We start from the raw sequence: 414,879 nt of genomic DNA on the forward strand, positions 1-414,879 counted from the left end.
CAAGCGCACGATCAATGCCGACGGCACGTACCCGATCGAACTCGACCGCGCGAGCCTCGTCGGTTCGACGAAGACGCAGATGATCGTCGTCAATCCGCCCGGCGAACCGGCGACGCACTACTACACGATCGAAGCGCGCAAGCCCGGCGGCAAGTACGAGGCGAGCCTCGCCGGCACCGCCGTGATCATCCACGAGGTGCTGACGACGCGCTCGACGCCCGCGCAGATCGTCGATGCGACGAATCCGCCGGCCACCGTGTCGAACAACGAAGGGTCGATGTTCAAGGTCGGCGAAACGTATACACTGGCCGGCAAGTTCTCGGTCACCGTGAATTCGGCGACGGCCGAAGGCTTCAACGTGACGGTCGTGCGCGGCACGGGCCTGGCGCCCGATCCGATTTTCCAGAACGGATTCCAGTAAAGCGCGGGCACCCGCGCGCACCGGACATTGGTCGAACCGGCTCGCGGCGCCCTTGGATTCGAGGCTCCGCGACCCCACCCGCAAGGCTCCCGTCTCCGGAGCCGCCATGTCCCTTGCCCTGTTCGATCTCGACGGAACCCTGATCCACTCCGAAGCCGGCATCGTCGGCTCGATGCGCTACGCGCTGACGCAGATGGGGCACGAACCGCCGCCGCAGGCCGTCTTGCGCACCTGGATCGGACCGCCGCTGCGCCAGACGTTTCCGACCGTCGTCGGCAACGATCCGGCCGCGATCGAGGCCGCCGTCGCGCATTACAGCGACCGCTTCGACAGCCAGGGCTGGGCCGAATACGAGGTGTACGCGGGCATCGGCGACGTGATCGAAACGCTAGCCGCACGGGGCTTCACGCTCGTCGTGGCGACGACGAAGGTGCTGCCGCGCGCGCAGCGCATCGTCGATCACCTGCCGTTCGGCCGGCATTTCTCGCGCGTCTACGCGCCGACCGGCGAAGGCCGGCACTCCGAAAAGGCGCAGATGATCGCGCAGGCGCTGGCCGACTTCGGCGTCGCCGCCGGCGACGCGGTGATGGTCGGCGACCGCTATTTCGACATCGAAGGCGCCCGTGCGAATGCCGTACGCAGCATCGGCGTGACCTGGGGCTTCGGAGGCCGCGACGAACTCGTCGAAGCCGGCGCCGACGTCATCGCGGCGCAGCCGTCCGAACTCGCCGCGCTGATCCTCGCCGAACGCGCGGCGGCGTAACTTACAGCGTCACCGCGTCCTGCCGGTATTCGAAATAGAACCACCAGCCGGTTTCGCCGCGCCACGTATCGACGCCGCCGGCAACGTTGGCCTTGCAACTGCCGGCGCCGCCCGGCAGCAGCGACGCGAGCGTGGCCGGCGAGCCGTTGACATCGAATGTCACGAGCGCCGCGTCGCTCGCGCGAAGAAAGCCGCGCATCAGTCCGCCGCCCGTCGAACCCGCCGCCGCCGGCAGCGGCGCCCCGAACGACGTGTCGAACAGCGGGACCGCGAGCGCGCCGGTATCGAGCACGAGATCGGCCGCCGTCGTGCCGTAGCACGTGCCGCCGGGCAGCGGAATCGCCGGTACGCCGCCGCCCCAGCTGCTCGTCGTACCGGCGAGCGGTTCGAGGCAGCGATCCGAACCCGACAGCGAGAACGCGCGATAGGTGCGCGTCGACTGCGGCGCCGTCGCCTGCGGTGCGCAGGTCTGCGGCGACGCGACGCTGCAATCGGCCGGGGTCGTCGCGACGCGGCCCGGCGCGCCGTCGGTGCGCAACGGCTTGAACACGAGGATCGCGCTCGAATCGAGCGTGCCGTTCGCGTCGTCGTCGGCAGCGAGACTCGCGGCGATCTGCGCGTTCAGACCGATGCTCGCAACGTCGGTGACGTCCAGGCACAACGGGCCCGCCGGATAGAACACGTGCGGGTCGCGCAGCGCCAGCTGGCCGAGGCGAAACGCGGTCGGCGCCGCGGTCTCGAAGCCGTCGAAGTGGACGACGTCGACCGGCACTTCGGCCGCCTGCGCCGCGAACGCGGTCAGGGAAAGGAGGAACGCTGCACGTGCGGGCATGCCGGACTCCGACGATAAAACCGGCATGCTAAGCGAGCGACGGCGGTGCCTGCCATCACTCCGGGCGCGGCAGGCGCCGCGCCCGGAACCCGCGATCAGCCGGCTTCGTCGTCAGGCGTCGGACGATCGGTGCGCGTGAGGTTCACCGCGATATCGATCTTGCGGCGGCCGTCGGCGGTCGTCATGACGATCTGGCCGGCGACGCCGTCGGCCACGACGATCTGCGGCTTGCCGATCGTCGCGTCCGCGAGCCGCACGTCACCGGCCATGCGCAGCCGGCCTGGCGCTTCGTCGGTCGCGACGAACGTCAGACGCCACGCCTGCGCGCCTTCGCCGATGCGCACTTCGAGCGGATCGCCGAGCGGGCCGATCAGGCGGACGTCCTGCGGGCCGCCATCGTCGATGCGCACCGCGAGCTTCGCGTCGACATAGTGGCGCGTCTCGGGCTTGCCGGCCCATGCGCCGAAAGCGGCGCCGACGGCCACGAGCGCCGCGGAGGCGATGCCGAGCGCGCGGCGCGCGCGGCCGGGAACGGGATGTTTCAACATCTGGATTCTCTCCTCGATCGGATGGTGGATGCGCCAGGCACAGCCGAGCGGCGCGCGCCGATCCGTCGGCGCGTCGCCGGCCAGCTGCGTTTTCAACATCGCGCCGGCGTAGCACCGGCGCGCTTCCGGAAATCGGGCGATCACGGCCGCGTCGCACGCCAGCTCCTGGTCGAGCCGGAACCGCGCGTGCGCGACGTGGACGAGCGGGTGGAACCAGAACGCGCACCGCACTAGCGCGGCCAATGCGTTCGCCCGCACGTCGCCGCGCCGCGCGTGCGCGCCTTCGTGCGCGACGATCAGCCGGCGCTCGCGCGCCGTGTAGCGCAGGCGGAAATCGGCGGGCAGCACGATGCGCGGCACGATCATGCCGGTGACGAGCGGCCCCGCCGCCGCGCGCACGACGAGTCGGCGCGCCGCGAGCGCCGTGTCGAAGCGACGCTGGCGCCGCAACGTCAACGCGAGCGACACGGCGAAGCCGGCGAACCACGTCGCGACGACGAGCGACGCGACCGGGCCCGACGGCGCGATCGGCGCGACGACGGCGGCCACCGCGGCGCGCGGCGACGCACCGGCCGGCAGAACGACGAGCGCGGCGTCCCGAGGCACCGGCACGAACGCCGCGACGAGCGCCAGCGGTACGGCGAGCCATGCCGCGTATGCCGCGCCAGCGCCGAACGCAGACCGCAACAGCGATCGCGCCGGCAGCACGACCAGCAGCGCGACGGTCGCCGCGAGCGTCGCGGCGACGAGCGGCGGCAGGGCCTCAGCGCTCATCGGGCAGCTCCGCGATCAGGCGCTTCAATTCCGCAATGTCCTTTTTGCTCAATTTGCGATGCGCGGAAAAATGCGCCACGAGCGGCGCGACGCGACCGCCGAACAGCCGGTCGATCAGGTTGCGGCTCTCGCCGTGCACGTAGTCGTCGCGCGCGAGCAGCGGCCGGTACAGATAGCGGCGTCCCTGCTTTTCCGCCGCCACCGCGCCCTTGTTGAGCAGGCGGTTGAGCAGCGTCTTGACCGTCGCCTCCTGCCACTGGCGCGTATCGCCGAGCGCCGCGACGATGTCCTCGGCCGACAACGGGCTGCTGCCCCACAACACCTGCATCACCGCGCTTTCGGATTCGCTGATCGACATGACGATTACGCCTGTAAACGATAAATCATTTACGCATGTAATCGTTCGCGGCGCAAGCGCCAACTCGCAGTTGTTGCGTTAAGCTCGCCACTTCGCGCCGGGGAACGCGACCAGCCGCCGAAGGTTCTCCGCCGCATCGTCCGGCCTCCACCGATCGGAACCCTGCACTGATGCGCACCCTGCTCCGCTGTGCCCTGATCCCGCTGCTCGCGCTGTCGGGCGTCTGCTTTGCGCAGAACGCGCCGCCCGTCGAGCCGCGCGCGTCCGTCGACGCGGCGCCGCCGGCCGGCGTCGCCGGCGGCCTCGTGCCGCGCGAGGCGCTCGCGGCCTACGTCGACGGCGTCGTGCAGGCATACATGCGCGACGAGGGCATCGCCGGCGTCACGGTTTCGGTGGTCGACCGCGCCGGGCCGGTACTCGAACGCGGCTACGGCGTCGCGGCGGCCGGGCGCGCGGTCGATCCCGCGACGACGCTGTTCCGCATCGGCTCGACCACGAAGACGTTCACCTACGTCGCGACGATGCAGCTCGTCGAGTCGGGCGCGCTCGGACTCGACGACGATATCAACAAGTATCTTCCGGAACGTTTGCGCATCGCCGACGACGGCTACGGCCCGATTCGCATCTGGCACCTGATGACGCATACGGCCGGCTTCGAGGACAGCGCGCTGGGCCACCTGATCGGCGCCGACCCGGCGCGCGCGTCGAGCCTGGAAGACTATCTCGCGCACTACCGGCCGGCACGCGTACGCGCACCGGGGCTGCATGCCGACTATTCCAACTACTCGGTCGCGCTGCTCGGCGCGATCGTCGCGCGCGTCTCCGGCGAGAGCTACGAGGACTACGTCGAGCGCCATCTGTTCGCGCCGCTCGGCATGACGCACACGACCGTCCGCGAAACGTTGCCGGCCGCGGACCCGCGCCGCGTCGGGGACGCGCTCGCCAAGGACTTCTCGAACGGCTTCAAACGCGAACAGGGCGGCTTCACGGCGAAAGGCTTCGAATACATCGCGCAGGCCGCGCCGGCCGGTTCCGGATCGAGCACGGCCGCCGACATGGGCCGCTGGATGCGCATGCTGATCGGCGCGGGCGCCGGCATCGACGGCGCGCCGAACGTACTGAAGTCCGAGACGTTCGCGGCGATGCGTCAGGAACGTTTCGCCAATGCGCCGGGCGTCGCCGGTTTCGCCCACGGTTTCTTCGCCGGACGCTACGGCGAATACGCGAGCCTCGAGCACGGCGGCGCGACCCTGTACTTCCACACCGGCATGAGCGTTCTGCCCGACGCCGGCATCGGCGTGTTCGTTTCGACGAACACCGATACGGGCTACAAGCTCGCGCGAGACCTGCCGCGGCTCGTCTTCGAATACGCGCTGCCGCTGGCGCGCGCGACGACGCTGCCGGCGGCCGACGAAAAGGCGGCGGGCGACCTCGCGCGCTTCGTCGGCAGCTATCTGGGCGAACGCCGCAGCTTTACCACGGTGGAAACGTTCATCGGCGCGAACGGCGCGCTCGCGAGCGTCGGCGCGAACGGCGGCGATCTCGTCGTCAGCACCGCGCAGGGCGCCAGGCGCTATCGCCGCACCGGCCCGTTGAGCTTCCGCGCGGTCGAAGGCAACGACACGCTCTCGTTCGTCGAAACCGACGGCCGCGTGCGCGGCTTCGCCGCCGGCGGCGGCCATGTGATGTTCGCGCGCACCGGCATCGTCGACAATCCGGGCCTGTTGAACGCGGCGCTCGGCCTGGCGGGCCTTTCGAGCCTGCTCGTGCTCGTCGCCGGCTGGGCGCGCCGCGGTCTCGTGCCGCGCACGCGCGGCACCCATCCGTCCGGCGGTCGCGCACCGGCCGCGGTACTCGTCGGCGCCGCTGTCACATGGCTTGCGTTTCTCGCGACGATCGGCGCGGCGGCGGTGGAGATGGGCGGGCTCGGCAACGATCTCGTCTACCGCTACCCGACCGACAGCCTGCGCGCCGCGGTCGTCGTCGCGTACGTCGCCGCGTTCGCGAGCGCGATCGCGGCGCTGTTCGTGCCCGCCGCGTGGACCGCGCGCGGCTGGAGCTTCTGGCGCAAGCTGCGCTACACCGGCGTCGTCGCGATCATGCTGGCCGCGGTGCTGCTGCTGATCTACTGGCGATTGCTGTTCGCGCCGTATTTTCCCGGCGGCTGACTACTTCTCGACGAACGCGCGTTCGATGACGTAGTCGCCGGGCGTGCCGATGCGCGGCGACACGACGAAGCCGCGCGCGTCGAGCAGCGTCGACAGCGAATCGAGCATGGCCGGGCCGCCGCAGATCATCGCGCGATCGTGCGCCGGATCGAGCGGCGGCAAGCCGACGTCCGCACACAGCTGGCCGCTCGCGAGCAGCGCGTCGAGCCGGCCCTGGTGCACGAACGCTTCGCGCGTGACGGTCGGGTAGTAGACGAGCTTTTCGCGCACGGCGTCGCCGAGGTATTCGTGGTTCGGCAGCTCGTGCTCGAACCAGTCGCGGTACGCAAGATCGGCGACCTGGCGCACGCCGTGCGTCACGACGACCTTGTCGAAGCGCTCATAGGTTTCCGGATCGCGCACGATCGACAGGAACGGCGCGAGGCCCGTGCCGGTCGAGAGCAGATACAGGTGCCTGCCGGGCTTGAGATCGTGCAGCAGCAACGTGCCGGTCGGCTTGCGGCTGACGAGCAATTCGTCGCCTTCGCGCAGATGTTGCAGGCGCGAGGTCAGCGGGCCGTTCGGCACCTTGATGCTGAAGAACTCCAGATGCTCTTCGTAGTTCGCGCTCGCGACGCTGTACGCGCGCATGAGCGGCCGGCCGTCGACCGGCAGGCCGATCATCAGGAACTGCCCGTTCTCGAAGCGCAGGCCCGCGTCGCGGGTGCAGGTGAAGCTGAAAAGGTGTTCGTTCCAATGCCGAACGGCAAGGATGCGTTCTGTTTCGAATGCTGCCATTTTTACAACTCAAAATCTGAAGCGTTGCGCCATCGCTGTTTGCTTTGCTTTTGCTCGTCATTCCGGCGCAGGCCGGAATCCAGCTTGTAACGTCCGATCTTCGTAGAAGCCGACAAGCCGGATCCCGGCCTGCGCCGGGATGACGAGCGAGAGAGCGCCGCGCCACTACGCGGCCGCGGGCTTCTTCAAACCCGCGCCTTCACCGCATCGACGATCCGCTCGACCGTAAATCCGAAATGCGCATACAGCTTGTCGATCGGCGCCGACGCGCCGAACGTTGCGATGCCGACGACGTCGCCTTCGAGGCCCACGTACTTGCGCCAGAAATCCGGATGCGCCGCTTCGATCGCCACGCGCGCGCGGCACCACGACGGCAGCACGCCTTCGCGGTATTCGACCGGCTGCGCATCGAACGCCTCGGTGCACGGCATCGACACGACGCGCGCGCGCACGCCCTGCTGTTCCAGCGTCCGCATCGCCTGCATCGCGAGTTCGACTTCCGAGCCGGTCGCGATCAGGATCGCCTGGAACTTCGCATCGTTCGGATCGGACAGCACATAGCCGCCGCGCGCGATCTGCCCGACCTGCTCGGCCGTGCGCTGCTGATGCGCGAGATTCTGGCGCGAGAAGATCAGGCACGACGGGCCGGACTTGCGTTCGATCGCTTCCTTCCAGGCGACCGCCGACTCGACCGCGTCGCACGGACGCCACACGCGGTTGTTCGGGATGTAGCGCAGGCTCGCCAGATGCTCGATCGGCTGATGCGTCGGGCCGTCTTCGCCCAGGCCGATCGAATCGTGCGTGTACACGTGAATCGCGTGCGCCGGAATCAGCGCCGACATGCGCACGGCGTTGCGCGCGTAGTCGGAGAACACGAGGAACGTCGCGTCGTACGGCACGAAGCCGCCGTGCAGCGCCATGCCGTTGGCGATCGCGGTCATGCCGAATTCGCGCACGCCGAAGTAGACGTAGTTCGCCGCGGCGTCGCCCGAGTTGACGTCCTTGGAACCTTTCCACAAAGTAAGATTGGAATGCGCAAGGTCGGCCGAACCGCCGATCAGTTCCGGCAGCTTCGGGCCGTACGCCTCGAGCGCCATCTGCGACGCCTTGCGCGAGGCGACGACCGGTCCCTCGGCCTGCAGTTTCGCGATGTACGCGTCGGCGTGCGCGGCCCAGTCGGCCGGCAGTTCGCCGTTGACGCGGCGCTCGAACTCGGCGGCGATTTCCGGATGCACGTTGCGGTACTTCGCGAACAGCGCGTTCCAGCGCGTTTCGCGCTCGGCGCCGCGGCTTTCGGCGTTCCACGCGTCGTAGATCTCGTCGGGCACGACGAACGGCGCGTGCGGCCAGCCGAGCTTTTCGCGCGCGAGCGCGATTTCGTCCTTGCCGAGCGGCGCGCCGTGCGCGCCTTCGGTGTTCTGCTTGTTCGGCGCGCCGAAGCCGATGATCGTCTTGCAGCAGATCAGCGTCGGGCGGTCGGGATCGATCGCGGCCGACACGATCGCGGCCTTGATCGCTTCGGGATTGTGGCCGTCGACGTCGCGGATGACTTCCCAGCCGTACGCTTCGAAACGCTTGGCCGTGTCGTCGGTGAACCAGCCGCCGACTTTTCCGTCGATGGAGATGTTGTTGTCGTCGTACAGCGCGACCAGCTTGCCGAGCTTCAGGGTGCCGGCGAGCGAGCACGCCTCGTGCGAGATGCCTTCCATCAGGCAGCCGTCGCCGAGAAACACGTAGGTGTAGTGGTCGACGATCGGGAATTCGTCGCGGTTGAAACGCGCGGCGAGCACTTTTTCGGCGAGCGCGAAGCCGACCGCGTTGGCGAGACCCTGGCCGAGCGGACCGGTCGTGGTTTCGACGCCCGGCGTTTCGCTGGCTTCGGGATGCCCCGCGGTGCGCGAATGCAGCTGGCGGAAGCGCTTCAACTCGTCGATCGGCAGGTCGTAGCCGGTCAGGTGCAGCAGCGAGTACAACAGCATCGAACCGTGGCCGTTCGAGAGCACGAAGCGGTCGCGGTTGAACCACTTCGGGTTCTTCGGGTTGTGGCTAAGGAAGTCGTTCCACAGCACCTCGGCGATGTCGGCCATGCCCATCGGCATGCCCGGATGACCGGATTTGGCGGCTTCGACCGCGTCCATGGACAGCGCACGGACGGCGTTGGCGAGTTCGAGACGGCTCGGCATGAGGGTGGTACTCGGCGAGGATAGGCGACGGGGCGCGACAGCCCTCTATTGTCGCCGATCTGCCCCGCCGTCACCAACGCTGCGGCGTCATGCCGCCGTCCGGCCGCGCCGTCAGGCCGCCAATTCGTCCTCCGTGACTTGCGTCGGCGACTCGGCCGGTCGCGGCACGATGCGCAGGTTGACCACGCTCGGACGCGGCGGCGGCGGCGGGCGCTTGGGTGCGACGCGCGCGATCAGATCGGAAATCCCGCCGGCCGGCAGCGCGGCGAACACGCGTGCGAGCGGTCGGATGTCGTCGAGCAGGAAGAAACGCGTCGTTTCGCTGTCGTAGATGCAGCGCGCGCCGAACGCCGCGGAGAGGGCGGCGAGCGGACTCGTCGTCGGCGCCCACCACAGCGCGCGGCGCACACCGTGACGCAGGCCCAGATCGATCAGCGGCTTGAGCAGCTGCTTGAGCGGCGCGAAGCCGCGGCGATAGCGCGTATCCAGACCGATGTCGTTGAGCACGAGCAACGGCGACTCGTCGTCGCGGCGCGCGTGCGTCAGCCGCTGCCAGTCTTCGCCGCGCAGGTGCGCAAGGGCGGCGGTGCGCTGGTACAGATCGAGCGCTTCGCCGCAGGTCGCCACGCGTGCCCACGCGTAGCCGCCGATCGAACCGTCGCCGTTGGCGAGCAGCGCCGCGCAGGCGCGGCTGCCGAGTTCGCGCGCGAGGCGCTCGCGAAACCGCAGCTGATCTTCCGGCATCAGGCCGGGGGTACGTTCGGCGAGCGCGCGATGCAATTCGAACAGCGGGTCGGCGTAGCCGCGATGGTTGAGCGCGGCGAAGTTGGCGAACGCGGCGACGCCGCCCGTGCCCTCGTGCGCATCGAGCTTGCGCAGCCGCCAGGCCTGCCACGCCCAGAACCACCGCTTTCGCCACGTCGCGCCGTGCGTCCGTTGCGGGGAAAACGTCGCCATGCTGCACTCCCGATGCCTCGTGATGCGCGCACTATCCGTGCTCGCATCCACAGGCGCGAGTCAACAATCGTGGCATATGGCATAGTTTACAAAGCGCTACTTTTCACCCGAATTTGACACGGGTGCCGGTGCTCGGCTCGGCCACGACGCGCGGCGGCCGCGGCGGTCGCGGCGGCGCCACGCGACAGAGCAGGTCGGCGATACCGCTGGCCGGCAGCGCGGCGAAGATCTGCGCGAGCGGCCGCACGTCGGCGAGCGTGAAGAAGGCCGCCGTCGGCGTCTCCAGCGCGCGGTCGGCGCCGAACGCGAGCGACAGCGCATACAGCGGACTCGTCCGTGGCGCCCACCAGATCGCGCGCGTCGCACCGTGTTTCAGGCCCATCTCGATCAGCGGCTTGAGCAGTTTCTTGAGCGGCGCGAAACCGTGACGGTACGCGGGATCGAGCCCGATGCCGTTGAGCGCGAGGACCGGCGCTTCGCGCAGACCGGCCGCCGCGCGCAGTTCGAGATACCGCCACTGGTCGTGTCCGAGCCCGGCCAGCGTCGGAATCCGCCGATAGTGTTCGAACGCCTGCGCCGGCGAGCCGACGCGCGCCCAGCAATAGCCGCCGATCGTGCCGGCCGGCGCGGCGAACAACGTCGCGCACGCGGTACCGTGCAGCTCGCGGATCAGGCGCTCGCGGAAATAGGTCGCGCTTTCCGGCAACAGTCCCGGCGCGTGATGGGCGAGCGCATGGTGCAGGTCGAACAGCGCGTCGGTGTAGCCGTGGCTTTCGAGCGAGGCGAAGTCGTCGACGACGGCGACGCCTCCGGCCGTTTCGTGTGCGCGATGCTTGCGCAGGCGCCAGGCCTGCCAGCGCCAGAACCAGCGGGTGCGCCGGGGCGCCGCAACGGCGCCGTAGCCGGCGTCCGCGCCGCCGAAGAGGAACGTTTGCGATAGCGCCATGACCGAGCCTCCCTGAAAGGCCGGCTGTGGAGAACTGCGATAGGGACTATCCGCCCGTTGCGCGGGTCAAGCGAGTTAACAATCGTTGCAGAATGTTGCAGCCGCGGCTCAGCGGCTGGCGCGGCGGCTGCCGCTGATGAGGTCGCGCAACTGCGCGACACGCTTCAAGTCCGGCGCGACCGGCGCGAGCGCCTCCTTGAGCACCGGCGCGGCAAGATCGAGCCAGTGCGACGCTTCCGGTACGTTGCCGGCGCCGAACTCGGCCTCGGCACGGTCGAGCATGAACGCCGCGGTGAGCGGATGCCGCTCGCCCCATCCGGTCACCATGAATTCCTGCGCGGCGACGGTGTCGGCGAGGCCGCCGGCCGCGTCGCCGCCGTGCCGCTTGATCCGCGCGAGCAGCTGCAGACGTTGCGCCTTGAACAGCGGCGTCAGCGGCGCGCCGGTTTCGGTCGTCGCATCGATCTGGCGGCGCGCCTCGTCGTAGCGCTCGCTGCGACGCAGCCAGTCGGCGAGCTGCAGCATCGACTTGACCGTTTCGATGTTGCCGTCGCCGAGCTTCTCGCGTCGCGTCGCGAGCGCGGCGTCGAGCAGCGTCTTTGACTCGGCCAGCTCGCCGCGCGCGAGCAGCGCGCGCGCGAGATTGGCCTGGGCGCGCGCGATGATCACGGCGTTCGGCGTCTTCGACGCGGCGCGCATCGCGAGCGAGCGGCGAAACAGCGGCTCGGCCGCGGCGTAGTCGCCCATGTCCTCGAACGCCGACGCGAGATTGTTGAGCGGTCGCGCGGCGGCGGCGTCTTCCGGGCCGCCGAGCGCGAGGTCGATGCGCATCGCTTCGCGGTAGTGCGCGGCGGCGTCGCGGAAGCGGCCGGCGTCGTGCAGTACCGAGCCCAGTTCGTTGTGACCGAGCGACACGTTGCGGCTTTCGAAGCCGTCCTGCTCGCGGCGCGCCGCGAGGATGTGCTCGAGCACCGGAATCGCCTCGGTCGGGCGGCCGTTGCGCGACAGATTCTTGGCCGCGTTCTCGAGCGTGATCAGCACGTTCGGATGCTTGTCGCTGCCGTGCAGACGGCGCTTGATCGCGAGCGCGCGATCGAACGCCTCGACGGCACGATCGACCTCGCCGCGCTCGCGATAGAGAATGCCGAGGTTGTGCAGCGTCGCGGCGATCGATCCCTCGTTGCCGAGCCGCCGGCGCACATCGAGGGCGCGCTCGAAATCGCGTTCGGCCGCATCGAACTGCGACAGCCCCACTTCGACCAGCGCGAGCGTGTTCCATGAATCGGCGAGTTCGGCCTCGACCGGCGGCACCTGCGCTTCGCGGATCGCGAGCGCTTCGCGCGCGAGGACGAGCGCCTCGTCGTCGCGATCGTTGTTGGTCAGGACGACCGCCGCGCGGCTCAGCGCGTCGGCGCGCGCGTCGGGCCTGGCGAGGCCGGACGAACCCCACAGGTCGGCGGCCTGGCGATACAGCGCGATCGACCGCTCGGGCTGACCGAGCATCTCCCACGCGCGTCCGAGCACTTCGTACAGGCGCGCGCGCACGGCCGGCTGGTCGGCGAGCGTCGCGTCGATGCGCCGCGTGCCTTCGTCGAGCATTTCGCGCGCGCTGACGTCACGGCGCTGCGGATTCTTCTCGGGATTGGCGAACTCGAACACGGAGGAGAGAAACTCGCTCACCTGCTCGGCCGTCGCCGCCTGCACCTTCGCTTCGCGCTCGGCCGCGAGCGCGCGGTCGCGCTCGTTGACGATCCTCCAGCTGGACAAGGCCAGAATTGTACAAATTGCAAAACCCGCAGCGAACAGCGGCCAGCGCCGGCGCACGAGGCGACCGTAGCGGTACAGGAACGTCTGCGGCCTCGCCGACACCGTCTTGCGGTCGAGAAAGCGCTCGACGTCCTCGGCGAGCGCGTCGGCCGACGCGTAGCGCAGCGCCGGACGCTCGGCGGTGGCCCGCAGCACGATCGCGTCGAGATCGCCCGCCAGCGCGCGGCGCCACGGAATGCCGGCCGCGACGAGTTCGCTCGGCCGGCGCTCGGCGCGGCCGAGCTGCGTGACGGTCAGGTCTTCGGCGTCCAGGCGCGCCTTGCGGCCGGTAACGAGCTCGAACAGGATCAGGCCGAGCGAATAGACGTCGCTCGCGACCGTCACGGCGGCGCCGTCGATCTGCTCGGGACTGGCGTAACCCGGCGTGAAGAACGCATCGCCCGGCGCGCCTTCGCGCGACAGGTCGAGCGCGCGCGCGATGCCGAAGTCGAGCAGCACCGGCGCGCCGTCGGCGCGCACGAGCACGTTCGACGGCTTCAGGTCGCAGTGCACGATCAGGCGCTGGTGCGCGAACGCGACCGCGCGACAGACGTTGCGGAACAGGCGCAGCCGCGCCGGCAGGTCGAGTCCGCGCTCGCGGCACGAACGATCGATCTGCACGCCGTCGACGTATTCCATGACGAGGTAGGGCTGGCCGCCCGGCGTCGCGCCGCCGTCGATCAGGCGGGCGATGTGCGGATGCTGCAGTCCCGCGAGCATCTGCCGCTCGGCGGCGAGCCGCGCCAGCGCATCGGCGGTCGGAAAGCCGCGCAGGAGCTTGATCGCGGCCTGCTGCGTGAAGTGTCCGTCGGCGCGCTCGGCGAGATAGACCGCGCCCATGCCGCCGCTGGCCAGGCGCTCGACGAGCCGCCACGCACCGATGCGCTCGCCCACGCCGAGTTCGGTTTCGGGCATCGCGTGCAGCAGCGCCGCGACGGGCGCGACGACACGCTTGAGTTCGCGCGTTTCGGAGGAGATGAGCGCCTCGACCTCGGCCGCGAGCGCGGTATCGGCGCCGGATTTCGCCAGGTGCGCGCGACGCTCGTCGACCGGAAGATCGCAGACTTCCTCGAACAGCCTGCGCAGCATCGCGAATCGCGCCGGCGCGGACATCAGCTCAGGACGCGGTTGAGCCAGGCGCGCGCGAAGCGCAGGTCGCGATCGACGGTCGGCACCGACACGCCGACGACCGCGGCGATCTCTTCGCGCTCCATGCCGGCGAAATAGCTCATCTCGACGACGCGCGCGATGCGCGAATCCTCGGCGTGCAGCTGGTTGAGCGCCTGGTCGAGCGCGAGGAGATCGAGTTCGATGCGCTGGCCTTCGGACGCCTCGGCCGCGCTCAGCGTCACGAGGACGATGTCGCCGCCGCGCTTGGCCGCGAGCCGCGAACGCGCGTGATCGACCAGCACCGAGCGCATGTGCATCGCCGCGAACGCCAGAAAATGCGCGCGATTCTGCCAATCCGTGTCGCTGCCGAGCAGACGCAGCAGCGCCTCGTGCACGAGCGCGGTCGGTTCGAGCGTCTGCACGGGCCCTTCGCGGCGCAGACGCACGGCGGCCATTTCGCGCAGCGTGTCGTACAGGCGCGGCATCAGGCGTTCGAGCGCCGAACGGTCGCCCCCGCGCCAGGCATGCAGAAGTTCGGTCACATCACCGGCAGAGGTCATACTCGCCCTTGCGTTCTCAAGCCAAACGTCGACGCAGTTCAGTGTGCTTCCCGCGGCACACTCCGTGCACAAGCCGCGCCAGATGCCATCGCATCCAGTCGGACAGGTGCTACCGCAACGTTCGCTCGACCCGCCTCGACAAACCTTGCACGGGTCGAATTGTGCCGGATACGCCAGCGTCTTGTCGTGGGTTGTGAAGCCGCGCGGCGTTCGACGCCGCACGCGCGTTCATCCGGCGGCCGGCGCTTCCTCTGTCGTATCGGCACCCTCTCGTCTCGCCACGACGACCGCCGTCGCAAGATCGCCAGTCACGTTCAACGCGGTGCGGCACATGTCGAGGAAACGATCGACCCCGAGGATGATGCCGATCGCCTCGGGCGGCACGTGCAGATACGTCAGGATCATCGCGATGACCGGCAGCGAGCCTGCCGGTACGCCGGCGGTGCCGATCGAACCGAGAATGCACAGGCCGAGCACCATGATCTGCTGGACCCAGCCGAGCTCGACGCCGAAGCACTGCACGAGGAACAGTACGGTCAGGCCTTCGAACAGCGCGGTGCCGTGATGATTGGCGCTCGCGCCGATCGTCAGCACGAAGCGCGCGACCTTCGGCGGCAGGCGCAGGTTCTGTTCGGCGCATTTGAGCGTGGTCGGCAGCGTGCCGGTCGACGAGGCGGTGGAGAACGCGGTGAGAATCGCCTCCTGCGAGTCGCGGAAGAAGCGCCGCGGACTCATGCCGCCCATGAAGCGCACCCACAGCGGCAGCACGACGAAGCCGTGGATCGCGATCGCCAGCAGTACCGAGAACGCGTACCACGCGAGCGTCATGAGCGTGTCCCAGCCGAAGCGCGCGGTCAGCGCGAACATCAGACAGGCGACCGCGTACGGCGTCAGCTTGACGACCATGCCGATGAGCTTCATGACGAGCTCGTTCAGCCCCTGGATCGCTTCGCGGAAGCGCTGCGTCGCCGGCGTCGGCGTCAGGACGAGCGCGACGCCGAGCATGATCGCGAAGAACATCACCGCGAGGAAGTCGCCGTTGCTCGCGGCCTTGACGACGTTGCGCGGCACGATGCCGAGAATCATCTCGATGACCGAGAGCGTCGGCTTCGAATCGGTGATCGCATGCGCCTTCTGCGCGCTGCCGGCGAGCAGCGCGTCGCGCACGGCCGGGTCGAACGCGCGGCCCGGTTCGATCAGGTGCACCACGAGGAGACCGATCGCGATCGCGATGCTCGTGACGACGCCGGTGTAGATCAGCGTGCGCCATCCGATGCGTCCGAGCGAGGCGATGTCGCCGATCTCGGTGACGCCCAGGATCAGCGCCGTGAACATCAGCGGCAGCACGAGCATGAAAAGCAGATTCAGGAACAGCTGTCCGCCCGGCGCGGCGACATAGTCGACGAGACCCGAGACGATGGCCGACTGCGGTCCGGCGAGGTAGGCGATCGCGCCGCCGATGATGCCGACCGCGAAGCCGATCAGCACTTTCCAGTGCAGGGCGAGTCCGCGCTCGGGCGGTGTCACGGTAGCGGCGGCATGGCTCATGTCGGCTCGTCGGTTCGTAGGCGGAAACGCGAAACCTACCGGAGCCCGACCTTCGAGGCAACGCAAGAAGAGCCCGATGCGACAGGGGGGACGCATCGGGCTCGTGGTGGTCATCCTGACCAGAGCACCCTGCCCGTCCAGACAACTCCCTGAGAGCTTGCGACAGCGTCCGGCGGCCCGGATTCCCGAGGACCCGCCCGGACAACGTGCCTCGACGGCAAGCGTCGACGGCAACCGTTGCGGCCGCTGGTTCAAACAGGGGGTTTGACCAATCGGCGCGCCGCGCAGACTACGTGCCGGCGCGCCCGATTTCCGTCCACTGCGTCACGTCATCGCCGCGCGTAGCGGAAGAGTTCAGCGACGTGACGATTTCGGCCACAACGGCGGCAACGCCGCATCGTCGTTCGACGCGGCGACATGTGAGCGCCGCGTGAAACCCGGCGCGAACGCCGCGGCCGTCTGCGACGGCACCGCCCCGGCGCCGTCGGCCGCATAGCAGGCGCGCTGCAGCGCCTCGATAGCGTCGCGTTGCGCGGGCGAGTCGAGTTGCGCGGCCAGTTCGCCCAGGTGAGTCGCGCGGATGCCTTCGGCCTGCGCCCAGCGCAGCAGCGCGCGCGCGCACTTGCGTGCGTCGCCGCCGCTCGCGGCGCGCGCGAAGGCGCCGCGCGAGCCCAGCGTCGCCGTCGAGTCGTTCGTGCGCGTCGGCGTCGCAACGCGAGCGATGCCGGCACGCGTGCGCCACCACCAGAACGCGATCGCGACACTTGCCAGCCACAAGGCGAAGCTCGCGAGCGCGAGCGTGCGCCAGGGGCCGGCGTCGGACACGGGCGCCGCATCGGCCGGCGCGGGCGACGTCGTTGCGGGCGTGTCGGCCGCTGCCGGCGGGACGGCGGGTGCGGCGGCGCCGGCGACGCCCGCCGCGATGACGATGTCCTGCGCCGGCACGATCGCGCTCGCCGGCTGGTCCTTCGCGGTATCCCACCAGTCGAGCGTGATCGCGGGAATGTGCAAGGTGCCGGGCCGCGTCGGCACGATCGCGAACTTGCGGCTGCGCTCGCCGAAGATCCACGTGCCGTTGTCGCGCGTGCGCGTCGTCGGCTTGTCGGGATAGATCTCGGCACCGTCGATCGCCGGCAGCGCGAGTTCGGGAATCTGCTCGAAACCGAGGCCCTGGGCGCGCGCGGTCAGCGTCAGCGTCAGCGGTTCGCCGACGCGCCCGCCGGCCGACGCGTCGATGCCGGCCGCGGACAGTTCCAGCGTCTGCGCCGGCAGCCACGGCCCGTCGCCGGACTGCGGCGGGCGCGGCTTGACGTCGAGCGTCACGCCCTGCGATTGCGTCGACACCATGCGACCGCGGCCGAAGAACATCGCCGACGGATCGTTGCCGCTGATCGCGCGACCGCGAAACTTGAGCGGCGGCAGTTCGATCGTGCCGCTCTTCTCGGGCAGGCCGGCGTAGCGCTGTTCGAGCACGCGAAAGCGGCGCCCGCCGCGCTCGGCGTCGTAGGCACGGCCCTGGCCGAGCTTCTGGATCACGAGCCCCTGCGCCTGCAGCGGTTCGAGTTCGTAGTCGGAGAGGTTCACCGCGACGTACACCTTGACCGTCAGCGACACCTGCTGCTGCACGTAAGGCGTCAGCGGATCGGCCGACAATTCGACGATGATCTCTTCGTTGCCGCTCGTCGCGGCCGGCGCGGCGGTGACGTTAAGGCTCAGCGGCTGCGTCGTCGCGCCGGCGACCGCGAGCGCCGGCACCGTCAGGCGTCCGACGCGCCGCGGCTGCAGCGACACGCCCCACAACTGCTTCGCCGTCGCCTGCCCGTTGACGATGTTGACCGAGCTGGAACTCGACGGGTCCATCACTTCGAAGTCGTTCTTCAACGCATCGAAACTCGGCGCGCTCGCGCCGGTGCCCGTCGCCTCGATGTTGAGCGCCACGGTTTCGCCGAGCTGCACCGTGTCGCGATCAAGCCACGCGCGCACGTCGGCCGCGCGCGCGGCGGGCAGCCACGCGCCGATGCATGCGAGCGCGACGAGCGCCGTGCGGAGGATCCTCGCCATCACCGTTCTCCTTTGCCCGCGTCGCGCTGGCGGCGTTCGTATTCGAGCTGAAACTTGCGCCGCAGCAGGCCACCCGGGTCGTCCGGCACGCGTTCGAGCCACTGTTCGACCGCCTGTCGCTGTTCGCGCTGGGTATCCGATTCGACGCGCGCCTTCGCGGCCTGCCCCTGTTCGGGTTCCTTGCCGGCCTGTTCGACCGCCTTGTCCATCGCCTTGCGAAACGTTTCGCGCTGCTCCTGCTGTTTCTGCGCGTCCTTCTCGGCACCGGCCTCGCCGCTGCGCTCGCCGTCCTTGCCGTCGGCACTGCGCTCGGGATCGGTGCCGCCGCGACTGTTCTGCGCACCTTCTTTCGAATCGTCGGAACCCGACGGCTTGCCGTCAGCCGATTCCTTCTGCTCCTGCGGCGACGAGTTCTGCTCGCCCTGCCGCTTGTCGCCCTGTTGCTGCTGATCCTCTTCGCCGCCGCCGGACTGCCCCTGCCCGCCCTGCGCCGACTTGCCGTTCTTGTCGTCCGGCTTCTGTTGATTCTGTTGCTGCTTTTTCAACCAGGCCTCGACCGCCTGCTTGTTCGCCTGCGCATCGGCATGCCCGGGGTTCTGCGCTATCGCTTCGTCCCACGCCTTGATCGCTTCCTGCCACTGCTGCTGTTGCGCGAGCGCGTTGCCGCGGTTGTATGCCGACTCGGCGTCTTCGGATGCCGCGTATTCCCGCGTCGCCGCCGCGTAGTCGCCGGCACGAAACGCGGCGGCGCCGCGCAGGTCGGCGTCCTGCGCGAGCTCCTGCGCGCGTTTGGCGTCGCCGCCTTCGAGCGCGTTCCACGCCTGCCGGTCGCGGCTCGCCCACAGGTCGGCGAAGTCGAACGCGCGCGCGGGTGCCGTCGCGCCCGCGCCGACGGCGAACACCGCGAGCATCAGCCAGCCGCGCCGGAAACCGGCGAGCGCGAGCGGTATCAGCGCGAGCGCGAGCCACGGACCGCGATCGCGCCATTGCTGCGACGCGACCTCGTCGGCGAGCGCCGCGCCGCCGGGCGACGCCGGCGCGACGCCGCGGTCGGCGAGCGGCGCCACATCGCCGGCGGCGTCGACGTAACGGCCGCCACCGGCCTGCGCGACCGCCGCGAGCGCGGCGGCGTCGAGCTTCGGAATCACGATGTTGCCTTGTGTATCTTTCAAGAAATCGCCCTGCGGCAGGCTGACCGGCGCGCCCTGCGCCGTGCCGACCGCGAGCACCGACACGCGCACGCCCTGCGCGGCGGCGGCGTTCGCGGCGGCCGTCGCGTCGGCGCTGACGCTGTCGGCGACGAGGATCAGGTCGCCGCCGCGCTGGCCGCTCTGCGCGATGAGATCCACGCCGCGACGGATGGCGACCGCGGTCGCGTTGCCGCCGACCGGCATCACGGTCGGGTCGAGCCCGTCGAGCAGGTTTTCGACGGTTTTGGCGTCGTCGGTCAACGGCGCGACGACGAACGCGTCGCCGGCGTAGCCGACGAGCGCGACCTGTCCGTCGCGCAGCCGTGCGAGCAGGTCGCGCACCTTGAAGCGCGCACGCGTCAACCGGTCGGGCTTGAGGTCGGCCGCGAGCATCGTCGGCGAGAGTTCGAACGCGATCACCGTGGCCGCCTGGTTGCGCTGCACCGGTATCGGCAGGCGTTCCCAGGCCGGCCCCGCGAGCGCGGCGACCGCGACGATCCACGCGAGACACGCCAGCACCATCGGCGCGCGCCGCGCGGTTTCGGCGCCGGTCACCAGATGCGGCAGCAGGTGCGCGTCGACGACCTTCGCCCACGTGCGCCACTGCGCGTCGCCGCGTCGCAACGCGAACCACAGTGCCGGCAGCGCGATCAGCGCGAGCCACCACCAGGGCCGCAAAAAGTGGAATTCGCCGATCATGCGGTGCTCCCGGCGAGCCGTCCCGGCCATTGCGCGACGAGCGCCGCGGCCAGCGCGACGAGCAGCGCGAGCGACAGCGGCAGGTGGAACAGTTCCTTCACGGGGCGATATCGCTCGGCCTGGTCGGCGGCGGGTTCGAGACGGTCGATTTCGCGATAGATGCCGGCGAGTTCGGCCGTGTCGCGCGCGCGGAAGAACCTGCCGCCGGTCTTGTCGGCGATTTCGGTCATCAGCGCGACGTCGAGATCGGCCGACGGATTGACGGTGTGCGTGCCGAACATGTCGTTGACGCGCATGCGTTCGGCGCCGAAGCCGATCGTATACACGCGTACTTTTTCCGTCTGCGCCAATTCGGCGGCCTTGCGCGGATCGAGTTCGCCGGCGGTGTTGACGCCGTCCGTTAGCAGCACGACGACGCGCTGCGCTTCGGGCCGGTCGCGCAGGCGCTTGACCGCGAGGCCGAGCGCGTCGCCGATCGCCGTGTCGCTGCCGGCGAGGCCGATCGCCGACTCTTCGAGCTGCGTGCGCACGGTTTTCAGGTCGAACGTCAGCGGCGTCAGAAGGTATGCGCGCGTGCCGAACAGGATCAGGCCGACGCGGTCGCCCAGGCGCCGCGCGATGAAGTCGCCGAGCACGACCTGCATCGCCTCGAAGCGCGACGCGCCGCGCTGGCCCAGCGTCATGTCTTCGGTCTTCATGCTGCCGGACACGTCGACCGCGAGCAGCATCTCGCGGCCGCTGCGCGGCAGGTCGAGCGGCTCGCCGGTCCATTGCGGCCGTGCCACCGCCGCGACGACGAGCGCCCAGACGATCCACGGCCAGACGCGGCGGCTCGTGCGCGCGGTCGCCGCGTGGCTGTCGCCTTGCGCATCGAACACGCCGACATGCGGCAGGCGCAGCGCGGCGCCCGACTCCGTCGCCGGCGCGGCGAGCCGCGCGACGATCCACGGCAGCGGCAGCAGCGCGAACAGCCATGGCCAGGCCCATTCAAACATCGGCCAGCTCCGTCGCGAGCACACGTCGCGTATGCCGGTCGACGAGCGCGTACAAGCGCGCCGCGTCGATCCTCGCGGCCGGTCGGTACGGTGCGTCGACGAGCGCGTCGCGCACGTCGGCGAAGCCGTCGCCATGGCGGTCGAGAAACGCGATCCACGCCGATCCGCTCAACGCCGGGGCGTCGGCGCGCACGAGGCTCGACAGGCGCCGCAGATGCTCGGACAGCGCCGCGGCGAAACGCGTATCGTCGCCGTCGCGGCGCCAGTCGGCCTCAAGCCGCGCGAGCGCGGCGATCACGCGGCGATCTCGCCGCACGCGTCGCAGGCGCCCCGAGCCGCGGCGCGCGAGAAGCACCAGCACAAGAATCGACAAGGCAAAAAGTATCCACCAGCCCGGCGCGGGCGGCCACCACGACGGTTCGACCGGCAGGTGGATGTCGCGCAGCTGCGGCAGGTCGTCGGCCATCACGCCGCTCCCCGCCGCGCCGCGAGCGCGAGGCCCAGCAGCGCGAGGCTGCGCGCGAGTTCGTCGCGCGTGTCGACCGGCAGCACCGCGATGCCGAGCTTGCGCGCGGCGTCGACGAACGTCGCGCGGCGGCGGCGGAACGCCTCTACCCACGCGCCGTCGTGCGCGCCGTCGCCGAATTCGAAGCGGCGGCGCTCGCCGCCGATCGCGAACGTGTAGCGTCCGCGCGGCGGCGCGGCGAGTTCGAGCGCGTCGGTCAACATCAGCACCTTGATGTCGCAATGCGTCGCGAGCCGCGTCAGCGGCGCCTGCGCGGCCGCGTCGGCGCAGAAGCCGTCGGTCGCGACGATCACGAGACTGCCGGGCCGCGCGAGCCGGCGCGTGCGTTCGAGCGCTTCGGACAGCGGCGACGCCGTTTGCGTCGCGCGCGCGAGCGCGTCCCATTCGACGAAGCTGCGCAGGCAGCGCAGCGCGCCGCGCGGACCGCCGGCCGGGCGTACCTCGCCGGTCACGCCGCCGCCGAAGCCGACGGCACCGACGCGATCGCCGCCGCGCACGGCGCTCCACGCGATCAGCGCGGCGGCGCGCGCGGCCTGCACCGACTTGAAGCGCACGCGCGTGCCGAACTGCATGCTCGGGTTGTGATCGAGCACGAACAGCACGCTGCGTTCGCGCTCTTCCTGGAACACCTTCGTGTGCGGCCGTCCCGTGCGCGCGGTGACGCGCCAGTCCATGCTGCGGATGTCGTCGCCGGGCTGGTAGGCGCGCGACTCGACGTAGTCGACGCCGCGTCCGCGAAAGCGCGACGTCTTGATGCCGGACGAATCGGCGGCGACCTTGCGCGACGCGGCGAGCACGAGCGCGCGCGCGGCGAGGCGCTGCGCGATCAGCGCGTCGAGCCGGACGCTGACGGCCGACGTCGCGGCGGTGGTTGCTGGCGTCGCCATGCCGGGCGCGCTACGGCAGCGCGACGCGTTCGAGCAGTCGCGCGACGACCTGCTGCGGACGCACGCCTTCGGCTTCGGCCTCGTAGTTGAGCAGCACGCGATGGCGCAGCACGTCCGGTGCGACGGCGTGCACGTCGTCGGGCAGTACGTAGTCGCGGCCGGCGAGCCAGGCGTGTGCGCGCGCGCAGCGGTCGAGCGCGATCGTGCCGCGCGGGCTCGCGCCGTAGGCGATCCAGCGCGCGAGGTCGGCGTCGTGCGCGGCCGGCTCGCGCGTGGCGATCACGAGTTCGACGATGTAGCGCTCGAGCGCGGGCGCGAGGTGCAGGTCGAGCACGGCCTCGCGCGCGGCGAAGATCTGCGCTTGCGTCACGCGCTGCGGCGGCGCCGGCGCGTGATGCATTTCGGCCTTCGCGCGGGCGCGGGCGAGCTTGAGGATGGCCGCTTCGGCGTCGGCGTCGGGGTAGTCGATCGCGACGTGCATCAGAAAGCGGTCGAGCTGCGCTTCGGGCAGCGGATACGTGCCCTCCTGCTCGATCGGGTTCTGCGTCGCCATCACGAGAAACAGCGGCGGCAGCGGATAGGTCGTGCAGCCGACCGTGACCTGGCGCTCGCCCATCGCCTCGAGCAGCGCCGACTGCACCTTCGCCGGCGCGCGGTTCACTTCGTCGGCGAGCAGAAGATTGTGGAAAATCGGACCGCGCTGGAATTCGAAGCGCGCTTCCTGCGGACGGTAGATTTCCGTACCGGTGAGGTCGGCGGGCAGAAGGTCGGGCGTGAACTGTACGCGATGAAAGTCGGCCTGGATGCGCGCGGCCAGTTCCTTGATCGCGGTGGTCTTGGCCAGGCCCGGCGCACCTTCGACGAGCAGGTGCCCGTCGGCGAGGAGCGCGATCAGCAGGCGGTCGATCAGTCGCGACTGGCCGATGATGCACTGCGCAAGATCGGCGCGCAGCGCGGAAAACGTGTCGGCGAGCGCCGCGGGGCGCTCTCGTTCGGGTAGATCCATGAGTCGCGAAGTCCGGTTGGGCCGTGTGCGGCCGCTTCGACCACTATCGAGCGGAAAAGTTTATCGATCGTTAAACGCGCCGGAAGCGCCGGGGCGGACAGGTTCGCGCTACGGGCGTTACAACAGGGCGAGCGCTTCGGGCACCGGCAGCGGCTTGCCGATCAGCCAGCCCTGCGCGTAGCGGCAGCCGAGTTCGCGCAGCTGGCGCAGCTGCAGTTCGGTTTCCACGCCTTCGGCGACGATGTCGCAGTCGAGCGAGTGGGCCATGCCGACGATGGCGCGCACGATCGCGTAGCAGCGCGGATCGCTCATCTGCCGGATGAAGCCCTGGTCCATCTTGAGCGTATCGAACTCGAGCTTGTGCAAATGGCCGAGGTTGGAATAGCCGGTGCCGAAATCGTCGAGCGCGACCTTCATGCCGGCGCCGTGGCAGCGCGCGATGATGCCCGAGACGCGTTCGTAGTCGAGCACGAGGCTTTCGGTGATTTCGATCTTCAGCCGGCGCGGCGCGACGCCGCCGGCGACGAGCGCGGCGAGAAACCGGTCGAGCAGGCCCGGATCGTCGAGCTGACGCCCCGACACGTTCAGCGCGACGAACGGCGCCGCGTCGCCGTCGCCGCCGATGCGGCGCAGTGCGTTGCAGACTTCGGCCAGTACGTAGTCGCCGATCGGCAGGATCAGCGACGTTTCTTCGGCGAGTTTGATGAAATCGGCCGGCGAGACGGGACCGCGCTCCGGATGCGTCCAGCGCGTGAGCGCCTCGAAGCCGGCGACGCGGTTCGTCGAGATCTCGAGGATCGGCTGCAGGCGCACCTCGAGTTCGCGCCGTTCGAGCGCTTCGCGCAGCTCGCTTTCCAGGCGGATCTTGTCGAGCGCCACGGCCGCGTCCTGCGCGCGCGCGTCGCGCACCTGCGCCGACGGCGCCGGTTCGCGCTGGCCCGACAACTGCGCGAGCGCCGAACGGTAACGCGTGAGCTGGCTCAGCAGCAGCGCACGGACGACCGGGTCGGCATCGTCGAGGCGTTCGGCGAACTGCGTGCGGTCGATCGGCGTCAGCACGCAATCGGTCAGCGCGGTCGCGGTCGCGGTACGCGGAGAGTCGTCGATCACCGCCATTTCGCCGAGCAGGTCGCCGGCGACGAGCACGCCGAGCCGGCGGCTTTCCTCGCCGTGGCGGGTGGTGACCTCGATTTCGCCCTGTTCGAGCAGAAACGCCGATGTCGGCGCGTCGCCCTGCCGGAACAGCACGCTGCCGGCGCTCACCTCGACACGGAACGACGATAGGGACATGCGCGTCCTCCTTGCGGGCCGATCGTAGCAGCGTTGCCGCCGTGCCGTAGGCCCGAAAAGAACGAGGGCCGCATGTGCGGCCCTCGTTTTCAACGCGTTGCGGTGATGTTTACGGCGGGGTTTGCGCGGTCGCCGTGCAGGTCTGCGCCGACGACAGCGTCAGGGTGGCGGAACTGGACGTCCCGACCTGAGCGCAACTGCCGGAGAAGACCACGGTCGGTGCCGGGGTCGCCGCGAGGCAAGCCGGCGGACCGGTACGCGTGGCGGTCAGCGTGATCTCCGTACCCGACGGGAAGTTGCCCGTGCAGGCCTGCGGAGCCGTGGCACCGGCGGCGACGCCGCAGGTGAGGCCGGTCGGCGCGCTGGTGACGGTTACGCCGCACGTGTTGGCAGGCGCACCCACCGGCGTGGCCACGGCGTTGACGGTCAGCGCGATCGTCGCACCGGTCGGGCACGCGCCCGCCGGCGGCGGCGGGCTGACGCCCGCACCCAGCGTGCACAGGTTGATGCCCGTGAACGACACGGTGGCCGTTTCGCCGGTCGGCGTGCGGAACGTACACGTGGCGCTGCCGGCCGAACCGAAGCGGTTGAGATTCACGTTGCTGATGACGGCCGTCGTCTGGCCCTGCGCGTTCGTCACGCCCGGACCGGAGTCGAGCGATACGTCGCCCGAGCAGGTGCCGCCGATCGTCACGCTCGGAACCGGGTTGCCGGCGCCGTCGCGCAGCGTCAGCGTGACCGTGCCGCCGGTACCGACGAAGGCCGTCGGGTTGGCATTGAGGATGAGGTTGCCGCCGGCCGTGATCGTCACTTCCGCCGGATCTTCCGCATCCACGTTCGAGAAGACCACGCGCGGGCCGTCGCCGCCGGCGCCGCCGCCGGCGACGCCGATCGTGCGCACGACCGCGGTCAGGCAGCCGTCGGCACCCGTCGCGCTGGCGGTGATGCCGGCGCCGGCGACGCCGTCGACCGTACCGGAACCGCTACCCAGGTTGGCGAAGCCGAAGGGGATGAACTGGCCCTGCAGCGCGCTGTTGAGCGCATCGCGCAGACAGACGCGGACGTTGACGGTGGTGTTGCCCGGAATCGTCGCCGGCGCCGCCGTGATGCGCACCGGCAGCATGCCAGCGTAGCGCATCAGCTTGATGTCGCTAACTTTCTTGACAGCGCCGGTGCTGGCAACCGAGTCGCCCTGTGCAAACAGGTAGACCGCCTTGCCCAGACGCGTGACCGGATAGGTCAGCTGGACCGACGCGACACCCTTGGCGTCGGTGACGCCGTCGGCCGTGATGTTGCCGTCGACCGCGCGGCCGATGACGTACGGGATGACCGCTCCGGCGTCGACGCTGTTGCCGGTGTCGTCGTTGCGGTTGAACGGCGTGACGACGTTGAGGCTGCCCGCGTTGTTGATCGACGCGATCGTGCGCGAGCTTTCGAGGTCGCGGTTGCCCGGCACGAGGTCGCCGAACACGAGCAGCGTATCGCCGGGGCCCGCGCCGCCGCCGGCCGTCGTGAAGCGGCCGTTCGGCGCCGTGAACAGCGTACCGTTTTCCTGCGGGTTGCCGTCGGTACCGGTGATCGAGAACGTGCCCGGGCCTTCCGACGGGAAGCCCGTCAAGGGAGCGTCGAGCTGACCGAAGCGCACCGGCTGATTGATCACCGGATTGCCCTGGCGGTCGGTCGCGAGTGCGCTGACGGTCAGGCTGTACGTGCCGTTGTGGAACGGCGGCGCGGTGCCCGGATCGGTCGGGCCGGCGGTGCCGTCCACCGGATTGGCGTACAGCGCGTTGGTATCCGGACGCGTGATCGCGAGGCTGAAGAGCTTGCCGTCGGACACGACGACACTCGTGGTCGTGACCAGCGCGTCGCTGATGCCGTTGTCGACGTTGTTGTCGCCGCGGTCGACCGTGGCGCGGATCTGGATCGGTCCTTCGACCGTGCCGGAGCGGAACGAAACGGCCGCGACGCCCTGCACCGTGCGCACCTTGATCGACTGGCCGGTCTGCGAACCGCCTGCGCCGAGGCCCGACAGCGAGCCGTTGTTCGGGCTGCCGATGACTTCAAACTGCACGTTGTTGAACGAGTTGTTGCCGCTGACCGGGTCGGGAATCAGCTGGCCGCCGCCGTCGCGCACCACCGCAGTGATCAGCGACGACGTTTCGCCGCCCGAATTCTGCAGGTAGATGCCGGACGGCGATGCGCCCATCAGGATCGACGCCGGCAACGGAGCCGTCGCGTTCTGCACGGTGAACGTCAGCGTCTTGGAGATCGTCTGGTTCGAATCGGCATCGCGCGCGGTCACGGTGATCGTGCCGGTGCCGGATACCGTGCCCGAATGCACGAAGATCGTCGCGACGCCGCCGGTCACGTCGACCGGGCCGCTGCCGAGCTTGTCGCGGAACTCGTTGCCGCGCAGGTAGCTGCCGTCCGGATTGGTTTCGATCGCCGTCGCGGGATCGTCGAGCGTCGAGAACGAAATCACCGAAACCGGAGACGCCGACACGGCGACTTCCTGTCCGGAAACGAGATCGCCGTTGGGCCGGCGCCAGGTGATGCCGACTTCGGCCATGAACGGCGAACCGATGAACGGTCCGACAACACTGCTGTTGACCGGCAGGGTCGTGGTCGTCGCGGTCAGCGTCAGCGTTCCGCTCGTCGGCGGATTCAACGCGCCGTTGTCGCCGCTGCCGCCGCCACCGCCGCAGCTGGCCAGCAGCACGCCGGTCAGCAGCAGCCCGAGGCTTTTTGTGAAGACTTTCATGTCGTCTCTCCGAAGCTCGCAGTTCGTCAAAACTCAAGGTCCGCCGCGGCGACTGCGAGCGCCGCCGGGCGCGAGCTCAATCCAGGATTATTTCAAGCTTTCGTTAAGAATCCGCGGCGTCACGAAGATCAGCAGTTCCGCCTTGTTCACTTCCTTGTTCTTGTTGCGGAACAAGGCGCCGACCGCCGGAATGTCGCCGAGGAACGGCACTTTCTTCAGATCGTTGCGACGCTCGACTTCGTACACGCCGCCGAGCACCACGGTCTGGCCGTCGTCGACGAGCACCGAGGTGTTGATCTCGCGCTTGTCGATCTGCGGCACGAAACCGCCGCCGGGATTGGCGATGAGATCGGCGATGTTGTCCTTCTTGACCGCGAGCGCCAGGAACACGCGCTCGTCGTTCGTGATCGTCGGCGTCACCTTGAGTTCGAGCACGGCGTCCTTGAACTGCACGGTCGCCTGGCTGATGCCGCTGCCGCCGCCCGTGAACGTCACGTAGCCGATTTCCTGGCCCTGCTTGATGACCGCTTCCTGCTGGTTGGCGGTGATCACGCGCGGGCTGGAAATCACTTCGCCCTTGTTCTCGGTCTGCGCGGCCGAAAGCTCGAGATCGAGCAGGTAGTCGGCGCCGAGAATCGCGAGGCCGAAGCTGCCGGCCGGACTCGACACCGGCATGTTGACGCCCAGACGATTGTTCAGCGACGGCGCGGCGACGCCGCCGGGCAGGATGCCCGGAACCGCGGCCGGAAGGCCGCGACCGCCGTTGAAGCGGTTGTTCAGCACGGCGTTCGTCATCTGGTCGGTGCCCGCGGCAGTGCCGGAGGTCGTGACGACGTTGCCGTGACGGTCTTCGTAGCCGCCGCTGATGCCGAAGCGGACGCCGAGTTCGCGCGCGAACGTGTCGCTCGCGACCACGATGCGCGATTCGATCAGCACCTGCTGCACCGGACGATCGAGTGTCAGTACGAGGTCGCGGATTTCGCGGAGCTTGTCCGGCGTGTCGTTGACGAGCAGCGTGTTGGTGCGCTCGTCGAACGTGACGCTGCCGCGCGTGGACAGGAAGCCGCGCGAACCGCCCGAGCTGGACGAGGTGCTGCCACCGGAACCGCTGGCCGCCGAGTTTTCCTGCGGCTTGCTGATCAGCGCGGCGATGTCCTTGGCCTTGCCGTAGCTGACCGGAATGTACGCGGACTGCAGCTCGACGCGCTGTTCGAGCGCGATGCGCGCGTCTTCGATCGCCTGTTCGCGATCGGCGATTTCCTTCTGCGGCGCCACCCAGATCACGTTGTCGCGGCGGCGCTTGTCCAGGCCCTTGGCCTGCAGCACGAGATCGAGCGCCTGGTCCCAGGGCACGTTGATCAGGCGCAGCGTGACGTTGCCCTGCACCGTGTCGGCGACGACGATGTTGAGATCGGAAACGTCGGCGATCAGCTGCAGCACGGAACGCGTCGGGATGTCCTGGAAATTGAACGTCACGCGGGCGCCGGTGTATTCGGGCGGCGCGTTCTTGTCCTTCTTCTTGTCCGCGTCGGCCCGCTTGGGCGCGATCTCGAGCACGTACTCGTTACCGGACTGGTAGGCGAGCTGCTCGAACGGCCCCTTGGCGGAGATCTCCATGCGCGCGCCGTTGCCGCGCGAGCGCGTCTCGATGATCTGCACCGGCGTTGCGAAGTCGAGCACGTCCAGCCGCTGGGCGAGATTGGCCGGCAGCTTCGCGTTGTACAGATCGAGCGTCATCTTGTCGCCGTCGCGCTTCACGTCGGTCGTCGCTCCCTCGCCCGAGAACGTCACGAGGATGCGTCCCTCGCCGTTCTTGCCGCGCCGGAAGTCGATATTGGAGATTTCGACGCCGCCCGCCGCGACCGCCTTGGTCGGATCGGAGTGGCCGGCCGCGGTCGATGCGGCAGACCCGGTGATGCCGTTGCCGATCGTCACGAGCAGCGTGTTGCCGTCGATCTTCGTTTCGTAGCTCGACGGACGTACGAGATCGACGACGACGCGCGTGCGTCCCGCCGCCTCGACGGCCGACACGGCCGTGGTCGAGCCGATGTTGATGTCGACGTTGCGCTGGGTAAGCCCGCTGCGCGTGTCGGCGAGGTCCAGCGCGATACGCGGCGGCGTATCGGTCGTGAACACCTGCGGTTCGTTGACCGGGCCGGCCAGCTTCAAGGTCAGTTCGACCTTGCCTCCGGGCAGACTGTTGTAGGTGATCTTTTCCAGCACGTTCTCGGCGTGCGCGCTGCCGATGCCGGCGGCGCCGGCGATAAGCAGGAACGCGCAGCGCAGGGCCCTGCGGACGACGGGACCAGACACACGTCCCTGATGGTTGGCAGCTGTCGTAGTCATGAAAGTCACCCCCAATGGGCCTCTTATTTGTCACCTAGAGCGATTGACGCCTGACGCTCCATCCAACCGCCGGCACCATTCGGTACAAGTTCGACCACTTCGACGCGGTCTTCTGCGATGAGCGTGATCTTTCCGTAGTTCTGACCCAGGTAGTTGCCCTGGTGGACACGATGTACGACGCCGTCCGGGTCCTTGACGAGCCCTTCGAGCGCATCGCCGACGCCGATCGTGCCGACCATCGCGAGGCCGTCGAGCGGGAAGCTTTCGAGTGCTTCCTTGACGCGGCCGTCATCCGGACGCGGACCCGTACCGATCGAGTCGTCGCGTGCCTCTTCGGCGCTCGGACTGAACGGGTCGCGCATTTCCTGATCTTTGTACTCGAACGTTTCGAACGTCTTGACGGTCGGCAGCGGCTCGATCGGAGCGCCTTTTTTCGCCTTTTCGGCGGCCACCCAGTCTTCGAGGTCGCGGCGACCGGCCGTGCAGCCCGTCAGCACCAGCGCGGCCAGGACGACAGATCCTGCGATTCGCATACGCATCATCAGTGGCCTCCCGCCGGCGTAGCAGGTGGCGGCGGCACCGCTGCGGGAGCGCCGGCAGCGCCTGGCGCACCGGGAGCCGCGGCCGGCGTTTCGTCGTCTTCGACGTAGCGATACGTTTTCACGGTTCCTTCCAGCGTCAGCGTTCCGCCCGAAATGACGCTCTTGCCCGCCGGGGCCGCGTTCTTCGGACTCAGGGAAACGTCGTGCATCGTGAGAATCACCACGCGCGGCAACGACGCCACGCCGCTGATGAACGAACCGAACTGGTGATAGGTGCCCACCATGCGCAGCCTGATCGGCTTTTCGGCGTAGAACTCCTTCACCGTCTCGGCGCCCGGCTCGAACAGGTCGTTCTCGATGCCCGACGCCTGCGCCGTCTGCGACACGTCGACCAGAAGCTCCGGCATTTCCGTCTTGCTCGGCAGCTGCCGCAGCATCTGGCGCAGCATGTCTTTCATTTCCTCGAGCTGCACGGTCAGCGCTTCGAGGTTGACGGCCTTGGCCTGCTTGGTCGTGAAGTCGCGCTTGAGCTGTACTTCTTTCTGCACCTTCGATTCGAACTCTTCCTGCTGGCCCTTGATCTGGAAGTACCAGCCGGCGAGGCAGATGATCGCGAACAGCAGAAAGCAGAAGACGAGCTTTACGCCCTGCGGCCAGTTGCCGACGTTTTGCGGATCGAGATCGCGAAAGTCGGAAAATTTCATGGCTTCGCCCCCGCTGCCGGCTGGGGCGGCACGGCCGTACCCGGCGCGACGCCCGTCTGTTCTTCTTCTTCGCTGCCGGCCGGCTTGCGCAGCTTCACGTCCATCGTGAAGTCGTACGGCATGCGCTTGTCGTCGACGCGCTTGATTTCGGTTTTCTTGAGGTCGGGCCGGCCGAGCCACTGCGACGCCTCGACGTTACGCATGTACGTCGCGACGCTCGCGTTCGACTGCGCCACGCCGACCAGCGTCAGCACGTCGCCCGCCTGCTTGAGACTCGTCAGGCGAACGCCGTCGGGAATCGTGCGCACCAGTTCGTCGAACATGTGCACCATCTGCGAGCGGTTCGCCTGCAGCTGCTCGATGACCTGCTTGCGCGCGAGCAGCTTGCCGCGGGTCTTGTCGAGTTCCTTGATCTTGTCGAGCCGTTTTTCGACTTCTTTGATTTCCTGCTGGAGGTACGCGTTGCGATCGTCCTGGTTTTCCAGGCGCGCGTTCATCCACATCATCGCCGCGACGAACACCGCGGCGCCGGCGAGCGCCGACATGCCGAGCATGATGTAGAACTCGCGCTCGCGTACCTTGCGCCGTTCGGCGCGCCAGGGCAGTAGGTTTATTCTGGCCATCAGTCGAAGCTCCTGAGCGCGAGCCCACAAGCGATCATCAACGCCGGCGCGTCCTGGGCCAGGGTCTGCGCCTGTACGCGCGACGACAGCGACATGTTCGCCAGCGGGTTGGCTACCACGCTCGGCACGCCGAGCTGTTCTTCGACCATGTCGGCCACGCCGGAAATCGACGCGCAGCCGCCGGCCAGAACCACCTGGTCGACCTTGCTGTATTCGCTGCCGGCGAAGAAGAACTGCAACAGGCGGCTGATCTGCTGGACCATCGCCTCCTTGAAGGGCTCCAGCACCTCGATTTCGTACGACTCGGGCAGGCCGCCCTGGCGCTTGGCGAGGCCGGACTCCTCGTAGGACAGGCCGTAGCGGCGCATGACCTCGTCGGTCAGCTGCTTGCCGCCGAACACCTGCTCGCGCGAGTAGATCGTGCGCTGATTCTTCAGAACGATCAGCGTCGTCATCGTCGCGCCGACGTCGACCACGGCCACGACGGCGTCTTTCGGCACCGCGAGCTGGTCGGCGATCAGCTTGAACGCGTTTTCCATCGCGAACGCCTCGACGTCGACGACCTTCGCCGAAAGACCGGCGAGATCGAGCGCGGCGACGCGCAGATCGACGTTCTCGGTGCGCGAGGCCGCAAGCAGCACGTTGACCATGTCGGGATTGTCTTTGACCGGACCGAGCGTCTCGAAGTCGAGACTGACTTCCTCGATCGGGTACGGAATGTATTGGTTGGCCTCGACCTGGATCTGTCCTTCGAGGTCCTCGTCGGAGAGGTCGGCCGGCATCGGGATCACTTTCGTGATCACCGCCGAGCCCGCCACGGCGGCGGACGCGAATTTCGTCTTCGCGCCGGAACGGCCGAGCGCGCGACGAATCGCCTCGCCCACCGCCTCGACTTCGACGATGTTCTTTTCGACCACCGCGTTCGGCGGAAGGGGCTCGACCGCGTAATGCTCGACACGGTAGCGCCCGCCCGACTGACTCAGCTGCAGCAGTTTTACAGCCGTCGAACTGATGTCCACCCCAATCAGCGGCGGCGCTTTCGGACTGAACAGACCCACGTTTTTCCCCTTCCCACGCGCTCTTACGAGCGAAAGATGCGCGGCTACATTAAATACGAAAGTTAACGGATTGGCAACGTCCCGAAGAATATTCTCCAAGAGGCTGAAATTCCATGGGTTTTGTCACATAAATGTGACGCAGCGCAGGAGTTTTCGCTACCGGGCGAAGCCGGGCACGTTCTATACTCCGGCCCAAGTCGCGCCGACTTTGATTGCCATCACATTCCCGGTTCAACATGCGCGTTTTCCTCCGCTTGCTACGCTATGCGCTGTTCCTTGCGCTTGGCGCAGCCGTGCTCGGGTGCCTCGCTGTAGGCGTCGCTTACTGGCTGATTTCCCCCGCCTGCCGTCGGCAGAGACGTTGCGAGACGTCCGACTGCAGGTGCCGCTACGAGTCTACACCGCCGACGACAAGCTGATAGCGACGTTCGGCGAGACCCGCCGCATCCCCGTCGCCATCGCGAACGTGCCGGCACAGGTCAAGAACGCCTTCCTCGCCGCCGAGGACGCGCGCTTCTACGATCACCCCGGTTTCGACCTGCAGGGCATCTTCCGTGCGGTGTGGCACGTCGTGCGCACCGGCGGCGACAAGGGACCGGGCGGCTCGACGATCACGCAGCAGGTCGCGCGCAATTTCTTCCTGAGTCCCGAACAGACCTACACGCGCAAGGTCTCGGAGCTGTTCCTGGCGCTGCGTATCGAAAGCGCATTGTCCAAGGATGAAATTCTCGAGCTTTACCTCAACAAGATCTTCCTCGGTCACCGCGCCTACGGCGTCGCGGCCGCGGCGGAGTTCTACTACGGCAAGACGCTCGACCAGCTCGAGGTCGGCGAAGCGGCGATGCTCGCGTCGCTGCCGAAGTTTCCGTCGACCGGCAACCCGCTGTACAACCGCGAGCGAGCACTGCAGCGCCGCAACTACGTCCTGGCGCGCATGCAGGAGAACGGCTTCATCGACGAGGCGCAGATGCGCGCCGCGATGGCGCTGCCCGATCGCGCCTACGCGCACGAGCCGCCGATCGAAGTCGAGGCGCCGTATCTGGCCGAGATGGTGCGCGTCGAAGCGCTCGAACGACTCGGCAACGACGCGCTGACCGACGGCTACAGCATCCGGACGACGCTCGACAGCCGCATGCAGGAAGCGGCGAACAAGGCCGTGCGCGACGCGCTGACCGCCTACGACCGCCGTCACGGCTGGCGCGGCCCCGAAGCGCACGTCGAACTCGCGGCCGGCGCGACGCCGGAAACGCTCGGCCGCGAGCTGGCGAACTTCCGCACGATCGCCGGCCTTGCGCCGGGCATCGTCAGCGAAGCGACGAAGGAGCACGCGACGGTCTATCTCGGCGACGGCCAGAGCGTTGCGCTCGACAAGGCCGCGATCGAGTGGGCGCGCGCTTATCAGACCGAAAACAGCCGCGGCCCGGCGCCGAAAAGCGTCGACGCGGTGCTCAAGGTCGGCGACATCGTGCGCGTCGCGCGCACCGGCGACGGCGATGCCGAAAAGTGGACTCTGTCGCAATTGCCGGCCGCGCAGGCCGCGCTCGTTTCGCTCGATCCCGACGACGGCGCGATCCGCGCGCTGGTCGGCGGCTTCAGTTTCGCGCGCAGCAAGTTCAACCGCGCGACGCAGAGCGCGCGCCAGCCCGGCTCGAGCTTCAAGCCGTTCCTGTATGCGGCGGCGTTCGAACACGGCTTCACGCCGGCGTCGATCCTGAACGACGCGCCGATCGTGTTTCCCGATCCGTCGCGACCCGACGGCATCTGGGCGCCGTCGAACGACGACGACAAGTTCGAAGGCCCGATGCGCCTGCGCGAAGCGCTGGTCAAATCGGTCAACCTCATCTCGGTGCGCCTGCTCGACGCCGTCGGCGTGCGCTACGCGCGCGAGTTCATCACGCGCTTCGGCCTGCCGCTCGAAGCGCTGCCCGAAAACCTCTCGATGGCGCTCGGCACCGCGTCGGTCGCGCCGCTGATGATGGCGCGCGGCTACGCCGTGCTCGCCAACGGCGGCATGCTGGTCGATCCGTATTTCGTCGCGTCGATCAAGGACCGCGACGGCAAGGAAATCTACGCCGCGCAACCGGTTCGCGCGTGCCGCGACTGCCCCGAGCGCCTGCTCGACGACGCGCGTACGGCCCAGGCCGCCGCGGCGGCGAACGCGCCGACCGCAGCCGTGGCGACGCCGGTCGCCAATACGTCGCCGCCGCTCAACCGCTTCGTGCCGATCGGCGCCGCGCAGGCCAGCACGGCGCCTGTCGCCGTGCCGGTCGAACCGGGCAAACCGAAACTCGCGCCGCGCACGCTCGACGTGCGCACGGCGTATCTCGTCACGTCGCTGATGCGCGACGTCGTGCGCCGCGGCACCGGCGCGGCGGCGATGACGCTCAAGCGCAACGACCTCGCCGGCAAAACCGGCACGACGAACGAGCACCGCGACGCGTGGTTCAGCGGCTTCAACGACCAGATGGTGACGACCGTGTGGTTCGGCCTCGACGACTTCGGCTCGCTCGGCCGCGGCGAGTTCGGCGCCAAGGCCGCGCTGCCGATCTGGATCGACTACATGCGCGTCGCGCTCGACGGCAAGCCGGAACGTCCGTTCGCGACGCCGCCCGGCATCAGCACCGCGCGCATCGATCCGGTCAGCGGCTATCTGGCATCGAGCGACGATCCCGGCGCGATTCTCGAAATCTTCCGCAGCGAAGACATCGCGCGCCTGGCCGCGCCGCCGCCCGAAGCGCTCGACGAATCGCAGCAGGGCGAACCGTACGATATTTTCTGATGCGGCAGGACCGACGCGAAAAGCGCAGCCACAAAGGACATCCGCGCGGCGACGACCAGCGCCGCCTGATCGCGATCGAGGCCGCGCGCATCATCAGCGAACTGGGCGTGCGCGACTATCACCAGGCGAAACTGCGCGCCGCCGAACGGCTCGGCATCGACGACGAGCGCGATCTGCCGAAGAACGTCGAAATCGAAAGCGCGCTCAAGGAATACCAGCGCCTGTTCGGCGGCGAGGCGCACATCGAGCGCCTGGCGCAGCTGCGATCCGCCGCGATCGAAGCGATGCGCTATTTCGCGCGCTTCGAGCCGCGTCTCGTCGGCGCCGTGCTCGAAGGCACGGCGGACGAACATTCGGCCGTGTGCCTGCACCTGTTCGACGACAACCCGGACGGCCTCGCGCTGTTTCTCGACGAGCGCGGCATTCCGTACGAACAGATCGAACGCCGCCTGCGTTTCGGCCGCGACGACGAAGCCGATGTCGACGCGTACCGCTTCGACGCCGGCGACGTGACGATGGACCTCACGCTGCTGCCGCTCGACGCGCAGCGGCAGGCGCCGCTCGATCGCATCGACGGCAAGCCGATGCGGCGCGCGAACCTCGCGGCGGTGCAGCAGCTTCTCGACGAATCCGGTTCGCGCTGACGCCAGAACGCAAACGCCCCGGCAAGCCGGGGCGTTCGTGCGTCGGATTGAAACGAATCAGCGCTTTTCGACGTCGACGTAGTCGCGCGTCGGCGCGCCGGTGTAGATCTGGCGCGGACGGCCGATCTTGGCATCCGGCGTTTCGTGCTGCTCGAGCCAGTGCGCGACCCAGCCGGCGGTGCGCGCGATCGCGAACATCACGGTGAACATCTCGGTCGGGATGCCGAGCGCCTTGTAGATGATGCCCGAGTAGAAGTCGACGTTCGGGTACAGCTTGCGCTCGACGAAGTACGAATCCTTGAGCGCGGCGGCTTCCAGTTCCATCGCGACGTCGAGCATCGGATCGGACACGTTCAGATCGGCGAGCACCTTGTGGCACATCTCGCGGATGATCGTCGCGCGCGGATCGAAGTTCTTGTAGACGCGGTGGCCGAAGCCCATCAGGCGGAAGCCGGAGTTCTTGTCCTTGGCGCGCTCGACGGCCTTGCCGACGTTCTTCGCGTCGCCGATCTCGGCGAGCATCTTGAGCACCGCCTCGTTCGCGCCGCCGTGCGCGGGCCCCCACAGCGCGGCGATGCCGGCCGCGACGCACGCATACGGATTCGCGCCGGTCGAGCCGACCAGGCGAACGGTCGACGTCGACGCGTTCTGCTCGTGGTCGGCGTGCAGGATGAAGAGGAGGTCCAGCGCCTTGGCCGCGACCGGCGACAGCTGCAGCGGCTCCGACGGCACCTCGAACATCATGTGCAGGAAGCGCGTGCAGTATTCGAGGTTGTTGCGCGGATAGCGGATCGGCCAGCCGATCGAATAGCGGTACGCGGCCGCGGCGATCGTCGGCATCTTCGCGATCAGGCGGATCGCGGCGAGCTTGCGCTGCGCCGGGTCGTTGATGTCGAGCGAGTCGTGATAGAACGCGGCGAGCGAACCGACCGCGGCCATCGACATCGCCATCGGATGCGCGTCGTAGTGAAAACCCTGGAAGAAGTTCTTGAGCGACTCGCGCATCATGGTGTGATGCGTCACGTCGTGCTCGAACGTCTGGAACTGCGCGGCGCTGGGCAGTTCGCCGTTGATCAGGAGATACGCGACTTCGAGAAAGTTCGACTGCTTGGCGAGCTGTTCGATCGGATAGCCGCGATACAGCAGAACGCCCTGGTCGCCGTCGATGAACGTGACCGCGCTCTTGGTCGCGGCGGTCGACATGAAGCCCGGGTCGTAGGTGAAGTAACCGGTGTCTTTATTGAGCTTGCCGATGTCGAAAGCGGGATCGCCCATGGTTCCCGACACGACCGGCAGCGTGGCCGAACGGTTGGTCGAAGCATCGGTAATGACTACGGTCTTATCGGACACGACTGACTCCTGTGTTCTCCGGGCGCCCTGGCCCCGGTTGCATGGTGGCGAAAGCGACCGCCAAGACGCGGCAAAGCTTTCGATGCGACGCACAATTATCGCACACGCGTTTGAATCCAACAGCGCGCCGGCTGCGACTTTGGTCCAGTCCGCGCCCGCGGTTTCATGACAGGATTTTCAAGGACGCAGATTTCACGACGCGAACGCCGCAAACGCGAACGCCGGCCTTGCGGCCGGCGTTCGGTGTAATGCAGGGCGCGTCCTTGCGCCCGGAAGCCCTGTGAGCTTCTTTACTTCTTCGTCGCGTAGCGACGGTTGAACTTGTCGACGCGACCGCCGGCGTCGATGATCTTGTGCTTGCCCGTGTAGAACGGATGCGAAGCGCTCGAGATATCGATCTTGATCAGCGGATATTCCTGACCGTCTTCCCACTTGATCTTTTCTTTGCTGGTCATCGTGGAACGCGTCAGGAACGAGAAATCGGTGGTCACATCCTGAAACACCACCGGGTTGTACTTCGGATGAATGTCGGCCTTCATGGTGGGCTCCGGAAAGAAAGTCGGGCGGCAAAGAGCGGTATGGTATCGTCCTTGAGTCCCGCGGCGCAAGTTCATGCCACGTTCCGCGTCCAGGCCCGATCGTAGCCTCTCTCCCAAGTCATTGATTAGCATGCTCGACTGGATTCGACCGCTGCTCTTTGCCGTGCTCGCCCTCGCCGCCCAGCCGGGTCGCGCGCAGCCGCCGACCGACCTCGAACTGTGGCGCCGGGCGCACCCGGAAATCCGCATCGCGCCCGACCCCGACTTCGCGCCGATCGATTCGCTCGATGCGAAGAACCAGCAACAGGGGCTCGCCGCCGACTATCTCAAGCTGATCGGCCAGCGCACCGGACTGAAGTTTCGCGTCGTGCCGGTCGGCAGCTGGTCCGAAGCCATGGAAGCGCTGCGCGAACGCCGCGTCGACATGCTGTCGGCCGCGTTCGCGTCGAAGGCGCGCGAGGAGTTTGCGCTTTTCACCGCGCCGTACCTGCGTCTGCCTTGCGCGGTGTTCGTGCGCGCCGACTCCGGCCTCAAGCTCGACCAGATCGACGGCCGCAGCATCGGCGTCGCGCTCGAGCACGTCTGCCAGGAAGACCTCGCGCCGCTCGCGCGCAAGGCGCAGATCACGGCGCTGCGCAACTCGACCGAGGCCTTGAAGGCACTCGTCGACGGCAAGGTCGACGCGCTCGCCGGCGACCTCGTGACGCTGCAGGCCGCGGCGAACCGTCTGGGCGTGCGCGACCGGCTCAGCATCGCGGGGCAGATCGGCGCCGACGGTCCGCTGAGCTTCGCCGTGCGCAAGGACTGGCCGCAGTTGAAACAGATCCTCGACGAGGCGCTCGCCGGCATCGACGTCGACGACGAGGCACAGCTGCGCCAGCGCTGGCTCAAGGACCTGCTGCCGAACGACCCCGCGAAAGACGCGCAGACGTCCACATCCGACGACGCGCTGCCGCCGGGCCTGGCGCCGGCGCTGGAAGCGGCGCGCAAGGCGCTGGCCGAACAAAAGTCGCTGGCGGCCGACGACGTGCGCGCGGCAACCGAGGCGCTCGACGCGGCCGACGCCGACGAACGCAAATCCGAGGCGCTGCTGGTCGAGCGCCAAGCGCTGCGCGACGCCGCCGCCAAGGCCGCCACCGACAACGCCGCGCTCGACCAGGCGCTCGCGCGCGACGACACGGCGGCGCTCCTGACCTGGCGCGCAAGCCTGCCCGAGCGTGCGAGCGTCGAGCAGCTGGAAGGGCTGCTCGGTCGCGAACGCGCGGCGCTCGCCGACGCCCGCGCGGCCGTGAATACACTGCAGTCCGACGCCGCGCGGCAGCTCGAACGGCCGGCGCAGATTCGCAAGGAACTGAAGAACGCACAGGCGCAGATCGCGGCGCCCGCCGATGCGGACAAGGCCGCCGACAAGACGGCCGGCGTCGTCGCCGATGCGAAGCGGCTGCAGCACGAGGCGGCGCGGCGTCTGGCTCAGATCACCGTGGCCAAGCTCGAAGACGAGTTGCGCAGCTACGAGCCGCGCCTGCGCCTGGCTTCGGCGCAATTGCGCGAGAACCAGCGCGAGGCGGCGCAGCGGCAACAGAAGGTCGATGCGCTGCAGAACCTCATCCTCGACCGCAACACCGCCGTTGCGAGCGCGATCAACGAGCGCATGCGCAAGGAGGCCGACGCGTTCGCGCCGGCCGGCCCGGCGCTGGCCGCCCCCGCCCGGCAGAACGTCGCCTACGCCGACGAGCTGAGCCGGGCCACGCGGCGCCTCGCCGAAATCCGCGTGCTGCGCGAGGACTATGCGAAGAACCGCATCGCGACCGAACAGGCGCTCAAGAACACGAAAGAACGCGTCGACATCGGCGGCGTCACCGAGGCGGTCGGCCTCATCCTTCTGGCCGAACGCGAAAAGCTGCAGCCGGCCGCGGCGCTCAAGCGCAAGCTCGCCGCACTGCAGACCGAACTGGCGCAGGCGAAGATCCGCCTGATCGACCTGCGCGAACTCGGCACGTCGCTCGACGACCCGGCCGCGCGCGTCGACGAGCAGGTCAAGCTGCTGCCGCCCGGCACCGAGAACACCACGGCGCTGCGCCAGTCGCTGTTTCGCGTGTTCGGCGCGCGCGCCGAAGTCGTCGCGCAGCTCTCGCTCGCGCAGCGCTCGCTCGCCGACGCGCTCGCCGACACCGAGCAGGAACTCAAAAGCCTGACCGACGCGAGCGCCGCGCTGCGCGACCTGCTCGACGCGCATCTGCTGTGGACCCCGAGCCACGGGCCGGTCGACCGCAACTGGCCGCTCGCGATCGCGTCCGGCGCGCTCGACGCGTTCCGGCCCGATCGCTGGTGGGACGCGGCGAAGCTCGCGGTCAACCTCGCCGTCGGGCGGCCGGCATCGACGCTCGCCGGCCTCGCGCTCGTCGTCGCGCTGCTGCTGTACCGGCGACGCATACCCGCGAAGCTCGACGCGATCGCAACACCGATGCGGCGCATCCGCACCGACCGCTACCGGCTGTCGGGCGAGGCGTTCGCGCTGAGCCTCGTCGCCACGCTGCCGTTGCCGCTCGCGGTATGGCTGGGCTCGCGCCTGCTGCAGCGCGCCGGGGACGCCGGCTACGTGTTCAGCGACGCGCTCGGCCTCACGCTCGGCCAGATGGTGCCGACGGTCGCGATGCTGTCGTTCATGCGCTGGCTGACCGCTGACAAGGGCCTCGCAGCGACACACTTCCGCTGGAACCCGAGCCGGCGCCAGGCCCTCGACACGATTCGCCGCTGGCTCACGTTCGGGCTCGTGCCGGCGATGTTCCTGCTGCTGATGTACTTCAACTACGGCGAGCAGTTCGCCAACGCGGGCTTCGCTCGCGCCGTCCTCATCGTCGGCTGCCTGCTGCTCGCGCGGCTCGTCTGGCAGGTGATGGCGCCGGGCGTGCTGTGGTCGTCGCGCACGCTCGAACCGGTACGCACGCGACAGCTGCTGCGCATCGGCCTGACCGGCGCGGTGCTCGGCCTCGTCATGCTCGCGCTTGCGGGCTACCTGCTGACCGCGGTCACGCTCGCCGGCCGACTCGTCGAATCGGGCAGCGCGTTCCTCGCGCTCGCGACGTTGAACGGCATGGCGCTGCGCTGGCTGTCGCTCGGCGAGCGGCGCCTCGCGCTCAAGCGCATGGAAGAAAAGCGCGAGGCCGACGGTGCGCGCGACGACGCCGAACTCGAAACACGGCCGGAGTTCGTCGCCGAGGCCGAGCAGATCACGCTCGCAAGCATCAACCAGCAGACGCGGCGGCTCTTGCGCGCGCTGACGACGGTCGTGCTCGCGGCGACGCTGTTGTGGGTCTGGTCCGACGTGACGCCGGCGCTGTCGTACCTCGGCAACATCGACGCGTGGAAATCGAGCTACACCGCCGACGGCAAGGCCGTGGAGGTGACCGTCAACCTGCGCTCGCTGCTGTTCGCCGTCGTCGCGCTGATGCTGACCTGGGTCGCCACGCGCAACCTGCCGGGCCTGCTGGAAATCGGCGTGCTGCGGCGCCTCAACGTCGACGCGCCGACGCGCTACGCGATCACCGCGATTTCGCGCTACGCGATCGCGATCTTCGGCACCGTGTTCGGCCTGTCGCTGTTCGGCCTGCGCTGGGGCCAGCTGCAGTGGATGGCCGCGGCACTGACGGTCGGCCTCGGCTTCGGCCTGCAGGAAATTTTCGCGAACTTCGTGTCGGGTCTGATCGTGCTGTTCGAACGGCCGATCCGCGTCGGCGACGTCATCTCGATCGGCGGCATCGAGGGTACGGTCACGCGCATCCGCACGCGCGCGACCACCGTCGTCGACTGGGACAACCGCGAGGTGGTGATCCCGAACAAGACGTTCATCACGAGCCAGCTGACGAACTGGACGCTCACCGACGCCGTCACGCGCGTCGTGATCAAGCTCGGCGTCGCCTACGACAGCGATCCGGAAGCCGTGCGCGCGCTGCTGCTCGACGTCGCGCGGGCGCATCCGAAGGTGCTCAAGGAACCCGGCCCGAACTGCTGGTGCGTGGCGCTCGCCGATTCGACGCTGAACTTCGAGCTGCGCGTATTCGTCGGCGACACGCTCGAGCGCAACGGCGTGCGCAACGACCTGCACGGAACGATCCTGCGCGAGTTCCGCGCGCGCAAGATCGAGATCGCGTTTCCGCAGATGGACGTGTGGGTGCGCGCCGCGCCGGCATTGCCGGCGGCGGACGCGCCGAAGCCGGAAGCCGCGTCCTAAGCCGCGCCGAGCGCCTGCGCGATCATCGCGGCGAAGCGCGCGTGATCGACGTCGAGCACGATGCGCGCGTTCGGCGCCTTGCCGCCGCGGCGATCCCAGTCGACGATGGTCGCGCCGCGCGTCAGCGCGCCGTTCAGTTCGACGGAGACGTGGCGCTCCTCGGCGCGCACGACGATGCCGGGATCGAGCACCACCGCCATCGCGAGCGCGTCCGCGGCGATCAGGCCCGGGCGTTCGCGCTCCTTGTTGAAGGCGCGCGTCTTTTTCGAGATCGCGCCGTAGAACGTCGCCCGCTTGTCGCCCGACGCGAACCAGCGTTCGGCCTGGTCGAAATCGAGCGCGTGGCGCACCGTGGCTTCCCAGTCGACGAGTTCGAACATCGGCCAGCTCGAAAACACGACGTGCGCGGCTTCCGGATCGAAGCCGATGTTGAACTCGGCGCTGACCGACGTGTTGCCGCGACCGGTCACCGCGCCGCCCATCACGACGAGGCGCGCGATGCGCGACGGCAGGTCGGGATCGAGCCGCAGCGCGAGCGCGAGATTCGTCAGCGGCCCGAGCGCAACGAGCGTCAGCTCGCCCGGATGCGCGCGCGCCAGGCGCACGAGCGCGAGCGCCGCGTGCTCGTCGGCGGCGGCGCGGTGCGCCGGCGCGATCCCCGCGTCGCCGAAGCCATCCATGCCGTGCACGTGCGCGGCGTCTTCGGCCGGCAGCACGAGCGGCACGGGGCAACCCGGATAGACGGGCGTGTCGGCACCGACGAGTTCCGTCAGCTTCAGCGCGTTCGCGACGGTGTGCGCGAGGCCCACGTTGCCGGCCGTGATCGACAATGCCTCGATGCGCGAATGCCGGTAAGCCATCAGAATCGCGAGCGCGTCGTCGACGCCGGGGTCGGTGTCGATCAGGAGTCGTTGGGTCATGACGTTTCCATTGTTCGTTAATTAGTTGACTACTGCAATTCGCTACCGAACAGACGTTTTTTGATTTCTCGTGCTAGCGTCGGCGGCGTTCAGGGGAGGACGACACGACCGAGGTGTTCAGTCCATGCGCAGGCGAATCATTGTAGCGAGTGCGGCCGTTGCGCTGCTCGCGGCCGTCTGCGCTCCTGCAAACGGCCGTCAATTCGATGCTGCAAAGGACGCAGCCGTCAGTGACCGGCTGCGGGTCGCCGCCGCGCTCGACGAAATTCGGCTCGCCACCAGGCGAACATTCAAAGTCGGGATTCATGTCGACATCGGCGAAATGTCCTTCCCGACCTATCTGCCCGAACGCCCGACCGCACGCGACTTTCTTCTGGATGTAAACCTCCGTGCAGCGCTGATCGACCTCGCGCGCACCCCTCGCATTTTCGATCTGGATGCTTCACACACGCTGCAATCACCGCTCTCGACTATCGCTTCGCACACAGACGCGCTCCTAGCGACGTCGCAGGAAGTCGTCGTCGTCGTCCATATCGTGTTTCACGATGGTTCGAAAATCAGGATCAGATTGTCCGTCGGCCGCGAAGCGGCTTACGTTCCTGGCAGCGCGCGCGACGGCAGCGGACACGTATTGCCGGACCCGAATTTCGATACGTCTGCCTATTCCGGCCGCTGGTACTACCCGCCCGGTCAGGCCGCCGACATGACCGCCTTCCTCGAGTACATGCGCTCGCTCGGCGTCACGATCGCTACGGGCGGCAATGCGGGCAACGGCGTCATCGTCTGCACGTGGAATCCGACGACGAACACCACGACCTGCTATCTGCCGCGCTGACGGCCGGACTCACTCAACGACGCCTCGCCTGCGGCGGCGCTAGCAGTCATTGCGCGTCGAACCCGCTGCGGAAGACCGCGTTGCCGGTCAGTTCGACATGGTCGAAATTGCAGTAACTGTCGCCGTAAGCCGCCGCGTCGACACGGATGTGACCGAGAAACACCCACGCGGCGCCGGCCTGCCCCGGCGCCGTATCGCTGATCGTCACCGCTTCGAACGTGCCGTCGTTGAGGGTGTTGTATGCCTTGAGGTCGCGCAGCGGCACGGCCGTCGTGTTGCAATCCGGCTGGTTCAGCACCGCGATGCGCAGCTCGCAGCGGTTGCCGGCGGCCACTTGCGCGGCGACCTGCGCGCGCAGCGTGAACGCGCCCGGCGCGAGCTTCACGCATTGGCCCCAGGCATCGTAGCGGTCGCCGTGAAAAATATTGCCGGCCCGCGCGCTGCCGACGGCCGGCGAACCGCGCGTCGCGTCCCATTCGAGCTTGCCGCCGGCGCCGCGGTCGAGGTAATAGCGCCAGTCGGACATGCCCGTGTCGAAATCGGGATTGAGCAGATGATCGGCCGGCGGCGGCAGCGGACCGGCAAGGCCAAGCGCCAGAAACAGCGGGGTCACGACGGGCATGGCGGCTTTCTCCACGGCGACGACGCGCGAACTATAGCGCCGGCCGCGCGGCGCAACCATGACGCGGTCTACGCACCGGCGTAGCGGGCGCCGGCGCCGATCCAGCGCGCCACGATGCGCTCGGCGAGGTCGGGATGGCGCGCGAGTATCGTCTCGCCGATCTCCTGCACGGCGGGCAGGAGCGCAGCGTCGCGCTGCACGTCGGCGATGCGAAATTCCAGCCGGCCGGTTTGCCGCGTGCCGAGCATTTCGCCGGGGCCGCGCAGCTCCAGATCGCGCTCGGCGATGCGAAAACCGTCGTTCGTCTCGCGCATGACGTTGAGCCGTTCGCGCGCGAGCTGCGACAACGGCGGCTGATACAGCAGCACGCAGCTCGACGCGACGGCGCCGCGCCCGACCCGCCCGCGCAGCTGGTGCAGCTGCGCAAGGCCCAGGCGTTCGGCGTTTTCGATGATCATGAGGCTCGCGTTCGGCACGTCGACGCCGACCTCGATCACGGTCGTCGCCACGAGTACGGCGATCTCGCCGGCCTTGAACGCGTCCATCACCGCGGTCTTTTCCTTCGGCTTCATGCGGCCGTGCACGAGCGCGACCTTCAGCTCCGGCAGCGCGGCGGACAATTCCACATGCGCCACTTCGGCCGCCTGCGCCTGCAGCTGCTCGGATTCTTCGATCAGCGTGCAGACCCAGTACGCCTGGCGTCCTTCGGTGCACGCGGCGCGGATGCGTTCGATCACTTCGGCGCGGCGCGCATTGCCAAATACGGCCGTCGTCACCGGCGTGCGGCCCGGCGGCAGCTCGTCGATGGCCGAGACGTCGAGATCGGCATACGCGGTCATCGCGAGCGTGCGCGGAATCGGCGTCGCGGTCAGCACGAGCTGGTGCGGCACGCGCTCGCCCTCGCGCCCCTTGTCGCGCAGCGCCAGGCGCTGATGCACGCCGAAGCGGTGCTGCTCGTCGATGATCGCAAGACCGAGCGCGCGGAACACGACGCCTTCCTGCATCAGCGCGTGCGTGCCGACGACGACCGGCGCACCGTCGGCGACCGCCGCGAGCGCCTTCGCGCGCGCCTTGCCCTGCACCTTGCCCGCGAGCCACAGCACGTCGACGCCGAGCGGTTCGAACCACCCGAGCAGCGTGCGCCGGTGCTGTTCGGCCAGGAGTTCGGTCGGCGCCATCAGCGCCACCTGGCAGCCGGCTTCGACCGCGGCGAGCGCCGCGAGCGCCGCGACGACCGTCTTGCCGGAACCGACGTCGCCCTGCACCAGCCGCAGCATCGGCTCGGCGCTCGCGATGTCGTGCGCCACTTCGCGGCCGACCCGCTTTTGTGCATTCGTCAACTTGTACGGCAGCGCGTCGAGCAATGCGCGGCGCAGGCGCCCGTCGCCGGACAGCGCCGGCGCGGTATTGCTGCGCACCTGATTGCGCAGTCGCTTCAGGCTCAGGTGATGACTGAGCAGTTCTTCGAACGCGAGCCGCTGCTGCGCCGGATGCGAGCCTTCGCGCAGGCTGGCGACGTCGGCGTCCGGCGGCGGCCGGTGCACGTACAGCAGCGCCTCGCGCAGCGAAGCGAGATTCAGGCCTTTGCGCAGCGGCGCCGGCACGAGTTCGAGCGCGTCGTCGCCGGGCAGGCGTTCGAGCGCGCGGCGAATCACGCCGGCAATGCGCTTGGGACCGACGCCTTCGGTCGTCGGATACACCGGCGTCAGCGCGTCTTCGACGTCGCCGGGCTCGTCGCCGGCGAGGCGCTGGTATTGCGGATGGACGATTTCGAGACCTTGCGCGCCGTGCCGCACTTCGCCGTAGCAGCGCAGGCGCGTGCCGATCTTGAGCTGGTCGACCTGCGCGCGGCTGAAGTGGAAAAAGCGCAGCACGAGCGTGCGCTGCGATGCGTCGGCCAGCGCCACGCGCAATTGCGGCTTGAACCGAAAGCCGCGCTCGACCGCTTCGACCGTGCCCTCGACCTGCGCGGGCTCGCCGACGCGCAGGTCGGCGATCGACGTCACGCGCGTGCGATCCTCGTAGCGCAGCGGCAGATGAAACCACAGGTCCTGCAGCGTCGCGAGGCCCAGTTTGACGAGACTGTCGCGCAGGGCCGGACCCACGCCGGGCAACGACGACACCGGCGCCGACGCGGAATCGGCTGCATGCGCATTCATGGGCGGCGGTAACGCGCGGCGGTCGCCGCGCGCGCAACGCTTATTCTTTGACGGCGACCATGTCGATTTCGACCTGAGCGCCGCGCGGCAGCGCCGCGACGCCGATGGTCGAACGCGCCGGATACGGCTCCTTGAAATACTCGGCCATCACCGCGTTGACCGCCGCGAAGTTCGCAAGATCGGTCAGATAGATGCCGACGCGCGCGACGTCGGCGAACGAGGCGTCCGCGGCTTCGAGCACGGCCTTGAGGTTTTCGAACACGCGGCGCGTCTGCGTCGCGATGTCGCCGGTCACGAGTTCGCCGGTCGCCGGATCGAACGGCACCTGGCCCGACGTGTAGATCGTGTTGCCGACCTTGACGGCCTGCGAGTACGGGCCGATCGCCTTGGGCGCGCGGTCGGACGAGATGATCGTACGGCTCATGGGGGCTTCCTTGACTGGGGAATGCGCGATCTTGGCATCGTCGCGGCGTTCGTGCACGCCCGCGCAGCCGGCCAGCGCGGCGGCGATGAAGATCGCCGCGGCGTACGTCGAGGTTCGGTTCATAGCGGATGCCGGTAGACGCCGTGCACCACGCCGAGGCGGCGCACGCGGCGCATCACGTCGGCAAGGTGCTTGCGATTCTGCACTTCGATGGTGAACACGATGATCGCCGACATCACGCCGCGATCCTGATATTCCACATTTTCGATATTGGAATTGCTCTCGGCGATCGCCGCTGCGACCGACGCGAGCACGCCGGGCTTGTTCTGGATGTCGACGCGCAGTTCGACCTTGTAGTCGCCGCTGACGTCGCGGTCCCATTCCATCGCGATGCAGCGCTCGGGCGTCTTGCGAAACTCCGCGACGTTCGGGCATTCGAGCCGGTGCACGACGATGCCCTTGCCGGCCGACATGAAGCCCATGATCGCATCGCCCGGCAGCGGATGGCAGCAGTTCGCGAACGTCAGCACGCCGCGCTCGGCGCCGGTGATGCGGATGCTTTCGGCATGGCGCGTCGCGCGCAGGCGCGTCTTGCCGCCCTTGACCTTGACCAGCTGCGAGGCCACCTGGTCGGCCACGCGGTTGCCGAGCGCGATGTCGGCGAGGAGCTCCTCCAGGCGCTTGAACTTGTTCTCGGCGAGCCAGCGGTCGAGCTCCTCGACCGGAATGCTTTCGAGCGACGCGCCGGCCTGATCGAGCGCGCGATCGAGCATGCGGTGGCCGAGTTCGACCGCGTCCTCGTGCTGCAGCTTTTTAAGGTGATGCCGGATCGCGGTGCGCGCCTTCGCCGATACGACCCAGTCGAGCCATTGCGGATGCGGCTGCGCCGACGGCGCGGTGATCACCTCGACGCTCTGTCCGCTGACGAGCCGCGTGCGCAGCGGCGCGAGTTTCTTGTCGACGCGCGTGGCCACCGCGTGGCTGCCGACGTCGGTGTGCACCGCGTAGGCGAAGTCGAGCGCGGTGGCGTTGCGCGGCAGCGAAAGAATGCGCCCCTTCGGCGTGAACACGTAGACGTCGTCGGGAAACAGGTCGACCTTGACGTTCTCGATGAATTCGAGCGACGAGGACGTGCGCGACTGGCTGTCGACGAGCCCCTCGACCCACTCGCGCGCGCGCGACTGCGCGGCGTTGCCCTTGCCGGCCGACTTGTACGCCCAGTGCGCCGCGACGCCGCGCTCGGCGACGCTGTCCATGTCGTCGGTACGGATCTGGATTTCGATCGGCACGCCGAACGGCCCGAATACGACCGTGTGCAGCGACTGGTAGCCGTTCGCCTTCGGGATCGCGATGAAGTCGCGAAAGCGCGCGTCGAGCGGCTTGTACAGGCCGTGCACGGCGCCGAGCGCGTGATAGCAGCGCATCACGCTGTCGGTAACGACGCGAAAGCCGTACACGTCCATCACCTGCACGAACGATTTGTGCTCCGTGCGCATTTTTGTATAAATGCTGTACGGCGCCTTGATGCGGCTGACCACGCGCGCGACGATGCCTTCGGCTTCCAGGCGCGTGCGCAGCGCGGCTTCGATCTTGCCCATCGCTTCGCGGCGGTTGCCGAGCGTCGACTTGATGCGCGTTTCGATCACGCGGTGGCGATCGGGATACATCGCGCGAAAGCCGAGCTCCTGCAGCTCGCCCTTGAACTTGTTCATGCCCAGGCGCTGCGCGATCGGCGCGTAGATCTCGAGCGTTTCGCGCGCGATGCGGCGGCGCGCCGACGGCTCCATCGCGCCGAGCGTGCGCATGTTGTGCAGGCGATCGGCGAGCTTGATGAGGATCACGCGCAGGTCGCGCGCCATCGCCAGCAGCATCTTGCGGAAGCTTTCCGCCGCCGCTTCCTGCCGGCTCTTGAACTGCAGCTTGTCGAGCTTGGTGACGCCGTCGACGAGATCGGCCACGGCTTCGCCGAACTCGGTTTCGAGTTCGACGCGCGTCAGCGGAGTGTCTTCGAGCGTATCGTGCAGGATCGCCGCGATGATCGTCTCGTGATCCAGGCGCAGTTCCGCGAGGATGCCCGCCACCGCGACCGGATGGGTGATGTAGGGCTCGCCGCTCTTGCGCTTCTGCTCGCCGTGCGCGTGCGCACCGACCTCGTACGCACGACGAACCAGCGCACCCTGGCTAGGCGACAGGTACGACAGCTTATCTTCCAGCGCGCGGACGTAAGCAGGAGGATCGCTCACGCTCGGCGCCGGGGGCGAGCTCAAAGCCGTAGGCATCGAAGACCTTCATTGCCGGCGATGGCGTACCGCTTGCGAGCTTGCCCGCGCGCGCCTCGCCAGCAAGGCTCGCGCCGCCCGCGTTCGTGTCGTGCGATCGACGCCGGCAGCGACCGCCTCGCGGCGGCCGTGCGACGTACGGGGTTACAGGTCGTCGCCGCCGCCCTTGAGATCGTCGTCGACTTCGGCCGCGGCCCATTCGAGCGCTTCGCGCTCGGCGCGCTCGCGTTCGAGCTTCTCGACCTGTTCGATCAGCGCGTTGTCGACCTTGCGCTCGGCGATTTCGCGCAGCGCAAGGACGGTCGGCTTGTCGTTCTCGGCCGGCACGAGCGCGTCGGAACCCTTCGCGAGCTGACGTGCGCGCTTGGTCGCCATCAGCACCAGTTCGAAGCGGTTGTCGACCACCTGCAAGCAATCTTCTACGGTAATTCGTGCCATGTGAACCTCAAAACCATCGAAAATCATATCGTTAGATGGCCGCCATTGTAGCCGCGAGCTTTTGTGCGGCGCAAACATGCGCGCAATCGGGCCTCCGCGCCCGACCGGCCGCCCCCCTGCGAAGGTCGAAGCGGCTTAGAACTTTCTTAAAAGTGTGACACTAGGATTAACCCGTACGGCCGCCTCGGCGTGTATTCTCGCCCCCGCGCGCCGGCCCGCCCTTGAATCGATCCCAAAGGGCAGCCATGTCCGCGCGCGTAAAGCCGCAGCAGGAAGCGTTCGCATGCCATCTGATTCAAGCCGGAAGTATCGGACCGTCGCCGTTGCCGCCGCCGTGCTCGCGCTCGCCGGCTGCACGATCGCCAAGCCGCGCACCGACGACAAGTGGGAGAAGTTCAACCGCAAGGTCTACGCGTTCAACGACGCGGCCGACCGGGCGGTGATCCGTCCCGTCGCCGTCGGCTACCGCAAGGTGACGTCGCCGAACTTCCGCCGCGTCGTCTCGAATTTCTTCACCAACCTGCGCATGCCGGTCACGATGCTCAACGACCTGCTGCAGGGCGAGCCGAAGGATTTCTTCCGGAGCACCGGCCGCTTCGCGGTGAACACGACGATCGGTCTCGCCGGCTTCTTCGATCCGGCGAGCCAGATGGGCCTGCCGCTCAACGAGACCGACTTCGGCGTCACGCTCGCCAAATGGGGTGTGCCCGAAGGCCCGTACGTCGTCGTGCCGCTGCTCGGCTCCACGACCGTGCGCGACATCTTCCGGTTCCCGGTCGACCGCCGCGTCGATCCGCTGAGCTACTACGCGAGCCACCAGGATCTCAAGTACAACGCGCAGTACTTCCCGCAGGTCGCTTTCCTCGTCACGCTGCGCTCGCGCGGCATCGACGCCGAAGGCCTGCTCGAAGGCGTGTACGACCCGTACGTGTTCTATCGCGACGCATACCGTCAGCGCCGGATCTACCAGATCTACGACGGCAATCCGCCGATCGAAGTGATCGAGCAGCTGCAAGGCGTCAGCGAGGATTTCGATCCGGACGAACTGCTCAAGGAACAGGAGCAGTACAACGAGAAGAACGGCGGCGGCGGTTCGACCACGCCGTAAACGCACAGGCCCGGCGCGACGCCTCTATCGCCGCACCGGACCTGCGCGTCACCGCAACTACCGGTTCGGCTGCGCCGCCGCCGGCGGCGGCGAGAACGAACGCTCCAGTTCCGATTGCGCGCGTTCGTATTCTTCGATGCGGAAGCGGCGACGCAGTTCGTCCGTCAGGTTCATGTACTGCGTGGCCGTCTCGGTCGACACGGCGACGTCGGGGTCCGACGGCGCGACCATCATGTAGCTGAACTTCTGCGCGCAGACGTGGCACGGCGTGAATTCCGTGTACGGGCCCGGCTCCGCGGCCATGCCCGCATTGAGCAGCGACTGGCAGCCGGCGTAAGTCGGCGACGAGTACGCGCGACCGTGATCGCCCTTCATGAAGCCGGCGCAGTAGTGGCTGTAGATGTAGGGACCGCCGATGCTGTAGAGCGCGAAGCTCTGGCCGGCAGCGGCGGCAAGACCGACCGCGACCAGCGCCTTCAGGGTTTTGCTGACCATCGATGTTCTCCGTGGTGTGGGCGAGCGCGCCAAAGCGCACCGGCACGCTATGCCCCGCGTCGGCCGACCGGCCAGCGAAATGCGGTGTCGTCGTGGTGACGCGCGCGGGTAGCGGTCGGGTACGCATCGAACACAAGCGCATGTACCGCCTCGCGAATTCCGGCGACCGCCGCCGCGCCGCCGACCGGGCCGCGTATATCCGCCAAATCAGCCAGTTGCACGTTTTCGTTCCCGTCGCGGTCCCACGCGGCGGTAGCGCTGCGGCGACGGGCGGCTAGGATGGCCGCCCCGCCCCACGGAGTACCGACGATGCGCATTCCCCTGATCGCCTCGGCTGCCGCGCTAGCTGCCGGCAGCGTCTGCGCGCATAGCGACCTGCCGCGCGAAGACTGGTGCCACGCCGGCAGGATCGCCTACGTCGCCGACTTCAAGCTCGGCGCGAAACAGATCGCGGCGTCGTGCACCGGCAACGACACCGGCACGAAGCTTCGGCGCGGCGGCGCCGAGCGCGCCGGTGTCGCGCCGAACCATTGCGGACAGTTCGATCCGCCCTACAACACTGCGCGCGTCGCCGCCGGCGGCCATTGCGGCCTGTTCGGGCTGCCGTCCCCGGACGTCGACTTCGGCACGACCGCGGCGATCGTCACCGGGCCGGAAAGCTACCTCGCACCGGAACACCACGAGATCTACCGGATCGAGGCCGGCGTCTGGGGCATGTGCGCGATCTGCCTGCCGCCCGGAGAGTGAGCGCCGCTACAGCAGCGACCGCCGCCGCACGACGTCCTGTACCGCCTCGAGCTGGCGCTTGAGCCGCTCGCGCTCGTCCGGCGCGAGCGGGCATTCGGTCAGCACGAAGTACACCGTGCGCAGCACCTCGCGCCAGCGCGGCCGGCGCGGCAGCTTGGCGAGCGACAGGTACCGCTCGAGCGCGCGCACGCGCAGCCGCCCCTCGTCGATCGTGATGCGCCAGATGCGGCTCTTTTCGGCCAGGTCGATGCGCGTCTTGCCGGTCGAGCGCTCCCAGGCCGCGACCGTGCCGAGCATCAGCTCCACCAGCGCGCGGCGATACGCCTCGCGTTCCTCGCCGCTGTCGGCGTCGAGTGCGCCGATCGCGGCGTCGTCCGCCGCGGCGGGCACCGCGCCGGCCGGATCGAAGCTCAGCATCGCAAGGCCATGCCCGACGCCGAGCGGCGCGAGCGTCGCGGCCACGGTCGCGTTGTCCGCGTCGGCCAGATCGATGCGCACGGCGGCGTCATGCTCGTCCATATCGGCGAGCGCCGCGTCGAATCGCGCGACATCGGCCGGCGCGAGCCGTGTACGCAGGTCCACGCCTTCGGCGTCTTCGGGCGCGCCGAGCCATTGCGCGGCCGGCGCGTTGAGTGCGGTGATGCGTCCGGCCGCGTCGATCGCGACCACCGCGCGCGCGGCGCCGTCGAGCAGCGCCTGCAGGCGTTCGCGGTCCATGCCGAGCGCCTCGGCTTCGCGCCGATACTGCTCCTTCTCGGCTTCCAGCCGCGCCTCGCGCACGGCGCGCGCCAGCCGTTCGCGCTGGCGCCAGCGATAGACGAGCGCCAGCACGGCGACGAGTGCGAACAGCGCCGCGGCGACCGTGAAGCGCTGCATCGCCGCGCGGCGTTCGAGTTCGAGCGCGCGCAGGCGGTTCTCGGCGGCGAGCGCCTCGATGCGGCGTTCCTTTTCGGCGACGTCGAAGCGCACGCGCAGCTGTTCGAGCCGCCGGTCGTGCTCGGCGCCGCGGCGGCGCGTGTCGGCGTCGTTCCACGCGCGCCAGTCGGCGAGCGCGCCGCGATAGTCGCCGTCCGCCTCGCCGGCTTCGGCGAGTTCGCGCAGCAGGTCGATGCGGTCGGTGCTGTCCGGCGGCAGGCGATCGAGCGTCGCGCGCAGCAGCGTGCGCACGCCGTCGAGCTGCCCGCTCACGCGCAGCAGGCGCGCCTGCTGCGCGACGAACTCCGGCGACGAGGGCACGCGCAGACGTTGCGCCAGCGCAAGGCCGCGATCGATCCAGATCTTCGCGTCGGCGCGCGCATCCGCGTCGAGCGCCGCGCGCGCAAGCAGTGCGCACAGCCGCAGCTGGTCGCCGGCGGCACCTGCGCTTTCGTAGCCGGCGAGCGCTTCGGCGTACAGCCGCGCGGCTTCGTCCCGCTCGCCGTTTTCGGCGGCGAGCAGGCCCAGGCTCTCGCGGGTGTGCGCCGCGTCGATCGGCCGGCCGGCCCGCTCGTGCTCGGCCAGCGCCTCGCCGTAGCGGCGGCGCGCCGATTCGGCGTCGCCCAGCTCGCGGTACAGGTCGCCGAGATTGTTCAGCAGCGGTCCGAGCTGCGTATCGCCCGTCTGGCGCTTGCGCTCCAGGCTCGCCAGATACGCTTCGAGCGCGTGGCGATAGTCGCCGATGCGGCGCAGCGCCGTGCCGATGTCGTTCCAGCTCTGGCCTTCGCCGCGCGCATCGCCGCGCGCCGTCGCGATCGCGAGCGCTTCCCGGAACAGCGCGAGCGCGTCGGCGATCTCGCCGCGGCGATACTCGAGAATCCCGCGCCGTCGCGCGAGCTTGAATTCGCCTTCGGGGTTCGGCGTGACGCGAAACAGCGCCGCTACGCGATCGAGCGTGCGCGCCGCCGCGACGAAGTCGCCGGCCGCAAGTTCCGCGTCGCTGCGCCGCGCGAGCCATTCGACCGCGTCGGCGTCGCCGCGCGTCTGCGCTTGCGTCCACGCGCGCTCGCACGCATCGACGGCCAGCGTCGGCTGCTGCGCGATCCGGTCGCGGCAGGCGCTCTGCGCGTCGTCGCCGGCGGCGTGCGCCGCGAACGCAAGACAACACAAAAAAGCAAAAGCGATACGAATCGGCGTCGTCGGCAGGGCTCGCGTCGCCATGCGCGGCGCGTCAACCGAGCCCGAGCAACCCGTCGACTTCCGCGAGCTGCGCGAGCGCGCGCAGGCTTTCGGGCGCGTTGGCGATAGCGAAAGGCCGGCCCGCCGCCCGCGCGTCGCGCGCCAGGGCGAGCAGCACCGCGAGGCCCGCGCTGTCGGCGGCGTCGACGCCGGCAAGATCGAGCGTCTTCGCGTGGCCGGCGCCGCGGCACTCCCGCAGCGCCTGCGCCGCGGTTGCGAACGTCAGCGCGCCGGACAGCGCATGCGTGTCCGGCGCGGTCGCGGTCAGCGCGAACGGGTTCGCGGCGCTCACGACTTGGCGTTCTTCTCGAGGCTTTCGAGCGCCTTCTCGCCCTGCGTTTCCAGGCGTGTGATCAGCGCGTCGAGGCTCGATTTGGCGATCTCGGCGGTCACCTGGTTGCGATAGTTCGTGACGTACGAAATGCCTTCGATGATCACGTCGAACGCCTTCCACTCGCCGCTCGCGGTCTTGCGGAACACGTAGTCGACCGGTACGCGCTTGCCGTCGTCGAGCACCACCTCGGTACGCACGAGCGAGCGCTTGTCGTTGAGCTCGCCCTTGAACGGCTGAATGTTGATGCGACCGCGCGTGTAGCTGAGGAGGCCCTCGGCGTAGCGGTGCGAGATGGAGTTGTAGAACGCCTTGGCGAAGCGCGCGCGCTGCTCCGGCGTCGCCGCACGCGCGTTCGGGCCGAGCACCATGATCGACGCGTAGTCGATGTCGAAATGCGGCAGCACCGTGGCGTCGATCAGCTTGATCAGCTTGTCGCGGTCGTTGCGCAGTTCTTCCTTGCGCCCTTCGAGCGCGTTGCCGAGGTCGTCGGCGATCTTCTGCACGACGGCGTTCGGCTCGTCGGCGGCCAGCGCCGGAACGGCCGTGCCGGCCAGCGCGATACAGAAAGCGAAAACAAGAGAACGCAACATCGTCAACTCCTTGTCAGTTGCCGGGCGCCGACGTCTTTTCGGCTTCGGGCTTGGCGTTCGCGCTCGGCGGGTTGCCGCCGACCAGGTATTTGCCGATCAGCTCTTCAAGCTGGATCGCGCTCTGCGTCAGCACGAGCTCGTCGCCGTTCTTCAACATGTCGGGCGAGCCGCCCGGCTGCAGGCCAACGTACTGATCGCCCAATAAACCGCTGGTGAATATCGCCGCGGCGGAATCGTCGGGAATCTGTTTGAACCGCTCGTCGATCGCGAGCGTCACCTTCGCGTCGAGCCGGTCGGGTTCGAGTTCGATCGCGTGCACGCTGCCGATGCGCACGCCCGCGATCTTCACCGGCGCGCGCAGCTTCAACTGCCCGACGTTGGTGAATCGCGCCTGCAACGCGTACGTTGGCCCCTGCCGGTAGTTCGCGAGACTGGTGGTCTGCGTCGCGAGAAAACCGAGCGCGGCAAAGCCGAGCACGATGAAAAGGCCCGTGCCGATTTGATAACTGCGTCGCTGGCTCATAGCGGCCTCACATCAGGAAAGCGGTCATGACGAAATCGAGCGCGAGCGTCGCGATCGACGAAAACACCACCGTGCGCGTCGTCGCGTGCGCGACGCCCTCGCTCGTCGGCGCCGTGGTATAGCCCTGGTACGACGCCATCAGCGTGACGATGCCGCCGAACACCATGCTCTTGTAGACGCCGTTCATCACGTCGGTCCACACGTCGACGTTCGACGTCATGTTCGACCAGAACGTGCCGTTGTCGAGGCCGAGCCACGTCACGCCGACCGCGTGCGCGCCGAAGATCGCCAGCGCGTTGAAGATGCAGGCGAGGAGCGGCATCGCGATCACGCCGGCGATGAAGCGCGGCGCGACGACGTAGGACATCGGATCGACCGCCATCATCTCCATCGCGGACAGCTGGTCGGTCGCGCGCATCAGGCCGATCTCGGCCGTGATCGACGTGCCCGCGCGCCCGGCGAACAGGAGCGCCGTGACGACCGGCCCGAGTTCGCGGTACAGCGCGAGCGACACGACGGTGCCGAGCGAGGCCGTGCCGCCGAAGCGCGAGAGCACGTCGTACAGCTGCAGGCCGAGCACGAGGCCGATGAACAGGCCGCACGTCATCACGATGACGAGGCTCATCGCGCCGACGAAGAAGATCTGCCGCACCGTTTCGCGCAGATAGCGCAGGCTGCGCGGAATCGCCGCGATCACGGCGACGAGGAAGAGGCCGATCCGGCCGACTTCGGCCAGACCGTCGCCGACGACGTTCGTGCGGTTCGCGTCGCTCATGTCGGAAAGCCCAGGTCGGCGGCGTAGTCGCGCGCCGGATAATGGAACGGCACGGGGCCGTCGGCCTCGCCGCCGAAGAACTGCTTCGTCCAGGCGGTCTCGCCGCGCGTGAGCGCCTCGGGCGAGCCGTGCGCGGCGATCTTGCCGGCGGCGATGAGGTAGATGTTGTCGGCGACGCGGCGGATCGCCGACAGCTCGTGCGCGACGAGAATGCTCGTCAGGCCGAGCGTGGCGTTCAGCGTGCGAATGAGCTTGAGCACCTGATTCAGCGCGATCGGGTCGAGACCGACGAAGGGCTCGTCGTAGATCAGCAGCATCGGGTCGCGCACGATCGCGCGGGCGAGCGCGACGCGGCGCGCCATGCCGCCCGAGAGCTCCGCCGGCATCAGCCCGGCCGCGCCGCGCAGGCCCACCGCCTGCAGCTTCGTCAGCACGATGTTGCGCACGAGTTCTTCCGGCAGACGCGCATGCTGGCGCAGCGGAAACGCGACGTTCTCGAATACGCTGAAGTCGGTCAGCAGCGCCGAATTCTGGAACAGGTAGCCGATCTTTTCGCGCAGGTCGAACAACGCGTCGCGATCGAGCATGACGACGTTGCGGCCGTCGACGACGATCTCTCCGGCGTCGGGTTTGAGCTGTCCCGTGATGTGGCGCAGCAGCGTCGTCTTGCCGGTGCCGCTCGGCCCCATGATCGCGGTGATGCCGCCGCGCGGGATGTCCAGATCGACGCCGTCGAAGATCGTCTTGCCCCCGAGGCGCGTCATGAGGCCCCGTATGCGCACGAGCGGTTCGGTCACGTTCATCAGTCCGCCTTCAACAGATCCGACAGCAGCGCCGCGTGTCGTTTGACCTGGTTGCCCGATTTCAGGCGCTGCGCCGCGACGACCGCGCGCATTTCGGCGAGCGCATCCTCGAACGCGTCGTTGATCACGATGTAGTCGAACTCGTGCGCGTGCGCCATGTCCTCGCGCGAATCGGCGAGACGGCGGCGGATCACCGCCTCGCTGTCGGACGCGCGCGCGCGCAGGCGGCGTTCGAGTTCCTTGCGCGACGGCGGCAGGATGAACAGGCTGACCGCGCCGGGCACCTGCGCGCGCGCCTGGCGCGCGCCTTGCCAGTCGATCTCGAGCAGCACGTCGCGGCCCTGCGCGATCGTCTGCTCGACGACCGCGCGCGAGGTGCCCTTGTAGTCGCCGTGCACGACCGCGTGCTCGAAGAATTCGCCGCGCGCGATCATCAGTTCGAACACGCCGCGCGAGACGAAGTGGTAGTGCACGCCGTCCTGTTCGGTCGGCCGCGGCGGACGCGACGTGTACGACACCGACAGGCACAGATCGCGCTCGCGCTCGATCAGCGCCTTGACGAGGCTGGTCTTGCCCGCCCCGGAGGGCGCCGCGACGATGAACAAGGTTCCTGACATCCGCTGATCCTGCGCTACGCCGTTACATACATGCGCGTCATTAAAAATTGCTAAAAAAGAATAGCCGCCGCAAGGCGATCACTCGATGTTTTGTACCTGTTCGCGCATCTGCTCGATGAGCACTTTCAGTTCCACCGCCGCCTGCGTCGTACGCTGATCGACCGATTTCGAACCGAGCGTGTTCGCCTCGCGGTTGAACTCCTGCATCAGAAAGTCCAGACGGCGGCCGTTCGCATCGGCGAGCTTGAGAATGCGGCGCGCCTCGGCGACGTGCGCCGACAGACGGTCGAGTTCCTCGTCGACGTCGATGCGCGAAAGCTGCAGCACGAGTTCCTGCTCCAGCCGCTGCGGATCGGCGCTCTGACGGAAGTCGGCGAGCTTGGCGTCGAGCTTGGCGCGCAGCGCGGCGCGGATGTCCGGCAGCCATTCGCGCACCTTGACCACGAGCGCGGCGATGCCTTCGAGCCGGTCGGCGATGAAGCCGGCGAGGCGCTCGCCTTCTCTCGCGCGCGTCGCGACCATGTCGTCGAGCGCGCGCTCGAGCACCGCGAGCGCTTCGGCCTGCAGTTCGGCCTGGTCGACCTCGGGCTTGACCAGCACGCCGTCGATGCCGAGCAGGCCGACGAAATCGGTGGTCATGTGCGGAAACCGCGGCGACAGATGCGACGCGGCGTGTTCGAGCTGACCCAGCAGCACGTCGTTGAACTCGAGCTTGGCGGCGGCGGCACCCTGCGAGCGCAGGCGCAGGCCGACGTCGACCTTGCCGCGCGTGAGCTTGGCCGCGACGCGCTCGCGCAGCTGCGGCTCGATCGAACGCAGTTCTTCGGGCAGCCGCGGACTCAGTTCGAGGTAGCGGTGATTGACCGAACGCAGCTCGCAGGACAAAAGGCCGAGCGCGGTGGTGCTTTCGGCGCTGGCGTAGGCGGTCATGCTGCGGATCATGGGGCAGCCGTAAGGGAAAAGGGCCGCAATGGTAAACTCGCGCGCCCCATTCCCCAAGTTTTCTCCCCATGACAGCCAGTTTGCGCCCCTCCGGCCGTGCGCCCGACCAGTTGCGCCCGGTATCGATCGAACGTCGCTACACCCGCCACGCCGAAGGTTCGGTGCTGGTTTCCTTCGGCGACACGCGCGTGCTGTGCACCGCCTCGGTCGAGGAAAAAGTGCCGCCGTTCCTGCGCGGCAAGGGCGAAGGCTGGGTCACCGCCGAATACGGCATGCTGCCGCGCGCGACGAAGGAGCGCACGCAGCGCGAGGCCGCGCGCGGCGGCCAGGGCGGCCGCACGATGGAAATCCAGCGCCTGATCGGCCGCAGCCTGCGCGCGTGCGTCGACCGCGCCGCGCTCGGCGAGCGCACGATCACGCTCGACTGCGACGTGCTGCAGGCCGACGGCGGCACGCGCACGGCCGCGATCACCGGCGCGTACGTCGCGCTGATCGACGCGATCCGCGGCTTGAAGCAGGCGCGCCTGATCAAGAAGGATCCCGTCCACGGCGCGATCGCCGCGGTGTCGGTCGGCATCTATCGCGGCGTGCCGGTGCTCGATCTCGACTACGCCGAAGACGCCAACTGCGACACCGACATGAACGTCGTGATGAACGACGGCGGCGGCTTCATCGAGCTGCAGGGCACGGCCGAAGGCCATGCGTTCCGCCGCGACGAACTCGACGCGCTGCTCGCGCTCGCGGGCAAGGGCGTCGACGAACTCGTCGCCTTGCAGCGCGAAGCGCTCGACCGTCCGTGAGGAGCAGCCGATGCGGCGCGTCGTTCTCGCGAGCAGCAATCGCGGCAAGCTCGAGGAAATGGCCGGCATGTTCGCCGGCTTCGACATCGATCTCGTCACGCAGGGCGACCTTGGCGTCGGCGACGCCGACGAGACCGGTCTTACCTTTGTGGAAAACGCGCTGATCAAGGCCCGCCACGCCGCGCGGGCGACGGGTCTTGCGGCGGTCGCCGACGATTCGGGCATCTGCGTCGACGCGCTCGGCGGCGCGCCGGGCCTGTATTCGGCGCGCTACGCAGGCACGCATCGCAACGACGCGGCGAACAACGCCAAACTGCTCGAGGCGCTCGCCGACGTGCCGGACGAGCGTCGCGGCGCGCACTTCCACTGCACGATCGTGCTGCTGCGCCACGCCGACGACCCGGCGCCGCTGATCGCCGAGGGCCTGTGGCGCGGCACCATCCTGCGCGCGCCGCAGGGCAGCCACGGCTTCGGCTACCAGCCGCTGTTCTTCGATCCGGCGCTCGGCGTCGCGTCGGCCGAACTCGATACGCCGACGCGCAACCGCGTGAGCCATCGCGGCCTCGCGATGGCGAAGCTGCGGCAGATGCTCGCGGCCGGCACGCTCTGAGCGCGCGGCGCCGCTCTACAATCGCCGCATGCCGATGTCCGCGCCCCCGCTGTCGCTGTACGTCCACATTCCGTGGTGCGTGCGCAAATGTCCCTACTGCGACTTCAATTCGCATACCGCGCCGGGCGGCCTGCCGCAGGACGACTACGTGCGCGCGCTCGCGGCCGATCTCGATCGCGACCTCACCGACTACGGCGCCGCTATCGCCGGCCGGCAGATCGTCAGCGTGTTCTTCGGCGGCGGTACGCCGAGCCTGTTCGCCCCGGCCGCGATCGGCGCGATACTCGACGCGTGCGCGGCGCGCCTGTCGTTCGCCGCCGGCGCCGAGATCACGCTCGAGACGAATCCCGGCACGGTCGAACACGGCCGCTTCGAGGACTATCTCGCCGCCGGCGTCAACCGCCTGTCGTTCGGCATCCAGAGCTTCGACGACGACAAGCTCGTGCGCCTCGGGCGCATCCACGGCTCGACCGAGGCCGAGCGCGCCGTGCTTCTGGCGCGGCAGGCCGGCTACGACAACTTCAATCTCGACCTGATGTACGCGCTGCCGGAGCAGGATCTCGCCGGCGCGCTGCGCGACGTCGAACGGGCGATCGCGCTGGCGCCGTCGCACATCTCGCACTACCAGTTGACGCTCGAACCGAATACCGCGTTCGCGGCGCGTCCGCCGCGCCTGCCCGACGACGACACCGCGTGGGACATGCAGGAGCTGTGTCAGTCGCACCTCGCCGCGGCGGGCTATGCGCACTACGAAACCTCGGCCTACGCGCGCGACGGGCGCCGCAGCGCGCACAACGTCAACTACTGGCAGTTCGGCGACTATCTCGGCATCGGCGCCGGCGCGCACGCGAAGATCAGCGACGCGACCGCCGGCACGGTGCGGCGGCGCTGGAAGGTGCGTGCGCCGAAGGCGTATCTCGCGCATGCCGGTACGCCGCGCGGCGTGGGCGGCGACGACGCGGTCGCCGCGGCGCAGTTGCCGTTCGAGTTCATGCTCAACGCGCTGCGCCTCGAGGACGGCTTCGAACTCGCGTGGTTCGACCGGCACACGGGGCTCGCGCGAGACGCGATCGCCGGCGGTCTGTCGACCGCGCGCGAGCGCGGCTGGCTCCAATTCGATGAAGAATGCGTGAGAACCACGCCGCTCGGCCGGCGGTTCTTGAACGACGTGATCGAGCTGTTTCTGCCCTGACGGGCTTCGGGAGACAAGTGATGAATCCCATGACCGAATTCGTGGCCATCCACTGCCCTCACTGCGGCGAGTCGTTCGAAACCGTGGTCGACCTCTCGGCGGGAAGCCAGTCGTACGTCGAAGACTGCGCCGTGTGCTGCCGGCCGATCGACGTGCGCGTCCAGGTGTCGGACGACGGCGAACTTCTCGGGGTTTTCGCGTCGAGCGACCGAGACTGACGCACTGTAGAAAAGTGTGTACTGGCGTATCCGCGCACGGATTTCAGCCCCTCGCGCATAGTTCGAGGAATAGAATCGGGGCACAGGGGACAACGGACACGTGTCATGCAGCTCACCGACCCGGCTTCGTCCAGACGACCGGACACGGAGACCGCACTCGCGACCATCGGCTCGCGCCGGGATTTTCCGCCGCGCGTGCGCACGCTGCTCGAAGGCGTGCTGGCGCTCGCCGGCAGCCAGCTCGAGCGCTCCATTTCGCTGAGCCTGACCGAATGCGAGCAGCAGCTGTTCAAGCTCGCCGAGAAGGCGCGCAGCAGCAACGAGCAGCACGGCGTGTTCGAATCGCTGCGCGAGGTCAAGCGCGCCCGCGCCGATGTCGCACCGCGCTACCTGCTGCATTTCGAATCGACCCTGGCGCGGCTCGGCGAGGAGCGCAAGCCCGCGAACGGCGAAGCGCTGCCGCGCTTCGCGGAACTTGCGCTCGTCGATACGCGCGACCTCGAGGAAAACATCACGCTGCAGGAGATCGCGGCGAAGGCCGAGATCCGGCACAGCCAGGCGCTGTACGCGCTCGGCCACCGTTTCGGCGTACTCGCCGGATCGCCGGCGATCGACGCCGAGAACCTCGCCGTCGGCCCGCAGCGGCTGTGCGCGGGCCTGCGCTACGCGACCGCCTGCATCGGCGTCTCGCTGGAGCACCGGCTGGTGATGTATCGCCAGTTCGATCGCCTGCTGATGGCGGAACTGGGCGTTTTATACAGTTCCATCAATGACTACATGGTCGAAAAGCGCATCCTGCGCAATCTGCAGTTGACGCTGCCGCGCGCGCGCGTCGCGGCGCGCGGCGCAGGTCCGGTCGCACCGAAACGCGACCCCGGCGCCGCCGCGGACGCGACGATCGAAAAAGCGGCGCCGGAACCGTCGGCGGCGGCGCAGCCGCCCGCAGAAACGCCCCTCGCGCACGATGCCGCCGACGACGTCCGCGACTCGGAACTGTTCACGACCTTGCGCGAGCTGCTGTCAGGCCGTCGCCACATCCAGCAGACGGCGGCGCCGCCCTCGCCCGCCACCGCCGCCGCGGCGACCTTGTCGAGCTATGTCGCCACCGCCGAGGATCTGCAATCGGTGCTCGGCGCGCTGCAGTGCAAGCCGGCCGCGTCGATGGTGCTCGGCGGGCGCGTGGTCCAGCGCAGCATCGCGCACCTGAAGCAGGACCTGCTCAACCAGTTGCGCCAGTTCACGCCGGACGGACGCCCGCCGCAACTGGGCGAGGAAGACGCCGACACGCTCGAACTCGTCGGCATGCTGTTCGACTTCATCGCCAAGGACACGCGCCCCGACAGCGCATCGCAAAGCCTGCTGACGAAGCTGCAGGTACCCGTGCTGCGCGTCGCCCTGCGCGACAAGTCGTTCTTCACCCGGCGCAGTCATCCCGCACGCCAGCTGCTCAACGCGATCGCCGAGACCGGCCAGTACTGGATCGACGACGGCGACGGCGAGTCCGATCGCACGCTGGTCGAAAAGATGCAGCTCGTCGTCGACCGCGTCGGCGCCGAATTCGACGGCAAGGTCGAACTCTTCGACGAGATGCTGACCGACCTTTCGCGCCACATGGGCATGCTCGCGCGCAAGGCCGAAGTGGCGGAGCGCCGCCACGTCGACGCCGCGAAAGGCCGCGAGCGCCTGGATCTTGCGCGCGAGCGCGCGGTCGGCGCGATCGGCGAACGGCTGGCCGGCCGCAAGATCAACCGCTTCGTCCGTACGCTGCTGGAACAGGCGTGGACCGACGTGCTCGCGCTGACGATTCTGCGCCAGGGCGAAGAATCGGACGCGTACCGGCGCCGCATCGACGTCGCCGACCGCCTGATCGGCGACGGCGTCGCGACGCCCGACGTACGCGAGGAAATCGAACAGGGACTCGCGCAGGTCGGCTTCCACGGCGACGAAGCACAGGCGATGGTGCGCCAGTTGTTCTCGGCCGGCGAAGCCGCCGGCGCCGACGACAGCCCGGCCTCGCGCACGGAAATGGCGCTCAAGCTCAAGGCGAAGACGCGTCTGGGCGAAGACACGACGACAACGGCAACGACGCCGGCAACCGGCGAAACGGCGTCGCACCAGGGCACGCGCATGGCGCCGATCGCGCCGCCGCTCAACGCGGCCGAACGGCAGATGCTCGAGCGCGTCAGGACGCTCCCGTTCGGCACGTGGTTCGAATTCGTGCAGAACCAGCAGGGCGAAGCCGTGCGGCGCAAGCTGTCGTGGTTCTCGACGCTGACCGGCCGCTGCCTGTTCGTGAACCAGCGCGGCGCGCGCACCGACGAGCGTTCGATGGAACAGCTCGCGCGCGATCTCGTGCGCGGCCAGGCGCGCATCGCGACGATCGAGCGCGAATCGTTGATCGATCGCGCGTGGCATGCGATCGTCGGTACGCTCAAGCAGATCACCGGCCACGCGCCGCTCGCGCCGGCGTAGGAGACTCGGTCATGGTCGAACACCGCAGGGCGCCGCGCATCCGCGTCGGCGAGGCGATACAGGTGACGAACGCGATCACGGGCGAAATCGCCGGTCGAGTCGGCAATCTTTCGCTCGACGGCATGATGCTGGTGGCGAACCGTCCCGCGCGCGAAGACACGCTGTATCAACTGAGCTTCAACCTCGCCGACGACCGCGGCCGCATGCACACGCTCGAAATCGGCATGCACGAGCAGTGGACCGAATCGGCGAACGTGCCGGGCCAGCACTGGGTCGGCCTGCGCTTCATCGACATCGGCAGCGACGAGCAGGCCGTGCTGAACGCGTGGCTCGCGCGCAGCCGCCAGACGGCACCGGGCACTTGAAGCGCAAGGGTTTCGCCGTGCTCGCGGCGCTCGCCGCGGGCGGCCTCTTCGCGTACGCGCTGCTGCGCCCGGCCGCACCGCAGCGCGGCACGTTTCTCGCGTTCGGCGGCATCACCGAAGCGGAACTGCGCGCGCCGACCGACGCGGTCGCGAACGACGCGTTCGCGGCGATCGCGCAAATCCTCGCGCGCGACCAGCGCGAATGGCATCCGTGGGAGATGAGCGATCTGATGCGGCTCAACGCCGCCATCGAACAGGGCCAGCCGTACACCGTGCCGCCGGGCCTCGCGGGCCTGATCCGCCGCGCGCAGGACGGCTACGCGCGGAGCGGCGGCCTGTTCAATCCCGCGATCGGCGGCCTGGTCGGACTGTGGGGCTTTCATACGAGCGACTACCCGATCCGCACGCCGCGACCGCCGCCCGAAGCGATCGCCAGGCTCATGGCCGGCAGTCCGCGCATGGACGACCTGACCGTCGGCGAAAACGGCGAAGTCGCCTCGCGCAACCGCGCGGTCGATCTCGATCTCAACGGCCTCGCCGAAGGCTATGCGGCCGAACAGATCGCCGAAGAACTCGCACGGCGCGGCATCGCGCACGCGCTGATCAACGTCGGCGGCGACGTGCTCGCGCTCGGCGACGCCGGCGAGCGGCCGTGGCGCGTCGTCATTTCGTCGCCGCAGCACGCCGCGCTCGCGAGCGCGCAGCTGTCGGGCCGCGAAGCGCTGTTCTCGTCCGGCAACTACAACAAGTTTCGCGAAGAACCGGGCCAGCGCTGGGGCCATGTGCTCGATCCGCGAACCGGCGAACCGGCGCACGGCGTCGCGGCGGTCAGCGTGATCCACCCCGACGCGGTGATCGCAGATATCGCGTCGACGACGCTGATGATCGCGGGCACGGCGGCACTCGCCGAAACGGCGCGGAAGCTCGGCGTGGCCTGCGCCGTGCTCGTCGACGAGACGGGCGCGGTGTGGATCACGCCGGCGATGAAGGAACGCATCGATTTTTCAACGCCGCCGGCAGCGTTCAACGTCACCGAAAGCCTCGGCGCGAACTGCGGCGGCTGAAGCCCGAATCCGGCCGGGAGGCGGCGACGAAGGGTTCGGCGTACGCGCCGAATCGCAACGAACGCGGGAACGAACGGCGGTAGCATGATCGCATCGCCCGCAGCGAGGCCGCCTCATGCATACGCCGTCGCGCCGCCGTTTTCTCGCCACGCTCGGAGCCGCCGTGATCGCCGCTCATTCGCCGGGCCCGCTCGCCGCCGCCCCATCGGGCCGCCGCCGGATTCCGCGCGACGGCCGCACGGTTCCCGCCATCGGCCTCGGCACCTGGCAGGCATTCGACTACGCCGACGACGCGGCCGCCGACCGCGATGCGCTGGCCACGCTCAAACTCCTCGCCGACGCCGCCGGCGTCGTCGACAGCTCGCCGATGTACGGCCGCTCCGAAGCGGTGCTCGGACGACTGCTGCGCGACGCCGATCCGGAACGCGCCGTCTTCGTCGCGACGAAAGTCTGGACGCGCGGCAAATCCGAAGGCCGCGCGCAGATCGACGAATCGATGCGGCTGATCGGCCGCGATCCGATCGATCTGCTGCAGATACACAATCTCTCCGATTACGACACGCAGCTCGCCACCGTGCTCGAACTCAAGGCCGCCGGCCGCGTGCGCTATGCCGGCGCGACGCACTACACGGCCGGCGCGCATGCCGAACTCGTGCGAGCGATCGAAGGCGGCAAGCTCGATTTCGTACAAGTGAATTATTCGCTGCGCGAACGCGAAGCGGCGCGCACGGTGTTTCCGGCCGCGCGCGCGAACGGCGTCGCGGTGCTCGTGAACCGCCCGTTCGCCGAAGGCGACGTATTCCGTGCGACGAAGGGCAAGCCGCTGCCGGATTTCGCGCGCGAGATCGGCGCCGCGTCGTGGGCGCAGTACGCGCTGAAGTTCATCCTCGGCGAAGCGGCGGTGACGTGCGCGATTCCCGGCACGCGCAATCCGAAACACTGCGCGGACAACCTCGGCGCGGCGACCGGCCCCATGCCCGACGCGGCGCTGTGCCGGCGCATGGCCGAGCACTTCGATACGTTGTAACCGCTTTACGCAATGTCACAAACGGCCTCCCGGAAACTTAAGCATCCGTTTGGCCGGGCGACCCAAGAATCCGCGCCGTCAACTGGCGTGGAGGCGCTCGACGAAGTGTTCAAAATCTACTTGCGCGTGATCGGTCTGCTCGCTCCGGAGAAGGGTCTCGCCGCGACGCTCGCGATCGCGAACCTCGCCCTCGCCGGCGTGTTCTTTCTCGAACCGTGGCTGTTCGGCCGTGTCGTCGACGCGCTCGCCGGCACCGAACGGCACGACGCCTGGCGCCTGATCGGCCTGTGGGCCGCGGTCGGTTTCGGCGGCGTCATCGCGAGCGTCTGGGTGTCGCTGTACGCCGACCGCCTCGCGCACCGCCGTCGTCTCGCGGCGATCGCAAGCTACTTCGAACACGCGATCGCGCTGCCGCTGTCGTTTCACGGCGAACACCACACCGGCCGTCTGCTGCGCATCATGCACGGCGGCGCGAGCAACCTGTTCGGTCTGTGGCTCGGCTTCTTCCGCGAACATCTCGCGACGCTGCTCGCGATCCTCGTGATGGTGCCGCTCGCGCTCACGATCAACTGGAAGCTCGCGCTGCTGATGATCGGCCTGATGGTCAGCTTCGCGGTGTTCAACGCGATCGCGATGCGCCGCACGCACAAGGCGCAGGGCGAAGTCGAAGAACTGCACCACGCGATCTCCGAACGCGCCGGCGACGTGTTCGGCAACGTGTCGGTCGTGCAGAGCTTCACGCGCCTGTCGAGCGAAGTCGCGCACGTGCGCGGCATGATGAGCCGCGTGCTCGCCGCGCAGTATCCGGTGCTGCGCGGCTGGGCCGTGCTGTCGGTGCTCAACCGCGCCGCGAGCACGCTGACGATCATCGCGATCTTCGCGCTCGGCGCGTCGCTCAACGCCAAGGGCGAAGTGACGGTGGGCCAGATCGTGAGCTTCGTCGGTTTCGCGATGATGCTGATCGGCCGTCTCGAACAATTTGCCGGCTTCATCTCGGGCCTGTTCTTCCAGACGCATTCGCTCAACGACTTCTTCCGCGTGCTCGACACGCGCCTCGCGAACGTCGACAAGCCCGGCGCGCCGGACCTCGTCGCGCCGCGCGGCGAAGTCGCGTTCGAGAACGTGTCGTTCGGCTACGACCCTGCGCAACCGGCGCTCAGGAACCTGTCGTTCCGTGTGCGCGCCGGCGGTACGGTCGCGCTGGTCGGCCCGACCGGCGCCGGCAAGACAACCGCGCTGTCGCTGCTGTACCGCGCGTACGATCCGAGCGAGGGCAGGATCACGGTCGACGGCGTCGACATCCGCGACGTCGGCATCGATTCGCTGCGCCGGAACATCTCGGTGGTGTTCCAGGACCCGGGCCTGTTCTATCGCTCGATCGCCGACAACCTGCGCATCGGCAAACCCGACGCGACGGACGCCGACATCGAAGCCGCCGCGCGCGCGGCCGAGGCGCATCGCTTCGTATCGGCGAAGCCGGACGGCTACGCGACGCTCGTCGCCGAGCGCGGCCGCTCGCTCTCGGGCGGCGAACGCCAGCGCCTGGCCATCGCGCGCGCGATGCTCAAGGACGCGCCGATCCTGATCCTCGACGAAGCGACGAGCGCGCTCGACAACGCGACCGAAGCGCGCATCCAGCGCGCGCTCGGTGCGCTGACGAAGAACCGCACGACGTTCGTGATCGCGCATCGCCTGACGACGGTGCGCAACGCCGACCTGATCCTCGTGCTCAAGGACGGCGAACTCGTCGAACAGGGGCGCTACGCGGAGCTCGTCGCGCAGGGCGGCCTGTTCGCGGAGCTCGACGGCCAGGGGCGGTTCGTGGAAGACGCGGTGGACGACGGGTCGGAGGAGCCGGCGGTGCTGGAAGCGCGGGCGGCGTGACGGCGCGAAACGCGGAAGCCTCGACGGGCGAGGCTTCCGCGGTGAAGGCTTCAGGCGCGGGTGACGACGAGACGGCCGGAGGTGGCGCGGATGGTGACGACATCGCCGGGCAGGAAGCCGGCGTTGATGAGCCAGATGCCGCAGAGGCGGAGGTGGGGGACTTCGCGGGGGAGGTGCGCGGCGTCTTCGGCCGGGTAGTAGGCCGTACCGACGCGAATTTGCTTTGTGGAAGAGTTGGATGACGTATGCTTGCGCTTATCCATGAGCCACTCCTAAGAGGTGGTTTGTGGTTAGCGAACGGCGTGGGGCTAACCGCGCCGTTCGCGCTTTCGCCCTTGAGCGATTGATCGCTGCGGGCGACTTCCAGAGAGCACCGCGCGGAAGGCCGTCAAGGATTCGGTTCTATCGAACTTGCGCAGTCCTTGACGGCCTGAGCACGGTGCTAGGCTGAGACGACCGCAGCGAGCAGTTGTATTGCGCTCGACGCTGCGAGCTTCGGCTTCCTTCTTTTGCTCGTCATACCGGCGCAGGCCGGTATCCAGCTTTTCGGTGTCGGCGAAAACCGAGCCTGGAAGCTGGATACCGGCCTTCGCCGGTATGACGGCTTTGTAGATGGGCCGTGCAAATGGTTTGTCATTCCAGCGAAAGCTGGAATCCAGCCGTTGCTGTTGCTCTTGACGTCTAAAAGCCGGATTCCAGCTTTCGCTGGAATGACGAGTCGCCGAACGAAACGACAACGAAGACCCAAGCGCCCCCTCACCCAACCCTCTCCCCCAAAAGCGTTTGGGGGAGAGGGCCATGCACGGCGCACCTTGACGTCCACGTGTTTAATTTGCGCAAAAAGCTGGATACCGGCCTTCGCCGGTATGACGAGCTGAAAGCGGCGACGGCGACGGCGACGCCGTCGCCGTTGCTTCTGGCGGCAGGAAGCCGCCCGCTCTACCCGGGGCTCCGTCGGTCGCGGCCGTCGGGGTGCCCTTGGAGGGTGCAGGGAGGGGTTGGGCAAGCAACCTCTCCTTGCTCGCTCGCGGCAGCGAGCGAAACGCTTTGTTCAACGCGAAAGCGACAACGAGGGCTATCAACCCGCGCTTTTCTTCTTCCACAAATCCAAAACCTCCTTCTCGCGCTCCGCCGTCAACCCCGCCTTCAACTTGGCCTGCCGCTCGGCAGGCAAAGTCCCGAACCACGCGAGCGTATCGCCCGCCGTCGTCGCCAACGGCCGAAACGTGAGCCCCTGCTCAAGCGCCCGCTTGATGCTGCGACTGGCGAAGCCCGCCGAATCGCCCGCCGCCGGTATCCACACCGGCATGTCGCCCCACGGCGCCACTTTCTGCGCCTCGAGGAAATCGGCCGGCACCCAGGTGAACTGCGCGCCCGCGGTCGTCGTCGCGCGGATGCCGTACAGCATGCCGGCCGTCGAGAGCTTGTAGTCCGGACCGGTCGCGTTGAACGTGCCGAACACGCGGCGTTCGGCCATGCGTATCGACCATTCGGCGAGATCGCGCGCGTCGATGAACTGCACCGGATCGTCGCCGTTGCCCGGTGCGAGCACTTCGCCGCCGCGCGCGATGCGCACCGGCCAGTACGAGAAGCGGTCGGTTTCGTCGCCGGGACCGACGATGAGGCCCGGGCGGATGATCGTCGCCTTGTCCTTGAACCATTGGTGGACTTCCTGTTCCGAGCGCGCCTTGAGCGGCCCGTACAGCGCCATGTTCGCGCGCACCGCGTCCTGCGTTTCGGCCATCGCATCCTTGCCGTCGTACTTCGCGGTTGCGGCGTTTTCGTCCGCGCCGCCGTCGGCATTGCTCTCGTACACCGAAATCGTCGAGATGAAGACGTACTGGCCGACCTTGCTCTTGAGCACCTTGCCAGCATCGCGCACCCAGAACGGCAGCGTCGTGGGGTTGTCGATGCAGACGTCCCATTCGCGGTCCTTGAGCGCGGCCAGGTCGCCGGTGTTGCGGTCGCCGTGCAGTTCTTCGACCTCGCCCGGCCACTCCTTCTTCGCGCGCTTGCCGCGATTGAACAAAGTGACTTTGTGCCCTCGCGCGAGTGCGTAACGCACCTGGTGCGGCCCGGTGAAGCCGGTGCCGCCGAGTATCAGGATGCGCAGCGGCTTGCCCGGCGCCGCGTCGGCGGCGTGCGCCGCCGGGGCGACGCCGCGCAGCGCCCACGCGGCGGCGGCGGCGGTTCCGAGTTTGAGCAGGTTGCGGCGATCGATCATGAGCGTTTTCCTTCGGCGGCGAGGTGCGATGCGAATGCGGAAGCGACCGGGAGCGGCAGCGCCGACGGCGCGAGACGCGCATGGCGCCGGCCGAGCCAGACCGCGACGGCGAGCCATGCGGCCGACACCGGCACGGCCGCGAGCGCGATGCCCGACAGGCCCAGGCCGAGCGCCGCGAGTCCCGTATGCGTCCACGCGCCGAGCTGGTCGCCGAGGCGGAACACGAACGTGTCGATGAAATTTTTCGCCTTGTATTTTTGTTCGCGCGACAACGGTACGTACAGCACTTCGCGCGCGGGGCCGGTCAACGCGAAATTGCCGGTGCGGCGCAGCACCTGCATGACGATGACGACCGAGAGCAGCGGCGCCGCGGCGAGCGCCAGAAAGCCCAGGACCGACAACAGCGGAACGAGCGCGAGGATCGCGCCGACGCCGATGCGGCTCATCAGCCGCCCGGTCAGCACGAGCTGCAGCACGAGCGTCAGGCCGTTGACCCACACGTCGACCTGCGCGAAGTACGCGGTGCGTGCGGCGCGGTCGACGATCTCGCGTGCGACGATTTCCGCTTGCAGGAAGTACAGGAACGTCGAGCCGATCGTGAACAGCAGCATGAACACCGCGATGCCCGCGAGGTACGGCGACTGCGCGACGCCGGCAAACCCCGCCCACACGCTGCCGCCGATCACTTCGCGCTCGGCGCGGCTCTGCGCATCGCCGCTCGCCGCGACGCGCGCCGACAGCGCGTACATCGCGCGCAGCGCCGCTTCCAGCAGCACCGCCGAAACGATCAGGAGCGGCAAGGTGCCGACCGCGTGCACGAGCCAGCCCGTGAGCAGGCCGCCGGCGACGCCGCCGAGCGTGCCGCCGGCGCCGATCACGCCGTACAGGCGCTTCGCCTGGCGCGTGGCGAACACGTCGGACATCACGGCCCAGAACAGCGACACGACGAAGACCGCGAACACCGCGAGCCAGACGAAGAACACGCGGCCGACCCACACCTGCGCCGAGTCCGGCGCATACCTGAGCGCGAACCAGAAGCCGACCAGACACAGGATCATCGCGCGGTACGCCCACGCGACGAACGCGCGGCGCGGCAGTCGCGACACGAGCCGCGAAAACAGCGGGCTGACGAGGGCGGTGACGGTGAGTGTGCCGAGAAACAGCCACGGCAGGTTGTTGACGCCGCCGGCGACGCCCATCTCGTCGCGGATCGGGCGCAGCACGTAGTAGCTCGCGAGCACGCAGAAGAAGTATACGAATGCCAGAAGCAGCGGCGCGCGTTCGTCGCGACGCACGCTGAACAGCGCATGCAGCAGGCCGTCGTCGTGGCGCGGATCGGGATCGCGCGCCGGCAGCTCGGTGCTCATGCGCGCATCCTGCGGCGGCGCGCGGGCGCGAGCCAGTCGCGGCGTGCGAAGAGGCGGGCGGCATCGGCGCGAACGGAGCGCGCACGGCGTACGGGGTAGCGGCGATAGGCCTTGCTCATGGTCTCCTCCTCGATGCGTTCGCCCCCGGACGCCCGTCGATTACAGGCTTTAGCGCGCGTCGCGGCATCGGCTGGAAGTCAGGGGCGATGTTGTGGATTCGGCGCTTTTCCGTTGCGCGCACGCATGCGAAAGTCGCGGTTCCGGCGCACTTTGGAGTTCGCATGAACGGCAACAACCTTCCCGATCGCACCGCGATCGAAGCCGCCGCCGCGCGCGTCGGCGACCGCGTGCGCACGACGCCGGTGCTGCGTCTGGGCCTGCGCCCGTTCAACCTCGCCGGCGAGCTCGTGCTCAAGCTCGAATGCCTGCAGCACACCGGTTCGTTCAAGCCGCGCGGCGCGTTCAATCGCGTGCTGTCGGCCGGTCGCGTGCCCGATGCGGGCCTGATCGCCGCATCGGGCGGCAATCACGGCGCCGCCGTCGCGTACGTCGCGCTCGAACTGGGCCTGCCCGCCGAAATCTTCGTGCCGTCGATCGTCGTGCCGTCGAAACTCGATCGCATCCGCCAGTACGGCGCCGACGTGCGGATCGGCGGCGACCGCTACGCCGACGCGCTCGCCGCGAGCGAACGCCGCGCGCGCGACACCGGCGCGCTCGCCGTGCACGCGTACGACGACGCCGACGTGATCGCGGGCCAGGGCGGCGTCGCTCGTGAGTTCGAGGCGCAGGCCGGCACGCTCGATACCGTACTCGTCGCGGTCGGCGGCGGCGGTCTCGTCGCCGGCATCGCAGCGTGGTACGCCGGCCGCACGCGCGTCGTCGCGGTCGAACCGCGCACGAGCCGCGCGCTCGACGCCGCGCTCGCGGCCGGCGAACCGGTCGACGTCGACGTCGCCGGCATCGCGGCCGACTCGCTCGGCGCGCGCCGCGCCGGCGAACGCGCGTTCGCGATCGCGCGCGATACCGGCGTCACATCGGTACTTGTAGACGACGAGAACATCCGCGTCGCGCAGCGCATGCTGTGGAAGCACACGCGCGTCTTCGCCGAGCCGGGCGGCGCGACCGCGCTGGCGGCGATCCTTTCGCGCGCCTACACGCCGCAGCCCGGCGAGCGCGTCGGCGTCGTCGTCTGCGGCGCGAACGGCGATCCGACGGTTCTGGCATAAGCCGCGGTCGCCGCACGGGTCGCTCATACGGCAAAATGGCGGGGCATCGCTTCGGAGTTCCCCATGCCAACCGCACTGCTCGGCCAGCTCTATCCGGACCACCTCGCGACGCTCGCGCAGCGCGCGGCGAAGGCGCTCGAGCGCGGCGGCTACGACCACCTCGTCGTCGCCGCCGGCAACGCGCACTACCGTTTCCTCGACGACAACGCCTATCCGTTCCACGTCAATCCGCAGTTCAAGGCATGGCTGCCGGTGACGCGCGCGCCGGGTTCGTGGCTCGTCATCACGCCCGGTTCGCGTCCGAAGCTCGTATACCTGCAGCCGCACGACTACTGGCACGTCGTGCCCGAGGCGCCTGCCGGCTACTGGGTCGAATACTTCGACATCGTCGTGATCCGCGAAGAAAAGGACGCGCTCGCGCACCTGCCGCAAGGCCGCGCGGCGATCGTCGGCGAGGCGTCGGCCGCGATCGGCGACTACGCGCCGAACAATCCGCCGGTCGTGCTCGACTATCTGCACTACCACCGCGCGTGGAAGACGCCATACGAGCTCGCGATGATGCGCGTCGCGTCGAAGCTCGGCGCGCGCGCGCATCGCGCGGCCGAAGCGGCGTTCCGCGGCGGACAGTCCGAGTACGGCATCCACATGGCCTATCTCGACGCCGCGCGCGAAACCGACAACGAACTGCCGTACGGCAACATCGTCGCGCTGAACGAGCACGGCGCCGTGCTGCACTACACGAATCTCGACCGCAATCCGCCGGTCGAGTCGCATTCGTTTCTGATCGACGCCGGCGCGAGCTTCCACGGCTACGCGAGCGACATCACGCGCACGTACGCGGCGCCGCACGCCGGCGAGTTCGGCGAGCTGGTGGATGCGGTCGACGCGGCGCAGCGCGGTTTTTGCGACAAAGTACGCAAAGGCCAGAACTATCCCGAGCTGCACGTGCATGCGCACCACGTGCTCGCGGGCATCCTGCGCGAGCAGGGCTTCATCCGCATGTCGGCCGAAAGCGCGGTGGAATCGGGCGTGTCGAGCACGTTCTTCCCGCACGGCCTCGGCCACTACATCGGTCTGCAGGTGCACGACGTCGGCGGTTTCCAGCGCGACGAAACCGGCGGCGCGATTCCCAAGCCCGCGGGGCATCCGTACCTGCGCCTCACGCGCACGATCGACGCCGGCCACGTCATGACGATCGAACCGGGCATCTACTTCATCGACATGCTGCTGGCGCAACTCAAGGGCAAACCGGCCGCGAGCGACGTGAACTGGGACAAGGTCGACGCGTTCCGGCGCTACGGCGGCGTGCGCATCGAGGACGACGTCGTCTGCACCGACGGCGCGCCGGAAAATCTCACGCGCGACGCGTTCGCGGCGATCGCATGAGCTCGCGCGCGCCGCGCGACGCGACGCGCAAGCCGGCCGAACCCCGCAAGCCGACGCTGTTCGACCGCGGGCGCGAAGTCGGCCGCGTGCGCGAGACGATCGAACGCCTCGAGTCGCCGCGCCTGCAGATGATGTTCATCGTCGCGCTGACCGGCGCGGCCGGTTTCGCCGCTTCGTATACGATGCTCGTCGCCGGACTGCATGCGATGTGGCTGCGCTATCCGCTCGCGGTCGCCGTCGCATACCTCGTTTTTCTCGGCCTGCTGTGGCTGTGGCTGCGCGCGATCGACCGCGGTCACGAGCGCAACGACGCGCTCGACAGCGACGCGGCCGACCTCGCCGTCGACGCGAGCGACGCGCTCTTGCGGTCGACGCCGGGCGGCGACGGCGCGGGCAGCGGCCCCGATTTCGACCTCGATATCGGCGGTGCCGATCTCGACGAGGGCGCGCCGATCGCGCTGGTGATCGCGGTCGCCGTCGCAGCGGTCGTCGCCGTCGCGGCGGCGTTCTGGGCCGTGTTCGCGATCGTCGGCGGCGCGCCGGTGCTCCTGGCCGAACTCGCGGTCGACGCCGCGCTCGCACGCGGCCTGTACCTGCGCGTTCGCACGATCGACCGCAACCGCCATTGGTTGCGAACGGCCGTGGCGCGCACCGTGTGGCGTTTCGCCGCCGTCGCCGGCGTGTTCGGCGCGATCGGCGCGCTACTTGCTTGGCTCGTGCCGGGCGCGGACTCGATCGGCGATATCCACGGCTGAGCCCTTCGCACCCGCCAAACATTCGCATTCGTATAGTAAACCCGTCGCTTACCGAACACCCTGTCGAATCAACGCTCTTCACGCTCGCTGCGTTCAATGCCGCTCCCCGCACAGCTACCGAAGCCCCAATGGCCGGAACATGCGCGCCTGTTGCGCTTCGGACGGTTTTGTCTCGATCGCGACCACCGACGGCTGTTGCGCGACGGCGAACCGATCGAGCTGCCGGCCCGCGCATTCGAAGTGCTTCAGTTGCTCGTCGCTTCGCCGCACCAGTTGCTGACGCGCGAAGCGATCTTCGATGCGGTATGGAAAGACACGATCGTCGAAGACGCGAACCTGACGCAGGTGGTCTGGGTATTGCGCCGCGCGTTCGGCGACGATGCGAAAAGCTACATCCGCACCGTCGCCAGACGCGGCTACGTGTTCGAGCCGCCCGATCCGGTGGTTGCGGAAACCGCGGCGCCGTCTCTGCGGCTGGCCTCGGACGCCGCGCCCAATGAGCCGCCGGTCGTACCGGTGCGTGCCGCGAACGCCCGCCGCTACCTGCTTGGCGCGGCGCTGCTCGCGAGCGCGCTGGTGCTGGCAGCCGCCGTTTGGTACCGGCTCGCGTCGCCGGCGACGTCATCGAGCGTCGTGATCGTCGAAACCCGAGACGCCGACGACGACGAAGGGGCGCAGAACGCGAGCGCGCTGCTGCACGACTGGCTGCGCTGGAAGCTCGGCGTGCTGCACCAGATCGACGTCGCCGACGGCGGCACGGCTCCGGCGGCCGGCGAACGCACGCAACGCGTCATCCTGCTGTCGACGAGTCGAACCGCAACCGGCAGCGAATGGCAACTGGACGCGCGGGTGTTCGGCGCCGGGGACACGCGGCATTACACGCTGGTCGGCGCCGACCTGCGCAAGATCGACGCGCTCGACGCGTTCTCGCGCCGCGTCGCCGCGGTCGTCGCCCCGGAGGCCGAGGACGACCTCGCGCTCGGACTGACCGCCGAGGCGGCCGAGCACTACGCCGCAGCGAACCGCGCTTGGATGCGCGGCGATCGTGCAACGCAGATTGCGCAGCTGCGGTTGGCGCAGCAGAAGGCGCCGTCGGCGGGCTGGTTGCGCGTGCAGACGGCCGACGTACTGGCCGAACTCGGGCAGATCCGCGCCGCGAACGTCGAGGTCGAACGCAATGCCGACTGGACGGCGGCGCTGCCGCCGACCGCGCGGGCGCTGCTGGACGCGCGCCGTCTGGCATTCGCACAGCGCTCGCGCGAGGCCGCTGCCGCGTACGTCGATCTGGCCAGGCGTTACCCGCACATGGCCGGTCTGCGTCTGGATCAGGCCGAGGCGCTCGTCCTAGACCAGCGTTTGAGCGAGTCGGCCGAAGCGCTGGACACGATCGACGTCGGCGCCCTCTCGGTCGATCAACGCATCCGCTGGCTCAAACTGCGCACGACCTACCTGTACTACCAGGAGTCGCCGCGTGCCGCTCAGGCCGCGTATCGCAAGATCGCCGAACTCGCCGGCGATTCGCCGCGCCTGGCGCTGCCCAGGGCCGTCGCCGAGGGCAACGCGCTCGCCATCGAGATCGAAGAACAGGGAGCGGCGGCCGGGGCCGATCGAGTCGCGGCGCTCGAGGCCGCGGCCGATCGTGTCGCCGCGGCCGGCGATCCGATCGAAGCGGCGAAATTGCGCGTCCGCGCCGCCTTGGCGACGTCGGACGCGGGCAGCGAGCGCGTTGCGCAGCGCGTCGGCATCCTGCTCGCACTGACCCGGGCGAACGGCGACGTCGCGCGCGAGCTGTGGGCGCTGTGGGTCGACGCGATCGCGCAAGGCCGCAGCGGCCGGATCGCCGAACAGCGCGCGACGCTGCTGCAAGCCGAAGCCGTCGCGAAGGCGAACGACAATCTTGCCGGCACCCGCGACGCCGCGAAATTTCTCGGCCAGGAGGCGCTGCGCGCGGGCCGCTACGACGAAGCGGAACGCCGGTTCGTGAGCGTGCGCGGCGTCCTGCTCGCGCCGCAGATCGGCCTCGGACTCGCCGCGCTGTACACGGCGCAGGGTCGCTATGAGGAAGCGGAACGCGCGACCGAGGACGCCAACCGCGTGAGTCGCCAAGCCCAGGCCCAGTCCGCGCAAAGCGCTGCCGGGAAAGTCGGTATCGACTGCTGGCTCGGCACGGTGCGCCTCGCCCGTGCGCAGATCGACCAGGCGCAGGCGCTGTTCGCCAACTGCGCGACCCAAAGCAGCCCGGCCATCGCCTTGCAGGGTCGGCTGGGCCTCGCCCAGGTCGCCGCGATCAGCGGCAGTCGCGAACAGGCTCGCGAGCAGGCTCGCGCGCTCGTCGCCGACATCGCGGCCTTGACCGACACGTTGCAGCGCATGGACCTGTACGCGCGTGCGGCCCAGGTGCTCGTCGACGCGAACGACATGGCCGCAGCGGACAAGGCGCTCGACGGTGTCGTCGCGTTCGCGAACCGAAACGGCCTCGCACCGCTCGAAGCGCGCGCACGGTCGGCCGCGATGCAGATCGCGCTCGCCCGCGGCAACGACGAGGACGCGCTCGCCGACTACGCCGCCGCGGACGCGGTGCTGCCGGCGTCGGACTGGCGCACGCGCAGCCGTCTCGACACCTTGCGCGCGATCGCGTACCGCAATGCGGGCGAAGCGGCGGAGGCAAACCGGCTGCTCGATTCGATCGTCGACGGCGCGCGTTCGCGCGGCGACGTCGTCGCCGAACTGTCGGCACTGAGCATCGACGATCGCGACGAAGCGTACGCTCGCCGGACCGCGCAGACCGGCGCACGTGGAACGTCGTTGCGCGACCTCCTGCGTACCGGCGGAAAGCCCCGCTAGCGCCCTATGCCAAGCAGGCGCGCCGGCAGCGCGCGAATGCGGCTGAGCAGCGAATTGGGCATCCGCGTCTGCGCGCTCAGCGTTTCGGGCGTCGCCGTCACGCCGTAGCGGCGCACCGCCTGCGGGTTCTGCTTGAGCTTCCAGTAGCGGCCGAGCGCGGAATCGACGCTGAGCCGGCACGAGCCCATGCGCACCGGCTTGATCAGCATCCGGTACACCTGGCCTTCGTTGATCAGTTCGATCACCGTCTGCGCGTTCGCGCGCTCGGTGATGACCACGGTCGCGATATGCGGGTGGTACTGCTTGAGCGCCTTCAACATCAGCGTCAGGTCGGTGCCGTGATTCGTCGCGGTCTCCGAGATCACGACCCCGGTTTCGTGCTGCTCGAGCACCTGCAGCGCGCGTTCGGCCGTATTGGCGAAACGCACCTGGTAGTGCGGCTGCAGGATTTCGCGCAGCCGCTGCTGCACGGTGGTGTCGTCCTCGATCACGAGCACGCCGACCTGCGTGCGCGCGACGTTCTGTTCGATGCCCGTCAGCTCGTCGCTCGCGACGATCGGCGCTTCGCGCGAGATCGCGCCCGCTTCGATCACGAGGCCGCGCAGGTCCGAATTCACCCAGGGCTTGTTGACGAAGCGGTAAACCTCGCCCTCGTTGACCGAGCCGAGCACGGCCTTGAGATCGGAATAGCCGGTCAGGAGGATGCGCATCGCGCGCGGGTGGTTCGCCTTGATTTCGCGCAGCACGTCGACGCCGAGCATCTCGGGCATGCGCTGGTCGCACACCACCACGTCGACGTCGTGCATGGCGGCGAGGCCGGGCGCCTGGCGCGGATCGGTCGTCGCATGAACTTCGACGTCGCGGAAGAGCGCCTTGAGCGCGCGCAGGATGCGCGCCTCGTCGTCGACGAACAACACCCGCAGCGGTCCGCTCGGTTTGTTCTCGACGGGCATTTCGAAACCTTGTCCGAGCATGGCGGCGGGTATCAGTGCAAAGTGGGACGCGCGGAGGATTCGACGGGCAGCACGACGGTGAACTCCGAGCCTCGGTTCGGCGTCGTGCGCACCTTGATCGAGCCGCCGTGCGACTTGACGATCTTGTGCACGATCGACAGCCCGAGGCCCGTGCCCTCGCCCGGCGCCTTGGTCGTGAAGAACGGATCGAAAATCTTCGGCAGCACGTCGTCGGGAATGCCGCAACCGGTGTCGCTGAAGACGATTTCCACCTGGTTGTTGCCGGCGCGCGTCGCGACGGTCAGCGTGCCCTCATCTTCCATCGCCTGCGCGGCGTTGGTGATGAGGTTCAGGAATACCTGGTTGAGCTGCGACGGCATGCCGCGCACCTTGGGTACGGCCTCGAGCTTGCGCACCACCTTGATGCGGTCGCGCAGCTGGTGCGCGGCGATCATCAGCGCGCTTTCGACGCCCTCGTTGACGTCCATCGCGTCGATGCCGTCGCGGTCCACGCGCGCGAAGCCCTTGAGGTTCTGCACCAGCGCCGACAGCTGCACGATACCGTCTCGCGCGTCGCCGAGCAGTTCCTTGGCCTCGGTCAGGAGCGGGCTTTTCTCGACCGCGTTGCGCGCATCGAACAGCTTGCGGCGCGATTCCTCGACGTGCTTGACGAGCTTGTCGAGCGACGACTTGTCGGCGCCGAACATCAGGTCGACCGGCTGCTGGCAGTATTGGACCGCGGCATCGTAAGCCTTGACCAGCTTGCGGTAGTCGTCGAGCAGGTCGCCGACGACCTCGACGTTGCTCTTGACGAAACCGAGCGGCGTATTCAATTCGTGCGCGACGCCGGCCACCATCTGGCCCAGCGACGCGAGCTTGGTCGTGTGGATCACCTGCGCCTGGCTGGACTGCAGCTGTTTGAGCTCGGTCTCGGTCTGCGAATGCGCCGACGACAGGCGCGCGTTGTCCGCACGCAGCCGCCACAGGCTGATGCCGAGCACGACGATCGCCACGAGCAGCAGCAAGGTGACGATCCAACTGATGGCTGCCATGGGTTCTCCTCCCCCTTTATGCGCCGAGCCCGTTCCGACCGGATTCGGCCTTGCGACACCGGCTTCCGGCCCGGCATCCTGTCCCGCGCCGCAGTATAAGCATGCGTCGGCGGACGGAATGTCGACAAGGCTACCGTCTGTCGGCGCTTTCGTGACCGCAGTCACCGATTCGCAACGCCGCCGCACCTACCCCGGTGCACTCAGGAACAACTGCCACGCGAGATAGATGCCCCATGCCGCCAGCAGCGTGCCGCCCTCGGACGACGTCAGGCAGGCATCGCTGCGCAACATCGGGTACAGCGCGAGCGCGAACACCAGCATCGCCGGCGCGTTGATCGCGAGCGCCGCCGGTTCGAGCGGCGCGTACAGCGCGCAGGCGCCGAGCCCCAGCGTGACGTTGACGACGCCGGCGCCGAGCGCCGCGGCGAGCGCGAGATCGCCGTGGCCGCGCCACGCATGGAACGCCGCGGACGCGAGCACCGGCAGCGCGCCGACGACGGCTGCGAGGCTCAGGCCGGCCGTCGCGGGCGCAAGGCCCCAGGCCGTCGCGAGCGCGGCGACCGCGTTCGCGACGAGGTATGCGCCGGCCGCGAGCACCGCGACACCGACCACGACGCGCAGCGCCGTGCGGCGTGGCTCGCGCTGCGTTTCGACGCCGTCGGCAAACGCGCGCTGCACCGGCTCGGATTCGCGCGCGGCGCGCCACCACACGACGCCGAAAGCCAGCGCGAACGCGATCAGCAGCACATACGCATCGATGCGGCCGATCGAAAGATCGAGGCCGAGCACGAGCAGCAGCACGCAGGCGCCGATCAGGAGCGGCAGCATCCAGTGCGCCAGCGCGAAGGTCACGTCGAGCGGCTTGACGAGCGCGGCGACGCCGAGCACGAGGCCGACGAACGCGACGTTGCCGCCGACGACGTTGCCGAGCGCGACGTCCGGATGCCCGCCGATCGTCGCCGCGATACCGATCGCGAACGCCGCGACACCCGAACCGAAGCCGGCCACGACGACGCCGACGCGCGCCGGGCGCATACCGGCGTTCAGCGCGAGCCCCGCCGCGCCCTTGAGCAGCGAATCGCTTCCGAGGAGCAGCAGGAACGCGCCGAGCGCGTAGCCCCCGAGGCCAGTCAACATGAGGGATTTCCGACGAAACGTCGTCCGAGTGTAGCCATGCCCGCGGCGACGACAAGCCCGTTGCCCGGCCGGCGGGCTCGCAGCCGCGTTCGCGGTGCTAAGCTGCACCCGGTCGCAAGCCTCGGAGAACCGCATGATCGCCCGTATCTGGCGTGGTGTGACGCTGGCCGAGAAGGCCGACGACTACCTCGAACACCTGCGCGAGACCGGCCTGCGCGATTTCGAGCAGACGCCCGGCAATCGCGGCGTCTACGTGATCCGCCGCGTCCAGGGCGAACACTGCGAATTCCAGATCATTTCGCTGTGGGACTCGATGGAAGCGGTGCGCCGCTTCGCCGGCAAGGAAGCCGAGCGTTCGCGCTACTACGCCGAGGACGAACGGTACCTGCTCGAGATGGAGCCGCTCGTGCGGCATTTCGAGCTGGCCGCGACGGTGCCGGATCCGATGCCGGGGAAGTAGCCTTCGCTCGTCATCCCAGCGAACGCTGGGATCCAGCTTTTGATTCCAACGAGTGTCGGGCGCCAAAAGCTGGATTCCAGCTTTCGCTGGAATGACGAGCCAAGAGACGAGCAACGGCGAAGATTTACACCTTCTTCGCCTGCGCCTCGAACGCCACCGCCTGCGCCACGGCCGGACGTGCCGCCGTGCGCTCGACGAACGCGCTGATCGCCGGCCAGCGGCCGAGATCGATGTTGAAGTACTTGCTCCAGCCGAGCACCGTGAACAGGTACGCATCGGCGACGCTGAAGTTCTGCCCGGTCAGGTACGGCTGCTGCGCCAGCAGCGGTTCGATGCCGTCGAAACGCTGCGCCAGCTTCGCCTTCTGCGCGTCCTTGACCGAATCGGGGTTCGCCGCGTTGAACAGCGGGCTGAACTGCTTGTGGATTTCCGTAGAAATGAAATTCAGCATTTCCTGCAGGCGATAGCGCTCCCACGTGCCGGCAGCCGGCGCGAGGCCCGCCTCGGGCTTCGAATCGGCGAGGAACTGCACGATCGCCGGACCTTCCGTCAACACCTGCCCGTTGTCGAGCTCGATCGCCGGCACGTAGCCCTTCGGGTTGATCGCCTTGAAGTCGGCACCGTCGGCGGTCGTCTTCGCCGCGAGATCGACCTTGACCGGCGTGAAGTCGATGCCGAGTTCGCGCAGGACGATATGCGGCGACAGCGAGCAGGCGCCGGGTGCGAAATACAGTTTCATGCGTCTCTCCTCGATGGATCGATGATCCGATGAATGGATGACGCCATGATGCGCGCGCGCAGCGGCCCGCACGAGCCGCGCGGCGCGAAATTAGTGTTCGCGAAACGGCAACAATGCCGTCAGGCGCCGATCGCGCGATCGTCGACGAATCGGTCGTCGGCGAGCCCGTCGTCGATGGACCAGTCGGCCGCGGCCTGCGCGTGGATCAGCGCCGTGTCGAACGTCGGCACCACGCAGTCGGCCGCGCCGACGAGCAGGCCGATTTCCGTGCAGCCGAGAACGATGCCCTGCGCGCCGCGCGCGACGAGATCGGCCATCACGCGCCGGTACGTCTCGCGCGACGTCTCGCGCACGATGCCGACGCACAGTTCGTCGTAGATGATCCGGTGCACGGCGTCGCACGCTTGCGCGTCGGGCACGAGCACCTCGAGCCCGCGTTCGGCGAGGCGGCCCTTGTAGAAATCCTGCTCCATCGTAAAACGCGTACCGAGAAGCCCCACGCGCGCGATGCCGGCCGCGCGGATGCGCGCGGCCGTCGCGTCGGCGATGTGCAGGATCGGCAGGTCGACCGCGCGCGCGATCTGCGGCGCCACCTTGTGCATCGTGTTCGTGCAGATCACCAGCGCCTGCGCGCCGCCGCGCGCGAGCGCCGCGGCGGCTTCGGACAGCACGCGCGCCGCGGCGTCCCAGTCGCCGCGCATCTGCAGCGCCTCGATCTGCGCGAAGTCGACGCTGTACAGCAGCAGCCGCGCCGAATGCAGGCCGCCGAGCCGTTCGCGCACGCGCTCGTTGACCGCGCGGTAATACGGCAGCGTCGACTCCCAGCTCATGCCGCCGAGGAGGCCGAGCGTCTTCATCGCGTCATTTCTTTTTCGGCACGTAGATGTCCGTGACCGTGCCTTCGTAGACTTCCGCGGCCATGCCGACCGATTCGCTCAGCGTCGGGTGCGGGTGGATCGTCAGCGCGATGTCCGCCGCCTCGGCGCCCATCTCGATAGCAAGGCCGATCTCGGTGATGAGATCGCCCGCGTTCGGCGCGCTGATCCCGGCGCCGATCACGCGATGCGTCGCCTCGTCGAAGATCAGCTTCGTGAAACCTTCGGTGCGGCCGATGCCGATCGCGCGGCCCGACGCGGCATGCGGAAACTTGCCGACGCCGTAGGCGATGCCCTGCTTCTTCGCCTCGGCCTCGGTCACGCCGACCCAGGCGATTTCCGGATCGGTGTACGCGACGCTCGGAATCACGCGCGCGACGAATTCGCTCTTGTGGCCGGCCGCGACCTCCGCCGCGACGCGCGCCTCGTGCGTCGCCTTGTGCGCCAGCATCGGATTGCCGACGAGATCTCCGATCGCGAACACGTGCGGCACGTTCGTGCGCATCTGCTTGTCGACCGGAATGAAGCCGCGATCGGTCACCGCGACGCCGGCCTTGTGCGCGTCGACCTTGCCGCCGTTCGGCGAACGCCCGACGGCGACGAGCACGCGGTCGTACAGCGTCGGTTCCGGCGCCTTCTCGCCTTCGAACGTCGCCAGCAGCCCCTCGGGCTTCGCCTCGATCTTCGCGACCTTGGTTTTCAGATGAATGCCGCCGTAGCGCTTGGACAGGCGCTGCTGCAGCGGCCGCACGAGATCGGGATCGGCGCCCGGCATCAGCTGGTCGAGCAATTCCACAACGGTAACCTTGGAACCCAGCGCATCGTATACGCAGGCCATTTCCAGGCCGATGATGCCGCCGCCGACGACGAGCAGGCTCTTGGGAATCTCGGACAGCTCGAGCGCATCGGTCGAATCCATCATGCGCGGATCGTCCCACGGGAAACCCGGCAGCTTCACCGCCTGCGAGCCCGCGGCGATGATCGCGTTGTCGAAGCGCACGAGCTTGACGCCGTCCGGGCCGGTCACTTCGATCTCGTTCGGCGACACGAACTTGCCGGTGCCGGTGACGATCGTCACCTTGCGCTGCTTGGACATGCCGGCGAGGCCGTTCGTCAGCTGCGCGACGACCGCCAGCTTGTGTTCGCGCAGCTTGGGCAGGTCGATCTGCGGCGCGCCGAACGCGATGCCGTGCTTGGCGAACTCCTTCGCCTCGTCGATCACGCGCGCGGCGTGCAGCAGCGCCTTCGACGGAATGCAGCCGACGTTCAGGCACACGCCGCCGAGCACCGGATAGCGCTCGATCAGCACGACCTTCTGCCCGAGGTCGGCCGCGCGGAACGCGGCCGTGTAGCCGCCGGGGCCGGCGCCGAGCACGACCACCTGGCATTCGTAGTCGGCGGTCCGCCCGCTCGCGGCCGCGGCCTGCGGCGCAGGCACGGCGGGCTTCGCCGCTTCGGCGGCCTGCGGCGCTTGCGCCGCTTCGACGGCCCGGGGCGCTTCCGCCGGCTTCGGCGCGTCGGTCTTCGGCGCGGGAGCCGCGGCAGCGGCGTCGGTTTCGATCACCGCGACGACCGAGCCTTCGGAGATTTCGTCGCCGAGCTTGACCTTGATCTCCTTGACGATGCCGGCGGCCGGCGACGGCACTTCCATCGTCGCCTTGTCCGACTCAAGCGTGACGAGGCCCTGCTCTTTCTTGACGGTGTCGCCGACCTTGACCAGAACCTCGATCACCGGGACGTTCGTGTAGTTGCCGATGTCCGGCACTTTGACTTCAGTCGTTGCCACGCTTGAGCTCCTGGTCCTGGTGGTTGAGCGCGAGGCGGAAGCGCTGCTTGAGCGATTCGCGCCGCGCGTCGAATTCGTTGGCGATGTCCGCGGCCGGCTCGGCCGTCGCGGACGCGACCGGTTCGGCCGGCTTCGCCGGTACGGCAGCGGTCGCCGCCATCGGCACCGCAATCGGCGCGGGCTCGGCCGTCGCGGCCGGCGGCGGTTTGCCCGCGAGCGCCGCGCGCACGCGTTCGCGCAGCGCGACGAGCTCGGAGCGCTCGTCGGCGATTTCCCGCTGCTGCCCGGCACGCTGCACGGCCTTCTGCGCAACGAGCTTGCGGTATTCGCGGTTCGCATAGTCGAGCGAACGGCGAATGTCCGGCAGGTGGATCGCCTCGACTTCGTTGGGCAGCGAATCGAAGCTGATGTAGCCGTCTTCGATCCACAGGCCGCGGCGGCGCGCGACGATGCGCGTCTCGCGTTCTTCGAAGAACAGCCGCAGCCAGTCGTTGTCCGGCGGCTCGCGGTCGAGCTTCAAAAACATGATGCGCAGCGTTTCGTGCACGCGCGACCACGTCGTCTTGGACAGATCCAGATCGACGATGCGGATGTCTTGGAAATCGGCGTCCATGACGCGTCCGGGCCTTCCTTAGAGCAGCGTCCTGCGCATGTCGGCGAGCAGCTGGCCCAGATACGCGGTGAAGCGCGCGGCCGACGCGCCGTCGATCACGCGATGATCGTACGACAGCGACAGCGGCAGGATCAGGCGCGGCGCGAACGCTTTTCCGTCCCACACGGGCTTCATCGCCGACTTGGACACGCCGAGAATCGCGACTTCCGGCGCGTTGACGATCGGCGTGAACGCCGTGCCGCCGATGCCGCCGAGCGACGAGATCGAGAAGCAGCCGCCGGACATGTCCGCCGGGCCGAGCTTGCCGTCGCGCGCCTTCGCCGCGAGTTCGCCGGTCTCGCGCGCGATGTCGAGTACGCCCTTCTTGTCGGCGTCGCGCAGCACCGGCACGACGAGGCCGTTCGGCGTATCCGCGGCGAATCCGATGTGGAAGTACTTCTTGAGCACGAGATTGTCGCCGGACGCGTCGAGCGAGGCGTTGAAATCCGGGAATTTCTTCAACGCCGCGACGCACGCCTTGATCAGGAACGCGAGCATCGTCAGCTTGATGCCGGCCTTCTCGTTTTCCTTGTTCAGCGCGACGCGCAGCGCTTCGAGGTCGGTGATGTCGGCGTCGTCGTGCTGCGTGACGTGCGGAATCATGACCCAGTTGCGCGCGAGGTTCGCGCCGGAGATCTTCTTGATGCGCGACAGCGCCTTGGTTTCGACCTCGCCGAACTTCGCGAAGTCGACCTGCGGCCACGGCAGCAGGTTGAGGCCCGCACCGCCACCGCCCGCGGCAGCCGCTCGCGGCGCCGCCGCGGCGCCGCCGGCGAGCGCCTGCTTGACGTAGTTCTGCACGTCTTCCTTCGTGATGCGCGACTTGCGGCCGGAACCGGCCACGTGCGTCAGGTCGACGCCGAGCTCGCGCGCGAACAGGCGCACCGCGGGGCTCGCGTGCGGCACCTTGTCCGGCATCACGACGCTGGCGTCGAACGGTACCGGCGGTGTGCGCGGACCGGCGATTTCGGCGTCGATGCCCGGCTTCGTCGACTCGGCGACGACCGGCGCTTCCGTTTTCGCGGGCGCGGGCGCTTCGGCCTTCGCCGGCGCGGGCGCCTCGGCTTGCGGCGCGGGCTTGGGCGCTTCGGCCTTGGCGGGCGCGGCGGCGGGCCTGGCCGCGCCGTCGGCGGCATCCATCAGCACGACGACCGCGCCTTCGGACACCTCGTCGCCGACCTTCACCTTGATCTCGGTGACGACGCCCGCGAACGGCGCCGGCACTTCCATCGTCGCCTTGTCGGATTCGAGCGTGAGCAGGCCCTGGTCCTTCTTCACCGTCTCGCCGGGCTTCACGAGGATCTCGATCACCGGCACGTTCGAATAGTTGCCGATGTCGGGGACCTTAACTTCTTGAGCCATATCGCCCTCCCAGGCGGCCAATTTTCGAGCAAGGCCACTATTGTGGCTATCACGCCCCAGATAAACCAGCCGCAGGCGTTTGAACCTTCGTCTGCACCCGCTTCCGCCTTATTCCGCTTGGTTCGCGCAGTCCGGACCGTCACGCCGCTATGCTGGCGCCCGGTCTCAACGAAGCATCTCCCATGGATATTGCAGATCTGCGCCGCCAGCTCGATCAGGTCGATCGCGACCTCGTGCGCCTCGCGGCCGAGCGTCAGCGCATCGTCGCCGAGATCGGCCGCAGCAAGCGCGGCACCGGCCGGCCGCTGCGCGACTTCAAGCGCGAAAAGGAAGTTCTGGACAATGTACGCGGCCATGCGCGCGACGCCGGTATCGACCCCGAACTCGCCGCGGGTCTGATGGAACTTCTGATCGCCGCGTCGCTCACGCGCCAGGAACAGGACACCGTGCGCGCGCTGAGCCAGGGCGAAGGCAAGCGCGCGCTCGTCGTCGGCGGCAACGGCCGCATGGGCGGCTGGTTCGCGCGCTTTCTCGACGCGCAGGGCTACGCGGTCGAAATCGCCGACCCGGCCGGCGCGCCCGCCGGCTACGCGCATCGCGCGCGCTGGGACGACGGCGCGCTCGACCACGACCTCATCGTCGTCGCGACGCCGCTGCGCGCGGCCTCGCGCATTCTCGCGACGCTCGCCGACCGGCGCCCGCCCGGCGTCGTATTCGATCTCGGCTCGATCAAGACGCCGCTGCGCGATTCGCTCGCGGCGCTCAACGCGGCCGGCGTGCGCGTCGCGTCGGTGCATCCGATGTTCGGGCCGTCGGCGAACGTGCTCGCCGGGCGTCACGTCATACTCGTCGACGTCGGCAATCGCGACGCCGTGGAAACCGCGCGCGGCCTGTTCGCGTCGACCACCGCGACGACGATCGAAATGGATCTGGACGAACACGACCGTCTCGTCGCGTCGGTGCTCGGCCTGTCGCATGCGCTCAATATCGTGTTCGTCGCGGCGCTCGCGGCCAGCGGCGTCGATCCGGAACGCCTGAAAGCGGTGTCGTCCACGACGTTCGGCGCGCAGGTCGCCATCGCCGAAAGCGTCGCGCGCGAAAACCCGCATCTGTACTTCGAAATCCAGTCGCTCAACGCGCACAACGGTCCGGCGCTGGCCGCGCTCGACGAGGCGATGCACACGCTGCTCGCGGCGGTCCGCGCGGGCGACGAGGCGGGCTTCGTCGAACTCATGCGGCGCGGCCGCGAATACCTGCATGCGCCGCCGGAATGACGCGGCGGGCGGCGCCATCCCTACCGTGACTGACGGCCTATACGCCGGCTCCCGTTGACTTATAGGCTCGGCGCTTTCCCATCGCCGAGCCGAACGCCATGTCGAAGCTGCCGCGCCGTCTGCCGCTGATCGCCCTGATCGCCACCCTCTTCGCCGCGCCGGCGTTCGCCGAACGCACGGCCGTGACCGCCGCGCGCCTCGTCGACGTCGAGGCCGGCAAGCTGCGCACGAACGCGGTCGTCGTCGTCGACGGCGAGCGCATCGTCGAGGTGCGCGACGACGGCCAGGTGCCGGCCGACGCGAAACGCATCGACCTCGGCGACGTCACGTTCGTGCCGGGCCTGATCGACTGCCACGTGCACATCGCGGGGCAGTCGGGCGAGTTCTACACGAACATGTTCCGCCGCAGCGCGATCGACCGCGCGGTGTTCGCGCACGTCTACGCGAAGCGCACGCTCGATGCGGGCTTCACGACCGTGCGCAACCTCGGCTCCGACGAGTTCATCGACGTGGCGCTGCGCAACGCGATCGACCGCGGCGACATTCCCGGCCCGCGCATCGTCGCGAGCGGGGTGGCGATCGGCGCGACCGGCGGCCACGCCGACGACGGCACGGGCTTTTCGCCGTATCTGCGCATCGAAGGTTTCAGCGGCATCGCCGACGGCGTCGACGCGATTCGCGCGAAGGTGCGCAACGACGTCAAGTACGGCGCCGATGTGATCAAGTTCATGGCGAGCGCGGGCGTGCTTTCCGAAGAGGAATCGGTCGGCGAGCCGCAGTATTCGCAGGAAGAAATGAACGCGCTGGTCGACGAGGCGCACCGCTGGCATCGCAAGGTCGCCGCGCACGCGCACGGCACCGAGGCGATCAAGATGGCGACGAAGGCCGGCGTCGACTCGATCGAGCACGGCAGCTTTCTCGACGAGGAAGCCATCAAGCTGATGAAGCAGCACGGCACGTGGCTCGTCGCCGACGTCTACAACGACGACTACATCCTGTCCGAGTTCGCGCGCATGAACTATCCCGCGTCGATGATCGAAAAGGAGCGCAAGGTCGGCCGCACGCAGCGCGAAAGCTTCCGCGCGGCGGTCAAGGCCGGCGTCAAGATCGCCTACGGCACCGACGCCGGCGTGTATCCGCACGGCTGGAACGCCAAGCAGTTCGCCAAGATGGTGGAATGGGGCCAGACGCCAATGCAGGCGATCCAGGCCGCGACGGTCAATGCGGCGACGCTGCTCGGCCGCAGCGACAAGGTCGGCGCGATCAAGGCCGGCCTGTACGCCGACCTCGTCGCCGTGCCGGGCAATCCGCTCGAGGCGATCGGCACGATGGAGAAGGTCGGGTTCGTGATGAAGGGCGGGAAGGTCGAGAAGAACGAGAAAACGGCGCCGTAGCGCCGTTTTTTCTTCTTTGCGCGCCGTTCTTTTGCTCGTCATCCCGGCGCAAGCCGGGATCCGGCTGTTCCCTTGAAACATTCGAATCAAAGGCTGGATTCCAGCTTCCGTTGGAATGACGAGCAAAAAACGAGGCGTGCGAGAGCGGCCGTCTGAAACCGCTTCAGTTCCTCTCCAACTCGATCAACCGCAACCGCTTCCCGTCGAGCCGCAGGTCCATCGACAGTTCGATCGCGCCGAGTTCCGCGATCAGCGGACACAGCGCCTCGGCGCGCGCCGCAAGCTGCCGCGTCTGCGTGTCGATGCGGCTTTCGATGTCCTTCTCGAGCTGTTCGGCGCGTTTTTCGAGTTCCGCCGCGCCCTTCTCGTCGCCCGACAGCGCCATCGAAACGGCCTTGCCGACGACCTCCCCGATGATGACCGGGATCATCTCCTTCACCGACGACTCGACGACCTGCTCGAATTCGTCCTCGTGCCACGGCCGCTTGTCGAACGCGTCGTTGACGCGCGACATCAGGCCCATGCGGATCTCGCCCATGCGCGCGCGCGTCGCGGACGCGTTCGCTTCGCCGGAAAACGCCGCGGCGACTTCGCTGACCGCCGTGAAGGCGATTTCGATCGCGTCGCGCGCGATCGCCTTGGCCTGCGGCACGAGCGCGCGCACGGTCGCTTCGTACTTCGCGATGCGCTCGGCGTCGCCGTCGGACAGCGCGATCTCGCGGCCGTCGATGAACAGGCGCCCCCGGCGCATTTCGACCTTGGCGGGTTCGACGCCGGTCTTCTCGAACAACAGGCGATTGCCGTCGAGACTGACTTCGTACTTGCTTTCGATGCCGCAGAGTTCGACGTTGTTGTGCGCTTGCGCGCCGCCGGCGGCGACGGCGAACGCGGCGGCGATCATCAGGCGATTCATGAGCGGGCTCCTTCGGGTTCGCGGCGTAGGATGCGGCAGACGTGAACAGGGTTTAAAGACCGGTTCGACGGCACGATACCCGCCGGAGGGCCGCCGCACGCCTGCCGGTCGACCCCGTGACTTTCGCTACAACCCGGGGCCGGGCTCGCCGTATGCTTGGCGTTTCCCGCCGCGAGGAACCGCCGCATGTACACGCTCTACACGTCGCCCGGCACCGCCGGCATGATGGTCCACCAGCTTCTGATCGAACTGGGTGCGCCGTACGAGATGCACCTGCTCGACATCAAGGCCGGCGACCAGCGCAAGCCCGAGTACCTCGCGCTCAACCCGAACGGCGTCGTGCCCACGCTCGTGATCGACGGCAAGCCGCGCACCGAATCGTCGGCGCTGGTCATGCTGCTCGCCGAACGCCACCCCGAAGGCGGCTTCGCGCCGGCGCCCGGCGACGCCGCGCGCGACGACTATCTCGAGTGGATGCTGATCCTCGCGCATTCGCTGCAGCCGGCGTACCGCCTGTGGTTCTATCCGTCCGATCTCGGCGACGTCGACCACGACGCCATCAAGGCCGGCGCGCGCGCGAAGATCGAAAAGACGTGGGATCGCGTCGAGGCACGGCTCTCCGACGGCCGGCCGTACATGCTCGGCGACGCGGTCAGCGCGCTCGATTTCTATACATTGATGCTGATGCGCTGGTCGCGCAACATGCCCAAGCCCGCGACGACCTGGACGCATCTCGCCGCGTTCGCCGCGCGCATGAAGCAGCGTCCGTCGTGGCGGCGCCTGTACGAACTCGAGGGCCTGACCGAGTGGGCGTAATCCGCCGCGCGTGACCGTCGCGTTCGCGGCAGCGCACCGACCCTGTAGAAACTGACAGGGTCGGTGCAACGATCCGCCCGGTGCAGCGGATCGCACAAGGAACTTCACGATTTATTCCGTTTCGGCATGCACTATCGCCGTTAGCGAAAAGTTCCAGCGGAGGAGTATCGGATGAGCACGCTCGACGAATCCCGCCTGCTCGTGCGCCTGCTGCGCGAAAGCCGCGACTATTTCGTGTTCGCGCGCGACGAGGTTCGCGATCTGGAAACGGCACGCGTGTTCGCCCGCGCGGTGCGCGCGCGACGCGAACTGCTCGAAGATCTCGTCGCGACGCGCCTGTTGTTTCACACCTCGCCAGGCATCACCGATTCGCCGCTCGATTCGGTGCGCGGCTATACCGCGCTGCGCGACCAGTTCGATCCGAACCACCCGGACGCGCACGCCGAGGCGCTGCACGAACGCGAAGTGCGGCTGATCCACCTCATGGAAGACGTCTACGACGGCGACGCCTCGCCGAAGCTCAAAGACGCGCTGAAGGCGCACTACCAGCAGTTCGTCGCGGTCGAACGCGCGCTCGGCGCGATGATCCGCGTGCACGAAGCGGCGTAGCGGTCCGACTCGGGTTCTACTTGCCGAGATTCAGCGCGATCTTTTCCGGCATCGCCGACAGTTCGACGCGCGGGTTCTGCCGGCGCCAGTCCGACTTGTCGGGCAGATTGAGTTCGCCGCGCTCGTCCGCCGCGTACTTCACCGGGCCGTTCGCGAGCATGACGGTGGCCGTCGCGTCGGTGCCCTTCGGAAAACGGATCGCGAGACCCTTCGCGCTCGGCGCGAACAACCGCCACGTCAGTTTCTGGTTCGCCACCACGCGATCGTATTCGGCGGCCATGTCGGCCAGCAGCGCGTAGTCGAACGCCTGCGCCGGTTCCGCGCGCACGTCGAGCGAGACGTTGAGCTGCAGCGAATCGGCCGGCTGATTCGTCGCGACTTCGGGATTTTCCTCGACGAGCCTGCGTTCGACCGGCAGCGAAAAGCGGCCGTCGGCGCCGACCGGCACCGCGATGTCGCCGTCGCTCGCGCGGATCGTCAGCGCGATCGCGTCGGGCTTGACCGCCGGATTCGCGCTCTGGATGCGCAGGTCGGCGAACACGTACCGCAAGCCGTCGAGCTGCGTCAGCGGCGCGATGTATTTGTGCAAATCGAGATAACGGCTCGCCGCCGACGCATGGCCCGCGGCGAGCAGCAGGAACAGACACGGCAACAGACGGCGCATCGGTCGGGACTCGCGAAGGAAGTGCGCCGTACCTTACGGTCGCGACGCTGAAGCCCTGCTTACGCGTGCGCCTCGCCCGTCGCCTTGAACGTCACGACGAGCACGTCGCGGTATGCCGGCTGCGATGCGTCGACGGGTTCGACCGGCGTGACGCCGTGATGCACGCGCGCGTCGTCGACGAGCGCGGCGTCGAACGCGTGCGTCAGCGTGAACCTGCCGAGCGGCTCGCCGTCCGGCCGATGGATCGTCGTGGTGCCGCTCGCGATGTTGCGCCGCGCGACGAGCAGCACGAGCACGTAGTCGACGCCGTCGCGGTGCACGCCTTCTGGCGTCGGCAGGCCCGCTTCGCCTTGCCGCGCTTCGATGCGAAACTGATGCGCTTCGACATGCCAGCGCGCGACGTCGGGCGCGAGCGCGCCGAACAGCCCGCGGCAGTACGCGAGGATCGTCGCGAGGCTCGCGCCGTCGGCGACGATCGGCTCGAACCAGCGCGCGACGCCGCCGTTCAGACGGTTGTAGTCGAGGCTCTGGTAGTGCGGCTGATGCGTCTGCCGCTCGATCGCGCCGTCGGCGCCCGCGCGGTACACGGCGTGGCGGCGGCGGCGATAGCGGCCGTGGTCGGCCATGTGCGTGTCGAGCGCGAGATCGTTCCAGCTCGCGGCGAACGCGTCCCAGTCGGCGAGCGAGCCGGCCTGCGCGAACGCATCGCGCATCGCGTCGCCGGGCACGAATGCGAAACCGTCTTGCCGCAGCACGTCGACGAACGCTCCAACGGTGTCTTCGGTGACCTTCATCGCGCAAAAATAGCAGGCCGGAACCGTCCGGCGTCACGCCATGGCGCATTGTTATAACGCGGTTGAAACCCGCTTGCACATTGGCTCTGCGGGTGGTTTCGGCATTGGCTCCAGAACTATCCGACGGCTGTCGGCGCGACAGTTGCGACAACGAAGACCTTTGCGTCGCCCCCTCTCCCAACCCTCTCCCCCAAGCGAGCTTGGAGGAGAGGGCTAAAGCCGCGCAACGCGGGAATCCTCGGCTCCTTCTCCCCCAACCGCGTTGGGGGAGAAGGATGGGATGGGGGGCCGCGAAGGATCGCCTCGAGCTTCGATCCGAGTATCGACGAACAGAAGCTATCGCCCCGCGCTCGCCGCGAGCGTCGAGCGCGGGGCCTTGAGCACGCGCGCGAGATTCGCCCGTGCCGCGGCGTCGCAGCGCGTGTGGAAAAATTCCGAAAGATAAATGCGCGGCGCGCCGGCAAGGCCCTTGAGAAATCGGCGGCGATAGTGCCGGAACAGCCAAGCCGGCATCGTGCCGCGATACTCCTGCGCGATCTGCCGGTCGTACGCGTCGAAGCGCGCGGGCTCCGCGGCGAGTATCGCCATGTCGCAGTCGAGGAACAGCGCCGCGTCCGCGTCGACCTCGCCCGCCTTCATCCGGCCGTGCCGCGCGGTCAGTTCGATCAGTTCGGCGACGCGCGCCGCGTCGATGCCGGCGTCGGGCAGATGCCGCGCGATCTCGTCCCGCGCAAGCTGCGCGCTGCGCGCCTCGTTGTCGCGCTTGCCCGCTTCGTAGATCGCATCGTGGTACAGCACCGCGAGAAACACTTCGCGCGGGTGCGACCAGCCCGGTCCGGCCGCGACGTCGGCGTAGTGCGCGAGCACTTCGTGCACGTGTTCGATATTGTGGTAGGCCCGCGGCGGTTGCGCGTACGCGGCGGCGAGCGCGTCGACGAGGCCGGGCGGCAGGTGAAACGGCGCCGAGGTCGAAATGATCGTCATTGCGCAACACTAACCCAACTCCCGGCCCATGCGGGCGCCGCGCGCGACACACACACTCGACCGATGAACGAACGCTTCCATCCGCGCCTCGACGAATTCGGGCTCGTCGCGCGCAACCGCTGGCGCCTCGCGCTGTCACGCCCGGGCGAGACGCTGTTTCAGACCCTCGCCTGGGCGGCGGCGCTCGCACTCGCCGCCTGGGGCGCCAGCCGCATCGACGGCGACCGCATCGGCCTCGTACTGCATTTTCTCGTCGAGCAGCCGCTCGCGACCGGCGTGCTGTTCGCCGCGTTCGGGTTCGCGATGTCGCACGGCACGACCGCGAGCCTCGCGAGCGAACTGCGCCACGGCCGGTGGGGCGCGACGCCGGTGCCGGTCGCCGCGACGCGGCGCACCGTGTTCCTGTTCGCGCTCGGCCAGACGCTGCTCGGCAACGCGGGCCTCCTCGCGGTGCTGCTCGGCATCGTCGCGATCTCCGACCGGTGGGAGCATTGGTTCTATCCTGCCGTCGCGATCTTCTCGATCGCGCTGTGGATCGGCGCGGCGCTCGGCTATCTCGTCGCGCGCCGGCGCGAGGCGCAGCCGCGCACGCGCAACACGCGGCACGGCACGACCAAGCCGCTGTTCGCGCTGCCCGGCCTCGACGACGCGCGCCTGCATCACTTCCCCGAGTGGCAGCGGCGCGAAGCGCTGAACCGCTGGCGCCTCGGCGGACGCCTGTGGCAGCTCGTCGCGTTCGGCCTCCTGATTCCGATGAACAGCGCGTTCTGGTCGCTGCTGGGCCTGTTGCTGCTCGGCACGTCGCTGATCTGGTACGGCGTCGTGCTGCGCGCGAGCGAGGATGCGATCGTGCGCGCGACGCAGCTGTTCGCCGCGTCGCCGCTGCCGTTTCCGGCGTTCGCGGCCGCGAGCGCGCGCTATCCGTTCGTCGCGTGGGTCGCGGTCGCGCTGATCGGCAGCGCGGGCCTCGTGCTGCAGGGCGCGAGCGTCGTCGTCGCCGTCGTCTACGCGCTCGTGCTGGCGCTCGGCACCGCGCTCGCGCTGACGCTGACGTGGCGCTACCGGCATCGGCCGCTCACGGCGCGCATCCGCACGAGCGCCGAAGGCGCCGCGCTCGCCGCCGCCGCGTACCAGCTCTGGTTTCTCGTTCCCTTCGTCGCGGTCGCGCTGATCGCACGCCACTATGCCGTCGCCCGGAAAACCCGATGAGTCCCGCTCCCACCAGCCCCGTTCTGGAATTGTCCAAACTGACGCATGCCTACGGCGAACACCCGGTGCTCAACGGCGTCGAACTCGCGATCGGCGCCGGCGAATTCGTCGCGCTGATCGGGCCGAACGGATCGGGCAAGACGACGCTGCTCAAATGCCTCGCCGGCATCCTCGCGCCGCAGGGCGGCAGCGTGCGCATCGCCGGCACGGACATGGCCGCCGATCCGCTCGCGGCGAAGGCGGCCCTCGGCTTCGCGGTCGATCCCGTGCTGCTGCCGCCGCTCCTGACCGGCCGCCAGTGCCTGGAATTGTTCGCCGGCGTGCGCGGCCTGCCGGCGCTGCCCGAGTCGAGCCTCGCGCTCGCGCGTTCGCTCGCGTTCGACACCTGGCTCGACCGCGAAGTGCAAAGCTATTCGCTCGGCACGCGGCAGAAGCTCGGCATCCTCCTCGGCCTCGTCGGCGAGCCGCCGCTGCTCGTGCTCGACGAACCGATGAACGGCCTCGATCCGCAGAGCGCGTTCGCGCTCAAAATGCATCTCGTGGGCCTGACGCGCGAACGCGGCACGGCCGTGCTGCTCGCCACGCACGCGCTCGAAGTGGCCGAACGCTTCATCACGCGCGCCACGCTGCTGATCGAAGGACGGCTCGTGCGCGAATGGGATACGGCGACGCTCGACGCGATCCGGCACGATCCGGACTCGTCGCTCGAACAAGTCATGGTCGAAGCGCTCGCCGAGCACGGTGCGGCGCGCGAAACGTGAGGAACGCACGATGACCGCGGAACGCCGGGAACTGCTGGACTTCGCCCTCGAACTCGCCGCCGTCGGCGCCGCGCAGATCCTGCCGCGCTATCGCCGCGCGAGCGTCTCGCGCAAGGCCGACGGCAGCGAGGTGACCGACGCCGACCGCGGCGCGGAAGCCGCGATGCGCGCGCTCGTCGCCGACCGCTATCCGCAGCACGCGGTGCTCGGCGAGGAATTCGGCACGTCGGGCGACGCCGGCGCGTCGCACCGCTGGGTGATCGATCCGCTCGACGGCACCGCGTGGTTCTCGCTCGGCATGCCGCTGTTCGGCACGCTGATCGCGCTGCTCGAAGACGGCGAGCCGGTGATCGGCGTGGTGCACATGCCGGTGCTCGCCGAGACGACGTACGCGGCGCGCGGCCTCGGCTGCTGGTTCAAGACCGGCGACGACGCGCCGCTGCGCGTGCGCGTGACGCCGCGCGGTGCGCTGGCCGAGGCGGTCGTATCGGCGTCCGGCCTGCACGGCAGCGACGTCGCGCCCGCCGACAAGGCGCGCTACGCGCTGACGCCGGTCGTACGCGGCGCGGCCAAGTTCCGCCTGTGCGGCGACTGCCAGCAGCATGCGCTCGTCTGCCGCGGCAACCTGCATGCGGCGATCGACACGATCATGGCGCCGTGGGACATCGCCGCGCTCGTGCCGTGCGTCGAGGAAGCCGGCGGCGTCGCGACGTCGCTCGCGGGCGGGCGCGACGGCATTCTCGAGGGCGGCAGCCTGCTGACGTCGTCCGATCCCGCGCTGCATCGCGAGATCCTTGCGATCTTGAACGGCTAGACCGCATCGCCCTCGACCATGCGCCGCGCGATCTCGCGCTCGCCCATGATCGTGCGGTTCGCGCCGCAATGTTCCAGATGCTGCATTTCGGTGTCCGAATGCGCGCGCGCCACGACTTCGATGCCGGGATTGCGCTCGCGTGCCAGCTCGATGATGTTGCCGGCCTCGAGGCAGTTCGGAATCGCGACGAGAAGGCGCCGCGCGCGCGCGACGCCCGCGGCTTCGAGCAGTTCCGCGTTCACCGCGTTGCCGACGAACGTGTCGATGCCGAGCGCGCGCGCGCGTTCGGCGATGTCGGCCTCGGTCTCGACCACGACGAGATCGTCGCCGGCACGCTTCAGGTCCGCCCCCGCGAGCGAGCCGACGCGGCCGAAGCCGACGAGGATCGTGTGTCCCTGCGCCACGCTCGTATGCGTATCGGTCGGCGGTGCGGCGCGCTGCAGACGGTCGAGCCAGAGAAACGCGAGCGGGTTGACCACGATCGACAGCAGCGCGCCGGCGAGCACGAGGTCGCGCGCCATCGGCGGGACGATCGAAAGATCGAGGCCCAGGCCGATCAGGATGAACGAGAACTCGCCGATCTGCGCGAGGCTGACCGCGATCGTCGCGGCCATCATGCGCTCGCGGCCGAACGCGCGCACGATGAGGTACGCGACGATCGACTTGCCGATCGTGATGATGAGGAACGTCGCGAGCACCGCGAGCGGTTCGCGGACGAGAATGGCGGGATCGAACAGCATGCCGACGGACACGAAGAACAGCACGGCGAACGCGTCGCGCAGCGGCAGCGAATCGCTCGCGGCCTGATGGCTGAACTCCGATTCGTTGAGCATCATGCCCGCGAAGAACGCGCCGAGCGCGAACGACACGCCGAACAGCGCCGCCGCGCCGAACGCGACGCCGAGCGCGATCGCGAGCACCGCGAGCGTGAACAGCTCGCGCGACCCGGTGCCGGCGACGCGTTCGAGCAGGCGCGGAATCAGGCGCCGGCCGACAATGAGCATCACCGCGACGAACGCGACCACTTTCGCGAGCGTGATCGTAAGCGTCAGCCACAGATTGTCGCCGCCGCCGTGGCTCGCGTCCGGCTTGCCGCCGAGCACGCCGGCCAGCGCCGGCAGCAGCACGAGCGCGAGCACCATCGCCAGATCCTCGACCACGAGCCAGCCGACCGCGACGCGACCGCGTTCCGATTCCACCAGATGCCGCTCCTCGAGCGCGCGCAGCAGCACCACCGTGCTCGCGACCGACAACGCGAGACCGAACACGATGCCGGCGCCTAATCCCCAGCCGAGCCACCATGCCAGTGCGGCCCCCATCGCCGTCGCCGCGGCGATCTGCACGACGGCGCCGGGTATCGCGATGCGGCGCACGGCCAGGAGATCGCCGAGCGAAAAGTGCAGGCCGACGCCGAACATCAGGAGGATCACGCCGATTTCGGCGAGTTCGGCCGCGAGCGGCTGGTCGGCGACGAAGCCCGGCGTCCACGGCCCGATGACGACGCCGGCCAGCAGGTATCCGACCAGCGGCGGCAGCCGCAGACGGTTCGCAAGACCGCCGAAGACGAAGGCAACGACGAACGCGCCGACGAGTGTCGCAATCAACGGGGTGCTGTGCGGCATGGCAGGTCTCCGGCGGGTCGGCGTCTTTTAATGCACCCAAACTGCTTCTATTTCAAGGCATTGCGACGGAATTTATTTCTCCACAAAGCAGAACTCGTGCACGTCGTCACAACCCGTAACGTCGCGGTTGCCGGCCGTACGGGCGATTGCGGGAGCCGCGCAGTACACTTCACGCACTGAACGGGACCGGACAACCCGCGGGGAGAACGCAATGCTCTGGCAGAAAGGTCGTCGCAGCGACAACGTGGTTTCCGACAGCGGCGGCGGCGCGCGCCGGTTCGGCGGCGGCGGTCGCGGACTCGGCATCGGCGGCATCATCATCGTCGTGATCGTGGGCCTGCTGTTCGGCAAGAATCCGGCGGAAATCCTGCAGTTCCTGTCCGCCGTCAGCGGCGGCGGCGGCGAGGTGGCGACCGGCTCGGCCGATCGCCCCGCGGCCTCGGGCCCCGAAACCGAGTTCGTGCGCGCCGTGCTCGGCAGCACCGAAGATGTGTGGAACCGCACGTTCGCACAGTCCGGCGGCTATCAGGCGCCGAAGCTCGTGCTGTTCCAGGACGGCGTACAGTCGGCGTGCGGCGCGGCGTCGTCGGCGGTCGGTCCGTTCTACTGCCCGGGCGACCAGCGCGTCTATCTCGACCTCACCTTCTTCAACGAAATGGAACAGAAGTTCCGCGCGACCGGCGAATTCGCGCGCGCCTACGTCATCGCGCACGAGGTGGGCCACCATGTGCAGAACCTCATGGGCGTGATGCAGAAAACCGCGCAGCTGCGCGCGCGCGGCGTGCCGAACGAAGGCGCCGACGGTCTTTCGGTGCGGCAGGAGCTGCAGGCCGACTGCCTGGCCGGCGTCTGGGCGAACCAGGCGCAGAAGCAGCTGCAGTGGCTCGAACCCGGCGACATCGAATCGGCGCTCGGCGCCGCGACGGCGATCGGCGACGACCGCCTGCAGAAGCAGTCGCGCGGCTACGTCGTGCCCGACTCGTTCACGCACGGCAGCTCCGAGCAGCGCGTGCGCTGGTTCCGCACGGGCTTCCAGAGCGGCGATCTGCGCGTGTGCGATACGTTCAATACGCAGCAACTTTGATTTTGTCGCAACGCTGGCTCCCTCTCCCCCGACGCAGTCGGGGAGAGCGCCGGGGTGGCCGCTCCTGTGCATCCTGCACCCGCGGCATTCGTACGTCCTTGTACATCAACGGGGCGACGCCGAAGTCCGCATCGAGCTCGACGAAGTGCGATGCGTCGCCCTCACCCAACCCTCTCCCCCAAGCGGGCTTGGGGGAGAGGGCTTAGAGCGTTGACGACCGACAGCGCAATCAACGCCTGCGCGATCCAGTACGTCGCGAGCACGACGACCCGCGCCGCCTCGAACGGCGCGACGAAGCGATCGATCGCGAGCGTCGCGTCCGACGCCACGAAGAACGCGCCGCCGAGCGCCGCGCTCGCCGTCGCCGCGTCGGGCCGCACGCGCCACAGGATGAGTGCCTGCGCCGCCATCGCCGCGAGCACGACGACGTAGACGCCGACCGGCGCATGCAGGCCGCCCGGCAGATCGGGCCACAGCACGCCGAGCACCACGGCGCCGAGCGCGAAGTACGCCGCGAACGGCCAGCGCCGCGCGAAGAACGGCGCGCGCCGCGTGAGCGCGACGAGATACGCGGCGTGCGCGCACAGAAAACTCGCGAGCCCGAACACGAAGCGGTCGCCGGGCAGCATCAGGAACACGTCGCCGAGCGCCGACAGCAGCAAGCCGACGAGGATCGCGAGCCGGTACGTCGGTTCGCGCGGAGCCGCCGCCGCGACGAGCCACGCGAGCGCGAGCGTCGTCGCCGGCTTGAACGCGTAATGCAGCCACGGCGCGCCGAGTCCGTAGGCGCCGGCGATCGCGAGCAGTGCGCAGAGCGCGATCGGCGCGAGCCGGCGCCACGGTGTCGTCGTTGCGTTCAAGCGCGGCTCCTCGATCGAAGGCCCGCGCGTTATCGCATTGTGGACGTTGCGCGATCAAGCATCACCATGTCGCCGGCGTCCCGCCGTAGCGCGGCGGCGATGCCGCCAGCGCCTCGGACAGCCCCTTGCCGACATCCGCACGCGCGTTGGCGACGACGCGGCGCTGCGTTTCGCGGCGGTTGCGCCGCATCACGCTGCGCACGGCGATGAACAGAAACATCGCGCCGAGCACGAGCAGCGCGCGGCCGACGCCCGCGCCGAGCGTGGCCAGCGCCGGCACGTCGAACAGATCGCGTTCCGGTACGTTGAAGCAGACGAACGCGAGTCCGAACACGGCATACGTCGTCGCGGTCGTGCTGCTCGCGGCGAACGCGAGGTCGCTGCGGCGGCCGAACGCGTCCTCGACGACGATGCCGAGGTGCGGACGCAGCGCCGCGGCGCTCCACAAGGTCGCCACGATGCCGATCGCCAGATACGCGAGCAGCACGACGAGCGTTTCGAGTTCGCCGCCGGGCAGGTCGAGCCATTCGGGCGCGACCGCGACCGTAGCGACCGGTATGACGACGATCCACACCGCGACGCGAATCGCCGCGTCGGGTATTTCGGCGAAGAGGCGTTTCATGCGTGCCCCGCGCGATGGCTCATCACGCGGCCCCAGCGCGCAATGACGAACACGTTGAACAGGTGCATCGCGCCGAGCACGACCAGCACGAAGCCGATCTTGACGCTGAGGAATTCGATGCCTTCGACGAGATCGCGCGGCCGGTCGCCGCTCTTGAGCGCGAGCGTCACGTAGCCGATGTTTACGAGATAGAAGCCGACCACGAGCATGTGGTTGACCGAATCGGCGATGTCCTGCGCGCCGAAACCGTTGACCAGGAACACGCGGCCGTTGCGGCTCAACGTGCGCGCGACCCACACGGTCACGCCGATGCTGATGCCGAGATAGAGCAGATAGAACGCAGCGGTAAGCACGGAACTCTCCTCTTTGGCTTTATTGGCTGTTGTTTCCGATATTTCAGTACTTACAGAAATTAGCGGTCAAAAAAGGGCGGCGCTACGAGGCGCCGTCGGCCTTCGGCGTACGCTTGGCCTTGGCGACGAGGTTCTGGATGCGCGCGCCGAGTTTCAGGATCTTCATCAGCGTTTCGGGCTTGAGCGCAAGCATTTCGTCGGCCCAGGTCGACAGCACTTCCATCAATGCGAGCGTTTCCTTGATGCGCGCCTGCGCGCCGGCGTCCTCGCGCGAAAAATCCGGGCTCTGCGTGCATTCGCGCAGCACGTTCACGGTGGGATTGAACTCGCGAGACTTGCGCTCGCGCACCACGGTGCGGAACAGATTCCACACGTCGCTCGTCACGTCGAAGTGGTCGCGACGGTCGCCGAGCAGGTGCACCACGCGGATCAGGTTCCAGTTCTGCAGCTCGCGCAGGCTCATGCTGACGTTGGAACGCGCGACGCCGAGCGTTTCGGCGATTTCCTCGGCGTGCAGCGGCCGGCCGGCGATGAACAGCAGCGCGTGCACCTGGGCCACCGTGCGGTTGACGCCCCAGGTCGAGCCCATCTCGCCCCAGTGGAGCACGAATCGTTCGGCGACCGGTTTCAGTTCCATGCGCTCATGCTACGCCTGGCCAGTTATTTCAGTCAAGACTGAAATAACTGATCGACGTATCGGCGGCCCGCGTCATCGGGCCTTCACAAACCGGGCCTAGGCTGCGACGCCGTATCGTTCGATCGCCGCGCGCAACGCGACGGCGCGAGCGGGCGCACCCAGCCTTCACGGAACCGATGATGATCAAGACCCGTCTCGCCCGCCGGCTGCCGGCTTTCGCCGGCATCGCATGCGCGTTGCTGACCGCCGCGGCGGCCGTCGCCGCCCCCGCGCCCAAGCGCGGCGCCGAAGCGCCGGCACCGTTGAAATTCTCCGACATCTTCAAGATGCCGGTCGGCCCGAAGGGCCTTGAAGTCACCGACGCGACGCGCGCGCTCGACGGCAAGCGCGTGCGCCTCGTCGGCTACGTCGTCGAACAGGAGGGCGGCGCGCCGACGCTGCTGCTGTCGCCGCTGCCGCTCATGGTCGGCGAGGAGGACGAGGGCCTTGCCGACGACGTGCCGCCGACCGCGGTCGCCGTGCGCTCGGCGTCGAAGCGGTCGCTGCCCAAGGCGAAGGGACTCGTCGAAGTCGTCGGCGTACTCGAACTGGGCGCGCGCCAGGACGCCGTCAGCGGGCGCGTCAGTTCGATCCATATCGTCGCCGAACCGAAGGCGGTGAAGGCCGTGCGCACGCCGCGCGCGCCCGCGAAATCCGCCCAGGGCGCCGCCAAGGCCGGCCCGAGTCTCGCCGTCGAACCGCAGTCCACCCATTAAACAAGTACAGGAGTTGCCATGCGTTCCGTAACCGTTTCCCGCACGCTCGCCGCCTGCGTCGCGTCCGTGCTCGGCCTCGCCGCCGTTCCGGCCGGCGCCGCGACCGTGTCGCGCCTGACCCCGCCGAGCGAACTGTTCTCCAGCGGCTCCGCCGCGCCGGTCATCGCGCGCTTCCTGCCGGGCCAGCGCTTCGACCTGCAGGCGACGGTGCAGCCCGACGCCGGCAAGACGATCCAGAGCTTCGACTTCTTCGTCGACGGCCAGGCCGCGCTCGTGCCGTTCGTGATCGACGGCCAGGTCGTGTTCGATCCGCGCGCCACGCGCACCAGCACGATCAGCGAAACCGGCCCGGCCGACACGTGCATCGACGCTGCGACCGGCAAGACCAAGGGCGCCGCCGGCTGCATGCTGGCCGCCGGCCTGCCGTCCAACACCTTCGTGCTGACGCAGCGCGCGTACGCGAACTACAAGGCCGGCGTGCACACGTTCACGGTCGTCGCGCGCCAGAACGACGGCACCACGGTGCAGGCGAACGGCAACTTCGAAATCGTCGGCATCAACGCCACCGGCGGCTCGACGGCCAAGAACATCATCATCATGCTCGGCGACGGCATGGGCGCCTCGCACCGCACCGCCGCGCGCATCATGGCGAAGGGCTATACGCAGGGCCGCGCGAAGGGCCGCCTGAACATGGATACGTTCCCGGTCACCGGCATGGTCATGACGGCGTCGCTCAACTCGATCGTCACCGACTCGGCGCCGGGCATGGCGAACTACGTCAACGGCAACAAGGGCGCGAACAACCAGGAAGGCGTGTTCCCCGACGATACGCTGGACGCGTTCGACAACCCGCGCATCGAATATCTCTCCGAATACCTGCGCATGCTGCAGAACAAGTCGCTCGGCATCGTGACGACCGCCGACGTGTTCGACGCGACGCCGGCCGCCAACGCGGTGCACACCTCCGCGCGCGGCAACGGCACCGGCATCGTCGACCAGTTCTTCGACGATCGCGGCGCGACCGGCCTGACCGTGCTGATGGGCGGCGGTCGCAAGTGGTTCCTGCCCAACCCGGGCGGCAACACCAGCCCGCAGCCGGCGAACGGTTCGCAGCGTTCGGGCCGGAACGACTACGTGCTGCCGGACGACGTCGTCGCGAGCTGGGGCGTGTCCAAGGGCAAGCTCGATCCCGAGCGCGACCTGATCGGCGACTTCCAGAGCGCCGGCTTCGCCTACGCGCCGAACAACGCCGCGCTGCAGGCGCAGTTCGCCGGCGGCGGCGCGCCGGACAAGCTGCTCGGCCTGTTCGCGTACTCGAACATGAACGTCGCGTACGACAAGATCGCCGGCCGCCGCGGCGACCGCACCGTCGTCGACGCATACGGCTTCCCCGACCAGCCGATGCTCGACGAGATGACCGACAAGGCGCTGCAGGTGCTGTCGAAGAATCCGAACGGCTTCGTCGCGATGATCGAAGCCGCGTCGATCGACAAGCAGTCGCACCTCATGGACAGCGACCGCTGGATGCTCGAAGTGATGGAATTCGACCGCGCGATCGGCGTCGCCAAGCGCTTCGCCGAAACGCATCCGGACACGATCGTCATCATCACCGCCGACCACGAGTGCTCGGGCGCCGCGATCATCGGCGCGTCGAACCTCACGGCGGCGCAGCTGACGGCGACGCCGAACAGCGGCTCGGCCTCGGTCGGCACGTATGACAATGCACGTTTCCCCAAGTATACGATTGCCGCCGACGGCTACCCGGTGACGACGGTGATCGACCGCCGCATGCTGATCGGCTACGGCGCGAACGCCGACCGCTACGAAACCTGGCTGCCGACCGCGTTCCCGACCAAGGACACGCAGCAGCCGTTCTCGCCGGCGCAGTCGCCGGAAAACCCGAACGTGCGCAACCGGGACATCGGCTATCTGATCACCGGCCAGGTGCCGGGCGACCAGGCGGTGCACACGGCGACCGACATCCCGCTGTCGGCGTTCGGCCGCGGCGCGTCGACGTTCACCGGCGTGATCGACAACACCGACGTGTTCTTCAAGCTCGGCCAGATCGCGGTGGGCGGCGTGCAGTAAGCGCCGGCTCCATCGCGCAAGGACAAGAACGGCGGCGCTTCGGCGCCACCGTTTGCGTTTGCGGCGATCCCAAAAGCGACGACGCCCGGTATAGTCACGGCGTCCCGGTCCAGGCTCGTCCTGCATGCGTCAGCCGTTGGCCATCGTCCAGATAGCGAGCAGGGGGCGACCCGGCCTTTCCTGTGTCGTTGCGAAGACGACCGTCATTACTACGTGAAGGGCCGTAGCGCGGGACCGCGCAGCATGTTGTGCGAATGGCTCGCCGGGCACATGGCTCGCGCCTTGGACCTTCCGGTTCCCGACTTTGCGGTGGTCCGGGCGCCGCCCGAACTGATTTTCGCTCACGCCGAGGGCAATGAACTCGGCCCGCTGCCCGCTTTCGCGTCGCATGTCGCGAACTCGTGGCAAGAACTGTCCGCATCGCATCTTGATGAGGTGGACGACGCACTCAAGCGCGATGTCGCCGTTTTCGACTGGTGGGTGCGCAACCAGGATCGCACGCTGAAGACGCAGAGCGGCAATCCGAATCTGTTGTGGAACGGTTCGGAAAAGCAGCTCGTCGTCATCGACCACAATCTTGCGTTCGATCGCGACTTCGACGCGAAAACATTCCACGACACGCATGTCTTCGCCGACGCGCTGGCGCAAGTGCGGGGCGACGAATCCCTGCAAGACGGGTTGGCGCAGCGGCTACGCACGGCTCTGAAAATTGCGGAGCAAGTGTGCGACGAAGCACCGCCGGAATGGTGGTTCGCCGATGAGGAGCGCACAATTGCGGTTGATTTTGACCGGACCGCGGTAATGTCGATCCTGAGACGGTGCGATTCGGCGGAATTCTGGAGATTCGATACGTGAAGAACGTCGCCTGCCAGTATTCGTTCGTTCGATTCCTTCCCTATCCGGAGACCGGCGAGTTCGCGAACGTCGGCGTCCTGCTCGCCTGTCCGTCGACAGGCTTCTTCGGTTCGAAGCTGATTTCCCATCCTGCGACGAATCGCGTCCTCGCGTTCTTCGAATCTCTTGACGAGAAGATCCTGCGCAGCGCGCTGACCGATCTCGACAAGGAACTTGCGCGCATCGGCAAAATCGTCGCCGAGCTGTACCCGGCGCAAGGCAGCGCACTGATCACACGCTTCTTTGCCGAAGTCGTCCGCCCGCGCGAATCCTTGCTGCGCTTCAGTGCGGCCGGCGCGGTCATGAGCGCCGATCCGAAGGCGACACTCGACGAGTTGTACATCCGTCTGGTTGCCCATGCGCCGGCCGCATCGATGTCGCAGCACGCCGCGTCCCTCTGACCAGGCGCTACCCGCCCCGCGTGTCGTCGAAAATCGGCAACGTGCCGATCGACAACAGCTCCGCTTCCGTCTCGCCGGTATTCGTCACCGCGTGCACCTGATGCGCGTCGAAGTGCACGGAATCGTGCGGCCCGAGGTCATAGTCCTTGCCGCCGACGCTGTAGCGCACGAAGCCTGCGAGCACGAACACGAACTCGTCGCCGTCGTGCGAGATCTGCTCCGAGGCGTGTCCGACCGGCAACCGCATCTTCACCGCATTGATCACCTGCCCCGGAAACGTCGTCGACAGGCGCTCGTATGTCTGCCCCGCCGCGCGCGTCGCGTATACCTCGCGGCGGCCGTGGTGCGAATCCGGCTCCGCCTGCTGCGGCTGTTCGAGCAGCGCGCGCAGCGGCACGTTCAGCGCGCGGGCGATGCTCGTCAGCGACGAAATCGAGATGCCGGTGAGGTCGCGCTCGGCCTGCGACAGAAATCCGACCGACAACCCGGTTTCGCCCGCGACCTGCGCCAGCGTCTTGCCGGCTTCGCGCCGGTAGTGCCGCAGACGCCGCCCGATCGGCTGAAAGCTCATCGCATCGAGATTCCATGGGGGGTATGGCCCCGATTGTACGGGCCGCGGGCCGACGCCGGACTTTAGTCACACTAAAAAATCGTTGACAGGAATTTTAGTGGGACTTAAGTTTTGCCGATCACTCCCCCGCGTATACGGAGCCTGCGATGACGATCGGTGTCGGCGGTACCACCCAGGAAGCCGCGCTCGCGGCACTGTCGAACATGACCGCGCACGCGCGGCCGATCGAAGAAGCCGAACATCGCGCGCGCATCGGTGCGGTGCAGGCGCGCATGCGCGAGCAGGGTCTCGCGGCGATCTACGTCAACGCCGGCACGAACCTGCGCTACTTTACCGGCACGCAGTGGCGCCCGAGCGAGCGCATGGTCGGCGCGATCGTCCCGGCGCACGGCGAGCCGCACTACGTCGTGCCGGCGTTCGAGATCGGCAGCTTCCGCGACTTCATGGGCATCGCCGGCGACATCCACGCCTGGGACGAACACGAAAGCCCGTACCGGCTGTTCCTCGACCTGCTCGGCCGGCTCGGCGTCGCCGACGACGCGCGTGTGGGCCTGTGCGAAAGCGCGCCGTTCTTTCTCGTCGACGGCATTCGCCGGCTGGCGCCCGCGCGCGAGTTCGTCAACGCTGCCTGCGTGACGGCGCCGTGCCGCATGCGCAAATCGACGAACGAGATCGCGCTGATGCAGTGCGCGAACGACATGACGCTCGCCGTGCACAAGGCGGCCGCGAGCATCCTGCGCGACGGCATCACGACGACCGAAGTCGAAGCGTTCGTCGCCGCGGCGCATCGCAAGGTCGGCGCGAGCGGTTCGTACTTCTGCATCGTGCTGTTCGGGCCGGCCACCGCGTTTCCGCACGGCGTGAAAGATCCGCAGACGCTCAAGCAGGGCGACATGGTGCTGATCGACACCGGCTGCCTCGTGCACGGCTACATGTCCGACATCACGCGCACCTACGTCTACGGCACGGCGAACGACAGGCAGCGCGCGGTGTGGAACAGCGAACAGGCCGCGCAGGCCGCCGCGTTCGCCGCGGCGAAGCTCGGCGCGCCGTGCGGATCGGTCGACGTCGCCGCGCGTGCGAGTCTCGAAGCGAACGGCTTCGGTCCCGGCTACGCGCTGCCCGGCCTGCCGCATCGCACGGGTCACGGCATCGGGCTCGACATCCACGAATGGCCGTATCTCGTCGGCAGCGATCAGACGCCGCTCGACGTCGGCATGTGTTTTTCGAACGAACCGATGATCTGCGTACCCGGCGAATTCGGCATTCGCCACGAAGACCATTTCTACATGACGGCCGACGGCCCGCGCTGGTTCACGCAGCCGATGCACTCGTTCGACGACCCGTTCGGCAACGCGTAGCGTTACTTCGTCAGCGTTTCCCACGCGGCCATCGCGCAGTCGGCGATCTGCTGCAGCGCGCGGCGGCTCGCGCCGTCGCGTGCCTGCAGCGACATGCCCTGCTGCACCGTCGCGTAGAACTGCGCGATCGCGCGCACGTCGGCGTCGGTGCCGATCTCGCCGTCGCGTTTCGCCTGCGCGAGCCGGTTGCGCAGCATCTCGACCGACGCCTCGCGCCGCGCGCGCAGGTCTTCGCAGACGCCCGGCGTCGCGGTGCCGATACCCGCGAGCACGATCATGCAGCCGCGCGGCGAATCGGGATTGGACAGGCCGCGCGCGCTGCCGCGCAGCAGCGCCGCGACGCCCTCGCGCGCGGTCGGCGCGCGCTCGATCTCGCGCCAGACGTTGCCGCAGCCGCCGTACAGATCGGCCGCTTCGCGAAACAGCGCCTCCTTCGAACCGAACGCCGCGTACAGGCTCGGCGAATTGATGCCCATCGCGCCGGTGAGATCGGTCATCGACGCGCCGTCGTAGCCTTTTTCCCAGAACACGCCCATCGCCTGCCTGAGCGCGGCATCGCGGTCGAAACCGCGCGGTCTGCCTCGTTCGGCCATGGCCCGCCTCCTTCTCTTTTGATACGTAACGCAAGATGCGGATGTTTTTGTAGCACGCAATACAGAAAGATGCCAACGGCGCTACCGTTCGTCGGATTCTTTATCGATCGATACAAAAATAGATTGACGCCGGCGCGGCGGCGCGCGCAGCATATCTGTATCGTCTACTACAAAAAGGAACGCTCCATGTCTTCCCTCAAAGGCAAAGTCGCCCTCGTGACCGGCGCGAGCCGCGGTATCGGCGCCGGCATCGCACGTGCCCTCGCCGCGCAAGGCGCCGACGTCGCGATCACCTACAACGCGAGCCCCGACAAGGCGCAGGCGCTCGTCGCCGAACTCAAGGCCGCGGGTGTGCGCGCCGTCGCCATCAAGGCCGACGCGACCGATGCGAAGGCTTCGGCCGCCGCCGTCGACGAAGCGGTCGCCGCGCTCGGCAGGCTCGACGTGCTGGTCAACAACGCCGGCGTCGCGGTGATGAAGCCGTTCGGCGACTACACGTTCGAAGACTACGAATACACGATGTCGGTCAACGTGCGCTCGGTGTTCTTCACAACCCAGGCGGCGCTCAAGCACATCCCGGACGGCGGCCGCATCGTCACGATCGGCTCGTGCCTCGGTCAGCGCGTGTCGTTTCCGAACATCACGCTGTACTCGATGAGCAAGTCGGCGCTCGTGTCGTTCAACAAAGGTCTGGCCCGCGACGTCGGCGCGCGCGGCATCACGGCGAACGTCGTGCAGCCGGGCCCGATCGACACCGACATGAATCCGGCCAACGGCGACAGCGCCGACGCGATGCGTTCGTTCACGGCGCTCGGCCGCTACGGCAAGCCCGCCGACATCGGCAACCTCGTCGCGTTCCTCGCGTCGGACGCCGCGGGCTTCATCACCGGCACCGAGCTGACGGCCGACGGCGGCACCAACGCGTAAAGCCGACGAGCGGGCTTGTTCCGTGGCGTACGCGATGACAGCATCGGCGGACCTCGTGAAGGAGTTCTGCCGATGCGCGTCGCGTTCGCTGCCGCTTCCCTGCTGGTTTCTCTTTGTGCACAAGCGCAGGTCACCGCGCTGGTCGGCGGCACGCTGATCGACGGCACGCTCAAGGACCCGATCGCCGACAGCGTCGTGCTGATCGACGGCGAGCGCATCAAGGCCGTCGGCACGGTGGACACGCTGCCGGTACCGGCCGGCGCGACCGTGATCTCGACCGAAGGCATGACCGTGCTGCCCGGCCTGTGGGACATGCACGTGCACCTGATGATCAACGGCCACGCCGACTACGATCACTGGGACAAGACCTACCCCGCGCGCTTTCGCGACACGATCATGCCGGCGTCGGCGAAGCAGCTCCTGCTCGCGGGCGTCACCGGCGCACGCGATCTCGGCGCGCCGCTCGACGATTCCATCGCCGTGCGCGAAGCGATACGCAGCGGCAAGATCCCGGGACCGACGCTGTTCGTGTCCGGCCCGTTCATCCAGAAGAAGCCGTATCCCGGCACCGAACTGTTCCGCTGGGGCGTCGACTCGCCGGCCGACGCGCGCGCGAAGGTCAAACGGCTCGCGCAGGCGGGCGTCGACGTGGTCAAGCTGATCGACCAGGACCAGATGAGCGACGAAGAAGTCGCCGCGATCGTCGACGAGGCGCACAAGCACAAGCTGCAGGTGGTGGCGCACGCGCACCGGCCCGAGGAGATCCGGCGCGGCCTCAAGGTCGGGGTCGACTGCTTCGAGCACACGGGCCTCGCGGCTTCGCCGGAGTATCCGGCCGACATCGTCGCCGCGCTGCGCGAGCGCACCGCGAACATGGCGGCCGGCCCGCTGTTCTGGACGCCGACGATCGAGGGTTTGTATAACTTTCCCTATGTGGTGAAGAACCACGAATTCCTCGACGGCGACGCGTGGCACGAAGGGCTGCCGCCGGACATCGTGGCCGACATCAAGGGTTCGCTCGCGCATCCCGAACGCATCAGCTATTTCCAGCAGACGCCGCAGCGCTGGCCCACGCTGCAGCGCAAATTCCAGCAGCTGCGCGAATCGGGCGTGCTGCTGCTCGTCGGCACCGACTCGGGCATTCCGATGAAGTTCCACAGTTCGAGCACGTGGAACGAACTCGACGTGTGGGTGAACAAGCTCGGCGTAGCGCCGGTCGACGCGATTCGCGCCGCGACGTACTGGCCGGCGGTCGCGATGAAGGCCGACAAGGACTACGGCACGGTGACCGAAGGCAAGTACGCCGACGTCATCGCGGTGAAGGGCGATGCGATCCGGCAGATCGCGTTGCTGCAGCGGGTGGATCTCGTGGTGAAGCATGGGAAGCGGGTGAAGTGACGAACCGGCCCGCGCTTCAGCGCGGCTTTGCCGGCTCGTCATCCCGGCGCAGGCCGGGGGTGGTCTCAACCGGTCATTGCAACGCCTGTGCGAGTTTAAAAGCAGGCGTTCTGAATGCCAGCGTCTCTCGTGGACGTTGGTTCAGTCGTCGCGAAATCGCGTCGAGTTGAGTCTGTGTAAAGAGCGATAAATCGGCCTTGCGCGGCAAGTATTGGCGCAATAGCCCATTGGTGTTTTCGTTGGATCCGCGTTGCCACGGACTGCGGGGATCGCAAAAGTATACCGCCATGTCGGTGGCGAGAGTGAAGCGGGCATGGGCGGTCATTTCCGCACCACGGTCCCAAGTCAGCGAACCTCTGAGGGTTGCCGGCAAGCGCTTCATGCGACGAGCAAGGGCACGCACCACGGTCTGCGTGTCCTTGCCGGCCAGCTTGACCAGCATCACAAAACGAGAGTGGCGCTCCACCAGGGTACCGACATAGCTGTTGTTCGCCCCGCAGATCAAATCGCCTTCCCAGTGTCCTGGTACTGCCCGATCTTCGATCTGTGCGGGACGCTCGCTGATCGAAACCGCATCGGGAATCTGTCCTCGACCTTGCGGCACACGCTCGGCGTTGCGTGAGCGGCGCAGTTGTCGCTGTGATCGCAGATGCGTCATCAACTCCTTTTTCAGCGCGCCCCGCGCCTGAATGAACAAGGATCGGTAGATCGTCTCGTGCGACACACGCTGCTCCGGCTCATGCGGATGCTCAAGCTTAAGCCATTGGGCAATCTGGTTCGGCGACCAATCCTGTCGCAGCTTTGAGGCAACCTGATGCCGTAGTCGATGTGAGCGCGCCAGACGGCACACCTTCGGACGACGAGCCCGCTGCCACGCTCGCTCGTCGGCCAGCACCGCGCGATAACCCTGGCGTCCGCCGTGACGACCCACTTCGCGACTGATCGTGCTCGTTGGCCGGCCCAACTCGCACGCGATCTGTCGGAATGAGTCACCGGCAACAAGCCCTCGCGAAATGTGTTCGCGATCATGCAATGTCAGCGTACGGGCCGAGCGGCGCGACGCCATCGGCGCCACGCCACCGCGTGCTTTGACCAGATCCGTCACCGACGAGGCGTTGCGCGACAGTCCTCGGGCAATCTGCCGCAACGACTCACCGGCGCGAAATCGGCGCCAAACCTCCTGTCGCTCCGCTTGACTCAAGGTGCGTGACCGCGACCTCTCCATGCCTTCTCTCCGATCGAAACAACATGCCTATGTTGCATCGACCGGTTGAGACCACCGGGATCCAAGCGGAATACTGCGCGCGCAGCGCGACCATCTACGAACCGGCCCGCGCTTCAGCGCGGCTTTGCCGGCTCGTCATCCCGGCGCAGGCCGGGATCCAAGAGGAATACTGCGCGCGCATCGCGACCTTGTGCTCGTCATTCCGGCGAACGCCGGAATCCAGCTTTACGGTGTCGAAAAAGCAAAAGGCTGGATCCCAGCGTTCGCTGGGATGACGAGCAAGAAGCAACGGCAACTGCGCGACAGGGCTTGGCGTCGGTCTTCACTTCTCCGGCGCAATCGCCTCCCCGGCCTTCAACACCCGCCCCGCTCCGTAAGGCGGCCGCATCCCGCCCTTGATCCAATCGCCCAGCAGCCGGTAGTACCCGTCCGTCACCCGCGTCACGTCGCGCGTGCCGTCCGCCGCCTGCGTGAACTCGTACATCCCGTGATCGGTGCGCGGGAACACGACGATCTCGATCGGCTTGCCGGCCTTGCGCAGCTGTTGCAGCCGTTCCACCGTCGTCACCGGCGGCGCTTCGCGGTCGGCGCCCGCGACGACCCACAGCTGCGGCGCCTTCACCTTCGCCAGTTCGCCGCGCGCGTCGTAGCGCCAGTCGAGGTCGAGATCGTCGAATTTCGCGCGGCCGTCCTTGCGCAGCGCCGCCTCGTCCAGCGCGAGCACGTCGCCGGTGAACTCGCCCTTGATCTTGCCGAACCACGGCTCGGCGGCGAACTGCTTCTTCGCCTGTGCGAGACCGACATAACCGTCCGCGAAGTGCGCCGCCATGACCGCGCCGGTCGCGTCGGTCACGCGTCGCGCCTTCGCGAGCACGTCGTCGCCGTAGCCCAGTTCGCGCAGTTCGCTTTGCACCTGTTCGGCGTCTTCTTCGAGCGGATCGATCAAGAGGCCGAAGCCGACCGCGACGAACTGCGCCTTTGCGTCGTTCGCCGCGCGCGGCGCGACCCAGCCGCCCTGGCTGCCGCCGAACAGCCCGAAACGCGAATAGCGTCCGGCCGCGAGCCGCTTCGCTTCGATCGACGCCGCGACGACGTCGTCGGCGAGCTTCGGAAAGTTCTGGTTGTACGTGCCGCCCGACGCGCCGGTGCCGCGCTTGTCGAACACGAACACCGAGATGCCCTGTGCGGCGAAGAGGTACGCGTAGCTGCTGCGGCCGCCGACCGTCGGCGTGCGCTCCGAGCCATGCACGAACACGACGAGCGGCGGCTTGTCGACGCCCGCCGGTTCGATCAGTTGTCCGGCGAGCGTGAGATCGCCGCTTTTGAATGTCGTCGACGTCGTGCGCAACGGCACCGCGTTCCAGCGCTCGGCCGGCTTGCGGTCGCGCGTCACCGTCACCGCGTCGTCGGCGCAGGCGACGACGCCGGCCTTCGTGCCGCCGTAGCGCCCGTCGAGAAACGTGTAGCGCCATTCGCCGGTTTCCGCGGTGTTCGGGCGCTCGCTGATCGCGACGGATTCGCCGCTGCCGGAGCGATACACGCCGGGCTTGCACGCGTCGGCGGCCGCCGTTCCGCTCGCCGCGGCCAACGCGACGAACAACGCCGCTTTATTTACAAATTCCAATCTCGATACGAACATGTGCTTTCCATTCGCGACGACCCCGCCCGTGTGTCATTCTGATGGCTCGCGCACGCGCTTGGTTTAAGAGCGGCTTTCATTTCAACGATTGAGCCCTTTCGTTCGTCATTCCGGCGAACGCCGCAAACCAGCCTTTCGGGCATTGAAAGCAACGGCTGGATCCCAGCTTGCGCCGGGATGACGAGCAGACAAAACGCCCCCGTTTCGTGCACCGTTCACTCCACCACCGGCAACGCCACGAACGTCGCGTTCGCGCCGCTGCGGTACACGCGCTGCGTCGCCTTGCGGTAGTCGGCCGGTTTGGCGAAGAAGATGTTCGGCACGAACGTCTGCGGGTTGCGGTCGTACAGCGGAAACCAGCTCGACTGCACCTGCACCATGATGCGATGCCCGCGTTCGAACACGTGGTTCGTGTCGGGCAGGTCGAAGCGATAGCGCTGCGGCGCGTTCGACGGTATCGCGCTCGGGTGCTCCAGGCTCTCGCGATAGCGTCCGCGGAAGATGTCCATCGCGACGCCGAGCTGGTAGCCGCCGAGTTCCGGCTGCGCCGGCACTTCGTCGGGATACACGTCGATCAGCTTCACGACCCAGTCGCTGTCGGTGCCGCTCGTCGATGCGACGAGATTCGCCACCGGCGTGCCGGCGATCCTCACGGCCCGCGTCAACGGTTCGGTCGCGTAGACGAGCACGTCGGGCCGGTCCGCGACGAAGCGCTGGTCGGTGACGAGCCAGCGCCGCCACGCGTCGCCGTCGTCGAAGCGCACCGGCCGCGGCAGGTACGGCACGGGCTTGGCCGGGTCCGACTCGTATTCGTCGTAGCCGTCCGCGGTGTCGGCCGGCGCGTCGAAACCGGCCTTGTAATCGGCCTGCAGGTACAGCTTCTTCGCGCCGTCCGCGAGCGGCCAGCGCGGCAGGTTGCGCCACGCGTTCGTGCCGGTTTCGTACGCGAACACGGCCGGCGTGCCGGCGGCCGGCGCGGCATCTTTCAGGTGCGCATCGAGAAACGGCTTCATCACGTCGCGGCGAAACGTCAACGCCGTATCGCCGTCGAACTTCAGCGCGCCGAGCATGCTGCCGTCGTAGTTCACGCCGCTGTGGCGCCACGGGCCGAGCACGAGAAACGCCTTGTCCGGCGCCTGCTTTTCGAGCGCGGCGTAGACGTGCACGCCGCCGTACATGTCCTCCTGATCCCACAGGCTCGCGACGACCATCGTCGGCACCTTGAGCGGCCGCGCCGCGAGCGCGACGTCGAGCGCCTGGCCCTGCCAGTACGCGTCGTACGCGGGATGCTCGCTGAGTTTTTTCCAGTAAGGCAATTTGTCGAGACCGAACTTTGCCGCGTAGCTGCCGGCGGACCCGGCGCGCCGGAACGTCTCGTAGTCGTCGTAGGCACCGCGCGCGGTTTTCTTGCCCTCGCCTTTCGCCGTGGTCTGGCCCGCGAAATAGTCGAAATTGGTCTGGCGGAACGCGCCGTTGTGGAACCAGTCGTCGCCTTTCCAGCCGTCGACCATCGGGCTCATCGGCACCGCGGCCTTGAGCGCCGGATGCGGATCGGCCAGCGCCATCAGCACCGTGAAGCCTTCGTACGACGAGCCGATCATGCCGACGTTGCCGTTCGTCTCGGGCACGTTCTTGACGAGCCAGTCGATCGTGTCCCAGGCGTCGGTCGCGTGGTCGACGCGGCTGTCGTTGAGCGGCCCGCGCAGCGGACGCGTCATGACGTAGTCGCCCTGCGAGCCGTATTTGCCGCGCACGTCCTGGAACACGCGGATGTAGCCGTCGGCCGAGAACACCTCGTCGCCGAGCGGCAGGCTGGCGACGTAGTTCGGGCTGACGTTGCGCTCGGTGCGCTTGGCCGCGTTGTACGGCGTGCGCGTCAGCACGATCGGCGCGCGCTTCGCGCCCTTGGGCACCATGATCACGGTGAACAGCTTCACGCCGTCGCGCATTGGTACCATCACTTCGCGCCGGTCGTAGTCGTACGCGTCGCGCGACGCGGCGAACTTCGCGGGAATATCGGGCGCGAGCGGCGGTGTCTGTGCGACGGCCGCGCCGCAGGCGAGCACCGCGGCGAGCGCCGCGCAACGCTTCATCGACATGCGAGTCTCCCGTTGGACGACACGCAACGATAGCCTCGGTGCCGCTCGACGGGAATGGGCCGGAAGCAACCGGTGACGATCCGGCTGCGGGCCTAGACCCGACGAGAACGGCGCACGCTTCGTCGCGCGCAATGTTCCGAAATGCTCATCTTGCCGGCCGCGGCGCATGGCGTGCGAATTCGCGTGCTAGCCTGCGTGAAAGCAGGGGGTTCGTGCGCGTTCGCGTTGCAGCGGGCTGCGCTCCGAGGGCTCGCATGATGATTCCGGCAACACAGTCTTCGGCCCCGGCGGTTTCGCGCCTGCGTCAGGAGTCGCAGCGCAGGCTCAACGTCGGCACGCACGTCGTCGACATCGGCAGCCTGCGCGTACTCGATCATCCCGACGGCCTGCGCCTGTCGCCCAAGGCCGCCGCGGTGCTGCTGGAACTGGCGCACCGGCCCAACAGCACCGTCAGCCGCGACGAGCTGCTCGCGACCGTGTGGCGCGACACGTGCCCCACGCCCGACGTGCTGACGCAGGCCGTCACCGAGCTGCGCCGCGCGTTCGGCGACGACGCGGCGGCGCCGCGCTACATCGAAACCTTGCCCAAACTCGGCTATCGCCTGATCGCCGCGACGCATTTTTCCGATGTGGAACTTGCGCCGCGCGAGGAGACGATCGCCGGCACGCGCGCGCCGGCGAGCAACGGCGAGATCTTCGTGCCCGACGAGGCGCCGTCGCGCCTGCCGCAGCTGCTCGTCGCCGCGTGCCTGGGCGCGCTGACCGTCGCGGCCGTGCTCGCCGTGTTCCGGCACTACGCCGCGCCGGCCGCACTCGTGCCGCGCTGGCAGATGCAGGAATGGCGCGCGCTGACGGCCGAGCCCGGTCCCGAGCGCTATCCGGCGATATCGCCCGACGGCACGCGCGTGGCGTTCTCGTCCGGCGACGCGACGCGCCACAACGCGCGGCTCGTCGTGCGCTCGGTCGATTCGCCGCGCACGGTGCAGCTGTCGCAGTTTCCCGGCGCCGAGGAGTACTACCCGGTGTGGTCGCCCGACGGTGCGCGCATCGCGTTCCTGCGCTTCACCAACGACGCGGGCTGCCAGGTGGTCGTCGCGCCGGGCCTGGGCGGCGAGGAACGCGTGCTGCGGCCTTGCTTCAATCGGGAAATCAATAATTTTTCATGGGCGCCGGACGGCTCGCACCTCGTCACGACGATGTTCTCGGGCGTGCAGCGCGCCGATCTCGCGGTCACGCGCATCTCGCTCGACGACGGCGCCGCGACCACGCTCGACTACGCACACGCGCCGGACGACAAGGACATCGACGCGCGCTACTCGCCGGACGGCCGCTTCATCGCGTTCCGCCGCGGCCTGCGTCCGTTCGGCGATTTCTGGGTGATGCCGGCGAACGGCGGCGCGCCGCGGCAGCTGACGTTTCTCGCCAGCCGCATCCGCGGCTTCGACTGGACGCGCGACGGCCGCGCGCTGGTGTTCTCGTCGAACCACGAAGGCGAGCAGGCGCTGTACGTTGTCGACGTCGAGGACGGCCGCATCCAGCCGCTGGGCCTCGCGCCCGCGCAGTTTCCGAGCGCGGCGCGCGACCGCGACACGATCGTCTACGAGATCGCGCGCGTACGCACGCAGCTCGCCCGGCTGCCGCTCGACGGCAAGTCGCCGGCGACCGACGTGCTGCCGTCGACCGCGAACGACAGCCTGCCGGCGCTGTCGCCTGTCGACGCGCGCCTGGCCTACGTGTCGACGCGCAGCGGCCGTCCGCAGGTGTGGCTGCACGATCCGGCGTACCGCACGGCCGTCGCGCTGACCGAACTCGCCGACGGCCTGCCCGGCGAGCCGGTGTGGCGCGCCGACGGCAAGCGCCTGCTCGTCGTGGTGCGCGGCAAGGCGCACGGCGGACTCGTCGAAATCGACCTCGCCACGCGCAAGAGCCGCGCGATCGCGCAAGCCGGCGACGCGGTGCGCTACGCCGCCTACGGCGCCGGCGCCGACCGCTATCTCGTCGTCGAGGGCGACGCCCCGCCGACGCTCGTCGAGTTGTCGCCGAACGGGCGCCGCGTGCTCGCGCGCGGCGTGGGGCGCGTCGAGTACGATGCCGCGGCCGGTGCGATCTGGTTCACGCGCACGACCGAGCGCGGGTTGTTCCGGCTCGATCCGAACGGTCGCGAAACCCTGGTCACGAACGAGGTGAGCCAGCTGTACCCCGACGGCTGGCGCAGCGTCGGCGGCACGATCTTCTACTTCCAGCGCGCGAAGGAAGACGGCCGCACGCAACTGCATCGGCTCGAACCGTCGACCGGCGAAGACCGCACGCTCGCGAGCTTCGACGAGCCGCCGGCCGATCTCGCGTTCAGCATCGCCGCCTCGCGGGACGCCGCCGTGATCGTCAAGACGCCGCAGTTCGACAACGACGTGGGGATGTTTACTTTGCGGCGCTCGCCGCAATAGGGCGGCGCGCCCCGTCCGCCGCCGGTCCGACCGTTTGACCCCGCGGGTCATTGCCGGCGCGGCGCCGACCGGCGATGCTCGCGCGATGACCGATTTCGCCGTTTCGACGCTCCTCGCCACCCCCACCGTCGCCGTGCGCGACGTGTGCTGCGCCGGGCGCTGCAAGGCGCGCGGCGCCGAGGAATGCGCGAGCGCGACGCAGTTCGTGTTTCCGTATCGCGGCGTGTACGTGCGCCACCTCGACAGCGACATGGCCGTCGCCGAGGCGAGCCAGATGCTGTGCTTCAACCCCGGCGAGGGCTATCGCATCAGCCATCCGGTCGCCGGCGGCGACGCGTGCCTGTCGCTGACGGTCGACGAGACGCAGCTGCGCGAGATGACGCCGTCGTCGCTGCTGCGCGACGGTCCCGCGTTCGCGTTTGCCGAACAGCGCCTGGCGATCGATCCGCGCGCGCAGGCGCTCGTTGCGATCCTGCGCCACAGCCTCATGCGCGGCGCCGCCGAACCGCTCGAAGCCGAAAGCCTGGCGCTGACGCTCGTGCAGCGCGCGCTCGGACCGCGCACCGCGCGCGCGCCGACGTCGAGCGTCGGCCGGCGGCGGCTCGTCGATCGCGCCAAGCTCGTGATGGCCGGCGATCTGTCGCGCCGCTGGACGCTCGCGGACATCGCCGCGGAAGTCGGCGGCTCGCCGGTGTACCTGACGCAGGCGTTCGCGAAAGTCGAAGGCGTGCCGTTGTATCGCTACCAGCTGCGCTTGCGCCTTGCGCGCGCGCTCGACCGGCTCGCCGACGCCGACGATCTCACCGCGCTCGCGCTCGAACTCGGCTTCTCCAGCCACAGCCATTTCTCGGCCGCGTTCCAGAGCACGTACGGCCGCTCGCCGACCGCGATGCGCGACGCGATGTTCGTTCGCTAAAGATTTCGACAGCGGCGAAGCCCCTCGCGGACGCCTACTACGCCTGCCCGGACTGCGGGTTCAAAAGTGGAGTAAGCGTCATGACCGAGAAGACCTGTGCGGCGTGCGACTGCGCGCTCGATGCATCGGCGATCACGATCAGGATCGGCGGCAAGGCCGTCGAGGTGTGCTGCGACGAATGCGCGCAGAAACTCAAAGAGGCGCACGCCGCCACGAAGGCGAAGGGCTGAGACCATGGACGGATCGACCACGCAAGCGACGCGCCACAGCGTCGACACGGCCTCGGGCCGCATCGCCTACACCGAGCAGGGCGCAGGCCCGGTCGCGCTCTTCGTGCACGGCGTGCTGCTCAATGCGCATCTGTGGCGGCACCAGCTCGACGCGCTGTCGGACATCCGGCGCTGCATCGCGCCCGACCTGCTCGCGCACGGCGATACGCAGATCGCGAACGACCAGGACGTATCGGTCACCGCGAACGCGACGATGCTCGCGCAGTTGCTCGACGCGCTCGGCATCGACCGCGTCGATCTCGTCGGCAACGACTCGGGCGGCGGCATCGCGCAGATCTTCGCGGCGACGTATCCCGAGCGCGTACGAACGCTGACGCTGACCGACTGCGACACGCACGACAACTGGCCGCCCGAAGCGTTCAAGCCGTTTCTCGCGATGGCCGCGACCGGCGGCCTCGCCGGCGCGCTCGGCGCGATGCTCGCGGACAAGAACGCGTACCGCTCGCCGGGTGCACTCGGGCCCGCGTACGAGCATCCCGAGCGCGTGAGCGACGAGACGATCGAGACGTACCTGCGCCCGCACGTGCGCGACGCGCATCGCACGCGCGATCTCGAACGGTTTCTCGCCGCGTTCGACAATGCGCATACGCGCAACATCGAGGCCGGTCTGAAATCGCTGCGCGCGCCGACGCTGATCGTGTGGGGTACCGACGACGTGTACTTCGACGTCGAATGGTCGCACTGGCTCGCGCGGACGATTCCCGGCACGCGCCGCCGCGTCGAGTTCGACGGCGCGCGCATCTTCTTTCCGGAAGAGCGCGCCGAGGCGTTCAACCGCGAGCTGCGCGCGCACTGGCTGTCGGCTGTCTGAGCGAACGTTGCGCGGCCGCGTCGCCCGGCGCGGCCGCGAACGTTGCGAAAAATCGCAAGAGGCGTGCATTCGGAACAAATTCGGACGTCCGAGCCGCGTATTCGGCCGTTTCTCGGAGGTTTCTCCTGACCGCGCGGCGCAGCGGGACTAGACATCAGTACCCGCACCCGAAACGGAGATTCCGATGCTCGTCACCTCACAGACCCTGCCGGCCGGCGCACGCTGCGAGCGCTACGGCAGCGAAGCGATCGATCTCGACGCGCTCGTCGCCATCGTCGGCGCCGGGCGCGGCTGCACGCTGCAATGCGCGGCGGCGCCGGCGGCGATCTGGCTGCCGCTGCACGGCCGCCTGCAGCTGACCGGCCCGGACGGCACGCAGACGCTCGCCGCGGGCGAACTCGTCGTGACCGAAGCCAGCCAGCGCGTACAGGCGCGCGGCACCGGCGCCGCGCTGTGGCTCGTCGTCGCCGGCGGCCGTCTCGCGTGGGAGCAGGCGTTCGCCGGTCTCGTCGAACACCCGCGCGGCGAAGCGGTGCTGCTGCCGGGCCGCCAGCGCGCCGACGCGATGCTGCGCCGCGCCGCGCTGCGTCTCGCGCGCGCCGCCCGGCACGCGCCGCGCGACGCCTACGACGCCGCGGTCGCGTTCGCCGCGCTCGTGGCCGAACTGCAGGCCGAGTACGAACCGCTCGTCGCGCGCTGCCCCGGCCGCACGCTCGCGCAGCGCCGCGCCGTGTTCGCGCGCCTGCAGCGCGTGCACCAGTATCTGCGCGCGAACTGCCATCACGATCTCGACATCGACCACCTCGCGCGCATGGCGAGCTATTCGTCGTGGCATTTCATCCGCGCGTACAGCGACGTGTACGGCCGCACGCCGCACGTCGCGCTCGTCGCGTACCGGCTCGAGCGAGCGCGCGAACTGCTGATGCGCAGCCAGCTCGCGGTCGCCGAAGTCGCGCTCGCGAGCGGCTTCGAAAACCGCTGCGCGTTCTCGCGCCTGTTCAAGCGCCGCTTCGGCGTTACCGCCATTTCGCTGCGCCATGCGGCGCGGCTCGCCGCGTAAGGAGCGACGCATGAACGTCATCGCGCTTTCCCGTTCGCCGTACGCCGCGCTGTCGCCGCTCGCGCTCGCGACGGTCGTCGTCGCCGCGCTCGATCTCGTCGAGGTGTCGGCGTTCTACGCGCTGTACCAGGGCGTGCCGCCGATCCGCATCGGGCAGTCGATCGCGTCGGGCCTGATCGGCGCCGACGCGTATCGCGGCGGTTTGTCCACCGCGTTCCTGGGCGTCGCGCTGCACACCGCGATCATGGGCGTCATCGTCGGCGTCTACGCGTTCGGCGCCGCGCGCCTGCCCGCGCTCGCCCGGCGCTGGTTCGTCGCCGGCATGGCGTACGGCCTGGCCGTGTACGTCGTGATGAACGCCGTCGTCGTGCCGCTGTCGGCCGCGGTGGTCGGCGCGCGGTCGTGGCCGGTCGTCGTCAACGGTCTCGCCGCGCACCTGTTCGCCGTCGGTGTGCCGATCGCGTGGTGCGTCGCGCGCGTGCGCCGTCAGTTCGGAGCATCGCCATGAAACGCCTGATCGTTCTGTTGTTCGTCCTCGTCGCCGGCGTCGCTTCCGCCGCGCAGCGCCCGGTCATCCCCGCGCCGGAGTTTCGCGGCATCGCGCGCTGGATCAATTCCGAACCGCTGAGCATCGGCGGGCTGCGCGGCAAGGTCGTGCTCGTCGACTTCTGGACGTTCGAGTGCGGCAACTGCCTCGCCACGCTGCCGTACATCAAGCGCTGGTACGCGGACTACGCCGACAAGGGTCTCGTCGTGGTCGGCGTGCATTCGCCCGAATACAGCCACGAGAAGGATTCGCGGCTGCTGCGCCAGCGCATGAAACGGCTCGGCATCGAATATCCGGTCGCGCAGGACAACGAGCTGGCCACGTTCGAAAGCTGGGCCGTCAAGGTGTGGCCGACGAGCTACCTCATCGACCGGGACGGCAACATCGTGCTGCGCCACGTCGGCGAGGGCCACTACGACGAGATGGAAGCGCAGATCCGCACGCTGCTCGGCCTGTAGAACGAACGCGGTTCCTTCCAACGCCTCCCGCTTGCGGGAGGCGTTCGCGTGTCCGGGCCATCGATTTTGCGCCGCTCGCGCGCTCGCGTTTTCCCGTCCACGGCAACGCGGGACGCCGCCGCCAGGCAACGCCCCGCGGCGACCGCTACTTACTGTGACGCCGGGGGCAGCGCCTTGCGCTGCGTAGTTCCACTGAACACGTAGAGGAATCCATAATGCAAACCCTACTGCTCCGGCGCGCTATCCGACGCGCCCTGAACGCCTCGGCACTCGCCGCGGTGGCGATCGCGACGACTGCGCCCGCGCAGGACGCCGCGGCGCCGGCCGACGATCGCAAGCTCGAAACGATCGTCGTGACCGGTTCGCGCATCCGCAGCGTCGACATCGAAACGGCGCAGCCCGTCGTCGTGATCGACCGCTCCGAGATCGAAAAATCGGGCCTCGTCTCGGTCGCCGACATTCTCAACAACATCACCGCGGCCGGCGGCACCGGCATGACGCGTTCGGCCGTGCTCGTGTCGAACACGTTCGCGGGCGGCTCGTTCGTCGACATCCGCGGCCTCGGCATCCAGCGCGTGCTCGTGCTGGTCAACGGCCGGCGCTGGGTGAAGGACGTCGAGGCGGGCCTGACCGACCTCTCGACCGTGCCCTCGTCGATGATCGAACGCATCGAAGTGCTCAAGGACGGCGCGTCGGCGATCTACGGCTCGGACGCGATCTCGGCCGTGGTCAACATCATCACGCGCGAGCGCTTCGAAGGCGCCGAGATGAACGTGTTCAACAGCCAGTACGACGACGACGACGGCAAGACGCAGTCGTACGACTTCACGATCGGCTCGAACAACGATCGCGGTTCGGTGATCTTCAACGCGGCGTATACGAAGCAGGATCCGATCTGGGCGCGCGACCGTCCGTACAGCGCGTATCCGCTCGGTTCGGGCCGGCCGAACGAGGGCCTGTCGGGCACGAGCGACCACGGCACGTTCACGCGGCCGGGCGCCGGCGGCACGCTGTCGCTCAATCCCGGCGGCGATCCGCGCAACCTCGGCGACTACCACGCGACCACCGCGGCCGACAGTTTCAACGCGAACCAGCAGATGATGCTGCAGAACGCGTTCGAGCAGAATTCGGTGTACGTGCAGGGCCGCTACGACCTGTTCGACAACGTCACGTTCCGCAGCGAAGTGCTGTACAACCAGCGCGAGTCGACCGTGCAGGTGGCCGGCTACCCGATCTCTTCGGGCAACCTCGGCATCGTGCTCTCCGCCGACAGCTACTACAACCCGCTGGGCCGCTGGACCGACGCCGGCCAGAACTTCCGCTACGTCCGGCCGGACGGCTCGGTGCTCTCGGGTCCGCAGGACCTGCGCTTCTTCCGCCGCGGCGTCGAACGCCCGCGCGTGACGCGCAACACCGCGCAGGTGTTCCATTTCGGCGGCGGTTTCGAAGGCACGTTCGACGTCGGCAAGAACCTCTGGAACTGGGACGTCAACTACAACTTCAATCGCAACGACGGCAACGTGCGCGGCTCGGGCAACATCGACCTGATCAAGGCCCAGCAGGCGCTCGGACCGTCGTTCCTCGACACCGACGGCGTCGTGCGCTGCGGCTCGCCGGGCAACGCGATCGACGGCTGCGTGCCGTGGAACGTGCTCGCGGGCGTCGGCGGGTATACCGAAGAAATGATGGACGGATACTATTTGTATACGCACGACCGCTTCGGCACGCGCACGACGAACTACACGGCGAACCTCACCGGCGACATCGTCGAGCTGCCGGCCGGCCCGCTCGCGTTCGCGGCGGGCTACGAGTATCGCAACGAGTCGGGCTACGTCGAACCCGACTACTACTCGACCACGGGCAACTCGAGCCAGCTCGTCGCCGGCGGCACCAGCGGCGGCTATACGACGAAGGAGTACTACGCCGAACTGTCGGTGCCGATCCTGCGCGACGTCGCGTTCGTGAAGAACCTGTCGCTCAACGTCGCAGAACGCCATTCGAGCTACAGCAACTTCGGCGGCACGAACAACGGCAAGCTCAGCGTGCTGTGGAACGTCAACGACGACCTGCTGCTGCGCGCGAACTACGCCGAGGGCTTCCGCGCGCCGGCGATCGGCGAGCTGTTCGCCGGCGTCGGCCAGAGCTTCGATACGTTCCTCGATCCGTGCGACACGGTGTTCGGCGCGGCGGCGGCGAATCCGGCGGTCGCGGCGAACTGCCGCGCGGCGGGCCTGCCGGCGGACTTCCGCCAGCGCAACAACCTCGGCACGCCGATCGCAAGTTCGGCCGGCGCGCAGAGCATCGGGCCGTTCCTGTCGGGCTCGAACGCGAACCTCGGACCCGAAACGTCGACGACGCGCACGGCCGGCTTCGTCTACAGCCCGACGTGGCTCGAAGGCTTCAACATGTCGATCGACTGGTACAAGGTGCGCATCGAGAACGTCGTCGCGGGCTTTTCGGCGAACCAGATCCTCAACAACTGCTACATCGCCAACAGCCCCGAGTTCTGCGCGAACTTCCAGCGCGACGCGAACGGCCAGGTCGCGAACCTCAACCGGCAGACGACGAACTTCGGCTGGATCGAGACCGAAGGCTACGACATGAGCTTCACGCAGCGCCTGCCCGACACGCGCTTCGGCGACTTCCTGTTCAACCTCTCGACCGTGTACGTCGCGAAGGCCGAGAACCTCGCCGACAACTTCACCGGCGTGTCGTACACGAACGGCCGCTACATCGGCACGCCGGCGTGGCGCACGCGCGCGAACGCGAGCGTGGACTGGAGCTATGAGGACTGGGGCGTGACCTGGACGGCGCGCTACTTCTCGTCGATCAAGGAGCCGTGCGCGTTCGCCAACAGCGACGACTGCACGTACCCCGACTACTACGCGCCGGACGTGCTGGCCACGCCGTTCAACCGCCTCGGTGCGCTGACGTTCCACGACGTGTCGGTGCGCTACAAGCTGCCGTGGAAGGGCCAGATCCAGGTCGGCGCGCGCAACGTGTTCGGCAAGGTCGGCCCGATCACGTACGCGGCGAACGGCGGCAATAGTCAATTTGTTTACAATCCGCAGTACGACCTGGGGCGCGTGTTGTTCGTGCAGTATCAGCAGAAGTTCTAGCGCGCGGCGCTCGCTTGCTTGCGATTGTTTTGCTCGTCATTCCAGCGAAAGCTGGAATCCAGCCTTGGCTCGACGTTGAAATCAAAGGCTGGATCCCAGCTTTCGCTGGGATGACGAGCATAAAGGCGACGAGCAAAGGCGACTACCCGAACGCCTTCTCCCAATACGGCGGATCGCCCAGATGCGCCGCGAAGAAGTCGACGAACGCGCGCGTCTTGCGCGGCAGGTATTCGCGCGACGGATACACCGCGTGGATGCCCAGTTCCGGCATCTTCCACTCGGGCAGCACCTGCACCAGCGCGCCGGACGCGATGTCCGGCGCGATCACGAACGACGGTATGCGCGCGATGCCGAGATCGGCGAGCACGGCCTGCCGCAGCGCGAGCGTGTTGTTGACGCGCAGGTGCCCGACCCGCCGTACGACCGCGGTCTCGCCGTCCTTCGTCAGCTTCGTCACGTTGCCGGCCGCGGCCAGCGTGTAGACGAGCGCGCGATGCGCCGCGAGGTCGTCCGGATGCGCGGGAGTGCCGTGTTTTGCGAGCCAGGCCGGCGTCGCGACGAGCACGCTGCGGCTCGGGCCGAGCCGGTACGCGACGAGGTTCGAGTCGACCAGCTGGCCGACGCGGATCGCGAGATCGAAGCCGCCGCCTAGCAGGTCCACGACGCGGTCCTCGAGCGACACGTCGATTTCCACTTCGGGATATTGTCGCGCGAATGCCGTCAGCGCCGGCATCACGTGCAACAGGCCGAACGACATCGGCACGTTGATGCGCAGCAGGCCGCGCGGCGTTTCGCGCGCCTCGGTCGCCGCGGCCTCGGCCGCGCGCGCCGCAAGCCGCGCCTGCCGCGCGTGGTCGAGGTACGCCGCGCCCGCTTCGGTCAGCGCGAGCCGGCGCGTCGAGCGCTGCAACAGGCGCACGCCGAGCCTGCGCTCCAGCCGCGTGACCGCGGTGGACACCATCGCCTTCGACACGCCGATGCGCCGCGCCGCCGCCGAAAAGCCACCGGCATCGGCCACCGCGACGAAGACGCCGAGGTCCTGCAGGTCGCCCAGTTCGTTGTCTTCGTTCATATCCGCGAACAATCCGTTTGCCGAGCGGCGGATTATCGCTTGCCGACGCGCGAATTAACGTCGTCGCCCTGAGCCGCGCCACGTCGGCGCGCCGCATGGAGAACACGATGACCTTCGCACGCACCGTCCTTGCTGCCGCGCTGACCGCCGCGACCGGCGCCGCCCTCGCCGGTCCGCCGGCCGCCGCCACGAGCCCGTGGGGCGCCGACGACGAGATCGGACGCTTGAACCTCATGACCGACGCGTCGCGCGCGGCGGTGCTCTCGCGCATCGCCGGCGGCAAGGTGTACGACCTCGGCGTCGACTATCACAAGGCGATGCCGAGCTGGTCGCTGCTCGGCGATCCGACGTACCAGATCTGGATGACGCATACGCCGCAGGGCACCGTCGTCGACGATCCGATGAAAGTCGGCAAGGCGATGAACGAGCACGTCTCGTATTCCGGCGACGCAGTGCTGATGTACACGCACACCGGCACGCACATCGACGCGCTGTCGCACTTCGGATTGAACGGCAGGATCTGGAACGGCTTCGCCCACGCGCAACACCTCGGCGACAACGGCTGGCACCGCGGCGGCGCCGAAAAGCTGCCGCCGGTGATCGCGCGCGGCGTGCTGATCGACGTCGCGGCGGCGAAGGGCGTCGACGTGCTGCCGGATTCGTACCGCATCGTGCCGGACGATCTCAAGGCGGCGCTCAAGCGCCAGAACGTGTCGCTCGCCAAGGGCGACGCGGTGTTCATCCGCACCGGCCGCATGCGCGTGATCGGCGACAAGGACAAGTACATGTCCAATCCCCCGGGCATCGGCCTGGAATCGGCGCGCTGGCTCGTCGAGGATCAGGGCGCGATGCTGCTCGGCAGCGACAACCTGTCGCTCGAGACGTTTCCGGTCGAGACCGAAAAGAACTGGATTCCGGTGCACACGTATCTCGAAGCCGAGCAGGGCGTGGCGATCATGGAAGTGGTCGATCTCGAAGCGCTCTCGCGCGACAAGGTCTACGAGTTCGCCTTCATCGGCGCGTCGCTGAAACTGCGCGGCGCGAGCGGCGCGCCGATGCGGCCGGTGGCGCTGCCGCTGCGCGCGCAGCGCTGATCGAGCGTTGCGAATCGGCGGATCGCCGGTTGCGAAAACGTGCCCGGATCGCTGTCGCGGCGATCCGGGTTGCGCAAGACTGCGCGCAACCCCTTCCGGAGTCTGCGCCATGTCCCGTCGTTTCGTCGCTGCCGCCGCCCTCGCCCTCGCCTGCGCCGCCGGCACGTCCCACGCCGCCGACACCGTGTTCGCGACGAGCTTCGAGCGTTCGTGGGTCGGCGGCTACGTCGTCGGCTACCAGCGCAATCTGATGCCGATCGACCAGGTGGACTTCGCCGCCGTCACGCACCTCATGGTCGGCCGCGTCACGCCGAACGCGAACGGCACGATCAACACGCATTTCGACATCGACAACGTGAACGGGCCGATCTGGGCGACGCAGGCGGCCGATGCGGCGCATGCCGGCAACGCGAAGGCGATCCTGATGGTCGGCGGCGCCGGCGAATACAACGGCTGGGTCGGCGCGACGTCGGCGCAGAACCGCGCCGCGTTCGTGCAGAACCTCGTCGCGGCCGCGGTCGAATACGGCTTCGACGGCTTCGACATCGACTGGGAGCCGCTGCTCGCGTCCGATGTGCCGAACCTCGTCGCGCTCCTGCAGGACCTGCGCGCGGCGGCAGGCCCCGGGCTGATCCTGACGATGCCGGTCGGCTGGATCAACGCGAACTTCGACGACGTGCCCGAGCCCCTGTTCGGCCAGATCGCCTCGCATCTGGACCAGTTCAACGTGATGACCTACGACATGGCCGGCGCGTGGGACGGCTGGCAGAGCTGGCACGCGTCGGCGCTGACCGGCGCCGGCGGCAACACGCCCAGTTCGGTCGAGACGAGCGTCGACTTCTATCGCCGCAGCGGCGTGCGCCGGAGCAAGCTCGGCATCGGCATTCCGTTCTACGGCAACTGCTGGCGCGGCGTCACGCAGCCGCGGCAGTTCGGCGGCACGTTCGTGACCAGCGACAACGTCATGAGCTATCGCAACATCGTCGAGGGCTACTACAGTCCCGGCCTGCGCACGTGGGATGCCGACGCGCAGGCGCCGTACCTCGGTTCGGCCGCGCCGATCGGCGCGCAGCAGTGCAATTTCATCTCCTACGACGACGCGCAGTCGATCGCCGCGAAGGGCGCGTTCGCGCGTGCCAACGGCCTCGGCGGAACGATCGTCTGGACGCTCTCCCAGGGCTATCTGCCGAGCCTTCCGGCCGGCCAGCGCGACCCGCTCGTGCAGGCGATCAAGACCGCATTTTGACGCGGCCTTCACGCCGCTTCGCCGCGGCGCGAGGAATGTTCGGTTCGCGTGATAGGCGTCGTTACGCAAGCGCGCTTGTAGGGTCGCTTCATGAAACGCAACGTACGCCTCCGCAGTGATATGCTCGGCCCCGCGCCACTGCGGGGTCGGCGCATCAAACGGGGAATTTGAAAGACGGAAGCTACGGGGGTAGCCATGCTCGTCCGTTTACTCGCTTTTGTGTTTTTTGCCGTTTCTTCACCTGCGTTCGCGGTGATCGGCACGATCGACAACGTGCCCGGATCGACGCTCCTGTATCCGCATTTCGAGGTGGATACGAGCTCGGCGAACGGGGTCAACACCATCCTGACGCTGCAGAACGCGAGCGCGTCCGCCACGATGGTCAACGTCGTGCTGTGGACCGACTACGGCATTCCGACCGAACAGTTCAACGTCTACCTGACCGGCTACGATCAGGAGACGATCGACCTCGGCCTGGTCTTCCGGCGCGTGCTGCCGCGCACCGGCTCGGCGGGGCAGGACCCTTCCGACACGGTCAGTCCGCACGGTCCGGTCTCGCAGGACATCAACTTCGCCAGCTGCAACGGCACGCTGCCCGACATCCAGAACGGCAGCATCGTCAGCCGCGACGTCGTCGGCGCGCACAGCGGCAAGCCGTCGAACGACTATTTCGGCGGGCTGTGCGGCTCGCGCGACCACGGCGACAACATCGCGCGCGGCTACGTGACGATGGACGTGACTAACCAGTGCACGATCCAGACGCCGGCCGCCGCGGGCTATTTCGTCAGCGGCGGCGGCGGCGTCGCCGGCAACCGCAACATCCTGTTCGGCGACTACGTGATCGTCAATCCGTCGACCGGCCTCAACATCGCCGACAACGCCGTGGCGATCGAGGCCGACGCCTCGAACGCGATCACCGCGAGCGGCGCGAACAAGCAGACGTTCTACGGCCGCTTCCTCGGCTTCGCGGCGACCGACAACCGCGAACCGCTGCCGACCGCCTGGGCCGGACGCGCCTCGGCGGGCCGCACCGACGTCGACTACTGGCGCGAACCGGCCGTCGCCACCGCGCCGTTCGCGTGCGGCAGCGCGCCCGCCGGACTGCCGTCGGGCCAGCGCGGCGTCGCGCTGTTCAACGCTGCGGGTACGCAGACCGGCACGCCGGCCGGCGACCTGTTCCCGTTCGTGTCCGGTTCGACGACCGGCGCCGCGATCGGCCTGACCGATTCGCTCGGCTGGCTGTTCGCCAACCTCAATCTCGCAGCACCGTCCGGCCCGCTCGGACTCGTGCGGCAATCGTGGGTGACCTTCCGGCAGACGCCCGGCGCACTGCCGGCGACCGGCGCGAAGTACTCGGTCCCGGGCGTGCAGCTCGGCAACGCCGGTACCGGCGACGACCCCACCCCGTAAGCCTGCGAGGACGACAGACATGAAAAAGTCAGCTGCGATCCTCGGTCTCGCCGCCGCCCTGTTCGGCTGCGTGCAGGCCCAGGCCGCCATCAACACGATCGACAACGTTCCGGCCGCGACGCTCCTGCTGCCGAACTTCGAAATCGGCACCGACCCCGCGAGCCACACGGTCATCACCGTCGGCAACCGCGCCGCGACCGAAACGCTCGCGCACGTCGTGCTGTGGACCGACCGCGGCGTCCCGTCCGCGAGCTTCGACGTGCGCCTGCCGGCGCGCGGCGTCAGCGAAATCGACCTCTCGGCGATCTTCACGACCGGCGCGCTGCCGCAGTCGACCGCCGGCGGCTTCGGCACCTGCGCGGGCACGCTGCCGCCGGCGCCGCTCGACCCCGTCGCGCTGCGCAACGCGCACACGGGCGCCGCCTCGGCGCTGCTCGCCGGCCAGTGCGGCAGCACCACGCACGGCGACACCGTCGCCCGCGGCTACGTGACCATCGACGCCACCAGCGCGTGCACGGCGCTCGTGCCGGGTTCGGCCGGCTACTTCGTCAACGGCGGCACGGGCATCGCGACGAACGCGAACGTGCTGTGGGGCGAGGTGTCGACGACGCACTCGGGCTTCAACACCTCGACCGGCGACGCGCTCGTCGCGATCGAAGCCGACGGCGCGAACGCGGCCACCACCGGCGCGTCGTACACGTTCTACGGCCGTCGCATCGGCTCGTCGGCCGACAACCGCGAGCGCCTGCCGGCCGTGCACATCGGCCGCTACACGATGCAGGACGTGCTGTTCCGCACGTCCGCGCAGGTCTGGCGCGATCCGGGCAACGTCGCGCCGTTCGTCTGCGGCAACCCGCCCGCCGGCCTCGACACGCAGCAGGTCATCGCGTTCGACAACCGCGAAGAGCCGTCGGTCTCGCAGTCGGCCGCGATGCTGCCGCTCGCGACGCAGTCGGTCCGCCTCGACGACCCGGCGCAGGCCGCCGTGCCGTTCACGCTCGGCTTCATCTACTACCACCTCGACCTCGCCACGGCGGCGCCGCCGTTCGGCAACGCCAACCAGGGCTACGTCACGCTGACCTATCGCGCGCTCAGCGGCGAGGAGAGCAAGGCGAGCGGCTGGACCGGCCTCGGCCTGTCGGGCGGCATCCTGCCGATCACCATCGAGCAGTGTTCCGACGGCATCGACAACGACGGCGACGGGCTGATCGACTTCCCGAACGATCCCGGCTGCGTCGACAGCCACGGCGTCGAAGCGGCACCCTGTTCCGACGGCATCGACAACGACGGCGACCTGCTGATCGACTACCCGAACGATCCGGAGTGCGGCAGCGCGCACGACATCACCGAAAACGCGATCGTCGCGTGCGACGACGGCATCGACAACGACGGCGACGGCCTCATCGATTATCCGAACGATCCGCAGTGCAACTTCCAGAACGACAACACGGAAAATTTCGGCCAGTGCGACGACGGCATCGACAATGACGGCGACGGCCTGATCGACTTCCCGGCCGACCCGGGCTGCACCAGTCCGAGCGATTCGAGCGAAACCGCACCGGCGTGCTCCGACGGCGTCGACAACGACGGCGACGGCCTGGTCGACTTCCCGAACGATCCGGGCTGCGCGAACGCGAACAGCAACAACGAGGCGCCGGCCTGCAACGACGGCACCGACAACGACGGCGACGGCTTCACCGACTTCCCCGCCGACGTCGGCTGCGCGAGCGCGAGCAGCACGAACGAGTCGCCGGCCTGCAACGACGGCGTCGACAACGACGGCGACGGCCTGACCGACTTCCCGGCCGACCCCGTATGCGCCTCGCCGTCCGACACGGCCGAGCAGACGCAGTGCTCCGACGGCTTCGACAACGACGGCGACGGGCTGATCGACTTCCCGGCCGATCCGGGCTGTACGGCGCTGAACGACACGAGCGAGCAGAACGCGCCGCAGTGCGGCGACGGCATCGACAACGACGGCAACGGCACGATCGACTTCCCGCAGGACCCGGGCTGCACGACCGCGACCGATGCGTTCGAGGGGCCCGACTGTTCCGACGGCGTCGACAACGACCAGGACGGCCTGATCGACGCGCTCGACCCGGGCTGCACGAGCCCGACCGACGTCAACGAGCTGTCGGACGCCGTGACGCGCGCGTGCAACGACGGCATCGACAACGACGGCGACGGCTTCACCGACTTCCCGGCCGACACGGGCTGCCAGGGCGCGTGGGACGACGTCGAGTTCTCGCCGACGGGCGGCGGTACGCTGATCACGATCAATCCGGCGACGCTGCCGAACGGCACCGTGAACTTCGCGTATCCGGCGCAGGCGCTCGTCGCCAGCGGCGGCCTCGCGCCGTACACGTTCGCCGTCACCGCCGGCGCGCTGCCGCCGGGCCTGACGCTGTCGCCGGCCGGCGCCATCACCGGCATCGGTACGGCGGTCGGCACGTTCGGCTTCACCGTGACCGCGACCGACGCGAACGGCTTCTCCGGCACGCGCAGCTACACGATCAACATCGTGCTCGGCGCGGCGGCGGTACCGGTGCCGGCGCTGTCGACGCTGATGCTCGCGCTCTTGACGCTGCTCGTCGCCGGCGCGGCGTGGTTCTTCGGCAACCGTCGCATCGCCTGACGTAAAGCCCTCTCCCCGCAAGCCTGCGGGGGAGAGGGTTGGGTGAGGGGGCGAACGCCCCGGTTCTCCAATACAGCAACGCAGCGCGATGCGCTTGTCTCCTCCGCTCTACGGGTCTCCGCAAGAGATCGCGTTGCAGGTCAGCCCGTGCTTTCAACCGCCGCTCGCAACCCTCTTCCCGTTCTCATCCTCGCCGCACTGACTGCGCTCGCATCCGCCTGCGCCACCGCGCCGAAGAACCCGGCGGCCGTCCGCGCGAAATTCGCGCAGCCGGCCTGCCCCGACGTGCGCATTCCGGCATCGGAAAAATTCACGGCGACGCCGTTCGACACCGGCCTGCCGGCCAGCGGCCAATGGCGCGACGGCTTCGATCTCGCCGACATGAACGGCGACGGCATTCTCGACGTCGTGCACGGTCCGCCGCGCAAAGGCAAACCCCTGCCCGCGATCTTTCTCGGCGACGGCCACGGCCGCTTCGCGTGGTGGTCGCAGGCGCACTTTCCGCCGCTGCCGTTCGACTACGGCGACGCCAAGACGGGCGACCTCAACGGCGACGGCCGGCGCGACCTCGTCATCGCCTCGCATCTGCGCGGCGTCGTCGCGCTGGTCTCCGAGGGCGACGGCCACTACGCGCCGTGGGGCGAAGGCCTCGCGTTCGACGTGCCCGAACGCCACGTCGACACGCCGCTGTTCACGTCGCGCAATCTCGCGGTCGTCGACTGGGACGGCGACGGCAAGCCCGACATCCTCGCGCTGAACGAGGGCCCGACGCGCTACGCGACCGGCACGCCGGCCCAGGCGCTCGCGCTGTGGGTCAACCGCTACGGCTACTGGGATCGTGCGCAGCCGGAAAATCCGTTGCAGACGTTCGGCGATTCGCTCGCGGTGGGCGACGTCGACGGCGACGGGCGTCCCGACGCGCTGCTCGGCACGCAGGTGGCAGGCTCGCGCCTCGTGCTGCAGATCGGCGACGCGAAGGGCTATCACTCGCGCGAGCTGCGCTCGCTGCCGCTCGACGCCGCGGTCACCGCGGTCGCGCTGCACGATTTCGACCGCGACGGCCGCGCCGAGGCGCTCGTCGCGCCGCGCGCCGTCGACGGCAGCCGCTTCTGCATGTCGCTCCATCACGTGGCGTTCGACGCCGCGGCGGACGAACGCGACCTGCCGCTGTGGGGCGAAGCCTCGCGCGACCCGATCTCGGTCATCGCGACCGGCGACGTCGACCGCGACGGCCGCGACGACATCGTCGCGGTGCGGCAGGGCGGGCAGATCCTCTTCTTCGCCGGCCGCAAGGGCGGCTTCTCGCACGACCTCGCGCTCGCGCCCGAACCCGACCTCGTCGACTGCGCGGCATACGACGCCAGGCTCGCCGACCTCGACGGCGACGGCGCGCCCGAGCTTCTCGTCAGCTACGCCGGCGACGACATCGGCACCGGCACCAACCGCTGCCGGTCCGGCGGCGGGTTTCGCGCATGGAGGCTCGGCACGCGTTGATAGTTCGGACGATGTTTTTTCGATAGCAGATTCGGTGCCCAGGGGAAAAACATGAAGACCAGAATCCAGCCAGGCCGCCGGCTGGCGGCGGTGCTGCTCGCACTCGCCGCGTCGCCGGCATTCGCCGCGATCGGCACGATCGACAACACGCCCGGCGCGACGCTGCTGTATCCGCATTTCGAGGTCGACGCGAACGACGCGAACGGCATCAACACCGTGCTGACGCTGCAGAACTCCAGCGCGACTGCGATCCTCGCGAACGTCGTGCTGTGGACCGACTACGGCCTGCCGACCGCACACTTCAACGTGTACCTGACCGGCTACGACCAGCAGGCGATCGACCTGCGCACGATCTTCCGGCGCGTGCCGCCGCGCACCGCGTCAGACGGACAGGACCCGAACGACACGATCTCGCCGCAGGGCCGGTTCTCGCAGGACATCAACTTCGCCAGCTGCAGCGGCCTCCTGCCCGACGCCCCGCTGCCGATCAGCGCGAATCTCGCCGCCGCGCACAGCGGCCAGGCGTCGATCGACTACTTCAACGGCCAGTGCGGCGCGCGCAATCTCGGCGACGGCATCGCGCGCGGCTATGTCACGGTCGACACGGTCAACCAGTGCACGACGGCCGTTCCCGGCGCGCCCGGCTACTTCGTCAACGGCGGCGCCGGCATCGCGACCCACCAGAACGTGATGTACGGCGACTACGTGATCGTCGATCCGGCACGCCGCTCGACGACGAGCGAGACGGCCGTGGCGATCGAGGCCGATCCGACCAACCCGCTGACGAGCGGCGGCGCGAACAAGCAGACGTTCTACGGCCGCCTCGTCGGCTTCACCGCGGCGGACAACCGTGAGCCGCTGCCGACCGCCTGGGCCGGCCGCGCCTCGGCCGGACGCACCGACGTCGACTACTGGCGCGATCCGGGTGTCGCGGTCGCGCCGTTCGCCTGCGGCGGCGCGCCCGCCGGCCTGCCGGCCGGCCAGAAACACGCGGTGCGCTTCAACGACGCCGGCACGCAGACGGGCGCCGGCGCGGGAGACCTGTTCCCGTTCGGCGGGGGCACGACGACCGGTTCGGTCCTCGGCGTCGTCGACTCGCTCGGCTGGCTGTTCGTCAACGCCAACCTCACCGCGCCGAGCGGCCCGCTCGGCTTCGTACGGCAGTCGTGGCTGACGTTCCGGCAGGTGCCGCGCGGCATGGCGCCGGGCGGCGGCACCTACACCGTCCCGGGCATCCAGCTCGGCAACGCCGCCACCGGCGACGACCCGACTCCGTAAGGAACCGACGATGAAGACGATGAAAACCACCGCCTCGCTCGTCGGCCTCGCGACCGCCCTCCTCCTCGGCGCGAATGCCGCGCAGGCGACGATCGGCGCGCTCGACAACGTGCCGGCCGCGACGCTGCTGCTGCCTTATTTCGACGTCGACCCGGCCAATCCCGCCGCGTCGCGCACCGTGCTGACCGTCGGCAACCGCGCGACGACCGAGACCCTCGCCAACGTCGTGCTGTGGACCGACCGCGGCGTGCCGACGTACCGCTTCAACGTGCGCCTGCCGGCGAACGGCGTCGCCGAAATCGACGTCGCGGAACTTTTTGCCAACGGTACTTTGCCGCAAACCGCGGCCGGCGGCTTCGCCTCGTGCGCGGCGAGCCTGCCGCCGGCGCCGCTCGACGCGGCGACGCTCGCGGGCCTGCGCAACGCGCATTCGGGACAGGCGTCGACGCTGCTCGGCGGCCAGTGCGGCAGCACCGCGCTCGGCGACGCGCACGCGCGCGGCTACGCGACGATCGACGTCGTGGCCAGTTGCGCCCCGGCCGTGCCCGGCGACACCGGCTACTTCGTGCAGGGCGGCGCCGGCATCGCGCGCAACGCGAACGTGCTGTGGGGCGAGCAGTCGACGTTCAACGTCGCAACCGGCACGGCGATCGGCGACGCGCTCGTGCACATCGAAGCCGACGGCGCGAACGCGGCGACCACCGGCGCGTCGTACACGTTCTACGGCCGCCGCAACGCCGGCAGCAGCGCGGACAACCGCGAACGCCTGCCGACGCGCTGGATGGGCCGCTATTCGCTGCAGGACACGATCTTCCGCACGCAGGCGCAGGTGTGGCGCGATCCCGGCGCGGTCGCGCCGTTCGCGTGCGCGGCGCCGCCGGCCGGCCTGTCGCAGTACGAGGTCATCGCGTTCGACCACCAGGAAGAGGTCTCCGACATCAGCCAGGCCACGACGCTGCCGCTCGCGGCGCAGTCGGTGAACCTCGCCGACCCGGCGCGCTCGACGATCCCGTACGCGCAAGGCTTCGTGTTCTACAACCTCAACCTCGCCGACGACGTACCGCCGTTCGCGCGCGACAACCAGAGCCACGTCAGCCACGTCTACTCGGCGCTGAGCGGCGATTCGGGCAAGTCGGCCGTCTGGCCGAGCCCGCTCGACTACAACCTCAACGTCGCTCTGCGCCTGTGTTCCGACGGCATCGACAACGACGGCGACGGGCTGATCGACTGGCCGAACGATCCGGGCTGCTCCGGTCCGAACGACACCAGCGAAGGCGCGATCTGCTCCGACGGCATCGACAACGACGGCGACGGCCTCGCCGACTACCCGGCCGACCCGGGCTGCGGCGCGCCGTCATGGGACATCGAAAACCCCGAGTGCAACGACGGCGCCGACAACGACGGCGACGGCCAGACCGACTTCCCGAACGACCCCGAGTGCTCGACCGCGCACGACCGCATCGAGAGCTTCACCTCGCCGTGCGACGACGGCATCGACAACGACAACGACGGCCTCGTCGACTGGCCGGCCGACCCGGGCTGCCTGTCCGTCAACTATCCGCGCGAAAACTACGGGCAGTGCGACGACGGCATCGACAACGACGGCGACGGCCTGATCGACTATCCGAACGATCCGGGCTGCACCAGCCCGACCGATCCGATCGAATCGCCGCCCGTTTGCAGCGACGGCCTCGACAACGACGGCGACGGCCTCGTCGACTTCCCGGCCGATCCGGGTTGCGTGAGCGCGCTCGGCAACACCGAATCGCCGCAGTGCAGCGACGGCACCGACAACGACGGCGACGGTCTCGTCGACTTCCCGAACGACCCGGGCTGCACCGGTCCGTCCGATCCGCAGGAAGGCGGCCCGCAGTGCGACGACGGCGTCGACAACGACGGCGACGGCCTCGTCGACTTCCCGAACGATCCCGGCTGCGCCGACCAGTACGCCAGCAACGAAGCGCCGCAGTGCAACGACGGCACCGACAACGACGGCGACGGCCTCGTCGACTTCCCGAACGATCCGGGCTGCGCGGCGGCGTCGAGCACCAACGAGCGGCCGGGCTGCAACGACGGCATCGACAACGACGGCGACGGCCTCGTCGACTTCCCGGCCGATCCGGGCTGCCCGAGCGCATCGGCGAACAACGAGAACACGCCGCAGTGCGGCGACGGCCTCGACAACGACGGCAACGGCCTGATCGACTACCCGCTCGATCCGGATTGCCAGAGCGCGTTCGACCAGACCGAAGCGCCGGCGTGCGGCGACGGCGAGGACAACGACGCCGACGGCGCGGTCGACTATCCGGCCGACCTCGGCTGCCAGAGCGCGACCGACCAGACCGAACTCGACGGCGGCATCGTGCCGCAATGCGCCGACGGCATCGACAACGACGGCGACGGCGACGTCGACTACCCGGCCGACACCGGCTGCGCCAACGCGGCCGACGACGTCGAATTCGCCGTGACCGGCAACGGCGGCATCACGATCGTCGTCACGCCGGCGACGCTCGCGAGCGGCACGGTCAGTCTGCCCTACCCGGCCGTCGTGCTGGCGGCATCGGGCGGCCTGTCGCCGTACACGTTCGCGGTCACCGCGGGCGCGCTGCCGCCGGGCATGACGCTCGCGCCGGACGGCACGCTTTCGGGTACGCCCTCGCAGGTCGGCGCGTTCGCGTTCACCGTGACGGCGACCGACCTCAACGACTTCACCGGCACGCGCAACTACGTGCTGACGATCGGCCTGCGCTCGCTCGCGACGCCGGTGCCGTTCGTCTCGCCCGCGACGCTCGCGCTGCTGGCACTGGCGTTCGCGTTCGCCGCGTATGCCGCGCGACGACGCCGCGCGTAAAGCCACGCGACGATCCATCGAGCCCCCGGGAAACCGGGGGCTTTCGTTTATGCTGGTGCGCCGCCACCGGAAACCTCCGCAATGCCGATCCGATCGCTGCTGCCGGCCGTGACGTTCGCCGTGCTCGTCGCCGGCTGCGCCGCGACAACGACGAAACCGCGAACCGACGCCGATCCGGTCGCAGAACGCGCGCGCGCCGCGCAGCCGGCGTGCGCGGCGTCGACCGTCGCCGCGCAACCGCGCTACGCCGCCGAGCCGTACGACAGCGGCCTGCCGGCGGCCGGCCAGTGGCGCGACCGCTTCGACGTCGCCGACATGAACGGCGACGGGATCGCCGACATCGTGCACGGCCCCGCGCGCAAGAGCCGCGGCACGCCCGCGATCTTCCTCGGCGACGGCGCGGGACATTTCTCCTTGTGGAAAGACGCGCATTTCCCGGCGCTGCCGTACGACTATGGCGCGATCGTCGCCGCAGACTTCAACCGCGACGGCCGCGCGGACGTCGCGCTCGCCGCGCATCTGCGCGGCTTCGCCACGCTCGTCGCCGACGGCGGCGGGCAGTTCGCGCCGTGGGGCGAAGGCCTCGCACTGTACGCGCCGACGCAGACCGTCGACACGCCGATCTTCACGTCGCGCAACCTCGCGGCGGTCGACTGGAACGGCGACGGGGCGACCGATCTCGTCGCCTTGAACGAAGGCCCGTCGCGTTTCGTCGCCGGCACGCTGCGCGAAGCGTTCGCCATCTGGCTCAACCGCAACGGCGGCTGGGAACGCGTACGGCCGGAGAACGCCCTCGACACGTACGGCGACGCGCTGGCGATCGGCGACATCGACGGCGACGGCCGCCCCGACGCGCTGATCGGCACGCAGGTGCCCGGCATGCGCATGACGCTGCTGATGAACGACGGCCGCGCGTACCGGCCCGCCGAGCTGCGCTCGGTGCCGCTCTCCGCGACGGTCAGCGCCGTCGCGCTGCACGACTTCGACGGCGACGGCCGCGCCGAACCGGTGGACGCGTCGCTCGCGGTCGCCGGCGGGCGCTGGTGCGCGTCGCTGCAGCACGTCGCAATACCGGCGCGCGGCGGCGAACGCTACACCGTGCTGTCCGGCGACGCGTCGCGCGATCCGTTCGTCGCGATCGCCGTCGGCGACGTCGCGGGTTCGGGCCGCGGCGGCGACGTCGTCGCCGTGCGCGCGAGCGGCGGCGCGTTCGTGTTCCGGCGCGAACGCGACCGCTTCGTGCGCGACGTCGACATCGCCCCGCCCGAGCGCTACGCGCACTGCCACGCGTTCGACGCGAAGCTCGTACCGGTGCGCGGCGGCGCACGGCTCGTCGTCAGCTACGCTGGCGACGACGACGGTTCGGGCGGGCCGCAGTGCGCCGGCGGCGGCGGATTCGCCGCGTGGACGCTCGCGCCGAAGGACGCGCCGTGAGCGCCGCTCGCGACCGAGCGATCGTCTGGGCGATCGGCATCGCGCTCGTCGGCAGCGCCTGGCTGCTCGACCCCGGTGCGCAAGCGGGCTTCGACGCGCCCAAGCGCTTCGCCGTGCTCGCGGCGGCGGCGTTCGGACTCGTGGCGCTCGCCTGGCCGCTCGCGCTGCCCGCGTGGCGCGCGTGGTCGCGGCCGGCGCGGCTCGCGGCCCTGTTCGCCGCGCTCGCGGCGGTCGGCCTCGTACTGGCGACGATCGCGGCGGAGCAGCCCGACGTCGCCCGCGACGCCTTGCGCACGCTCGCGCTGTACGCCGTGTTCGTGCCGCTCGGCGCGGCGCTGGCGTCGAGTACGCGCGTCGCCGCGGTCGCCGCCGTCGCGATCGGCGTCAACGCGCTGCTGTCGCTCGCGCAGGCCGGCGGCCTCGCATTGCCGATTCCCCTCGCGCAGCTCGGCGGGCGCTACCCGACCGGTGCGCTGCTCGGCAACGAAGCCTACGTCGCGATCGCGTGCGCGCTGCTCGCCGCGGCCTGCGTCGCGGTCGCGCTGAACGCGACGTCGCGGCGCGTGCGGTTCGGCGCGATCGCGCTCGTCGCCGTCGCCGTCGCGACGATCGCGGTCAACCGGCAGATCACCGCATCGGTCGCGCTCGCGGCCGGCGTCGTCGCGATCGTCGCGGTGCGCTTGAACGCGGGCAGGCTCGTGCCGGTCGGCGCCGGCATCGTCGCGCTCGCGCTCGCGACGGCCGCCGTGCCGGTCTTGCGCGGCGCGACGTGGGGCGCGCTGCCGTTCGGCGTCGAGACGTACCAGCGCACGACGACGTACCGGCTCGGCGCGTGGGCCGCGGCCGACGAAATGATCGCGGCGCGCCCGTGGACCGGCTACGGGCCGGGAAGCTACGCGGCGCAGGCGCAGCCGCACCGGCTCGCCGCCGAGCTGCGCCTGCGCGAACGCCTCATTCCGCCGCCGCCGTCGTCGGCGTTCGTCTACGCGCACCAGGACTATCTGCAGCTCGCCGCCGAAGCGGGCCTGCCGACGCTCGCCGTCCTGCTCGCATCGCTCGCGCTCGTGCTCGGGCGATTGCTGAGAATCGCGCGTTCGCCGGGGCCGCCCGAAGCGCTCGCGCTCGTCGGCGTGCTCGTCGCCGGCGCGGTCGCGGCGCTCGCGTGGTTTCCGCTGCAGATTCCGCTCGTCGCGGTCGTGCTGCTGGTCGCGGCGGGGCGCGCCTGGCGCGTCGTCGCGGAGGATCGCGCATGAAGCTCGTCGTACGCATCGTCGTCGTGATCGTCGCGGCGTTGCTGCTGTGGCCGGAAGTGCCGCGCTATCGCGCCGAACGGCTGCTCGCCGACGCGAACGCGCGGCTCGAACGCGTGCTGCGCGGCGCGGAACCGGCGGCGACGGCCGTCGCGTCGGTGCAGGCGGCCGACGATGCGGCACGCCGCGCGGCGGAAGGACTGCCGCCGGAGCCGAGGCCGGCGCTCGCGCGGTCGATCGCGCTGATCATGACGCGGCAGCCCGACGCGGCGGTCGCGGTGCTGAACGACGCGATCGCGCGCGGCGAACGGCCGGAGCTGACGATCAACCTCGGCCGCGCCCGCGCCGCGCTCGGCGACGAAGCGGGCGCGCGGCGCGCGTACCTGCGCACGGCGTGGGCGGCGCCGAGCGCCGTCGGCACGCTGCCGCAGTCGATGCGGCAGTCGGTGCTCGACGAGGTGGCGGCGCTCGAGGCGAAGCTGCGGGCGGGCGAGCTGCGCGAAGTGCCAGCGCTGTAGCGCACGCGCTCGCGGGTGCCCGGCGACGCGTCCGCATCGGCACGTCGATGTGCGAAGCTGCGGGCATCGCACACCCGGAAACCGACATGCACGGCAAGAACCTCGCACGAACGGCCGCCGCCGCGATGATGCTCGCACCGATCGGCGCGGCGCTCGCGGACGAACCGTTGTCCGCGCAAGACCCTTGCAATTTTCACGCGTCGATGCCGCTGCTCGAACGCGGCGTTTACGACAATTACACTTACGCGGAAAGAGCGCACGATGCGGCGACCGAGAGCGCCCGGCTGGCCGCGGGCGTGCGCATCGAGATCGTCAGCAGCGGCTGCGTCGACAGCAGCGCGCGCACCTACACGCTGACCTATACCGGCACCGCACTGCCCGAACGCACGCTCGCGCAATGGGCCGGCGTCGCGCAACACGAGCTCGGCGCGCTGCGGCTCGCCGAGGGTGCGAAGGACGAGACGCGCGGCATCGTCGCCTACGCAGGCGCCGTTGCGGCGGCGCGCGAGACCGGCGACAAGGTCGTGCGCTGCGCCGACGACACGGCGCCGACCGACGGTGAATGCGCCTGGCGCACCGGCGGCAGCCGCGGCATCGAAGTTCGCCGGGAACCGGGCGGCGTTCGGGTCGTTCTTACCGAAGAGAGCAGCCGCTGACGCGACGACCGCAGGCAGTATCCGTCGCGCGAGGCGCCGACGATCGCGCGGATAGCGCCGCACATCCACCACGCGCAAGCTATCAACGCCACGGCGCCGAGCCCGATCGCAACGCCGCGGCCGCCGGTTCGAGTTCGCCATGAGATTTTCTCTGTCGATGGTTGACGGGAACGCCGCGCCGGGCGCCGCACCGGGGTCGGGCCGGTGCGGCGCGCGCGCTCAGTTGAAACCGCTCTGGAATATTCGGTCCAACTGCGCATTGCCCGTCGCGAAGCACGTGCCGATCTCCGACGTGTTGCCGGCGGCGTCGGTCGCGGCAAGGCCGATCAGCGGATTGCCCGAGAGCGTGGGCAGAACGACGTTGATCTTCAGCGCGCCGGCCGGTGCCGGCAGCGTCACCTGCGCGGTGCCGATGAATGCCTGGGCATGCGGCCGGCCACCCGCCGGCGTCGTGTTGTCGCATCGCGGCGAGAAATACGCGTCGATCCGGTACGTGCCGGGCGGCGCGTCGAGCGAGGCGCTCACCGTGGCGGCGACATCGGTGACCGAAGCGCCCGACGCCGCCCCGATCAGCAGCGCGGTCGCGATCGGAAAATTCTGCAGATGGTTGGCGCCGTCGTCGCCGTCGCCCGCGTCGTTGGCCAGCGGACCCGCGGCGCCCAGGTCGATGTCCATGCCGTTGTTGCTGGCGCCGTTGTCATAGATGAGATTGGTGCGCACCGCGTTGTTGCTGCCGCTCTCGATCAGCACGCCGCCCTGCAGCATGTTGCGGATGGTGTTGGCGTAGAAGCTGCCGCTGACGTTGCTGGCAGCCGGCGCGCCGATGGTGTTGTTGCTGCCGTTGCCGCTCACGCGCACGCCGGCGCCGCTGAAGAAACCGCCGCCGCCGAGCGTGTAGCCGATGCGGTTGCGCTGGATCACGTGATGGCTGCTGCCGTTGATCCAGATCGCGTCGTTGCTGTTGCCGACGATGCGGTTGCGGTCGACCAGGCAGCCGCTGCCGGCGAGGTTGATGCCGGTGAAGTTCGGGAGCGCGGTGTTGCCGTTCGCCGCGACGCCGATGAGATTGTTGACGATCTGGCAGCGGTCGGTGCTGCTCGACACGGTGCCCGCGACGTTGATGCCCGAGAAATCGGCCCCGCCGATCACGTTGCGGTCGGCCAGGTTGTTGCCGCCGACGATCAGGCTGCCGCTCGCGTTGACGCCGATCGAGATGGCCGAGAGGCTCGCGCCCGGCAGCGGCACGCCGGCGACGCTGCCGCCGAACTGGTTGCCGGCGATCACATGGTTGCTGCCGCCCAGCAGCATCACCGGCTGGCTGAAACCGCCGAGGCCGACGCCGCGCAGGGTCAGCGAGCCGACCGTCGCGCCCGCGGGCACGTTGAAGCCGTACGGCAACGTGCCGCTGGCGGGCTTGAGCACCACGCACAGGTCGGCGTCGAACGTATCGGCGCTGGCGTTGACGCTGGACCCGGGCTGCGTCGTGCCGTCGACGATGACCGGCGTGAGGATCTGCGGCAGCGCGCTCGCCAGCGCGATCGTGCGCGGGCAGTTGCCCGGAATGTTGAACGTTATGGTTGCGGGGTTCGACGACACGTTCGCCTGCGTGATCGCGTCGCGCAGCGAACCGACGCCGCTGTCGGCCGTGGTGATCACCGAATACTGCGTGGCGTCGTTGAACGCCGATTCGAACGCGCCGCGGTCGGGCGCGCTGCCGAGCCAGCGCGTGTGACCGAGAATATCGGTCGCCGACAATCCGCCCGGGAAGATCGCGGTGCCGGAGTTCACGGCGGTCGAATCGCCCTGCAGCAGGTAATTGCCGCTGAAGGGATCGACCCATAGCGGCGTCGTCTGTATCGCGGCCACGGTCGTGCCGGCCGCGCCGTTGCGGTTGAGCGAGAAGAACGTGCTGTTGATCATGTTGATGGTGGCCATCGAGACCGAATCGATCCCCGCGGTCTGCACCGACGACCACACGATGCTGTTGGCGAACGATGCGTCGCCTTCATGCGTGCTCGCGTCGCCCTCGAGGCAGAGCTGCCGATTCGGCGCGACGTCGATCGTGCTGTTGTTGACGAGCAGCGTGCCGCCTTCCACGAGGTTGACGATCTGCGCGCAGGTGCCGATCGGCATGCCCGAGGGCATCTTGTCGACCAGCACGTTGTCGAGCGTGACCGAACCGCCGCCGAAAGCGACGAAGTCCAGGGTGGCGCTCGATGCCGGGACGCCGCCGATATGCGTGCGGCTGACCTGGATCGTGCCCTGGTCGCCGAACGTGCCGGCGTATATCCGGAACGGATTCGCGTTGACGATGCTCAATCCGTCGATCGCGACGAGGTTGTCCGAGGTTTTGTTCTGCTGCAGGTGGAGCGCGCCTCCCGACATGTCGATGACGGTTTCGTAGGCGTTGACGATCGCCTTGCGCGCGCTGCAGTCGGCGTTGTAGCCGCCGAGCAGCGTCGTGGGCCGCGGCAGGTCGACGAAGCGGCCGGTCAACGGGTACGTACCGGTCGCGAAGCGCAGGGTGACGGCGTCGGGCGAGGCAGCCGCGATCGACAGCGCCGCGTCGAGCGTCGCGTTGGAGTTGACGCACAACGCGATCGCCTGGGCGGCTTTGCCCGACACGATCGACACCAGCGCGAACGACACCGACAGCAGTCGGCACGCGAGCCGCGAACCGCGGCGCAAAACGACGGAGAAACGGGACGACATGATGGCCTTCCGGAAGTCGGGCGGATTGCCCATGTCGTTCCAGTACGAGATTCGCCCGGCAAGGGGACACGCCGGCCGCGCGATCGCGCCTCGCCCCCGTCGTCGCGCAACGTCGTATCGCGGGCACCCGTCCGTTGTCCCGCCGCGCGCCGTTTTTCGGTATACGTGTCGGGAAGCCGCCCGGCGTCCGTCCACGAGCACCGCATGACCTCCCCACCGATGGACGCGCTGCGCTGGCAGCGCCTGCGCGCCTGGCTCGACCGCGGCCTCGATCTCGACGCGAGCGAGCACGCGGCGTTCGTCGCCGGGCTGCCGGCCGGCGACGCCGACCTGCGCGACGAACTGCATCGCCTGCTCGCCGAGCATGCGCGGACCGACGCGCGCGCGTGGGAAGATCCGGTCGCATTGGCGGCCACGCGTCTTCTCGGCGCGACGCCGGCGGCGCGCGACGACGATCGCGAGCGCGTCGGCGGCCAGATCGGGCCGTACCGGCTGCTCGAACTCATCGGCACCGGCGGCATGGGCGCGGTGTATCGCGCCGAACGCAAGATCCAGCGCTTCACCCACCGCGTGGCGCTCAAGGTGATGCGCCTCGGCATGACCTCGCCCGCGATGCGCGAGCGCTTCGAGCGCGAGCGGCAGATTCTCGCCGGCCTCGTGCACCCGAACATCGGCACGCTGTTCGAAGGCGGCGAAACGCCCGAGGGCCAGCCCTACTACACGATGGAATACGTCGAAGGCATGGCGATCACCGAGTTCTGCCGCGAACGCGACCTGCCGCCGGAGCGGCGCGTGGGGCTGCTGATCGACGTCGCGACGGCGCTCTCGCACGCGCACCAGAATCTCGTGGTCCATCGCGACATCAAGCCCTCGAACATCCTCGTCACGGCCGACGGACGCGTCAAGCTGCTCGACTTCGGCATCGCCAAGCTCGTGGGCATCGAGGAAGCCGATACGCACGCCGGCTTCGGCCCGATGACGCCCGAGTACGCGGCACCGGAACAATTCCACAATGCACCAGTTACGGTGGCTACCGACGTCTACCAGTTCGGCGTTTTGTGCTTTCGCGTGCTGACGGGCAGCCTGCCCTATCGCGCGAGCGTGAGCGACGGCCTCGCCTGGGCGCAGGCCGTCAGCACCGAAGAGCCGCAGCTGCTGGCACGCGCGCTCGACGCGACGCACGCGTGGAAAGCCGCGCCGAACCTCTCGCGGCTGCGGCGCCGGCTCAGCGGCGATCTCGATGCGATCGTGCGCAAGGCGCTCGCCAAGGCGCCGGCCGAACGCTACCGCTCGATCGACGCGATGGGCGCCGATCTCGATGCATTCCTGCGCGGGGCGCCGGTAAGCGCGCGCGCGCCGAGCGCCGCCTACCTGCTGCGGCGCTTCGTACGCCGCCACCGCTATGCCGTCGCCGCCGGCGCGCTGGCCGCGCTGCTGCTGGTCGGCGCCACGGCGTTCAGCCTGCGCGCGGCGCGCACGGCGCAGTTGCACGCGCATCGCGCGGACGTCGCGAACCGCTTCCTGCTCACGGCGCTCGACATCACCGACGTGTTCAGCGGCGCCAACCGCGGCGACTACACGCTCTCCGAAGTGATCGAGCGCGCGGTGGCGCAGGCGCGTTCGGCCCTGCGCGACGAACCCGAGGTGCGCGCCGACGTGCTGAGCCAGCTGAGCCTCGCGCTGCAGCATCGCGGCAAGGTCGACGCCGCGCTGTCGGCCGCGGCCGAGGCCTACGCGCTGCGCTTCGACGCCGCGGGCTCCGAGCCTCTGGATCTCGCCATCGTGAGCCAGCAGCTGGCCAGCCTGGAAATCGAGATGGGCCGTCTCGACGACGCCGCGCGGCACCTCGACGATGCGGTGCGCGAACTCGAACGCGCCGGCCGGCAGGAGCGGCGCATGATTCAGGCGCACACGAGCCACGGCAAGCTTGCGAGCCTGCGCGGCGATGCCGAGGCGTCGCTGCGCCGGTACCGGCTGGTGCTCGATCTGCGCCGCGCGCTGCCGGGCGACAACGACGCCGACATCGCGATGGACTACGGCAATCTCGGGACGGGCCTTTACAACCTCAGCCGCTTCGCCGAATCGCGCGACGCGTTCGAGCAGGCGCTTTCGGTGGCGCGTACGCACCTGGGGCCGCAGCATGCGCGCACGGCATTCCTCGAATGCGGCCTCGCCGCGGCGCTGACGCAGCTCGCCGAGTTCGACGCGGCGAGCGCGCTGCTCGATCACGCCGATGCGATCTTGCAACCCGACGGCGCGAGCGCGACGCCGAGCGCGGTCAACACCGAGCACGTGCGCGCCGCGATCGACTTCTACCGCGGCGACTACGCGAGCGCCCTGCGGCACTCCGATGCGGCACTGGCGCGGATGCGCGGCGCGAGCCCGGTGAGCGGCGCCGGCATGCTGATCATGCGCGGACGCATCGAACTGGCGCTCGGCGATACCGACGCGGCGCGGCGCAGCCTGGGCGAATCCGAAACGCTGTTCCTCGCCGACGGGCGCGGCGACCACGCGCAACGCTGGTACGCCCACGGCCTGCTCGGGGCCACGGCCGGCGACGCGCGCCTGGACGAGGCGCTGCGAAAGCTGCTGGAGCCCGGCCGTCATGCCGGGTTCGAGCTGGCCGACCTGTCAGCGCGTGCCGGCACGGCCGCGCGGCAGCGCGGCGACGGCGCCGAGGCGCTGCAAGCCCATCGACGCGCGGCAAACCTGCAGCGGCAGACCGGCTGGCTGGGTGCGCTGGGGCAGGCGCACGCGCAGGCCGAACTCGCGCTCGACGCACTCGCACCCGGGGCCGACACCGCGGCGCGGGCCGAGGCGCCCGCGCTGCGCGCGCGCAGCATCGCAACGCTCGAACGCGTCGCGCCGCGCGATGCGATGCTGGCGGCCCTGAAGGCCGCGGCGCCCTGACGTCAGACGCCCTGGCGAATCGCGTCGCCGAGAAACGCGCGCGCGATCGACCAGTGGCGCTTGGCGGTGCGCTCGCTCACGCCGCGTACCCGCGCGATCTCGTTGAGCGGCAGGCCGACGAACGAATGCCATTCCACGAGCTGCGCGAGCTCCGGATCGAACGCCTTGAGTCGGACGAGGGCCGCATCGAGCGCGACGAGTTCGTCGAGCGGCTTGTCCGCCTGTTCGATACGGTCCGTGAGCTCGGTGCGCACGAGGCCGCCGCCGTGCCGCGGCGCGGCCTTGCGGATCGATGCGTCGACGATGATCTGCCGCATGGCCTGGGCGATCACGTTGTAGAAATGCGCGGTACCCTGGATTTCGCCGCTGCCGCGCGCGAAGCGTATCCACGCCTCGTGCAGCAGCGCCGTGGGGTTGACGGTCAACCCGGCCTGCGCGCGCCGCAGATGGCCGCGCGCGACGCGCTTCAATTCGTCGTACACCAGCGCGAACAGCCGCTCCTGCGCCGCGGGATCGCCGCGATCGAGGCCGGCCAGCAGATCGGTCAACTCGGGTCGGCTCATCGGCGGCGGGGTGCGGCGGCGGAGCCGTGAGTGTAGCCGCGCGCGGCGCATCGCAGCGCACGATACGCCCCGCGGCGGCGAATCCGCGTACGACCGCCGCGGGTTCGCCTGCGCGTCAAGGCCGCGCGGAACCCGCCCGGGCGGCACTTGTCCACAATTTCTCAAGTTCCGACGCGGACCGCTCCCACCCGTGCCGCGCCTCGACGAACCGCCTCGCCTGTCGCGCGAGCCGCGCGGCGAACGCCGGGTCCGACATCAGTCGCTCGACCGCCGCCGCCATCGCGGCGCCGTCGTCCGCCACCAGCGCATGCTCGCCGTCGACCGCTTCGAGCCCCGCCGCCGACAGCGACGTCGCGACCACCGGCGTGCCGCTCGCCATCGCTTCGATCATCTTGAGCTGCTGCCCCGATCCCGCGCGCAGCGGCACGATCGCGACCGCGGCGCGCGCCAGATACGGATGCACGTCGGGCACCGGACCGACGAGTTCGATGCGCGCGTTATGACGCGCCAGCCGCGCGATCTGCGGCGACGGATTCGCGCCGACCAGGGTCAATCGCACGGCCGGCAGCAGCGGCAGCACTTCGCCGGCGAACCATGTCACCGCGTCGACGTTCGGGAAATAGCCGAGGTTGCCGACGAACACGAGTCCGTCGCGGCGCTCGTACGGCGCGAACGCGAACGCGTCGAGATCGACGCCGTTGCAGACGACGCGCAGATTGTCGATATCGCCGATCGCCGCGCGGTCGGTCGCCGAGCACACCGCCGCGAACGCGACCTTGCCGCACAGCGCGCGTTCGAGCGCCGGCAGACGCCGCGCATCGAGCCGCGCGAGCCAGCGCCACGGCACGCGATCGAGCGCCGCGCGGCGCGCCATGTTCAACGACAGCGCATCGACGAAGTCGACGACGCACGGCAGCGGCGCGAGCGCATCGACCGCGGCGTCCAGGCGCGCGAGCGCGACGTGCGCGACGTCGAAGCGCCCTCGCGCGACGAGCGCCGCAAGTTCGTCCGGCAACGCATCGTGCATCGCGACCTGCAGCGGCCGGCGGCCCGGCAGCGCCGCGAGCGCGCGCGCGGCCATCGCAAGGCGCGAGCGCGGCGCGACGATCACGCGTTCGCAGCAGCGCTCCACCGCGTCGCGCCAGCGCGGCGGCGGCGCGTTGCGGTCGAACGTCAGCAGCGTGATCTCGTGTCGTGTCGAGAGATGGCGTATCTGCTGCCACGCGCGCAGCTGATCGCCGTGCGCGAGCTGTCCGGGATAGCGATTGGTGACGAACAGTACGCGCATCGCGGCGATTGTCGACGGCCGCGTACACTCGCGCAATGAGAATTCTCATCGTCGCCACGAAGCCGCCGTGGCCGCCGCGCGACGGCGGTCGCCTCGTGCTCGCCACGACCGTCGACGGCCTCGTCGCCGCCGGCCACGACGTGGCGCTCGTTGCACCGGCCGATGTCGACGAGCCGCCCGACGCGCCGCCGCTCGCGCTGCTCGAACGCGTCCGCGTCGCGCGCCGCGGCTGGCTGTCGTCGGCGCTCGGCGCGTTCCTGAGCGGTCGCGCGCTGACCGTCGAGCGGCACGCGCACGACGCCGTTTCCGCCGCCGTTGGCGCGGCGATCGCGCGGTTCAGGCCCGACGTCGTGCATGCCGAGCAGTTGCAGGCGATCGCGAACGCCGGCCCCGCGCTCGCGCGCCGCGTGCCGCTGCTGCTGCGTATGCAAAATGTGGAATCTTCGCTATGGCGCCAGACCGCGCAGGCCCGCCGGCTGTGGCGCTGGCTCGCGTTCGAGGCCCGGCGGCTGCGCCGCGACGAGGCCGCCGCGAGCGCGTCGGCGCACGTCGTGACGTTGACGCGGCGCGACGCTGCGGCGCTGCGCGAGATCGGCGGCCGCGACGTCGCAGCGGTGCCGCCGGCCTTCCCGGCCGAACTGCCGGCCGGCGCGCCGGTCAACGGTGCGCCGGCCGTCGCCGTGGCCGGCAGCGCGGGCTGGTGGCCGAACCGCCAGGGCACGCGCTGGCTGCTCGACGAGGTGATGCCGCTGTTCGCGCGCACGTGTCCCGGCGCGCGCGTGCACGTCTACGGCGGCGAGCGCGTCGCGCGCGCCGGCGTCGACTGGCGCGCCGCGCCCGACGACGCGCGCGACGCGTTTCCGGCCGGCGCGATCGCCGCGGTGCCGCTCCTGATCGGCTCCGGTATCCGGATGCGCATCCTCGAAGCCTGGGCGCGCGGACTGCCGGTCGTCGCGACGAGCGTCGCGGCGGCGGGCCTCGACGTCGCATCGGGCCGCGAGCTGATCGTCGCCGACACGCCGGCCGCGTTCGCGCAGGCCATCGCCGACCTTGCGGCCGACGCGACGCTCGCGACGCGACTCGCCGACGCGGGCCGCGCCTATCTCGCGCGGCATCACGACCCGGCCGCGCAGACGCGCGCGCTCGTCGCCCAATACGCGTCGGCGCGTACACTCGACGCATGAAGATCGCCGTTATCGGGGGCAGCGGTCATATCGGCACGCGGCTCGTCGCCGCGCTCGCGCGGCACGGCCACGACGTGCGCGCCTACGCGACGTCGGCCGGCCGCGGCGAAGCCGCGCCGCTCGACGTGCGCGACGCCGATGCGCTGACGCGCGCGCTGACCGGCGCCGACGGTGCGATCAATCTCGCCGCGCCCCCGCCCGACGCGCGCGGCGCGGCGCTCCACGACGCGGTCACCGTCGGCGGCGCGACGAACCTCGTGCGCGCCGCCGCGGCGAACGGCGTCGCACGGCTCGCGTTCGTCAGCACCGTGGCCGTGTACGGACTCGACGCGCCGCTCGCGCGCGAGGACGCGCCGCTCGCGCCGTTCGACGACTACGGCCGCGCCAAGGCGCGCGCGGAGTCGATCTACGCCGCGTGGGCCGCGGCCGGCGCGAATCGCGACTTGACGATCGTGCGGCCGAGCGCCGTCTTCGGCGAGCACGGCGGCGGCAACGTGCGCGCCCTGATCGATCATCTCGCGCGCGAACGCTTCGTCATGGTCGGCGACGGCGCGAACCGCAAGTCGATCGCCTACGTCGGCAACCTCGCCGACTTCGTCGCCGCGCGGCTCGACGCCGCGGCCGGTGTACAGGTGTACAACTACGCCGACAAGCCCGATCTGTCGACGCGCGAACTGATCGCGAAAATCCGCGCGCTGCTGCCGGCGCCGGGCCGCGAGCCGGCGCACGTGCCTTACGCGCTCGCGCTCGCTGGCGGCTACGCGTGCGACGCGCTCGCGGCGCTCGTGCGGCGGCCGTTCGCGCTCGGCAGCGCGCGCGTGCGCAAGTTCCGCGCCGAAACCACGGTGAACGTCGACGCGGCGCTCGCCACCGGCTTCGTCGCACGCGTGTCGCTCGACGAGGCGCTCTCACGCACCGTCGCGAGCGTGCTCAAGGGGCCGTAATCTTGGTATCGACGCGGCGTATCTGCGTGCGCGCGCCGGCCGGCCACACGAGCGTCGCGCGGCCGATCAGATTGCGCCGGGGAATCGGCCCTTCGGTGCGGCTGTCGAAGCTCGTCGCGCGCTCGTCCCCGACGAAGTAGTACTGGTCGTACGCGAGTTCGACGTCGCCGTATTTCACCGCGTCGAGCGGCATGTCGGCAGCGTCGGACGGCGGCGGCACGGGCTTGTCGCCGACGCGCAGGCCGTGCGCGTCGATCCGCACGCGCTCGCCCGGCAGCCCGACGAGGCGGCGCACGAGCCGCGTGCCGGGCTTCGTCGTCGATTCGTACGCGACGAGATCGCCGGCGCGCAGCGCCTTGATCGTCGCCTCGCGCGTGTCGACGACCGCGACGTCGCCGCGCGCGAGCGCCGGCGCCATGCCGGCCGCGGCGACGCGATGCAGCGTGAAGCCGAACAGCTGCGCACGCCACTGGCCCGACGCGGCGTACAGACCGGTCGTCAGCACGCCGAAAACGAGATAGAAAATCCAATGGTTGTACCAGCGCGGCCGAAACCGCACGCGGCGTTCCGACGCGAGCCAGGCCGGCAGCACGGCGAGCGCGAACGCGAGCATCGCGAAGCAGCCGGCGGCGATCCACGCGCCGGCGACGATGTGCACGAGGCCGGTCTGCCCGAACACGATCGCGGCGAACAGATACACCATGATCAGCAGCAGCGCGATCGACAGCCCGCCCGCGTAGGCGAGCGCGACGAACGGAAACAGCGGCGTCAGCGCGAGCGCGGCGCGCACGTCGCGCGGGCGGTTGCCGCGCGGCGCGTCGTGCGGTTCGCCGGCGTCGGGCGGCGGCGTAGCGGTCAAGACGCGACGCCGCACATCGGCACAACGGCTATCGCTATTCGCATCGCCTCGCCTCCCCGCGTGACTGCGCGCCACCGTAAGCGCGGGGCCGATCAGGCGTCAAGCGCCGCCGCGGCGAGCGCGGCCACCGCGAGGTCCGAGCGCACGCCGGCCTCGTCGCCGTCGGAAAGAAACCACGCCGCCGACAGGCCCGCGTACGCGAGCACCCATTGCAAGAGGCGGCGCCGGCCGAGACCCGAGGCTTCGGCGACGACGTCGATCTGCCGCGCGAAGCGCGCCGGCCGCACGACGGTTTCGAGGTCGGGATTGCAGATCAGGTTGGCGTAGTCGTAGCCGCGGTCGCCGGCGACGCGCTTCGGATCGATCGCGAGCCAGCCGCGCGCGCCGAAATCGAGCACGTTGCGGTGGTGAACGTCGCCGTGCAGCGCGACCGTCTCACGCGGCTGCGCCAGGAGCTCGCGCGCGACCGTCGCGCTGCGCGCATAGAGACCGCCGTGTTCCGCGGCCGCCGGCCACAAGGCGGCGAACCAGTCGGCGAGCGCGACGAGGTTCGGCGGCGGCGCACCGCGATGCGCGTGCAGGCGCGCGATCGTCGCGCAGACGATGCGGCTGGCTTCGTCGTCGCGGCCGTCGCGCGCCATGTCGAGCAGCGACGTGGCGTCGCGCGCGCGCTCCATCACGAGCGCCGTGCCGTCGTATGCGTACACGTGCGCCGCGCCGTCGCCGTTCCACCACGCCATCAGCGCGCCGCCGATTTTTTCCTCGTCGTCGATCGCGACCTTGAGCATCGCCGCCTCGCCGCCGTAGCGCACGGGCAGAAGGCAACTGGACGGCGTGACGATCGCCTCGCCGTCGGCGACGAGGTTCCACTTGGCGATGTACGGGTCGAACATGCGGCGCTCCGGTCGTCGGGCCTCTACCGACCGACCTCGACGCGTCGAGTTCCACGCGGCGTTTGCGCGCATCGCGCCGGTCTAATTTGCGGCGAAGCGGCGCATGCGCGCGCAAATCGCCGCGGTGCGACGCGCCGCCGCGCCTAGACTTTCGCTCCCGGCGCGACGGCGCCCGAACCAGGATCGCACCATGCTCGACCACGTATCGCTCGGCTCGCACGACTTCCCGCGCGCCGTGAATTTCTACACCGACCTGTTCGCGACGATCGGCTATCGCCGCCACAAGCTCGACGAAAAAGAGGCCGCGTTCGGACCCGGCGACGAATGGACGTTCTTCGTCTATCCGGCCGCGGCGGACCAGGCCGTCACCGGCGCACGCATGCATCTGGCGTTTCGCGTCGCCGACCGCGCGACGGCGAACCGCTTTCATGCCGCGGCGCTCGAACTCGGCGGACACGCGCCGAACCCGCCGCGACCGCCGGCACACCGGCCGGAGTTCGGCGAGGACTACTACGGCGGGATGTTTCTCGATCCGGACGGGCATGCGATCGAGATTTTGACGCGGGGGAGTGAGTGTCGAGCCTCCCCTGCTCGTCATCCCGGCGGAGGCCGGGGGTGGTCTCAACCGGTCATTGCAACGCCTGTGCGAGTTTAAAAGCAGGCGTTCTGAATGCCAGCGTCTCTCGTGGACGTTGGTTCAGTCGTCGCGAAATCGCGTCGAGTTGAGTCTGTGTAAAGAGCGATAAATCGGCCTTGCGCGGCAAGTATTGGCGCAATAGCCCATTGGTGTTTTCGTTGGATCCGCGTTGCCACGGACTGCGGGGATCGCAAAAGTATACCGCCATGTCGGTGGCGAGAGTGAAGCGGGCATGGGCGGTCATTTCCGCACCACGGTCCCAAGTCAGCGAACCTCTGAGGGTTGCCGGCAAGCGCTTCATGCGACGAGCAAGGGCACGCACCACGGTCTGCGTGTCCTTGCCGGCCAGCTTGACCAGCATCACAAAACGAGAGTGGCGCTCCACCAGGGTACCGACATAGCTGTTGTTCGCCCCGCAGATCAAATCGCCTTCCCAGTGTCCTGGTACTGCCCGATCTTCGATCTGTGCGGGACGCTCGCTGATCGAAACCGCATCGGGAATCTGTCCTCGACCTTGCGGCACACGCTCGGCGTTGCGTGAGCGGCGCAGTTGTCGCTGTGATCGCAGATGCGTCATCAACTCCTTTTTCAGCGCGCCCCGCGCCTGAATGAACAAGGATCGGTAGATCGTCTCGTGCGACACACGCTGCTCCGGCTCATGCGGATGCTCAAGCTTAAGCCATTGGGCAATCTGGTTCGGCGACCAATCCTGTCGCAGCTTTGAGGCAACCTGATGCCGTAGTCGATGTGAGCGCGCCAGACGGCACACCTTCGGACGACGAGCCCGCTGCCACGCTCGCTCGTCGGCCAGCACCGCGCGATAACCCTGGCGTCCGCCGTGACGACCCACTTCGCGACTGATCGTGCTCGTTGGCCGGCCCAACTCGCACGCGATCTGTCGGAATGAGTCACCGGCAACAAGCCCTCGCGAAATGTGTTCGCGATCATGCAATGTCAGCGTACGGGCCGAGCGGCGCGACGCCATCGGCGCCACGCCACCGCGTGCTTTGACCAGATCCGTCACCGACGAGGCGTTGCGCGACAGTCCTCGGGCAATCTGCCGCAACGACTCACCGGCGCGAAATCGGCGCCAAACCTCCTGTCGCTCCGCTTGACTCAAGGTGCGTGACCGCGACCTCTCCATGCCTTCTCTCCGATCGAAACAACATGCCTATGTTGCATCGACCGGTTGAGACCACCGGGATCCAGCTTTTACGTCGAGTGTTCGCGGATATCGAAAAGCTGGATTCCGGCCTCCGCCGGAATGACGAGCTGGGAAGCAGCGACACGCCCTTCGTCAAAATGACACCGCACCGCATCGCGCACGTTCTCGCGCAGTTCTTCCAGCGATTCGGCCTGCGTGAAGATCGATTCGCCGAGCGCGCGCGCGCTGTAGCCCCCCTCGGGCGCTTCCTCAACCAGAAAAACGATCTCGCTCATAGGCACCTCGACTGTACGTCGCGATGTTACGCCGCGGCACCCGATGACAACCACCCCCGCTAAAAAACGTAAAGCCCCGCAGGAACCCCGCTGCCGGGGTTTTCGCAAAACCAGGGGTCTTTCGTCATGTCATTGTCAGTCACACTGCGCCGCGCCGCGATGTTCTTCGCGGCGCTTTGCGGCGCTCCCGCGTCCGCCGCGCCGTTCGCGTACATCGCCAACGCCGGTTCCGACACTCTCTCGGTCATCGACATCGCCGACAACACCGTCGTCGCGACGGTGCCGGTCGGCGACAACCCGTACGGCGTCGGCATCACGAAGAACAACGCGTTCGTCTACGTCGCGAATTTCAACGGCAACAGCCTGACCGTGATCGACGCGAAGACGAACGCCGGCGCCACGACGATCGCGGACGTCTGCACGAATCCGTCGTTCGTCGAACCCGCGCCGAACGGCACCGAGATGTGGGTCAGCTGCTTCAACGGCGCGAAGATCGTCGTCGTCGACATCGCCACCAACACCGTCACCGGCCAGATCGCCGGCCAGTCGCGCCCGCTCGGCATCACGTTCAACGCCGCCGGCACGCGCGCCTACGTCGTCAGCAACAGCGGCTCGACGATGCGCATCATCGACGCGCAGGCGCGCACGCAGCTTGCGTCGGTGTCGATCGGCTTCAACTCGACCGACGTGCAGATCGACCCCGCCGGCACGTACGCGTGGGTCGTCGCGAACGGCGACAAGCGGATCCGCGGCATCAAGCTTGTGAACAACCAGTGGGAAGAAGGCTTCGATACAGGCAACGGTCCGGTCAGCCTCGCGTTCAATCCGGCCGGCACGCGCGCGTACGCGACGAACATCTCGGACGGCACGCTCAGCATGTACGACCTGCAGACGCACGCCGTGACGACCGTCAACCTCAATGGCGGCGGCCCGTCGGGCATCGACCGCAACGCCGACGGCAGCCGCCTGTACGTCGCGCACGAGAGCGGCGGTCGCGTGTCGGTGATCGACACCGCGACGAATACGATCGTCGCGACGATTCCGGTCGGCGCGACGCCGAAGTCGTACGGCCGCTTCGTCGCGAAAGGCCCGCCGCCGGCCGATCTGCCCGACCCGCCGACGAACGTCGTCGCGACGGCGGGCGCAGGTTCGGCCAGCGTCGCGTTCGACTCGCCCGCGAACACCGGCGGCGCGCCGATCACGCGCTATACCGCGACCTGCGGCGCGCAGCACGCGACCGGCTCCGTTTCGCCGCTCGCAGTGACGGGCCTCGCGAGCGGCGTGCCGGTGACCTGCACCGTCGTCGCGACGAACACCGCGGGCGACAGCGTGCCGTCCGATCCGTCGAACGCCGTCACGCCCGTTTCCGTTCCCGACGCGCCGACGATCACGAGCGTCGTGCGCGGCGACGGCCGCGTCACGGTCGCCTATGCCGCGCCGGCGAACAACGGCAGTCCAATACAAGGCTACATCATCAATTGTGGAACCATGAACGTCTTCGGCGGCAACAATCCGCTGCCGGTGACGGGGCTGCCGAACGGCGTTCCCGTGACGTGCCGCATGCGCGCGCGCAACGGCGTCGGCGACGGGCCGTGGTCGGCCGATTCGGCGCCGGTCACGCCGGCCGGGCTGCCGGCCGCGCCGCTCGGCGCCGTCGCGACGCGCGGCAACGGCGAGGTCGGCCTCGCGTTCGAACCGGGCGATACCGGCGGTCTGCCGGTCACCTACACCGCGCGATGCGGCACGCAGACCGCGAGCGGCCCGGCGTCGCCGCTCGTCGTGACGGGCCTTGCGAACGGCACGAGCGTGACGTGCGAGGTCTGGGGCACGAACGACGTCGGTGCCGGTGCGCATCTGTCCGCAAACGCGGTGACGCCGGCCACCGTGCCCGACGCCCCGACGATCACGAACGCCGTGCGCGGCGACGGCAAGGTCACCGTCACGTTCACGGCACCCGCGAGCGACGGCGGCGATCCGGTGCAGGGGTATCTGCTCACGTGCGGCGGCCAGACCGTGTGGGGCGGCAATCTCACGCTGCCCGTTTCGAACCTCGCGAACGGCGTCGCGGTCACCTGCGTCGTGAAGGCGCGCAACGGCGTCGGCGACAGCGCCGCATCGGCGCCGTCGAATCCCGTGACGCCGGCGACGACGCCCGCCGCGCCGACGCTGACGGCCGTCACGGCCGGCGACGCGTCTGCGCAGCTCGCGTTCGCGGCGCCGGCCGACACCGGCGGCCTCGCCATCGACGGCTATCGCGCGACGTGCACGCCGGGCACGCACACGGCCACGGGCGCCGTGTCGCCGCTGACCGTGCCGGGCCTTGCGAACGGACAGACCTACACGTGCAGCGTCACGGCGCGGAACGATGTCGGGTTCGGCGCGTCGTCGGACGGCATGACGGTCGTGCCGCGCTTCGTCGCCGACGTCGCCGTGACGATCGACAACGGCGTGCGCTTCATTCCGGGCGGCGGCGAGACGAGCTATCTGGTCGAAGTGCGCAACGGCGCCTCGCGCGCCGTGTCCGGCGTGCGCGTGCGCGCGACGCTCGATCCGGCGCTTGCGAACGCGACATGGATCTGCGCCGGCCAGGGCGGCTCGACGTGCCCGGCGAACGGCAGCGGCGACATCGATGCAACCGTGGATCTCGCAGCGAACGGCAGCGTCGGCTTCCTCGTCGACGCGACCGTCGCCGCCTTGCCGGAAGCGCCGGTCACGAGCAGCGCCGCGATCACCGTGCCGAACGACGTCGCCGATCCGGCGGGCGCGAACGACGGCGCCACCGACGGCCCCGACGCCGTGGGTATCTTCGCGAGCGGCTTCGAAAGCCCGTGAGGATCGCGTGAAGACCGCGGCCGGCGCCCTCCGCGCGCCGGCCGCACCGCGCGGGTCGCGTCGGCGACCGCTTCGAGCGCGGCAAACTCGATCCAAAAATCGTACGAATGCCGCGCCAGTTTGCGCTTTCCGCGAATTGAACGAACGCTGGCGGTTTCTACACGAACCGACGTACGCTTTCACACGCGCGTTCGTTTCCTGTTTCGATGTCGCCGGATGCGACATCTCGGCAAGGAGCTTCGCGCACATCCTCACGCAGACAAACGGAGCATCGGCGTTCGACGCGAACCGGGGTCGGTTCGTTTCTTCAATGGCTGGGACCTAAGGGGGAGCTACGCCATGGAGTCGAAAAAGGAAGTCATCGAGGTGGTCGATGAAAACGGGGAACGGCATATCGTCGAGAAGGCGATGCTGGTTCCCGCGAGTCGGGGGCGGCCCGGACGGCCGCGCAGGATGGAACTGTTCCGGCTCGTGACAGGAGAGCTCGTCAACTGCGTCGGCCCGCGCGACTTCATCGCGACGTGCAGCGGCATGCGGCTGTATCGCACGTCGTAGCGACCAAGACGGACGGGAACGACGAGGACCGCGGCGGCGCTACGGCGCCGCCGCGGTGGTGCCGCCGCATACGCGCGGCGACGCGGCCGTGTCGAGCACGAACGAATCGAAACGCCCCTCGTGCGTACCCCAGCCGCCGACGCGCGTGCCGTCGCCGCTGACGGCCGTGACCGCGTGCGCGCGCCAGTCGCGCGGCAGCGCGGCGCCGCGCGCGGCGAGCCAGGCGGCGAGCGGCTGCGCACCGCTTTCCTGTGTCCACACCGTCGCGCGACGTGCGTCGCCGCGGCCCGCGCTGCCGACGAGCACGCGGCCGTCGTCGCTCGCGCCGAACCATTGCGGCGCGTCGGCGGCCGGCAGCGGCACGATGCCGGTCGCTTCGCTCCAGCGGTACGCCGCGTCCGCGCCGAGCACGCCGACGAGCACGCTCCCGGTGCGATTCGCGGCGATCACTTCGCGCACCTCGCGACCGCCGCCGTCGGCCAGTGCGCGCGGCACGCCGCGCGACCACACCGTGCCGCGCCGCTCGCCGGTCGGCGTTTCGCTCCAGCCGTACACGATCGCGCCGTCGTCGCTGACGCCGTGCGCGCGCGCCGCACCGGCCTGCGGCGCGGGCAATACCGCAAGGCCCGTGCGCGGCGTCCACACGAACGCCGACGCCGCGTCGCCGACGCCGCCGACGACGCGCGGCTCGTCGGTGACGCCGAACGCCTGCGACACGACGCTGATCGCATCGACGCCCGCCGCACCGCCGAGGCGGTGCACGCGGCCGTCCGCGTCCCACCAGCTCGCCACTTCGCGGCGTTCGGCGTCGAGGCTCGAACCGGCCGCATAGCGACCGCTGGCCGACAGCGCGCGCACGCTGATCGCGGCATCGAGCCGCACGACGGCGCCGCCGACCGACCAGCGAAAGCCCCCGCCGTCGGCGACGTTGCCGGCCGCGACGCAGCCGTCGGCCGACAACGCCGCGAGGCGGCTGCCGGGCAGGCCCAGCGGCGTGAACGCCGCGGCGTGCGTCGCGCCCGGCAGCGCCGCGGCGAGCGTGCAGTACAGAACGCCCGTCGCCGTTTTCAACGTGCCGCCGCCTCGAAGCCGTGCGCGAAGATCGTGTCGCTGCCGCGCAACTGCCGCTTCTGTTCGATCAGCGAATACGTCGCGTTCGAGAAGCTGCCCGACGCGACGCCGCGCGCGCGCACCCACACGTCGCGGTCGACCGGCAGCGACGCCGCGAACGACCAGCCGCGCGCGAGCGGCGTGCCCGCGACCGGCGCCGACCACGTCGTGCCGTCGTCGGACGTTTCGAGCGTCGCGCGCGAGAACGCCGGTGCCGCGTCGCCGAACGTCCAGCGCACGTCGCCGGGCGCCGCGAGCGTGCCGGTCGCGTCGCCGTTCGCGGCGAGCCGCGCGATGTGGTTGCGCGCGACGCCGTCGACCGTGACGAAGCCGCCCGCGACGAACGCCTTGCCGTCGATCTGGCGCGCGAGCGACATCGTCCAGTCGCCGGTCGCGACCGCGTACGACGCGTCGAGCGCGCCGTCGGCGCCAAGGCGCGCGACGAACGGGCGCGACGTGTCGCCGACGGTCCAGAACGTGCCGGCGACGAGCAGCGACCCGTCGACGGCCGGCGCGACGCTCGTCACGCCGCCGTCGAAAGGACCGGCCGAGAACGTCGCGTCGAGCTGCCCGTCGGCAGCGATGCGCACGACGTTGCCATTCGTGCTGCCGGCAAGCGTCGTGAAGTGGCCGGCCGCGAGGATGCGCCCGTCGGGCAGCGGCACGAGCGACATCACGTCGCCGTCGGCGCCGGGGTTGAACGCCGTGTCCACCGAGCCGTCGGCATTGAGGCGAGCGATGTTGTCGCGCGCCTGTCCGTTCACCGACGTGAAGCGCCCGCCGAGCAGCACCTTGCCGTCCGCGTCGAGCGCGAATCCGCTGACGCCGCCGTAGTACGTCTCGATCGCCGGCCGCGCGAACGTCGTGTCGTTCGTGCCGTCGGCGTTCAGGCGAAACACCGAAATCACGCTCAGATCGGCCGCGTCGTACGCGTTGCCGGCGGCGACGATGCGGCCGTCCGGCTGTACCGCGAACGCCGCCACGTTCGGCGCGCGGCCGCCGTTCGACCAGTCGCCCGGCGCGAACGCCGTGTCGAGCGTGCCGTCGGCATTGAGCCGCGCGATGCCGGGCCGCGGCGTGCCGCCGACGTCCGCGAAGCGGCCGGCGATCAGCAGCTTGCCGTCGGGCAGCACCGCGATCGTGTCGGCTCTGACCGGCGGGGCCGTGAAGCCCGTATCGATCGCGCCGTCGGGCGCGAGGCGCGCGATGCCGGTCATCTCGATCATGCCGATGTACGTGAACGAGCCGCCGACGACGATGCGGCCGTCCGGCTGCAGCGCGATCGCGCGGACGCGGTCCCACGAGCCGGCCGAGGGATCGGGGCCGGGATAGATCGCGTCCTGGCCCGCGATGAACGTCGTGTCGAGGCTCTGTGCGGGCGCGCAGAGGCTGACGCAGGCCGCGGCGACGGCGAGCGCGAGTCGCTGAATATTCTTCGTCATCTCAATTTCCTTCGAAGCCGTCGGCGAAGATCGCGTCGCCGCGGCCGACCGTGAACGTCACCGGCAGCGCGGTGCGGCGCCGCAGCGGATCGTTGCTGTGGATGCACAGGTTCGCCGTGTAGATGCCGTCGGCGAGCGACGCGCCGTCGAAGCCGAGCGCGAGCGGTGCGGACGCCGCGCCCGGCGCGATGCTGCCGCCGGCGAGCGCGGGCACGAGCCACGGCACGTCGGCCGGCCGCGTGCAGCGGCTCGCGCGATGCGCGAACGCCATCGCGCCGAGCTGCATCGGACCGCCCTCGGGGCCGGCGAGCATCGCGACGTACGTCGCCGAGCCGGTCGCCGCGTCGACCCGGTACAGGTTCGCGCCGCCGGCGTCGTAGCCCGCGAAGTACAGCGCGCCGTCGGCCGGGTCGAACGCGAGCGCCGACACGTTGCCGCCGGTCGCGACGCCGAGTTCGCCGATCGCCTGCGCGGCGCCGGTCGTCTTGTCGATCGCGATCAGCGCATCGTAGATGCCGTCGACGCCGTACAGCCGGCCGTCCGCGTCGAACGCGATCGCGAGCACACCGGGCATGCCGACGATCTCGCCGACTTCGCGCACGGTGACGGTCGCCAGGTCGATCGTCCACAGACGGCTGGCCTGCCCGGTCGTCGTGACGAGGTACACCGTGCCGGTCGTCGGGTCCTGCTTCAGGCCGTGCCCGAATTCGCCGGTCGGCAGTTGCGCGAGGCCGACGACGGTTTCGCCGGCGTAGACGTTCGGCGTCGACGTGATGGGGTCGTAGCGCAGCAGCGCATGGCTCGCGGTGTCGTACGCGTAGAGACGGTCGAAGTCGTCGTCGACGAACTCGGCGCCGGTGATCGTGCGCCCGCGCGGGTAGCCCTTGATCGCGCCGTTCGCGAGATCGTAGCCCGGCGTTTCGCGGTTCGTCTGCAGCAGATAGCCGTTGCCGATATCGAACGCCCACAGCGGCCATGTCGTACCACCGGCGGGAGCCTGCGCGGTGCGCGCGCCGCCGGCCTGCACCGGCGCGCGGTGCGCGAGCGGATCGAACGCCGCGGCGTCGGTACGCCGCACGAGCGTGCGCGGCGACGCCGGAAAGTGGCTCGTCGCGCTCGTGTCGACGCCGGTCGTCCAGTCGAGCCGGCCGTCGCCGTCGTTGGCGAGTCCGAGCGTCGCGCTCGCCGTGCCGTGCGACGGTGCGCCGGCGACGATCGACGTCGCATCGACATGCAACACCGGCGCGTGCGCGGCGATGTGGATTTGTTTCGTTCTGGAATAGGCGACCGGATCGGACGGACGCCACGCGATGCGATTGACCGTGCGCAGGCTCTGCGTCATGTACGAATACTGCTGGCCGATCTGCTGCGCCTGCAGGCCGATGCTCGCGCGACCGCCGTAGGCGAGGGCCGGATGGCCGCCGAACAGGAGGTTGCCGTACTGGAACTCGATGACGTTCGTCGTCTCGTTCAGCACGATCTGCGCGGTGAGACCGCGGCCCGGATCGGTCGAGCCGAACGCGACCGGGTTGTCGTTGTACTCGATCACGTAGCGGCGCAGCGGCGCGACGCCGAGCGTCTTCGTGAAGTAGCGACCGCCCGGCTGCATCAGCGTCTGGAACAGCACCATGGCCGAACCGAACACGCCGGTCAGGTTGCCGTCGGGCAGCGGCGGCAGGCCCGGCGTATACGTCGGGCAGGACGGAAAGTGCTTGTTCAACACCACCGCATAGCCCATCACGCACAGCTCGTCGATGCGCTCGCCGTACAGGCGAAATCGGAAATCGGCCGGAAACGGCAGCGTCATGCCGCCGTAGACCGTCTGCGCGTCGAGCTCCTGGCCGCCGGTCGTGTCGACGTATTGCGCCGGCTGCGTGTCGTCCGGCGTGTAGCCCGAACGTTCGCGCTGCGCGATCCAGCTGAACGACGGCGACTGCGACGCGCCGACCGTGACGACGCGATTGAACTGCCACGTCGCGCCGGGCGCGACGGCGCGTTCGCGGTTCGAGAACACGGGGCCGGTCAGATCGTCGCGCAGCGAATGCCACGCGAGCGGCGCCGCGCTCGTATTGGTCATGCGATAGCAGACGTTGACCTGGTCGCCGACGGCGACGTCGATCGACGTCGCCGTGCCGCAGGCGTCGGGCGCCGCCGGATCGGCCGGTGCCACGGTCACGGCGAGATCGATGCCGTTCGGCGCGGCGTCGCCCTCGTCGATCTCGACGCGGTCGATGCCGACGTAGCTGCCGGCGAGTGCGCCGGCGTCCTGGTGGAAGTAGTAGCGGAACGCGATGCGGCCCGCGCCCGACGCCGGCAGGCCGTCGGCGCTCGTCAGCACGTAGCGCGTCCACGTTTCCGGATAGCCGCCGACGGTCTCGGTCGCGTTGATGTCGGCGACGAGCGTGGCGAACTCGCCGACGTCTTCGGGCATCGTGCCGACGTCGGTGCACGCACCGGTCGCGCAGACGCGCACCTGCAGGCGGTCCGGCCGCGGCGCGTTCTCGACCGTGCGCGTCCAGAACGACACGCTCGCGCCGGCGCCGAAATTGACCGGCGGCGTCAGCGCCCAGACGCTCGCGGTGCCGGTGTCCAGGCGCGTTGCGAACCAGTTCTGCGCGAGATACGAATCCGGCGCGCCGTCGTAGGCCGCGAACGCCGAAGGAACGCCCTTGTACCAGGCGAGATTCGGCGCGTCGCTGTTGTTGCGGCGAATCCAGCCGTTCGCGTAGATGCCGCCGCCGAGCGCGCTGCCGGTTTCGAGCACCGACTCCATGCGCTCGAAGCCCTCGCCGACCGCGAGCGGTCGCGGCGTGCCGCGCGGATTGGCGACCGGCGCGCGCACCAAGCGCGTGCCCGGCGCGTAGGCGGCGTCGGCCGCGGTCGCGGCGCGCGGATCGGCATCGCGATGCGCGGCGGTCGCCGCCGCGCGGCCCGGCGTCGCCGCCGCGGCGATCGCGTCGGGCGGCGCGGCGAATGCCGCGAGACCGGCGAGCGCGGCCCCGAGTATCAGTCTTTGGTTCATGCGTATCCCCGTGATGTCGGCCGCTGCGCACGTCGCGTGCGGCCTGTTGCTGTGTGCCGACCGTCGCGCAAGCGGCATGGCGCATCCGCACGCGGGCAGCATGCGGGTCGCACGGCGAGCGCACAGAATCCAAACATCGGCGGGAAATCAGCGACTTGCGGTTTGCTCCGGATCGCGCTCGCCGGCCAGCGCGCGCGTCTTGTTGTCGGCGTCGGCCGCGAGTTCGGCGAAGCCGGTCATGCGGTACAGCGACGCGATCGCGCGCGCGGCGCGGTAGTCGCGGGCGGCAGGCGCCGCGATGGCGCTGGAGAGCCGCGACGCACGCACCTTGTCGTTCGTCGCGACGAGCGTCGGCGTCCACGCCGATGCGACGAGGACGAGCCGCTCGAGCACGCTGTCGTCCTCGACCGACTTGAACGCCGCCTCGAACGCGTCCGACGCGCCCGGGTCTTTGCGCGCGGCGCGGATCTGCGCATCGGCGAGCGCGAGGTAGAGCGGCCGGTTGAGGTCTTCCGGCGCCGGCGGGGCGGTGCGGAGTCGATAGAGCACGGCCTCGGCCCGATCGATGCGGCGCAAACGCAGCGCCGCTTCGACGACGGCGTAGCACGCCTCGGACAGCAGGGCCTGGCCGGTCATGTCGGCCGACCGCTCGACGCGCGCCATCAGCGCGTCGCCACGTGCGTCGACCGCAGCATCGTCGCCGCGCTCGGCGACCACGAGCACGCGCAGCACGCCGAACTCGGTGTCGCTCGCGGCCGGATCGTCCGGCTGCTCGTCGTAGCGCGCGGCGAGCGCCTCGACCTCGCGCAGACGCCCGGCGTTGAACAGCACGCGCGCGCGCGCCGCGGCGACGCGGCGGACCATCGCCGCGTTCGCGAGCTTGTCGACGAGCTCGATCGCGCGTTCGCTCGTCGCGAGCGCGCCGGGCTGATCCACGAGGCCGAGTTGCGCGTAGATCTTGTTGTGCAGGCTGATGAGCAGCTGATCGCGTACGCCGAAGCTCGTCAGGATCGGAATCGCGCGGTCGAACGCGGCGATGCCGTCGACGAGCCGCCCGCGGTTGACCTCGGCCATGCCGACGTTGATCTCGAGGCTCGCCGTGTTGATGCGGTCGCCGGCGCGCGTGAGCGCGATGCGCGCGAGGCCGAAGTCGGCCATCGCGTCGGTGAATTCGTTGCGGGCGGCGTGCACGACGCCGCGCCCCATGTAGGCGCGGCCGAGAAGGCGCTGCTCGTCGGTGTTCTTCACGAGTGCGATCGCCTTGTCGTACGCGGCCTGCGCGGCGGCGTGATCGAGCCGGCCGACCGCTATCGCGCCGAGCCCGTTGTACGCCGCGACGCGCACCGCGAGCGGAATCGTCGCGTCGTCGGTCGCGAGCGGCCGATACAGCGCCTCGGCCTCCGCCGGCCGGCCCTGCCGCAACGCGACCATGCCGGCGCGCGTGCGGAAGCGCGGATCGGCGCGTGTCGTTTCGGGCGCGGCCTCGATCAGTCGGCGCGACGCGTCGAGATCGCCGACGAGCAGCGCCGCGTCGACGCGCTGCAGGAGTTCGTCGTCCGGTCGCAGCCCCGGCGGCGGCTCGCCGACGCCGAGCTCGGCGAGCAGCGCGAGCGCCGCTGCGCGCGATGCGGGCAGCGGCGCCTCGCCCGCGCCTTCGTACGTGCGCATGCCGCCGCCGTGATAGACGTCGAGCGCGACGCGCCAGCCGTCGCCCGACGACGTCGCGCGCGGAATCACGATCCACGACGCGCCGGTCAGCACGGCGAGGCGGCCGAGGTCGGCGTCGTCGCGCGACGCCGCGCGGCCCGACGCGCCGACGACGCTGACGACCTGGTCGCTCGGCAGCACGTGGCGCTTCGCGTCGTCGCGCAGCAAGGTCGCGATGTAGTCCATCGCGCCGAGGCGCACCCACGCCATGTCGATCGACGTTTCAGCGAGATTGACCGGCATCACGACGAAGACGTCGTCGGTCGATTCGGCCGTTTTTACGGCCGTTTTTACCACCGTTGCGACCGGCGCGATGCGATCGCGGTAGGCGAAGAAAACGGCTGTCGCGACGAGCGCGAGCGCGATCGATGCGGCGACAGCCGCGCGCGCGCGACGGCCGGACGGCGCGGCGGCACGCGGAAGCGCCGACGACGATTCCGCCGGCGGCGCCGCGACGACCGCGGCATCGGCATCGGTCGCGGCGACCGGTGCGATCGTCGCGGTCGGATCGGCGTCGGCAACGTCGGTCGCGGCGACCCAGCGATGCCCGAAGCGCGGCACGGTGCGGATCATCGTGCGCTCGGCGCCGGTGTCGCCGAGCACCTGGCGCGCGCGCAGCAGCGTCTGCGCGAGCGAATGATCGCTGACGTCGGCGGCGCCCCAGACGGCGGAAATCAGCTCGTCGCGACCGACCGCGCGATCGCGGTGTTCGACGAGATAGGCAAGACAGTCGAACGATTTCGGCGGCATCGACACGAGCGCGTCGTCGGCGCGCAGTTCGCGCGAACGCGGGTCGAGCCGGAACCGGCCGAAACGGTAGATCTTTCCGGACATCGACAACGAACTCCGCGACGCTCGACCGGCCTCGTGGGGACCGTCGTCGGCTGAGCGTACCGCAAACCGGCGGCGAGGATACGTTAGCGGATGGTCGCTCGCCATCGACAGGCGACGAACGCCGGGATCTTCGTGGTGAATTTTTGCGCGTAGCTTCGCTGCTATCGCGTCAAACCGGCGCGAGCGCTTCGAGCCTGGGCATCCGGCTGTCGAATCGCGTCGGCCTCCCGCCGAGCAGATTTTTCTTCCACAGCTCGCCGAGGCTGTAGTCGGCGAGCCATTCGGCGAGCGCGTCGGCATCCGGCCGCTTGAAGGTCGAAGCACCGCCGCGCTTGTCGACGACGATCAGATCTTCGGCGTCGAATTCATTGACGAGCTCGACCGACTGCGTCGACACGATCAGCTGGTGCTCGTTCGCGGCCGACTTCATCAGGCCGCCGAGCACGGAGATCGCGAACGGGTGCAGGCCCAGTTCCGGCTCGTCGATCAATATCGCGGCCGGCATGAATTCTTCCGGTTGCAGCAAGACGGTGGCTAGACAGATGAAACGCAGCGTGCCGTCCGACAATGCGCTCGCCGTGAACGGCGCGTCGTAGCCTTCTTCGGTCCACTCGAGCTGAATCTTCCCGGCATTGTCGACCGTCGGACGCAGCAAGAAATCGCCGAAGAACGGCGCAACGAGCTTTACGGCCTTGACGATGCGCCGGTAGTGCTCGTCGTGATGATTCTTGAGGCGATACAGGAATGCGGCGAGATTGCGCGCGTCTTCGCGCAGGTAGGCATTGTCGTTGATGCCGTGAATCTGCTTGACGAGTGCCGTCAAGCTCGTATCGAGGAAGTGATAGAGGCGCCAGCTTCGCATCGCCGGCAGCACCGAGCCGTAAAGACCGGGTACCGTCTCGTTGTCACTGATAGACGTTTCGAAATGCCCGGCGATCGATTCCAGATCTCCCCGCTTGCTCCACCACAAAGCCTCTCGCGCAAACATCATCCGATTGTCTTGGGTTGCGGCGAGCGACAACTTGTATCCGACGTTGCGAAAATAGAGTTCGGCATGCAGCTCTTCGGTCTTTTTGCGTCCGAAGTACAGCATTGCGTCCGGACCGCCGGCACTACCGACAGCAACCTGCAGCTGTCGATCGAGCAGACGTCCGATCAGCCGGAAAAAGCCGATGAAATTCGACTTGCCAGCGCCGTTCGCACCGATCAGCACATTGAGCGTGCCAAGTTCGATGTCGCACTCGGCAATCGACTTGTACCCGCGCAGCACGAGCCGCGACAACTGATTCCATGCGTCGACTTTCTTGATCATGGTCGCCACTGAGTGCCTTTCGAGCAACGGGAGCTGCGCGTCCGCGCCGTTGCACACGGGCAGAACGCATTGTCGGGGCGCAGTGTACCTGTCGCGCGGCGACCTCGGTGCCACGCCGTGAACAACCACCCGATAACGCAGCCCAACTACGTTTTCAGCAACTTTTTCGCTCCCGACAGCGGAAGGGCCGGCACACGCCGGCCCTTCCATCTCTTCACGCCGCCTGCGCCGCCTTCGGCGCCGCGCGCGCTTCCTCATAGCCGTCGAACAGCATCACCGCCGACGCGCGGCCCTGCGTCAGCGAGCGCAGCGACGTGGTATAGCCCGACAGCTGCGCGAGCGGCGCGCGTGCGACGACGTCGGCGCGCGAGCCCTTGTCGTCGATCGACGCGACGCGGCCGGCACGACGATTGAGATCGCCCACCACGTCGCCGACGTTGCCCACCGGCGTGTCGATCGTCAGCCGCATGACCGGCTCGAGCAGCGTCGTGCCGCTCTGCGCCAGCGCCGCCTTCACCGCCTCGCCCGCCGCGCGGACGAACGCCTGCTCCGACGAATCGACCGCATGCGTATCGCCGTCGACCAGCGTCACCGCGACGCCGACCACCGGCCATCCGCGCGGGCCTTCCGCCAGCGCCGCGCGCACGCCCTTCTCGGTCGCCGCGACGAAGTTCTTCGGCACGACGCCGCCGGTGGTCTTGTCCACAAAAACCACCGTGCCGTCGTCGCGCGGTTCGACGTCGATCGTCACGCGCGCATACTGCCCCGAGCCGCCGGTCTGCTTGGCCACCTTGCCCTCGACGCCGAACACCGCGCGCGACGGCGTTTCCTGATAGGCCACGCGCGGCGAACCGGTTTTCACGGCCACGTTCCAGTCGCGCCGCAGACGTTCCACGCTCACCTCCAGGTGCAGCTCGCCCATGCCCCACACCAGCGTCTCGCCGGTGTCGGGATCGCTCGTCACGCGGAACGACGGATCCTCCTGCGCGATGCTGGCCAGACCCTGGCCCAGACGCAGCAGGTCGCCGGCCTTTTCCGCCGACAATCGCCACGACAGCACCGCCGGCTGCGCGCGGATCGTATCGAGCACGAGCTTGCTCGAAGGCTCGCTCAGCGTTTCGCCGCTGACCGCATCCTTCCAGCCCGCGACCGCGACGATCTCGCCCGCCACCGCGCGCTCGACATCCGTGCCGCGATCGGCCTGCACCACGACGAGACGACCGACGCGCACCGACTTCTCGCGTTTGGACGTCCACACCGTGTCGCCGACCTTCAGCGAACCCGAGTACACGCGCACGAACGACAGCGGACCGTGCTCCTGATGCACGATCTTGAACACGAGCGCCGCGAGCGGGCCCGCGTCGTCGGGCGCGAGTTCCACGTCGCCGCGCTCGGACTCGGCCTTCACCGCCGGACGATCCAGCGGCGACGGCAGAAAGTCGACGATCGCGTCGAGCAGGATCTCGATGCCCTTGTTCTTGAACGCCGAACCCGCGAGCACCGGCACGCCGGCGCCGCGCAGCGTCGCGCGCCGCAGTGCGGCCTTGAGCGTCGCCGCGTCGACATCGAGGCCGTCGAGATACGCAACGGCCAGTGCGTCGTCGTGATCGGCCACGGCCTCGACGAGACGCTCGCGCGCCGGCGCGTAACGCGCCGCTTCGTCGGTGGTCCACGGACGGCGCGTCGCTTCGCCGTCGTCGGCCCATTCGACGACGCTGCGATCGACGAGGTCGACCCAGCCGCGCAGCTCGGCTTCGGCGCCGATCGGCAGGCCGAGCGGCCACGGATTCGCGTCGAGCTTCGCACGCATCTGTTCGACGACGCCGTCGAACGACGCGCCGAGACGGTCCATCTTGTTGACGAACGCGACGAGCGGCACGTCGTGCCGGCGCGCCTGGCGCCACACGGTTTCCGACTGCGGCTGCACGCCTTCGACCGCGCTGAACACGGCGACGGCGCCGTCGAGCACGCGCAGCGAACGTTCCACTTCGATCGCGAAATCGATATGGCCCGGGGTGTCGATCAGGGTCAGGCGATGGTCGTGCCATTGCGTCTGCACGGCGGCCGCGCCGATCGTGATGCCGCGTTCGCGTTCGATCGGCGAAAAGTCGGTCGTCGTCGCGCCGTCATGGACTTCGCCCATGCGGTGAATGGCGCCGGTTTTCCACAACAGGCGTTCGGTCAGCGTGGTCTTGCCCGCGTCGATGTGCGCGATGATGCCGAGGTTGCGCCAGCGGGAAACGGTCTTGGTGTTCATACTTTTATCCATTGATGCCAACACGAGAGCGCCGCGCGCCCCTGTTGGCAGCAAGGCGCGCGGCTACGGTTCCGGTTCGGCGATCGGGTGCATGGCACGTTCTCCTTCGGTTCTTCAAGAAATCGCGGGCAATAAAAAAGCACCCTTGCGGGTGCTTTCGTGTGTGTTGCCGGTTGCGGGACGAACTACATCGGCCCGGAACGGAACGTCACAGGAGGCAGGCGCACCCGGCCCGCACTCGCATGCAGGTCGTCGATCAATATCAGGAGGCGCTTGGTGCTCATGGCGTTCGGTGAACTCGTTGGAGGCGGCGGATTTTGACGGGGCTCGGGGATTTGCGTCAACGGGTCGCGAGTTGGAGGCTGTGTTCCGAATTGCAAGGGGCTCTCATGACGTTGTCTTTCTGTTTGCGCCGCTTCCTGCGTCCGACTCAGCTCCGTGTCGGAATCGGGCAGTTCCCGACGGGTCCCGACCCGGCTACGCTCGCCGCAGGCGCTATGGCAATCGATCGCACGAAGCGACCGACGGTCGACATACTTCGTGCGCATCGAGATGGCGTTACCTCACGGGAGATTCGACATGCATACGACCATTGTTCTTGACGATGAACTTCTCGCGAGAGCGCAGGCGCTGACCGGCCTGAAGGAGCAGTCGGCGCTCGTGCACGAAGCTCTCAAGGCACTGGTAGCGCGTGAGAGCGGTCGCAAACTCGCGTTGCTCGGTGGCCGTGAACCAAAGTCGACGGTTCAGCGACGGCGACGTGCCAGGCCGGCTTGATCGTCGCTTGAACTTACGTAGCCGGACGACCGCACAAGAACGGTGTTCCAGACTGGCAGCACGATGATGGCAACGCGCTATCCTCGCGTTTCACGATCGAGGAACAAGCATGCAGATTCGCGGCGCCTGCCACTGCGGCAACATCGCCTTCAAGCTCGAGTGGATGCCCGACCCGACCGAGATCGCCGCCCGCGCCTGCACGTGCTCGTTCTGCACGAAGCATGGCGGCGTGTGGACGTCGAACCCGGCCGGCAACCTCGTGGTGACGATTGCCGATCCTGCGCGGGTCTCGCGCTACGCGTTCGGTACGAAGACCGCCGACTTCCACACCTGCACCGCGTGCGGCGTGGTGCCGGTCGTCACCAGCACGATCGACGGCCGGCTCTACGCGGTCGTCAACGTCAACGCATTCGAGAATGTCGATGCGGCGATGATTCGCGTGGCGCCCGTGACGCACGACGACGCCGACGAAGCCGCGCGACTGGCACGACGCAAGCGCAACTGGATTGCGGATGTGAGCGTCGCGGAAAGCTAGTCCCACCAGCACCCGATCGGCCGAACGCCGGCAGGTACGACGTAGGGTTCGCAGGTCACGCCGGGATTGAATCCCTCCGAGACTTCGTCCGGCGCGAAGCCGGTATCGAACCACGATGCGACGTCTTCCGGCGACGCGGTCGTCATGACGTACACCGTGTCGGAAAACGGCCAATCCGGATCGTCGAAAGCCGTCACCTGCACGCGAATGTCAGCAACGTCATCGCGCGCCGGGATGCGCTTGAAGAGGTCGTAGAAAGCGCCGGGCAAAGGCGCCTGCGGCAGATTGCAGCCGATGCTGCCGACACTGGTGTTGCCGTCGAAGAACTCGTCGATCGTCAGCAAGGGCCGGGGCGTGTCCACGTCGTCGGGGTCGCCGTTGCGGTTGACGCGTTCGGCAATGCGCTGCAGCGCTTCCATCGTTCGCTCCTGATTTCGGTGCCGCGCACTATAGGCCGAACGCGTGGCGCGGCAATGTCGTTCCGACGAGCGGCGACAACGACGATCTCAACCGCCCGCGACGCACCGCCGGGCGACGCGGCGCTCGATATCGAAGCACGCCGTGGCGCCGATCAACCGCGCGCGCCATCGAAAACGGTTCCGCGGTGCCGGCCACGATCAGGTGATCGAGCACGCGCACGTCGATCAGCAGCAGTGTGGAGATCAGTTCTTCGGTCAGCGCGATGTCTTCCTCAGAAGCACCACGCCAGCCGGACGGATGGTTGTGCGCGAAGATGCCGTTGACGGCATTGCACGCGAGCGCCGAACGCAGCACTTCGCGCGGATGCACGAACGTGCCGGTCACGGAGCCGGCGAACAACTCGCGGAATTCGATCAGGCGGTTCTGGGCGTCGAGCCAGGCGACGGCGAACACCTCGTACGGCAGCTCGGCGAAGCGCAGGCGGAACCAGTCGGCGGCGAGCGAAATCGTGTTCAAGCGATCGCCAGACTTGCGGGCGCGGGATTCGAGAATGCGCAGTGCGCGTCGGATCGCGCGATCGTCGCGCGCCGTCGAATTCAAGGTGCGCAGAGAAACGAAAGCGCTCATGCGACATGCGCCTGTCGAAGTGTCCGACATAGCTTGCCGCAATCTTAGCGGCCTGTCGTCTAAGGTGTTCTTAGATATGTTCGCCATGCCACGCGCCATCCCGGCGCGCAGCACAGCTTATGCGGAACGCAACAAAAGTCACATCGGATACTCGACTGTTTCCTTCCCGGCCACCGACCAAGCCCCGTCCCGCTTCATCATGAACAATGCCCCGCGCGACACCCAGCCCGCGCCGTCTTTCGCGTCGACCAGCACGATCGCCTCGTCGCCGCGGATCCAGCCGCCCGACACCTTCACGTCGTGCAGGAACCGGTACGCCTGCGCGCGCATTTTCGACTTGCGGTCGGCAAGCGGCACCGGCTTGCCTTCGTAGTCCTTGTCGGCGAGCACCATCGCCGCGAAGCCGTCGCCGGATTTCACCGCCGCATCGGGATCGTTCGCACTCGCCGCCGCATACAGCGCCGCGCTCGTGCGCACGAGCGACTGGCCCGGCTCGCCGCCGTCGGCCGGCAGCGCCGTCGCCGTGTCCTTCCACGTCGTGCTGCGCTCGCCCTTCTCGGAATCGTAGATGCCGGCGGCCAGCATCTGCTGCAGCAGCTGCTCGTTCGTCTGCGCACGCATTTCGGTCAGCTTCGCCGCGGTGTAGCGCTGCGAGATGATGCGGTACTTGCCGCCCACCTTGCCGTACGGCATGCGCAGCTTGCCGTTCGACTTGCCGTCGGCCGACTTCTGCTCGACCACGATCACGCCTTCGGGCGCCGCGACGCTTTCGAGGCCCTGCGGACCGAGACTTTCCAGCCGCTTCTTGAACGCATCGTCGAGCGGCTCGGCCTTCGCCGTGCACGTGATGCTGGCCTGGCCGCAGTCGTGCACGCCGTCGAGGTAGAAGAAGCGCAGCTGCGCCGGCGTCGTGTCGAGGTCGGCGAGTTTCAGCGCGCCGTCCATGTCGCCTTTCTCGAACACGGTCTGCACGTCCTTGGCGAGGTTTTCCGGGCTGCCGCCGCAGGCGGCGAGCGGCACGACGACGAGCGACAGCAGAGCGAGGCGCAACGGTTTCACGGCGTTCTCCGGTTGGTGGGCTGGTTCGAACCGGAAGAACGACGCGGCGGCGCCGAAGCGTACATCGTCAGCCGCGCGCAGCCTCGACGAGCACGCGTCCGCCGTTGTCGAGCCGCGCCTTGAGATATGCCACCGTACCCGTCGGCGGGCATGCGAACACCGCGTCGACGAACGCCTGCGGTGGCCGGTAGCGGTGCACCGCGACGTAGTGAACGATGTCCACGGGCGCCGCGCAGGCGTTCTTCGAACATCTCAACCAACTCGCGCACCGCAAACGTCGACGATGCCGCCGCGCGGCGCCGGTCCACGGCGCCGCGCATTCGGGTCAGCGGAAGAACAGCGCGATCAGGATCAGGACGGGAATCGGCACCCCGAGTATCCAAAGCAACAAATAACGCATGTCGGTATCTCCACGTCGATGGAACGGATCAGCGAACCGGCGAATCTTCGTCGCGGCTGCGACCGCCGTAGGTCGCCGCGAAGCTCGCGACAAACGCGCCGGCCAGAAGCGCAATGAACAGCCACAGCGACGTATACGCCGCGGCCTTGCGCGCCTTGTCGGCGGCTTCCCTGGCCGCTTGCGCGGCGGCCTGCAGGTCGGCGTACGTCTGGCGCACGCGCGTTTCGGCCTCGGCCTGCGCGATACCGCTGCGCTGCGCGATCACCTGCCCGAGATAGCGCACGTCGGCGTCGGCGAGCGTACCGGTGGTCAGCGCGCGGCCGTAGATGCGCGCGACTTCGCCGCGCCGCATATCGCCGCCGCGCTCGTCGGTGGCGGCCGGGATGTCGGACGACGGTGCATCGGTCGTCGCATCGACCGGCGTCTGCGTACCGGCAGGCGCCGAGCGGCGCAGCAGCACATCGATGCTGTAGTCGAGCGCGTCGTTGCGCGACGCGCCGTCGCGCGGACGCGCATCGCGCGGCATCGCCGCAGCCGCGCCGGCCGCCGCGGCGTGCATCGCATCGCCGCCGAGTTCGGCGCCGGTCTTGGCGATGCTCGACAGCGTCGACGTGAAGCACGCGGCCACCGCGAGCGTTGCGACGGCCCATGCGACGAAGCCATGCGCGGTGTCGCGAAAATACACTTCGTCGCGACCGGCGACGGTCCAGCGCACGCGCAGGCGGCCGGCGAGATAGCCGCCGATCGCCGCGGCCACGATCTGTGTCAGCGTGATCCAGAGGATCGCGCCGACCGACAGCGCGGTCGCGCTCGCACCGGCGCCGGACCACGGCGAAATCGCGCTCATGCCGAAGCCGAGCCCGAGGAATACGAGGATCAGCGACAGCGCGCACGCGGCGGCGGCGCCGGCGAGAATCGCGCCCCACGAGACGGCGGACGCCGCCGCCGCGTCGGCATCGGCGGGAATGACGGAGCGGGTCGTTTCCATGGACGGTTTCCGTAACAGCCAGATCGGCTGCAGCGTTCGTCGCAGGAGCCGTGCCATCGCCGAACCGTTGCGGCACAAGGCGATGCGCCCGGCGGCGTGCGGCGTCCTGCAACGACCTTGCAGCGCGGCGTGCGCGCTGCAAGGCGAACTCGGCCGCTCAGTCGCGCTTGCGGATATCGGCGCGCACGGCCTCCAGCGCGGGATCGCGCTTGGCGAAGTACGCCTCGCTCGTCAGCGGCGCCGCGATGTCGGGAACCAGCGATACCGGATTCACGTCGATCAGGTGGTCGAGGCATTGCGGCACGCCCGCGCAGCCGCGCGCGAGGTCGAACGTGCCGTTCGTGTAGCGCAGGCGGAAGCGCGAATGCGGCAAGGTGACATTGTCGCCCTCCGACCAGAACGCGAGCCGGTCGCCGAGTTCGTCGCCGACGATCGTCACGCTGTCGCCGCCGCCCTTCTTCACCGCCGCCGCCGAAACGATGCCGGCCGAGTACGTGTAGTTGCCGACGAGCAGATACGTGCGCCCGGTCGCCTGCGACGGCAGCGCGCGCATGAACGCGAGCGTCGTGAGCAGATTGCCGCCGACGTCGAAACGCAGGTCGACAATCACGTGCCTGCGCGGTTTCGCCGCGAGTTCGGCGTCAACGCGCGCGGTGAACTCGCCGATCGGATGGCCTTCGGCGTCTTCGTTCGTGCGCAACTGCACGTACAGCGCGTCGATGTCGTCGAACGGGACGATGCGGAACGGCTGCTCGGCGTCGGCAAGATAGGTCGGTAACGCATCGGTCGTGATCGCCGTTTTCCACGTCGTTTCGCCGGGCATCGGTTCGGGCGACCACAGCCGTTCCTCTTCAACACTCGCCGGATCGTTCGCGATCATCGCCACGGTGCGCTCGACGACCTTGCCAGACGGCAGCCGCAGCTTCAGCGCCACGCGGTCGGGCGTCTTCGCAAGCCCGAGCGCATGCAGCACGCCGAGCGATTCGATCAATGTCGGCAGGTATTTCTTGCGGTTGATCGCGCTGCCGCCCTGCAGCGACTTCGTGCGTTCGTACAACGCGTCCGGCGACAGTCCTTCGATCGCGAGTACGCGCGCGCCGGCGAGATCGGTCGCTTCGCCCGTGGCTCGTGCGACGACGAGCGCATCGGGAAACCACAAGAGGCGCAGCGGCAGTCGCCGTTTCGGCAGCGCGCGCGGATCGCGCCAGCGCGCGCCGCTGTGCGCGTTGTCGGCCAGCGCGCCGATCTGCGCGAGGCCCACGAGCAGGTCGGCGCTCGACAGCTCGCCCGCGCGCGTTTCGAGTTCGCGCAGCTTCGCTGCCGCCTGCGCGCGCGTGGCCGGCGTGTACGCCAGTTCCTTGACGAGATATTCGTCGCGCACGACCGCGAGGTCGGCGAGCTGCGCGTCGCGCGAGGTCGGGACGTCGGTCGCCGAGGCAGTCGCGGCGATGAAACCGAGCACGGTAAAAAAAGGCTTCGCATGAGGATTCCTGTCAAACGGGAGCGGACTGAAACGCCGAGGCCAGGGTCGCGAACGCGCAGGCGGCGAGGCTTGCCGCCATCACCGCGTTGAACGCGCGCCGGTGACGCGCGTCGGCGAGCCAGTGCTGCAGCCGCGCACCGAGCATCACCCACGCCATCACGCTCGCGAAGCAGATGACGATTTCGATCGCGCACATCGCGACGAGGCGCAGCATGTACGCATCGCCGCTCGCGAGCACCAGCGCGGTGCCGGCCAGCGCGATCGCCCAGGCTTTCGGATTGACGAACTGGAACAGCACGGCTTCGACGAACCGCGGCGGTCGCGCGGCCTCGCGGCGCGCGCCGGCGTCGCTGCGCAGCAGGCACCACGCGAGCCAGCCGAGATAGACGGTGGACGCGATCGCGAGCCCGCGCGACAGCCACGGCGTCGCCGCGACAGCACCGGCCACGCCGAACGCGGCGAGCACGACGAGGCCCGTGCAGCCCACGGTGACGCCGGACGCGAGCGCCAAACCGGCCGGCCCGCCGAAGCGCGCACCGGTCGCGGCGGCAAGCGCGTTGTTCGGGCCCGGCGTGATGCAGCTGACGAACGCGAGCACGGCGAACGCGGAAAGTTCGGTAGTCATCGCAGGGTTCCGTGAAGACGTGCTTCCAGCGTACGGCGCACCGGCAGTACAGTACCGATACACTTCGCGCCGATACGGGCAGTACAGTCGCCACGCATGGATACCGCCGCACATCGCCTCTCGCGCGTCGACGCGTGCATCGACTGGTTGCGCACGCGCATCGACGCGCGCGTGTTTCGTGCCGGCGCGCGCGTGCCGAGCGTGCGCGAGCTGGCGCGCACGCTCGGCGTGTCGCCGTTCACCGCGGCCGACGCATACGAGCGCATGGCCGCGGCCGGGCTGATCGAAGCGCGGCGCGGCTCGGGCTACTACGTACGCGACGTCGCGCCGGCCGCCGTGCGTGTCGCGGCGCCGTCGTCGCACGTCGATCTCAAGTGGCTGATGCAGCAGATGCTGGACAGCGGACGCGCCGCACGCGGCCCCGGCCTCGGCGTGCTGCCGCCCGCGTGGCTGGACGGCGACGCACTCGGCGCGACCTTGCGCGCGATCGGCCGCGAAGGCGCGGGCCGCCTGCTCGAAGGCGGCACCGCGCAAGGCTACGCGCCGCTGCGCGACGTGCTCGCGCGGCGGCTCGGCACGTTCGGCATCGCCGCGCACGCCGACCAGATCGTGCTCACCACCGGCATCACGCATGCGATCCATCTGGCGCTGCAGACGCTCGTCGCGCCGGGCGACACCGTGCTCGTGCTCGACCCGTCGTGGTTCGGCGCGCTCGGCATGCTCGCGCTGCGCGGCGCGCGGGTGATCGGCGTGCCGTATACGCCGGACGGCCCCGACGTCGCCGCGCTCGAAGCGATCGCGCAGGAGTCGCGCCCTCGCCTTTTGCTGGTCAACAGCGTCGTGCAAAACCCCACCGGCCTCGCGCTCGACGCGCAGACGGTCGCGCGCATCGTGGATATTGCGCACAAGTACGATTTCTACGTGTTGGAAGACGACGTCTACGCCGACCTGTGCGACCCGGCGCTGCCGCGCCTCGCGGCGCACGACGGATTGCGCCGCACGATCTACGCGGGCGGCTATTCCAAGACGCTCGCGGCGAACCTGCGCGTCGGCTATCTCGCGTGCGGCGAGGCGCTCGCGCAGGCGATCGCCGACACGAAGGTGCTCACCGGCTACACGACGCCCGAGGTCAACGAGCGCGCGCTGCACAAGCTGCTCGCGAACGGCCGCTACGGACGGCACGTGACCGCGCTGCGCGAACGGCTCGATACGCATCGGCGCCGTGCGCTCAAGCTGATCGAACGCGAGGGCTTTGCGATCTACGGCCGGCCGCGGCACGGCCTGTTCGCGTGGGTCGACATGGCGTGCGACACGAACGAACTGGCGCTCGCCGGCCGCGACCTGGGCGTGCTCGTCGCGCCCGGCAGCCTGTTTTCGCCGGCGCAGCGCACGAGCCGCTACATGCGCTACAACGTCACGACGACGGCGGACTCGGCGCTGCGCGACCTGTTCGACGCGGCGCGGCGGCTCGCACGAGTCTGACGAACGCCCACAGCGCGGCGAGCATCGCCGCGACGAGGGCCAGCGATTGCGCGACCGGCGCATCGCCGGTCGCCGCACCGGCGGCCTGCCACTCCGCACGCCCGTGCAGCCACAGATCGAGATTGGAATACAGGTTGCCGGCGGTGTGCAGCACGACGGCCGGCAGGATCGAGCCGGCGTAGTGCGTCACGGTGCCGTAGATCGCCGCGACCGCGACGTAGTACGGCCACAGCGCGAGCGTGAAGTCGAGATGCGCGACGGCGAACATCGTGCCGGTGACGAGGATCGCGACCGGCAGTCCGTACGCGCTCTCGATCCGTCCCTGCATATAGCCGCGGAACGCCGCTTCCTCGACGACGCCGGCGACCGGCGCAGCGGCGACGAGCAATGCAGCGACGGTCGATGCGGGCACATGCGACAGGTCGGGCAGCGTCTGCACCGGCAACGCGAAGAAGCGGTTCGCCAGCCGCAGCGCCAGCACGAGCGCGACGATCGCGAGCGCGCCCGCGACGAGCGACCAGAACCACGTGCGGCCGGCGACGCGGAACGCGCGCAGGCCGTCGCGGCGCCACGCGGCGTTTTCCGGCGGCGGCCCGGCGCCTTGCAGATATTTCCAGAAACAGAACAAGTACACGGCGACGACCGGCACGGCCCACGGCATGCCGGCACCGTAGCGCAGGTTCGCGGCGAACAGCAGGTTGCGCGGCAAGGTGCCGGCCAGCATGACCAGCATGCCGAAGAAGACGGCCGGAACGATCGTGTTCATGGCGGCCTCGCGAACGGGTCGTCGCGATTATCCGTCGCGTCGCCGCGCCGCAGGGGTAACGAAAGTCATGGACGCGTTCGGTTCGTCGCGGTGCGTTCGTTCTGGAATCCGCGTCGACAGCCCGGCGCAAAGTTCGCATCGGCTACAACGCCGTTAGTGCACTTCTTGCCGCGAACTCGTTCATTCATCGCAACCCTTCAAAGGATTGAAACCGAAATGTCCGTTCTTGCAAAAACCCTGGCCGCCCTGTGCCTGGCCGCCGTCGGCGGCGCCGCGCTCGCCGCGCCGTCCGACGGCGCGCAGATCACGTTCGCCGGCCCCTCCGGCATCACGCTCGACGCGGTGATCTACAAGCCCGACAACGTCGCGACGCGCGACGACTGGCCGGCGATCGTGCTGATGCACGGCTGCTCCGGCATGTGGTCGAGCTCCGTGTTCGGCGCCGCGAGCGGCGGTTATCCGAATCTGCAGAAGCACATCGAATCGTGGGGCCGCTATCTCGCCGATCATGGCTACATCGCGATCGCGGTCGACAGCTTCAACGGCCGCGGCGATCCGCAGACGCAGTGCGGCGCCGCCGTGACCAACCCGTATACCGAACGGCCGCAGGATGCGCGTGCGGCCTACGCCTATCTCGCCGGCCTGGGCGAAGTAAACCCCGTGCGCGTCGGCCTGCTCGGCTGGTCGCAAGGTGCCGAAGCGGCGATGGTCGAAGCGTCGGCGACGGTCTACAACTCGACGACCCTGCGCGCCGACAACGATCATCTGTTCGAAGCGACCGCGGTGTTCTATCCGGGCTGCGGCGCGGCCATGCAGTTCGGCAGTCCGGCGTCGAGCTGGTGGCGCCCGTTCAACGACTTCAAGATGAGCATGGGCTACGACGACTCGTTCCGCGCGAACTGCAATACGCGCATCCAGCGCGCACGCGACGTGTACGGTTCGACCGCCGGCAGCGGCCATGAAGCGACGATCACGATCTACGACGGCGCCGACCACTCGTTCGACATCGACGGCCGCACGATCCTCGGCATGAACGACACGCAGTTTCCGACGAGCGCGCAGTTTCTCGCATGCTCGGTGGCCGGTTCGAACACCGAGGACTGCGCGATGATCCGCGCCGATTGGACGACGCTGTCGTTCTTCAACGATCGTCTGCAGTAAGCATCGTCGCGACGCGGCGCCGAAGGACCGGCGCCGCGTCAGCGCCGATACACGACGAACGACGTGCGCCGCGCGAGCGTGTCGTACAACGAGCGCGCCGGCGCGTTGTATTCCTGCGTATGCCAGTACACGCGTTCGGCGCCGCGCGCGTCGGCTTCGGCGTAGACGCGTTCGATCAGCGCGCGCGCGATGCCCGAGCCGCGCCGTTCCGGCGCGACGTACATGTCCTCGAGATAGCAGTAGCCGTGCTCGGACCAGGTCGACGCGTGAAAGAGGATGTGCGCGAAGCCGACCAGCACGCCATCTTCTTCAGCGACGAAGCCGAGCATGTCGGCGCCGTCGCACAGGCGCGCGAACGTCAGATCGCTGATGCGCGTTTCGAGCGGCGAGCGATAGAACGCGCAGTAGCCGTCCCAGAGCGTGTCCCAGGCCGCGCGGTCGTGCGCGGCGATGCGTCGTAGCGTGGCGGCCATGGTCGGCTCCGTGGTGGTCGTGCACGCATTGAATCAGGTTCGCGCGCGAATGAACCGGACCACTCCGGGGCCAAAGCCTGAGACCACCAGTGCTATTTCTTTGCGGCCGGCGTCGCGCGCTGGATCTTCAGATTCTTGCCGGTGCCGACCACGGCGACCGCGCGCATTTCGACCGGTGCGCCTTCGACGAGCAGCGCCGTCGTGCCGACCGCGGTCCACGCCGGGTGTCCGCGCGGAAAAATTCCTTGTGGATCGGCGCGAAGCGCTCGAATTCCGCGGTGAACGTCGTGGCGTCCTTCGCGCCGACGTGGAACGTCTCGATTTCGACGACGTCGTCGAGCGTCGCGCCGGCCGCTTCGAGCGTCGATTTCAGGCGCACGAACATCGCGCGTATCTGCGCTTCGTAGTCCGCCCCCGGCCCGGCCGGAATGCCCGAGACGATCACGGTGTCGCCGACGCGCACGGCCGGCGCGTAGTGGTACACGTCGTAAGCGCGATCGAAGTTCGCGGGTATGACGATCGTTTTCGACGGCGCCGCGGCACAGCCGGCGGCGAGGAGTGCGGCAAGCATCGGAACCACGGCGTTGCGCATGGCGGGAGTGCTCCGGGCGGCGAGCCGGCAGTGTAGCCACGCGCTCTCGCCGTCGCACGGCGCGCCGGCAAACCCGCGCCGACTGCCCGTCGATCGCGCAACGCCGGCAACCCGCGCGGCGTCATAGCGTCGCGAACCCGTCCGAGGGTTCGGCCACGACGTCTTCGCGGCGCAAAGAATCCACTTTGCAGAGCGGCGGTCCGTGCGCGAGCCAGCGCTCGAGTTCGGCGATGCGCTCGGGCTCGCCGACGGCGAGCACTTCGACGCGGCCGTCGGGCAGATTCTTCGCGTAGCCGCTCAGGTCGAGCTTGAGCGCCACCTGCCGCGTCGAGGCGCGGAAGAACACGCCCTGCACGCGGCCGGAAACCAGAAATCGCGCCGCACTCATTTCGCCGGAATCGCCTTGCGCAGCGCGCCCTCGTCGACCGGGCCGGTGAATTTCTGCGCGATCTTGCCGGTCGGGTCGACGATGTACGTCGTCGGCAGGCCGCGCGGCGTTTCGAACGCCTTCGGCGGATCGAACGTATCGACCTGCGCGATCGGAAACACGACCGGGTGTTCTTTCAGAAACGCCACGATCTCGGCCTTGTCGGTGTCCTCGTACGCCAGGCCGATCGCGGTGACGTTCGCGTTCTCCTTGACGAACTTCGAGATCTCAGGCAACTCCTTGATGCACGGCGAACACCACGTCGCCCAGAAGTTCACGATGACCCACTTTCCTTTTTGCGCGGCGAGGTCGAATTCCTTGCCGTCGATCGTGGCGATCGTCAGTTCGGGATTCTTCGCCGGCGCGTCGGCGGCTTGCGCGAAGCCGGCGAACGCGGCGAATGCGAGAACGATCAGGGCTTTCATGCGGGCTCCGCGGGTTTGGATTCGTCGATCGTCACAGACCGGTCGGTCGCGACGAAAATTTCGGACAGGCGCACGCCGAGCGAATCGCGCAGGTCGCCGGCCATGTTCTGCACGAGCGCCGTCACGGCCGGCGGCAGCTCGCAGCGCGCGGCGTCGCGGCGCGTCAGTTCCAGCGGCAGGCGGTACAGGCCGGTTTCGTACAGGTCGAACAGGCACACCGATTCGAGGCTGCGCGCGAGCACCCATTCGCCGTTTTCGGTGCGCTGGACCATGCCGGCGACATGCAGATCGGCGAGATAGCGCTGCAGCAGATCGTCGGTGAGAAAACGCTCGCGTTCGCGCAGGTCTTCGGTGCGCAGGCCCACGCCGGCGCGCTGCGCGTCCGCGAAATGGTTCATCACGCACAAGAGGCCCAGAAACTCGTGGCCCGGCGCGAGCGTCTCCTCGGCGCGGCGGTATTCGAACGCGCTGATCGCGGCGCACACCGAGGCGCCGAGCAGCACGATCAGCCACGACAGGTACAGCCACACCATGAAGATCGGGATCACCGCGAGCGTGCCGTAGACTTTTTCGTACGACGTGAGCGAACCGAGGTACGACGCGAAGCCGCGCTTGGCGCCTTCGAACAGCAGCGCCGCGAGCAGCGCGCTGACGGCCGCATCGCGAAAGCGCACGGCGCGGTTCGGGATGATGAGGTAGCAGCCGACGAGCGACACCCAGACGATCGCGAAAGGCAGGAAGCTCAGGAACTGGGTCTTCAGCCCCAGCCCGGCCTCGGCCTGTTCGAGCAGCGGCAGCGCGAAGAGATACGAACTCAGCGCCATCGCGGTAACGAGCAGCAGCGGGCCGAACGACAGCGCGGTCCAGTACATCAGAAACCGCGACGCGGCCGGCCGCGCCGTGGCGACGCGCCAGATGCGGTTGAACGCGTCCTCGATGCTCATCATCAGCGAGATGGCGCTGACGATCAGCACGACGATGCCGACCGCGGTGGCCTGGCTCGCGTTTTCGGCGAAGGTCGTCAGGTACGCCTGTACCGTCTTGCCGGCGGCCGGCACGAAGTTGTCGAACACGAAATCGGTCAGGCCCGCGCGCCAGCGTTCGAACACCGGAAACGCCGACAAAATGCCGAGAATGGCCGCGGTCAGCGGCACGAGCGAGAACAGCGTCGTGTACGCGAGCGCGCCGGCCGTCTGCGGGCAGCGGTCGGCGTAGAAGCGCTGCCACAGAAACAAGGCGAAGGCGCGAACCTGGTCTCTTTGAATCTTGATCATCGTCCCGATGATAACCTGTCGAACGAAAGCCTCCCGTAAAGCCAGCCGATGCCCGATATTCTCGTTCTGTACTACAGCCGCAACGGCGCGACCGCGCAGCTCGCGCGCCTCGTCGCGCGCGGCGTCGAAGAAGTGTCCGGCATGGCCGCGCGCCTGCGCCAGGTGCCGCCGGTCGCGCCGGTCACCGAAGTCGCCGCGCCGCCGGTGCCCGACGAAGGCGCGCCGTACGTCGACCGCCGCGACCTGCGCGAATGCGCCGGCGTCGTGCTCGGCAGCCCCACGCGCTTCGGCAACATGGCGGCGCCGTTGAAATTCTTCCTCGATTCCACCGCCGCGGAATGGGCGTCGGGCTCGCTCGTCGGCAAGCCGGCCGGCTGCTTCGTCTCGACCGGCACGATGCACGGCGGGCAGGAGTCGACGCTGCTGTCGATGCAGATTCCGCTCCTGCATCACGGCATGCTGATCGTCGGCATTCCGTTCACCGAACACGCGCTGCATGCGACGACGACCGGCGGCTCGCCGTACGGCGCGACGCACGTCGCCGGCAGCCAGGGCGACCGCCCGATCAGCGAGCACGAACGCGATCTGGCGCGCGCGCTCGGACGCCGCGTCGCCGATGTCGCGCGCCGGCTGGGAGCGGCGCCTTGAGCGCGCGCACGCTCGGTTTCGCCGCGTGGGCCGGACTCGTGCTGCTGCACACGGCGTGGTACCTGTGGCTCGCGCCGCCGGCGAACGGTTCGCCGTGGCTCGCGGTCGCGCTGATGGTCGTACCGCTGCTGCTGCCGCTGACGGCGCTGCGCGCGAGCGCGCAGCGGGCGTTGCTGTGGGTCGGCATTCTCGCGCTGTTCTACTTCTGCCACGGCGTGGTCGCCGCGTGGGGCGAGCCGCAGGTACGCGCGCTCGCGTGGATCGAGATCCTGCTGTGCCTCGCGCTGATCGGCGTGCTCGGCTGGGAGTCGCGGAACTACAAGCGCCCGAGGAAACCACAATGAGCTTTGTGCAATCCGCCGCGGAACTCGGCAACCAGTACCGCGACGACCGCGTGCTGCGTTCGTATCTCAAGCGCACGCTGCCGCCCGACACGCTGGCGGCGATCGAACCCGACCTCGACGCGCTCGGCGAACACGCCGCCGTCGCCTGGCGGCGCTCGCTGCAGAGTCCGCGCGGCGAGCCGAGCCTGACGAACTGGGACGCAACCGGCGAGCGCATCGATCGGATCGACCTCGCGCCGCAATGGGTCGAAGCGCGCGAGATCGCAGCCCGCCGCGGCCTGGTCGCGGCGGGCCACGAGGCGACGCATGGCGAGCATGCGCGCGTGCACCAGTTCGCGATGGTGTACCTGCACCACGTCGCGAGCGCGTTCTTCACCTGCCCGCTCGCGATGACCGACGGCGCGGCGGTGTGCCTCAAGGCGTCGGGCAACGCGATCCTGATCGAACGCGCGGTGCCGCGGTATCTGTCGCGCGATCCGGCGCAGTTCTGGATTTCGGGACAGTGGATGACCGAGACGACCGGCGGCTCCGACGTCTCGGGCACGCAGACGCAGGCGCGCGTCGACGCGAACGGCCGCTGGCGCCTGTACGGGCGCAAGTGGTTCACGTCGGCGATCAACGCCGACACGGCGCTCGCGCTCGCGCGGCCGGAAGGCTCGCCGGCCGGCGCCGACGCGCTCGCGCTGTTCTATCTCGAGCCGCGCCGCGCGGACGGCCGCTGGCGCAACCTGCGCGTGCAGCGGCTCAAGCCGAAGCTCGGCACGCGCGAACTGCCGAGCGCCGAAACCGAACTCGACGGCGCGCCGGCCGAACCGGTCGGCGAACTCAAGCACGGCGTACGCCTGATCGCGCCGGTGCTCAACGTCACGCGCGCGTGGAACGCGGTGTGCGCGATCGCGACGATGCGCCGCGGCGTGGCGCTCGCGCGCGACTACGCGAATCGCCGCGTCGTATTCGGCCGGCCGCTCGCCGAGCAGGCGCTGCACGTGGAAACGCTGGCCGACCTGCAGGCCGAGTTCGAAGCCGCGTTTCATCTGACGTTCTACGTCGTCGAACTCCTCGGCCGCGCGCAGGCCGGCCGGCTCGACGCCGCGCACCACGGCCTGCTGCGCCTGCTGACGCCGCTGGTGAAATTGTGGACCGGCAAGCTCGCCGTCGCGCTATCGTCCGAAGTGCTCGAATGCTTCGGCGGCGCCGGCTACATCGAAGACACGGGCCTGCCGCAGCTCTTGCGCGACGCGCAGGTGCTGCCGATCTGGGAGGGCACGACGAACGTGCTGTCGCTCGACGTGCTGCGCGTGCTGCGCGCCGGCGGCGGGCTCACCGGGTACCTGAGTGCGCAGCGCGCGCTGCTCGCCGAAGCGGAAACCGCCGACCTCGGCGCGGCGGTGCGCACCGTGCGCGACGCGACCGGCACGCTGACCGAATGGCTGCAGCGCGCCGCGAGCGATCCGCACGCGCTCGAAGCCGGCGCGCGCGAACTGGCGATCGGCCTTGCGCGCTGTTTCGCGGCGAGCCTGACGCTGAGCCACGGCGCGTGGTCGCAGCGCGTCGAGAACGATCCGCGCGCGTCCGCCGCGGCGCGGCGCTTCGCCGCGCGCGGGCTCGCGCGATTCGCCGTGCGCCACGGCGACGATGCGCGCATGCTCGCCGGCGACGTTTCGTAGGGTAAAGTCCGCGCCGCACGCGAACGCAAGGAAAGGCCATGCAGCATCTGACCATCGTCACCACCGGCGGCACGATCGACAAGGTCTATTTCGACGACAAGTCGGAGTACCAGATCGGCGCGCCGCAGATCGGCGAGATCCTCGCCCAACTCGGCGTCGCGTTCACGTTCGACGTGATCCCTATCCTGCGCAAGGACAGCCTGCACATCACGCCGGAAGACCGCGAACTGATCCGCGACACGATCGCCGCGCAGCCGCACCGCCACGTGCTGGTGACGCACGGCACCGACACGATGGTCGAAACCGCGCAGGTGCTGCTCGACGTTCCCGGCAAGGTGATCGTGCTGACCGGCGCGTTGAACCCCGCGCGGTTCCAGGGATCGGACGCCGTGTTCAACATCGGCTGCTCGGTCGGCGCGCTGCAGTCGCTGCCCGACGGGGTGTACGTCGCGATGAACGGGCGCGTGTGGGATCCGCGCAACGTGAAGAAGAATCGCGCGGCGAACCGGTTCGAGCCGAGGTAGAACCTGGGCCTCGCGTCACGGCCGCCTGGCCGTCGCGACGGGCGGCTTCCGCGCGTTTTTCAGCGCATTGCAATCCGCACCGCTTTTTCAGCAACGACCGTACGGTGCTGAAGCCTGCATTTTCGCGTCAATAAACGCCAACCCGATCGCTGGAATTTGATTCCGTAGCGTATGTTGGGCCGATGGATATTTCTCCCGATCGATCTCTTCCGTAAGTTCGCGCCGCGGCGTTCGCCGCGTATCGAATGGGGAAGGTTCGATGAGAAAGCTGAGTCCGAAAGAACTTGGCATGCTGGTCGGCACCATGGTCGTCGGCAATCTCGCTCATGCGAGCGAGGGCGAGGAAATCCTGCCGGTCACCCGTCTCGATACGATGGTGGTGACGGCCACTTACTCGGTACCGCCCGGCGCGACGTTCCTTGCGGATACGGCGCCACCGGGCGCCGGAATCAGCGGTTCGGGGCCACGCGTGCCTCCCCTCGTCGACCAGCAGCACGCGCAGCGATGCGCCGCCGCTTACGGGCCGTACGCGTTGAAGGAGGGCTTTTCTGTAAAGTACGCCAACTGGTACATGTGGAAGGAGCGAGGAACCTCGCCCGCGGTCTACCAGCGAACCGACGGGCCCTCGCCGCCGCCCGGAAGCTGGGATATCGTCCTGGGCTCGACGGGGTGGCCCCCGCCGCCCGCAATCGGTGGAGTCGTATTCGTATATCCGCCTGGGGCGATCAATATGCGTAACCACATCGAGACGTTGGGGCATGAATACGCTCATACCCAAGGAGAGAACAACGAAACCGTTGCCGAGGCCGCCGGACTCACGACCTATCAGAACTACAAAGCAGCAGTGGGGGCCGCCTGTGGCGGTTACCGGTGAGTTGTCGCTGCTCGCGCTTCGCACCATGATGCCCTTTTATTGCGGCACGTCCCGCGCGAGATTTTAAATGCGCCGAAGAAAAGAGATCGCGGGGACGCTTTTCCTTGCCTTCGTGGCCTTGATCGCCAGCACGACGCTGTCTCGCGATCGATCGCGCATGCCAACGGCTTCCGGCGCGCCATCGACTCCCGACGAAGGAGCGCTTCTATCCCCCAACGCGCCCGCGCCCGGACCGGCCGAACCGTCTCGCGATATATCCGTGACGGAATTGCCGGTGGCAGATTCTTCGATCTCCGTTGCAAAGACAAAGCGATTCCAGGAGGCCAAGAAATGCGCGGGCGTCGTTCGCGCCGTCGAGAGCATGCGAACCCAGAGAATCTCCTGCGATTCCGAGACAAGGCCGGACGTTTTGGCTTCATGCAAGAAGCAGATCGCATCGTTCGACGAAAAACTCGAGCGCGCGGAGGCGATGCTGTCGGAATGCCCGCCCGCCGATGTCGGTGACTCCGAATCCCGCTATTGGCGCAGCGTCGTCGAGGCAGCCGAAGCCGGCGACGCGGATGCCGCGTTGTGCTACATCAAGTCCGACGTCTCCTTGCAACGCCCTTGGTCGAGCGAAGAACGAGCGCGTTACGGGATTCTTGCGCCGACATACATCGATCGCGCGTTCTCGGCAGGCGACTGGCGCATCGCGGAAATATTTTCGATGGGTCCGCGCGGCATTCCTTCGGAAGGCTTGCTTCGGACTCAGACCGGAGGTGAACGCACCACGCAATACCGCATGAACCGATTGCTGCGGCTGGGAGCGGTCGGTCAGTACGCGATGCTACTCGATCTTGATTTCGCGAGCCCGGACGAAACGCTGACCCGCGACGAACGACTAGCCGCGGAGGCTTGGGCCAAAGACATGTATGCGAGGTATTTCTCCAGTTCTCCAAAACTGGATTCGCCTCCGGTTTCTTGCGCCGTTATCGACAAAGACATCTGGCCCTACCCCTTTTGAGCGAACCCAATCGCCCATGAGCGATGACAACTACTACCTGCAGCTCGGCTGGGCCGCGACGGCAATGATGAAGTCCGACCTGTACTGCCGGTATCCGGTCGCCTGCCTCGACCTGTGGATCCGGCCCGCGATCCAGCTCGGGCAGATCCGCTTCTTCTTCGACCGCGCCGGTGGGTTGCGGGGCTATGTGACCTGGGCTTTCCTCAGCGCCGAAGGCGAGCATCGTCTGCTGAACGATCCGGAAGTCATCCTGCACCTTTCGGAATGGAACGAGGGCAATCGGCTGTGGTTGCTCGATTTCGTCGTCCTGGGCGAAAAGCCGAGGCGCCGCATCCGCGAAACGATGCATCTGTTCGCCTGTGTGGACAAGGCGAAGTCGCTACGCCGCGATGCCGACGGCCGCGTCCGGAAGGTGACCGTATGGAAGCACCGCCACTTCCCGGCGCCGTAGCGGCTTCGCTGCCGTCTGCCGCCGACGGGCTGTCCGCCGCCGAGATCGCGTGCATTGAAGAGGGCCTTCCGAACCTCTTCGACTGGGGGCCGCATCTGCTCGTTCCGTTCATCGCGCGCAAGCTCAGGCGGGCACGCCTGTCGTGGCTGAACCGGCGCTGGTTCATCGAGCGCGGATTTCGGTTTTGCGACGAAGCCTCTTCGGCACGTCTCGAGCATTGGCTGGTCGATCAGTTCGCCTACGCGGTGCCCGAAGACATCGATGACGCAGACGCGTTCGACGAGGTCGAGGCGGTCCTGCATGCCGACCGATACGGCAGCACCAGCGGCTCGTTTCCGCACGGTGGCAGCGGCCGCGCCGCCTTGATCCGCCGTTTCCACGTCAAGGGCGTCGGCGTGACCCCGCTCGTCGGCCAGGGTGCCGACCGCGCGCATTCGCACGGATGCGCGTCGCTCGACGTCGCGTTGCGCGAAGCGATCTACGGCGAAATCGCGGACCTCGAGTTTCCGTATGGCGCGGTGCCCGTGATCGCGATATTGGAGACCGGCCTGACCTTCCTGTCGTCGGGAACGCCGAGCCGGCCGTTGCGCCGCGCCTTGATCGTACGTCCCGCCATGATTCGGCCGGCGCATCTGCAGCGCGCACCCGCGTTCGTGCGCCCCGCCGGGAACTTCGTCAGCGTCCAGGCTCACGATACGGAACGTACCAGGGCCGTCGTTCGGAAATTCGTCGACGATGCCTCGCATTCCGGGGGCGCGGTCGCGCGTCTCGTCGATCTCTTCGAGCGCATCGCGCGTCAGGTCGCGTTCGGACAAGTGCAGCGGCTGTATGGCGGTGGCTATTTTTCATCGAACCTGACGATCGAAGCCGAACTGCTCGATTTCGGAAACATGCATGCGTTCCCGGACTGGTCGAACGTGCAGGTTCTTCCGCACGACCTGGGTTTCGGCAAGGAAATGACCGTCGTCCAGGCCACGATCCGCTCGCTGCTGTTCTATTGCCGGAAATTCGGCGGCATCGAAGCGTCGGAAGATGACCTCCGAAGCATTCTCGACTCGGCCGAGCGGGCGTACGAAACCGCGTTCGACAAAGCCTGCGCGCATCTCCTCGCCCTCGACGGCGAAGCGGAAGATGCGAAGCCGGCGGGCCATGCTGCGGCTGCGTTCCGCCGATACTTCAAACTGCAGCAGCAATCCACGCTCAATGCGTCGTTCGGCGACCGATCGACCGCAGCCTGGCTGCACGAACCGATTGTCGGCTCGGCATCAGCAGCGCCGGGCAGCGCCGAGCACGCGCTGCTGACCGAAATTCGGGATCTGTTGCGGGAGGGTTTCGGCAGCGCCGGAATCGACGCCTGGAAGACGAGACGTGCCTGGTTTTCCGCGAGCCGGCTTCTCAAGCCGCGCGCGGGGATCTATCGGGAATCCTTGCGCCGCAGCATCGGCGAGTTGCTCGACGAGCGATTCGCGCGTTTCGATCCCGCGCCGCCCGATCTGGCGGAAAAACGACGATTCGCGACCTTCATCGACGACGTAGTCGCGTCGGCCAGGCGACACTGGCGGAATCTGCCCGCGAACCTGCTCGTCATCGGCTATGCGAATCGCGGGCGCTCCAGCGTACTGCTATGCGAAGCGGTTCCGGCGGGAGAATTCCTCCTGTGGCTCGAAGGGGCCGTTTGCGGCGAACACCTCGACTTCTTCGGCGCGTCGTTGCACGCGGACGATTTCCTTCCGCTCCGGATCGATTCGCACGGCGCCGGCTGGAGCGTCGCGGTTCGCGATTTCGACCGGAGCGAAGGCGTCGTCAGGCTGCACCGACGAACTCTGCACTATCCGGAAAAGTGGCATTTTTTCGAAACGCCGCCCCTCGAATGAGAGCGCCACCGGCTGCACCGCCCCTCGCAGGCGGCGCAGCCGCGAGGCCGCGCCTCATTCGAACCCGTCGATGAACAGCACGTCGACGCCGACCTGCTGCACGAAACTGCGCGAGACGCTGTTCGCTCCGCCGCCGTCGTCGGTGACGGTCACCGTGATCGTCACCGTGCCGACCGCGTTGTGCGCGGGCGCGAAGCCGATCGATCCGGTCGTGCCCGGGCTCGCATAGCTCACCGACGGATGCGGGATCACCGATGGATTGCTCGACGCGGCTGTCACCGCGAGCGTCTGGTTTTCGCCGGGGCCGGCGCCGATGCCTGCGAGCTGCACGGTTTGCGTCCCCGCGTTCGGCGGGATCGGTGCCGGGTCGGGGATCGCATTCAAGGTGGGCGGGTCGTTGACCGCGCCGACATCGATCGACACCTGCCCCGTTTCCGTCACGCCGCCCGCACTCGCGGTGTAGGTGAACCCGTCGCTGCCCGCGTAGTTCGCGGCCGGCGTGTACGTGACGCTGCCGCCGGCCGCGAACGTGGCCGCACCATGCGCGGGCTTGCTCACGGCGACGAGCGTCGCCGCGCCCGCGAACGTGTCGGCGGAAGCGCCGCCGGCGCCCGTCAGCACGTTGAACGTCGCCGAGCCGTCTTCGGCGACGGCGATCGTATCGGCGACGGTGTCGGCCGCCGCGACGATCGTGATCGCGACGACGCGCGACACCGGCGCCGCCTCGCCGTCGCTCAGCCCGTAGGTCACGCTGGCCGTGCCGTTGTAGTCCGCGGGCGGCGCGAACGTCACGCCGCCCAGCGCGGCGTTGAGCGCCGCGATCGGGCCGTTGAACGCCATGGTCGCGTCACCGGTGCCGTCGCCCGCGGTGAACGCCAGTCCGGCGACGGCCGGCAAGGTGAGCGTGCCGTGATCGGCCGACAGGACGACGCCGAGCGGGGCGCTGTCGACGTCGGCGGCAGTCAGCGCGAGCGATGCCGGTACGTCTTCGTCGGTCTGCGCGGACTGCGCGCCGCCCGCGACCGGCGGATCGTTGACCGCCGTGCCGGCGAGCGTGCGCGAGCCGGTCACGGCCGGCGCGATGCCGTCGCTGACCGATATCGCCAGCGTGCCGGCCGCGGCGCTGTCAGGCACGGGCGTGAACGTGACGCCGTCGAGCAGTTGCTGCAGGTTGGCGATCGGCCCGCTGCCCTGCCACACGCCGGTACCGGCGTCGTACGTCGACGTCGCGCCGCCCACGGTACCGGCGCTCAGGCGCCCGATACCGGCCGGCGACAGCTGCAGCGTCACGGCCAGCGTCGTGTTGTCGGGATCGATCACGACGAAGTTCGACAGATCGAACGGCGTGTCTTCGACATACGTGTCGGTGGCGGACGGATTCGTCAGCCGCGGCGCGTCGTTGACCGCGACGGCGGCGAGCGGCTTGTTGCCCGTCAGGGCCGGCGCGACGCCGTCGCTGACGGACGTGGAGATCGTAGCGCTCGCGATGCTGTCAGCGGCGGGCACGAAACTCACGCCGGCGAGCAGGCCGTTGACGTCGGCGACGAGGCCGACGGCCGTCAACACGCCGCTGCCGGCGCTGTACGACGACGTCGATCCGCCGACCGTGGCCGTCGTAAGGCTGCCGGCGCTCGCCGGCGTCAGCGTCAACGTCGCGGTGACGACGCTGCTGTCGATATCCGAGACCGCGATGTCGGTGAGATCGAGCGTCGTATCTTCGGTGTAGGTTTCGCTCGCCGACAGGTTGGTCGCCTGCGGCGCGTCGTTCACGGCGTTGACGGTGACGGTGAACGTGCGATCGAGCGTATTCGGCACGTAGGCGGAATCGCCGTCGTCGCGCGCCGTGACGGTGACGACCGCGCTGCCCGATTGATTGGCGACCGGCGTGTACGTCAGCGTGCCCGTGGCATTCGGGTCGACGTAGTTCACCGCCGGATTCGGAATCAGCCCCGGGTTGTTCGACACGGCCGTGATCGACACCGTCTGCGCGAGCGTATCGCCGTCGCCGATGCCCGAAAGGTTCACGGTCTGCTGCGCGGCGTCCTCGTCGATCGCGGGCGGATCGGCGATCGTGTTCAGCGTGGGCGCGTTGTTGAGCACGAGGGCGCAGCGACTGTCGTCCCAGCCGATGTCCTGGAACAGGCAGTCGGTGAGATCGGTCTGCGTGAACACGTCCGAATTCAACGAGGGCTCCATCAGGAGATTGGGCGATGCATCGCTGTGGAAATGCGCAACACTGGAACCTTGCACATAGGTACCCGGCGCATACGTGCGCAAACGGCCCTCGTTGCGCGCGATCGCCGCCTGGCTGCCGAGATTCGTGGTGACCGACATGCCGTTCCAGACGAGATTCGGATCGTTGGTGAACGACGCGGCACGCTCGGCCGCGGTCATCTCGACCCAGTGCCGGTTCGCGCCGGTGCCGCCAGCGTTGTTGTCGCGCACGAACTCCGACCAGATGTCCGGAATGTTGTTGAAATAGCCGCCGAACGCCGTCGTCGGCCCCGTGCAGCCGGCCGCCGTGCGGCACAACAGCGGCGCGAAGCCGAGGCCGTGCCCGAGTTCGTGCAGCACCACCGGATACAGCGCGATGGTGCCGGCCGGCGCGGGACCGGTGAGGCCGTAGTAGAAGCGCGTGCTGCCGAGGCACGAGGTATCGTTCTGGTCGACGCGCGAATTGAAGTTCGCGTTGATCTCGGCGACGCCGGTGCCGTTGATGTCCTGGTCGACCAGCGCTTCGGCCAGCGCCACGGCGAAGTAGCGTTGCTTCGTGCCGATGTTGAGCACGATGTTCGTCGCAGCGCCGGCCGACCCGAGCGTGCCCGTCGTTGCGGTGCAGGCGAGGGCCGTGAACGTCGCGCTGACCTTGATCGTCTGGCTGCTGGAAAGCGCGGCGCCCCAGACGTTGGCGGCGGCCTGGAACAGATTCGTGCGCTGCTGTCCCAGCGTGGTGCCGGTATTGCCGCCTTCGGGAGAGACGATGGTGGCATCGTTGAAACCGGTGCCGCCGACGAGCTGGATGGTGGCGGCGCCGGACACGTCCGCCGCGGCGAACGCGAGCGCGGCGAGAAGTCGCTGCAGGGAAAGGTTCATGGCCTGTGTCCCGGCGGCGCGTCGGCCGAGTGGTCATGGCCGGGCTCGTCGCATTGCACGTGGACATTGCCGTCGGCGTCGACGGTGGCCGTGCTGTTGTACTGGTAGCCGCTGGTATCGATGTAGAGAAATCCAGAAGGCGACACGCGCAGGTCCATGTCGACCTTGGGCTCGGGTTCGGGTTCCAGATAGTCCGGCGTCCCGCGCGGCGGCGGCGGCACGTCGACGATTCGGCCCGTGGCGGGATCGATGACGACGACCTGCGCGGCGCTCGCGGACGCCGGACGCGACGGCGACTGCGCCGAATGCGCGCGAACGGCGGCGGCGATGCCGGGCGGCAGGTCGGCGAGCGTGGCGGGTCGGATATCGGCCTTGGGCCGCGAGTCGGCGGCGCAAGCGAGAGAAACGGATGCGACGGCGAGCGCCGCCGCGAATGCGGCACGCGTGATGGTCATGACTTCCCCCTGGCTCCGCGGTAGCGGCGGGGGCAGTCTACGGCGGTCGCGGCGAGATTTCGCGCGATTTTTCGGGCAGTTATCCTTTTTGAGACAAGGTGATAGCCCGCATCGCGCATTTGCGCGTCGCTGTTGGTTCGAACAGCCGAAAGAAGCGCCGCCGGACGCTGCCAGGACGCTCCCGACGAAGCGACGCCTTCGCTTCTGGCGGCAGGAAGCCGCCCGCTTCACCCGGGGCCCCGCCGGTCGCGGCGAGATTGCAGATTCGCTGCGCGAATGTCCGCTCCGGCATCCATGCCTGCGCAGTCCGGCCTTCGCCGGCATGACGAGGAAAAAACCGGAAGCCATAAAAGAAAAAGCCCCCGCCCAGTGATGAGCGGGGGCCTCCCCGTTACAGCCGCATGCGGGTGAAACACGCGGCGGTCGCGGCGATGGCCGTAACGGATGTCGCCATGCCGATCCGGCGTTCGGCGCGCGGTTGGCGCGCCTGGGCCGGGCTCCTCCCCTCCGAGGACGGTAAGGAGCGAAGCTTCCGTCCGCTTCGCTCTCAAATTCTGGTGGGTGGCGGCATCAGTTCTCCGCTACCCAGGTTGTACTCGCAAAAGAAACGTCAAAGGGATCGCCGGCACGTCCCGCGCCGGCGATCCCGTTACCTCAGAACGTGATCGTCCAGGCGTCGATGTAGCCGGTGTCGCCGGAGTACAGGTCGGTCACCTTGAGCTGCCACGTGCCGTTCTTCGGCGAGCCCGAGGCATTGACCGTGTACGTCGCGTTGACGTTGGCCGCGCTGTCGCTCGACGAGGCGTTCTTCAGACGGCTCGACGTGCCGTTCGGCGCGATCAGGTCGATCTGCAGGTCGCCGCGATACGTGTGGACGATCTGCACCTGCACGCTCGTCGTCGCCGACGCGTTGCCGCTCTGGCCACTGACCGCGATGGAGCTGGTCGCGCTCGACGAATCCGGAATGTTGACGTTCGTCGTGTTCGAGAAGCTGCCGCCGCCGCCACCGCCGGCGGTGTAGCTGCCGGTGAGGCTCACGCCGCTGAACGCCGAGTAGCCGCGCAGCTTGACGTAGTAGGTGCCGGCCTGCGCCGTCGCGATGTTGCACGTCTCGTTGTTGCCCGACAGGTACGGACGGCAGTCGTAGCTCGACGTCGTCGGCGCGGACCCGAACTTGACGTACATGTCGGCGTCGCCGGTACCGCCCGCGGACACGAACTTGAGGTTCGTCGCGCCGGCCGGAACGACCATCGTGTAGGTCACTTCGGCATTCGCCGCGCCCGAGATGCCGGTCGCCGCCACGCCGTTCTGCAGCACGTTGCCGCCGCCACCGCCGCTCGACACGGTGACCGAACCGGTCTTCGTGTTCGTCGCGCCGCCGTTGTCGGTCACGGTCAGCGTGACCGTGTACGTGCCCGCCGCCGAGTACGTCTTGCTCGGGTTGGCCGCGGTCGACGTGGTGCCGTCGCCGAAGTTCCACGCGCGCGACGCGATCGAGCCGTCGCTGTCGGTCGAGGTGTCGGTGAAGTTGGCAGTGAGGCCGCTCGTGGTCGCCGTGAAGTTCGCGGTCGGCGCGACGTTGCCGCCGCCGCCCGTGACGGCCTGCAGCGTCTTGGCCGCGTCGATGATGCCGGTGCCGCAACCGCCCGAGCACGAACCCGGCAGCGGCTTGGCGTTGTTCTTGATCAGCGTTTCGATCTGATCCGGCGTCAGCGACGAATTTTTCGACAGCATGAGCGCCGCGAGACCGGCGACGTGCGGCGACGCCATCGAGGTGCCGGCGTAGAACGCGTAGGTTTCGCCGCTCTGCGTGGTGGTGCCCGAGTTGAGCGTCGACAGGATGTCGCCCGCGCCGCCCGAACCGTCGCCGCCCGGCGCCGACACGTCGATCAGCGCGCCATAGTTCGAATAGCTCGCGCGGCTGCCGGCCTTGGTCGTCGCGGCGATCGAGATGACGCCGCTGCAGTTGCCCGGGTCGAAGCCCGAGACGTTCGCGTTGTCGTTGCCGGCCGCGATGGCGAGCACCGTGCCGCGCGAACGCGCCGAGTTGATCGCGTTCTGCTCGGTCGACGAGCACGCGCCCTGGCCGCCGAGCGACAGGTTGATCACGCGCGCCGGGGTCGCGTTCGCCGGCACCCCGGAAACCGTGCCGCCGGACGACCAGATGATCGCGTCGGCGATGTCGGCGATCGTGCCGCCGCACTTGCCGAGCACGCGCACCGGCTGCACCTTCGCGTTGAACGCGACGCCGGCCACGCCCTTGGCGTTGTTCGTCAGCGCCGCGATCGTGCCGGCCACGTGCGTGCCGTGCCAGCTCGAGTTCGACGAATACGGCACGCCGCATTCGTTCGTGGCGAACCAGTCGCCTTCGTCGTTCGGGTTCGAATCGCGGCCGTTGCCGTCGCGGGCGGTCGTCGAGCTCGAGATGAAGTCGTAGCCGGCGACCGTCTGGCCCGAAAGATCGCTGTGCGGCGTGATGCCGGTGTCGATCACGGCGACGACGACGCCCGAACCGGTCGCCACGTCCCACGCCGACTGCACGTTCATGCCGCCGACCGAATTGAACATGTCCCATTGTTCGTTATAGCGCGTGTCGTTCGGCACGAGCGTCGCGTGCACGCGATGGTTCGGCTCGATGCGGCTGACGGCCGGGTTCTGCGCGAACTTCACCATGAACTCGGCCGCGGCGTCGGCGCTGAGCGCCGGCGACGTGCCGGCGCGCGCGCCGGCTGCCGGATCGATGCGGATGAGTTGACCGCCGGTCGCAAGCTCGCGCTCGTGAACGAGGTTCAGGCCCAGCGCCTTGCCGACGCGATCGATGTCGGCGACGGCGAGCGCCTGCGCGCCGGACGATTCGGCCGCGCTGCGCGTCAGCGCGTTTTCCGCGCCGTTGTAGTACACGATGAAGCTGTCGAACCGCTCGCCGGCCGCGCCCATGTCGAAGCCGACGCGGTTGATATAGGCGGCGCGTTCCGCCGGGCTGACGCCCGCGGCATGAACCGGAAGCACGGCACCGACGGTGCCGAGAAGAGCGAGCGCAAGCGCGCTGCGACGGACGTTTGCAAGTGAAACTGACTTCACGAGTTGTATCCCCACCGGAAAGTTGGAAAAGCCGCTCCGCGCGATCAAGAACGATCGCGTGTACGGCCCCTGGGCCACCAAGCTCCAATTCCCCGCCTCGCACGTCCGTCGCCGTACGCCTCCTCCCCCGTCCTGCCGGAGCGCGCGGCAACCCTGTTGTGCCATCGGACCGCGACGCCTCGGCAAGGCATCGATCCCCGGTCCTAGCGGTTAGGTGTCTTCGGTCGTCCAGACCGGAAAACGCGCGGCAAGCTAGCAGCGCCATTCCGCACCGTCAAGAAAAGATCCCCGCTAAGTGATTGATCCGTCACGGCTTGTTGCGCTATGCAACATATATGTCCGGACAAATTCAGAAACCTACGAAGCCGTTCGGACTCGCCGAAACGGCGACACCGCTGGCTTGCGGGCCTGTCGCGACCCTCGCGCGAGGTGACCAAATTTGTCAGAAATCGACACGGACGCGACGGGAATCGCCGGATGGCCGAAACCGGCCGGTGGGGTCCGCGTTACCCGATTTGCGCAAAACCGTTGCGCATCATGCGTCTACGCATCGCGGAACTGGAACGATCCAGTTGAGAATCGCCCTGTTTTGCCGGCGCGAGCGTCCGGCAAGTTCACCGTCGCGAGCCCATCAGGCGCACCTGCTTGGGACGGAGGAACCACGCCAGCAAGGCGAGCGCGAGCAGCAGCGGCGTGCCGTAGATGCCGGCCTTCGCGAGGCGGTGCGTGCCGTTCCACGTGTTGCCGAAGATCAGCGCCGCGGTGACGTTCGGGTCGTCCTTGATGCGCTGGTAGCCCGGCTCGAACGCGGCCGAGGCCCATTGTTCGCCGACGCCGACGAACGACGGAACGATCTTGCCGAGCGCCTCGCCGCTGACCGTGTACGTCAGCACCAGCGGCGCTTCGCGCTGTACCGATTGCCGGATCGGCCGGCCCACGTCGGGTAGCGCGGCGGCGCCGGCCCAGAACACGGCTTCGCAGAGAAACGCCAGTACGAACAACACTCCCAGGATCAGGTGCAATCGCTTCCGCATTCGTCTTCTCCGCCGATGGCTCTCTGCGCGGCAAGCATCCGAGCATGCTTCGTGCCGGTCAACCGGTCGTGCCCGCCTGAGGGGATCGCCCGCCCGAGTCCGTTATTCAACAGCAGGCGAATTTGTATCGGAACGGCGTGACGACGGTGTCGCAGAAAACCGCAAAAAACGCGTCGACGGCCTTCATCGGCCGGCAAAACGTGAGTCCGTGCACATCCCGGTGCGATGACGCGGGGCATGCTGGCCTTGCCGGCCCGTACCTTGCAAAGCGCCGCAAAGGAGACATCCGATCAGCGCCTCATTGCCGCCGATATCCGCAAGTGCCGCCCCGGTCTGTCAGGGCGATCGGCGACGCGATCACTCCGAGCGGCGACCGCACGGACCACGAAGAATACGCAGGTAACACAGGGACTCGACCGCAATGAGCGGACCAGGCAGCAGCACCCGCACCGACGTCGCGACGCGCCAGCAATTGCGCGAACGGTGTCTGGCGCTCGTGCGCCGCTGGCAGCCGCTGGCGTCAGGAGGCTGGGACCGCCCCGCGGCGCGCCAGCTCGCCGAGGAGATCGACCAGGTCGCCGACACGAGCGAGCGTCTGGGCCTCGACCGGGTGAACGGCGACGCGCTCGAACTCGCCGCGTATCTTTGTTCCTTTATAGACGATGCGCTGGAACCGAACGCGCGCGATCTCGCGCGTCTCGCCGATATGGTGCAGCGCCTCGGCGCCGACCTGACCGAGCTGTCGGCGACCGAAATGGCCGCCGTGCATACGCTGCCGAGCCGCATCAGCGGCGAGATTCCGGTCGTGCGGTCGAGCCGTGTCAGCGGCGAAATGCCCGTTGTACGGCCAAGCCGACCGCCCGCAGAGCCGGCCGCGCCGCCGGTCGTCGCGCAGGCGCCGGTCGAGGCGTCGCCGTCGGCGGAAGCATCCGAAACGATCGAAGCGCCGCCGGCTGAAGCACCGCGGCCGGCCGGGACGCAGGCCCCGACGCCCGCGCCGGTTGAAGCCCGAGCCACCTCCGCAGCCGACGCCAACCTGCCGGCTGCCGCCGACAATCTGATGCGCCTGCCGCGCACGATCGCGCTGCTCGGCATCGACGATTCGACCGCACCGGGTCTCGTCTCCGCGCTCGGCGAACGCGGCTTCGATGCGCGCGTACATACCGACGCGCAGGCGCTGCTCGAATTCCTCGCCGGCGCCGTGCCCGGCGCGCTGCTGCTCGACGCGCGCAAGCTGCGTGTGTTCGGCCGCGTGCGCGCGCTGTACGAGCGGCTCGCGAACGCCGGCGAAATGCTGCCGAGCCTCATCGTGCTGTCGCCCGACAACGACCTGGGCCACCGCCTGCTCGCGATGCGCGCCGGCGCCGCGGCGTTCTTCCAGCCGCCGGTCGACAGCCTGCGCGTGCTCGCCAAGCTCGACGAACTGCTCGCGCACACCGAAGCGCCGGCGTGGCGCGTGCTGCTGGTCGACCCCGACCGCGGCCACGCCGTCGACGCCGCGCGCGCGCTCGCCGAACGCGGCATGACCGCGCGCATCGTCTCGACCGGGCAGAACACGCTCGGCGCGCTGTCCGAATTCCGGCCCGACGTCGTCGTGATCGACTGCGCGCTGCCCGACGTGCGCGGCATCGAACTGACGCAGATGATCCGGCAGCAGCCCGAATACGCGGCGGTGCCGATCATCCTCGCCGCCGAAGCGTCCGACGTGAACCTGCGCTTCGACGCGATCGCGGCCGGCGGCGACGAATTCCTGGTCAAGCCGCTCAAGACGCGTCACCTGCTCAGCGCCGTGACGTCGCGCGTTCGCCGCGCGCACTGGCTGCGCGAAGTCATCGGCAATCCGGACGGCCGCGACGGCCGCACCGCGCTGTACTCGCGCGCGACGCTGATCGACAAGCTCATGCACGCGCTCGGCGACCGTTCGGCCGCGCTCTTGACGATCGCGATCGACCGCCCGCAGGAGCTGCGCGAGAAGATCGGCCTTGCCGGGCTCGCCGCATTCGACGTGCACGTCGGCCAGCTCCTGCGCGCGCAGCTCGACGAAGTCGATCTGCCGGCGCAATACAGCGATTTCCATTATTTCGTTCTGCTGCATCGCCGTTCGCGCGGCGACATCACCGCCGCGGCCGAACGCGTGCGCTTCGCGCTCGCGACGCAGGCATGGGAGCACCAGGGCCAGAGCCATACGATCAGCGCGAGCATCGGCATGTCGATGCTCGGCGGCGAACACGCGAACGTCGACGCGGTCGTGACCAACGCCGAGGCCGCGCAGCTCGCCGCGGCGCACCTGGGCGGCAACCGCGTGCTGTGGTTCGAGGCGAAGGAAGCGGCATTGCTGCCTTCCGACCCGCTGCTCGCCGTGCGCGCCGTGTTGAGCCGCCCGCTGACGCCGGAACAGACGCTGTTCGAATACCAGCCGATCGTGCCGCTCGCCGGCAAGCTGGTCGGCCAGTTCGAACTCGGCTTCAAGGTGCGCAGCACGCAGCAGACCGGCGTCGCCGTCGCCTACGCCGACCTCGCGCCGGTCGCGGCGGAATGCGGCCAGCTCGCCACGCTCGACCGCTGGCTGCTCGAACGTTCGCTCAGCGTGCGCGAAGAACATCTCAAGCGCGGCCGGCAATGGCGGTTGTTCGTACCGCAGTCGGTCGCGAGCCTGCTCGACCCGGACATCCCGTACTGGCTCGCGCGCGAACTCAAGGACCGCCACCTTTCCGGCACGGGCCTGACGCTCGAGCTGCCGTGCTCGGAGCTGATCGACGCCGGCGCGCGCGCCGCCGAGCGGCTGAAATTTCTGCACCAGAACGGCGTGCGCGTCTGTCTCGTCGACTTCGGTCGCGACTGGGCCGCCGTACACGCGCTCAAGAACCTCACGATCGACTTCGTGCGGCTTTCGCCCGGCCTCGTCGAAGAACTCGGCACGGCCAAATCGATCAGCGACACGCTGCTTGCGCTCGTGCGCAAGGCGCACGCGGCCGGCTGCGCGGTGATCGCGCCGGAAGTCGATTCGATCAACCGCGCGCACCTCCTGCTGCGCCTCGGCGTCGACTACGGCGTCGGTCCGGCATTCGCCCGCCCGGGCCCGCAGCCCGAGTTCGATTTCTCGCGACCGCTCTGGTAGTCCCCCGCAATCCCCGATCGCCGCTGCGACGTCCTGCCGCACCCGCCGCGGCCGTTGTTGTGCGCTAATTCTCGACGCAGTAGAGTGCCAAATACAGCACTGGGGAATTAGCTACAGGTACACCTGTTCACCGAACGCCGCGCCGCTCGCGCGCGGCGCGGACCGTCTCATCTGCGTTGCGGAGGTTCTCATGCGTCATCATCGTCTCGTTTGCCTCGTTCTCGCCTCCGCCGCCGCGTGCGGCGGCACCGTCCATGCCGCCGAGGGAGACTGGGTGCTGCGCGTCGGCGCTCACAACGTCGATCCGAAATCGAACAACGGCCGCCTCGCCGGCGGCACGCTGCGCGCCGAGGTCGGCAGCGAAATCCGCCCGACGTTCATGCTCGAATATTTTCTGTCGCGCAATCTCGGCTTCGAGATCCTCGCGGCGCTGCCGTTCGAGCACGAGGTGAAGCTCAACGGCGTCAAGGCCGCCGACGTCAAACATCTGCCGCCGACGCTGTCGCTCGCGTGGCATTTCAATCCGGAAGGCCGCGTCTCGCCGTTTCTCGGCGTCGGCATCAACTACACGACGTTCTTCGACATCCACGAGACCGGTCCGCTCGCGGGCACGCAGCTCGGATTGAAGAAGTCGTGGGGCGCGGCGGTCCACGCCGGTGTCGACTTCGCGATCGACGAGCGCTGGTCGCTGATGCTCGATGCGCGCTGGATGGACATCGACACCGAGGCGCGCGTCAACGGCGTGAAGGTCGGCACCGTCAACATCGATCCGATCGTCTACGGCTTCGCGTTCGGCTATCGATTCTGAGGCCCGGGCGCCGGAACGGCGACGTTCCGGCGCCGCTGCGGCTACATCATGCCGGTTTCGAGCTTCGCGACGTCCGACATCATCGCGTGATTCCACGGCGGATCGAACGTCAGCTCGACGTCCGTGTCGGCGATGGTCGGTATCGCGAGAATCTTCGTGCGCACGTCGTCGACAAGGATGTCGCCCATGCCGCAGCCGGGCGCCGTGAGCGTCATGCGCACGCGCACTTCGCGGTCGCCGCTTTCGCCGCGCACGACGTCGCATTCGTAGACGAGGCCGAGGTCGACGATGTTGACCGGAATTTCGGGATCGAAGCACGTGCGCAACTGCTGCCAGACGAGTTTTTCGACGTCGGCGTCGCTCGCGCCGGCCGGCAGTTCGATGCCTTCGGGCGGTTCCTTGCCGATCGCGTCGGCGTCTTCGCCGCGGATGCGGAACAGGTTGCCGTCGACGTACACGGTGAAGCTGCCGCCCAGCGCCTGCGTGATGTAGCCGATCTGGCCCGCGGGCAGGGTCACCGTCTGGCCTTGCGGCACCATGACGGCTTCGCAGTCGCGTTCGAGCTTGATCGGTTCGGAGGTGTGGCTGTAGCCGGACATGTGGTCGAAGATTCCTGCGGTGTACTGCGCTGAGCGGTCGCCGATTATGCGGCAGAGCGCCGGGAAAGGCCGAGATCGGCGAGGCAGGCGCCGAAAACGCGCATCGCGGCTTCGATGTCCGCCGGCGGCAGGCTCGCGTAGCCGAGCAGCAGCCCTTCGCGCGGTGCCCGGCCGAGAAAATAGGGTTCGATCGAGTAAAGCCCAAGGCCGCGCTCGGCCGCGAGCGCGATCAATTTTTCGCATTGCGGCCGGGTCACCCCCGGCAGCCAGGCGACGAGGTGCATGCCCGCGTGCGAATCGGCCACTTCGACCGCGCCGCCGGCGTAGCGCTTGAGCCCCGCGAGCATCGCCGTGCGGCGCTGCTTGAGCGTCTTGGCGGCGTCGCGCAGGTGGCGCTCGAAGCCGCCGTCGGCCATGAACCGCGCGAGCGCGCCCTGTTCGATCGCCGGGCAGCCGCGGTCGCAGAACCACTTCGCCGCGACGAACGCCTGCTTGAGTCCCGGCGGCAACACCATGTAGCCCAGGCGCAGCGACGGAAACAGCGTCTTGGAGAAGCTGCCGATGTAGATCACGCGGCCGTGGCTGTCGAGCGACTGCATCGCCGCGAGCGGGTGCGCGTCGTAGCGGAATTCGCCGTCGTAGTCGTCTTCGATGATCCAGCAGCGCTGGCTGTGCGCGTACTCGATCAGCTCCAGACGCCGCGCGAGCGACATCACCGCGCCCGCCGGAAACTGGTGCGACGGCGTGACCGCGACGAGCCGCGCGCCGCGCTGCGGCAGCTGTTCGGTGATGAGCCCGTCGGCGTCGACGCCGACCGTTTCCACTTTCGCGCCGTGCGCCTGGAACACCTGGCGCATGCCGCGGTAGTGCGGATCTTCGATGATCACCGATTCGCCCGGTTCGACCAGCGTCGCGGCGGCGAGGAAGAACGCCTGCTGCGTCCCCGACACGATCAGCACGTCGTCCGGCGTCGCGACGATGCCGCGGCGGCGCGCGACGTAGTCGCACACCTGCAGCCGCAGCGCGGCGAGACCCTGCGGGTCCGGGTAGTCCATTTCGGCATGCGCCGACGCCTGCGCGAGCGCGCGGCGCCAGGCGCTGGTCAGCGCCGGATTCGTCAGCGGCGCGCCGTACTGCAGGTTGTAGCGCAGGCCTTTGTACTGGCGTCCCGGAATGATGCGGTCGAACACTTCCTTGGCGCGCTTGGCGTAGCGCGCGACCGGTGCGGTCGGTGCGACGCGCGCGATCGGCGGCGCGCGCGGCGCTTCGATCGCGGCGACGTAGCTGCCGGAGCCCACCTTACCGACGAGAAACCCTTCCGCGTGCAGTTGCTCGTACGCGGCGAGGACTGTATTTCTGGAAAGATCCAGTTCGCGCGAAAGTACCCGCGTTGCGGGCAGCCGCGCGCCCGCGGCCACGCGACCGCCGAGAATCGCGGCCTTGAGAGCGCGGGTCAGCTGCGCATACAGCGCGCCGTTGCCGTCGAGTTCGAGGTAGATGGCTGCAGCCCCGGTTGATTGGCCCTGCGAATATTAACCGATGCGGTCCTGCAATGGGTCCGATTGACCGCGTAACGTCGCCTGGACCTTAGTCGGAGGCCGTTCCATGCGCCCCAACCCTGCCGCACCGCGCGGCGCGCGCCACGAAGTGCGCCGCCTGCGCGAACGCGCCGCCTACGACCGCGCGAGCGTCCATGCCGTGCTCGACGCGGGTTTTCTCGCGCACGTCGCCTTCGCCGTCGACGGCCAGCCGTTCGTGATCCCGATGCTGTACGCGCGCGAAGGCGACGCCGTGCTGCTGCACGGATCGATCGCCAGCCGGCTGATGCGCACGCTCGCCGACGGCGTGCCGGCCGCGCTCAGCGTGGCTCACGTCGACGGCCTCGTGCTGGCACGTTCGCATTTCCACCACTCGGTGAACTATCGCTCGGCCGTGTGCTTCGGCACGGCGCGCGCGGTGGACGACGCCGACGCGAAAAGCGCGGCGCTCGCACGATTCGTCGACGCGATCGTGCCCGGCCGCGCGGCCGAGTCGCGTTCGGGCGACCGCAACGAACTCGCCGCGACCGCGCTCATGCGGTTCGAGATCGACGACGCGAGCGCGAAAGCACGCAGCGGCGGGCCGAAGGACGATCCGGCAGATCGCGATCTGCCGGTATGGGCCGGCGTCGTGCCGACGCATGTCGCGTACGGCATACCCGAGCCCGACGAGAACGGCGCCGCATTCGCGCCGCCCGAGTCCGTAAGACGCTTGATCCAGGGAGCCGCGCAGCCATGATCGACTACCGCGACGACGCAACGCTCGACGTTGCGACCGCCCGCGACCTCTATGCCGCATGCTCGCTCGGCGAGCGGCGCCCGATCGGCGACGACGCGCGCCTCACCGCGATGCTCGCGCACGCGAACCTCACGATCACCGCGTGGGACGGAGACCTCCTGGTCGGCATCTCGCGCAGCCTGACCGACTACGGCTGGACGACGTATCTCGCCGACCTCGCCGTGCGCGAAACGCATCAGCGGCACGGCATCGGCAAGGAGCTGATCCGCCGCACGCAGGCCGCCGCGCCGCAGGCGAAGATCGTGTTGCTGGCCGCGCCGGCGGCGGTGAACTACTACCCGCGCATCGGCATGCGGCATCACGCGTCGGCGTGGATGCTCGACGGCGACGAGCCGCTGCGCTGACCGGGCGGCGCCCAACGGCTATCATCGCGGCGCCGCCCGACCCGGAGCCGACGATGAGCCGACGCCATGACCGTATCGACCGCAGCGATGACTGAGCCGCGACGCCGCGCGTCGGCGTTCGACGTCGCATTGAGCGCCTTGATCGTGGTCATGATCGCGCTGGCAGCCGGCGCGGTGTGGGCGATGATCGCGCTGTGGTTCGGCCGGCCGTTCGCGGCGCTCGCGCTGCCGCTCGGCATGGTGATCGGCTTCGCGATGCGCTCGGCCGGCTTCGGCGGCACGTGGCTCGGCGCGGCGGCCGCGGCGCTGCTGACGCTGGTCGCGAGCGCCTACGCGCAGGGGCTGATCGCGAGCACGACGGTCGCGCTCGCGATGGGTTTCAACCTGCTCGAAACGCTCAAGCGCATCGGCGCGGAATTCGCGTTCGCGGTCGCGTGGGCACGTGCGACGCCGGTGGATCTGGCGATTTTTGCCGCGGGAGCGGTGATTGCGGCGGTGGTTGCGGGGCGGCGTTAGAGCAGGATCGTCGAACTGCCTGCGACGACCCGCGCAACGAGTTCCCGCTGTGCCGCCCGCACGGGCTCTGCGACGAAGCCCGCAGCCGAACCGTTCGCCCAGCCGGCATCGCGCAAGCGTGTGAAGTAGAGCGGAGCGTTCTTTGCGGACCAGCGCAGCGTCGCAGCGACTTTTTGTTCCGTCAACGCGACGCCGTCGGCAAACAGGTCGAACAGGCGCGGTGCGCTGTTCGCGCCGACGAGTTCCGACAGTGTCGTGCGCAGCTCGCGCTCGCGCGTTGCAACTTCGAACGAGAAGTCGCAGGCCCATTCGTCAAGGTTGCGCCACAGCCTCAGATACGCATCGCTGATACCGGCCTGCATCGCGTCGAAGCGATGCGTGAAGGCCTTGCGATGTACGCTCAGCGCGAGCGCGACGATCATTGAACGCAGACGCGCGGGCGAGGTCGTCGCGCCGATCGCGGCGACGAGCAGTCGCGACAAGCGGCCGTTGCCGTCGGCGAACGGATGGATATGGATGAGCTGGTAATACGCAAGCGCCTGCTTGATCCAGACCGGGACGTCGGTTCTCGCCAGAAACACGGCGAGATCGGACATCAGCGGTTCGATGGCGGACGACGGCGGCGGGACCAGTTTCGCGTCCTCCGGCGAGCGGCCGTTGACCCAGGCGATGGCGTCGCGATAGCCGGACGCGTGCGGCAAACCCGTCAACGCACCATGGGCAAGCCGAAGCCGGTCGATGTCGATCGCGCCTTTCGTAAGTATCGAGAGCGCCGCTTCGCATTGAAGGTCCGCGCAGAGCAGGTTCGCAGGCGTCGCTGCACACCTAATCGCCACCAGCAACCAAGGCGCGACAAGCGTTGCCGACGGGGAAGAAGTCTCGGGCACCCCGGGCACATCCACTGCAACATCGGCAAGCAGCGACGGGAGAAAGTACTCGGCAACGGTGCCGGTAATCACGATCGGCATGGCAATACGCTGGCCGCGTTCGAAGCCCGAGATTGGATTCGAGGCCAAATTTTTCCCCGCTACACACAACCCGTCAGCCGCTGCTTGCCACGAGTACGCCGCTATCTTGGAACAACGGTAGTTTCGCCGTGACTGTAGCTTTCCAGATAAACGTCCAGCGAAGGGCGCACGTCGCGTCGCAGAGGCGGCAGCCCAATGGCCGCGCGCGCAGCGTCGATTTCTGCTGCGATCTCGAAGGAACGAAGCAGCCCGTTGTTGAGATCCCAGGAACTTGCGTCGCCGAAATGGTTGCTCAGATCGCTCGCAACACGGTAGTCCCCGAGTAGCGAGGCGTAGTACATCCACGCAGCCGCTTCGAAGGCAGCGGCATTTGAGCCGTCCGGCCTTCTCGCTCCCTGAGCCAGTATCTTCAATGCGATTGCCTCTGCGGCATAGACCGACCCTTGGACAAGCGCCGCTTTCAGGGCCGACTTACCCTCATCGTATCCGCGCTGTTCCCACAATCGCTCACCGTACAAAGCCGCCATTGCGACACTCAGTTTTGCAGCGGCCCGTAGCTCCTCAAGCGTTGCTTGCCTGGACCACTCAACTTCCGTCAACGTCGGAAATCCATGCTTTGCAAGCCAAGCCTTGTCTTGCTCCGTCAAGGCCATCAGCTTGTCCGGAGTTACTACGCGCGTTGCAGAAGCAATCCCGCTCGGCAAAAAAGATTCCGGAACTTCAAACCCGCTGCGAACGGAAGGTATCGCCGCCGCTTGAAGGTGCGAAGCGACTGACCGATTTCGCTCTGCTGCCTTGCCGACCTGCTCACTGTTCCCGGCGGTAGCAACGGATCGTTCCGGTTCGCTTTCGACACCCATTGAGCCGGCATCTCTGTTGGCAGCCCAGGCAACGACTGCCATTACGGCCGTGACCAACAATCCGATCATGGCGAACTGGTGGCGCATACTCGAAGTATCCTTAGCGACAGGCTTCATGATATGCCCCCCGCCAACGCGTACATTCAACACTGTCGCGAATGTCCTGGAAGCGCATCATGTTGAGGCCGACCGGATCATTGACGATGTAGTGCATCAAGGTGTCAATCTTGTCCACACAAGCCGCAACCGGCGTTCTGAAGCGTGTGGCGTTCGCGATGCAATCCGAATTGGCACGCTCCCGGATAAGGCCGTTGCAATAGCGTTCGTCGCCGACATTCCAGTAGCACTGCGGCTGCAAATTGCACGCGTTAAAGAACAAATCCTGGTGCGCAATCATCGGCGAATTGAAAACGGGCGTTCGAAAATTGCAGCCAGCGCCAAAAGACGGTGTTTTCGGCGTTGTTTGAGCACTGCACCGCGGAGGCTTCGGATTGGCATTGAGGAATTGCTCGCAGACAGTTGGTGTGCCAGGCCCACCCGGCGCCCCACCCTCATCCGGCGGCACGTCATTGCCGCATCCGCCGCCGGCGCATGGGTCGGATGGCCCTGAACCACCGCCGCCACCCGGCGTCACGATGATCGGCGGCAGCGTGTGATCGCCGCAATTGGTCTGGCATGGGCCGCCTTGCGCGCCGGCTTCACCGGCCGCGATCATCGCGATCAGCGCGAATACCGCGTTGATCGCGGACCCGAGCCGCTTGGATTTTTCCCGGCCGATCTCACGGCCCAGCGTACCGAGATCGGTTTCCCAGACTGCCGCTTCCGACATCGCTTGCTCCCTGCCCGGTTATCTCCCCGGACAGGAATCTAGCGAACGACGCAGCGGCGACGTCATGTCGATTTTCCACTACCGCAAGCGATCGATTTTTAGTATAATTAGCAACATTCGTACTAGTACGCACGGAACATCTCAACGATGTTCCGCTGCAGCAGGCTCAGTGCCCCCCACCCGAATCGATCGCCTTGAGCTCCGCAATCAGCTTGTTCGCCGCTTCCTGCCCGTCGGCGTAGAGCATCTTGCAGTTGTCGGCGTAGAACAGCGCGTTTTCGATGCCCGCGAAACCCGTGCCCTTGCCGCGCTTGATCACGATCACCTGCCGCGCGTTCACCACGTCGAGAATCGGCATGCCGTAGATCGGCGACGACTTGTCCGTTTTCGCGACCGGATTCACCACGTCGTTCGCGCCGATCACGATCGCGACGTCGCAAGTCGAAAACTCGGGATTGATGTCGTCCATGTCGGCGATGAGGTCGTACGGCACGCCCGCTTCGGCGAGCAGCACGTTCATATGGCCCGGCATGCGGCCGGCGACCGGGTGGATCGCGAACTTCACCGACTTGTCGCGTTTTATCAATTGCTGCGAAAGCTCCCAGATCTTGTGCTGCGCCTGCGCCACCGCCATGCCGTAGCCCGGCACGATGATCACGCGCTCGGCCATGTACAGGAGCGACGCGGCGTCGCTCGCCTCGATCGCCTTCTGCGTGCCGGTGATCGCTTCGCCACCGCCGCCGCCGCCGAAGTTCGAGAACAGCACGTTGCTGATCGGCCGGTTCATCGCCTTGGCCATCAGCTGCGTCAGCAGCGTACCGGCGGCGCCGACCACGGTGCCGGCGATGATCAGCGCCTCGTTGTTCATGACGAAGCCTTCGAACGCGACCGCAAGACCCGTCAGCGCGTTGTACAGCGAGATCACGACCGGCATGTCGGCGCCGCCGATCGGCAGCGTCATCAGCACGCCGAACACGAGCGCGAGCGCGAAGAACGCGACGATCAGGGTCGTGTCGAGCTTCCACACGACGACCGCGAGGCCCGCGACGACCGACGCCGCGAACACGATGAAATTGAACGCCTGCTGCCCGCCGAACGTGAAACGCTTGTCCATGCGCCCGTCGAGCTTGGCCCACGCGATGATCGAACCCGTCATCGAGATCGAGCCGATCAGCGCGCCGACGATCGCCAGCGTCAGCGTGATCTTCGACGGCGCGGCGCCCGCCTCGGCGTACTTGAGCAGCTCGCCGGCGCCGATCGCGGCGGCCGAACCGCCGCCCATGCCGTTGAACAGCGCGACCATCTGCGGCATGTCGGTGATCGCAACCTTCTTGCCCCAGATCCACGTCGGCGCGACGCCGAGCACGATCGCCAGAACGATCAGGTGCAGGTTGTGGCTGCCGGTGATGGCGAACGTCGCGAGCGTCGCGATCACCATGCCGAGGCCGGCCTGCACGATGCCCTTGCGCGCCGTCACCGGCGAGGCCATGCGCTTGATGCCGAGGATGAACATCACCGCGGCGAGGAAGTAACTGGCCTTGGCGAAGTAGGTCAGCAGGGTCGTGGTGTCCATGTGGGTTCCTTGCGCGCTGTGCGTGACGTGGCCGATCGCGTGCGGGACGCGCTACTTGCCCTTGCTCGACTTGAACATTTCCAGCATCCGCTCGGTCACGACGTAGCCGCCCGCCGCGTTGCCGGCGCCGAGCATGACGCCGAGGAAGCCGATCGTCTTGCCGAGCGTCGTGTCGGCGTGCGCCAGCGCGACCATCGCGCCGACGAGCACGATGCCGTGCACGAAATTCGAGCCCGACATCAGCGGCGTGTGCAGGATGACCGGCACGCGGCTGATGATTTCCTGGCCGGTGAACGCGGCCAGCATGAAAATATACAAGGCCAGAAAGATATCGATCATGGTCGGCGGCTCCGCGTTGTTCGTCTTGAGCCTCCTCCCCCAGGCTCGCCTGGGGGAGGAGGTTGGTGGAGGGGGCGGCGCTGCGCACTGCCGTAACGTCGGCGAAGTACCTGGCATCGCCCCCTCACCCCAACCCTCTCCCCCAAGCGAGCTTGGGGGAGAGGGAGCTTGTATACCTAAGTTCCCGAACCTTCGACCGCCTGCTTCGTCGGCTCGTGCCGGATTTCGCCGGCGTGCGTCAGGCACGTCTTGGCGATCAGTTCGTCGTCCCAGTCGAGCGTCACCGCCCCGTCCTTCAGGCTCAGTTCGAGGAAGTTGTACAGGTTGCGCGCGTACATTTCGCTCGCGTGGATCGGCGCGGTCGAGGCGAGGTTCACCGGGCCGATGATCGTCACGCCGTTCGCGGTGACGACCGTCTTGCCGGCTTCGGCGCCTTCGACGTTGCCGCCGGTCTCGGCCGCGATGTCGACGACGACCGCGCCGGCCTTCATGCCCGCGACCATCGCCTGCGAAATGATGCGCGGCGCCTTGCGTCCCGGCACGGCGGCCGTCGTGACGACCGCGTCGTACGCCTTGAGCGACTCGGCCAGCGCGCGCTGCTGCTGCTCGCGTTCTTCGGCCGTCAGCTCACGCGCGTAGCCGCCGCTGCCGGCCGCGCTGACGCCGAGGTCGAGAAATTTCGCGCCGAGCGATTCGATCTGTTCCTTCGTTTCGGGCCGCACGTCGAAGCCTTCGACCTGCGCGCCGAGGCGCCGCGCGGTCGCGATGGCCTGCAGGCCCGCGACGCCGGCGCCGATGACGAGCACTTTCGACGGTCGGATCGTGCCGGCCGCCGTCGTGAGCATCGGAAAGAACTTCGGCGACGCTTCGGCCGCGATCAGCACGGCCTTGTAACCCGCGACGCCCGCCTGCGACGACAGCACGTCCATCGCCTGCGCGCGCGTCGTGCGCGGCAGCAGCTCCATCGCGAAGCTCGTGATGCGCCGGTCCTTGAGCGCGCGCGTACGTTCGGGCGCGAGGTGCGGCGCAAGGTATCCGATCACGATGCTGCCTTCGCGCAGACCGGCGATTTCCTCCAGCGTCGGCGGCTGCACCGTCAGCAGCACGTCGGCGCGCGCGAGCGTCGCGGCAGCGTCGCCGGCGACTTCGGCGTCCTTGTAGCTTTCGTCGGAAAAACTCGCCGATACGCCCGCGCCGCGTTCGATCAGCACGGAAGCGCCCTTGGCCTTGAGCTTCTTCGCCACTTCGGGCGTCATCGCCACGCGGCGTTCGTTGGGACTCGTCTCGCGCAGGACCGCGATGCTGACCGGCATAAGCCACTCCTAAGGAACGCTGACCGTCGAATCCTAGCCGACTCCGGCGGCAACGGTAAGCCGGCGCGAAAAGTTTGTTATGCCGCGCGCAACGGCGCCGATCGCGGTTGATTCCGTGCGCGCGCCGCCCCATCACGAGCGCTTCGCCCTTAAACTCCCCCGACTCATGACGAATGCACCTATGGCCGCATTGAAAATACTCGACGACCGCCGCTCCGTTCCTTCGCGCCAGCTCGGCGAGCCCGGCCCGTCGCCGGGCGAACTCGACGCGCTGCTCGAAGCCGCGAGCCGCGTCCCCGATCACGGCAAGCTCGTGCCGTGGCGCTTCGTACTGGTCCGCGGCGGTGCGCGGGCACGCCTGGGCGAGCTGCTCGTCGCGGTCAACGCGCGCAAGAATCCGGACGTCGCGCCCGCCGCGCTCGACAAGGACCGCCAGCGCTTCAACTTCGCGCCGCTCATCGTCACGGTCGTGGGCCGCATCGACGAGCATCACGCGAAGATTCCGGCGCAGGAGCAGGTGCTGTCGGTCGGCTGCGTCGCCTACAACCTGCTGCTCGGCGCGCAGGCGCTCGGCTACGGCGCGCAGTGGCTGACCGGCTGGGCCGCGTACGACGCCGACATCGCCGCCGCACTGGGCCTCGCCGCGAACGAGCGGATTATTGGCTTTGTGCACATCGGTACCGCGCGCGAACCGGCGCCGGAGCGGCTGCGCCCCGATGCGAAGGCGCTCACGACCGAATGGAACGGATAGGAAAACGACGATGAGCCGTCACACCGTGCACCTGATCGACGCGAGCCTGTACGTGTTTCGCGCATGGCATTCCGTGCCGCCGGAATTCGTCGACGACGCGGGCCGACCGGTCAATGCGGTGTACGGCTTCACGCGCTTCCTGCTCGACTTCATCGACCGCGCGCAGCCGACCTACTGCGCGGTCGCGTTCGACGAGTCGCTGACGAGTTCGTTCCGCAACGCGATCTATCCCGAGTACAAGGCGAACCGCGAGCTGCCGCCGGAAGAACTCAAGCTGCAGTTCGCCTACTGCAAGGAAGTGGCGGCGGTGCTCGGGTTCGCGGTGTTGTCGGATCTGTCGTTCGAAGCCGACGACCTGATCGGCAGCCTCGTGCACATGCTGCGGCCGCAGGAATTTCGCGCGGTGATCGTGTCGGCCGACAAGGATTTCGGCCAGTTGATCGGCGAGCACGACGAACAATGGGATTTCGGCAAGAACGTGCGCTGGGACGCGCGCGGCGTGAAGGAGCGGCTCGGCGTGCATCCGCACCAGGTGGCCGACTATCTGGCGCTGACCGGCGACGCGGTCGACAACATCCCGGGCGTCGGCGGCATCGGCGCGAAAACCGCGGCGACGCTGCTGTCGCACTTCGGCACGCTCGACGCGATCTACGCGCGCATCGAGGAAATTCCGTTCCTGCGGTTTCGCGGGGCCGCCGCGGCGTACGCGCGGCTCAAGGCCGACGCGGCGCTCGCACGGCTGTCGCGCAGTCTCACCGGCATCGCCTTGGACGCGCCGGTGCCGACCGATGCGCAACTGCTGGTGCGCGGCAAACCCGACCTCGCGGGCGCCGAAGCGCTGTTCGAACGGCTGCGCTTCGGGCCGCTGACGCGATCGCGCGTACGCGCGATCGCGTGAAACCGGCTTACTCGCCGTCTTTTTTCGCGGCCCGCTGCCGCAGGTTCGAATTCGACGGCGTGTAGTGCGACTTGCCGTCGCGCGAAGCCGGAATCGGCGCGAGCGCCGTGCCGATGCCCTTCTCGTTCCAGGCGTAGCGCATGTCGCTCTTGTACACCTTCACCGGCTGCAGCCAGCTTTCGTCGCGCGCGACGCCGAAGCTGTCGTATTCGTTGCGCTGGCTGTTCGCCACGAAATACAGCTCGTTGCCGGCGACCGCGCCGTTGCCGAGCACGGCGAACTCGGGCTTCGCGGCGTCGAGCGGCATCACCGTCTGGACGCCGTGGCCGGTCGGGTCCAGGCGCAGGCGCATCACGCGCGGCGGCACCATGTTGCCTTGCACGGCGACGAGTGCGCCGTCGTACCAGTGCAGCGAATCGATGCCGCCGAGCACGAGCTTGTCCGGCGAATGCGCGAGCGCGAACGGCTTGTTTTCTTTCAGGTCGATGCCGAAAACGCCGAGCGCGGGATCGGCGAAGTACAGCCGCTCGCCGTCGTCGGAAACCGCAAGGCCCGAGATGCCCGTAAGGTTCGGATTCGCGGTGACGAGCACCAGCTTGTCCCCGTCGAGCCGGTAGATTTCGCGCTTCGGCGAATCGGCGACGAATACGCGGCCGTCCTTGCCGACGGCGAGCTTGGTGAACGCGTGCTCGCCGGACTCGCCGTCCGCGACGTATTGCGCCAGCAGTTTGCCGCTCGACAGGCTGTATTTGAGCAATCTCGACTTGTTGACTTTTTCCGCGTCGTAGCCCTTGAACACCTTGGCCCCGAAGCTTGCGACCCACAGCGCGTCGCGCTCGCCGTCGGCCTTCATGTCCATGATCGCCCACGGACCGGCGGCGGGGTCCGACTTGACGAATTCGGTCAGCTGTCCCTTGTCGCCGACGCGGTAGATCACGCCTTCGCGCGCGCTGCCGGCAAGCAGCTGCTTCTTTTTCGGATCCCACGCGAGCGCTTCGAACAGCCGGTCGTTGCCGGGCAGTTCGACCGCGACCTTGCCCTCGCCGAACGGCGCGGCGTTCGCGGCGAGGTTCGCGACGATGTAATCCCACACCTTGGTGCCGCGGACCTTGTCGAAACGCCCGTCGTTGCCGATCTGGTAGGCGAAACCCTGCGTCTGCAGGCGAATGAGCGAATCGTAGGTGCGCGTCTTGTCGTCCTGGTCGGCGTAGACGGCCGCCAGCTCCAGGCGCAGCGCGCCGGAATTGGGCATCAGCTCGGTCAGGCGCTCCATCGACCAGGTGAAGCGCGTCAGGTCGCGGCCGTTGTACAGCTGCGCAAGCTTGGTCAGGGCTTCGAAATTCTTGGTCGATTTGATCTGCGCTTCGGTCAGCTGCAGCGCGGCCTTCAGGCGCGGATCGTCGGTCGCGACGTCGGCGGGCTTCGCTGCGGCCGACTTGGCGTCCGCCGGCTTGGCCGCGGGCTTCGCGTCGGTCTTTGCCGCGGGCTTTTCCGGCTTGACCGGGTCGGCGGCGTGCACGGCGGGAGCGGAAGCGAGCGCCAGCATGGCGAGAGCGAGGGCTTGCAGTTTCATGCGTGAAATCCGGAAGATCGAAGAGACGCGCTGAGGACAGCGCCAAAGCGCCAATGGTTCCGGGCGTGATCGCCGCGGACGCAGGACTGCCAACAATGACGCAAACCGAAGTGCTTTTCAATGGACGCTGGCTGCGCCTGTGCCGCCGCGGCAAGTGGGAATATGCCGAGCGCACGAATCCGGGCGGCGCGGTGGTCGTGGTCGCGCTGACGCCGGACGACAAGGTGCTGATCGTCGAGCAGTGGCGCGAAGCGATCGGCGCGCGCGCGATCGAGATGCCGGCGGGGCTGATCGGCGACGAGCCGGGCGCGGCCGGCGAGCACGCGGTCGAAGCGGCCCGGCGCGAACTGCTCGAGGAAACCGGTTACGCGTGCGACCGCGTCGACTACTACTTCGCGGGACCCAGTTCGGCCGGCATGAGTACCGAGACGATCGCGTTCGTGCGCGCGTACGACCTCGTGCGCGTGCACGCCGGCGGCGGCACGAGCGACGAGGACATCACGGTGCACGAAGTGCCGCGCGCGCAGGCGGCGCGCTGGGTGCTCGACAAGGCGGCGCAGGGGTGTTCGGTCGATCCGAAGGTGTTTGCCGGCTTGTATCTGCTGGAGCACGGCGAAGCGTTGTTCGGCGATCTTCAGCCCTCTCCCCCGACGCCGTTGGGGGAGAGGGTTGGGTGATGGGGTGACGCCAGGCACTTCGTCGACCTCGACGAAGTGCGACACGTCCGCCCCCTCACCCCGGCCCTCTCCCCCAAGCAAGCTTGGGGGAGAGGGAGCTCAGACGCCCGGCAACGGAGGCGGTGACGCAGCCGGCGGAGGCGGCGGCAAAGCCCCGCGCGCGCGCCGGCGCAGCAGCCAGAACGCGCCGATCGCGACCGCCACCAGCACGACCGACAGCAGCGGCCGGTACACGAACCACGCGAGCGCGATCGTCAGCATCGCCAGCGGCAGCGCGATCAAGGCCGCGACGATGCCGATGCCCTTCTGCACGAGCGTGCCGAGGATCGGCAACACGTCGAGCACGGTCGACAACCAGCCTAGGGCGGCCGACAGGCCGAACCACATCAGCACGAAGCCGACGCCGCGCAGCACCCAGGTGAACATGCTCGCGCGCGACTGCGCCTGCGCGAACATCCGTTCGGCCGGCACGTCGCCCGAATCGAGCAGCGCGATCTCGCGCCCGTTGCTCGCCGTGTAGGCCTCGATGCGCCCGTTGCGCTGCACGCCGATCGTGCTGACGACCTGCTGCGGCACGACCGAGAACGTCACGCGCACGTCGCCGACGGCCGGCTTGGCCGGATCGCGGCTCGTCACGAGGCGCCCGTCGTCGAGCTGGAAGCTCGCCGCGAGGTTCGGCGGCAGCTGATCGAGCGTCGGTGTCAGCGGTCGCGCGTTGCCGATGTCGTCGACGTATCGCGTCGACAGCACGAAGTCGCCGAGCCTGACCGGATCGGCGCGCACGCGGTTCGCCTCGAACGGAAACTTGTCGGGGTTGCGGTGGCCGTCGCGATGCTCGAAGCGGTCGGAGTCGATCGCGTCGTCGTCCCACTTCGTGTCGTACTCATACGTGGTGACGCGCTTTTCGCTGCCGCCGAGCTGTTTCTCGGTGCGCGTCTCCTTGTGCTCGACCCATTGAAACATTTCCACATTGCGGCTAAGCGCGATGCCGTCGGCGCGCACGCCGAACGTCGGGTCGACGAGCGTGCCGCTCGCGCTCGCGGTGCCGCCGACGTGCACGAGCTTGCCCTCGTTCGCGGGGTCGAGCGGCGCGGCCTTGACCGACACGACGGCGCCCGCGCCCTCGCGCAGCGCCTTGTGTTCGGCGACAGCGCGCCCTTCGTTCCAGAACAGCAGCGGGAACGCCGCGACGAACATCGCAAGGCCGACCAGCGCGCCGCCGAACGACTGCTTGACGCGCGAACCGTAGCCGACGGTTTCTTCGCTCGTATAGCGGTCGACCACGGGATCAGCCCTGCCCGATGCGGACCGACGTGGCGTCGATCGTCAGCTCGGTCTTCGACGCCGGCGTGCGGCCTTCCTTCGACAGATGTTCGACTTCGGCATCCGACAGCGTCTTGACCTTGAGCGTGCCGTAGACGACGGCGTCGCCTTTCGCATCCTTCGGCACGCTGAACGCGTGGTCGTGCATGACGACGCGCGCGAACGAACCTTGATGTTCGAGCACCATCCAGCAGCCCTGCATCTGGCACACGTCGGTGATGCGACCGCTGAACGCGCGCGGCGCGTCGCCGACCTTCGCCGGATCGGCCGCGACATCGGCGATCGACACGGCCGTCAGCGACGCCGGCATCGGCTGGCCGTAGGTGCTGCCCGACTTTCCGGTTTCGGTCGCCTTGGCGGTGACCTTCGGATCGCAGCCGGGCTTCTCTTCGGACTTGTCGCCGTGCGCATGGTCGTCGTGCGCGTAGGCGCCGCCCGCGACGAGCGCCGTCGCCGCCAGCATGGAGAACAAAAACCCGCGTTTCATCGCACACCCCTCCCGGAAGCCTCGCGGCGGTGCGGCTACTATGCCTCCAGCGCGACGAGTTGCGCCACCTCTCGGGTCGTACCGAATTTGCCTTTGTCGTCGCGAACGACGTCGGCCATCGCGCATTGCGCGTCGTGCGTGAAAAACAGCCGCACGCCGCGCGCGAGCTTGTCTTCGAGAAAGCGCCGCTTCTCGTCGATCAGCAATTCGGGATAGCGGTCGTAGCCCATCGTCACCGGCAGATGCACCCAAGGCCGGCCCGGGATCAGGTCGGCGCAGAAGACCACGCCGCCGTCGCCGCCGATTTCGGCGAGCATCAGGCCCGGTGTATGGCCGTTCGAGTAGCTGAAACGCACGGCTTTGCCCAGCGTTTCGGAATATTCGCCGTCGACGATTTCGAGCCGCCCGGACGCTTCGAGCAGGCCCTGCAGCTCGGCGATGAACGACGCGCGATCGCGCGGGTGCGGCTTCAACGCGCGCTCCCAGCATTCGCGGCTGACGAGGTAGCGCGCGTTCGGAAACAGCAGCCGCGGCGGAGCGCCTTCTTCCCACGCGGCCAGGAGGCCGCCGGCGTGGTCGAAGTGCAGGTGCGACAGCACGACCGCGTCGATGTCCTCGTGCGAGAAACCGGCTTGCGCCAGCGAATCGAGCAGCACGTGGCGGCTTTCGACGACGCCGAAGCGTTCGCGCAGCTTCGGCTCGAAGAACGCGCCGATGCCGGTTTCGAATAGAACCTTTCTGTCATTGATTCCTTCAATGAGCAGGCAGCGGCACGCGAGCGGAATGCGGTTCTGCGCATCCGGCGTTATCCACTTTTCCCACATGCCACGCGGCACGTTGCCGAACATCGCGCCGCCGTCGAGCTGCTGCGAATTGCCCAGAAGCGAATGGAGTTTCATCGCCCGATCTCCCTCACGTCGGCCTTGCCCGAATCGCCGCGCGGATCGGCGCCGCCGCGCATCTGCCCGGTCGCGCGGTTCCAGTCGACCGCGTTCATGAAGCCCCACGGCCGTTCGCCGTCGCTGAGCACGTGGCCCATCGCTTCGAGCGCCTTGCGCTCGTCGCGCGTGAAGGCGTCCTGCTCGATCGAAATCACGTCGGGCAGGAACTGGTGGTGGAAGCGCTTGTTCGCGACGAGCTTGTCCGGTGCGTCGCCGTCGAACCACGCGAGGATGCCTTCGAGCACCATCGTGATGATGCGGCTGCCGCCCGGCGTGCCGATGACGAGCGTGCGGTCGGCGCCGACGACGAAGGTCGGCGTCATCGACGACAGCGGCCGGCGTCCGGGCTTCGGCGCGTTCGCGTCGGCGCCGACGAGGCCGTACGCGTTCGGCGCGCCGGCCTTGAGCGCGAAGTCGTCCATTTCGTTGTTCAGCACGAAGCCCGTGCCCGGCACGACGAACGCGGCGCCGTAAGGCAGATTCACCGTCTGCGTCACCGCGGCGAGATTGCCGTCGGCGTCGACGATCGAGAAGTGCGTCGTATCGGTACCCTGCTCCGGCGCCATGTAGCCCGGCAGGTCGTCGCTCTTCGTCGCCTTCTTCGGATGGATCGACGCGCGCAGACCCGCGGCGTACAGCGGGCTCGTGAGCTCCGCGACCGGCATCTTCACGTAGTCCGGATCGCCGAGATACTCGGCGCGATCGCGATACGCGCGGCGCATCGCCTCGACGACGAGATGCGTGCGTTCGACGCGGCCGAGCTTCTTCAAATCGTAACCTTGCAGAATATTGAACATTTCCGCGAGTGCGATGCCGCCCGACGACGGCGGCGGCGCCGTGACGATGCGATGGCCGCGATAGTCGAACGCGATCGGCTCGCGCTCCTTCACCTTGTAGCCGGAAAGATCGGCGAGGCTCCACGTGCCGCCGGCCGCCTTGACGCCGTCGACGAGCTTCTTGGCGTATTCGCCTTCGTAGAAGCCGGCGTGCCCCTTGCTCGCGATCAGCTCGAGCGTGCGCGCGAGATCGGGGTTCTTGAGCACCCAGCCGGCCTTCGGCACTTCGCCGCCGGGCAGGAACAGCGCGGCGGAGCCGGGATAGCGCGCGAGCACGTCCTTGCGGCTCGCCAGGCGGCCCAGGCTGCGCGCATCGGGCGCGAAGCCCTCGCGCGCGAGGCGGATCGCGGGCGCGAGCGATTGCGACAATTTCAATTTTCCATAATGCTCGGCAACCCAGACGAGCGCCGCGGGCTCGCCGGGAATGCCGGCCGCGAGCGGGCCGTTGACCGACTTGTCGCGGTCGAGGTCGCCCTTGGCGTCGAGGTATTGCTTGGCGTCGGTCGCAGCCGGGGCGGTTTCGCGCGCATCGACCATCACCTGCCTGCCGTCGCTCGCACGATGCAGCAGAAAGAACGCGCCGCCGCCGATGCCGGAACTCTGCGGTTCGACGACCGACAGCGCCGCGCTCACCGCGACGGCCGCGTCGAACGCGTTGCCGCCCTTGGCGAGCACTTCGAAGCCGGCGTCGGTGGCGAGCTTGTGGGCGCTCGAAATCGCGGCCTGACGCGTCGCGCGTTCGGCGGCGCCGGCCGGCAGCGCGACGGCGGCGAGCGCGAGAGCCAAAAATAGCGGGCGGAGGGAACGGATCATCGTTCGGGTTCCTTGCCGGTCAGAGCGGCGTATTTGTCGAGCAGCTGCTCGCGGGATTCGCCGAGCGCGGCGTCGACGAAAATGCATTCGACCGGGCAGACCTCGATGCACTGCGGCACGTCGTAGTGGCCGACGCATTCGGTGCACAGGTTCGGCGCGATCTCGTAGATCTCCGGGCCCATGGAGATCGCCTTGTTCGGGCAGACCGGCTCGCAGACGTCGCAGTTGACGCAGAGTTCGGTGATTTTGAGGGCCATACACGTAGCGGCGAACGTGACGCGCGTGGTCGCGCAGTCGAAGGGGATGGCGCTCGGGGGCGGGGTTTTCAACCGGCAGCCGGTCGAATCGCGCCGCGCCTCGTGCTCGTCATTCCGGCGGAGGCCCGAATCCAGCTTTTCGCTCTTGCTCGTCATTCCAGCGCAAGCTGGGATCCAGTCTTTGATTTCGACGACTCAACAGCAAAAGCTGGATCCCAGCTTTCGCTGGGATGACGAGCCAAGGAGCAACGGCAAGAACTGGATCCCGGCCTTCGCCGGGATGACGAGCCAAGGAGCAACGGCAAGCGCTGGATCCCGGCCTTCGCCGGGATGACGAACTGACAAAGCCGTGCGCTACGCGCACGGGTCAGTTCGTCACTTCATCTCGACGAAGCGATACACCGCGCTCGTCGGCGCGAGCGCATCCTGCACGCGCTGCTGGTCGGCGGTCGCGCCGATGAACAGCACGACGACGTCCTTGAACGCGCCGGCCTTGGCATCCTTGAACGCGTCGAGGATCAGATCGCCGGTCAGCTTCGAATCGGGACCGCCGAAGGCGACCATGTTGCCCGGCAGCACCGTGCGCGCGACCACCACCTGCACGTTCTGCAGCTGATTGATGCGCTGGTCCTGCGCTTCCTGGCTGTCGCCGCCCGGCACGAAATACATGTACGGACGGCCCGACGTCACGCCGGCCATGTTGCGCTTGACGACATCGACGAGATACGCCTTCCAGGCCTGCGTGTTGTTCGGGTCGGTCGGCATCTTCACTTCGACGGCAACCGGCGCGGCGGCCTTTTCTTCCTCTTTCTTGTCGCACGCGGCGAGCGCAAAAGTGGAAAGTACGCCAATCATGGCAATCTGGAGAAACTTACGCATATCGTTCACCTTGTTTGTCAGATCTTGGATGTTTCGTTGCGCCAGCGCTGGCGCAGCGCCTGCTGCACCCCCGGATGGACGAAACCGGAAACGTCGCCGCCGAGCCGCGCGATTTCGCGCACGAGCGACGACGAAATGAAGCTGTACTGCTCCGCCGGCGTCAGAAACAGCGTTTCCGCCTCGGGAATCAGGTGCCGGTTCATGCTGGCGAGCTGGAACTCGTATTCGAAGTCGGATACCGCGCGCAGCCCGCGCAGGATCACGCGAGCGCCGATCTCGCGCACGAAATCGGCGAGAAGGCACGAGAATCCGCGCACTTCGACGTTCGGCATGTCGCGCAGGCCTTCTCGCGCGAGCGCGATGCGGTCGTCGAGCGTGAAGCTCGGCCCTTTGCTCGTGCTGTCCGCGACGCCGACGACGACGTGGTCGAACAACGGCGCGGCCCGGTTGACGAGGTCAATATGGCCGTTGGTGATCGGATCGAACGTTCCCGGATATACAGCGATGCGCGCCATCGGTAAGCGGACCATGCTGGGGGCTGGATAAAACACTCCAAGCTTAGCGGATGCCCCCGGCGCGGCGATAGAGCACATGCCGTACGCCGCCTGCCCGTCCTTCGCGGTGCGGATGCCAGTCCGCCGGCAGTTCGGGCTGCGCGTCGGCCGGCGTTTCGACGTAGACGAACGCCTGCGGCGCCAGCAGGCCGCGCAGCTCCAGCCGGCGCGCGGCTTCGGACCACGCGTCGTCGGCGAACGGCGGGTCGAGAAAAACGAGATCGAACGGCTCGGTTTCTCGTTCCAGCGCCGACCACGCGTCGCCCGCCACCACGCGGCCGTTCGCCTGTTTCAAACGTTCAAGATTCGCGCGCAGCGCCTGCGCGAGCCCAGGGTCGCGTTCGACGAACACGACCTCGCGCGCGGCGCGCGACAACGCCTCGATGCCCAGCGCGCCCGTGCCGGCGTAGAGGTCGAGGCAGCGCGCGCCGCCGACGTGCGCCATCAGCCAGTTGAACAGGGTTTCGCGGACGCGGTCGGGCGTCGGCCGCAGGCCGGGCCGGTCGGGCACGTCGAGGCGCGAGGCGCGCAGGCTGCCGCCGATGATGCGGATTTTTCCGGAAGGTGCTGGCATGAAGACGGCTTGTTCGAGGCGGGTTTGCCCGCATAGCACGGAGACGCCGGGCGTTGCGGCGTCGGTGTTAGCATTCGCCGCTTATTGTCGTTGAACCCGGTATCCGATGTTCAAGTTCTGGAAGAAATCGCCGAAGGACGCGGAAAAACAGCAGGTTGCGCCCGCCGACGCGGCCGTTGCCGATGTGCCGGCCGAGGCGGCGGCGGACGTTGCCGCGCAGCCGATCGAGCCGGCGGCGAACCCCGTCGAGCCGATCGTCGAGCCGGCGCTGCTGCCCGCGGCCGAATTCGTCGCCGAGGCGCCGCTCGCCGTCGCGCCCGTGCCCGACGCCGCGGCCGTTCCCGCGAAGAAGACGTGGCGCGAGCGCCTGTCCGGCAGCGCGTTCGCGAAGAATCTCGGCGCGCTGTTCTCGCGCAAGCCGAAGCTCGACGACGCGCTGCTCGACGAACTCGAGACCGCGCTGATCACGGCCGATGTCGGCGTCGCGGCGAGCACCGACCTCGTCGAAAACCTGCGCCGCCGCGTGAACAAGCGCGAATTCGAGGACGCGACGCAACTGCTCGCCGCGCTGCGCGAAGCGCTGATCGCCCTGCTCGTGCCGGTGGCGCGCCCGCTCGCGATCGCGCCGGAACACAAGCCGTTCGTGCTGCTGATGGTCGGCGTCAACGGCGTCGGCAAGACGACGACGATCGGCAAGCTCGCACGCCGCTACCAGCAGGAAGGCCACGATCTGATGCTCGCGGCCGGCGACACGTTCCGCGCCGCCGCGGTCGAACAGCTGAAGACGTGGGGCGAGCGCAATCGCGTGCCGGTCATCGCGCAGGGGTCCGGCGCCGACGCCGCGAGCGTGATCTTCGATGCGCTGCAGTCGGCGAAATCCAAGGGCGCCGACCTTCTCATCGCCGACACGGCCGGCCGCCTGCACACGCAGTCGGGCCTGATGGACGAGCTGTCGAAGATCCGCCGCGTGCTCGGCAAGCTCGACGCGAGCGCCCCGCACGAAGTGCTGCTCGTGATCGACGGCACCACCGGCCAGAACGCCATCAACCAGGTGCGCCAGTTTCGCGCGGCGATCGGCGTGACGGGCCTCGTCGTATCGAAGCTCGACGGCACCGCGAAAGGCGGCGTGATCTTCGCGCTGGCGAAGGAGTTCGGCCTGCCGATACGTTTCGTCGGACTCGGCGAAAGCCTCGACGACCTGCGCGTGTTCGACCCGGCCGCGTTCGTCGACGGACTGCTGCCGCAGAATCTCGCGGCTTAGTGAAAACGTGAAGAAAACGCAAAACGAAGCGCGCGGAAGCGCGGCAAGGTGGGCCCGGCGGTGGCTGCCCACCGCCGGACCCGCTCACGCTTTCCGCCAGGGGGGCCAGCTTGGGCGCGAGCATCGCCGTGCGACTCTCCGTCCTGGGTCGTCGCGCCGGCCCGCGCATTATGCACCCGTCGCGAATATCCATCAATCCACTTTTTTTGCGACGCAATGACACTGCGCCGCGTCCTGCGCTACGGCCTGATCTCGCTGCTCGTCGCCGTCGTCGCGGCGGTGTTGCTCTTGCGCCACTACGCGCAGCCCGAGAAGATCGCCGCCGCGCTGATCGCGCAGACCCGCGACAGACTCGGCCTGGAACTGTCGTTCGCCGGCGATCCGCGCTATGCGTTCTGGCCGAAGCTGCGCCTCGAACTCGATGACGCGCAGTTGCGCGTTCCCGGCGCGAAGACGCCGCTGCTGACCGTCGCACACACCGGTGTCACGTTGCCGTGGAGCAGCCTGCGCACGTCGACGCTCGCGATCGAAACGCTGCGACTGACCGAACCCGCGCTCGACCTCGACGAGACGAACGCGTGGCTCGCCGCGTCGCCGGCCGGCGCCGTGCCGGATATCCGCGCCGGTATCGTTATCGCGAAAGGCAATATTCGACGCGACGGCAAACCGTTCGTCGTCGGACTCTCGCTCGACGGCGAACTCGACCTGCCCGCGCTCGCCGCGTGGTGGCGTGCGCTCGCGGCGCACGCGAACGATGCGGCGCCGCTGCCGCCGCTGCCCATGAACGCGACGATCGAACGCATCGACGCCGGCGGCGCGACGCTCTCGGGACTCGTCATCGAAACGGAAAACCCGCCGTGATCGCCGGGCGCCTGCTCGCGTGGTACGACCTGCACGGCCGCAAGGATCTGCCGTGGCAGCATCCGCGCACGCCGTATCGCGTGTGGCTGTCGGAAATCATGCTGCAGCAGACGCAGGTCGCCACGGTGATCGGCTATTTCGAGCGCTTCGTCGCGGCGCTGCCGGACCTGCCATCGCTCGCCGCCGCGCCGCAGGACGACGTGCTCGCGCTGTGGGCGGGCCTGGGCTACTACAGCCGCGCGCGCAATCTGCACCGCGCGGCGAAGCTGTGCATCGAGCGCCACGGCGGCGAACTGCCGCGCGACATCGCAGCGCTGTCCGACCTGCCCGGCATCGGCCGCTCGACCGCCGGCGCGATACTCGCGCAGGCATTCGGACTGCGGCATCCGATACTCGACGGCAACGTCAAGCGCGTGCTGTCGCGGTACCACGGCGTGCACGGCTGGGCCGGCGCGACGCGCACGGCCGAAATCCTGTGGGCGCATGCCGAAGCGAACACGCCGAACGAGCGCCTGGCCGATTACACGCAGGCGATCATGGATCTGGGCGCCACGCTGTGCGCGCGCAGCCGGCCGCGCTGCGACGCGTGCCCGCTCAAGGAGGACTGCGTCGCGCGCCGCGACGGACTGACCGTACTGCTGCCGACGAAGAAAGCGCCCAAGCGCGTGCCGACGCGGCAGACGTGCCTCCTGATCCTGCGCGACGCGCACGGCCGCGTGCTGCTCGAACGCCGGCCGCCGACCGGCGTGTGGGCGCAGTTGTGGAGCCTGCCCGAAACCGATTCGATCGACGCGGCGACAGCCGCGGCGCACAAGCTCGGCGCGCGCGCCGACGCGTTCGCCCCGCTCGACCCGTTCGTGCACGTGTTCACGCACTACCGGCTCGAGATCAGCCCGTACCTCGCGTCGGCCGCGCCGCTGCCGCGCGTGGCCGACGGCGACGGCGTGCGCTGGTGCAGCGAGCGGGACATCGCCGCGCTCGGCCTGCCCGCGCCGGTGAAGAAACTGCTGCAGACGATGCACGGCGGCACCGTGCAGATGTTAGGCGGCGGCGCATAGCGCGCCGCCGCCGCGCGAGCGGAGCGAGCTACTCGAAGCCGTCGCCGGAGATCGCGTCGCTGTCGACGTCGAGGCCGACCGGCAGCGTCACGAACCGTTTGCGCGGATCGTTGCTGTACAGGCACAACAGCGCCTCGTAACGGCCGTCGCCGAGATTCGTCGCGTCGACGCGCACGGTCGCGGCGGTTTCGTCGTCGGGCGCGAGCGTGCTCGCCGATTTCATCGCGCAGACGCTGCCGGCCGCGCTCGACGAAGTGGGCGTCGCGGAGGCCTGAGGTGCGGTCGCGGCCGTTGGCGTTCAAAATACGCAATCCGTCCGGTCCGAACCGCGGCCGGACTCACTGTGGAGCCTCCATGCCCCGTACCGTTTTCTGCGTCAAACTCCAGCGCGAAGCCGAAGGCCTCGCGTTCGCGCCGTGGCCCGGCGAACTCGGCAAGCGCGTGTTCGAGTCGGTTTCGAAAGAAGCCTGGGCCGCCTGGCTCGCGCATCAGACCATGCTGATCAACGAAAACCGCCTGTCGCCGCTCGATCCGAAGCATCGCGCGTTTCTTCAGACAGAAATGGAAAAGTATTTCTTTGGAGAAGGCTCGGCGGCGCCGGCCGGCTACGTCGCGCCGGAGTCGAGCGGCGACTGAGCCGCGCCCGCGACGCACGCCGTCGACGACACCGGCACGCGCCGGAACAGTCCGGCCTTGACGCCCGCGAGCACCTTGAGCATCTCGCCGCGCATCAGCGGCGCGCGGCCGAGCGGCCCGAACAGCGTGTCGCGCAACGCCGCCGCCCAGTCGAGATCCGACTGGAACAGCGGCGTCATCCAGCGGCTCAGAAACTGGTAGATGCCGACGTGCGAGCGGCGCTCGCGGTCGTAGCGCCCGAGCGCCGCGTCGACGTCGCGCTCGCGCTCGAGCGCCTGCGCGAGGCCGTACGCGTCGCACAGCGCCATGTTCGCGCCCTGCCCGAGCTGCGGGCTCATCGCATGCGCGGCATCGCCGAGCCACGCGACGCGGCCTTGCGCGAAACGTCTCAGCACCGCGTCGCGATAGTGCGCCGGCGCGAACTCGCGCACGTCGACGAGAGTGTCGAGCAGCGGCCGGATCTGCGGCCAGTAGCCGCCGATCTCGTCGCTCAGCGCGTCGAGTCCGCGTTCGAGCGTCGGCGCGAGGCGATTCGACGGCAGGCTCCAGAACAGGCTGACGCGGCGCTCGGTGTCGCCCTGCCCCGGCAGACGACCGACCGGCAGGATGCCGGCCATGCGGCTCGCCTTCGCGTAGCGCTGCAGCAGCTCGCCGCGCCATTGCCGCTCGGGATCGGCGCACAGGCACCACAGCGCGCCCCATGGATACGGCCGGTCGCGCCGCACGAGTTCCGGCGGTCGCAGCGTCGACGCCGCGCCGCCCGCGACCAGCACGAGATCGTACGGACCGTGACGCGCGCCGCGCTCGTCGCGCAGTTCGCGCGCGGCGTGGTCGATCGCGACGATCGTCGCGCCGCAATGAAGGTTCGGCGCAAGCTCGGCGTCGCGCAGGATTTCAAACAGCGCGCCGCGCTGGATGCCCAGGCCGAACCAGGCCGGATCGAGTCCCGCGTAGTGCATGTCGATCACGCGGCGGCCCGACGGCGTGACGCCGAAGAGGCGCGCGATCGGTTCGCCGCATGCGACGGCGGCATCCGCAAGACCCAGCTCGCCGAGCACGCCCAGACCGGTCGGCTGCAGCAGCAGACCCGCGCCGACCGGACCCGGCTGCGGCGCGCGTTCGAAAATGTCGAGGCGATGGCCCTGCCGGCGCAGGAAGCGCGCGACCGCCTGGCCGGCGGTGCCGTAGCCGACGATCGCGATATCGAGAAGGCGTTCCATGCGCCGGCGAGCTTACCCACGCGGCGCGGTCCGCACCATCAGCGCGCGGCGGCCTTCTCGCGCGCGGTCTGCGCCTTTTCCTCGGCGCGCAGCGCCTTGTAGTCGATCGGCTGTATCGACCCGATCATGCAGCGGTCGCGGCCGGCGAGCACGTGGTCGAACTTCGTGCTGACGCGGTGCTGGCCGTTCGAGGTCAGCGCGATCGCTTTCGCCCAAGGCAGTTCGACGCAGGGCGGTCGCACCTTGATCAGCCACACGGTGTTGACGCCGGTCCACACCGCGACCGCCTCGTCGCCGAAAGCTTCGTAGCGCACGAGCCGCCAGAACGGCATGTCGTCGACGGGCGAACCCGCGTGACGTTCGTAGAACGCGAGCCGTTCCTTTTCTCGATCGGTGGAAGCGTGCGCCGACGACGCGGCGGCAAGCGCGGCGACGGCGATGCAGGCGGCGGCGAGGATGTGGCGAGTCATGTCGGGTCTCCGGACGAGCGGTTCGTCTGCCGCAACAGACGAACCGCGAGAGCCATAGAGTCGCACGACCTGCGTTACGGTTCAGCCGACGGTAGGGATCAGCTGCGCGTGAAACCCGCGGCGCGCTCGACCTGCTCGCGCTCGAAATCGGACATCTTCTGCGCGATCGCCATGTAGCGCGCCTGCACCGCGTCGTCGCGCGGCATCGTTTTCGCCAGCGCGATCATGATCGTCCGGCGCTCGTAGTCCGAGCCGATCTCTTCGACCGCGTCGAGCACGGCGAGCGTGCCGTCGCGTTCGAGCTTGCCGGCGCGCACGAGCGCCATCAGCGCTTCGCGCTGTTCGTAGTCCGAACCGAGCGCCTTGCACGCCGCGGCGTACGGCACCGCCAGGCGTTCGGCGTCGCGCGTATGCGCCGCGGCCGTGCGCAGGATCTCGCGGCGCTCGTAGTCCGAATCGAGCGCGGTACTCGCGCCGATGACTTCGACGAGCAGGTCGTCGCCGTCGTACACGTCGATCATCGCGGTCAGCGCGCGGCGGCGCTCGTAGTCCGAATCCATCGCCAGCGCCGACTTCATCCACGCGCGGCGCAGGTCGGCGTGCGGCGCGATCTGCGCCACCGCTTCGCTCAGCACTTCGGCGCGCTCGTAGTCGCTGCCGATCGCGCCGGCAATTTTCAACAATGTCTCCAGGCCGGGCTTGTCCAGTTTCTGCTTCGCGAGCGCGGCGGACATCACGTTGCGGCGCTCGTAGTCCGACTCGATCGTCGCGGTGAGCTTCAGCGTGTCGTCGACTTCCTCGGTGCCGAGCTTGTAGTTGCCGATCAGCGTGCGCAGGTACAAGCCGCGCGCATGATCCGAGCCGATCTGCGTGACTTCGGCGAGCACTGCCGATGCGCCGCCGGCCTTGTAGATGCGGTCGACGCGAGCGACGGCGTCGATGCCGGCCTCGCGCATCATGCGCGGGATGATCGTCGAGAGCCATTGCTTCGCGTCGGCGTCGATCGGCCGCTCGGCGCCGTCGCGCCAGTAGCGCCTGGCGATGCCGTTGTCGCCGTTCGCGTACTCGACGCGGTGCGTCACGCCGCCGGCTTCTTCCTCGAGCGACACCGTGCCGTCGCCGTCGATCGCGGCGATGTCGGTTTCGTCGGCGTTGAAGGTGACCTTGGTCGTGGCCTTGTAGTCGAGCTTGCGCTCGGGCGTGCGCAGCTTGATGCGCGTGGCGCCGTCGTCGTCCTCGATGTGCAGCGACATCTGCGTGCTCGTCTTGGACGAGCTGACGTCGGCATTGGTGACGCGGATGCGCTCGCCGGCGTGCGACAGCGTCGGCGAAAACGCCGGCAGCAGCACGGCGGCGGCGGTCACCGCGGCGGCGCCGAACGCGCGCGCGGCGGCGGAAACACGGGAACTCGTCACGGGAACTCCTTCGAGCAGTCGCTCGGCACGTTGCATGAGGGGCGAGCGCGGCGACGCCATGGCGACCGCGAACGCGTTGTAGTGAATCGGATCGCGCGCTTCGAGGCAGCGCACGAGGCAGGACGCGAGCGGTCGACCGTCGCCGAGCGCGCGCGCCGCGGCGGCGTCGCATTCGAGTTCGGCGATCGCATCGAGCCGGCGCAGCGCGAGGCCGACGAACGGCACCGCGCAGAACAGCGCGTGCCACACGGCGAACGCGACGCGCCACTGCGGATCGCGGCGGCGGATGTGCCACAGCTCGTGCGCGAGCATGGCGCGGCGCTCGTCGGCCGGCAGCGCGAGCGTCCAGTCCGGCACGAGGATGCGGCGGCCGGGCGTCGCGAGCGGCCCGGAAATCGCCGTCGACACGGACAGCCGCGGCGCCGGCATGTCGAACGTCGCGCTGAGCGCGGCGAGGTCGTACGCGAGATCGCCGCGCACGACCGGTTCGGCGTCGCGGTGCAGCCGGCGCAGCGCGACGAGCGACCGCACCAGCCGCGCGAGCAGCAGCAGACTCGCGGCCAGCCAGCCGGCGAGCACGAGCGCGCCCCAGTGCGACATCGTCCATTCCCACGCGCCGACGACGAACGAGGCGTCGTCGGATGCATCGGCCGTCACGACGACCGCGGGTTCCGTCGCAATGCTCGTGGCGGCAACGACGGGCGACGACGATTTCGCGACCGATTTCTTCGGCGCATCGCTAGCGGCGGCGACGGCAGGCGCCCGAACGGCACGCTGCGCGGCCGGCGCGGACAACACTTCGATCGATGCCTCGCCGCGACCGACGGGCCATTGGCCGGCGAGCGGCCGCGCGGCGAGCGCGAGCTGCAGGCAGGCGCTGAGCGCACCGCCGAACAACGCGACGCGCCACGACCATTCGCGCAGCGCGGCGGCCCTGACGAGGCCTGCGCGTTCGAGCAGCCAGACGAGGCCGAGCAGCAGCGCCCCGTGCAGCGCGGCGGTCAGCGCGAAAGCCGTATAAGGCAACAGGGTCTCGCTCACGTTCCGTCCTCCCCGGCGGCGGCTTTCAGGCGTTTGCGCAGGCGGTCGAGATCGCCCGGCGCGATTTCCGATTCGTCGACGAGATGCGAGACGAGCGCGCGCGCATCGCCGCCGAACAGCGACGACAACAGGTCCGCGACCATCGAACGGCGCACGTCGGGCTCGCTGACGAGCGCGCGGTAGTACAGCTGGCGGCCGTCGCGGCGCATCGCGACGACGCCGCGCTTTTCCAGGCGCGTGAGCAATGTGGCGACGGTGGTGTGCTTCAGGCCGCGCTCGGCCGCGAGCACCTCGGCGACGTCGGCCGTGCTCGGCTCGCCGCGTTCCCACAATACGCGCATCACCGCGATCTGCAGATCGCTCAGCGCGACGTCCTGTTTCTTCCCCGCCATGGCCCACCTCTACACGTGTCGTACTACATGTGTAGTAGAAACGCATCGACGACGCAACAGGCGGAAAGTCATGGTCGGCGCGCACGCGCGACTGGACGCGCCGAAGGCCTTGACTAAGACGAGGCCGATCGGTTTAATACGCGGCTCCGCTGCAGCGCCTCCGTCGCTGCGCAAGCAACACCCTCCCTGGCCGGGTAGCTCAGTTGGTAGAGCAGGGGATTGAAAATCCCCGTGTCGGCGGTTCGATTCCGTCCCCGGCCACCATTTCCAAGTATCCCCAAAGCGAGTCGCACGGAATCTGCACGGAATTCTTCGTGCCGAAGGCGCGCGCGCCGCGATGCCCGTGTCCTGCGTCCCGGCCGGACGCTTGAATCGGCTTTCGCGGTCTCCGTCTTTCTCGGATGGCCGCGTGTCGGAGGTTTTGCGGTGCTGCGTCTGTTTGCTCGACTGCACCGATAGCGGCGAGCATCGAAGATCGTTGCCTACCGGCGCGATCGTGGCTTTCGCATCCGCAAAGACCACTTCGTCGCAATGTTTACTGCGACATCGACAGGATTCGCCCGCGGAACTTCCCTCGCCGCGCGAACTCCGAATATCGCCGCCGCAGGCATGCCCGTCACGGCGCGCGACGCCCACCGCTCGGAGAAAATCATGCGATTCGTTCAAACGAAGCGCGGCGCATCCCGCCGCGCGGCGGGCTTCAGCCTGCTCGAAATGCTCGCCGTGATCGTGCTGATAGGCATCGTCGCCGGCATCGTGGCCGCCAGGATCGGCCCATCGTTCGACTCCGGCAAGACCAAAGCAGGCAAGGCGCAGCTCGACAAGCTCGCGGCCGTGATCGACCGTTACACGCTCGACCAGGGCGCGCTGCCTCAGAAGCTCGACGATCTCGTGGCAAAACCGTCGACGGCAAAGCAGTGGAACGGCGCGTACGCAAAACCGAGCGATCTCGTCGACCCCTACGGCCATGCGTTCGTCTATCGCGCACCCGGCGAACACGGCGACTACGACCTCGTGTTTCTCGGCAAGGACGGCAAGCCCGGCGGCGAGAATTTCGATACCGACTTCGGCAATTGGCATTGATCGTCGCGCGCCACGGCTGGCGCGGGCCGCGCCTGTCGCGGTAGCGTTGCGCGCAGCGCGTGCCGCAATCGCAGAGCGGCGTGCCCTCCTCGTCCGCTGCCGGAATCCGCCATGCGTCTTGCGTCGCTCGTCGTTCTGCTCGTTCCTTCGTTCGCGTTCGCACAGCAATCGGTCACCACCGGCGCCGGCCTCGACTACATGCCCTCGGTCATCCGCGCGGACGACGGCACGATCCGCGTCGCGTTCGAACGGCTGAATCCGTCGACGCTGTCGGGCGACCTGTGGACCGTGCATTCGAGCGACGCCGGCGCGACGTGGAGCACGCCGACGATCGCCGTCGCGACCGCGTCGAACGAGCGGCATCCCGCGCTCGTGCAACTGGGCGACGGATCGTACGTGCTGTTCTTTCTCCACGGCGCGAGCGCCGCGTCGAGCTTTCGCATTCATCGCGCGACGTCGCCGGACGGCATGGCGTTCAGCGATCTCGGCGCGATCGCGCTCGGCTGGGCGACGGGCGGCGAGATCAATCCGCACGTCGTGCGGCATCCCGACGGCACGCTGACGATGAGCTACCAGCGCCTCGGCACCGGCGGCAGCTACGTCGCGCAGTCGACCGACGGCGGCGCGACCTGGGACACGCTGCGCACCGTCATCGCCGCCGACGGCCTGCTGCCGCGCATCGCGTTTCGCGCGAGCGACGGGAAGTATCTCGCGACCTATCAGGTCGGCCCGTCGCCGCTCGCGCTGTACGCGAAGACGACGACGAACGTGCGCGACTGGTCCGGCGCGGCGCAGGATTTCGCGGTCGACGGCGACAACCACGACTCGCTGCCGGTCGCGATGCCGGACGGCGCGTTCGCGGTGTTCTACATCCACGCGAACGACGGCCAGTACGACGTGTATTCGCGGCGTTCGAGCGACGGGGCCGCGTTCGAGGCGCCGCTCGCGCACGTCGTCTCCGACGCCGACGACGTCGAGCCGCACCCGCTCGCCGGCACGTCGGCGAACACGGTCGAGCTGTACTGGGGCAGCGCGGCGTCGGGTTCGGACTACGACATCCTGCGCCTGCCCGACGTACCGGTCGGCGAGGCGATCTTCGCCGACGGGTTCGACGGCTGAGCGGCAGCGGAAAGCGGCAACGAACCGTCAGCCGCGAGCGACCAGCCGCATGCCGGTCGCGGCGACGACGAACGCGTCCGCGCCGACGAGGCTCACCTGCTCGCCGGTCGACAGGCGGTACATCGGGACGAGCCGCACCTTTGCCGCACCGGGGATGCGGCGCTCGACCGTGTACTTCTCGACAATGTGCGAATTTCCGTCTTCGTCGACGGCGGCGATTTTCGAAAGAACGGCTACTGCGGACTTCACGAACTTCCCTTGCACTTCCGGCGCGATCGCGCCGGGCCGAGTTTGCACGATATCGCCGTCGCGTTGGAGCGTCGCGGACCGCGCCGTTCGCGGCTCCCGCAGTCGCATGCGATCATGCCGCCATGCACGACCCGTCGTCCCTCGAACATCTGAGCGATCGCGCCGAATTCCGCCGCCGTCCGCATCGGCCCGGCGTCGAGCTGTATCGCGCGCACATCGTGCGCCACGCGTTCGAACCGCATACGCACGACGGCTTCGGCCTCGGCGCGATCGAGTCCGGCGTCGAGCGGTTTCGCTATCGCGGCGCCGATCATCTCGCGCCGCCCGGCGCGCTCGTCTGCATGAATCCCGACGAGTTGCACACCGGCCACGCCGAGACGGAAGGCGGCTGGCGCTATCGCATGGTCTACGTCGATCGCGCGGCGGCCGAAGAGGTCATGGGCGAGCGCGACTGGTGGTTCGCCGACGCGGTGCGGATGCGCCCGCACGAAGCGCGACGCGTCACCGCGCTGCTCGACGCCCTGTGGCAGGCGCGCGAGCCGCTCGCTTACGACGACCTGCTGCTGTCGCTGCTGCAGACGTTTCGCCCGCATGCTCGCATCCGGCCGGCATCGACGGAACCGGCGGGCCGCTTCGCGCCGGTCGTCGACTACCTGCGCGAACATCTCGCGCGGCGGATCACGACCGACGAACTCGCCGCCGTCGCTGGCCTGAGTCCGTTTCATTTTCTGCGCAGCTTCCGGCGCAGCTACGACGCGACGCCGCAACAGGTGCTGATGGCGCTGCGTCTCGACGCCGCGAAGCGACAGCTCGCCGCCGGCACGGCGCCGGCCGACGTCGCCGCCGACACCGGCCTCGCCGACCAGGCGCATCTCACGCGCGCGTTCGCGCGCCGCTACGGCGTCACGCCGGCGCGCTACCAGCGTCAGCGGTAGCCGCGACAGCAATCCGGTTCAAGACGCCTCGCGCGCGCCGCCTTAGCGTGCCGCCATGGCTATCGGCATTCTCTACGCACTCATCGCGGGCCTGATCTGGGGCCTCGTTTTCGTCGGGCCGCTGCTCCTGCCCGAATATCCGGCCGCGCTGCAGTCGTTCGGCCGCTACGTCGCGTTCGGCCTGATCGCGCTGCCGCTCGCGTGGTTCGACCGCAAGGCGCTCAGGCGTCTGCGCCGCGCCGACTGGATCGAAGCGCTCAGGCTCACCGCGATCGGCAACCTCCTGTACTACGTCTGCGTCGCCAGCGCGATCCAGCGCGCCGGCGCGCCGCTGCCGACGGTGATCGTCGGCGCGCTGCCGGTCGCGATCGCGATCGGCGCGAACCTGCGCGGCGGCGCGCACGACGGCCGCATGCCGTGGCGACGCCTGGCGCCGTCGCTGCTCCTGATCGCGCTCGGCATCGCCTGCGTCAACGCGGTGGAACTCGACGCGCTGCGGCGCGACGCCGGCGCCGACCTCGCGCGCTACGCGTCCGGCGCGGCGCTCGCGTTCGTCGCGATGGCCGCGTGGACGTGGTACGCGCTGCGCAACGCCGACTGGCTGCGCGCGAACGCCGCTCACGGCCCGGGCACGTGGGCGACCGCCCAGGGACTCGTGACGCTGCCGCTGGCGCTCGCCGGATATGCCGCGTTGTGGATATGGATGCACCTGCGCGGCGACGCGTTCGCGATGCCGTTCGGACCGCGGCCCGGCGCGTTCGTCGCGCTGATGGTCACGATCGGTCTGCTCGCGTCGTGGGTCGGCACGATGTGCTGGAACCGCGCGAGCCAGCGGCTGCCGACATCGCTCGTCGGGCAGCTGATCGTGTTCGAAACGCTGGCCGCCCTCGCCTATGCGTATCTGCGCGCGGGCCACATGCCGGCCGCGACAACGCTATGCGGCGTGGGCCTCCTGATCGCCGGCGTGGTATGGGCCGTGCGCGCGAAGGCGCCGCCGACGCACGCGTGACCCACGGCGTTCGCGCGTGTCGCGATCGGTGAGATCGCGCCGTGCAGAATACGTAGCGAGCGCATCACTCCTCCACGTTCGGGCCGGGTTTCCGTCCCGTTTTTTTGCGGACTCGCGCTTGCCGTCCTAGCCTCAGCCCGCGCCGCGCAGCGCGTCCTCGAGCGCATCGCGGCGCGCGAGCAGCTGCGCGCGATGACGGTTCGCACGCACGAGCATCGCGACGGCCGCCGCGACCATCGCCATGCCGGTCGCGAACGCGCCGAACGCGGCCGGCGCGCGCGTCGTCGCGACCGCGATGCCGGCGCCGAGCGCGAACGCCGCACAGAACGCCACCGCCATGCGCCCGGCGACGACGCGATGCCGCGCCAGCAGCGGCCGGCGCTCGCGCAATACCCAGACCGCGAACGCGATCCATGCAATGCCGATCGCGGTCATCGCCGCGAACGCGGCCTGCGTGCGCAAGGGCAAGTGCGGCTCGGTCAGCAGCAGACTCGCAACGACGCTGGTGGCCATCGCCGCGGCTAGCGCGAGGCCGACGTAGCGCAGGCGCACGCCGAGCGAAAACTGCTCGCGCGCGAGTTGCCGGAGGGTTTCGATCGACGGCGTCGTATCGGTGCGATTCATCATGAGCGGTCTCCTGTGGAATCGATTTTTGGCGCAGCAGCCGGCGCGCGCGAAACAGCCGCGACTTGACCGTGCCGACCGGCACGCCGAGGACGTCGGCGATGTCGCCGAGCGCGAGCTCGTCGAGATAGAACAGCGTGATCGCCTCGCGTTCGAGCGGCGGCAGCGCGGCGACGTGTTCTCGCAACGCCGCGGCGTCGTCGTCCGCCGGCTGCGCGTCGTCCGGCAGATCGTCGAGCGCGGCGGCGTCGTCCGCGATCGGCTGCGCGTAGCGCGATCGCAGATGGTCGATCCAGGTGCGCCGCGCGATGCCGAACAGCCATGCCCGCAGGCGCGCGCCGTCGCGCAGGTGCGCGATGCCGCGAAACACGCGCAGCCAGACGTCCTGCGCGATGTCGTGCGCGGCATCGTCGCCGCCGGCCAGACGCGCGACGTAGTCGCGGATCGGCGCATGCCAGCGCGCGATCATCTCGTCGAATGCCTCGGGCTCGCCGAGCTGGCAGCGCACCGCCAGCCATTCGTCTTCGCGTCCTCGCAGCGTTTGTATCCGTGCATCGTCCATCGCGTTCTCCGGTTCGCGGAAGAAGTCGGCGGACGGCACCGAAAGGTTCACGCGCCGGCACAAGTATTCGCGATCCGGGGCGATCCGCGCATCGTCGTCGCGATCGGGGCGGCGCCGTCGCGGCCGAGCGCGTCTGCTGACGCGGATCGACGATCTGCGCCTTCAGCGCGTCGAGCAGCACCGGCGTCGCGTGCCACACCGGCAGGCCGTTGCGGATCGTCATGGCCGCGTTTCGCAACGCGGACTCTGCATGCGCGATCGTCGCCACACCGAGAGGTTCGCGCGCCCGATCGCAACAGCCGTATCCGTATTCACAAAAACACACGTGCCATACGTCGCCGTCGCAGACTAGCCTCGTAGCCGGTCACGCCGACGGCGCGGCCGGTCTCGCATTCCGCGGCGGCCGACCGTTCCGGGAAACACGGCGCGTCGGCGCGGAAGCGACGTGCAGACAGGACGTATCCGGCCGATCCGTGACCGCACCGGACGTCGAGCCAGGCACGGCCTCGCACGAATCGAACACGGATCGTCTCACCGTAACGGCAACCCGCGCCCCGGGGAGGATCGCGCGGTCTCGTCCGATGGATACCGCTTCATCGCAGAACGTTCGACGGTCGAACGGCGCTTCGTCGCGCCTGCCGGCTACGCCGGACGCGATGTTCCACCCGGCGACGTCCGTCGCCGGCACCCTCATGTCGCGCCGACCGAACCGGGGGCGTGCGCGGCCCTGCAATCCGTACCAACGACGGAGCAAAGTTCAGATGCGTACACGTTTATTTTTGAGTATCTGCGTTGCGTTGTCTTTTTCCGCACAGGCGGCCGACGAGCGCTGCACGGTGTCGTTCGACGCCGCGCAGATGGACGTCTGTACGGGCAAGGTCTCGGTCGCGCATCCGGCGCTCGAGCCGCTGGCGAACCTCAAGGGACTCGCCGACTCCCCGCTGCGCCTGATCAAGTTCGCCGGTCCGATCACCGATGCCGACCGCGCGATAGTCGAGGCGAGCGGCGCCCAGATTCTCGGCTACGCGCCGGACTACGCGTACATCGTGCGCCTCGATCCGCGCAGCGCGAAGCCGGTGCGCTGGTCGCCGCGCGTCGTCTGGACCGGCCCGTTCCTGCCGGCGTTCAAGGTCGACATCAATATCGCCAACGAACTGACGCACGGCACGCTCGTGCGCGAAGGCGGCATCGAGGAGCTCGCGATCAGCCTGCATCCGAGTGCGAGCCGCGCGGCGCTGGAGCAGCGCGTCAACGCGGCGCCCGGCCTGAGCGCCGTACGCACCGTCACCGCGGGCGGCGACACGCGTCTGCTCGCGCGCTTCGACGCCAAGCAGTTGGCGACGTCCGTTGCCGCGCTCGCGGCCGATCCCGATGTCGCGGCGATCGGTTTCCAGTGGAAGGCGCGGCTCCTGAACTCGCAAGCCGGCTGGCTGCACCAGAGCAACGTGTCGAGCCCGTCGCCGCTGCGTCCGCTGTTTGACCGTGGTCTCTACGGCTGCGGCCAGACGGTCGGCGTCCTGGACAGCGGTCTGCACATTGCGCATTGCTCGTTCAACGACGCCACGCAGCCGCCGCCGGTGAGCGCCTGCAAGTCGGGTGCGAGCTGCCCGCCCGTCGCCGCGCCGAACAACAGCGCTCGCAAGGTCACCGCCTACTACAAGTGGTCGGACCTCGCGGGCACGGCGCCGGCCGACAATCACGGCCACGGCACGCACGTCGCAGGCTCGATCGCGGGCCAGAACCCGGCCAACGCGGTGGACTGCGCGAACTTCACCACGCCGGGCGGCAACACCGATCTCGACGGCACGGCGCCGGGCGCGAAGATCGTCATGCAGGAATCGGGCGCCAACCTCGCCTACCTCAACAGCCACGGCGGCAACCCGTACCACGCGGCCGACATGGCGTACACGAACGGCGCGCGCCTGCACAGCAATTCGTGGGGCGAGGGCTGTGTCAATTCTTGGGGCATGTGCGTCTCCAGTTGCTCCGTGACGTACGACGCACAGGCCCGCGCCGCCGACAGCGTCGCGCGCGATCGCGACGACCTCGTCGTACTGTATGCCGCGGGCAACGATGCGACCGCCTGCTCGAACGGCAACAACGTCGGCAGCCCCGGCAACGCGAAGAACGTCATCACCGTCGGCGCGACGCTGCGCGGCGCGTCGGCCAACGGCATGGCGAGCTTCTCCTCGCGCGGCCCGACCAACGACAGCCGCACCAAGCCCGACGTGACGGCGCAGGGCGACAACATCGTGTCGGCGGACCGCAACGCCTGCGGCACGCTGTCGATGAGCGGCACGTCGATGGCCACGCCGACGGCGGCCGGCCTCGCCGCGCTCGTGCGCGACTACCTCGCGCGCGGCTTCTACCCGACCGGCCAGAAAGTGGCCGCGAACGCGATCGCCAATCCGTCCGGCGCGCTGATCAAGGCGATCCTGATTTCCGGCGCGAGCACGATGACCGGCACCGGTGCGAGCACATCGCCGGGGCAGTCGCAGGGCTGGGGTCGTATACACCTGGACAATTCGCTGTACTTCAACGGCGACGCGAGCCGGCTGTACATCCACGACGCACCGACGGGTCTCGCGACCGGCGGCGTCGACACGCACACGATCACGGTCGTCGCGGGCCAGCCACTCAACATTGCGTTGACCTGGACCGACGTCGCCGCCGCGATCGGTGCGAACCCGGCGCTCGTCAATGCACTGCGCCTCGAAGTGGTCGCGCCCAACGGCGACGTGTGGACGCAGAAGCTGCCGTCCGGCGTCAACGTCAACAACGCCAATCCGACGCAGAGCATCACGACGACGAACTACGACAACCGCAACAACGTGCACCGCATCAGCTTCGCCAATCCGACGGCGGGCACGTACACGGCGCGCGTCGTCGGCATCAACGTGCCGACAGGCCCGCAGAAGTACGGCCTCGCGGCGACCGGCAACTTCACCGTCGGCGGCGCGAACGGCTTCACGCTCGCCGCTTCGCCGTCGACCGTCAACGTCTGCGCCGGTTCCAACGCGAGCTTTACGATCGGCGCGGAACGGTCCGGCACATTCGCGAGCCCCGTGGCCCTGTCGGTGGCCGGCGTACCCGGTTCGGCGACGCGCACGTTCTCGCCCGCATCGGTCGTTCCGGCCAGTCCCGCGGCCAACAGCACGCTGACGATCGGCAACACCGCCGGCGTCGCCAGCGGCAGCTACAGCCTCGTCGTCACCGGCACGTCCACTTCGCCGGCCATGACCCGGACCGCGGGCGCGACGCTCAACGTCACCTCGGGCGTCACCGCGGCGGGCAGCCTCTCCGCACCGGCGAACGGCGCGACGGGCCAGTCGACGACACCGGCGCTCTCGTGGGCGGCGATCTCGGGCGCGAGCTCGTACCGCGTGCAGATCGCGACCGACGCCGCGTTCACCAACCTCGTCGTCAACCAGACCGTCACCGGCACGTCGTTCACGCCGTCCACCGCGCTCGCCAACAACACGCCGTACTTCTGGCGCGTCAACGGCATCAACGGCTGCGGTGAAGGCGCGAAGTCGGATGCGTTCGGTTTCACGACGGTCCCGGTCGCGGCGAACTTCTGCCGGACGCCGAACCTCGCGATTCCCGACAACAACACCACGGGCGCGACCGACAGCCAGACCGTTGGCGCGGCCGGCACGCTGAGCAATCTGCGCCTGTCGTTCAACGTCACCCACACGTACATGGGCGATCTGACGCTGATCCTGACGAAGGGCACGACGTCGGTGACGCTGCTGCAGCGGCCGGGCAACGCGTCGAACAGCGGCACGTCCGGCTGCGGCGGCGACAACGCGAACGTCATCGCCGACAATGCCGCGACGCAGACGCTCGAAAGCAACTGCACCAATGCCACGCCGGCCTACACCACGGGCGCGAGCTACAAGCCGAACAACCCGTTCACGCCGTTCGTCGGCCAGTCGCTCGCCGGCACGTGGAGCCTGCGCGCGATCGACAGCGCGGGTTCGGACGTCGGCACGCTCGTGCAGTGGTGCCTGCTGCCGACGCTGTAACGCGAAACGCGCCATCGCCGCGGGTCGATGACCGAAGCGGGCTCCGCAAGGAGCCCGCTTTTTTTGCGGCGAACGCCCGGCCGGCACGCGCCCGTTACTTTTAAAACGTTCCAAAAAGTTTTCTTCCGCCCGGCCTCTTTCCGCGGACAACACAGAAACATCTTCGATACCTCTACGGTGCATACGGTCACATTCCGCACCGCATTGCCGAGGCATGCTACGGCGGTCGACCCAGCCGGAACTCAATACGGTTAAGTATTGAGGCGCAGCGTGAGCTCCGTCCGCGCGCTTTCCCGAGTGTCAACAAGTCGCATCCGTACGGCGGGCAGACCGCCGGCGGATCGCACCATACGCTGACACGCCCGGCGACCTGGGGAGGATCGCACGGCGACGATGGCGTCCCGTCCGGCCGTGCGCGGCAAGCGCAGGCATTCGATCGGTTGCGGGACCGACGACGAGATCGCTTTCATCGCAGAACACGCTTCGGACGCTGTGCGCCGTCATCGGATCGACGTCCGCCGCGCCCGACGCGCCGTTGTGCGATGACCCACGCCCGCGGCTTTCGCCGCCGGCAAAACCAGCGCCGCGACGACCGACCGGGGGTTCGGCGCGCGGCGGAGCAGTCCACCAGCGAGGGAGACACTCCAGTGCGTACACGCTTGTTCCTGAGTATCGGTCTTGCATTGTCCTTTTCCGCCCATGCGTCGGACGAACGCTGCATGGTCACGTTCGACGCCGCCCAGATGGACGTCTGCAGCGGCAAGGTATCGGTCGCCCATCCGGCCCTCGAGCCCCTGGCCGACATCAAGGGACTGAAGAACACGTCGCTGCGGCTGATCAAGTTCGCAGGTCCGATCACCGACGCCGACCGAGCCGCGGTCGAAGCCAGCGGCGCGACGATCCTCGGCTACGCGCCCGACTACGCGTACATCGTCCGCATGGATCCGGGCGGCTCGTCCGCCCGCATGCCGCCCGGCGTCGTCTGGAGCGGTCCGTTCCTGCCGGCGTTCAAGATCGACCTGAACATCGCCAACGAACTGCAGAACGGCAACATCGTGCGCGAAGGCGGCCTCGAGGAGCTGGTGATCAGCCTGCATCCGAGCGCCAGCCGCGCCGCGATCGAGGCGGCGGTCAACGCAACGCCCGGCCTCACCTACACCGGCATGATCACCGCCGGCGAAGACGTGCGCCTGACCGCGCGCTTCGACCGCGCCCAGCTCGCGACGTCGATCGCGCAGCTTGCCGCCGATCCGAACATCGCCGCGATCGGCTTCCGCTGGCCGATGCGCCTCGTCAACTCGCAGGCCGACTGGCTGCACCAGAGCAACGTGTCGAGCCCGTCGCCGCTGCGCCCCGTGTTCGACCGCGGCATCTACGGCTGCGGACAGATCGTCGGCGAACTCGACACCGGCATCCACATGGCGCACTGCTCGTTCAACGACGCCGCGCAGCCGCCGCCGGTCGTCAACTGCACGTCGGGCGCGAGCTGCGCGCCGATCGCCTCGCCGAACAACGCCGCGCGCAAGGTGATCGCGTACTACAAATGGTCGGGCCTGACCGGCACGACGCCGACCGACAACCACGGCCACGGCACGCACGTCGCAGGTTCGATCGCCGGCCAGAACCCGGCCAACGCGGTCGACTGCACGAACTTCACCACACCGGGCGGCAACACCGATCTCGACGGCACGGCGCCGGGCGCGAAGATCGTCATGCAGGAATCCGGCGGCAACCTCGCCTACCTCAACAGCCACGGCGGCAACCCGTACCACGCGGCCGACACGGCGTACACGAACGGCGCGCGCCTGCACAGCAATTCGTGGGGCGGCGGCTGTACCGACCAGTTCGGCGCGTGCATCTCCGGCTGCTCGGTGACCTACGACGCGCAGGCCCGCGACGCCGACAACGTCACGCGCACCCGCAACGATCTCGTGCTGCTGTTCGCCGCCGGCAACGATGCGACCGCCTGCTCGAACGGCAACAACGTCGGCAGCCCCGGCAACGCGAAGAACGTCATCACCGTCGGCGCGACGCTGCGCGGCACGTCGGCCAACGGCATGGCGAGCTTCTCCTCGCGCGGCCCGACCAACGACAGCCGCACCAAGCCCGACATCAGCGCGCAGGGCAACGGCATCATCTCCGCGGCGCGCAACGCCTGCGGCACGTTGTCGATGAGCGGCACGTCGATGGCCACGCCGACGGCGGCCGGCCTCGCCGCGCTCGTGCGCGACTACCTCGCGCGCGGCTTCTACCCGACCGGCCAGAAGGTGGCCGCGAACGCGATCACCAACCCGTCCGGCGCGCTGATCAAGGCGATCCTGATTTCCGGCGCGAGCACGATGACCGGCACCGGTGCGAGCACATCGCCGGGGCAGTCGCAGGGCTGGGGTCGTATACACCTGGACAATTCGCTGTACTTCAACGGCGACGCGAGCCGGCTGTACATCCACGACGCGCCGACGGGCCTCGCCACCGGCGGCGTCGACACGCACACGATCACGGTCGTCGCGGGCCAGCCGCTCAACATCACGCTGGCGTGGACCGACGCGCCCGCGGCGGTGAACGCGAACCCGGCGCTGGTCAACACGCTGCGCCTGGAAGTGGTCGCGCCCAACGGCGACGTGTGGACGCAGAAGCTGCCGTCCGGCGTCAACGTCAACAACGCCAATCCGACGCAGAGCATCACGACGACGAACTACGACAACCGCAACAACGTGCACCGCATCAGCTTCGCCAATCCGACGGCGGGCACGTATACGGCGCGCGTCGTCGGCATCAACGTGCCGACAGGCCCGCAGAAGTACGGCCTCGCGGCGACCGGCAACTTCACGGTCGGCGGCACAAACGGCTTCACGCTCGCCGCTTCGCCGTCGACGGTCAGCGTCTGCGCCGGTTCCAACGCGAGCTACAACATCGGCGTGCAGAGCGTCGGTACGTTCACGAGCCCGGTCGCGCTGTCGATCACCGGCGTGCCGAGCCCGGCCACGAGCGGCTTCTCGCCGGCGTCGGTCGTGCCGGCCAATCCCGCCGCGAACAGCGCGCTGACGATCGGCAACACCGCCGGCGTCGCCAGCGGCAGCTACAGCCTCGTCGTCACCGGCACGTCCACCTCGCCGGCCATGACCCAGACCGCGGGCGCAACGCTCAACGTCACCTCGGGCGTCACCGCGGCAGGCAGCCTCTCCGCACCGGCGAACGGCGCGACGGGCCAGTCGACGACGCCGGCGCTCTCGTGGGCGGCGATCTCCGGCGCGAGTTCGTATCGCGTGCAGATCGCGACCGACGCCGCGTTCACCAACCTCGTCGTCAACCAGACCGTCACCGGCACGTCGTTCACGCCGTCGACCGCGCTCGCCAACAACACGCAGTACTTCTGGCGCGTCAACGGCATCAACGGCTGCGGCGAAGGTCCGGCCTCGAGCGCCTTCAGCTTCACCACGGCCCCGGTCGTCGCGAACTTCTGCCGCACGCCGAATCTCGCGATTCCGGATGCGAACGCGACCGGCGTGACCGACAGCCAAGTCGTCGCCACCACCGGCACGCTGACCAACCTGCGCCTGTCGTTCAACATCACCCACACGTACATGGGCGATCTGACGCTGATCCTGACCAAGGGCGCCACGTCGGTGACGCTGCTGCAGCGGCCGGGCAACGCGTCCAACAGCGGCAGCACGGGCTGCAGCGGCAACAACGGCAACGTCATCGTCGACAATGCAGCGACGCTGACGCTCGAAAGCAACTGCGGCAGCGGCACGCCGGCCTACACCACCGGTGCGAGCTATCGGCCGAACAATCCGTTCACGCCGTTCGTCGGGCAGTCGCTCAACGGCACGTGGAGCCTGCGCGCGGTCGACAGCGTCGGCTCCGACGTCGGTTCGCTCGTGCAGTGGTGCCTCTTGCCGACGCTATAAATCTCGTGCGACACGCTTGACCACGACGGGCCTCGCAGGAGGCCCGTCGTTTTTTTATGCCAGCGGCTGACCGAAATAGAGCGTGTGGCCCTGGTCGTCCTTGACGACGATCTCGCGCGTCGACCAGTCGGTGTCGTGCACGTCCTTGACGAGCGGCACGCCGTTCGCCTTCAGGCGCGCGGCGAGGGCCGCGACGTCGTCGGTTCTGAAATACAAGTGGAAATGTCCGCCTTCGTCGACATCGTCGATCGACGGATCGCGTTCGTCCGCGTGCTTCAAGTGGAACGCCTGCTCGCCCGAGCACAGGCCCGCGTAGAAATCGCGGTAGCGAAATTCCAGCGTCAAGCCGAGTTGCTTCGTATAGAAGTCGATCGACGCGTCGAGGTCGGTCGTGCGCAGTTGCGCGACGATGCGCGAAATCGTCATGGCGCTCTCCTGTGGAGATTCCGGCGCAGCATAGTCCCGCGGCCGTCGTTCGTCGCGTGCGCGCGCCGCCGGGTTGCGGCGCGGCGGCACTCGCCGCCGCGCCGCCGCGGGTCAGTCGCCCGCGATCTCCATGCCGTTGCGGAAAATCGCGTCGGACGGACCGATGCCGACGCCGCGCAACACGGCGGTCGCAGGTCCGGTCACCGCGTCGCTCGCGATCGTCACCGACGTTTCGGCCGCGCCGACGGCCACCGGGTCAAACGCGTATTCGACGACGCACGACTGACCCGGCGCGAGCGCGAACGGCGCCGCCGGGCAGGTGCGGCCGAACTCGGCGAAAGGCGCGGCCGGCGTGCCGATCGCGCCGACGTTGACCGCGGTCGTGCCGCTGCTCGAAAGCGTCATGCGGCGCACGGCGCGACGCCCGGTCGCGACGCCGCCGAAGTCGAGCGCCGGCACGGCCGCGAGGTTCGGCCCGTTCGCCGTGACGTTGAGCGTCACCGGCACGACGACGAGCGGATCGGTCGCATTGCTCGCGACGCAGACGTTCGCCGTGTAGTCGCCGGCGGCAAGGCCCGTGGCGTTGAGCGCGAGCGTCGACACCTGCGCCGCGCCCGGCTGCACCGAGCCCGACGCCGGCGACGCCGAGAGCCACGCCGGGCGCGCGCAGTCGACCGGCGCGCCGGGCGTCGTGCCGGTCACCGACAGCACGAGCTGCATGTTCTCGAACCCGATGTCCGCGAGGTCGGCCGGGTCGACCGAGCCGCACGCGCTCGCCGCGATGTACGACGGCGCGGTCTGGCCGTCGGTGTTCGTGCCGAAGAAGAACGCGCCGCCGGCGTCGCCGAGGTCGGGCACCGCGATTTCGACGACGAGCGTCGCATCGGGCGCCACGCTCGCGGTTATCGGCACGTCGACGAGCGTGCCCGTCTGCGGATCGAGCGTGACGGTCGCGGTGCCGATCAGCGAGAGGTTCGTGTAGACGAGCGAAGTGCCGCTCAATGTGTAGAGGTTTACCGTGACCGGCGTCGACACCGTGAGATTCTCGACGCCGAACGTCGCGTGCGTGACCGACAGCGTGTCCGCGATCCCGAAATCGGCGAGCGTGAACGTGCGCAGGTACTGGTTCGCGTTGGTGAAGCCGGTCGTGTTGTCGGCGCAGGCGATCGAATTGCCTTCGAGAATGTCGTTCGACGCCGAGTGCGTGAGCGTGTGCGCGACCGGCGAGACGCCGCGCGCGACGGGTACGCGGCGCGCGCCGTGGCCGTTGGAGCGCACGAAGCGCGCGATGTCGACGTCGGACGCGGGGCCTGCGGCGACCGCGGTCTTCGTCGCGCCGAGCACGCGCCGCACGCCACCCTGCGCGGGCGCTTCGGTCAGCTGCCATTGCAGCGTGCCGCTGGCCCCGCTGTGGCGGATCGTCAGCGGAAGGCTCGTCGTGCCGCCCTGCGGCAGCGACGCGTCGATGCTGCCCGGCTCGACCGCGATCTGCGGCGGCGGCGGGACGCCGTTGCCGGCGAGCGCGACGAATGCGACGCCGGCGCTGCCCGGCGCGACGAGCCGCGCCGCGTGCGCGCGCACGTCGGCCGGATGGAACGTCACGTCGGCCGCGCAGCGCGCGCCCGATTCGAGGCGCTGGCCCGAGCACGTGTCGTTCGCGATCGCGAAGCTCGCGGCGTCGGCGTCGATCAGCACGAGCTGCCCCGAGAAGAGATCCGCCGTGCCGACGTTGCTGACAGTAAGCCGGCGCGCGGCCGATGCCGTGCCGGTCGCAACGTCGCCGAAATCGAACGCGCTCGCCGACACGGCGAGCTGCGCGACGCCGAGCGACAGCGCGTACGCCTTGCCGAGTTCCATGTCCTTGCCGACCGTCGCGCGCGGCGAGCCGGCGATCGCGAGCGTGCCGTCGAGCGCGACGGCGGCGCCGAACGCGTCGCCCTGCGCCGCGTCGAACGCGCTGATGCGCGTCGACGGCGACCACGCGCCGCTGCGCGAGAACGCGAACACGGCGCCGCGGTCGAGGTCGACGCCGTTGATCGAACCCGCGCCCGGCGCGCCGATCGCGGCGTTGTCGCCCGACAACGCGACGCTCGTGCCGAACGCGTCGCCGGCTTCGCCGCCGGTCGCGACGAGCTTGGCGGTCTGCGTCCACGTCGCGCCGACGCGCACGAACGCGTAGGCCGCGCCCTGGTCGGCCGCGCCGTCGACATCGGCCGCGCGCGCGCCGACGAGCGCCGTGTCGCCGGCAAACGCCAGCGCGTAGCCGAACTCGTCGCCGAAGCCGGCGTCGGCGGCGGCGAGCTTCGCCTGCTCGGTCCACGTGCCGCCGCCGCGCACGAACACGTACGCCGCGCCGGCGAACGGCATGCCGTTCCCGCTCGCCTGCTGCGCGCCGGCGACGATCGTGTCGCCGTCGATCGCGACCGCGCGGCCGAGGTTGTGGAACGCCGCGCCGTCGCTCGCGATCAGCTTCGCTTCCTGGCTCCACGCCGCGCCGTTCTTCGCGTACACGTAGACCGCGCCCTGCACGTTCTCTTTGCCGACGAACGTCGACGGCGCGCCGACCGCGATGCGATCGCCGGCGAGCGCGACGGCCAGGCCGAAGTCGCTGAAGCCTTCGCCGTCGCTCGCGGACAGCTTGGCGGACTGCGTCCACGTCGTGCCGCTGCGCGTGTAGACGTAGACCGCGCCGCTCGACGACACGGCGCCGTCGGCGCTCGCCGCGCCGACGACGATCGTATCGCCGGCAATCGCCAGCGCGCGGGCGTAGTTCGAGAACGGCTTCGGATCGGCGGCCGACAGCCGCGCCTGCAGCGTCCAGACGCCGTTGGCACGCACATAGACGTTGGCGACGCCCGCGCCGTCGACCGCGCCGACGTCGGCATACGACGAGGCGACCACCGCGGTGTCGCCGTCGACCGCGACGGCGCTGCCCCACGCTTCCCACGCCTGCGCGTTCGTCACCGGCAGCGGCGACTGCGCCGGCGCGGGCGTGCCGGCCGTGACGGCGCCGGCGCACAGCGCCAGCGCGAGAAGGAATCCCGTCGGCGCAAGGCGCCGACACATCGAACGAATACCCACGTTACCTCCCGGATTTCTTATGGATGCCGCCCGGTCAAGGACGGCGGACGAATCGGCGCGACCCGTCGTCGGCGCGTCATCGGCGCGTAACGCGCAGGAAACGAAAAATTCTGGTCATCGCGCGCGGCGCGGTAGGATCGCCAGTCCGCCGTCCCCGCAAGACCATGCCGAACGCACCGCCGACCGAAGCCGATGCCGAGCGCTACCGCCGCGCGAAAGCGATCGCGTTCGCGCTGCTCGATGTCGATGCGCGCGAGCGCGACGCGGCCCTCGCCGCGGCCTGCGGCGGCGACGCCGCGCTCGCCGACGAGGTGCGCTGGCTCGTCGCGGCGGGCGAAGACGCGTCCGCCGACGCGCTGCCGCCGCTCGGCGACCTCGCGCGGCTCGCGGCGCCCTTGCCGCGCGACTACCGCGTGATCCGGCGCATCGGCGACGGCGGCATGGGCGTCGTGTACCTCGCCGAGCGCGTCGACGGCGATCTGCGGCAGCGCGTGGCGCTCAAGCTCCTGCGCGCGAGCGCGCCGGACGACGCCGACGCGCACCGGCGCTTCGCGAGCGAGCGGCGCATCCTGTCGGCGCTCGCGCACCCGAACATCGCACGGCTCGTCGACGGCGGCGTAACCGAACACGGCCTGCCGTTTCTCGCGATGGAATACGTCGAAGGCGAGCCGATCGACGCGTGGTGCGCGCGCCACGCACCGTCGCTGCGCGCGCGCGTCGCGCTCGTCGTCAAGGTGTGCGCCGCGGTCGACTACGCGCACGGACAGCTCGTGATCCATCGCGACATCAAGCCGTCGAACGTGCTGGTCGGCGCCGACGGCGAACCGAAGCTGCTCGACTTCGGCATCGCGCGGCTCGTCGACGGCGACGCGGACGCCGCGCGCACGCGCACCGACCGGCGCCTGCTGACGCCGGCCTACGCGAGCCCCGAGCAGATCGACGGCGCGCGCCTGACGCGCGCGAGCGACGTCTGGTCGCTCGGCGTCGTGCTGTACGAACTCGTCGCCGGCGTGCGTCCGTTCGCGCACCTGGAAACGACGCACCTCCTGCCCGGCGCGATCGTCTCGGGCGAGGTGCCGCCGCCGAGCCGGCGCGCGAAGACCGCGCGCGTGCCGCGCCGCGTGCCGGCCGACGTCGACGCGATCGTCATGAAGGCGCTGCGGCGCGAACCGGCGCAGCGCTACGCGTCGGCCGCCGAGCTCGCGGACGACCTGCGGCGGTTCCTTGCCGCGCGGCCGGTGCGCGCGCGGCGCGGGCACGTCGCGTATCGCGTGCAGCGGCTCGTCGCGCGGCGGCGCTGGTGGTTCGCCGCGGCGCTCGCGCTCGGCGCGGGCATCGGCGCGGTCGTCGTGGACCGCGTCGCGCAGCACGAGCGCGTCGCGCTCGAACGCGACCGCGCGCAAGCGGTCGTGGGCTTCCTCGACGAACTGTTCGAGAACACCGATGCCCTGCACCGGCGCGGCGACGACGTCACGGTGCGGCAGATGCTCGACCTCGGCGCGGCGAACCTCGCGGCGAACGCGGGCGTCGCGCCGGCACAGCGCGCGCCGCTGCAATTCGCGATCGGCCGCGCCTACAACGCGCTCGGCCGGCACGACGACGCGGCGCCCCTGCTCGAACGCGCGCGCGACGCGCTCGCCGCCGCGGACGCGCCGCCGGCACAGATCGCCCCGGTCGAACTCGCGCTCGCCGCCGCGTACAGTGGCAGTCGGCGCCTCGGAGACGCGGTCGCGGCCGACGAGCGCGCGCTCGCGCAACTCGCGCGCATGCCCGCCCCGGCTGACGACGACGTCGACCAGGCGCGCATCCGCGTGCTGCATAACCGCGCCGTGCTGTTGTCGCGACCGCTCGCGCAGGTTCGCACCGAACTCGACGCGATCGATGCATCGCTCGCCGCGCGCCGGGCACCGGCCGCGCTGAAGATCGCCGCGCTGCGCGCGCGCACGATGGCCTGCGGCGCCGACGCGGCCTGCGCGCTCGCCGCGGCCGAACGCGCGCTCTCGCTCGCGCGCGGCGCCTACGCGGCCGACGATCCGCGCGTCTTGCCGGTGCGCTACGCGTACGTCTCGGCGTTGCAGGAACGCGAGCCCGAACGCGCCGCGGAACTCCTGCCCGCGCTCGTCGCCGACTACGAGCGGCGCTACGGCGACAGCGCGATCTTCGCGTCGCTGCTGGCGAACCACGCGGGCACGCTCGTCCGGATCGGCCGCGCGCGCGAAGCGGCCGGCCTGTTCGAGCGCGCGGTCGCGATGACGCGCGCGACGAGCGGCGAGGACAGCGATCTGTACCGCTGGGCCGTCGCCAACCGGGCGAGCGCCGTGCTCGCGCTCGGCGACCCCGCGCTTGCGATCGCGCTCGTCGAATCGGTGTTGCCGGGCCTCGTCGAAAGCGCGCAGGCCGGCGGATCGAGCGAAGCGCAGGTGTTTGCCGCATCGGCGCGCGACACGCTGGCCGACGCGGCTCTCGCCCGCGGCGACGCGGCGCGCGCCGAGCGCGAGCTCGCCGCGGCGGCGCAGGGGCTCGCGCAGGTCGACGCCGACGCGTACCCGGCGATGCACGCGCAGGCGCTGGCGAAGCTCGCCGACGTTCAGATCCGGCGAGGGCGCATCGATGACGCGCGCGACACGCTCGCGCGGCTCGACGCGGCGCTCGCGGGACGCGAGGGCGCGGCGTTCGACGCGCCTCGCGCACAGGCGCAGGCGTTGCGCGTGCGCGTCGGCGAAGCCCGCGATCGCCAAGCCGCGGCGCCTGCGAGGTGAATCGGCCGCTCAGCCCAGCCTGCGCCGCAGCCACGCCCGCGCGGTACGCCACTCGCGCGTGACCGTCGACACCGACAGTTCCAGCGCGCGCGCCGTCTCGTCGATGTCGAGCCCGACGAAGTAGCGCAACTCGACCACCTGCGCCTGTCGCGCGTCGATCGCCGCGAGTTCGTCGAGCGCCGCGTCGAGCGCCACGAGATCGGCGTCGACGCGCAGCGCCTGCGGGTCGATGTCGTCGAATGCCACGCGCGACTCGGCCGGCGGCCGTTTCGCCGCCGCGTGGCGGCGCGCGTGATCGACCAGAACGCGCCGCATCAGCGTCGAGGCGATCACGAGAAAATGCCGGCGGTCGTTCCACTGCGCGCGCTGGTGCGTCAGGCGCAGAAACGTCTCGTGCACGAGCGCGGTGACCTGCAGCGTGTGATCGCGCCGTTCTCCCGACAACTGCCGCGCCGCCTGCGCGCGCAATTCGTCGTAGACGAGCGGCAGCAGGCGATCGAGCGCCTCGCGGTCGCCGTCGGACCAGCGGCGCAGGAGTTGCGTCACGTCGCTCATGCCGGCGCGCGCCTCCCGGCGCGATCGATCAGTCGGAGGTTCACGTTCGTCGTCCGTCGCCGGCACCGCCTCGGCGCGACGCGCCGGCCCGCTCGTACGATGGCCCGGAGCGGGCGCGCAGCGCAACCGGCGCGCCGGCGCAGCGACGCGCGGACGGCGTCGAGCGCCGCGGGCTACCCCAATGCCGCGCGCACCGCCTTGACGATCGTCGCGACGCACAACGCGGCGTAAGCGCCGAGAATCGCGTAGACGCCGACGAGTTTGATCTGCGTCGCGACGCTCGCGACCGCCACGCGCGTCGCGTCGAGCGGCGGCACGCCGTTCGGGTCGAGCCGCTTGGCGGCATTGAAGACCTCGATCTGCCCGAGCAGCATCGCGTTCTCGGTCCAGTCCGCGGCGAGCGTGACGATCGCGAGCGCGAGCGCCCACGGCCACCACGCGCGCAGCCCGAGCGTGTCGAGCGCGTAGAGGATCGCCGCGAACGCCACGGCGACGAAATACGGCGCGAACGCGAGGTCCCCGTACAGGAAGCGCGTTTCCGCCGCGGCATCCGGCGTCCACAGTTCGACGAGGCGCGCCGCGTCGTATCCGCGCAGGCCGTACGGCGTCGGCCGCGACAGGCCGGTGCCGGCGAACGACGCGAGCAGCCACAGGCCACCGAACACCGCGGTCGCGGGTGCCGCGAGCAGCACGAGCGCGCGCGCGATCACGGCCGTTGCCTCTCGCGCGCGCACTCGTGCTGCTCCGCGAGTTTCAGCAACTGGTCGAGCTGCTTGCGCAGCGCACGGGCCGCATCGCATGTGAGAACGCCGCCAAGCTTGTAGTCGCCTTCCCGCACGTCGATCTGCAGCTTCGGATACTTTCCGACGAGTTCGCGCACGAACGCCGCGCCGAACCCGAGCCCGCGCAGGTGATCCTGCACGCGCACGAGCGGCGCGAGCGGCCGATCGCGGTTGGCGCTGCGCACGAGCGCGATGCCGAACGTCGTATCGGGCGGCGTCGCTTTCGTACCGGCGAGCAGCCTGTGCCAGCGCAGCCGCAGCAGCACGAGCTCGGCGCCGAGTCGGATTTCCTCGGCCAGCATCTCCGACGTGAGAATGCTGTGCTCGACGTGATTGATGGCGCCCTCGTCGACGAGCCGCTGGCACAGCGTGCTCCAGTCGTCGCCGGCCGACTGCACGTCGATCTCGACGAGATCGTCGAGCGCCGGCAGGTCGAGCCGCGTCTCGCAGAACGTCGCGAAGCGCGAGCCGTAGGTCGGCGCACTCGCACCCCAGGCGATGCGGAACATCGGCGACCAGCTCCAGTAGCGGAAGATGTTCATCCAGCCGCGGTTGTCCGGGTGCCGCCAGAACTGCTCGAGCGAAAGGTCGTGGTAGACCGATTCCATGAGCTGCATCAGCTCCTGGCAGAAGTAGAAGCACGCGCGGAAATCGTCGCCGGCCGGCAGCGTCGTGCGCCGCTCGACCGGCAGGTTGCCGGGCTTGCCGTCGCCCTTGACGAGATCGGTCCACGCCGGATAGATCTGCGCGTCGAGCACCGCGAGCTCCTTCGTCGTCCGCATCTTCTCGAACAGGCTCGCCATCGCCTTGCCGTGCGTGGCGAAGTTGTCGCGCACGCCGGCGAGCGGCGTCACCCACTGGTGATAGAGCTCGACGAGGAATTTTTCCTTCACCGTCGACGCGTCGACCTCGAATGGCGCGGACCGGCTGACGCGCCGCGTGCGTTCGAGCGCCGGCGCGATCGCGGTGTCGGCGACGTGCTCGCCGAGCCTGCGATAGCTTTCGAACTGCTTTTCGTCGAAAAACTGGTCGGCCGTCGACTCGTGCGGAAAACTCCGGTGCGCGCTCGCGTAGTGCGCCACGTCGGGCGGCTCGGCGCCGGTCAGCGACGGCTTCAGATACAGAATCGTTCCGATGGTTCCGTTGGTGTAGGCAACGGTTCCGACCGCGCACGCGCGTCCGGAAAGCCCGTCGGGCGCGGGCCGCAGCGCCGAGACGTCGATGTCGATGTTCGCGCCGAAATCGACGCGGCACTTCTGCACGGCGTTGCCGAGGTCGGCGAAGCTGCGCGCGCGATCGGCACCGGCGTCGACGCACACGATGAAGCGGCAGCGGCGCCGCACGAGTTCGTACAGGCCGAGATTCTCGAAGTGGCCGCCGTCGGACAGATACACGAACTTGTCGTCGTCGCGCGTCAGGCCGAGCAGTTCGCAGACCATGCGGTAGAGCGACGAAGGCGTGCGATCGGCGCGCGGCGGCCACTGTTCGTGATGCGGATTGGCGACCCACCAGCCGAGCCGCGCATCGAACACCGTCAGGAGAAACGTCACCGCCGGCGAACTGTGATAGCCCATGTTCGGGCTGACCGCCGCGCCGGAAATCGCGGTCGCGCTGCCGAGCGTCAATGCCCGCGCGAGCCGGTTGCCGTCCTCGTCGTCACGCTGCGCGGTTTCCTTGCGCAGTTCGTCGGCGCGCAGCGCGGCTTCCTTGCGCCTGTCTTCTTCGCTCGGCTCGCCGATTTTTTCTGCGCCGCGTCGCGCGTCGCCCATAGGGCGAGCCGCGCTTTTTCGCGGTTTCGCATCGCCGCTTCGCGCTGTTTCGGCGGCACGTCGCCGATCGAACGCGCACCGGGCCGCGACGACGGCGGCACGTAGCCGCAATAGTCGGGCGTCAGGCAGAACGACGCGGCCTTGCGGTCCTGCCAGTCGAGCTGTCGCGTCGCGGCGAGATTGAGCGCCGTGCCGACGAGCGGATACAACGGCCGCGGCTTGCGCGGCGCGAGCGGAGGTTCGGCTTTTCCGGCGGCCCGTGCGTTTTCGGCGTCCGCAACCTCCTTCGCGTCGCGGGCGACGACGGCCAGCGCGATGTCGTCGTCCGGATCGAAATCGGTCGTCGGCTCGGCCGCACGCTTGCGGCTCGCGCCGAGATAGCAGCGCACGAGCCGGTTGCGGTAGAACGCATTCATGCTGAACTCGTTCACGTCGATCGTCATGCCGAACAGCACCGCGACCGCCGTCGCCATCAGGAACAGCGCAACCACGGCGCCCCGCAGTTCCGTTGAATTTTTCCCAAGATAATCAAGATACGCTTCGCTGCCGTCGATGTTCGGCGGACTCCACGCCACGACGCCGGCGAATCCGACGTGCTGCAGCAGCAGATGCGCGCACAGGCTCGTCGCGATCAGAAGACCCACGACGAAGATCGGCGGCGCGAGGCGCACGAGGATTTCGAGCGGCCTCAGGCCGCCCGTGCCGTTGCTGCGCTTGCCGAACGCGCCGAGCACGCCGACGCCGGTGGTCGCAAGCCAACCCGCGAGGCCGGCCCAGCTGACCGAGCCGAGCTGAAACAGCAGCCAGGGTCCGTAGACGGTCAGCGCCATCGCGGCGGTGCCGAGAATGACCAGACGCGCGGCACGGCCGCCGATGCGCGCCCATATCTCGCGCTGCAGGTCCGACAGCGCCGGGCCGGCGAAACCGACGTGCGCGATGCCCGCGAGCATGATCGCCATGAGCACGACCGTCGGCCCCAGCAGAATCACGTACCACTTGCCGGCATACGGCACTCCGGCGCCGGCGAGACCGCCGATCCCGGCGAGCAGGTGATGCGCGCCGAGCAGCGCAAGGCCCGCGATGGCCGCCGAGCCCGCCGACGCGGCAAGGAAGCGCACCGGGTGCTTCCTGATCGGCGACGGCGCGACGCGCTCGTTCGTCCGCATGCGCCGCCACGGGGCGACCAGCACGTCGTACAAGAACCACAGCAGCCACACGCCGAAATACAGAAGCCCGGTAGATACGGCGAGCGACCGCGGCGAAACGCCGACACCCCTGAGGCCGACCGCGCCGACGAGCGTTGCCAGACCCAGCGTGACGATGACGGCGAGCGCGCACACCTTGACCCCGCGGCCCGCCCCGTTGCCGTTGCGCGCCAGCTGCGACCGCGACGAAATCACCGCGACGAGACAGGCGGCGACGATGCACAGCACGGCCGCGGTACCGACGGCCTCCTCGGCCCGCGCGTCGAACCAGCCGACGAGCACATACAGAATAAGCGGCGTCAGACACGCCGCGACGAGCAGCGCGACCAGTTGCACCTGCACCAGCAGCACGTTGCGCACGTAGTTGCCGACGATGCTCATCGTGTCGCCCGACAGCGCCGTCTTGCGCGGGCTCAGATAGTTGCTGTATTGCCGCAGATGCCGGATCGGCTGCTGCGGATCGAAACCGTCGCGTCGCGCGGCGCCGCCGTCCTGCGCGTCCTTCGGCGCGTCGGTCACGCTCGACGAGAGCACTTCGACCGCGCGGCCGATACCGTAACGATGGATCAGCGCCTGCACGAACGAGCCGATGTAACCGCCGCCGGACACCGTCGACTGATAGTGGAAGCCCGGCAGCAGGCCGCGCCGGGCCAGCGCCTGCAGCACGCCGAGTCCGAATGTCGCGCTGCGGATGCCGCCGCCGGACAGCGCGACGCCCCACGCGGTCTCGTCGTCCGGGTCGTCCTTCGCCTCGTCCGGCGCGATCGACCGTCGGCCGAAAACGGTGTCGAGTTCGACGCGACGCACGTCTTCCATGCGCACGTCGTCGGGCTCCTTCGGTGCGGTCACGGGCGTTCCGGTCGCCGCGGCCTGGTCATCGGACGTCATCGAGCCTCTCCCCCCTCGTACGACGGTGAAAACGGATCCGCCTGCCGCTGTACCGGCAGGCGGATCGTGAGACGCGGCGGCTTTCTTGACAACCGGACTACGCGCCGTCTTTTACTTCTCCACTTCGATCGTCACCGAGCGGAAACGCACGTTCGCGCGTTCGCTGATGTTCGCCGCGGCCTTCTCGACGGTCGAATCGGTCACGCCGGTCGTCGGCTCGAACACGAGCTCCGCGTCGGCCGTGCCGCCGAGCGCGCGCAGCGCCTCGGTCGCATCGAGTTCGACGCGCCGGCCCGACGCTACGGCCTCGTGCCCTTCGTGGTGGTCGCCGAAGCCGAAGAAGCTGATGACGCCGACGAGCGAGCGCTCGCCGTCGCTGCGCTTGAGGTACACCTCGTACATCACGTGCGGCGACTCGTCGACCTCGAGCCCTTCGATCACGACGAGCGCGCGCTTGATCGGCTTGTCGGCGTCTTCCGCCGTCGGCGCGATGGCGCTGCGCGCTTCCGGCGCGATGCGCAGCGGCACCGCCGTCACGCCGCGCTGGAGCTTCGTTTCGTTCGGCACGACCTGGAATTTCTTCACCTGCGGCTCCGCGCCCGCGACCGCGCTGACGGCCTGCCGGCCGGCCGGGCAACCGCCGCCCGAGGCGTAGCTGTAGCCGAGCTGCGCGGTCGTGAGCATCGACGCGACGGTACGCGTGACCGGATTGCCCGCGCCGTCGATAAAAGTGTACGACGTGCCGAGCTGGCCCGAATTGGTCGGCAGCCGCGTGTTCGGCGACACCGCGAGCCAGCATTCGTACAAACGGTCGATGTTCGCGTGGTGCGAATAGAAGATCGGGTCGTTGCCGGCGGCCGGCACGGCGCCCATGTAGCCGGTCGGGCACGACTGCACGGCGATCGCGCAGTGCACCGAGCCGTGCGGCGTGCTTTCGAGCGAGCTGTTGAACCCGTTGTACGCGGTGTTGTTCATCGCCGCGGTCGTCGACGTGACGGCCGGCGACAGACTGCTCGTACCCGCGTTGAGCGACGTGAGCCGGTTGTCGATGCGCAGCGGATTCGTCGCCGGCGTGCCGTCGCGGTACGACGCCGGCAGCTGGCCGTTCGTCTCGTAGTCGTAGAACGGCAGGCGCAGGTTCGGATCGCCGGACGCGGCCTGCAGCACCTGCTCGAAGTAGTACAGGTACATGCGATGCCACGTCAGGAACTGCACCGTGCCGTGCTGGCATTTGCACCACGTCGCGGTTTCGTTCGGATTGGCCGGGCTCTGCGCGGTGATGCCGCTCATGCCGGGCTGGCTGATGCCCGAAGTCGGCGCGCAGCCGCTGCCGAAGTACGCGTGCATGTTCGCCCAGTACTTGAGACTGCGGCGGAAATTCGCGCTGTCGCGCGGCGCGTTGTTCCACTCGATCATCTGTTTGTAGCCGCGGCGCAGGCTCGCCAGCTCCTGCGCCGACAGCTGCGTGATCGACTTGCGCTGCGGCGCGCCGGCGACGACCGAGCCGATCGGCGGCGGACACGGCGCCTGGCTGCGGTTGGGCAGCACGCGATAGCGGAAGCTGTTCGCGCCGGACGGATTGTCGTACGCCATGACGACCCAGTCGGCGCGGGCGTCGGCGTCGAGGCAGCTGATCGCGAGACCCGCGCCCTGGCCTTCCCAGCCCATGCCGGGGAGTGTCTGGAAACCCGGCGCCCACGCCTGCGCGACGCCGTTCGCGTCGAGATTCGAACCCACGCGGTAGCGGAAAGAATTCGCATTCGCGGGATTGTCGTAGGCCATCAGCACGAGATCGGGCCGCGCGTTGCCGTCGAGGTTCGCGAGCGCGGCGCCGAGGCCCTGGCCTTCCCAGCCGACGCCCGGCACGTCGACGAAATTCGCCGCCCACGTCGCGTTGCCGCTCGTGTCGACGTTCAGGCCGACGCGATAGCGGAACGCGTTCGCGCCGCCCGGGTTGTCGTATGCGATGAAGATCATGTCGGGCCGCGGATCGGCGTCGATCTGTCCGACGACGACCGCCGCGCCCTGGCCTTCCCAGCCGACGCCCGCGACCTGCGCGTGACTGGTCCAGTTCGCGGCGACGCCCTGCGCGTCGAGGTTCCAGCCGATCTTGTAGCGGAAGCCGTTCGCGCCGCCGGGGTTGTCGTACGCCATCAGGACGAGATCGGGCCGGCCGTTGCCGTCGAAATCGGCCACCGCGGCGCCCGCGCCCTGGCCCTCCCAGCCGACGCCGGGCACCTCGACGTAGTTGGCCGACCAGTTCGCCGTGTTGCCGGCATTGTCGAGATTGAGCCCGACGCGATAGCGAAACGCATTCGCCCCGTTCGGATTGTCGTAGGCCATCAGGATCATGTCCGGACGCGGATTGCCGTCGAGCTGCAGCACGACGACGTCGGCGCCCTGGCCTTCCCAGCCGACGCCGGGTACCTGGACGAACTGCGCGGACGCGGTTGGAGCCGCCGCCGCCAATATGGCCAACCAGCTTCCTCTTGCGCGCAAGATCATGGTCTTCCCCTCTTCCCGCTCGGCACGATGGCCGCTGCACGCGGTGCGCGAAGCCGGGCCGGCATCGCGACCGCTCCGAAATCGCAAGGCCTTAAGAGCGCGAACACAGCCGCGCTCCCGGCCGGCTCGCGCGAGGCGCGCGCGATCGGGGTACGTCGGGCATAACCACGCGATCCGTCCGTGGATCGCGCACGGGCGGGCCGCTTCCCCACGGCCCGCCTGCATTCTGTGTCGTCCGGGCGCGACACCTCGCACCATGCCGCAAAGTTTTCTTGTGCGTTTGTGGGATCGTGCAGAATGCTCGTCGCGCCGCCCTGACGGCGATCCGACGGACGATCGTCCGCGCATGAGAGGTTCGCCGGGGGCACGGCACTGATTCGGCACGGATCGCACGGACGATCCGCATCGCCGATCGGGGGCCGACATGAACGAGACGCGCAAACGACTGATCCTGTGCTTCGACGGCACCTGGAACGCACTCGAATCGCATACGAACGTTTCGCGGCTGTACGCCGAAATCGCCGACGCCAGCGGCGGCGCCGCGCATCAGCGCAAATACTACGACGCGGGCGTCGGCACCGGCCGTTTCGACAAGCTCCGCGGCGGCATGTTCGGCTACGGGCTCGACAAGAACATCCGCACCGGCTACGCGTGGCTCGCGTCGCAGTTCGGGGCGAACGCCAAGCAACCGGACAAGCCGCTGCATTCGAGCGGACGCCCGTTCGTCGACGGGCAGGACATCTACCTGTTCGGCTTTTCGCGCGGCGCGTTCACGGCGCGCAGCCTCGGCGGCCTCGTCGGCTATCTCGGGATTCCGAACCTCGACCGCGGCAGTTCGCGCGCGCAGAAGTCGCTGTCCGACCATGACGACGTCAAGGAAGCGTGGAAGCTGTATCAGGAATGCCCGACGAAACAGCAGCGCGACGATCCCGGCAAGGATCGCGAGAAGATCGCCGAGCACGACAAGGCGGTCGCGGCGTTCCGTCGGAGAAGCCGGTACCCGGTGCGGCTGCATTTCGTCGGCGTGTGGGACACCGTCGGCGCGCTCGGCATTCCGAACATCTGGGATTCGGTCGATCTGCGTTTCTCCAGCAAATACAAATTCCACAATACGTCGCTCGGCGAAAGCGTGCGCTTCGCGTATCACGCGGTCGCGATCGACGAGCACCGGCTGCCGTACACGCCGGCCCTGTGGACGTCGAAGACCGATCTGACCGAGGAGGTCGAGCAGCGCTGGTTTCCCGGCGCGCATTCGAACGTCGGCGGCGGCTATGACGACGATCTCCTGCCCGCGCCGCCGCTGGCGTGGCTCGCCCGGTGCGCGGCCGCCCGCGACCTCGAATTCGTCAAGGGTGCGAACGGCGGCAAGGTGCCGGCCGCGTTCGACCTCGACGGCCGCGAACACCTCTCGCCCGTGCGCGACAGCTACGCCGAGTTCATGAGCGGCGCGTATCGCGCGGTGCGTTCCGTCGCCGGCGGCCGGGTGTACCGCCGCATGCTCGTACCCGGAGACGGCATCAACCAGACGATCGACGAGACGGCGTTCGCAAAGTGGCGCGCCGATCCGAGCTATCGCCCGCCGAATCTCGGCCAGGCGGGCCGTTCGGACGTGACGTTCCAACCGGCGACCCTGGGCGCCGATCACGTCGTCAGCGCGGGGAACCTGTGATGAACGCTCTCAACGTCTGCATCAGTCTCGTCTTCGTATTCCTGATCTTTTCGATCGTCGTCAGCGGCGTGCAGGAATGGTGGGCGCAGTTCCGCAGCCTGCGCGGCAAGTGGCTGCGCCTGGGCCTTCTGCGTCTGATCGACGACGACGCGCTGTTCGTGCGCGTGCTGCGGCATCCGCTGGTCGGCGGCCTGTACCGCGATCGCAAGAGCGCGTCCGACCCGCCGTCCTACATCGAGCCGAGGAACTTCGCGCTCGCGCTCGCCGCCGTGATGCTGCGCAGGGCCGCGCCGCTGCGCGCGCTGTCGCCCGAAGCGGCGGCGACCGAGCCGCTGACGTTCGACACGCTGCGCAGCGCGGTCGTCGCGCTCGCGTCGCACAAGTCGCCGACGGCCGATTCGGTGCTGCCAATACTCGACGACGCGAAAGGCGATCTCGCGGCCGCGCTCAAAGGCATCGAAGCGTGGTTCGCGTCCGGCATGGATCGCGTGACCGGCTGGTACAAGGCCGCCGCGCAGCGCCGGCTGTTCGCGATCGGTCTCGTCGTCGCGGCGATCGGCAACGTCGACACGATCGCGCTGTACCGCGCGTTCGACCGTTCGCCCGATCTCGCGTCGCAGATCGCCGACCGTGCCGCGACGGTCGTGCGCGACGGAAAGATCGGTTCGATCACGGCCGAACAGCTGCAGAAGAAGGAATTCACGCCGGAGCAGGCGCAGGAGATGCTCAGGCTCGCCGTCGACGCGCGCATCGAGGCGCTGCCGCTCGGCTACGCGTGTCTTTCGGCGGGCGCCGACGTCATGGCGCACGAAGGCAGCGGCAACAAGCCCGCGGACACCCGCTCGACGCTGCAGCGCTGCCGCGAAGAACTCGGCGCGCGGCTGCACGCACGATCGCCGTCGGACTGGCTGCTGCATGCGCTCGGCCTGATTCTGACGGCGCTCGCGGCAACGCTCGGCGCGCCGTACTGGTTCTCGGCGCTGTCGAAGATCGTCGGCATCCGCGGCAGCGGACCGAAGCCGGCGGCCGGCAATTCTTGATTTTTTCGCAGCGGACTCGCGGTCGACGCACGGCGTCGACCGCGCGTACGACTCGGCGGCGATCAAGCTCGACCCCGACGTCGCGACGCTTCATGCCGATCTCGGCACGGCGTACGAACGCGGCGGAAAGTCCGAACTCGCGCTGGCGGCGTACGATCGCGCGATCGAACTCGACCCGCAGTTCGCCCTTGCGATCGGCGCGCGCTGCTGGGTGCGCGCCATGCTCGATCGCGATCTCGACGAGGCGGTCGCCGACTGCGATCGCGCGCTGCAACTCGATCCGAAAGACCTCAACCACTACAACAGCCGCGGCTTCGCGCGCTTTCGCCAGCGGCAGTACGAGCAGGCGGTCGCCGATTACGACCGTTCGCTCGGCGGGGCGCCGGTCGCGTCGTCGTTCTATGTGCGCGGCCTTGCCAAGCGCGCACTCGGTCGCGTCGAAGAAAGCGACGCCGATATCGCGCGCGGCAAGCAGCTCGAACCCGGTGTCGTCGCGCCACGCGAAGCTCGGCATAGTCGCGCCTTAGGCACCGCGAACGTCTGGGCGGCGGCGATCGACAGCAGCGCCGCCGCTTGGCTCATTCGCGGACCGTCAGCGCTTGCCCGCGGTGTCGGCCGCCTTGGGCTTGCACGCCGCATACTCCTCGCGGCTCATCGTCTCGTCGCCGTTCGCGTCGCAATGCTTGACGCGCGCGGCGAGCGGCGGGCTGCGCACGACGATTTCCGGCAGCGTGACGATGCCGTCTCCGTTCGCGTCGAGTGATTCGTACGGCGGCAGTTCGGCGCTTTGCGTTCTGGCGGGCGCGGCGGGCACGGCGTTCTGCGCGAGCACCTGGGCGCCGGCAAGCAGCAGAATCGGCAACGCGACGAAACGAATGAGCGAGGTGTTCATACACGCGATCCTCTGAAGACTTCCGACGCGCCGTAGGAAACCGGGCGATTCGCAGGGGTTCCGCGGGCGTTTACGGCGCATTCACGCGTGCGCGGCTTTGCTCCGCCGGCAGGCGCAGACGCTTGCCGCACCGAGGCGGAGCGGCTGTGCCGCGAATGTGTACGCGCACCAAACGAGCGCGACCGGAACGCTCGCACCGGCCCGTATCCGACGCGCTATAGTCGCTGCCAATCGCATCACGAGGGGGTTGCCATGTTCATTTTACGCTTTGTGGTTTTTGCACTAGTCGCAGCGCTCATGCCGGCCGCGTCGTTCGCGGTGCCGGTGCAATGGACGCTGTCGGGCGTTCGCTTCGCGGACGGCGGCACGGCTTCCGGATCGTTCGTCTACGACGCGGACACGCAGCTGCTGTCCGCGTGGTCCATCGCCGTCGACGGCGGCAACGCGACGGCTTTTCCGCCGATCACCTACCACACGTCGAACTCGACGATCTACGCCGACTCGGGCTTCTCCAATCCGCAGCCGACGATCATCGCGACGCTCGGCGGCAGCCAGCGCCAGATTCGCGTGACGCCGATCGCGGCGCTGACGAACGCCGGCGGCACGGTGGCGATCAACCTCGCGACGGCCGGCGGCAATTCCGGCAGCATCGAGTGCTACAACTGCGGCCCTTCGCGCGAAATCGTCGCGGGCGATCTCGTCGGCGGCACGCCGACCTTCTCGATCCGGCCGGGCATTGCCGGCAACTGGAACAACCGCGACCAGGACGGCCACGGCTTCCAGTTCGAATTGCTGCCGGGCGGCGTCATGACGGCCATCTGGTTTGCCTTCGACAACGCGGGCAATCAGGCATGGATTTCCGCCGCCGGCGTGATCAACGGCAACAGCGTAACGATGGGCGCCGGGCGCGTGCTCGCGGGACGCTTTCCCCCGAACTTCAACACGAACACGGTCGAGCGCCGCCAATGGGGCACGCTCGTGTTCACTTTTAGCGATTGCGACAACGGCAAGGTCGAGTGGACGAGCACGGACCCTGCGTTCACGCCGACCGGCACGCTCGACATCAAGCGCCTGACGCGGCTCGACGGACTCGCCTGTCCGTAAACGAGGCTCCGCCGCCGGCTCGCGACACGATCCGGCGGCGGGGCGCCGCACCCGGCGCGGGCCGTTCCGCATTGATGTCCGAAAACGGCGAGTCGCGTCGCGCGCGGGTCGCTATGATCGCGCCATGAACGCAGCGCCCATGCCCGAACCCGACATCTGCGACCGTGCGCGCCTCGCCAAGGACGCACGCTTCGACGGCCTGTTCTTCATCGCCGTGCGCAGCACCGGCATCTACTGCCGCCCGATCTGTCCCGCGCCGCAACCGAAGCGGCAGAACATCCATTACTACCCGACGGCGGCGGCAGCCGCGGCGGACGGCTACCGGCCGTGCCTGCGCTGCCGGCCGGAACTGTCGCCGTCCGCGTGGAAGCCCGCGGGCGAAGCGACGGTCGAACGCGCGTTGACGCTGATCGCGAACGGCGCGCTGCAGGACGAGTCGATCGAAACGCTCGCGCAACGCGTCGGCGTCAGCGACCGTCAGCTGCGCCGCGTTTTTCTCGAACGCACGGGCGCGACGCCGATCGCCGTGCACACGACGCGGCGCCTGCTGCTCGCCAAGCAACTGCTGACGGAGACGTCGCTGCCGGTGACGCAGGTCGCGCTCGCGGCGGGCTTCAACAGCCTGCGCCGTTTCAACGCGGCGTTCCTCGCGGGCTGCGGCATGCCGCCGACGGCGATCCGGCGCACGGCGGCCGCGGCGAAGACGCCGCATCTGAGCCTGCGCCTGGCGTACCGGCCGCCGTTCGATTTCGCGACGATGCTCGCGTTTCTCGCGAAACGTTCGATACCGGGCATCGAGCGCATCGGCGCGGACAGCTACGAACGCGTGATCGGCCCGGCGCACGCGTCGACGTGGATCCGCGTGACGGCCGCGGCGGACAAGGCAGAGCTGAAGCTCGACGTCTCGGACACCGATCCGCGCGCGATTCCGGACATCGTGCGGCGCGTGCGCCACGTGTTCGATCTCGACGCCGATCTCGCAGCCGTGCACGCCGTGTTCGCGCAAGACGCACAGCTCGCGCAGGCGATCGAACGACGGCCGGGCCTGCGCGTACCGGGCGGATGGGACGGTTTCGAACTCGCCGTGCGCGCGGTGCTCGGACAGCAGGTGAGCGTCGCCGGCGCGACGACGCTCGCGCGCCGGCTCGTCGACGCGTACGGCGAGCGCCGCGAACCGGCGCGCGAAGGGCTCGACCGCGTCTTCCCGACGCCGCAGGCGCTCGCGGAGGCGCCGCTGGAAACGATCGGCCTGCCGAAATCGCGCGCGTCGACGCTGCGCGCGCTCGCCGCGGCGGCGATCGACGGGCGCATCGATTTCAGCCCGGGCCAGCGGCTCGACGAGTTCGTCGAACGCTTCGTGGCGTTGCCGGGCATCGGACCGTGGACGGCGCAATACGTCGCGATGCGCGCGCTCGGTCACCCCGACGCGTTTCCGGCCGGCGACCTCGTGCTGCAGCAGGTGCTCGGCCACCCGGGGCGCCTGTCCGAGAAAGCGACGGACGCGCGTTCGCAAGCGTGGCGGCCGTGGCGCGCATACTCGGTTCTGCACTTGTGGTATTTGTCGAACGACCGCGCGGAGAAAGCCGCATGACGATCCGCTACGACGAATTCGCGACGCCGATCGGTGCGCTCGCGGTCGCGGCCGACGACGGCGGCCTGCGCTACGTCGTGTTCGAGTACGAACGCCATCCGGTGCGCGGCAGGGACGCATGGCGACGCGACGCCGGCGCGGTGCGGCAGGCGCGCGAACAACTGCTCGAATATTTCGCGGGCGAACGCACGACGTTCGACCTGCCGCTCAATCCCGTCGGCACGCCGTTCCAGCAGCAGGTGTGGAACATGCTCGCGAACATCCCGTTCGGCGAAACGTGGACGTACAGCGGCGTCGCCCAGCGCATCGGCGCGCCGAGCGCGGTACGCGCGGTCGGCGCCGCGAACGGCCGCAATCCGCTGCCGATCATCCTGCCGTGCCACCGCGTGATCGGCGCGGACGGCAGCCTCACGGGCTTCGGCGGCGGGTTGCCGGTGAAGCGGTTTCTGCTCGAACACGAAGGGGCGTTGCCGCAGCGCGTGCCGATCGCGGACCTCTTCGCCTAGGCCGCCGCCTTCGCCGGCGGCGCCCACACTTCTTCGAACCAGCTTTTCGCCTCGTCGATGAATGCGCGGTGCGCCGCGGTCTGCATGCTCTTTTCGTTGCGCGCGAGCAGGATGCGCTGCAGCGGCAGCGGGTCGGCGATCGCGCGGCGCACGAGCGGCTTGCCGTCGTAGCTGTAGTCGCTGAACGGGCGCGAGTACGCGATGCCGACGCCGAAGCCGTTCGCGATCATGCCGCGCTGCAGCTCGAACGAGCCGGTGCGCGTCGCGCGCAGCGGTCGCACGCCGCGCAAATAGAAAAGTTCCAGAATGTGCTGCCAGCTCTGCGCCTGGTCGGTGAGGATCACGTTGTAGCGCGCGAGATCGGCGAGCGTCACGGCTGCCTGCGCGACCAGCGGATGGTCGGCCGGCAGGAGCGCCTGCGGCGCCAGTTCGCACAGCACGACGCGCACGATGCTCGTCGACAGGCCCAGATCGTACGAGATCGCGAGATCGGCGACGCCTTCGTCGAGATGGCGTCCGATGTTGTCGAAACCTTCCTCGCGCACGATGACGTTGATCGCCGGAAACTTGCGCGCGAGGCGCGCAAGGATCGGCGGCACGCAGTACGGCGCGAGGTCTTCGAAACAGCCGAGCACGAATTCGCCGTGCGGCGCGGCGTCCTCGTCGGCGAGCGCCTCGAGCGCCTCGACGTTCGACAGCACTTCGCGCGCCTTGGCGAGCGCGGCCTGCCCGAACGCGGTCAGCGCGATGCCCGAGCCGCGCTGGCGCACGAACAGCGCGCGGCCGAAGTATTCCTCGATCTGCGTGATCGCGACCGAGATCGACGGCTGCGAAATGTGCAGCGCGTCCGCCGCGGCAGTGAGGCTGCCGTAGCGTGCCGCGGCGATGGCGTACTGGAGCTGGCGGAAAGTCAGTTTCATCGTCGTGCCGTTGCGTTGAAAACGCGTCGTCCCGCGCGACACGAATGTCCCGGGACACCGGCGCCTTCCCCACGAAACGCCTTCGTCATTAACGGACGCGCGCGCCCGAAGCGGCCATGCGACATTGGTCTCAATACCACTTTTGGACGTCTGGACGTCCAAACACTCGATCCGCTCACGGCGTGCACCCGGTCACGCGCACGTCGTCGACGACGAGGTTCGCGCCGGGCCGGTGCGGAAAGCGGTCGTGTCCGGCCGTGAAGCGGAACTGCACGGTGCGGCCCGCGTACGCGCTCGCGTCGACGACGGCGCGGCCCCAATCGCGCGGATCGCCGCACCACGCCCGCTTGCCGGCGAGGGGGTTGGCGAACGCGGCGCTGACGTCGCCGTCGAACGCCTGCGTCAATGCGCCGGTGAGCTGCGTCCACGTGCCGCCGCCGTTCGCCGACACTTCGACGATCGCCGCGTCGTTGCAGACGCCCGCACCGCCCGCTTTGAGGTTCTGCCGGTTCCAGAACGCAAGGCTCGCGGTTGCGAGATTCGCCGGCAGCGCGACCGGCGGCGACACGAGCCATTGCCGGTTCGGCGATCCCGACGCGGGCGCCTGCGCCTGCCACGCGAACGCGCCGCTGTTGGCGACGTCGCCGAGCGTCCAGCGGTCGGCGTTGCCGGCGGGCGCGCCGTGCGTCCAGCCCGCGGCGCCCGACTCCATGTCGTCGGCGTAGATCGCGACGGTGGTCGCGTCGACCGGACAATCGCCCGGCAGTGCGAGCGTCGTGAACGCCTGCGCAGCGGCGGCGGCGGATTCGAAACCGTCGGCGAACAACGTGTCGCCGCCGCTGTCGCCGCACGCGTTGCGGGCGATCACGCGCCAGTAGTAGCGCGCGCTCGTGTCGAGCGCTTCGCCGCTGGCGAGCGTCCACGCGGTGTCGCGCGTCTCGCGCTCGCGCACGATGTTCGCGAAGCCGGGATCGGTCGCTATCTGCACGACGTACGCGAACGCGCGATCGGCCGCGGTCCACGTCAGCGTCGGCGTCGCCGACACGTTCGCCGCGCCGTTCGCGGGCGCGAGCGGCGACGACGACGCCGGCGGCGCGGCGTACACGCCGACGGTCAGCGGCAAGGTCTTCTCGATCGCGCCGGAGGTCGCCGTCAGCGTCGCATCGTAGATGCCCGGCGCCGCGCTCGCGGCGGCGTTCACCGCGAGCTGCGGCTGCGCCGGCGGCGTCGCGGGATTCGGCGCGACGTTCGCCGAGACACCGCCCGGCAGACCGCTCGTCGCGAACGTCACCGGGCTCGCGAACCCGACGACCGGCGTCACGTCGAACGTCGTCGCATTGCTGCCGCCGGTGCACACCGACACGCCTGCAGCTTCGCTCGTCAGCGTGAACGACGGCTGCCGCGTGCAGTTCGTACAGACCAGCGCGAAATCCTGATCGGTCGCGTCGCCCGTGCCCGGCACGCCGTCGCCGGCGACGTTCGTCGCTTCGACGCGCACCGTCACGTCGCCGAGTATGCCGGGCGGCAGGAACACGGCCTCGACGTTGTTGCGCGCGTCGCGTTCGCCGCCCGGCACGCTCCATTGCTTCGAGAACCGGTTGCCGCGATACGTCTGCCCGTTCGCGACGACGACGAGATCGAGATCGTTGACCTGCGGGCTCGTGCCCAATTGTCCCGGCGCGTCGGTCCACGCGAGCGCGATACGCACGGGCTTGCCCACGTCGACGGCGCCCCACGCGTATTCGCGCGCCTCGCCGGCCGCGTCGAACGTGTCGCTCTGGTCGACGAGCACGCGCCGCGTGTCGCCGAACATGTCGGCGAGATTCGGCATGCCGTAGCCCTGGTCGTTGCTCGGCAGATCGTCGTTCGCGCTCATGCCGGTGAGATAGCTAGGATGCGCGACGAGCCAGGCCTTCATCAGCGCGGGGCTCGGCGCGCGCGCGCCGCCGACTTCGTCGAGCGTGCCGGCGTAAGGCCCCGCGCCGCCGCGTTCGATCCACCAGTAGGCGAGCGACGCGACGCCCGACACGGCCGGCGTCGAATGGCTCGTGCCGCTCGATGCCGCGAACTCGGTCTGCGGCGTCGCGTCCGGGTAGTACTGGATGCACACGCCGCCGCCGGCGTAGCCGGAGAAGACGCTCGCGCTGCCGAGGATATGCGTGCCCGGCGCGACGACGTCGGGCTTGACGCGGTTGCCGGCGACCGGGCCGCGGCTCGAGAAGCCCGCGATCGACTGCGGATCGTCGCCCGCCGCGACGCCGTCGTTCTGGCAGCGGTCGGCGGGGGTTTCGAACGGCCGCAGGTTTTCCGACGCGCCGACCGTGATGACGTTCTTGCCCGAGCCGGGCGAGCCGACCGTGCCGAGGCCGGGGCCGTCGTTCGCCGCGGCGAAGACGTAGATCATCGGCTGGTTGCCGGGCGTCTCGACGTCGACGTCGCGTACGGCCGCGTCCCAGATCTGGTCGTGGTCGCTGTAGCTCGCGCTCGCGCGGTAGCCCCACGAATTGCTGCTGATGCGCGCGCCGTTCGCGGCGTTCGCGCGCACGATGCCCTGATCGGTGTCGCCGCAGCCGGCGACGTTCCACGCGGCCGGCGAGCCGGTGAAGATCGTCGTCGAGCCGATGCGCGCGAACGGATTGATGCCGAGTCCGGAATGCCGGCCGTCGAGATCGACGTACGGATAGCCGGTGCGCTGATCGTAGCCGGCGAGGATGCCCGCGTTGATCGAGCCGTGGCCGTCCATCGAGCCGAGCTGCGCGTCGGGAACGGTCGAACAGTTTTCGACGTATTCGACGCGCGACGGCCGCGCGATGTCGCCGTCGACGTGCAGCATCTCGTCGGCCGTCGCGAGCGCCGTGACGCCGCTCGTGCCTTCGTGGATCGTGCTGTCGGTGATGTCGACGAGCGCGTAGTCGGTCGGGTCGCGGCTGAAGCCGCGGTCGAGCAGAAACGCGAGATAGCTCGGCGCCGCCGGGCCGGGCGCCATGTCGCCGGAGAGGATCAGCGCCTGCTGTTCGTCGAACAACACCGCTTCGGTGCGCAGGCCGACGTACGTCACGTCGGGCCGCGCGGCGATCGCGGGCACGTCGGCGGCACGGACGCGCAACGCGAGGTTCGCGAATTTGAGCACCGGCGCCCACGCGTACGCGACCGCGCCGGGGCCGAGCGGCGCCAGCTGCGCCGTCGGCACGACGCCGAGGCTTTCGACGAAGCGGCGCGTGTCGGCGTCGCCGGCGTGCGCGTACACCTGCACGACGATGTCGACGTCGTCGCCCGTCCCGACGGCGCGTTCGATACGCTGCGCGAGCGCGGTGTCCACTTTGAGAAACGTCTGGAACGGCGCGTCGTACGCAAGCCACGAGGCGTCGCGGCGCAGCTCGGCGAGGCGCGCGACGGCGTCGGCATCGGCCCAGACGAGATAGCCGTCGTCGGCGACGTACTGCAGCGGCACGATGCCGCGCGCGGCGAGCGCATCGAGCCGTTCCTGGCGCACGCGGCCGTCGAACTGCACGAGTCGCAAGCCTGCTTCGGGCGCCGCGTGCGCCGCGAACGGGGCCGGTGCAGCGGGCGCGGCGGCACGCGTGTCGACGAGCGCCGCGTCGAAATGCAGCAGACGGCTCGATGCGGCGAACGCGCGCGGCGCGGCGAGGCCGCCCGATGCGACGAGCGCGGCGAGCACGGCGGCGGTGATCGGATGGCGCATGGTCATCTCCCGTTGCGCAGGATGGAGGCGAAGCCCTCGCCGCGCGGCGCGCGGTCGAGTTCGAGCACGAGCACGCGGTCGGTCGTCGCGTCGTTGCCGACGACGAACGCCGTCTCGCCGACGTCGGCGAAGCCGCACTTGCGATAGAAGGCGATCGCGCGCGCGTTGCGCTGCCACACCTTGAGCCACAGCGTCGCGCCGCCGAACGCGAGTGCGGCGTCGCACGCCGCGGCGATCAGCCGCTGCGCGACGCCGCGGCCGTGCCACGCGCGCTCGACGTACAGGCGATGCAGCTCGACCGGATCGCGGCCGGCGACGCACGGCGGCGCCGGGCCGCGCCGCACCTGCGCGAACGCCGCGAGCGCGCCGCCACCGTGCGCGAGCCAGGTCGCGACATCGGGATCGGCGATCTCGCGCAGCTGCTGCGCTTCGCCGTAGGTGCGCGCCAGATGCAGCGCGAGATCGTCGGCGCGGAAATCGCCGTAGGTGTCGACGAAGGTGCGCGCGCCGAAGGCGGCGAGCGTCGCGGCGTCGTCGGCGCGCGCGCGGCGGATCGTGCAGGCGCGCGACGCGATCGCGTGCGCCGCGGCCTGCGCGAGTTGTTCGAATTCCAAGGTCGCTTTCCTGGCAGGGCCGCGGCGGCTCGCGCCGCCGCGGCGAATCGAGCGGTCAGCGATTCGGGCGGCACGCGCCGGCGCTGTCGAAACCGTCGGCGAAGATCACGTCGCCGCACGCGTCGGGCGAACCGATCACCGAGTAGCTGTAGTCCTTCGACGCCGCGGCGAAGATGCCGGGGCACGACGCGAACGGCGACCAGTTCGTGCAGGCCTGCGACAACGCGCCGGCGGGGTTGCGCCACACGGCCGGCTGGTTGCGCTGCGTCGGCACCGCGCTCCAGAAGCCGAGGATCGGCGACGAGATGTCGACGTCGGCGAACGACCACGCGACCCAATACGTGCCGGGCGCGAGACGGCACGCCTCGGGCAGCGCGACGGCGATCTGGTCGCCGCCGACGCCGATCGCCGGCACGCCGTTCGCGGTGCACACGGCGTCGCTCGACGGACGGCCCGCGCCGTCGTCCGGCAGCACGCGCACGTTGACGTTCGGCGGCAGCGGCGCGCCGTTGTTGCCGTACGCGGTGAAGCGGAAGCCCGAGACGGCCCACGGCGCGGTCACGACGAAGTCGTCGGCGCCTTCGGACGACAAGCCCGCGGCCGGCGCCGGACGCGTCACGGTGTTGTTGAACGGGTGGTCGCCGACGTCGGCGAGACTCTGGTCGTACAGCGGCGTCGTCTCGGCGACGACGAGCGCGACCGGCACCGCCGTCGACGGATGCCGCGGATCGTTGCCGTACACGCACAGGTTCGCGCGGTGCAGGCCCGGCGCGAGGCCGGCGGCATTCAAGGTCAGGCCGAGCGACTGGCCCGCGGCGCCGGCCGCGATCGTGCCGCTCGTCGGACCGGTGACCGTGAGCCACGGCACGTCGCCGGGCGCGGCGCATCCGACCGACGGCTTCGCGATCGCGATCGCGCTCATTTCGTCCATCGGAAACTCGCCGGCCGGCGGCAGCGCGCCGAGCGGCTGCGAGGCCGCCGTGAGCGGGTCGATCACGCGCATCTCGCCGATCGGCATGCCGTTGTCGCCGATGTGCAGCGCGGCCCAGTACAAGTCGCCGGTCTGCGGATCGAACTTCAGATCCTGCACATATTGCACATTGAGACCGAACGACTCGACGACGCTCGCGTCGCCCGAATGCTTGTCGATCGCGATGAGGCTCTGGCCGTAGAGATCGAGGCCGTACATGAGGCCGGCCGGCGAAATCGCGATGCCGGAGATGTAGCGCACGGGATGCACGCCGGGACCGTCGATCGCGCCGACGCGCGCGACGCGGCCGGTCGCGAAGTTCACGGTATACAGTTCCGCACCGGCGCTGCCGAGCTGGTCGAGGAAGTTGACGCCGTAGATCGTGCCGGTGACCGGATCTTCCGCGAGGCCGCCCCACGTGCGCGTCGCGGCGCCTTCGAGCCGCCCGACGAGCGTGAAGTCGCCGGTCGTCGTGTCGATCGTGCCGTAGCTGCCCGGTTCGTAGAACCAGCTGTCGTTGATGATGACCCAGAGCTTGGAGAAATCGTTGCCGGCGAACGTCGCGGCGTAGATCCAGTCGTCCATGTCGTTGACCGGCGTATACGTCGCGGTCGGCGCGAGCGCGTCGAACGTCGTCAGGCCCGGGCGCAGCGCGCTGATGCCGTACACCGGCACCGAGAAGCCGCCGCGCGGCACGAGCGGTGCGGCGTTGCGCGACGCGTGGCGGCGCGCGGCGAACGGCGCGGGCTTGCCCTGCGTCTGCCCGCGCGGCGGCGCGACGTAGCGCGCGGTCTTCGGAAAGTGCGCGCGCGAGCCGCCCGGCGCCTCGGAGAGATTCCACGTCAGGTCGCGATTGCCGATGTTCTCGATCGTCACCGTGCCGCTCGCGCTGCCGCCCGGTGCGACGACGGCGCGCACGCTCGAGGTGGGCACCGACATCACCGGCACGCCGGCCGAAATGTTCGCGGTCGCGCTGTCGGCGCTCTCGCTCTCGCTCGCCGTGTACGTCCAGCGGATCGCCGAGTTCGGGCGCAGCGACGGCTGGAGGAACGAATACGTCGTGTACACGCCGTTCGCGTCGCCCTGCAGGCCGACGGTCGCCCAGTTGCCGTTGTCGGCGTCGTTGCCGAACGCGGTGTCGCGATACTCGAAGCGGATCGTGTCGGAGGCTTCCTCGAACACCACCTGGAACGTCGCCGCCGTCTTGGCAATGATGTAACTGTACAGATTGTTCCACTGCACGACGAAGCGGCGGTTCGGCGCGGTGCCGAACGTCTGCGTGTAGATATTGCCGGGGCCGTCGTCGAGGTCGCCCCACATCGGCGCGATGATCGTCGGCTTGTTCACGCCGTAGCGCGTCGGCAGATTCTGGTTGAACGAGAAGCCCGGATCGGGATTCGAACCCGGGAACGGCGTGGTGCAGCCGTCGTCGTCCCAGTTGATCACGCCGTCGTTGCTCACGCACAGCGCCGTCGACGTGCCGCCGTAGAAGCGGATCGGGAACGGCGCCGTGACGAGCGCGAGTTCGTTGCCCGCGCCGTTGCCCGGCGCGATGCCGACGTCGGTGCCGGTCGCGGCGATGTCGACGAAATCGGGCGTCGCGGTGTCGTCGTACGCGTAGCTCGCGATGCGCGAATAGCCGGTCCACGTCGCGGTGCGCGCGGTGTCCTCGCGCGCGACGATCGTGCGCACGTAGCGGCGCGTCTGGCCCGGGGCGATCGTCGTCGGGTCGTACGCGAGCACGGCGCCGTCGCGGCTGTCGACGAGGCTCTGGTGCGTCAGCGTCTGCGTGCCGCCGTTCGTCAGCGTGTAGCAGACGTTCACCTGGTCGCCGACGTTGACGTCGACCGACGCGGCCGTGCCGCATTCGGTCGGATCGCCCGCATACGGCGTCACCGTGACGGCGACTTCGAGACCCGACGTCTTGCCGGTTTCGTGGCCGCGCACGGCGAATCCGAAGTCTTTCAGGCTCGCGTCGTACATGCCGCACGTCGCGAACGTGCCCCACGTCGACGTGCACGGCGTGTTGAAGCCGCCGCCGGCGTTCCACCAGTGCGCCGGCGCGCCGTGCTGCGTCGTCGTCTGTCCCCAGAAGCCCCACGTCGACGCGAGGTTCGCGTCATCGAACGAGAACGTGACCCAGTACGTGCCGGGCGCGAGGTCGCACGGCGTCGAAAGATCGGCGGTCACCTGGAACGACGGCGTGCCGGTATAGCTCGCGGCGAGCGCCGGTGCGGCGCAGACGACGGTCGCGCCGGGCTTGCCGGCGTCGTCGGCGCGCACGTTGATCGAAAGCTTCGGCGGCGGCGCGTTGCCGCCCGGCCCGAACGCGTTGAACGCGAAGCCGGTGACGGTCCAGCCGGCGCCGGCCGGTACGGTGAAGTCGTCCGCGCCGACCGACGTGTTCGGCACGGTCGGTGCCGGCGCGATCACCTTGTTGACGAACGCGCCGAACGCGTTCTGCGTCGCGTTCTGATCGTACAGCACGCCGTCGGAAGCCCCGGCGAGCGCGACGCGCGCGGGCCGGTTGGCGACGTGCGTCGCGGCCGGCGGCGCGGCGGAAGCCAAGCCTGCGGCAAGCGTCGCGGCGAGCGACGCGGATAAGGTCCAGCCAGTAGTCATTGCGATCACCCCGTCATCGATTCGACGCCGTCGGCGAGCCTCCCTGCCGACATGCGTCGGTAACCAAACGCCCCTATGATTCGGCGATTGGACGGCCATCCGTCTATCCGTCCGTTGGTGATCGAGTGTGCGGCGCGTCGTACGCCGCTGTGAAATACGGAATTTGTGGCTGTCTCCTCGGGAAAACCTATGAGGCCCGCCTGTCCCCGGGCCATTGCGCGGGTTATGCGCAGGCCGTCACGTTGTCGCGGGACATCGTCGCGACGAACGACTCCGGCGACGCGTCGACCGCCATCGCATCGAGCAGCCGCGCGAGCGTGACCACGTCCTGGCGGTTGTGCTCGATCACCTGCATCAGTCGCCCGGCCGCGCCGTGCCGCAGATACGCGAGCCACGCGGCCGGCGCCTGCGCGCCCGGCAGATCGTCCTCGCGCACGATGCCGAGCAGCTGCCGCTCGATCGTCGCGAGCCGGCAGTTTTCCCAGCGGCCGCGATACGCGCGGCGCACCGGATGCAGCAGGTCCACATGCGGCAAGCCGGCCAGCGGATTGGCGCGCCGCGCGAGCCGGTAGCGCGTCGCGAGCAGCGGCGCGTCGTAGCTGCGGCCGTTGTAGCTGACGAGCACGCTCGCCTCGGCGAGCCACGACGCGAACGCATCGAGCATGGCCGCTTCGCCGGCCATGCGCGTCAGGTACAGCTGCCGCACGCGCAGTCCGCCGTCGTGCCAGTCGGCCGCGCCGATCATGAACGCGCGCGTGCCGCTGCCGCCGGCGAGGCCCGTCGTTTCCGTGTCGAAGCAGACGAAGCGTTCGCGCGCGACCGCGTGCGCGTCGTGCCAGCGCGGCGGCAGCACCGGCGCGCCCGCCTCGTACGGTCGCCACGCTTCGACATAGCGCAGACCCGGCGCGATTTCCTCGCCGGCGAGCGCCACGCGTTCGGCGGGCAGCGACGCGGCGCGCGGCTCGGGCCGCCGCTGCAACAGGCGTCGCAGTCGTTCCGTGTCGTCATGCGCCGCGTTCGCGGGCGCCGCCGCGGCGCCGGCCTGCGCGCGCAGCTTTTTCAACTTGTCGACGAGCGCGTTCACACCGACTCCAGCAGCGCCAGCACGATCGCGGCGTTCGCCTTCGCCGAACCGGCCTCGTCGGCCGCCAGCACCGGACCGACGCATGCGGGACAGCCGGCCTTGCACGCGCACGCGGCGACGAGCGCGATCGCATCGCGTACGAGGTCGGCTTGCACGCGGAACAACGGATCGGACAGACCGACGCCGCCGGGATAGTTGTCGTAGAGGTACACGGTCGGCGCGTGGCGCTCGCCGCCGCGCGCGAGCGTGCCGTCGGTCGCGCGCCACTGGCCGCGGCCGTGCGCGTCGCGCGTGGCGAACCACGCGCCGTCGCCGCTGCCGACGGCCTTCTGAAGGTCGCGCGATTCGGCCATCACGCGCACGTTCGCGACGGTGTGCAGCACGCTCGCGGCGCCGAGAAAACCGTCGAGCGCGGCCTGCCGCGACGCGAACGCGGCTTCGAGCACGTCTTCGCGCAGCTGCCACCAGATCGACGTGGTGTGCAGTTCCTGATCGGGCAGCGCCACCGGGCCGTAGCCGATGTTTTCGTGCGTGTAGTAGCGGATCTTCTTGTAGCCGGCGACGCGCCGCACGACGTGCACCTCGCCGTGGCGGCAAGCGCCCTGCCCCGCGTTCGCGCCGTCGAAGCGTTCGAGCACCTTCAGCTGCGTGTAGTCGATCGCGTCGGTGTAATAGTCCACGTGCGTGCGCGTGACGTACGCCTTGCGGCCTTCCCAGTCGAGGCGTTCGACCTGATACGGCGTCGACTGCACCATGTGGATCGCACCTTCGTACAAGGTCAGCGCGGCCGCGGAGAAGTCGACTTCGGCGATGATCGTCTGGCGTCCGTCGGTGCGGTCGACGACGACGAAGTTGCCGTCGGCGACCGAGCGCAGGCTCACCGCGTTCGCGGGGTACGCATCGGCGATCCATTCCCAGCGCTCGCCTTCGCGGTGCACGACTTCGGCGTCGGCGAGCACTTCGAGATACGGGCGCGGTTCGACGCTCGCGAACGCGTCGGTCGCGACGAACGGCAGCTCGAACGCGGCGCAGCGGATGTGGTCGAGCAGGATCAGCGGATGATCCGGCGCGATGCGCGCCTGTTCCGGCGGCGCGTTCTCGAAGAATTCCGGATGACGCACGATGTACTGGTCGAGCGCCTGGCTCGTGGCCACGAGCACGCCGATCGCCGCCTGCCGGCGCCGGCCGGCGCGGCCGAAGCGCTGCCACGTCGCGGCGATCGAACCGGGATAGCCGTGCAGCACCACGACATCGAGCGCGCCGATGTCGACGCCGAGCTCGAGCGCCGACGTCGAGACGACGCCGTCGATCGACCCGGCGCGCAGCGCCTGTTCGGTCTGCCGCCGCTGCGTCGGCAGGTAGCCGCCGCGGTACGCGTGGATGCGCGCGGGCTTGCGCGGGTCGTGGTCGAACACGTCCTTGAGGTATTTGGTCAGCACTTCGACCAGGAGGCGCGACGGCGCGAAGACGAGCGTCTTCAATCGCGCGCGGATCGACGCGCGCGCGATGCGCGTGACCTGCGAGCGCGCCGACGCGCGCAGGCCCAGGTCGGGATTGATCACCGGCGGATTCCACAGCAGCACGTGCTTTTCGCCGCACGGCGCGCCGCTGTCGGTGATCGCGTGCACCGCGTCGCCGATCAGCGCCTGCGCGTGTTCGCGCGGATTGCCGATCGTCGCCGAGCACAGGATGAACACCGGTTTGGCGCCGTAGAACGCGCAGACGCGCATCAGGCGGCGCAGCACGTTCGCGACGTGCGAGCCGAACACGCCGCGATACGTGTGGATCTCGTCGATCACGACGTAGCGCAGGTTTTCGAAGAACTGCGCCCACTTCGTGTGATGCGGCAGGATGCCCTGGTGCAGCATGTCGGGATTCGACACCACGATGTCGCCGTGCAGCCGCACCGACTGGCGCGCGTCGCCGGGCGTGTCGCCGTCGAACGTGCAGGCGCGCAGGCCGAGATCGCCGGCGCGGTTGAGTTCGAGCAGTTCGGCGACCTGATCCTGCGCGAGCGCCTTCGTCGGAAACAGGTACAGCGCCTTGGCGCGCGACTCGATCGCCGCGGTGACGACCGGCAGCGTGTAGCACAGGGTTTTTCCCGACGCGGTCGGCGTGACGACGACGGTATTGCTGCCCGCGCGCACGCTCGCCCATGCCTGCGCCTGATGGCTGTACAGCCGCTCGACGCCGCGCGCGCGCAGCGCGTCGCGCAATCGCGGCGGCAGGTCGGGCGGCAGGTCGGCGTAGCGCCCGTCGCGACCCGGGAGCGTGAACTTGCCGGTGATGCGATCGGCGTAGCGCTGTTCCAGCGCTTGCAACAGACGCGCGGGATCGCGGCGCGTCGGGATCTTCTCGGCGATGACGGTGGCGAGGTCGGTGTGCATGGCGGCTGCGCTGAAAACGAGACCGTCTCAATAGCTGCGACGCGTCTCACGGCGTGAGACGGTTGACGTTTCGGCGGATTGCCAGCGCCCGACGGTGCCGCGTACATTGCGGTCCGGTTGCAGGGGGATGACGATGTCCGCGATGGTCGGCGCCGCACCGGCGCGAATTCCGCTAGGGTTGAAACTCGCGTTCACCGCGTTCATGGCGGTGATGGTGCCGTTCTACTGGATCACATACGGACCGACGAACTTTCTGTACTTCTGCGACGTCGCGATGTTCCTGACGCTCGCGGCGCTGTGGACCGAGTCGCCGCTCGCAGCGTCGATTCCGGCGGTCGGCCTGATCTTTCCGCAGGCGGTGTGGTGCGTCGATTTCTTCGCGACGATGCTCGGCCATCCGCTGCTCGGCATGACGTCGTACATGTTCAACGACGGCATCGCGCTGTTCGCGCGCGGCCTGTCGTCGTTCCACCTGTGGCTGCCGTTCGTGCTCCTGTATCTCGTCGCGCGCGTCGGCTACGACCGCCGCGCGTTCGCGGCCTGGACGCTGATCGCGTGGGTGCTGATCACGGTGTGCTACTGGCTGCTGCCGGGGCCGCCGCCGGACCCGGCGAATCCCAACGTGCCGGTCAACATCAACTACGTCTACGGCTTCGACGACAACGCGGCGCAGACGCTGATGCCGCAATGGGCATGGCTCGCGATGCTGTATCTCGGTCTGCCGCTCGTCGTGTTCGCGCCGACGCACTGGGCGCTGGCGAAATATTACGGCGCCGTCAGCACCGCGAGAAACGCCTCGCCGTAGCGCTCGAGCTTCGTCGCGCCGACGCCCGAGATGCCGCCGAGTTCGCGCATCGACGTCGGGTGCTCGCGCAGCATGTCGAGCAGCGTCGCGTCGTGGAAGATCACGTACGCCGGCACGTTCTGGTCTTTCGCGAGCCGCGCCCGCGTCGCGCGCAGCGCGTCCCACAGCGGCTGTTCGTCGGCCGTGATTTCCAGGCTGTTGCGTTCGCGCGGCGCGCGGCCTTCCTTGCGGCCGGCGCTGCGCTGCGCGCGGCGTTCGGCGCGATCGGCCTCGCGGCGCATGCGCACGGTCAGCCCGCCCTTGAGCACCGCGCGCGCCGCGTCGGTCAGGCGCAGCGTGCCGAAGCCTTCGTGGTCGGCCGCGAGAAAACCCATCGCGACGAGCTGGCGGAACACGCCGCGCCACTGCTTCTCGTCGAGATCGGCGCCGATGCCGTAGACCGTGAGCCGGTCGTGGCCGAGGTTGCGGATGCGTTCCTCATCCTGCCCGCGCAGCACGTTGACGACGTGCGCGACGCCGAAGCGCTGGCCGGTGCGGTACACGGCCGACAGCGCCTTCTGCGCGGCCTGCGTCGCGTCCCACGTCTGCGGCGGATCGAGGCAGACGTCGCAGTTGCCGCACGGCTCGTCGCGCGTCTCGCCGAAGTACGCGAGCAGCACCTGGCGGCGGCAGCGCGTCGCTTCGGCGTAGCCGAGCAGCGCTTCGAGCTTCGCGCGTTCGACGCGCTTGCGCTCTTCGCCGGATTCGGACTGCGCGATCATCTGGCTCATCGTCACGACGTCGCCGAGCCCGTAGCACATCCACGCCTCGGACGGCAGGCCGTCGCGGCCGGCGCGGCCGGTTTCCTGGTAGTAGCCTTCCATGCTCTTCGGCAGATCCAGATGCGCGACGTAGCGCACGTCGGGCTTGTCGATACCCATGCCGAACGCGATCGTCGCGACCATGACGATGCCGTCTTCGCGCAGGAAGCGCTGCTGGTTCCGCGCGCGCTGCGCCTGCTCCATGCCGGCGTGGTACGCGAGCGCGTCGACGCCTTCGTCGACGAGCCACGCCGCGGTCTCGTCGACCTTGCGCCGCGACAGGCAGTATACGATGCCGGATTCTCCACGATGCCGCACCAGGAAATCCTTGAGCTGGCGGCGCGCGTTGTCCTTCTGCACGACGCTGTAGCGGATGTTCGGCCGGTCGAAGCTCGAGACGAACCGGCGCGCGTCGTCGAGCGCGAGGCGTTCGACGATCTCGCGCCGCGTCGGCTCGTCGGCCGTCGCCGTCAGCGCGATGCGCGGCACGTTCGGGTAGCGTTCGTGCAAGAGGTTCAGACCGCGGTATTCCGGGCGGAAGTCGTGACCCCACTGCGATACGCAGTGCGCCTCGTCGATCGCGAACAGCGAAATCGGCAGGCGGTCGATCTGCTCGAGCATGCGTTCGGTCAGGAGGCGCTCGGGCGCGACGTAAAGCAGTTTCAATTGACCGCTCGCGAGGCGGCGTTCGACGTCGCGCTGCGTCATCGCGTCCTGCGAGGAGTTCAGGAACGCCGCGGCGACGCCGAGCTGCGTGAGCGCGTCGACCTGGTCCTGCATCAGCGCGATCAGCGGCGACACGACGATCGCGGTGCCGTCGCGCAGCAGCGCGGGAATCTGATAGCACAGCGACTTGCCGCCGCCGGTCGGCATCAGCACGAGACAATCGTTGCCGGCCGCGAGATTCGCGACGATGTCTTCCTGGCCGGGACGGAATCGGTCGTAACCGAAAACCGATTTCAAGATCGCGTGCGCGTCCTGCGTCGTGGTGCTCGTCATCCGGCGATGGTAAAGAACGCGACCGACGGCGTCGAGGCGAACGCGCGACATACGCAGCGTTCGTCGCTTGCATCGGTCCGGGGCGCGGTCGATTCTTCGCACGTCGCCGCGGACCGCGGCGCTCGGGCGGGCAAGATGCCCTTTTTCCCACCTTCTGGTACATTTCAAACAGTCGTTTGAGGACCGTATGAACCTCTCCCGCGTCGCCAAGTTCGCCTTCGCCATCGCCTTGACCAGTCTCGTCGCCGCCTGCGGCGGCGGCACCGGCGGCCTGCCCAAGCGCATCAACCCGCCGTCCGCGAGCGTGCAGCAGATGCGCGTGCTGCCCGACGGACGCTGGGAACTCGAACTGCGCGTGCAGAACTACAGCACGGTGCCGATGACGTTCGGCACGATCGAGGCGCAGATGCAGGTTCAGGAGATCAACGCCGGCTCGCTGTACGTGCCGGTGAATCTCGAAATTCCGGGCCAGAACGCCGACGTCGTGCACGCGACGGTGTCGCCCACGAGCGGCGCGCGCGAAGCGCTCAAGGCCGCGCCGGGCAGCGGCGTCGCCTACAAGCTGACCGGCAGCATCCAGATCACCGCGCCGGACAAGCGTTTCAACTTCGACCATGCGAGCCGGCTCGATCCCGTGCCGGGCGTTCCCAACACCTATCGATAAACGGACTGGTACAGATCATGAGCAAGTACGCCGCACCGCTGACCGACATGCGCTTTGCGCTCTACGACGTGCTCGGCGCCGACGCGCTGTTCGCCCGCCTGCCGGGCGGCGACGCGGCGACGCGCGACGTCGTCGACGCGGTGCTCGACGAGGCGGCGCGCTTCGCGCAGACCGTGCTGGCGCCGCTCAACCAGGCCGGCGACGCCGAAGGCTGCCACTTCGCCGACGGCGTGGTGACCACGCCCAAGGGCTTCAAGGAGGCCTACGCGCAGTTCGTCGACGGCGGCTGGGCCGCGCTCAACGCGCCCGAGCAGTACGGCGGCCAGCACATGCCCGAAACGCTCGGCGCCCCGATCAAGGAAATGCTCGATTCGGCGAACCTGTCGTGGGCGAACTTCCCGCTGCTGTCGCACGGCGCGAGCGAGGCGCTCAAGCAGCACGGCGAGGAATGGCAGCGCGAAGTGTTCCTGAAGCCCATCGTCTCGGGCCGCTGGACCGGCACGATGTGCCTGACCGAACCGCATTGCGGCACCGACCTCGGCCTGCTCAAGACCAAGGCCGAGCCGGCCGCCGACGGCACGGTGCGCATCACCGGCACGAAGATCTTCATCACCGCGGGCGAGCACGACCTGACCGAGAACATCGTGCACCTCGTGCTCGCGCGCCTGCCGGACGCGCCGGCCGGCACGAAAGGCATTTCGCTGTTCATCGTGCCGAAGTTCAAGGTGTCGCGCGACGGCGTCATGGGCGACCGCAACGCGCTCGCGTGCGGCTCGATCGAGCACAAGATGGGCATCAAGGCGTCGGCCACCTGCGTGATGAACTTCGACGGCGCCGAGGGCTATCTCATCGGCCAGCCGAACAAGGGCCTGAACGCGATGTTCACCATGATGAACACCGCACGCATCGCCGTGGGCTACCAGGGCCTCGCGCTGACCGAACGCGCCTACCAGAACTCGCTCGCGTACGCGCGCGACCGCCTGCAGATGCGTGCGCTGACCGGCCCCAAGCGCCCGGACAAGCCGGCCGACCCGCTGATCGTGCATCCGGACATCCGCCGCATGCTGCTCACGCAGAAGGCGTTCGCCGAAGGCGGCCGCGTGCTCGGCTACTACGCCGCGACGCTGGTCGACGTGATCGAACGCAGCGAAGACGCGGCCGAGCGCCGGAAGGCCGACGAACTCCTCGGCTTCATCACGCCGATCGTCAAGGCGCTGCTGACCGAAGCCGCGCAGGAAACGACGTATTGCGCCGTGCAGATCTTCGGCGGACACGGCTATATCGCCGAATGGGGCATGGAGCAGTTCGCGCGCGACGCGCGCATCACGACCATCTACGAAGGCACGACGCAGATCCAGGCGCTCGACCTGCTCGGCCGCAAGATCATGCAACTGCAGGGCGCGGGCCTGCGCCATTTCGTCGAGGAAATCAGCGGGTTCTGCCATGCGCAGCAGGCGAACGCGAACGTCATCGAATTCATCAAGCCGCTGGCCGAACTGACCCAGGAGTGGATCGGCCTGACGCAGGAAATCGGCAAGAAGGCGATGGGCAACGCCGACGAAATGGGCGCCGCGGCGGTCGACTACCTGTTCTACGCGGGCTATATCAGCCTCGCGTATTTCTGGGCGCGCAGCGTCGTCGCGGCCGACGCGTCGGCGCATCCGGCCGAATTCAAGGACAGCAAACGCCTGACCGCGCGGTTCTTCTATTCGCGCATCCTGCCGCGCACGCGCGGCCACCTCGCGGCGATCCGCGCGGGCGCCGACAGCCTGATGGCGATGCCGGACGCGCTGTTCGGCTAAACGGCTCGCCACGGCCGAAACGTACCGCGCAGCCGCCGGACGGACCCTTCCGCCCGGCGGTCTCCGCCGAGGGGCTGGAACTGCGCCCCCGGCTTCCGCTAATTTCGCAACACACGATCTTGCGGAACGAGGACCATGGAAGCCGAGTCAGGCATTCATATCCGTCTCGCCGACGCCGGCGACGACGATTTCATCCTGGGATTGGTCGATCGTTTCGTGAGTTTCGAGCTGCCCCGCTGGCGGCGCAAAGGCGAAACCGCCGAGGGCATACGCCGCGATATCGCGCGGCACCTGCGCGAGCAGCCGGCCGGTTCGCACCTGTTCGTTGCCGAGGACGACGACGGCGAGCGCGTGGGTTTTCTGCACCTGCAGACGGTGACCGATTTCTTCACCGGCGCGCAGAACTGCCATATTTCCGACCTGGCGGTCACGCCGGGCCACGACGGCAAGGGCGTCGGCCGCGCGCTGCTCGCCTACAGCGAACGCTGGGCGCGCGAGCATCACTGCCGCTTCGTCACGCTGTCGGTGTTCGAAGGCAACGCCCGCGCCCGCGAGCTGTACGCCGCACAGGGCTACGGCGTCGAGCTGCTGCGCATGGTCAAGCCGGTGAAATAGCCCTCGACCCCGGATTTCGGCCGGTTCGCGATCCCGCGGTCGCGTTAGTCACGAAATCGTGGCGGCTTCTTCACGCACGCCGGCTACAATTCCCGGCGCCGGACGGAAGCCGGCGATGTTCGGGTAATAGCCGTGCCGGCGTTCTTACGCTTTGTTCCGGATGTGATGGAGTTCTCATTCCATTGCCGTCCGTGGGCTGGCTCATCTCAAAAGAGTGGGGGATAAATCATGAAGCTTCTCGCAAGCACCGGTCGCGTGGTCGCGGCCCTGTTGCTGTTCGCGCTGTTCTCGACGCAAGCCTATGCGCAGGCGACGCGCACCTGGGTGTCGGGCGTCGGCGACGATGCCAACCCCTGCAGCCGCACCGCCCCGTGCAAGACGTTTGCGGGCGCGATCTCCAAGACCGCGGCGTCCGGCGTCATCAGCGTGCTCGACCCGGGCGGCTTCGGCGCCGTCACGATCACCAAGTCGATCACGATCGAGACCGACGGCCAGCTCGCCGGCGTGCTCAGCGCCGGCACGAACGGCGTCATCGTCAACGCGGGCGTGAACGACAACGTCGTGCTGCGCGGCCTGTCGATCGACGGCGCCGGCACCGGCCTCAACGGCATCCGCTACATCGCCGGCAAGAGCCTGACGGTCGAACGCTGCGTCATCAACGGCGTGACCCAGAAGGGCATCGACTTCAGCCCGACCGGCGCCTCGACGCTGACCGTGGTCGAGTCGGACATCCACGGCGCCGCCAACGCGGTCAACGGCGGCGCGATCTCGGTCACGCCGGCCGTCGGCGGTTCGGCCAACGCGATCGTCGAAAAGTCGCGCCTGACGCGCAACCTGTTCGGCGTCAAGGCGGCCGCACCGAGCAAGGTCACCGTGCGCGACACCATGATCGGCAACAACGACCTCTTCGGCGTGCAGGCGACCGGCAACGGCGCCGTGATGTTCGTCGACAACTCCGTGCTCACGAACAACCCGGGCGCGGCGGTCGGTGCGGTCAGCTCCGGCCAGATCACGCTCTCGCGCACCGCGATCTTCGGCAACGGCACGGGCCTGACCGCCATCGGCGGCCAGATCTTCACGTTCGGCGACAATCGCAACGCCGGCAACACGACGCCGGGCGCGCCGACGGCGGCCCCGACGGCCACGCAGTAACCGCTTCGTCGTGCCGGCCGCGCCCGCGTACCGGGCGCGGCCGGCACAGCGACTCCCACGCATCCCGCATTTCCGCTATGCTCCCGCGCGCAATCAGGGAGTTACGGCGGCAGGAACGCCCGTTTCGCGTTTGGCGTGAACGGAGGACTGAATGCTGGGAGCTATCCGCACCAACGGCGACATCCATTCGACGCGCGTGCTCTCGCTCGACTCGACCGGGCGCATCCTCGACTGGATGAGCTGGCAGGATGCCGTCTGTCTCTATGTCCGCGGCGCCGTCGCCTGGACGCTCGGCGATCCGTGCCTGACGATCCACGGCGGCATGAGCCGGCTCACCGGCACGCAGACGCTGCTCGACCTGCACCCGATCGTCGCCAGCCGCGGCCACGCCCGGCCGGGCTCGTTCGAACCCGCGCCCGCGCTGACGAACGCCGCGCTGTTCGCCCGCGACCATCACCTGTGCATGTACTGCGGGCAGCATTTCCACAAGACGCAGCTCACGCGCGATCACGTGCTGCCGTTGTCCAAGGGCGGTCGCGACGACTGGGAAAACGTCGTCTGCGCATGCCTGCACTGCAACGTCCGCAAGGGCAGCCGCACGCCGACGCAGGCGCTGATGCCGCTCCTGGCCGTACCGTACCGGCCGAGTTGGGTCGAGCACCTGATCCTGTCGAACAGGAACATCCTCGCCGACCAGATGGAATTTCTCGTCGGCCATCTGCCGAAACACCGGCGACCGCAATAGCCGGTCGCCTGCCCGTGACGTGCCGTTCAGGCCGCCAGGCGCGGCCGTCGGCGCGTTCTGCCCGCTTTTCGCCACGTCGCGTTCCTTGCCGCGGCCCCGACACTGGCCGAAAATAAGCGCCTGACGTCTGGAACGCCTGCAATGATCAATCAGGAGCGCTACCCGCGCCTCTCCCGCATCAACTCTCCGGCCGATGTGCGCCTTCTGGGCGACGCCGAACTTCCGGATCTCGCGCGCGAGCTGCGCAACTACCTGATCGAGTCGGTGGCGACGTCGGGCGGCCATTTCGGTGCCGGCCTCGGCGTGATCGAGCTGACCGTCGCGCTGCACTATCTGTTCGAGACGCCGCAGGACCGCCTCGTCTGGGACGTCGGCCACCAGTGCTACCCGCACAAGATCCTGACCGGCCGCCGCGACCGCATCACCACGGTCAAGAAGAAGGACGGCCTCGCGCCGTTTCCGCGCCGCGAGGAAAGCCCGTACGACACGTTCGGCGTCGGCCATTCGTCGACGTCGATCTCGGCCGCGCTCGGCATGGCCATCGCCGCCCAGCGCAAGGGCGATCCGCGCCGCGTCGTCGCGGTGATCGGCGACGGCGCCGCGACCGCCGGCATGGCGTTCGAGGCATTGAACCACGGCGGCGACGTCGAGCCCGACCTCCTGGTCGTGCTCAACGACAACGGCATGTCGATCAGCGAAAACGTCGGTGCGATGAGCAAGATGCTCGCGCGCCTGTTGTCGAGCCGGCGCCTGAACTGGCTGCGCGACCGCGCCAAGAACGCGATGCCGCGCGGCGGCTTCCTGTGGCGCTTCATCAAGCGCTGGGAAGAACACGTCAAGGGCATGTTCGTGCCGTCGACGCTGTTCGAGGAGCTCGGCTTCCACTACACCGGCCCGATCGACGGACACGACCTGCCGGCGCTGCTGCACGCGCTGCGCACGGTCAAGGAACTCAAGGGCCCGCAGCTGCTGCACGTCGTCACGACGAAGGGCAAGGGCTACGCGCCGGCCGAGCGCGAGCAGATCGAGTACCACGCCGTCGGCCCGTTCGACCCGGTCAAGGGCGTGACGAAGAAGGCGCCCGGCAAGCCGACCTATACCGACGTCTTCAGCGACTGGCTGTGCGACATGGCCGCGGCCGAGCCGCGCCTGTACGGCATCACGCCGGCGATGCGCGAAGGCTCGGGCCTCGTGCGCTTCTCGCAGGAATACCCGCGGCGCTACTTCGACGTGGCCATCGCCGAGCAGCACGCCGTGACGCTCGCGGCCGGCATGGCCTGCGAAGGCGCCAAACCGGTCGTCGCGATCTATTCAACATTTCTGCAGCGCGCGTACGACCAGCTGATCCACGACGTGGCCATCCAGAATCTCGACGTCACGTTCGCGATCGACCGCGCGGGCGTCGTCGGCCCGGACGGCGCGACGCACGCCGGCAGCTTCGACCTGTCGTATCTGCGCTGCATTCCGAACATGGTGGTGATGGCGCCGTCCGACGAAAACGAATGCCGCCGCATGCTCACGACCGGCCTCGCCTACGACGGCCCGGCCGCCGTGCGCTATCCGCGCGGCACCGGCCCGGGCGTCGCGATCGAACCCGAACTGACCACGCTGCCGATCGGCAAGGCCGAAGTGCGCCGCCGCGGCACGGGCCTTGCGCTGCTCGCGTTCGGCGCGACGGTCGCGGCCGCCGACGCGGTCGCGCTCGAACTCGGCGCGACGCTCGTCAACATGCGCTTCGTCAAACCGCTCGACGAGGAACTGCTGCGCGAGCTGGCACGCACGCACACGGCGTTCGTCACCGTCGAAGACAACGCGATCCAGGGCGGCGCGGGTTCCGCGGTCGCCGAGTTCTTCAACGCCGAAGGCGCGACGCTGCCGATCCTGCACCTGGGCCTGCCCGACGCGTTCCTCGACCACGGCAGCCGCGAAGAACTGCTCGCGCACAGCGGCGTCGACAAGAACGGCATTCGCGCCGCGGTGCTCGCGCGCTGGCCGCAGTTTCAACCGGCGCCGGCCGAATTGCGCAGCGCGGTCTAGGACTCAGGCGGCGTCTCCTCAACGCCGTGATCATCAACCGGTGCAGCCGCTGGTGATGGCTGCGCCAGCCGATCTTGTCGAACAGCACGAACAGGCCCAGCTGCAAAAGGCTGCGGCCTGTGTCGCTGCGCGACACGAACGCCAGGTGCCGCCGCGCGTCGACGATCAGGGCAGGAACGTCAGTCTCTATTTTTGACTAGTAGCGCTTAAGGGGTATTGACCGTTCTTCTGAAGGCGTGACTGCCGCCGTGATCGCGCCCGCGTCGCGCTCGGCGACGACCAGCGGTCGTGCGCGGCGACCTCGTCGCATTGCTCAGGCGGCCTCACGCGATTCGCCGTCTTCGCCGAAGTCGACGATGTCGAAGCACTGCTCGACGCCCTCACAAACGTCGCGGTCGACATCGTGCTGTGTGACGTGCGCATGCCGCACCTGGACGGCTCCGGCTTGTGCGAACGCCCATGCGGCGTCGAGCGCACACCATCGGTGATCCTCATGACCACGTTCGACGACCCGGGCCTCGCTCTGCGCGCGATCGACGCCGGCGCACACGGTTTTCTGCTCCCCGTATCGGCACCATTTACCGAGATCGCCCTTGCACGTTACGGTTCAGCTGCGGGTGCAATTTCGTCAGCCGTGTTTAATTCGAGCAGAGTTGCGCGAGATACTCCGCCGCCAAGCTCATACCCATCTCCCGCGCATGCTTTGCGGGGGTCGTCCCGTTCTGTTCGGACGAACAAGGGTCGGCACCCTTTTCCACAAGCAATTTTGCAATTCGAAGCAGCTTCTCTTGTTCGCCATCAAAGCCAAGCAACAGAAGTGCGTTTTTTCCGTCGTGAGATCTGACGGCAGCGTCCGCTCCTCGCGAGAGAAGGTACTCAACGGCTTCTTCATGAGCCCACATTGCCGACACCAACAAGGCGTTGTCACCCGACTCCGACCCGGCATTTATATCGGCCCCATTGTCGAGAAGTATGGATGCCGTGTCTTTCCAATTTTCTCCTCTGCCTTCAAAGGCAATGACGATGAGAGGCTTTCCGTAGACACGCAAGTTAGCAGGCGTTCCTTTTTTAATCAATTTCGCAACCTCAACCGGATCACCCTCATAGACAACACGAGCTGCGTCTTCTTGGGGGTTCGAACATGCGGCGCACGCGACAACAATCGATAACGACAAGAATTTCCTCATAACACTATTTTCCCTCACCAGTGTATCGACGATATATCAGCTTCCATCCATCATTGCGAAAACCCCAATCATTCTTTACGACCGAGTGGGAAACAGAGCTCGCGCTAATCGTTAAAAAACCTCCGCCCGACCCGTTCGCAATAATTCCGACGTGACCAGTTGCGTCCCGAAAAGGCAACGACATGGCCCCTATATCACCTGCTTGCGGAGATTCAACAATGGTCCAGCCCGGTATCTTGAAGTTGCGATCCGCCCACTGACCGGCAAGCACCGGGTATTCGGGGCTACCGATGCCGAACCAGTTGTAGAGCAACCCGCCATTCATATAGGGGATATCTGCACCTGCCGCATCCAAAACCTCGTGAATAAACAGATTGCATTTATTAGTCATTTTTCCATAGGGTCCTCGCGCATTGCGTGAGTCCCAATTGGCACTACCAATATTATCTTCCGCGACGCTTCCAATTCTTTTTCGGACTTCTTCGACATCGCCGTCAAAGCCGTTCGAGAAGCTTGCGTGCAACTCATCGTTAAAAGCTCGCGAAAACGCTCCCGTAACCGCACCATTACCGAACTTCCCGCCCGTCGCCGCCGATACCGTCCCGCCAACGACAGCTGCAGCAACCGTGCGTGACAGACTGAAGCCCGCATTCCTGGCATCGAGCCGATCAATCTCCCCTCCAACCGCCTGCGACACCCCCGCGCTGAAGAAGCCATGCCCGAACTTGCCCCCTGCAGCGAGTTCATCACTCCGCCCGCTACACCGTGCGCGAGCACCTTGGCCGCGTAAGTTCCGGCGCCGAAATTCGATCCTGCAAAGTGACCCGTGGTTCCATATTGCTGAAAGCCGTAGCCGATGCCCGCGAACAACGCAGCAGAGAACGCACCGTACAACCCACCTTGCAATGTTCCTGTCTGGACGACACCGGCAGCGAATCCACCTGCCGCGACAATTGCTACGCCTGTCCAGACACCTGCGCCGCCGGCTGCGAAATATGGTGCGGCGGCTCCTCCCGTGTAGATCGTAATCACGATTGCCGCGATCACCCTCAACCAGCCGCCGAGCGAGAGATTTCCCGTCGGATCTGTCAGCGTCAGCGGATTGTTGAGCACGTAGCTGTAGCGATTGAGCCCCTGCGTACCGGCGTCGATCATCGGATCGGCCTGGATGAACCGGCCAATTTTCGGATCGTACATACGACCGTTCATGTGGATCAGGCCAACACCGTCGGCGTGCTCATGTCCCGTATAGCCGCGCGTCGTCGCGCTCGGCAATGTCGGCGGCGCGCCCTGCCATGTCGACGGATTGCGCCGCTCGCCGTACGCGCCGTAGCTCAAGGTTTCGAGCACAGCGCCGGAGCCGCTCGCGACGATGTCGATCGATCCCTGGTGATCGCCGAAGACGTAGCGCGTTTCATGGTTGGTCGTCGAACGCAGGATGTCGATCGCCACGCCGCCGAGATATCGGCGCGTCTCGGTCGTATTGTCTTCGAGCGTCACGACCTCGACACTGCCGACGATCCGCGTCGTCCGCTGACCCTGCGAGGTCAAATCGACACGCTTGTACCGCGCGCCGTCGGCGCCGTAGCGGAACGTCGTCGTCGCGGTCGGATTCGCGCCGCCGACGCGGATCTGCGTAACCTGGTTCTGCGCGTCGAAGGTTACGCTGCGGTCGTTCGCGGTGCCTGGCGCGTTCGCGGAGTACTGGTTGCCGCTCGCGTCATAGCCGTAGCTCGTCGAGCCTACGGCCTGTACGGCGTGCGGGCCACCGCCGCCGCTATTGGCGTTGGCGCAACCGCTACGCTGGAAGTACGTGTATGCCTGGCCGTCCTTGTTGCAGACGTTGCCGAGCTTGTCGTAGGTCATCGACGTCGCGACGACCGACATCATCGTTCCGCCAAGCCTCGTAATCGTCGCGGTCCTCCAGGCGATTGAGGTTGTCGTATGCGAACTCTTCGCGATCGATCTGGGTGGGCGACCGCTGAGCGTTGCGCATGCGCTGCGTCAGGTTGCCGTTGGAATCGAAGTCGTAGTTCCAGTCCTGCAGCGCACAATTCGTCCCGGAACAGATCGTATCGACGCGCCCGGTGTTCGTATCGTAAGAACGGACCGTGTCGAGCACACCGGTGTTGCCGCGACGTTCGCGCACGACCTGCCCGCGCGCGTTGGTCTCGAAGACTTCATAGAGGCGACCACCGCCCACGCGGCTGTCGTCGAGCGCCTGCACGAAGCCGCGATTGCTGAAGACCGATGTCAGAATCTGCCCTGACGCGTCCTGCTGCGTCCATACCCGGCCAAGCGCGTCGTAAGTCGTCGTTTCGCTCCATACCGTGTTGTCGAACGTCGTGCTGCGCGTCGAAGGCCGGCCGATGACGTCATAGCTCTGGCTACGACGGAACGTCTCGACGCCACCTTCGACACGAACCGACGACGCGATCAGCCCGACGCCATTCGCGGCGGTGTCGAAAACATAGGTGTCAACGACCGCGATAGTGCTTTGACTGTCTTCGAATCCGTTGCAGAAAATCGTGTCGCTGGCGCAGCCACCACTTGTAGACCGCTTCCACAGGCGGCCGAGCGCGTCGAAATACTGCCGCGTCACCTGACCCTTCGCGTCGGTCGAGCGAATCAATTCCCCGGCCGCGTTGTAGGCGTAGGTTCGTGTGCCGCCGTCGGGATCGGTCTGACTGACCTTGCGACCGAAGCCGTCGTAGACGACCTCGTCCGAGATGTCGCCGTTGCCGGAATTGCGCTTGACGCGGACGAGATCGCCGGCGACACCGTATTCGTTCGTGACGACGAGATCGTCACCAGGGTCGTCGGTCGCGCCGGGATCGCGCGTCGCAACGACTTCGCCGAGGGCGTTGCGCGTCTGCACGGTGCTCTTGCTTCGAGGGTCGGTGATGGTCGTGACGAGGCCGTTGTATTGCGTAGAAACCGTGGCCTGATCCGGACCGACGGCGTCGGTCACACGGCCGAGCACATCGTAGTAGGTCTTCGCGCTCGGCCGCCCCATTGTGCAGAACGATCCATTTGCGACGAAATCCGGTTCGCCGGAACCATCCAGAAATCCCGGCTCTGTTTGCGACACGGGCCGACCATGCGCGTCGTAGGCGATACAAGCGCCGGCCAAGTCCTTGCCCGCGACGCCTTGATTGAAGGTTTGCGCAACCTTGAGCGTTTCACGGCCAAGCACATCGTGATACGTCCAGCTCGTCGCGGCGCCGTCCCCGACGATCTGCGTACGGAAAATCGCGCCCGCAGGGCAGCTAACTTTCGGCTCGCTTGCGGGACCCGCACCCTGGCACCAGCGCAGTGTGGTGACAGCAGTCGTGTACACCGTCAGGTCGGCGCCAGTCTGCGCCCATTGCACGTACGGCCTGCCCAAAGTGCCGAAAACAGCACCGCTCCGGCGACCGTTCGCGTCGGATACCGCGCTGACGTCGCCGAACTCGTTGCGTTCGAGAACTTCGCGCGTCGTTTGTTCGATGGCCTGGTTGCCTGTCGCGCTACCGTTGAAATACGGGGCACGCATTCGAGTCATGAAACGGCCGCGGTTATCGTACTCCGCGCGAACGTACCGATGCGCCGAGATCGTCGGATCGCCGTTCGATGCGGTCGGCCGTTGTTTTACCAGTGCGACGTCGCTGGCGCCGTCGCAGCTGGATGACGGGATGTCGCTACTGCATGTGAATACGATCGTGCGGTTGCCATACTCGTCGAGCACGTACCGGGTGCGCAGATCCTGGTCCGCGCCGATGTCTTTCTGCACCCGTTCACTGAGCAGCAAGCCGGTCTTGGCGCCCGTGAGGTCGTATGTAAAGTTGCTGAAACGCGTCAGCGCGTTTTGCCCTGGCCGCTCGAACTCGACGCTGCTCGCATCGAGTCGACCCAGGCGCCACGCCGCCAAATCGTTGAGATAGGTCTGCGTCGACACTGATCGCGCGGCAAGGACGCCGGACGAATCGAGGCCCTCATAGTTTTCAGTGATCGTATTCGTCGCGTTGCCGTAGTCGTCCCCGTAGCACATCACATTGTTCGTGGTCGCGACGGATGTCTTCGAGCCAAGGTCGTAGCTGATTTCGGTCGAACCTTGCAGGAACGCAAAAACCGGCTGCTGACGCCCGCCGAGCAATTCGACGGCGGTCGAGCGCCGCGGCCCGGCCTGCAGTTCGCCATGCAACGCTTCGAGCGTATTGGTTAACGGGCAACGACCCGCAGCGCCCCAGGGTTCCGGGCAGATATTCGGCGCTCCTGTTCCGATGCAGCCCCAAGCGTTGCCTGCAAAGCTGACCGTCGTGCCGATCGGATCGGCCGGACCACCAGTTGCAACATCGAAGAAGCAGTTGCGCGTCGTCGTTTCGATGTCGCCATTGCATGCCGACGGCGAGAATGTCGACGTTCCCACCCGCTTCGTCGTTGCGAGTGCGCTGCCGATGTACGGAAACTCCTGCAAATACAGTGTCTGCACCGAAACGTGCTGCGGGTCGTCGACATCGGCGTCGTTGCTGTCATACGTAACGATGCTGTGGAATCCGAGAAACCCGCGTCCGCCGCCTTGCAGCTTCGCGCCGGCGTAGCGGTAGTGAACGGTACTAGTCGCGCTCGGAGATCCGAGGCGCGGCGCACTCGATGTCGCCTGCGCGACGACGTAGATCGGCGCGAGCACGTCGTGCACCGGCGAACCGCGCCCCCAGACTTTACTGTCGCGCGAGCCGCTGTCGCGCGTGTAAACGTCGCGATTGGTCAGCGGTTGGTAATCGACGACTGTCGCCGCGCCGTAGCCGTTGGTGATCTGCGTCATCACTTCGCGCGGCCGATGGCGGTGCCCCACGCCGCCGCGACTCGTATAGAGGAACGAACTCGCGGCGCCGGTGCCGGCCACTTCGAGGCGCGCGAAATCGGTGACACCGTCGCCGTCAAGATCGGCGAAGAGGTGCGTCCAACTGGCGAGTGGCCCGATGGTCGCGCCGCCACCGGGAAGCGCCGTCGCCGTCGCGAAGCTACCCGAAGTTCCGGACGCACCGGTCTGCCAGCGACGCAACTGAAAAGCGCCGGACGTATCTCCCGACGGCACGAGAAGATCGGCGGCGTTGTCGCCGTTGATATCCGCGAACTGCGCCGCGGCGCCATAGGTCAGGCCGGTGACGCTTTGTGCCGGTGTGAAGTCGACCCCGGTGCCGAGCCGGTAGCGATACTCGCCCGCAACCGCCGTGCTGTAGAACAGGTCGGTAAGACCGTCTCCGTTGAAGTCCGCAAGGCGCATGCCTGTCGAGTTCGACGGCAGCGAACCACCGTTGGCCGCGGTTCCTTCCTGCCATATCTGCCGCAGAATGAATCGCGGCGGCGCCGAGCCCTGCGCCGGCAACCGCTCGCCGGCGACGAACGCGCCCCAGGCATCACGTCGTACGACATTCGGCGTGACCGCGGCGAGCATCTCGTCGCTCGCGAACACGGCACCGCTTGTTCCGGCCGACTCGATCGAGCCGCCCGGCTCATAGATGCGAGCGATGCGAAACAGGATATCGGCACGCCCGTCGCCGTTGAATTCGACCAGCAGGCCACCGCGTGTCCGCGGCACCGAGAAGAAATCGAACGAGCACTCGATCAGATCGCCGGGGTTGCCGCCGCCTGTCTGCGAACTGCAGGGATCCGTCGACAGCCATTGCGCATCCAGTTGGTGCGCCGCCGAGAAGCCATATCGGGTTGCTGACAACCGCTCAAGGAAACGCACATGGATGGCACCGTAGGATGCCGAACCGCCGATCTGCGCCGGGTACATGAAGTCGAGCAGTCCGTCGCCGTTGAAATCGGCAAGCTGGCCTCGACGGTAATCGTCGCTCGGCACAGCAATCGCTATCCCGTCGTTCGCGAGGAGGTCGACGGCGAGATTGAACGGCGTCGCGCGATTGCCGACGCCGGCAGTCGCCGGACGAACGATCCAGTTCGCGCCAGCGGCGCCAGCCAGCATGAGGTCGTCGCGCCCGTCGCCGTTGTAGTCGATCAGTTGCCAGGCATCGTCGTTGTCGAGCAGATTGCGCGGCGCGCACAGGTTCGTCGGACGCGTATCGAGGCTGATCTGTCCGCTCGCCCGATCGGCAAAGCCGACATAGAGCTTGCTCGTGCCGTTCAAGCAACCGTCGCTGTTCTTCCACCAGACGATATCGAGACGACCGTCGCCGTCCACGTCCCCGAGCTTGAAGCTCGCTAGATTTGCGAAGTTGGCGGCGCTCGGCGTCTGCTCGGCGCCGACGTCGAACCGGTATTGCGCCGCCGACCACGCAAAAGTCGTGGGCGGATAGCACACAACATTCGCAGAGTCGTCCCGACACTCCTGCACCGACGCCAAGACAGATGATCCGCTCAGCGATGGCGAGGCGACGTACTGCGGTCGATAGTGCCGCAGTACCCGCGGCGTTCCCGTATCGATCAGATCCTCGACGACGATGCCTGACAGGCGCTGGGACTGCGTGAACTGCGAACCGGCCTGGTATCCGATCCTGCGCTCGGCGGTCGATACCGTGTCATAGGTGAAGCGTGCCTGCGCATAGGGCGATTTTGCAGTACCGACCTGACCGCTCAGCACACGCTTGCCGGTATATCGGATTGCCGAGATTACCTGTTCTCCCGACGCGTCGACACCGCCCGGCGAAAGCGCATACACGTAGTCGATGTAGTTGCCGGTGGAGTCCTCCATGCGGTTCAGCGCCCAGGTAAGCGCGCGTTGCGCGCACGCCGCGCCTCCGGTGCAACCGTTGCGCAACAGGCGTGAGTCCGTCGTATTGCCGTATGTGCTCGTCGAACCGTCCTTGCGTTGCACCTCGAAATACTGTGGCCCGGTATATGTATCGTCGGCCGTATTGACGCCGCCACGCGAGTACACACGCGTGAACGGATCGAGTTCGAGCCGATACTCCGCTCCAGGCCCACCGTACGTGGCACCGCTCATCGCGATGAGTCGCTGGCCGTCCAGGCAAAACTTGTCCGATGCGGAAAAGTTCACCGGCGGCGCGTTGCCGTCGAGCGGGTTGCCGTTCGCGTCGAAGAAGTCGCCGGCTTCCCGCGTTGCGCGACACCGCGTAATAGACGACAGGCCGGCGAGGTTCCAACCTTTGCCGAGCGGACTCATGCCGGACTGGCTGTTGTAGATCAGCGCGATTTTCGGCGCGACCCCCGACGTACCCGGGGGTACGTAGATGGGCATTGTGTACGACAACTGTCCTGATTCGTCGACGCGAAACTCGCCGACCGAAGCACCGACCTTGTCCGAAACGGGATCGGGCGAAGGAATCGATGTCGCAACCAAAGGCGCGGCTACGGGTTCCGTCGCCGGGGGCAACGGGGTCGACGCCGTCAGCGGGTCGTCGCTGCCGACCTCGAAACCTATCAAGAGCGCGCTCGCCTCCGCGCGCCGGACCGGATTCCAGACTCCGGCCATCAAGGACAATATCGCCACGGCCAGCACGACCGACACGCGAATTGAACTGCTGCCGGCTGGAACGCGAGCAGCATCGGACGTCACGAACGACTTCATGCAACGACCCCTTGTATTGCTTCCATCGCTTCGGCGATGAGAGCGGCAAAACGGAGCAACAAAACGTTTGCTTCGAGCGGCGACGCGCCCGCGAATCCCTTGTTCGTAAAACGGCAGAAAGCGTGATCACTATCGCAATCGATGAGCAAGGCCTTCCATGCTTCATCGAGGTCGCGACGAGACCGTCCTTTGTGCCATTGTGAAATGCAGGCACTAAGGTGGAGCCGCGTTGCAAACTCGGCAGAGGTACGTTAGAGCTTTACGGCGGCGAATGGGAACGGGTCGGTGCGCTTACGTCCCAGATATTCCGAAAGGCGGCCGAGGCTTCACGCGGCACGGTTGCGTTGATCACGGCGTAGCTTGCGTTGGCATCGTGACGACAATCAGCGTGACGAACCGCCGCATACCGCATGTTCCGGCACATTGAGCCCGAGCACGATATCGCGCGCCGCCGTCCAGCCCTTCGCGTCGCCCTTCGGCGTCACCACGCCGTCGCCGCCGGGCGCGTTGCGCTCGCGCTCGCGCAAGGCCGGCGTCAGCAGCGGATCGTCGGCGAACAGCACGTCGCCGAGGTAGTACGTGCAACGCCCCGGTTCGATCACGTGCAGGTGCACGTGCTGCGGGATCGAACGCCCCGGATACGCCGCGGGGCGGATCGTGTCGAACGCGTAGCGGCCCGCATCGTCGGTGCGCGCCCAGCCGCGCAGGCGGCCGTGACGCGCGGCGGCGCCCGACAGCGACGCGTCGCGCGGATAGATGCCGGTGCGATCGGTGTGATACGCGTAGACGACGACGCCCGCCTGCGGCTTGCCCGCGCGATCGGTGACGACGCCCGACAACGCGAGCGGCTCGCCGGGTTCGCCGGCCGGCGCGATGCGCGCGGGCGCGGCGAACGTCGCGGGCAGTCCCTGGAACACGGCTTCGCAGCCTTCGCAGGAACCGGCGACGGGTACCTTGCCGCCCGGCGCGGTCTGCGCCTGCGCGGCGATGGCGAAAACCGCGAGGATCAACGCGAACGTACGTTGCATGATCGTCTCTCCGCTGGCTGCCGAACCGGCAGCGAATGCCGCAGACGATACGCGCGTTTCGCCGAACACAAAAAAAGCAGCCCCCCACATCCTGTGAGGGGCTTTGCACTTCCTTTTGGGATCCGCCCGCGCCCGCCTCCCGGCGGTCGCTGTGCACGGCGCTTCCCGGCGCCTCGGGCGGACAGCCACACCAGCCATGTGGCATGGGGCGTAGTTTCCGGATTCGCGCTGTCCGTGTCCGTGAGCTGCGCGCCGGTCGACGCGCGATGCCGCGCACGCGCCGACTGCCAACCGGTTCGCACTATCGGTCGGCGCAGTCGGCCGGCGACAACGGCGGCGGCGCGTCGGCACGCACGCTCACGCGCGGCGTCAGGCGCGCGAGCGCACGCGCGTAGGCGTCGGTGTAGACCGTCGCGCACGCCGCGGAGACGTGCGAATACTCCGGAATCGCGAGCCCTCGCATCGCCGGCTCGTCGTCGAAATAGACGCCTTGCACGCCCGCGTCGCGCAGCAGCGGATCCCAGCCGCGCGCACGCGGCAGCGCCGCGACCTGCTTTTCGTGCAGCGGACCGGACGCCGGCGGTCGCAGGAAGACCACCTCGCCGCCGCGCGCGCGAATCGCCGCGACGGCCTCGCGCGTGATGCGCTGCGTCGAGGCGATCACCGCGTCGTCGAGCTTTCTCGGCGGCGCCGCGAACCAGGCGTAGCGCGCATGGTCCTGCAAAAATCCCGGCCGCTCGATCGGCGCCCACATGCGCGCCTGACGATCGTCGGTCATCGTGTACAACTTCCAAGGCCGGCCGTACTCGCCGCGCGCGCCGGCGCGCCAGCCGTGGTCGAGGCGCCGCACCAGCTTGCTCAGCCGATAGTTGTCGTCGAGAAACGCGAGTTCGCGCGACAGCATCACGTACAGTTGCTGCCCCGACCATTGCGACGGCGACTCGAACGCATAGCGCGCGAGCGCGTCGGTGGCGCGGCCGGGCGGGTTGCCGAAATAGTGCACTTCGGAAATGCCGACGATCAGCAAGCCGTCGAACGACGAGTGATGCGCGACGTTCTCGAGCAGGTAGCGCCCGTTCGTTCCCGGCAGCGCCAGCTGCACCGGCCGCACGCCGGTGACGCGCTCGTAGCGGTCGAGATCGGTGCCGAAAAGAATGCGCGAATCGCCGACGATCGCGACCTGCACGCCGCCCGCGTCGAGGCGCCGCCGCTGTTCCGCCCAGCCCGACGGCGAGTCGCCCAGGTCGCCGGCCGCGAGCCCGATCGCGCGCATGCGCCATTCCCACACCCCGAGCGCGAGGCAGAAAATCAGCGCCGCCGTCGCGAGCATCGCCGGCCACGGCCGCTGCGGAATCTCGCGCTCGGGCACGGGCTGCGCGACGCCCGGGCGATCGGATGCCGTGAGCCGCACGAAGCCCGGCCGGTCGACGATCGCGCGCGCATCGAGCGCCGCCTCAGAACTTGCCGTCTCAGAACTGGAAGTAGATGAAGGCACTGCCCTCTCCCTGTTCGATGGCGATCGCAAACGCGAGGCACGCCCAGATCGCGGTCAACGCCGGTGCCGGCACGCGTGCGAGCAGCGCTTCGAGCGTGCGCGCGCGCATCAGCCAGTGCGTCGCGACGATGCCGCCGACGATCGTCGCGACCGCGATCAGGTCGACGGCCGCGAGTATCGGCACCGCGTTCGCGTTCAGCCCGAACAGGCCGCCGAACACGCGCCGCGCGTCGCCGAACGTCTTGGCGCGAAAGAACACCCACGCGATGTGGACGAGAAAATATGTGAGCGCGCCGAACCCGAGCAGCGCCAGAGGTCCCGGCACATAGTTCACAAACGCCTTTTTCAACCACCGCTCGGCGCACAGATACAGTCCGTGCAGGCCGCCCCACACCGCGAACGTCCAGCTCGCGCCGTGCCACAGGCCGCCGAGCAGCATCGTTGCCATCAGCGCGAAATACGTGCGCGCCTCGCCGTGCCGGTTGCCGCCGAGCGGGATGTACAGATAGTCGCGCAGCCACGCCGACAGCGTGATGTGCCAGCGCCGCCAGAAATCGGAAAAGCCGATCGCCGCGTACGGAAAGCGGAAGTTGTCGGGCATCGCGAAACCCAGGCACATCGCCGCGCCGATCGCCGCGGTCGAATAGCCGGCGAAGTCGCAGAAGATCTGGCCGCCGAACGCGAGCGTCGCCACCCACGCGTCGAGCACGCCGGGCGCCTGCATGCCGTCGTAGACCTCCTCGACCGGCCCCGACAGAAACCCGTCGGCGATCACCACTTTCTGGAACAATCCCAAAGTCATCAGCGCGAGGCCGAAGCACAGCGGGTTCGCGCTCGCGCGGCGCGGCGTTTCGAACTGAGGCACGAGCTCGGTCGGCCGCATGATCGGTCCGGCGACGAGGTGCGGGAAGAACGTCACGAACAGCGCGTAGTCGAGAAAATTCCGCGCCGGTTCCGCGCGGCGCAGATAGATGTCGAGCGTGTACGACATCGTCGCGAACGTATAGAACGAGATGCCGACCGGCAGCACGATGTCGAGCGCGGGCGGGCGATAGTCGACGCCCGCGAGCGCCAGCGCCGCGCCGAAGTTCTCGAGCAGGAATCCGCCGTACTTGAAGTACGCGAGCATGCCGAGGTTCGCCACGACCGACAGCAGCATCCACGCGCGGCGGTGCGAGGGGCGCTGCGCGCGCGCGAGCCCGACTGCCGCGTACCAGTCGACGACGGTCGAGATCCACAAGAGCGCGACGAACGGCGGATTCCACGCCGCGTAGAACAGATAGCTCGCGATCAAGAGGTTGATCTTGCGCGTGCGCCACGGCAGCGGCAGGTGATGCAGCACCAGCACGCACGCGAAGAACACGACGAACGTCAGCGAGTTGAACACCATGGCCCGCGCCCCCCTCGTTGCAGGCGATCCGTGCGGCGCGCGACTCGGCGAAAACAGCCAAGCCCTCTCCCCCAAGCGCGCAGCGTTTGGGGGAGAGGGTTGGGAGAGGGGGCGGCGTGCGGCATTTCGTCGACAACGAGGAAGTACCCGGCGTCGCCCCCTCACCCCTGCCCTCTCCCCCAAGCAAGCCGGGAGGAGAGGGAGCGTAGAACCGGCGCGTCAAAAGCTTGTTGCAGCGCGGTCGCATTTCTCTCGCCAATCGCAACGATTGCTATCGTCTGAAACCGCGCGCGACGCCTGTTCTTTCATTTCCATTCGCCGACACTGCGCGAATGCGAAGCAAACTGTTTGTTCCCGGCACCCGGCCCGAGCTCTTCGGCAAGGCGCTCGCGGGCGCGGCCGACGCGGTGTCGTTCGACCTCGAAGACGCGGTGCCCGAAGACCGCAAGGACCAGGCGCGCGCCGATGTCGCCGCGTTCGTGCGCACCGATGCCGCGCGCGCCGCGGCCAAGCTCTTGATCGTGCGCATCAACGCGCTCGACACGCCGCATTTCGAGCGCGACGTCGACGCGCTCGCCGGCGCGGGCCTGGGTCTTTTGAACCTGCCGAAGACCGAATACGTCGAAGACGTGCGCGCCGCCGTCGCCGCGCTCGAACGTGCCGAGACCGCACACGGCGTCACGACGCCGGTGCGCCTGCTCGTCAACATCGAAACGCCGCGCGGCCTGCGCGACGCCGCGGCGATCGCCTCGGCGCATCCGCGCGTCGCGGGCCTGCAGCTCGGCCTCGCCGACCTGTTCGAACCGCACGGCATCGCGCGCCGCGATGCCGCCAACGTGCACGCCGCGTTGTTCGCGATGCGCCTGGCCGCCGCGCAAGCCGGCGTGTTCGCGGTCGACGCCGCCTACGCCGACATCCATGACGAAGAGGGGTTTCGCGCCGAAGCGGCGATGGCGCATCGTCTGGGCTATGTCGGCAAGAGCTGCATCCATCCGCGCCAGGTCGCGCTCGCGAACGCGGCGTTCCGCCCCGGCGACGACGAAATCGAAGCCGCGCGGCGCATCGTCGCGTCGGCCGGCGACGCCCTCTCGCGCGGCATCGGCGCGTTCGTCGTGGACGGACGCATGATCGACCTGCCGTTTCTCAAGCGCGCGCAAGCGCTCGTCGCCTCGGTCGACGGCGCACAAGGATCTTCCCGATGAACTTCGCGCGGCGTTTCGTTCTGACCTTCGCCGCGCTCGCCGCGTGCGCGGCGGCACATGCCGAAAGCCTCGTCGGCGTCGCCGCCGGCACGCTGCCGCCGCTCGATGCGACGACCGCGCCGACGCTCGCGGCGATCGACGGTCGCACCGTCGCCTTCGTCGGCGACGCCGCCTGGCGGCTCGACGGCGAGACGTGGACGCGCCTGACCGCCGCACCGCTCGCGCCCGCGGCGATCGCCGGCGACGGCACGCGCGCGTTTGCGCTCGTCGCCACGGCGAACGGCACGGTCGATCAGGTCAAACGTCTCACGACGAGCGGCACGACGCTCGACGCCGCGGCGCTGCCGCCGCTGCCGTCCGCGCTGACGCAGGCGCGAGGCGCGTTCGGCGGGGCGGCGCTGACCGTCGCCGGCCTCGACGCCACCGGCAAGCCGACGCTGTGGCGCATCGCGCCCGACGCGTCGACGCCAGCGTGGGAACGCATCGCGCCGTGGCCCGGCGACGCCGCGCCGACCGCACTCATGACGCAGGCCGGTCTGTTGTACGTCACGCTCGCGAACCCCGCCGGCGACCGGCTGTGGCGCTACGGCGCCGACGCGCAATGGCATGAACTGGCGGCGGCGCCGGGGCACGTCGTCGCCGGTTCCGCGCGCGCGCTCGGCCAGGCGCATCTGCTGATGCTCGTCCGCGACGCCGCGAACGCGCAGGCGGCGCCGACACTCTCGACGTTCCACACGATCACCGGCGCGTGGGCGGCATTGCCGCCGGCCGCGACCGGCGGCGCGCGCAGCGCGGCGCCGCGCGGCAACGGCCTCGTCTGGGACGTCGCAGGCGGCGACGGTCGCGTCGCGTTCGCCACCGCCGAGCCGAAGTCCGGCAAGCTCTTGCTGCGCTGGCTCGACTGGATCGTCATCGTCGTCTATCTCGCGTCGATGGTCGGCATGGGGCTGTATTTCTATCTGCGCGAAAAGCGCAATTCGACGTCCGACTTCTTCGTCGGCGGCCGTCAGATTCCGTTCTGGGCCGCGGGCATCAGCCTGTACGCGGCGAACACGAGTTCGATCAGCTTCATCGCGATTCCGGCGAAGGCGTTCGAAACGAACTGGCAATACCTCACGAACAATCTCGTCGCGGTCATGGGCCTCATGTTCGTCGGCGCGGTGATCGTGCCGCTGTTGCGCCGGCTCGATCTGATGAGCGTGTTCTCGTACCTCGAAACGCGCTTCAACCCGACGATCCGCATGTTCGCCAGCGCCCTTTGCATCGTCATGCAGATCGGCAGCCGCATGAGCGTGATCCTGTTCCTGCCCGCGCTCGCGATCGCGACGATCACCGGCATCGACGTCGTCTGGAGCATCCTGCTCATGGGCGGATTCACGATCGTCTACACCGCGATGGGCGGCATGAAGGCGGTGATCTGGACCGACGTCGTGCAGGTGGCCGTGAAGATGGGCGGCGCGATTTTTGCGATCGTGTTCGTCGCGTGGCATCTCGACGGCGGCTTCGTCGAGATGGCGAAGGTGGCGCTCGCCGAAGACAAGACGAAGCTGCTCGACTTCAGCTTCGACCTGACGAAGGCGACGGTGTGGGGCTTCGTCTTCCTCGTCGTGTTCGACGTGGTGCTGACGTTTCCGAAAGACCAGGTGCTGATGCAGCGCACGCTGTCGACGAGTTCGGACAAGGAAGCCGGCCGCTCGATCTGGGCGTTCGCCGCGATCATGATCCCGGGCGGCTTCATCTTCTATTCGATCGGCACGGCGCTGTACGTGTACTACAAGGCCAATCCCGAACGGCTCGATCCGCTCCTGCCGATCGACGCGACGTTTCCGCTGTTCATCGCGGCCGAGCTTCCGATCGGCGTGACGGGCCTCATCATCGCGGGCATCTTCGCGGCGGCCATGGCGACGCTGTCGTCGATCATGAACAGCGTGGCGACGCTCGCCTCGGTCGACTTCTACGAAAAACTCGCGAAAAATCCGACGCCGAAAAAGAGCGTGCTGTTCGCCGAGATCGCGACGGTCGCGACGGGGCTCGTCGGCATCGGCGTGGCGCTGGTGCTGTCGCGGTTCGACATCCGCTCGCTGTTCGACGTGTCGATCGAACTTGCGGGCCTGCTCGGCGGCGGGTTCGCCGGCGCGTACACGCTCGGCATGTTCACGCGGCGCGCCAATTCGCAGGGCGTCGCGATCGGCGTGATCGGCAGCATCGCGCTGACGCTCGTCGCGTGGTCGATGCGCCTCGTGCATCCGTATTTCTACCTCGCGATCTCGATCGCGCTGTGCATCGTGATCGGGTATGTCGCGAGTCTGGCATTTCCCGCGCCGACACGGTCGCTGGACGGTTTGACGATTTATTCGCGGGCGAAAGGCAAGGCTGCGCAGGCCGGCGCCGGCGCGTAGCACGGCTTTCGGCGCTTGCTTTGGCTCGTCATCCCAGCGAAAGCTGGGATCCCGCTTTTCGGGCGTCGAAAGCAACGGCTGGATCCCAGCTTTCGCTGGGATGACGAGCGAAGAATCGACGAGCTGCAGCAACGCGAGGCTCCACCGTGGACACCGAATTCCTCAAAACCTACGTCGCCGTCGCCGATCACGGTTCGATGGCCGCCGCCGCGCGCCTGCTCAACATCACGCCGGCCGCCGTCGCGCAGCAGATCCGCACGCTCGAGCGCGACGTCGGCGCGCCGCTGATCGCGCGCGTCGGGCGCACCGTCAGCATCACCGAGGCCGGCGCGCGCATCCTCGCGCGCGCGCGCACGCTGCTGCGCGATCTCGACGAGCTGCGCGCCGTCGCCACAGACGACGCCATCGCCGGCGAGCTGCGCCTCGGCGCATGCCCGACCGCGCTCTCGGGCATGCTGCCCGACATCCTCGCGCTGATGGTCGAACGCTTTCCGCGCATCAAGGTGTTCATCAAGCCCGGCTACTCGGCCGACCTGTATCGCGCGGTCGAAGGCGGCGATCTCGACGGCGCCGTCGTGCTGCAGGCGCCGTACGCGTTGCCGAAAACCTGCGATTCGCAACTGCTGCGCGAAGAACCGCTGATCGTGCTCGCGCCCGAAAACGCGCCGAGCCGCGACCCGCACGAGCTGCTCTCGACGCAGCCGCTGATCCGCTACGACCGCAACCAGTGGGGCGGCCGCCTCGCCGACGAGTACCTGCGCATGGCGCAGATCACGCCGCAGGAGCGCTTCGAACTCAACGCGCTGAACGCGATAGCGGTGATGGTCGACCGCGGCCTCGGCGTGTCGCTCGTGCCCGACTGGGCGCGTCCGTGGCCCGAAGGACTGCGCCTGCTGCGGCTGCCGGTGCCGATGCCGTTCGACTCGCGGCGCATCGTCGCGGTGTGGTCGCGCTCGACGATCCGCATCCGGCTCGTCACCGTTTTCCTGCAGCAGGCGCGTGTTGCGATGCAGCTACAAGCAAAAAAATCTTGAGCCTGAAACTACGGCGGCCCGATTCCTTTCCCCGCGAGCGGCGGTGAGACTCACCCTCGATCGGACGCAACGAGCGATACGCGCCGACGTCAAGCCGCGCGCGTTCGGACATCCCGCGCGACGAGCCACCATAAGAATCACCTCGGGGGGTTTACCCATGGCAACACCCGTTCACGCCGGACGCGCCTGTTTCGTGATCGCCGCAGCCGTCGCCGCACCGAGTCTTGCGCAACAGGCGCCGGCCGCGCCCGAACAGCCCGACGGCGCGATCTCCGCCGAAGCGCAGTCGTCCTCCTCCACCGGCTCGTCGCCGGACGCGAAGAAGGACGAAACGCAGGAACTCGAGACCATCACCGTCACGACCGGCACGCGCAGCGCGAAGGCCGTCGACAAGATTCCCGGCGCGATCAACATCGTCACGCCCGAGGAAATCAAGCGCACGCTGACCCTGACCGACGACGCGACCGCGGTGCTCGCGCGCACCGTGCCGGGCTACGCCGAGTCGTCGCAGGCGATGAGCAACACCGGCGAGAACCTGCGCGGCCGCATCGCGCTGCGCCTGTTCGACGGCGTGCCGCAAGGCTCGCCGCTGCGCGACGGCACGCGCAACGCGACGTTCACCGACATGGGCATCGTCGGGCGCATCGAAGTGATCAACGGCCCGTCGGCATCCGAAGGCGTCGGCGCGGCGGGCGGCATCATCAACTACCTCTCGGCCACGCCGACCGAGGAAGGCAGCCAGGTCCGCCTGATCACGCGCTATTCGTCGCAGTTCGAGGATGACTCGAGCGGCTGGAAGGTCGGCGTGAACTTCATGCACAAGGAGGACAACTACGACTTCGTCGGCGGCGTGTCGCGCATCGATCGCGGCATGGGCTACGACGCGGACGGCGTGCGCCTAGGCATGAACACCAGCGGCTCGACCAACGATTCCGTCGCGAAGAACATCTTCCTCAAGGGCGGCTTCAACTTCGGCGAGGGCGGCGAGAAGCGCCTGCAGGCGAGCTACAGCCATTTCGAGATCAACGGCAACGGCGACTACATCCAGGTCGACGGCTGCCGCTACCACGTGACCGATTGTCCGAACCCGCGGCCGAATACGTCCGAGCGCGGCCACATCTTCGGTACCAAGGCCGAGTTCAACGACTTCCAGCAGTTCAACCTGCAATACAGCGACGCGAACCTGTTCGGCGGCACGTTCACCGCGAACGCGTACTGGGCCGACCAGGCGATGCGCTATCCGCCCGAGAACGGCGACGACCGGCAGGATCCGCAGATCACGCCGAACGGCCCCGACGGCCGCATCTGGGACCAGTCGGAAATCAATTCCGACAAGCTCGGCCTGCGTACCGGCTGGACGAAGGCCGATATTTTCAACATCTCCGGACTCGAACTGCGCACCGGCATCGACTGGGTACGCGACAAGGCCGACCAGCGCCTCGCACTGACGCAGCGCCTGTGGGTGCCGCCGATGGAATACACGAGCGTCGCACCGTACGCGCAGCTCTCGTACGACATCGGCCCGCTCACGTTCAGCGGCGGCGTGCGCCGCGAAGACGGCAAGCTCAACGTCGACGACTACACGACGACGTGGTTCCGCGGCCGCCGCAACGTCAACGGCGGCGAACTCGAATACGGCGAGACGCTCAAGAACATCGGCGGCATCTGGCGCTTCGCGCCCGGCTGGTCGGCGTTCGCCTCGTACGGCGAAGGCTTCGGCCTGCCGAACGTCGGCATCCCGCTGCGCAACCTCTCGTGCCCCGTGTCGCCGGGCAACGGCTGTCCCGACGCGCCGCCGATCGGCGTCGGCGACCTGTTCGACCTGCAGCCGGTCGTCGTCGACAACCGCGAGTTCGGCGTCAACTGGCAGGGCGAGACGACGTATCTCGCGATCTCGCGCTACGACTCGCGCTCGCAGTTCGGGACGTCGTTCGCGATCGACCCCGCGACGAACGACTACACGCTGTTCCGCGCGCCGACGCGCATCAAGGGCTGGGAACTCTCGGCCGACTGGAACATCAACGACGCGTGGAAGCTGTCGGGCCTGTACTCGCACATCCGCGGCAAGACCGCGTTCTGGAGCGCCGATCCGGCCGGCCGTTTCGGCGCCGGCGAACTGAACAAGCCGATGGGCGCGCTCGACATCAACCCGGACAAGATCGGCGTGACGCTGCGCTGGAAGTATTCCGACGCCGGCGAAATCTCGCTCGGCTCGACGACGCTCTTGTCGCGCGATCTTTCCGGCCGCGACGTGCGTGCGTACGACGGCGCGACGTACAGCTACGTCGAGCACACCGACGGCTACACGCTGGTCGACCTCACCACGCGCTACGATTTCGGCCCCTACGGCCGCCTGTCGCTCGGCATCGAGAACCTGACGAACAAGCAGTACATCCTGTCGTGGTCGCAAGTCCCGGGCTTCCGCAACTACTGGGCCGGCCGCGGACGCCTGTTCTCGCTGACGCACGAGCTGACGTGGTAATTCGCAATAGTGCGCTCGCGTGCCTCGTCGCGGTCGCCGCGACGAGCGCACACGCGGCGCGACCGGTTTCCGCGGCGGCGCCCGACGCCTCCTCCCCTCTCTCGCGGGTGTCCGCCGCAACCTCGCAGCTTCCCTCGGCCGCACCCGCGGCGGAGGGTTTTTCCGCGCAAAGGCTCGAACGCATCGACGCGTTTCTCGACGAGGCCACGCGGCCCGGCGGCTATCTCGGCGCCGTCGCGCTCGTCGCGCGGCACGGCAAGATCGTGCACTACAAGGCCTACGGCCACGCCGACCTCGCGCGCACGCGACCGATGCGCACCGATGCCATTTTTCGTATTTATTCAATGACAAAAACGATCGCGAGCGTCGCGGTGCTGATGCTGCTCGAAGAAGGCAAGCTCGCGCTCGACGAACCGGTCGACCGCTTTCTGCCGGCGTTCGCGAACGCGCAGGTGTATGCCGGCGGCACGCCGGATGCGCCGCAGCTGCGCAAGCCCGCGCGACCCGTCACGATCCGTCATCTGCTGACGCACACGGCGGGATTCGCCACCGTTTCCGGCGAGCCCGCGACCGAACTCCTCGAACGCGCGAAGCTGCGCGAAGCCACAGATCTCGCGGACTACGCCGCCCGCGCCGCGACCGTACCGCTCGGCGCCGATCCCGGTACGCGGTTTCGCTACGACGGTGTCAACACCGAGATCGCCGGCCGCATCGTCGAGGTCGTGTCGGGCAAGCCGTTCGACGCGTTTCTGCGCGAGCGCGTGTTCGCGCCGCTCGGCTTGCGCGACACCGGTTTTTCCGTCGACGTCGGCGCGCGTCCGCGCGTGCCTGACTTCACGACGACCGATGCCGACGGCCGTCTCGCGCTGGCCGATCACGTCACCGCGCGCGAGCCCGGCGTGCGCCTCGCCGCGTACGCGAGCGGTGCCGGCGGGCTGTATTCGACGGCCGCGGACTATTGGCGTTTTTCCCAAATGCTGCTCGACGGCGGCAAGCCCCTGCTCGGGCGCAAAACCGTCGAGCTCATGATGCACAATCACCTGATGCAGGCGGATCTGTCGATCATCGGGTTGTACGACGGCGAAGGCTTCGGCCTCGGCGGTTCGGTGGTGCTCGACGCCGGCCGCCGGGGGCGGCTCGGTTCGGCCGGCCAGTTCGGCTGGTCGGGCGCGTCGTCGACGTACTACACGATCGACCCGGCGGAAGATCTCGTCGCGATACTGATGCTGCAGTACCTGCCCTCGGGCGGCGCGCACGACCTGCCGAAGCTGCAGCATCGCTACTACAACCTCGTGTATCAGGCACTGCAATGACCCCAAAACGCGACACGATCCTCGTCGCCGGTTCGGCCAATCTCGATTTCGTCGTGCGCGCGCCGCACGTGCCGGCGCCCGGCGAAACGGTGCTCGGCGGCGAATTCACCACGTTTCCCGGCGGCAAGGGCGCGAACCAGGCCGTGGCCGCGTCGCGCGCCGGCGGCGCGCGCACGCGCATGCTCGTGGCGCTCGGCGACGATCCGTACGCCGAACCGCTCGAACGCTCGCTGCGCGACGCCGGCGTCGAACCGCAGATCGTGCGCTCGCAGAATCACGCCACCGGCATCGCCTTCATCGTCGTCTCCGACGCGGCCGAAAACGCGATCACCGTCGCGCCGGGCGCGAACCTCGCGCTGCGCGCGCAGGACCTGCCCGCGCTCGATCGCGTCAGCCATCTGCTGCTGCAGCTCGAGACGCCGCGCGCCGTCGTCGAAGCCTATGCGCAGGCCGCACGCGCGGCCGGCGTGAAAGTCGTACTGAACGCGGCGCCCGCGCGACCGCTGCCGCAATCGCTGCTTGCCGCCGTCGACGTGCTGATCGTCAACGAGGGCGAGCTCGCGGCGCTCGGCGGCGACACCGGCACGCTCGCGCAGCGCCTCGCGCACGTCGCGCACACGAGCGGCACCGCCACCGTCATCGTCACGCTCGGCGTGCGCGGCGCCTGCGCGCGCGTCGGCGACGAGTACGTGCTGCAGCCGTCGTTTCCCGTCGTGCCGGTCGACACCACCGGCGCCGGCGACACGTTCTGCGGCGCGTTCGTCGCCTCGCTCGCCCGCGGCGCCGATACGCCCGCCGCCTTGCGCTTCGCCAGCGCGGCCGGCGCGCTCGCCTGCACGAAACTCGGTGCGCAGACCGGCGTGCCGCACCGCGCCGACGTCGACGCGATGCTGGCCGCCATGCGCGACGACAGCACCGCCCGCGCCGAACTCGCCGCCTACTGCGGCCTCTTCTGAACCCAAGACGATGAACCCCGAAGACCCGCACGACCGACCGCCCGTCCGTACCGAGTACAAGTTTTCGCACGTCACGACGCAGCGCTACCTGCCGACGCCCGGCAAGGCGCCGGGCTGGCCGTTCGCCGAAATCGGGCACTGGAAGATGGACGTCGACGGCACCGCCGACGACTGGATTCGCGAACTCGTCGACTGGCGCCGCGAGCACCTCACGCGCCTGGGCTACGACGACGCGTTGTATCGCCGGCCCGAATTGCAATGGTCGCAGCGCAACTTCGTGCACGTGCAGATGATGGTCGAGGACCGCCTGTTCTACGATCCGGTCGCCGGACGCTATACGGTCGACCGCTATCTCGACGATCTCGTCGCGCGCTACGGCGGCGTCGACAGCGTGCTGATGTGGTACGTGTACCCGAACATCGGCGTCGACGACCGCAACCAGTTCGACCTCGCGCGCGACCTGCCCGGCGGCATCGACGGTCTGCGCGGCGCGATCGCCGATTTCCATCGCCGCGGCGTGAAAGTGTTCCTGCCGACGATGCCCTGGGACAACGGCACGCGCGACGAAGGGCGGCCCGACTGGCATGCGATCGCCGACCTCGTCGTCGCCGTCGGCGCCGACGGCATCAACGGCGACACCTACAACGGCGTGCCGCGCGCGTTCTTCGACGCGTGCGACGCGCGCGGCCGCGCCGTCGTCGTGCAGCCCGAATCGACGATCAGCGCCGAAGAGGCGCTGATCTGGAACCTGCAGAGCTGGGGCAAGAAGGTTCCGACCGACGTCGTGCCGTCGGTGGCGAAGTTCAAATGGCTCGAACCGCGCCACATGATCAACTACGAAAACCGCTGGGGCCGCGACCGCACGAACGACCTGCAGTACGTGTTCTTCAACGGCATCGGCTACAACGCGTGGGAAAACGTCTGGGGCATCTGGAACGGCTTCACGCCGCGCGACGCCGAAACGCTGCGCCGCATCGCAACGATCTATCGCGCGCTGCCGCAGCTCATGGTCAGCGCCGACTGGCGCCCGTACGCGCGCACCTTGCAGGCCGGCGTGTTCGCGAGCCGCTTTCCGAAGGACGGCCGTGCGCTGTGGACGATCGTCAACCGCAACGAATACGCGATCGACGGCGAGATCGTCGCCGTCGAGCATGCGAAAGGCCGGCGCTACTACGACGTGTGGCACGGCGTGCCGCTCGATCCGCGCATCGTCGGCGACCGCGCGATCTTCGAATTTTCGATCGAGCCGCGCGGCTACGGCGCGCTGCTCGCGATCGACGCGAACGTGCCGCACGACGACGTGCCGGCACTGCTCGAGCGCATGCGCGAGCTTTCGCGCACGCCCCTCGCCGCGCTGTCGCACGAATGGAAACCGCTGCCGCAGGAGCTCGTCGCGATCGAACGCACCGCGCCGGTCGCGCAACCGCCCGACGGCATGGTCGCGATACCCGGCGGCGAATTCGAATTCGTCGTCACCGGCGTCGAAATCGAAGGCCAGACCTGGGCCGGCCTGGACGTGCAGTACCCGTGGGAGTCGATCGCGAGGCGCCATCATCGCCGCCGCATGACGATCGCGCCGTTCCATATCGACCGCACGCCGGTGACGAACCGGCAGTTCCACCGCTTCGTGACGGCGACCGACTACCGCCCGCGCGACGCGCACCACTTTTTGAAACATTGGAAAAACGGCGCACCGCCGCCGGGCTGGGACGACAAGCCGGTGACGTGGGTGTCGCTCGACGACGCACGTGCCTACGCGCGCTGGGCCGGCAAGCGCCTGCCGCACGAATGGGAGTGGCAGTACGCCGCGCAAGGCACCGACGGCCGCCGCTATCCGTGGGGCGATGCGTGGAACGACGCGCTCGTTCCGAAGCGCAACCACGGCCGGACGCTGCAGCCGCCCGCCGACGTCGGCGCGCATCCCGACGCCGCGAGCCCGTTCGGCGTGCTCGACCTCGTCGGCAACGTGTGGCAGTGGACCGATGAGTACCGCGACGCGCACACGCGCGCGGCCGTGCTGCGCGGCGGCTCGTCGTACGTGCCGCAGACGTCGCACTGGTATTTCCCGCAGGCGTGGCGGCTCGACCAGCACGGCAAATACCTGCTGATGGCGCCGGGCAAGGACCGCTCCGGCATGATCGGCTTCCGCTGCGTGGCGGACGCGCCGTGAGCGCGCGCGTCGAACTGCGCGGCGTGCTCGGCGACGCGCTCGCGGCGAACCTCGCCGGACGCCTGACGCATTTCATCGAAGGCCCGGCCAGCCCCGCGATCGCGCTGTTCGACGCGGTGCATCGCGACGCGAACCGCGAAGGCGACTGGTACGGCGAACACGCCGGCAAATGGCTGTGCGCGGCGGCGAAGGCCGTGGCGCGCAGCAACGATGCGACACTGCGCGCGAACCTCGCCGCCGTCGCCGATCACCTCGTCGCGCTGCAGGGCGACGACGGCTACCTCGGCACGTATGCGCCCGAGCGCCGCTTCATGCAGCGCCAGCCGCCGAAGCCGGGTACGTGGGACGGCGCGCCGAGCGTGCGCACGTGGGACGTCTGGGTGCACGCATATCTCGTGCTCGGCCTCGTCGAAACGCATCGCACGCTTGGCGACGCTCGCTACCTCGACGCCGCGCGGCGCATCGGCGATCTCGCGCTCGCGACCTTGCGCGGCGGCATCGACGTGTGCGATCTCGGCAACCACCACGGCCTGTCGGCGACGGTGCTGCTCGACGCGGCGATGGAACTGCACGCCGCGACGCGCGAGGCGCGCTGGCTCGATCTCGCGACGCTCGTGCTCGAACAGGCCGACCGCTGTCGCGACCTGCAACTGCTGACGAAACTCGTCGCCGGCGCCGACGCCGCCGACATCGCTACGGGCAAGGCGTACCAGCTGCTGTGGAATCTCGTCGGCCTGACCAAGCTCTCGCGCGCGACCGGCAATCGCGAAGTGCTCGATGCGATCGAGAACCTCTGGCACGGCGTGCGCGAGCATCACCTGACGCTCGGCGGCGGTCCGTGGGGCGGCGTCGCGCATCGCTCGCGCGAGGTGTTCAATGCGCCGGGCGCGTTCAGTCCGCAGGGCTATGTCGAAACCTGCTCGACGCTCGCGTGGATCCAGCTCAATCGCGAACTCCTGAAGACGACCGGCAAGGCGCGCTACGCCGAGGAAATCGAACGCAGCGCGTACAACGACCTGCTCGCCGCGCAGGCGCCCGACGGCCAGGACTGGTGCTACTACGTGTTTCCGAACGGCCGGCGCGTGCATACGACGTACTGGCGCTGCTGCAAGTCGAGCGGCGCGATGGCGCTCGAAGAACTGCCGGCGATCGCCTATGACGTCGACGAACGCGACGTCGTGTCCGTGAACCTCATCGGCGCGAGCCGAGCGACGCTCGCGCTCGCCGACGGCACCGGCATCACCTTGGAACAATTCACCGAGTATCCGTTCGACGGCCGCGTACAGCTGCGCGTCGCGCCGGAACGTCCGGCGCGCTTCGTGCTGCGCGTGCGCATTCCGGCGTGGGCCGACGACGCGCATGCCTACGTCGACGGCGAACGGATCGGCGGCGAGGCGCCCGGCGAATGGCTCGTTCTCGACCGGCAATGGCGCGAATGCGACGTCGTCGCGCTCACGCTGCCGATGACGCCGCGCTGGCACCGGCGCGCCAACCGCAACGTGCAGGAATCGCGTGCGCCGGACGGCAGCGCCGTACGCCAGACGGTGCTCGACGATCGCTATGCGGCGATCGTGCGCGGCCCTCTCGTCTACGCCACGGGGCTCGTCGACGGCTACAAGACGCAGGAAACGATCCGCGCGCCGGACGACGCCGCGCTGCGCGTCGAGCCGCGCGACGGCGGCGCGCCGGCGGTCGTGTACGAATCGGACGATCGGACGCCGCTCGTGTTCGAGCCGTATTACGCCGCCGGCGGACGCACGCACGGCGCGTGGCGACTGACCTGGCTGGCGCTCGCGCCGCAGCCGCCGGAAGACGACGCGTGAGCGCGCGGCGTCGTAGTTTTTGTCGTCTGAGAAACTACGTTCGTCGACTGTTTCGCGCGCGCGCCGATGTGGAGACTAGCGCTGCCAGAGGATGGCAGCCGCAGGATTCGAACCATGACCGCTAGCCCATTCACGCACGTCGAACGCCGCGGCCCGCCCGGCCCGCTGTCCGGCGTGCGCGTGCTCGACCTGTCGGCGTACATCGCGGGTCCCTACGGCTGCACACTTCTCGCCGACCAGGGCGCGCAGGTGGTCAAGATCGAACCGCCCGACGGCGACAACCTGCGCAAGTATCCGTCGACGCTCGAGGCCGAGAGCCGCGCGTTTCTAGGCGTCAACCGTTCGAAGATCGGCGTCACGCTCGATCTCAAATCGCCGCACGGTCTCGCCGCGCTGCTCCGGCTCGTGCGCGAAGCCGACGTGCTCGTCCACAATTTCCGGCCGAGCGTGCCGAAGCGGCTCGGCATCGACGCCGACCGCCTCGCCGCGATCAATCCGCGCCTGATCTATTGCGCGGTGACCGGCTACGGCGAGCGCGGACCGATGAAGGACAAGGCCGGCTACGACCAGGTGCTGCAGACGATGGCCGGCATCGCGGTGCTGCAGGGCCGGCGCGGCGGCACGCCGGAAATCGTGTACGGCTCGGTCGTCGACTACTACGCCGCGGCGCTCGTCGCGAGCGGCGTCGCCTCCGCGCTGTACGAGCGCGAGAAGAGCGGTCGCGGACAGGTCGTCGGCGTGTCGCTGCTGCGCGCGGCGCTGACGATGCAGTCGGCGCGCCTGATCTGGGCGCAGGGCGAACCGCTCGACGTCGGGCGCGACATGCACTCGGGCGGCGTCACCGGCATCCATCCGGCCAAAGAGGGACATCTGTACTTGTCCGCCAACACGCCGCATTTCTGGAAGGCGCTGTGCGACAAGACCGGCCTTGCAGCCCTTGCCGCCGACGAGCGCTACGACAGCGTGCGCAAGCGCGCGCAGCGCGCCGCCGAGATCGTGCCGCAGCTGCGCGAAGCGCTGCTCGCGCGCACGGCCGAAGAATGGGAAGCGCTGTTCGGCGACGACGTGCCGTGCGCGGCGGCGCGACGCGTCGAAGACATGTTCGACCACCCGCAGGTGGAAGCCGAGGCGATGATCGCGACCGTGCCGCATCCGGTCGTCGGCAGCTATCGCGGACTGACGCGACCGGTCACGTTCAGCCGCACGCCGGGGCCGGAACCGTTTGCGGCGCCGACGTTGGGGCAGCACAACGCGGTGATGAACGACACGAAAGCGGACACGAACGTCATCTGATCGCCGCACACCGGGCGATATCCGACTCCGTGCGTATTGTGCGCGTCACCGCGCGAAGCTAGCCTCGTGCGACCCTGACACGGATGGCACCGCGATGTCCGAACCGACGCTCAAGCGTGCCCTCGGCACGATCGTGTTCAAGGCGCTGATCGCGCTGTTTCTCTTGCCGGGCCTGACGCTCGGCGTCGCACGGTGGATACGGCACGACGCCGACATCGACATCAAGGCGCAGATCGCGCAGTCGATCGCGCAGAGCACGAAGATGTCGGCGGACGAACGCGCCGCCGCAACCGCGTTCTACGCCGCGTCGACGCCGTCGGCATCGTGCTACGACGACTCGCCCGCGCTGGCGCAGCTGCGCGCCGGCGTGTGCGAACCCTATTCGCCGCTGTGGCAGTTCGTCACGACCGAGCGCGTCGCGTTCGCGACCGTCGCCGGCAACGTGCTGCTGCTCGTCGTGCTCGCCGGCCTCGGCGCGCTGGCGTTCTCCAACCGCGCGGCGCAATACGCGAGCTTCGTGTTCGGCTGGCGCCTGCTCACCGTCACGGGCGCCGCGCAGATCGTCCTGCAAGGCGCATTCGCCGTGTGGCTGTCGTTCTGGATCACGGCGCACTTTTTCCACGTGTACATCATGAAGCTGATTCTCATCGTCGCGCTCGTCGCGGCGGTGGCGGTGTGGACCGCGCTCGTCGCGATCTTCCGCCGCGTGCCGCGAGGCAACGAGGTGCAGGGCCGGCTGCTCGCGCCGGAAGAAGCGCCGGCGTTGTGGACGCGCATCCGCGATTTCGCGAGCCGCCTCGGCACCGCGCCGCCGGCGCAGATCGTCGCCGGCATCGACGCGAACTTCTTCGTCACCGAAATGCCGCTCAAGGTGGGCGACCGCGAAACGCGGGGCCGCACGCTGTTCGTCAGCCTGCCGCTGCTGCGGCAGCTCGACAGCGACGAGGCGAACGCCGTGTTCGCGCACGAACTGGGTCACTTCGCCGGCGGCGACACGGCGAACTCCGCGGCGCTCGGCCCGAAGCTGTCGCAGTACGACTACTACAACGCGCAGCTGCGCCAGGGCGGCGTGGCGATCGTCGCGTCGTGGCTGCTCGACCTGTACCGCGTGATCTTCGAGATCGCGCTGCAGCAGTCGAGCCGCCGGCGCGAATTCGCGGCCGACGGCGTGGCGGCGGAGCTGACGTCGCCGCAGGCGGTGGTGCGCGCGCTCGTCAAGGTCGCCGCATACGCGCAGTACCGCCATCGCGTCGAACACGGCCTGTTCTCGCACAACGAGCGGCACGGCGAAGACATCGGCATCGCGCAGCGCGTGGCCACGGGGCTCGCCGCGTTCGGGCAGTCGCCCGAATTCGCCGACGCGATGCGCGCGGCCGACATGCCGCATCCGTTCGACTCGCATCCGCCGCTCGCACAGCGCATGCACAACGTCGGCTACGTGCTCGAAGAACGGCACTTCGCCGATGTCGTGTGCGCGACCGCGATCGCGCCGTGGACGAACGACATCGTCGGTGCCGACGCCATGGAGCGCGAGCAGTGGCAGGCGTTCGAGCGCGAGTTCGCGCAGGCGCACGAAGAAACGCTGGCCTATCGGTACGAACCGCAGACTGACGAAGAGCGCGCGCTGGTGCTGCGCTACTTTCCGCCGGAGCGCTTCGCGCTGAAGAAGGACGAGACGATCGTCGTGACGTACGCGGGTCTGGAACTGCCGGGCCATCGCGAACCGCTGGACTGGGACCGCGTCGTCAACATCGAATACGAAGACGCGACGCTCGGCGGCGACAAACTGAAGCTGCACCACCCCGAACGCGGCTGGCTCGGCGCGAAGACGACGAAGGTGTCGCTCGCGTTCGCGGGCAAGGACCGCGAACGGTTCAAGCAGACGCTCGGCCGCTATTGGCACCGGCATCGGGTGATGCGGGCGCAGCAGCAGGCTCAGGCGGTGGAGGCGGCGCGTGTGTAAAAGTGCGATCGTCTCTCAATCAACTGAAGTACGAAATGCTCAAGTAGCTATGTCAAGACAACGGCGCAACGAGGCAATGCCTGTCCGGTTAGGTTCTTTTTCCTTTTCGAGAATCTCGATGGCTGCGCTTATTTCGCCTTTTAGGCCCGTTTTGCGGTCGCGCTCGACCGCGATGCATCCCAAGTTTGCGCGCACGTCGACTTGACTGCCGATGTTGTTGTCGCGCTCGTATGTGGCCAATGCCATGCGGAGCATGACTTCAGCTTCGTCGTATCGGCGTTGATCACGCAAAACCCATCCGAGTTCCTGCCGCAAGAACGCCAGCATATGGGCATCTGGTGACATGCTTTTTGTTCCGATCGCAACCGCACGCTCCAGATATGGCAGGCCTTCTTCAACACGGCCCATATCCACGAGAATCGCTCCGATGTTGTGCTCGATTCTCGCCGAATTCGGAGTTTCGCCGTATGCACGACGCAAAGTCGCAAGCGCCTTCATGAGGATCCTGACGCTACCCTCGTTGTCGCCACGCCGATGATAAATCGTCGCCAACGTATTCATCGCTGTTGTTATTCTGCTTGAATTTTCACCATAAATTCGAGCAATGGCCGACACCGCATCTTCGGCGTATTTTTCGGCGCGATCGAAATCTCCGCGAGTACGCCAATAGATTGCGACTGCAACGAGCAGATCTCCATAGAGCGGATCATCCCGGTTGAGGCCTCCCATGTCCTGAGGCAGGTATTTTGCGAGCAACTTCTCGCCCTCGATACCGGGCAACCTGATCGCCAGTCGTACAGCGACTCGAACAATTCGCGAATCACCGAGCGCGACCTCTTTTTCCAACAGTGCAAGTGCGTCTCTCAGTACCTGTGTCGCTTCCTTGTTCCGCGCCAACGCATACAACGTCACCGCGCGCTGTACCGCGAACTCTGCCCGCCAACTGACGTCCATTTGATCGGCCAGCGCAAGAGCGCGCTCCTCGTACTTCAACGCTTCGGCGTAACGACCGAACTCATTCTCCAATCGAATCAACGTCGCAAGATTTGACGCGAGTTCGCGACCTGGCGGCGACGGGAGATTTTCAAGCAATGCAAGCGACTCGCGTGCCGCCAGATACCCACCTTGCAAATCGTCCAACGAGAACGACGCCTCCGCGATCGCCGCCAACATCGCCGCCTTCAACTGCGGCTGCTCCGTCAGCGCCTCACCAAGCTGCTGCCGACCGCGTTCAAGCAACTGCCGCGCTGTCACTTCGCGACCACGCGCTTCCTCCGGTTTCGCCGCGTTGAACAAACCAACGACGAAGTCGGTGACTTGCAGCGCCCGCGCACGCTCGAGCTGCGCCTGGTCGCGCTCGTGCACGAGCCGCTCGTTCTGCCGCAACGTGAAGACGCCGAAGCCGATCACGCTCAGCGCCAACACCGCCGTCAGCGCGACGGGCAGCGCATTGCGCCGCACGAACAATCGCGCGCGATAGCCGCGCTCCCCGGCGCGGATCGAGATCGGCCGCGTTGCGAGATACGCCGCCACGTCGGCGTCGAGGTCGGCGACCGACGCGTAGCGTTCGTGCGGGGCCTTGGCCAGAGCCTTCGCGACGATCGCGTCGATGTCGCCGCGCAGTTGCCGACGCCGCTCGGGCGCCGCTTCGCTCGGCAACCGCGGTGCGTCGTGCAGCACACGCTCGACCAGCACCGACGCGTCGCCGTCGAACGGCAGGCTGCCGCCCGCGAGTTCGCACAGCAGCACGCCTAGCGCGTAGACGTCGGTCGCGACGCTGGTCGGCTGGCCGAGGAACTGCTCCGGCGCCGCGCTGCGCGGCGACAGGAAGCGGCGCTCGGCGTCGGCCGCCTCGACGCCGAGCGTCGTCGCGATGCCGAAGTCGACGAGCTTGGGCTGCCCGTCGTCGGTCACGAGGATGTTGCCGGCCTTGAGGTCGCAATGGACGACGAGGTTCGCATGCGCGTACTGCACGGCCGCGCAGACCTCGCGGAACAACCGCAACCGGTCGACCAGCGCGAGCCGACGTTCGTCGCACCAGCGCGTGATCGGCAGGCCGTTGACGTATTCCATCGCGAAATACGGGATGCCGCCGGGGTCCTCGCCCGCGTCGATCAGGCGGGCAATGTTCGCGTGTTCCAACGTCGCGAGCAGACGCCTTTCGCGCGCCAGGCGCGCCGACGCATCGGCGTCCAGATGGCCCGACGCCACGAGCTTGAGCGCGACGCGCTGCGCGACCTTGCCGTCGTGCCGCTCGGCGAGGTACACCACGCCCATACCGCCGCGACCGATTTCCTCGACCACCGCGAACGCGCCGAAGCGGCGTCCGCGCACAACCCCGCTCGCGAGCCGGTCGAGCGCCGCGTGGACGTCGCGCAGCATCGGATCGTCGCGCGTTTCGGCATAGTCTGCGTCGGCCGCGAGCAGCGATTCGACGAAGCGTCGCAGCTCGGCATCGCCGCCGCATTGCGTGTCGAGCGCCATGGCACGCTCATGCGCCGGCAGCGCGACGAGGTCGGAGAACAGGTCTTTGGCGCGCGCCCAGCGGTCTGCTCGCGCGGCTGCGGTGTCGTCGTTGGGGGTCATCACGCAGATGTAGCGCGACGCGGCCGGTATCGCAACGGACTCGTGCGGCGCCCCGCATTTTCATCCCGCACGCGCAATGGCGAAGAGGCCGCATAGACGATGACGGCGCGCGGGATACCGGAGTTGTTGGCGCTGCCCGCGCCCGGATATACAATGCCGATGTATATCCACGCCGGGAGCGATTCATGCAAGTCGCCAAATGGGGCAACAGTCTCGCCGTACGCCTGCCGGCCAGCGTTGTCGAAGCGCTGGAATTGCGCGAAGGCGACGATATCGAAATTCTCGTCGCCGGTGCACGCACCTTCGCGGTCAGCAAGAAGCCCGGGGACGCACAGCGGCTGGCGCGTCTGCGCGAGTTCCGCGGCACGCTGCCCGCGGATTTCAAGTTCAGCCGCGAGAAGGCGAACGAGCGTGGCTAGGACAGCCGATTTCATCGACAGCAACGTGCTCCTCTACCTGCTGTCGGCGAACGATGCGAAGGCCGATCGCGCGGAAGCACTGTTGCAACGCCGGCCGATCGTCAGCGTGCAGGTGCTCAACGAAGTCACAAACGTCTGTCGTCGCAAACTTCGCATGGAGTGGCCGCAGATCGATCAGTTCCTGGAACTCGCGAGAAGTTTCTGCAAGGTCGTTCCCCTGACCGTCGAAGTACACGACCGCGCTCGGGAACTCGCGCAACGGTACAGCCTGTCGTTCTACGACGCCTGCGTCGTAGCGGCGGCGCTGATCGCCGGTTGCCGGACGTTGCACACGGAGGACATGCAGCACGGGCTGGTGCTCGACGAAAGCATGGCGCTGAACAATCCGTTCGCCGCCGACGCGAACTGACGCGCCACACGCCCATCGCCGCACCGGAAACGCCGGCAGCGACCCCGTGATCGTCATGACGATCACGGGGTCGCCCGCAAGCGCAGACGATCCGGCGATGCCCTGCGAGGCGGCGCGGGGGTAACGGCGCCGCCCGTCGGCACACGGATCGGCAAAGCGCGCGCCTACCATGCCTTGGCCAGACACCGGCGCAGGGAGCCGTGGTCGCCGCGGGGACAGCGATGCCTGCGAGCCGGAACTACGACCGGACTTGTCGTGCCGACGTCGCGCAACGCTACTGCGGCGAGCATACCGATTCTCTCACCCGGCCCCGCGCACGCGTGTCAACGCAGCGCAAACGCCAGCAGCGACCCCGCGATCGTCGCGACGATCACGCTGTCGCCCGCGAGCGCCGGCGATCCGGCGATGCCCCACTGGTGTCCGCCTGTATCGGCGAGCGGATGGCGCGCAACGATGCGACCCGTCTTGCGGTCGAGCACCGTGAAGCTCGCGCGATGCTTGACGAAGTATGGCGTGCCGCCGGCCGCGCCGACGTAGATGCGATTCGCCGTCACGAGCGGGGTTCCCCATGTCCATCCGTATACATCGCTGCGCCACAGCACGCGCCCGTCGGCCGGGTCGATCGCGCTGACGCGGCGCAGGTCGGACGAACCGACGTAGATCGTGCCGTCGACGACGACCGGTGTCGATTCGACCCACGAGCCCCAGAAGAACAGACGCCACTTCGTTTCGCCGGTTGCGGCATCGAGCGACAACAGACCCGCGCCGCGGTTGCCGACGAGCACGCGATCGCCGTGCACGACCGGCGCGGCGTCGACTTCCGCGCCGGTGTCCGCGCGCCACGCCTCGCGGCCGGTCTTGCTCTCGAGCGCGTAGACGAAATGATCGGCGCTGCCGACGTAGACGCGGTCGCCGGCCGCGGCGGCGGCGTTGCGGATGCGCCCGCGCGTGTCGAAGCGCCAGCGCCGTTCGCCTTTCGCGGCGTCGACGGCATGAAAGCCGCCGTCGGCGGCGCCGACGTAGACGGTGCCGTCGGCGACGACCGGCTGCGCGCCCTGCCAGTCCCAGTCGTACACCGTGGGATGCGGAAGTATACGTGTAGCTTCTTCGTCGCCGAGCCGGTAGCGCCAGCGCTCCTTGCCGGTGGCGCGGTCGAGGCGAAACAGCAGGCCGTTGTCGGCCGCGACGTAGACCGCGTCGCCCGCGACGGCGACGCTGCCGAAGATCGCGCGGCCGGCCGTGAACGTCCACACCGGTTTTCCGTCACGCGTATCGACCGCGTTGACGATGCCGCCGGTCGTGCCGACGTAGGCGACGCCGTCGACGACGACCGGCGATGCGTAGACCTGCCCGCCCAGACGCGTTTCCCAGCGCGGCGCGGGACCGGCCGGCACTTTCGGCGGCGCGGCTTCCACCGGCAGCTTCGCCGCGCGCTTGAACACGGCCGGGCTGTTGGGTCCGGGATACGTGCCGCGCAGCGTGTCGCCGTCGAGTTCGAGCGACAGATACAGACCCTCGTGCGCGACGCGGTTGCCGTCCCGCACGACCTCGCCGCCGGGTTCGGCGCCGAAATAGTTCGACACCGGCTGCGTCAGTTTCAGCGCGAGCTTGCCGTCGGCGCCGCGGACGAATTCGAGCCCCACGTCGATCTTTTCGCGCACCGAGCCCGCGGTGCCGATCCAGCGGCCGACGACCGGATCGTCGGCGGCGACGCCGTCCGCGGCGAAAAGAAACGTTGCGAGAACCGCCGGCGCGACCGCGCGTGCAACACGCAGGCAAAACCTCAGTGTCGATCGCATGCAATGCATGATCGTCCTCCCCTTCGCCTCGTCGTTCGTCGCCGCGCAGCCGCGCCGGCGCCCTCGGCGACACGGTAGAACCGCGCAACGAACGACACGCGTGCCGACGGGCACGGCAACGTTGCGGAAATCGCGCAGATGCGCGCGGGCGGCCGCGCTACGCGCCGGAACGCGATGCAACTATTCCACATAGCGCAATGTCACCAGCGACGGCAACAAAAATTATTTATACATGTGGCTTGATGGACCGTCGTCCGCGCGGCGCCCGGCGCACCCTGAAGCCGGGTTCGCCGCACGGGCGACGTCCATCCATCGAAGGGAGAACCGATCATGCAACGCAACGCCCTGCAGTACCTGCGCGGATGCCGTCGCGCGCTCGCCGCGACAGCCCTCGCGCTGTGCATTCCATTCGCCTTCGCGCACGAACACGCCGCGCCGGCGGCGCCCGCCGCGGTCACGCTCGAAGGCCAGCTCGAATTCTTCGACCGCAAGACGTCGCCGGCCGATATCGCCGGCTGGTACGCGAACGCCGGTTCGCTGGTCGCGTTTCGCGTCGAAAGCTGGAACGCGAGCCGGCGCAGCGCGTTCGGCGAAACGCCCGACAAGGTGACCGTGCGCATCGAAGTGAACGGCTCGGCCATCGATCACGAGTTCGACTACACGCAGCAGGCGGTGAAGATCGACGGCCACGCGAGCAAGCTCGAAGCCGACGACGTGCAGGTGCTGCGCACGTTCTATCCGATGCTGGAGAAGGCGCTGTACGAAACCGCGCGCGGCGCGACGCTGCCGAACGCGCAGGACGCGCTGCACCGCATCGCGACGATGTACAGCGAGGCGCCCGTCGGCGCGGTGATCGGACAGCGCACGGTGACCGCGCCGGCGGTGTCGGGCACCGAACCGGAAGGCCGGCGGCGCAGCATCGTGCCCGGCGCGCACGCCGCAGCGCCGATGCAGGCGCTCGCGGGCGAAGCCTGCCAGGTCGACGGCGGCGACGGCATCACGAATCTGTCCAATCCCTGCAGCGCCGAACGCTGGCGCGATGCGTACCACGACGCCGACCACTGCTACTGGAGCACGTACGAGGCCTACGGCGAAAATCAGGCGAGCTGCCAGGGCCGCTGCGGCGCCGGCTGCGGTTGGCTCGGCGGTCGCGGCGCGTGGACCGTCGACTGCCACGACCACGACATGTGCGAGACGTACCACGACGCGAACTGCGGCGACGAATGGGACGAAGCCGCGAACGACTATCTGCTCGGCATCAATCGCTGCTGACGCCGCACGTAGATCCGCTCTCCCGGCAAGCCGGGAGAGCGGATTATCAGGACGCCTACTGCTCGAAGCCGTTCTTGAAGATCAGATCGCCCGCGCACGCGGCGGGACCGACGGTGCAGATCGCCGGCGCGAAGCCCGACGTCAGCACCGTGCCGTTCGCGATGACCGGCTGGTTGACCGAGTGCGCCGTCAGCGCCGTGCCGTGGTCGGCGTTCTGCCAGCCGATCGTCGCGCTGCTGCCGTTCGCCGCCGCGGCGTTCTTGTAGACGAGGTCGAACACGTTCGAGCCTTCGCGGAACAGCACCGCGACGTCCACCGCGGTCGACGTGCCGACGAGCACCGCGCGCCACTCGACCTTCCAGACGCGGTTCGGCGCCGTGCCGGTCAGCTCGGTGAACACACCCTTGCCGGTACCGCTGGTGTCGATGTCGTCCCAGTACACGAACAGCGTCGGCGCGTTGACCGGGAACACGCCCGAACCGCCGCCGGAACCGAACGCCGGCAGCGGCGTATTGCCCCACGCCTCGGTGCCGCCGGCCGCGACGAACTGGATGTTGCCGTTCGTGCTGACGCTGATCGTGCTGCCGCCGGTCACCGGCGTGTTGAGGATCGAGAAATTGAAGCCGGCCGGCACCGTGAGCGGCGCGACCGCATCGTCGGCACGGCTGCCGGGGAGGAGCGTGCCCGTCGTCGTGATCGTGCCGCCGGTCGCCGCGGTGAAGTTGTAGTTCGTACCGGCGGCGCGGCCGACCGGCAAGCTGAAGTTCACAATGCGAGGCGAACCGCCGCCGGAATAGGTGATCGTCTGCGTCAGGTCGATCGTGCCGTAGCACGCGAGACCCGGATCGGTGCCGATCTGATACGCCGTCGTGTTCGTGCCGGTCGCCGCCGCGGCGAGGTTCGCGTACGGCGACGTGCCTTGCGTGATCGTCACGCCCGGCGTCGTCGTGGTCAGCGTGCTCGCGATCGCGGTCGCGCCGCTCGCGCCTTCGTTCTGCAGCGACACCGTCGCGGCATTGCATTCGCCCGGCTCGATCAGGTTGTTGCCGGTGTCGACCGTCGCGCCGCGGAAGTTGAGCAGCGGCTCGGGCGTCGTCACCTGCGCGACGAATTCCCTCGTCTCGGTTGCGCCGCAGGTGTCGGCGGCGCTCGCGCGGATCTTGTAGTAGCCGTACGTCGTCGACGCCGTCGTCGTGACGCTGACGGTACCGTCGGTCGCGATCGACACCGTGCCGCCGCCCGGCAGCGTCGTCGGCGATACCGAGACGCCGACGTAGTTGTTGTTCGCATCGGCCGGCGCCGCCGCCGGCACGACCGTCGCGGACGCGCTGCGCGTGAGGATGCGGTCCGCATACGCACCAAGCGTCGGCGCCTTGTTCGATCCCGCCGCGATGTTGACGAAGCTCGACGTCGTCGAACCCGCCGTGTCGGTCACCGTCAAGAGGACCGGATAGATCTTCGTGCCGCTGGTCGGCGCGACGAGCGAGCACGACGCCTGCGCGGTGACGCGGATCGTGCCGGCGTTGTTGACGACCGACGCGGTGATTTCCTGCGGCACCTGGGACAGCGCGACGGTCAGCGCGCCCGCCGCATCCTGCGTATCGGTGACGGTGGCGACGTCGGCCGCCACGGCCGGGCTGCCCTGCGCGACGGTGACCGGACCGGTGACGGTGATCGACGGCGCCGTGTTGACGCCCGCCGTGATCGTGAAGTTCGCGTCGGAAATATCGAAGTACACATTGCCGACCGCCGACACGCGCACGCGCGCCTGCGACGTCGCGGCCGTGTTGGCCGGAATCGTCACGTTCGCGCTGCCGTTGTTCGGCACGCTCGGCGCGAGCGTCACCGGCCAGGTGTAGCCGCCGTCGAGCGACAGTGAGATCGCGACGTTCGCCGTGTTGATCGGCGCGACGTCCGTGCTCGCGACGCTCCACGTCACGGTCTGCGCGCTGCCCGCGGCCCAGCTCACGGCCGTGTTCGGGGCGGTCACGGCGAACGGTCCGGCGGTGGCGACCGTCGTGACGGCCGTCGTGGTTTCGTTCGTGCCGCCGCCGCCGGCGCGGTTGTCGCGCACCGTGGCACGGAAGTTCATCGTGCGGGCCGTCGTCGGCAGCAGTTCGCCGGTGTAGCGCGCCGGCGTCGTCGTGCCCGGCAGCGGTGCGGTTGCCGGCACCACGTTCGCATTGTTCAAAATGTAGCGCAGGCTCGGGAACGTGCGCGACGGGCTCGTGGTCGGGTCGAACGAACGGAACAGCGGCCGGTTGCCGGTGTCGGTCAACGCGCCGCCGCTCGTCGCGGTGCCGAGGTCGAACTCTTCCCAGATGTAGGTCAGCGCGTCGTTGTCGGCATCGGCGCCGGTCGCGGTCAGCGTGAACGGCGTGCGCACGGGAATCGTGTACGCGGCCGTCGCGGTGACGGTCGGCGGCGTGTTGCCGGTCGCCGTGTTGGCGCTGCACGCGCCGTCGCCGGCGACGAACGCGAGGATGCGATTGAGACTGTCGCGATGGAAATAGTCTTCGCTGTTGGGCTGCGTGTTCTCCGAACCGCAGATGCCGGCGTAGGCCATGATCGTGATGCCGCTGCCGGTTTCGTACGCCGCCGACGGCTCGCGGTTGCCGCCGCCGCAGCTCGACACGGTCGAATTGAACGTGTGCGGTCCGCCGAACTGGTGACCCATTTCGTGCGCGACGTAGTCGACGTCGTAGGCGTCGCCCGTCGGCGCGCCCGAACCGGTGACGCCGTTGGCCTTGACGCCGTCGCCGCACACCGAGCCGAGCGCCGCGATGCCGCCGCCGCCCGTGCTGAAGATGTGGCCGACGTCGTAGTTCGCGCTGCCGAGCAGAAGATCGAGGTTGTACTGGTTTTCGCCGAGCAGCGTTTCGCCGTCGTCGTTCGTGAACGGGTCGGTGGCGCCGTCGGTATAAATCGACAAATCGGTATTGTTCACCAATACCATCCGCACGCCGACTTCGCGCTCGTAGATGCCGTTGACGCGGTTCATCGTCGTGACCATGCCGCCGAGCGCGTCGGCGACGGTGCCGCCGTGGAACTGCGTGTACTCGCCGGTCGCCGACAGCGCCAGGCGATACGTGCGCAGCGTGCCGCCCGAAGAGACGGCCGGTACCGGCGACACCGCATGCGCCTCGACCGGCTCGTTGCCGAGTGCGACGCCATGGGCGTCCTTGACCGTGCACTGCATCGGCTCGCCGGTGCGGGCGTAGTCGCGCTTGTCGTAGCTGATGTAGTGCGTCGTGTCCTTGTTCTGGTACGGATCGATGTACAGCGTGCCGTGCGCCGACAGGATCTGCGCGCGAAAGCCCTTCGGCGTCACGTCGAAGCGCAGCGTCGCACTCGGATCGGTCACGCCCTGGCCGAGATACGTGCGAATCTGCGGATACTTCGCCGCGAGCTCGTCCTGCATGATCGGCGACTCGACGATGCGGAACTGCCCGTACTTGCCGTCGGGCAGCGGCAGCGACAGCACGACGTCGCTCGTGCGCACGTCCTGCTGCGATTCTTTCGGCGCGCTCGCGAGCACGCGCGCGAGGCTCGCGTTGTCGAGCGACAGCGTGCGGTATTTCGACGGCACGATCGCGCGCTGCGCCGTGCGCGACACGCTGGCTTCGGCCACGTCCTGCCACAAGCCGTCGCCGGCCGCGCCGGCGTGCACGGTCGACGCCTGCGCCCCTGCATTCGCGCCGAACGCCGCGCACGCGAGGCCGACGAACCAGGCCACTGAGTTTCGTTTCACGATGAGTCCCCCGCACAGCGGCCCGCGCCGCGTTGTTGAATGCCCGCGCGAACGCACCGGCAGCGGCGCGTTCGACGGGGTGTCGATATTTCGACGAGTATGGGTACGCGATAGTCCGCGAAACTTGGTACGACGGGGCGGTTTTGTTCAGTCGGTTGCGACTTTTTTTGCCGACTGCCGCGTGAAAAAGACCGCAGACGGATACGCGCCGGATCGCGGGACGGAGCGACCGGGCGCCTCGTGAATGACATTGCGAAAACGCAAGACGCGCGCCTCGCGATACCGGCCCGACATCAACCCGCCGCGTCGCACGCCTGCAGGCGCCGCACGAGCGGCCAGACGCTCGCGGGCGCGTGCTCGCTCGACCAGTGGACGGTCTTCGTCGTCGTGCCGATCGTGACGCGCACGCGATAGTCGTCGGCGCTGCCCGTCAGTTGCCCGAACGCGGACTCCGGCGCGGTGAGCAGATCGCTGCGCCGCAGCTGTTCGCGCAGCGTCGCGCCATCGGCCGCGGACAGCGACGCGGTATCGCGCGTGCACCTGCTCACCCGTTGCGGCGCATTCGGCAATACCGCGCCTTCGCGCCGATGGAACTCCACGCGCACCGGGGTCGCCGCGTCGATGCGAAACTGCCGCGACGGCACGTCGCCGACGGCGTCACGGCGGATCTCTTCGCCCTCGCCGATCGGTTTCAACGCCACGCGGCCGGCCACGCTGCCGAGTCGGCCGAACGTCGATCGCGCGTCGGACCGCGCCGGCGCGAGCCGCAATCGCTCGCGCAGGAATGTGTCGCCTTCGTCGATGCGCTGGATCGCGTGCACGGCGTCGCGCGCGAATGCGGGTGCGATGGCGAGGGCCATCGCGACAGCGGCGATGCGGCCATTCCACACGATTCGTCGATTCATCTTCCGTCAGACGAGTCGCGACGTGCCAACCGAACATCCGACGCTGTCGACGGGGCGACACGCGCGCGTCGCGTTCGCGAACGAAAGCGTCGTCCGCTCACGTCGAATCGACCGGCCCGCCGACGAGATTCGCGCGCATGTCGCGATAGTCCGGACGGATGCGATGCGGCCCGTAGCACAACAGGCGCAGCACGTCGGCCGGACGGCGCTGCCAGCTCGCCCAGGCGAGCGGCGTGTCGCCGTGCGCGTCGCGCGCCTCGCGGTCCGCCCCCGCGTCGAGCAGCAGTTGCAGCGTCTGCGGCGTGCCGCAGACCGCGGCGCGATGCAGCGGCGTTTCGCCGCGCGTGCGCGCATCGCGCATGAACGCGCCGGTTTCGACGCCGGGCTTCGTCGCAGCGTTCGGGTTCGCGCCGGCCGCCAGCAGCACGTGCACGACCGCGTCGTAGCGCACGCGATCGTCCGTGCACAGCGCCGCGTGCAGCGGCGTCTCGCCGGTGTCTTCGAGCGCGCCGTTCGCGTCGGCGCCGCGTTCGAGGAGGAATTCGCACAAGCGCCAGTGCCCGTGGAATGCCGCGGCGTTCAGGCCGAGGTCGTCGCCGAGCGACGCGAGCGCCTCGCCGTGCGACAGCAGCAAGCGCACGGCGCTGACGTCGCCGTAGTACGCGCACCACTGGATCAGGCGCGTGCCGCGATCGTCGGTCGCGCGCGCGTCGCCGCCCGATGCGACGAGGTCGAAGACGAGATCGGTTCTGCCCGCCGCGATGCGGTCGATCGGTGTTGCCGCCATGGCCGCTCTCCGTCGTGTGAAACGCGCTTGGTCGCTGATCCTGGCGAGCGATGTTCGCGTCAATCCTCGTCCGCCGCCACCTGCGCGTAACCGGCCGGCACCGCGGTGTCGAACACGTCCGGCGCGAAGTCGGCGTCGAACGCGAAGCGGTAGTCGATCTGCAGGCCGCCGCCGCGCATGCGCATCTCGAGCGGCAGGCCGTCGGCGTCGGCCCAGATCTCGGCGGCGTTGCCGCCGAGGTCGAGCAGCCAGCCCTGCGCCGGCCGTCCGGCGATCGTGCGCGCATCGGTCAGCGGCGTCACCTTGCCCGGGTAGCGGCGCAGTTCGTCGAGCCACGCGATGTCGTTGCCGGCGGCGGCCGACTGCGCCGGGATCGACGCGACGACGGCCTGGCGCGGCTCGTGCAGCAGCGTCAGCAGCCGGCCGCGCGCGGGGTCGACGACGATACTCAGCGACTCGCCGATGTCGGTGCGCGTGGCGCCGGCGGCGTCGACGCGCGTGCGCGACGTCTGCATCACCTGTCCGTCGTGGCGTTGCGTCACGTCCATCTGCAGCGTGCGGAACTGGCGGAAATGCGCCTGCACCGCGGCGAACGCGTCGCCGTGGCCCGACAGCAACGGCAGGCCGATCGCGAGCGCGATAGCGGCCATCGCCGTGAAGCCGGCCGCGACCCAGCGGCGCACGACCGGCCGCTCGTGGCGCGGGCGGGTCCGCAGCGCGGCGGCGAGGCGCAGTTGCGCGGCATCGACCGCGGCGGCGGGGACTTCCCGCGCGGCCCGCACCGCTTCGTCCAGGACGGGCGACAGCTTTTCTTCATTCGGAACGGTCATGGCGCAGTCTCCGTGACGGCGTCGCCGAGTCGCGCTTCGAGCCGGCGGCGCGCGCGATGCAGGGTGACGTGGGTGGTATTGGTCGTGATCGCGAGCACGCGGGCGATGTCGTCGATCGCCATGCCTTCGAGATAGCGCAGGCTGAAGCACTGCGCCTCGCGCGGCGAGAGCTCCGCCATCGCCGCACGCAGGCGCCGCGCGCGCTCGTCGACGAGGCCGACGTCCTCGCTCGATGCCGCCGCGGCCGGCGCCTGCGCGCGCCAGACCGGCAGCAATCGCCACCAGCGGCGCTGCTGGCGCTGGCGGTCGATCGCGCGGCGCACGGCGGCGGCGGTCAGATAGGCGGGCCACGAGGCCACGTCGCGCGGCGGCTGTTCGATAAGACGCAGAAAGACGTCCTGCTGCACGTCTTCGGCGAGCGCCGCGTCGCCGAGCACGCGAAACGCGGCGCGGAACACGAGCGGGCCGTAGTGACGGGCGAGCGCGTCCGGCGCGTCGCTGGCAAAAGGTTCGGGAGGTTCGGTCACGCGTGTCTCCGGTAGAGCCATGGCGAGCATAGCGGGCGCTCCTGCGCTGAAGGTCGACCGGGATGACGTGCGAGCGCGCGGAAACTTACATTCGCCGAGGCTGTAAGTTTTGCCGCGCGCAGGCGTCATTCGGGGCGAACCCCACCCGGAGAACGCGCATGAACCTCTCGCCCTCGCCTTCTTTCGCTCGCCGCTTGCTGCGCGGCTGTGCCGTCGCCGCCTGCGCGCTCGCGTCGTTCGCGGCGACCGCCGCGCCATTGCCGACGGCGGCGGCGCTCGATGCCGAAGTCGCGCGCGCGATGGCGGCGACCGGCGCGCGCGGCCTTGCGATCGCGATCGTCGACGACGGCCGCGTGCGCGGCGTGCACGCCTACGGTCACCGCAACGAGCGCGGCGATCCGCTGCAGACCGACACGATCATGTACGGCGCGTCGCTGACGAAGGCCGTGTTCGGCTACACGATGATGCGCCTCGTCGACGAGGGCGTGCTCGATCTCGATCGACCGATCGCGCAGTACCTGCCCAAGCCGCTGCCGGACTATCCGGACGACGAGAAGTACGTGCCGTGGTCGGGTCTCGCCGGCGACGAGCGCTGGCGGCTCGTGACGCCGCGCATGCTGCTCACGCACAGCGCGGGCTTCGCGAACTTCGCGTTCCTCGAACCCGACGGCCGGCTGCGCATGCACTTCGATCCCGGCAAGCGCTATGCCTATTCGGGCGCGGGCCTGCTGCTTCTGCAGTTCGCGCTCGAACGCGGCATCGGGGTCGACCTCGGCGACGCGATGCAGCGCCGCGTGTTCGATCGCTTCGCGATGCCGAACACGGCGATGCGCTGGCGCCCTGACTTCGCGCGCAACCTCGCCGACGGCTGGCGCGCCGACGGCGGCGTCGAGCCGCACGACGAGCGCGGTACGGTGCGTGCGGCGGGTTCGATGGATACGACGATCGCCGACTTCGCGAACTTCACGGCGGCGCTCGTGCGCGGCGACGGGCTGACGAAACGCAGTCGCGCCGAGATCGTCGCGGCGCAGCTGCCGATCACGACGGCGAGCCAGTTCCCGACGCTGCAGCCGGAACTGCCGAAGGCGCAGCGTCACCCGCACCTCGCCGCCGGCATCGGCGTGGTCGTGTTCGACGGGCCGCAAGGCCGTGGCTTCATGAAGGGCGGACACAACGATACGACCGGCAACACGATGGTCTGCGTCGAGCGGCGCCGGCGCTGCGTGGCGATACTTTCGAACGACGTGCGCGCCGAGGCGGCGTTCCCTGCGCTCGTGCGCTTCGTGCTCGGCGAAACCGGCGCGCCGTGGCGCTGGGAGTACGGCGCCGACATGACGTTCTGGACGCCGTCGCCGTATGCACAAGGGGAGAAGTGAACGATGCGCGCCATCTTTGCGATCGTACTGTTCGCCGTTTCCACGGCATCTGGCGCCGACGACACGGCGAAGCTCGCGCAGTTCAAGGCGTACGCGCAGCAGTACCGCACCGAGCGGGCCGTGCCGAGCCTGTCGTACGCGATCGTCAAGGACGACCGGATCGTCGCGGCCGAAGGTCTCGGCTGGCAGGATCACGACGCCGAAGAGCCGACGACGCCGGACACGAGCTATCTCGTCGCGTCGATCACGAAGACGTTCACCGCGGCGACGCTGCTCGCGATGGACGCGGACGGCACGATCGACCTCGACGACGATTTCACCGCGCTGTCCGACTGGAAGGAACGCTGCGCGGCGCTCGTCGCAAGCGGCAGCATCTTCGCGGGCGGCAAGGCGCTCGACGACGGCTACGTGCCGCCGAAGATCGACTGCGCCGCGCGCATCACGATGCGGCAGGTGCTGCGGATGCGCGTGCTCGGAGAGCCGGGCAGCAACTTTTTCTACAACCCGGTGGTGTTCGGCCGGCTCGCGAACCGCGTCGAGGAGATCACCGGCAAGCCGTTCGAGCACTGGGTGCGCCGCTACGTGATCGACAAGGCGGGCCTCGCGAACGTCGCGGCCGGCTGGCGCGACGCTAAGGGCGGCCGGGCGCTGGTCGATCTCGCGCCGCCGTTTCGACGCAGGAACGGATCGGAAGAACTTGAACCGGCACCGCTGCCGAATCCCGAAATGAACGCATCGAGCGGCATCGTCGCGAGCGCGCGCAGCCTCGCCGCGTATTCGCTCGCGCTCGATCGCGGACGCATCCTGCCGCGGCGGCTTCTCTGGACGATGTGGACGCCGCCGACCGACGCCGACGGCCAGCCGGCGAGCTACGCGTACGGCTGGTGGACGCAAACGTGGCGCGGCCGGCGGCTGGTGTGGCACGCGGGCCGCTGGCCCGACGCGTACGCCGGCCTGCTGCTCAAGGTGCCCGAAAAGGGACTGACACTGGTCGCGCTCGGCAACACCGACGGTCTTGCGTGGGCGAACCGGCCGCAGACGGCACAAGTGGAAAAGAATCCGTTGGCGCTCAGGTTCCTCGAACTGTTCGCGGCGGACTGACTGTCCGCGACGTTGAAGGATCGCCAGACACTTAACGATCGGCATCCGCCGGTCGCGGAGCGATGCCGCGGCCGGCGCGGCTTGGCCCCGCCCCGACGACGCACGAGCGCGGTGCACCTGCGATCCCCGCGTCCGGAGAGTTGACTCGACAGGCGTCCCGGCGCATAGTTGTCACATGCAACAAAAAGCCGCCACCCCTCGACGTCTTCCGGCGAACTCGTCCGGCGCCGCCGTGCTGGCCGATGCCGAGGCGCTGCATTCGGCCGTATCCGACCTCGTGCGGGTCTACCAGTTTCGCGATCGCGACAAGATCTGCTGCTACGACATTTCGGTGACGCAGTGCTACGCCCTGGAAGCGCTCGCCGAGAAAGGGCCGATGCGCAGCCAGGCGCTGGCCGAACTGTTGCTGCTCGACAAGAGCACGACCACGCGCGTGGTCGACGCGCTCGAGCGCAAAGGTTACGTCACGCGCAAGGCCGATGCGAGCGACGCGCGGGCGCTGTCGCTCGAGATCACGCGCGGCGGTCGCACGCTGTACGAAACCATCAATCGCGACCTGATCGCGCAGCAGGCGGAACTTCTGGCCGACCTCGATCCGGAAGTCCGCGCCGGCGTGACCGACGTGATCCGTCGCCTGGCCCGCGCGGCCGAAGCGCGTTTCGTCTCCGGCATCAGCGTCGGATCGTGCTCGCCGAAAGGCTGCGGCTGACCCCTTTTTTGACCACATTGTTGTCACTACCAACACTATGACGCATCGAGCCGCCTTCCGCCCTGCCCGCGCCGACGACGCCGCGGCGATCACCGCGATCTACAACCAGGGCATCGCCGAGCGCGGCGCGACCTTCGAGACCGAGCCCCGGCGCGCAGCCGACATGGCCGCACGCATCGCCGACGACAGCTATCCGCTGCTGGTCGCCGTCGAAGACGGCATCGTGCTGGGCTGGGCGAGCCTGAGCAGCTACCGCCCGCGCGCCTGTTACGCCGGCATCGCCGAGTTCTCGATCTACCTCGACGGTGCCGCGCGCGGCCGCGGCATCGGCCGAGGACTGCTCGAGGCGCTGGTCGACGCGGCGCGTGGCCGCGGCTGCTGGAAGCTCGTCTCGCGCGTCTTTCCGTCCAACGCCGCCAGTCGCGCGCTGTGCCGCGCCTGCGGTTTCCGCGAGGTCGGCGTCTACGAAAAGCACGGCCGGCTCGACGGCCGCTGGCTCGATGTCGTCATCGTCGAACGCCTGATTCCCGAGAACATTTCCCCCGACAACCCGGTCGCCGCCGCTGGCGACGCCGCCTACTGAAGCGAGGTTCGCATGTCCACTGCATTGCCTGTCGTCATCATCGGCGCCGGTCCGGTCGGCTTGGCCGCGGCGGCTCACGTTCGTGCGCGCGGCTTCACGCCGCTGGTGCTGGAGGCCGGCGACGCCGTCGGCGCCGGCATGCGCCAATGGGCCCACGTGCGGATGTTCTCGCCGTGGGCATTCAACATCGATCGCAAATCGGCGGCGCTGCTCGCCGCGAACGGCTGGGAAGCGCCGGACCCGACGCATTTCCCCACCGGCGGCGAAGTCGTCGCGCACTATCTCGCGCCGCTTGCCGCGACGCCGGCGCTCGCGCCGCATATTCGCGTGAACGCGCGCGTGCTCGGCGTCACCCGACGCGCACGCGACCGCATGAAGAACGCGCAGCGCGACACGACGCCGTTCGTCGTGCGCTATCTCGATCACGGCGACGAGCGCGAAGTGCTCGCGTCGGCCGTGATCGACGCCTCCGGCACGATCGACTCGCCCAACCCGATCGGTGCGGCCGGCCTGCCGGCGATCGGCGAACGTGCCGCGCGAGAGCGCATCGCCTACGGCATGCCGGACGTGACCGGCGCGGCACGCGAACGCTATCGCGGCAAGCGCGTGCTCGTCGTCGGCAGCGGCCATTCGGCGTTCAACGTGCTGACGGATCTCGCGCGCCTGGTTCGCACCGAACCCGGTACCGAAGTGCATTGGGCCGTGCGCCGCCCGTCGCTGCGTCGCGTGCTCGGCGGCGGCGAGAACGACCAGCTCAAGGAGCGCGGCCGGCTCGGCCTGCGCATCGCCAGGCTCGTCGACGACGGCATCGTCGCGGTGCATACGAACGTCCACATCGACCGCATTGCGACGACGGCCGAAGGGCTCGTGGCCCGGGACGGCGAAACGGCGTTGCCGCCGGTCGACGAGATCGTCGCCGCGACGGGCTTTCGCCCGGACCTGTCGATCCTCGACGAAGTGCGGCTCGATCTCGATCCCGGCACTCAGGCGCCAGCCGCGCTCGCGCCGCTGATCGATCCGAACCTGCACAGCTGCGGCACCGTGCGTCCGCATGGCGCCGTCGAGCTCAGGCAGCCCGACGCCGACCTGTACGTCGTCGGCATGAAGAGCTACGGCCGCGCACCGACGTTTCTGCTGATGACGGGCTACGAACAGGTGCGCTCGGTCGCCGCGGCGATCGCCGGCGACTGGGAGGCGGCACGACGCGTCGAACTGGTGCTGCCGGAAACCGGCGTGTGCAACACGCAGTTCGTCGACGACGAAAGCACGTCGGCCGGCTCCTGTGCGACGGGCTGTGGTACCGCGACGGTCGCGGCGACTGCCACGAGCAGTGCCAGTTGCGGCACCAGCACCGCCGGCTGCGGCACCGCGTCGGCGCTGGCGCCGGCGATCGTCGAGGCATCGGCCGGTTGTTGCGGCGGTCCGGCCGCGGCCGACGCCGACGCGTGCTGCGCCGACGATGCGAACGCCAAGGCGGCCGGCAAAAGCGGCTGCGGTTGTGAAGCGTCCGCGGTCGCCGTGCCCGAACCTGCGCCGGCAGTCGCGGCGGCGGCCAGCTGCTGCCGTCGCTGACGATCGGTCGTGCGCTGGCCCGTTCTCGTCGCGCTCGGCGGTACGCAATGCGTCTTCTGGGGCATTGTGTACTACGCGTTCTCGGTTCTTCTCGTACCGATGCGGACGGAATGGGCCGTGACCGACGCAGCGGTCGCCGGCGCTTTCTCCGTGGGCTTGGCCGTGAGCGCGGCGCTGGCGCCGCGCGTCGGCCGCGCGCTGGATCGAGGTCATGGCGTCGCGCTGCTTCGCGGTGGAGCGCTGGCCGGAGCCGCGCTGCTGGTCGCCTGGTCGTACGCATCGTCGGTGCTGGCGTTGTACGTCGTGTGGGCTGGCCTGGGCGTCTGCATGGCGGCGGTGCTGTACGAGAGCGTGTTCGCCCTCGTGGCGCGTGCCGTCATCGATCCGTCGTCGCGCCTGCGCGCGCTGGCGGGCATCACGATCCTCGGCGGCCTGGCGAGCACGCTCTTTTTGCCGCTCGTCGGATGGGGCGTGAGTGCGGTCGGCTGGCGTTCCACGCTGCAGGGATTGGTCGTGCTGTGGCTGATCGCCGCAGGGATCCAGGAACGATGGGCGCTGAGCGAGCTGACTGCCACGGCGCAACGGCCGTCGCCGCTGTCGATCGAACGATCGGCACTGCCGGCGACGCCCTGGCAGCTCGCCACGCCGTTCGTCGTCACGACGTTTGCCGGCATGGCAGTCACGACCCTGGTCGTGCCGATGCTCGTCGCGCGCGGCTACGCAATCGAGCAGGCTGCGCTGGTACTGGCCGGTCTTGGCATCATGCAGCTGCCGGGGCGCATCTGGATCGGCAGCGCCCGGCGTGCAGCCTCGGCGACGCAGCTGCTCCTGGTTCCGATCGTGCTGCAGGCGATCGGTACGGCCGTGCTGAGCGTCGCGCCGTCGTTGAGCATCGCCTTCGTCGGCGTCGCGTTGTTCGGCGTCGGCGCCGGTCTCAGCACCGTTGCGCGACCGTGGGTGGTTCCGCTGCTCTACGGCAGCGCGAACGTCGGCCGGGTGAACGGGTCGATCGCGCGGGCGCAAGGCGTGGCGCGAGCCGCCGGCCCGTTGACCACTGCGGCGTTGGCGCAAGCGGCAGGCGCGTGGGCGGTCTTCGCCGGCGTGGCGCTCCTGGTAATGCTCACGTTGCCGGCCGCTCGGGCGACGGCACGCCGGGCGGCGCTGACGCGGACAGCCGCCTGATTCATCGTGAGACGAGCGTCATGCTTGCACTTATCCGTTGATTCCAGAATACTCGAAATATGGAAACTAAAGCCGCACTCAGAACACTCTCGGCCCTTGCGCAGGAAACGCGGTTGGCGATTTACCGCTATCTCGTGGAAGCCGGCCCGGCCGGCGCTTTCGCCGGCACCGTCGCCGAAGCGCTCGGCGTACCGTCGACGACGCTGTCGTTCCACTTCAAGGAGCTGAGCAACGCCGACCTGGTCGAGGGCCAGCAACAGGGCACGTATATCCGCTACACCGCCAAGCTCGACACGATCCAGGCGGTCGTGGGCTATCTGACGGAGACCTGCTGCGGCGGCAACCCCGAGATGTGCGCCCCTGTCGCGGTGCCGTTGCCGATGCCGGCCGTCAAGCGCAAGGCATCCCGACAGCAATGAGCGCCGTATCGCCGACGCCGCCGTTTCGCGTCCTGTTTCCGTGCACCGGCAACTCCGCATGCAGCATCCCCCGTGAGGCCACGCCGCAGCACCCGGGCGTTGCGCGCTACGCGGCCTACGGCGCCGGTAGCCGGCCGGTCGCGTTCACCCCCAAGCGCTCGCGCAGCTGCAGACCCGCGGCATCGCGACGGAAAGTCTCACCAGCAAGTCGTGGAACGCTTTCCGCAACGCAGGGGCTCCCGAGATCGACGTCGTGATCACCGTTTGCGACAACGCCGCGCAGGAGTCTTGTCCCGTCTTCTTCGGCGAATTCGCGCGCGCACCGGGGCCTGCACCGTAATGTATTCGGAGACCGCCGTGGACCGTCCGTACCGCGTTCTGTACTTGTGCACCGGCAATTCGGCGCGAAGCATCCTTGCCGAAGTGCTGACCAATCGCTTCAGCCACGGCAAGTTCGAGGCCTACAGCGCCGGCAGCCGCCCGTGCGGTTTCGTCGACCCGTTCGTGCTCGATCTGCTGCGCGATCTGAAGCTGCCGGCGGAAGGGTTGCGCAGCAAGAGCTGGGACGAGTTCGCGCAGCCGGGCGCACCGCAGATGGATTTCATCGTGACCGTGTGCGACCGCGCCGCCGGCGAAGCATGCCCGGTCTGGCCGGGCCATCCGCTGACCGCGCATTGGGGCGTGCCGGATCCCGCGGCTGCGACCGGGCCCGATGCGAGCCGACGCGAGACCTATCGCCGCGTCATGTACACCTTGCAACACCGCATCACCTTGCTCACCGAACTCAACGTCACGTCGCTCGACCGTCTCGCATTGCGCACGCGGCTCGGCGAAATCGCGACGCAAGTCCCGCTCGACGACGCGAGCTGATCGACTGCACCTTCTCGGACCCATGAAATGACGATACGCGTAGGCATCAACGGCTTCGGGCGCATGGGACGCCTGACGTTGCGCGCAGGATGGAACGATCCGTCGCTGCATTTCGTACAGATCAACGATCCCGCCGGCGACGCCGCAACCTTGGCGCATTTGCTCAACTTCGATTCGATCCACGGACGATGGTCGGTGGAGGCGCGCGCCGACGGCGATGCCATTGTGATCGGCGACCAGCGCATTCCCGTCACGCGCAACAAGGCGATCGGCGATACCGACTGGTCGGCGTGCGATGTCGTCGTTGAAGCCTCGGGCAAGTTTCGCAAGACCGAGGTGCTGCGGCCGTATCTGGACCAGGGCGTCAAACGCGTCGTCGTGACAGCGCCGGTGAAGGAAGCCGGCGTGCTCGACTGTGTGGTCGGCGTCAATCACGACCGGTTCGATCCGGCGCAGCACCGCATCGTCACCGCGGCATCGTGCACGACGAACTGCTTCGCCCCGGTCGTCAAGGTGATTCACGAGAACCTCGGCATCCGCCACGGCAGTCTCACGACGATCCACAGCCTGACCAACACGCAGGTCATCGTCGACGCGCCGCACAAGGATCTGCGTCGCGCGCGTGCGTGCGGGTCGAGCCTGATCCCCACGTCGACCGGTTCGGCGACGGCGATCGCCGCGATCTTTCCCGAACTCAAGGGCCGCTTGAACGGCCATGCCGTGCGCGTGCCGTTGACGAATGCGTCGCTGACCGACTGCGTGTTCGAGGTCGAGCGGCCGACGACCGTGGAAGAAGTGAACGGTTTCCTGAAGGCGGCGTCGGAGAACGAACTCGCCGGCATCCTCGGCTACGAAGAACGGCCGCTGGTCTCGATCGACTACCGCGGCGATCCGCGTTCGGGCATCGTCGACGCGCTCTCCACGATGGTCGTCAACGGCACTCACGTGAAGATCTACGCGTGGTACGACAACGAGTGGGGCTACGTGAACCGCACCGCGGAACTCGTGCGCCTGGTCGGTGGCGCGGAGCGCTGAACCATGACCGCGCTGTCCGCCGACGTGCGCCAGTACGCCGCCATCACGGCGAACTACTGGGCGTTCACGCTGACCGACGGCGCGCTGCGCATGCTCGTCGTGCTGCATTTTCACGCGCTCGGCTACAGCCCGCTCGAAGTCGCGATGCTATTCCTGTTCTACGAGATGTTCGGTGTCGTGACGAACCTCGTCGGCGGCTGGCTCGGCGCGCGGATCGGGCTCAATCGCACGATGAACATCGGGCTTGCGTTGCAGGTCGTCGCGCTCGCGATGCTGACGCTGCCCGCGGCCGCACTGACGGTGCCGTGGGTGATGAGTGCGCAGGCGCTGTCGGGCATCGCGAAGGATCTCAACAAGATGAGCGCCAAGAGCAGCATCAAGCTGCTCGTGCCGGCCGATCAGCCGGGCGCGCTGTATCGCTGGGTCGCGGCATTGACGGGTTCAAAGAACGCACTCAAGGGCGTCGGCTTCTTCCTCGGCGGCGCCCTGCTCGCGACGCTGGGTTTTACGCGGGCGATCGGCGCGATGGCGATCGCGCTTGCCGCCGTCTGGCTCGCGAGTCTCGTCGTCCTGCGTCGCGATCTCGGCAAGGCCAGGAACAAACCGAAGTTCCGCGACCTCGTTTCCAAGAGTCGGGCGATCAACCTGCTGTCGGCCGCGCGTCTGTTCCTCTTCGGCGCTCGCGACGTCTGGTTCGTCGTCGCGCTGCCGGTCTATCTCGCCGCCACGCTCGGCTGGAGCAACGCCGCAGTGGGCGCATTCCTGGCGGCCTGGATCATTGGCTACGGCATCGTGCAATCGCTCGCGCCGCATGTGACCGGCAAACGCAGCGGCAAGGTGCCCGACGGGCGCAACGCGCTGGCGTGGGCGATCGCGCTGGCGGCGTCGCCGGCGCTGATTGCGTTGGCGCTCGGCGCCGGCTTTCCGGCGGCGACGGTCCTCGTGATCGGTCTCGCGCTCTTCGGTGTGTTGTTCGCGATCAACTCGTCGCTGCACAGCTACCTGATCGTGAGCTACGCCGCCGAAGACGGCGTCTCGCTCGACGTCGGTTTCTACTACATGGCCAACGCGCTCGGGCGCCTGCTCGGAACGGTGCTGTCAGGGTGGGTGTTCCAGGTCTGGGGACTTGGCGCATGCCTCTGGATCTCGAGCGCGCTGGTCGCAATCGCCGCCGTCATTTCCGTCGCGTTGCCGCGGCACCGCGGAATGATTCCTCTGGATACGCCAGCCGCCGATACCGACGCCTGATCGAGTTTCGAACGATCTTCGTTGCCGGCATCCGCATCGCCGACACGGCAAATGTTGTGCGCTGGCGAAAAAGGGGGCGCGCTGCTGCGCAGGCGTTCGACATGAACGTACTCGCCTTCGCGGCGAATGCGCGACGCCGCGGCAACTCCAGCCTATTCGCCTCGCCGCTGCATCAGCGCCGCATAGGCAACGGCGTCCTCGAGCCGGTCGTACCGAAATGCGCGCCATCGATACGCGTGGCCGATCGCGACGATGCCGAGCGACGCCATGATTTCGCGATCCCGCGCGGTCGGCGGTTCGGCCGACCGCTCTGCCGAATACGGCCCCTTCGGCTCGAGCAATGAAGGACGAGTGCGCGTCAGGGCGACGTGGGCTATCGCATCGGCAAGCCGGTCGTAGCGATAGCCGTTGTACTGATAGTGGCGACCGTCGAAACCGACCGATTGGCGAAGCAGCCACTCTTCCGGCTTCTGCGGCGTACGATCGACGCCACGCGATTCCGACAGAAATCTCAGGGTATTTTCCGGGCGAACGTGTCCGCTCTCCGATCGCCGGGGCAGGAATCCGCCTTCCGACGTAAAGGCGTTCTCGGCTTCGACGTACGAGTATTTGTTGCCTCGGCTCATGGCGGTCATCTCAGTGCCGACTGGTGACGCCGAAGAACGAATCGATCATCTGCCGAAACATCGATCGCTCCGGAACCGCCTGCGTCGCGGCGCGAAGACGGATGCCGCCCGAAGCCGCCGGCATCGGGCCGACGATCCTGACTGCCGGTCGCGACCAGCGATCCGCGTCGGCGCTTGCTTCAGCGTCGAGCTTTTCAAGATCGAGAGCGCTGCCGACCACGTCCGGCGAATTCGCGTCGATCGAAGGGTTGTTGCCGTTGTTCGTGCGCATGGCGTACTCCAGTGACACCGTCCCTGGTGTATTTCCCGCGGCGGACAGTCGGCGGACACGCGGCCGCGAAGGCCGTGCGTCGATCGGGACCGAGCCCGTTGCTGCGCGATACGCGCAACGTCTCGTAGGAGGACTCGGCGTCGACGCGCGAGTCCGGCGAGGCAGGCTTCGACTATGCGCGTGCCTGCGTTACCAAACGGTTATCCGGATGCATCGTGCTACAGTCGACCGGCAGGCGCTCGGCCAATACGCCAGCCATGCAACAATTTATCCAAGTCCACATCATATTTTGCCGCACCGGCGCCTAGGCACACGACGACCGGGCGGATCCGCTGCCGCAGGCGGCGCATCCTCGCGCCGCAACGACCGGCCCGATCGCGCGACGACGAAGAACCCGTTTCCGACGCTGCGGCTCCAGCGACAAGCACGGTTACGCGCGCCCTTCCGGCCTCCGCCGTCCGCGGAAACTCTCAAGGAACCCGGTGAACGATTCGCTCAAGAAGTACCGTGACGGATTCGTCAGGCTGCTGGCAGGCGCGCGCTACAAGCGCAAGCGCATCGAGGCGACCGAATCGCCGCTGCGCGCCGAGCTGTTCAGTGCCGAGCAAATGGATGAGCACGGCCGCACGCTGGCGGCGTTTCACCGCGTGCAGGCCGGCCGCGGCCGCAATCGCCTGCTTGCGCGACTGGACGAAAACGAAATCGTCCTGATCGACACCTGCGCGCTGCTGTCGACGGCGATCCGCGAAAACCGGCGCGTGACGCCGGCCAGCGAATGGCTGCTGGACAACTACTACCTCATCGACGAACACGTGCGCACTGCAAGGCTGCATTTTCCTAAAGGCTATAGTTTTCAATTGCCACGGCTGGCCAACGGCATGTCGGCGGGGCTGCCGCGCATCTACGACATCGCGCTGAACGCGATCTCGCACGGCGACGGCCGCTTCGACCAGGATAGCCTGCATCGCTTCGTCGCGGCCTATCAGCGTACGGCGCCCCTGAGCCTGGGCGAGCTGTGGGCGATTCCGATCATGCTGCGCCTCGCGCTGATCGAAAACCTGCGCCGCGTGGCGAGCCGCGTCGCGCTGGACCGGCGCCATCGCAATCTCGCCGCCTACTGGGGCGAAAGCATGGCGGAGATCGCCGCCCACGATCCCAAGAGCCTGATCCTCGCCGTCGCCGACATGGCCCGCTCCGATCCGCCGGCCAGCAGTTCGTTCGTCGCCGAACTGATGCAGCGCCTGCAGAACCAGAGCGCCTCGCTCGCCGTACCCGTATCGTGGCTCGAGCAGCGTCTGGCGGAAGCCGGCGTCACGATCGAGCAGCTGGTGCAGTCGGAAAACCAGCAGCAGGCCGCCGACCAGATGTCGGTGAGCAACAGCATCGGCAGCCTGCGCCTGCTGTTGTCGACCGACTGGCGCGGCTTCGTCGAAGGGCTAAGCCTGATCGAGACGACGCTGGCGACCGACCCGGCCGGCGTCTACGCGAACATGAGCTTCACCACGCGCGACGCCTATCGCCACGTGGTCGAACGCATCGCGCGCAAGGCCGGGCGATCCGAAGCCGACGTCGCCGAGGCCGTGGTTGAACTGGCCGTCGAGGCCGCGCGCGACGAGGCCGCCGACGCCCCGCGCGCGCACGTCGGCTACTACTTGATCGATGCGGGCCTCGCAACGCTTGAACGTCGCTTCGGTCGGCGTGCGACGGTGCAGCGCATTGCGGTGCCGATCTATCTCGGCGCGATCGCGCTGCTGACCGCGGCGATCGCGGGCGTCGCGTTCCTGCTGCCGGGTCCGACGCCGCCGGCGTATTGGGCGGCTCTCGTCGCGGCGCCGCTGGTGCTCGCGGCAAGCCAGCTCGCGCTGGTCGTCGTCAACTGGCTCGCCGCGTTCGTGATCGCACCGAAGACGCTGCCGCGCATGGACTACGCGCTCGGCATTCCGGCCGAGGCGACGACGCTGGTCGTCGTGCCGACGCTGCTCGGCAGCGCGCAGGCCGCGCAGGAAGAAGTCGACGACCTGGAAATCCGCTATCTCGCCAATCGCGTCGACCATCTGCATTTCGCGCTGCTCGGCGACTACCCGGACGCCGCCGGCGAGCACGCGTCCACCGACGAGCAAGTGCTGGCCGCCGCCGTTGCGGGCATCGAACGGCTCAACCGGCTGTACGCCGATGCCGGCGGGTCGCGCTTTTTCCTGCTGCACCGTCGGCGCCGCTGGAATGCGGGCGAAGGCGTCTGGATGGGCGAGGAACGCAAACGCGGCAAGCTCGGCGATCTCAACGCGCTGCTGCGCGACGGGACGGACACCCCTTTCGCGCGCATCGTCGGCGACCCGGCGCTACTGCGCACGGTCCGCTATGTGATCACGCTCGATGCCGACACGCGCCTGCCGCACGACGTCGCACACAAGCTGGTCGCCACGATGCGGCATCCGCTCAACCGCGCGCGCTTCGACGCCGCGCGCGGCCGCGTCGTATCGGGCTACGGCATCCTGCAGCCGCGCGTCGGCACCACGCTGCCGCTGGCCGGCGCGTCGGGCTACGCCATGCTGTTCGGCGGCGATCCCGGACTCGACCCGTATACGCGTGCCGTATCGGACGTCTACCAGGACCTGTTCGGCGAAGGCTCGTTCACCGGCAAGGGCATCTACGAAGTCGATGCCTTCGAGGACGCGCTGGCGCAACGCCTGCCCGCCAATCGCATTCTGAGCCACGACCTGCTCGAAGGCGGCTATGTCCGTGCGGGGCTGGTCAGCGACATTGCGGTTTTCGAGAATTTTCCACAGAGCTACCGTTCCGACATCAAGCGGCGCCATCGCTGGATTCGCGGCGACTGGCAGATAGCACGCTGGCTGCTCCCGCGCGTGCCGCGTGCCGACGCGGGCACCGAAAACAATCCGTTGTCGCCATTGTCGCGCTGGAAGGTGCTGGACAATCTGCGCCGCAGTTTCGCCGCGCCCGCTCAGTTTCTGCTGTTCGTGCTCGGCTGGCTGTTGCTGCCGGCGGCGGCCGCGTGGACGGTTTTCGTGCTGCTGCTGACGCTGGCGCCGGTGCCGCTCGAAGCGATGTCGGCCGTCGTGCGCAAGCCGGCCGATTCACGTTGGCGCGCGCATCTGAGGTTCGTCGCGCGCGGCACGGGCGTACGCCTGGGCCAGGCAGCATTCGCTCTCGCGTGCCTGCCGTTCGAGGCGATGGTCGCGCTTGATGCGATCGCACGGACGCTCTGGCGCCTGCACGTTTCGCAGCGCCGCCTGCTGGAGTGGACGCCGTCGAGCGTCGTGGAGCGCGGCGACGGCGGCCGCCTGTCGGGACTGCTGCGCGAGATGGCGTTCGCGCCGCTGGCGGCTATCGGCCTCGGCATCGCCCTTGCGCAATGGCAACCGGCCGCGCTCCTGCCGGCCTTGCCGATTCTGCTGCTGTGGTTGATCGGCCCGCTCGTCGCCTGGCACGCAAGCCGCCCGAGAACGTCGGCGCAGGAAGGACTCGATCCCAAGCACGAGCCGCTGCTGCGCGACGCGGCCCGGCGCACCTGGCACTTCTTCGAGCGCCATGTCGGACCAGTCGACAACTGGCTGCCGCCGGACAACTACCAGCAGCAACCCGGCGACGTCGTCGCGCACCGCACTTCGCCGACCAACATCGGCCTGAGCCTGCTCGCGAGCCTCGCCGCGCACGACTTCGGCTACCTCTCGCTCGGCCGGCTGCTGCAGCGCACACGCGCCACGTTCGACAGCATGGACAAACTCGAGCGCTATCGCGGGCATCTGTTCAACTGGTACGACACGCGCACGCTCGCGCCGCTGAATCCGCGCTACGTGTCGATGGTCGACAGCGGCAATCTCGCCGGACACCTGCTGACCTTGCGGCAGGGCCTGCTGGCGCTGCGGCGCTACGTGCCGGCACAAGCGCGCATTCTCGACGGATTGTGCGACACGGCCGGCGTGCTGCACGCGCTGCTGCCGCCGCCGCTGCGCGCGCCGGCACAGCACTTCATGCACACGGCGAGCGCTGCGGAACTCAGACGGCGCGCCGGCGAGAGCGACCTTGCGGCCGACCTGACGCAACTGCTGGCGCTGGCGCAAGGGCTGCGCGACAACGCGCCCGACGACGAGGCCGTCACCGCCTGGGCCCGGTCGCTGGTCGCGCAATGCGCCGATCACCTTGAAGAGGTGTCGCTTTTTTCAGCCAAGCCGGGCGCGTGCCTGGAAGACATGGTCGCGGCGGGTTCGTCCGCGGCAACCGGCTGGCTCGGCGCGGCGCGCAAACTGGCCGAGCGCGCAGCCGCACTTGCCGTGCTCGACTACGAATTTCTGTACGACGCCAAGCGCGACCTGTTCAGCATCGGCTTCAACGTCAACGACCATCGCCGCGATTCGGGCTACTACGACCTGCTCGCGTCGGAGGTGCGCCTCGGCGTGTTCGTCGCGGTCGCGCAGGGCCAGGTGCCGCAGAAAGCCTGGTTCTCGCTCGGCCGACTGCTCACGCACGCGGGCGGCACGCCGGTGCTGCTGTCGTGGAGCGGCTCGATGTTCGAGTACCTGATGCCGAACCTCGTCATGCCGACCTATCCGCAATCGCTGCTCGCACACACCGCCGTCGCCGCCGTGGCGCGGCAGATCGCGTACGGGCGTGAGCGCGACGTGCCCTGGGGCGTGTCCGAGTGCGGCTATCACCTCACCGACGCCGCGCAGAACTACCAATACCGCGCGTTCGGCGTGCCGGGCCTGGGGCTCGAGCGCGGCCTGTCGAAGGAACTCGTCATCGCGCCCTACGCGAGCGCGCTGGCCTTGCTGGTGGCGCCGAATGCGGCGGCGGAGAATCTCGCGCGCCAGGCCGAACAGAACTGGCTTACGCCGTTCGGCTACTACGAAGCCGTGGACTACAGCGCCACGCGCATTCCGCCAGGCCAGCGCTGCGCGATCGTGCGATCGTTCATGGCGCACCACCAGGGCATGAGCCTCCTCGCGTTCGCGCACGTGCTGCTCGACCGTCCGATGCAGCGGCGCTTCGAAGCGGACCCGCAAGTGCAGTCTGCGTTGCTGCTGCTGCAGGAGCGCGTGCCGCGGGCCGCCGGCCAGCCCGCGAGCGATCCGCGACTGGTCGACGCGCGCAACGCCAGCGAGGCGCCGGCCGTTCCGCTGCGCGTGTTCAATCGTCCCGATCCGGCGACGCCGGCGGTGCAACTGCTGTCTAACGGGCGCTACCACGTCATGGTGACGAGTGCCGGCGGCGGCTACAGCCGCTGGCGCGACATCGCGCTGACGCGCTGGCGCGAAGATCCGACGCGCGACGCGTGGGGCAGTTTCTGCTATCTGCGCGATCTCGGCAGCGGGCGCGTCTGGTCGACAGCGTTCCAGCCCACGCTGCAGCCCGGCGAAGACTACGAAACCGTGTTCACCGAGGCGCGCGTGGAATTTCGCCGTCGTCTCGACGGCTGGGAGACGCATACCGAAATCGTCGTATCGCCCGAAGACGACATCGAGCTGCGCCGCACGCGCATCACCAACCGCGCCGCGGTCGCCCGCACGATCGAGGCAACCAGCTACGCCGAAGTGGTGCTCGCGCCGGCGATCAGCGACAGCTTGCATCCGGCGTTCAGCAACCTCTTCGTGCAGACCGAAATCGTCGCGGCGCGCGACGCGATCGTATGTTCGCGCCGGCCGCGCGACACGCACGACGCGCCGCCGTGGATGTTCCATCTGCTGGCCGTCCACGACGGCGACAGCGACGGCGTGTCGTTCGAAACCGACCGCGCGCGCTTCGTCGGGCGACGCCGGTCGAGCGCGCATCCGCGCGCGCTGGACCGCGACGTCGCGCTGTCGGGTTCGCAAGGGTCGGTGCTCGATCCGATCGTCGCGATCCGGCATCGGATCACCGTGCAGCCCGAACAGACCGTCCACGTCGATCTCGTGACCGGCGTCGGCACGAGCCGCGAGAACTGCCTGCACCTGGTGGACAAGTATCACGACCGGCGCCTGGCCGATCGCGTGATCGACCTCGCCTGGACGCACAGCCAGGTATCGCTGCGGCAGATCAACATCAGCGAAGCCGAGGCGCAGACCTATGCACGCCTGGCAGGCCGCATGCTGTACAGCCACGCTTCGCTGCGCGCCGACGCGCAGCTCGTGCTGCGAAATCGACGCGGCCAGCCGGGCCTATGGGCGTACGCGATCTCGGGCGATTTGCCGATCGTGCTGCTGCAGGTCAGCGGCAGCGACGACCTCGACCTCGCGCGCGACGCCGTGCAGGCGCACGCCTACTGGCGCCTCAAGGGCCTCGCCGCCGACCTCGTGATCTGGAACGAGGAACGCGGCGGCTACCGACAGAACCTGCACGATGCGCTGATGGGCATGATCTCCGCGAGCGTCGATGCGAATCTGCTCGAGCGGCCGGGCGGCATCTTCGTGCGCGCGGCCGAGCAGATTCCTCACGAGGATCGCGTGCTGCTGCTCGCGGTCGCGCGCGTCGTGCTCAGCGACAAGAAAGGCAGCCTCGTCGAGCACCTGCAGCGGCGCGAGTCCGGCGAGCTCGCGATGCCGCGTCTGGTGCCCGTCGAGCCGCCGGCGCGCATCGCGAACGACGACGCGCCGGTCGCACGCGCGCCGCTGCGCCTGGACAACGGCCGCGGCGGATTCTCGCCGGACGGCAGCGAATACGTGATCGCGACGGGCCCGGGAACGTCGACGCCGGCGCCGTGGATCAACGTCATCGCGAACGCCGAATTCGGCTGCCTCGTGTCGGAAAGCGGCGTCGGCTACAGCTGGCGCGAGAACGCGCACGAATACCGTCTCACGCCGTGGCAGAACGATCCGGTCGGCGATACGGCGGGCGAAGCGTTCTACATCCGCGACGAGGAAAGCGGCCGCTACTGGTCGCCGTCGGCGCTGCCCTCACCCGGCAGCGAGCCGTACGTGACGCGTCACGGCTTCGGCTACAGCGTGTTCGAGCATTGCGAAAACGGCATCCGCAGCGAACAGCGCATCTACGTCGCGCCCGACGCCGCGGTGAAATTCGTCGTGCTGCGCCTGCGCAACGTCTCGGGCAGGCGCCGCGCGCTGTCGGCCACCGGCTACGTCGAATGGGTGCTGGGCGATCTCGCCTCGAAATCGGCGATGCACGTGGTCACCGAACTGGATCCGGGCAGCGGCGCGTTGCTCGCGCGCAATCCGTTCCATCCGGAGTTCGGCGAGTGGGTCGCGTTCTTCGACGTCGACGAAGCCGAACGCACGCTGAGCGGCGACCGCCTGGAATTCATCGGCCGCAACGGCAATCTGGCGCGCCCGGCGGCGATGGAGCGCACGCGGCTGTCCGGCCGCGTCGGCGCGCTCATGGATCCCTGCGGCGCGATCCAGATTCCGTTCGAACTCGAAGACGGGCAGTCGCGCGAAATCATCTTCCGCATCGGCTCGGCGGCGACGGCGGACGACGCGAGCGCGCTGATCAGGCGCCACCGCAGGCCCGGTTCCGCACGCGCGGCGCTCGATGCCGTGCGCGCGCAATGGACGGGCCTGCTCGGCACGATCGAACTCGACACGCCGGACGAAGCGCTCAACGCGCTCGGCAACGGCTGGCTGCTGTACCAGGTGATCGCATGCCGGCTGTGGGGACGCAGCGGCTACTACCAGTCCGGCGGCGCGTTCGGTTTTCGCGATCAGCTGCAGGACACGATGGCGCTGGTTCACGCCGCGCCCGAACTGCTGCGCGCGCAATTGCTGCTCTGTGCACAGCGCCAGTTCAAGGAAGGCGACGTGCAGCACTGGTGGCATCCGCCGAGCGGCCGCGGCGTGCGCACGCGCTGCTCTGACGACTATCTGTGGCTGCCGTTCGCCGCCTGCCGCTATGTCGCGTGCAGCGGCGACGCCGCCGTGCTCGACGTCGCGCTGCCGTTTCTCGACGGGCGCGCGCTGGCGCCGGGCGAGGAGTCGTACTACGACCTGCCGCTGCGCTGGGACGATCACCTGCCACTGTACGAGCATTGCGTGCGCGCGATCGAACACGGCCTGCGCCTGGGGCCGCACGGCCTGCCGCTGATCGGCAGCGGCGACTGGAACGACGGTATGAACAACGTCGGCAAGGGCGGCCGCGGCGAAAGCGTCTGGCTGGGTTTTTTCCTGTATCGCGTGCTGCTCGACTTCGCGCCGCTGGCACGGGCGCGCGGCGAAACGGCGTTCGCCGCGCGCTGCGAAACCGAAGCGGCGACGCTGCAGGCCAACCTGGAACGGCACGGTTGGGACGGCGCCTGGTACCGGCGCGCGTACTTCGACGACGGCACGCCGCTGGGCTCGGCCGGCAACGACGAATGCCGCATCGATGCGATCGCGCAAAGCTGGGCCGCGCTTTCGGGCGCGGCGCCGGACGAGCGCGTGCAGCGCGCGCTGGATGCGCTCAAGTCGCAGCTGGTGCGGCCGCGAGCGCGGCTGATCCAATTGCTTGACCCGCCGTTCGACCAGTCGCCGCTCGACCCGGGCTATATCCGCGGCTACGTCCCCGGCGTGCGCGAAAACGGCGGCCAATATACCCACGCGGCAATCTGGGCCGTGATGGCCTTCGTCGAGGCGGGACGCACGCGCGAGGCCTGGGAACTGTTCGACCTGATCAATCCGCTGCGCCACGCGCTGACGCCGGAAGATGTGGACACTTACAAAGTGGAACCCTATGTGGCTGCCGCCGACGTCTACGCGGTGGACCCGCATGCCGGGCGCGGCGGCTGGACTTGGTACACCGGATCGGCCGGCTGGATGTACCGCCTGATCGTCGAGTCGCTACTGGGACTGCGCCGCGAAGGCGAATGCCTGCATATCGATCCGCGCCTGCCGCCGCACTGGCCGGGTTTCCGTTTCAACTACCGGGCCGGCGCGACCGTCTATCGGTGCCACGTCCGCGTCGCGGCCGACGGCGAGGTACCGACGGTGCCCGCCACGCTGGCGCTGATCGACGACGGCGGTGATCACGCCCGGGAGTTCGTCGTCGCGCGCCAATCGGCTCATTCGTGATAGCCCGGCAACGCGGCGCGGCCGGGTATGTGTGCCAGCGAACCGAGCGGCGGGCAATTTGCGCGCACACTGGTGCGATAACCGCAACACCGGAGATCGTCTTGAAAGAAGCCCCTCGTAGTCTCGTGCTGGTCGGAGGCAACGCTCTGCCCCGGCCCGTCAGCGCCGGTTCCGCCGCGAAATCACCGAATACGGAGGGTTTGCAGTTCGTCGACACGCGGCGCGAGATGCAGATACAGACCACCTTCGACATGAATCCGCATTTGCGCGAGTTCAATCTGAACGTGCTGGTCGACGGCAACAAGGCGGTACTCGGCGGAAACGTCGACAACGGCGTTGCCAGGGACCTGGCGGAACAGATCACCCTGGTCGCCGACGACATCCTGCAGATCGACAACCGGATTCTCGTGGACGCCGACTACGTGCGGCCTGCCAGGACGACGAACGAACGCACCTTCAGCGAAAGGGTCGGCGACGCCACCACTACCGCGTCGATCAGGTCGCGACTGCTGTGGAGTTCGCATACCAGCGGGCTCGACATCCGCGCGGAAACCCTGCAGGGCAAGGTGACCCTGGCCGGCATGGTCGCAGGCAGTGCCGAAAGGGATCACGCCGAACGGATTGCCAGGAACACGCAAGGCGTGATCGCCCTGCGCAACGACATCGTGCTCGCCCGGAAATCCGACAAGGGTCTCGATGCGACCGACACGGGCGCCGAACGATCGATGCCCGATTCGTGGATTACCGACAAAGTAAATAAATCGCTGATGTTCACGCGCGGCGTGTCGGGCGCGAACATCTCGGTCGCCGCGCTGGAAGGCGTGGTGTGGCTGAGCGGCATCGTGCAAAGCACGGCCGAGCGCGAACTTGCGATCGAGGTTGCCGGCGAAACGCGCGGCGTGAGGAACGTCGAAGCCGGCGGCCTGACGGTTGAACGAAACCCGGTCGACGATCGCCCTGCATCCGCCGAGCGCGAACCCGAGAAGGCACTGCGATGAACAAGGCCATGCTGACGGACAAGTGGTTGCGGCTGATCCGCCGCATCAAGGCGCTGGGGAACACGCCGATCCCGGTCCTCGTACCCGCGTATTGCCCAAGTACGTACCCCCGGGCAAAAGGCCAACGTGCCAATCATGGAGTACCTGAGCGCTCGCCATAAGCGCTGCAAGGAAGCCGTGGGCCGGCGCGCGCACCCCGCCGGCTCACACAGTGCGTGATCAACGCGCGTTCACCTCGGGCAGCAGCCGGTCGAACTCCGTCTTGACCACCTGATAGCACTCGCAACTGCGGGCCTCCAGCTTCGGCCGGTCCAGTACCTCGATATGGCCACGGTTGTAGTGGATGAGGCCGTCGACCTGTAGCTTCCCGGCCGCTTCCGTCACGCCCTCCCGGCGCACGCCCAGCATGTTGGCGATCAGTTCCTGAGTCATGGTCAGCCGGTTCGACGACAGGCGATCGAGGCTCAGCAACAGCCAACGGCAAAGTTGCTGGTCGATGGAATGGTGGCGGTTGCATACTGCGGTCTGGGCCATTTGCGTCAGCAGGGCCTGGGTGTAGCGCAGCAGCAGATATTGCATCGAGGCCGCGCGCGTGAACTCGTCCCTGAGAAACTGTCCTTTCAGGCGATAGGCATGCCCGGCGCTTTGCACCACGGAACGACTCGTGGTGGTCTCTCCCCCCATGAACAGCGCAACCCCGACCATGCCCTCGTTGCCGACCACGGCGATTTCCGCCGAAGCGCCATCTTTCATGACATAGAGCAGCGACACGATCGACGTCGTCGGAAAGTACACATGGCGCAGCTGGCTGCCCGATTCGTAGAGCACCTGGCCAAGCGGCATGTCGATCGGTTCGAGCCCGGGCAGCAGCCGCTCCAGTTCATCGTCCGGCAATGCGCGAAGCAGGCCGTTCTGTCGCGGGCTCATGCCGTCGGGCAATGACGATGTCGATCGGGGCCTGCCCGCACGCGTTTTTTTGGTGCCGACATCGGTGAATCCGCTGACTGCGTCGATAGCCTGGGACTATAAACGCACACGCCGTGTTTTGAGGCGGCGACTATGCGCTGCGACGGCGATTGTGGAGACGTGCATCACTGCGGACCAGAAACATAGCGCCCTCTACAAGGGCGCCGTGTGCCTACCGTGCATGATTTGTAGTACGAAAAGCCTTTCAAAGTTGCACATTGTGCGTGCCAGAGTCGCGGCTTATGGGTGTCCGCACAAACGCGCCGACCGCTCCGCCGGTCAGCGATTCAGCCGCACTTGGAATAGCCGCAGTTGAGGCAGGTTTCGCAACCGTCCATGACGATCATCGCCGACGTGTTGCATTTGCTGCACAGCGTCGCACCGGCCGGGAATTCCGCGGAATCGGAAGTGCGCGACGACGACTCCGCGCCCGCGCCGGCGAGATCGCCGCTGATGCCCGCCAGACGCCCTTCAGGTTTTTTTGCGCCGCGCTGCTCATAGGCCGCACGTTTGTCGGCGATCAGCGCGCGCATTTCGGGCGACAGATCGGGATCGTGGATCAGCCCGATCGACTTCAGATGCTGCTCGACCACCGCGCCGAGCTCGGCCACGATCGACGACATGTAGACGCCGCCGGCCTTGTAGTAGCCGCCGCGCGGATCGAACACGGCTTTCAATTCCTCGACGAGGAACGTCACGTCGCCGCCCTTGCGGAACACCGCCGACATGATGCGCGTGAGCGCCACGATCCACTGGAAGTGGTCCATGTTCTTCGAGTTGATGAAGATCTCGAACGGCCGGCGCAGTTGATATTCGGTGCCTTCGTTCAGCACGATGTCGTTGATCGTCACGTACAGCGCGTGCTCGACGAGCGGCGATTTGATCTTGTAGGTCGCGCCGATCAGCATCTCCGGACGCTCGACCTTCTCGTGCATCTGGATGACTTCGGCGCTCGGCGCCTCCACGACGGCGAGCGGCGCGAGCACGGTTTTCACCTCGGCCGCTTTCTCGTTCGGCTTCTCGACCGAATAGCCTTTGATTTTCTTGCCGATCTTGATCGTCATGGCGCGAGCCTTCGGGTGCCGGCGCGGCACTGTGCATTCTGCAAAGGACCTCCGCGCCGGTGTCGGCGCGGCACATACTTTCAAAATATCTCCGCGCCGAGGACGGCGCGGAGTGAATCAAGGCTGTAGCGCGTTGCCGCGCGTGCTTGGCAGTGGGTCTTGCTCAGGTGAAGCGCCTGCCGCGTCTGGCACGCGGCGGCGTTCCTCACCGCCAGTCAGTGCGCCGACGCAGCCTCGCCGACGACGCACCACTTCCCACCGGGTGCCGCGGTGACCGCAGCTCGCCGGCGGAAGCCTGGTTGCTTAGCGGCGTCCGCCCTTCTTGGCCGCCTTCTTCACGACTTTCTTCGCAGCGGCCTTCTTCGGCGCGGCCTTCTTCGCCGGTGCCTTCTTCGCCGCTACCTTCTTCGCGCCGTAGCGTGCCGGCGCTTTCTTCGCCGCCGCCTTCTTCGCGGGAGCCTTCTTCGCCGGCGCCTTCTTCACCGCGGCCTTCTTCGCCACCTTCTTCGCGGCGGCCTTCTTGGCCGGCGCAGCCTTCTTCGCGGCGGCCTTCTTCGCCGGCGCGGCGGCCTTCTTCGCGGCAGCCTTCACCGGCGCTGCGGCTTTCTTCGCCGCATTCTTCGCGGCCGGCTTCGCCTTCGTCACGGCCTTCTTCGCCTTCGCGACGACGGCCTTGACCTTCTCTTCCGCGGCGTTCTTGACTTCCTTCGCCTTCTTCACGGCCGATTTGGCGCGCTTGGCGACGGCCTCTTTCGCGTCGGAAGCGGCGGCGCTCACGGTGGCGACGGCGGCTTCGGTTTTCTCTGCGACGGCTTCGCCGACGTTCTGCGCGGTTTCTTTGACGGCTTCCAGCGCATTGCTGATCGTCTCACCTACGGTCTGCATAAAACCCTCCAGCTCCTCGTTCGGGTTGGTGTGTGTGCGTGCGTGTTGCAGTGTGGACATTACTCCAATCTTGTCGTGCGCGCCTTCTCGTTGAACGTCGGCGCGTGCGCTCAGAACTTGCCGTAGTAGCCTTCCTTGAGCGCGTCGAACAAATTGGCGGCGGTGTGCGTCTCGCCGTCGTACTCGATCTCTTCGTTTCCTTTCACTTCGACAACACTACCGTCCTCCAGCTCGAAACGGTAGATGGTGTTTTCGAGATCGGCCTCTTTCACCAGCACGCCCTGGAACGCAGCAGGGTTGAAGCGGAACGTGGTACAGCCCTTGAGCCCTTGGCTGTGGGCGTAGGTGTAGATGTTCTTGAAGTCTTCGTACGGATAGTCGGTCGGCACATTCGCGGTTTTCGAGATCGACGAGTCGATCCACTTCTGCGCCGCCGCCTGTATGTCGACATGCTCGGTCGGCGAGATGTCGTCGGCCGCGACGAAGTAGTCCGGCAGCTTCTCGTCGGGCTTGTCCGACAGCGGCATCGCGCGCGCATTGATGAGTTCGCGATACGCGAGCAGCTCGAAGCTGCAGACGTCGACCTTTTCCTTCGATTTCTTGCCTTCGCGGATCACGTTGCGCGAATACAGGTGCGCGAACGACGGTTCGATGCCGTTCGACGCATTGTTCGCGAGCGACAGCGAAATCGTGCCGGTCGGCGCGATCGACGAATGGTGCGTGAAGCGCGACCCGTGCTCGGCGAGCTGCGCGACCAGCTCCGGCGCGACGCCCGCGACGCGTTGCATATAGCGGCTGTACTTCGCATGCAGCACGCGGCCGGGTATCGCGTCGCCGAGCTTCCAGCCGTCGGCGGCCATTTCGGGGCGCTTGCGCAGCATTTCGGCGGTGACGTCGAACGTCTGCGCGAGGATCGGCGCGGGGCCTTTTTCCTGCGCGAGCGCGAGACCCACTTCCCAGCCGGCGAGCGCCATCTCGCGGCTCACGGCCTCGGTGAACGCGCATGCGTCCTTCGCGCCGTAGCGCATCTTGAGCATCGTGAGCGTCGAGCCGAGGCCGAGAAAGCCCAGGCCGTGGCGGCGCTTGGACAGGATCTCGTTGCGCTGCTGTTCGAGCGGCAGCCCGTTGATCTCCACGACGTTGTCGAGCATGCGCGTGAACACGCGCACGACCTCGCGGTACTCGTCGAAATCGAAGCGCGCCTTAGGACCGAACGGATCGCGCACGAACAGCGTGAGGTTGATCGAGCCGAGCAGGCAGCTGCCGTAGGGCGGCAGCGGCTGTTCGCCGCAAGGATTCGTGGCGCGGATGTTCTCGCACCACCAGTTGTTGTTCATCTCGTTGACGCGGTCGATCAGGATGAAGCCCGGCTCGGCGTAGTCATACGTCGAGACCATGATCATGTCCCACAGGTGCCGCGCGCGGATGTGGCTGTAGATCTTGCACGCCACCTGCCCGTCGTCGCGCGCGACGTAGTTGCGCGTCGTCGGCCACTCGCGCCAGACCACTTTCGACGCGTCGTCGAAATCGACGTCGTCCTTTTCCTTCTGCGTGATCGGAAACACGAGCGGCCAGTCGCCGTCCTGCGCCACCGCTTCCATGAAGCCGTCGGTGATCAGCAACGACAGGTTGAACTGGCGCAGGCGGGCGTCTTCGCGCTTGGCGCGGATGAAATCCTTCACGTCCGGATGCGACACGTCGAACGTGCCCATCTGCGCGCCGCGGCGACCGCCGGCGGAGCTGACGGTGAAACACATCTTGTCGTAGATGTCCATGAACGACATCGGCCCGGACGTGTACGCGCCGGCGCCCGAGACGTACGCGCCGCGCGGACGCAGCGTCGAGAATTCGTAGCCGATGCCGCAGCCGGCCTTCAAGGTCAGGCCCGCCTCGTGCACCTTCTGCAGAATTCCATCCATGGAATCTTCGATCGTGCCGGACACGGTGCAGTTGATCGTCGACGTCGCGGGCTTGTGCTCCAGCGCGCCGGCGTTCGACGTGACGCGGCCGGCCGGAATCGCGCCGTGGCGCAGCGCCCACAGGAAACGTTCGTTCCAGAAGGCGCGCTTCTCGTCGGTGTCCTCGACGTCCGACAGCGCCTTGGCGATGCGCTGGTAGCTGTGGTCGATCGATACGTCGACCGGTTCGCCGAGCTTCGTGCGGAGCCGGTATTTCCGGTCCCAGATGTCGTAGGAAGCGGGCTGCATCGGAATCGCCGCCCCGCTGCGGGCCGATTCCGCCAAACGCACCGTACTCATCAATCGTCCTCCTGAGTCCCTGTTTGCAGGTGTGGACGCTCGCTCATCGCCGGTTGCGCGTCAGGGAACGCACAGCCGCCCGCCGACACCCGTCCGCCTTCGACGAGTCGTTCCGCGGTCCGCGATTTTTCACTCAGTTGCCATTCGGCCACCACCGTCCGGGCTTTGTGCCGGCGACCCCAACGATTAGGGTCCACCCCCGTGTTGCCGGCACAACATCTTGTGCTTGCGAGCGCGGGCAAAACTACGCCTGGGGGTGCGGCGTGTCAATCGAGGGGGCGTGAAAGAATGTTGACGCGCTAAGCAGTGCGGCAATGTCGCGGGGTGACAGCGAAGCTGAACGAATCGCGAAACGGGCCTGGAAACGGGAAACCTCGGACCCTATACGCGGTCAACGCTGCGACTTGACGCATACAGGGAAACCCATGTCCTCGATCACCCGCCTCGTCTTCGCGACCGGCGCCGCGCTCGGCATCGGCATCGCGGCCGGCTTCGCCGTTTCCAATACGCCGACGGCCTCGGCCGCGCTGCCCGCGCTCGTCGACGGTCAGGCCATGCCGTCGCTCGCGCCGATGCTCGAACGCGTGACGCCGGCCGTCGTGAACATTTCCTCGAAAACGCACACGCGCGTGCGTGATCCGATGCTCGACGATCCGTTCTTCCGCCGCTTCTTCGGCGTGCCGAACATGCCGCGCGAGCGCGTCGAGCAGTCGCTCGGCTCGGGCGTGATCGTCGATGCGGCCAAGGGCTACGTACTGACGAACAACCACGTCGTGCAGGGCGCCGACGACATCACGGTGACGCTCGCCGACCAGCGCGAGCTGAAGGCCAAGATCATCGGCACCGATCCCGATACCGACGTGGCGGTGATCCAGATTGCCGCCGAGAATCTCAAGGCGATTCCGCTCGCGGATTCGACGCGGCTGCGCGTCGGCGACTTCGTGGTCGCCGTCGGCAATCCGTTCGGGCTCGGACAGTCGGCCACGACCGGCATCGTCTCGGCGCTCGGCCGTTCGGGCCTGCGCGGCCTCGGCTACCAGAACTTCATCCAGACCGACGCGTCGATCAATCCCGGCAATTCGGGCGGCGCGCTGGTCAATCTCAACGGCGATCTCGTCGGCATCAACTCGGCGATCTTCTCGCCGTCGGGCGGCAACATCGGCATCGGTTTCGCGATTCCGTCGAGCCTCGCCGGCGACGTGATGGGTCAGCTCGTCAAGACCGGCTCGGTCAAGCGCGGCTCGCTCGGCATCGAAACGCAGAACGTGACGCCGGAGATCGCCGAAATGCTCGGTGCGCAGCCCGGCAAGGGCGCCGTCGTGACGCGCGTGCTCGCCGATTCGGCGGCCGAAAACGCCGGCCTGCGCCCGGGCGACGTGATCGTGTCGGTCAACGGCAGGAACGTGAGCACCGAGCAGGACCTGCACAACACCGAAGGACTGCTGCCGGTCGGCAGCGAAGTGCAGCTCGGCATCCTGCGCGACGGCAAGACGACCACGGCGACGGCGAAGCTCACGGCGCAGACGAGCGCGAGCGTCGAGGGCCAGGCGCTCGACCCGCGGCTCGTCGGCGCGGAATTCACGCAGATCGCGGACCGCCAGCGCCAGCAGGGTCTGCGCGGCGCGGCGATCACGCGCGTCGCGGACGGCTCGCGCGCCGAATCGAACGGACTCAAGGCCGGCGACGTCGTCGTGGCGGTCAACCAGGTCGACATTCGCAACCTCGAAGACCTCAAGGCGCTGACGCGGCGGCAGTCGCGGCAGCTGCTGCTGACCGTGGTGCGGGGGCAGAATGCGTATTTTGTGATGTGTGAATAAGGAGGTCCGGCTGCTGCCGTCGCTCGTATCTTTAGCTCGTCATTCCAGCGAGGAGCGACAACGGCGCAGCCGGCCCGAAGGGCGAGTGACGTAGTCGCGAGTCAAGCTGGAATCCAGCCCTGGCTTTTTTGAGTTCGCGCATCGATTGAGCGCTGAAGAGCTGGATTCCAGCTTTCGCTGGGATGACGAGCAAAAAGAAGATGAGCGAAAGCCCGGGCACCGCACTTGAACCGCCCTAGCCGCCCCCAACGCCATCTCGTTGTTCCACCGCACGATTCGGAGCGCGGACGCGTGGTATGGTGCGCGCGATTCGTTCCGTGGGTGGGTCTTCTTCCGTGAATAAACCTCGTCTCGCCGCCGCGTGCCGCCGCGCGTTTCTGCCGTTGTCGCTGCTCGTTCTCCTGAACCCGGCGTTCGCCGCCGATCCGCCGGCCGCACCAGCCCCCAAACCCGCCGCGCCGGCTGCCTCACCCGCCGCCGCGCCGGCCGCTGCCAAGCCCGCGGCGCCGAAACCGGCCGCCCCGAAACCGGCCGCGGCGAAGCCCGCGACCGCCGCCGCGAAACCCGCGCCGGCGCCGAAAGGCCCGATCGCCGGTAGTCTCGTCTGGCGCGGCGACATCGCCAGCGCGCGCGGCCTGATGAACGACATCGCCAAGCAGTACGAACGCGAAAAGCGCATCCGCATCGAGATCAATCCGTTCAGCACGATCTCGGGCATCGACGCGGTGGCCGGCGGCACCGCCGATCTCGCCGGCAGCCTGCGTCCCGCGCACGGCAAGCGCACCGAGGAGACGGGCCTCACGTTCGTGCCGGTCGCCTGGGACGGCCTCGTCATGATCACCTCGCCGACCAATCCGGTCGCGTCGATCAGCGTCAAGGACATCTGGCGCGTGTACTACGGCCGCGCCGACAACTGGAAGCTGCTCGGCGGCAAGGACCAGGCGATCAACATGTACGCGGTCGCAGGTCCGCTCGACGGCGTCGAATACTCGCTGCGCGCGATGATCTTCAAGAACGGCGACCAGCGCGTGGCCGTGCCGCGCCTGTACATCAACACCGCCAAGCTCGAAGAAGGCGTCACGCTCGATCCGGCCGCGCTCGGCGTCAGCACGCTCTCGTCGACAGCCGGCAACCCGAAGCTCAAGATCCTCAACGTCGAAGGCGTCGTGCCGTCGATGGCGAGCGTCGGCAACGGCAGCTATCCGCTCTACACGCCGGTCTACGTCGCGCTGCGCGAAGACGCCGCGAACGCCGCGAAGGTGAAGGAATTCATCGCGTGGCTCGACACGCCGCCGGCGCACGAGACGCTTCGCAAGCACCAGCTCGTGCCGTATTCGGCCGGCGCCGAACTCGCCGCGAACGACGCCACGCGCCTCGCCATGATCGAAACGAAGGTCAACGAAACGCCGATCGCCGCGCCCGCCGCGACCGCCGCCGCGCTGTCGCGCGTCGCGCCAACCTCGCCCGCGACGCAGGCCGCGAAGGAAAGCGCGGCTGAATCGCGCGAGGTCAAGGCCGAAGCGAAGAAAGCCGCCGCGAAGGCGCCGAAGTCGGCACCGAAGGCCGAGGCAAAGGCGGAGGCCACGGGCGGCAAGTGAACATCCTCGCGATCACGCTCGACCTCGACGACACGCTCTGGCCCATCGCGCCGATCGTGCTGCGCGCCGAGGAGAAGCTCGACGCGTGGCTGCGCGCGAACTGCCCGAAGGTCGCCGATGCGTATCCGATACCGGCGATGCGCGCGCTGCGCGAGGCGATCAGCGCCGCGCATCCGCATCTGGCGCACGACTTCACCGCGCAGCGGCGCCTCTCCCTCGCCGCCGCGCTCGAGCCGCACGGCCACGGCGACGCGCTCGACGCGGCGTTCGAGGCGTACTACGCCGCGCGCAACGAAGTGGACCTGTACCCCGACGTGCGCGACGCGCTCGCCCGCCTCGCCGCGCGCGTGCCGATCGTGAGCCTGTCGAACGGCAACGCCGATCTCGAACGCATCGGCCTGCGGCCGCTGTTCGCCGGCACGGTCACCGCGCGCGACTTCGGCGCCGGCAAGCCGGCGCCGGAAATCTTCCGCCACGCATGCGCGCTCGCGGGCGTTGCGCCTGCGCACGTGCTGCACGTCGGCGACGATCCCGAACTCGACGTGATCGGCGCGCGCAACGCGGGCCTCAAGACCGCGTGGGTGAACCGCGGCGGCCATTCGTGGTCGCACGAGGGCACGCCCGACGTCGTCGTGACCGATCTTGCCGAACTCGCCGACTGGCTCGATCTCGCCCGTGCCGCCTGAGCGCAGAGCCTTCTCCACCTAGCCGCCAACGCCAACAAGGACCCGGCATGCAAGGACTGACCGAACTTCGCCGCACCACGCGCGCGACCGACCTGTATCCCGTCGCCGCCGAGACGTTCGCCGCGACGCTCAAGGAACTCGGCCCCGCGGCCAAGCGCTGGGCCGAGGCGCACGGCTTCAAGCCCGACGCAGGCGCGATGCTCGCGCTGCCCGACGACACCGGCGGCGTGCGCGGGGTGCTCGTCGGCATCTCGCGCGGCGACGACGCGTACGCGCTCGCGAGCCTGCCGCAGCGGCTGCCGGCCGGCGACTACCGCCTCGCGGGCGGCAAGCTCGACGCCGAACGCGCGGCGCTCGGCTGGGGTCTCGGCGCGTACCAGTTCACGCGCTATCGCAAGGCGCGGCGCGAACCGGCGCGGCTCGCGGTGGAACCGGCGGTGCTCAAGGCCGTCGCGCCGATGCTCGACGCGGCGTACCAGGTGCGCGATCTGATCAACACGCCGACGCAGGACATGGGCCCGGCAGAACTTGCCGGCGCGGTCGCGGACCTGGCGAAGGCCAATGGCGCGAAATATCGCGAGTGGGTGGACGACGCGCTCATCAAGAACAATTTTCCGACGATCCACGCGGTCGGCCGCGCGAGCCATCGCGCGCCGCGGCTGGCCGAGCTGACGTGGGGCAAAAAGGGTCCGCACGTCGTCATCGTCGGCAAGGGCGTGTGCTTCGACACCGGCGGCCTCGACCTCAAGCCCGCCGACGGCATGCGCTGGATGAAGAAGGACATGGGCGGCGCGGCCCACGCGATCGGCCTCGCGCGCCTCGTGATGCAGGCGAAGCTGCCGGTGCGGCTGACGCTGCTGATTCCCGCGGTCGAAAACGCGGTGTCGGGCAACGCCTACCGGCCCGGCGAGGTGATCACGACGCGCGCCGGCATCACGGTCGAGATCGACAACACCGACGCCGAAGGCCGCCTCGTGCTGTGCGACGCGCTCGCCTACGCGGCCGAGTCCAAGCCCGACCTGATTCTCGATTTCGCGACGCTGACGGGCGCCGCGCGCGTCGCGCTCGGCCCCGACCTGCCGGCGCTGTTCGCCAATCGCGACGATCTCGCCGATGGCCTGATCGCCGCCGGCCGCGACACTCAGGATCCGCTGTGGCGCATGCCGCTGTGGCGGCCGTACCTGACGATGCTCGAATCGTCGATCGCCGACATCGCGAACGCCGGTCCGTCGCGGCACGCGGGCGCGGTCACGGCGGCGCTGTATCTCGAACGCTTCGTGCCCGAGTCGATCGCGTGGGCGCACCTCGACGTGTACTCGTGGAACGACGGCGAGCGGCCGGGCAAGCCCAAGGGCGGCGAGGCGCAGGGGTTGCGCGGGTATTTTGCATTTTTGCGAAAACGATACGGCGGCTGACCCTTACTCCGACGTCAGCGCGCGAAGCCCTCTCCCCCAAGCTCGCTTGGGGGAGAGGGTTGGGGTGAGGGGGCTGGCGCGTCGCCATTCCTCGATCTCGACGAAGACACCGGCGTCGCCCCCTCACCCCGCCCCTCTCCCCCAACGCAAAGCGTTGGGGGAGAGGGAGTCAGACGCAATCTCGACATTCACGAGACGCGTAAATCACAGCCCTCCCACCGCCTGCGCCACCGCCCGGAACAGCGCCCGCCCCTTGTTCATCGTCTCGTCCCACTCCATCGCCGGATCGGAGTCGTAGACGATGCCCGCGCCGGCCTGCACGTGCAGGCGACCGTCCTGGATCACCGCGGTGCGGATGGCGATGGCCGTGTCGGCGTCGCCCCACCAGCCGATGTAGCCGACCGCGCCGGAATAGATGTTGCGGCGGATCGGTTCGAGTTCCTGGATCACCTCGAGCGCGCGGATCTTCGGCGCGCCGCTCACGGTGCCCGCCGGAAAACTCGCGCGCAGCACGTCGAGATAACTCAAGCCCTCGGCGAGATCGCCTTCCACCTGCGAGACGATGTGCATGACATGCGAGTAGCGCTCGATCGAAAAGCTTTCGGTGACGCGCACGGTGCCGGTCTTCGACACGCGGCCGACGTCGTTGCGGCCGAGGTCGATCAGCATCAGATGCTCGGCGCGCTCCTTCGGATCGGCCAGCAGTTCGGCTTCGAGCGCGGCGTCGGCCTCGGGCGTCGCGCCGCGCGGGCGCGTGCCGGCGATCGGCCGCAGCACGACCTTGCCGTCCTTGAGGCGCACGAGGATCTCCGGCGACGAGCCGACGATCTGCGTGGACCCCAGATCGAGAAAATACATGTACGGCGACGGGTTCAGCGAACGCAGCGCGCGGTATACGTCGACCGGCCGCGCGCGGAACGGCACGCTCATGCGCTGCGACAGCACGACCTGGAAGATGTCGCCGGCACGAATGTATTCCTTGCTTTTTTCCACCGCGGCGATGAAGCCCTCGCGCGTGAAGCCCGACACGAAATCGGCTTCGTCGAGCAGCTTCGGATCGAGTACGTCGGGATAGCTCGACCCCGAGCGGCGCAGGCGGAACGTCAGCTCGTCGAGCCGGCGGCATGCCCGCGCGTACGCGTGCGGCTCGGCCGGATCGGCGTGCACGATGAGGTACAGGCGCCCTTTGAGGTTGTCGAATACCGCCACTTCCTCCGACAGCATCAGGAGCGCGTCGGGCGTGCCGAGCTGGTCGGGCTTGTCCCAGCCCGCGAGCCGCGGCTCGACGTAGCCGATCGCCTCGAAACCGAAATAGCCGACGAGGCCGCCGGTGAACGCCGGCAGGCCCGGCAGCTGCGGCACGCGATAGCGCGCGCGCAGCGCTTCGACTTCGCCGAGCGGATCGTCGAGCTCGCGCGTTTCGACGGTCTGTCCGAGTTCGGCGGTCGTGAGCGTGTTGCCGCGCAGCGTGTGCACGCGCCGGCACGGCAGGCCGATGATCGAATGACGGCCCCAGTTTTCACCGCCCTGGATCGATTCGAGCAAATAGGTATACGGGCCGTCGGCGAGCTTGAGGTATACCGACAGCGGCGTGTCGAGATCGGACAGCACTTCGCGCACGACCGGAATCCGGTTGTAGCCTTCGTCCGCCAATGCCTGGAATTGCTGCTGGGAGATCACGCGCGTCGTTCCGCCGTATCGGGCGCACGACCATAGCAAGACAGGCCGATACACGACAGGCTATTTTGTCGCGCACGCACGGCCCGGCCCCCTCCCGGGCGGTATGTTCAGGCTCCACGCAAGGATTCGCGCCCATGCTCGCCACACCCTCCCGCTTCGATCGCGCCGCTTCGATCGCGCCTTCCCGCTTCGATCGCGCGGTCGCCGCCGCGCTCGCCGTCGCGGCTCTCGTCTACATCGTCTACGGCCTCGCGACGATGGCGCAGTGGACGCCGCTGACGCTGTACGCCGACCAATGGCGCCAGTACGTCACGTTCCTGACGCTCGACTTTCCCGGCAACGTCGTCGCGCCGGACAACGGGCATCGCCAGGTGCTGCCGAATTTCGTCGCGTGGCTCGACATCGCCGCGTTCGGCGGGTCGCACGTGCTGCAGCTCGCGGTCGGCTGGACGTCGGTGCTCGCCGCCGTCGCGCTCGTCGCCGCCGTCGCACTGCGCGACGACGCGCTGGCGCTCGCGCCGCGCTGGGCCGGCGCGTTTCTCGCCGCGTTCGCGGTCGTCTGGCTCGGCAACGCGCGCACGCTCGCGCACACCGGCGAGCTGATGCACGTCTACCTCACGATGGCGCTGACGCTCGCCGGCATCGTCTGCGCGCTGCGCGCGGCCGGCTCCCCGGCGGCGCCCTCGACGCGATCCGGCGCCTGGCTCGCCGCGGCGCTCGTGTGCGGCTTCGCGGCGACGAACACGTTCGGCTACGGCCTCGCGAGCTTCGTCGGCATCCTGGCCGCGCTGGTGTTCTCGCGCGCGCCGCGGCGCGCGATCGCGATCGCGGCCGGCGGTCTCGTTCTCGCGGCGCTGTACTACTTCGGCATGCGCGGCGGCGACAGCGTGTCGGGCTCGCTGCGCATCGATCCCTTGCAGAACCTGCTGGCCGCCGCACGCTGGCTCGGCGGCCCGCTGAACTACGTCGCGCCGTATCTGTGGCAGGAACAGGCGGCGAATCTGCTGCCGGGGATGCTGCGCGGATCGGCGCAGGCGTCGTCGGCATTGCTGCGCGCGCACGTCGCCGCCGATATTTCCGCGGCCGTCTGGCCGCAGGCGCTCGTCGGCGGCGCCGGCATCGTCGCGCTGCTCGTCGCGAGCGCGCGCGCGCTGCGCACCGGCGCGTCGCCGACGCGCACGCGACGCCTGGGCCTTGCGATCGCGTGGTTCGGCCTCGCCGCGGCCGGCATCATCGCGCTGTCGCGTCTGGGCTATTTCGTCGAGCATCCGGATCAGATCTACGCCGACCGCTACCAGCCGTGGCCGTGCCTGTTCTGGCTCGGCATCGCGCTGATCGCGCTCGGACGCCGCACCGAGGGCCACGCGGCATGGCCGCGCGTGCTCGCCGCCGGCGCGCTCGCGCTGGCCTTCATCGCGTGGCCGGCCGAACGCGGCGGGCGCATCTACGCATCGCTCGTTCGCGGCCTCGTCGAAAACACCGCGGCGGGCACGGCGACCGGCGTGCTCGGCCGCGACGACGAGTTCGGCGAAACGCTGCGCGACGAACTCGTGCGCGGCACGCCGGTGCTCAGGCAGGCCGACATCCCGCCGTTCTCGTGGCGCGAGACGCGCGCGCTCGGTGCGACGCTTGCCGACGCCGCGCGCCCGCTCGCCGACGCGAAGATCGCGACGGTGCCGATCGCCAATCTGTTCGAGGGCGACGGTCAACGCGTCACGGTCGAACTGCCGCCCGGATCGATGCTGCCGGCGCGCGCGGTGCTCGTGGACGGCGAACGGCGCGTCGTCGGCATCGCGGTACGCGATCCGCGTGCCGGCGCGTGGCATCTCTCCGGCTACGCGCGCGGCACGCAGCCGCCCGTATCGGCGGCCGTGCTGCCTTGAGGATCGCCCGGGATCGCTACCTGCGCCGCTTCGATTCGAGCGACACGAGGTCGCCGACCTCGACGCGCGGATAGACCGGATTCGCGTACGGCCCGCCCTGCTCGCGCAGACGGCGCTGGCGCGTCATGCCGTCGATCGTCTCGCCGGTCGAGTAGTCGGTCACTTCGAGCGGACCGAATCGTGTAGCCGAGGTGCGAGCCGGTCGTCATGACGAGGTCCATGCGCCACAGCGACATCGCGCGCGGCATCGCGACCGCGTCGCCGTAGCGCGGTTTGAGTTCGTCGCGCCAGATCGCGTTGGCGCGGGCGACTTCTTCGGGCGTGAGCTGCGCGTAGCCCCATTCGAGCGCGTCGGCGAGCGGCGGGTCGCCGCGTTCGGCCGCGAGCGCGAGCCAGGCGACGCCGCGCGCGCGGTCGGCGCTTACGCCGGCGCCCTTGAAGTGCATGAGCCCGAGGTTGTACTGCGCGATCTTGTGACCCAGTACGCGCTGATGTCCCAGCGGTACAGCGCCGATTCGAGCTGGCCGCGCCTGAACGACTGCGTGCCTTTTTCGAGGAAGTAGTTGCCGCGGTTGAAACGCGACTGCGGCTCGGGCAGCGGTCCGAACGTCGCGCCGGGCGCCATCTGCGCCGCGGCGGCGAAAGGCAGACCTGCCGCGAGCACGGCGGCCAAGAGCGATTTTCCGATCCGAGCGAGCATCGTTGACTCCTTGCGCAGGAAAGCTACGGTTTCGCGGCGTCGAGCGACATCAGGTCGCCGACCTCGACGCGCGGATAGATCGGATTGCCGAACGGCTCGCCGCTTTCGGCGAGGCGCTTCTGACGCTGCATGCCGTCCTCGTCGATGCCGCTGCCGTTGTTGACGGCGAGCGGGCCGATCACGTGCCCCGTGTGCGAGCCGGTCGTCATGACGTGATCGGCGCGCCACAGCGACAGCGCGCGCGGCATGGCGACCTTGTCGCCGTAGCGCGGCTTGAGCTCGTCGTTCCACAGCGCGTTGGCGCGCTCGACCTCGTCGGGCGCGAGCGTTGCGTACGTGCGGGCGAGCGCGTCGCGCAGCGCCGGCTCGCCGCGTTCGGACGACAGCGCGATCCACGCGACGCCGCGCGGACGATCCACCGGCACGCCGACGCCCTTGTAGTACATCAATCCCAGATTGTACTGCGCGACTTTCTGGCCCCAGTACGCGGCGACTTCCCAGCGATCCTTCGCCGAGGCGTAGTTGCCGCGCTGGAATTCGCGCATGCCGAGCGCGAGGAAATAGTCGCCGCGCACGCCGCGCGTGCGGACCGACGCGAACTCGTCGCCGTCGTAGGCGGCGTGGCCGATGCCGGCGAAGGCGGCGAGAACGGCTCCGAACAGCAGGCTTGCGATACGAAAACGCATGGCGGCACCCTTCGTCGGTCGACGGTGCCGCCCGTTCTACTACGGTCTTCGTACATCGTCAACGAAACGTTTTTTCATCGACCGCGCAGCGCCGTTTCCCGCGGCATTCCGGCGAGCCGCAGCACGAATTCGACGCCGTCGCGGCCCGGCAGGTTGTGCGCCGACGCCGCGCCGCCGTGACGTTCGGCTACGAGCCGCACGACATACAGGCCGAGGCCCAGGTGCGGCGTCTCGCCGCCGCGGCCGCCGCCTTCGCGCAGGCTGACGAGCGAATCGAACAGCCGGCCCTGCATCGTCGCCGGCAGCGGCGGGCCCTGGTTCGCGACGCCGATTTCGACGCCATCCTCGACCACCGTCAGGCGCAGCGCGATCCAGCCCGATTCCGGCGTGAACGAACGCGCATTGTCGAAAAGCTTGTCGAGCGCCTGCGCGATCAGTTCCGGCGCGCCGTGGAACGGCACCGGCTGCGCCGGCACGTCGCACTGCACGGTGCGCGGCACGGCGAGCGCGCGGTACGACTCGGCGCAGCCGCGCACGACGTCGGAAAGATTGAAGTCTTCGGCGTCGGCCGACGCGATCGCGCGCTCCATGCGGCTCGCCTCGCTCATCGCGCGCACGATCGCGACGAGGCGCTCGGTGCCGTCGCGCGCACGCGCGACGTAGGCGCGCGCGCTGCCGGGAATCGGCTGCTGTTCGAGGTTGTCGAGCGACGATTTGACGATCGCGAGCGGCGTGTGCAGCTCGTGCGAGAGCTTCGACGCGAGCGTGCGCAGGTAGTCGGTGTATGCGCCGATCGCGTCGAGCAGCTGCTGGAAGCTGCGCGCGAGGTCGCCCAGTTCGTCGGTCGCCGCGGTCAGCGGCATGCGGCCTTCGACGCGGCCGTCGGCCGCGAGCGCGCGCTCGGCCGCGTCGCGCAGGCGCCGGATGCGCACCGACAGCCACGTCGCGAACGCGAACAGCACGCCGCCGGCGAGCACGAGCACGCCGAGGCTGATCGCGCCGAGGCGCTTCAATGCCGCATCGGTCGTCAGCGCGAGCGCCGCGTTCGACTGCTCCACGACGAGCGCGCCGCGCGTTTCGCCGCGCAGCGTCAACGGCACGGTCGCCACGAGCACGACGTCGCCCGGCGTCAGGCCGGCGCGCCAGGTCGCGGCCGGCACGCCCGACAGGGCCTGCCACAGTTCGGCCGCGTCGATGCGCGGCATGCTCGCGGCGAGCGCCGCGCTGCCGGTCAGCGACGGCGCGATCAGCCAGCGATACGTCCAGCGCGCGAACAGCGACGGCTCGGCCTGCGGCTGCGCCGGCGCGCCTGCGATGCGGCCGTGCTCGGCCAGCAGCCAGCCGTCGGCGCTGACGAGGCGCGTGCGCGTCGCATCGGGCGCGAACTGGCCCAGTTCGCGCGCGAGATTCGCCGAATAGCGCAGCAGCGGCAGCGTTTCCGGCGTCGTGCTGCCGGCCGGATTGCCCGCGTCGAACACGCCGAGCGACATGCGTTCGGGCATCTGCGCGACGGGCAGCCGCAGCTCGACGTGGTAGCCGGCGGCGTCTTCCTGCCACTCGCCCGACAGCGTCAGCGGCAGGCCGCCGCCGTCGGCGCCGAGCGCGAGCGCGTCGAAGCTGCCCGGCGCGGCGCTCGCGATGAGGTAGCGCCGCGTCGCGCCGTCGCGCGCGAGCGTCAGGGTCAGATGATCGGCGCGGTCGGCGTCGGGATCGTGCGCGTCGGCGCGCCGGCGCGTCGTGTCGCGCACGTCGATCATGAGGTTGAGCCATTGCGCGTCGGCGCCGAGCAGCACTTTCAACTTTTGCGCATCCTGCGCCGGCCCGAGGTTCTGCGCGTAGGCGCGCAGCGCCGCCCACTCGTCGCCGTAGCCGTCGATCTGCACCGGCACGTCGAGCGCGTGCACGTACAGCGTCGCGCCGAGCGGCGGCAGTTCGGCGCCGATCGCCGCGAGGCTGCGCGCAAGCGCCTTGCCCGAGGCGATCAGCGTCTGCTCCTGGCCTTGCCGCAGCAGCACTTCCATCTGCCGCACGAACTGCCAGCCGGCCCACGGCAGGGCCAGCATCGTCAGCGCGACGAGCAGCAATTTTCGACGCAGGCTCACGGCTTCCAGCGATAGCCGACGCCGTGCACGGTTTCGACGCCGTCGAACGCCGCGTCGATCGCGAGGAATTTCTTGCGGATGCGCTTGATGTGCGAGGTGATCGTCGCGTCGTCGACGACGACCTGCGCCTCGCGCATGAGCTGGTCGCGATTCTTCACGTGTCCCGGAAAGCGCACCATCGTGTGCACCATCCAGAACTCGGTCACGGTCAGCGGCACTTCCTCGCCGTTCCAGGTCACGCGCATGCGCTCCTGCTCGAGCTTGAGCGGGCCGTGCTCGATCGCGCTCTCGGTCTCGGCCGGCTTGCGCAGCGCCTCGATGCGGCGAAACAGCGCGTTGATGCGCGCGGCGAGCTGGTGCAGCGAGACGTCCTTGGTCAGATAGTCGTCGGCGCCCAGGCGCAGGCCCGAGATCACGTCGAGGTCGGAATCGCGCGCGGTCAGGAACAGGATCGGCAGGGTCTGCGCGCGCGCGCGCAGGCCGCGGCAGAGGTCGAAACCGCCTTCGGGCTCGTCGCCGAGGCCGACGTCGATGATCACGAGTTCGGGCAGGCGCATCGCGAACGCCGCTTCGGCCTCCGGGCGCGACGCGTAGCCGCGCACTTCGTAGCCGAAGCGCGTCAGCGCCTCGACGTAGTTCGCGCGGATCAGCGGTTCGTCTTCGACGATGGCGATGCTGCGTGGCATGGGTACACCCGGTGCTTGAGGTGACGCGACTGTAGGCACGCGCCCGCCGCGCCGCAACGGCGGCGTGCCGATTGCCAGACAAATGCCAGAAATGGTCGGTACAACGTCGCAAACGAACATCGCGCCGCCGCTCGCGAACGCTCTACTGACGCTGCCCTGAAACGACGAGGTACCCGAATGAACGCCGCCGACCGCCCCGAACCGAACGCCGAACTCAAGGCCGGCTTCGAACCGCTGCGTGTGATTTTCGCGATCGGCGCGCTCGTGCTCGGCTTCCTCGTCGCCGCCTTGCAGGCCTGACCTGCCGGGGCACCGCCAACACTACGGAGCCAAGACGATGGACGTTTGCCTGCCTGCCGACTTTCAGATCTTCGACGATGCGGCCGCCGCGGACTACCGCGAACCGCTGCGCTACGTCGACGAGGGACCGGCCTCCTACGAAGACGGCTACTGGCTCGGCGCCGAAGCGCTCGTGACGCCGCTGCCGCTGAACGACCCGGCGCGGCCCGGTCCCCGCCGCAAGCGCGGCACGGCCGCCGACGATCCGAGCTGGTGCGTGGTGTAGGCCTGCGATCCCGCTCGAAAACCGCGTGAACATTCGTGTTGACGCGGAGTAGACGTCCCATTGACGTGGAATGAATGCGCCATGATGAGGCGCGGCACGACGCTACGGCACCACCGTAACACGGGTGGTATCCGTCCGCCGGCCGCCCCGAGAGATCCTTCATGGCACCCATCGTTCGCAACACCGCTCTGGCTTCCCTGATCGCCGCCTGCCTCGCCGCAGGCGCCGTTTCGACCGCGCGCGCCGCCGACACGGCGGCGATGCGCCTCGTGCGCTTCGCCGAGCCGGGCGCCCTCGCCTACCGCGGCGGCACCGGCGCGCTGCGCCCGACCGCGCCTGCCGCGAACCGGCGCTTCGACGCGAACGCGCCCGACGTCGCCGCGTACCGCGCCTGGCTCGGCGGCACGCAGGCGCAGCATCGCGCCGACATCGCCGCGCGCCTCGGCCGTGCGGTCGATCTCGCGCACACGTACCAGATGACGCACAGCGGCATCGCGCTCGCGCTGACCGACGCCGAGGCGGCCGCGGTCGCCGCGCTGCCGGGCGTCGTGTCGGTCGAGGCCGAACCGATCTATCCGCTCGCCACGTACCGCGGTCCGACGTTCATCGGCGCGGGCACGGTGTGGAACACCGCACCGAGCGATCCCGTGCGGCGCGGCCGCGGCACCGTCGTCGGCGTCATCGACAGCGGCGCGAACCCGACGCACCCGTCGTTCGCGAACGACGGGTCGTGCGGCTTCAACGCGGCCGATCCGAAGCTCAAGAGCTATCGCGACTGCATGACGTCGGACAACGGCGTCTGCAACGGCTCGATACCCGAGGACTACAACACCGGCCACGGCGTGCACACGGCGAGCACGGCGGCCGGCAACACGGTCACTCTCGCGGCGACGCCCGCGCCGGTGCTGCCGGCGCCGTATACGCAGATGTCCGGCGTCGCGCCTTGCGCCAGCGTGCGCACGTACAAGGTCTGCGACAGCTCGACGTGCAACGGCTCGGCGATTCTGGCGGCGATCGAGAACATCGTGGTCGACGGCGACATCGACGTCGCCAACTACTCGATCTCCGGCGGCAGGACGCCCTGGAGCATGGGGGACATCGACCTCGAGTTCCTCGACCTCGTCAATGCCGGCGTGCTGGTCGTCGCCGCCGCGGGCAATACCAGCTTGGACGAGCCCGACCCGGTCGGCAAGGTCAACCACATCGGTCCGTGGATGACCACCGTCGCGGCCGTCACGCACGACGCGGTCGCGCTGCCGGCGCTGACCGTCGTCGCGCCGACGCAGCCGGCGAGCCTCGCTGACATCGCGGTCAAGCCGGGCAGCACAACGCCGCCCGCGAACGACATGAGCAACCTGCCGCTCAAGACCTATTCCGCGAACCCGATCGGCTGCACCGCCGACGGCGGCATCGCCGCGAACGCGCTGCAGGGCGCGATTGCGGTGCTGCGTCGCGGCACCTGCACGTTCGGCGAGAAAATCACGAACGCGGCCAACGCCGGCGCGGTCGCGGTGGTCATCGGCAACAACCAGTCCGGCGTCCTGACGATGGACACGGCCGGTGCCGCGAACATTCCGGCCTATAGCATTTCGAGCGTGGCCGTCGGCGACGCGCTGGCCGCGTACGCGAACGACAACGCCGGCGCCGCCGCATCGTTCGACCTCACCCATCGCCAGGGCAACCGCCTCGCCGACTTCAGCCAGCGCGGGCCGACGATCGAGTACTACCGCGGCCTGACCAAGCCCGACGTGTCCGCGCCCGGCGTCGGCATCTACGCCGCGCAGACGCCCGGCAACGGCCAGTACGGCGAGATAAGCGGCACCTCGATGGCGAGCCCGCACGTCGCCGGCGCGGCATTGCTCGTGCGCGCGGCGCATCCGGCGTGGAGCCCGATGGCGGTCAAGTCGGCGCTGCAGATGACGGCCCGGAGCGGCGGCTTTCAGGAAGACGGCGTCAGCGCCTCGAAGGTCGACCAGATCGGCAGCGGCCTCGTCGACGTCGCCGCCGCGGTCCGCGCCGGCCTCGTGATGGAAGAGACCTACGACAACTTCGTCGCGGCGAACCCGTCGGTGCGCGGCGTGGCGCTCGACGCGCTGAACCTGCCGTCGCTGCGCAACCGCAACTGCTCGCCGACGTGCATGTTCACGCGTACGGTGACGTCGACGCTCGCGAGTGCGTCGACGTGGAACGCGACGTTCGCGAGCGACACCGACGGCGTCACGGCCGAGACGACGCCGTCGACGTTCACGCTGCCGGCCGGCGGCTCCCAGACGATCACGGTCACCGTGAAGCTCGGCGTCGGCAACGCGCTCGCCGCGGCCGCATCGGGCGCGCTGACGCTGACCGAGGCCGCGTCGCAGGCGCCGCCGGCTCACCTCTCCGTCACCGTCCTCGGCACGCGACCGCGCGACGCCGTCTTCGGCGACGGCCTCGAAGCGGCCGACATGACGAACATCGTCGCGGTCGACAATCTCAACTACGTGTTCCCGCTGCTGCCGTCGGGCGGCGCCGTGAACTGGCAGACCGGCGCGCTGTGCAACCAGACGAACGACTGCTTCTACGGCAACTACCACTTCAACATCTGGACGTACACGAACGCGCAGGGCTCGATCGCCGCGATCAACCATCCGCTCAAGGAGCCGCGCGAAGACTACGGCAGCGTCGTGCTGCCCGGCACGATGACGTTCGTCGTCATGCAGCGCGGCGAGACGATCGGCCCGCAGTCGACGTTCTCGGCAGTCGCGTCGCAGATCGGCGCGGAACAGTGGCGCGCCGCCGGCGGCGTCGACGGCTATATCGGCTTCCGCTTCCGCAACACCGCGACGAACCAGATCAACTACGGCTACGCGCGGTTCATCACGCAGGGACCGGTCGGCCTGCCGGCGACGCTCGTGGGCTATCGCTACGACGCGAGCGGGGCGCCGATCACGATTCGCTGACGCGCCCGGACACCATTGTTTGCACTACCGACGAGGCGGCCGCACCGCCTCGTCGGCGTTTGTGCGGCGTCCGAGCGGACGTCTTTTGCCGCATGGGGGCTTTTTGAATGCTCGCGACGTATGATCTTTCCATGTCGGCCCCCTCGTACCGCTTCGGCGAATTTCGCGTCGATCCCGCAACGCGCAGGCTATGGAAAGGCGAAGACGGCGTCGCGCTGCGGCCGAAGGTGTTCGACTGCATCGTGTATCTCATCGAGCATCGCGATCGCGCGGTCGGCCGCGACGAGCTGATCTCGGCGGTCTGGGGCAAGGTCGACATCACCGACGGCGTGCTCGGACAGACGATCCTGCAGGCGCGCCGCAGCCTCGACGATACCGGCAAGGAACAGACCACCGTCCGCACGGTGCAGGGCTTCGGCTACCACTGGGTCGCGAAGGTCGACGTCGTCGAGCCGCCGATGCCGACCGCCGTCGCGATCGCGGTTCCCGTCGCGGCGACGCCCGTCGAAGCGTCGCCGCTCGCGCCTGTCGCGCCGCCGCGCCGTCGACGCACGCTCGTCGCCGCGATCGCGGCCGCTCTCGTGGTCGCGCCGCTCGCCGCGTATGTCGTCTGGCGCGAGCGTCCGACCGCCACCGCGCCCGCGACGCCGACGATCGCCGCGTCGCAGGCGTCGGCGCTCGTGCTGCCGGTCGTCGTCGAAGGCGTCGGCGACAGTCCCGCGTGGATACGGCTCGGCGCGATGGATCTCGTCGCTGACCGGCTGCATGCCGCGGGTCTGCGCGTCGTGCCGAGCGACAACGTGGTGATGCTCGCCGGCCGCCTCGGCGCCGCGCCCGGCACGACCGACATCGGCGCGATGCTGCGCGCGACGCGCGCGACGGTCGCCGTCGAGCCGCGCGCGCGGCGCACCGCGCAGGGCTGGCGCATGTCGCTGACGACGCCGCTCGGCGCGACGCCGCCGATCTCCGTGCACGGCGAAGGCACCGACGTGCTCGACGCCGCACGCGTCGCGGCCGACGAACTCGCGCGCGCGCTCGGCTACCGCCCGCCCGCGGGCGGCACCGGCGACGGCGCCGATCTCGCGATGCTGCTGACGCAGGTCGACGCCGCGGTGCTGTCGGGCCAGCTCGATCAGGCGAGGCAGCTGCTCGAAAGCGCCGGCGCGGAAGCGCTCGCGCGGCCCGACCTGCGCTTCCAGCTCGCCCGCATCGACTACGAAGGGGGCCGCCTCGATACGGCCGAAGCGGCGTTCCGGCAGATCGCCGCCGACGTGTCCCCCGAGGCCGACCGCACGATGCGCGCCCGCGCGCTCAACGGGCTCGGCGCCGTCGCGTTCAAGCGCGAGCGCTACGCCGACGCCGAACAGCTGTTCGGCGACGCGCTCGGGCTGCTCGACCGCGAACATCCTCGCGAACGCGGCATCGCGTACAACGGCCGCGCCGTGTCGCGCAACGCGCAGCGCCGTTTCGACGACGCGATGGCCGACTTCGCCGAAGCGCGCGTCGCGCTGGAGCTCGCCGGCGACAGCATCCACCTCGTGCTGGCCGACTCGAACCTCGGCGCGCTCAATTTCAACCGCGGCCGCTACGCCGACGCGGCCGTGTCGCTCGCGCGCGCGGCCGAGCGTTTTGAATCTTTCCACGTGTACAACATGGAACTCATGACGCGAGTGAACCTCGCCAACGTGCAGACCGGCCTCGTCGACGTCGCCGGCGCGCAGGCGAACGCGCGCCGCATCGAGGCGCTGATTCCGCTGATGAACGACCCCAGCGACCAGAACAGCGGCCGTCTTTCGCTCGTGCATCTGCTGCGCGAGCGCGGCGCGCTGCGCACGGCCGACGAGGTGCTCAACCTCGTGCGCGCGGCCGCGCAGACCGATGCGACGGCCGCCGCGGCCGTCGGCGCGATCGACGCGCGGCAGGCGTTCGCCGACGGCGATCCGCGGCGCGCGACCGAGCTCGCCGCGCCGGTGCTCAAGCAACATGCCGAGCAGCTGTTTCCGCGCTTTCGCACGCAGACGCGCTACGTGCTCGTCGGTGCCTACGCGCGCAACGGCGATCTGGCCGCCGCGCAGCGCGAACTCGACGGCCTGCGCAAGGCGTCCGACGACGACCTCGTGCCGCCGGCACCGATGTATCTCGCGCTGGCACAGGCCGAGATCGCGCGCGCCGCCGGCACCGCCGACGCGGCGACGTCGGCATATGCCGAGGCGGTCGCCGCGGCCGAGGCCTCGCACATCCCGGCCGACGTGATCGAGGCGTGCGCGGCATATGCGGGCTACCTGCTCGAACGCGGCGAACTCGCGCGCGCGAGCGCCGTCGCCGAACGCGTGTCGCCATGGGTGCAGCAGAACTACGCGGCCGCGCTCGTGCAGCTCGCGCTGTACCACGCGAGCGGCCTCGCGCCGGCATGGCGCACGGCGCTCGAACGTGCGCGCGCACTCGCCGGCGAACGCGCGATTCCGCCGGAACTCACGAAAGAACCCGTACCCAGGTCGTAAACGAAAAACCCGCGCGGCTCGCGCCGCGCGGGTTTCTCTCGACACTACCCACGACTCATTCGAACCCGTCGTCGAACAGCGAGTCGGGCCGGAAGAAATACACCGCGCCCTGATACGCGTTCGGCATGTAGTTCACGCCCATCGCGCCGATCACCGCCGTGCTCCCGTCCCAGCCGATCGCCCAGCCGAACCAGTTGTTGAATACGCCGTCGCTCGCCGTGATGGTGCTCGTGATGCTCCACTGCGCGCCCTGTTTGCGAATCGCGTGCACCGCGCCGCGCTGCGCCGCGCCGCCGACGGTCGCATACGGCTCGCCGATGAATCCGGTGTCGCCGCGCAGCATCGCCCGGTAGCCGAAGTTGTAGTACGCGCCCAGGTTCGGCGAGACCAGCTTCTGCGTTTCGCTCCAGACGCCGTCCGTCGACGTGAACATGTACGCCGCGCCGGCGGCGGCGAGACCGGCGACCCTCGTACTCGACGTGCCGACGAGCAGATTTGCGCCCGAGAGCGCGACCGCGCTGCCGAGCCGGGAGTCGGCGACGCCGTCGCTCGCGGTCAGCTTCTGCGCGAGGCTCCACTGGCCGGGCGTCGATTCGGTATACACGTACACGGCGCCGCGATTGGCGACGCCTGCGATGTCCGCGCCATTCGAGGCGACAGCGATCGTGCCGCCGTCGATCGCGACGTTGGCGCCGAAGTAGTCGAGCGTCGCGCCGTCGGCCGCGACGAGCTTCTGCGTCTGCGCCCACGTGCCGTTCGTGCGCGTGAAGACGTAGACCGCGCCCTGGTAGTTATGGCCGAGGTAAGGTGCGCCGCCGGCGCCGATCGCCGCGCGGTCGCCGCTCATCGAAATGCGGCCGAAATTGGCGCCGGGATAGGGATCGCTCGCGACGAGTTTCTGCGTCTGCGTCCAGGTGCCGTCCGCTTCGGTGAACACGTAGACCGCGCCGGCGCCGGCCGCGTTGCTGACGGTCGAGCCTTCGGCGCCGATCAACGCGGTATCGCCTTCGATAGCGATGGCGCTGCCGAAGTGCTGCTGGGCCGTACCGTCCGACGAGAGCAGCTTCTGGGCCTGCGTCCACGTGCCGTTGATGCGCTTGAACACATAGACCGCGCCGCGCTGGTCGACGCCGTTGATGCGCATGTTCGGCGAACCGACCAGCGCGACGTCGCCGCGCACGGCCGCCGACGTACCGAAGTAGCCGCCGTTCGTGCCGTCGCTCGGCGTCAGCTTCTGCCCTTCGACCCACACTTCCGCGTCGCCGACCGCGACCGGGAGCGCCGCCGACGTGCTGCCGTCGTGGTTGGCGTCGCCGGTATACGTCGCGGTCAGCGTGCGCGCGCCGGCCGTCGCGAACGTGATCGCGCACTGTCCCGACGCGACCGTCGCGGTGCAGGTTTCGCCGCTGCTCGCGATGACGCTCACATCGCCCGTAACCGCACCCGCACCGGCGACGGCGTAGCCGACCGTCACCGGCTGGCCGGTCGTTGCCGGCGTCGCGCCGACGAGCGTCGTCGTCGTCGGCGCCTTCGCGATCGTGAGCATCTGCGACGCGCTCGCGCTCGCCGTGAAGTTCGCGTCGCCGGCATAGGCCGCGACGAGCGCGTGCGTGCCGGCCGTCAGCGACGACGCGGCGAGCGTGCACGCCCCTGCGGCGACCGGTGCGGTGCAACCCGCGGCACCGTCCACGGTAACGCCGACGTCGCCACCCGGCGTGCCCGCCCCGGGCGCGTTGACGGACAGCGCGAAGCCGGCGGCGACCGCGTCGCCGTAGACGGCCGTCGTCGGCGTCGCAGCGCCAAATGCCGTCGTCGTCGACGCGCGTTCGACGACGTGCGTCGCCGTCGCGCTGCTCGGCAGATAGTCGGGCGACGTGTGGCTCGCCGTGATCGTGCGCGTGCCGGCCGCGGTCGAAACGAGCGTGCAGCTGCCCGCGCCGTTCGTCAATGTCGCCGTGCACGTCGCGCCGTTGCCGTCGTCGACCGCGACATTGCCGCTCGCCGTTGCGCCGGGCACGGACACGCTGACGGCGACGTCGTAGCTTTCGCCGACGACGGTCGTCGCCGGCAGCACCGTGTCGATCGTCGTCGTCGACGGCACGCCGTTCGGCAGCGCCGCGAGTACGAGGCGCGGCGCACCGCCGACCGCCGTGAACTGGCCGCCGACGAAGACCGCGCCGCCGGCGCCGAATGCGAACGCGTTGACTTGTGCATTCGGCGACGGATTCCACAACGCGTTCGCCGAGCCGTTCGCGTCGATCTTCGACAGATAGGCGCGGGTCTGTCCGCCGACCGTGCCGGAACCGGCCGAGACGTACAGCGCATTCCCGTCGGCCGCGAGCGCGACCACGTTCGTGCTGGAGCCGGGATTCCACGCCGCGTCGACGTCGCCGGTCGCCGCGTCGATCTTGATCAGCTTGCTGCGCGCGACGCCGGCGGTGCCGCCGACGGTTGCGGTGACGAACGCGCCGCCGGCATAGAGCGCGCCGTTCGACAGCGCGATCGACGTCACCGACGAGTTGACGATCGGGTTCCACGCGGTCGCCGTGCCGGTCGCGAGATCGAGCTTGGCGAGGTACGCGCGGTTCTGCCCGCCGACCGCCTGGAAACCGCCTCCGGCGAACAGCATGCCGTTCGCGGCGTCGATCGCGATCGCGTTGACCGGCCCCGTCGGCGACGGCATCCATGCCGCGTCGCGCGCGGCGGTCGCCGCGTCCAGCCTGGCGAGCCGCGCGTGGTTCGCGCCGCCGATCGTCGTGAACGTACCGCCGATGTAGAGCCAGCCACCGTTTTCGGCCATCGTCGCCGCGGGGCCGCTCAGCGTCGTGCTCCAGTTCGGATCGACCGTGCCGGCCGCGTCGAGCCTGGCGATGTTGCCGCGCGCGACGCCGTCGATCGTCGTGAAGAAGCCGGTGGGATACACCGCGTCGCCGGCGCCGATCGCGACGTTCGACACGTTGCCCGACAGCAGCGGCTTGAAGTTTGGATCGAGCGTGCCGTCGGGATTGAGGCGCAGCAGGTGTGTGCGCGGCGCGTTGCCAGCCTTGAGGAAGTTGCCGCCGACGATGAAGCCGCCGTTCGACTGGCGCGCGATCGTCGCGACCGTGCCGCGCGTGCCCACGTCGACGCTGGCGGCGAGCGCGCCGTCGGCGGTCGCGAGCGCGGCGAGCGACAGGCGCGTCGTCGTGCCGATCGTGCCGAAATTGCCACCGGCGACGATCGTGTTCGCGCCGACGGACACGAGCGCGTTGACGTTGCCGCTCGCGGCCGGGTTCCAGGCCGCGTCGAGCGCGCCGGTGATCGCGTCGAGCTTGCCCAGGCGCAGGCGCGGCGTCGCGGCCGGGTCGCCGCTGCCGGTGAGCGTGGTGAATGCGCCGCCGACGTAGAGCTTGTTCGCGGCCGGATCGAGCGCGAGCGCGTAGACCGAGCTTGCGGCCGCCGCGCTGAACGTCGCGTCGATCGCGCCGATGCCGCCGCCGGCGATCTTCGCCAGTCGTTGCCGCGCGACGGCCGGCACGCCGATCGTCGTGAAATTGCCGCCGGCGTAGACGTCGCCGGTTGCGGCATCGAGCGCGAGCGCCGACACCGACGCGCTCGCGGTCGGGTTCCAGTCGGCGTCGAGCGCGCCGCTGGTCGCGTCGAGCTTGGCGAGGTAGTTGCGCGGCGTCGACGCCGGCGCACCGGCGCCGGTGAACGCCGTGAACGTGCCGCCCGCGTACACCGCGCCGGTCGATGACAGCACGATCGCGTTGACCGAACTGAAATTCGACGCGGCCGGCGTCCACGTCGCGTCGAGCGCGCCGGTAGCGCCGTCGATCTTCGCGATGCCGACGCGCGCGACGGCCGGCGTGCCGAACGACGCGAACGCGCCGCCGGCGAACACCGCACCGGATACGGGGTCTACGGCAAGCGCGTTGACCGTGCTGTTCGGCGCGGGATCCCAGCCCGCGTCGAGCGCACCGGTCGCGCCGTCGAGCCTGGCGAGACGGCTGCGCGGCACGCCGTCGACGGCCGTGAGGAAGCCGCCGATGTAGACGGCGCCGCTCGCGGGGTTCACCGCGAGCGCGTTGATCGTGTTCGCAACCTGGGGGTGCCAGTTCGGATCGAGCGTGCCGTCGGGCCGGATGCGCGCGATATTGCCGCGCGGCTGGCCGTCGACGAGCGTGAAGTTGCCGCCGATGACGAGGCCGCCGTCGGCCTGGCGCGCGACCGCGCTGACGGTGCCGGCGACGACGAGCCCGAGGTCCGGGTTCGGCAACGGCGGCGGCGACTGCGCCGCGGCCGGCGAGAGCCAGGCCAGCGCGCCGACGGCGGCGGCGCCGGCCCATTCCACAACACGCAACAGCTTCATACGCATTCCCCAGGTGTAGTGCGAGCCGTCAGTGTTCCGGCCTGCGCCCGTCCGGGGCATTCACACCGCGTCAACTCCGCGTCTACGGCGTATCAACGCCGCGCCCCGTTATGCCGGCCGCACCGCCGCGGCGTCAACGCCGACTTTCGTCAGCGCGGACTTTCGTCGGCGCGGGCGGCCGGCGGCCGCACGAACGGCTGGAAGCCGTCGCAGAACACGCCGTCTTCGAACTGCATCGCGCAGCGGAACAGCGTCGGGATCGCATCGTGCGCGCAGAACGCCTGCGCCGGATTTGCCACGCACGACGCCAGCATCGCCGCACTCGACGGATTGGCCAGATCGAACGCCGCGACGACCGGCAGCGGTCCCGGCGACGCGGCCTGCCGGTGCGCGAACACGCGCAGGCTGACGTAGCCGTCGCCGAACGGTGCGGCGCCGACCGCCGCGACCGTGCAGCGCACGACGTGCCCGGCCGCGATCGTGCCCTGCGCCGCGCAGGTCGCGGCCGGGTTCGACGCGAACGTGCCGATGAACTCGAAATACGGCGGCAGCTGCGTCCAGAACGTCATCTGGCCCGACGTCGCCTCGCCGACGTTGCGGTACGACACGACGATCGGCCCGGGCTCCTGCCCGAGCACGAACGTCGCCGGCGTGTGCGTGATCGAATCGCCGACGATCGTCGCGACGCGCGGCGTGCGGGTGGAGATCTGCAGGCGCCCGCAACCGGTCTGCAGCGGCGTGGCGACGCAGTCGGCCGGCGCGGCCTGCACGTCGTTTCCGATCGCCGCGTGCACGAAGAGCGGCCCCGGCACCGCCACGTTCGTCGCAACGTCGACCCGCATCGACAGGAACGCGTAGAGCGTGTCGTAGAAATACGGCGTCGTGCAGCGCACGCGCGTCGGCGGCGACAGCGGCGCACAGGTGAACCCCGGATTCGCCGCGACGATGCCCGCGTACGACAGGCCGTCGGGCAGCGTCACGTCGAGCGTCACCGGCGTGTTCGTCTGCCCGTAGCCGGTATTCGTCGTGCCGATGACGATGAGGTTCTGCGTGCCGGCTTCGAACGGCGCGCCGGTCCACACGGCGACCGGCCCGTTCGTGACGGTGCCGTTCGTGTAGCCCCAGTCGTTGATGCGCACCTGCGAGGCGACGTAGTTCGTCGCCGAACTCGCGCAGCCGGTCGTCGACGGACTCGCCGCGCAAGCCGGATTCGGCGGCAGCGGCACCTGCGCGTTCTGCAACGTGCCGACGATCGCGACGGGGCCCGGCGTGACCGTCGGCGAGACGGTCGCGTTGATCTGCAGCGAGCCCGAACCCGGGTTCCAGAAGTCGAGGCTCGTGTTGTAGACGCAGGTGACGTCGCGAAGGTCGTTCGGCGGCGTCGAGCACGTCCAGTTGCCGTTCCAGCCCGTGTACGCGACGCCGGCCGGCAGCGTCGTGCGAAACGTGAAAGGCGCGGTGTGCACGATGCCGTCGTTGCGATCCTCCTTCTCGATGTAGACGCCGAAGGAGTACGCCGTGCCGGAGAAGACCGGCGGCGTCGGCCAGATCGTCAGGCGCAAGCCCGCGGCCGACGCGGTGGAGATCGCGCACAGCGAGACGAAGGCAACGAGAACGAGAAAGGCGCGGCGCATGGCATTCCCCCGGCGAATGCCGGGAATCCTCGCGCGCCGCGCGGCGGGCGACAGCCCCGCGAACGCGGGGTTGATCGTTGCGTCAGGCCGAGCGCGACGTAGCCTTGTCCACGGCGTCCTTCATCGCGCGCACGATGCCGGCGTAGTCGGGCTTGCCGAAGATCGCCGAACCCGCGACGAACGTGTCGGCGCCGGCCGCGGCGATCTCGCCGATGTTGTCGGGCTTCACGCCGCCGTCGATTTCGAGGCGCACCTCGCGCCCGCCGCGGTCGATCATCTCGCGTACGCGTGCGAGCTTGTCCAGCGCCGACGGAATGAAGCTCTGCCCGCCGAAGCCGGGGTTGACCGACATGATCAGCACGAGGTCGAGCTGATCGAGCGTGTAGTCGAGATACGACAGCGGCGTCGCCGGATTGAAGACGAGGCCCGGCTTGCAACCGAGCGAGCGGATCAGCTGGATCGTGCGGTCGACGTGGTCGGACGCCTCGGGGTGGAACGAAATGTACGTCGCGCCGGCCTTGGCGAAGTCGGGCACGATGCGGTCGACGGGTTTGACCATCAGGTGCACGTCGATCGGCGCGGTCACGCCGTGCTTGCGCAGCGCCTCGCAGACGAGCGGGCCGATCGTCAGGTTCGGCACGTAGTGGTTGTCCATCACGTCGAAATGCACCCAGTCGGCGCCGGCCGCGAGCACGTTGTCGACCTCCTCGCCGAGCCGCGCGAAATTCGCGGAGAGGATGGACGGGGCGATCGCGGTCGACTGGCGGGGCATGGCGGTTCCTTGTGGGTCTTACTTGAACTTGCGGGCGCTTTTGATGCGCTCGTAGGCGGCGTTGATTTCGCGCGCGCGCTCCTCGGCGCGGCGGCGCAGCACTTCGGGCACGTCGCCGAGCTTGTCGGGATGGTGCTCGCTCATGAGCTTGCGATAGGCGTGCTTGACCGTGCGCTCGTCGGCGTTCGGCGCGACGCCGAGCACGGTGTACGGGTCGGGACCGGCATTTCCGGGCGGCGGCGGCGGCGCGTGGCGGCCCGGATTCGCGCCGTGCCAGGCGCGGCCGTGCCAGGCCTCGCCGCGCATCGCCGCGAGCGCGGCGAGTTCGCGATCGTCGATGCCGAGATTGAGCGTCAGCTTGCGCAGCACGGCGAGCCGCGCGTCGGCGTTGTCGCCGGCGTAGACCACGTCGAGCAGCACGTCGATGAGGATGTAGGCGTGGTCGCGGCGTCCGTCGCACCACGCGCGCAGGTCGGCGATCGCCGCGTTCAGCGCGAATCCGGGCGTCTTGCCGGCGTTGAACCGAGCGATCGCCTCGCGCCGCTGCGCCGGCTCCAGGCACATGCGCTGCATCAGGCGCTCGGTCGCGGCGATTTCCTCGTCCGACACGCGGCCGTCGGCCTTCGCCATCGCGCCGATCAGGCCGAACAGCGGATCGAGAAAGTTCGGCGCGCGCCGCACCGGCCGGGTGCCGATCAGCATCGCCTCGACCGCACGGCCGAACAGCGCCCCCAGGCACATGCCGAGAAAGCTGCGCGTGACGATGAGTCCCACGAACGCACCGATCGCGGTGCCGATCCAGTTCATGGGACGCGCGCCTGCGCGGCGTACCAGACCGCGAGCTCGTCGAGCTCGGCCTGCGTCAGCGCGCCGACCGCGGCGCGCATGACCGGCACGTCGCGCGCGCCGCTGCGGTACGCGGCGAGGGCGAGCTTGAGATAGTCGAGATCCTGGCCCGCCAGATGCGGCGTCGCCTTCATGCGGGCGACGCCGTCCTCGCCGTGGCACGCGGCGCACAGGCCCAGACGCGCCGGCCTGGCGGCCGATTCGGCACGCGCCGTCGCGGCGGCGATCGAACAAAACGTCGCCAGCGCGGCGATAACGAGAAAACGCATGGGCGGGATCTGGGATTCGCTGGTCGGCCGTCGCAAACCGGAGGCTCGCGTCGGCGGTTGAGGTCGAAGCGCATTTTACCGGCCCGGGCGGGCCGCGTCCTGCCCCATGGGTCTTGATGAATGCGGCCCGTTACAATGCGCGCCTTCGTCCGGAGCCTGCCCCGTGCCCACTACCCTGCTCGAATCGAATCTGCCTGGCCTTGACCTGATCCACCGCGGCAAGGTGCGCGACGTCTACGCGCTGTCCGACGCCGAACTTTTGATCGTCGCGAGCGATCGCCTGTCGGCGTTCGACGTCGTGCTGCCCGACCCGATTCCGGGCAAGGGCGAAATGCTGTGCCAGATCTCGAACTTCTGGTTCGGCCGGACCGCGCATCTCGTGCCGAACCACCTGACCGGCAAGAACGTCGCCGACGTGCTGCCGGCCGGCGCGGACGCGAGCCTGTACGCGCGCCGCAGCGTGATCACCAAGCGGCTGAAACCCGTGCCGGTCGAGGCGATCGCGCGCGGCTATCTCATCGGTTCGGGCTGGAAGGACTACCAGGCGACCGGACAGCTGTGCGGCATCGCGCTGCCGGCCGGCCTGCGCCAGGCCGAGCGGCTGCCGCAGCCGATCTTCACGCCGTCGACGAAGGCGGCGGTCGGCGACCACGACGAAAACATCGGCTTCGACCGCGTCGTGGAACTCGTCGGCGCGGACCTCGCCGAGCAGGTGCGCGCCGCGACGCTCGCGATCTACACGTGGGCCGCGACGTTCGCCGCGGAGCGCGGCATCATCATCGCCGACACGAAATTCGAGTTCGGCACCGACGCCGACGGCAAGCTGTACGTCATGGACGAGATGCTGACGCCCGATTCGTCGCGCTTCTGGCCGGCCGACGAATACCGCGTCGGCATCAGCCCGCCGAGCTACGACAAGCAGTTCGTGCGCGACTATCTCGAAACGCTCGACTGGAACAAGAAAGCGCCCGGCCCGCGCGTTCCGGCCGACGTGATCGCCGGCACCGCCGCGAAATACGCCGAGGCGCTGCGCCGGCTCGCGGGCATCGCGATCGACTGAGACGGACCGCTCATACCTACACTTTTTTACAGCGAGTGCTCCATACGGCGGCGTTCGCGCTAAGCTAAACGCCCGTTTGGAAGAGCGCGGAGTCCGCCATGAACGCCGTATCCCCGGAGAGCCGTCACGACGAGCGCCGCGAGATCGATCGCTGGCTCGGCAACTACGCGGAAGACCATCGCAATCCGACGAACATCCTGATTCATTGGATCTGCGTGCCGCTGATCCTGTGGACGGTGATCGCGCTTCTGTGGGTCGTTCCGGTGCCGTCGTCGCTCGGGCGGCCGGGGCTGTGGGCCGGCGTCGCGATGTTCCTCGCGTTCGCGTTCTACATGCGGCTGTCGCGGACGCTCGCGTTCGCGATGTTGGCGGTGTTCGTGGTGTTCGGGTTCGTGACCGAGGGGCTGTATCGGGCGCTCGGTGCCGGCGGGTTGTTGTGGCTCGCGGTCGGGGTGTTCGTTGCTGCCTGGGTGGCGCAGTTCGTCGGGCATCAGATCGAGGGGAAGCGGCCTTCGTTTCTGACCGATCTGGCTTATCTCTTGATCGGGCCGGTTTGGCTGGCTGCCAAGGTGTTGCGGCGGGTGGGGGTTTCGTATTGACCGCACCGCGTTGGTATTTGTTCGTTGACGGCTGCTTCGTAGCCAAGACTTGGCTTTAGACAAAGCGTTCCGCTCGCTGCCGGCGAGCGTCTTACTTTCTTTGTGATCGCCTCGCGTTGAACAGAGCGTTCCGCTCGCTGCCGGCGAGCGTCTTACTTTTTTTGTGATCGCCTCGCGTTGAACACAGCGTTCCGCTCGCTGCCGCGAGCGGGCAGGGAGAGATTGCTTGCCCAATCCCTCCCTGCACCCTCCAAGGGCACCCCGACGGCCGCGGTTTGCGGGCATCCATGCCCGCAAACTCCGCGAGATCGCTCCGGGGTTCGTTGATGGGCCATCCATGGCCCGTCAACGAACTGCGCGCATCCCTGCGCGCACCCGCTGCGCGGGCTTTTCCTCCGCAATCTCGCCGCGTCCGACGGGGCCCCGGGTAAAGCGGGCGGCTTCCTGCCGCCAGAAACAACAGCCGATGCTCGGCGATTCCTTAGCTCGTCATTCCAGCGAAAGCTGGAATCCAGCTTTTGGGGCGTCAAGAACAACAGCAAAGGCTGGATCCCAGCTTGCGCTGGGATGACGAACGTAGGGATCGCCGCTTCTTGCTGTTGCCGTTGCTGTTGCCGTTGCTTCTGGCGGCAGGAAGCCGCCCGCTTTCCCCGGGGCCCCATCTGCCGCGAGCAAGTGCCCGGCGATCAGGCCCGACAGGGGACGCACACGGACGTGCGTCGTCCGTCGTGGTCCATGGATGGACCATCGGCGGACCCCGCCGGGCGCTTGCGGTCCCCGCAGGGCAGGATGCCCGGAGGGGCGCGGCGGTTGGGGTGGTTTTCTTTGCTTACTTTCTTTGTCCACACAAAGAAAGTAAGACGCTCGCCGGCAGGCGAGCGGAACGCTCTGTCTAAAGCCAAACGACAACGACGAAGCGATCGTCAACGACGACAGCAACGTCAAAAGCCGAACCCCAGCTTCCGCTGGGGTGACGAGCAAAGAAGACACCCCTGAGGGTTACTTCTCAAACGGCCTGAGCAACCACCGACAAAGCGCCGGCAGGAAAATCAAAGCCGCAAACATGTTCACCACGAACATGAACGTGAGCATCAACCCCATGTCCGCCTGGAACTTCAGTTCCGAGAAGATCCACATCGCAACGCCAACCGCGAGCGTCAGCGCGGTGTAGAAGATCGCGATGCCCGTCGTCTTCAACGCGCCGAAATACGCCTCGGTGAGCTTCGCGCCGTTCTGCATCGATTCGCGCATTCGCGCAAAAATGTAGATCGCGTAGTCGACGCCGATGCCGACGCCGAGCGCCACCACCGTGAGCGTGTTCACCTTGAGGCCGATGTCGAGCTTCACCATCAGCGCGTGGCCGAGTTCCGTCACCAGCACCAGCGGCAGCACGATGCACAGCGCGGCCAGCGGATTGCGGAAGCTCAACAGGCACATCAGGAACACCGCGCCGTACAACAGGTACAGCATCACCGCGTCGACTTCGCGCACCTTGTCGTTGATCGCCGCCAGTACGCCGACATTGCCGGTCGCGAGGCGCAAGTTCACTTTGTCGCTATGGAACTCCTCGCCTTTTTCCGCCGCGGCCTTCGCCTCTTCGGCGATCTGCACCGCGAGGTTGACGTTGCCGCCCGACCAGGTGCCGTTCTTCTCGCGGAAATCCTTGACGGCCGCGACCACGCGGTCGATCGTCGTGGCGCGATGGTCGGACAGGAACATCATGATCGGCATCGCGCTGCAGTCGCTGTTGAGCAGGCCTGAGTCGGTCTCGAAACCCTGCGTCGCCATGCGCAGCGTATCCGGATCGCGCGGCAGCGCGCGCCAGCGCAGATTGCCTTCGTTCCAGCCCGCGTTGACGATCTTCGCGGCCATCGGCAGTGTCATCACCTGTTCGACGCCCTCGACGTTGCGCATGTGCCACGCGAAGCGGTCCATCGTTTCCATGACCGGATAGCTCGTCGTGCACGCCGACGGCTGCGCCTCGGCGATGACGTTGAGCATGTCGACGCCGAGTGCGAACTTCTCGCTGATCAGCACCGCGTCCTTGTTGTAGCGCGCCTCGGGCCGCAGCTCCGCGACACCCTTCTCGGCGTCGCCGATCATCACGCGATGGCCGTACTGCTTGGCCGCGAACCACACGGCGAGGCCGATCAGGATGATGATCGCCGCGGGGATCGGCCGCGAGAAACGCGCGAGGAACGACCAGATCTTGTCGAACTGCGTGAGCTGGCGCAGGCGGTATTCGCGCTTGCGTTCGAGATTGCGCAACTTGCAGTACGACAGCAGCACCGGCAGCAGCACGAGGTCGGTCAGGATCGTGATCGCGACGCCGACCGTCGCGGTGATCGCGAGCTCGTAGATGATCTGGATCGGAATGATGAGGATCGTCGCAAAGCCGATGCAGCCGGCGATCAGCGCGACCGCGCCGGGCACGAGCAGCATGCGGAACGCCAGGCGCGCGGCGGTCTGCGCGTCGACGCCGCGGCGTCCGCGCAGTTCGTCGACGGTGCCTTCTTCGAGCCCGCCGAAGAAGATTTCGCCGCGGAAGCGGTTGATCATCTGCTCGCCGTGGCTGACCGCGATCGCGAAGATCAGGAACGGCGTGAGCATGTTCATCGGGTCGATGCCGAACCCGAGCAGGCGCAGCGCGCCGAGCATCCACAGCACGGCGACGAGCGCGCAGAACACCGTCAGCGTCGCGAGCTTCACCGACGAGGAGTACAGGAACAAGAGGATCCAGGTGAACGCGATCGTGACGAAGAAGAACAGGATCACCGAGCGCGCGCCGTCGGAAATGTCGCCGACCATCTTGGCGAAGCCGATGATGTGCACCGTCGTCGTGTCGTTCTCGTACTTGGCCCGGATCGCTTCGAGCTGCGCGGCGACCTTCTGGTAGTCGAGCTTGACCTGCCCCGCGCCGCCTTCGGGCACGAGTTCGGCCCAAACCATCGCGCCGGAAAAATCCTTCGCGACGAGACGGCCGACGATGTTCGCCTTCTCGATGTTCGCGCGGATCGTCGCGAACTGTTCGCTCGTCGCTTCGAAGCCTTCGATGTTCGGCGTGAACTCCTGCGGGATGACGTTGCCGCCGGCGAAGCCGTCCTCGACGACTTCGACGAAGCGCACGTTCGGCGTGAAGATCGAGCGGATGCGCGCTTCGTCGACGTTGTCGATCGTCTTCACGTCCTGCGTGATCTTCTCCATCGTCTGCAGGAACGGCAGGTTGAACATGTCGCCGTTCTTGTCCATCACCGCGATCAGGATGCGGTTGGCGCCGCCGAACTCGCGCTCGTAGTCGAGGAACGTGCGCATGTATTCGTGCGCGAGCGGGATCTGCTTCTTGAAGCCCGCGTCGACGCGCAGCTGCGACGCGAAGAAGCCCATCGCCGCGGTGATCAGCGCGAACAGGATCAACACCGCCATGCGGTTGCCGAAGATCACGCGTTCGGCGAACCGGTGGAACGCGCTCGGGTTGTCAACCGCCTTGATGGAACCGGCCATGCTCTTTCCCCTGCTGGTCGTCGTGCGCGCCTTCCCCCGGCGCGGACGGTGGTCGTTCGTTTATTGCTTCGGCTGGTAGCGCGCGATGCCGTTCTCGCCGGCGACGACGAACGCCGCGCCGCCCTCGATCGGCAGGATCGCCGCCAGCGCGCCGGCCGGCTGCACCGTGCCCGCCTTGAACGCCTCGTTCGCCGAGCGTCGCAGGAGCACCAGACCGTTCGCGCCGACGATTGCCGCGCCGCCGTTGGCGAGTTTCGCGCCGCCGAGCAGCGACAGTTCGGTCGCGGTCGGCACTTCGCGCCAGGTGTCGCCGAGATCGTCGGTTTCGAACGCGTGGCCGCGCAGGCCGAACACCATCGCGCGCTGGCCGTCGAAACCGATCGCGCCGAACATCGAACCGTCGTAGGGCAGCTTGCCGCGCTGCCACGTCTTGCCGGCGTCGCGCGAACGCATGATGCTGCCGCGCTCGGCCGCGATCAGCAGCGAGCCGTCGCTCGTGCGCGCGATCGCGTTGAAATGCGGCTCGTCCTCGTCGCCGATCTTCAGTTCTTCTTTGGAAAACGTCCAACTTTCCTTGCCGTCGCCGCCGGCGGGTTTCGCGTCGGCGGCCGGCGTCGCGGCCGCGAGTATCTGCCGCTGCGTCCACGTCGCGCCGCCGTCGCTCGTTTCGAGGAACAGGCTGTAGGCGCCGACCGCGATGCCGTGCGTCTCGTCGGTGAACAGCACGTCGAGCAGCGGCGCACCGTGGCGCGCGTCGTCGGCGGCGCTGTCGGCGCCCGGCGGCTGCCACGGGTCCTTGCGCTGCAGGGTCCAGTTTTCGCCGCCGTCGCTGCTCGCAATGATCACGCCGTCACGGCCGACCGCCCACACCTTGTCGCCGGCGGCGGCGACCGCGGTGAGCGTCGCCCGCGTCGGCACCTGCGCGGCCTGGCGCCACTGCGTGCGGTCGTCGGACAACAGCACCACGCCGTTTTCGCCGACGGCGATCGCGCGCTTGCCGGACTCGACGTAGTCGAGCAGCAGCGACTGCGTCGCGAGCGGCACTTTTTCGGCGGCGCTGGTCGACGGCTCGGGCCACGCCACGGCGGCGGGCGGCGCCGCAGCGGCGGCGTCGGCGGCTTTTTCCTGCGCCGCGGCGGTGCCGGCGACGGCAAGACACAGCGCGCCGAGCATGAGTCCCTGAAGGACGATCCGCCGCGTTCGGAAATTCTGCGTTCGACTCATCGAATGCTACCCCTGGCTTGGGGCGGTTCGCGCCGCCCGATGCGAAGCTTGCCAACGTATACATTGGCCGAAACTGCCGCGGTGGCGGATTCGGCACCGGTCCAACCTTAGCGCAATCCGGCGTTGGGGCGGAATGCGTTTTTGCGGGGATTTGAGCCCTCTCCCCCAAGCGCATCGCGCTTGGGGGAGAGGGTTGGGTGAGGGGGCGACGCCACGCACCTCGTCGACGACAAGGAAAACCCAGGCGCCCCCCTCACCCCATCCCTCTCCCCCGCAGGCCTGCGGGGGAGAGGGAGCCGCACGATTGCGCGCCACTCACATCTGGAAAAGCCCCAAAAAAATCAGCCGCCCCGATGAAGAAGGCGGCTGATCGATTCGCACGAACCCGGCAACGTTCGACGCTTACTGGAAGCCGCGCTGGCGCAGCGACTGCGGCGTGAACATTTCCGGCGTCGTCTGGTACGAGAAGTCGTACATCGCTTCCTGGTTGTCGAGGCCCGACACGATGTAGCGGCCCGACTTCAGGTCGTGATGCGTTTCCAGCGTCGACCAGAACAGCGGCACTTCGTAGTAGTTGACGCTCGGCGCCTCGGAATAGCGCCACAGCTTCAACTGGCTGTCGTAGTGGTCCATCGTCAGGATCTGCCAGCTGTCCTCGTCGATGTAGAACGTACGGCGCGGATTGATGTGGCGCTGGCCGGCCTTGAGCGTCGCCTCGACCACGTGCACGCGATGCAGCTCGTAGCGCAGGAGGTCGGGATTGATGAAGCCCGGCTTGACCAGGTCGTCGATCTTCGTCTTGTCGCTGTGCGCCTTGTACGAGTTGTACGGGACGTACATTTCGCGCTTGCCGACGTACTTCCAGTCGTAACGGTCCATCGCGCCGTTGTACATGTCGGTCTGGTCGTTCGTGCGCAGGCCGTCCGACGCCGTGCCCGGATTGTCGTAGGCGACGTTCGGCGCGCGGCGCACGCGCCGCTGGCCCGGGTTGTACACCCACGCCTGACGCGGCTCCTTCTTGGAGTCCAGCGTTTCGTGCACGAGCAGCACCTGGCCCGCCAGGCGCGGCGGCGACACCACTTCCTGGTAGAAGTAGATGAGGATGTTGTTGATGTCCTTGAGCGTGTTGCCCTGCTTGTAGTACAGGCCCAGGAGCTCTTCCTTGATGCGCGTGAGCGTGTAGCTGCCGGTCGGCGTCGGATTCGCCTGGTCGGCCCAGCGCTGCGCGGCCACGCCCTTGAACTTCAGCTTGTGATTCCAGATCGCCTCGTAGCCCGCCTTGACCGGGTCCTTGTCGAGGATCGGAAACGGCACGCCCTCGGCGACGCCGTCGACGCCTTCGCCGTCGTCGACGAGCTCGCCCGTCGTCGCGTTCTTGATCGTCATTTCATAGTTGCGCGCCGGGTACGACGCGCTGCGGCGCGTCGGATACACGACCATCTTCCAGTTCGGATACTTCTCGAACATCGCGATCTGGCCGGCGCTGATCTTGTCGCCGTATTCCTTGTAGTTCTGCGCGGTGACCGAGAACAACGGCTTGTCGTCGGCGTACGGGTCGGGATGATGGTCGCCGATCTTGTAGCCCGCGGGCGGCTTGGTGACGCCGCCGGTCCACTCGGGGATCGTGCCGTCCTTGTTGCCCGCGCGCTCGGCGCCCATCGGCGTCAACGGCGTGCCGGTAGCGCCGAGCTTGGCCGCTTCCTGCGGGCTGACCTTCGCGATCGCCGCGGTAGACACCACGGCGGCCGCCACGAAGGCCGCGAGACTCGCTTTCTTACGCATCGTCATGAAATTCCTCCCGCGTAACGCTTAGAACGAATACTTGACCGAGAACGCGACGAAATCGCGATCGCTGATCAAGTTGTAGTCGCCGCCGCCGAAGAAGTTGGTGTACGACAGGTCGAACGCCAACGAGTTGAGATAGTTGGCTTCGGCGCCGATCGTGACCGACTTGCGGCCCTTCAGGAAGCTGCCGCCGGGGCCCGGCGTGCGGCCGTTCACGTCATGATTGAACGCGATACGCGGAGACAGCGTGTACGAGCTGCCGAACGCGTTGTTGTAGTCCGAGCGCACCGCGAGGCGGTAGCCCCACGAAAACGCCGTGCAGAAGCCCTGCTGCGTGATCGGGTTGCGGCCCGAGCCCGTGTTCACGTCCGCGCCGCCGCCGGCGTCGGTGCCGTCGCACTGGTAGCGCATGACCGACGGATCGGGCAGATCCCACACGTTGTTGAAGCCGACTTCGCCGACCACCGCCACCTGGTCGGACGCGAGCCAGTTGCCCGGTCCGAACAGCTTCGTCGCGGTGAACTGCAGCTGCGACACCTTGTGGCGTTCCCAGCCGCGGATCTCGGTCGCCGGCCCGTAGCTGCCGAGCTGGCTCTGGAAGCGCAGGTACGGCGCCGGCAGCAGCACGTTGAGCGGCGACAGCGCCGCGAACAGAAGTTCGACGTCGTCGATCTGCAGCGGCTGGTTCGGGCGGTACGACAACTCGCCCTGCAGCGCGATGCCGCTGCCTTCGAGCTGCGTGTTGAAGCTGATGCCGTACAGGCGGATGTCTTCCGGATACTCGGCGAAGTAGCGGCCGGTCGTCGGCGACTGGCTGTTGAGCGAGATGCCCGACAGCAGCGGCAGACGGCTGTGGTAGTTCATCGCGTAGAAGCTGAACTCGGTGTTGGCGAGCCAGTCGGCGAGATAGTTCAGGCGGAAGCCGTACTGGCCCGAGTTCTTCGCGAAGCGGTCCGGCGCGCGCGGCACCGCGACGCCGCACGACGTGGCGCGCAGCGCCGGCGGGATGTTGTTGTCGGTGCCGTTGGTGCCGTAGCAGTAGCCGTAGTAGAAGTCCGGATTCACGACCGGTTGCGGAATCGTGCCGAAGTTCAACATCACGTAGGTGCCGCCGAGCGACGCGAAGTCGTTCGTCGAGAAGTACGTGCCGACCGGATCGGGATCGGTCTGTTCGAACTCGAACAGGTAGAACGCTTCGGCCGACAGGCTGTCGGTGAAGTTGAGCGAACCCCAGATCATGTTGACCGGCAGGAACGCTTCTTTCAGTTCGGCGCCGGCGACGCGCAGCTTCGACACGTCGATCGGATTGATCGAGTTGATGCCGCCCTGGATGAACGTGCTTTCGCCCCAGCTGACGACCTGCTGGCCCAGACGGATCGAACCGTTCTTGCCGCCGATGTCGAAGTTGTGGAACAGGAACGCGTCGAGGATCTTCGCGTCCTTGCCGACCTTGTCGCGCGCGATTTCCGACAGGTTGTAGCGGTTGACGTTCTCCCAGTCGTAGAACGTGTAGCCGCGAACGAACATGCCGGTGTTGGCGCCGTACATGAGGTTGAGCTCGATCGTCGCCTTCACCGCGTTGGAGAAGACGTCGCCGTCCTTGTACGCGAGGTCGCCGTCGTCGAAGTTGACCGAGTAGCGGCCTCGCGCGGCACGCTGTTCGGGGCTGCCGAGCGTGAACGGCGGCACGCCGACGAGCGGATTGAACTGCGCCTTGCCGATGAGATCGGGGTCCTGCGACGCCACGCGCCACGACACGCCGTAGGTGACCGTCGTGTTGACCGTGCCGTGCAGGCCGTCCTGGTTGCCGAACTCGAACGCCTGGGCGGCCGGCACGATCGCCGCGGCGCCGAGCGCGAACGCGACGGCGGCGGCGATGGGACGCAGGCCCGAGCGGGGTTTGCTGTGCTTCTTCATGATGGTTGTTCCCCTAGTCCCGATTCGGTTACTGCGTCTTGATGACCGACGTGTCGGTGATCTGCACCGCCTGGCCGCGCGACAGCAGGAAGCTCGCCATCTCGCGCTGCATTTCGGTCGTCGCCGCGGCGGATGTCGCCGGATTGAGCAGCGAGCCGTGGTCGCCCTGCGTGAAGCGCACCGCGCCGCGCAGCGGCGCGCCCTGCGCGCTGGCGCTCAGCGAAGCGAGGCTCAACGCGCGAATCAACGGCTCGGTGCCGGACGTCGGCGAGGTCGCCACCGCGTTCGGAATCACCTGGTCGGGCTTGACCGCGCCGCCGCCGACGACTTCATGCAGCAGCACCGCCTTGCCGGCGAGCGCGAAAGCGGTATTGACCGGATCGGCCGAGTCGATGACCTGCTGCGCGGCGCCGAAGAAGCGGTCGTAGTTCGGCGTGCCCGGCTGCAGGCCGGAGGCACCGAGACCGGCGACGATCGGCGGGCCGAACGTCGGCGACGCCTCGAGCATGCGGGCGATGCCGCCGCCCGGCACGGAGAGCAGCGCGACGTTGATCTTCGCGTCGAACGCCGCGAAGCTCGTGCCGATGATCGAGCCGAGCGACTGGCCGACGAAGAACACCGACGAGCCGTCGAAGTCGGCGCCTTCGACGCCGTCGTAACTCAGCGTCGGAATCGCGCGCGACAGCGAGAACAGGTCGACGATCGCCTGGCGGATGTTGTCGCGCGAGGTGAGCAGGCTCGACAGGTTGATGAAGTACGCGCCGGAGCCGTCGATGACGCCGTCCGGGCAGATCGGCGACGTGGCGCCGGTCGGGCAGCCGCCGCCCGGTCCCTTGATGTCGAGGTTGAACGTGCGCTCGTGCGCGCCGGTCGCCGCGAGCGGCGTGTTTTCGATCTTGAGCGGGCTCGCCGGATCGACGATGCCGTGCAGCGGCGTGTCGATGGCGATGACCGCGAAGCCCTGCGACGCGAGCGTCTGCGCGATCGCGAACGCGTCGGTGCGGTTGCGCGTGATGCCGTGCTGGAAGATCACGATCGGCCAGCCGGCGGCCGGACGCGTCTTGCCGGACGCGGCGTTCGGCACGGTCAGCAGCACCGGAATCGTCTCGGTCTTCGTCGCGACCGGGAACGGATTGGCGAACGTCACGTTCGTCGAGGTCGGCGACAGGCCGGCCTGGTTGAAAGGCGGCACGTAGGCGCCGGGCGCGGCCTTCCAGAAGCCGGACAGCACGCCGCCCGGGTTGTTGTTGCTGACCGCGGCGGTCTGGTAGTACGGCACGTCGAGCGTGCCGATGAACACGTCGGCGATCGGCGCGAGGCCGAGGCCGAGGTTGCCGAGCGTCAGGCCCGTCGGCGCGAGGCGCGCGAGCGGCGGCGGCAGCTGCGCGACCTTGCCGGCCGCCTGCTGCAGCACCGGCGTGATGCCCTGCGTCGTGGCGACCCAGGTAACGACGACCTTGTCGGGCGTGACGCCCTGGCCGTTCGCCGCGGCGAGATGCGAATTGGTCAGCTGGCGCAGCGGTTCGAGCGAGCACGCGGTCGCGGCCGGCAGCAGCGGCTCGGTCGAGGCGCCGTTGACGCACAGCGGGCTCGTGCGCTTGGTCAGGAAGTACGTCTGGTCCGGCGTCGCGTCGTTGCCGTTCTCGTCGGTGATCGCGGTCGTGGCGACCGCCATGTAGCTCGTCAGCTGCTTGAGCGGACGCGTCGGCACGATCGCGATCGTGCGGCCGGTCGTGTCGGACGACACCGGCGCGATCACGTAGTCGGCCGGCGAGGCCAGTTCGCGCGTGACGCCGGTGACGCCGCCGCCGGGGCCCGTCAGCGAGACTTCGAACACGCGCAGCGACGCGCCGGCGACGATCGTCGCAAGCTTCGGCTTGGCGCTGAACTGCAGCGTCCACGGCGCGGTGGTGCTCCAGCCGTCGAGCGCGTTCACGGCGACCTGCGGATCGCCGGTGTTGTTCGGGTCGGCGACCGGGATGTTCAGCGTCAGGTCGGTGGTGCCCGACAGCAGCAGATTGTTCGGCAGCGGGATCACGCGCTGCGCCGGATCGGCGTTGCCCGGATCGAAGCGTGCCGCGATGACGCCGGTGACGGGATTGCCGTTGCCGTTGGTCGGCGGCGGCGTGGCGACGGCGCGCGGGCTGTTGCTGCCCCCGCCGCAAGCGGAAAGCAGCACGGACGACAACGCCAATGCCAAACTCATTCGGGGCAGCATAAGGGATTCCTTCTCGCGGACTTGGAGCGACGGGGCGCGTCGTATCTTAGGGAGTTCAAACGCTTGTTGGCAACGCCGATTTAACGAACTCACAAGGACAGTTTTTGCTGTTGCAGCGCAACAGATTTGGTGAAATCGTACGGCTTTCTATTTCTATACCGGGGTCGGTTCGATGAACTCGGTCTTCCCGTCGAACCAGCAGTCGCGAGTAGGCCGAAACGGCCTCGGGCGATACCCGAAAGCGGCCTCCGCCGGCGTATTGTCGGCGACCAGATCGACATTGAAGCGCTGCACCATTGCAGTTCCCCGCCCCAGAATTCGCGTTGCGAGCTTCATCACGGAAACCGGCAACAGGACCGGCAGCGTCCGAAATCCGAGGCTCGCTCGCATACGCCATAGCATGGCCGAATACGTCAGGCGTTCGCCACCGCCGATTTCAAAACGACCCCCGGCCGCCGCCGCGAGCGCGGCGACGCACGCGGCGGCCACGTCGTCGGCGTGCACCGGCTGGCGCAGGCCGCGCGCGAACGGAATCCACGGAAACAGCGCGGTACGGAACGCGATGTGCGCGATCCGGCTGAGATTTCGGTCGATCGCGGCGCCGTAGATCAAGGTCGGCCGCAGTATCGTCCAGCCGATGCCGAGGGCCTCGCAGCGCGCGACGAGCCGCGCCTCGCTCGCTACGAGCCGCGCGGCCAGCTCGCGTTCGGCCGGATCGGTCGACGCGCGCTTGCTCGCCGCGCTCATGGACCCGAGCGCCACGACGCGCCGCACGCCGGCAAGATCGGTGCGATCGAGCCAGGCGGCGAAATGATCGAGCGGACCGGCGCTGACGACCGCCGCGGCGCCGGCCGGCACCGCGACCCCGCCGGCGAGATCGCCGCGCAACCAGCGTACGCCAGGCAAAGCGTCGACCGGCGGCGCGGCGCGCGTCACCGCGACGACGCCGCGCCCGGCCGAGACGAGGCGCGGCGCGAGAAAGCGGCCGACCGCCCCGCTCGCGCCGAAGCACAGCACCGTATCGGTCTTCGTGTCGCGCTCGAACGTCACGTCGTCCTGCCGGCGGGGTCGGATGGGGCGCGAACGATACCACCGGCGCGTGTCGGCACGCCGCATTCGATTGCCACGATCCAAATCCGCCGGCCCCGGAAAATCCCGCATCAAGGCGTGCGGCGACACTCCACCCGGACGTCAGCGTATTGAAAAATGAATCTTCTGTAACAGTGTGAACTTCCGGACTCGTACTTTAGTTGGCTTTCGGATCAAGCATTATTTTATACGTTTACCCCTATTAACATTGATCAATCATCGCCCCTAACTTCATGTCGCGTTCACGCGTTTGCGCCGAACGCCCGGCGGCAAGGCATCGCAGCACAATCACCGCGGCGTATTCACAACGGTCGACTTTCGTGTCGGGCGACGCTGCGCGCCGGTCGAATTCAACCCTGACCCAGTACGGAGGTTGTCCATGAAGTCCATTTCCATCGCCAATGTCCCGACGCTCGACTTCGACGTCGGTTTCCACGGCTCGCTGCACCTGGATTCGCCGATCGATCCCGTTACCGTCGGCATCGCCGTCGGCGTCGCGATCGGCATCTGGCTGTCTGACTCGGCCAGCGTCAACTGATCCGGTCGGGGCGGCCGTCACGCGGCGCCCCGGCTCTTTTCCTTGCGCAGGGCGGATCCCGCATGATCGACGCAGAAGCCATGTACGAAGTGCTGCGCGACGAGCGCAGATTGCAGGAACACGCGAAACTCGTGATCGGCACGGGCAGCCTCGTTGCGCGCATCCGCGAAAGCGCGCTCGGCGCGCCGCTCGCCGCGCTGAGCGCGCAGGTCGCGACCGCCGACGATACGCAGCCGCTGCTCGAGGCGATCGGCGAGATGTTCACCGACGACTTCCTGCTCGCGCTGCTGCGGCGCGAACTCGACAATTTTTCCGCGAACGACCTGTACACGCTGCCGGCCGCCGTGATCGAAAGCGAAACGCTCTCCGGCGTACTGCTGTACAGCGACAGCAACGTGACCGTCACGCTGTCGGCGTTCTCGCCGGCCGACGTCGCGCTGCGGCGCCACGCGCGCGCGGCGGGCCTTGCGAAGAAGCAGGTCGGCATCACGATGAGCGCGGTCGACGCGATGCTGCGCTTCGTCCGCGCCGGCCGTACGACGATGCGCCTGTGGAGCAGCGGCCTGATCGGATTCGACACGCCGCTGTCGAGCGATATCGCGTGCGCCGACGGCGAAACGCGCGAGGTCGGCCCCGGTTCGCGCGTGTTCGTCAAGGGCGGACGCCAGTCCTGGACGTTCGACAGCGCCAGCGAACCGGTGCTGATGCTGCTGGTCGCGGCCAAGCGCATCAACTCGCCGGTCAACGCGCAGTACGACAGCGCGACGCGGCGCCTCGCCTGCGTCTCGGCCGCCGACGACAAGTCGTCGCGCGTGCAGATCCTGTCGACGTTCCTGCGCTCGATGCGCCCCGACGTCGCGCGCGACGTACTGCCCGGCGCGCTCGCGCACCGCGATCACTTCGTGCGCTGGCACGTCATGCGCGAACTCGTCGCGAGCGACGCGGCCACCGCGCGGCCGCACCTGGAACGCATGCGCGCGAGCGACCCGCACGCGCAGGTCGCGCGCGCCGCGGCCGCCACGATCGAACTGTACGAGGAGTAGACCGATGCCCCTGGTGATTCCGACCGACGAGACGCAGCGCATCGAGCTCGACGAGCTCGTCGAGCACCTGTTCGAAGCGAAGATCGACGTCGGCGACCACGCCGCGCTCGCGAGCGTCGCGCCGCTCCTGCGGCGCCTGGCGAACAACCGCGCCTTCCTCGTCGACAGCGTGGTCGACGAACTGAAGGCCTCCGACACGCTGCAGGACGGCAACAACTACAGCCCGCAGGTGTTCATACTGTATCCGCCGCAGCGGCGCGGGCAGATGTTCTTCATGCGCGCGTGCTTCTGGCCGTCGGCGCAGGAACAGCTGCTCAAGGTCAGCGGCGAGGATCCGTTCTTCTACTACAAGCCGCACGACCACAATTTCAACTTCTTGACGGTCGGCTATCTCGGCCCCGGCTACTGGAGCAACTACTACGAGTACGACTACGAGTCGGTCGTGGGCTACCCGGGCGAGGAAGTCGACTTGCGCTTCATTGAAAAGTCGCGGCTGCACGAGGGCAAGGTGATGCTCTATCGCGCCTGCGTCGACGTGCACGACCAGCTGCCGGCCGACGCGTTCTCGGTGTCGCTCAACATCATGGAGAACACGCTGCGCGCCCAGCACTTCGACCAGTACAGCTTCAACGTCGGCACGAAGCGCGTAAAGAAGATCATCAACCGCATCGGCGCGCCGGCGCTGTTCGACGCGGTGTCGTACCTCGGCGACGACGGCGACCGCGCGCTCGTCGCCGAGATCGGCCGCAAGCACGCGTCGAACCGTATCCGCTACTGCGCGCTGCAGTCTCTGTCGAACGCGGCGCCGACGATCGAAGCATCGCTCGACGTGCTGCGCGGCGTGTCCGAAAGCGCGCCGGCGCTGATCCGCGCATGGGCCGGCGAACGCGCGCGGCGGCTCGAAGCCGCCGCGAAGGCCGCGGCATGAGCGCCGTGCAGCCGCTGCTCGCGGTCGACGGCGTCGTCAAGGACTACGGCACGCTGCGCGCCGTCGACCGCGTGTCGTTCGCGCTCGAACCGGGCAAGGTCGTCGCCGTGCTCGGACCGAACGGCTCGGGCAAGACGAGCCTGTTCCGCATGCTCGTCGGCTTCAACCGTCCCGACCACGGCAGCATCCGCTACGCCGCCGCCGACGGCCGCGTGCGCGACGTCGCGCCGCCGGCCGACCTCGGCTACATGCCCGAGGAGCGCGGCCTGTACCCCGACGCGAAAGTCGCCGACGTGATCGCCTACTTCGGCCAGCTGCGCGGCGTGGCCGAGGAGGCCGCGCACGTGCGCGCCGTCGTATTGTTGAAGGAACTCGACATTCCGCAACACGCCGGCAAGCGCGTCAAGGAACTGTCGAAGGGCAACCAGCAGAAGGTGCAGCTCGCCGCGTGCCTCGTCAACGATCCGCGCCTGCTCGTGCTCGACGAACCGTTTTCCGGCCTCGACCCGCTGAACCAGGAAAGTCTGCTCGACTATCTGGCGCAGGTGGCCGGACGCGGCGTCGGCATCGTGCTGTCGGCGCATCACCTGCAGCTCGTCGAGCGGCTCGCCGACAGCGCGCTGATCCTGAGCCGCGGCGCGGTCGTCGCCGAGCACCGGGGCCGCTCGCCGCAGCGCGCCTCGCAGCGCGTCGCGGTCGAACTCGCCGACGTCGACGGCGCCGTCGAGGCGGGCCTCGCGCTCGAACGCGCGGGTGCGGCGAAAACCGGCGCGCACACCTACGAGTTCAACGGCGAGATCGGCACCGACGCCGCCGAGACGATCGCGGCGCTGCTGCGCTCGCGCGTGCTCGCCTCGCTGCGGGCCGGCGAACCGAGCCTGCGCGACGCGTTCTTCTCGGCGCTCGACGGCGCGCGCAAGGAGGCCCTGCAATGAACGGGTTCAAGCAACGCTTTCTCGTGGCGCGCTTCGAATTCCTGCGCCAGTTCACGCTGCGCGGCGACCTGATCGGCCTCGCGCTCGTCGCGCTGGTGATCGCGATCAAGCTCGGCGGCCAGAGCCTCATGGAATCGGCCGGCCGCGCGCAGACCGCGACGATCGCGATCGCGGCGCCGCGCGACGCGCTGCCGAACGACGCCAGCGGCCGGATCGCGTTCGTGCCGCTGCCGCAGCCGGAGGCGGCCTGGCGCGACGCCCTCGCGAGCGGCGCGATCGACGGCGCGATCGTGCCGCAGGCCGACGGCACGTTTCTCGCGAACGTCGAAAAGAACCCCTCGTGGGTCGCGGCGGCGAAGAAGGCGCTGACCGACTGGAACCGCGGCCGCGAACTGGCGAAGCTCGGCATGGCCGAGCAGCAGTACAAGGCGCTCGGCGAACCGGCGAAGCTCGACGTGCGGCGCACCGACGGCCGGCGCGTGTTCGACGATCAGGCGACGCGATCGTTCAGCATCCTTCTGACCGTGCTGTCGCTCGTCGCGTGCGCGAGCGGCTGCGGCCTCATGTTCCAGACCATCACCGGCGAGAAGAACCACCGCGTCAGCGAAGTCGTGCTGTCGTGCATCCCGGCGCAGGTGTGGATCGACGGCAAGGTGGCCGCGATCACGCTGATCGGCCTGAAGACCATACTTCTATACTTGTTCTACATCACGATCGGCGCGGCGGTGCTGACCGAGCGCAGCGGCATCGTCGGTTCGACCGGCCTGCTGTCGTTCACGACGGTCGCGTGGGTCGCGCTGTTCTCGCTCGCCGGCCTCGTGCTGTGGAATTCGTTCTTCGCCGCGGCCGCGGCGACCGCGTCCGGCGACTACGGCTCGGCGCGGCGTACGCTGATCCTGTTTCCGATGATCTTCTACATCGTCTGCTTCGTCGGCGTCGACAATCCGGAAAACTGGTTCATGCAGACGCTGTCGTTCTTCCCGTTCTCGGCCGCGATCGCGATGCCGCTGCGCATCGTGCACGGCGTGGTGCCGCTGTGGCAGGTGCTCGCGTCGCTCGCGACGCTCGTCGCCGGCGCCGTGGCGATGCGCGCGCTCGCCGGCGCGATCTTCCGCACCGGCATGCTGCTGTACGGCAAGTCGCCGTCGATGTTCGCGCTCGCGCGGCATCTCGTTTTCGGACCGCGCGCGCCGGCGCCGGTCGCGATCGTTCCCGAACCGCGCGGAGAAGGCGCACCATGAGCGCAACGCAACGCATCGCCCTCGCATTCTTCGACCCCAAGGCCGCGTTCGAACGGCTCAAGAACGATCCGCGCTATCTCTTCGCGCTCGCGCTCGTCGTCGTCGCGACATGCGCCACCTGGATCTGGTACTACGCCGTCGTCGACATCGACTGGCTGCAGGACAAGCTGATCGAGCAGAAGGGCTACACCGCGCCGGCCGAGATCGACATGGCGCGGCAGGTGATGACGCGCGGTTCGCTCGGCGTGTTCGCGATCGCCGGCGGCGTCGTCGGCATTCCGCTGCTGCTGCTCGCGTGGGCCGGATGGTTTCGTCAGGCCGCGAACTTCGCGTCGGTCGACCTGCCGCTGCGCAAGTGGTACGCGTTCGCGACGTGGACCGCGCTGCCCGGCGCGCTGCTGCTGCCGATCGTCGCGGTACAGCTCGCGCTCGGCCACGGCCGCCAGACCGCGCCGGACGAGCTCAATCCCGTCTCGCTGAACCAGCTCGTGCTCGGCCTGCCGCCCGGCAGCGCCGCGGCGGCGATCTTCAACTCGTTCTCGCTGCTGTCGGTGTGGACCATCGTGCTGATCACGGTCGGCCTCGTGCAGTGGGGCGTCAGGAGCGTGCCGCGCGCGCTGGCGATCGCGCTCGCGCCCTACGTCGTGTTCTACGGCGGCTGGGCGCTCGTGTCGTTCCTGCGGTCGGGGGCGTGATGCGCGGCAAGCTGCCCGTCGCGCTGCTGATCGCCGCGCTCATCGGCCTGCCGCTCCTGCTGCAGGGCGTGTCGCGCCAGCAGCCCAAGCGCGTGGCGATCGAAGCGGTACAGGCGCGCGCGCTCAAGCCGTCGGTGCTCGCCTCGGGCGTGCTCGAGTTTCGCGAGCGCGCCGACCTCTCGCCCGAGGTGCTGGCGAAGGTCGCGCAGATTCTCGTCAAGGAAGGCGACCGCGTGGTCAAGGGCCAGCTCGTGATGCGGCTCGATTCGACCGGCATCGAGGCCGAGGTCGAACAGCGTCAGGCGGCCGTGCGCCAGCAGGAAATCGCGATCGAACGCTACGATCTCGACATCCGGCTCGCGCGCAAGCAGCGCGACCGTCTCGAACAGCTGCATGCGCGCGGGCTCGTCGACGACGCCGCGCTCGACGAGAAGAACACGTCGCTCGAAAAATCGACCGTCGACCTCGCCGCCGCGCGGCAGGCGCTCGTGCAGGCGAACGCCGCGCTGCGCCAGGGGCGCGACGCGCTGTCCAAGACCGCGATCACCTCGCCGATCGACGGCACCGTCACCGTCATCGGCATCAAGATCGGCGAGACCGCGGTGCCGAGCTCGGTCGGCGTGCAGGGCTCCAAGCTGATGTCGGTCGCCGACACCGCCACGATCATGGCCAAGGTCGCCGTCGACGAAGCCGACATCGGCCGCGTCGCGCTCGGCCAGGACGTCGCCATCTTTCCGGCGTCGTCGTCCGACTCGGCCCTCGACGGCCGCATCACGCTGATTCCGCTGTCGCCGACGGAACCCGCGGCGAACAGCCGCACGACCGCGCGCGCGAAATCGTATTCGGTCGAAGTCGACTTCGCCGACGGCGCGCGCGGCGCGACGCTGCGGCCCGGCATGACCTGTCGCGCGGAAATCGTCGTCGCGACGGCCGCGCGCGTGCTCGCGGTGCCGCAGCAGGCCGTGCTCAACGACGCCGAACGCGCCAGCAACAACGGCAGCGAGCGCGACGTGCCCGACGCGCACTACGTTTTCGTCGTCGAGAACGGCCGCGCCGTGCGCCGCGCGGTCACCGCGGGCCTCTCCGACGACACGTACTGGGAACTCACCGGCGGCGTCGCCGCCGGCGACCGCGTGATCGTCGGCCCGTACAAGGTGCTGCGCCACCTGCGCGCCGGCGACCGCGTGGACAACGTCCCGGAAGCATGAGCGCGCCGGCGATCAACGCGATCCTGACGCTCGAGGCGGTCGAGAAGACGTTCCATGTCGCCGGCGAGCCGGTGCACGCGCTGCGCGGCGTCGATCTCGAGGTGACGCGCGGCGAATACGCCGCGATCATCGGTCCGTCGGGCTCGGGCAAATCGACGCTGATGAACGTGCTCGGCTGCCTCGAACGGCCGAGCGCCGGCCGCTACGCGATCGACGGCGTCGATGCCGCGGCGCTCGACGACGACGCGCTCGCCGACCTGCGCAATCGCCGCATCGGTTTCGTGTTCCAGGATTTTCACCTGCTGCCGCGCGCCAGCGCGCTCGACAACGTCATGCTGCCGCTCTTGTATCGCGGCGGTTCGCGCCGCGCGCACCGCGAGAGCGCGCAGACGGCGCTCGCCGACGTCGGCTTGGCCGACCGTGAAAGCCACCTGCCGATGCAGCTCTCCGGCGGCCAGCGCCAGCGCGTCGCGATCGCGCGCGCGCTCGTCGGCAATCCGGCGATCCTGCTCGCCGACGAACCGACCGGCAATCTCGACGCCGCGACCGCGCGCGACATTATGGATCTATTCGACCGCCTGAACGTGCGCGGCCACACGATCGTGCTCGTCACGCACGACGCGTCGATCGCGCGGCGCTGCCGGCGCACGATCCGGCTCGCCGACGGGCGCGTCGTCGACGACGCGCCGTCGACCGAAGCCGCGTTGCGCGACGCAGGCTCGCTGCAGATCGCGGGCCGCGCATGCTGAGCTTCGCCGAAACGCTGCGCAGCGCCGCGGCGAGCATCCGCGGCCACGGCCTGCGCAGCGGACTGACCGCGCTCGGGCTCGTCGTCGGCGTCGCGTCGGTGATCGCGGTCGTCGCGATCGTGCAAGGCCTCTCGCACCGCATCAAGGAAGGCTTCGCGGGGCTCGGCGCGAACAGCCTCACGGTGAAGTCGTACACGCGTTTCGAAGACAAGCTGCAGGGCCGGGAAAACCGCATCGGCACGGCCGATCTCGACGAACTCGTGCTGCGCCTCGACGGCGTGCGCGACGTCTCGCCGGTATTGCCGGTGTTCGGACCGTTCGGCGCCGAGGTGCGGCTCGCCGGCAAGACCGCGCACACGCGCGTGTTCGCCACGACGCCGGTATACCAGTACACACGGCAAAACTTTCCGGCGCAGGGCCGCTTCATCACCGAAGCCGACGAAAAGCACCGGCGCCGCGTGGCCGTGGTCGGCGCCAAACTGCTCGACGACCTCGACGCGACCGCCGCGCCGATCGGCAAATTCGTCGAGATCGGCGGCGAGTGGTTCAAGATCGTCGGCGTCATGGAAGAACGCGGCGAACTGTTCGGCATCAGCCAGGACGACTTCGTGCTGATGCCGTTCGCGACGGGCCTTGCGCTTCTGCCCGACCAGGTCGAACCCGACATCGGCATCACGTTCAACGTCGAGGACGTCGAGAAGCTCGACGAAGTGCGCGACCGCGCCACGACGCTGCTGCGCCGCAAGCACGGCATCAAGGCGGGACGCGAGAACGACTTCAAGGTCGAGACGGCCGAGCAGCTGACCGATTCGTTCGCGAGCCTGTTCGACACCGTGACGTTCGTGTTCGCCGCGATCGTCGGCATCTCGATGCTCGTCGGCGGCATCGGCGTCATGAACATGATGCTGGTGTCGGTCACCGAGCGCACGCGCGAGATCGGTATCCGCAAGGCGCTCGGCGCGAAGAAGCGCGACATCCTCGCGCAGTTCCTGATCGAAGCGGTGCTGCTCACGACGATCGGCGGCGCGATCGGCATCGGCGTCGGCTACGCGCTCGGCTACGGCGCGGCGCAGCTGATCCCGTCGTTTCCGCCGGCCGTGCTGCCGTGGTGGGCGACCGTCGCGGCGTTCGGCTTCTCGGCCGGCGTCGGCATCGCATTCGGCATCGCGCCGGCCGCGCGCGCCGCGGCGCTCGATCCGATGGCCGCGCTGCGCAACGAGTAGCCGAATAGACCGCATGCGCGCGCGTCGCTACGCTTGCGGCGATGAGCACGTCCTTCCGCTTCGGCGACTTCCGACTCGATCCCGCCGCGCGCGAACTGTGGCGCGGCGCCGAGCGCATCAACCTGCCGCCGAAGTCGTTCGAATGCCTCGCCTATCTCGTGGAGCATCGCGAGCGCGCGGTCGGACGCGACGAGCTGATCTCGGCCGTGTGGGGCCGCGCCGACGTCAACGACGCGCTGCTCGCGCAAACGCTGCTGCGCGCACGCCGCGCGGTCGGCGACACCGGCAGCGGACAGACCGCGATCCGCACCGTGCCGCGCTTCGGCTATCGCTTCGTCGCGGTGGTCGACCGCGACGAGGCGCAGCCCGTCGCGACGCCGATCGCCGCCTCCGCCACCGTCGAACAGGCACCGGCGGCCGCGGCGCGGCGGCGTGCGAACCGCGGCGCGATCGGCGCCGTCGTCGGTGCAATCGTCGTCGCAGCGCTCGTCGCGCTCATGGCCTGGAATCGCGTGCCGGCACCGACCGCGAACGCCGCCGATCTCGCGGTCGTGCTGCCGGTCGAGATCGACGAAAGCTCGTCCGACGCGGCGTGGATACGGCTGGGCGTCATGGACTACGTCGCGTCGCGCCTGCGCGCCGACGGCAAGCTCACGGTGCTGCCGAGCGAACGCGTCGTCGCGTTCGGGCTCGACCCGCACGCCGACGCGACGCAGCAATCCGCACAACGCGACAAAATTCTTCGCACCACCGGGGCGACGATCGTCGTGCGACCGCGCGCGCAGGCGACGACGCAGGGCTGGCGGCTGGACCTCGCGTGGTACGCCGGCTCGCGCCGCGAAGACGCGAGCGGCGAAGGCGCGACCGCGCTCGCGGCCGCCACGCGCGCGACCGACGCGCTGCTCGCACGCATCGGCCGGCGCGAGACGACAGCGCCCGCCGCGGCGCCGACGCTGGCGGCCGAGCTCGCGCAGCGCATCGACGCGGCGATGCTCGCCGGCGACCTCGCCGCCGCGCGCGCCGCGCTCGACGCCGCGCCGGCCGCGCTGCGCGCCGATCCCGACGTCGCGGTGCGCCTTGCGCAGATCGACTTTCGCGCCGGCCGCATCGACGATGCCGAACGCGCGTTCGCGGCGCTGCGCGACCGGCTGGTCGACCTGCCGACCACCGTGCAGGCGCAAGCGTTGATGGGACTCGGCGCCGTCGCCGTGCGGCGCAACGACTTCCCCGCGGCCGAGCGGCGCTACGCCGAAGCGCTCGCCGCGCTCGGCCCGAGCGCCGACGCCGAACTCGCCGGCAACGGCTACACCGGCCGCGGCGTCGCGCGCGCCGCGCTCGGCCGCTACGACGAGGCGCTGGCCGACTTCGGCCGGGCGCGCGTCGCGCTCGAACGCGCCGGCGACCTGCCGGGCGCCGCGAGCGTCGACACGAACCGCGGCCTGCTCGAAAGCAGCCGCCGCCGCTGGAGCGAGGCGGTACAGGCGTTCAGCCGCGCGATCGCCGTGTTCGAGCGCTACGACGTGCGCGACAACCTCGCCGCGAGCCTGCACGCCAAGACGCTCGCGGAACTCGCACTGCTCGATCTCGACGCCGCGCTCGCCGACTCCGCCCGCGCGTGGCGGATCGCGGCGGATCTGGAAAACCCCGTGCTCGTCGACGCGATCCGTCACTCGCGCATCCGCGCGCTGCTCGCAACGGGTCAACTCGTCGCGGCCGCGTCGCTGCTCGACGGCGAAGCGAATGTCGAACACGCGCAGCCGTCCGAACCGCGCGAACTGCGCGTGCGGCTGTCGCTCGCACGCGGCGATGCGGCGACGGCGCTGACCCAGGCGCAGTCGCTCGCGCGCGACCATCCCGGTGCCGACGCGCAGCTGCTGCTCGCGATCGCGGCGATGGCGGCAGGCGAGACAACCGACAAACCGGCGGACGAGCCTGCGCCGGACGACCCCATGTCGGACGACCCCGCGACAGAAGCCCGCAACGCACCGACGCTCGCACTCGCGCGCGCCGTCCGCACGCAAGGACGCGGCAACGCGGAAGCGACGCTAGCGGCGTACGCGCAGGCGCTCGCGGCGGCCGACCGCGACGGCACGCCGGATGTCGTCGTCGATGCCTCGCGGTTCTACCTACCGCAACTCATCGCGCGACGCGAACTCGACCGCGCGAGCGCGATCGCTGGCGCGATCGCGCCCTACGCCGAACGCGACTTCCGCGCCGCTCGGGCGCTCGCGCAGCTGTACCGCGCACTCGACGACCAGGCGCTGCTGGCGCAGGCGAATGCTCGGGTGAAAGCGCTGGCCGGAGAGCGGGATGTGGACAAGGCGGTTTATTAAGCGACGCGCGACTCAGCGGCGCACGTAGTCGGCGAAATAGTGTCGGTGTCGCTGCCTGAGGTTCAGGCGACAGCAGTCTTGACGCGCGCTACATCGTCGGCGGCGAGCATCACTTGCAGTCGAAATCAACAACATTGACTTCTGCACGGCGATTCTGCTGCCTCCCGTCCTCGGCCCTATTATCGTCAATGAACACCTCACGGCCGCGGCCACGCGGCGCCTCAAGGCATCGCGGCGAAACGCCATGGTCGATCAACCAGCGATGGACCAATGTAGCCCTGCGCGTCGACAGATCGTAGCAAGCTTGATCGGCGCACTCGCGATCATCGGTGAAACCGATGACTTCCATTCTGAACACCGGATTTTGTTTTAGCGCATCCGAGTCGTATTGCAAAGGGCGAAGCTGTTCGGACGCCGGCGACTGAAGTGACTCTTCCAAAGGCTCACCCGGATCGGGCGAACCGCTTCTGAATTTTACGCCTCTGAACTCAAAAGACGCGTTGAATGATTCGGCAATTGGCTTTTTTTGAGGGGCGCAGCCCACGACAAATTCGCAGGTTGCAAGAGTCACGACTAGAGCGAATAGGGCTTTCTTCATGGTGACCCTCCGGGCCCACAACTCCCAACCGTGCTCTGCCCACACGCAACAATGACCGAAGTCTCTGCTTGCTTCTCGGTCTGGTCCAAAGCTCCGTGCAAATTTTGACAGAAACGTCCTTCACTCTACTGATTTGACATAAACGCCCCAAAGCCGCCTCACAGGCGCAACGATGAACTCTTTCCGCCCGCCCTTGCTCACGGTGTATCCCCGATAGATCGCAACTTCGTCCTTTGCATGATCCAGCACTTCCAATTGACGGCTGAGCCAATTGACGATGTCGCCACCAGCGGCTTCGGCGACTCTCAACCGTTTCGTGATTATCCATCGCGCCTTGTTCACATCTTTCTCTTGCCAAAACGAGTAACCGTCACCTTCGATCTCGATGGCTCTCGGGTCGCACGACAACATCGCGCCCCTTAAATTTTCCGGCAGTTCCAGCTCGATCAGTTTTATTGCGTCGATTAGCCTCATCGAATGCGCTCCACATCGCTGTGTATATCCCCAATTGTCGAAACTTCCTTTTCCCAGGGGAAATTGCTCCACTCGGAAACATCGCATGCGCGGTCGGATCATTGTAGCCGCCCTTGGGACTAATCAAGCCGGTGGACCCGACGGTAGGAAATTTCGAGTAATGCGAATCTTTTTGGCATATGGTTCTGTAGACGTCATTTGCCGTATCTCCGGTCGCATCCGCCGCTTTCCCGGCGGACTTCGAAAAACGCGACATCATTTTCGACAACACGTCGACTGCTTTACCACCTCCTGGCATGACATCGATTGCCGCCATAGCCCACGAAAATGCTCCACAGCCACTCGCGACACATCCCGCTGCAGCCGAGTCTGGTATCAAGTCCGCAACGACTTGCTAAGGACCTGAAAGCGACTCATTTTGCAACCCTCGTCAATCGAGCGCGGTTATATTCCGCGGAGATTACTCCTCCGGAATCATCGTCGTAGAAGATGATAAAAACGTAGTCTTTGCCACTTTGCGGGGAGTCCAGCCACGCGGCAAAAATTGAATTCGGCATCGATCCGATATTGATCTCAAGCCTCTCCAACGCAGGGGCTACCTTGCTCCAATCTCCACGCACCTGTTGGAACAAATGCACGACGTACCGCTCGAATTCCCTTTTTTCCAGAAGTTGCGCACAAGCTTCGAGCATGTCACACCTCATTTCACAAAAGACTTTATATACTGTACCTGCTGCTCGGTCGCTCGAACTCTCTCGCCGCTCTTCAATAGGTTCAGATGGCTGGAGTTGGGCCTGCCATTCATTGTCGTCACGTGCTCCCCATTCGCTTCCAAGATGTGTTCACGACCTCCAGGGCCTCGTACGACAAAACGACCATCCGACTGAACGTATACATCGGCAGCGCGCGCATTTTGGATGTCGTTCGTAACCTTTCCCGTCATCCTTCCTTCACTATGCCGTTGTACAGCATGATCGGATTTGGTGATTTTCTTGTCGTCCTTCTTTGGCCCATCCGGAGGCGGCGCACCTGCGCCGCTTGCGCTCACGACTTGTTCCGGCGCCTTTTTCTCAGGAGGATCGTCGGAGCCTCCGCCTGCCTGCGCCATCGGCATGGCGGGATAGATGGCATTGACGAGTACGAAGCCGCCTTGCCCCATGCTGAACCGGCTATTGACTCCGTAAACAAAGGCCGCAACGGCACCTGCAACGGCCCCGGCACAGACCGTACTCGCCGCGCATGCCTGAGCAAGAGCCCAAGGGTTTCTTCCGTCCGGGTCAATGTTGCTGTATGGACTATTTCTCGCGTACCAGTATCTATTGAAGCTTCCGATACTTACATCGACCGGATCAACCGCCAGAAACCTCCCCGCATACGGATCGTAATACCGCGCCTGCATGTAGGAGAGCCCCGTCTCCGCGTCCGCGACATGCCCCGTGTACCCCGGCGCCGACTGCGGCGTCGGTCCCCATCCGTACGGCAGATAGTTCTCGCGCGCCGACGGCGTGCCGTTCGCATCGGTCGTGCGTACCGGCGAACCGAGGCCGTCCGTGTGGATGTAGCGACGCCCCGCCGTGCCGTCTTCGGCGATCAGATGCCGGCCGAGGTAGACGTAGCGCTTCGTGCCGCCGCCGCTCGGCGGATAGTTCGCGTCGCCTTGCTGGAAGCCGTTCCTGAAGATCCCGTCATTCGTTACCGGCGCGCTCTGGTACAGCAACTGACCGGCCTGGCTGTACACCTGCACCGTCGTCGCGCCGTTCTTCGTGACCGTCGTGCGTCGACCGTGCCCGTCGTAGCGGTAGCTCGCGACGTTCGGCCCGATCGCCTTGACGCGGTCGGCCAGATCGATTGCGAACGTCTGCGCGTTGCGCTGCGTCACGCGTCCGCGCGCGTCGGTGACGTACGCGATGACGTTCGTCGCGCCGGCCGCGATGCGTTCCAGGCGCTGCGTCGTCGCGTGGTAGTGGTGCGTCCAGTTCAGTCCCGGCGCGGCCGTCGTGCGCAGATTGTCGAGCGGGTCGTAGCCGAACGTGTGCGCGCCGTTCCACAACGCGGCATTCGTCGCGCTCGTCAGCCGGTCGAGATCGTCGTACGTCATCGTTCGCGTGAACGTGCCGCCGAGGCCGTCGGCGATGCCTGTGACATTCGCGTTCTCGTCGAACGTATAGGCGTCGTTGAGCACACCGGTATCGGTGCTGTTGCTCGGCAATCCGCGCACGTTCTGCCGCGTCGTATGTGCGATGTTGTTGCCGTAGCGGAAGCTCGCCAGCGCGCCGTTCGGGTGCGTGGCGATCTGCGTCGCATAGTTGCCGACCTGCGTCGCTTCGCCCAGCGCGTTCGGTGCGTAGCTCACGGTCGTGCCGTCGGGATAGCGCAGGCTCGCGGCATGCCCGTTCGCCGTGTACGTGTAGTCGATGGAATAGTTCACGCCGCCCAGCGCCAGCGTTTCGTTCGTCGACAGGCGCCGGCGGTTGTACGTCGTCGTCCACGTGCTGTTGTCCGACGCGATCGTTTCGAGCAGGCCGTCGGCCGTATACGCGCGCGTGATCGGCAGCGTCGCGCCGTCGGCGTAGGTCGTCGCCGTCAGGCGGTTGACGGCATCGTACGTGTACGTCGCCTTCTGGTTCGCCGCCACGCCGCCCTGTTCGCAGCTCGACGTGCTCGCGAGGTTCTGCCCGGTCGCCGTCCATTCGACCAGATTGGCGCCGTTGTACGCCTGCACCGTCGCGCCGCTTTCCGGTTCGATCGTCTTGCACAGGCGTTGCTGCGGGTCGTAGACGTAGCGCCGAACCGCGCTGATCGCATTGCCCTGGTAGGTGCCGCTGCGCGTCATCGTCAGCGGCTTGCCGAACCCGTCGCGCACGATCGTCGTAACGGCCGTTTCCGGCGCGCTGATCACGAGCGGCGCCGATTCGTCCGGTTCGTCGAACGCCTGGAACGTCGTCGTCGCGATCTTGCCGCGCGCGTTCGTCGTGCGTTTCGTGTAGCCGTCGAGCCAGCGCACCGAGGTGGTCAACGTACCGGCGCCTTCCCAGCTCGCCGCGGTGTCGGTCAGCCGGCCGATTGCGTCGTACGTCATCGCCGTGCCGGCCGGCAGCGGGTTGACCAGCACCGACGCGATCGTTCGCTGCGGATACGACGCGTAGGTTTCGCGGCCGCCGCTGTCGAAGCGGCGCAGCGTCATGCGCTGCGTGCCGTCGACGTCGGCGGTATCGACGGTGCGTGTCAGCACCGGCCGCCATAACGCATCGAGGATATTCTCGGTCAGCGCCGTGCCGGTGCCGACCGTCTGCTTCCAGTGCCCGACCGGCAAGCCGTATTCGGGGCCGGCCGGGGCGAACGTCAGGCGTGTATCGTTCCACTCGGGCACGTCGCCGTCGGGATAATCGATGCGCTTGAGCCGGCCGAGCGGGTCGTACTCGTAACGCGTCGTGAAATTCGCCGGATTCGTCAGCGCGATGATTTCGCCGTAGTCGTTCACGTCGGCCGCGATCGTGCGCGTATCGGCCAGCGTCACCGATCGCGCGATGCCGCGGTGATAGTCCGTGTACGTCGTCGTGTGGTTCGCGCCGTCGGTCTGCGTCCACAGCAGGCCGTTCGGGTGATACCTCATCGTCGTGACCGGCCGGCCGAACCGGCGCGTGGTCGTCCGCGTCGCGGTGATCGGGTCGTACGTGTTCAGGCGCATGACGGCGCCGGTGCCGGTTTCGGTCACCGACGCGATCTGATGCAAGATCCACTTCGCGGTATTGTGGTGATGGACCGTCGCTTCGGTGCGGCGGTGGCCGAGCGTGCTCGATCGCACGACCGTCGTCGGTTCGCCGTAATCGTCGAACGCGATCGCCTCCCACGTGAACGTCGTATCGCGTTCGACGATCTGCCGGCGATCCTGCGGGAACAGCCGCGTCGCCATGTACGTGTCGCCGGATTCGCGGAACGACGTGCCGATGTCCGCCGGATACGGGCCGGCGTCCGGCGCGCGATGCCGGTACGTCGTCGTGCGCAGCGCCGACGATCCGTTCCAGCCGATGTCGACGCTCAGCAAGCGCCCTTCGTCCTCGCGATACTTCGTGCCGAACGTATGGCGATTCGTATTGCCTTCCGGGTCGGTCACCGCGACCGTCTTCGTACGCGGGCAGCCGGCGCCGCAGGCATCGCCGATCGCGTTGTTCTGCGCGGGCGAATACGCGTAGGCCCACGTCAGCGAAGCAATCCCGGGGCCGGTGAGCGTCTTGGACGTCAGCGCCCAGGTGTCGAACACTTCCGGGTCGCGTTCGAAACCGTGCTGACCGCCGTTCGGCAGGTTGTAGACGATGCAGTTGCTCGCCCGCGCCGGCATGAACGCGCGGCCGTGGTGGCGCGGTTCGACGACGAACGTGCCGGTCGCGCCGGACGGGTGCGTGATCGTGCCGCGGCGCGAGGTCGCGCCGCCGAAGGTGCCGGCCGTGTAGCTGCCCGCACCGACGTTCGAGCAGGTCACCGAGGTCAGGCCATACGAGATATTGGCATCGGTCAGCGACCCGAGCGCGAACGTCCACTTCGTGTTGTCGGGGAGCTTGACCTCGGTGAGGTCGCCGACGGCGTCGTAGGAATACGTCCACACGCGCGCGCCGGCCGTTACCGTCTTGATGCGATGGCTCGTGCCGTCATAGGTCAGAGTCAGCAGGCGGCCGTCGTCCGCCGCGATGCTCAGCAGGCGCGCGCGGTCGGCGCCGGGCGCGGTGTCGTAGGTGTACTGTGCG

Annotated in this window: 329 protein-coding genes, 1 tRNA gene and 3 pseudogenes (1 of these 333 cut by a window edge); 156 read left to right on the forward strand and 177 right to left on the reverse strand. The window is 68.6% G+C overall.

What is annotated here, in order from left to right:
- Together OD750_RS19415 and OD750_RS19420 are read left to right on the forward strand one after the other, a co-directional pair.
- Positions 1 to 421, forward strand: the 3' portion of a protein-coding gene (locus OD750_RS19415) for a metallopeptidase domain-containing protein (RefSeq protein WP_263541037.1). The gene continues 974 nt to the left of window position 1, outside the view; 421 of the gene's 1,395 nt are visible here — the last part of the coding sequence; the start codon falls outside the window, past its left edge; it ends in the stop codon at positions 419 to 421.
- Positions 422 to 527: 106 nt separating this feature from the next.
- Positions 528 to 1,184, forward strand: a complete 657-nt coding sequence (locus OD750_RS19420) for an HAD hydrolase-like protein (RefSeq protein WP_263541036.1) — start codon at positions 528 to 530, stop codon at positions 1,182 to 1,184.
- Position 1,185: 1 nt separating this feature from the next.
- On the opposite strand, the gene OD750_RS19425 is transcribed toward OD750_RS19420, so the two are convergent.
- The 3 genes from OD750_RS19425 to OD750_RS19435 all read right to left on the reverse strand — a co-directional run bounded on the left by OD750_RS19425 (position 1,186) and on the right by OD750_RS19435 (position 3,696).
- Positions 1,186 to 2,016, reverse strand: a complete 831-nt coding sequence (locus OD750_RS19425) for a hypothetical protein (RefSeq protein ID WP_263541035.1) — start codon at positions 2,014 to 2,016, stop codon at positions 1,186 to 1,188.
- A 95-nt stretch (positions 2,017 to 2,111) separates the two neighbouring features.
- Entirely contained in the window at positions 2,112 to 3,338 is a 1,227-nt protein-coding gene (locus OD750_RS19430) for a M56 family metallopeptidase (RefSeq protein WP_263541034.1), read from the reverse strand.
- Entirely contained in the window at positions 3,328 to 3,696 is a 369-nt protein-coding gene (locus tag OD750_RS19435) for a BlaI/MecI/CopY family transcriptional regulator (RefSeq protein WP_263541033.1), read from the reverse strand. The genes OD750_RS19430 and OD750_RS19435 overlap by 11 nt, the downstream gene beginning before the upstream one ends.
- A gap of 170 nt (positions 3,697 to 3,866) precedes the next feature.
- On the opposite strand from OD750_RS19435, the gene OD750_RS19440 reads away from it, so the two are divergent.
- Positions 3,867 to 5,864, forward strand: a complete 1,998-nt coding sequence (locus tag OD750_RS19440) for a serine hydrolase domain-containing protein (RefSeq protein WP_263541032.1) — start codon at positions 3,867 to 3,869, stop codon at positions 5,862 to 5,864.
- On the opposite strand, the gene OD750_RS19445 is transcribed toward OD750_RS19440, so the two are convergent.
- The 20 genes from OD750_RS19445 to OD750_RS19540 all read right to left on the reverse strand — a co-directional run bounded on the left by OD750_RS19445 (position 5,865) and on the right by OD750_RS19540 (position 32,439).
- Positions 5,865 to 6,641, reverse strand: a complete 777-nt coding sequence (locus tag OD750_RS19445; RefSeq protein ID WP_263541031.1) for a ferredoxin--NADP reductase — start codon at positions 6,639 to 6,641, stop codon at positions 5,865 to 5,867.
- Positions 6,642 to 6,826: 185 nt separating this feature from the next.
- Positions 6,827 to 8,824 carry a transketolase gene (gene tkt / locus OD750_RS19450; RefSeq protein ID WP_263541030.1) on the reverse strand — a complete coding sequence of 666 codons (1,998 nt, stop codon included), beginning with the start codon at positions 8,822 to 8,824 and terminating at the stop codon, positions 6,827 to 6,829.
- A gap of 111 nt (positions 8,825 to 8,935) precedes the next feature.
- A complete protein-coding gene (locus OD750_RS19455) occupies positions 8,936 to 9,781 on the reverse strand; it encodes a hypothetical protein (RefSeq protein WP_263541029.1) in 846 nt (281 codons plus the stop codon).
- A gap of 103 nt (positions 9,782 to 9,884) precedes the next feature.
- On the reverse strand, positions 9,885 to 10,727 hold the full coding sequence (locus OD750_RS19460) for a hypothetical protein (protein WP_263541028.1): 843 nt from the start codon (positions 10,725 to 10,727) through the stop codon (positions 9,885 to 9,887).
- A gap of 108 nt (positions 10,728 to 10,835) precedes the next feature.
- On the reverse strand, positions 10,836 to 13,622 hold the full coding sequence (locus OD750_RS19465; RefSeq protein WP_263541027.1) for a serine/threonine-protein kinase: 2,787 nt from the start codon (positions 13,620 to 13,622) through the stop codon (positions 10,836 to 10,838).
- 23 nt (positions 13,623 to 13,645) lie between these two features.
- Complete coding sequence (locus OD750_RS19470) at positions 13,646 to 14,203, reverse strand: ECF-type sigma factor (RefSeq protein WP_263541026.1); 558 nt, start codon at positions 14,201 to 14,203, stop codon at positions 13,646 to 13,648.
- A gap of 228 nt (positions 14,204 to 14,431) precedes the next feature.
- A complete protein-coding gene (locus OD750_RS19475; RefSeq protein ID WP_263541025.1) occupies positions 14,432 to 15,751 on the reverse strand; it encodes a dicarboxylate/amino acid:cation symporter in 1,320 nt (439 codons plus the stop codon).
- 354 nt (positions 15,752 to 16,105) lie between these two features.
- On the reverse strand, positions 16,106 to 17,812 hold the full coding sequence (locus OD750_RS19480) for a BatD family protein (RefSeq protein ID WP_263541024.1): 1,707 nt from the start codon (positions 17,810 to 17,812) through the stop codon (positions 16,106 to 16,108).
- Positions 17,812 to 19,701, reverse strand: a complete 1,890-nt coding sequence (locus OD750_RS19485) for a VWA domain-containing protein (RefSeq protein ID WP_263541023.1) — start codon at positions 19,699 to 19,701, stop codon at positions 17,812 to 17,814. The genes OD750_RS19480 and OD750_RS19485 overlap by 1 nt, the downstream gene beginning before the upstream one ends.
- A complete protein-coding gene (locus OD750_RS19490) occupies positions 19,698 to 20,696 on the reverse strand; it encodes a vWA domain-containing protein (RefSeq protein WP_263541022.1) in 999 nt (332 codons plus the stop codon). Before OD750_RS19490 ends, OD750_RS19485 begins: the two co-directional genes overlap by 4 nt.
- Positions 20,689 to 21,162, reverse strand: a complete 474-nt coding sequence (locus OD750_RS19495; protein ID WP_263541021.1) for a DUF4381 domain-containing protein — start codon at positions 21,160 to 21,162, stop codon at positions 20,689 to 20,691. Before OD750_RS19495 ends, OD750_RS19490 begins: the two co-directional genes overlap by 8 nt.
- Positions 21,162 to 22,109 carry a DUF58 domain-containing protein gene (locus tag OD750_RS19500; protein ID WP_263541020.1) on the reverse strand — a complete coding sequence of 316 codons (948 nt, stop codon included), beginning with the start codon at positions 22,107 to 22,109 and terminating at the stop codon, positions 21,162 to 21,164. The genes OD750_RS19495 and OD750_RS19500 overlap by 1 nt, the downstream gene beginning before the upstream one ends.
- A 10-nt stretch (positions 22,110 to 22,119) precedes the next feature.
- A complete protein-coding gene (locus OD750_RS19505; protein WP_263541019.1) occupies positions 22,120 to 23,115 on the reverse strand; it encodes an AAA family ATPase in 996 nt (331 codons plus the stop codon).
- 117 nt (positions 23,116 to 23,232) lie between these two features.
- On the reverse strand, positions 23,233 to 24,405 hold the full coding sequence (locus OD750_RS19510; RefSeq protein WP_263541018.1) for an EAL domain-containing protein: 1,173 nt from the start codon (positions 24,403 to 24,405) through the stop codon (positions 23,233 to 23,235).
- A 109-nt stretch (positions 24,406 to 24,514) separates the two neighbouring features.
- Positions 24,515 to 27,166 (reverse strand): hypothetical protein, encoded by a 2,652-nt coding sequence (locus tag OD750_RS19515; protein ID WP_263541017.1) that lies wholly within the window; start codon positions 27,164 to 27,166, stop codon positions 24,515 to 24,517.
- A gap of 87 nt (positions 27,167 to 27,253) precedes the next feature.
- Complete coding sequence (locus OD750_RS19520) at positions 27,254 to 29,512, reverse strand: type IV pilus secretin PilQ (protein WP_263541016.1); 2,259 nt, start codon at positions 29,510 to 29,512, stop codon at positions 27,254 to 27,256.
- A gap of 23 nt (positions 29,513 to 29,535) precedes the next feature.
- Positions 29,536 to 30,054 (reverse strand): pilus assembly protein PilP, encoded by a 519-nt coding sequence (locus OD750_RS19525; protein ID WP_263541015.1) that lies wholly within the window; start codon positions 30,052 to 30,054, stop codon positions 29,536 to 29,538.
- Positions 30,054 to 30,758 carry a type IV pilus inner membrane component PilO gene (locus OD750_RS19530; RefSeq protein ID WP_263541014.1) on the reverse strand — a complete coding sequence of 235 codons (705 nt, stop codon included), beginning with the start codon at positions 30,756 to 30,758 and terminating at the stop codon, positions 30,054 to 30,056. Before OD750_RS19530 ends, OD750_RS19525 begins: the two co-directional genes overlap by 1 nt.
- Complete coding sequence (locus tag OD750_RS19535) at positions 30,755 to 31,381, reverse strand: PilN domain-containing protein (protein WP_263541013.1); 627 nt, start codon at positions 31,379 to 31,381, stop codon at positions 30,755 to 30,757. Before OD750_RS19535 ends, OD750_RS19530 begins: the two co-directional genes overlap by 4 nt.
- On the reverse strand, positions 31,381 to 32,439 hold the full coding sequence (locus tag OD750_RS19540) for a pilus assembly protein PilM (RefSeq protein WP_263541012.1): 1,059 nt from the start codon (positions 32,437 to 32,439) through the stop codon (positions 31,381 to 31,383). Before OD750_RS19540 ends, OD750_RS19535 begins: the two co-directional genes overlap by 1 nt.
- Positions 32,440 to 32,821: 382 nt before the next feature.
- Between OD750_RS19540 and OD750_RS19545 the strand changes: the two genes are divergently transcribed.
- On the forward strand, positions 32,822 to 35,218 hold the full coding sequence (locus OD750_RS19545) for a penicillin-binding protein 1A (protein WP_336407569.1): 2,397 nt from the start codon (positions 32,822 to 32,824) through the stop codon (positions 35,216 to 35,218).
- Positions 35,218 to 35,862 (forward strand): hypothetical protein, encoded by a 645-nt coding sequence (locus OD750_RS19550; protein ID WP_263541010.1) that lies wholly within the window; start codon positions 35,218 to 35,220, stop codon positions 35,860 to 35,862. The genes OD750_RS19545 and OD750_RS19550 overlap by 1 nt, the downstream gene beginning before the upstream one ends.
- 57 nt (positions 35,863 to 35,919) lie before the next feature.
- Here the strand turns inward: OD750_RS19550 and OD750_RS19555 are convergent, their stop codons facing one another.
- Positions 35,920 to 37,212 carry a citrate synthase gene (locus OD750_RS19555; RefSeq protein ID WP_263541009.1) on the reverse strand — a complete coding sequence of 431 codons (1,293 nt, stop codon included), beginning with the start codon at positions 37,210 to 37,212 and terminating at the stop codon, positions 35,920 to 35,922.
- A 290-nt stretch (positions 37,213 to 37,502) separates the two neighbouring features.
- Positions 37,503 to 37,751 carry a type B 50S ribosomal protein L31 gene (locus OD750_RS19560; RefSeq protein ID WP_263541008.1) on the reverse strand — a complete coding sequence of 83 codons (249 nt, stop codon included), beginning with the start codon at positions 37,749 to 37,751 and terminating at the stop codon, positions 37,503 to 37,505.
- Positions 37,752 to 37,881: 130 nt separating this feature from the next.
- Here OD750_RS19560 and OD750_RS19565 point away from each other — a divergent pair, with 130 nt between their 5' ends.
- Positions 37,882 to 41,982: a mechanosensitive ion channel domain-containing protein gene (locus OD750_RS19565; RefSeq protein ID WP_263541007.1), complete on the forward strand. Its 4,101-nt coding sequence runs from the start codon at positions 37,882 to 37,884 to the stop codon at positions 41,980 to 41,982.
- On the opposite strand, the gene OD750_RS19570 is transcribed toward OD750_RS19565, so the two are convergent.
- A complete protein-coding gene (locus OD750_RS19570) occupies positions 41,979 to 42,902 on the reverse strand; it encodes a nucleoside hydrolase (protein WP_263541006.1) in 924 nt (307 codons plus the stop codon). The genes OD750_RS19565 and OD750_RS19570 overlap by 4 nt on opposite strands.
- A 124-nt stretch (positions 42,903 to 43,026) precedes the next feature.
- Here OD750_RS19570 and OD750_RS19575 point away from each other — a divergent pair, with 124 nt between their 5' ends.
- Entirely contained in the window at positions 43,027 to 43,737 is a 711-nt protein-coding gene (locus OD750_RS19575) for a hypothetical protein (protein ID WP_263541005.1), read from the forward strand.
- Positions 43,738 to 43,783: 46 nt separating this feature from the next.
- On the opposite strand, the gene OD750_RS19580 is transcribed toward OD750_RS19575, so the two are convergent.
- The 5 genes from OD750_RS19580 to rpoZ form a co-directional block, all read right to left on the reverse strand.
- Positions 43,784 to 44,359: a hypothetical protein gene (locus tag OD750_RS19580; RefSeq protein ID WP_263541004.1), complete on the reverse strand. Its 576-nt coding sequence runs from the start codon at positions 44,357 to 44,359 to the stop codon at positions 43,784 to 43,786.
- Positions 44,360 to 44,427: 68 nt separating this feature from the next.
- The gene (gene recG, locus OD750_RS19585; RefSeq protein ID WP_263541003.1) at positions 44,428 to 46,518 is read right to left on the reverse strand and encodes an ATP-dependent DNA helicase RecG; all 2,091 of its coding nucleotides are present in this window, start codon (positions 46,516 to 46,518) and stop codon (positions 44,428 to 44,430) included.
- Between the two features lie 40 nt (positions 46,519 to 46,558).
- Positions 46,559 to 46,942, reverse strand: coding sequence for a RidA family protein (locus tag OD750_RS19590; RefSeq protein WP_263541153.1), 384 nt, complete (start codon positions 46,940 to 46,942; stop codon positions 46,559 to 46,561).
- A gap of 119 nt (positions 46,943 to 47,061) precedes the next feature.
- Positions 47,062 to 49,221 carry a RelA/SpoT family protein gene (locus OD750_RS19595; protein ID WP_263541002.1) on the reverse strand — a complete coding sequence of 720 codons (2,160 nt, stop codon included), beginning with the start codon at positions 49,219 to 49,221 and terminating at the stop codon, positions 47,062 to 47,064.
- 144 nt (positions 49,222 to 49,365) lie between these two features.
- Entirely contained in the window at positions 49,366 to 49,659 is a 294-nt protein-coding gene (rpoZ, locus tag OD750_RS19600; RefSeq protein ID WP_263541001.1) for a DNA-directed RNA polymerase subunit omega, read from the reverse strand.
- 283 nt (positions 49,660 to 49,942) lie between these two features.
- Here rpoZ and OD750_RS19605 point away from each other — a divergent pair, with 283 nt between their 5' ends.
- A complete protein-coding gene (locus tag OD750_RS19605) occupies positions 49,943 to 50,767 on the forward strand; it encodes an MlaA family lipoprotein (RefSeq protein WP_263541000.1) in 825 nt (274 codons plus the stop codon).
- Positions 50,768 to 50,824: 57 nt separating this feature from the next.
- Here OD750_RS19605 and OD750_RS19610 read toward each other — a convergent pair whose 3' ends face one another.
- Complete coding sequence (locus tag OD750_RS19610) at positions 50,825 to 51,262, reverse strand: hypothetical protein (RefSeq protein ID WP_263540999.1); 438 nt, start codon at positions 51,260 to 51,262, stop codon at positions 50,825 to 50,827.
- A 309-nt stretch (positions 51,263 to 51,571) separates the two neighbouring features.
- Here OD750_RS19610 and OD750_RS19615 point away from each other — a divergent pair, with 309 nt between their 5' ends.
- Positions 51,572 to 52,009 (forward strand): hypothetical protein, encoded by a 438-nt coding sequence (locus OD750_RS19615; RefSeq protein WP_263540998.1) that lies wholly within the window; start codon positions 51,572 to 51,574, stop codon positions 52,007 to 52,009.
- Between the two features lie 6 nt (positions 52,010 to 52,015).
- Here OD750_RS19615 and OD750_RS19620 read toward each other — a convergent pair whose 3' ends face one another.
- The 8 genes from OD750_RS19620 to OD750_RS19655 all read right to left on the reverse strand — a co-directional run bounded on the left by OD750_RS19620 (position 52,016) and on the right by OD750_RS19655 (position 58,747).
- Positions 52,016 to 54,145, reverse strand: coding sequence for a tetratricopeptide repeat protein (locus OD750_RS19620; RefSeq protein WP_263540997.1), 2,130 nt, complete (start codon positions 54,143 to 54,145; stop codon positions 52,016 to 52,018).
- A 10-nt stretch (positions 54,146 to 54,155) separates the two neighbouring features.
- Positions 54,156 to 54,455, reverse strand: a complete 300-nt coding sequence (locus OD750_RS19625; RefSeq protein ID WP_263540996.1) for an STAS domain-containing protein — start codon at positions 54,453 to 54,455, stop codon at positions 54,156 to 54,158.
- Entirely contained in the window at positions 54,452 to 55,087 is a 636-nt protein-coding gene (locus tag OD750_RS19630) for an MlaC/ttg2D family ABC transporter substrate-binding protein (RefSeq protein ID WP_263540995.1), read from the reverse strand. Before OD750_RS19630 ends, OD750_RS19625 begins: the two co-directional genes overlap by 4 nt.
- 13 nt (positions 55,088 to 55,100) lie before the next feature.
- Positions 55,101 to 55,610, reverse strand: a complete 510-nt coding sequence (mlaD, locus tag OD750_RS19635) for an outer membrane lipid asymmetry maintenance protein MlaD (RefSeq protein ID WP_263540994.1) — start codon at positions 55,608 to 55,610, stop codon at positions 55,101 to 55,103.
- Positions 55,611 to 55,617: 7 nt separating this feature from the next.
- Positions 55,618 to 56,385, reverse strand: coding sequence for a lipid asymmetry maintenance ABC transporter permease subunit MlaE (mlaE, locus tag OD750_RS19640; protein ID WP_263540993.1), 768 nt, complete (start codon positions 56,383 to 56,385; stop codon positions 55,618 to 55,620).
- Positions 56,382 to 57,188: an ABC transporter ATP-binding protein gene (locus OD750_RS19645; protein ID WP_263540992.1), complete on the reverse strand. Its 807-nt coding sequence runs from the start codon at positions 57,186 to 57,188 to the stop codon at positions 56,382 to 56,384. Before OD750_RS19645 ends, mlaE begins: the two co-directional genes overlap by 4 nt.
- Positions 57,188 to 57,805 (reverse strand): guanylate kinase, encoded by a 618-nt coding sequence (gene gmk, locus OD750_RS19650; RefSeq protein ID WP_263540991.1) that lies wholly within the window; start codon positions 57,803 to 57,805, stop codon positions 57,188 to 57,190. The genes OD750_RS19645 and gmk overlap by 1 nt, the downstream gene beginning before the upstream one ends.
- A gap of 78 nt (positions 57,806 to 57,883) precedes the next feature.
- The gene (locus tag OD750_RS19655; protein WP_263540990.1) at positions 57,884 to 58,747 is read right to left on the reverse strand and encodes a YicC/YloC family endoribonuclease; all 864 of its coding nucleotides are present in this window, start codon (positions 58,745 to 58,747) and stop codon (positions 57,884 to 57,886) included.
- 68 nt (positions 58,748 to 58,815) lie between these two features.
- Between OD750_RS19655 and rph the strand changes: the two genes are divergently transcribed.
- From rph to OD750_RS19700, 9 genes are all read left to right on the forward strand, one after another.
- Positions 58,816 to 59,547 carry a ribonuclease PH gene (rph, locus tag OD750_RS19660; RefSeq protein WP_272842074.1) on the forward strand — a complete coding sequence of 244 codons (732 nt, stop codon included), beginning with the start codon at positions 58,816 to 58,818 and terminating at the stop codon, positions 59,545 to 59,547.
- A gap of 10 nt (positions 59,548 to 59,557) precedes the next feature.
- Positions 59,558 to 60,157, forward strand: a complete 600-nt coding sequence (rdgB, locus tag OD750_RS19665) for an RdgB/HAM1 family non-canonical purine NTP pyrophosphatase (protein ID WP_263540989.1) — start codon at positions 59,558 to 59,560, stop codon at positions 60,155 to 60,157.
- Between the two features lie 28 nt (positions 60,158 to 60,185).
- On the forward strand, positions 60,186 to 61,349 hold the full coding sequence (gene hemW, locus OD750_RS19670; RefSeq protein WP_263540988.1) for a radical SAM family heme chaperone HemW: 1,164 nt from the start codon (positions 60,186 to 60,188) through the stop codon (positions 61,347 to 61,349).
- 20 nt (positions 61,350 to 61,369) lie between these two features.
- Positions 61,370 to 61,567, forward strand: coding sequence for a CPXCG motif-containing cysteine-rich protein (locus OD750_RS19675; RefSeq protein WP_425508248.1), 198 nt, complete (start codon positions 61,370 to 61,372; stop codon positions 61,565 to 61,567).
- Positions 61,568 to 61,672: 105 nt separating this feature from the next.
- The gene (locus OD750_RS19680) at positions 61,673 to 64,039 is read left to right on the forward strand and encodes a DUF1631 domain-containing protein (protein ID WP_272842075.1); all 2,367 of its coding nucleotides are present in this window, start codon (positions 61,673 to 61,675) and stop codon (positions 64,037 to 64,039) included.
- An 11-nt stretch (positions 64,040 to 64,050) separates the two neighbouring features.
- On the forward strand, positions 64,051 to 64,404 hold the full coding sequence (locus tag OD750_RS19685) for a PilZ domain-containing protein (protein WP_263540987.1): 354 nt from the start codon (positions 64,051 to 64,053) through the stop codon (positions 64,402 to 64,404).
- Positions 64,401 to 65,468 carry an FAD:protein FMN transferase gene (locus OD750_RS19690; RefSeq protein ID WP_263540986.1) on the forward strand — a complete coding sequence of 356 codons (1,068 nt, stop codon included), beginning with the start codon at positions 64,401 to 64,403 and terminating at the stop codon, positions 65,466 to 65,468. Before OD750_RS19685 ends, OD750_RS19690 begins: the two co-directional genes overlap by 4 nt.
- 115 nt (positions 65,469 to 65,583) lie before the next feature.
- Positions 65,584 to 66,495 (forward strand): aldo/keto reductase, encoded by a 912-nt coding sequence (locus tag OD750_RS19695; protein ID WP_263540985.1) that lies wholly within the window; start codon positions 65,584 to 65,586, stop codon positions 66,493 to 66,495.
- 105 nt (positions 66,496 to 66,600) lie between these two features.
- Positions 66,601 to 68,379: a glucan ABC transporter ATP-binding protein/ permease gene (locus OD750_RS19700; protein WP_263540984.1), complete on the forward strand. Its 1,779-nt coding sequence runs from the start codon at positions 66,601 to 66,603 to the stop codon at positions 68,377 to 68,379.
- A gap of 50 nt (positions 68,380 to 68,429) precedes the next feature.
- On the opposite strand, the gene OD750_RS19705 is transcribed toward OD750_RS19700, so the two are convergent.
- The 5 genes from OD750_RS19705 to OD750_RS19725 form a co-directional block, all read right to left on the reverse strand.
- Positions 68,430 to 68,642 carry a type I toxin-antitoxin system SymE family toxin gene (locus OD750_RS19705; RefSeq protein WP_263540983.1) on the reverse strand — a complete coding sequence of 71 codons (213 nt, stop codon included), beginning with the start codon at positions 68,640 to 68,642 and terminating at the stop codon, positions 68,430 to 68,432.
- Between the two features lie 45 nt (positions 68,643 to 68,687).
- The gene (locus OD750_RS19710) at positions 68,688 to 69,179 is read right to left on the reverse strand and encodes a hypothetical protein (RefSeq protein ID WP_263540982.1); all 492 of its coding nucleotides are present in this window, start codon (positions 69,177 to 69,179) and stop codon (positions 68,688 to 68,690) included.
- A gap of 278 nt (positions 69,180 to 69,457) precedes the next feature.
- Positions 69,458 to 70,603, reverse strand: a complete 1,146-nt coding sequence (locus tag OD750_RS19715; RefSeq protein ID WP_263540981.1) for an NAD-dependent epimerase/dehydratase family protein — start codon at positions 70,601 to 70,603, stop codon at positions 69,458 to 69,460.
- On the reverse strand, positions 70,600 to 71,970 hold the full coding sequence (locus tag OD750_RS19720) for an NTP/NDP exchange transporter (RefSeq protein ID WP_263540980.1): 1,371 nt from the start codon (positions 71,968 to 71,970) through the stop codon (positions 70,600 to 70,602). Before OD750_RS19720 ends, OD750_RS19715 begins: the two co-directional genes overlap by 4 nt.
- Entirely contained in the window at positions 71,967 to 72,089 is a 123-nt protein-coding gene (locus OD750_RS19725; RefSeq protein WP_263540979.1) for a hypothetical protein, read from the reverse strand. Before OD750_RS19725 ends, OD750_RS19720 begins: the two co-directional genes overlap by 4 nt.
- 162 nt (positions 72,090 to 72,251) lie before the next feature.
- On the opposite strand from OD750_RS19725, the gene OD750_RS19730 reads away from it, so the two are divergent.
- The 4 genes from OD750_RS19730 to OD750_RS19745 all read left to right on the forward strand — a co-directional run bounded on the left by OD750_RS19730 (position 72,252) and on the right by OD750_RS19745 (position 78,181).
- Entirely contained in the window at positions 72,252 to 73,196 is a 945-nt protein-coding gene (locus tag OD750_RS19730) for a threonine/serine dehydratase (protein ID WP_263540978.1), read from the forward strand.
- A gap of 63 nt (positions 73,197 to 73,259) precedes the next feature.
- Positions 73,260 to 74,582 (forward strand): Xaa-Pro dipeptidase, encoded by a 1,323-nt coding sequence (gene pepQ / locus OD750_RS19735; RefSeq protein ID WP_263540977.1) that lies wholly within the window; start codon positions 73,260 to 73,262, stop codon positions 74,580 to 74,582.
- Positions 74,579 to 75,337, forward strand: a complete 759-nt coding sequence (locus OD750_RS19740; RefSeq protein ID WP_263540976.1) for a hypothetical protein — start codon at positions 74,579 to 74,581, stop codon at positions 75,335 to 75,337. The genes pepQ and OD750_RS19740 overlap by 4 nt, the downstream gene beginning before the upstream one ends.
- 96 nt (positions 75,338 to 75,433) lie before the next feature.
- Positions 75,434 to 78,181 (forward strand): winged helix-turn-helix domain-containing protein, encoded by a 2,748-nt coding sequence (locus OD750_RS19745; RefSeq protein ID WP_263540975.1) that lies wholly within the window; start codon positions 75,434 to 75,436, stop codon positions 78,179 to 78,181.
- Here OD750_RS19745 and OD750_RS19750 read toward each other — a convergent pair.
- From OD750_RS19750 to OD750_RS19760, 3 genes are all read right to left on the reverse strand, one after another.
- Complete coding sequence (locus tag OD750_RS19750) at positions 78,178 to 79,134, reverse strand: response regulator (RefSeq protein ID WP_263540974.1); 957 nt, start codon at positions 79,132 to 79,134, stop codon at positions 78,178 to 78,180. The two genes, OD750_RS19745 and OD750_RS19750, sit on opposite strands and share 4 nt — an antisense overlap.
- A 32-nt stretch (positions 79,135 to 79,166) precedes the next feature.
- Positions 79,167 to 80,186: a sensor histidine kinase gene (locus tag OD750_RS19755; RefSeq protein ID WP_263540973.1), complete on the reverse strand. Its 1,020-nt coding sequence runs from the start codon at positions 80,184 to 80,186 to the stop codon at positions 79,167 to 79,169.
- Positions 80,187 to 80,372: 186 nt separating this feature from the next.
- Entirely contained in the window at positions 80,373 to 81,323 is a 951-nt protein-coding gene (locus tag OD750_RS19760) for a sodium:calcium antiporter (RefSeq protein WP_263540972.1), read from the reverse strand.
- Positions 81,324 to 81,456: 133 nt separating this feature from the next.
- On the opposite strand from OD750_RS19760, the gene OD750_RS19765 reads away from it, so the two are divergent.
- Positions 81,457 to 81,783 carry an antibiotic biosynthesis monooxygenase family protein gene (locus tag OD750_RS19765; RefSeq protein WP_263540971.1) on the forward strand — a complete coding sequence of 109 codons (327 nt, stop codon included), beginning with the start codon at positions 81,457 to 81,459 and terminating at the stop codon, positions 81,781 to 81,783.
- 124 nt (positions 81,784 to 81,907) lie between these two features.
- On the opposite strand, the gene gstA is transcribed toward OD750_RS19765, so the two are convergent.
- From gstA to aceF, 5 genes are all read right to left on the reverse strand, one after another.
- The gene (gene gstA, locus OD750_RS19770) at positions 81,908 to 82,522 is read right to left on the reverse strand and encodes a glutathione transferase GstA (protein ID WP_263540970.1); all 615 of its coding nucleotides are present in this window, start codon (positions 82,520 to 82,522) and stop codon (positions 81,908 to 81,910) included.
- Between the two features lie 119 nt (positions 82,523 to 82,641).
- The gene (locus OD750_RS19775; RefSeq protein WP_263540969.1) at positions 82,642 to 83,379 is read right to left on the reverse strand and encodes an aspartate/glutamate racemase family protein; all 738 of its coding nucleotides are present in this window, start codon (positions 83,377 to 83,379) and stop codon (positions 82,642 to 82,644) included.
- Between the two features lie 4 nt (positions 83,380 to 83,383).
- Complete coding sequence (lpdA, locus tag OD750_RS19780; protein WP_263540968.1) at positions 83,384 to 85,183, reverse strand: dihydrolipoyl dehydrogenase; 1,800 nt, start codon at positions 85,181 to 85,183, stop codon at positions 83,384 to 83,386.
- A complete protein-coding gene (locus tag OD750_RS19785; RefSeq protein ID WP_263540967.1) occupies positions 85,170 to 85,796 on the reverse strand; it encodes a hypothetical protein in 627 nt (208 codons plus the stop codon). The genes lpdA and OD750_RS19785 overlap by 14 nt, the downstream gene beginning before the upstream one ends.
- Before the next feature lie 18 nt (positions 85,797 to 85,814).
- A complete protein-coding gene (aceF, locus tag OD750_RS19790; protein WP_263540966.1) occupies positions 85,815 to 87,197 on the reverse strand; it encodes a dihydrolipoyllysine-residue acetyltransferase in 1,383 nt (460 codons plus the stop codon).
- 182 nt (positions 87,198 to 87,379) lie between these two features.
- On the opposite strand from aceF, the gene OD750_RS19795 reads away from it, so the two are divergent.
- Together OD750_RS19795 and OD750_RS19800 are read left to right on the forward strand one after the other, a co-directional pair.
- Positions 87,380 to 88,471, forward strand: coding sequence for a bifunctional chorismate mutase/prephenate dehydrogenase (locus OD750_RS19795; RefSeq protein WP_263540965.1), 1,092 nt, complete (start codon positions 87,380 to 87,382; stop codon positions 88,469 to 88,471).
- A 98-nt stretch (positions 88,472 to 88,569) separates the two neighbouring features.
- Complete coding sequence (locus OD750_RS19800) at positions 88,570 to 89,865, forward strand: Xaa-Pro dipeptidase (RefSeq protein WP_263540964.1); 1,296 nt, start codon at positions 88,570 to 88,572, stop codon at positions 89,863 to 89,865.
- Positions 89,866 to 90,028: 163 nt separating this feature from the next.
- Here OD750_RS19800 and OD750_RS19805 read toward each other — a convergent pair whose 3' ends face one another.
- Complete coding sequence (locus tag OD750_RS19805; protein ID WP_263540963.1) at positions 90,029 to 90,778, reverse strand: YggN family protein; 750 nt, start codon at positions 90,776 to 90,778, stop codon at positions 90,029 to 90,031.
- Positions 90,779 to 90,964: 186 nt separating this feature from the next.
- Here OD750_RS19805 and OD750_RS19810 point away from each other — a divergent pair, with 186 nt between their 5' ends.
- Together OD750_RS19810 and OD750_RS19815 are read left to right on the forward strand one after the other, a co-directional pair.
- Positions 90,965 to 91,594: a glutathione S-transferase family protein gene (locus tag OD750_RS19810; RefSeq protein WP_263540962.1), complete on the forward strand. Its 630-nt coding sequence runs from the start codon at positions 90,965 to 90,967 to the stop codon at positions 91,592 to 91,594.
- A 171-nt stretch (positions 91,595 to 91,765) separates the two neighbouring features.
- Positions 91,766 to 92,203: a hypothetical protein gene (locus tag OD750_RS19815; RefSeq protein WP_263540961.1), complete on the forward strand. Its 438-nt coding sequence runs from the start codon at positions 91,766 to 91,768 to the stop codon at positions 92,201 to 92,203.
- Between the two features lie 16 nt (positions 92,204 to 92,219).
- Here OD750_RS19815 and OD750_RS19820 read toward each other — a convergent pair whose 3' ends face one another.
- The 3 genes from OD750_RS19820 to OD750_RS19830 all read right to left on the reverse strand — a co-directional run bounded on the left by OD750_RS19820 (position 92,220) and on the right by OD750_RS19830 (position 94,645).
- Positions 92,220 to 92,867: a DUF2987 domain-containing protein gene (locus OD750_RS19820; protein ID WP_263540960.1), complete on the reverse strand. Its 648-nt coding sequence runs from the start codon at positions 92,865 to 92,867 to the stop codon at positions 92,220 to 92,222.
- Between the two features lie 59 nt (positions 92,868 to 92,926).
- Positions 92,927 to 93,661: a 2OG-Fe dioxygenase family protein gene (locus OD750_RS19825; RefSeq protein ID WP_263540959.1), complete on the reverse strand. Its 735-nt coding sequence runs from the start codon at positions 93,659 to 93,661 to the stop codon at positions 92,927 to 92,929.
- A 336-nt stretch (positions 93,662 to 93,997) separates the two neighbouring features.
- Entirely contained in the window at positions 93,998 to 94,645 is a 648-nt protein-coding gene (locus tag OD750_RS19830) for an HD domain-containing protein (RefSeq protein ID WP_263540958.1), read from the reverse strand.
- 63 nt (positions 94,646 to 94,708) lie between these two features.
- On the opposite strand from OD750_RS19830, the gene OD750_RS19835 reads away from it, so the two are divergent.
- From OD750_RS19835 to OD750_RS19845, 3 genes are read left to right on the forward strand one after another with little or no spacing between them, the layout of a single operon-like run.
- Entirely contained in the window at positions 94,709 to 95,854 is a 1,146-nt protein-coding gene (locus OD750_RS19835; RefSeq protein ID WP_263540957.1) for a hypothetical protein, read from the forward strand.
- Positions 95,851 to 96,615: an ABC transporter ATP-binding protein gene (locus tag OD750_RS19840; protein ID WP_263540956.1), complete on the forward strand. Its 765-nt coding sequence runs from the start codon at positions 95,851 to 95,853 to the stop codon at positions 96,613 to 96,615. The genes OD750_RS19835 and OD750_RS19840 overlap by 4 nt, the downstream gene beginning before the upstream one ends.
- A gap of 10 nt (positions 96,616 to 96,625) precedes the next feature.
- The gene (locus tag OD750_RS19845; RefSeq protein ID WP_263540955.1) at positions 96,626 to 97,429 is read left to right on the forward strand and encodes an inositol monophosphatase family protein; all 804 of its coding nucleotides are present in this window, start codon (positions 96,626 to 96,628) and stop codon (positions 97,427 to 97,429) included.
- Here OD750_RS19845 and ybaL read toward each other — a convergent pair.
- A complete protein-coding gene (gene ybaL / locus OD750_RS19850; RefSeq protein ID WP_263540954.1) occupies positions 97,426 to 99,051 on the reverse strand; it encodes a YbaL family putative K(+) efflux transporter in 1,626 nt (541 codons plus the stop codon). The genes OD750_RS19845 and ybaL overlap by 4 nt on opposite strands.
- Positions 99,052 to 99,262: 211 nt before the next feature.
- On the opposite strand from ybaL, the gene ypfJ reads away from it, so the two are divergent.
- Positions 99,263 to 100,135 carry a KPN_02809 family neutral zinc metallopeptidase gene (ypfJ, locus tag OD750_RS19855; RefSeq protein WP_263540953.1) on the forward strand — a complete coding sequence of 291 codons (873 nt, stop codon included), beginning with the start codon at positions 99,263 to 99,265 and terminating at the stop codon, positions 100,133 to 100,135.
- A 161-nt stretch (positions 100,136 to 100,296) separates the two neighbouring features.
- On the opposite strand, the gene OD750_RS19860 is transcribed toward ypfJ, so the two are convergent.
- The 4 genes from OD750_RS19860 to OD750_RS19875 all read right to left on the reverse strand — a co-directional run bounded on the left by OD750_RS19860 (position 100,297) and on the right by OD750_RS19875 (position 102,607).
- Positions 100,297 to 100,995: a lysoplasmalogenase gene (locus OD750_RS19860; protein WP_263540952.1), complete on the reverse strand. Its 699-nt coding sequence runs from the start codon at positions 100,993 to 100,995 to the stop codon at positions 100,297 to 100,299.
- A gap of 61 nt (positions 100,996 to 101,056) precedes the next feature.
- Positions 101,057 to 101,617: a hypothetical protein gene (locus OD750_RS19865; protein WP_263540951.1), complete on the reverse strand. Its 561-nt coding sequence runs from the start codon at positions 101,615 to 101,617 to the stop codon at positions 101,057 to 101,059.
- Entirely contained in the window at positions 101,614 to 101,970 is a 357-nt protein-coding gene (locus tag OD750_RS19870) for a hypothetical protein (protein WP_263540950.1), read from the reverse strand. The genes OD750_RS19865 and OD750_RS19870 overlap by 4 nt, the downstream gene beginning before the upstream one ends.
- 82 nt (positions 101,971 to 102,052) lie before the next feature.
- Entirely contained in the window at positions 102,053 to 102,607 is a 555-nt protein-coding gene (locus OD750_RS19875) for a GbsR/MarR family transcriptional regulator (protein ID WP_263540949.1), read from the reverse strand.
- Positions 102,608 to 102,786: 179 nt separating this feature from the next.
- On the opposite strand from OD750_RS19875, the gene OD750_RS19880 reads away from it, so the two are divergent.
- The 4 genes from OD750_RS19880 to OD750_RS19895 all read left to right on the forward strand — a co-directional run bounded on the left by OD750_RS19880 (position 102,787) and on the right by OD750_RS19895 (position 106,745).
- Positions 102,787 to 103,362 carry a hypothetical protein gene (locus tag OD750_RS19880; protein WP_263540948.1) on the forward strand — a complete coding sequence of 192 codons (576 nt, stop codon included), beginning with the start codon at positions 102,787 to 102,789 and terminating at the stop codon, positions 103,360 to 103,362.
- A gap of 18 nt (positions 103,363 to 103,380) precedes the next feature.
- Positions 103,381 to 105,450 carry an alkaline phosphatase gene (locus OD750_RS19885; protein ID WP_263540947.1) on the forward strand — a complete coding sequence of 690 codons (2,070 nt, stop codon included), beginning with the start codon at positions 103,381 to 103,383 and terminating at the stop codon, positions 105,448 to 105,450.
- Between the two features lie 120 nt (positions 105,451 to 105,570).
- Positions 105,571 to 106,305, forward strand: a complete 735-nt coding sequence (locus tag OD750_RS19890; RefSeq protein WP_336407571.1) for a HipA family kinase — start codon at positions 105,571 to 105,573, stop codon at positions 106,303 to 106,305.
- The gene (locus OD750_RS19895; protein WP_263540945.1) at positions 106,302 to 106,745 is read left to right on the forward strand and encodes a DUF3037 domain-containing protein; all 444 of its coding nucleotides are present in this window, start codon (positions 106,302 to 106,304) and stop codon (positions 106,743 to 106,745) included. The genes OD750_RS19890 and OD750_RS19895 overlap by 4 nt, the downstream gene beginning before the upstream one ends.
- A gap of 7 nt (positions 106,746 to 106,752) precedes the next feature.
- Here OD750_RS19895 and OD750_RS19900 read toward each other — a convergent pair whose 3' ends face one another.
- Positions 106,753 to 107,316: a helix-turn-helix domain-containing protein gene (locus tag OD750_RS19900; protein WP_263540944.1), complete on the reverse strand. Its 564-nt coding sequence runs from the start codon at positions 107,314 to 107,316 to the stop codon at positions 106,753 to 106,755.
- 146 nt (positions 107,317 to 107,462) lie between these two features.
- Here OD750_RS19900 and OD750_RS19905 point away from each other — a divergent pair, with 146 nt between their 5' ends.
- Positions 107,463 to 108,677: a M24 family metallopeptidase gene (locus OD750_RS19905; protein ID WP_263540943.1), complete on the forward strand. Its 1,215-nt coding sequence runs from the start codon at positions 107,463 to 107,465 to the stop codon at positions 108,675 to 108,677.
- Between the two features lie 2 nt (positions 108,678 to 108,679).
- Here OD750_RS19905 and OD750_RS19910 read toward each other — a convergent pair whose 3' ends face one another.
- Complete coding sequence (locus OD750_RS19910) at positions 108,680 to 109,270, reverse strand: TetR/AcrR family transcriptional regulator (protein ID WP_263540942.1); 591 nt, start codon at positions 109,268 to 109,270, stop codon at positions 108,680 to 108,682.
- 186 nt (positions 109,271 to 109,456) lie between these two features.
- Between OD750_RS19910 and OD750_RS19915 the strand changes: the two genes are divergently transcribed.
- Entirely contained in the window at positions 109,457 to 110,197 is a 741-nt protein-coding gene (locus OD750_RS19915) for a 3-oxoacyl-ACP reductase family protein (protein ID WP_263540941.1), read from the forward strand.
- A gap of 72 nt (positions 110,198 to 110,269) precedes the next feature.
- A complete protein-coding gene (locus OD750_RS19920) occupies positions 110,270 to 111,595 on the forward strand; it encodes an amidohydrolase family protein (protein WP_263540940.1) in 1,326 nt (441 codons plus the stop codon).
- Between the two features lie 73 nt (positions 111,596 to 111,668).
- Here OD750_RS19920 and OD750_RS19925 read toward each other — a convergent pair whose 3' ends face one another.
- The 3 genes from OD750_RS19925 to OD750_RS19935 form a co-directional block, all read right to left on the reverse strand.
- Positions 111,669 to 112,820 (reverse strand): IS30 family transposase, encoded by a 1,152-nt coding sequence (locus OD750_RS19925; protein ID WP_263540908.1) that lies wholly within the window; start codon positions 112,818 to 112,820, stop codon positions 111,669 to 111,671.
- A 322-nt stretch (positions 112,821 to 113,142) separates the two neighbouring features.
- Positions 113,143 to 114,459: an alpha/beta hydrolase family protein gene (locus OD750_RS19930; protein WP_263540939.1), complete on the reverse strand. Its 1,317-nt coding sequence runs from the start codon at positions 114,457 to 114,459 to the stop codon at positions 113,143 to 113,145.
- 215 nt (positions 114,460 to 114,674) lie between these two features.
- Positions 114,675 to 116,558 (reverse strand): CocE/NonD family hydrolase, encoded by a 1,884-nt coding sequence (locus tag OD750_RS19935; RefSeq protein WP_263540938.1) that lies wholly within the window; start codon positions 116,556 to 116,558, stop codon positions 114,675 to 114,677.
- A gap of 254 nt (positions 116,559 to 116,812) precedes the next feature.
- On the opposite strand from OD750_RS19935, the gene OD750_RS19940 reads away from it, so the two are divergent.
- The 8 genes from OD750_RS19940 to OD750_RS19975 all read left to right on the forward strand — a co-directional run bounded on the left by OD750_RS19940 (position 116,813) and on the right by OD750_RS19975 (position 126,203).
- Complete coding sequence (locus OD750_RS19940) at positions 116,813 to 119,002, forward strand: winged helix-turn-helix domain-containing protein (protein ID WP_263540937.1); 2,190 nt, start codon at positions 116,813 to 116,815, stop codon at positions 119,000 to 119,002.
- An 85-nt stretch (positions 119,003 to 119,087) separates the two neighbouring features.
- Positions 119,088 to 119,918 carry a helix-turn-helix transcriptional regulator gene (locus tag OD750_RS19945; protein ID WP_263540936.1) on the forward strand — a complete coding sequence of 277 codons (831 nt, stop codon included), beginning with the start codon at positions 119,088 to 119,090 and terminating at the stop codon, positions 119,916 to 119,918.
- A gap of 80 nt (positions 119,919 to 119,998) precedes the next feature.
- Positions 119,999 to 120,148, forward strand: coding sequence for a hypothetical protein (locus OD750_RS19950; protein WP_263540935.1), 150 nt, complete (start codon positions 119,999 to 120,001; stop codon positions 120,146 to 120,148).
- A gap of 4 nt (positions 120,149 to 120,152) precedes the next feature.
- Entirely contained in the window at positions 120,153 to 121,019 is an 867-nt protein-coding gene (locus OD750_RS19955; RefSeq protein ID WP_263540934.1) for an alpha/beta fold hydrolase, read from the forward strand.
- Positions 121,020 to 121,203: 184 nt separating this feature from the next.
- Entirely contained in the window at positions 121,204 to 122,079 is an 876-nt protein-coding gene (locus tag OD750_RS19960; RefSeq protein ID WP_263540933.1) for an AraC family transcriptional regulator, read from the forward strand.
- 10 nt (positions 122,080 to 122,089) lie between these two features.
- Positions 122,090 to 122,587, forward strand: a complete 498-nt coding sequence (locus tag OD750_RS19965; protein ID WP_263540932.1) for a hypothetical protein — start codon at positions 122,090 to 122,092, stop codon at positions 122,585 to 122,587.
- Positions 122,584 to 123,084: a redoxin family protein gene (locus OD750_RS19970; protein WP_263540931.1), complete on the forward strand. Its 501-nt coding sequence runs from the start codon at positions 122,584 to 122,586 to the stop codon at positions 123,082 to 123,084. Before OD750_RS19965 ends, OD750_RS19970 begins: the two co-directional genes overlap by 4 nt.
- A gap of 215 nt (positions 123,085 to 123,299) precedes the next feature.
- Positions 123,300 to 126,203: a TonB-dependent receptor plug domain-containing protein gene (locus OD750_RS19975; RefSeq protein ID WP_263540930.1), complete on the forward strand. Its 2,904-nt coding sequence runs from the start codon at positions 123,300 to 123,302 to the stop codon at positions 126,201 to 126,203.
- Between the two features lie 142 nt (positions 126,204 to 126,345).
- Here OD750_RS19975 and OD750_RS19980 read toward each other — a convergent pair whose 3' ends face one another.
- Positions 126,346 to 127,275, reverse strand: coding sequence for a LysR family transcriptional regulator (locus tag OD750_RS19980; protein ID WP_263540929.1), 930 nt, complete (start codon positions 127,273 to 127,275; stop codon positions 126,346 to 126,348).
- A gap of 107 nt (positions 127,276 to 127,382) precedes the next feature.
- On the opposite strand from OD750_RS19980, the gene OD750_RS19985 reads away from it, so the two are divergent.
- The 11 genes from OD750_RS19985 to OD750_RS20035 all read left to right on the forward strand — a co-directional run bounded on the left by OD750_RS19985 (position 127,383) and on the right by OD750_RS20035 (position 143,144).
- Positions 127,383 to 128,369 carry a cyclase family protein gene (locus tag OD750_RS19985; RefSeq protein WP_263540928.1) on the forward strand — a complete coding sequence of 329 codons (987 nt, stop codon included), beginning with the start codon at positions 127,383 to 127,385 and terminating at the stop codon, positions 128,367 to 128,369.
- A gap of 109 nt (positions 128,370 to 128,478) precedes the next feature.
- Entirely contained in the window at positions 128,479 to 129,615 is a 1,137-nt protein-coding gene (locus OD750_RS19990; protein WP_263540927.1) for a glycoside hydrolase family 18 protein, read from the forward strand.
- A 195-nt stretch (positions 129,616 to 129,810) separates the two neighbouring features.
- On the forward strand, positions 129,811 to 131,025 hold the full coding sequence (locus tag OD750_RS19995; protein ID WP_263540926.1) for a hypothetical protein: 1,215 nt from the start codon (positions 129,811 to 129,813) through the stop codon (positions 131,023 to 131,025).
- 19 nt (positions 131,026 to 131,044) lie between these two features.
- Entirely contained in the window at positions 131,045 to 133,663 is a 2,619-nt protein-coding gene (locus OD750_RS20000) for an Ig domain-containing protein (protein ID WP_263540925.1), read from the forward strand.
- A gap of 147 nt (positions 133,664 to 133,810) precedes the next feature.
- On the forward strand, positions 133,811 to 135,157 hold the full coding sequence (locus OD750_RS20005) for an FG-GAP repeat domain-containing protein (RefSeq protein WP_263540924.1): 1,347 nt from the start codon (positions 133,811 to 133,813) through the stop codon (positions 135,155 to 135,157).
- 51 nt (positions 135,158 to 135,208) lie between these two features.
- Positions 135,209 to 136,435, forward strand: a complete 1,227-nt coding sequence (locus OD750_RS20010; protein WP_263540923.1) for a hypothetical protein — start codon at positions 135,209 to 135,211, stop codon at positions 136,433 to 136,435.
- Between the two features lie 10 nt (positions 136,436 to 136,445).
- Positions 136,446 to 139,286, forward strand: coding sequence for an Ig domain-containing protein (locus OD750_RS20015; RefSeq protein ID WP_263540922.1), 2,841 nt, complete (start codon positions 136,446 to 136,448; stop codon positions 139,284 to 139,286).
- Between the two features lie 81 nt (positions 139,287 to 139,367).
- Positions 139,368 to 140,720 (forward strand): FG-GAP repeat domain-containing protein, encoded by a 1,353-nt coding sequence (locus tag OD750_RS20020; RefSeq protein WP_263540921.1) that lies wholly within the window; start codon positions 139,368 to 139,370, stop codon positions 140,718 to 140,720.
- Positions 140,717 to 141,973 (forward strand): O-antigen ligase family protein, encoded by a 1,257-nt coding sequence (locus OD750_RS20025; protein ID WP_263540920.1) that lies wholly within the window; start codon positions 140,717 to 140,719, stop codon positions 141,971 to 141,973. The genes OD750_RS20020 and OD750_RS20025 overlap by 4 nt, the downstream gene beginning before the upstream one ends.
- A complete protein-coding gene (locus OD750_RS20030) occupies positions 141,970 to 142,488 on the forward strand; it encodes a hypothetical protein (protein ID WP_263540919.1) in 519 nt (172 codons plus the stop codon). Before OD750_RS20025 ends, OD750_RS20030 begins: the two co-directional genes overlap by 4 nt.
- A gap of 86 nt (positions 142,489 to 142,574) precedes the next feature.
- On the forward strand, positions 142,575 to 143,144 hold the full coding sequence (locus OD750_RS20035; protein WP_263540918.1) for a hypothetical protein: 570 nt from the start codon (positions 142,575 to 142,577) through the stop codon (positions 143,142 to 143,144).
- A 219-nt stretch (positions 143,145 to 143,363) separates the two neighbouring features.
- Here the strand turns inward: OD750_RS20035 and OD750_RS20040 are convergent, their stop codons facing one another.
- Entirely contained in the window at positions 143,364 to 145,856 is a 2,493-nt protein-coding gene (locus tag OD750_RS20040) for a right-handed parallel beta-helix repeat-containing protein (protein ID WP_263540917.1), read from the reverse strand.
- A gap of 204 nt (positions 145,857 to 146,060) precedes the next feature.
- Between OD750_RS20040 and OD750_RS20045 the strand changes: the two genes are divergently transcribed.
- The gene (locus tag OD750_RS20045) at positions 146,061 to 148,766 is read left to right on the forward strand and encodes a serine/threonine-protein kinase (protein WP_263540916.1); all 2,706 of its coding nucleotides are present in this window, start codon (positions 146,061 to 146,063) and stop codon (positions 148,764 to 148,766) included.
- Between the two features lie 2 nt (positions 148,767 to 148,768).
- Here the strand turns inward: OD750_RS20045 and OD750_RS20050 are convergent, their stop codons facing one another.
- Both OD750_RS20050 and OD750_RS20055 read right to left on the reverse strand, forming a co-directional pair.
- Positions 148,769 to 149,329 carry an ECF-type sigma factor gene (locus OD750_RS20050; protein WP_263540915.1) on the reverse strand — a complete coding sequence of 187 codons (561 nt, stop codon included), beginning with the start codon at positions 149,327 to 149,329 and terminating at the stop codon, positions 148,769 to 148,771.
- Between the two features lie 115 nt (positions 149,330 to 149,444).
- A complete protein-coding gene (locus tag OD750_RS20055; protein ID WP_263540914.1) occupies positions 149,445 to 150,617 on the reverse strand; it encodes a glycosyltransferase family 4 protein in 1,173 nt (390 codons plus the stop codon).
- A gap of 35 nt (positions 150,618 to 150,652) precedes the next feature.
- On the opposite strand from OD750_RS20055, the gene OD750_RS20060 reads away from it, so the two are divergent.
- Positions 150,653 to 151,801: a glycosyltransferase family 4 protein gene (locus OD750_RS20060; protein ID WP_263540913.1), complete on the forward strand. Its 1,149-nt coding sequence runs from the start codon at positions 150,653 to 150,655 to the stop codon at positions 151,799 to 151,801.
- Entirely contained in the window at positions 151,798 to 152,745 is a 948-nt protein-coding gene (locus OD750_RS20065) for an NAD-dependent epimerase/dehydratase family protein (protein ID WP_263540912.1), read from the forward strand. Before OD750_RS20060 ends, OD750_RS20065 begins: the two co-directional genes overlap by 4 nt.
- Here OD750_RS20065 and lepB read toward each other — a convergent pair.
- Positions 152,732 to 153,604 (reverse strand): signal peptidase I, encoded by an 873-nt coding sequence (gene lepB / locus OD750_RS20070; RefSeq protein ID WP_263540911.1) that lies wholly within the window; start codon positions 153,602 to 153,604, stop codon positions 152,732 to 152,734. The two genes, OD750_RS20065 and lepB, sit on opposite strands and share 14 nt — an antisense overlap.
- Before the next feature lie 92 nt (positions 153,605 to 153,696).
- Positions 153,697 to 154,497 (reverse strand): aminoglycoside phosphotransferase family protein, encoded by an 801-nt coding sequence (locus tag OD750_RS20075; protein ID WP_263540910.1) that lies wholly within the window; start codon positions 154,495 to 154,497, stop codon positions 153,697 to 153,699.
- Between the two features lie 190 nt (positions 154,498 to 154,687).
- Between OD750_RS20075 and OD750_RS20080 the strand changes: the two genes are divergently transcribed.
- Entirely contained in the window at positions 154,688 to 155,152 is a 465-nt protein-coding gene (locus tag OD750_RS20080) for a VOC family protein (RefSeq protein ID WP_263540909.1), read from the forward strand.
- Here OD750_RS20080 and OD750_RS20085 read toward each other — a convergent pair.
- Positions 155,127 to 156,278 carry an IS30 family transposase gene (locus OD750_RS20085; RefSeq protein WP_263540908.1) on the reverse strand — a complete coding sequence of 384 codons (1,152 nt, stop codon included), beginning with the start codon at positions 156,276 to 156,278 and terminating at the stop codon, positions 155,127 to 155,129. The genes OD750_RS20080 and OD750_RS20085 overlap by 26 nt on opposite strands.
- Positions 156,279 to 156,346: 68 nt before the next feature.
- On the reverse strand, positions 156,347 to 156,574 hold the full coding sequence (locus OD750_RS20090) for a type II toxin-antitoxin system HicB family antitoxin (protein WP_263540907.1): 228 nt from the start codon (positions 156,572 to 156,574) through the stop codon (positions 156,347 to 156,349).
- Between the two features lie 126 nt (positions 156,575 to 156,700).
- Between OD750_RS20090 and OD750_RS20095 the strand changes: the two genes are divergently transcribed.
- Both OD750_RS20095 and OD750_RS20100 read left to right on the forward strand, forming a co-directional pair.
- Positions 156,701 to 159,406, forward strand: a complete 2,706-nt coding sequence (locus OD750_RS20095; protein ID WP_263540906.1) for a fibronectin type III domain-containing protein — start codon at positions 156,701 to 156,703, stop codon at positions 159,404 to 159,406.
- Between the two features lie 339 nt (positions 159,407 to 159,745).
- On the forward strand, positions 159,746 to 159,961 hold the full coding sequence (locus OD750_RS20100) for a hypothetical protein (RefSeq protein WP_263540905.1): 216 nt from the start codon (positions 159,746 to 159,748) through the stop codon (positions 159,959 to 159,961).
- A 39-nt stretch (positions 159,962 to 160,000) separates the two neighbouring features.
- Here OD750_RS20100 and OD750_RS20105 read toward each other — a convergent pair whose 3' ends face one another.
- The 6 genes from OD750_RS20105 to fusA form a co-directional block, all read right to left on the reverse strand.
- On the reverse strand, positions 160,001 to 161,032 hold the full coding sequence (locus OD750_RS20105; RefSeq protein WP_263540904.1) for a hypothetical protein: 1,032 nt from the start codon (positions 161,030 to 161,032) through the stop codon (positions 160,001 to 160,003).
- On the reverse strand, positions 161,029 to 162,513 hold the full coding sequence (locus tag OD750_RS20110) for a hypothetical protein (RefSeq protein ID WP_263540903.1): 1,485 nt from the start codon (positions 162,511 to 162,513) through the stop codon (positions 161,029 to 161,031). The genes OD750_RS20105 and OD750_RS20110 overlap by 4 nt, the downstream gene beginning before the upstream one ends.
- A 1-nt stretch (position 162,514) precedes the next feature.
- The gene (locus OD750_RS20115) at positions 162,515 to 165,535 is read right to left on the reverse strand and encodes a choice-of-anchor J domain-containing protein (RefSeq protein WP_263540902.1); all 3,021 of its coding nucleotides are present in this window, start codon (positions 165,533 to 165,535) and stop codon (positions 162,515 to 162,517) included.
- A gap of 147 nt (positions 165,536 to 165,682) precedes the next feature.
- Positions 165,683 to 168,076 (reverse strand): winged helix-turn-helix domain-containing protein, encoded by a 2,394-nt coding sequence (locus OD750_RS20120; protein ID WP_263540901.1) that lies wholly within the window; start codon positions 168,074 to 168,076, stop codon positions 165,683 to 165,685.
- Positions 168,077 to 168,245: 169 nt separating this feature from the next.
- Complete coding sequence (locus tag OD750_RS20125; RefSeq protein WP_263540900.1) at positions 168,246 to 169,598, reverse strand: AAA family ATPase; 1,353 nt, start codon at positions 169,596 to 169,598, stop codon at positions 168,246 to 168,248.
- 4 nt (positions 169,599 to 169,602) lie between these two features.
- Entirely contained in the window at positions 169,603 to 171,645 is a 2,043-nt protein-coding gene (fusA, locus tag OD750_RS20130; RefSeq protein WP_263540899.1) for an elongation factor G, read from the reverse strand.
- Positions 171,646 to 172,224: 579 nt separating this feature from the next.
- On the opposite strand from fusA, the gene OD750_RS20135 reads away from it, so the two are divergent.
- Complete coding sequence (locus OD750_RS20135; protein ID WP_263540898.1) at positions 172,225 to 172,422, forward strand: type II toxin-antitoxin system VapB family antitoxin; 198 nt, start codon at positions 172,225 to 172,227, stop codon at positions 172,420 to 172,422.
- 109 nt (positions 172,423 to 172,531) lie between these two features.
- Positions 172,532 to 172,957 carry a GFA family protein gene (locus OD750_RS20140; RefSeq protein ID WP_263540897.1) on the forward strand — a complete coding sequence of 142 codons (426 nt, stop codon included), beginning with the start codon at positions 172,532 to 172,534 and terminating at the stop codon, positions 172,955 to 172,957.
- Here OD750_RS20140 and OD750_RS20145 read toward each other — a convergent pair.
- The 7 genes from OD750_RS20145 to OD750_RS20175 all read right to left on the reverse strand — a co-directional run bounded on the left by OD750_RS20145 (position 172,954) and on the right by OD750_RS20175 (position 178,559).
- Positions 172,954 to 173,376 carry a hypothetical protein gene (locus tag OD750_RS20145; RefSeq protein ID WP_263540896.1) on the reverse strand — a complete coding sequence of 141 codons (423 nt, stop codon included), beginning with the start codon at positions 173,374 to 173,376 and terminating at the stop codon, positions 172,954 to 172,956. The genes OD750_RS20140 and OD750_RS20145 overlap by 4 nt on opposite strands.
- 28 nt (positions 173,377 to 173,404) lie before the next feature.
- Positions 173,405 to 174,118: a JAB domain-containing protein gene (locus tag OD750_RS20150; RefSeq protein ID WP_263540895.1), complete on the reverse strand. Its 714-nt coding sequence runs from the start codon at positions 174,116 to 174,118 to the stop codon at positions 173,405 to 173,407.
- Between the two features lie 24 nt (positions 174,119 to 174,142).
- Complete coding sequence (locus tag OD750_RS20155; protein WP_263540894.1) at positions 174,143 to 175,063, reverse strand: hypothetical protein; 921 nt, start codon at positions 175,061 to 175,063, stop codon at positions 174,143 to 174,145.
- A 67-nt stretch (positions 175,064 to 175,130) separates the two neighbouring features.
- Positions 175,131 to 175,337, reverse strand: a complete 207-nt coding sequence (locus OD750_RS20160) for a DUF7919 family protein (protein ID WP_484600493.1) — start codon at positions 175,335 to 175,337, stop codon at positions 175,131 to 175,133.
- 154 nt (positions 175,338 to 175,491) lie between these two features.
- Positions 175,492 to 176,451: a hypothetical protein gene (locus tag OD750_RS20165; protein WP_263540892.1), complete on the reverse strand. Its 960-nt coding sequence runs from the start codon at positions 176,449 to 176,451 to the stop codon at positions 175,492 to 175,494.
- 157 nt (positions 176,452 to 176,608) lie between these two features.
- Positions 176,609 to 177,913 (reverse strand): S41 family peptidase, encoded by a 1,305-nt coding sequence (locus OD750_RS20170; protein ID WP_263540891.1) that lies wholly within the window; start codon positions 177,911 to 177,913, stop codon positions 176,609 to 176,611.
- A 31-nt stretch (positions 177,914 to 177,944) separates the two neighbouring features.
- A complete protein-coding gene (locus OD750_RS20175) occupies positions 177,945 to 178,559 on the reverse strand; it encodes a LysE family translocator (protein WP_263540890.1) in 615 nt (204 codons plus the stop codon).
- 96 nt (positions 178,560 to 178,655) lie between these two features.
- Here OD750_RS20175 and OD750_RS20180 point away from each other — a divergent pair, with 96 nt between their 5' ends.
- On the forward strand, positions 178,656 to 180,041 hold the full coding sequence (locus OD750_RS20180; RefSeq protein ID WP_263540889.1) for an aminotransferase-like domain-containing protein: 1,386 nt from the start codon (positions 178,656 to 178,658) through the stop codon (positions 180,039 to 180,041).
- Here OD750_RS20180 and OD750_RS20185 read toward each other — a convergent pair.
- Complete coding sequence (locus OD750_RS20185) at positions 179,974 to 180,807, reverse strand: CPBP family intramembrane glutamic endopeptidase (RefSeq protein WP_263540888.1); 834 nt, start codon at positions 180,805 to 180,807, stop codon at positions 179,974 to 179,976. The two genes, OD750_RS20180 and OD750_RS20185, sit on opposite strands and share 68 nt — an antisense overlap.
- 216 nt (positions 180,808 to 181,023) lie before the next feature.
- Between OD750_RS20185 and OD750_RS20190 the strand changes: the two genes are divergently transcribed.
- Positions 181,024 to 181,968 carry a dienelactone hydrolase family protein gene (locus OD750_RS20190; protein WP_263540887.1) on the forward strand — a complete coding sequence of 315 codons (945 nt, stop codon included), beginning with the start codon at positions 181,024 to 181,026 and terminating at the stop codon, positions 181,966 to 181,968.
- Between the two features lie 38 nt (positions 181,969 to 182,006).
- Here OD750_RS20190 and OD750_RS20195 read toward each other — a convergent pair whose 3' ends face one another.
- The 5 genes from OD750_RS20195 to OD750_RS20215 all read right to left on the reverse strand — a co-directional run bounded on the left by OD750_RS20195 (position 182,007) and on the right by OD750_RS20215 (position 185,159).
- The gene (locus OD750_RS20195; protein ID WP_263540886.1) at positions 182,007 to 182,441 is read right to left on the reverse strand and encodes a GNAT family N-acetyltransferase; all 435 of its coding nucleotides are present in this window, start codon (positions 182,439 to 182,441) and stop codon (positions 182,007 to 182,009) included.
- 127 nt (positions 182,442 to 182,568) lie between these two features.
- Complete coding sequence (locus tag OD750_RS20200; RefSeq protein ID WP_263540885.1) at positions 182,569 to 183,033, reverse strand: Rid family hydrolase; 465 nt, start codon at positions 183,031 to 183,033, stop codon at positions 182,569 to 182,571.
- 121 nt (positions 183,034 to 183,154) lie between these two features.
- Positions 183,155 to 183,421 (reverse strand): acylphosphatase, encoded by a 267-nt coding sequence (locus OD750_RS20205; protein ID WP_263540884.1) that lies wholly within the window; start codon positions 183,419 to 183,421, stop codon positions 183,155 to 183,157.
- Entirely contained in the window at positions 183,418 to 183,885 is a 468-nt protein-coding gene (locus OD750_RS20210; RefSeq protein ID WP_263540883.1) for a TlpA family protein disulfide reductase, read from the reverse strand. The genes OD750_RS20205 and OD750_RS20210 overlap by 4 nt, the downstream gene beginning before the upstream one ends.
- Complete coding sequence (locus OD750_RS20215; protein WP_263540882.1) at positions 183,882 to 185,159, reverse strand: YihY family inner membrane protein; 1,278 nt, start codon at positions 185,157 to 185,159, stop codon at positions 183,882 to 183,884. Before OD750_RS20215 ends, OD750_RS20210 begins: the two co-directional genes overlap by 4 nt.
- A 48-nt stretch (positions 185,160 to 185,207) precedes the next feature.
- Between OD750_RS20215 and wrbA the strand changes: the two genes are divergently transcribed.
- The 8 genes from wrbA (at position 185,208) to OD750_RS20255 (ending at position 192,544) form a co-directional block, all read left to right on the forward strand.
- Positions 185,208 to 185,807 carry an NAD(P)H:quinone oxidoreductase gene (wrbA, locus tag OD750_RS20220; protein ID WP_263540881.1) on the forward strand — a complete coding sequence of 200 codons (600 nt, stop codon included), beginning with the start codon at positions 185,208 to 185,210 and terminating at the stop codon, positions 185,805 to 185,807.
- Positions 185,804 to 186,151: a DUF2069 domain-containing protein gene (locus OD750_RS20225; protein ID WP_263540880.1), complete on the forward strand. Its 348-nt coding sequence runs from the start codon at positions 185,804 to 185,806 to the stop codon at positions 186,149 to 186,151. Before wrbA ends, OD750_RS20225 begins: the two co-directional genes overlap by 4 nt.
- The gene (locus OD750_RS20230; protein WP_263540879.1) at positions 186,148 to 187,818 is read left to right on the forward strand and encodes an acyl-CoA dehydrogenase family protein; all 1,671 of its coding nucleotides are present in this window, start codon (positions 186,148 to 186,150) and stop codon (positions 187,816 to 187,818) included. The genes OD750_RS20225 and OD750_RS20230 overlap by 4 nt, the downstream gene beginning before the upstream one ends.
- Before the next feature lie 38 nt (positions 187,819 to 187,856).
- Positions 187,857 to 188,342 carry an asparaginase domain-containing protein gene (locus OD750_RS20235; protein ID WP_263540878.1) on the forward strand — a complete coding sequence of 162 codons (486 nt, stop codon included), beginning with the start codon at positions 187,857 to 187,859 and terminating at the stop codon, positions 188,340 to 188,342.
- 259 nt (positions 188,343 to 188,601) lie between these two features.
- The gene (locus OD750_RS20240; RefSeq protein ID WP_263540877.1) at positions 188,602 to 189,216 is read left to right on the forward strand and encodes a hypothetical protein; all 615 of its coding nucleotides are present in this window, start codon (positions 188,602 to 188,604) and stop codon (positions 189,214 to 189,216) included.
- 67 nt (positions 189,217 to 189,283) lie between these two features.
- Positions 189,284 to 190,219 carry a hypothetical protein gene (locus tag OD750_RS20245; RefSeq protein ID WP_263540876.1) on the forward strand — a complete coding sequence of 312 codons (936 nt, stop codon included), beginning with the start codon at positions 189,284 to 189,286 and terminating at the stop codon, positions 190,217 to 190,219.
- Positions 190,220 to 190,235: 16 nt separating this feature from the next.
- Entirely contained in the window at positions 190,236 to 190,670 is a 435-nt protein-coding gene (locus OD750_RS20250; RefSeq protein ID WP_272842089.1) for a toxin-activating lysine-acyltransferase, read from the forward strand.
- Positions 190,640 to 192,544, forward strand: a complete 1,905-nt coding sequence (locus tag OD750_RS20255) for a hypothetical protein (protein ID WP_263540874.1) — start codon at positions 190,640 to 190,642, stop codon at positions 192,542 to 192,544. Before OD750_RS20250 ends, OD750_RS20255 begins: the two co-directional genes overlap by 31 nt.
- 54 nt (positions 192,545 to 192,598) lie before the next feature.
- Here the strand turns inward: OD750_RS20255 and OD750_RS20260 are convergent, their stop codons facing one another.
- The 4 genes from OD750_RS20260 to OD750_RS20280 form a co-directional block, all read right to left on the reverse strand.
- On the reverse strand, positions 192,599 to 195,637 hold the full coding sequence (locus OD750_RS20260; RefSeq protein ID WP_263540873.1) for a tandem-95 repeat protein: 3,039 nt from the start codon (positions 195,635 to 195,637) through the stop codon (positions 192,599 to 192,601).
- Entirely contained in the window at positions 195,634 to 196,092 is a 459-nt protein-coding gene (locus OD750_RS20265; RefSeq protein WP_263540872.1) for a hypothetical protein, read from the reverse strand. Before OD750_RS20265 ends, OD750_RS20260 begins: the two co-directional genes overlap by 4 nt.
- A gap of 654 nt (positions 196,093 to 196,746) precedes the next feature.
- Positions 196,747 to 199,101 (reverse strand): S8 family serine peptidase, encoded by a 2,355-nt coding sequence (locus OD750_RS20275; RefSeq protein WP_425508249.1) that lies wholly within the window; start codon positions 199,099 to 199,101, stop codon positions 196,747 to 196,749.
- A 686-nt stretch (positions 199,102 to 199,787) separates the two neighbouring features.
- Positions 199,788 to 200,207 (reverse strand): hypothetical protein, encoded by a 420-nt coding sequence (locus OD750_RS20280; RefSeq protein ID WP_425508250.1) that lies wholly within the window; start codon positions 200,205 to 200,207, stop codon positions 199,788 to 199,790.
- Positions 200,208 to 200,628: 421 nt separating this feature from the next.
- Here OD750_RS20280 and OD750_RS20285 point away from each other — a divergent pair, with 421 nt between their 5' ends.
- Both OD750_RS20285 and OD750_RS20290 read left to right on the forward strand, forming a co-directional pair.
- Positions 200,629 to 203,325 (forward strand): EAL domain-containing protein, encoded by a 2,697-nt coding sequence (locus OD750_RS20285; RefSeq protein WP_263540871.1) that lies wholly within the window; start codon positions 200,629 to 200,631, stop codon positions 203,323 to 203,325.
- Positions 203,326 to 203,515: 190 nt separating this feature from the next.
- Positions 203,516 to 204,133: an OmpW/AlkL family protein gene (locus tag OD750_RS20290; protein WP_263540870.1), complete on the forward strand. Its 618-nt coding sequence runs from the start codon at positions 203,516 to 203,518 to the stop codon at positions 204,131 to 204,133.
- Positions 204,134 to 204,174: 41 nt separating this feature from the next.
- Here OD750_RS20290 and sufT read toward each other — a convergent pair whose 3' ends face one another.
- Positions 204,175 to 204,732 (reverse strand): putative Fe-S cluster assembly protein SufT, encoded by a 558-nt coding sequence (gene sufT / locus OD750_RS20295; RefSeq protein WP_263540869.1) that lies wholly within the window; start codon positions 204,730 to 204,732, stop codon positions 204,175 to 204,177.
- Positions 204,733 to 204,776: 44 nt separating this feature from the next.
- On the reverse strand, positions 204,777 to 206,231 hold the full coding sequence (gene pdxR / locus OD750_RS20300; protein ID WP_272842107.1) for a MocR-like pyridoxine biosynthesis transcription factor PdxR: 1,455 nt from the start codon (positions 206,229 to 206,231) through the stop codon (positions 204,777 to 204,779).
- A gap of 106 nt (positions 206,232 to 206,337) precedes the next feature.
- Here pdxR and OD750_RS20305 point away from each other — a divergent pair, with 106 nt between their 5' ends.
- From OD750_RS20305 to OD750_RS20315, 3 genes are all read left to right on the forward strand, one after another.
- Complete coding sequence (locus OD750_RS20305; protein ID WP_263540868.1) at positions 206,338 to 207,009, forward strand: pyridoxamine 5'-phosphate oxidase family protein; 672 nt, start codon at positions 206,338 to 206,340, stop codon at positions 207,007 to 207,009.
- The gene (locus OD750_RS20310; protein ID WP_263540867.1) at positions 207,006 to 207,413 is read left to right on the forward strand and encodes a GNAT family N-acetyltransferase; all 408 of its coding nucleotides are present in this window, start codon (positions 207,006 to 207,008) and stop codon (positions 207,411 to 207,413) included. Before OD750_RS20305 ends, OD750_RS20310 begins: the two co-directional genes overlap by 4 nt.
- Positions 207,414 to 207,479: 66 nt before the next feature.
- On the forward strand, positions 207,480 to 207,929 hold the full coding sequence (locus tag OD750_RS20315; RefSeq protein WP_263540866.1) for a hypothetical protein: 450 nt from the start codon (positions 207,480 to 207,482) through the stop codon (positions 207,927 to 207,929).
- Here OD750_RS20315 and OD750_RS20320 read toward each other — a convergent pair.
- The 6 genes from OD750_RS20320 to OD750_RS20345 form a co-directional block, all read right to left on the reverse strand.
- Positions 207,926 to 208,945, reverse strand: coding sequence for a Fic family protein (locus OD750_RS20320; protein ID WP_272842092.1), 1,020 nt, complete (start codon positions 208,943 to 208,945; stop codon positions 207,926 to 207,928). The two genes, OD750_RS20315 and OD750_RS20320, sit on opposite strands and share 4 nt — an antisense overlap.
- Positions 208,946 to 208,998: 53 nt before the next feature.
- On the reverse strand, positions 208,999 to 209,844 hold the full coding sequence (locus OD750_RS20325) for a hypothetical protein (protein WP_263540864.1): 846 nt from the start codon (positions 209,842 to 209,844) through the stop codon (positions 208,999 to 209,001).
- Between the two features lie 13 nt (positions 209,845 to 209,857).
- Positions 209,858 to 210,586, reverse strand: coding sequence for a hypothetical protein (locus OD750_RS20330; RefSeq protein WP_263540863.1), 729 nt, complete (start codon positions 210,584 to 210,586; stop codon positions 209,858 to 209,860).
- A gap of 166 nt (positions 210,587 to 210,752) precedes the next feature.
- A complete protein-coding gene (locus OD750_RS20335; RefSeq protein ID WP_263540862.1) occupies positions 210,753 to 212,159 on the reverse strand; it encodes an NAD(P)(+) transhydrogenase (Re/Si-specific) subunit beta in 1,407 nt (468 codons plus the stop codon).
- A gap of 51 nt (positions 212,160 to 212,210) precedes the next feature.
- Complete coding sequence (locus OD750_RS20340; RefSeq protein WP_263540861.1) at positions 212,211 to 212,498, reverse strand: NAD(P) transhydrogenase subunit alpha part 2; 288 nt, start codon at positions 212,496 to 212,498, stop codon at positions 212,211 to 212,213.
- Between the two features lie 176 nt (positions 212,499 to 212,674).
- Positions 212,675 to 213,811, reverse strand: a complete 1,137-nt coding sequence (locus tag OD750_RS20345; protein ID WP_263540860.1) for a Re/Si-specific NAD(P)(+) transhydrogenase subunit alpha — start codon at positions 213,809 to 213,811, stop codon at positions 212,675 to 212,677.
- 181 nt (positions 213,812 to 213,992) lie between these two features.
- On the opposite strand from OD750_RS20345, the gene OD750_RS20350 reads away from it, so the two are divergent.
- Positions 213,993 to 214,562, forward strand: coding sequence for a nitroreductase family protein (locus OD750_RS20350; RefSeq protein WP_263540859.1), 570 nt, complete (start codon positions 213,993 to 213,995; stop codon positions 214,560 to 214,562).
- A 10-nt stretch (positions 214,563 to 214,572) separates the two neighbouring features.
- Positions 214,573 to 215,460, forward strand: coding sequence for a 5'-3' exonuclease (locus OD750_RS20355; protein WP_263540858.1), 888 nt, complete (start codon positions 214,573 to 214,575; stop codon positions 215,458 to 215,460).
- A gap of 7 nt (positions 215,461 to 215,467) precedes the next feature.
- Here the strand turns inward: OD750_RS20355 and OD750_RS20360 are convergent, their stop codons facing one another.
- Positions 215,468 to 217,033, reverse strand: a complete 1,566-nt coding sequence (locus OD750_RS20360; RefSeq protein WP_263540857.1) for an SMP-30/gluconolactonase/LRE family protein — start codon at positions 217,031 to 217,033, stop codon at positions 215,468 to 215,470.
- A 95-nt stretch (positions 217,034 to 217,128) separates the two neighbouring features.
- Between OD750_RS20360 and OD750_RS20365 the strand changes: the two genes are divergently transcribed.
- Positions 217,129 to 217,710, forward strand: coding sequence for an NUDIX hydrolase (locus OD750_RS20365; protein WP_263540856.1), 582 nt, complete (start codon positions 217,129 to 217,131; stop codon positions 217,708 to 217,710).
- Positions 217,711 to 217,809: 99 nt separating this feature from the next.
- On the opposite strand, the gene OD750_RS20370 is transcribed toward OD750_RS20365, so the two are convergent.
- The 8 genes from OD750_RS20370 to rsmD all read right to left on the reverse strand — a co-directional run bounded on the left by OD750_RS20370 (position 217,810) and on the right by rsmD (position 224,374).
- Positions 217,810 to 218,994, reverse strand: coding sequence for a TMEM43 family protein (locus tag OD750_RS20370; protein ID WP_263540855.1), 1,185 nt, complete (start codon positions 218,992 to 218,994; stop codon positions 217,810 to 217,812).
- Between the two features lie 4 nt (positions 218,995 to 218,998).
- Entirely contained in the window at positions 218,999 to 219,520 is a 522-nt protein-coding gene (locus OD750_RS20375; protein ID WP_263540854.1) for a DUF4920 domain-containing protein, read from the reverse strand.
- A gap of 38 nt (positions 219,521 to 219,558) precedes the next feature.
- Complete coding sequence (locus tag OD750_RS20380; protein ID WP_263540853.1) at positions 219,559 to 220,419, reverse strand: MBL fold metallo-hydrolase; 861 nt, start codon at positions 220,417 to 220,419, stop codon at positions 219,559 to 219,561.
- On the reverse strand, positions 220,416 to 222,110 hold the full coding sequence (ggt, locus tag OD750_RS20385) for a gamma-glutamyltransferase (protein WP_263540852.1): 1,695 nt from the start codon (positions 222,108 to 222,110) through the stop codon (positions 220,416 to 220,418). Before ggt ends, OD750_RS20380 begins: the two co-directional genes overlap by 4 nt.
- A complete protein-coding gene (locus tag OD750_RS20390) occupies positions 222,107 to 222,367 on the reverse strand; it encodes a YfhL family 4Fe-4S dicluster ferredoxin (protein WP_263540851.1) in 261 nt (86 codons plus the stop codon). Before OD750_RS20390 ends, ggt begins: the two co-directional genes overlap by 4 nt.
- A 375-nt stretch (positions 222,368 to 222,742) precedes the next feature.
- The gene (locus tag OD750_RS20395) at positions 222,743 to 223,246 is read right to left on the reverse strand and encodes a hypothetical protein (RefSeq protein WP_263540850.1); all 504 of its coding nucleotides are present in this window, start codon (positions 223,244 to 223,246) and stop codon (positions 222,743 to 222,745) included.
- A gap of 17 nt (positions 223,247 to 223,263) precedes the next feature.
- Complete coding sequence (coaD, locus tag OD750_RS20400) at positions 223,264 to 223,761, reverse strand: pantetheine-phosphate adenylyltransferase (protein WP_425508251.1); 498 nt, start codon at positions 223,759 to 223,761, stop codon at positions 223,264 to 223,266.
- Between the two features lie 43 nt (positions 223,762 to 223,804).
- On the reverse strand, positions 223,805 to 224,374 hold the full coding sequence (gene rsmD, locus OD750_RS20405) for a 16S rRNA (guanine(966)-N(2))-methyltransferase RsmD (RefSeq protein WP_263540848.1): 570 nt from the start codon (positions 224,372 to 224,374) through the stop codon (positions 223,805 to 223,807).
- 106 nt (positions 224,375 to 224,480) lie between these two features.
- Between rsmD and ftsY the strand changes: the two genes are divergently transcribed.
- The 3 genes from ftsY (at position 224,481) to mutY (ending at position 227,554) form a co-directional block, all read left to right on the forward strand.
- Entirely contained in the window at positions 224,481 to 225,635 is a 1,155-nt protein-coding gene (ftsY, locus tag OD750_RS20410) for a signal recognition particle-docking protein FtsY (protein ID WP_263540847.1), read from the forward strand.
- A 216-nt stretch (positions 225,636 to 225,851) separates the two neighbouring features.
- Positions 225,852 to 226,496 carry an AsmA family protein gene (locus OD750_RS20415; RefSeq protein WP_263540846.1) on the forward strand — a complete coding sequence of 215 codons (645 nt, stop codon included), beginning with the start codon at positions 225,852 to 225,854 and terminating at the stop codon, positions 226,494 to 226,496.
- On the forward strand, positions 226,493 to 227,554 hold the full coding sequence (gene mutY, locus OD750_RS20420) for an A/G-specific adenine glycosylase (protein ID WP_263540845.1): 1,062 nt from the start codon (positions 226,493 to 226,495) through the stop codon (positions 227,552 to 227,554). Before OD750_RS20415 ends, mutY begins: the two co-directional genes overlap by 4 nt.
- Before the next feature lie 28 nt (positions 227,555 to 227,582).
- On the opposite strand, the gene OD750_RS20425 is transcribed toward mutY, so the two are convergent.
- Positions 227,583 to 227,777, reverse strand: coding sequence for a hypothetical protein (locus tag OD750_RS20425; protein WP_263540844.1), 195 nt, complete (start codon positions 227,775 to 227,777; stop codon positions 227,583 to 227,585).
- 131 nt (positions 227,778 to 227,908) lie between these two features.
- Between OD750_RS20425 and OD750_RS20430 the strand changes: the two genes are divergently transcribed.
- Positions 227,909 to 228,190 (forward strand): oxidative damage protection protein, encoded by a 282-nt coding sequence (locus OD750_RS20430; protein WP_263540843.1) that lies wholly within the window; start codon positions 227,909 to 227,911, stop codon positions 228,188 to 228,190.
- Here OD750_RS20430 and OD750_RS20435 read toward each other — a convergent pair.
- The 4 genes from OD750_RS20435 to OD750_RS20450 all read right to left on the reverse strand — a co-directional run bounded on the left by OD750_RS20435 (position 228,160) and on the right by OD750_RS20450 (position 232,728).
- Positions 228,160 to 229,410, reverse strand: a complete 1,251-nt coding sequence (locus OD750_RS20435) for an FAD-dependent oxidoreductase (protein ID WP_263540842.1) — start codon at positions 229,408 to 229,410, stop codon at positions 228,160 to 228,162. The genes OD750_RS20430 and OD750_RS20435 overlap by 31 nt on opposite strands.
- Before the next feature lie 38 nt (positions 229,411 to 229,448).
- Positions 229,449 to 229,880 (reverse strand): DUF6491 family protein, encoded by a 432-nt coding sequence (locus OD750_RS20440; RefSeq protein ID WP_263540841.1) that lies wholly within the window; start codon positions 229,878 to 229,880, stop codon positions 229,449 to 229,451.
- 98 nt (positions 229,881 to 229,978) lie between these two features.
- Positions 229,979 to 232,336, reverse strand: coding sequence for a M56 family metallopeptidase (locus OD750_RS20445; RefSeq protein WP_263540840.1), 2,358 nt, complete (start codon positions 232,334 to 232,336; stop codon positions 229,979 to 229,981).
- A complete protein-coding gene (locus tag OD750_RS20450) occupies positions 232,333 to 232,728 on the reverse strand; it encodes a BlaI/MecI/CopY family transcriptional regulator (RefSeq protein ID WP_263540839.1) in 396 nt (131 codons plus the stop codon). The genes OD750_RS20445 and OD750_RS20450 overlap by 4 nt, the downstream gene beginning before the upstream one ends.
- Positions 232,729 to 232,916: 188 nt before the next feature.
- Between OD750_RS20450 and OD750_RS20455 the strand changes: the two genes are divergently transcribed.
- The 3 genes from OD750_RS20455 (at position 232,917) to OD750_RS20465 (ending at position 234,930) form a co-directional block, all read left to right on the forward strand.
- Positions 232,917 to 232,992: transfer RNA gene (locus tag OD750_RS20455), tRNA-Phe, on the forward strand.
- A 387-nt stretch (positions 232,993 to 233,379) separates the two neighbouring features.
- The gene (gene gspG / locus OD750_RS20460) at positions 233,380 to 233,811 is read left to right on the forward strand and encodes a type II secretion system major pseudopilin GspG (RefSeq protein ID WP_263540838.1); all 432 of its coding nucleotides are present in this window, start codon (positions 233,380 to 233,382) and stop codon (positions 233,809 to 233,811) included.
- Positions 233,812 to 233,922: 111 nt separating this feature from the next.
- On the forward strand, positions 233,923 to 234,930 hold the full coding sequence (locus OD750_RS20465) for a sialidase family protein (RefSeq protein ID WP_263540837.1): 1,008 nt from the start codon (positions 233,923 to 233,925) through the stop codon (positions 234,928 to 234,930).
- A gap of 27 nt (positions 234,931 to 234,957) precedes the next feature.
- Here the strand turns inward: OD750_RS20465 and OD750_RS20470 are convergent, their stop codons facing one another.
- Positions 234,958 to 235,179: a hypothetical protein gene (locus OD750_RS20470; protein ID WP_263540836.1), complete on the reverse strand. Its 222-nt coding sequence runs from the start codon at positions 235,177 to 235,179 to the stop codon at positions 234,958 to 234,960.
- Between the two features lie 122 nt (positions 235,180 to 235,301).
- On the opposite strand from OD750_RS20470, the gene OD750_RS20475 reads away from it, so the two are divergent.
- A complete protein-coding gene (locus tag OD750_RS20475; protein ID WP_263540835.1) occupies positions 235,302 to 236,114 on the forward strand; it encodes an AraC family transcriptional regulator in 813 nt (270 codons plus the stop codon).
- A gap of 55 nt (positions 236,115 to 236,169) precedes the next feature.
- Positions 236,170 to 237,123 carry a DMT family transporter gene (locus tag OD750_RS20480; protein ID WP_263540834.1) on the forward strand — a complete coding sequence of 318 codons (954 nt, stop codon included), beginning with the start codon at positions 236,170 to 236,172 and terminating at the stop codon, positions 237,121 to 237,123.
- A gap of 132 nt (positions 237,124 to 237,255) precedes the next feature.
- Here OD750_RS20480 and OD750_RS20485 read toward each other — a convergent pair whose 3' ends face one another.
- Both OD750_RS20485 and OD750_RS27535 read right to left on the reverse strand, forming a co-directional pair.
- Positions 237,256 to 237,750 (reverse strand): hypothetical protein, encoded by a 495-nt coding sequence (locus OD750_RS20485; RefSeq protein WP_263540833.1) that lies wholly within the window; start codon positions 237,748 to 237,750, stop codon positions 237,256 to 237,258.
- Between the two features lie 82 nt (positions 237,751 to 237,832).
- Positions 237,833 to 238,309 (reverse strand): annotated as a pseudogene (locus OD750_RS27535) (RNA polymerase sigma factor); the annotation flags it as partial.
- A gap of 797 nt (positions 238,310 to 239,106) precedes the next feature.
- Between OD750_RS27535 and OD750_RS20495 the strand changes: the two are divergent.
- Both OD750_RS20495 and OD750_RS20500 read left to right on the forward strand, forming a co-directional pair.
- Positions 239,107 to 242,337, forward strand: a complete 3,231-nt coding sequence (locus OD750_RS20495; RefSeq protein WP_263540831.1) for a S8 family serine peptidase — start codon at positions 239,107 to 239,109, stop codon at positions 242,335 to 242,337.
- 719 nt (positions 242,338 to 243,056) lie between these two features.
- Positions 243,057 to 246,248 (forward strand): S8 family serine peptidase, encoded by a 3,192-nt coding sequence (locus OD750_RS20500; protein ID WP_263540830.1) that lies wholly within the window; start codon positions 243,057 to 243,059, stop codon positions 246,246 to 246,248.
- A 54-nt stretch (positions 246,249 to 246,302) separates the two neighbouring features.
- Here OD750_RS20500 and OD750_RS20505 read toward each other — a convergent pair whose 3' ends face one another.
- Both OD750_RS20505 and OD750_RS20510 read right to left on the reverse strand, forming a co-directional pair.
- Positions 246,303 to 246,674, reverse strand: a complete 372-nt coding sequence (locus OD750_RS20505; RefSeq protein ID WP_263540829.1) for a VOC family protein — start codon at positions 246,672 to 246,674, stop codon at positions 246,303 to 246,305.
- A 111-nt stretch (positions 246,675 to 246,785) separates the two neighbouring features.
- The gene (locus OD750_RS20510; RefSeq protein WP_263540828.1) at positions 246,786 to 249,755 is read right to left on the reverse strand and encodes a choice-of-anchor D domain-containing protein; all 2,970 of its coding nucleotides are present in this window, start codon (positions 249,753 to 249,755) and stop codon (positions 246,786 to 246,788) included.
- A 164-nt stretch (positions 249,756 to 249,919) separates the two neighbouring features.
- On the opposite strand from OD750_RS20510, the gene OD750_RS20515 reads away from it, so the two are divergent.
- On the forward strand, positions 249,920 to 252,514 hold the full coding sequence (locus tag OD750_RS20515) for a serine/threonine-protein kinase (protein ID WP_263540827.1): 2,595 nt from the start codon (positions 249,920 to 249,922) through the stop codon (positions 252,512 to 252,514).
- A gap of 9 nt (positions 252,515 to 252,523) precedes the next feature.
- Here the strand turns inward: OD750_RS20515 and OD750_RS20520 are convergent, their stop codons facing one another.
- The 4 genes from OD750_RS20520 to OD750_RS20535 form a co-directional block, all read right to left on the reverse strand.
- Positions 252,524 to 253,069, reverse strand: a complete 546-nt coding sequence (locus OD750_RS20520; protein WP_263540826.1) for an ECF-type sigma factor — start codon at positions 253,067 to 253,069, stop codon at positions 252,524 to 252,526.
- 173 nt (positions 253,070 to 253,242) lie between these two features.
- Entirely contained in the window at positions 253,243 to 253,779 is a 537-nt protein-coding gene (locus tag OD750_RS20525) for a hypothetical protein (protein WP_263540825.1), read from the reverse strand.
- Between the two features lie 1,693 nt (positions 253,780 to 255,472).
- Positions 255,473 to 257,713 carry a patatin-like phospholipase domain-containing protein gene (locus OD750_RS20530; protein WP_263540824.1) on the reverse strand — a complete coding sequence of 747 codons (2,241 nt, stop codon included), beginning with the start codon at positions 257,711 to 257,713 and terminating at the stop codon, positions 255,473 to 255,475.
- A 111-nt stretch (positions 257,714 to 257,824) separates the two neighbouring features.
- Positions 257,825 to 260,191, reverse strand: a complete 2,367-nt coding sequence (locus tag OD750_RS20535; protein ID WP_263540823.1) for a tyrosinase family protein — start codon at positions 260,189 to 260,191, stop codon at positions 257,825 to 257,827.
- Between the two features lie 451 nt (positions 260,192 to 260,642).
- On the opposite strand from OD750_RS20535, the gene OD750_RS20540 reads away from it, so the two are divergent.
- From OD750_RS20540 to OD750_RS20565, 7 genes and pseudogenes are all read left to right on the forward strand, one after another.
- Positions 260,643 to 261,887 carry a DUF2235 domain-containing protein gene (locus OD750_RS20540; protein WP_263540822.1) on the forward strand — a complete coding sequence of 415 codons (1,245 nt, stop codon included), beginning with the start codon at positions 260,643 to 260,645 and terminating at the stop codon, positions 261,885 to 261,887.
- On the forward strand, positions 261,887 to 262,927 hold the full coding sequence (locus tag OD750_RS20545; RefSeq protein ID WP_263540821.1) for a hypothetical protein: 1,041 nt from the start codon (positions 261,887 to 261,889) through the stop codon (positions 262,925 to 262,927). Before OD750_RS20540 ends, OD750_RS20545 begins: the two co-directional genes overlap by 1 nt.
- Positions 262,920 to 263,096 (forward strand): annotated as a pseudogene (locus OD750_RS27540) (hypothetical protein); the annotation flags it as partial. The gene OD750_RS20545 and the pseudogene OD750_RS27540, both read left to right, overlap by 8 nt.
- A gap of 51 nt (positions 263,097 to 263,147) precedes the next feature.
- Positions 263,148 to 263,690: a tetratricopeptide repeat protein gene (locus OD750_RS20550; RefSeq protein ID WP_263540820.1), complete on the forward strand. Its 543-nt coding sequence runs from the start codon at positions 263,148 to 263,150 to the stop codon at positions 263,688 to 263,690.
- Positions 263,691 to 264,116: 426 nt separating this feature from the next.
- Positions 264,117 to 264,923, forward strand: a complete 807-nt coding sequence (locus tag OD750_RS20555; protein ID WP_263540819.1) for a hypothetical protein — start codon at positions 264,117 to 264,119, stop codon at positions 264,921 to 264,923.
- A gap of 124 nt (positions 264,924 to 265,047) precedes the next feature.
- Positions 265,048 to 266,514: a DNA-3-methyladenine glycosylase 2 family protein gene (locus tag OD750_RS20560; protein ID WP_263540818.1), complete on the forward strand. Its 1,467-nt coding sequence runs from the start codon at positions 265,048 to 265,050 to the stop codon at positions 266,512 to 266,514.
- Positions 266,511 to 267,020: a methylated-DNA--[protein]-cysteine S-methyltransferase gene (locus tag OD750_RS20565; RefSeq protein ID WP_263540817.1), complete on the forward strand. Its 510-nt coding sequence runs from the start codon at positions 266,511 to 266,513 to the stop codon at positions 267,018 to 267,020. The genes OD750_RS20560 and OD750_RS20565 overlap by 4 nt, the downstream gene beginning before the upstream one ends.
- On the opposite strand, the gene OD750_RS20570 is transcribed toward OD750_RS20565, so the two are convergent.
- The 6 genes from OD750_RS20570 to OD750_RS20595 all read right to left on the reverse strand — a co-directional run bounded on the left by OD750_RS20570 (position 267,017) and on the right by OD750_RS20595 (position 279,320).
- A complete protein-coding gene (locus OD750_RS20570) occupies positions 267,017 to 267,940 on the reverse strand; it encodes a LysR family transcriptional regulator (protein ID WP_263540816.1) in 924 nt (307 codons plus the stop codon). The two genes, OD750_RS20565 and OD750_RS20570, sit on opposite strands and share 4 nt — an antisense overlap.
- A 175-nt stretch (positions 267,941 to 268,115) precedes the next feature.
- Positions 268,116 to 271,643, reverse strand: a complete 3,528-nt coding sequence (locus OD750_RS20575; protein WP_263540815.1) for a S8 family serine peptidase — start codon at positions 271,641 to 271,643, stop codon at positions 268,116 to 268,118.
- 2 nt (positions 271,644 to 271,645) lie between these two features.
- Positions 271,646 to 272,257, reverse strand: a complete 612-nt coding sequence (locus tag OD750_RS20580) for a GNAT family N-acetyltransferase (protein WP_263540814.1) — start codon at positions 272,255 to 272,257, stop codon at positions 271,646 to 271,648.
- Between the two features lie 55 nt (positions 272,258 to 272,312).
- Entirely contained in the window at positions 272,313 to 275,849 is a 3,537-nt protein-coding gene (locus tag OD750_RS20585) for a hypothetical protein (protein ID WP_263540813.1), read from the reverse strand.
- Positions 275,850 to 276,072: 223 nt separating this feature from the next.
- Positions 276,073 to 276,933, reverse strand: a complete 861-nt coding sequence (locus OD750_RS20590; RefSeq protein ID WP_263540812.1) for a ribonuclease H-like domain-containing protein — start codon at positions 276,931 to 276,933, stop codon at positions 276,073 to 276,075.
- Positions 276,930 to 279,320 (reverse strand): DEAD/DEAH box helicase, encoded by a 2,391-nt coding sequence (locus OD750_RS20595; protein WP_263540811.1) that lies wholly within the window; start codon positions 279,318 to 279,320, stop codon positions 276,930 to 276,932. Before OD750_RS20595 ends, OD750_RS20590 begins: the two co-directional genes overlap by 4 nt.
- A 133-nt stretch (positions 279,321 to 279,453) precedes the next feature.
- Between OD750_RS20595 and OD750_RS20600 the strand changes: the two genes are divergently transcribed.
- The gene (locus OD750_RS20600) at positions 279,454 to 280,125 is read left to right on the forward strand and encodes a hypothetical protein (RefSeq protein WP_263540810.1); all 672 of its coding nucleotides are present in this window, start codon (positions 279,454 to 279,456) and stop codon (positions 280,123 to 280,125) included.
- Here OD750_RS20600 and recQ read toward each other — a convergent pair.
- On the reverse strand, positions 280,086 to 281,924 hold the full coding sequence (recQ, locus tag OD750_RS20605) for a DNA helicase RecQ (protein ID WP_263541148.1): 1,839 nt from the start codon (positions 281,922 to 281,924) through the stop codon (positions 280,086 to 280,088). The genes OD750_RS20600 and recQ overlap by 40 nt on opposite strands.
- 187 nt (positions 281,925 to 282,111) lie before the next feature.
- Here recQ and OD750_RS20610 point away from each other — a divergent pair, with 187 nt between their 5' ends.
- From OD750_RS20610 to OD750_RS20640, 7 genes and pseudogenes are all read left to right on the forward strand, one after another.
- Positions 282,112 to 282,588, forward strand: coding sequence for a hypothetical protein (locus OD750_RS20610; protein WP_263540809.1), 477 nt, complete (start codon positions 282,112 to 282,114; stop codon positions 282,586 to 282,588).
- Positions 282,589 to 282,605: 17 nt separating this feature from the next.
- Entirely contained in the window at positions 282,606 to 284,390 is a 1,785-nt protein-coding gene (locus OD750_RS20615) for an acyl-CoA dehydrogenase C-terminal domain-containing protein (RefSeq protein ID WP_263540808.1), read from the forward strand.
- Positions 284,391 to 284,525: 135 nt separating this feature from the next.
- Positions 284,526 to 285,005, forward strand: coding sequence for a GNAT family N-acetyltransferase (locus OD750_RS20620; RefSeq protein WP_263540807.1), 480 nt, complete (start codon positions 284,526 to 284,528; stop codon positions 285,003 to 285,005).
- Between the two features lie 228 nt (positions 285,006 to 285,233).
- Positions 285,234 to 286,157, forward strand: coding sequence for a right-handed parallel beta-helix repeat-containing protein (locus tag OD750_RS20625; RefSeq protein WP_263540806.1), 924 nt, complete (start codon positions 285,234 to 285,236; stop codon positions 286,155 to 286,157).
- 151 nt (positions 286,158 to 286,308) lie between these two features.
- Positions 286,309 to 286,902 carry an HNH endonuclease gene (locus OD750_RS20630; RefSeq protein WP_263540805.1) on the forward strand — a complete coding sequence of 198 codons (594 nt, stop codon included), beginning with the start codon at positions 286,309 to 286,311 and terminating at the stop codon, positions 286,900 to 286,902.
- Between the two features lie 141 nt (positions 286,903 to 287,043).
- Positions 287,044 to 288,939: a 1-deoxy-D-xylulose-5-phosphate synthase gene (gene dxs / locus OD750_RS20635; protein ID WP_263540804.1), complete on the forward strand. Its 1,896-nt coding sequence runs from the start codon at positions 287,044 to 287,046 to the stop codon at positions 288,937 to 288,939.
- Positions 288,940 to 289,306: 367 nt separating this feature from the next.
- A pseudogene (locus OD750_RS20640) lies at positions 289,307 to 289,438 on the forward strand (DNA-binding response regulator); the annotation flags it as partial.
- Positions 289,439 to 289,577: 139 nt separating this feature from the next.
- Here OD750_RS20640 and OD750_RS20645 read toward each other — a convergent pair.
- The 7 genes from OD750_RS20645 to OD750_RS20675 form a co-directional block, all read right to left on the reverse strand.
- On the reverse strand, positions 289,578 to 290,126 hold the full coding sequence (locus OD750_RS20645) for an ankyrin repeat domain-containing protein (RefSeq protein WP_272842096.1): 549 nt from the start codon (positions 290,124 to 290,126) through the stop codon (positions 289,578 to 289,580).
- A gap of 4 nt (positions 290,127 to 290,130) precedes the next feature.
- Complete coding sequence (locus OD750_RS20650) at positions 290,131 to 290,517, reverse strand: hypothetical protein (RefSeq protein WP_263540802.1); 387 nt, start codon at positions 290,515 to 290,517, stop codon at positions 290,131 to 290,133.
- Entirely contained in the window at positions 290,514 to 291,992 is a 1,479-nt protein-coding gene (locus OD750_RS20655) for an RHS repeat-associated core domain-containing protein (protein WP_272842097.1), read from the reverse strand. Before OD750_RS20655 ends, OD750_RS20650 begins: the two co-directional genes overlap by 4 nt.
- Positions 291,925 to 297,660, reverse strand: a complete 5,736-nt coding sequence (locus tag OD750_RS20660; protein WP_272842098.1) for an FG-GAP-like repeat-containing protein — start codon at positions 297,658 to 297,660, stop codon at positions 291,925 to 291,927. Before OD750_RS20660 ends, OD750_RS20655 begins: the two co-directional genes overlap by 68 nt.
- Before the next feature lie 383 nt (positions 297,661 to 298,043).
- On the reverse strand, positions 298,044 to 298,688 hold the full coding sequence (locus OD750_RS20665; RefSeq protein ID WP_263540800.1) for a dioxygenase family protein: 645 nt from the start codon (positions 298,686 to 298,688) through the stop codon (positions 298,044 to 298,046).
- Positions 298,689 to 298,989: 301 nt separating this feature from the next.
- Entirely contained in the window at positions 298,990 to 300,183 is a 1,194-nt protein-coding gene (locus OD750_RS20670) for a hypothetical protein (RefSeq protein WP_263540799.1), read from the reverse strand.
- Positions 300,158 to 301,573 (reverse strand): MBOAT family O-acyltransferase, encoded by a 1,416-nt coding sequence (locus OD750_RS20675; RefSeq protein ID WP_263540798.1) that lies wholly within the window; start codon positions 301,571 to 301,573, stop codon positions 300,158 to 300,160. Before OD750_RS20675 ends, OD750_RS20670 begins: the two co-directional genes overlap by 26 nt.
- Positions 301,574 to 301,905: 332 nt before the next feature.
- Here OD750_RS20675 and OD750_RS20680 point away from each other — a divergent pair, with 332 nt between their 5' ends.
- The 10 genes from OD750_RS20680 (at position 301,906) to OD750_RS20725 (ending at position 318,208) form a co-directional block, all read left to right on the forward strand.
- Positions 301,906 to 302,775 (forward strand): HpcH/HpaI aldolase/citrate lyase family protein, encoded by an 870-nt coding sequence (locus OD750_RS20680; protein ID WP_263540797.1) that lies wholly within the window; start codon positions 301,906 to 301,908, stop codon positions 302,773 to 302,775.
- Positions 302,772 to 305,174 (forward strand): sodium:solute symporter, encoded by a 2,403-nt coding sequence (locus OD750_RS20685; RefSeq protein ID WP_263540796.1) that lies wholly within the window; start codon positions 302,772 to 302,774, stop codon positions 305,172 to 305,174. Before OD750_RS20680 ends, OD750_RS20685 begins: the two co-directional genes overlap by 4 nt.
- 146 nt (positions 305,175 to 305,320) lie before the next feature.
- Positions 305,321 to 306,208 carry a LysR family transcriptional regulator gene (locus tag OD750_RS20690; RefSeq protein ID WP_263540795.1) on the forward strand — a complete coding sequence of 296 codons (888 nt, stop codon included), beginning with the start codon at positions 305,321 to 305,323 and terminating at the stop codon, positions 306,206 to 306,208.
- A gap of 157 nt (positions 306,209 to 306,365) precedes the next feature.
- The gene (locus tag OD750_RS20695) at positions 306,366 to 308,690 is read left to right on the forward strand and encodes a TonB-dependent receptor (RefSeq protein ID WP_263540794.1); all 2,325 of its coding nucleotides are present in this window, start codon (positions 306,366 to 306,368) and stop codon (positions 308,688 to 308,690) included.
- Positions 308,684 to 310,003 (forward strand): serine hydrolase domain-containing protein, encoded by a 1,320-nt coding sequence (locus tag OD750_RS20700; RefSeq protein ID WP_263540793.1) that lies wholly within the window; start codon positions 308,684 to 308,686, stop codon positions 310,001 to 310,003. The genes OD750_RS20695 and OD750_RS20700 overlap by 7 nt, the downstream gene beginning before the upstream one ends.
- Entirely contained in the window at positions 310,000 to 310,959 is a 960-nt protein-coding gene (locus OD750_RS20705; RefSeq protein WP_263540792.1) for a ribokinase, read from the forward strand. Before OD750_RS20700 ends, OD750_RS20705 begins: the two co-directional genes overlap by 4 nt.
- 10 nt (positions 310,960 to 310,969) lie before the next feature.
- Positions 310,970 to 313,129: a formylglycine-generating enzyme family protein gene (locus OD750_RS20710; protein ID WP_263540791.1), complete on the forward strand. Its 2,160-nt coding sequence runs from the start codon at positions 310,970 to 310,972 to the stop codon at positions 313,127 to 313,129.
- Positions 313,126 to 314,952 (forward strand): glycoside hydrolase family 127 protein, encoded by a 1,827-nt coding sequence (locus OD750_RS20715; protein WP_263540790.1) that lies wholly within the window; start codon positions 313,126 to 313,128, stop codon positions 314,950 to 314,952. The genes OD750_RS20710 and OD750_RS20715 overlap by 4 nt, the downstream gene beginning before the upstream one ends.
- Before the next feature lie 114 nt (positions 314,953 to 315,066).
- Complete coding sequence (locus tag OD750_RS20720) at positions 315,067 to 316,245, forward strand: CaiB/BaiF CoA transferase family protein (protein WP_263540789.1); 1,179 nt, start codon at positions 315,067 to 315,069, stop codon at positions 316,243 to 316,245.
- Between the two features lie 94 nt (positions 316,246 to 316,339).
- Positions 316,340 to 318,208 carry a M48 family metallopeptidase gene (locus tag OD750_RS20725; protein WP_263540788.1) on the forward strand — a complete coding sequence of 623 codons (1,869 nt, stop codon included), beginning with the start codon at positions 316,340 to 316,342 and terminating at the stop codon, positions 318,206 to 318,208.
- A gap of 39 nt (positions 318,209 to 318,247) precedes the next feature.
- Here OD750_RS20725 and OD750_RS20730 read toward each other — a convergent pair whose 3' ends face one another.
- A complete protein-coding gene (locus tag OD750_RS20730) occupies positions 318,248 to 320,794 on the reverse strand; it encodes a serine/threonine-protein kinase (protein ID WP_263540787.1) in 2,547 nt (848 codons plus the stop codon).
- A gap of 185 nt (positions 320,795 to 320,979) precedes the next feature.
- Between OD750_RS20730 and OD750_RS20735 the strand changes: the two genes are divergently transcribed.
- Together OD750_RS20735 and OD750_RS20740 are read left to right on the forward strand one after the other, a co-directional pair.
- Positions 320,980 to 321,213, forward strand: a complete 234-nt coding sequence (locus OD750_RS20735) for an AbrB/MazE/SpoVT family DNA-binding domain-containing protein (protein ID WP_263540786.1) — start codon at positions 320,980 to 320,982, stop codon at positions 321,211 to 321,213.
- Positions 321,206 to 321,622: a PIN domain-containing protein gene (locus tag OD750_RS20740; protein ID WP_263540785.1), complete on the forward strand. Its 417-nt coding sequence runs from the start codon at positions 321,206 to 321,208 to the stop codon at positions 321,620 to 321,622. Before OD750_RS20735 ends, OD750_RS20740 begins: the two co-directional genes overlap by 8 nt.
- Before the next feature lie 323 nt (positions 321,623 to 321,945).
- On the opposite strand, the gene OD750_RS20745 is transcribed toward OD750_RS20740, so the two are convergent.
- Positions 321,946 to 323,421, reverse strand: a complete 1,476-nt coding sequence (locus OD750_RS20745; RefSeq protein ID WP_263540784.1) for an outer membrane protein assembly factor BamB family protein — start codon at positions 323,419 to 323,421, stop codon at positions 321,946 to 321,948.
- Between the two features lie 330 nt (positions 323,422 to 323,751).
- Here OD750_RS20745 and OD750_RS20750 point away from each other — a divergent pair, with 330 nt between their 5' ends.
- Complete coding sequence (locus tag OD750_RS20750) at positions 323,752 to 324,693, forward strand: DUF8213 domain-containing protein (protein ID WP_263540783.1); 942 nt, start codon at positions 323,752 to 323,754, stop codon at positions 324,691 to 324,693.
- A 55-nt stretch (positions 324,694 to 324,748) separates the two neighbouring features.
- On the opposite strand, the gene OD750_RS20755 is transcribed toward OD750_RS20750, so the two are convergent.
- The 5 genes from OD750_RS20755 to OD750_RS20775 form a co-directional block, all read right to left on the reverse strand.
- Positions 324,749 to 328,444 carry a reprolysin-like metallopeptidase gene (locus OD750_RS20755; protein ID WP_263540782.1) on the reverse strand — a complete coding sequence of 1,232 codons (3,696 nt, stop codon included), beginning with the start codon at positions 328,442 to 328,444 and terminating at the stop codon, positions 324,749 to 324,751.
- Between the two features lie 293 nt (positions 328,445 to 328,737).
- Positions 328,738 to 329,349 carry a protealysin inhibitor emfourin gene (locus tag OD750_RS20760; RefSeq protein WP_263540781.1) on the reverse strand — a complete coding sequence of 204 codons (612 nt, stop codon included), beginning with the start codon at positions 329,347 to 329,349 and terminating at the stop codon, positions 328,738 to 328,740.
- A 97-nt stretch (positions 329,350 to 329,446) separates the two neighbouring features.
- Complete coding sequence (locus OD750_RS20765) at positions 329,447 to 330,136, reverse strand: ankyrin repeat domain-containing protein (RefSeq protein WP_263540780.1); 690 nt, start codon at positions 330,134 to 330,136, stop codon at positions 329,447 to 329,449.
- Positions 330,137 to 330,195: 59 nt separating this feature from the next.
- Positions 330,196 to 330,966, reverse strand: coding sequence for a hypothetical protein (locus tag OD750_RS20770; RefSeq protein ID WP_263540779.1), 771 nt, complete (start codon positions 330,964 to 330,966; stop codon positions 330,196 to 330,198).
- Complete coding sequence (locus OD750_RS20775; RefSeq protein ID WP_263540778.1) at positions 330,963 to 331,493, reverse strand: RNA polymerase sigma factor; 531 nt, start codon at positions 331,491 to 331,493, stop codon at positions 330,963 to 330,965. The genes OD750_RS20770 and OD750_RS20775 overlap by 4 nt, the downstream gene beginning before the upstream one ends.
- 158 nt (positions 331,494 to 331,651) lie before the next feature.
- Here OD750_RS20775 and OD750_RS20780 point away from each other — a divergent pair, with 158 nt between their 5' ends.
- The 10 genes from OD750_RS20780 (at position 331,652) to arsJ (ending at position 341,588) form a co-directional block, all read left to right on the forward strand.
- Entirely contained in the window at positions 331,652 to 332,869 is a 1,218-nt protein-coding gene (locus tag OD750_RS20780) for a serine hydrolase domain-containing protein (RefSeq protein WP_263540777.1), read from the forward strand.
- A 3-nt stretch (positions 332,870 to 332,872) separates the two neighbouring features.
- A complete protein-coding gene (locus OD750_RS20785; protein ID WP_263540776.1) occupies positions 332,873 to 333,970 on the forward strand; it encodes a serine hydrolase domain-containing protein in 1,098 nt (365 codons plus the stop codon).
- Positions 333,971 to 334,145: 175 nt separating this feature from the next.
- Positions 334,146 to 334,679: a MarR family winged helix-turn-helix transcriptional regulator gene (locus OD750_RS20790; RefSeq protein WP_263540775.1), complete on the forward strand. Its 534-nt coding sequence runs from the start codon at positions 334,146 to 334,148 to the stop codon at positions 334,677 to 334,679.
- 37 nt (positions 334,680 to 334,716) lie between these two features.
- Positions 334,717 to 335,262, forward strand: coding sequence for an arsinothricin resistance N-acetyltransferase ArsN1 family A (locus OD750_RS20795; RefSeq protein ID WP_263540774.1), 546 nt, complete (start codon positions 334,717 to 334,719; stop codon positions 335,260 to 335,262).
- A gap of 12 nt (positions 335,263 to 335,274) precedes the next feature.
- On the forward strand, positions 335,275 to 336,834 hold the full coding sequence (locus tag OD750_RS20800; protein ID WP_263540773.1) for an NAD(P)-binding domain-containing protein: 1,560 nt from the start codon (positions 335,275 to 335,277) through the stop codon (positions 336,832 to 336,834).
- 9 nt (positions 336,835 to 336,843) lie between these two features.
- Positions 336,844 to 338,016, forward strand: a complete 1,173-nt coding sequence (locus tag OD750_RS20805) for an MFS transporter (RefSeq protein WP_263540772.1) — start codon at positions 336,844 to 336,846, stop codon at positions 338,014 to 338,016.
- 59 nt (positions 338,017 to 338,075) lie between these two features.
- Complete coding sequence (locus OD750_RS20810; RefSeq protein ID WP_425508252.1) at positions 338,076 to 338,435, forward strand: ArsR/SmtB family transcription factor; 360 nt, start codon at positions 338,076 to 338,078, stop codon at positions 338,433 to 338,435.
- Positions 338,436 to 338,792: 357 nt separating this feature from the next.
- A complete protein-coding gene (locus OD750_RS20815; protein ID WP_263540770.1) occupies positions 338,793 to 339,305 on the forward strand; it encodes an arsenate reductase ArsC in 513 nt (170 codons plus the stop codon).
- Positions 339,306 to 339,332: 27 nt separating this feature from the next.
- Positions 339,333 to 340,340, forward strand: coding sequence for an ArsJ-associated glyceraldehyde-3-phosphate dehydrogenase (locus tag OD750_RS20820; protein ID WP_263540769.1), 1,008 nt, complete (start codon positions 339,333 to 339,335; stop codon positions 340,338 to 340,340).
- 3 nt (positions 340,341 to 340,343) lie between these two features.
- Entirely contained in the window at positions 340,344 to 341,588 is a 1,245-nt protein-coding gene (arsJ, locus tag OD750_RS20825; RefSeq protein WP_263540768.1) for an organoarsenical effux MFS transporter ArsJ, read from the forward strand.
- 152 nt (positions 341,589 to 341,740) lie between these two features.
- Here arsJ and OD750_RS20830 read toward each other — a convergent pair whose 3' ends face one another.
- Together OD750_RS20830 and OD750_RS20835 are read right to left on the reverse strand one after the other, a co-directional pair.
- Complete coding sequence (locus OD750_RS20830; RefSeq protein ID WP_263540767.1) at positions 341,741 to 342,223, reverse strand: hypothetical protein; 483 nt, start codon at positions 342,221 to 342,223, stop codon at positions 341,741 to 341,743.
- A gap of 1 nt (position 342,224) precedes the next feature.
- Positions 342,225 to 342,485 carry a hypothetical protein gene (locus tag OD750_RS20835; RefSeq protein WP_263540766.1) on the reverse strand — a complete coding sequence of 87 codons (261 nt, stop codon included), beginning with the start codon at positions 342,483 to 342,485 and terminating at the stop codon, positions 342,225 to 342,227.
- A gap of 482 nt (positions 342,486 to 342,967) precedes the next feature.
- Here OD750_RS20835 and OD750_RS20840 point away from each other — a divergent pair, with 482 nt between their 5' ends.
- Together OD750_RS20840 and OD750_RS20845 are read left to right on the forward strand one after the other, a co-directional pair.
- Positions 342,968 to 351,478, forward strand: a complete 8,511-nt coding sequence (locus OD750_RS20840; protein ID WP_263540765.1) for a GH36-type glycosyl hydrolase domain-containing protein — start codon at positions 342,968 to 342,970, stop codon at positions 351,476 to 351,478.
- 101 nt (positions 351,479 to 351,579) lie between these two features.
- Complete coding sequence (locus OD750_RS20845; protein WP_263540764.1) at positions 351,580 to 352,476, forward strand: BON domain-containing protein; 897 nt, start codon at positions 351,580 to 351,582, stop codon at positions 352,474 to 352,476.
- Between the two features lie 219 nt (positions 352,477 to 352,695).
- On the opposite strand, the gene OD750_RS20850 is transcribed toward OD750_RS20845, so the two are convergent.
- From OD750_RS20850 to OD750_RS20865, 4 genes are all read right to left on the reverse strand, one after another.
- Positions 352,696 to 353,415 carry a Crp/Fnr family transcriptional regulator gene (locus OD750_RS20850; RefSeq protein ID WP_272842100.1) on the reverse strand — a complete coding sequence of 240 codons (720 nt, stop codon included), beginning with the start codon at positions 353,413 to 353,415 and terminating at the stop codon, positions 352,696 to 352,698.
- A 314-nt stretch (positions 353,416 to 353,729) separates the two neighbouring features.
- Complete coding sequence (locus OD750_RS20855) at positions 353,730 to 354,506, reverse strand: TSCPD domain-containing protein (protein WP_263540762.1); 777 nt, start codon at positions 354,504 to 354,506, stop codon at positions 353,730 to 353,732.
- A gap of 303 nt (positions 354,507 to 354,809) precedes the next feature.
- On the reverse strand, positions 354,810 to 355,391 hold the full coding sequence (locus OD750_RS20860) for a hypothetical protein (RefSeq protein ID WP_263540761.1): 582 nt from the start codon (positions 355,389 to 355,391) through the stop codon (positions 354,810 to 354,812).
- Positions 355,392 to 355,501: 110 nt separating this feature from the next.
- Positions 355,502 to 357,649, reverse strand: coding sequence for an adenosylcobalamin-dependent ribonucleoside-diphosphate reductase (locus OD750_RS20865; protein WP_263540760.1), 2,148 nt, complete (start codon positions 357,647 to 357,649; stop codon positions 355,502 to 355,504).
- 425 nt (positions 357,650 to 358,074) lie between these two features.
- Between OD750_RS20865 and OD750_RS20870 the strand changes: the two genes are divergently transcribed.
- From OD750_RS20870 to OD750_RS20885, 4 genes are all read left to right on the forward strand, one after another.
- Entirely contained in the window at positions 358,075 to 359,466 is a 1,392-nt protein-coding gene (locus OD750_RS20870; RefSeq protein WP_263540759.1) for a Do family serine endopeptidase, read from the forward strand.
- Positions 359,467 to 359,801: 335 nt separating this feature from the next.
- Complete coding sequence (locus OD750_RS20875) at positions 359,802 to 361,064, forward strand: substrate-binding domain-containing protein (RefSeq protein WP_263540758.1); 1,263 nt, start codon at positions 359,802 to 359,804, stop codon at positions 361,062 to 361,064.
- Entirely contained in the window at positions 361,061 to 361,750 is a 690-nt protein-coding gene (locus OD750_RS20880) for an HAD family hydrolase (RefSeq protein ID WP_263540757.1), read from the forward strand. Before OD750_RS20875 ends, OD750_RS20880 begins: the two co-directional genes overlap by 4 nt.
- A gap of 47 nt (positions 361,751 to 361,797) precedes the next feature.
- A complete protein-coding gene (locus OD750_RS20885) occupies positions 361,798 to 363,165 on the forward strand; it encodes a leucyl aminopeptidase family protein (protein ID WP_336407570.1) in 1,368 nt (455 codons plus the stop codon).
- Between the two features lie 204 nt (positions 363,166 to 363,369).
- Here OD750_RS20885 and trpE read toward each other — a convergent pair whose 3' ends face one another.
- Positions 363,370 to 364,845 carry an anthranilate synthase component I gene (gene trpE / locus OD750_RS20890; protein ID WP_263540756.1) on the reverse strand — a complete coding sequence of 492 codons (1,476 nt, stop codon included), beginning with the start codon at positions 364,843 to 364,845 and terminating at the stop codon, positions 363,370 to 363,372.
- A gap of 134 nt (positions 364,846 to 364,979) precedes the next feature.
- Here trpE and OD750_RS20895 point away from each other — a divergent pair, with 134 nt between their 5' ends.
- Complete coding sequence (locus tag OD750_RS20895; protein ID WP_263540755.1) at positions 364,980 to 366,728, forward strand: hypothetical protein; 1,749 nt, start codon at positions 364,980 to 364,982, stop codon at positions 366,726 to 366,728.
- Here the strand turns inward: OD750_RS20895 and OD750_RS20900 are convergent.
- From OD750_RS20900 to pdsR, 5 genes are all read right to left on the reverse strand, one after another.
- A complete protein-coding gene (locus tag OD750_RS20900) occupies positions 366,680 to 367,174 on the reverse strand; it encodes a hypothetical protein (RefSeq protein ID WP_263540754.1) in 495 nt (164 codons plus the stop codon). The genes OD750_RS20895 and OD750_RS20900 overlap by 49 nt on opposite strands.
- On the reverse strand, positions 367,150 to 367,428 hold the full coding sequence (locus OD750_RS20905; RefSeq protein WP_263540753.1) for a hypothetical protein: 279 nt from the start codon (positions 367,426 to 367,428) through the stop codon (positions 367,150 to 367,152). Before OD750_RS20905 ends, OD750_RS20900 begins: the two co-directional genes overlap by 25 nt.
- A 23-nt stretch (positions 367,429 to 367,451) precedes the next feature.
- Positions 367,452 to 368,114 carry an SEL1-like repeat protein gene (locus tag OD750_RS20910; RefSeq protein ID WP_263540752.1) on the reverse strand — a complete coding sequence of 221 codons (663 nt, stop codon included), beginning with the start codon at positions 368,112 to 368,114 and terminating at the stop codon, positions 367,452 to 367,454.
- A gap of 74 nt (positions 368,115 to 368,188) precedes the next feature.
- On the reverse strand, positions 368,189 to 370,216 hold the full coding sequence (locus OD750_RS20915) for an ATP-binding protein (RefSeq protein ID WP_263540751.1): 2,028 nt from the start codon (positions 370,214 to 370,216) through the stop codon (positions 368,189 to 368,191).
- Positions 370,213 to 370,902 carry a proteobacterial dedicated sortase system response regulator gene (gene pdsR / locus OD750_RS20920; RefSeq protein ID WP_263540750.1) on the reverse strand — a complete coding sequence of 230 codons (690 nt, stop codon included), beginning with the start codon at positions 370,900 to 370,902 and terminating at the stop codon, positions 370,213 to 370,215. The genes OD750_RS20915 and pdsR overlap by 4 nt, the downstream gene beginning before the upstream one ends.
- Positions 370,903 to 371,079: 177 nt before the next feature.
- Between pdsR and OD750_RS20925 the strand changes: the two genes are divergently transcribed.
- From OD750_RS20925 to OD750_RS20940, 4 genes are all read left to right on the forward strand, one after another.
- Positions 371,080 to 371,202, forward strand: a complete 123-nt coding sequence (locus OD750_RS20925) for a hypothetical protein (RefSeq protein ID WP_263540749.1) — start codon at positions 371,080 to 371,082, stop codon at positions 371,200 to 371,202.
- A 37-nt stretch (positions 371,203 to 371,239) separates the two neighbouring features.
- Positions 371,240 to 371,467 carry a hypothetical protein gene (locus tag OD750_RS20930; RefSeq protein ID WP_263540748.1) on the forward strand — a complete coding sequence of 76 codons (228 nt, stop codon included), beginning with the start codon at positions 371,240 to 371,242 and terminating at the stop codon, positions 371,465 to 371,467.
- A gap of 161 nt (positions 371,468 to 371,628) precedes the next feature.
- On the forward strand, positions 371,629 to 374,406 hold the full coding sequence (locus tag OD750_RS20935; protein ID WP_272842103.1) for a S8 family serine peptidase: 2,778 nt from the start codon (positions 371,629 to 371,631) through the stop codon (positions 374,404 to 374,406).
- 131 nt (positions 374,407 to 374,537) lie between these two features.
- Entirely contained in the window at positions 374,538 to 376,907 is a 2,370-nt protein-coding gene (locus tag OD750_RS20940) for a winged helix-turn-helix domain-containing protein (protein ID WP_263540747.1), read from the forward strand.
- Between the two features lie 55 nt (positions 376,908 to 376,962).
- On the opposite strand, the gene OD750_RS20945 is transcribed toward OD750_RS20940, so the two are convergent.
- The 5 genes from OD750_RS20945 to OD750_RS20965 all read right to left on the reverse strand — a co-directional run bounded on the left by OD750_RS20945 (position 376,963) and on the right by OD750_RS20965 (position 384,779).
- Positions 376,963 to 381,258 (reverse strand): Ig-like domain repeat protein, encoded by a 4,296-nt coding sequence (locus tag OD750_RS20945; RefSeq protein WP_263540746.1) that lies wholly within the window; start codon positions 381,256 to 381,258, stop codon positions 376,963 to 376,965.
- 149 nt (positions 381,259 to 381,407) lie between these two features.
- Positions 381,408 to 382,892, reverse strand: a complete 1,485-nt coding sequence (locus OD750_RS20950) for a hypothetical protein (protein ID WP_263540745.1) — start codon at positions 382,890 to 382,892, stop codon at positions 381,408 to 381,410.
- An 82-nt stretch (positions 382,893 to 382,974) separates the two neighbouring features.
- Entirely contained in the window at positions 382,975 to 383,664 is a 690-nt protein-coding gene (gene rpe / locus OD750_RS20955) for a ribulose-phosphate 3-epimerase (protein ID WP_263540744.1), read from the reverse strand.
- Between the two features lie 18 nt (positions 383,665 to 383,682).
- The gene (gene djlA, locus OD750_RS20960) at positions 383,683 to 384,471 is read right to left on the reverse strand and encodes a co-chaperone DjlA (RefSeq protein ID WP_263540743.1); all 789 of its coding nucleotides are present in this window, start codon (positions 384,469 to 384,471) and stop codon (positions 383,683 to 383,685) included.
- Complete coding sequence (locus tag OD750_RS20965; RefSeq protein ID WP_263540742.1) at positions 384,468 to 384,779, reverse strand: c-type cytochrome; 312 nt, start codon at positions 384,777 to 384,779, stop codon at positions 384,468 to 384,470. The genes djlA and OD750_RS20965 overlap by 4 nt, the downstream gene beginning before the upstream one ends.
- A gap of 163 nt (positions 384,780 to 384,942) precedes the next feature.
- On the opposite strand from OD750_RS20965, the gene OD750_RS20970 reads away from it, so the two are divergent.
- Together OD750_RS20970 and OD750_RS20975 are read left to right on the forward strand one after the other, a co-directional pair.
- On the forward strand, positions 384,943 to 385,839 hold the full coding sequence (locus tag OD750_RS20970; RefSeq protein ID WP_263540741.1) for a phosphoribosylaminoimidazolesuccinocarboxamide synthase: 897 nt from the start codon (positions 384,943 to 384,945) through the stop codon (positions 385,837 to 385,839).
- 98 nt (positions 385,840 to 385,937) lie between these two features.
- Positions 385,938 to 386,438 carry an Mpo1 family 2-hydroxy fatty acid dioxygenase gene (locus OD750_RS20975; RefSeq protein ID WP_263540740.1) on the forward strand — a complete coding sequence of 167 codons (501 nt, stop codon included), beginning with the start codon at positions 385,938 to 385,940 and terminating at the stop codon, positions 386,436 to 386,438.
- Between the two features lie 999 nt (positions 386,439 to 387,437).
- Here OD750_RS20975 and OD750_RS20980 read toward each other — a convergent pair.
- From OD750_RS20980 to OD750_RS21005, 6 genes are all read right to left on the reverse strand, one after another.
- A complete protein-coding gene (locus OD750_RS20980) occupies positions 387,438 to 389,939 on the reverse strand; it encodes an efflux RND transporter permease subunit (RefSeq protein WP_263540739.1) in 2,502 nt (833 codons plus the stop codon).
- Between the two features lie 60 nt (positions 389,940 to 389,999).
- A complete protein-coding gene (locus tag OD750_RS20985) occupies positions 390,000 to 391,163 on the reverse strand; it encodes a WD40/YVTN/BNR-like repeat-containing protein (protein WP_263540738.1) in 1,164 nt (387 codons plus the stop codon).
- Between the two features lie 402 nt (positions 391,164 to 391,565).
- Positions 391,566 to 392,945 carry a DUF1329 domain-containing protein gene (locus OD750_RS20990; RefSeq protein WP_263540737.1) on the reverse strand — a complete coding sequence of 460 codons (1,380 nt, stop codon included), beginning with the start codon at positions 392,943 to 392,945 and terminating at the stop codon, positions 391,566 to 391,568.
- A gap of 27 nt (positions 392,946 to 392,972) precedes the next feature.
- Positions 392,973 to 394,865: a DUF1302 domain-containing protein gene (locus OD750_RS20995; protein WP_263542298.1), complete on the reverse strand. Its 1,893-nt coding sequence runs from the start codon at positions 394,863 to 394,865 to the stop codon at positions 392,973 to 392,975.
- Positions 394,866 to 394,893: 28 nt separating this feature from the next.
- The gene (locus OD750_RS21000; protein ID WP_263542297.1) at positions 394,894 to 397,044 is read right to left on the reverse strand and encodes an alpha/beta hydrolase; all 2,151 of its coding nucleotides are present in this window, start codon (positions 397,042 to 397,044) and stop codon (positions 394,894 to 394,896) included.
- 192 nt (positions 397,045 to 397,236) lie between these two features.
- Positions 397,237 to 398,133, reverse strand: coding sequence for an SDR family oxidoreductase (locus OD750_RS21005; RefSeq protein WP_263542296.1), 897 nt, complete (start codon positions 398,131 to 398,133; stop codon positions 397,237 to 397,239).
- 418 nt (positions 398,134 to 398,551) lie between these two features.
- On the opposite strand from OD750_RS21005, the gene OD750_RS21010 reads away from it, so the two are divergent.
- The 10 genes from OD750_RS21010 to OD750_RS21055 all read left to right on the forward strand — a co-directional run bounded on the left by OD750_RS21010 (position 398,552) and on the right by OD750_RS21055 (position 409,065).
- Complete coding sequence (locus tag OD750_RS21010) at positions 398,552 to 398,710, forward strand: hypothetical protein (RefSeq protein WP_263542295.1); 159 nt, start codon at positions 398,552 to 398,554, stop codon at positions 398,708 to 398,710.
- A gap of 62 nt (positions 398,711 to 398,772) precedes the next feature.
- Complete coding sequence (locus OD750_RS21015) at positions 398,773 to 399,753, forward strand: hypothetical protein (protein WP_263542294.1); 981 nt, start codon at positions 398,773 to 398,775, stop codon at positions 399,751 to 399,753.
- A 4-nt stretch (positions 399,754 to 399,757) separates the two neighbouring features.
- Positions 399,758 to 400,681, forward strand: coding sequence for a transposase (locus OD750_RS21020; protein WP_263542293.1), 924 nt, complete (start codon positions 399,758 to 399,760; stop codon positions 400,679 to 400,681).
- Positions 400,678 to 401,616, forward strand: a complete 939-nt coding sequence (locus OD750_RS21025) for an ABC transporter ATP-binding protein (protein ID WP_263542292.1) — start codon at positions 400,678 to 400,680, stop codon at positions 401,614 to 401,616. The genes OD750_RS21020 and OD750_RS21025 overlap by 4 nt, the downstream gene beginning before the upstream one ends.
- Entirely contained in the window at positions 401,613 to 402,857 is a 1,245-nt protein-coding gene (locus OD750_RS21030; RefSeq protein WP_263542291.1) for an ABC transporter permease, read from the forward strand. Before OD750_RS21025 ends, OD750_RS21030 begins: the two co-directional genes overlap by 4 nt.
- Positions 402,854 to 403,552 carry a YIP1 family protein gene (locus OD750_RS21035; protein WP_263542290.1) on the forward strand — a complete coding sequence of 233 codons (699 nt, stop codon included), beginning with the start codon at positions 402,854 to 402,856 and terminating at the stop codon, positions 403,550 to 403,552. Before OD750_RS21030 ends, OD750_RS21035 begins: the two co-directional genes overlap by 4 nt.
- A complete protein-coding gene (locus OD750_RS21040) occupies positions 403,552 to 404,760 on the forward strand; it encodes an efflux RND transporter periplasmic adaptor subunit (protein WP_263542289.1) in 1,209 nt (402 codons plus the stop codon). The genes OD750_RS21035 and OD750_RS21040 overlap by 1 nt, the downstream gene beginning before the upstream one ends.
- Positions 404,757 to 405,509, forward strand: coding sequence for an ABC transporter ATP-binding protein (locus OD750_RS21045; RefSeq protein ID WP_263542288.1), 753 nt, complete (start codon positions 404,757 to 404,759; stop codon positions 405,507 to 405,509). The genes OD750_RS21040 and OD750_RS21045 overlap by 4 nt, the downstream gene beginning before the upstream one ends.
- Complete coding sequence (locus OD750_RS21050) at positions 405,503 to 406,732, forward strand: ABC transporter permease (protein ID WP_263542287.1); 1,230 nt, start codon at positions 405,503 to 405,505, stop codon at positions 406,730 to 406,732. The genes OD750_RS21045 and OD750_RS21050 overlap by 7 nt, the downstream gene beginning before the upstream one ends.
- 41 nt (positions 406,733 to 406,773) lie before the next feature.
- Entirely contained in the window at positions 406,774 to 409,065 is a 2,292-nt protein-coding gene (locus OD750_RS21055) for a winged helix-turn-helix domain-containing protein (RefSeq protein ID WP_263542286.1), read from the forward strand.
- A gap of 109 nt (positions 409,066 to 409,174) precedes the next feature.
- Here the strand turns inward: OD750_RS21055 and OD750_RS21060 are convergent, their stop codons facing one another.
- The 4 genes from OD750_RS21060 to OD750_RS21075 form a co-directional block, all read right to left on the reverse strand.
- The gene (locus tag OD750_RS21060; protein ID WP_263542285.1) at positions 409,175 to 409,663 is read right to left on the reverse strand and encodes an OmpA family protein; all 489 of its coding nucleotides are present in this window, start codon (positions 409,661 to 409,663) and stop codon (positions 409,175 to 409,177) included.
- A 120-nt stretch (positions 409,664 to 409,783) separates the two neighbouring features.
- On the reverse strand, positions 409,784 to 410,137 hold the full coding sequence (locus OD750_RS21065) for a hypothetical protein (RefSeq protein WP_263542284.1): 354 nt from the start codon (positions 410,135 to 410,137) through the stop codon (positions 409,784 to 409,786).
- Between the two features lie 413 nt (positions 410,138 to 410,550).
- A complete protein-coding gene (locus tag OD750_RS21070) occupies positions 410,551 to 410,829 on the reverse strand; it encodes a hypothetical protein (RefSeq protein WP_263542283.1) in 279 nt (92 codons plus the stop codon).
- An 8-nt stretch (positions 410,830 to 410,837) separates the two neighbouring features.
- Positions 410,838 to 414,879, reverse strand: a 4,042-nt coding sequence (locus OD750_RS21075) for an RHS repeat-associated core domain-containing protein (RefSeq protein WP_272842105.1), incomplete at its 5' end; no start/stop codon positions are given.

Origin of the sequence: Tahibacter soli, assembly GCF_025717065.2 — a bacterium.
GTDB lineage: Bacteria > Pseudomonadota > Gammaproteobacteria > Xanthomonadales > Rhodanobacteraceae > Tahibacter > Tahibacter soli.

Coding starts and splice junctions, on each gene's coding strand:
- OD750_RS19420 (WP_263541036.1), top strand. CDS start 528: ATGTCCCTTGCCCTGTTCGATCTCGACGGAACCCTGATCCACTCCGAA.
- OD750_RS19425 (WP_263541035.1), bottom strand. CDS start 2,016: ATGCCCGCACGTGCAGCGTTCCTCCTTTCCCTGACCGCGTTCGCGGCG.
- OD750_RS19430 (WP_263541034.1), bottom strand. CDS start 3,338: ATGAGCGCTGAGGCCCTGCCGCCGCTCGTCGCCGCGACGCTCGCGGCG.
- OD750_RS19435 (WP_263541033.1), bottom strand. CDS start 3,696: ATGTCGATCAGCGAATCCGAAAGCGCGGTGATGCAGGTGTTGTGGGGC.
- OD750_RS19440 (WP_263541032.1), top strand. CDS start 3,867: ATGCGCACCCTGCTCCGCTGTGCCCTGATCCCGCTGCTCGCGCTGTCG.
- OD750_RS19445 (WP_263541031.1), bottom strand. CDS start 6,641: ATGGCAGCATTCGAAACAGAACGCATCCTTGCCGTTCGGCATTGGAAC.
- tkt (WP_263541030.1), bottom strand. CDS start 8,824: ATGCCGAGCCGTCTCGAACTCGCCAACGCCGTCCGTGCGCTGTCCATG.
- OD750_RS19455 (WP_263541029.1), bottom strand. CDS start 9,781: ATGGCGACGTTTTCCCCGCAACGGACGCACGGCGCGACGTGGCGAAAG.
- OD750_RS19460 (WP_263541028.1), bottom strand. CDS start 10,727: ATGGCGCTATCGCAAACGTTCCTCTTCGGCGGCGCGGACGCCGGCTAC.
- OD750_RS19465 (WP_263541027.1), bottom strand. CDS start 13,622: ATGCTGCGCAGGCTGTTCGAGGAAGTCTGCGATCTTCCGGTCGACGAG.
- OD750_RS19470 (WP_263541026.1), bottom strand. CDS start 14,203: ATGACCTCTGCCGGTGATGTGACCGAACTTCTGCATGCCTGGCGCGGG.
- OD750_RS19475 (WP_263541025.1), bottom strand. CDS start 15,751: ATGAGCCATGCCGCCGCTACCGTGACACCGCCCGAGCGCGGACTCGCC.
- OD750_RS19480 (WP_263541024.1), bottom strand. CDS start 17,812: ATGGCGAGGATCCTCCGCACGGCGCTCGTCGCGCTCGCATGCATCGGC.
- OD750_RS19485 (WP_263541023.1), bottom strand. CDS start 19,701: ATGATCGGCGAATTCCACTTTTTGCGGCCCTGGTGGTGGCTCGCGCTG.
- OD750_RS19490 (WP_263541022.1), bottom strand. CDS start 20,696: ATGTTTGAATGGGCCTGGCCATGGCTGTTCGCGCTGCTGCCGCTGCCG.
- OD750_RS19495 (WP_263541021.1), bottom strand. CDS start 21,162: ATGGCCGACGACCTGCCGCAGCTGCGCGACATCCACCTGCCGGTCGAA.
- OD750_RS19500 (WP_263541020.1), bottom strand. CDS start 22,109: ATGGCGACGCCAGCAACCACCGCCGCGACGTCGGCCGTCAGCGTCCGG.
- OD750_RS19505 (WP_263541019.1), bottom strand. CDS start 23,115: ATGGATCTACCCGAACGAGAGCGCCCCGCGGCGCTCGCCGACACGTTT.
- OD750_RS19510 (WP_263541018.1), bottom strand. CDS start 24,405: ATGTCCCTATCGTCGTTCCGTGTCGAGGTGAGCGCCGGCAGCGTGCTG.
- OD750_RS19515 (WP_263541017.1), bottom strand. CDS start 27,166: ATGAAAGTCTTCACAAAAAGCCTCGGGCTGCTGCTGACCGGCGTGCTG.
- OD750_RS19520 (WP_263541016.1), bottom strand. CDS start 29,512: ATGACTACGACAGCTGCCAACCATCAGGGACGTGTGTCTGGTCCCGTC.
- OD750_RS19525 (WP_263541015.1), bottom strand. CDS start 30,054: ATGATGCGTATGCGAATCGCAGGATCTGTCGTCCTGGCCGCGCTGGTG.
- OD750_RS19530 (WP_263541014.1), bottom strand. CDS start 30,758: ATGAAATTTTCCGACTTTCGCGATCTCGATCCGCAAAACGTCGGCAAC.
- OD750_RS19535 (WP_263541013.1), bottom strand. CDS start 31,381: ATGGCCAGAATAAACCTACTGCCCTGGCGCGCCGAACGGCGCAAGGTA.
- OD750_RS19550 (WP_263541010.1), top strand. CDS start 35,218: ATGCGGCAGGACCGACGCGAAAAGCGCAGCCACAAAGGACATCCGCGC.
- OD750_RS19560 (WP_263541008.1), bottom strand. CDS start 37,751: ATGAAGGCCGACATTCATCCGAAGTACAACCCGGTGGTGTTTCAGGAT.
- OD750_RS19565 (WP_263541007.1), top strand. CDS start 37,882: ATGCTCGACTGGATTCGACCGCTGCTCTTTGCCGTGCTCGCCCTCGCC.
- OD750_RS19570 (WP_263541006.1), bottom strand. CDS start 42,902: ATGACCCAACGACTCCTGATCGACACCGACCCCGGCGTCGACGACGCG.
- OD750_RS19575 (WP_263541005.1), top strand. CDS start 43,027: ATGCGCAGGCGAATCATTGTAGCGAGTGCGGCCGTTGCGCTGCTCGCG.
- OD750_RS19580 (WP_263541004.1), bottom strand. CDS start 44,359: ATGCCCGTCGTGACCCCGCTGTTTCTGGCGCTTGGCCTTGCCGGTCCG.
- recG (WP_263541003.1), bottom strand. CDS start 46,518: ATGAATGCGCATGCAGCCGATTCCGCGTCGGCGCCGGTGTCGTCGTTG.
- OD750_RS19590 (WP_263541153.1), bottom strand. CDS start 46,942: ATGAGCCGTACGATCATCTCGTCCGACCGCGCGCCCAAGGCGATCGGC.
- OD750_RS19595 (WP_263541002.1), bottom strand. CDS start 49,221: ATGCCTACGGCTTTGAGCTCGCCCCCGGCGCCGAGCGTGAGCGATCCT.
- rpoZ (WP_263541001.1), bottom strand. CDS start 49,659: ATGGCACGAATTACCGTAGAAGATTGCTTGCAGGTGGTCGACAACCGC.
- OD750_RS19605 (WP_263541000.1), top strand. CDS start 49,943: ATGCCATCTGATTCAAGCCGGAAGTATCGGACCGTCGCCGTTGCCGCC.
- OD750_RS19610 (WP_263540999.1), bottom strand. CDS start 51,262: ATGGTCAGCAAAACCCTGAAGGCGCTGGTCGCGGTCGGTCTTGCCGCC.
- OD750_RS19615 (WP_263540998.1), top strand. CDS start 51,572: ATGCGCATTCCCCTGATCGCCTCGGCTGCCGCGCTAGCTGCCGGCAGC.
- OD750_RS19620 (WP_263540997.1), bottom strand. CDS start 54,145: ATGGCGACGCGAGCCCTGCCGACGACGCCGATTCGTATCGCTTTTGCT.
- OD750_RS19630 (WP_263540995.1), bottom strand. CDS start 55,087: ATGTTGCGTTCTCTTGTTTTCGCTTTCTGTATCGCGCTGGCCGGCACG.
- mlaD (WP_263540994.1), bottom strand. CDS start 55,610: ATGAGCCAGCGACGCAGTTATCAAATCGGCACGGGCCTTTTCATCGTG.
- mlaE (WP_263540993.1), bottom strand. CDS start 56,385: ATGAGCGACGCGAACCGCACGAACGTCGTCGGCGACGGTCTGGCCGAA.
- OD750_RS19645 (WP_263540992.1), bottom strand. CDS start 57,188: ATGAACGTGACCGAACCGCTCGTGCGCATACGGGGCCTCATGACGCGC.
- gmk (WP_263540991.1), bottom strand. CDS start 57,805: ATGTCAGGAACCTTGTTCATCGTCGCGGCGCCCTCCGGGGCGGGCAAG.
- OD750_RS19655 (WP_263540990.1), bottom strand. CDS start 58,747: ATGATCCGCAGCATGACCGCCTACGCCAGCGCCGAAAGCACCACCGCG.
- rph (WP_272842074.1), top strand. CDS start 58,816: ATGACAGCCAGTTTGCGCCCCTCCGGCCGTGCGCCCGACCAGTTGCGC.
- rdgB (WP_263540989.1), top strand. CDS start 59,558: ATGCGGCGCGTCGTTCTCGCGAGCAGCAATCGCGGCAAGCTCGAGGAA.
- hemW (WP_263540988.1), top strand. CDS start 60,186: ATGCCGATGTCCGCGCCCCCGCTGTCGCTGTACGTCCACATTCCGTGG.
- OD750_RS19675 (WP_425508248.1), top strand. CDS start 61,370: ATGAATCCCATGACCGAATTCGTGGCCATCCACTGCCCTCACTGCGGC.
- OD750_RS19680 (WP_272842075.1), top strand. CDS start 61,673: ATGCAGCTCACCGACCCGGCTTCGTCCAGACGACCGGACACGGAGACC.
- OD750_RS19685 (WP_263540987.1), top strand. CDS start 64,051: ATGGTCGAACACCGCAGGGCGCCGCGCATCCGCGTCGGCGAGGCGATA.
- OD750_RS19695 (WP_263540985.1), top strand. CDS start 65,584: ATGCATACGCCGTCGCGCCGCCGTTTTCTCGCCACGCTCGGAGCCGCC.
- OD750_RS19705 (WP_263540983.1), bottom strand. CDS start 68,642: ATGGATAAGCGCAAGCATACGTCATCCAACTCTTCCACAAAGCAAATT.
- OD750_RS19710 (WP_263540982.1), bottom strand. CDS start 69,179: ATGGCCCTCTCCCCCAAACGCTTTTGGGGGAGAGGGTTGGGTGAGGGG.
- OD750_RS19715 (WP_263540981.1), bottom strand. CDS start 70,603: ATGATCGATCGCCGCAACCTGCTCAAACTCGGAACCGCCGCCGCCGCC.
- OD750_RS19720 (WP_263540980.1), bottom strand. CDS start 71,970: ATGAGCACCGAGCTGCCGGCGCGCGATCCCGATCCGCGCCACGACGAC.
- OD750_RS19725 (WP_263540979.1), bottom strand. CDS start 72,089: ATGAGCAAGGCCTATCGCCGCTACCCCGTACGCCGTGCGCGCTCCGTT.
- OD750_RS19730 (WP_263540978.1), top strand. CDS start 72,252: ATGAACGGCAACAACCTTCCCGATCGCACCGCGATCGAAGCCGCCGCC.
- pepQ (WP_263540977.1), top strand. CDS start 73,260: ATGCCAACCGCACTGCTCGGCCAGCTCTATCCGGACCACCTCGCGACG.
- OD750_RS19740 (WP_263540976.1), top strand. CDS start 74,579: ATGAGCTCGCGCGCGCCGCGCGACGCGACGCGCAAGCCGGCCGAACCC.
- OD750_RS19745 (WP_263540975.1), top strand. CDS start 75,434: ATGCCGCTCCCCGCACAGCTACCGAAGCCCCAATGGCCGGAACATGCG.
- OD750_RS19750 (WP_263540974.1), bottom strand. CDS start 79,134: ATGCCCGTCGAGAACAAACCGAGCGGACCGCTGCGGGTGTTGTTCGTC.
- OD750_RS19755 (WP_263540973.1), bottom strand. CDS start 80,186: ATGGCAGCCATCAGTTGGATCGTCACCTTGCTGCTGCTCGTGGCGATC.
- OD750_RS19760 (WP_263540972.1), bottom strand. CDS start 81,323: ATGTTGACTGGCCTCGGGGGCTACGCGCTCGGCGCGTTCCTGCTGCTC.
- OD750_RS19765 (WP_263540971.1), top strand. CDS start 81,457: ATGATCGCCCGTATCTGGCGTGGTGTGACGCTGGCCGAGAAGGCCGAC.
- gstA (WP_263540970.1), bottom strand. CDS start 82,522: ATGAAACTGTATTTCGCACCCGGCGCCTGCTCGCTGTCGCCGCATATC.
- OD750_RS19775 (WP_263540969.1), bottom strand. CDS start 83,379: ATGAAGACGCTCGGCCTCCTCGGCGGCATGAGCTGGGAGTCGACGCTG.
- OD750_RS19785 (WP_263540967.1), bottom strand. CDS start 85,796: ATGGACGCCGATTTCCAAGACATCCGCATCGTCGATCTGGATCTGTCC.
- aceF (WP_263540966.1), bottom strand. CDS start 87,197: ATGGCTCAAGAAGTTAAGGTCCCCGACATCGGCAACTATTCGAACGTG.
- OD750_RS19795 (WP_263540965.1), top strand. CDS start 87,380: ATGGATATTGCAGATCTGCGCCGCCAGCTCGATCAGGTCGATCGCGAC.
- OD750_RS19800 (WP_263540964.1), top strand. CDS start 88,570: ATGTCGAAGCTGCCGCGCCGTCTGCCGCTGATCGCCCTGATCGCCACC.
- OD750_RS19805 (WP_263540963.1), bottom strand. CDS start 90,778: ATGAATCGCCTGATGATCGCCGCCGCGTTCGCCGTCGCCGCCGGCGGC.
- OD750_RS19810 (WP_263540962.1), top strand. CDS start 90,965: ATGTACACGCTCTACACGTCGCCCGGCACCGCCGGCATGATGGTCCAC.
- OD750_RS19815 (WP_263540961.1), top strand. CDS start 91,766: ATGAGCACGCTCGACGAATCCCGCCTGCTCGTGCGCCTGCTGCGCGAA.
- OD750_RS19820 (WP_263540960.1), bottom strand. CDS start 92,867: ATGCGCCGTCTGTTGCCGTGTCTGTTCCTGCTGCTCGCCGCGGGCCAT.
- OD750_RS19825 (WP_263540959.1), bottom strand. CDS start 93,661: ATGAAGGTCACCGAAGACACCGTTGGAGCGTTCGTCGACGTGCTGCGG.
- OD750_RS19830 (WP_263540958.1), bottom strand. CDS start 94,645: ATGACGATCATTTCGACCTCGGCGCCGTTTCACCTGCCGCCCGGCCTC.
- OD750_RS19835 (WP_263540957.1), top strand. CDS start 94,709: ATGAACGAACGCTTCCATCCGCGCCTCGACGAATTCGGGCTCGTCGCG.
- OD750_RS19840 (WP_263540956.1), top strand. CDS start 95,851: ATGAGTCCCGCTCCCACCAGCCCCGTTCTGGAATTGTCCAAACTGACG.
- OD750_RS19845 (WP_263540955.1), top strand. CDS start 96,626: ATGACCGCGGAACGCCGGGAACTGCTGGACTTCGCCCTCGAACTCGCC.
- ybaL (WP_263540954.1), bottom strand. CDS start 99,051: ATGCCGCACAGCACCCCGTTGATTGCGACACTCGTCGGCGCGTTCGTC.
- ypfJ (WP_263540953.1), top strand. CDS start 99,263: ATGCTCTGGCAGAAAGGTCGTCGCAGCGACAACGTGGTTTCCGACAGC.
- OD750_RS19865 (WP_263540951.1), bottom strand. CDS start 101,617: ATGAAACGCCTCTTCGCCGAAATACCCGACGCGGCGATTCGCGTCGCG.
- OD750_RS19875 (WP_263540949.1), bottom strand. CDS start 102,607: ATGGAACTGAAACCGGTCGCCGAACGATTCGTGCTCCACTGGGGCGAG.
- OD750_RS19880 (WP_263540948.1), top strand. CDS start 102,787: ATGATCAAGACCCGTCTCGCCCGCCGGCTGCCGGCTTTCGCCGGCATC.
- OD750_RS19885 (WP_263540947.1), top strand. CDS start 103,381: ATGCGTTCCGTAACCGTTTCCCGCACGCTCGCCGCCTGCGTCGCGTCC.
- OD750_RS19900 (WP_263540944.1), bottom strand. CDS start 107,316: ATGAGCTTTCAGCCGATCGGGCGGCGTCTGCGGCACTACCGGCGCGAA.
- OD750_RS19905 (WP_263540943.1), top strand. CDS start 107,463: ATGACGATCGGTGTCGGCGGTACCACCCAGGAAGCCGCGCTCGCGGCA.
- OD750_RS19910 (WP_263540942.1), bottom strand. CDS start 109,270: ATGGCCGAACGAGGCAGACCGCGCGGTTTCGACCGCGATGCCGCGCTC.
- OD750_RS19915 (WP_263540941.1), top strand. CDS start 109,457: ATGTCTTCCCTCAAAGGCAAAGTCGCCCTCGTGACCGGCGCGAGCCGC.
- OD750_RS19920 (WP_263540940.1), top strand. CDS start 110,270: ATGCGCGTCGCGTTCGCTGCCGCTTCCCTGCTGGTTTCTCTTTGTGCA.
- OD750_RS19925 (WP_263540908.1), bottom strand. CDS start 112,820: ATGGAGAGGTCGCGGTCACGCACCTTGAGTCAAGCGGAGCGACAGGAG.
- OD750_RS19930 (WP_263540939.1), bottom strand. CDS start 114,459: ATGTTCGTATCGAGATTGGAATTTGTAAATAAAGCGGCGTTGTTCGTC.
- OD750_RS19935 (WP_263540938.1), bottom strand. CDS start 116,558: ATGTCGATGAAGCGTTGCGCGGCGCTCGCCGCGGTGCTCGCCTGCGGC.
- OD750_RS19940 (WP_263540937.1), top strand. CDS start 116,813: ATGATGATTCCGGCAACACAGTCTTCGGCCCCGGCGGTTTCGCGCCTG.
- OD750_RS19945 (WP_263540936.1), top strand. CDS start 119,088: ATGACCGATTTCGCCGTTTCGACGCTCCTCGCCACCCCCACCGTCGCC.
- OD750_RS19950 (WP_263540935.1), top strand. CDS start 119,999: ATGACCGAGAAGACCTGTGCGGCGTGCGACTGCGCGCTCGATGCATCG.
- OD750_RS19955 (WP_263540934.1), top strand. CDS start 120,153: ATGGACGGATCGACCACGCAAGCGACGCGCCACAGCGTCGACACGGCC.
- OD750_RS19960 (WP_263540933.1), top strand. CDS start 121,204: ATGCTCGTCACCTCACAGACCCTGCCGGCCGGCGCACGCTGCGAGCGC.
- OD750_RS19965 (WP_263540932.1), top strand. CDS start 122,090: ATGAACGTCATCGCGCTTTCCCGTTCGCCGTACGCCGCGCTGTCGCCG.
- OD750_RS19970 (WP_263540931.1), top strand. CDS start 122,584: ATGAAACGCCTGATCGTTCTGTTGTTCGTCCTCGTCGCCGGCGTCGCT.
- OD750_RS19975 (WP_263540930.1), top strand. CDS start 123,300: ATGCAAACCCTACTGCTCCGGCGCGCTATCCGACGCGCCCTGAACGCC.
- OD750_RS19980 (WP_263540929.1), bottom strand. CDS start 127,275: ATGAACGAAGACAACGAACTGGGCGACCTGCAGGACCTCGGCGTCTTC.
- OD750_RS19985 (WP_263540928.1), top strand. CDS start 127,383: ATGACCTTCGCACGCACCGTCCTTGCTGCCGCGCTGACCGCCGCGACC.
- OD750_RS19990 (WP_263540927.1), top strand. CDS start 128,479: ATGTCCCGTCGTTTCGTCGCTGCCGCCGCCCTCGCCCTCGCCTGCGCC.
- OD750_RS19995 (WP_263540926.1), top strand. CDS start 129,811: ATGCTCGTCCGTTTACTCGCTTTTGTGTTTTTTGCCGTTTCTTCACCT.
- OD750_RS20000 (WP_263540925.1), top strand. CDS start 131,045: ATGAAAAAGTCAGCTGCGATCCTCGGTCTCGCCGCCGCCCTGTTCGGC.
- OD750_RS20010 (WP_263540923.1), top strand. CDS start 135,209: ATGAAGACCAGAATCCAGCCAGGCCGCCGGCTGGCGGCGGTGCTGCTC.
- OD750_RS20015 (WP_263540922.1), top strand. CDS start 136,446: ATGAAGACGATGAAAACCACCGCCTCGCTCGTCGGCCTCGCGACCGCC.
- OD750_RS20020 (WP_263540921.1), top strand. CDS start 139,368: ATGCCGATCCGATCGCTGCTGCCGGCCGTGACGTTCGCCGTGCTCGTC.
- OD750_RS20030 (WP_263540919.1), top strand. CDS start 141,970: ATGAAGCTCGTCGTACGCATCGTCGTCGTGATCGTCGCGGCGTTGCTG.
- OD750_RS20035 (WP_263540918.1), top strand. CDS start 142,575: ATGCACGGCAAGAACCTCGCACGAACGGCCGCCGCCGCGATGATGCTC.
- OD750_RS20040 (WP_263540917.1), bottom strand. CDS start 145,856: ATGTCGTCCCGTTTCTCCGTCGTTTTGCGCCGCGGTTCGCGGCTCGCG.
- OD750_RS20045 (WP_263540916.1), top strand. CDS start 146,061: ATGACCTCCCCACCGATGGACGCGCTGCGCTGGCAGCGCCTGCGCGCC.
- OD750_RS20050 (WP_263540915.1), bottom strand. CDS start 149,329: ATGAGCCGACCCGAGTTGACCGATCTGCTGGCCGGCCTCGATCGCGGC.
- OD750_RS20055 (WP_263540914.1), bottom strand. CDS start 150,617: ATGCGCGTACTGTTCGTCACCAATCGCTATCCCGGACAGCTCGCGCAC.
- OD750_RS20060 (WP_263540913.1), top strand. CDS start 150,653: ATGAGAATTCTCATCGTCGCCACGAAGCCGCCGTGGCCGCCGCGCGAC.
- OD750_RS20065 (WP_263540912.1), top strand. CDS start 151,798: ATGAAGATCGCCGTTATCGGGGGCAGCGGTCATATCGGCACGCGGCTC.
- OD750_RS20075 (WP_263540910.1), bottom strand. CDS start 154,497: ATGTTCGACCCGTACATCGCCAAGTGGAACCTCGTCGCCGACGGCGAG.
- OD750_RS20080 (WP_263540909.1), top strand. CDS start 154,688: ATGCTCGACCACGTATCGCTCGGCTCGCACGACTTCCCGCGCGCCGTG.
- OD750_RS20085 (WP_263540908.1), bottom strand. CDS start 156,278: ATGGAGAGGTCGCGGTCACGCACCTTGAGTCAAGCGGAGCGACAGGAG.
- OD750_RS20090 (WP_263540907.1), bottom strand. CDS start 156,574: ATGAGCGAGATCGTTTTTCTGGTTGAGGAAGCGCCCGAGGGGGGCTAC.
- OD750_RS20095 (WP_263540906.1), top strand. CDS start 156,701: ATGTCATTGTCAGTCACACTGCGCCGCGCCGCGATGTTCTTCGCGGCG.
- OD750_RS20100 (WP_263540905.1), top strand. CDS start 159,746: ATGGAGTCGAAAAAGGAAGTCATCGAGGTGGTCGATGAAAACGGGGAA.
- OD750_RS20110 (WP_263540903.1), bottom strand. CDS start 162,513: ATGACGAAGAATATTCAGCGACTCGCGCTCGCCGTCGCCGCGGCCTGC.
- OD750_RS20115 (WP_263540902.1), bottom strand. CDS start 165,535: ATGAACCAAAGACTGATACTCGGGGCCGCGCTCGCCGGTCTCGCGGCA.
- OD750_RS20120 (WP_263540901.1), bottom strand. CDS start 168,076: ATGTCCGGAAAGATCTACCGTTTCGGCCGGTTCCGGCTCGACCCGCGT.
- OD750_RS20125 (WP_263540900.1), bottom strand. CDS start 169,598: ATGGAAGGGCCGGCGTGTGCCGGCCCTTCCGCTGTCGGGAGCGAAAAA.
- fusA (WP_263540899.1), bottom strand. CDS start 171,645: ATGAACACCAAGACCGTTTCCCGCTGGCGCAACCTCGGCATCATCGCG.
- OD750_RS20135 (WP_263540898.1), top strand. CDS start 172,225: ATGCATACGACCATTGTTCTTGACGATGAACTTCTCGCGAGAGCGCAG.
- OD750_RS20140 (WP_263540897.1), top strand. CDS start 172,532: ATGCAGATTCGCGGCGCCTGCCACTGCGGCAACATCGCCTTCAAGCTC.
- OD750_RS20145 (WP_263540896.1), bottom strand. CDS start 173,376: ATGGAAGCGCTGCAGCGCATTGCCGAACGCGTCAACCGCAACGGCGAC.
- OD750_RS20165 (WP_263540892.1), bottom strand. CDS start 176,451: ATGGAAACGACCCGCTCCGTCATTCCCGCCGATGCCGACGCGGCGGCG.
- OD750_RS20175 (WP_263540890.1), bottom strand. CDS start 178,559: ATGACTACCGAACTTTCCGCGTTCGCCGTGCTCGCGTTCGTCAGCTGC.
- OD750_RS20180 (WP_263540889.1), top strand. CDS start 178,656: ATGGATACCGCCGCACATCGCCTCTCGCGCGTCGACGCGTGCATCGAC.
- OD750_RS20185 (WP_263540888.1), bottom strand. CDS start 180,807: ATGAACACGATCGTTCCGGCCGTCTTCTTCGGCATGCTGGTCATGCTG.
- OD750_RS20190 (WP_263540887.1), top strand. CDS start 181,024: ATGTCCGTTCTTGCAAAAACCCTGGCCGCCCTGTGCCTGGCCGCCGTC.
- OD750_RS20195 (WP_263540886.1), bottom strand. CDS start 182,441: ATGGCCGCCACGCTACGACGCATCGCCGCGCACGACCGCGCGGCCTGG.
- OD750_RS20200 (WP_263540885.1), bottom strand. CDS start 183,033: ATGCGCAACGCCGTGGTTCCGATGCTTGCCGCACTCCTCGCCGCCGGC.
- OD750_RS20205 (WP_263540884.1), bottom strand. CDS start 183,421: ATGAGTGCGGCGCGATTTCTGGTTTCCGGCCGCGTGCAGGGCGTGTTC.
- OD750_RS20210 (WP_263540883.1), bottom strand. CDS start 183,885: ATGAAAGCCCTGATCGTTCTCGCATTCGCCGCGTTCGCCGGCTTCGCG.
- OD750_RS20215 (WP_263540882.1), bottom strand. CDS start 185,159: ATGATCAAGATTCAAAGAGACCAGGTTCGCGCCTTCGCCTTGTTTCTG.
- wrbA (WP_263540881.1), top strand. CDS start 185,208: ATGCCCGATATTCTCGTTCTGTACTACAGCCGCAACGGCGCGACCGCG.
- OD750_RS20230 (WP_263540879.1), top strand. CDS start 186,148: ATGAGCTTTGTGCAATCCGCCGCGGAACTCGGCAACCAGTACCGCGAC.
- OD750_RS20235 (WP_263540878.1), top strand. CDS start 187,857: ATGCAGCATCTGACCATCGTCACCACCGGCGGCACGATCGACAAGGTC.
- OD750_RS20240 (WP_263540877.1), top strand. CDS start 188,602: ATGAGAAAGCTGAGTCCGAAAGAACTTGGCATGCTGGTCGGCACCATG.
- OD750_RS20245 (WP_263540876.1), top strand. CDS start 189,284: ATGCGCCGAAGAAAAGAGATCGCGGGGACGCTTTTCCTTGCCTTCGTG.
- OD750_RS20250 (WP_272842089.1), top strand. CDS start 190,236: ATGAGCGATGACAACTACTACCTGCAGCTCGGCTGGGCCGCGACGGCA.
- OD750_RS20255 (WP_263540874.1), top strand. CDS start 190,640: ATGGAAGCACCGCCACTTCCCGGCGCCGTAGCGGCTTCGCTGCCGTCT.
- OD750_RS20260 (WP_263540873.1), bottom strand. CDS start 195,637: ATGAACCTTTCCCTGCAGCGACTTCTCGCCGCGCTCGCGTTCGCCGCG.
- OD750_RS20265 (WP_263540872.1), bottom strand. CDS start 196,092: ATGACCATCACGCGTGCCGCATTCGCGGCGGCGCTCGCCGTCGCATCC.
- OD750_RS20280 (WP_425508250.1), bottom strand. CDS start 200,207: ATGCGGAAGCGATTGCACCTGATCCTGGGAGTGTTGTTCGTACTGGCG.
- OD750_RS20285 (WP_263540871.1), top strand. CDS start 200,629: ATGAGCGGACCAGGCAGCAGCACCCGCACCGACGTCGCGACGCGCCAG.
- OD750_RS20290 (WP_263540870.1), top strand. CDS start 203,516: ATGCGTCATCATCGTCTCGTTTGCCTCGTTCTCGCCTCCGCCGCCGCG.
- sufT (WP_263540869.1), bottom strand. CDS start 204,732: ATGTCCGGCTACAGCCACACCTCCGAACCGATCAAGCTCGAACGCGAC.
- OD750_RS20305 (WP_263540868.1), top strand. CDS start 206,338: ATGCGCCCCAACCCTGCCGCACCGCGCGGCGCGCGCCACGAAGTGCGC.
- OD750_RS20310 (WP_263540867.1), top strand. CDS start 207,006: ATGATCGACTACCGCGACGACGCAACGCTCGACGTTGCGACCGCCCGC.
- OD750_RS20315 (WP_263540866.1), top strand. CDS start 207,480: ATGACCGTATCGACCGCAGCGATGACTGAGCCGCGACGCCGCGCGTCG.
- OD750_RS20325 (WP_263540864.1), bottom strand. CDS start 209,844: ATGCGCCACCAGTTCGCCATGATCGGATTGTTGGTCACGGCCGTAATG.
- OD750_RS20330 (WP_263540863.1), bottom strand. CDS start 210,586: ATGTCGGAAGCGGCAGTCTGGGAAACCGATCTCGGTACGCTGGGCCGT.
- OD750_RS20335 (WP_263540862.1), bottom strand. CDS start 212,159: ATGGACACCACGACCCTGCTGACCTACTTCGCCAAGGCCAGTTACTTC.
- OD750_RS20340 (WP_263540861.1), bottom strand. CDS start 212,498: ATGATCGATATCTTTCTGGCCTTGTATATTTTCATGCTGGCCGCGTTC.
- OD750_RS20345 (WP_263540860.1), bottom strand. CDS start 213,811: ATGCCGGTCAGCATCGCGGTCCTGCGCGAGACGAGTCCCAACGAACGC.
- OD750_RS20350 (WP_263540859.1), top strand. CDS start 213,993: ATGGCCGCATTGAAAATACTCGACGACCGCCGCTCCGTTCCTTCGCGC.
- OD750_RS20355 (WP_263540858.1), top strand. CDS start 214,573: ATGAGCCGTCACACCGTGCACCTGATCGACGCGAGCCTGTACGTGTTT.
- OD750_RS20360 (WP_263540857.1), bottom strand. CDS start 217,033: ATGAAACTGCAAGCCCTCGCTCTCGCCATGCTGGCGCTCGCTTCCGCT.
- OD750_RS20365 (WP_263540856.1), top strand. CDS start 217,129: ATGACGCAAACCGAAGTGCTTTTCAATGGACGCTGGCTGCGCCTGTGC.
- OD750_RS20375 (WP_263540854.1), bottom strand. CDS start 219,520: ATGAAACGCGGGTTTTTGTTCTCCATGCTGGCGGCGACGGCGCTCGTC.
- OD750_RS20380 (WP_263540853.1), bottom strand. CDS start 220,419: ATGAAACTCCATTCGCTTCTGGGCAATTCGCAGCAGCTCGACGGCGGC.
- ggt (WP_263540852.1), bottom strand. CDS start 222,110: ATGATCCGTTCCCTCCGCCCGCTATTTTTGGCTCTCGCGCTCGCCGCC.
- OD750_RS20390 (WP_263540851.1), bottom strand. CDS start 222,367: ATGGCCCTCAAAATCACCGAACTCTGCGTCAACTGCGACGTCTGCGAG.
- OD750_RS20395 (WP_263540850.1), bottom strand. CDS start 223,246: ATGCGTAAGTTTCTCCAGATTGCCATGATTGGCGTACTTTCCACTTTT.
- coaD (WP_425508251.1), bottom strand. CDS start 223,761: ATGGCGCGCATCGCTGTATATCCGGGAACGTTCGATCCGATCACCAAC.
- rsmD (WP_263540848.1), bottom strand. CDS start 224,374: ATGCCAGCACCTTCCGGAAAAATCCGCATCATCGGCGGCAGCCTGCGC.
- ftsY (WP_263540847.1), top strand. CDS start 224,481: ATGTTCAAGTTCTGGAAGAAATCGCCGAAGGACGCGGAAAAACAGCAG.
- OD750_RS20415 (WP_263540846.1), top strand. CDS start 225,852: ATGACACTGCGCCGCGTCCTGCGCTACGGCCTGATCTCGCTGCTCGTC.
- OD750_RS20425 (WP_263540844.1), bottom strand. CDS start 227,777: ATGAAATCGGCGAGCACGCTCGCGCCCGACGACGAAACCGCCGCGACC.
- OD750_RS20430 (WP_263540843.1), top strand. CDS start 227,909: ATGCCCCGTACCGTTTTCTGCGTCAAACTCCAGCGCGAAGCCGAAGGC.
- OD750_RS20435 (WP_263540842.1), bottom strand. CDS start 229,410: ATGGAACGCCTTCTCGATATCGCGATCGTCGGCTACGGCACCGCCGGC.
- OD750_RS20440 (WP_263540841.1), bottom strand. CDS start 229,880: ATGACTCGCCACATCCTCGCCGCCGCCTGCATCGCCGTCGCCGCGCTT.
- OD750_RS20450 (WP_263540839.1), bottom strand. CDS start 232,728: ATGGCGGGGAAGAAACAGGACGTCGCGCTGAGCGATCTGCAGATCGCG.
- gspG (WP_263540838.1), top strand. CDS start 233,380: ATGCGATTCGTTCAAACGAAGCGCGGCGCATCCCGCCGCGCGGCGGGC.
- OD750_RS20465 (WP_263540837.1), top strand. CDS start 233,923: ATGCGTCTTGCGTCGCTCGTCGTTCTGCTCGTTCCTTCGTTCGCGTTC.
- OD750_RS20475 (WP_263540835.1), top strand. CDS start 235,302: ATGCACGACCCGTCGTCCCTCGAACATCTGAGCGATCGCGCCGAATTC.
- OD750_RS20480 (WP_263540834.1), top strand. CDS start 236,170: ATGGCTATCGGCATTCTCTACGCACTCATCGCGGGCCTGATCTGGGGC.
- OD750_RS20485 (WP_263540833.1), bottom strand. CDS start 237,750: ATGATGAATCGCACCGATACGACGCCGTCGATCGAAACCCTCCGGCAA.
- OD750_RS20500 (WP_263540830.1), top strand. CDS start 243,057: ATGGTCACGTTCGACGCCGCCCAGATGGACGTCTGCAGCGGCAAGGTA.
- OD750_RS20505 (WP_263540829.1), bottom strand. CDS start 246,674: ATGACGATTTCGCGCATCGTCGCGCAACTGCGCACGACCGACCTCGAC.
- OD750_RS20515 (WP_263540827.1), top strand. CDS start 249,920: ATGCCGAACGCACCGCCGACCGAAGCCGATGCCGAGCGCTACCGCCGC.
- OD750_RS20520 (WP_263540826.1), bottom strand. CDS start 253,069: ATGAGCGACGTGACGCAACTCCTGCGCCGCTGGTCCGACGGCGACCGC.
- OD750_RS20530 (WP_263540824.1), bottom strand. CDS start 257,713: ATGACGTCCGATGACCAGGCCGCGGCGACCGGAACGCCCGTGACCGCA.
- OD750_RS20540 (WP_263540822.1), top strand. CDS start 260,643: ATGAACGAGACGCGCAAACGACTGATCCTGTGCTTCGACGGCACCTGG.
- OD750_RS20545 (WP_263540821.1), top strand. CDS start 261,887: ATGAACGCTCTCAACGTCTGCATCAGTCTCGTCTTCGTATTCCTGATC.
- OD750_RS20550 (WP_263540820.1), top strand. CDS start 263,148: ATGCTCGATCGCGATCTCGACGAGGCGGTCGCCGACTGCGATCGCGCG.
- OD750_RS20555 (WP_263540819.1), top strand. CDS start 264,117: ATGCCGGCCGCGTCGTTCGCGGTGCCGGTGCAATGGACGCTGTCGGGC.
- OD750_RS20560 (WP_263540818.1), top strand. CDS start 265,048: ATGAACGCAGCGCCCATGCCCGAACCCGACATCTGCGACCGTGCGCGC.
- OD750_RS20565 (WP_263540817.1), top strand. CDS start 266,511: ATGACGATCCGCTACGACGAATTCGCGACGCCGATCGGTGCGCTCGCG.
- OD750_RS20570 (WP_263540816.1), bottom strand. CDS start 267,940: ATGAAACTGACTTTCCGCCAGCTCCAGTACGCCATCGCCGCGGCACGC.
- OD750_RS20575 (WP_263540815.1), bottom strand. CDS start 271,643: ATGCGCCATCCGATCACCGCCGCCGTGCTCGCCGCGCTCGTCGCATCG.
- OD750_RS20585 (WP_263540813.1), bottom strand. CDS start 275,849: ATGACTACTGGCTGGACCTTATCCGCGTCGCTCGCCGCGACGCTTGCC.
- OD750_RS20595 (WP_263540811.1), bottom strand. CDS start 279,320: ATGCACACCGACCTCGCCACCGTCATCGCCGAGAAGATCCCGACGCGC.
- OD750_RS20600 (WP_263540810.1), top strand. CDS start 279,454: ATGTCCGCGATGGTCGGCGCCGCACCGGCGCGAATTCCGCTAGGGTTG.
- recQ (WP_263541148.1), bottom strand. CDS start 281,924: ATGACGAGCACCACGACGCAGGACGCGCACGCGATCTTGAAATCGGTT.
- OD750_RS20610 (WP_263540809.1), top strand. CDS start 282,112: ATGAACCTCTCCCGCGTCGCCAAGTTCGCCTTCGCCATCGCCTTGACC.
- OD750_RS20615 (WP_263540808.1), top strand. CDS start 282,606: ATGAGCAAGTACGCCGCACCGCTGACCGACATGCGCTTTGCGCTCTAC.
- OD750_RS20620 (WP_263540807.1), top strand. CDS start 284,526: ATGGAAGCCGAGTCAGGCATTCATATCCGTCTCGCCGACGCCGGCGAC.
- OD750_RS20625 (WP_263540806.1), top strand. CDS start 285,234: ATGAAGCTTCTCGCAAGCACCGGTCGCGTGGTCGCGGCCCTGTTGCTG.
- OD750_RS20630 (WP_263540805.1), top strand. CDS start 286,309: ATGCTGGGAGCTATCCGCACCAACGGCGACATCCATTCGACGCGCGTG.
- dxs (WP_263540804.1), top strand. CDS start 287,044: ATGATCAATCAGGAGCGCTACCCGCGCCTCTCCCGCATCAACTCTCCG.
- OD750_RS20645 (WP_272842096.1), bottom strand. CDS start 290,126: ATGAGGAAATTCTTGTCGTTATCGATTGTTGTCGCGTGCGCCGCATGT.
- OD750_RS20650 (WP_263540802.1), bottom strand. CDS start 290,517: ATGACTAATAAATGCAATCTGTTTATTCACGAGGTTTTGGATGCGGCA.
- OD750_RS20655 (WP_272842097.1), bottom strand. CDS start 291,992: ATGACCTACGACAAGCTCGGCAACGTCTGCAACAAGGACGGCCAGGCA.
- OD750_RS20660 (WP_272842098.1), bottom strand. CDS start 297,660: ATGAAGTCGTTCGTGACGTCCGATGCTGCTCGCGTTCCAGCCGGCAGC.
- OD750_RS20665 (WP_263540800.1), bottom strand. CDS start 298,688: ATGCAACGTACGTTCGCGTTGATCCTCGCGGTTTTCGCCATCGCCGCG.
- OD750_RS20675 (WP_263540798.1), bottom strand. CDS start 301,573: ATGGTGTTCAACTCGCTGACGTTCGTCGTGTTCTTCGCGTGCGTGCTG.
- OD750_RS20680 (WP_263540797.1), top strand. CDS start 301,906: ATGCGAAGCAAACTGTTTGTTCCCGGCACCCGGCCCGAGCTCTTCGGC.
- OD750_RS20685 (WP_263540796.1), top strand. CDS start 302,772: ATGAACTTCGCGCGGCGTTTCGTTCTGACCTTCGCCGCGCTCGCCGCG.
- OD750_RS20695 (WP_263540794.1), top strand. CDS start 306,366: ATGGCAACACCCGTTCACGCCGGACGCGCCTGTTTCGTGATCGCCGCA.
- OD750_RS20705 (WP_263540792.1), top strand. CDS start 310,000: ATGACCCCAAAACGCGACACGATCCTCGTCGCCGGTTCGGCCAATCTC.
- OD750_RS20710 (WP_263540791.1), top strand. CDS start 310,970: ATGAACCCCGAAGACCCGCACGACCGACCGCCCGTCCGTACCGAGTAC.
- OD750_RS20720 (WP_263540789.1), top strand. CDS start 315,067: ATGACCGCTAGCCCATTCACGCACGTCGAACGCCGCGGCCCGCCCGGC.
- OD750_RS20725 (WP_263540788.1), top strand. CDS start 316,340: ATGTCCGAACCGACGCTCAAGCGTGCCCTCGGCACGATCGTGTTCAAG.
- OD750_RS20730 (WP_263540787.1), bottom strand. CDS start 320,794: ATGACCCCCAACGACGACACCGCAGCCGCGCGAGCAGACCGCTGGGCG.
- OD750_RS20735 (WP_263540786.1), top strand. CDS start 320,980: ATGCAAGTCGCCAAATGGGGCAACAGTCTCGCCGTACGCCTGCCGGCC.
- OD750_RS20745 (WP_263540784.1), bottom strand. CDS start 323,421: ATGCGATCGACACTGAGGTTTTGCCTGCGTGTTGCACGCGCGGTCGCG.
- OD750_RS20750 (WP_263540783.1), top strand. CDS start 323,752: ATGCAACGCAACGCCCTGCAGTACCTGCGCGGATGCCGTCGCGCGCTC.
- OD750_RS20760 (WP_263540781.1), bottom strand. CDS start 329,349: ATGAATCGACGAATCGTGTGGAATGGCCGCATCGCCGCTGTCGCGATG.
- OD750_RS20765 (WP_263540780.1), bottom strand. CDS start 330,136: ATGGCGGCAACACCGATCGACCGCATCGCGGCGGGCAGAACCGATCTC.
- OD750_RS20770 (WP_263540779.1), bottom strand. CDS start 330,966: ATGACCGTTCCGAATGAAGAAAAGCTGTCGCCCGTCCTGGACGAAGCG.
- OD750_RS20780 (WP_263540777.1), top strand. CDS start 331,652: ATGAACCTCTCGCCCTCGCCTTCTTTCGCTCGCCGCTTGCTGCGCGGC.
- OD750_RS20785 (WP_263540776.1), top strand. CDS start 332,873: ATGCGCGCCATCTTTGCGATCGTACTGTTCGCCGTTTCCACGGCATCT.
- OD750_RS20790 (WP_263540775.1), top strand. CDS start 334,146: ATGCAACAAAAAGCCGCCACCCCTCGACGTCTTCCGGCGAACTCGTCC.
- OD750_RS20795 (WP_263540774.1), top strand. CDS start 334,717: ATGACGCATCGAGCCGCCTTCCGCCCTGCCCGCGCCGACGACGCCGCG.
- OD750_RS20800 (WP_263540773.1), top strand. CDS start 335,275: ATGTCCACTGCATTGCCTGTCGTCATCATCGGCGCCGGTCCGGTCGGC.
- OD750_RS20810 (WP_425508252.1), top strand. CDS start 338,076: ATGGAAACTAAAGCCGCACTCAGAACACTCTCGGCCCTTGCGCAGGAA.
- OD750_RS20820 (WP_263540769.1), top strand. CDS start 339,333: ATGACGATACGCGTAGGCATCAACGGCTTCGGGCGCATGGGACGCCTG.
- arsJ (WP_263540768.1), top strand. CDS start 340,344: ATGACCGCGCTGTCCGCCGACGTGCGCCAGTACGCCGCCATCACGGCG.
- OD750_RS20830 (WP_263540767.1), bottom strand. CDS start 342,223: ATGACCGCCATGAGCCGAGGCAACAAATACTCGTACGTCGAAGCCGAG.
- OD750_RS20835 (WP_263540766.1), bottom strand. CDS start 342,485: ATGCGCACGAACAACGGCAACAACCCTTCGATCGACGCGAATTCGCCG.
- OD750_RS20855 (WP_263540762.1), bottom strand. CDS start 354,506: ATGACGATCAAGATCGGCAAGAAAATCAAAGGCTATTCGGTCGAGAAG.
- OD750_RS20860 (WP_263540761.1), bottom strand. CDS start 355,391: ATGCAGACCGTAGGTGAGACGATCAGCAATGCGCTGGAAGCCGTCAAA.
- OD750_RS20865 (WP_263540760.1), bottom strand. CDS start 357,649: ATGAGTACGGTGCGTTTGGCGGAATCGGCCCGCAGCGGGGCGGCGATT.
- OD750_RS20870 (WP_263540759.1), top strand. CDS start 358,075: ATGTCCTCGATCACCCGCCTCGTCTTCGCGACCGGCGCCGCGCTCGGC.
- OD750_RS20885 (WP_336407570.1), top strand. CDS start 361,798: ATGCAAGGACTGACCGAACTTCGCCGCACCACGCGCGCGACCGACCTG.
- OD750_RS20895 (WP_263540755.1), top strand. CDS start 364,980: ATGCTCGCCACACCCTCCCGCTTCGATCGCGCCGCTTCGATCGCGCCT.
- OD750_RS20900 (WP_263540754.1), bottom strand. CDS start 367,174: ATGCACTTCAAGGGCGCCGGCGTAAGCGCCGACCGCGCGCGCGGCGTC.
- OD750_RS20905 (WP_263540753.1), bottom strand. CDS start 367,428: ATGCTCGCTCGGATCGGAAAATCGCTCTTGGCCGCCGTGCTCGCGGCA.
- OD750_RS20910 (WP_263540752.1), bottom strand. CDS start 368,114: ATGCGTTTTCGTATCGCAAGCCTGCTGTTCGGAGCCGTTCTCGCCGCC.
- pdsR (WP_263540750.1), bottom strand. CDS start 370,902: ATGCCACGCAGCATCGCCATCGTCGAAGACGAACCGCTGATCCGCGCG.
- OD750_RS20925 (WP_263540749.1), top strand. CDS start 371,080: ATGAACGCCGCCGACCGCCCCGAACCGAACGCCGAACTCAAGGCCGGC.
- OD750_RS20930 (WP_263540748.1), top strand. CDS start 371,240: ATGGACGTTTGCCTGCCTGCCGACTTTCAGATCTTCGACGATGCGGCC.
- OD750_RS20935 (WP_272842103.1), top strand. CDS start 371,629: ATGGCACCCATCGTTCGCAACACCGCTCTGGCTTCCCTGATCGCCGCC.
- OD750_RS20940 (WP_263540747.1), top strand. CDS start 374,538: ATGTCGGCCCCCTCGTACCGCTTCGGCGAATTTCGCGTCGATCCCGCA.
- OD750_RS20945 (WP_263540746.1), bottom strand. CDS start 381,258: ATGAAGCTGTTGCGTGTTGTGGAATGGGCCGGCGCCGCCGCCGTCGGC.
- OD750_RS20950 (WP_263540745.1), bottom strand. CDS start 382,892: ATGCGCCGCGCCTTTCTCGTTCTCGTTGCCTTCGTCTCGCTGTGCGCG.
- rpe (WP_263540744.1), bottom strand. CDS start 383,664: ATGCCCCGCCAGTCGACCGCGATCGCCCCGTCCATCCTCTCCGCGAAT.
- djlA (WP_263540743.1), bottom strand. CDS start 384,471: ATGAACTGGATCGGCACCGCGATCGGTGCGTTCGTGGGACTCATCGTC.
- OD750_RS20965 (WP_263540742.1), bottom strand. CDS start 384,779: ATGCGTTTTCTCGTTATCGCCGCGCTGGCGACGTTTTGTTCGATCGCC.
- OD750_RS20975 (WP_263540740.1), top strand. CDS start 385,938: ATGAACGCCGTATCCCCGGAGAGCCGTCACGACGAGCGCCGCGAGATC.
- OD750_RS20980 (WP_263540739.1), bottom strand. CDS start 389,939: ATGGCCGGTTCCATCAAGGCGGTTGACAACCCGAGCGCGTTCCACCGG.
- OD750_RS20985 (WP_263540738.1), bottom strand. CDS start 391,163: ATGAGTCGAACGCAGAATTTCCGAACGCGGCGGATCGTCCTTCAGGGA.
- OD750_RS20990 (WP_263540737.1), bottom strand. CDS start 392,945: ATGCGTAAGAAAGCGAGTCTCGCGGCCTTCGTGGCGGCCGCCGTGGTG.
- OD750_RS20995 (WP_263542298.1), bottom strand. CDS start 394,865: ATGAAGAAGCACAGCAAACCCCGCTCGGGCCTGCGTCCCATCGCCGCC.
- OD750_RS21010 (WP_263542295.1), top strand. CDS start 398,552: ATGAAGTCCATTTCCATCGCCAATGTCCCGACGCTCGACTTCGACGTC.
- OD750_RS21015 (WP_263542294.1), top strand. CDS start 398,773: ATGATCGACGCAGAAGCCATGTACGAAGTGCTGCGCGACGAGCGCAGA.
- OD750_RS21020 (WP_263542293.1), top strand. CDS start 399,758: ATGCCCCTGGTGATTCCGACCGACGAGACGCAGCGCATCGAGCTCGAC.
- OD750_RS21025 (WP_263542292.1), top strand. CDS start 400,678: ATGAGCGCCGTGCAGCCGCTGCTCGCGGTCGACGGCGTCGTCAAGGAC.
- OD750_RS21030 (WP_263542291.1), top strand. CDS start 401,613: ATGAACGGGTTCAAGCAACGCTTTCTCGTGGCGCGCTTCGAATTCCTG.
- OD750_RS21035 (WP_263542290.1), top strand. CDS start 402,854: ATGAGCGCAACGCAACGCATCGCCCTCGCATTCTTCGACCCCAAGGCC.
- OD750_RS21040 (WP_263542289.1), top strand. CDS start 403,552: ATGCGCGGCAAGCTGCCCGTCGCGCTGCTGATCGCCGCGCTCATCGGC.
- OD750_RS21045 (WP_263542288.1), top strand. CDS start 404,757: ATGAGCGCGCCGGCGATCAACGCGATCCTGACGCTCGAGGCGGTCGAG.
- OD750_RS21050 (WP_263542287.1), top strand. CDS start 405,503: ATGCTGAGCTTCGCCGAAACGCTGCGCAGCGCCGCGGCGAGCATCCGC.
- OD750_RS21055 (WP_263542286.1), top strand. CDS start 406,774: ATGAGCACGTCCTTCCGCTTCGGCGACTTCCGACTCGATCCCGCCGCG.
- OD750_RS21060 (WP_263542285.1), bottom strand. CDS start 409,663: ATGAAGAAAGCCCTATTCGCTCTAGTCGTGACTCTTGCAACCTGCGAA.
- OD750_RS21065 (WP_263542284.1), bottom strand. CDS start 410,137: ATGAGGCTAATCGACGCAATAAAACTGATCGAGCTGGAACTGCCGGAA.
- OD750_RS21070 (WP_263542283.1), bottom strand. CDS start 410,829: ATGCTCGAAGCTTGTGCGCAACTTCTGGAAAAAAGGGAATTCGAGCGG.